The organism is Rhodococcus sp. 14-2483-1-2 (assembly GCF_002259405.1).
GTDB lineage: Bacteria > Actinomycetota > Actinomycetes > Mycobacteriales > Mycobacteriaceae > Rhodococcoides.
Window position 1 is genome coordinate 114,146 of the sequence record NZ_NPFW01000007.1, and the last position, 461,373, is coordinate 575,518.

Consider the following 461,373-nt stretch of genomic DNA (forward strand, 5'->3'; position numbering starts at 1 on the left):
TCGCCGAACGATCGGCGCTGATCGAGCCGGTGTCAGGTGACATAGCGGCATTTGGGACGATTCGGGCATGACGACGAACCGGCAGACGCCCTCCGACTATGGGGACAACGAGCAGAGTCGACCCAGCCTGGATCAGCGCCCCGGACTCGATGAAGTTCCCAGGGGACGGCCGCCGGCGACGGAATTGGCGGCGAACGTCGTTCGCGGCGGTCTGATCGGTCTGGCGGAAACGGTTCCCGGGGTCTCCGGCGGCACGGTCGCCCTGGTCACCGGCATCTACACCAGGGCCATCGCGTCGGCGAAGCATCTGACGGACATCCCCAAGGCCGTGGCGACGAGGTCCGACGTGCGCGCCGAGGTCCGTCAGGTCGATTGGTGGCTGCTCGTCACGGTCGGTGTCGGCATGCTGTTGATGGTGTTCTCGGTGGCGGGAATCATGGCGTCGTTCGTCACGGATCAGCCCGCCCACTCCAAGGCATTGTTCATGGGCATGATCGCGATGTCGGTGGCGATCCCGTTCATGGAGATCACGCGTGGCGCTTTCTGCACCACCCGGTCTCGACTGTCTGCCGTACTTCTGTTCGTCGTTCTCGCTGCCGGAGTCGTTGTTCTCACGTCGTTACCCGGGGTCGAGCCGTCGAGCCCGTCGTTGATTCTGGTGTTCTTCGCCGCGACGATCGCCATATGTGCGCTCGTGCTGCCAGGCGTGTCGGGGTCGTTCTTTCTCCTGGTCATCGGCCTGTATGCGCCGACGCTCACGGCCGTCGACGAGCGGAACCTGACGTACCTGGCCGTCTTCGCGTTGGGCGCTCTGGTGGGGTTGGTCAGCTTCGTTCGAGTGCTCGAGTGGTTGCTGGCGAACTACCACGATCTCGCGATGGTCGCCGCTGCCGGCCTGCTGTTGGGGTCGTTGCGCGCGCTGTGGCCGTGGCAGGGCGAGAACAGAGAGCTGCTGGCCGTCGGCAACGAATGGCCCGCTGCCTTGGGATTGTTCGCCGTCGGAGTTGCGATCGTGGCTGTGGTTGCCATCGCTCAGCGGCGACTGGCAATTACGCGTACGTCCTGACCGAAACGGCAGGCGTAGCCGGCCATCCACGCCCCTCGTCGGAATCCGCACCGCCTGCAGGCGCCGTGAATTCCCGCTAGGGGCGTATGTGCGCGCGAACCCTCCACACCGGCCCCCACAGACACAAAAACCCCGACCCCAGCAGCGGGATCGGAGCAGTGGAGCCTCCTAACGGGATTGAACCGTTGACCGCTCGCTTACAAGGCGAGTGCTCTACCGCTGAGCTAAGGAGGCAGTGAAGCGAGGCAATCATATCCGTTCATCGGACGCTCAGTGTCAACAGGTACCTTGTCGGTGGATCACCCCAGCAACGTGTAAAGACGGTCATGACTTTCCTGCAAGACCTGACGGCTTCGCTGAGCCGTCTCACCGGTGAGCGTCGGGCCACCATCGATACGCCGACCGCTGCACCGTCACCTCTTCGTCCGATCGATCTGACCGACGATGCGTCGGTTGCGGAGGTCTTGGACCTCGCGGTTCGCGTCGGCGAAGTACTACTGGCCTCGGGCACGGCGGCCATGGATACGGCGACCCAGGTGCAGTTCATCGCCGCGACGTACGGCCTCGCACGCTGCGATGTGGACGTCACGTACAACTCGATCACCCTCAGTGCGCACCGCGGCCCGACGCGTCCTCCGGCGTCGACGATGCGCATCGTGCATTACCGCTCGATGGACTTCACACGTCTGGCCGAGGTCGACCGTCTCATTCGTGCCGTGCGCGTCAAGATGGTTCCGCCGAGTGCAGCGCTCGAGCGGCTCGACGAGATCACCAAGGCTCCGCACCCGTACAACCGGTGGATCGCCACCCTCGCGTGGTCCGGCATGGCCGCGGCCATCAGTGTGCTGCTCGGCGGTGGCGCGCTGGTGGCTGTGGTCAGCTTCCTGACAACGATGGTGATCGACCGCATCGGACGCGTCCTCAACCGCGCGGGTCTGCCGTTCTTCTTCCAGCAGGTTGTCGGCGGCTTCGTGGCGGCGACACCGGCGATCACGCTCTACAACTTCCAGGACCAGCTGAACATCAGCATCTCGCCGTCTCAGATCATCGCGGCCGGGGTGATCGTGCTGCTCTCGGGCCTGTCCCTCGTCGGCTCGGTGCAGGACGCGATCACCGGGGCCCCGATCACCGCGGTATCGAGATTCTTCGAGGTACTGATGATGACCGGCGGCATCATCGCCGGCGTCGCGACATCTCTGCGGTTGGCCGCGCTGATCGGCAGCGATCTGCCGCAGATCAGCAACCTGGCGCCACCGGACATCCTGCAGGTCCCCACCAAGGTGATCGCCGGCGCAGCAGCGTCACTGTTCTATGCACTGGCCTGCTACGCCGAGCGTCGTGCCCTGACGGCTGCCTTCATGGGCGGCTTCGCGGGCTCGCTGGTGTACCTGCTCTCGCAGACGCTCAACGTGGGACCGATCATCGCCTCGGCCATCGCTGCCACCGTCGTCGGATTCGCGGGTGGTCTGCTGGCTCGTCGTGCGCTGATTCCGCCCTTGATCGTCGCCGTCGCGGGCATCACTCCTCTGCTCCCCGGCCTGGCGCTGTACCGCGGTCTGTACGCGATCCTCAACGACCAGCTGCTACTCGGCATCAGCTCGTTGTTCGCGGCGTTCGGCGTCGGCTGCGGCCTGGCTGCCGGAGTGACACTGGGCGAGTGGGGTGCCCGCACCTTGCGTCGACCACGCATCATCGCGCGCACCGAGGAACTACTGCGCCCGACGCTTCGCCGCACAGAAGAACCGCGCCGACCGACTGTTCGTCGGCGGCGCGGTACGAGCCCTTCGTAGAAGGCGGAACTCAGGCCTCTGTGCTGGGGGTTCCCTCAGCGGATGCGCGTGCAGCAGCGTCGGCCTCCATGGCCTCACGCAGGCTGCGCGGACGCATGTCGGTCCAGTTCTTCTCGACGTACTCCAAGCACGCGGCGCGGGTGTCTTCACCGAAGACGACACGCCATCCCTGGGGGACCTCGGAGAACGTCGGCCACAGCGAATGCTGGTCTTCGTCGTTGACCAGCACGAAGAAGCGTCCGTCTTCGTCATCGAACGGGTTGGTACTCATCTCGCCTCACTCGTCGCGAACGTTTGATTGGTAAGTCTGCACCGTGAGGTGCCACACGACCCTAGCAACGCAGGTCGGGCCTTGGTGGCGTCAGGCCTCGAGAAAGCCGAGCAGTTCCGCATTGACCGCCTCGGGACGCTCGAGATATCCGTAGTGCCCGGCGTCCGCTATCTCCACGTACCGGGCACCGGGAATGGCGTCGGCCAACTCCTTGCCCAAGTACGGCGGGATCATTCGATCGTCGGCGAACCCGACCGACAGGCACGGCACCGCCACGCCGCGGTAGGCCGCAGTTCGATCGAAATCGTCCTCCATGCCGAGCTGAGCGCGCACTCCGGCGGACGGCGAGGAGGCAGAGAACTCGAACAGGTCCAGCCAGTCGCGTGCCCCGCGCGCGTCACGCAACGTTGCAGGCGACAGGTTCATCACCGCAGTCACCGCAGCCGAGTAGGTGCCGGGAAGCTCGACGCGCTTGTCGTACAGCGCTCGTTCGCCGTGGGCGAGAGTCTTCTGGAACTCGTCGACGCGGGCGTGGCCGGCGAGGAACACTGCTTTACGCACGAGGTCGGGTCTGCTCAGCGCAAGCTCCTGCGCGACGCGTGAGCCCATCGACGTTCCGACGACGTAGGCCTTCTCGTCGCCGTTGCGGACGAGCTCGATCAGGCCGGCGGTGTCGGCGACCATGTCTTCCATGGTGATGCCGTGCGTGCTCTCCGACGACGGAGCGATGCCGCGATTGTCGAACGTGCACACCCGGTAACCCGCTGCTGTGAGAGCGGGCACCTGATGCAGCTCCCACACGCGACCGGGGCTGCCGGTGCCCATGATCAGAACTACCAGGTCTCCACTGCCCTTGACCTGGTAGTTCACGTCGATGCCGTTGATCTTGGCGATAGGCATACGTCTCCTCACTCCTGATGCGTTCGTCGGGGATCGTATCGTTCGGGCCGGGCGCGGGGTTACTCGAACAGCCAGTGGGTACCTGGGTTACATGACTGACGAGAACGTAGCGGGCGAAGCACGCAAGGGATTGCTCGACGGAATCAAGGGCAAGGCCAAAGAGGTCGTCGGCGCGGTGACCGGCAACGACTCGTTGACAGCCGAGGGCCAATTGCAGGCCGCTCAGGCCCGTGAACACAAGGAAGCACAGGCCACGGAGCGGGTCGCCGAGGCGCAGGCCACCGAAGCCGCCGAGGAACTGGCCGACGTGCGCACTGCGGCCGAGAGTCGCAGGGAGGCCGCGGAGGAAAATGCCGCGGTGACCGAGGCGCAGGCAGATCGAGTTCGCGAGACACAGGTGGTCGCGGCCGAACAGAACAAGCGAGAGGCCGTCGCACAGGAGCGCGCTGCCGCGGAGGTCGACGCGACCGCCGAGCAGATCGAGGCCGACGAGGACCGGCGCATCGAGCAGGCCGCCGCGGACTCCGACGAGATGGTGGCCGCACAGAAGCATCAGGAAGCACTTCGGCAGGCCGAGGCCGATCGCAAGAAGGCCGAAGAGCTCCGCAATCAGGCCTGACCCACTACCGCATACCAGGAGTTTCGCTACATGAGCGTTTTAGCCATACCACTGACCATCCTTCGCATTCAGTACAAGATCGCTCGAATTCCGTTGCAGCTCATCGAGACCAATGTGGTCGAGAAGATGAATGCCGAAGCACCCGCCCGGCTGGTGTACGAGCACACGCTCGGATCACTCGACCGTGCCGTCGGAAACCTGTTGGGAGACAAGAACCTCGCCGACCGCGGGGAGACTCTCGTCGACAGCACCGAGAACCGTGCCGAGGCAGCCCGCTTGGACGCCGAGGCTCGGGCCAAGAAGACCGCGGCCGACGACGAACTGAAGGTGGCTCGCGAGACCGCCGAGAAGGATCGCCGCGCAGCCGACGCCGCTGCCCAGGAAGCCGCACGTGACGCCCGCCAGGAGGCCGAGCGACGCAAACGCGAAGCCGCGGAGGAAGCCGAGCGCAAGGCTGCTGCGGACAAGAAGAAGGCCGACGAGCAGGCCGCGGCCACCGCGAAGGCCGCCGAGGATCGCAAGAAGGCCCAGCAGGCTCAGGTCGACAAGCAGGAGAAGCTGGCCGCCGCGCCGTCCGAGGCCGAATTGGCCGAGGCCGCTGAGCGTTCCGACGAGGCCGCCGCCAAGAAGGACGAGGCGGAGCGCATCGAGAAGCTGTTCATCGCGGAGAAGAACAAGGACTGACGCTCAGCTTCCGAATCGACACCACGGTCGCCCCATCGATGATTCGGTGGGGCGATCTTCGTTGTCCGACGACGTCCGCAGTTAGCACCTCTAATTTGCTTCTCTCACAACACTTCTCGAGATCGACCGAAAACAAGCGCTGGTCCGCGGACAGGTGTATCAATAGAGCACCATCGCACTCCTGTGCAATGTGACCGTAGTAGAAGCCAGGGACGGGGGTCCCATGGAGTGCAGCGCTGCCCTGACCGAGACGAGCGCCGAACACGACGAGCCGACCGACGATCGACTGCTGTGGGCCACTGCAGGCGATCTGTTCGGGGACTGGCGTGACCGAGGCGATGCCGCCCGGTTCGAGCAGTTGGTTCGACTCCTCACGCCGGTCCTCTGGCAGGTCGTCCGAGCAGCAGGAACCGACGAAGAACAAGCACGGGACGTCCTGCAGACGGTCTGGCTGACCCTCGTCCGTTGTCCCGATTCGGTGCGTGACAACAGAGCCGTCGGCCACTGGCTCGTGGTCTCCGCGCGTCGCGAATCGTGGCGTGTGGTGGGCCGCGACAGACGTTCGGTGGCGCTCGACCCGGCCCGAGTGCCCGAGCCCGAACCAGGTTCCTCTGCCGAAATCGAGGCTCTGCAGGTGTCCGATACCCAGGTGCTGTGGCTGGCGGTGAGCAGATTGTCGGCCAGATGCCAACGGCTGGCGCGCGTTGCGGCCAGCCTCGAGCTGACCGACTACAAGTCGCTCGCCGCGGACCTGGGACTCGCGGTCGGCAGTGTCGGTGTGATCCGCCGCCGGTGCCTCGACGCCTTGCGTGCCGACCTCGAACAGCAGGGAGTGACCGGTGTCTGAAGAGAGCAGCCCTCGGTCGGCCGACTCGGCAATTCTCGAACGGCTGGGCCGAATGTGGCAGGAGGCCGATCCCCCACCGCCGGGGCTCGCCGACGATCTGGTGGCGTTCGTCGCGGCGGCCGGTGTGGAGTCCGAATGGGCGGAGATGCACCTGGTGATGTCCGACGACCTTGCCGGGGTCCGAGCAGCCTCGGACGCCAAGACCCTCGAGTTCGAACTGGGGGCCATCGCACTGCTGGTGCGGGTCGCCCCGGAGTCGTCCACGACCGGACGAATCGACGGCTGGCTGACGATCGAGGACGCCGATATCCCCACGGGTACGTTCGTCACCCTCGTCGCCGACGACGGTGACCGCACGACGCACGTCGACGACGCCGGCCGATTCGAGTTCTCCGGCATCCGCGAAAGCCCCTGGCGGCTTCGGTTTTCGTTCTCCGACAGCACACAGCTGATCCAGACCCCTCATCGACAGTGGTAGGAAGGCCGACGACAATGACGAATGACGAGCCGGTGGAGAGCTGGAAGCGGATTCCTCGGGTGGCGGTCGGCATGCCGGGCAACCCGGACGACATCGGTTCCCAGAGCCCGACGCTGTACGTGCGCGACACCGTTCTGGTGTCGTACAGTTCCACCGAAAACCGCGATTCCACAGACGTTCTCGCCGAGGTGGCCGGACATTTCGGCTGGCTGCTCGACAGAGGCTCGCGTGACGATCGGCTGCCGATCTCGGTTCGCTACCCGGATGTCAACGACGAGGACGCCGAGTCCGAGCGGATCGTCGAACGCGTCTTTCTCGTGGCCACCGGGGATTCGGTGGCACCGACCGTCGACGCTGCGGCATTCGTCCGCACGTTCCGAGCCACCCGATCCGACGACGCCCCGGTCGACGTGCAGCTCGAACATGTTCTCGCGATCGGAACTTCGCTGGCCCCGTTCATGTCTCCGTTCATGAGCCCGTTCATGAGCCCCTTCATGTCACCGTTCATGTCTCCCTTCATGTCCGGCGGCTCCCCCGCCGGAATCTATGCGGTCCCCGGAGCCGGCGGCCGGATGCCCGTCGCCTACGTCGGCCCGGCACCGGTGCGACATCCGGATGATCGAATCGACGGTCGACGAGTCCGCGTCGCGATACTCGACACCGGCTGCGGTGCCCACGATTGGCTCGGTTTCGTCGCCAAGGGTGTCGATCAGAACCCCACCATCGGAATCGACGATCCCGCCACCGACCCGGAGGTCCACCCGGATCTGTTGGGTCCGCTGGACGGGCAGATGGATCCGGTCGTCGGTCACGGCACGTTCATCACCGGACTCGTCCATCAGGAGGCACCGGACGCGGACATCCTCACCGCCAGGGTGCTCCACGCGGACGGAATCGTCTACGAGGCAGATGTTCTCGCTGCTCTGAGCGCATTGCTCGAGTACGTTCGAGCAGACGAGGCGAACCACGTCGACGTGCTCAATCTGTCGCTCGGCTTCTATCACGAGGAGGAGCCCGGCTTCACGTCCTCGATCCGCGACGTCCTTGCCGCGCTTCGTCGAACAGGTGTCGTCGTGGTGGCCTCGGCCGGAAACGACGCAACGAACAGGCCCTGCTACCCCGCGGCGTTCTCCCTCGATCCGGACGAACGATCGTGGGCCCCGGTGATCTCGGTGGGCGCGCAGAACCCCAACGGCACCCAGGCGCTGTTCAGCAACACCGGTCGGTGGGTCGACACGTGGGTCTGCGGTGCCGCAGTGGTCAGCACGATGCCGGAGTTCGACGCCGGAGCAACACCGTTGGCGCGACGGCAGGCAGCCGGATCCACGCAGGCACGCGAAACGTTGGACCCCGACGACTTCCTCGGCGGATTCGGCGTGTGGAGTGGCACGTCGTTCGCGGCCCCGATCGTCGCCGGTCGAATCGCTGCGGCGCTCATCGAATCCGTCTCCCTTCGCACCGGCGACGACCGCATCGCCGCCGCCCGCGACGCGGTCGACCGCGTCCGAGCAGCGATCACCGCCGAGAACGATGCGCTCCACTCCAAATCGATCCGATCGAGACGAAACACCCCACGGTGAACTCTCCACGAGAGTTGGTGGAGCGAGCCCAGTCGCTCATCAGCGCCGGACGCCACGACGAGGCCCGGCAGCTACTGGCGCGGGCTCGCGAGCACCTGCCCGACGGTCGCATGCGAGCCGAGGTCGTGTCGGCCACCGCGTGGGTGATGAGCGAAACGGGTGATCTGACAGGCGGGTTCGACATCTGCCGATCCGCACTGCGCGACGACGAATCTGGCGTCGTCCGACTCGGCCCGATCGGCAGGGCGATCCTGCTCGGTCGCCTCGGGGCACTCGAGGTTCGGGCAGGCAACGACGACGCAGCCCTGCCGCTCTTCGGTACTGCCGCCGAAGCATTGGTCGATCACCCCGCAGCCTGCGGCCGAGTGCTGATCAACCGCGGCTACCTGCACCTTCGACGGCGGCAGTTGCCCGAAGCTGCCGTCGACCTCGATGCAGCGATGGAGTTGTTCGCTCGTGTCGGAGATGTCGTCGAGCAAGCGAAGGTGGCACACAATCGCGGCTACGTCGATCTATTGGCCGGTGACCTCGCGGGCGCGCTCGATCGAATGAACACGGCCCGAGAGACGTTGCGCCATCTCTCGTCCGCACACAGGGCAATCTGCGACCTGGACCGCGCCGAGGTTCTCGAGGCCGCAGGAATGATCGGCGACGCGGTCGACACTCTGGAACAAGTACTGAAACTGGTCGAGGATTCCACACAGTGGCACACCCGCGCCGAGGCGGAACTGCTGCTCGCTCGCATTCTCGCCGACGAGGACTTCGACCGCGCCGCGTCTCTCGCAGCCGCAGCAGCACAGCACTTTCGCGAACACGGAAGTGACGGCTCGGCCGTACGAGCAGATGCCGTTGCCGCTCGAATTCGGCTGCACGGTGATCTCCCGAACGGTGTTCCCGCCAGTACCCTCGAGCTGCTGGATCGCCTCGACGAGCGCCACTTGACAGCGCACTCGACCGAGCTGAAACTGCATGTAGCACTGAGCTTTCTGGACTCCGACATCGACCGGGCCGAACGGTACACCGCAGACATCGAAGTTCGCACCGATGCGCCGGTGTCGACCCGCCTACTCGCTGCCCGTGTTCGGTCGGCACTCGAACGCACCCGCGGACGACCCTCCGACGCCCTGACCCATGCGGCACAGGCGATGGACGAATTCGTCGAATGGCAAACGCACTTCGGCAATCTCGGAATGCAGGTGGCAACCCAGCGTGTGGCCACCGATGTGGTCCTTCAGGGGCTCAACGCGGCGTGGGAGACGCAGGATCCGGAGCGAATATTCGACTGGTCCGAACGAGCTCGCGGTGCAGCAGCCGCCTGGAATCCTGTGCGCGCGCCCCGCGACGACGAGATGGTCGGCGCACTTGCCGAAATCCGTTCGCTCCGTGACTCCGACGACGCCGAGGCCCACCGGCGTCGCGTCGAACTCCGCGAACAGGTGCGAGATCTCGGCTGGCGTGGATCGTCGTCCTCGGCGACCTCCCTGTCGCGGCCCGGTGTCGTCGATGCCCAGCGGGCACTGACGGAATCGGACGCGGCGCTGATCACGTATTCGTGGCTCGGCGACAGGGTGGTCGCCATGGTGGTGTCCGCGGGCACCCCGGCCACGTTCGACCTCGGACCGTGGACCGACATCGCCCGGGAACTGTCCGGTCTCCCAGCAGATCTCGACGTGGCCGCCGCGCGTCGGGGCTCTCGCCTGCGCACGTCCGTCGAGAGGTCACTGACCAGGCGGCTGGCTGCTCTCGATCGACTGTTGGTCGTGCCGGTCCTGGCCGATTCGATGCCTCGCCGAATCCTGTTGACGGTGCCCGGTGTGCTCGGCGGTATTCCGTGGGGCCTACTCCCCGGCCTCGCGGCTCGTTCTCTGTCGGTTGCGGTGTCGGTGCAATGGTGGATCGGTAGTTCGTCCGAGGCCGGCACTCGGGCACCGGTAGGCGTGGTGTGCGGGCCGGGCACAGAACACGGCGAACGGGAGGCCAGAGACGTTGCGCAGGCCTGGGAGGGTCGGTCACGGATCGTCACCGGTGCCGATGCCACCACCGTTGCTGCGTCCGATCTCGCCGAAGGGTCGAACATCCTCCACGTCAGCGCACACGGGGGCTATTCGCGCGAACATCCACTGTTCTCGTCGATCGCCCTGACCGACGGCCCGTGGTTCGGCCACGACGTCACCCAGCTCGCGTCGGTGCCGTCGCTCGTGGTCGTGTCCGCCTGCGAAATGGGTCGTGCGGCCGGTGAATTCGATGCGCTCGGCATGGCGCGTGCCTGGCTGCACGCCGGTGCACGATGCGTTATCGCTGCTCCCGCGAACATCGACGACGAACGTGCCGCTGAATTCTTCCCATCCCTGCACCGAAGAATAGCGGGCGGCGAGACCCCAGGCGATGCGCTGGCCACGCTGCGCGGTTGTGCTCCGGAATCGCCAGACCTGGGTGTCGCCGCACTGTGTTACGGAAATGCCTGGTGAACAACATCATCGAGTGATGTATCAGCGACGTGGTCCGGCGCTCCTGATGGTCGTACACACCCGAACGCCCATCACCGAGGAGTGGATATGTCCACCAGACTGACAGACCCGTTCACGGAGGAGCGGCTGATAATCCTCCGCGCTCCAGCGCGACCGGCCATGCGAGATCTCGACGCCGGTCCGGTTGCGATGTCGGCAGAAGCAACCGCGGGCATCACGATCGACATCGACAGCAAGGTCAGCAAGTCGACGATGCGCACGATCGCGAACGACCCCACCGTCGTCGGCTTCTGCCCGTCGTTGCCGATGACACTGATAGAGCCCGTGCCGACGCCACGACTCCACCGATCAGGTGTCGCCGCCACGACGTGGGGTGTCGACGCGGTCGGAGCAACGACCTCGCCGTACACAGGGTCCGGGATCACCGTCGCCGTACTCGACACCGGCATCGACTCGACTCATGCGGCCTTCTCCGGCGTAGAGCTGATCACCCGGGACTTCACCGGGGACGGCAGCGTCATCGACAAGCATGGACACGGAACACACTGCGCTGGAACGATCTTCGGACGCGATCTGAACTCGAAGCGAATCGGTGTTGCCAGCGGTGTGAACCGCGCTCTGATCGGCAAAGTACTCGGGGCCGACGGCGGTGGCACCGACATCCTCACCCAAGCCATGATCTGGGCCCGCGACAACGGAGCACACGTCATCTCCATGTCCCTCGGCATCGACTTCCCCGGCTACGTGAACTACCTGATTCACCAGCGCGGCTACCGCACCGACGTCGCCACATCGGTAGGCCTGCAGGCCTATACCGCCAACGTCAGACTCTTCGAGAAGCTCTCCGAGTTCCTCAACGCCGGTCTCGGACAACCACTCGTCGTTGCCGCCACCGGAAACGAAAGCGGTCGGCATGCCAACCCGCCGTACGAAATCAACGTCTCACCACCGGCCGCCGCGGCCGGCATCATCGCCGTCGGCGCACTCGACAGCAGCGCGGACGGATTCGTCGTCGCACCGTTCTCGAACACTCGGGCAACGGTTTCCGCTCCGGGCGTCGGAATCGAGAGTGCTGGGCTCGGCGGCGGTACCACCACCATGAGCGGAACCAGTATGGCCACACCGCACGTCGCGGGCGTGGCGGCTCTCTGGGCCGAAAAGCTCCGAACGCAAGGGCAACTGAGTCCCCTCGTACTCCAGGCCAAGATCATCGGCGACGCGACCTGCGACCCACTCGCGCCGGGCTTCGATCCCCTCGACGTCGGTGCGGGTCTGGTTCAGGCACCGCAGTCCTGACTCGCTCCACCTTCTTTCGATACGCACCCTCACACCCATGCTCGTGTCACACCTTTCGGAGGATCATCATGACCAGTACCATCCGTTCGACTGGATACATGCTCGATCGCAGCGGCGTTCCCGACGATGTCCTGGAGCTACTACAGGTACTTCCCGGACAACACCAGGTCGAACTCGACCCTGCCGACGCACCGGCAGCAGCCCACTCGTCGTCCACCGAGCCCTACTGCCCCACATGGGCAACGCACGCCGATCCCACTGTCGTGCAGTCGTTCTCCGTGGAAGGAGAGACGTTTCTCGAACCACTGGTGCACGAGGAACCCAACCCTCTTCTCTACCCGATGTGCACGGTCGGGATCGTGTTCACCAGCGCAGGCAGGCGGGGTAGCGGTGTACTCGTGGGGCCGAACTTGCTCCTGACTGCCGGCCACGTCGCACCGTGGGGCGCGAGCTCGTGGAGCATGGAGTTCGTCCCCGCCTTCCGGAACGGCAACCGCCCGTATGGAAGTTCGTACGTCCAGACATACCGCGGCTACAACACGAACGACAATGTGACCGGGCACGATTACGCGATCTGCAAGTTGTTCAAGCCCCTGGGCTCCGCGCTCGGGTGGATGGGTACTGCGTCGTTCGGCAGCGAAGATCAGTACTACAACAAGCGTTACGTCTCGTCGGGGTATCCGGGCAGCTACGGTCAGCGACCGGCCGTCGAGTTGGACATGGGGATCCGCGACATCGACGACGACAGTCCGGGCCGCGAACTCGAGTTCGCGTTGCGCGCAGACCTCGGACCGGGTTGGTCCGGCGGTCCGCTCTGGCAGCACACCGCCAACCCCTATGCCGTCGGTGTGCTGAGCGGAACGGAGAAGGACGGTCTCGACCCGACGCGACTCGTGTACGCCGCCGGAAGCCCCATGGTCGATCTCGTCAACTACGGTCTGGCGAACTGGCGTCCGTAGTCCACACGTTGGCTCGGGTTGCTGGGAGATCCGGTCCGGATGATGCGCCGGCTCGTGATCCAGCACTCGATCAGCTCTGATCGGCCTCGTGGACAACCTCTTCCAGCCCCGCACCGTGTTTTCGGTGCGGGGCTGGAGTCTTCCTGGATTTCAGGCGATGTGGGGGCCTGCGCGGGCGTGGGATGGTCTCGGTTGTCGGTACGGGTCGACAGTGGCCGGTGGTACGAACCAGGGGTGGTTGTCGGTGCCGATGAACACTTCCCAATCGGAGTGGTGGATGAGGCGGTGGTGGAAGCCGCACAGTAGGACGAGGTTGTTCATGTCGGTGGGGCCGCCGTCGCCCCAGTGCCAGATGTGGTGGCCTTCGGTCCAGGCGGCGGGTTTTCCGCAGCCGGGGAACGCGCACCCGTGATCGCGGGCGGTGAGGGCTGTGCGTTGTTTGGCGGTGATGGTACGGGCGGTGCGGGCGAGGTTCAACGGGTTGCCGTTCTCGTCCATCACGATGGCAGTGAGGACACAATCACACGCCAACTGACGGGAAGTATTGCGGGACAGCGGTCCCATCCACGGCAGCCACCCGACCGAAGTGCCGTCGCCGAACAAGTCTCGATATGCGCCACGATCCGCGGTAGGCCCGCTTCCATCGCAGTTGCTGCTGGGTTCGGTCGCTGCTCGGGTGTTCTCGTCGTCGGTGATGTCGTGAACCCCACCCTGAAGATCGGCGAGGTCCTGCAACCGGATGTGCAGGTTGACGTGCGGGCGTTCTCCGCCTTCGATGGGGCGATCACTCGAGGCGAGGTACTGGTCGAGGATGTGTCCGAAGGCGTCGGCTCGGCGTTTGGCGGGGCTGCGGTCGTCTTGGCTGCCGTCGGCTGCGGGGTGGGGTTCGGTCAACGGCGAGAGCGCGGTGAGCAGCTTTTCTCCGGTGACAGCATCGAAATCGCCCTTCAACACCAGCCGCCCATTCAAGGTCTTCGAGGCGAAGAGTTCGTTGCGGTCGGTGTTCTCGGCGGGTGGTTTCTTGGTGCCGAAGCTGTCTTCGAGTCTGGTGATCGCTGCACGAATCCGGCCGGTACGAGCGTCGGGCCCGGTCGCAGCCTTGATCAAGGCGGCGCGGGCCATATCGCGACCCTCTTCCGGCAGGTTCTCCGGTGGGGTTTCGGCGAAGGTGAGGATCAACGCGGCGTGATCGACGGACATCACGCCGGTGTTCACGGCGTCGGCGATGTCGGGAAACGCAGCCATGCCGCGGGCGAGCGCAACGATCTTGGTCGCTTTGCTGGGGGACAGCAGGGTGGTGGAGGTCAGCCATCCGGCGGGTCCGGGGAAACCGAGCTTCTCGCGGGAGACGCGGGTGTCGATTTCGGCGACGAGAGCGATCCGCCGGGCTTCGAGCAGCTGGATCTGGTGGGAGACCGCGGCGGATTCGGCGAGGAGTTCACTCTCGCTCAGTTGCCAGATCTCCGTGGTCATGGGAGCAAGTGTATCGAACGCGCGTTCGACTGGCAACCATCGTTGAACCGAAAACTATTGCCCTGCAGAACTATTCGAGATCCAAGATCTGTCGGTGGCGTGTGATAGGAGCGTCACCGCCCACCCTGAATGTCGCCCGGTATGCGCTGGGCGAGACCCCCAACTCCGCGGCAAGCTGGTTTCGCAATGAGGTTGCCGTGCCGAAGCCGGTGTCGTGGGCGATCCGTTCGATGGTCAGGTCCGTGTTCTCGAGCAACTCCCTCGACCGCTGGACACGCTGCGCCACGATCCAACGAGCCGGAGAGACACCGACTTCGGCGACGAACCTGCGTGAGAACGTCCGCACACTCATCGCTTGATGCCGAGCCAGATCCTCCACCGACAGGGCCGACCCCAGATTGCGCAGTGCCCACTCCTGCGCATCGGCCGTCGACGTACTGTGCGTCCGCGGCACCGGAGTGTCGATGTACTGCGCCTGCCCGCCGCTGCGCTGGGGAGGTACGACGGTTCCGCGCGCCACCCGATTGGCCACAGCCGCACCGAAGTCCTGTCGAATCATGTGCAGACACAGATCGATTCCCGATGCCTCCCCTGCCGCGGTCAACACGTTGCCGTCCTCGGTGTAGAGCACGTTGGGGTCGAGCAGCACCTGCGGATACAGTTCGGCAAAACATGCGGCGGACTTCCAGTGCGTGGTGGCCCGTTTGCCGTCGAGCCGGCCCGCCGCAGCAAGGACGAAAGCGCCCGTGCAGATGGACGCCAATCGCTGACTCGACACCGCGTCGAACAGGGCCGAGGCCGCGGCGAGGTCGGTCTCGTAGTCGACGTCGGAGGCGGGCACGATGACGGTGTCCGCCTCGGCCACAGCCTCGAGCCCTCGTTCGACGAGTATGCGAATGTCGGAGTCGGTGCGAACAGGGCCGGGTACGTCGGTGCAGGTGATCACCTCGTACAGCGCATCGCCGGAGTCGGAGCGAGCCTGCCCGAACAGGCGATGCACGATGCCCAACTCCATCGCGAGGAGACCGTCGCGCACATATACGGCGATGCGATGTGTCATGGCCGAATTCTTTCACATGTTGTCTTTCAGGCCACTGGTTTCGAAATGCGACGTAGCCAAGGATCGAGAGCATGAACATCCTGTGGGTCCATGCCCATCCAGACGCCCGCTCCCTCAACGGTTCCCTGCGTGACGCAGCCCTGGAACAACTTCGCGCCGACGGCCATAGCGTCGAGCAGTCGGATCTGTATGCAATGAAGTGGAATCCGGTGGTCAAGCCACAGGACTACGACCACGATCCGACCGAGCGATTCCAGGTGGCCAACGCGTCGAGATCGGCCTTTGCTGCAGGAACTCAGGCCCCGGAGATCGCCGCGGAACAACAGAAGCTGCTGCGGGCCGATGCCGTCGTGCTGCAGTTTCCGCTGTGGTGGTTCTCGATGCCCGCGATCATGAAAGGCTGGGTGGATCGAGTCTTCGTCGAGGGATTCGGATACGGCATCAGGCGTGCAGACGGCCGCACCAGGCGTTACGGCGACGGCGTGCTCGCCGGCAAGCGTGCGATGGTCGTCGTCAGCATGGGCGGCAGCGAACACACGGTGTCAGCACGCGGCATCAACGGCGACCTGCACGAGATGCTGTACCCGATTCAGCACGGCATCCTCTTCTACACCGGCATGTCCGTACTGCCGCCCGTCCTGATCGCCAGCGCCGACCGGATGACCGAAACCGATTACGCTGCAGCAGAATCAGAGCTCCTACAACGCGTCAAGGGCCTGCCCACGGACGCGCCCATCCCCTACCGCACGCAAAACGGCGGCGACTACGACCGGCGATTCGTACTACGCGATGACATCGAACCCGAGGACACCGGCATCCGAGTACACACCATCAGGTGGTCAATCGAGGACGCGAGCGAGGAACGCTCCGATGTTGTCTTCGACTGTCGCGGTGCGGGTCTCGACATCGAAGTCCTCCTTGAACTGTCGGCCCAATGCCGGGGTCTTCTTCTTTCGCGCATACAGCGAGCACGCGAGGTCCGAGCAGATGTAGGTGCCCACAGTATTGCCACGCCTGCCGGATTCCCCGGCCTTCGCGGCGGCCATCAGAGACACCCCGCCGTTGGCGTGCGTGGTGAGGCAGATGCTGCACATCTGCGCCTTCCTGGGCCCGCCAGGCTTGTAGCGCAACGCGATTCCACACAGGCGATCCCCCGAAGGAGCGACGATATAACTCCTGCCGGCGAGCTTGGGGTCGACCCAACCGAAGAAGTCGAGATCGTCCCACGGCACGTCGTCGATGTTCTCGGGAAGCGAGAGCCGCTTGGCGTCGCCCTTGGACGAATTGACGAACGACGACCTGATGTCGCGTTCGGAGATCGGTTCCATGTCACTGCCTCCAGTGCTGTAAGAGCGTGTCGATTCCGTCGAGGATGCGAGCCCAGGACTGCTGCGAGTCGGGCGCACTGTGACCGAACGAGCCAGACGCATCGAGGCTGGCGTAGCCGTGAAACACACTGCCGAGCAATCGAACTGCATGTACCTGATCCTCTTCACCGAGGTCGTACCCCCGGAGGATCGCTTTCATCATCGCCGAGTGACGCACTCCCGCACTTGCAAGAGCAGTCTCGTGATCGAGCGGAAACTGCGTCGCTGCATAGCGACCGGGGTGTTCGCGCGAATAGTCGAGATACGCGTTGGCGACGGCAACCAGAGCGTCTTTTCCTGCTCGACCCGCCAGTGCCTCGGACACCCGATCGGCCAGTTCCTCCAACGCTAGCAGCGCTATCCCGACGTTCAACTCGTGCGCGTTCTTGAGGTGCGAATACAGGCTTGCCACCTTGACGTCGAAGCGTCTGGCTACCTCACTGGCGGTGACGCGATCGAAGCCGACCTCATCGGCCAGATCCGCTCCCGCCGCCACGATGCGTCGAGCGGTCAATCCTGCACGTGCCATGCCGGCCTCCTCGTTCTTTCGAGGACACCGTAACCAAACCTAAGGGCATTAGGCAAATTGCTATAGCAATCAGCGACCCTGCCACGCCTCCCACAACTGTGCGTATCGTCCACCTGCCGCGAACAGCTGCTCGTGCGGACCCTGTTCCAGAATTCTGCCGTGTTCGAGAACCACCACACGGTCGGCGGCGGCAGCCTGGGTGAGGCGATGCGCGACGATCAACGTGCTGCGCCCTCTGGTCGCTGCCTCGGCCGCGGCTTCGAGGTCTCGTGCCCCGGAACTGCCGGCTTCTGCAGTGGCCTCGTCCAGGACGGCGACGGCGGGGTCGGCGAGAACCAGTCGCGCCAAGGCCAACTGCTGCGACTGAGCCGCGGTCAACTGATGTCCACCCTCGCCGACGGCAGTGTCGAGGCCGTTGTCCAGCGCCTCGACCCACGCCCATGCTCCGACGGTGCGCAGTGCGGCTTCCACGTCGTCGCGACCGGCATCCGGGGCGGCGAGCAGCACGTCGTCGACCAACCGGCCGGCGAACACGTGGACTTCCTGGCTGACGATCGCGACGTGCCGCCGCAACCCTTCGCTGCCCAGCGCATCCAGTGATGCACCCCCGACACGAACCGTCCCCGACGTCGACGCCATCGAACCGGCCGCGATGGATGCGATCGTGGATTTGCCTGCGCCGGTGGAACCGACGAGTGCGACGGTTTCGCCGGCGTCGACCCGGAGGTTCACTCCGTGCAGCACCTCGTGGCCGGACTCGTACTCGTGTCGCAGATCGGTGACGTCCAAGGTGGCGTCGGCGGGCGCGGAACCGTCGCCCACGGGTCGCTCGTCGGGAATGTCGATGACACCGACCAGTCGAGCCAACGATGCACCGGCTGACTGGATGTCGTCGAACGTGAACAGCAGGGTCCCGATCGGATTGAACAGTCGGTGGAACAGCAGTGCAGCGGCCGTCGTCTCGCCGACGGTGACGTAATCGCCGCGCACGAGCAGGAATCCGGCCAACAGGATCACCGACAGTCCGACGCATTCGGCACGATTGTTCCGAGATGCGAACCGGGTGAGCAGGCGGAACACGTCGACACCGATGTCGCGGGCCTTCGCCGACGCCCGATCGATCTCTTTCAGATGCGCCGACTCGAGTCCGTACGCGCGAACGGTTTTCGCGCCCTGCATGCTGCTGACGAAGGACTGCGCACGCTCGCCCATCGCCACGCGTTCGGCCGCGTACTTCGGGGCCGAGCGCGGCAGATACCAGCGCAGAGCGAGGACGTACATCGGCAGCGCGACGAGCCCGGCCAGGCCGAGCCGCCAGTCGATGCCGAGCATCGTGATCATGCTCAGGCATACGAGCAGGAACGCGCCGACGAGCTGCGGGATGACCTCACCGATCGACTTGGCCATCACCGCGACGTCGTCGCCCACCCGGGAGAGCAAGTCTCCCTTGCCTACTCGCTCGAGCGTGGCCACCGGCAGATGCAGCGCGCGGCGCACGACCGCCTCACGCAGCGACGCCAGAATGCCCTCACCGAGACTGCTGATGAGATAGCCGCTGAACCCGGTGACGATGCCGCCGACAACCGCGGCCACCGAGATGACGACGACCACCCCGATGATCGCCGACGAGTCGGCTCCGTCGCGGACTCGGTCGACCAGAACACCGAGCACGTAGACGGGCACCAACGACATCGCCGCCGCAATTGCGCCGAGGAGCAGCGTGACCGCCGTACGCGCCCGTCGTAGCTTCAGCTGTTCGAGCAGCCACTTCCCGGAGCGGGCTCCGGTGGCGATCGGAAGGAGTTCGGGGGTGGTCATCGCAGCACCGCGTCCTTGTACTGCGCGTCCGAGGACGCGAGATCGTGGTGCGTTCCCTCGGCGACGACGCGACCGTCGTCGACGACGAGAACGCGATGGGTCACCGACAGCAGCGCGGGGCTGGTGGTGATGAGGATCGTTGTCTGCGATGTCCTTTCGGTGTGCCGGAGTTCGGCGATGCCGCGAGCGATGGCGTGCTCGGTGACCGCGTCGACAGCGGTGGTGGGGTCGTGCAGTACCAGGACCGGGGCGTCGACCGACAGTGCTCGCGCCAACGCCACTCGCTGGCGTTGGCCGCCGGACAGGCTGGCTCCGCGGTCGGTGACGGCGTGATCGAGACCGGCATCGTGCAATTCGACGACGTCGGTGGCCGCGGATGCCTGGAGAACTCGGTCGAGTTCGGCGTCGGGCCGCTCCCGCCCGGCGGTGACGTTGCTGCGGACGGTGCCCGCGAACAGGTCGGTGATGTGGGGCTCGACGAGCACCGTCTCGCGGGCGCGTCGAAGATCGATCTCTCCCGCCGCAATGCCGCCGATACGAACAGATCCGGTGTAGTCGGCGTCGGAGATCTGACCGGACAGCAGCGTGGCCAGCGCTTCCCCGTCCTGGGGCCGGTAGGCGACCACGCCGAGCATCTCGCCCGGTTCTGCGCGGAAGGTGAATCCGTCGAGGGAACGGAACCGGACGTTGTCGACACCGAGATCGGCCCCGACGGGCACCGCGGAGTCCGACTGCGGCAGAACGTGTTCCGCACCGAGCACGAGGGCGAGCCGGTCGGCCGACCCGCGCACCATCGCAACGACGCCGGGGATCCTCGCCAATCCGGTCAGGGGTTCGATGACGAACTGGGCGAGACCGATGACCGTGATCAACTCACCGACCGAAATGCGGCCCTGCAGCGCGAACCAACCTGCGGTACCGGCGATCCCGACGGCCAGCAACGCGTTGACCGTCGCCGACAAGCCCTGATAGACGTTGTTCGCGCGAGCCAACTTGAGAGTCGCAGCCAACGCTGTTCGACTCGACGTCACGAATCGCTGCGTCGCGGCATTCTCGGCACCGATCCCGCGCAGCGGCCGCACTCCGCTGACCAGATCGGTGGCCATACCCGACACACCGGCCACCTCGGCCTGCTGCGCAGTGGCAGCACGGGTGAGCAACGGAGCGAGGCGTTGCAGCGCGATCAGGATGACCGGCGTCCCGATGACGACCGCGAGGCCCAGAGGAATATCGATGATCAGCAACGCCACTGCCGAGGCGACGACCGCCACGGCCGACGCGAAGACCCGGGCGATCAGATCGAGGATCCAGGACTCCTTCTCGGCGTCGGACGTCGAGACCGTCAGCAACTCTCCTGCCGACAGCTCGGTACGCACACCCCGCGGATCGAGGACGCGGCCGGCGACTTCGACGCGCACCAGATGCGCCTCCCGCTCGATGGCGACCACGATGATGCGGGCACCGACCCGCCACGCGTACGACAGGGTGACGAACAAGGCCGCCAGACCGACCAACGACAGAATCATCGCGGTCACATCACCGGTGTCGATGGCCCGCGAGACGATCAGTCCGATGGCCACCGGGACCATCGTTTCGCACAGTTGATGCACCCCGAACAGCAGCGACGAGACGATCAGGCGGGTGCGATGCCGTCGTACGGTGCGGCGGAGAATCGCGGAGCCGGTGGCCGGAGAAGGCACCTCCACCACTGTCCGAGCATGGCGGAGCGGCACAGAATCGGTCATTTGCTGCAGCCTATGGCATCGGGAACTGGCGATGGGGCGCCACATTTACATAGAGTCGGGTCCAACGAACACCGTGTAAGCCCAGCAGAGAGTACGGAGAACACCATGCCTGCCAAGACTTCGACCGACAACGACATCGCCGACGAAGACATCGTCCCACTCGAGTACGAGACGGCCAGCCAGGCTCAGCGCGTCGTCGCTGCCTACGCGACCGATGCCGACGAATGCCGCATGTTGCTGTCGATGTTGGGTATAGATCCCGTAGCGAAGACCGACTGACAGGTTTTCGCAGGACTGTTTACCCAGGGATCTACAAGCGGATTGGACAGTTGTGGCTGACGCCTCGCAGGGTTCGGATTTTGTCGTCGTGGCCAACCGGTTGCCGGTCGATCTGGAAAAGCTTCCGGACGGAAGCACACGATGGAAGCGAAGCCCAGGCGGGTTGGTCACCGCTCTCGAACCGATTCTGCGTGCCAACAAGGGTGCGTGGGTGGGGTGGGTCGGCGTCTCGGACGTCGACGTCGAGCCGTTCGTCGAGGACGGCCTCCAGCTGCGTCCGGTCACGATCAGCGAGAAGGAATACACCCAGTACTACGAGGGCTTCTCCAACGCGACGCTGTGGCCGCTCTATCACGACGTCATCGTCAAGCCGGAGTACGACCGCGACTGGTGGAACGCCTACGTAGAGGTCAACCGCCGCTTCGCCGAGAAGACCTCCGAGGCCGCAGCACAGGGCGCGACGGTCTGGATCCAGGACTACCAGCTCCAGCTCGTCCCGAAGATGCTGCGGATGCTGCGCCCCGACCTGACCATCGGGTTCTTCCTGCACATCCCGTTCCCGCCGATCGAACTGTTCATGCAGATGCCGTGGCGCACCGAGATCGTCGAAGGACTGCTCGGAGCCGACCTCATCGGTTTCCACCTGTCCGGCGGCGCGCAGAACTTCCTCTACCTTGCCCGACGCCTCGCCGGGGGAACCACCTCGCGCGGAACTGTCGGAGTGCGGTCCAAGCTCGGCGTCGTGCAGGTCGGCTTCCGGACCGTGCGAGTCGGCGCGTTCCCGATCTCCATCGATTCCGGTGACCTCGACACCAAGTCGCGCTCCAAGGCCGTCCGTGATCGCGCGAAGCAACTGCGCAAGGATCTGGGGAATCCCAAGCGCATCATGCTCGGCGTCGATCGCCTCGACTACACCAAGGGAATCGACGTTCGACTGAACGCGTTTCGCGAACTGCTCGAAGAGGGCCGCGTCGATCCGGCCGAGAACGTCATCGTGCAGTTGGCGACGCCCAGCCGGGAACGCGTCGAGAGCTACGTCGCCATGCGCGGCGAAATCGAGCAGCAGGTGGGCCGCATCAACGGCGAGTACGGCCAGGTGGGCCACCCCGTGGTGCACTACCTGCACCGGCCGATCCCCCGCGACGATCTGCTGGCCTACTTCGTTGCCGCCGACGTCATGCTGGTCACCCCCTTGCGCGACGGTATGAACCTCGTCGCCAAGGAATACGTGGCCTGCCGCAGCGATCTCGGTGGCGCGTTGGTGCTCAGCGAATTCACCGGTGCAGCAGCCGAACTGCGCCAGGCGTACCTGTGCAACCCACACGACCTGGACAGCGTCAAGGACGCGATCATCGGAGCCCTCGAACAGGAACCGGAATCGGGCAAGCGACACATGCGCGCCATGCGTCGGCAGGTTCTCGCGCACGACGTCGACCGCTGGGCCCGCTCCTTCCTGACCGCGCTCGCAGCGCCGGCGGAGGGCACCAACCTCACCCGATAAATTCGCTTTCCAGACACCGTCGACGGCTGCTACTTTGCCGTCGACGGTTTTTTATGTATCGAGTTCATGCGTTTTCACGTGAGGAGGTGGGCATCGTGGCCACCTGGACGATTGCACCCCTGAGCCCTCGTTCCTCCTCCCCCAAGGATCTCGCATGTCTCCACTCGCGCATTACGGCCTCGATCAGCACTGGCTGACGGAATTCGAAAAGCATTCTCAGGAAACAACTCTCGCCCGCGTCGTTCGCGTCGACCGCGGTGAATTCGACGCCGTCACCGACAGCGGCATCGTCCGATGCACCGGCACCGGTATCTGCACCGGTGATTGGGTGACACTGGACTCGTTCAGGCTCGTTGCCACACTTCCTCGCCGCACATCCATCGAACGCGCCTCCGCCGGATCCACCTCCGACATACAGGTTCTCGGAGCCAACGTCGACACCGTCGTCGTCACGGTCGCGTCGGACACGGCCCTCGACCTCGGTCGCGTCGAGCGCTACATCACCCTCGCCTGGGGCAGCGGCGCTGTTCCCGTTCTCGCGATCACCAAGACCGATAGCGGAAGCGTCGTCGAAGAGCTACTGCTGGCCGCCGCGCCGGGCGTCACCGTGTGCAGCACCAGTGCGATGTCGGACGGCGGAATCGACTCGTTGTCAGCGCATCTGCGCGGCACAGTCGCCCTGATCGGGCCGTCGGGATCCGGAAAGTCGACACTCGGCAACGCCCTGTTGGGCGGTTCGGTTCTCGCCACCGGTGCCACCCGGTCGGCCGACGGCAAGGGCAGGCACACGACGGTGCATCGGGAATTGGTGCCGATTCCTTCCTCGAGCCTGGTGCTGCTGGACACCCCGGGTTTGCGTTCCGTGGGCGTACAGGGATCGGAAGACGCTGTGGCGAGCGCCTTTTCCGACATCGAAGAGCTGGCCGAGTCGTGTCGGTTCGGTGACTGCGCGCACGAACACGAACCCGGCTGTGCGGTGCTCGCCGCCGTCGATGCGGGTCAGCTCACCGACAGAAGGTTGGGCAACTACCGAAAACTGTTGCGGGAGAATGCCTGGTCGACCTCGCGGCACGACGCTCGAGCGCGCAGCGAGAAGCTGCGCGAGCACAAGCAGATCTCGAAATCGTTGCGGCAGAAGTACGCCGTCGAACGATCGAAGCGCTAGGTCAGCTCTCGTCGAACAGCGAGGGGCTCTCACTCTCGGCCTCGGCCTGCGGGGCCGAACCCTCGCTGCTCGACGCCTTGCGCACCACCTCGACCGTGGTGGTGCGTACCGACAACCGGTGCCCGTCGTGATGCTCGAGCAACGCCAGACCCTGACGAATCTCGAGCACCTTCCACGGGCCGGCATGCCCGGACGCCTGAACCAGGTCGCCTGGTGCGATCTCGGAAGCCACTGTTGTTCTCCATTCAGCGAGCAATCGGGTTCGAGCAAGTCTGTGACACACACCCTATCGGGCGTGCTCTGCGTGCATCTCACTTGCTCGTCGAACAATTTAGGAGTACTCATGTAATAGTTGTAGATATACAAGCATTATCGCGGAGGTGAACGTGGCCGAGTTGACTCGACGACACCGGTATCTCGTGCTCGGCATCTGCTGCCTGAGTCTGTTTCTCGTCAGCACCGACAACACGATCGTCAACGTCGCACTGCCGTCGATGCGCGCAGATCTGAACGCTTCGGTATCGGGTCTGCAGTGGATCATCGATGCATACACGCTGGTCGTGGCGTCACTGCTGATGCTCGGCGGCTCGATGGCCGACAAGTACGGCCGCAAGCGCTTCTTCCTGATCGGCACCGGAACGTTCGTCCTCGGCTCCTTGCTGTGCAGCGTCGCACCGTCGCTCGGATGGCTCGTCGCCTTCCGCATGCTGCAGGCCGTCGGCGGCTCGATGATGAATCCTGTCGCGATGTCGATCATCACCAACACCTTCACCGACCCGAAAGAACGTGCAGGAGCCATCGGCATGTGGGGTGCCGTCGTCGGAATCTCCATGTCTGCGGGTCCGGCCCTCGGCGGCATCCTCGTCACCGGTGCCGGTTGGCAGTCCATCTTCTGGATCAACGTCCCCGTCGGGATCTTCGCCTTGGCGATGACACTGAAATTCGTCCCGGAATCCAAAGCCGAACACTCACGCAAGTTCGATCCGGCCGGCCAGTTCCTCATCTTCGCGTTCCTCGCGTCCCTGGTCTTCACCATCATCGAAGGTCCCGCGAAGGGTTGGGGATCGCCGCTGATCGTGTTCACCGGTGCCGTCGCCATCGGCTCTCTCGTCGGACTACTGGTGGTGGAGTCGCGAATCGAGGAACCGCTCATCCAACTGAAGTTCTTCCGCAGCGCGCCGTTCAGCGGAGCGACGGTGATCGCGGTGTGTGCTTTCGCGTCCCTCGGCGGATTCCTGTTCCTCAACACCCTCTATCTGCAGGACGTGCGCGGATACTCACCACTGCACGCCGGTCTCTACACCCTGCCGATGGCGTTGATGACGCTGATCTTCGCGCCGATCTCGGGCCGCATCGTCGGCACACTGGGAGCGCGCATTCCGCTGCTCGTCGCCGGTATCGGCTTCGTGGCCTCGGCGCTGATGCTCACCCGCCTGACTCCGACCACGTCGTTCGCGTGGCTGGCCGTCGCGTACGTGATTTTCGGAATATCCTTCGGCATGGTCAACGCCCCGATCACCAACACCGCGGTGTCCGGAATGCCGCGCAGTCAGGCCGGAGTGGCATCCGCCATCGCGTCGACGAGCAGGCAGGTGGGTCAATCGCTCGGCGTGGCCGTCGTCGGATCCATCGTCACGGCGAGCATCGTCGGCGAGATCTCCGACGGCTTCACCGCAGCCGCGGTTCCCGCGTGGTACGTCATCGCAGGCGCAGGCGTGGTGGTCACCGCGCTCGCAGTGGTCACCACCGGCCGGTGGGCCCGCGCGACCGCCGATCGAATCGACCAACCGGTGCTCGTATGACCGGGACGGAGGCAGCACTCATCTGGCGCGAGATGCGTGCGCTGATGCTCGAGAAGCACGACACCCGCCGAGCCGTCGCCGACGCCACGGGGATGAGTTTCCTGCGGGCCAAGCTGCTCACCAAGTTGCTCGCGGGCGATCGGACGGTCACCGAACTGGCCGAGATCCTCGCCTCCGATGCGCCGTACGTCTCGCTCAACGTTCGCGAGCTGGAAAAACGGGAACTGGTGATCCGCACCGAAGATCCCACCGATCGCCGACGCCGCATCATCGGACTCACCGAATCCGGACGCCTCCTCGCCGAGAAGGCCCGAGCGATCGCCGACGCCCCACCGCCGGAATTCACGACGGTATCCGCCGAAGACCTGGCACATCTACGACGCATTCTGCAGCTGCCCTGATTACTCGCTTCAGCGGCGGATGGCGTCGAGCGGTGTGCCGATCTCGACGAGCGCGCGCACGGTCGCCGCTTCCATTCCCGGCGAGCCGCAGACCAGGATCTGGCGATCCGGGAACGGCCCCTGCGTGGCGACGACGTCTGCCACACTGCCCTCCCAGCAATGCTCGGGCTCGAAGAACGCTGTGCTGGAACCGATCTCGGCATGAATGCGATCGTTCCATCGATCCGACGCCCACGGCTCGTGCAGTTGGTCGACGACGGGAACGACGGTCAACCACGGCAGCTCCGACGCCATCAACCACAGCATGTCCCCGGCGTACAGATCGCGAGGCGACTTGCCGCCGACGAACAGCGTCACATTCGGTGGATGTTGGCGGCGAGTGAGGTCCAGCAGAATCGCGCGCAACGGAGCGAGGCCGGTGCCACCCGCGATCATGACGACGTCGCGCCCCGAATCGTCGACATGCAGACCGCCCTGCGGATCGCTGATCTGCCACACGTGACCGGGCCGCGTCTCGTTGACGATCGAGCCGCTCACCCACCCGGCCGGCACGGCTCGAACGTGGAATTCCAACTTTCCGTCTCGCGACGGCGGCAGCGCGGGTGAGTATCGCCGTGTCAGCGCGGCGTTCTGGGGCACTGTCACCGACACCGACTGGCCTGCCGCGAACGGCACAGCGTCGCCTTCGAGTCTGATGACCGCGAGGTCGTTCCGAAGGCGATGATATTGAACGACCGTCGAACTCCACGCCTGCATGCCGACCAGGATAGGGGTCGAAGCGGGGTGTCTCGCAAACGCGCGTGAGGTTCGGCACCGCTGCCCGGCTCGACGTCGCAAATGCGCGCGCGTCTGCTGGATGCGCGCGGAATAGCCAGCGAATCAGGGGCGAATCTGCGCGCACCTGACGAATGCGCGCGCGTTTGCGGGGATGTGCGCGGGAGAGACCCGCGACGCAGCTCCAGTGGATCGGCTCAACCCCGGTGGGCCAACCGTGCCCGAGGTTCGCCACTTCGGCCCGAGGTTCGCCACCGCTGCCCCGTCGACGTCGCAAACGCGCGCGCGTTTGCTGGATGCGCGCGGAATAGTGACTCGATCGGTGACGAATCTGCGCGCACCTGACGAATGCGCGCGCGTTTGCGGGGATGTGCGCCGGGACCCCGCCGCTCTTCTCTCGCGGCTCGACTTAACCCCGGTGGCCAGCCCTGCCCGAGGTTCGCCGCCATCGTCGCCCGGCTCGACGTCGCAAACGCGCGCGCGTTTGCTGGATGCGCGCGGAATAGTGACTCGATCGTTGACGAATCTGCGCGCACCTGACGAATGCGCGCGCGTTTGCGAGGATCTGAGCCCGCACAGAAGCGGCGAACCTAGCGCTGGTGCTTCGGCTTCCAGACCACCAGAGCGTTGCGTTGAATCGGCACCAGGTCGCGGCGATAGCTGGCGTGCACGGCCGCCAGCTCCTGAGCCAGTTCGCTGATACGCGACTGCAGAGCCTCGACCTGATTGGTCAGCTCGATGATGCGCTTGATGCCGGCGAGGTTGACGCCTTCGTCCTGCGAGAGTCGCTGCACTTCGCGGAGCAGTGCGACGTCACGCGGCGAGTAGCGTCGACCGCCGCCGGTGGTGCGATGCGGGGTGACGAGTCCGAGTCGATCGTAGGTACGCAGCGTCTGCGCATGCATGCCCGCCAATTGAGCCGCGACGGAGATCACGAAGATCTGCGCGTCGGGATCAGCCTGCCCGCCACCGGCTTTCGCGGATCCGCCCTCGGGAGGGACCGACATCACACACCTGCCCACCCGGCCCGCGGGTCGAATCCGCTGGCCTTCTCGGCTTCCAGATAGTTCTTCAGAGCGTCGGTAGCAGCATCGTCGAGTTTCTGCGGGACGGCAACTTTGACGGTCACCATCAGGTCTCCGGTACCGGACTTCTTCGGGATACCGCGTCCACGCACCCGCAGCACTCGGCCGTCGACGGTGCCCGGTGGCACCTTCACTCCGACGCGACCGTCGAGGGTGGGCACCGACAGTGTCGTACCGAGCACCAGTTCTCCGTAGCTCACCGGAACGGTCACCGTCAGGTCGTCGCCGGTTCGGCCGAACACCTTGTCGGGCTTGACCCGAACCGTGACGAACAGATCGCCCGACGGCGCTCCGCGCAGGCCGGCTTCGCCCTGACCGGCGAGCCGGACCTTCTGACCGTCACTGATACCGGCCGGGACGCGCACGGTGATGGTGCGGGTCCGGTTCTGCACTCCGGTACCGCGGCAGTCGGCGCACGGGTCGTCGATGATGGATCCGGTACCGCGGCAGTCGTCGCACGGCTCACTGAAGCCGAACGCGCCTTGGTTTCTGTTGACGACACCCTGGCCGTTGCATTTGGGGCACACCCGCGGGCTGGTTCCGGGCTTCGCGCCGCTGCCGTGGCAGGTGGTGCACGAGGACGGACTGGTCAACCGCAAGGGGACCGTAACGCCCTGTGCCGCTTCACGGAACTGCAACGAGGTCTCGGTTTCGACATCGCTGCCACGTCGGGGCCGATTGTTCTGCGGGCGCTGCTGCGCGCCACCGCGATTGAACAGGCCACCGAACAGGTCGCCGATTCCGCCGTCGCCGCCGCCTTGACCGAAGATGTCGCCGACATCGAAGGTCTGGCCGCCGCCGCCGAATCCGCCAGCGCCGGGTGAGAATCCACCGCCGCCGCGGTTACCGAAGCCGCCGGAGGCGAAGAGCCGTCGTGCTTCGTCGTATTCCTTGCGCTTGGCCGGGTCGGCGAGGACGGCATGCGCCTCGCTGACCGCCTTGAACTTGTTCTCGGCCGAGGCGTTGCCGGGATTGGCGTCGGGATGGTTGTCCCTGGCCAACTTTCGGTACGCCTTCTTGATCTCTTCTGCAGTCGCGCTGGAGGAAACGCCCAGCTCCTTGTAGAAGTCCTTCTCGATCCACTCCCGCTGGCTCACCGGGCGTTTCCTCCTCTCGCGCTATTTCTGTTTACTGCTCGTCGGACGCGGGTGCATCCGATTCTTGTGCTGCATCGTCCACCACGCCGACCATCGCGGTACGCAGGACGCGCTCGCCGAGCTTGTAGCCCTTGCGCATCAGCGTTCCGACGACCGGGCTGCTGCCGTCGCCCTCGTGGGAGACGGCCTCGTGGATGGCCGGGTCGAAGGCATCGCCCTCGGCCCCGAAAGTGGTCAGGCCGATGTTCGAGAACACCCCTGCCAACTTGTCTGCCACTGCCTTGAGCGGTCCGGTTTCGAGATCGCCGTGCTGGCGAGCTCGCTCGAGGTCGTCGAGAACCGGAAGAAGCTGCGAGACGACGGACGCCTTGGCGTTCTCCGCTCCGGTCTGCTTCTCGCGGTCGGTACGACGCCGGTAGTTGGCGTACTCCGCCGAGACGCGCTGCAGATCTGCGGTGAGTTCTGCGACCTGAGTGTCACGCGGGTCTTCCACGACGTCACCGTCGACGGTCCCTTCGTCCACCGAGTCGGGCTGGGGCGCAGCCCCGGTGCCCACCAGGGGCTCCGGAACTGCGTCACCTTCCCGTACTTCACCGGTCTCGGGATCGATCTTTCGCTTGTCCACGAAAGTGACCGGTTCTTGCTCGGTGTTCTCCGACGTCACTTCTTGTCCGTGTCGTCGGCGGGCTCGTCGACAACCTCTGCGTCGACGACACCGTCGTCAGCGGCCTGCGCGCCACCCTCTGCGCCGCCCTGCTCCTTGGCCTGAGCCTCGTAGATGGCGGTGCCGAGAGCCTGCGACTCGGTCGAGAGCTTCTCCACGGCGGTCTTGACTGCCGAGATGTCGCTGCCCGCGAGAGCCGTCTTGGCGTCGGCGATGGCGGTTTCGACGCGTCCCTTGAGCTCGGCGTCGACCTTGTCCTCGTTGTCCTTGACGAACTTCTCCGTCTGGTGGACGAGCGACTCGGCCTGGTTGCGGACCTCGGCCTCTTCGCGACGAGCCTTGTCCTCGTCTGCGTGAGCTTCCGCGTCGGCGACCATGCGGTCGATCTCTTCCTTGGACAAGCCGGAGCCGTCCTGGATCTTGATCGTGTTCTCCTTGCCGGTGCCCTTGTCCTTGGCCGTGACGTGCACGATGCCGTTGGCGTCGATGTCGAAGGTGACCTCGATCTGCGGGACGCCGCGAGGAGCCGGGGGCAGCTCGGTCAGCTCGAAGGAGCCGAGGAGCTTGTTGTGCGAGGCGATCTCGCGCTCACCCTGGAAGACCTGGATCTGCACCGAGGGCTGATTGTCGTCAGCGGTGGTGAAGGTCTCGGAACGCTTCGTCGGGATGGTGGTGTTGCGCTCGATGAGCTTGGTCATGACGCCACCCTTGGTTTCGATACCGAGGGACAGCGGCGTGACGTCGAGGAGCAGAACGTCCTTGACCTCACCCTTGAGGACACCGGCCTGCAGTGCAGCACCGACGGCCACGACCTCGTCCGGGTTGACGCCCTTGTTGGGCTCGCGTCCACCGGAGAGTTCCTTGACCAGCTCGGAGACGGCGGGCATACGCGTCGAACCACCGACGAGCACGACGTGGTCGATGTCCTTGACTGCGATGCCGGAGTCCTTGACCACTGCCTGGAACGGCGCGCGGGTGCGGTCGAGCAGGTCGGAGGTGATCTTCTGGAACTCGGAGCGGCTGAGCTGCTCGTCGAGGAACAGCGGGTTCTTGTCGCCGTCGACCGTGATGTACGGGAGGTTGATCGAGGTGCTCTGCCCGGAGGACAGTTCGATCTTCGCCTTCTCGGCGGCCTCACGCAGACGCTGCAGCGCCATCTTGTCCTTGGTCAGATCGATGCCGTTCTGAGCCTTGAACTTGTCGACGAGCCAGGTCACGATGCGCTCGTCCCAGTCGTCGCCACCGAGGTGGTTGTCGCCGGACGTCGCACGGACCTCGACGACGCCGTCGCCGATTTCCAGCAGCGAGACGTCGAACGTGCCGCCACCGAGGTCGAACACGAGAATTGTCTGCTCGCTGTCGCCCTTGTCCAGGCCGTATGCGAGAGCTGCCGCGGTGGGCTCGTTGACGATGCGCAGGACGTTGAGGCCGGCGATCTGGCCGGCTTCCTTCGTGGCCTGACGCTGTGCATCCTCGAAGTACGCGGGAACGGTGATGACCGCGTCGGTGATTTCCTCACCCAGGTAGGCCTCGGCGTCGCGCTTGAGCTTCTGCAGCGTGCGCGCGGAGATTTCCTGAGGGGTGTACTTCTTGCCGTCGATCTCCACGGTCCAGTCCGTGCCGACGTGGCGCTTCACGGAACGAATCGTGCGGTCGACGTTGGTGACCGCCTGGTTCTTCGCGGGCTGGCCGACCAGCACTTCACCGTTCTTGGCGAAAGCGACGATCGACGGGGTGGTGCGTGATCCCTCGGAGTTGGCGACGACAACCGGTTCGCCGCCCTCGAGGACGGACACGACCGAGTTGGTGGTCCCGAGGTCGATACCGACCGCACGAGCCATAATGTTTCCTCCTGTTATTGCGTGGATTCAGTCCCTGGGTGAGCGAACTCCACTCAAGTTTGCATAACGCGATCTGTCGCGTCAACTTCCAACTTGAGCCTCATCCACTCAAGGCTGCTGACCTGCACAACGGAGGGTGTGGCGAATTTGTTCCCCACTGCCGTAGGCACACACAGCAGTACGCCGCGACGATCACGAGGATCGTCGCGGCGCAGCGGGGAGAAAGTATTCGTGAAGGAGTTACGCGGAAGGCTCCTCGACCGGGGCGGGGATGCAGCTGTGGGTGAGCAGTCCACCGGTGATGTTGTCGAGGAAGTTCGCGTCCAGCGCACTGGCGAAGGCCGCCGCACCTGCGGGGCGAGCCATCCATTCGCGATCGACAGAAGGCACGGTGTACGTCGCTGCTTCGCCGGCCTTGATGGTCGTCTCGGTGTTCTGACCCTGCACGCCCGGCAGTGCGCCGTAGTTGACGTTGACGTTCGACGCGTCGTCCGCGCCCACGTTGTCGACCTTGACCTGCAGTGCCACGACGCCACCTTCGGGCGCGTCCTCGACCGTGATGTCGCAGACAGCGGCCATGGTCACCACCAGGTCGGGGCTTTCGAGAACCACCGAGCCGAGCGGGCCGACGGGCTCGGGGGCAGGTTCGGCCGATGCGGCGGGTGCGAGGGCAACCGCACCGATGGCGGCGGCCAGAGCGGCCGTCGAGGCCAGGATCGATGTGCGGGCAAGACGTCGCATGAACAACTCCTGTAGCTGAAGGGGATGTGACTCATGAGTCTGATGTGACTGATGGGACAGTTGGTACCTGTTTCACTATGTCCTAAAGGAATCAGACATTCCACACCAGGCGGTATCGATTCGATGACGTTCGCATATCGAAGGAAAGGCCCCCAAAAAATCACATCGATGTAGTTCGACGTCGTTCTCACCGGTCGGCGAGCCAGGTTTCACCGGTCGTCGATCAGGGGAACCACAACCCTGCGGATCGGCCGCGCCCTACGTAGGGTTGAAGAAAAGCGAGGCTACGGAGGCACATGGATCCCGAAGTGCAGCACGAACCGAGCGAGATCACCTACGACGAGAAGTTCTATCCGGCTCGGCCGAAACCACTTCGACCTTCGGTGCGTCGCGCCAATCGGAGCAACAGTCCCACCCCGAACAGCGAGCCGGTGGCATCGAACCCCGAGTACGTGGACTGGCTCACCGAGCAGTCGATGTTGCGCGACGCCAAACTGATCGCCGAGCAACTCTCGGGCAAGGGCAGCATGTGGCAGAACCCGTATGCCGACCCCGATCCTCGTGCGGCCGTCGAGCGCGCTCCGGTGTGGTTCACCGCGTACCCCATCTCGGTGATCAACGCCCCGCAGACGAGCTTCCTGAGCACTCTCGGCGACGAGAAGCTGTGGCAGGCCTTCTCCGAGATCGGTGTCACCGCAGTGCATACCGGCCCGGTGAAGGTGGCAGGCGGTATCCACGGTTGGCGTCCGACCCCCTCGGTCGACGGCCACTTCGACCGCATCGGCATGCAGATCGACCCCGCGTTCGGATCGGAAGAGGAGTTCCGACGCCTCTGCGTGGTGGCCTCGGCGTACGACGGCATCGTGATCGACGACATCGTCCCCGGCCACACCGGCAAGGGTGCGGACTTCCGGCTCGCCGAGATGGCCGTGGCCGACTACCCCGGCATCTACCACATGGTCGAGATCGAGCCGCAGGACTGGCATCTGCTGCCCCGGGTGCGCGCCGGTGCCGATTCACAGAACATCGACGCCGAGGCCGAGGCCAATCTCGCCCGCGCCGGCTACATCATCGGTCAGCTGCAGCGCGTGATCTTCTACGAGCTCGGTGTGAAGGAAACCAACTGGAGCGCAACGCCTCCCGTCGTCGGCATCGACGGCGTCGAACGCCGCTGGGTGTACCTGCACTACTTCAAGGCCGGTCAGCCGTCGATCAACTGGCTCGATCCCTCCTTCGCCGGCATGCGACTGGTGATCGGCGACGCGTGTCACTCCATCGCCGACCTGGGCGCAGGAGCACTACGCCTGGACGCCAACGGTTTTCTCGGCGTCGAGCGTCGAGCCGAAGGACCCGGCTGGTCCGAGGGCCATCCCCTGTCGGAGGCGGCGAACCATCTGATCGCCAGCGTGGTGCGCAAGATGGGCGGGTTCACCTTCCAGGAGTTGAACCTGACGATCGACGACATCAAGGCCATGGGCACCAACGGTGCCGACCTGTCGTACGACTTCATCAACCGGCCCGCGTATCAGCATGCGCTCGTCATGGGGAACACCGAATTCCTCAGGCTCACCATGACTTTGGCCCGCGACCACGGCGTCGACACCGCATCCCTGGTGCATGCGTTGCAGAACCACGACGAGATGACCTTCGAGCTCATCCACTTCGCCACCCTGCACGCCGAGGACGAGTTCACCTACGGCGGCGAGGCGGTCAAGGGCAGCGATCTGGGCGACCGTATCCGCGGTGAACTGACCGATCGACTCACCGGACGCTGGGCGCCGTACAACCGGACGTTCACCACCAACGGAATCGCCTGCACCACAGCGAGTGTGATCACCGCATCGCTCGGAATCCGCGACCTGGACCGGATGGACGAGCAAGACATCGAGACGGTCAAGCGGGCCCACCTGCTGCTCGCGATGTACAACGCGCTGCAGCCGGGCGTGTTCGCACTGTCCGGTTGGGATCTACTGGGCATCCTGCCGATCGCGGCCGACGAGGTGGACGACCTCATCCGCGAAGGCGACACCCGCTGGATCAACCGCGGTGCACACGATCTGATGGGGTACTTCCCCGAGGCCGTGCGCTCGGAGTCGGGCATCCCTCGCGGGCGCAGCCTGTACGGCTCGCTCCCGGAGCAGCTGGCGGATCCGCAGTCGTTCGCCCGCCAGTTGGCGCGAATCATCGAGTTGCGCAAGCGGTTCGGGATCGCCACCGCTCAGCAGATCGACATTCCGACGGTCTCGCACAAGGGCCTGCTGGTCATGGTGCACGAGCTCAGCCAGGGAACCATCCAGGCCACGGTGCTCAACTTCTCGTCCGAGGAGATCAGCGCGACCATTCAGTCCAAGCACCTGGTGCCCGGCACGTGCGCCATCGACGTCTTCGACGACAACGAGATCGCGACCGTGGACGAGCTGAACAGCTTCCCGATGAGTCTGCGTCCGTACGAGGGCGTACCGGTGGTGCTGCGCTGAGACCGCGGCCCGTCACCGCCGACGGATAGACTCCTGCACGTGGCCGAAGAACAGAACGACCCGACATCACGGAGGCCCCGGCCTGCCCGTCCGCAACCACCGCGGCCGGATGTTGCCGTCGAACCGCTGCGGCCACGGCAGGAGCCCACTCACTCGGTCCTGCCGAAGGTCGCGACTGCTCTGTGGGCTCTGACGGCAGCGCTGATCCTCGCGTTGGCCGCCGCCATCGCCCTGAACTGGGAGTCGGTACTCTCGGGCGTCGAAACTGCGGTGTCACAGCAGGAGTCGACGGCCAGTGCGGCCGATGTCCGCAACACCGCCTCGGCCACGCTGCTGTCCAGCGGGGCCGCAGCGGCGGTGCTCGTGCTACTGGGATTCGTCGCACTGAATCTACTGCGCAACGCAGCGATGTCGTCCAAGGTCCTGATGGGAGCGGTCGGAATCCTGACCATCGGCGCGGCGGTCACGTTCTCGACCTTCGTGTCCGACGCCTCCGCGCTGCTCGGCGGCGTTCTGCAGTGGGGTCCGTTCGTCGTGGCGGGCACTGCGGCAGCCGCGACCATCGTGGCCCTCCTGCCCCGAGGATCCTCACGCCAGTGAGGCGAGTATCCCTTCGGCGCTGCGGGCCGCCGTGGCGCACGAGGTCGAGGTGAACCGGTCCAGCAGTGGGTGCTCGGACAGTGCTCGCCACTTGTGCACGGCCGCCAGCGCGGTGTCGCGCTGCTGAGTGCGTCCGGCATCGGGAGGCAGATCGAGGCGTTCGGTGGCGGCGATGCCGAAACCGCCGATGATGCGCTGCAGTTCGAGTAGAGCACCGTCGGGCAGTTTCGGTGTGGTGGAGCGCAATCGGCCGAGCAGACGCAGTTCGGCGAAACCGTGCACGTCGGCGAGCATTCGGCCTGCCTCGGTGCGGAGCGCGTGTGATTCCGGCCTGAACTCCAGGATTCGTTGCAGGGCAACCAGAGCCGAGTGCAACTTGAGCTGGTCGGCGCGTTGACCGAATTGCACGTCGATCACCGAGCGAAGTTCGGTCAGCCCGCTCCGTTCGACCAGATCGGCAGCCAGCGTGGGCGAATCGCGCACCCCGAGCCGAATCAACGTCACTGCCATCCGAATACCGAACAGTCCGAAGCGGTCGACGATGCTGGCGCGCAGCGATGCGTCGACCGGTAGCGTGCTCTGTGCACGGACGAATCGATCGGCCGAGAGCATCGCCAACTGCAGATCCTCGGTCGGCACCGTGGCCAACATCTCGAAGGCAGCGAACTCGTTCTGCCGCAACGTTTCCGCGCCGAGCGCCAGCAAACCCGCGACCGGAACAACTGCCTGGCACAGGCCGGTGGCCTCGAGTTCGGACGCGAAGCGCGCAGCGACTTCCTTGGCCGACATCATCGCGTCCATCCGCCCCGAACCCACCTCGTCGGCCCGCGAGACGACACCGATCACACCGAGCGGTCCCGAATCGCCGCCGACGTGCGCACCGATCTGCCCGAGAAACGACACGTCGGTCGCATTGAGGGTACGCAGCAGATACACCACGGCGTCTGCGCCCGATGACGAGTTCTCCGGCGTGAGCATCGCCAACGTGCGCGCCGACACGTCTCGCGAGAGAGACGAGGTACCGGGAGTGTCGATGATCGTCGTCTGCGCCAGAGCGCTTGCAGGCCATTCGACGTCCAGTCGGTCGACCTGCGCGGCCGTCAACGACCCGAGGTCGAAGGTCAGTCGCCCGTCGCGCCGTTGCACCGGCACGTTCGCAGCCCGGTCGCCGTCGTACCAGGCCGTGACGGCGGGGGTGACGCCGTTGCGGTACCACGTGACGACCTTCGTGCACTCCGTTGCGTCGGTCGGGGCAATGTCCTGCCCGACAAGGGAATTGAGCAGCGTGGACTTGCCCGCCTTGAGTGATCCCGCGAGCGCCACCCGCAGCGGCTCGTCGAGACGGTACAGGCATTCGTCGAGCATCCAGGACGCTTCGGCATCACCGGAGTACGTCGATCGTGCCGCCGAGATGAGGTCGCGTGCTCGGGCCAGAGCCGCCACACTCATACTGCGACGTCCTCGACCAGAGACACTGCCCGAGAATTCAGTTCGGCCACCACGCGCATGTCCTTCTCCAGCGCAGCGATGCGGGCGGAACGGTCGGTGTTGTCGGCAGCGGCGGCTTCCTGCGCCGAGCGCAGCGACTCGTTCAGCGAACGCAGCGTCTGCTCGGCGATCGAGGTGAAGTGATCACGCAGCACTCGCTGAATCTGGCGCAGCCGGTCCTTCGACTCCTTGCCCACCTGGAAGCTGACGTCGTCGGTGAAACGGCGGATCGCCATCTTGGCCTCGGAACGCCGCGCTTTGACGCGGTTCTCCTTGTCCTCCTTGTAGGCCTTGGTGCCCAGGAGTACGCCCGCACCGATCGAAATCGGATTGAGCAGACTCAACCCGACGAACGTGGTGATCAGGCCGAACATCAGCACACCGCCGTAGGATCCACGCATTCCCACCAGAACCTTCTGCGTGATTCCGACACGGCCGGATTCCAGATCGGCCAGGGACGAGACGGGATCGAGGACGTTGTCCAGATCGCCCAGATCGAGATCGGGCAGCGCTGCCGCCCCGGACGAGGCGAAGTGTTCGGCCACCAACTCCGAAAGCCACAGTGCCCGTTCGTGAGCCCAGACGAAGTTGTCGCCCACCGACGCGGCGATCTGCTCCTCGAGCCACTCGCCGAGCTGCGGCCAGTCCTTGCCCGGATCCCCCTCGTCGACGGTCTCTTCCGCTTCCCGGGTGACGCGCCGCAACCGGTCGCGCAGATCGTGATCGATGTCGGAGGCGAGGTCGGCGATTCCGTCACCGAGCGTCTGCTGCCACTGCGACGAACGTTTGTGCAGCTCCTCGGCGGCCGATTTGGCGCGCTGCAACCCCGCGACGGCCGCGGCTGCCCGCTCCGGATCCTTCAGTGCCGCAAGCTCACTGCCGAACGAGAGTGTCAGATGTTCGGTGACCGATCGGACATCGAGCGAGACCGAGGAGCGTGCCAGCACATCCGCCCGGGCCACCACGTCGTCGCGCAGAAACGCGTAGAGCTGCTGGAAACCGGACTCGGCGTTGAGTTCCTCGTCGTTCAAACGCAGTGCGTGCGAACGCAACAGAGACGACACCGGCAACATCTGCACATCGATTCCCGCGCGGTCCAGGTGTCCGCGATTGGCCTCGACGATCTGCCGCCAGTGCGGATAGAGATCGATCTTGGTGATCAGCACCGCCACGGCCGGGCACAAGCCCTGCACCTGTCGGAGAAACGACAGTTCCGGTTCGGTGAACTCGCGCGACGCATCGGACACGACGAGCACCGCGTCGGCCGAGGGAATGAGACCCAATGTGCCTGCAGCGTGCGGATTCGTGTGCCCGCCGACGCCGGGAGTATCGACCAACACCAAGCCGTCGGCGAGCAACGGACTCGCCACCCCGATGTCCAGACGCAGCACCTCACGGCCCTGGGCCAGCGGACTGGCGGGGGTGACCGTTGTGATCTCCTCGGGCGGAACGTCGACTCGGATCGGTTCGTTGCCCGGATCGGCGAGTACGAGCTGCGCCGAGAGGCTCTCGGCATTGGACACCACGGTCGGGATGGCGGTGGTCTCGTCGTCGCCGACCGAGCACACCGTCAGATTGAGCAGCGAATTCACGAACTGACTCTTGCCCTGCTTGAGCGGTCCGACCACGATGATGCGTCGACGTGGATCCAACACTCGCGAGCGCGCCGCCTCGACTCGATCCACCAGGTCGGATCTTCCCGCCGATGTCGCCACCGCCGCGGTCCGGCTCAGCAGCTCGGCCAGCTCCGTAGATTGCCCGTCCATACGCTCGTGTTCACAACCGTTCTCGTCGACTTCCGCGGTACCCGGGCTCCACTCACGCCCAGGAACGAACTCTAGCGACGACTCGGCCCCGAGTGCTGGCGAACACTCGGGGCCGAGTCATGTCATTGCCTACCCGCAGCCGAAAGGATCAGGGCTGCGTCGGGTCGAAGTCGTGATCGACGGTCACATGTCCCAGAGAGTCGGCTGCCGAATCCACCGAACCGTGCAGGCCGGAATCGCTGAACAGGCTCGAATCGGTCTCACCCTGACCGAAAACGTCAGAGTCGACGCTCGACCAGCCGGTGCCGGTCGCAGTGGCCGAGGAATCGAACGAGCTCGAGTGATCGAACGATCCCGACGCAGCGGAGGAAAGGCTGCCGCCGGCGTCTGCCAGTCCCTCGGCACCCGACTGCAGGCCACCGGTCAGGCTGCCCGCGGCCTGGCCACCGATGTCGGCAGCGGAATCAAACCCGCCGCCCGCGGAAGCCGCAGCGTCCGCACCAGCATCCAAACCCGCACCCACAGTGGACGCGAAGTCGCCCCCGATCGAGGCACCCGTGTCGAGTCCCGCGCCGACGTTCGATGCGATCTCGCCGCCCACCGAGGTTCCGGCGTCGACCGCTCCGCCTGCCGCACCTTCGAGGCCACCGACAACCGAGCCTGCAGCGCCCGCGGCACCTTCGAGTCCTGCGCCTGCGGATGCTGCCGCATCGATTCCGGTGCTGATGCCACCGGACACGGCTCCTTCGAGTCCGGCCCCGGCCGACGCCGCAGCATCGACGCCGCCTGCGACACCGCCCGCGATACCGCCGCCGAGACTGCCCAGACCTGCGAGTCCGCCGGTGAGGCCTGCACCTGCGTCACCGAGACCTGCGAGACCACCGGTCAGGCCTGCGCCTGCGTTGCCCACGGCCCCGAGACCGCCGGCCACATCGGCACCCACGTTTCCGACAGCCGCCAGGCCACCGGTCACGTCGGCACCCACGTTTCCGACAGCTCCGAGTCCGCCGGCCAGATCGGCACCGACGTTTCCGACGGCCGCCAGGCCACCGGTCAGATCGGCACCCACGTTTCCGACAGCACCCAGGCCACCGGTCAGATCAGCACCGACGTTTCCGAGGCCCGCGAGTCCTCCGGTGAGGCCCGCGCCCACTCCGCCGAGTCCGGCCAGGCCGCCCGACAGACCTGCGCCCACTCCGCCGACTCCGGCGAGTGCTGCTTCGACGGTTCCCGAGAGGTCTGCTCCGGCGGCAACCGCTGTGTCGATCGCTCCGACGAGTCCTGCGCTGACGTCGGCTCCGGCTCCGAGAGCGGCTCCGAGGTCGAGTGCAGCGCTGGTGTCGAGAACCGATTCGAGGGCGGTACCGAGCTGAGCTCCGGCTGCCCCACCGACGCCGAATGCCGTGCCGAGGACGCCTTCGAGGCCGCCTGCAACTCCGCCTTCGAGTCCGCCGACCAGCCCGCCGCCGATACCGGCACCTGCGCCGATCGTGCCGTCGAGTGCGGCGTCGAGAGCAGCGGTGAGGCTGCCGACTGCGCTGGTGTCGAGATCGAGTGCGGTTCCCAGTGCGCCACCGACCACTGCGCCGATGTTGCCGCCCGCGGCCAACAGGGCGTCGACATCGAGGTCGGCGAGCGCACCTGCGTCGAGGACGGCTCCGAGTGCGGATCCGATGGATCCTGCGATGGCACCGTCTGCAGCGAAGAGACCGCCGAGGCTCGCGCCGACTCCACCGGCGAGGTCGCCGACCAGTGCGCCTCCGGCACCGAGCGCTCCGTCCAGTGCGGCGCCGATGTCGGTGGTCAGATCTGCTCCGACGGTTCCGAGTCCGCCGAGTGCACCGCCGATTCCCGCGGTCAGTGCGGCACCGAGGTCACCCGCGATGTCCAGTCCGGCTCCGGCACCGAGTACGGCGTCGAAGACTCCTCCGAGGGCCGTACCGAGCTCGGCTCCGACGGTTCCGCCGACTCCGAAGACTGCACCGAGAGCGCCGGCCAGGCCGCCCTGGATGTCGGCCAGTGCGCCGAGGTCGACGGCACCGGTTGCGCCGAGAGCGGCGTCGAGTGCTGCCTGCAGCTGTGCCGCGATGTCTCCACTGATCTCGCCGCCGATGCCTGCGCCTGCGCCGATCAATCCGGTCAAGGCAGCGCCGAGTCCGACCGTTCCGCCGAGAAGACCGTCGAGGTCGAGATCCAGACCGCCGCCGATACCTGCGCCTGCACCGATCAGCGCGTCGAGTGCGCCGCCGAAGGCAGTGCCGAGCTCGAGACCGATCTGGCCTCCGACGGCCAACGCTGCAGCGAGTGCAGCCTGCAGGGATGCAGCGATCTCACCCGTGACGTCGATTCCGCCGGTCAGGCTGCCACCTGCAGCGAGTCCGCCGCCTGCGACAGCACCGGCTGCCAGTCCGAGCCCGGCCGACAGTCCGCCGCCGAGGCTCGCACCTCCGGCGAGTGCGCCGTCGAGGCCTGCGGAACCGCCTGCGCCCAGGATGGCCGAGAGCTGGCTGCCCGCACCGGCGAACAGTCCCGACTCGGCGACCAGGGGTGCCACCGCGACGATGTCGGCGTGGGTGACGTCGCCGAGTCCAGCGGCGGCCAGCGTCATCTCGGGGTTGGCGCAGTATGCAGCTGCAGCCTGGTCGTCGCGCAGCAGGCTGAGGATGAAATCGAGTACGGCGTTGGTAGCCATCGTGGGTCTCCTTGACGAGTGGTGCTTCGTGGTTGATCACAAAGCTATGCATCGGAGAGCCCCTGCCCAACGGGGCCGATCCCCCTACTCCCCCGGGGGTTGCCAGGGGACTTCGATTAGGGGATCTGGGCGCTTTGGGGGATTTCACTCGTTATGCGCTCTAACCTGCTGTGAGACGTAACGAATATTTGGCCACTGCCGACAGTGCGAGTGACGGCAGTAGTGCTGACGGCAGGGCGAGACGAAGGCGGCGACACGACAATGAACGCAGGGCTCGGCATACGTATCGGTTCGGTGACGGCAGTGGCTGCACTGGACACCGATCCTGTCACCTCGGTGGTCAAGCGTTCGGCACTCGACCTCCGTCCCGGCGAAGCCCCGCGTCTGGCAGAGCTGTGGGACCGTTCGACGCGGAACCTGATCAGCGGTTTCGCCGACCGCGTCGGCGATCCGGTGGAACTGATCGACGACGACGGCCGTAGTCACCGGGCCGAGGACCTGTACGCCACCGCTGCTCGCGCACTCGTCGCCGAGGTCTCAGCCGGAACCGATGCCGCTCCCACCGTCGTCGTCACCCATCCCACTCGTTGGACCGCGTACACCGCCGAGGTCCTCGGTGAAGCACTGGACCGCGCGGGGCTCGCCGACGTCACGCTGGTACCGGAGTCCGTCGCCACGATGCGGTGGCTCGAAGTCACGCGCGGGCCGCAGTCCGACGGCCTGGCCGTGGTCTACGACCTCGGTGCGACCGCACTCGACGTCACGCTGATGCGCACCGGCTCCGAGGCAGGCACCGTCGGCACCGGAGTTCACTCGCAGGAGTTCGGCGGAGCGCAGTTCGATCACGCGATCATGCAGTACGTTCTCGACACCGTCTCGGGAAGCCAGTCCTTCGAGTTCGATCCCTTCGATCCCGACACCGTCGGCGCCCTGGTGGAACTGCGGGCCCGCTGCGGCGAGGCGAAGGAACAGCTCTCCTACGACACGTCGACGTCACTGACGGTCGACCTGCCGGGCCTGCACACCGAGGTGCGCCTCGTCCGTTCCGAGCTCGAGGAACTGGTCCGCGCATCACTGCTGGGGTCGATCGGGGTTGTACGCGACGCCGTCACGGCCGCGGGCCTCGACGTCACCGACATCGACCAGGTGGTCCTCGTCGGCGGCAGCTCGGCCATCCCGCTGGTCGCCGAGCTCATGTCGTCCGAACTGCGCGCACCAGTGGTGGCCGGACCGCGGCCCGAACTGACCGTCGCGATCGGTGCCGCGATTCTCGGCAGCGACATCGCCGACGCGACCGCCTCCGACAACGCCGCAGCTCTGGCTGCGGCACCCACCACGGCCGTCGCGTCCGCTGCCGCAGCTGCGCCGATGCCTCGCCCCACTCCCCGGCCCGCGCCGACGCCCACCGCCGTCGAATCGGACTCGGGCATGTCCGGTCGCAAGAAGGCGGGCGTCGTGGCCGGATCCGTCCTCGTCCTCGCGCTTCTCGCCGGCGGAGGCCTGTCGGTGGGAACGGCGTTGACCTCCGACAACACCACTCCGGCCGAATCGAACGCGGAAACCTCGATCTCGAGCACCGAGACACCGGGAACCACCGCAGCGGTGGCGGATGCCGCAACGACGACGCCTGCCACCGGCGAGAACGGTGCCGTCGCAACCGGATCCGAGGGCGCACCGACCTCGGTGGTCAACGCCGACGGCACGGTGACGCAGATCGACCCCGCCACCGGTGCTCCGGTCGCGGGATCCCCGGCTCCGGCCGACAACGGCGCGGCCACGGTGCCGACCGTCCCGTCGGTCGCTGCTCCGACCGTTCCCAGCTACCAACCGCCTGCCGTACAGGTTCCGCAGGCACCGAGCGTGCAGGTTCCCAGCTATCAGGGTCCCACCCTCGGCGATGTCGGCCAGGGCGTCGGTAACGGACTCGGAGGAGTGGTCGGCGGCGTCGGTGACGGGCTCGGCGGTGTCGTCGGCGGCGTCGGTGACGGACTCGGCGGAGCCCTCGGCGGCCTGACCGGCCGATAGGTCGACCGTGACCAGTACCCGTTCCGGACTCCTCGGCGTCGAGCGCGCCGATCGCTTCGTCCGTGATGCCCTCCTCGCCACCGGATTTCATATCGTCGTCGGAGTGAACGGTTCCGGTCGATCCGTGGTTCTCGACTCCGTTGCCGCGTCGGTGGACGTCTACACGGGCACCATCGCCGACGCGCCGTCCGGCTCGACCGTTCTCGTCGATGACGCGCACCTGCTGTCGGAGCAGCGTCTCGACGAGATCGCAGCGGCTGCAACACGATCGGACATCACCCTGATCGTCGCCACCGCGCCGCGCAGTTTCGATTCACGCATCGAGAAGCTCATCGCCTCCGCCGGTTCCAACCGGTTGACGCTGGTTCCGCTGGACAAGGTCGCCATCGCGGCGCGGGCAGCAGCGACCGTTCGGCCGATCTCGGCGTCGCTCGCCGGTGCCGTCGCCAAGACGACCGGCGGAGTTCTCGCCGCTGTCGACGCGGCCCTCGGCGCGCTCGGCGGCGACCGTTCCGATCCGACTCCACTGCGTGTGGTCGCCGAATCCGTTGCCGAACAGCACCGTCGGATGCTGATCGAGACCACCGACGACACGCGGGCACTGCTGCTCGCCGCTCGATTCGGCGTCACACCCGACCCTGCATCGGCCGCGCAGATCGTGCCGCGCGCGACCGATGTCGAGTCGATCGTCGACCTGGCCTGCAGCTCCGGGATGCTCGACACCACGGGCACGTTGATTCCGGCCGCCGAGGCCCCACTGATCGAGATGATCGGAGACGGGCGCTGCCGCGTCCTGCTCTCGTCCGTCGCCGATGTCGCCACCCGATCCCGCCTGCTCGACGCCACCGCGGCACGCGCGTTGGCAGAGCGGGGCGTCGTTCACGCCGGACTCGCCGATTTCCTTGTTCAGCAGGCAGATTCGGCTCCCGTCGATGCCGCAGGTGCCCTGTACGACGCGGCGGTCGACGCGGGATTCGACTCGGCGAAGTTGGCTGCGAGACGGTCCGAGGTCGCGGCTGCCACCGGAAACCTGGACGAGGCGGCGAGATACGCCGATGTGGTTCTCGACAGCGCTACCGGGTGCGACGCGATGGATCTGCGGACAGCGGTGCGCGTGTCGGCGTCGATTGCCACGCAACGCGGAATGATCTCGCGCAGTGCACAATTGTTCGCCTGGCTCGGCGAGGATCGGCTCGGACCCGACGCCGTGTGGGCTGCCCTCTCGGCGGCGGCGGCCGGTGATCGCAGCGCCGCCGACCGTTCGATGGCGGCCGTGTCCGCACTCGCGCCGACGTCGAGTACGGCGTCGGGCAGTCTGCTCGTCACCGGAGTGATCGGGTCCATCGATTCGCGGAGCGCAGCAGCGTCGAGTGCCGCTGCGAATGCGCTGATGCGGGCAATGACGTTGACGGGCAATGCTTCCGATCGCTCGTGCACCCCGGACACTCCCGCTGCCGTCTCGGCCTTGCACGCGGTACACTGCGGCGACCTGCCCCGTGTCGATTCCATCGTGGCGCGAGCACTTCCCGACCACCGTCCGGGTTCCGAGGCCCACACCAGGCTGAGCCTCGTCGGGGCGTGGGCGTCGATGCTGCGGGGGGATACCGCCGATGCGGGTGCCGCGATCGAGGCACTGCGAGTTCCGGTGTCGCACGTGCGCAATCAGTTATTCCTGCACGCGATTCGGGTGGGCCTGGCTCGTAGGTCCGGTGATGCAGGGTCGCTGATCACGGCATGGACACAGGCGCAGAACGTCGTCGCCGAGTACTCCACCGACCTGTTCGTGCTGCTGCCCCTGGGCGAATTACTCTTGGCCGCAACTCGACTCGGCCAGGTGGACCGCGTCGAGCATCTGGTGGCGGAGGCCACCGATCTACTCGCGGCGCTCGGCGATCCACCGGTCTGGGCGTCGGCGCTGCACTGGTACCAGGTTCAGGCGGCCATCGTGGCCCAGACTCCCGACGCGTTGGTGCCGCACGCCAAAGCTCTGGCCGCCGCCGCACCTACCCACCCGTACAGCGCCGCACTCGCCGCTGCCGGCCGCGCCTGGCTCGGGGTGTTGCAGGGCAGACCCGACGCGACCGATGTCGAGAATTCGGCACGCACCCTCACCGCCTTCGGACTGCCCTGGGACGGAGCCCGACTGGCGAGCGAGGCCGCCCTGACCGTCACCGACACTGCGACGGCGACCTCGCTGCTGCACATCGCCAGGTCGTTGCGCCAACCCAGCTCGACTCAGCGCGACAGTCCGAGATCGACGCCGCAGCCGACGGGCTCGTTGAGCGAACGCGAGGCAGAGGTCGCCGGACTGCTCGTACTCGGAGTCACCTATCGCGAGGTCGGCAGTCGGCTCTACATCTCCCCGAAAACCGTCGAGCATCATGTGGCCCGTATCCGGCGCAGGCTCGGGGCGGAGTCGCGGTCGGAGCTGATCTCGATGCTCCGGGCCATGGGGTACGGGGCCTCGACCAGCGCAAGCGTCGACCCTGTAACTGTGCGAGGACCGGGAGCGACATAACGACCGACCATCAGTCCCCGATCGAGAACAGGTAGCAGCCCCATGACCGAGCAGCCCGGCAGTGCGAGAGTCGGCGCGCCGGATGTCGGCCTGTACCTGGACGACGAGCGCGCCGTCGCCGCCGTGTCCCATCCGATTGCGCCGGGACCGTCGTTGCACCTGGCGTCGCTGCATTCGACCGTGCTCAACACTCATCCCGACGGCACCGTCTCGCTCGGTGATGTGACCGACGACGATTCCGAGGCCTACACACATTTTCTCGACTCGCTCGCCGACGGTGTGGGTGTCACCGGCAGCAAGGGCACCGTCTTCCCTGCCGAGCAACTGACGTCGATGGCCCTGCTGTGCCTGCTCACCGAGGTGGCGTCGTCCATCGGTCTGCGGCCAGGTGATCTCGCCGCGGCGGCGACCTATCCCGCCGGGTGGACGGCCGAGCAGGTGTTCGCGCTGCGTTCGGCGATGAACACGCACGGGCTGGCACACGTGTCGCTGGTCGCCGAAGCCGACGCGCTCGCCGCGTGGAACGCCTCGGCCCTGCAGACCTTGCAGAAGAAGGACACCGCCGTCGCCGCCGCGCGCGGTGCTGCGATTCTGGCTGCACAGTTCCCCGTCGACGCCGTCACCGAGCGGTTCGCGGTGGTCGGACCGACGAGATCCGACCGTCGCCCACTCTTCGCTGCGGCAGCGTTCGCGGCGGCGTTGACCGTCGGTGCCGCGCTCGTCGCGCTCCAACTCGGTGGGTCCACCGATACCGAAGTGCCCACCATCGACAACGCCCAGGTGGTGGTGCCCACGTCGTCGATCGGCTCCGGTTCGGGTGGCCCGATCGAATTCCCGACCGTCGTCGTCGAGCCGGCCGCCGAGATCGCTCCCGTCGCTCCGCTGCCTGCGACCACCACCACCGCGGAAGAGTCGACCCCACCCGAAACCTCCGACCGCCCGCGGATCGAACCGACCGAGACCGACATCGAGACGCGCCCGGCGAACGAGGCACCCGAGGACGACGACCGCGAGAAGCCTCCGATCGTCGTCGAACCGGTCGAGTCGGAACCGGCCGAGCCAACCGACGAGCCCACCGAGACTCCCGATACCGGCCCGGACGACGGCCAGACCGCGTCCGAGCAGACCGCGCTGAACAACCGATCGGCAGGGACAACTCCATGAGCGGTGTCGGGCATCTCGGAATCACCGTGGGCAACACCAGGTCCGTCGCGGCCTACCGCGCATCGGTCGAGGACGAACCGACGATCGTCGTCCTGCCGACGACCCTGCGATTCGACGAGGAAGGCCGAGCCCACCTCGGTGAACCCGTCGACACGGCCCCGTTCACCCGGTTCGTCGATCTCGTCGGTCAGCAGGAGGATCTCGAGCCCGACGCCGACGCCTACCGCGCCGAGGACTTGATGGCCAACGCCGCCAACTGCCTCGTCACCATGGTGTCTGCGAAGGCCGGGGTATCCGGCGACATGCCCGTCACGACCATGACGTACCCGACGCGGTGGACCCGCGCCGCCGTCGCCCTGCTGCGTGACGCCCTCGATCACACCGGCCTCACCGAGGTTGCCCTGGTTCCCGACGCCAAAGCCTCGAGCGCGTTCGCGCAGCCGAGCCCGGGAGCTGCGGTCACGGTGGTCGACATCGGAGCCACCGGCACCGACATCTCCACCTATCCCGGAGGCGGGACGGTACGCAGCACCGACGTCGGCGGAGACGCCTTCACCGACGCACTCTTCGATCACGTGGTCACCGATCGCGAGCACATCGACCTGTCCGACGCGGCAGTCCTGGCTGCCCTCTCAGGCGTCGTCGCCTCGTGCGAGTCGGCCAAGCAGACCCTGAGCACGGCCGACGTCGCCACGATCTCGGTCGAACTTCCCGGGGACTCGCAGAGCATTGCGGTCACACGAGCCGAGTTCGCGAACCTCGTCGCGCCGTTGCTCCGCCGACTCGACGTGCCGGGGTCCGGCACCGTGATACTCACCGGCGGCAGCGCCGCACTCCCGTCGGTGGCGACGGACATCGGTGAACGCTCGTCGGGCCGAACGATCGTCGAGCCACTCGCTGCGACCCGCGGCGCTCTGCTGCTCGCCGAGGTCGAGGATGTCGACGGTAACTCCCTGGTGACCGGTGCCGCGCCGGTCGTCACCCGCAACGACGGCACGGAGTCCCTCGACACCGACGCCATCCCGGTCGTCGCACCCGAGCCGTCCCTCGCGTTCTCCGAGGCAATTCCCGCGGTCGCTCCTGTGTTCGACCATTCGGAATTTCGCTCCGAACCGATCGTCCCGGTCGACGAGAACGCGTCGACCACCGCGTACGCACCCGTCGCTCCGGCCGCCGCCGCCCAGGTCGGGGCGAAGAATGAACGCAGCGAGCGTTCGCGGACGATCGCCACGATCGTTGCCGGTGCAGCGGCAGGCGTGGTCATCGTCCTCGCGATCGCGGCAGTGAGCGGAGTGTTCGGTGACGCTCCGGCCGCGACACCCCCGACCGTCACCGATGCCGGCTCGCCGATCGTCACCTCGACGCGCGCACCCGCGACCACCACCGCCACCCCCGTCTTCGTACCCGAGGTCGTCGAACAGACGCCGGACGAGCCGTACATCGCACCCGAACCTGCCCCCCTGCCTGCTCCCGCGCCCGCGCCGGTGCCCGCCCCTGCGCCCGTGGTACCCACCACGACGCCCGTGGTCACCACGACTCCGGTGACGACCACCCCGGTCGAGACCACGACTCCGGCTACGACCACCACCAGCACCACGACGGCGGCCACGACCACGACTCCCCCTGCTTAGCTCTGAGCTGGGCAAACACTGATTCTGCGCCCGATGCCCTAGGGTGGGTCGCTGACGACAAGCACCCGATGAAGGGATTTCATGCGTAACACCGGGGCGCTGCGTGCCGCAGTGCTGTGTTCGACGGCTTTTGTTCTTCTTGCTTCGTTCTCCGGAACAGCAGCAGCCGAACCCGTCGTCCAGTCACCCGCCGATCAGCTTCCCCGCGAGCTCGTCGAAGCCGTGCAGCGAGATCTGAAGATCTCCCCGCAGGAGTACCTCGATCGTGCTGCCCGCGCGCAGGAACTGTCTGCTTACGCATCCGACTTCCGGGCCAGCCGTCCCGCAGATTTCGCCGGTGCCTGGATCGGACCCGACGGCAATGCCGTCGTCGCCGTCACCTCGCCTGCTGCGGCACAGGCCGTCGCCAAGGACGGATACGCCACCGCGCAGTCGCCCGTGTCGGCAGACGGACTCGAGAAGTCGCTGGCAGACCTCAACAGTTGGATCGCAGGCCTCCCCCGCGAGATCTCCGAGCAGATCAACGGCACGGCCATCGACTTCATCGACAATCAGATCGTCATCGACCTGGTGAACAGTCCGATCGGTAGCGCGCTGAATCTGCCGACGCTGCTGGCGAACATCAAGGTCATCCTATCCCCCGGCGGAAACAAGCCGGTCGACCCGACTCCGATGGGCGGCGACACCTACGTCACCACCTCGGGACCCATCGCCGACGCTCCGGCCACCGACATCAGCATCTGCTCGTTCGGCTTCAACGCCGTCGACCCCTCCGGTGCCGCGGTCAATCTCAGCGCGGGCCACTGCAACCCCGACAAGGCCACCGGATCCGGCGGCGCACCGGTCTACCTTCCCGATCCGGCCGACATCTCGCGCAGCACGCAGATCGGGTCGTTCGATCGGTCCAGCCTGGGTGCGGCGGACGGCCTCGACTGGTCGGTCATCGCCTTGAACGACACCGGCGTCGCGTCCGGACTCGACCGCCCCACCGTCCGTGGAGCGAACGGCAGCACCGTCACCGTCACCGGAACCGCGGCTCCTGTGATCGGAGCGCCGGTCTGCAAGTCCGGGCAGTCGTCGTCGTTCACCTGTGGAGTGGTTGCGGCCGATCGCGTCGAGACACAGCTCTACATGGAGGACGGCACGTCCCGCACCGTTCGCGGATTCGCCAGCACCGCATGCACTCTCGCCGGCGACAGCGGCGGTGCCATCGTGACCGGAACACTCGCGCTCGGAATCACCAGCGGATCCAACAGCGGCGGCGCACCCGATTGCAACGAGGCCAACCTGGCGCTGGCGCAGTACGGCGGCACCGCAAGCCTGGGCATTCCCATCGATCAGGTCACGCGCGCGACCGGAGCCACACTGCGCACCGAGTAGTGGCTACTTCGGGAGGCGTTCACCCCCTATAGTCGTACAACAGGGTGAACGGCATCACATCTTCTGATGCCCGGGGGAGAGGTTTCTATGCGTCGCCGTGCGTTTCGGCTGTCGATCGTTGCAGTTCCGCTTCTGGTGACGCTGGCCGTGTCCACGCCCACTGCAGCGGCAGATCCGGCGGCCGAAGCGGTATTGCCCGCGGCCTTGGCCGACGCCGTGGCCCGCGACCTCGGGCTCGATCCGCAGCAGTTTCTCGACCGAGCGGACGCGGCGCGGCGGTTGGCCGAGTTCACCGCCACCATCGGTTCCGGCGGGGTCACGAGCGCGTGGCTCGACGAGAACGGGCGTCCCGTCGTCGCGGTGGCAGACGGACCGACCCACGCCGACGTGGCCGATGCCGCGTCGGCCAGCGGTTTCGAGGTCGATGCATCACCCATCGAGATCCCGCCGGCAGTTCTCGATGTCGTCCAACCTCTGGTGGACCTGCTCCCGTTCGATCCGTCACCGACGGCAGGCCCGATTCGCCCGAGTTCGTATCTCGGCGGCGACAGCTACCTGGCGGGCAAGCCTGCCGGCCTCGGTCAGCGATGCTCACTCGGGTTCAATGCCGTCGACCCGACGCACGGGTCCGTCAATATCACTGCGGGACACTGCAATCCAAATATCGCCGATACCGGTTCCGCGGCACTGACGGGCGCGTATCCGATGTACGGCAGTCTTGTGGGCTCGAAATTCGGGACGTTCTACCGAACCAGCCGGTCGCACAACGATTACGCCTTGATCGACATCGACGACGCCAACGTCGGCGAATTCGAGAGCAACGCGGTGCGAGTCCCCTGGGCTGCTCCCCTGCACGTCACCGGAACAGTGGATCCGATCGTGGGAGCACCGGTCTGCAAATCCGGATCCCGAACCGGATTCAGTTGCGGCACAATTCTTGCCACGGGTCAGCATGTCGCATTGGGAGAGCACGTCTTCGATCGCAGCTTCTCCACGTCCATCTGCGCGTTGCGCGGCGACAGTGGTGGCCCCATCGTCAGCGGCACCCTCGCCGTGGGCATCTCCAGTGCATCGAACGTGGGCGATCAGCCCTCCTGCGAGGTCGCGACCGTCGTCAGCATGCTGCAAGGTCAGCGACCGGAATTGTTCGCCACCCCCATCAACGACATACTCGCCGAGAACCCCGGCCTGACCATCCGTACGTCCTAGTCGTTCGACGGGCGCAGACGTGACAGCACCGCGTAGCCGACCTTCCGCGCGTGCGCGAACCCAGGCGACAGCTCCCATCGACGCAGCAAGCCGACCAGAATCCGCGACCCGATCGTGCGAGTGGGTACGCCCACCACAGCTATCACGTCGTAGCCGGAGGTGGACCACGCCTTCTTGTTGTCGTTGACACCTACACCCTGGTCCAACACGGTCACGTCGAGTTCGTCGTGCGTCTGGATCAGCCATTCCACCATCTGATGGCCGGGTTGGTACTTCGCAACTGCGGGATCGTGGTGCGTGAGCCACGACTCGAGTCGCGATCCTGTGCGGATGCAGATCTCGTGCGCGCACCATCGCCCGTCGACGCTCACTCCTACAAGAGCCAATCTGCCGGCCGCTGCTTCACCGAGCAGAAAGGCCTTGGCCGACGCCGAGGGATCGGCAGGCGACTTTTCTGCGAGGTAGTCGGTGCGATCGGTGTGACGCGTCGACGCGGCGGCCAACCTGGAAATGTCTGCCCAACGCAGCTCGAGGTGCTCGGCATCGCGGATGGTTTCCACCACCATGGGACTCCCGGACCGCTCGGCCTGACGTCTGTACTTCTCGAGCCGCTTCAGTGATTTGCGCCCACGCACATCGCGTGCGGTACTGCCCGGCGGTACGTCGATAACCGGAACTCGCTCCCGCACGAGTGAGTCCGAACGCCACCGCGGGTGCGCACCGAGCGCCTCGATGGCAGTTCGGTTGTCGATCATCGAGTCCGCATAGTAGGTCAGACCGTGATCGTCGATCGAATCCCAGAGAACGCGAGACGACGCGTCGTCCTCACTGAGCAATTCGGTCGGGACGCCCTGCCCGTTCCCGAGTATCTTCGCTACCTTCACCGGACCCATTCGCGTGACAAACAGTGGGGCCAGTGCCACCAGACGCCCACCTCGACGTACATGCACGAAGGCGAGCTCACTTCCCGCCGGCCGTGGGGCATTCAGTGCGTAACCGGGACGGGAGGAGAAGACCGTGCCGACCCGTTCCGCCAACGCATCCCACTCATCGTGAAGCTCGTCGGTGAGCCTTGTGTCCATGCCCCCACAAAGGGGTTCACAGTCGGTTTTCATGGGTTTTACTTTACTGTTGGTTTACTCAATACGCATAAACCCGCATGCGACTTGTTTTCGTCGATTCGCTCGGCTGATGACATTTGACTGTCGACGCCGCCTCGGCCCATGCGAAGACCTGCTGCACTACACAATTCCTGTGCGATCACATCGATCCCACGCGGAACCGGCGCATCGAACGAAACAGGGCCCGCACTCTCGCCGAGAGTGCGGGCCCTGTCTGGCAGATGAGCTGAAGGCTACTTGGCCCAGACCGTGGTGCCCGGTGCCGCGTTCAGCGTGTTGATCAAGTCGATTCCGGCAACGACGAGCGTGGGTCCGCCGGCGATGATCGTGCCGACGACGCCACCGATGCCTGCACCGGTCACCACAGCAGGGATGACAGCGGGGCCGCCGATGATGCCGACGAGTCCCAGGCCAGCTCCGACGATGGTGCCGGTGAGTCCGCCGATCGCGGTCGCGATACCGAGCTGCGACGAGAAGTTCTGCTGCGCCCTGAGGTTCTCCTCGGGCGAGGCGACGGTCGTTGCGCCGATGCTGCGCGAGTTGGCCGATGCCTTCGTGAAGTCGAGGTTCGGAACCAGGCGCAGGGTCTTGCCGTTGTCGTCGACGTTCTGCTCGTACGGGAAGTTGAGTCCGCCGAGGTTGAACGACAGCGGGAGCGTCACGAGGGTGTTGTCGGCGGCGTCGAGGACGTCGACCGTCTTGCCGTCGTCGGCGACCTTGAAGGCACCTGCGTCGATGGTGGTGACGATGGTGCGATCTTCGAGATCGACGGTGTAGTTGGTGTCACCGGGGGCCGTCTCATCGACGGGCTGGGCATACGCGGTTCCGCTGGCCAGGCCCATCGCGACTGCAACGAGGGCCGATGTGACGACCAGTTTGCTGAGTTTCATGTGGAGTTCAGTTCCGTTTCTGTGCATTGAATGCTTGGCAGTACCGCTAGGCAACCGTCAAACGCAAAGTCACCCCGATGACGCTTTTGCGACTTTTGGTGCGCCCGAATTGTAGCGTACGAATCGGACCGGTCGTTGTCCTTTTGAGACCGGTCCGCCACCTGTCAGTTACCCACTGTCACAAACATTTTGGATATTCGCAGCACAGCGGCCCGAGTCACGTCATGCTGGGATCGGAGATGTCGATCATTCGACCGATCGAGGAAGACCGGGCCCGTGATCCCACCGGCCTCGGCCGTACCTCAGGTGACAATCCCGCCGCGTTCACAGAGCAGGTAAGGACTGCCTTCCCGACAGCACCTCGACGGCCTACGCATACGGTGATCTGCGAGACAACCTACTGACGAGTTCAGCCCACCCGTCGGACGGCCTCATTTCCGCACCCACCAGCATCGCTTCGACCGGCGATGCTAAGTTACCCATCAGTACGGTGAAACTGCTACTGGCGAGTAACATAGCCCGTCAGCCGACTCGACGGGCTGAACCCGCGGTAGCCCCCAGCTGCCACCTGAACGAAAGGCCGCGACATGAACGCCCTGACGATCACGTTGGGCACAGTCGGTGCTCTGCTCAGCCTCGTGTGTTGGTACGTCTTCATTCGCGGGGGCCTGCGGATGTTCAACATCGTGCGACTCGGCCAGCCGGCACCCGACCGCTGGCGACCGATAGTGCCTCGCTTCAAGCAGATGCTCGTCGAGTTCCTGGCCCACACCAAGATGGTCAAGTTCCGCACCGTCGGCTGGGCGCACTGGCTCGTCATGATCGGCTTCATGCTCGGTTTCATCGTCTGGTTCGAGGCCTACGGTCAGACGTTCAACCCCGAGTTCCACTGGCCCATCGTCGGCAACACCGCGGCCTACCACCTGATCGACGAGCTCCTCGGACTCGGCACCGTCATCGGCATCACCACGCTGATCATCATCCGTCAGCTCAACCACCCGCGTAAGCCCGAGCGCCAATCCCGCTTCGCCGGCTCCGGATTCAAGGCCGCCTACTTCGTCGAGGCCGTTGTGCTCATCGAGGGTCTGGGCATGGTGTTCGTCAAGGCGGGCAAGATCGCGACGTACGGACACGCGAACCCGTACACCGACTTCTTCACGATGCGCCTGGCCGAACTGCTGCCGGCCAACTCGAACATGGTCTCGATCTTCGCGCTGATCAAACTGATGTCCGGCATGATCTGGCTCTACATCGTCGGTTCGCGCATCAACTGGGGCGTCGCGTGGCACCGCTTCACCGCGTTCCCCAACATCTACTTCAAGCGCATGGACGACGGCACCGTCGCCCTCGGCCCGGCCAAGCCGATGATGTCCGGCGGCAAGGTCCTCGAGATGGAAGAGGCCGACCCCGACGTCGACGCGTTCGGCGCAGGAAAGATCGAGGACTTCAGCTGGAAGGGCTGGCTCGACTTCACCACCTGCACCGAGTGTGGCCGCTGCCAGTCGCAGTGCCCCGCGTGGAACACCGGCAAGCCCCTCTCCCCCAAGCTGCTGATCATGTCGCTGCGCGACCACAGCCACGCCAAGGCCCCGTATCTGCTGGCCGGCGGCAAGAAGGACATGGCAGGTGACGAGGTCGGACTCGTCGACTCCGAGGGCAACGTCGATCAGGCCAAGCTCGACGCCATCCCGCAGGCCGCCCGCGACGAAGCCGACCGCAAGCTCGTCGCCGACGCCATCGAGGGCGGCATCATCGATCCCGAGGTGCTGTGGAGCTGCACCACCTGTGGTGCCTGCGTCGAGCAGTGCCCGGTGGACATCGAGCACGTCGACCACATCATCGACATGCGCCGCTACCAGGTGCTCATCGAATCGGAGTTCCCGTCCGAGCTCGCAGGACTGTTCAAGAACCTCGAGAACAAGGGCAACCCCTGGGGCCAGAACTCGAAGGACCGCCTCAACTGGATCAACGAGATGGACTTCGACATCCCGGTCTTCGGCCAGGACGCCGATTCGTTCCAGGACTACGAGTACCTCTTCTGGGTCGGCTGTGCCGGTGCCTACGAGGACCGCGCGAAGAAGACCACCAAGGCCGTGGCCGAGTTGCTCGCCACTGCAGGCGTGAAGTTCATGGTGCTGGGTGCGGACGAGACCTGCACCGGCGACTCCGCTCGCCGCGCGGGCAACGAGTTCCTGTTCCAGCAGCTCGCGATGCAGAACATCGAGACGCTGAACAACGTGTTCGACGGCGTCGAGCAGAGCAAGCGCAAGATCGTCGTCACCTGCGCCCACTGCTTCAACGCGCTCGGCAACGAGTACCCGCAGGTCGGCGGTGACTACGAGGTGGTCCACCACACGCAGCTGCTCAACCGCCTCGTGCGACAGAAGAAGTTGATCCCGGTGGCCTCGGTCAGCCAGGACATCACGTACCACGACCCGTGCTACCTCGGCCGTCACAACAAGGTGTACGACGCCCCGCGTGAGCTCATGGCCGCATCGGGCTCCAACCTCAAGGAGATGCCGCGCCACGGTGAGCGGTCCATGTGCTGTGGTGCCGGTGGTGCACGCATGTGGATGGAAGAGAACATCGGCAAGCGCATCAACATCGACCGGGTCGACGAGGCACTGGCTACCAACCCGAAGAAGATCGCCACGGGTTGCCCGTTCTGCCGCGTGATGCTCACCGACGGTGTGACCGCACGTCAGGAAGGCGGCGCACACGAGGGCGTCGAGGTCGTCGACGTCGCGCAGCTGATGCTCGAGTCGATCACCCGCGTCGAGTCCTCGGTACTGGGCGAGAACATCAAGGTCATTCCTCGCGAGCGCACTCCCGAGGAGAAACTGGCGACCGAGAACGCTGCCGAGGTCGAAGAAGCCGAGCGCATCGCACCCGTCGAGGAGCCCGCCGAGGCGAAGTCCGCTCCGGCAGCTCCGGCTCCGAAGGCCGGCGGCGGTCTGAAGATGAAGGGTCTGGCAAAGGCTCCGGGAGCGAAGGCACCCGGTTCCGCTGCACCGGCCGACAGTGCCGACGCAGAGCCCGCCGCCAAGCCCAAGGGTCTCGGCATGGCCGGGGGCAAGGCACCCGGCGGCAAGGGTCTGCAGATGAAGGGCAAGGCACCCGGCGCGAAGGCGGCTGCACCTGCACCTGCCGATACTCCCGCGTCGACCGAAGCACCTGCCACCGCAGAGGCCTCGGAGTCGACTCCCTCGGTCAAGCCCAAGGGTCTGGCTGTGAAGTCCGGATTCAAGAAGCCGGGAGCCAAGGCACCGGGTAAGCCTGCTGCCGAGGCCACTACGGCGTCGGCACCTGCCCAGGAAACACCTGACGCACCTGCGGAATCTGCTTCTGCTGCAACCGAATCCAAGCCGACCGTCCAGCCCAAGGGCCTGGCCGTGAAGTCCGGATTCAAGAAGCCGGGAGCCAAGGCACCGGGTAAGCCTGCTGCCGAAGCGCCGGTCTCCGAAGCACCTGCGGCAGAGGCTCCCAAGGCCGAGGCGCCCACTGCTGAGGCACCGGTTGCCGAGGCCACGGCGTCGGAGGCACCCGCCACCGAGGCTGCAGCAGAATCCAAGCCGACCGTCCAGCCCAAGGGCCTGGCCGTGAAGTCCGGATTCAAGAAGCCAGGTGCGCGTACGCCGGGTGCAGCGTCCGCACCGGCAGCGACCCCAGCCGAGCCGGAGAAAGCAGAGCCCGAGAAGGCCGAGCCGACTCCGGAAGCCGAGACATCGGTCGCTGACGCACCGGCAGCCGAGGCACCGGAGACAGAGGCGCCGAAGGCAGAAGCGTCGGACACTGCGGGCGAATCGGACGGTCGCACGCCACCCAAGCCGAAGGCCGGTGGACTCGGATTCGCTCCGGGTGCCAAGGTTCCGGGTCGCCGGAAGTAACCTCACACCCTTTTTACCGACTGCGCGCCCCCGCTCACTTCAGAGCAGGGGCGCGCAGTCGTCAGTAGGGGTGTGAGGTCCACTCCCACGAGTTATCCACAGGCACCGAGTTATCCACAATCGGCCGCGTGGGGGTTGTCGAGATCGGCTGCGCCCGAGAGCATTTCTCCATGACCCGCATCGTCTCGCGATCCGACGCACTCGCCCGCGGAATTTCCGACGCGGAGTTGCAGCGCTACTGCCGAACGCGAGCGTGGCGGCGACTCCGTCCCGGACGGTTCGTCAGCAGAGAGGAGTTCGATGCCCTGTCGAGAGAAGACAAGCATCGAGTCGTCGCCGAGGCCGTCTTCGACGCGACCACCGCCCCGGATGCCGTTGTCAGCCATGTGAGCGCCGCAGTATTCCATGGTCTCGACGTATGGAATGCGGACCTCGGCCGAGTTCACATCACGCGCAACCGCGCCCGTGGCGGCGGTCGTGGCAGCGCCGTTCGAGCAGTACACACCTCGCCGTACACCGACGAAGAAGTCGTGGACTTCGACGGAGTGCGCGTCACAGGTCTGGCGCGCACTGTTGCCGATTGCGCTCGCACACTCCCGTTCGAGACGGCTGTCTGTATCGCCGACCTCGCTGCGAGAACACGCGGACTCACCGCCGAAGATGTTGTCGCAGCACTGGATTCATGTCCGAATCATCCGGGCAATCGGATGGCGCGTCGAGTCGCAGAATTCATGGACGGTCGGTCCGAGAGCGTCGGCGAATCACGCGCCCGAGTATTGCTGCACCATCTGGGCTACACCCCGCAGCTGCAGGTGACGATCACAGATTCCCGCGGAGTCGTCGGACGGGTGGATTTCGACCTCCCCGACATCGCGACTGTTCTCGAATTCGACGGCAAGGTGAAGTACGGACGCTACGTGCCCGAGCGAAAGTCGGCGGCCGATGTGTTGTGGGAAGAGAAGCGTCGCGAGGATCGCATTCGCGCAACCGGCCGTCAGGTGGTGCGAATCGCCTGGTCGGATTTCGATCGCCCCGAGCTCGTTGATCGGATGATCCGCGATGCCACCCACAGAGCGGGACCACGCAACCGAGCGACCTTTCTATCGACCGCGCGCCCCTCGTCGCGCCCGAATACAGACGCGCACCCTGCAGAAGCGGTGTGAGGCTCCCCCGGACCACCCCCGCGACGTGGACGAATCGGGCACCGTGAGTATGGTCGGAAACGCACGGCGTACCCGAGAAGTAGGAGCAGGCATGACCGACGACGCGGACAAGCTCTGGCGACGCTACGACGAGTGGTGGTCGGCGTTGACCCCGGACGACCGAGCGCACGTCGAGACGTGTTGCGAGTCCGGCCGCACCGATGAGCGCCTCTGTTCACTCATCCTCGAGAACGACGGCCCGTCGAAGGCAGCGTTCGAGGCAGGCAGCAAGCTGTCCGAGGGCAACAGCAAGTACTGCGCCATCCCCAGCGCGCTGCTCGAGTTCCTGGAAGCGAAGCGCGCGCACCCACCTCTCAGCTAGGGGGACGCCACAGCTGCAGCTCGGGGATTCCCGGCGGCGTGAAGCCCATGACCTGGCCGTAGAAGGACAGTTCGGATTCCCGTGCGTTCACCTGTGTTTCCAGTTTGCGGAATCCGTGTGACTCGCCCGCGTATGCCAGGTAGGCGTGCGGTATTCCTTTCTCCACCATGGCGTCTCGAAACCGCTCGGCCTGGGACGGCGGCACGATCGGATCGTCGAGCCCCTGCAGCAACAGCACCGGGCAGGACAGTCCGTCGACGTTGTTGACCGGCGCGCGGGTGCGGTACAGGTCGATTGCCTCGGGCAACGGTCCGATCAGCCCGTCGATGTAGCGCGACTCGAAATCGTGGGTCTCGGCGACGAACAACTCCAGTTCTGCGACACCGAAGTACGATGCGCCGCAAGCGAACACGTCGGAGGATGTCAGCGCAGCCAACACCGTCCAGCCACCTGCGGAGCCACCCTCGATGGCCAACCGGCGTGGGTCGGCGAGTCCGCTGTCGGCCAGCCCCTGCACCGCGGCGATGGTGTCTTCGACGTCGACCACTCCCCACTGCCCACGCAGTCGGTTGCGGTATTCGCGGCCGTATCCGCTCGACCCGCCGTAGTTCACATCGACGACGCCGATGCCGCGGCTGGTGAAGTAGGCGAACAACGGGTTCAGAGCAGGTGCCACGTGCGCCGTCGGGCCGCCGTGGACGAAGGCCACGTACGGCGGGAGTTCGCCGTCCAACCCCTCGTAATCGGGGTTGCGCGGCGCGTAGGTGATGGCGTGCACCTCGCGGTTCGGCCCCTGGAACGTCACCTGACGTCCCTCGGGCAGATATGCGCTGTCCGGTACGGACTCGAAACCCGAACGTACCGAGGTCAGTTCGCCGGATTTCAGATCGAGGGCGAACAATCCACCTGCCACCTGGGCTCCGCCACCCTTGAGGAGCACGGTCGACCCGGAGCGCCCACCGAGTCCCACCGAGGTCACACCGTCGAGCGCGATGTCCTCCAGCGCGCCGGACGCAGGATCGAGTACCGCGAGGGTGTCGGTGCCGACGGTGCGCACGGTGAGCAGCTTTCCGTCGTCGAGCAGCGAGTACCAACTCGATCCCAGCCGCCACAGCGGAGCCCCGAAGTCGGCGTCGAGCGTCAGCAGCGGGGTGACCGAACCGTCGAGCGAGACCGAATACAGGTTCCACCAACCACTTCGGTCACCGATCGCATACAGCGATCCGTCGTCGATCCATTCCGGCTGCATCACCGATTCCTCGGTCGAACCCAGCAGCACCGTCCAGGACGAAGGATCGGCCAGCGAAGCCACGCGCAGTTCCGTTCCGTCCCAGGGCATCTGAGGGTGGTTCCATGCGATCCAAGCGATGTGGGTGCCGTCGGGTGACAGTCTCGGGAACGCCAGGAAATCCGAGCCCGCCACCAGCGACCGCACCCCGCCGCCGCCGAGATCGATGGCCACGATGTCTCGTGACACCGCGCCTGCGTCGTGCATCTCGCGGACTGCGATCACGTCGGCGCCGACCACCGAGAGATCGGCGTACCGCATGCTCGACGCCACAGCCGGTTTCGGAGTCAGCGGGACGGGTGCGCCGCCGGGGGTGAGTCGGTAGACGCGTTGATCGGAGAACTCGGCGAACACCAGGTCGCCGTCTGCCGTCGCAGTCCAGGCTCCCCCGCCGTATTCGTGGACGCGGGTGCGGGCGTTGAACGGTGCGGGCAGAACGGGCTGCACTTCTCCGCCGACGTGGCGGCAGACGGCCGTTCGGCCCTGTTCGGCCGGCCGCAGTTCCGACCACCAGATCTCGCTGCCGACGAAGCACCCACCCTCGACGGGGTGGCCCGCCGAGGACAGATCGGCTGCGGTGATGGGCGAGGGCCAGGATCCGAATGCGAGGGCAGTCACGCCGTCCACCCTAGTGAACTGACGTGCACGTAACGCGTTGTTCACCGGCCCTTCAACCGTGACCCGGATGATGGGAGACAAGTAGCACTAGGGGGACACCATGCGCCGGACCACTACCCAATCGGTGGACCACGAGATTCTGACATTCGGCCGAACCTGGCGTGGGTACGGCGGTGGCAGCGACGAGGACATCTACGTGGCATTCGGCGTCGACGCGCGTACATACTTCGAGCGACTGGGTCGCATCCTCGATTCGCCGATCGCCGAGGAGCTGACGCCGGACGAGCGGGCCGCGATTGCCGAGATCTGCCGAACGAGACTCGCCTGAGCCACCGCTACACCGGCGTCAACAGCTCCGGGCTGTTGTTCTTCACACTGTTCACCGCGGTGCTGACCTCGTAGGGCTCGAGCCGTGGTTCGGGGATCGCGGCCAGCAGGTCTCGAACGTCTCCGAGGTGCGTCACCGCGGGGTCGAGCCAGCTCGCGCGCAGATCCGGTGGGAGTACGACGGGCGAGCGATCGTGAATGTGCCCGAGCGCATCGGCTGCAGGCGAGGTGAGCACGGTGACCGACCAGACCCAACGCGCCTCGTCGTCCTCGGCCTTGGTTGGGTCTCGCCACAGTTCGTACAGGCCGGCCATCGCGAGCACGCCCTCTTCGTGCAGGAAGTAGGGCACCTTCGCGCCGTCGCGTTTCTCCCACTCGTAGTACCCGTCGGCGGGGACGATGCATCGTCGCCGACTTGCCGCCTTCTTGAACGACGGCTTCTCGGTGATGGTCTCGGACCTGGCGTTGATCAGCCGGGAACCGATCTTCGCGTCCTTCGCCCACGACGGGATCAGGCCCCAACGCACCGACCGCAGTTGTCGCACGGCGTCGGCCTCGGGTTCGTCCTTCGGTGCTCGTTCGAGCACCGTCCGCACCGTCTGGGTGGGGGCCACGTTGTAGGACGGCGGCACCTCCGCACCGACGGTCTCGGCGATGTCGAACACCGCCTGCAGGTCACTGTCACTCCGGGTACTGGCATACCGTCCGCACATGGAACGAGATTGTTCCACTCGCCACCGACAACGCGCTCGAACAAACCCCGCGCGAAACGACTCCGCGAAACAACCTCGTGGAAACCGATACCGCCCACCTGGCACGATGTGACGGGTGACCACTCCGCAGATCCACTCCCAGCCGCGTTACCGCACGTTGCAGCAGTCCACCAAGCTGCAGAACGTGCTGTACGAGATCCGCGGACCGGTACACGCCCATGCCGCGCGCCTCGAGGCAGAGGGGCACCGCATCCTCAAGCTCAACATCGGCAATCCGGCACCGTTCGGATTCGAGGCTCCCGACGTGATCGTTCGGGACATGATCGCGGCGCTGCCGGTGGCCCAGGGGTACTCGGAGTCCAAGGGCATCCTGTCGGCTCGGCGGGCCATCGTGACGCGCTACGAGCTCGAACCCGGCTTCCCGGAGCTCGACGTCGACGACATCTACCTCGGCAACGGAGTGTCCGAGCTCATCACGATGACGATGCAGGCGTTGCTCGACGACGGTGACGAGGTGTTGATCCCGGCCCCTGACTACCCGTTGTGGACGGCGATGACGACGCTGTCCGGTGGCAAGGCCGTGCACTACCTGTGCGACGAGGAGAACGGGTGGAATCCGGATCTGGCCGACATCGAGTCCAAGATCACCCCGAAGACCGTCGCACTGCTGGTGATCAACCCCAACAACCCGACGGGCGCGGTGTACTCGAAGGAGGTGCTGCAGGGCATCGTCGATCTGGCGCGCAAGCACCAGCTGCTGTTGCTCGCGGACGAGATCTACGACCGGATTCTCTACGACGACGCAGAGCACACCTCGCTGGCGAGCCTGGCTCCCGACCTGCTCTGCCTGACGTACAACGGACTGTCCAAGGCGTATCGAGTGGCCGGTTACCGCGCCGGATGGCTCGCGATCACCGGACCGAAGGCGCACGCCGCAGGCTTCATCGAGGGTATCGACCTTCTCGCGTCGACGCGGCTGTGCCCCAATGTGCCTGCGCAACATGCCATTCAGGTCGCACTCGGCGGATATCAGAGCATCGAGGATCTGATCCTGCCCGGCGGTCGTCTGCTCGAGCAGCGCGACGTCGCGTGGGAGAAGCTCAACGCGATTCACGGCGTCTCGTGCGTCAAGCCGCGCGGTGCGCTCTACGCGTTCCCACGACTCGATCCCGAAGTCCACGAGATCTACGACGACGAGAAGCTCGTCCAGGATCTGCTGTTGCAGGAGAAAATTCTGGTGGTTCAGGGAACCGGCTTCAACTGGCCCGGCCACGATCACCTGCGCATCGTCACGCTGCCGTGGGCCCGAGACCTGGCCGTGGCGATCGAGAGGTTCGGTAACTTCCTCGCGTCGTACAAGCAATGAGACGCGAAGTTACCGCAAAGTAGTTGAAAGTGATGCACAAAACATCGGGGTGCTCACGCCTGAACGGCGAATGATCTGTACATTGGCGGACGGCACTTCGGTGCCCGCGAGCCCTGGTCGTACCCCTCCCCCCCGGGTCGGTCAGGTGGTGGCGGGGGACGCCCCCCCTGCTCCCCGCCACCGAGCTCCTCGCATCGGGCAACGGCCCGGCCCCGTACTAGCCTGGCACCGTGGAATCAACCGGCAGTACTCCCGACGGCAGTAGGCCGAGCCTCGGATCTCATGTGGGTCACGGTCATGGACACGGCCACAGCGACGCACCGGTGCCGTTGGGACCGGTGGCAGCCAAGGTCGTCGTCGGACTGTTGGTCGCCATTGCCATTGCGGTGATCGGCGGTGCCATCGCTCTGTGGCCCAGCCAGCAGAACGTCGATATCCCGCTGCCGTTCCAGACCTCCGGCGGAGGCGCAGTGTCCACCGAGGCAGGCACCATCACCTCGCAGAGCATAGGAACCTGCGGCAGCCCCGACGCCGGTCGAGCGTTCACCGGCAACCCGACACCCGCCGTCAACGACTCGTACGAATGCCAACGCAGCATCGTCGACATCACCACCGGCGAGGACGCAGGCAAACGGACGGTACTCGAGATCGCGCCGGGCCCCGGACAACCGACTCTGAGCGCAGGCGACGACATCCGGCTGGTCCTCCAGACCGATCCGTCCGGTGGAGTCCGCTACTCCTTCAACGACTACTCCCGCGGCCTGCCGCTGGCGTTGATCGTCGGTGTGTTCGCCGTGGTCATCTGCATCGTCGCCCGCTGGCGGGGGTTCCGCGCGCTGGTCGGTCTGCTGATCGCGTTCGCCGTGCTGGTGGTGTTCATGCTGCCCGCACTGCTCGATGGTGCACCCGCCATTCCGGTCGCCCTCGTCGCCGGCGCGGTGATCCTCTACGCCGTGCTGTATCTGGCGCACGGGGTGAATCTGCGCACCAGCTCGGCACTACTGGGCACTCTGACCTCGATGGCGGTGGCGGCAGTGCTGTCCTATGTCGCCATCCGCATGACCCACCTGACCGGGTTGTCCGAGGAACAGAACACCGCCGTCCAGACGTACATCGGCAACGTCAGCGTCACCGGTCTGTTGTTGGCCGGCTTCATCATCGGCTCGCTCGGCGTACTCAACGACGTGACGATCACCCAGGCGTCGGCGGCCTTCGAGCTCGCCTCGGTCGACCCGACGGCATCGAGACGCGAGATCTTCACCGCCACGATGCGGGTGGGGCGCGATCACATCGCCAGCACCGTCTACACCCTCGTGCTCGCCTACGCCGGTGGTGCGCTCCCACTGCTGTTGCTCTTCAGCGTCGCCGACCGGTCCATCCAGGACGTGCTCACCGGCGATTCGGTGGCCATCGAGATCGTCCGCTCCGCGGTGGGCGGCGTGGCGCTGGCGTTGTCGGTTCCGCTGACCACGGCGATCGCGGTGCTACTGGCGCGCCCCATCACCGTGACCGGAACCTCGAACCGCGCCGAGCGCCGGGCCGCGGTACCCACCCGCAAGACCCGGGGCTCCGGCCGCCACAGTGCGTAGAGCGCCTACGCCGCTCGTCAGGCGAAGGCAGCGGCGACGGTCTCCGAGAGCAACGCACCGTTGTGCGTGCTCAGCCCGGCTTTGAGACCCGAGTCCGCCTCGCAGGCAGCTTCCCAACCCTTGTCGGCGAGTGCGACGACGTACGGCAGGGTGGCATTGGTGAGTGCGTAGGTGGAGGTGCGCGGTACGGCACCGGGCATGTTGGCCACACAGTAGAACACCGACTCGTGCACCTTGTAGGTGGGATCGGCATGGGTGGTGGCGTGCGAATCCTCGAAGCAGCCGCCTTGATCGATGGCGATGTCGACCAGAACCGAACCCGGCTTCATGCGCTGAACCAGGCTGTTGGACACGAGTTTCGGTGCCTTGGCTCCGGGCACCAGCACTGCGCCGATGACGAGATCTGCTGAGAGAACGGCCTGTTCGAGTTCGTACGCATTCGACACCAGAGTCTTGACGGCACCGCGGTACTGATCGTCGATGGCGCGCAGCGCCTTCACGTCGAGATCGAGCACGGTGACGTCGGCGTGCATGCCGAAAGCGATTGCGGTGGCGTTCTTTCCGGAGACACCGGCTCCGATCACCACGACGTTGGCGGGTCGCACTCCGGGAACTCCGCCCATCAGAACTCCGCGGCCGCCTTCACTGGACATCAAGTGGTAGGCGCCGGCCTGCGGGGCGAGGCGTCCGGCAACTTCACTCATCGGCGCGAGCAGCGGCAGCGAACCGTCCGGCGCAGTGACGGTTTCGTAGGCGATGGCGGTGGTACCCGACTCCAGGAGCGCATCGGTGCATGCCTTGGACGCCGCGAGATGCAGGTAGGTGAAGAGCACCTGCCCCTTGCGCAGGCGTGAATACTCTTCGGCGATAGGTTCTTTGACCTTCAACAGCAGCTCGGCCGATTCCCAGACCTCGGCGGCATCGGTGAGGATCTGCGCACCGGCGGCCTTGTAGTCGGTATCGGTGAACGACGAACCGGCTCCCGCTTCGGTTTCGATGATCACTTCGTGTCCTCGCGAGACCAGTTCGTGCACGCCCGCCGGGGTGATGGCCACCCGGTATTCGTGGTTCTTGATCTCGCGTGGAATTCCGATCTTCATGGCGGCCTCCTCGGTGGTGGGTGACGTGAAGCCGTGGCTCCATCCGTGTAGGCCAACTATGAATTATCTACGAAATACCTGCAACGGATGTGAACAAAATTCTGTACGATCGCCAAATGGCGAGCAATAGTTCATTCGAGACGGGCGGAGCGGGTACTCAGCCGAACGATGTTCGGTCGATTCCACTGGACCGGATCGACCACATCCTGCTCGACGAGCTCCGTCGCGACGCTCGCACACCCAACAACGCACTCGCCGCTGCGGCCGGTATTGCACCGTCGACCGCACTGGCGCGGGTTCGCGGGCTCGTCGAGCGCGGCGTCATCCGCGGCTTTCACGCCGAGATCGATCCCGAGGCACTCGGGCAGGGCATCCAGGCCATGATCTCGGTTCGGCTGCAAGCAGATGCTCGACGACGCATCAGCGAATTCGGATCGAAGATCGCCTCACGGAAGGAGACGCTGAACATCTACTTCATTGCCGGTGCCGACGACTTCCTGGTGCACGTGGCAACCGTCGACACCGCCACGCTCCGCGATTTCGTCGTCGAGAATCTCAGTGCCGACCCTGCCGTCGCCGCAACCGAGACGATCCTGATCTTCGAACACATCCGACCGCGAAACACACACGCGGACAAGTGAATTCGATCAGGGTGCAGCAGGAGCGACCGGTGGGAACACCGGCAACGTGAAGTCCGGGAAACCCGGGATCAGAGGAGGAGGCTGCTGCGTCGTCGGAGGAACGCTCTCGACGGGCGGCGGAGCAGGCTCGGCCGTCGTCGTGGTCGGCTCCGGCGTCCACGGCTCCTGGTAGACCTCGGTCTCCGGCGGCACCGTGGTCGGTTCGACGGAAGTGGTCGGTGCCGGCGCGGGCGGCGGCAGGACAGGAGCGGGTGTCACCGACGTGGGCGGTGCCGTGGTGGTGACAGCAGGAGCTTGGGTCTGACTGCGACTGACCGAGGTGTCGACCACCTGCGGTGTGTTCTGCTGGGTGAGCATGAACGCCGAGACGCCCACCACCAGCGCGAGACCGAGCGCGAGAACACCTCCGGTGCGGAGCTTGCGCCGAGCCCGGGTGCGATCGTCCTCACCGTCGTCGTCGTCGTAATCGGCGTCGAGCCAGTAGACGTTCTTCAGCTGGAACGGAACCGGCTTGCCGTCGTCTTCTGCCTCGGTCCGGGCAGCAGAGCCCTCGGCAGACGGATCCCCCGTGTTCGCGCTCACCGCAACGACCTCCCCGTCGACCCGCGCCCCCTGCACGTGGTCGTCGAGAACATCTTCCACTACCGGTGACGTGTCCGGGACCGAATCGACTGCAACGGATTCGGCGGAGTCGGTGAATCTGGAGGATGCGAACCCTGCCGCCGTACCGGCGGGCTCGACCGGCATCTCGGAAACCGTGTCCCGAGAATGCGAGCCCTCGGTGAGCGGTGCCTCGACCTGCGCCGCCGCGATCCAGGGCCGGGCGGGGACAGGACGCGCTGCCGTGGGAGCCGGAACCGGTCGGACCGGCGCGGGTAGCGGAGGCGGCACCGGAGCCGCCACCGGCTCCGAGTGCACCCGCGATGCGGGTTCGGCTGCGATCGACGCTGTGGACTCCACCGGCCGACCGGCGTCCGGTACGCGTCGCGTCACGGTGCGTGTGCGCGAATGCGGCCGAGCGGCCAGTGCCGCTCCACGTGCCGCGACGGTCTCGGGCTCGGTCGGCACGATCGACGGCAGTTCGAGCAGCGGTCCGACGCGTTTCTGCACGATCGGCATGCGGGCACCGCCGCCGATCAGGACGACGGCGTCGATGGGAACGTTGGCCCCGATCATCACCTCGCGCGCGAACTCGACGGCCTCGTCGAGCAGGTCGGTGATCAGCAGCTCGAAGTTCTCACGCGAGAGCAGGATCATGCCGCTCGCATCCGGCAGGCACACGGCGTCCTGAGTGGACAGGCGTTCCTTGGCGATTCGGCAGCGCTTCTCGAACAGCGCCATGTCGGGGTCGGTCGACTGCTTGCCGAGGCGTTGGAGCTGGTTGTTGCGCACGTAGGCGTCGAACAGATCCCCGCTGTACTCACCGGATCGCTGCGAGGCGATGACGGTGCGCTGCACCAGGTCCACGACGCTGACGGTCAGTCCGGAACTTCCGAGGTCGAACAGGGCGACGGAGCTGCAGTTGCGCGCTTCGCCCGTTGCTGCCAGGTATTCGACGACAGCTTCCACCTCGTGGACCAGGTGGTAGTTGTGCAGGTGCGCCCCGGCGAGAGCAGCATGCAGCGCGTCGGCCTGGCGGGGGTCGCGGTACGCGACGCCGGTGGAGAGTTCGGGCTCGGTTTCGGCTGCAGCACCGATCGATTCGGCGGCCAGATGCGGAAGGTCTCCGCCGACGCTGTCGATGAGTTCGTTGCGGAAGAACAGAGGCCGGTCGATGTCGGTGACCAGGCCGGAAGGGTCGGCGACGGGTGCCCCGAACTGCTCGGCTCGGGGCTGCGCCGTGCGCACGGCCCGGGTCCCCATGGACACCCCAAGCAGCACAGTCACGGTCTTCGGCCTCACTTCGATCGGCAGTTGTCTTCGGACGCGAAACAGCTCGTCCAGAGCGCCAGGCTACCGCTTCGGCCGAATCGGCGGGGCGCGCGCCCCGGAGGCGGGCGCACCCGGACGTGACGAAACCCGTCTCGCTCCCCATAGGGCCGGCACGAACCGAACCCGCGGTCTATTCCGGCAGCTCCGCATCGACAGCCGGTAGGTACAACTCGCCGTCGTAGGTGAACACCCGCTCGTACAGGTCCGCGTCGGACAGTCGAGCCGGCCCCAGGACGGGCAACTCGGCGGGACCGGGAGCGGCCCCGTCGGCCGGACCGGCGGCGGCGGAGAGCTGCGCGGCGAACGTGGAATCCACGGGAACCTGCTGCTCGATCAGAGGAGTGGGCGGCGGCGTGTTTCCCCTGGTGAACACCAGTCCCACCACCGCAACGATCAACAGGCTCACGGCGACGAGCACGGACGCATCACGCACCGACCAGGTGCGTGAGCCGCGGCGAACCGGCTCGGCGACGACACCGGGCTCGGGTACCGAGGGTTCGAGAACCGCGGGTTCGAGAACCGCGGGTTCGAGTACCTCGGGCTGCAGGAGTGCAGGTTCGTCGAGGTCGACGGCTGCCGGGTCCGTATCGAAGGTGGTCGACGGGATCGTCAGATCCTCGGTCGCGAGCTGGTCGACGGTCAGGCCGTCGACCATCCACTCCTCGACGGTGTCGAGGCCGGTCGTCTCCGGTGCATCGAGTGTGTCGGGTGCATCGAGCGTGTCGGGTGCGGTGAGCACCTCGGGCGCATCGAGCAGTTCCGACGCATCGTCCGGGACAGTGATGGTTCCCACATCGGCGTCGAGGGGGGCTTCGACGGGTCTTTCGTCGAGTGCCGCCCCCTTGGCGACGGCCATCGCAGGCGCGTCGGGCACATGGACGGGGACGTTCCACTTGTCTTCGATGATGGTGCGCACCGCGGGAATGCCTGCACCGCCGCCGATCAGCAGTACTGCGTCGGGGGCCTGCTTGGAGGCCCAGTCCAATGCATCTGAGACGAGCGGGGTGATCTCTCGCTCGAATTCTTTACGGCTGAGCAACATCGGACCGCGGTTGGGTGCCCGGACGCCAACCGACGAGCTGACCAGCTCTTTGAGCTCGCGGAAGAAGGCCTGGTACTCCTGATCGCCCTCGGGTCCGACCGGAGCAGGGAGGATGCCCTTGGCCATCACGATGCCTCGAACCACTTCGTCGAAGCGGTCGCCACTGATGTCGACGGTGCGTGCGGTCCACTCGACGTACTCGCCCGCGACATCGAGTGCGGTTGCCGAGAGCCCCTTCTTGCCCAGGTCGACGACCAGCACGTAGTCCTTGTCGGCCAGTTCCGGAACGGTCCGGGCGTAGGCGAGCAGGGCGCGGGACTCCTCGACCATTCGGGCTTTCGGAACGGTGCCGTCGCCGAGGGTCTCCAGCAGCGCCGTCACCGCTGCGGTGTCCCATCCGGCCAGCACGATGTCTTCGAACGGCCCGAGGTCGACGAGCTTGCCGGGCAGCAGGTCGTGGGCACCCTCGGCATCGATGGAGTCCTCGACGCGGCGGCCGTCGGCGATGTACGCGATGCGCACGGCACCGGTACCCACTGACACCCCGCAGACTCCACCCATCGACCAGACAGTCCTTCACAAATTGTGTTTCGACGCCCGATCCGGCGCCCGTACGAGCCCCCGCTCCACTCGAAGTGTACGGCGGTCAAGAAGCCCGATGCGGGCATCCCGGTAACGCTACTAAACAATCTACGATATTGTTTGGAGGGGTCTGGGGAGACTTTGGGTCGAAAAGGCGCACAGCCAGCCGACCCTGAGTCGACGACGAGGCCGTCCGGTCTCGTGGTTAACGCGATCGGTGGAGGTTTCGATGCAGACGCTCAATGCTCACGACGTGGTTCGAGTGCGAACCGTGCTGGAGAAATTCGGAAAGCTTCCGGTTCCCGTGGAGGGCATCGACGAGGCCGCCGATCTCTACGACAGCGGTCTCACCTCGCACGCCAGCGTCAACGTCATGATCGCGCTCGAGGACGAATTCGACGTCGAGTTCCCCGACACCATGCTGCAGAAGTCGACGTTCGGCAGCATCAGCGCGATCGCCGCGGCCATCGCCCAGCTGACGGACTGAGACCATGACCACCGTCTACGAGAGCTCGATCGACCAGTCGATCACCGACGTGCTGGCCGTACTGCGGACCTATGCCGACGAGGTCGACCGCGATGCCCGTTTTCCCACCGAATCGGTGGATGCGCTGCGCGACGCCGGCCTGCTCGGGGTCGGAATTCCGCGGGAGTTCGGCGGAGGCGGGGCAACACTGACCGACATCGCCCGGATCTCGCGCGCCCTCGGTGCCGAGTGTGCATCGACGGCGATGATCTTCGTGATGCATCAGTCGCAGGTGCTCAGCATCGTCCGCCACGGCAAGTCCGACGCCATGGCAGACCTGCAGCGTCGCATTGTGACCGATCGCATACTGGTGGCGTCGGCCACCACCGAGATCAACATCGGTGGCGACGTCCGTTCGAGCAGCTGTGCGGTGGAGTACGACGGAGAGCAGATCACGCTCAGCAAGAACGCACCGGTCATCTCGTACGGCGAGTACGCACAGATCGTGTTGGCGACGGCGCGGCGCAGCGTCGACAGCCCGCCGAGCGATCAGGTGCTCGTGGTGTGCGAGAAGCCCGACGTGACGCTCGTCAAGACCGGCACCTGGGACACCCTCGGCTTCCGTGGCACCTGCAGCCCCGGCTTCATGCTGGACGCACGCACCACGACGTCGAACATCCTGGGCGACAACTACGGCGATATCTCCGCTCAGACCATGCTTCCGGTTGCGCACGTGCTGTGGGGATCGGCGTGGCTCGGCATCGCCGACGCGGCTGTCACCAAGGCCCGCAAGTCGGTGCAGAAGGCCGCACGCAAGACTCCGGGAACGCCGCCGCCGAGCGCGCTTCGCCTCGCGGAGCTGATGGTGGTGCACGAGCAGTTGGTGGACACGGTGTTCGGTGCCGCAGCCAAGTTCGAGGCCGTCGCCGACAGTCCGGCCGAGCTCGGAGCCATCGGCTTCGCGCTCAAGATCAACAACGTCAAGGTCACCGCGTCGACGCTCGTCATCGACATCGTCGGCAAGGCACTCCAGATCTGCGGCATCTCCGGGTACCGACAGGACGGCGAGATGAGCATCGGCCGTCATCTTCGGGACGCGCACGGGTCCGCGATCATGGTCAGCAACGAACGCATCCTGGGGCACAACGCCCAGCTCTCCCTCGTCTACAAGGGAAAATAATGACCACCACACACTCCGCACCGGAGACAGACATCAGCGAACTCGACTCCGCCCGAGCGTCTTTTCGCGCCGAGCTGATCGACGCCGGCTTGCTGGTACCCAGCTCGATCCCCGGTTTGTACGGGCGCAGTGGCGAATTCGAGGACATCATCGAGTTCGTCGACGCCCGCGTCACCGAGGCCGGGGTCGCCGAGCACGGCCGTCAGGCCACGCGGTTCCGATTCGCTCCGGTCTTCCCCCGGGAAGCGTTCGAGCGCACCGACTACATTGCGTCTTTCCCCAACCTCACCGGTGCCATCAACACGTTCGAGGGCGACAACAAGGAACATGCAGCGTTGTTGGCGGAGAGGTCCGACGGAAAGGACTGGGATCACTTTCTGCATTCGGCGGGCACCATGCTGGTCTCGGCCGCCTGCCATCCGTCGTACTCGATGCTCACCGGCACGCTGCCCGAAGAGGGCACGCTGATGGACATCTACGGCTACTGCTTCCGGCACGAGCCCGCGGTGGATCCGGCTCGGATGCAGGCATTTCGGATGCACGAGTTCGTTCGGGTCGGCACCCCCGACGAGGCGGTCGCACACCGCGAACGCTGGGTACCGCGCGGCCTCCAGGTACTGGCAGATCTGGGACTGGAAGCCGAGGCGGTCATCGCCAACGACCCCTTCTTCGGTCGAGCCGGACGCATGCTCGCGGCGAACCAGCGCAACGAGAACCTCAAGACCGAGCTGGTCGTCAAGCTCTACGGAGATCTCGACGAGGGCACCGCGGTCGTCTCGTGCAACTGCCACCGTGATCACTTCGGGCACACCTTCGGCATCGAGACCGCCGACGGCGAACCCGCCCACAGCGCATGCGTCGGTTTCGGCATGGAACGCATCGCACTGGCGATGCTCCGCACCCACGGACTCGATCGGTCGGGCTGGCCTGCCGCACTGCGCAACTGACCGACACCGCTCCACCCGTGTACGTACACGAAGGACTCATCGAAGTGAACTTCTCCCGCACCGCGCCTCGGCGCATCGGCTCAGTTCCCGCCGAGTCCTCTTCGCGTACGGGGGGCGGCAAGTACCCGATGTGGTTCGGCCCGTCCGACTCACCGCTGTTCGGCACCGTCCACGTGCCGTCCGGCGGTCGGGCACGCGGCGGGGTCGTCCTGTGCCCGCCGCTCGGCAAGGAGCAGGTCGACTCGTATCGCGGCATGACCCTGCTGGCGCAGAAGCTCAGTGCGCAGGGACTTCTGGTGCTGCGGTTCGACTACCGCGGTACCGGCGATTCGTGGGGCGATCAGGATCAGCCCGGCGCGGTCGCACACTGGCAGCGGAGCATCGTCGAGGCCGTCGACTACGTTCGCGGTTGCGGGGTGACCGAGGTCGGCCTCGTCGGTCTGCGCGTCGGTGCCTTGTTGGCGTGTTCGGTCGCCGCCGAGTGCGGGCCGCTCACCGCGATGACGCTGTGGGATCCGGTCGTCAAGGGACGGTCGTATCTGCACGAGCAGCGCGCACTGTATTCGGTGAGCGTGACCACCGACTCCGACGCAGATCCCAGGGTGTCGATCATCGGCGCTGTGCTGCATCCGGATTCGGCCGCGGACTTCTCCGCGCTCGATGCCGCGAAGACGCAGACGGATGCGCCGGTGCTGGTCGCCACCCGCGCCGAGCGAGGCGATACCAAGCCGGTACGCAAGCTCGTCGAGGCTCTCTCGGCTCAGGAGCACACGCTGACCGCCCACGACGACTTTCTCGAGCCGAGCGATTTCGAGGTCATCATCCCGACGTCCGACATCGCGCACCTCGCGACGTGGACGGCGTCCAAGTTCCCGGCGGTACCCGCCGCCGAGCTCGAGGTGAAGCGTCGGTCGCGGTTCGTGGTCGACGGAATTCACGAGAACATCGAATACCTGGGCGACCAACAGCTTTTCGCGATTCGGTCCACCTCGGATCGATGCCGGGCCGGTGGACCGACCGTGGTGCTGTACCCCACCGCCAACGAGCACCGCGTCGGTCCGGTGCGCATGTGGGTGGAACTGGCCCGGCTCCTGCCTCGATTCGGGGTCTCCACGGTGCGTTTCGATCGACGCGGCACCGGTGAGAGCGGCAGCGTCTGCGACGGGGAGTTGACCCGGCTCTACAGCGACGAGGGCAACGAGGACGCTCTCACCGCCGTCCGACAGTCCGGCACCACCCCGGACAACGTCCTGGTGGCCGGAATGTGCTCCGGCTCCTGGTATTCCAGCTTCGCCGCCCGGGAACTGGGGGTTCGTTCCGCGGTATTGCTCAACACCCTCGACTGGACCACTCGTCGTCTCGAATTCGTCAAGCGCTCGTCGATGCACACCGAGGAAGCGGGACTGCGGGCTCGCGCACTCGATCGTCTGCATCACTGGGGTGTGGCGACCAAGAATGCACTGCAGCCGCGGATTCCGTATGCCCTGTGGATCTGGCTCGGGCGACGCGGACTGATCCAGGTTCCCGAGATCTCGCTGCGCATTCTCAGCGACCGTCAGGTGCAGACGCGAGTTCTGCTCTCCCCCAGCGACACCGCCTGGTTCGAGACCAACCGCGGCCCGGAGGGAATGCGCCGGCTCCAGCGCCGATCGTCCGTACCCACTGTCACCTCCTTCGAGTCCGGTGATCACTCGCTCTACGGTCGCGATCTGCGAGAGAACGTGCGCGCCGAACTTCTCGCGGCCACTGCTGCTGCCTTCGACATCGAGATCGCCGCACCGTCACCTCCCGTGCCGGTGGGGAAGGTTCGATTGTGAAGCACCGCGCTCCCAGGATCCTGCCACCCAAGCACGAACAGCTCGAACAGCTTCGGTGGTATCCGGTCGAACCGGCTCGGTTCGACCTGGGTCTGATGAACAGCCCGACGATGCCGGTGCAGACCGTGCCTCGGCACGATGCCGTGCACTCGGTCGACGTATCTCCGGTCGCCGAGGAGTCCACCTGGCACCCGGCACCCGAGACGGGGCCGGGATCGAAGGCGTCCGATCGCAACCTTGCGCTCAATTCGATGGCCCTGATGCTCTCGACGGCCATCACCGGCGCACTCGGCCTGCTGTTCTGGGCTGCGGCCGGCCGGCTCTATCCCGTGGCGGAGGTGGGCAGCGCGTCGGCGGTCATCACCTCCGCGGTGATGCTCTCGACGCTGTCCAATCTGAGCCTCGGTTCGATGTACGAGCGGTTCCTGCCGATCTCGGGCCGGTTGGCCAAGACGTTCATCGTGCGCGGCTACCTCACCGTCACCGCGTTCGCGTTCGTGCTCGGCGGCGGCTTCCTGCTGGTTGCGCCGGTGGACGAGATGTTCACCAACACCGCGGAGATCGTCTCGTTCCCGTTCTTCGTCGCCGTGCTCGCGGTGTTCGCGCTGCAGGATCAGACGTCGTCCGGCCTGGGCGTCGCGCGCTGGGCGGCTGCCAAGAACGTCTTCCACGCCGTCTTCAAGTTCGTCATGCTGTTGGCGCTCTTCGCAACCGAGCGCAGTACCTCGATCATTTCTGCCTGGGCGGTCCCCGCGATCGTGGCGTCGATCTTCGTCCTGCGCGCGATCATGAAGAACGTCCGCACCGAACAGCGGTACGCCGGCAAGCCGGATCTGCCGCCCCGGCGTGAGATGTGGGCCTACTTCGGCTCGGCGTACGGCATCACCGCGCTGGGATCGCTCGCTCCGCTGCTGGTGCCGATGATCGTCGTCGCCACCCTCGGCGCCGAGCAGAACGCCTACTTCTCGCTCACCTGGTCGATCGTCAGCGCTCTGTACATTCTGATCAGCGTGTTGATCGGACCGTACGTGGCCGAGGTCGCCGCCCACCCCGAACAGTTCCACCGCCTGACCAAGCGGTTCATGACCCTGGTGTGCATCGTTGCGGTGGGTGGGTCGATCTTCCTGGCCTTCTTCGCACCGTTCGGTCTGGGGTTGATCGGCCAGGGCTACCGCGACCAGGGCACCATCATCGTGCAACTGGCCGCGCTGACCATCCCGCTCTCGGTCGTCGGTTCCCTCTACGACGGTTTGGCGCGGGTCCGTCGACGCATGCGATTGGCCGTGATCGTGCAGGTCGTGGCCACCTCGATCATCATCAGCGGATCGATCGGCCTGTCGTCGTCGATGGGCATCGCGGCCGTCGGCTGGGCGTACCTCGCCGCAGAGGCGTTCGGTGCCGTCGTGCTGATCGTGCCGCTCGTGCGCTGGATCCGCGAGCTGTCCGCAGGCAGCTCCGGCGAGTCCGGTGACGACCAGGGCCCGTCGGGCTCCCCCGGACCCCGCGGGCCGATCGACGACAGCGACGCCCGTGCACCTCGATCGCGTCATCGAGAGCCTCGCCACGGCGAGCCCCGACACGCCGAACCTCGACACCGTGAACCGCCTCGCCGCGAGCCGCAGGACGGTCCGCCGCCCCTCGACGAATCGTCACCGCGTCGTATCCCTGTCCACGCCCAGCACAGGACGGCACCATGACTCAGACATATCGCGCCAGTTCGTTGGACATGCTGCGGTCCGATTCGCGCATCGTGACCGTGCTGGGACCCGCCGACTTCGGCGATCTTGCACGAGTGCAGAGCCGGGTACTGGCCCTGGCCTCGATCGGTCCTGCGACGCGGCTGGGTCTGCGCGCCGACCAATCTTCGGCGGGCTGGGTCTACGAGCCGGAGCGGGTACTCGAGCACATCGCCGAGGGACCCGCCGTCGGTCACGAGCAGTTGGCCAAGGAACTCACCGTGTTCTCGCACGCGTCCGTGCCCGAAATTCCTCTTCGACTTCGTTTGGCGGGTCGCTACCTGTTCCTCGATCTCAATCACGGTCTCGGCGACGCTCTGTTGCCGGTCGATCTGTTCGCGTACCTGGCCGACGCGCGCCCCGACGCACCGCTTCCGACGTGGGCAGACAGTGCCGTCGACGGCCATCCACTTCGAAAAGCACTGCTGCGGTGGGTCGTTCGAAATCCCAGGAACGTCGTCGACACGCTCTACGACCGCGTACGTCCCGGCTCGAAGCGCGAATCCACGGTCATGGCCGCCGCACCCGACACCGCATCGCCGACGGCTTTTCGGCCGTGGGCACCGTCCGCTGCGGTGGCCACCGTGGTGACGCCGTCGGGTACCACCGATGCGATCCGGCAGTGGCGAGAATCCCACCTGCCCGGCGCGAGTGTCAGCGCGGTGATGTGCGCGGCCGTGGCCGCGGCGTTCGCGCGCACATCGTTCTCGCTCGATCGTTCCGCAGCTTTTCTCTTCGACTGCCGCCGCTACCTTCCGCAGTCGGCGGTCGTGCTCGGTAACTTCGCTGCCGGGATCCGGTTCTCGGACATCGATCCCACCTCGGCCGGGGAGGTGCACGGGGCACTGTCCGGTGCGATCGCCAAGGGCCGTCCGATCGCTTCCGCGACGATCAGCACCATCAAGTACAAGCGCGAACACAAGGCCGTCTCCGGGGTGTTCGGCGACCGCGTCCCGGTGGATCCGAAGGTCCAGCTCATGTACTCCGATCTCGGTAGAGTCAGGCAGTTGGAGCAGATCTCCTGGGTTGCCGAGCCCGCCGACCGCGCCTTCTTCGTGATCGCCGATCCGGGCCAACCGGAGTCGGTGATGATCACGATGGAGACCATCGATTCGGTCGTGTTCGTCTCGGCGTCGTTCCACGACAATGTTTTCGACAGCCACACCGTGCAATCCGCACTCGATCTCGTAGCAGCGAACCCCCTCGCATTGCTGGCCCCTCAGGAGAAGACTGCATGACCACCGAAGCGAAGCGCCCCACGAAACCCGAAGCGAACCGGCCATCGTCGAGCACGCAGGCACCGGTGCGATCGGGCTTCGTCGCCCACGTCGCTCGTTGGGCAGGGTTGTCGGTGGTGCAGTTCGTCCTCGTCGAGTACATCGTCTCGGCCACGTGGCGCGGGCTCTACAGCTACCGGAACAACTACATCAGCGAACTCGGAATCCCGTTCTGCGGTCCCACCGGCAACTGGCCGTGCAGCCAGCTCTACGTCCTGCTCAACGCCTCGATGGTGCTGTTCGGTGTGGCGATCGCGGCAGTGGGCGCATCCTGGTACATCGTCCGCCGGATCGACGGTAGAGCCGCGTCGTTCTTCCTCGTCGCAGGCGTGGGTGCCATCACCGCAGGCGTCGTCAACCAGGGCGTGAACTACCCGATCCATTCGTTCGGTGCCACCGCGTTCTTCGTCTTCGGAAACTTCGGCCTCGTCATCGCCGGCGGGCATCGGAGTCTGCGACGCAGCATTCGCACCGTCGTGACCGCACTCGGTGCCGTCGGTCTGGCCGGATACTTCGCCTACATGAGCGGTCACGAATTCGGCCTCGGCATCGGCACCATGGAACGCATCGCCACCTATGCCCTTCTCGTGGGCATAGTCGTGCTGTCGGTCTCGCAGTTCAACGCGACGCGAGTACCGAAGAACGTCGACGAGACCGCGTGAGTCGTCACGCCGCATCGAGCCGAGAGTCCGGAGCGGGGACCGTCGAGGTTTCGCGGCTACCCGGAACCGGGCTCATCGTCGAGCCTCCACGACGGCGCTGGCCGTCCGTTCTGGCGTTCCTCATCGTCCTGGGATTGGTTGTGACCGGCACCGTGTACGGGATGACGCACCGCTCCGATCCCGGCGGCACTGCGCAGGGCACGGTCGACGCCACCTCCACGTCGTCGGCGTCCAATACGTCGGCCACCAAGCCCGGATTCACCGTCTACGACGACTTCTCGGGGACCGCGGGCGATGCGGTGGCGGACGGCCGGTGGAGTCACGATGTCGGACAGACCGGTTGGGGCAACAACGAGAAGCAGGACTACACCGATTCGACCGAGAATTCGTCTCTCGACGGCGACGGCAACATGGTCATCAAGGCCATGCGCAACGGTGATGGGTACACCTCGGCCCGAGTGACCACCAAGGACAAGTTCGAGTTCACCTACGGCCGCATCGAAGCTCGGATCAAGATGCCCGCCGGAGCAGGCCTGCATCCGGCGTTCTGGATGCTCGGCACCGACCTGGACTCCGTCGGCTGGCCGCTCTCGGGCGAGATCGACGTCATGGAGACGCTGAACCAGGCCGATCAGTACCACACCGGAATCCATGCCCCCCAACCCGATTCGTTGACGAGTCAGAAGGTCGACGCGGGCGGAATCCCGCCGGAGCCGCTGTCCGAGAACTTCCACACCTACTGGGTCGAGCGTTCACCGGGTCGCGTGACCACCGGTATCGACGGCACCACCTTGGCCACCGTCACTCCGGACGACCTGATCGGCGGCGACGACTACTGGGTCTTCGACAAGCCGTTCTTCCTGCTGTTCAACGTCGCCGTCGCCGGCGACTGGCCCGGTCCAACCGACAACTCCACGCCGTTCCCGGCGACCATGACGGTCGACTGGGTGCGGTATCGCGCCGACTGAGACTCCGCTCCACCTGCCCGTACGTGTCACCCCGAAAGGACCCACCCCGTGTTACCTCCCGCGCTCCCCAGACTCCAGTCTCCCGAATGGGACGGTGCCGTGTGGATCGGTGACATCGACCTGGAGCAGGATCTGCCGGAGTCTCTCGCCCTCGACGATTCCGACGGTTACCGCCGCGCCCGGTTGTTGATCCGACGCGGACTGGACCCGCTGGGCTTCGTCGAACTCGATGTCGTCGACGGCGCGATCGCGGCAGAAGACGCGCGACGGGCGGCCATGTCGCTCGCCCAGGTTCCGATGCCCGATGTTCTGCCCGACCCCGATCGGGCGCTGCCGCCGATCACCGTGGTGATCTGCACTCGCGACCGAGTCGACCATCTGAAGGGCGCGCTCGCGTCGGTGTCCGCTCTGGACTACCCCGACTTCGAGGTGGTCGTCGTCGACAATGCATCCCCGACCGATGCCACACAGCAGTACGTTCGCGGGCTGGACGACCCCCGTGTTCGCGTCGTGTCCGAGCCGACGGCAGGTCTGTCCAGGGCGAGGAACACGGGGTTGCGGGCGGCCCGACACGACATCGTCGCCTTCACCGACGACGACGTCGCCGTCGACGCGAGGTGGTTGCGCAGCATCGCGCGCGGCTTCGGGCGGGCCGATCGGGTCACGTGTGTGTCCGGCATCGTGCCGAGTGGGGAGATCAGAACTCAGGCGCAGGCGTATTTCGATCGTCGTGTCGGGTGGGCGAGTTCGGTGACGCCTCGGGTCTACGACCTGAAGAATCCTCCGGCCGACGTGCCGCTGTTTCCGTTCCAGGTCGGGATGTACGGGACCGGAGCCAATTTTGCGGTCGACCGCGGCCGGATGTTCGATCTGGGAGGATTCGACGAGGCACTGGGAGTGGGATCCCCGACCAACGGCGGTGAGGACCTCGACATGTTCTTCCGGGTCTTGATGGCCGGCGACAAGCTCGTGTACGAACCTGCGGCCATCGTGTGGCACCGTCACCGCGCCGATTCCGAGGCGTTGGCGGTGCAGGCGCGCGGGTACGGGCTCGGGCTCGGTGCGTGGCTGTACACGGTCGCCACCGACCGCAGATCGGCGACGCTGGCCGCCACGGTGGCCGTCCGCCGACTCGGCAGCGCAATTCGGTTGTCGGCCAAGATGAGCAAGGTCGCCTCCCCTCCCGACGATCTCGCTGCCGACCTGCCCGACGGCATCGGCCGGATGGAACTGCTGTCCATCGCCAAGGGCCCCGCGGCCATCCGGCGCAGCAGACGCGAAGGGCGCGAACGCACTCCTCTGGCGGGGGTGAGCCGTGAACCTGTCCTCGACTGATTCCGGATACCGATCCATCGCGGATCTGCGGCACAAGCTGTTCGTCCCGTCCGACTGGACCGTCGACTGGCCCGTCGGCACCACCGACTCCGCTGCAGGCACTCGGCGGCGTGCGGGTAGCCGATTGCGCTACTCCGACATCAGCGTTCTCGCCGCCCTGTCCGGTCTGGCCTCGATGATCGCGCTGCCGACGCTGGTTCGCGTCGTGCTTCTGACGGTCCTGCTGTTCTTCGGACCCGGTGCCGCGATCCTGTCGTGGGTGCGTATCCCGCGCACCGCGGTTCCTGCGGCCCTGCCGATCCTGAGCATCTCGGTGGTGACACTGATGGTGTCGGTGGCGATGTGGGGATACCGCTGGTCGCCCCGGATGTGGACGTTGTGGCTGTGTGTGGCCCTGATCGGCTCGTCGGTGTTGTGGTACCGCAAGCACGGCCGTCCCGACCTGCCGGTGTGGCTCTCGCGGGCCCGTGAGGTCGTCTCACCGTCGTCGCGAACGTCCGCCCTCGCCTCCGTGAAATTCGTCCTGACCGACCGCGAGACGTTGCGACGCAACGTTGCCGGCCTGATTCTGGCGCTGGCGTTCTTTCTGTGGCTACCGCTGTTGCCGGGTCTCGAGCGCGCGACGTACTCGCAGTTCGGACTGTTGACCGCCGGAACCGGCCCGGGACTGGTGCTGTGCATGGTTCTGATCATGGCGGCGTTCCTGATCGCGCTGCGACGTCATCAGCTGCGCACCATGCTGGTCGCCATCGGGCTGGCCATCGCGGTACAGCGATTCACCGTCACCCTCGTCACCTCCGCTCCGATCTACGACTGGACGTACAAGCACGTCGCCGTCACCGAGTTCGTGCTCGATCTGAACCGGCTGGCTCCGAGCGGCGTCGACATCTACAGCGAGTGGCCCAGTTTCTTCCTCGTCTCGGCCTGGTTCCAACACGTCAGCGGATACGACACGCTGTCTCTGGCGCACGTGTTCGCGCCGATGATCCACGTCGTGCTCGCGGCAGCCGTGTACGGACTGGCGCGGGTCATGAAGTTCGACAAACGCGCAGCGATCACGGCGGCGATGCTCGCCGAGGTTATCAACTGGGTCGGCCAGGACTACTACTCACCGCAGGCCTGGGCCCTACTGCTCGCCGTGGGCTTCCTGGCGCTGTTGATGTCCTCGTCGCTCACCCGAGCCGCGGCGTTCCTGTCGATCGTTCCGTTCGCGGCCCTGGTCCCCACGCACCAGCTGACGCCGTACTGGCTGATGGCCGTCGCCGGCGTACTGCTGGTGACGCGACGAGCCAAGCCGTGGTGGTTGATGATTCCGCTCGGCATCATCTTGCTGGGATACCTGTATCCGCGACTGCCGATCGTGGCGCCGTACGGACTTTTCCAGGGGTTCGACCCCGTGCAGAACGCCGCGAGCAACGTCGAGGCGGAGGGCGTGCTCGGCAAACAGATCACGTCACTGGTCTGCCGCGCACTGTCCGGCGGGGTGTTCGTGTTGGCGTTCGCCTCGGCGATCTACGCCTGGCGCACCAAGAAGACGTTCTGGGCACCGATGGTGATGGCGTTCGGGTCGATCATGCTGCTCGCAGGGCAGAGCTACGGCGGCGAGGCGATCTTCCGGGTGTATCTCTACGCGATCCCCGGCTGCGTACTGCTGATCACGCCGATGTTCCTCGCACTGTTCGATCGCACACCGTCCCAGGATCGCCCGTCCCGAGCCCGCAGGCTCACCGCACGGACATCGGTTGCGGTCGCCACGGCCGGGGCCCTCGGCTCCGCCGTGCTGGGCCTGCAGAGCTACTTCGGCCTGTGGCCGATCGTGCTCGAACATCGCGAACAGATCGACGACGCCCGAGCGGTGGCCGCGGCGTCGCCGTCCGGCACCTCGATCACGATGCTGTACTCCTCGGGCTACCCGGCCCGGTCGACGTCGGACTACGGACGGCTGACCGAGGCGAACGAGTACTGGGACGTACCGCTCTACGCGCTGGGCCCCGAGTACATGGAAGGCTTCCCGACGCCCGAGAAGCTGGGCCAGATCGACTACAACGCGTCGATCAGCGACACACCCACCTACATGGTCCTCACCCGTCAGTCGCTCGAGGCGATGCAGTACTACGGGTTCGTCGCCGACGATGCGGTCGCTCGTTTCCGCCAGTGGCTCGCGACCAATTCGGCGTGGTCGGTGCGGTATCAGGACGTCAACACGATCGTCTACCAGTACCGATCTCGTTGATTCGCGTCACAAACTATGACGTGAATCTCCAAACAATCTCCCAGTTGGTTTGTTTACAGCTTGACAAACCAGTCGCATCTTTTAAGCTTACTTTCAGTCAAAGGAAACAGGTTCTTGCGCTTCAGAACGATCGCGAGGCACTGTCTGTGGATGCGGCGGGGGTCGTTTCACGGAGCTCGGAGACATCTGCCCATCGCACTCGACCCATGTGGAATGGATATGTTGAATCGTCAGAATCCCCGCGTCAGTGTCGTCATCCCGACGCTCAACGAGGCCGCGAACCTTCGTCACGTCCTCCCCCTGCTCTCACACGACTACGAGCTCGTGCTGGTCGACGGTGGATCAGTCGACGGCACCATCGACGCCGCTCGCGAGATCCGCGGTGACATTCGCATCATCAAGCAGACCCGCAAGGGCAAGGGCAACGCGCTCGCCTGCGGCTTCGAGGCCGCTACCGGCGACATCATCGTCATGTTCGACGCCGATGGCTCCGCCGATGCTGCCGAGATCCCGCGCTTCGTCGACGCCTTGATCGCCGGTGCCGACTTCGCCAAGGGCAGCCGGTTCTGCGAAGGCGGCGGAAGCCACGACATCACGCCGCTGCGCCGCGCAGGCAACGGTGGACTGCACCTCGTGGCCAACACGCTCTTCGGAACTCGCTTCTCGGATCTCTGCTACGGCTACAACGCCTTCTGGCGCGATCTGGTGCCGGTCCTCGACCTGCCCGTCGTCGATCAGCCGGGTGCCGAGGGCATGATGCTCTGGGGCGACGGTTTCGAGATCGAGACCATCATCAACTGCCGCTTCGCCGAGGCGTCCGTGCGCATCGAAGAGGTGCCGAGCGTCGAGTTGGCTCGCATCTACGGTCAGAGCAACCTGCGGACCTTCTCCGACGGCTTCCGGGTGCTGCGCACTCTGATGACCGAACGCATGCGTGCCCGCAGGATCAAGCGCAAGTCCATCGTTCGCCCGTTGCGGGAGTCGATCGACGCCCGTACCGACATGGACCTCGAGTTCGAGGCTCTGGAGTCGTACAACGAGGTTCTCGAACTTCGCGAGAAGACGGCGTGAGTCTGCCGACTTCCTCGGTAGTCATCTGCGCATACACGTTGGCTCGATGGTCCGAACTCCGGACCGCCGTGACGGCAGTCCTCGACCAGGATGTGCCTGCCGACGAACTGATCATCGTCATCGATCACAATGCGCAACTGGCGGAGCGGGCACACGACGAGTTCTCGCCGCTGCACCGGACCGTGAACGTGGTGGAGAACAACCACCCTCGCGGCCTCTCCGGAGCGCGCAACACCTCGCTCGATCTCGCGACCGGTGAGATCGTCGTCTTCCTGGACGACGACGCCTCACCGCGCACCACGGAATGGCTCGGAGCCATTCTGTCCCATTACTCGGATGATGCCGTGTACGCCGTTGGGGGCTCTGCATACCCGGTATGGCCGGACAAGCGTCCGGCCTTCTTACCGGCCGAGGTAGTGGGTGAACCCGGCGAACTCGATTGGGTCGTCGGGTGCACCTACCGCGGGCAGCCGACGGAAACCGCTCAGGTCCGCAATCTCATGGGCGCGAACATGTCGTTCCGCCGTGAGCCCGTCGTCGCACTCGGCGGATTCGTCTCCGGCATCGGCCGGATCGGACGCGTCCCGCTCGGCTGCGAGGAGACGGAGCTGTGCATCCGTCTGCGCCAGACGCATCCCGATGCGCAGATCGTGTTCGATCCCTCGATCGTCGTCGATCACACGGTCAGTGCAGACCGCACTCGTCCGCGCTATCTCATCACGCGCAGCTACGCCGAGGGCGTGTCCAAGGCCGCCATCGCCCGGTTGATCGGGTCCGAGGACGCCCTGTCCTCGGAGCGGGCCTACACCGCCAAGATTCTGCCTCGCGCGGTCGGCAGAGAGACCAGCGCCGCTGCGCGCGGCAACCCGGTGCGTGCCTGGGGCGCGATGGCCGTGGTGGCAAGTGTTGGCGCGGCCGGAATCGGCTATGCCCGAGGAAAACTCAGCCCGAGCCGCTAGCGGCACGTGCACAGCTTGGGCCATGGACTGAATTCGTAGTCCACTACGAGCTTCCGCTCACGACCTTCGGCGCCACCGAGGCCCGCTCCATGGAGTTCAGCGCGCGCACATGTCCCCGCGGTGCACTCGCGCCACGACTGATGAGAGTCAGCGTGCGAGGTTCGTTCGGTGCCAGGTGGAACCACGAGTCGGACACCTCGAAGCCGTCGATGTCGACGCAGACGTACTGCGCCGGCCAGTCGGACCGGACTGTCAGTTCCCATGTCCCAGAATCCGTTTCGACGACATCCGCGGTCAATCCCACCGTGTTCTGACGGCTCTGCGCACCGACGAGAGCGGTGGTTCGCGTCACCTCGACGCCGTTGTCGTCCAGGAACAGGACGGTGACGGCGGAGTAGGTTCGGCTACCGAAGCGGTAGGCATGGTTGCCGTCGGTGAAGGTGCCGACGATGGAATCCACCGTCAGTGCGATGGATCCATTCGCCGGGGCGCTCACCGTGCGCTCGAACTCGTGGCTGCCGCGCAAGGCGTGCAACACCACTCGAATACTGCCCGAGCGCGCCGGTCCGTCGTTGACCAGTTCCACCGAGTAGCCGTCGAGTCCGTTGTCGGACAACAGCAGTGCCACCGGGGCGCTGGACCGCGCCAACGCGTAGAAGGGTGCCTTGGGCACACCGGCGGTGTCGACGATGCCCCAGCCTGCGCCGGGCACCGTGTCGCGCAACGTCAGAACCAGGGCTCCGGCGCACCCCGAGGATGCTCGACGCCAGTGGCCGAACGCTTCGGTGAACGCTTCGACGACCGCCGCCCTACCGTAATCGAGGTACAGCTCGGCGTCGTCCCGCCGGATCAGGTGTGGATCGACGCCGAAGATCGTACGTACGTAGTGATCTCGCACGTCTTCGAAGTCCCAGGACGAGCCACGGTCACGTGGGACGGCGGCCTTCCAGTCCGGGTGGTGCCCGGCGACGGCCGCGGACCCGAAGAACTTCTCCACCTGCGCCCGTTCCGGGGGAACGGCAAAGGCCAGGCACTCTGCCGCGAAACGCACTCCGGCAGTTCGGATATCGGACAGTGGGCGCAGGTATCCGCCCACCCCGAAGTAGTGCGCGATGCCGTCACCCACATGGGTGTGCAATTCCCCCTGAGCGCTGGACGGGCTCGATGTCACATACGCCACAGCGGGCAGGCGATCTGCCAGAAAATCAGGAACAATGCTGTCCAGCATCTCCATTCGTTGATCCTCGGCTGCGAGACCCAACATCGTGGGTTGCTGCTGAGTCTCACTTCCGCCGCTGACGACCATCAGGGCGGGGTTGGCGGAGACGATGTCGGCGAACGCGTCGAGCTCGCGGGTGACTGCCGCGGTGTACGTGTCGTCGGTGGGCGGGTCGATGGTGCCGAACATGACGTCCTGCCACACCATGATGCCCAGTTCTGCACACAGGGACCAGAATTCGGGCTGCTCGTACACCAGGGTGCCGACGATGCGCACCATGTTCAGGCCCGCCGATCGGAGCTGCTCGAGAGCAGCCCGCAGATCGGCCTCCGGCGACCACAGCCGCACCGGGTCCAGCGGGGTCCACGTTCCTCCGCGGCAGAAGATGTTCTCGCCGTTGACCGTCAGTACTGCGCCGCCTGCAGTACGGTCCAGCTCGATCGTGCGAAACCCGACGAATCCCATGGGATGGACGATGCCGTCCACCTCGAGTGCGACGCGATACGTTCGCGGTCGGCCGTGCGTGTGCGGCCACCAGAGTTCGACGTCGGGCAACGTCACCGCCCGGTCGATGCGCTCGACGGTTCCGAGCTCGAAGGCCCTGTCGTCGATCAGAATTCGAGCCACCCCGGGAGCATCCAGGTCGGCGCGCAGTGTGACGTCGCCGTCCGTACCCGATACCGCCGTCCTCAGGTCGACGCGACGAACGTCCGGGATCACCGTCATGGACACCGGACGCCACGGCCCGACGGGTACCGGTAAGGGCCCGTACACGGGTGCGCGACCGAGCATCGTCGTCCGCTCGTGTCGCAGCCCCTGCGCGGCGATCAGTGACGATCGCCACCGACCGCGGGGGCGTCGAGACTTCAGATGTGCTGCCAGCGATTCGACGTGGACGGCGATAGCGACGGTGTCACCACAGTCCGTCAGATCGAGAGTCTCGGGAACGAACATCGACGCCACGGTTCTGCGCTGGACACCATCGATCCAGATCTGCGCACGGGTCGCGATGCCATCGAATCTCACTCGAACCCGGCGATGACCACCGGTGGGGACGTCGGCGACGAACCACCAGTCGTGATCGTCCGGATTCACCGCGAGTGAGTCTCCGAGCGCGCCGGCAACCGTGCCCGGCACCACTGCGTCGACCCAGTCGAGATCCTCGCGTAGGTTGGCGGGGTGAAGAACGGAACCGGCGTCGGTTCGGGCCAGCCGCCACCGAGCGCCGTCGAGCAGATCGATCACGCGCCCAATGCACCTGCAACGATGTCCATGGCGGCCGTCCAGTTCTTGCTCATCTCGATCAGCGGCTCGTCGAGCACCACATCCCGGCCACGTGCGGCGCGCGCCATCCGGAATTGAACGGCCTTGGCACCGGAGGCGGCGTCGAGGAAGTGCGGCGCTGCGGCGGCGGCTCCCGTCACGCCACGACCTTCGAGGTAGTGCACGTAGTTCGCCGCCAGTTCTGCCGTGGCACCGAACTGCCGGAGCAGGCCGAACGACCACAGGTGGAATGCGTCGGGCCCTGCGGTCTGCACGAGCGGGATGTCGGCGATGATGCGGCGAGCCAGCGCGTCGACGGGGTTGCCCGGAGCGCGGCGTGCCAGGTGTGCGCGAGCGACATCGAGGTCACGGTCACCGAAACCGGCGTCGAGAACCGTGGAGTCCACCTTGATCTGCTCGACGTACGGCAGCAACACCTCGGCGTGCGGTTCCGGAGCGAGATTGAAGATCCCGTCGAAATCGGCCCCGGTGAGCTCGAAGTAGCCGCGATTGTGGAAGTAGCCCATCACCTTGCCGTCGCGATCGACGAGATTCGGCACGATGGTGGTCTTGGTGTGCTGGTTGCGGTAGCTGGTCCCCGCGGTGTCGGGCAGCCAGAAGCCGTCGACCTCCACGGTGACGTGGATGCCGTCTTCCAGGCCTTCGACGACATGCTCGAGCACAGGACGCCACACGTTCATCTCGGCGACGCCGATGCCGTACAGGGTGCGCAGGTCCTCGGGCGCGATCTTCACGAAGTCCCACTGTCTCCCGTCGCAGCCGGCGCTCAGCACGAAGGCGAGAGCGGGTGTGGGATCTGCACCGAACGAGTGCAGAACTTCGATCCACAGGTCGACGTAACAGTTGGTTTCGGTCCAGATGCGGTCGTGATTGTGTATCGGGTGTGGTCGGTAACCGATGGGGTCGAGTTCCAGGACTCGTAGGCTGGTCCCGAGCCTGTCCAGCACTGCATCGTTCGACATGAAGCCTCTCCTACCGGATCGAATGTCGGACGGTCCCCGAGCCGCATTTGTCCGTATTGCCTGTATCCAGGCCCCTAATGCTAACGAATCGGTTTGTTCTTCGCACTCGATCGGACGGTAGGATTGTTTTTGCCCGCACGAACTACTTCCAGGGCCACCATCTCGACAGCAGTGACATCTGCCCCCGGTAACGGGGGCAGTCACAGAGCGAGCAGTCGGTTCCGCGCCGGTAATGCTGGTGCGCAGCCTGTTCGTGATGACACTTGCATACTGGCTCTGAGCTGGGCACATGCCGAGTGTAGACAACACCTGACACATCCACGCCCATCTCGGGCACGCAATAGGAGGCACGAGCACGATGCGCCGATTCGCATCCAGCGCAGCGCTGGTCATCGGCTGGGCTCTGCTCGCAGTCGTCTTCGGAATGCTCCTCGTTCGCCAGATTGGTGTGACCGAGATCACTTTTGTTGCGTTCGTCGTCGGGGCTCCGTACCTCGGTGTCGCCTCGATCGCCGCCGTGATCCTGTTCGCCGCAGCGCGCTCCCGCATCGGGTCGGCCGTCGCAGTACTGATCACCGTTGCCGTCGTCGGCGTTCAGGTGCCGATGTACCTGTCCGACGGCCCGGACAACACCGGACCCGAATTGTCGGTCCTGACGATCAACGTCGCACACGGCGACGCCGACGCAGCGTCCATCGTCGACGCGGTGCGCACCCACGACGTCGACATTCTCGCGGTCCAGGAACTGACCCCGGAAGAAGTGACCGATCTGCAGGCCGCCGGCATCGACGACCTCCTGCCGTTCTCCTTCACTGCTGCCCTACCGGTGGCCGATGGCACCGGGCTGTGGAGCCGCACCCCGCTGACCGACGGCACCCGCCTCGACAACTTCGGATTCGTACCGGTCCAGGCGAAGACCACCGTCGACGGGCAGGATCTGACCGTCGTCTCCTTCCACGCGATGTCGCCTGCCACACCGCGCCACACCACCGAGTGGGACGCCGACCTGGCCAGGATGCGGTCCATCATGGAGACCTATCAGGGCACGGTGCTCGTCGCGGGCGACTTCAACGCCACCAACGACCACCGGCAGTTCCGCACCTTGGCATCGTCCCCGTTCTCCGACGCGGCAGACGGGGCAGGTGCGGGCCTGTTCCGCACGTTCCCGTCGGAGCGTCCGCTCGCGCGGCTGGACCATGTGGTGACGAGCGAGAACGTCCGCGCACGGTCGGTCGAGCCGTTGGCGATCCCGGACAGCGATCACCTGGCGGTTCTCGCGGAGTTGCAGCTGCCCTGATCCGGGCGGGCACCGACGCGAGCTAGAAGCGCGGCAACTCGATCACCGGCGCCGGAGGCAGCTGGATCTGCGGCAGCTGAATCTGCGGCAGGCCGGGGATCAGCGGCGCCGGGGCGGGAGCAGGCGCGGGTTCAGCGGGCGGCACGTATTCCGGCTCGGAGTAGGTGCGAGCCGGGGCCTGAGCGGCCTCGGTGGTCGGCGGCACGGTGGTGGTCGGCGGCGCTGTGGTGGGTGGCGCGGTCGTCCTCGGCGTCGTGGGCACTGCAGTGGCAGGTGCGCTCGTCTCGGCCGGTGCACTAGTCGGTTCCGTCGAACTGCCGCCGTAACCGAGGGACAACCCGAGTGCAGCGATGGCGACGAGGCCACCTGCGACGAGTACCGCGCCGCGGACCTTGCGCTTGGAGTCGGCAGGCTTGTCGGCAGCGGGCTCGGGGCTCAACCAATCGGGAGCCCCGGTCAGCGATGCGGGGTCGGACGGAGACTGTCGAACGCCCGGTTGTTGGCTCGGTCGACGCGGTGCGTCGGCCACCGGAGTCGCGAGCAGCGCCGCACCGCGTGCGGCCACCGATTCCGGGTTCGCCGGGGTGACGACGGGAAGGCCGATCCACGCACTGAGAATCGACTCCACCAGTGGAATGCGTGCCCCGCCGCCGATGAGGAAGAGGGCGTCGACGTGCTTGGGTGAACGACCGATCACGTCACGTACCAACCGCGCCGAGTACTCGATGGGAACGGTCACCAGAGACTCGAACGACTCACGCGAGATCAGGATCACGCCGCCGTCACCGGGCAGGCACACCGCGCCGCTGGTCGAGAGCTGTTCCTTGGCCACGCGGCACCGCGCGGTGAACTCGCTCAGTTCCTGGTTGTCGGCGATGTCGACGCCCTGCTTGGCGAGCTGATTGTCCGAGATGAGGCGATCGAAGTCGTCGCCGCTGATGTCGATGGTGCGCTCGGCGAGCAGAACCTGCCCGGTACCGCGGTCGATGACGCTGATCGTCAATCCGGAGCTGCCGAGATCGTAGAGAGCGATGGTGCCGAAGTGCCCCAGCTCGCCCGACGCCTCGAGGTACTGCAAGGCCGCGCGCGCCTCGGGAACCAGTCGGTAGTTGTAGAGGCGCTGACTCGCCATCGCCTGCTGGATCTCGCCGAACTGCTGCTGGTCCCGATACGCGACGCCTGTCGCTTGCACCGGTCCGCCGTCGCCCGGCTGCGAGAGCACGACGCCGATCGATTCGGCGGCCAATTCCTCCGCGCGGTCCCAGTAGGCGTCGACGGTGTCGTGGTGGAAATCGAGGCGACCCGAATCCTGAGGGCGCGCGTCGGGACGAGCCATGCGCACGGCACTGGCCCCCACCGACACACCGAGAACTTCGGTCATTACCCGCCTTCGGTCGACTTCCCCGTGAACACACGCCGAGACTCGATGTCACGAACGAGTCTCGATCCCCCCTACCAATGGCTCACTGTAGCGCGTCCCGCGGTGCACAGTGCGGGACCCGACCACAGCACTAGGGTTGCGGGCATGCGCGTTCTGTTCGTCTGCACCGGGAACATCTGTCGATCGCCCACAGCCGAGCGACTTGCGGCCGCATTCGCGCGCGAGGGTGGCTTCGAGCTGACCGCGAGCAGCGCCGGAACGCAGGGCTTGACCGGACACGCCATGGACCCGACGGCCGCGACGGTGCTGACGCAGCTCGGTGGCGATCCGGACGGTTTTGTTGCCCGACGCCTCACGCCTGCGATCGCTGCCGACGCCGACCTGGTTCTGACGATGACGGCGGCCCATCGCGATGCCGTCCTGGCACTTGCACCGCGGCAGATGCGTCGCACCTTCACGCTGCTCGAGGCGTCCGGTCTCGCGGCCGCGTCGGGTGCGCAGTCCATCGCGACCCTGGCCGACGCACGGGCGGTGCACCGGGTCGACACCCTCGACATCGGCGATCCGTATCGGCGCGATCACTCGGTGTACGAGCAGGCCGGGGAGTTGATCGCGCAGACACTGCCCCATGTTCTGCGGTTGTCGACGCAGTGAACGTCCACCTCTCGCCGCGTCGCTCCCTGAGGTAACGTTCTCGCATCATTGCCGACCATCCGGGTCCGGCCACGGCGTTAGGGTCTGTGCATGCGCGACAAGGTCATCGCGTCGGCAGCAGTGGCGAGCGCCGGAGTGGCAGTCGCAGTCGGCTTGACCATCGGCGCTCTCGGCGGCGCGTTCGACGACACGAGCCAGACCGTTCGCCCTCCCGCCCTGAAGTCGGACAGCCTGAGTTCGGTCGAGGCGACGCCGAGCTCGACGATCGTCATCGTCCCGCCGTCGCCCACCTGGCAGGTCGCAGTACCCACCACCGCTCGCCCCACGACGACCACTCCGGATCGCCCCGAGACCACGACGCGAAGCCCGCGCCGAACCCCGTCCTCGGACCGGACGACCACCACCACCGCCGCCGCGAACGATTCGGACGACGAGAGCACCACCACCGAGTCCGAATCCGACTCCGGGCGTTAGACACCGACCGGGTGTTCTCAGCCGGACTTCGTCAATGTCGTGTTGTCCCCGATTCGCAACGCGGCCACCAGCTCTCGGTAGAGCGAGTCGGTGTTCATGAGTTCGGAGTGCGTGCCCCTGGCGCGGACCACTCCGTCCTCCATCACGAGGATCGTGTCGGCGTCGAGCACGGTGGACAACCTGTGCGCGATGGTCACGACGGCGGAGTCGGTCGCGATCGATCGGATCACCTCGTGGATTGCCGCCTCGGTTCGGCCGTCGACCTGAGCCGTGGCCTCGTCGAGCAGAAGGATCTCCGGACGACGAACGATCGCCCTGGCCAACGCAATTCGTTGACGCTGCCCACCGGAAACGGTCGATCCGATCAGGTCGGTGTCCAACCCTTCGTCCAGGGCGCGGATCGCCGAGTCCAGATGTACCGACTCGAGCGCCGACCAGATGTCGTCTTCGCTGGCATCGGGATGGCTGAACAGTAGGTTCTCGCGGATCGATCCGGGGAGCACCGGCGTCTCCTGCTCCACGTACGACAACCGGGCTCGCACCTCGTCGATGGTCAGCTCGTCGTATGGAGTGCCGCCGAGCCGGATCTCGCCGGCCTCGGGCGTCAGGAAACGCAGGATCAACGAGAAGACGCTGGTCTTGCCTGCTCCGGACGGGCCGACGATCGCGGTGTGCCCACGCGCGGGCACCTCGAGGTCCATACCGCGCACGGCCGGCTCCCTGCCCGGCGCGTATCGGGCTGTGACGCTGCGGAATTCGAGAGCCGGAGCGGGCGCTTCGGTCTTCACCGAACGCGTGGGACCCGTCTCGCCTTTTTCGGTGACCAGATCGTCGATCTGGCGAATACGGGCAGCCGCCGCCATTCCGGCCTGCAGTGCGGTGATGTTCGTGGCCAGCGTGGACACCGGCCCCATCACCTGGAATGCGTACAGCAGAAACGCGATCAGGCTGGACACGGCCAATGCCCCGGTACTGACGCGGTAGCCGCCGAGACCGAGGATGCCGATGATCGCCAACTGCACTCCGCCCCCGGCGAACGTCCATGCCAGCGCGGAGATCTTGACCGCCCTGACGCTGTGCTGGGCGGAGATTCGCGCCTCGGCGATGACTCGCTCCGATTCGCGGGCCTCGGCTCTGCTGGACTTGACGGTACGAATCGCCCGCAGCGTGCCGTCGAGAATTCCACCGAGGCGGCCCACCGCTTCCTGGGATTGCCGCTGTGCGACGGCGATAGGAGGCATCAGGCGCGCGAACAACACCGCGATCGCAATGATGGCCGAGGCGATCGCGCCGAGCAGCACCAGATCGAGCACGGCCATGAGAATCAGTGCACCGACGAGGCCGACGACACTGTTGACTATGGCCACCAAGGCATTCGACGTGGCCTCGCGCAGCAGCACGGTGTCGGAGGTGACCCGGGTGACGAGTTCTCCGGTGGGCCGAGTGCCGAGACTTCCCACCGTGGCACCGAAATACTTGCGCACTATCGATTTGCGGGCGTCCAGGACCACGCGTTCGGCCAGCACCCCCAGCACGATCCACTGCAGATACAGAACCAGCGAACCCACCACGAGCAGACTCACCAGGATCAGCACCGGCCGTATCAGGGACGCGTCGGTGCCGAGGCCGTCGAGCACTCCTTTGGCCACCATCGGGGTAGCCAAAGCGGCTCCGGTTCCGATCAGGCCGAGTGTCAGCCCCAGCGACAGTGTCCGACGGTGCGGCCGGACGAACTGCCACAGCACGCGCAGATTCGGGACAGTTATCTTCTTCTTCTCCGCTGTAGCGATCTGCACGTCGACCATGGCACCAGTGTGCCGGACAGGGAGGTCAGGGCGGTCGTTCTAGGTCGCGTCCCAGATCATGTGCACGGTCGTACCGTTCTGGTCCGAGGTCACTGCGGCGCTGTCGGCAAGCGCCCGCATCAGAGGCACACCCCGCCCGCGGTTGGGGTCGGAGTTGTGCGACGCCCAATCCCCGCGATCGGTCACCTTCACCTCTATTCGACCCTCCACGGCACGCGAGATCCGGATGTCGAGTGTTCCGCGATCGGTGTGGTCTCGATACGCGTGCTCGACGCTGTTCGCTATTGCCTCGTACGTGGCCAACACCACGTCGTACGCACGATCGGGGTCGACGCCCACTTTGCCCAACCAGTCACCGAGCTCACGACGAAGCTCCGACGCTCGATCGGCGTCGGCAGGTTCGCCGGTGAACAGCAGTTCTTCCATTCGCGCACCTGCCGTCGAGATCGAACTGTCGGTACGTGAGTCGTCACCTCCGAAGAGAGTCGCCATCATGAATCCCGTCTACCCAAAAGTTCAGGATCTACCCTTACGAAGTGCAACGAATGCTTCGTCGACCGTTGCATAGATTCCGAACACCTCGTCCAGACCGACGAGAGTGAGGGGACGACCGGTGGCCGGACCATCCGCGACCACCGCAAACCCGGCGTCGCCGCCGAGTTGCTGATGTGTCGACGCCAACAGAGACATGCCGGCGGAGGCGAGAAATCCCACATCACTGAGGTCGATCACCACAGCCGAGGGCGATTTCTCGAGGACGAGAGCAACCGACTCGGACAGATCGGGAGCAGTCACCAGATCCAGTTCACCGGACACCGCCAGAACCACGTCCTGATCACGCCATTCCACAATCACATCGAAGTGCTGGGGCCCGAGGCCCGTGTCGTCCGCAGTCACATGCCGACTTTACCCCGGCCCACCCCGGCCGACTTTCTTCCACTCGGCCGAGTTGCTCGACTCCCACTAGGCTCGCTCCGGTGATCGAGGGACTGCAGCAAGCGGACCGTCGTCGTTCGGTCGGCGAATACGTCGCGGTCACGGTCGGCGGCGCTGTCGGTGCGGCGTTGCGGTACGAGGTCTGGACGTGGCGGGCAACGCCGAGGTGGCTGTTGATGAGCACCTTCGGCGTCAACGTGTTCGGTTGTCTTGTCGTCGGCGCTGCCCTGGGCTACCTGTGGGGACGGCACGCCCCGGTTGCCCGAGCCGGACTCTTCGGGCTGGCGTGCGGTTTCACCACGTTCGGCCTGTACGCGTTCCAGGCCGTGACGCATCGCGGTGCCTGGAATTCGGTGATGTATCTGGTGGGAACGCCGGTGATCGCGTTGATCGCCATGGCACTCGGCGCGGCGATCACCACGCCGAGATCGAGCAGCGCTCGATGACGACCATGCTCCTGGTGGCCGCCGGAGGCGGGCTCGCCGCGCTCGGGCAGTTCGTGTTCTCGCACGCGATCAGGTCTCGGCGACGGTTGTCCGCGCTCAACCTGGTGGCGTGCGCGGCGTTGGGGTTGGTGTTCGCCCTCGATCCACCGGACCGGCTTCGTTCGCTCGTGGGCATCGGATTTCTGGCGTCGGTGGCTCCGATGGCCACGGTGGTGCTGGCTACGCTTCGGCTCACTCGCGACCAGCAGTACCGCAGCGCCGCAGCGTTCTTTGCTGCGAACGTGGTGGGCGGTATCGCCGCGGTGATGTTCGGATTCCTGGCGTGGAAGTCCGGTATCACGCTCTATCACAAGATCTTCTGACTCGGCTCCGTCAGTCGCTCGCCGAGTCCTCGCACGGCCCCTGCACTCCGGCCTTGACGAATCCCGCGAGCTGATAGAGGTAGGTGAACTCCCATTCGACGAGGGAGAAGTCGTAGGTGCGTGGCGTCGGACGCATGGTGACGGTTCCGTCGAAGCACTGATCGAAGATGTAGCGGGCGCGCGGTAGGTGATATCGCCACGTGACGACGATGACGTGGTTCCACCCGCGTTCGCGGGCGAGTTCCTCGGTGAAGATCGCCTCTCCGCGCGTGGTCGACGGCACCGGCGGAATGCACAGCACCTCGAACTTCTGTGACGATGTGGCGCACGCCTTCTTCATCGTCGAGTCACCGGACCCGTAGGGATCGGAGAGCACCACCGTCTTCGCCAGACCCTGCTCGGCGAGCGAGATTCCGTAGGCCTCGCGGCCGTCGTGTTCGCCGCCCAGTACGACGATGGCGTCGGCCGTGGTCAGCGGATCGACGCGGGCCTTGGTGAATGCGACATAGCCACCGACACCGATCGCGGACACCAGGACAACGGGGATCGCGAAGGCCAGAAACAGCAGTAAGCGTCCGCGGAACACCTCACCAGGTTAGGGAAGGTGTACCGCGGGCGCGCGGTCAGAGACTCGAATCACTCACTCGGCTGCGGCACGTTGACGTTGCAGTCCGTGACCTCCGGGTTGACTCCGAAGTAGTTGAGCGGTCCTGCGACGACGGTGAGGGCGATGGTGCCCGCTCCGGCGCAGTTCTCGGGTGCGCTCTCGAAGTCTCCGCGCTGGTACGACGCGAATGCGCCGATGATCAGCCAGACGAGAACGATCAACGTTACGAACCTCATGGTGCCCCCTCGATCGGTCAGCCGCCGTTCGGCTGTCGGGAGCCAGGTATGTCCGATTGTTGCAGTCTTCAAACCATCATTGGTCGTTCTGCCTCGACAGAGTCTGCGACAGATAGTCACTGAGCGCCTGTTCCTGGACGCGATCGAGGGCGCGGGCCAGCTCCGCCTGCGCAGATTTCATCGCCAGGCTGCGCATCTTCTCGAACATCTCGGTGGTCTCGGCCACCTCCCCCGACTTGGGGAGCCAACCCGGGCCGTGTTGCGCGATCAAGTGGTCGGTCACGCTCCCCACCATCGACTCGGCGATGGCGTTCATCTTCGACGCGGTCCTCTCGTGTTGATCGAGCAGTTGCTCCAGCGTGAAGCCGTACTGACTCAGATCGACGAAGACTTCGAGGAGAGTGGGGTCGAGAATCTCGCACTGGTCGCCGTCGATCCTGATCAGTTTCGCCTCGATCAGTCGGGCAACGATGGCGTCGTTGTCCTCGCCGAGAAATTGGGCGATCAGTTCGAGGGGAATGACCGTGGTCTCTTCCGACGACCATTTACGGGTCACGATCTCCTGAAGGCCCAGGATCTCACCGAGGTCCTTGCCCTGCTCCCAGCCCGAGAGGAAATCGGCGATGTGCACCGAGGTGAAACCTCGCTGCAGCAGCGAATCGATCACCTTCAGCCGCGTCAGGTGATCGTCGCCGTAGATACCGACTCGGCCGCGGAGTGTGGGCGGCGGAAGCAGTCCACGCTCCTGGTACGCCCGCACGTTACGAGTGGTCGTCTTGGCCTCTCGAGCCAAGTCGTCGATTCGATACTCCACCGATCTCCCTACCTCCGCCGCGCGTCGACCCACAGGATATACGTCGACGACGCGGCGGAAGGTGGACCCGAACCCGAACGTCATCGCGACGGAAGCATGCTCTCGGCGGCCCGTAGCGGTTCCCGCGGCCGTTCGAAGCGGCCCGGGACCATCGTGAAATCGCCCTGCTCGACGCCTCTGAGCTGGTTGACGTACTGGGTGGCGAAACCGGGGAACATGGTTGCGTTGAAGCCGTCCTCGGTGAGATACCAACTGCTGCAACCCGAATTCCAGGTCGTCTTGGCCAGCTTGCGCTGCATCTCCTCGTTGTACGCATCCTGAACGTCCTGGCGCACGTCGGCGCTGTGCAGATTGCCGTCGAGAACCAGGGAGATCGCCTCGACGAGGTAGTCGATCTGGGCCTCCATGTACACCAGGGCGGAGCTGTGCCCTGGTCCGGAGTTCGGGCCGAAGGTGAAGTACATGTTCGGGTAGCCCGACACAGCGATGCTCTTGTACGCCTTGGCCCCTGCGCTCCACTCGTCGGCCAGCACCCGACCGTCGCGCCCGGTGATCGGGATGGGCGTCCCGGTGTTGGACACGTCGAATCCGGTGGCGAACACGATGGCGTCGAACTGATGCTCGATGCCTTCCACGGTGCGAATGCCCTTGGGCGAGAGCGTTGCGATCGGCCACGTGACCAGCGTGCAGTTCGGCTTCTGCAATGCCGGGTAGTAATCGCTGGTCATCAACAGTCGCTTGCAGCCGGCCCTGAACCGCGGAGTCAGCTGACGCCGCAGCCATGGATCGCGAACCTGACGCCGCAGATGGGCGCGACCGACCAGTTCGACGATGCGGGTCAGCGGGGTCTTCCAGACGACACCGAGGGCGACGGACTCGTGGCCCCAGAACCACAGCGAACGCGCGATGGTCTGAGCCTGCGGGTACCGAGCGTATCGACGCTTGGTGCCGCCCTGTGTCTTTCGGTTCACTCTCGGCAGCGTCCAACCGGGCGTGCGCTGAAACACCTTCACCGTGTCGGCGATCTTCACCAGTTCCGGAACGATCTGCACCGCGCTCGCCCCGGTTCCGACCACGGCGACCTTCTTACCCTCGAAGTCGTAGTCGTGATCCCACCGAGCACTGTGGATCTTGTGCCCCTCGTAGGTGTCGATGCCCCGGATGTTCGGCAGGCTGGCATTGGCGAGCGGCCCCGACGCCATCACCACCGTGCGCGCTCGAACATCGGGGTGCCCGTCGATGCTCAGGTGCCAATGCCCGGCCGCCTCGTTCCAGATGATGTCGACCACATTGTGCCCGAATCGAATACGCGACTCGATGTCGAACTCGTCCACCATCGTGTGGATGTAGTCGAGAATCTCACCGCTACCGGAGTAGGTGTGCGACCAGTTCGGATTCGGCGCGAAGCTGTACGAGTACAACCTGGACGGGATGTCGCAGGCTGCACCCGGATAGGTGTTGTCGCGCCACGTTCCCCCGACCGCACTACCGCGTTCGAGGATGACGAAGTTGTCGATACCTTTGTTGCGCAGTCGGATAGCGGAACCTATTCCGGCGAAACCTGCACCGACGATCACCGCGTCGAGGACACCTTCGCGCGCATCGAGCTCGCTCATGCGACGGGCTCGTAGGTCAGTTCCTTGGCCCAGGTCGGCTCGGAATTGAGAGTCTTGCTCGGGTACCGGCGAGTGAGCTTCACCAGGCCGTCCGCCAGGAGGTGATACGGGTGCTTGCGATTGATGACGATGCTGCCGTGCCACTGCACTATTCGGTACATCGGCACACGCAGTGCCTCGGGGCTACGCTGCCCGACACTGCGGAATCGCTTCATCGCGGTGTACAGGCGCTCCTCGTCGACGCCCATCTCGACGATGTTGTCGCGCATCTTGTTCAGCAGCGGGATGTACCGCAGCGTGCCGACGATGAGGGCCGGGTTCATCCATGCACCGACGGTGTCGACCAGAATCTTGCGCATCCGCGAATGCCCGAGAAGCTCGATCACGGCGAAATCGACTGCCAAATGCCGTGATTCGTCGGAGTTGATCTTCTTGAAGACTGCCTGACACACCGGATCGTCGATCTCGTCCATGATGAACTTGACCAACGCACCGTCCAGCGCGACCTCGAGCATGGGAATCACGGTTCCCAGCACGGCCAGAGACAACCCGTCCGAGTGCTTGTCGAGCCAGTCGATGACGAGCTTGACGTTGATGTTGGGCTCGGGCATCTCGTCACCGTCGAGCATGCCCCAGCGTCGCATGAGAGCGAGCTCGGCATTGGCGTGCTTCTGTTCTTCGGCGTGGAAGTAGCGGTAGATCTCTGCCAGCGTCTCGTTCGGGGCCTTGAGCGCCATGGCCGCGAAGCCCCGAGCGCCGACGTTCTCGATCCACATCAGATCGGACATGAAGGGCTTGAGCTTGGCGTGCAGTTCCGGACTGATGGTCTCCGCACCCGGGCCGTCCCAGTCGATGTCGGCCAGCGCCCATTGACGGTCCTTGATCTTGGTCAACATGTCTTCGAAATCCATTGCCATATCAGGCTCCTGTGGTTGTCGAGGTGAGGGATTCGTTCTTCGCCGGCTCCTGCTCGGCGGGCATCACACGATTGAGCAACCCGAGAAAACGCACGTACACCGCGGGCAGCAGTCTCTTGAATCGCCAGACGGCCTTGGCGTCGAACTGGGGAACGACGTAGAGCCGACCCTTGTCGAAGGCATCGAGTGTTCGGGCAGCGATCTTGTCCGGTGAGCGTCCGGTCCAGCGCATCGCGAACTCGGCCAGCCGTGACGAACTCGCGGTGATCCGGCCGTCGACGGCAACGTTGGTCTTGACGAACGTGGGGCACAGAACCGATATCCGCACACCGGTACCCGACAGTTCCGCCGCCATCGTCTCCGACAGCGACATCACCGCGGATTTGCCGACGTTGTAGGGACCCATCAGCGGCGCGGCGGCAAAGCCTGCGGCGGAGGCGACGTTGATGATTCCGCCCTCACCGGCTGCCCGCAGCGCAGGCGTGAACACCTCGCAGCCGTGGATCACGCCCCACAGGTTGATCCCCAGAGCCCAGTTCCAATCTTCGAAACCGATGTCGCCGACGGGCTTTCCGCCGATTCCGACGCCTGCGTTGTTGATGAGCACCGTGGTGGGTCCGTCGAATTCGACGCCGGCACGAAGCGCCAGTTCCTCGACGTTCTCGCGTACCGACACATCGCACTCGACGGCGTATCCGGTGGCACCGAGGGCGTTCACCATCGCTACCGTCTCCTGTGCGCGCGGCAACGAGATGTCGGCGCACATGACGGCTCCTCCGCGTCGAGCCAGCTCGAGGGCGAAGGCCCGGCCGATGCCGCTGCCTGCGCCGGTCACTACCGCTCTCGACCCGTACGAGGGTTTTCCGGTCTTGCTTCTCATCGACCTACCTGTTCCTTCGAATCATGTTGCACTGCTTGGTTGTCGAGTGTGTGGGCGATGAACTCGGCTGCATGCTCGAGCGCGTGAGCGGCCTCGGGGATCAGCCGCGGGAGAGCTTGGAACACGTGCATCTGGTCGGGCCAGATCTCGAGTTCGCTTCGTCCGCCTGCCGCCTCGATCATCGTGTGCAGGTGCCGCGCATCGCCTCGCAGCATCTCGGTTCCGCCCACCTGGATGAGCGTGGGCGGCAGATCGCGCATGCGGGCGAGATCGAGCCGTAACCGCGGGAGGCTCGAGTCGTGACCGTCCGTGTAGAGCGCCACGAGTCCTCGCGCTGCCTTCGCCGAGATCATCGGATCCTTGCGCGTGCGCTCCATCCGCGCCGAGAGCTCGAAGTCGAGATCCACCAGCGGCGAGAACAACACCATCGCGCCGGGCTGCGGCGTTCCGGTCCGGTCGTTCTCGATGAGCAGGTCGGCGGCGAGGTGACCGCCGGCGGAGTCCCCGGCGATGACGATGTTCGCCGCGTCGTACCCCTGGCCGAGTAGCCAGCGGTAGGCGGCTTCGAGGTCGTCGGCGGCGGCGGGAAACGGGTGTTCCGGGGCCAACCGGTAGTCGACCGTGAACACGGGCAGGCCGGTCGAGCTGGACAATCGCGCGGTCAGGCCACGATGGGTCCGTGCCGAACAGATGACGTATGCACTGCCGTGGATGTAGAGAATCACCCGGGGTCCCGGGGCCAGTCCGGGCGCGCGTACCCATTCCCCGCGCACCGGGCCGTCGGCGACGAGGTCCACTCTCGTTCCCTTCGGAACGGGACCGAAGAGGTTCATCGAGGTGGCGACGAGGCGTCGGGAGAACTCTATGCCGCCTCGGGACGTCGGAAGCAGGTTGGTGATCGGACGCAGAGTCAGCCGAGTCGTCAAGGCAGCCAGCCGAGTTCGTCGGGAACCCGCCGCGAAGGCACCGCGAGGCAGGTAGTCGTGGTTTGTGGTGGAAGTCACCTCGTCACCTTCACTGGCTATTCGCCATTTGTCAATGGCCTATTAATTAGTGGTCCAGTGTGCAAGAGTGACGACCGACACAACGAAGCAAGCCGGAAGGAGGGAGTACGTGACGATGTTCGGGAACGCAGCACCGGCAGACCTCGATGCGTCTGCCGTCGGTCACGAGGACAGAATCTTCGAGTTGGAGATCGCCGAGGTGACCCACGAAACCGAGGATGCGATCTCCCTCGGCTTTGCGGTTCCCGCGCACCGGGAACCGCACTTTCGGTACGAGCCCGGGCAATTTCTCACCCTCGAGATTCCGTGCACCGACGGCGGCTCGGTTGCCCGCTGCTATTCCTTCTCCAGCTCCCCGGTACGCGACCCGTACCCCACCGTGACCGTGAAGCGAATCCAGGACGGGGTAGCGTCACACTGGTTGCACGACAATGCTGTTCGCGGGATGCGGCTCAAGGCATTGAAGCCGTCGGGCATGTTCGGACCCGAGAACTGGGACGTCGACTTCGTCCTTCTGGCCGCAGGCAGCGGAATCACCCCGATGATGTCGATCATCAAGACCGCCCTGTTGCGGCACGACAACCGGATCACCCTCGTCTATGCCAATCAGAACCGCGACTCGGTGATCTTCGCTGAGCAACTGACCGAACTGCAGTCTCGCTTTCCCGAACGACTCGAGGTGCACCACTGGTACGCCTCGGAATCGGGGTTGCCCACCGCTGCAGGACTGGCCTCGACGGGCGCGACCGTTCCGGCCGACTGCGAGGCCTTCCTGTGCGGTCCCCCGCAGTACATGAACGTCGCCGAGGAGTGGCTCGCCCGCACCGGCACGGTCGCACGTAGAACACATCGAGAGGTCTTTTCCTCCTTCGACTCCAACCCGTTTCGGGACGACAGGACCGCAACTGCTCACGAATCGGGTGCGAACTCCGTCACCGCTCGGGTCGAGATCGACGGGACCGAGACCGAGTTCGCCTGGAGTGCGGGCACCAAGCTTCTCGACCGCCTCCTCGAACTCGGTCTCGACGCGCCGTACGTCTGCCGCGAAGGAACCTGCGGCGGCTGCGCGTACACGCTCACCGAAGGCACCGTGACGATGCTCGCGAACGAGACGCTCGACGAGCACGAGATGGAACACGGGGTGCGATTGGCATGTCAGTCCGTGCCAGAGTCCCAGACGGTCCGCGCGGTGTTCGACCGCTGATGCCCAACGCGATGGGCCGGATGGCCTCGAATTACCTTCGGCAGCACCCCGTTGTCGCGATCTCCACTTTCGGCCGCCAGATGGGGATGGGTGTCAGGGCCGGGAGATCACTGACCTCGGACATCGTCCACCGGACGTTTCCCTTCTCCGAATTCATCCGCCAATGTGCGTTCATGGCAAGCACATCGGTCATCCCGACCTTGCTGGTCGCGATCCCCTTCGGAGTCATCGTGTCGGTTCAGGTCGGTGCCATCGCAGGCCAGGTCGGTGCCACCTCGTTCGCCGGTGCCGCGAACGGTCTCGGCATCATCCGTCAGGGCGCGCCGTTGGTGACCGCGCTGCTGATGGCCGGGGCGGTCGGGTCGGCGGTGTGCGCGGACCTGGGTTCTCGCACGATCAGGGACGAGATCGACGCGATGGAAGTCATGGCCATCTCGCCGCTGCAACGACTCGTCGTGCCACGATTGGCCGCCGCGATGCTGGTCAGTGTGTTGCTCTGCGGCAGCGTCTGCTTCGTCGGATTCATCACCGGCTACATGTTCAACGTGTTCGTTCAGTCCGGTACACCGGGTAGCTATCTGGGTACTTTCGCGGCCTTCGCCACCATCGGTGATCTGGTGCTGGCTCTGATCAAGTCCGTCGTCTTCGGCGCGATCGTGGCAATAGTGGCCTGCGACAAGGGGTTGACCACTCGCGGTGGACCCGGTGGTGTGGCCAACTCGGTCAACGCGGCCGTGGTCAGTTCGGTGATCCTGCTCTTCGCTGTCAACGTCCTGTTCACCCAGCTCTACACCATCGTGTTCCCGGCTCGGTTGATCTGACATGGCCACTCGCTACACACCGCCGCTGCTACGCCCCCTCGTCGGCGCGGCGAACGCCGCGGTCGCCGCACCGACGCGCGCCCTGGCCACGTTGGGCCACCAGGCGACCTTCCTGAGCCGATCCGTTGGATCGATGCCCTACACGGTGCGGCGGTACCGGCCCGAGCTGTGGCGTCTGCTCTCGGACGTGAGCTGGGGAAACGGTGCCATCGTCGTCGGTGGCGGCACCATCGGAGTGATCGTTCTCCTCGGAGCCTTCGCCGGAGCCACCGTCGGCATCGAGGGCTACACCGCGCTGAATCTTCTGGGCATGGGCCCGTTGACCGGGGCAGTGTCCGCGTTCGGCACCACCCGAGAACTTGCTCCTCTGATCGCTGCCATCGGGTTCGCAGCCCAGGCCGGTTGTCGCTTCACCGCGCAACTGGGTTCGATGCGAATCGGTGAGGAGATCGACGCGCTCGAGTCACTCGCGATCGACCCCTTGGCGTATCTGGTCAGCACCCGAATGATGGCCGCCGTCATCGCAATTCTGCCGCTGTACGTTCTCGGACTGAGCGCGAGCTACCTCACGGCTCAGATCGTGGTCGGGGTGCAGAGCGGCCAATCCGCGGGCACGTACCTGCACTACTTCCATTCGTTCCTGTCCGTCCAGGACGTCCTGTACTCGGTGACCAAAGCTGTTGTCTTCGTTCTTCTCACGACGATAATCCAGTGCTACTACGGGTACTACGCGTCCGGCGGCCCCGAAGGAGTCGGGGTGGCGGCAGGCAAGGCGATTCGTACCAGCATCATCGTCGTCATCTTCGTCAACACGTTGATGACCCTTGCGATGTGGGGATCCGATCCCGGCATCAGGATCTCGGGATAGGGGCCGGGATGTTCGATGTGGGAGGGCGCGCACCGTCGATGTCCGCGCTCGTGATCCGGGGCCTGTGCGTGTTCCTGCTGTTCAGCACCATCGCAGGGCTTCTGCTGGCGCGTTACACGGGTGTCTGGCGCAACACCGTCGACGTCGTCGCGTCGATGTCCACACTCGGAGACGGTCTGCCGCAGAATGCGGACGTCAAATTCCGCGGAGTTCTGGTCGGCGCGGTTGCCGGGGTGGACAGCGATCCCACCGGCAACAGCACCGTGGAAATTCGGTTGAATCCCGCACGCGCCGAGACGATCCCGGACACCGTCACCGCACGGGTCGTGCCCAGCAACATCTTCGCCGTTTCCTCGATCGAACTGGTGGATACCGGCGGCGGACGGAGCATCGAGGCGGGCGCAACCATTCCTGGCGACGCCTCACAGGAAACGCTGGAACTGCAGACCGCGATGACGAGTCTGCGCAACGTGCTGACCGCAGTCGACCCCGAGAAGTCGAGTTCGGTGCTGTCCACGCTCGCCGACGCTCTGGACGGCCGCGGTGAATCGATCGGCTCCACCATCTCGACAGCCAGTGAGTACCTGACCACACTCCGAGCCGAAATGCCGGATCTCACTTCCGATATCGACCTGCTCGACACCTCGATCGGCAGCCTGAGCAGAACGGCACCGCTGTTGTTGGACACCTTGGAAAGTTCGCTGATTCCCGCGGCGACCATTGCGGAGAAGCGCGATCAGCTGACGCAATTCCTGACCAGCGCGGCCGGTTCCACGTCGAGTCTCGACGCGGCGCTGGCACCCAACCTGTCCGGGGCGATTTCGTTGGTTCGAGACCTGGACCCGGTCATGGGAGCTCTGGCCGTCAACGGAGACGACCTTCCTGCCGGTGTGCGGGAGTTCGGCCGAACGTTGGAAGGCTTCAACCGCGCCTTCACCGGCCCCAACGGGCGACTGATCTGGTCGATCGACATCACCGCCACCCCATTCACTCCGTACACCCGGGAAGATTGCCCCCGCTACGGCGACATGGCCGGAGCCAGCTGCTCCACTGCACCGCCGTCGCGAGCCTCGGGCGGCGACGCGCTGGGCGGCACGAGTGTTCCGGCGGAGGGAATCTCGTACTCGCCGGGCAACATCGGATCCGTCGGCAGCGACGAGGAGAAGGCCGCAATCGGCGATGTGCTCGGCAGGCCGGCCGATCCCACCTCGATCATTCTCCTCGGGCCGCTGCTGCGCGGGCAGACCATCGCGATCGACAACGCCGATCCGGTCGGTGCACCATGACGTCGATTCGCAGGCCCCTGATCGGATTCGGCATCTTTATGGTCTTGGCCATCGCGGTGACCACGCTGATCTGGACCACCCTCGGCCGTTCGGTGGCAGGTGAAACCGAGACGTACGCTGCGCTTTTCGAGGATGCATCAGGCCTACAGAGCGGCGACGACGTCCGGATCGCCGGTGTGCGCGTGGGCAAAGTGGAGGATGTGTCGCTCGACGGAAACACCGCACGAGCGCAATTCGTCCTCGAGCGCGGCCAGACCGTGTACGAGAACACTACGATCTCGATCAAGTACCAGAATCTGATCGGTCAGCGCTACCTCGCCCTCGACACCATCGGGCAATCCACCGGTACGGTCGAGCCGGGTGCAACCATCGGGATCGAGCGCACCGAGCCGTCGTTCGATGTCTCCGCTCTCCTCAACGGCTTCCAACCACTGTTCAGCGTGCTCGACCCCCAGCAGGTCAATTCGTTGTCCGAGTCCATCGTTGCCACCCTGCAGGGAGACGGCGTCTCGATCAGCACTCTGGTGGTGCAAAGTGCCTCGTTGGCAGCAGAATTCGCGGAGAAGGACGAAATACTCGGTCTGATCGTAGCCAACCTAGGCCAGGTACTGGCCGAGGTGGCCGATCGCGGTGACGATACGACGGCTCTCATCGAATCCACGCAGAGATTGATGACCGATCTCAATGCGCAAGCAGAACCTCTGGCCACCGCGGTGCGCACGATCGGAGATTCCGCCGGTCCCGTCGCCGAGATGGTGGACGACGTACGGCCGACGCTCTCGGGCACCATCGATCGACTCGGTGCTACCACCGATCTGGTGAACCGCGACGGCGCGCAATTGAGCACGTCCATCGGGATGCTGCCCTCGGTGCTCTCGTCGTTCTCGCGCATCACCGAGAACGGAAGCTTCATCAACATGTACGTCTGCAATCTGGACGTCAGTTTCGCCGGACTTCTTTTTCCACCCGGTGTTTTCAGCCAGGTCGGCGGCACCGCACAGTCGGAGGTCTGCCTCGAATGACGTCGCTATCGGCCCGCGTTCGGGCCTCGACCCGGGCGATGCCCCGTGACTTCTGGCGCGGTATCGCCGGATGCGTGGCAATCGTCCTGATCTTCGGTGCGGTGCTCGGCTATCAGCATGCAGGCATCGGCGATCGGACCGTCGACGTTCTCTTCGCTCAGTCCGCCGGGCTGCGGAGCGGTGACGACGTCCGCATCGCCGGAGTCTCGGCCGGGAAGGTCGATTCTCTGGCGCTGGCAGGCGATCACGTTCACGTCGTGCTCGATGTGGACGACTCCGTCGAGTTGGGTTCCGAGACGAAAGCCGAGATCAAATTGTCCACCATTCTGGGGTCGCGCTACGTCTCACTCACACCGGACGGCGACGCCCCGCTGGGTGATCGTCCGATCGAGCTGTCGCACAGCACAGTTCCCTTCGATCTGCAGAAGGCGATCCAGACCGGTACACCGGTGATCGAGCAGATCGATGCCAGAACGATGCGCGAGTCACTGACCACGGTCGCCGATCAACTCGAAGGCACTCCCGAACTGACCGGTCAGGCACTGGACAGCATCTCGGCCCTGTCGAGGGTGATCGCCGATCGAGAGGATCAGATAGCGGCGCTGCTCGACGATGCAGATCGGGTGACGGCGCGATTGTCGGACAACAGTGCCGCCCTGATGTCGATGCTGGGCCAAGGTGCGGCTCTCGCAAACACCATCGCCGCGCAGCGGGGCGCGGTGGCGAACTTGCTTGCCTCGACCGATGCGCTCACCGCCCAGCTCGACACCGTGTTCGCCGAGAACCGTGCTGCGATAGACCCGTTGATCGGGCAATTGACTGCGCTGAGTCAGGGTCTGGCCAACAACGACGACACGCTGCGGCGGGTGTACGAAAGTCTGCCGGTCACCGTGCGGCAGATGACGAACGCCTTCGGCAACGGTCCCTACGTCGACATCGCCACTCCGTGGTCGCTGCTGCCGGACAACTGGTTGTGCTCGGCCCACGTGGTTCAGGGTTGCCGATGAGAGCCGGGATTCGGGTCGCCACGGCCGTAAGCGCGTCGGCTGTGCTGCTGACGAGCACCGGCTGCGGCATGCCTCGACCGCTCTCCTCGGCGACCGGTTCGACCATCACCATCACCGCCGATCTGGAGAACGCGGCCGGACTCTACGAGGGAAACGAGGTTGCGGTGTTGGGCATGTCGGTCGGAACAGTCGACAGCATCGAGGCGCAGGGTTCGCACGTACGCATCAGCATGACGGTCGACGAATCGGTGCAGCTACCAGCCGATCTGGACGTGGCGACCATCTCGACGTCGGTGGTGACCGATCGGCATGTCGAGTTGACGCCACCGTATTCGGGAGACGGGCCGGTTCTCGAGGACGGGGCGCATGTGCCCCTCTCCCGAACGCACGTACCCGTCGAGATCGACAGGGTGCTCGACGCCGTCACCGAGCTGTCGGCCACTCTCGCGGACAGCAGCGACGGCAATCGGCCGATCGCAGATCTACTGGCGGTGACGAACGAGGGATTGACGGGAAACGGGGCCAAGATCCGGTCCACTCTCGACGATCTGTCCGCAGCGTTGGCGGTCGGGGTGGACAACAAGGACTCCTTGACCCGCCTGATCACCTCGGTCAGTGAGCTGACCCGCGTTGCGGCAGAGAATGATACGCAGATTCGTGGTTTCTCGACGGACATGGCGCAGGTGATCGGTGAAGCAGGTGATCAGTCGGCCGCGCTCGGAGATACCGTCGCACAGATCAATCGGCTGACGAGTCGACTGACGGGCCTGATCGACGCGAACCGAGAGTCCTTCCCTGCACTGTTCGCCAACTTGGAGACCACGGTCGCGGGGCTGACCGACCACAGCCGTGAACTGTCGGAGACGATCGACACGGCACCGACGCTGTTCCGCAATCTCGAGAACGCCACCGATCCGGTCTCCAGAGCTCTGCGCGTCCACTTCCTCACCGACAGAACGCTGTTCGATACCGAACTGGTCAACGAGTTCTGCCAGCGAATCCAGTCGAAGTCGGAGGGTTGCCGTACCGGCCGCGTGTACGACTTCGGACCGGACTTCGGCATCTCGGCGGCGCTGCTGGGGCTGAGTCAGCCGTGAAGTACTGGACGATGCCGATCGCAGCGATCTCGGCGACGGCGGTTCTCACCGGCTGCAGTACCACCCTCGAGGACCTGCCGCTGCCGAGCCCAGGGGTCGGCGCCGACTCGTACCGCATCGACGCCGTTTTCACCGATGCACTCAACCTGCCTCAGCAGGCGAAGGTCAAACTCGGCGGGGTCGACATCGGTCAGGTCCAGGAGATCGACGCCGAGAACTACACGGCGCGGGTACAGATGGCCATTCGGTCGGGTGTGAACCTTCCGAGCGACGTACGGGCCGAACTGCGACAGGCGACTCCGCTGGGAGATGTCTTCGTCTCTCTGTCTTCGCCCGGCGCAGGCCCCGATACCCCTCGGCTGCAACCCGATTCGACCATCGATATCGCCTACACCTCCGCGGGTGCCAGTGTCGAGGAACTGCTCGCCTCGGCGTCGCTCGTCGTCAACGGCGGTGGGGTCAGCAGACTGCAGACCATCATCGCAGAACTGGACACGGCGATCGACGGTCGGAGCGCCGACGCGTCGAACATTCTCACCGAGCTCACCGCCACGGTGACGGACCTGAACGAGCGCACCGATCGAATCGATTCGATGCTGGACCGAACGCAGGAGCTCAGTTCGATTCTCGGTGCCAGAACCGACGCGATAGACGCGATCGCACAGCAGCTACCCGAACTCACCCAGACGCTGGCCGACAACAGCAAAGGCATCACCGACGTCATCGCCGCCGCGGGAGGTGCGGCAGGCAAGCTCGCAACCTTCACCGACGAAACAGGTCCGGCGCTGCGTGATCTGTTGGTCGGCACCGAGCAGACGCTCTCGTCGGTCGCTGCGATCGGCGACGACCTCGACGTGGCCATGAAGCAACTCGAGCAGCTCGCACCGAAACTGGCCTCGAACACCAAGGGTAATTCCGTCGCGATCTATGTTCGGCTCTCCTGGCTGAGCCTGGCTGCGCTGGACGATCCGGAGAGCCATTGGCCGGGGGCCCAGGACGGCGAGGACTTCGTCGGCAGCCTCACCGACACGTTGAACCGTGTGTACGGTCGGGTGACCGGACAGGGACTCACTCCCGCGCCGACCGTCGAACTGCCGACCCCCACCGGCACCCCGTCTCCCGACGACACGGGGGCCGGCCGATGACACTGCGCCACTGGGTGACTCGACATCCTGTACTCGTCTCGAACACAGCACTCGCGCTCGTCCTTCTCGTGGGGGCGGCATACCTGACCGTCGGAGCGCTGCGCATCGATCCGCTCTCGGACGACTACCGCGTCACCGTGCGGCTCGACGGATCCGGTGGGGTGCAGGCGAACGGAGATGTCTCCGTGCGCGGGCAACGAATCGGGCGAGTAGCTGCTGTCGACATCACCGTCGACGGTGTCGAAGCGCAACTGGACATCTCGGCCGGGCACCGCGTTCCGGCCGACGGCACCGTCGTGGTGGCAGCGCTGTCCGCTGCGGGCGAGCAATACATCGACTTCCGCCCCGATTCCGACGATGCTCCGTATCTGGCCGACGGCGACGTGGTCGAACAGGATCGAACGGACACCCCGGTCCCCTTCGCCACGATGCTCGTGAGTGTCACCGATCTGGTGAGCCAGATCGACCCGGCGCAGCTGTCCTCGATCATCGACGAGCTCGATGCTGCGACGGCGGGTGGGCCCGCGGAACTGCAAGCGATCATCGACGGCGGCGGCGCACTGCTCACCGGTCTGGATTCCGTTCTTCCCGAAACGATCACCCTGATTCGCACCGGTCGGACGCTGCTGCAGACCGTCGGCGACATCGAACCCGATCTGACCCGACTCTCGATCGGCGGCACGGCGTTGGCAGAGCAGTTGTCTGCGTCGGACGCCGAGATACGCGCTCTGCTCGACGACACCCCTGCTCGACTCGATTCCGCCAAGGCGGTCATCGGGGAGAATCGCGATGCCGGCGGGGATCTTCTGAAGAACCTCGCCCGCATCGCCAGGGCCGCTCGCCTGCACACACCCGCGATCGAGGCCCTGTTCCCGGCGATGTCGGCCGGCGCAGGCGCGTTCGGACTCGCCGGCCACGACAACCAGCTCAATGTCGTCGCCGACCCGTATCCGAGACCCACCTGCGACTACCTCAACCCCACTGTCTCGCCGTCCATCGCCGCGATGACTCCGCCGCTGAAGTACATGTACTGCAACAGCACCGACCCGGGGCTGCAGGTTCGGGGCGCGCAGAACGTTCCTCGTCCACCAGGCGACGACACCGGCGGTCCCCCCGCCGGCGCTACCGGGCAGGAGCGGACTGGCGGCTGACCGACCCCTCGACCGTCTTCCCAACGAAGGAGTACACATGACCGACCTGAGAACCGACGACCCGATACCCGACGAAAAACTGGACGAGACCCCCGAGGAGCCCGCGGTGCAGGCTCGCGCACGTCGGCGGCCGTCGGCAGTGATGTCTGCTCTGGCGCTGACGTTGATCGCCGCGATCGCCTGTGCGGGCGTCTTCGCGTACCAGCTCGAACACCGACGCTCGCTCGACACCTCCCGCGCCGAGGCCGTCGATACCGCTCGGACCTTCGCGATCACCTTGTTCACCTACAGTGCAGATACGTTCGACACCTACGTCGACGACGTATTATCTGGTGCCACTGGGTCATTGGCTGATACGTTTACCGAGACCAGCAGCGATTTGCAGGCGACTCTGGTGGAGGCCGGTGCCACATCGACGGCGCAGGTCCTCGACATCGCTGCGAAGTCCACGGCCGTCGACCGGGTGGAAGTGTTGGTGATCATCGATCAGACGGCCTCGAACGCCACGGTCACCGAACCGCGTCAGGCGGTGAATGCAGTGGTCATGACGCTCGAAAAGCAGGATGACGGTAGGTGGTTGACCAGTGACGTCGCCAATCCCAGCTCCGCGCAGTAGTTCGGGCGACGCGTTCTCACCGGGGCCGTACTCGGACGGCCCGCCTCCCGAAGCCCTCGACATCGAATACCCGGACCTCACGCATTTCGGACTCGAGGAGTTGGGCCGCGCCGCCTGGATCACCGTGGTCCTCGTTGCTGCCGCTGCGATAGCCGTCATCCGATGGCCGGTGTCCTGGCTCTCCAAACGCCGTCGCTTCACGGTTGCTCTCGCCGAAGGTGTGGTGAAGGGGTTCGAGGCGCTGGGGCCGACGTTCGTCAAACTGGGCCAGTTCATGGCCTCGTCACCCGGCGTGTTTCCCCCGGTTCTGGCCGATGCATGTCTACGACTGCTCGACGGTGTCCCACCCGTCCCGGCGCACAAGGCTCGCCGCGCGGTCGAGCGCGACCTGGGCGGCAGCATTGCTGAGCTGTTTCGGTCGTTCGACGACGTGCCCCTCTCGGCTGCATCTGTGGCGCAGGTACACGCGTGCGTGCTACCCGACGGCCGCGAGGCGGTGGTGAAGGTGCAACGGCCGGAGATTCGACGTCGCATGCGGGTCGATCTCCGGGTCGCATACACCGGAGCCGCGTTGCTGGAGAGATTCTTCGAGTTCTTCCGTATAACGAATGCGACGGCCGTCGTCCGCGATCTCAACGACCTGACGGCCCAGGAACTCAACAGCGCAGCAGAAGCGCTGCGCCAGGAACGTTTTCGCGACAATCTGTACGTGTTCGGGGACAATTCCCACGTGATGGTTCCGGAGATCTTCTGGAGCCATTGCGGACCTCGGGTGATCTGTATGGAGCGAGTTCGCGGCACTCCGGTCGGCCGCATCATGTCGGACGGTCTGGCCACGGTCGACTCGGAGCTACAGCTTCGTCGTGGCGTGAAGGTCTGGCTGGAAGCCGTTGTGCTGCACGGGCCGTTCCACGGAGATGTGCACGCGGGCAATCTGTGGGAGCTGGACGACGGACGGGTCGGGTTCCTCGACTTCGGGATCGTCGGCGAGCTGCCCGAAGAGTGGCGCGACGTGTTGCGCAAAATGTTTCGTGCATCTCTGTTCGACGGCAATTACACCGAGGCTGCGCGACGCATCCGCATGCTGGGCATCACCGAGGGAACGACGTTGGGCGACAAACTGATCGGCCTCCAGTTGCGAAAGCTGTTCGAGCCGGTTCTCGGCCGAGGTGCCGGCCGACTGGATCTGAGCAGGCTGGTGGGGTCGCTCGTCGAGACCGGTAGGCGCTGGGGCGTCGCGACGCCGGAAGAGTTGGTCTTGTTCGGCAAACAACTGGGCTACTTCGAAAGATACTCGGCCACACTGGCTCCCGACTGGATACTGGGCCGAGATCTCTTCCTCTTCCGAAACATACTGCCCAACGAGGTCGCGGCCGCCGCCCTCGCGCGAAACATCACGCTTCCCGATTGAAGACTCTAGGATTCGACAACCAACGAGTGAGGTGCCGACGTGAACGTTGCGGCGGACCCCGCGGCGCGCGCTATGCCCGCGATTCCACCCCACACCATCATGGTGAGGTAGTCGACGAGCTCGTCGACCGTCATGGTCCGATCGAAGATCCACCAGTGTGACGCCAGCCGAACGGCACCGATCATCGCGAAGGCGATGGGCATCGAGCCGGCCGTGGAGAACTGTCGCTCTCGAAATCTGTCGGCGATGACACCGGCCAGCAATTCTGCGATCAGTCCCTCCGCGGCGGTGATGACGTCTCGATTGCCGGAGACGGCGTTGTTGGCGTGAACGTAGATGTAGATCTCGGGGTCGGTGGCGACCGTCGTGACGTAGGCGGAAATCACTGCGCGGGTGAGGTGGTACTCGTCGAGGTCGTCGGACATCGCGTCTTGGATACGAGGCACCAGCGCCGTCTCGACGTATCGAGCCATCGCAGCGTCCGCCAGGCCCTTCTTGTCGGCGAAGTGCTTGTACAGAACGGTTTTCGAGACACCGTTCGCCGATGCGATGTCGTCCATGCCGATGTTGTGCCCCTGCTGACGAATCGCGGCCAGAGTGCAGTCGAGCAGTTCACGCCGCCGGGCGATCCGGTGATCGCGCCACCGGTGGCTTCGCCCGTCGACCTTCTCCGGAACGCTCACGCCGACTGCGAGACGGTTCGGGATCCCCTCAACAGAATCGACGCCACCAGCTCCGGATCATCCGACATCGGTACGTGCCCGAGGCCGGGGTACGTCGTCACGTCCGCCTGCGGAAAGGTTCGACGCACCAGAGGTGCCTGGTACACCGGCAGAACCCAGTCGCGACGGCCCCACGCAACCGTGACGGGAACGGACTCCTCGACTGGAATGCTGAAGCGCGGCACGGCGTTACCGGCAGCGTCGATCGCGCGGTTGGTGGTGATACTGAGCGCGTCGATGGTGGCCGTCGCCGCGGGAACTCGCCACGGCTTGGCATAGAAGACGCCATTGGCGATCGTGCGACCGACGACCGAACGCATCACGGCCGGTGCGATCGGACTGATCGCTCGGGACAACGCGCGCAGCAATCGGAACACGAGCAGCGCACGCGTCTGATCCCAGTGTCCGCGGAAGAAGCCGGCCGGAGACAGTGCGGTGGCAGAGGCGACCGACCCACGGGCGGCGAGTTCGAGTGCGAAGTATCCGCCCAACGAATTCCCGGCCACATGTGGCTTCTCACCATCCACCGCCACGTGCTCGAGGAACCGCTCGAGTTCGGCGACGATCCACGGGCCGAGGTCGAACTCTTCGGTGGGGAGCTCCGGCGAATCACCGTGGCCGGGCAGGTCGACCGTCACCACTCGCCGGTGCCGTGCCAGTGTCTCGACTACGCTGTCCCACGCATGTTGCCGGTGCACGATGCCGTGGATGAGTACCAACGTCGGGCCCTCACCCCGGATCGTGTGCGCCAGAGTCAGCCCATCGATGTCCGAAGTCACTGCATACCAATCTTTCTCGGCTCGATGCGGTACACGTTCTCCATACCCGACGGGTCCGATCCGGCCACCTTCGGTTGCGCCGCACGGCCGAACGTCATCGATTCCGTCAGATCGTCGAAGCGCGCGTCTATTCTGTCGAGAATGTAGTTCTGGCGTACCGACCACGGACGCTCGGTCCCTGACTTGGGGAGTTCGTTCAGAGACCGCGTGACGTAGCCGGAGGCGAGATCGACGACCGGACGAGATTCCACGGCCTTGCCCTGACGGTCCGGGGTCGCGTGGGTGTATCCGTGAGACCGCATATACACCAACAGTTTCGCTACCGCCTGGGCCGTCATGTCGGCTTTGAGCGTCCACGACGCATTCGTGTACCCGATGCACCAGGCAACGTTGGGCACATCCTCGAGCATGTGGCCCTTGTAGACGAACTTGTCGTGCGCCTCGAACGGCGTTCCGTCCAGCGACAGCTCGATTCCGCCGAAGGCCTGGAGCTTCAACCCCGTTGCGGTGACGATGATGTCGGCGGGGATCTCCTCTCCCGATTCCACGCGAATACCGTCGGCGGTAACACCGGTGATCCGGTCGGTCACCACGGTCGCGCGACCGGAACGAATGGCCTTGAAGAGATCGCCGTCCGGCACGACGCACAGACGCTGGTCCCACGGGGCGTAGGTCGGTCCGAAATGCTTGTCGACGTCGTATCCACGCGGCAGCTGCGCCTTCGTCATCGCCCGGAACACCCTGCGGGCCGTCTTCGGTGCCCGTCGACACAACTGGTACGAGCCGACCATCAACAGTGCATTGCGCCACCGCAATGCACTGTGTGCCAGCGAGTCCGGCAGGAGGCGCTTGGTGATCGTGGTGAACGGATCGGTCATCGGTAGTGACGCGATGTAGGTGGGTGAACGCTGCAGCATCGTCACCGACGCGGCGTCGGCCGCCAGAGAGGGCACCAATGTGATCGCGGTTGCGCCACTTCCGATCACGACGACCCTCTTGCCGGTGTGGTCGAGCCCTTCCGGCCACTGCTGGGGGTGCACCACCTGCCCGCTGAACTCCTCGAGCCCGGGAAGATCGGGGGTGTACCCACCCGAGTAGTCGAAGTAGCCGGTACACAGGAACACGAATCGACTGCGGTAGGTAGTGGGAACACCGTTCGTCAGCGCGTCGACCGTCCACAGGTCCGTCGACGAATCCCAGTTCGCCGCAGTGACCATGGTCGAGAAATGCGTGTGCTCGTCGATACCGTTGGCGTAGGCGGTATCGACGATGTAGTTGCGGATGTCTTCGCCATGCGCGAGCAGAGTGTCTCCCTGCCACGGCGTGTGCGGGAACGAGAACGTGAAGATGTCGCTGTCCGACCGAATTCCGGGGTATCGGAACAGATCCCAGGTACCGCCTGCCCGCTCGCGGCCCTCGAGGATCGAGTAGCTCAGCTCCGGAGCCATCTCCTGCAAGCGATACGCGGCGCCGACTCCCGATATGCCGGCACCGATGATGAGAACATCCTTGAAGTTGTCGACAGCATCGTCGACCTCGGGCCACCGACCTGGGCTTTTCGTCACGCCACGCCTCACTGTCTTGCCGAACACCATCGCAATGTCGACCGACCGAGCAGCGAATCGCGACTTACATCACATAATGTGCCATTGACGAGTGGTGGTGTCAATGGCAGTCTTCAACGCATACCGAAGACAGGAACCCCTCATGAACTTCACTCCCTCCGTTGGCTGCACCCCCATCGCGCCCGGAACCAGTACCCGATGACTCCTGTGGTGGTCGGGGCCGCAGGAGTCATCGCCCTCGTCCTACTCGCGTCGAGGGGGTCGGGTCTGGACTTCAACCGACGTTCCCTCACGGCGGCGTACGCCTCGAGCTCGGCGCGCGCTCCCCGAGAAAAGTGCAGGCTGCGCTCGACGAGCTGACCGAGCGTCACTCAGCTTGAACCATCCCACGATGGCTCAGACACTCGTGGAGGCAGCGAGAGAAGGTGCACGATGTGGCTCATCGTTTACATCGCTTTTCTTCTATGGCTGGTCGTGTCGACCATGCTCGCCGTCTCCGTGGGCACGGCGATCTCCCGCAGCAGCCCGGAAGGCGAAGCTGCCGAGATGCCTCGACGCAGCGGGAAGCCCCCGAAGAGAACCGACACGGCGGCCACATGACCCTGCCTCCATTCCGGAAACCCGCGGGGCGTGACGGGTAGAAATTCGGCGGATACCACAAAGATCCTGTGCTATCTTACCCACCGGTAACAACACGTGATACGCCTCACAATGGGAGGCGTGCGAGTCGGGGGAGATCGAATGGTTGGTTCAACACTCCGGAAACTGTTGGCGATTGCCTGCGTGGGGGCTGTCGGAATCGTCGCCGCACCGACGGCAACGGCAGCGCCGGTTCAGGATCCGTTCTTCCGGTACTCCGGTGCAGCTGCGCTCGCGGATCTGGAGCCCGGTGCCGTGTTGGCGACTCGGACCGTCCCCTATCACGTGGTGAACGTGCCGACGCCCCTGCAAGCGATCCAGATTCTGTACCGCTCGACTGACTCACAGGGCCGTCCCGCCGCGAACGTCACCTCCGTTCTGCGGCCGCCGAACGCGCAACCCGACAAGGTGGTTGCGTATCAATCCGCCTACGACTCACTCAATCCCGACGACAGCCCCTCACGCGCCGTAGCCGGAAACACACCGCTGCTCGGTCTGACGCCGAGCGGTCGGAACGTCGAAGTCGGCGGCGTGGTCGCCTCGGCCGAAGCGGCCGTCCTGGCACCTCTCCTCCTACTCGGATACACCGTCGTCGTTGCCGATACGCAGGGCCCCACAGCGAATTTCGCAGCGGGACCCGAGTACGGGCAGATGACTCTCGACTCGTTGAGGGCGTCCCAACACGTAGCGGAAACGGGCATCGGCGACAAAGCAGAGATCGGGCTGATCGGGTACTCGGGTGGCGCGATCGCGACCAACTGGGCGGCGATCCTCGCCCCCAGCTACGCACCCGACATCAACGACAACTTGATCGGTGCCGCCCAGGGCGGATTGCTGGTCGATCCGGCCAAGAATCTGCGCTACATCGAAGGAAGTATCGGATGGGCCGGCGTGGCAGGAATGGCCATCATCGGCCTCGGCCGTGCCTACGACATCGACTTCACCCCGTACTACAACGACCGCGGACGCGATCTCTTCGCGCACGTGGACGACGCGTCGATCCTGAACGTACTGTTCCAATATCCGGGCCTGAAGTGGGCGGACGTGGTCATGCCCGAGTACTCCGACCCCAACTCGGTTCCCGAGTTCGTCGATGTGGTCAACAAGATCAACATGGCCCAGGCTCCGACTCCCACGATCCCGATGTTCGTGGCGCAGGCCTCGAACGGCATTCTCGAGGGCACTCTGCCCGGGCCGATGGGGACCGGACCCGGTGACGGTGTCATGGTGGCCGGTGACGTCCGCAGTCTGATGAACAAGTACTGCGACGCAGGTCTGTCCATTCAGTACGATGAGTACAACACCATCAGCCACACCGTCGGCGCGGCTCTGTGGCTTCCAGGCGCGTTGGCATGGTTGACGGATCGATTCGCAGATCGGCCCGCTCCGAGCAACTGCGGCCGAATCGCTCCGGGTAACTCACTTGCACCGCAGGAGCATTCGCCTCGCTGACGCATCGACGCGATAGCGCGCAATGCCCATCCCGTCGTAGCGGGATGGGCATTGCTTTCACAGAAGTCGGAATCCGTGAGTCAGGTCTACCACTGCGCACCGGGAACCATGGAGGCGAGACGACGAAACGGCTTGTGCACGTGTTTATCACGCCGAACAGACGCGGATGCGATCTCGACCTGTTCGATCTCTGCTGATGCCGCGCCTCTGGCCGCGGGCGAGTCACCCATGGCCTGATGCATGGCGCTCGCGATCCACAGCTTCAAGCGCGGTGTGAACGTATGTCCCCATTCGCCGATCGTGCCGAGAGGAACGTCGATTCTCCGAGGTCGCTTGACCAGAGCCCGCACCACCATGGCGGCCGCCGTCTCGGGACTCGTGATCGGTCCCGCGTGATAGCCGTCGGACGGGGAGATCATCGGCGTATCGACCAGCGGAAGGTGGATGGTCGTGAACGTGATCCCTTCGTGCAACAGCTCGGTCGCTGCCACCTCGCTGAATCCGTCGAGTGCCGACTTGCTCGCCACGTAGGCGGCAAACCTGGGCGCGTGATTCTGCACCGCAGCACTGGAGATGTTGACCACGTGGCCGAATCTGCGTGCCTGCATCTGCGGAAGCAGACCCATGGTCATTCTGACGGCACCGAAGTAGTTCACGGCCATGGTTCGCTCGAAGTCGTGGAACCGATCCGTCGACCGAGCAAGAGAGCGACGAATGGATCGGCCGGCATTGTTGACCAGCATGTCGACGTGACCGTGGTCGGCGAGAATACGAATGATGGTGGCGTCCACGGCCTCTGCGTCCGTCACGTCGCACACGTAACCGAACGCCCGCCCACCGTTGCTGCGGATCTCGTTCACCGTTGCCATCAACTGTTCTTCGTTTCTGGCCAGCAGTACGACGAGGGCGCCGTCTTCGGCCACCCTGATCGCAGTCGCGCGGCCGATGCCCGACGACGCCCCGGTGATGACGATGTGTCGGCCCACCAACGGCCCCCGGGTGGACGGGCGCCGGGCGCGAGTGGGATCCAGGTGGTTGTACCAATACGTCCACAGACCGGTGGCGTAGTCGGCAAGCGGCGGATACGTGATGTCACTCCCCCTCAGGGCCAACGACGTTATCGCGGAGGAGAATTCGGTGGGGATCGCGAAGTGCTCGAGCACGACGCTCGGTAGGTCCAGACGTCTCAGTACCGCCGACCGGAGCAGCCGCAGTTGCCGGTGACGAGGATTTCGCAACGCGAATCGCCCCACGGACCCGGGCAGCGAGGCGACCGGATGCGGAGCTCCGGCCGCAGAAGCCAATGCCTTGTACACCTCGCACACGGGCTGAGGTGTGGGGTTGACGAGATGGAACACCCGCTCCGTCCCGGTGTCGGCGAGCATCAGATGCACCAGCGCGCGAGTGACCACATCGACCGGAACCAGATTGGTCGCACCGATAGCGGGCACAGCCACCGGAAGACCGGCAGGGAGCGCGGAGAGCAACTTCAACGCGCCGAACAAGTAGTACGGACCATCGATCTTGTCCATCTCGCCGGTTCTCGAATCTCCGATCACCGCTGCCGGGCGATAGACCTTCCACTCGAGGCCGTCCATGCCTCGCACGAGCTTCTCCGCCTCGAACTTGGTGCGGTGGTAGGCAGTCGGAAAGCCCTGCCCCAGATCGAAGTCGTGCTCGGTGAATCGTCCCCGAAAATCGCCCGCGACTGCGATGGACGACACGTGGTGCATGACGGCACCGGTGCGCAGGGCCAGGAGCGCTACCTCGCGTGTTCCCTCCACGTTCGTCACGGCCTGATCGTCACCCGCGGTCAGGTCGTAGACCGCACCGAGATGCACGACGTGATCGAGACGGTCCGGCAACACCCCGTCGTCGATACCGAGACCCGGTTCGGTGAGATCCCCGATGATCGGCAGCACCCGGTGATGGGACGCAACGCGATCCAGCGATCCCGCTCGCACCAGCACGTGGACCGACGCCGATGGATCCCGATCGAGTATCTCCTGGACCACTCGCCTGCCGAGGAATCCGGTTCCGCCGGTGACGAAGAAATTGACGCTCACAGTGCACTCCTGATCAATTGTTCGGTCGAGTCGATGTCTCTGGAATACGCACCGGCTCTGAGGAAGCGGCCGGTCTTACCGCCGTTCTTGCCCGCAGTGAATCGCCCGCCGCGGAACACGACTTCTCCGGCAACGACGGTTGCGTCGACCGCTTCGTCGTTGCGGTTGACCATGCGAGAGATTCCGCCGAATTGCGCGATCGGCGCCTCGTACACGCCGTCGACACTCGCGTTCAGTCCCGATGGGTCGACTATCACCAGATCGGCACGGTCACCGAGCCGTAGATGACCGGCATCGATTCCGAACCACTGGGCCAGTTCACCGGTCAGTCGGTGCACGGCGTGCTCGACCTTCATGAAGCCGGTGTCGTGCACTCGCTTCAGCAATCGAATCGGGTAGTTGTAGAACGCCATGTTGCGCAGATGTGCTCCGGCATCGCCGAAACCCATGTGCACTCCGGAACTTCGGGCCAGTCTGTCCGCATACTTGGGCCGGTCGTTCGCTATCGTCGTCCGCCAACGCAGCGACTTTCCGTACAGCACAACCAGATCGAGGTAGGCATCGACGGGGTGGATTCCCCGCTCATCGGCTAGTCGGCCGAATGTCTTGCCGACCATGGATGCATCGGGACTCGCCACGATCACCGCGTCGTAGAAATTTCGGTGCCAGATACGAGGGCTGAGTTTGTCGTCGTAGTTCTTGCGGAACCATCGGCGGTAATTCTCGTTGCGCAGCAGCTCGTTTCGTTCCACTTCGTCCTGCAGATGCAATGCGGCGGCGCCGGCACCGAACTCCTCGAACACGACGAGGTCGATACCGTCGGCGTATACCGTGAACGGAACCGGTAGGTGCTGCCAGCGGAAGTCGGTCTTGGCGAACTTGTTCAGCAGCGGAGCCACGGCAAGCATGAGGTAGACGATCGGTGGATACGCCTTGGAATCCGCTGCCGAGAGCAACGACGTCTTCAGCTTGGGGCGGCCGCTCAAACCGGAGCTCTCGGCGAAGAACGCGGCGATGTTGGGATGAAAGTTGATGGTCGGTGCGCTCTGCAGGATTCGTCCGCGATCACGCAGAATCCGGTTGAGGAAACGCAGTTCGCGCCACCGCGAGTACGTCGAGGGCAGTGACCTGGACCGGAATTCCTTGCCGTCGATCTTGTCGAGCTTGTTGGTCATCGACGACAGGCCCAGGAACCCGGCATCGAGGCTCTCGGTGAGCATGTCACCCATTGCATCGAGCTCGGATGCGCTGGGGCGGTAGCCGGTCGAGGTGGCCTTGGACATTCCCAGGACCGTGGTACGGATGTCGGAATGACCGATGAACGCCGCGACATTGGGACCGAGCGGCAGCGATTCGAGTACCGACACGTAGGTGGAGGGACTCGTCCAGCTTCGGTGATCGTCGAGAATGTCGAGCATCGACTGACGAGGTATCGCCTCGACTCGACTGAACAGATCCGCACATTCTTCCGGGGTGGAAAACACGGTCGAGAGCGAGCAATTGCCGATGACAACGGTCGTCACCCCGTGCCGAACCGACTCGGGCAGCAGTGGATCGACGAGTACCTCTGCGTCGTAATGCGTGTGTATGTCGACGAATCCGGGCATCACCCACTTTCCCCGGGCATCGAGAACGTCGGTGTCACGACCCACGGGAAGCGGGTCGGCGGAGATTTCGGCAACGAGTCCGTCGCGAATGCCCAGGTTGCGCATCCGCCCTTCGGCACCGGTGCCGTCGAACCACAGCCCGTTCTCTACGACGAGATCGAAGTCGTGCATCGTTGGTGCTCCTTCTGGTTCGGAATGTGGTCCTGAAAAGGGTCAGAGGTCGAGCACGAGCCGTTCGCCCTGCGAGCGTGATACGCAGATCAGCATGTGGTCCGCTCGCTCGGCATCGGTCAGAGCGCCGTCGCGATGATCCGGTGTACCGCTCAGCACTCCGACGATGCACGTGCGACAGAAACCTTGTCTGCAGGAGTACGTGGTGTCGGGTTGCGCCGCAACGATCGCGTCGAGTGCAGAGACGTCGGCGGGCACGTCGACGACTCGACCGGATCGGGCGAGCTCGACCGTGAACGCTCGACCGTCGACGATCGTCGGTGCCGAGAATCTCTCGAAATGGAACTCGCAGTCGGCCAGGGCGTCGGCACCGGTCCGCAACGTACCGATCATCGGCGCGGGTCCGCAGGCATAGATCGCTGCGAACGGGCGGATGCCGGTGAGAAGTTCGGCGGAGGTCGGTAGGCCGTCGACATCATCGGTGCGGACAGTCACCTTGTCACCGAATGCGAGCACCTCCGGCACGAACGGCAACGAGTCGGTGCTGCGACCGGTGTAGACCATCGACCAGCTGATGCCGAGGCTGTCTGCGAGGCGCAGCATGGGCAGGATGGGGGTTATCCTGATACCGCCGGCAACGAAATGCAGATGCCGGGCCGGCGATCCGTAGCCCGGCACGGCAAAAGCGAACGCGTTGCGCGGTTCCGAAATCACGATCTCGGTCCCCACGTCCAGAACGTCGTGCGCTTCCACCGACCCGCCCCCGCCATCGGGGATTCGCCGTACAGCGATCCTGTATCGGTCCGCGTCGGCCGGATCTCCACACAGCGAATACTGACGGCGGAGCCCCGAGGGCAGCGTGAGATCGATGTGTGCGCCGGGTCGCCACGGCGGGAGAGCGCCTCCTGACGGTCGGGTGAAGGTCAAGGCGACGACGTTGTCGTCGCGGGCCTCGACGCTACGGGCGCTGACAACGACCGCGAGGGACCTGTCCACCGGTTGCCCGGCCGGCATAGTCCTGCGGAGCCGACCCACTGCTGCCATGTGCGCGTTCATCAGGGTGGAGATGACACCGAGAAACAGATCCCGACGGCGGCGTCCGTACAGATCCGGCGGCACGGCCGTGGGCACCGGAAGCGCGCTTGTCATCGCGCAGCTGCTCGCGCGGCTGGAGACCATGCCAGGTAGGCCACCGCCTGCGCGGTGCTGCCCTCGTGTTCCGGCGAGTAGGAAGGTTTGAGATATCGCGCGACTCCCCAGGTCAGATGCGCGAGCGACGGCAATGCGTCACGCCTCATCGCACCCATCCAGGCAACGAAGATGCGAAGGTATCCCCTGTTCTTCAACGACGGGTCCTGTCGAACGATGTACTTCGTGCCGCGGAGCATGAGCACCAAGAACCCGACGAACGCGATGATCATGGCAATGTTGCGTCGGAAATAACCGACACCGAAGTATTGGGCGACATCGTGTGCGACATTCCGGTGCTCGACCTCCTCGGCGCCGCGCCATCGATAGAGATCGATCATGGTGGGGTCGCCGCCCAGATCGTCCCACTGCGAATTGAGTGCGTAGTCACCCAGAAATGCCGTCATGTGCTCGATGGCACCGATCAACGCGATACGTTCGACCAATTGCTGGCGTTGACCTTTCGCTGAGCGGCCGGGGCGCGGACCGAGAACACGTCGCATCAAGAACTCTGCCTGCGCAGCGAACGGCCGAGGATCTACGCCATGGGTGTCCAGAAAGTCGTAGAGCACCACATTGTGGGTCTCGGCGTGCATCGTTTCCTGTCCGATGAAGCCACGGACGTCTTCGCGCAGCCTGTCGTCCTCGATCAACGGGAGGGCTTCGGCGTACGTGGCGCAGAACCACCGCTCGCCCTCCGGGAGCAACAAGTTCAGGGCGCTGATGGTGTGCGAGGCCACGGGCTCGTCGGGAAGCCAGTGCAGAGGTGTGTCCGTCCAATCGAACTCGACGTTGCGCGCGGTGAGCGAGACGACACCTGGATCGAGGGGGTCCACGGCTAATCCTTTGCTGTGTGCTTGTCGATGAAAGCTGTTGTGGCCGAGGCCACCAGCTCGGGGTTCTTGAAGGGAAGCCAGTGCCCGGACTTCACTCGACGGATGTCGACCTCGGCGGCCCACTGGTCGATGTCCGAGAAGGAGGCCGGGCGAACGGCCGGGTCGCGAGTGGGTATCAGCAACTGGGTCGGCACCGAGGTGAAACGGTTGCTCGGAAACAGAACGGTGCGGAAGATGTTGGCCCGGTATATCCGTAGACCCGAGACCATGTCGTCGGTGAAACTCTCTGCCAGGTGGATGTCTCGACGGTCGACCCGTTCGACGATGCGCAGGAACAACGACCACAGATACCGCGTCCCGAAGACCCTGAAGAAGGTCCTCGACAGAATCCCCGACATGAAGAAGAGCGTGTACATGCCCGAGATGACTTGAGTGAACCACTGCCACAGCGCTATCGGGGTTCGCGCGGCGAGCCGTGACTGCATCCACCGACCCATGTGATGGAGACTCGGTCCCGAGATCGACGTGAACGATGCGACGGCCCGATGGGCTCCTGGCCTGCATACGGCGTCCCACACCTGCACCGATCCCCAATCGTGCGCGAGAACATGAACGGGTCGATCGGCCCGAACGCTGTCGACGACAGCGAGGAAGTCGTCCGCCAACTGCTCGATCCGCATCTCGGCGACAGTTCCTTGCGAGGTGGACCGTCCATGACCGCGGGTATCGTAGGTGACCACCCTGAACGAATCCACCAGACCCGGCACGACGCCGTCCCACAGGTGGTGGGTGTCCGGCCACCCGTGCACGAGAATCACCGTCGGACCGTGCAGGTTTCCCTGCTCGAATACCGACAGCTGCGCACCGGTTACCTCCACCGTTCTGTGTTGTGGCTGAAACGACCGGTCGTAGGAGACTGGCATCGGCAGGACGCTCCTCAGTGAAATGGACCGTCGGTACGCTTTTCGTTACCGGCGGTTACGGCTACACCATGGCGCAGTCCGACGCGGTATGTCAACCCCTGTCGGACAACACCGAGCTCGCGAGAGCGTCCTAGACTGACCGCCGTGCCCGACTCTCGAAGATCTCCGAACTCCCGGCAGACCCGCGCCCGCGAGGAATTCGTCGATGCTGCGATCCGAGTCATCGATGCCGATGGTCCGAATCCGAGCATGAACGCCATTGCTCGTGAGGCCGGATCGACGAAACCGCGCTTGTACCGACAGTTTTCGGATAAGTCCGACCTGCTCTCCGCACTCGGCGAACGCATGGCCGACGAGGTGTATCAACTCGCCGTTGCGGACTTCAACTTTCTTCTGGACGCTCCATCGTCGGCATTGCGCCACGCGCTGCGTGGCTACTCGAACGTCGTGGATCGACACCCCAACGTATTCCGCGCATTGGCCCAATCACGCTCGTGGACCGAGGACAGTTCTTCAGGAACCTTCGATATCGGCAGGGACGTTGCACGCCGATTCGCCGGTGTTGCCACCTCCGTGTTGACGTCGATCGGGCTCGACAACCAGGGTGTCGAATTCACCAGTCGCGCCGCAGTGGGCGCGATCGTCGCGACGACGGATCTGTGGCTCGAAGAGGAATCCGAGACCATGGATATCGATCGGTTCGTGGACCAGCTGACCGATCTGATCGGCGGACTCCTGAGAGCCTTCCTGGAGCGAACCGGCGTCGAGATCGACCCGGAAGAACCTGTGTTCGTGATCCTGGCGAAGCTCAAGCAATGAGATGCCGCTGAGACACTCGTGGTCTTCATCGAGGCCACCTGTCCACCAGCGCTGCGGTGCGACGATGCAGATCGTTGAAACGGCAGACCAGATACGCCAGCCACGCCAACTCTGTCGGAGGATCGGGAATCAGAGTCGAAGGCAGGCGAGCGAATGCGTCGCCGGACAGCGAGCGAGCGTTCGCAGGGTAAGCCGTCACGTCACTGGACACGACCGGAGGTGCCGACCGAACGTCGTAGACTATCGCGAATTCGAGTTCGTGTTGATTCCGATGCGCGAACACCGCAACGAATTCCGGATGCCCCCACCTCGCGATATCCCACGTTATCGCCCCGACATCGATTGCAGCTCGAAAGAGCCAGTGCTGCATGTGAGTTCGCGCTTCGTCGTCGAGGGTGAAGCGATCCACATCGTAGAAGCCGTCGAGGCGACGAACGCGATCCCTGTTCAACGTCAGCAAGTCCGGCACCGCGTGGCGCCCAGGCTTCACATCACCGAACGGTAGGCGGTCACCACCGCAGCACCGCCCAGCCCGATGTTGTGCTGCAGAGCAATTCGCGCACCGGGCACCTGACGGTCCCCGGCTGTCCCACGCAGCTGCCACGTCAATTCGCTGGCCTGGGCCAGACCGGTGGCACCGAGGGGATGACCTTTGGAGATCAGTCCACCGGAGGGATTGACCACCCAGGTGCCGCCGTAGGTCGTCAGATCCTGATCGATCAACGTCCCGCCCATGCCCTCGTCGCACAGCTCCAGAGCCTCGTAGGTCAACAGCTCGTTGACCGAGAAGCAGTCGTGCAATTCGACGACATCGATGTCGGTGGGGCCGATGTTCGCTTGCTCGTACACTTTTCGAGCTGCGTGACGGGTCATGTCCGCGCCGACGATGCTGATGGCACTGTGGTCGTCGAACGTGGACGGCAGATCGGTGACCATTGCTTGCCCCACGATTTCGACCGCCCGATCCCACAGTCCACGCCGCTCCACGAATGCCTCACTTGCGAGTATCACCGCACCGGATCCATCGGAGGTGGGCGAACACTGCAAGCGTGTCAATCCCGCAGGCTCGTAGATCATCTTCGATGCCGTGACGTCGTCCAGCGAGTACTCGTCGTCGAATTGCGCGTACGGATTGTTCACCGAATGGCGATGGTTCTTCACCGCGATCCGCGCGAACTGGTCGGTGGTCGTGCCGTACTTGTCCATGTGTTCGCGCCCCGCCGCGCCGAACATCCAGGGCGCGGCCGGAAACTGGAAGTCGAACAGCTCTGCCTCGGCCTGGATGTGCAGCCCGAGCGGCATGGCTCGATCCTCGTAGGCCACCGACAGCGAACCGGGCTGCATCTTCTCGAACCCGAGCGCCAGGACGCAGTCGGCGAGGCCGCCCCGGATCGTCTGAGTCGCCAGATACAGGGCCGTCGATCCGGTGGAGCAGTTGTTGTTGACGTTGGTGATCGGAATGCCGGTCATGCCGAGCTCGTAGACGGCGCGTTGACCGGACGTCGAATCTCCGTACACGTACCCCACATGCGCCTGTTCGACGTCTGCGTAGGAGACACCTGCGTCGGCGAGGGCCGCGGTACCGGATTCCCGGGCCATGTCCGGATAGTCCCACCCCGGTTTGCTGCCGGGCTTCTCGAACTTGGTCATCCCGACGCCGATGACGAACACTCTGTTGCCGCTCACGGTTCTGGGCGCTCCCCTCGACATGGAATCGACCACGGTGGCGGTCGGCGCATCCGTGCGGACACCCGTCGACTGTGGCGTAGAACCGATCTTTTCGACAGGTGCACTTCACCGACATTTCGACCGCCTGGATGGACACAATGCACAACGCCGAGTGCGCCCGGTCGATAGTGACCCATCACACTCCCGTCGGACGTATGTTTCGGAGCAGCCGGTTCGACTCATACTTATCGGCGTCCTCCGCGACGCCCCCCAGCTCCGGATGTCCGGAGACGACCTACACGAAAGAGGTACGCACCGATATGGCCGACTTCATCGACAAGGCTCAGCACAAGGCAGAAGAACTGGCCGGGACTGCGAAGGAGAAGGCAGGCGAGGCAACCGGTGACGACAGCCTCCGCGCCGAAGGTGCCACCGACCAGGCCAAGGCCAACACCCACCAGGCCGCCGACAAGGCTTCCGACGTGGCCGAGAATGTTGCCGATTCCGCTGCCGGCGCAGCCAAGGAGGCCAAGCATGCCGCCTCCGACGTCGCCGACAAGGCGGCCGACGTTGCCGAGGACGTCAAGGACACCGTCAAGGACAAGGTCGCCAACGTCGATGCCGACGACGTGAAGGAGAAGGCCTCCCAGGTCGCCGACAAGGCAGCCGACAAGGCCTCCGCCGTCGCCGACGACGTGAGGAACACGGTTCGCAACATCGACAGCGACGACGTCGCCCAGGCCGCGAAGGTCGGCACCCCCGTCATCGCCGCCATCGCAGCCGCTGCCGGCGCTGTCGCGTTCGTGCTGATCCGTCGACGCAACCGTCGCAACAGCGCTGCGCACCTGTTCGTGCCGTCGAAGCGCACCACCCGCAAGCTCGCCAAGAAGGCCCGCAAGCACAGCTCCTGAAGGTAATTGCGCAGAAAAGCCCCGCCTCCATCGAGGCGGGGCTTTCTCGTCTCTACAGCGGCTTCAGTGCCCGGCTGGGGACCCAGTGCGTGACGGTTTCGCTTCGGTCACGCGACATCAACTCGTACGTGACGCGGCCGAGCCAATCCCCGTCCACGGTGATGGACCATTCGACCAGATCTCCCGGCACCACGCGTCGCACATCGAACCCCTCGGGGTTGAACTTCGAGGCGTGGTGCGGCGGTAGCGGGTAGAGGATGTTGAGGTCGATCCAGACCTTCAGCGGCGGCCGGAGCAGCTTGAAGGGGCGCACGGCAGACGCCGGTCGAGGTTGTGCGCGCCGTGCCATCGTTCGATCATACGTTCGATTCGCGCACCGAACCACCGCCCCTGACAACGAAGAACGGCCACCTGCACACGAGGTGCAAGTGGCCGTTGTTCGGTGTCGTGTGGATCAGATGCCGAGCGATCCTGCCAGGAACGGCCAGGAGTTGTGCAGGTCGTCCTGCCAGTAGCCCCACGAGTGGTTTCCGATCGGGCGGAAGTCCACGGTGGCCGGGATTCCGAGCTGGTCGAGGCGCTTGGCCAGGTTCGAGGTGCAGAAGTTGGTGGCAACTTCGATGCCGCCGCCGACGATGACCTGGTTGGCGAGCGTTGCCGGGTCGTTCTTCAGACGCGGGTTGGCGTAGGTGTCGTTCGGGGCACCGGGCAGTCCGCTGCCGGTGCTCATGTAGATCTGCGTGCCGCGGAGCTTCTCGGCGTTGAGCAGCGGATCGTTCTCGCGCCACACGGGGCCGTCGAGCGGTCCCCACATGTTCTCGACGTTGCCGCCGCCGTAGGTCTCGACGACGAGCTTGACGAACTGCTGACCGATGGGGTCGGAGGTCTGAGCGCAGCCGCTGTACGCAGCGACGCCGGTGAACTTGCCCGGGTACTTGATCGCGATGTTGAGAACCGAGGTGCCCGTCATGGACAGCGCTGCGAGCGACTGGCGGCCGTTGGTGTCGAACTGGGCGTCGATCAGCGGGGGCAGTTCTTCACCGAGGAAGGTGCTCCACTTGTTGCTACCGAGCTTCGGATCGTCCTGCAGCCAGTCGGTGTAGTAGGACCACTTGCCCTTCTGCGGAGTCACGATGAAAGCGTTCTTGTCCGAGAGGAAGGCCTCGGCGTCGGTCTGCGACTGCCACGACGCGGCATCCTCGCCGCCGCCTGCACCGTTGAGCAGGTACAGCACGGGACGCGACACGCTCTCGTCGGCGGGGCGCTGCACCGTGACGGGGATGGTGCGGTTCATCGACGCCGAGTACACCTGGAGCTGAACCTGGCGGTTGTCGAGGGTGTTCACCGACTCGATCCGCGATCCGTTGCTCGACTGCGTCGTGGCCGCAGGCAGTTCGTCTGCGGACGCGACGGGCGTCATCAGCGCGGTCGGAAGAATCGCCACTGCGAGGGCGACGGCCGTAGCCGAACCGATTCGCCGGAAGCCGTGTCGTCGAGATCGTGGCACGCTGTTTCACCTTTTCGTCGAGTTACACCGGTCGAGTTTCTACATCGGCCGAAGATGAGGTGACGTTACCTCGAGCAAACGTCCCGAGCGTTATGGACCGGACGAATCCGAGACGCGATCGTGATGCTCTCGGTCGTGGTGGCGAATGACGAGGAGACAACCCACTACGACGATCACCGCGACCACCACACCCACGGGCAGCGGCGAATACAGCGAGACAATGGGGCGCACATAGTCGTCGGGCGTGCCGTCCGTCCATCCGAACTCCCGCGGCGGCACCGGAGCCGAGACCCAGAACAGCGTCAGCGCGAACGGGATCAGGGGCCCGATACTCGACGCCACCGCGCGCATCGGTTGCATGGATCCGACCGTCAGGCCGAGGGCGACGGGATAAAGAGTGCAATATGCAACGGCACCAAAGACATTGACCGCAGTGTCGTCGATCATCGCGAACAGACCGGAGGCCGTGACCGCGGCCAGCAACACGAGCGCGAGGGTCGACAGGTCTCGGTGCAGGCCCACCCGTATCGCGCCGACGAACAGCACAGCGGCGACAGCGAATATCCACCACGACGCATCCGACCATCCCAGCGAGTTGACCCCGGACGCCGCGATCGCCAACCCCAGCATCAGGTATCGGCCGTCCCGACCGTCGAGGCTCAGCACGACGGCGTAGGTCAGTGCGACGGCAATGGTGACGGCGAAGATCCACATTCTGGTGGTCGACGTCGTGTCACCGAGGTAGGTGTAGACGATCAGGTACACGAAGGCGAGTACGCCGACGACTGCAGCATCGGACGCCTCGAATCCTGTGACGTGTGCTCGCCTGGCCATCGTGAACAGCAGCGCTGCGGTCACGAGGAGAACGAGCAGGGGGACGGTCGATTCGACGTACTGCGGTGCCAAACTGTCCATCCACCGACCCTCACGCGGTCCGCGTAGCGCAGAGATCGCGTTGTAGAACAGCATGGAGCCCAGCAGCCCTGTTGCGATGCCGGCAGACGGAAGTCTGCGTCCGCCGGCGATGACACCGCATACGCCGACCAAAGCGCCCGCGCCGAGGGCGTTGGTGGTCACCGCTTGATTGGCAGCGATCGGCACGAACGACGGCAGTGCAATCACCACCGCCCCGAGCGCCGCGGCCACCGCGGCCGACACCCGGGGGCGGCGGCGATGAATTTCCGCGAGCACGACCACAGCGGCCATCACGGCGAGTGAGCCTGCCCACTGCGCGGTGACGAATGCCCCGTACCACTTACCCGAGGACTCGATGTGGAACGAATCCTGGCCGAGCGATTCCCGGATCGAGTATCCGGCAACAAATCCACCGCATACCGTTGCCGCAACGGGCCCGTACCGATCCGCGATCATGCCTTCAACCTAGAGGTGTTCCCACGAGACGAGTGTCTGTGGTCTATTGGGTGCCCGCCCCGCGAAGGAGTCGATCGAGATGTTTCGTCGCACCGCCGTCATTGCTTGCGTCATTGCAGGTGCCGCCGCCCTCGGCATGGGAACGGCCGCCGCCGACGAGTGGCCTACTCCGCCGCCGTATCCGAGTCCGTCTGCTCCACAGGACGTCACCGGACTGTTCCTCACGCCTCAGGACCCGGACTACTGGAACCCCTTCGTCAGCGAGAACAGATTGACGTCCCCCTACGGCAACAGCACCCGCATCGTGTGCACCGGATTTCACGGCGTGCTCGGCTCCTGCTGGCAGGCCGATTCGAATGGCAACCCGCACAAGCTGATTCTGCTGAACATGAACTATCCGGGTTCGACGGGCCAGCTGCTGCCCGGCGGCGGTCCCGGGCACTTCGTCTACCCCGGCTTCATCCCCGGCATCGGCTGATTCGCAGCCGACTGAACCAATCAACCGGTTTGGGCCCGAACATGATTGCGGTCGGGCCAACACCGGAATTACTACAACACACTTACACCAGTTCTCGATCGAGTTTGCGCAGTCGAGCCTGTACCACGAACAGCAGTCCCACCGCCATGGCCATGAAAGCGCCCACTACCCACAGGCCCGCTTTCGAGGTTCCGGTGGTGTCGAGCAGCCAGCCCGTCATGTAGGGCGCCGCCAGTCCGGCCGATGCACCTATGGTGTTCACCAGCGCGATGCCCGCTGCGGCTCCAGCCCCGGTGAGGAAGGTCGTCGGCAAGTACCAGAAGATCGGCAGCGCGGAGAAGATTCCCACTGCGGTAAGCGTGATGAACACCATGGTGAGGAACGGCGAGCTCATGTACATCGCGATCGGAACACTCACTGCAGCAAGGGCAGTCGGGGCAATGAGGTGCCACATCCGCTCTTTGCGGCGGTCGGATCGTCTGGACCACAGGATCATCGCAACCGAGGCGATGAAGAACGGCACCGCTACGATCATTCCGTTCTCGGCGATCGAGAAGGTGGTGTTGAACTGCTCGGCAAATCCGGCGACGATTGTCGGCAGGAAGAAGCTGATCGCGAACAACCCGTAGCCGATGCCGAAGTACGTCACGCCGAGTAGCCACACCGTCGGGTTACGCAGTGAATCACGAACGGACCCGTGGCCGGACTCGGCCTTTTCGGAGTGCTCGGAGTTCATACGCTTGTCGAGCCAGCTACGTTCATCCGCGTTCAGCCACTTGGCTTCACGCGGCCGGTCGGTGAGATAGAACCATGCCGCGATGCCGAGCAGGATCGTGGGGATGCCTTCGACGAGGAACATCACTCGCCATCCCTCCAGGCCGAACAGCCCGTGCCAGTACTGGATGATCGCCGCGGAAATCGGTGCACCGAACGCGCTGGACAGTGGTAGCGCAACCATGAACACGCCTACGAGTCGGACTCGCACTGCCCTGGGGAACCAGAACGTCAGGTAAAGCATGATGCCGGGGAAGAAGCCGGCCTCGGCGATACCGAGCGCAACGCGGGCGATGTTCAGCCAGGTCGCGTTGGGTACAAATGCCATCAGCGCCGCAATAAGTCCCCAAGACACCAGGATTCGAGCAATCCAACGACGCGCACCGAACTTGTGCAGAGCCAGGTTGCTCGGCACTTCCAACAGGATGTATCCGACGAAGAACAAGCCGCTGGCGAGTCCGTACATTGTCTCGGTCAGGCCGAGATCCTCACTCATCGTCAACTTGGCGAACGAGATGTTCGTCCGGTCGATGTAGTTCAGGAAATAGGCGAGCCCGAGAAACGGAATCAGGCGCAGTGCGACTTTGCGCATCACGCGGTTGGCCATCTCGTTGTCCGGCGTCGCAGCGCCGGGCAGGTGGGTGCGTGACGTCATCTATCGCTCCAGTCTTCGATCCGAGACCCACCACATGAGGCGGGCTCACACACTGTGCTCCCGCAGTGACCTGAGTCACGACCGTTTACTGACGAACCTCGAGCTCCTAGTTTCCTCTCTTTGTCGAACGCACCGTATAGGGCCCCTTCGAGCCGAATTCACCACGCGTACGCTCGGCCCATGTCGAGAGACAGCGTCCAAGCTGTGGTCGACCGCTTCGCCGATGAGCTCGGCAGATCGGTCGTCGTCAACGACCCCGAAGTACGAATGCTGTTCGCCAGCCGCCACTTCGGCGATGAGGACCCCGTTCGGATCAGAGCTATTCTGAACCGCGATGCAGGCAGCGAGGCCATCGGTTTTCTGCTGTCCAGCGGCATCGGTCAATGGACCAAGCCCGGCAGGATCGACGGGTCCGAAGCGCTCGGTCTTCACGCCCGTGCAGGCGTGCCCATTCGCTGGCGCGGCGAGACACTGGGCATGATCCTTGTGATCGATGCCGAGAAAACTGTCACCGATGCCGATCTGGCTCGAATCGGTGAGGTGGCGAACGAGGTCGCCCCGTTGATGGTGGCAGACCGAATGCCACTCGATTCGGGTCGTTCCGAGGCCCTGGTGACTGCGGCACTCGGGCCTGAGGAGTCCGCGCGCGAGGGTGCCCTCGCGGAACTGGCTGTCATACCCGGAGGTGTACGCGTAGTCACCCTGGCCTTGCGGCAGGGTAAGGACAACGACCTGACTGCGATCGCGCTGCGGCATGCACTGGTCGCCGCTCGTTCCCGCAGTCGCGGCGATGCGCTGCACAGTGTGGACGGTGCCGCCGGGCATCTCGTGTACCTGGCGACTGCCGCACGCGACCTGGACACCGTCGTCGCCGAGGCCCGAACGATGGTGCGCGACGCAGCAGACGTGGCGGGCCGCGGCACGAGTGTCGAAGCCGGAATCGGGGCGCTCGTACCTGCGATGAACGAGGCGTGGTTGTCCGCACGGCAGGCCGGCCTCGCAGCCACAATCGCGCGCCGATTCGGTGAGGACTCGGTCGTCAGCTGGGAACGTGCCGGGGTCCTCGGCGTGCTGGCCAGGATCCCGACACAGGAATTCGACATCACCGCGGTTCCACAGGAACTACGCCGCCTCGCCGAGGTGGACCCGTCCGGCCGATTGCTCGATACGTTGCGGGCTTTCCTCGACCACGCTGGATCCGGCCCGGGAGCCGCGGAGGCCCTCTTCATTCACCGAACCACGTTGTACTACCGACTCGACCGCATCCGCGACGCGGTCGACATCGACCTCGACGACGGCACCGTTCGTCTGCACCTGCACCTCGGATTACGCGTCGCCGACGCCATGAGAGCCGAGGGATTCGATCCGTTCCCGCCCTTCAAAGGGCGTTGAGCGACACGGCCGAATCTCGAAGCTCCGCCGGCACTCCCTGCGGATAGAGGACCACTTTGCATGCGTCACCGGACAGCATCCCGATCGCCGTTTCCACATCTTCGAGTTCCATGCGGTGCGAGACCAGACGAGAAAGATCAACGCTTCCCGATGCCACGAGGCCGGCAAGTTCCGTCCACGAATCCCAGATCCGACGACCGAAACTGCCGCGCAGGGTCAGTCCCCGGCTGATCAACTGCCGTGTCGCGTTCAGTTCGAGAGGTCGGTTGGTCAACCCGACGCTCACGATGGTGCCCTCACGGCGGACGACGTCGAATCCAGCCGCAAGCGCAGGGAGGGCTCCGGAACATTCGAGAACCAAGTCGACGCCTTGCGCCGCGCCGGTCCTTTCCCACACCCGCTCCACAAGGTGTTCACCCGACGCCACCAGCGATCCACCAAGTTCGACTGCCATTGCGGCGCGGTGCGAGTTCGGTTCGACCACAAGCACTTCGGCTCCCTTCGCGCGAGCAATCTGCAGCGCGGCCAGACCGACGGGCCCGGCACCACTGACCAGGACGTGCGCGCCGTCCAGGTTCAGCCCGCTCCGTTGCACAGCGTGCATCGCGCTCCCCGCAGGTTCGAGGAGGGCAGCCGTTTCGAGTGTCAGCTCGTCCGGTAGTCGGAAGCACGTCGACGCCGGGAGTACCACTCGCTCGGCGAATGCGCCGTCCATCGTCAGACCGAGCAGGTCCATCCGCAGGCAATTGTGGGCATTACCGAGTGCGCACTGGTAGCAGTCCGAGCACGCGACGTGAGTCTCGACAGCAACGCGATCTCCGACGCGCAATGTGGATACGTCGGGGGCAACCTCGATCACGGTGCCTGCGCATTCGTGCCCCGTCACCACCGGCAACCGCAAGCCGAGGTCGCGGACTGCCGGGCCGTACTCGTACGTCTCGCGGTCGGTTCCGCACACCGATACTGCACCGACTTCGATGCGAACGTGTCCACGCTCCAGGTCCTGCTCGCGGTAGTCGTTCACCAGGTCGAAGCCCGGAGCAGGTTCGGTCTTGAGCACTGCGCGCACGTCAGCTCCTCATTCTGTGTCGATGTGCACTCAGTCTGTTGCGACAGCCGTTCCCGATCATCGAGCCGAGAGAGGGGAAACGAGTCCAGCTTTCCTCCCGCTGTCGCAACAGCGGCATTCGACAACGAGAGGAATTCGCTGCAAGTCCTCTCGTCCTGCGACGGTGCAACGCAACGTGGCATACGACGACCATGACAGGGCGTGGGGACGTGATCCGCCTCACGCGACATGACGAGAGGACAGACGTGAGCGCACCGCACATCATCGGCTGGGCACATACCCGATTCGGGAAAAGTGAGAGCCCGGACGTCGAGTCGCTGATCGCCGAGGTGTCAGTCAGCGCTCTCGCCGACGCGGGACTCGACGCCGCGGACGTCGACATCATCACTGTCGGCGTGTTCAACAACGGCTTCTCCAGGCAGGGTTTCGAGGGCGCACTCGTCGGTGCCGGTCAGCCCGATCTGGCTCTCGTTCCTGCTGTGCACGTGGAGAATGCGTGCTCCACCGGCAGCGCCGCCCTCTACACGGGACTCGACTATCTGCAGGCAGGGCGAGGCCGAGTCGCGTTGATCGTGGGTGCCGAGAAGATGACGGCCACCTCGAACGACGCCATCAACGACATTCTCCTTTCTGGTTCTCATCGGGCAACCGAGGAGCACATGGGCAGCTTTGCTGGTGTATTCGCCTCTCTCGCCGATGAATACGCCGACCGCTACGGTGATCCGCGGGAGGCGATGTCCCGCATCGCAGCCAAGAACCACCGCAACGGTGTAGACAACCCCTACGCGCATCTACGACGCGATCTCGGGTTCGATTTCTGCGCGGCACCGTCGGACAAGAACCCTGCTGTCGTGGGCAGGCTACTGCGTACCGACTGTTCCCTGGTGTCCGACGGTGCCGCCGCCATGGTCGTCGCGTTGCCGGAAGTTGCTAGCACTTCGCGCCGTTCGGTCCGCATTCTCAGTCGTCATCAAGCCAACGATCACCTCGCGTTGGCCCGACGCAATGACGTGCTTGCGTTCGACGGTGGTGCCCGCGCATTCCGCGGAGCCCTCGCCGCCGCTGGGGTCACCCTCGCGGAGCTGGACCTGATCGAGACGCACGACTGCTTCACTATCGCGGAGCTTCTGCAATATGAGGCATTCGGACTTGCCGAGCCCGGTAAGGGTGGCGAGGTGTTGACCGAGGGCCGCACCGAGGCCGACGGGCTGCTGCCGGTCAATCGATCCGGCGGCCTGAAGGCGAAGGGGCATCCACTCGGGGCTACGGGCGTGTCCCAACACGTCATGGCGGCAATGCAATTGACCGGCGAGGCCGGAGACATGCAGTTGCCAAACGCGCATCGGGCCGCGGTCTTCAATATGGGCGGAGCAGCAGTCGCGAACTACGCCACCGTTCTGGAGGGAGTCCGATGAGCATGCCGAGACGTGCTGCGAATCTGGCAGAGATATTGAAGCAAACCGCTCGGCGCCTCCCCGGCAGTACCGCCGTCGTGCACGGCACCACGAGGTGGACCTGGCAGGATCTGGATCGACGTGTCGACGCATTGGCCGCAGATCTGCAGCGCCGTGACGTCCAGAAGGGCGATGTCGTCATGCTCGACAGCCCCAACCATCCCGAGTTCATCCAAGCTATGTTCGCAACGTGGCGCGTGGGTGCTGTTCTCGCACCGGTCAATTCGCGGCTGCATGATGACGACGTCGTGGTCATTGCGGAGGTGTGCAGGCCCAGTGTGATGATCGGACATGCGTCGACCGCCTCGCACGTCGATGCAGTCCAGGCCGCGCACGGTCTGCCCGCGGGAGTCCTGTGGATCGAGAGCGAGAATGCCGACTCCGTCGCCGACATCACGTCGTCGACGACGGTGCCCGAAACCCTGGCCACCTGGGAGGGAGATCCGGCCTGGTACTTCTTCACATCCGGCACCAGTGGCACCCCGAAGGCCGCAATTCTGACGCACGATCAGCTCGGTTTCGTCATCAACAATCACCTCGCAGATCTGATGCCGACCACCGACCGCCACGACGTATCACTCGTCGTCGCGCCGCTGTCCCACGGAGCAGGTGTGCACATGTTGCCGCAGGTTGCACGCGGTGCCGCGACGGTTCTGCCTTCGTCGGCCAGCCTGGTTCCCGAAGACGTGTGGAGCCTGGTCGAATCGGAGCGGGTGACCAACATGTTCACCGTGCCGACGATTCTGAAGGTTCTCGTCGACGACGCTGCAGTGGACCGGCACGACCATTCTTCGCTCAAGCATGTGATCTACGCCGGCGCTCCGATGTACGCCCCGGATCAGCAGCGAGCGCGCGCGGTACTCGGCGAGGTCCTGGTTCAGTATTACGGCCTCGCCGAGGTGACCGGCAACATCACCGTCCTCCCCAGTGCCGAGCACGGACGGCCAATACCCGCCGGGCTCGCCGCGTCCACATGCGGTTATCCGCGTACCGGCATGCTGGTCAGTGTCCAGGACGAAACCGGTCACGAGGTTCCGCCCGGCGACATCGGTGAACTGTGTGTCGCCGGACCCGCCGTCTTCGCCGGTTACCTCGACAACGACGAGGCGAACGCAAAGGCATTCAGGGACGGTTGGTTTCGTACCGGCGACCTCGGCGTCATGGATACGGGCGGGTTCGTGTACGTCACCGGCCGGTCGTCGGACATGTTCATCTCGGGTGGTTCCAACATTCACCCGCGCGACATCGAGGAGAAGATCCTCACCCATGACGCGATCGACGAGGTCGCGGTGCTCGGTGTACCGGACCCGAAGTGGGGTGAAGTCGGTGTTGCAGTGTGTGTTCGGAGCACCGACAGAACAGTGACGGCCGAGGAACTCACAGCCTGGCTCGGTGAGCGAATGGCTCGCTACAAGGTTCCGCGCTACATCCTGTTCCGCGACTCGCTGCCCAAGTCCGGTTACGGCAAAATCGTCAAGCGAACGATTCGTGACGAACTTGCCGAGCAGAAGTGGGGCCCGTACGCGAAGAACCTGGAGACGGCATCATGACCGCCTCCACGGTACTGAAACCGCTTGTGCACCCGGGTGAACAAGCGGCGCAACGACTCGAGTCCGTTACCACGGGGACCGCGGTCGAACGGTTGTCGCTGACTCCCGGCCGCCGCATTGTCGACGCGATCGACGAGGCACTGACGCGCCTGGGTGCCGATTCGGCGCAGGTGGAACTACTCGGTGGACCATTGTCCCGCGTCTCCTACTGCATCCCCGCACTGTGCGCCGACGGTTCCCGCGCAGCCTGGTACAGCGAGACGTTCGAGACCGCAGCGCCTGCCACCATCGTCGCGGGGAGTGCAACGGTAGGTCGCCGGGACGGCGAACGCTTCATGCATTGCCATGCAGCTTGGTTCGACGCGGACGGTGTCCTCCGCGGCGGTCATCTCTGGCCGGACACTATCGTCGGTGCCACTCCGGTGGAGGCAATTGTGCATGCTTTCGATTCGGTTGCTCTCACCAGCGGCGCGGACGACGAGACCGCAATGCCGGTGTTCACTCCGTCGCCGACAGCTGTGTCGCTCAGCAGTTCTCACCGTGCTGTCATGACGCGCGTCCGGCCAGGCGTCGAAATACACGACGCCATCCGACGCGTCATGATCGACGCGGGAATGCAGACCGCATCGGTCCGCGGCAGCCTGGGCAGCCTTGTCGGGGCCACGCTGATTCGCGGCGACGGCACCGCTGTCGCCGACGGGCCGGCAACGGAAGTGACTATCGCCGGCCACGCGAGCGTCGACGGTGACCGGCTCTCCGAGGCGCACGTGTCGGTCTGCGCCATCGATCGCCACGGGACTGTGCACACCGGCGAACTCGCCGAGCGCGGCAATCTCGTCGCGGTGACATTCGAGCTTCTGGTTGAGGAGATCTCGGGATGACCGGCCGACTCGAAGGCAAGGTTGCGCTGGTGTTCGGTGCCGGTTCGAGCGGCGCGGCGTTGAGCAACGGCCGCGCTGCTGCGCTTGCGTTCGCCCGCGAAGGTGCAACCGTTGCCGCTATCGACCGCAACCACGCCGAAGCCCAGTTGACCGCCGCGGAGATCACCGCCGCAGGAGGCAGCGCGGTGGCTTTGGTTGCCGATGTGACCGACGAGCAGCAAGTTCGATCGGTGGTGGCAGAGGCCATCGAGGCGCTGGGCCCACCGACCGTGTTGCACAACAACGTCGGCGCAGCGGGCGTCGGAGACATCACCGAACTCGATCTTGCACAGTGGAACAGATCGGTAGCCGTCAACATGACCGGAGTCTTTTTGACCTGCAAGCACGTCCTGCCTGCGATGCTCGCGCACGGCGGCGGCTCGATCGTCAATGTCTCCTCCACCGCCAGCATTCGCTACACCGGCTTCAACTACCCGAGTTACAGCGCAACGAAGGGGGCCGTCAATCAGCTGACCGTCGCCCTGGCCCTGCAATATGCGGCCCAGGGCGTCCGGGTCAACGCGGTTCTCCCCGGTCTGATCGATACTCCCTTGGTGACAGGCCAATTGGTGGACCCGAACGCTGCAGCCGAGGCAATGGCGGCTCGACATGCCAGCAGTCCGACCGGCCGGATGGGCTCACCGTGGGACGTCGCGAACGCCGCAGTGTTTCTCGCTTCGGACGAATCGGCCTACATCAATGGTGTCTGCTTGCCTGTCGACGGCGGATTGGCGGTGCGGGCACTGTGACCACCCCGAAGACAGGTGTTGTTGTGCCCCTCGGATCGAAGCGACCTGTTGTCCCCCAGTCGTCCTGGATTGCCCCGAACGCATCCGTCGTCGGCGCGGTGACACTCGAGGAGAACACGAGTGTTTGGTATGGAGCCTCGCTGCGCGCCGACGCCGAACCCATCACCATCGGCGCAGGAACCAATATTCAGGACAACTGTGTCATCCACACGGACCCTGGAATGCCGGTTCTTGTCGGCAACAGCGTGTCCGTCGGTCACGGTGCGATCCTGCACGGTTGCACCGTCGAGGACGGCGTCCTCGTCGGAATGGGTGCAGTGATCATGAACGGAGCCGTCATCGGTGCCGGGTCGTTGATCGCCGCAGGGGCTGTGGTCACCGAGCACACAGTGATTCCAGCGGGGTCGTTGGTTGCGGGTGTTCCCGGCAAGATCCGGCGCACGCTCGATGCAGAGACTGTTGAGGCGAACGGCACCAATGCCCACCACTACGTCGAACTTGCTCGAGAACATCGGGCAGCTGTCGAGGATCTCCGATGAATGCTCCTGCAACCACCGACATCGCAGCCCTCGTCGATGCTCTGCCCGCCGACATCGTCGTCGTGGACCCGGATATCTTGGCCGGGTATGGCCGCGATCAGTCCCAGTTCACCCACAGCGAGGTTCCGGCAGCGGTGCTCATGCCTCGCACCACCGCTGATGTCGTGGCCTGCATGGCGGCAGCAAGCAAGCATTCGATCGCAGTGATACCACGCGGTGCAGGGAGTGGACTGAGCGGCGGAGCCAACGCCTCTGCCCACTCGGTTGTGCTGAGTCTGCATAGGATGACCCGAATACGTGAACTGGATAGGGTCAACCGCCTCGCCGTCGTCGAACCGGGGGTCATCACTTCCGATCTGCGCACCACGGCATCGGAGGCCGGTCTGTTCTATCCGCCGGATCCAGGCAGCGTCACCTTCAGCACCATCGGCGGTAACGTCGCGACCAATGCGGGCGGAATGTGCTGCGTGAAGTACGGCGTCACCGGCGATTTTGTCCTCGGTCTCGAAGTGGTGCTGGCCGATGGGCGGGTCCTACGAACTGGCCGGCGCACCGTGAAAGGTGTTGCGGGATATGACCTGACGCATCTACTCATCGGCTCGGAAGGCACCCTCGGCATTATCACCGAGATCACCGTTCGGTTATTGCCTGCACCGCGTGACCCGCACACCCTTGTCGCCGCCTTTCCCACTCTCGAAGGGGCAGGTTCGGCAGTATCGAAGATTGCCTCCGCAGGAATCACCCCATCGATGCTCGAAATCCTCGATCGCACCACGGTGAAGGCAGTCGACGAGATGACGAAGATGGGAATCGGCGACACCACCGCAGCGCTACTGCTGATTCAGAGCGACGACGCCGATGCCGAATCCGTTATGACCGTGCTGGAGTCCATCTGTACCGAGTTCGGGGCCGAGGATGTGGTCGTCGGCTCCGATCCCGTGGAGGCGGCGATGCTGCTCGAAGCCCGTCGACTCGCACTCCCTGCGCTCGAACGTCTCGGCGACTGGTTACTGGACGATGTCGCTGTTCCCTGCTCTGCCATCACCGATCTGATCACCTCAGTGGAAGAGATTGCTGCCGAACACGATCTGACCATCGGCGTCTTCGGGCACGCGGGCGACGGCAACCTGCATCCGACCATCATCTACGACGCCGCCGATCCGGCCAGTAGCGCCGCAGCGGTGTCCGCGTTCGATGCGATCACCCGTCGCGCCCTCGCACTCGGGGGAACCATCACCGGTGAGCACGGTGTGGGCAGGCTGAAGAGCAGGTGGCTGACTGTCGAGCACGATGACGTGTCGATTTCGGTGCAGCGGGCGTTGAAAGAGTCTCTCGACCCGGCCGGAATCCTGAACCCAGGTGCCGTACTCCTGTCGAGGCCACCCGTCGACACCTACAGCGACTGACGTCGGTCTCAGTTGTACGGCCTACGCGCCGTTTCGGGATCGCCGTAGGTGATGGCGCGTTCGCGTCGGGTGCCGGTGGCCAGGGTTGCGGCCCAGTTGATCAGTGTCCCGACGCGATTGCGGTTGCCGGCGAGGAACGCGATGTGGATGACGCCCCACGAGACCCAGCCGAGGAACCCGGACATGCGCAGCGGCCCGGCCTGCACCAGTGCGTGTCCGCGGGCGATATAGGCAGCGGTGCCGAGGTCTCGGTACTTGAAATCCTTTCGCGCAGAATCGGATAGGTCCGCTGTGATTGCCGCGCCCGCCGCTCGGCCGCCCTGCATGGCCACCTCGGCGACTCCCGCAAGCTTGTTCAGCGACATGATGTCTCCGACGACGAAGACGTTGGAGTGTCCGGGGATCGAGAGATCCGGTTGCACGGCGATGCGTCCCGATCGGTCCTGCTCCACTCCCATGGCGTCGGCGAGTTGCTTCACGAACGGGACAGCTTCCACGCCTGCGGTCCACAGCACGGTGTGGGTGTCGTAGCGTGTGACGGTCTTGGGTTCGGCCTTGGCCGTGACCTCGACGTCGGTGGCCGTGACGTCGGTGACGTGCACACCGAGATGCGTTTCCACGCCGACGGCATCGAGGGTGCGTTGCGCTTTCTTCGTCAGCGAGTCGGGGAACGATTCGAGTACGCGGTCGCCGCCGTGGAACAGCAGAACTCGCGCTTCCGACGGGTGAATCGAATCGAACTCCTTTGCCAACGCTCTGGTGGCGAGTTCTCTTATCTGGCCGGCCAATTCGACTCCGGTCGGGCCTCCACCGGCCACCGCGAAGGTGAGCCACGGCCTGCGCTCCTCGGGGGTGGGGAGAGACTCGGCCATCTCGAAGGCGGAGATCAACTTTCGCCTGATCGCAAGGGCGTCGTCGAGGGTCTTCATGCCCGGTGCCCACTGCACGTATTCGTCGTGGCCGTGGTACGCCTGCTGCATTCCGACGGCGACGACGAGGTAGTCGTAGGGCAGCTCGAAGGTCGAGCCGTCGAATCGGCTCGCGGTCACCACTCCGCCGTCGCCGGCCGAGCCGTCGCCCACTGCGGTCACCGAGGTCGCTTCACCCAATGCCACGTGCACGTTCTTCTGCTTGCGCAGCAGGTGTCGCAGTGGACTGGCGATCGAGCCCTCGGACACCAGACCGGTGGCGCACTGGTAGAGCAGTGGCTGGAAGACGTGAGAGGTTCCTCGTTCGAGCACGGTCACATCGACGTCCTCGTTGCGCAGACGTCGGGCCGCATGAAGTCCGCCGAATCCGCCGCCGAGGACCAAAACCCGTGGACGTGCCATGTGAACGCTCTCCCTCGGACCGAACTGCGGAGATGGATTCTCCGATATTCGAGCCTACTCGAGTGCCGCACCCCCGGTCGGGGGGTACGGCACTCGACGTCGATGCAGATCAGCCGAGCAACGCCCGCATGGTGTCGATTTCCTGTTGCTGCGTGGCCACGATGGTGCGAGCCATCTCCTGCGCGTCGGGGTTCGAGCCGTCGGCGATCTCGGTCTTCGCCATCTCGATCGCGCCTTCGTGGTGCTCGATCATCATCGTCAACCATCGGCGGTCGAACTCGGGACCGGTGGCCGCAGTCAACGCGTCCATGTCCTGTTGGGTCATCATGCCTGTGCCCGAGCCGTGGTCCATCTCGCCCATGTCGGACGAGGGTGCCGGCTGACCCCATTCGGCGAGCCAGGCGGTCATCCGCTCCATTTCCGGTTGCTGCGCGGCTTCGATCGCCGACGCCAATGCCACGACGTCCGGATTGTCGGTGCGACCCTCGACCATTGCCGCCATCTCGATTGCCTGTGCATGATGCGGGTACATCATCCGAGCGAACATAACGTCCGCATCATCGAACTGAGCGGATGCGTCGGCCTGGGTAGATGGCACCGACGACGAGTTCGACGCGCTCATCGAATGGCCGTCCATCGGCATGTCGGAAGTGTCGCTGCTGCAGCCGGCGACGAGGAACACGCTCACGGTGGCGGCAGCCAGCGACGCGACGAGTGTTGTACGCATGTGAATCTCCTTGAACAAGTGCGAAATACAGGGATCTTGGTATGCCGATCCGCCGGTGGTCGTGCATCCACCGGGCTCCCTGTCACACTCGCAAGGTCACCGATCTGTCCAGCTCCCAGAGGGTCCACGGCGGCGCACGCTCCGAGACGGAGTCGGTGCGCCCTCGGATACCGTCCTCCGACATCGGCGAGTGGACGCAACCGACGCTCGCCGATGGGACCGACAGTGCAGCCCACGACACCGTTGCTCCCGCGCACGGATGCATCATCTGATGTGCCGACGGGCCGTCGTGGTCACCGGCCGCCACCTGTACCGGATCATCGTGGCGGGCCGTCGACGCCATGGCCGAGTGTTCGCTGCTCATCGACGTGCTCGGTGTCGCCGAGTGCATCAGCAGCACCCCGAAGACGGTCAGTGCGATCAGCAATCCGGTCGCCGAGGCAATGCCCGGGCGACTGCGTCGGATCACTGAATGCATGTCGTCGACGATAGCAAGACATACCCCCTAGGGGTAGTCAGCGGGGACTTCCGCCCCGCACCGAAGGACTTCCGCCTCTGTCGGCGACGGTCCCATCCGGGCCATGCTCGTCATGTATCTGCACACGTGGGGCAATGGACGGGAATTCGTCATGAATGCATCGAGCCGGGTAGTCGTCGGAGTGGACGGATCTGCAACATCTCTCGACGCGGTCCGCTGGGCAACACGCGAGGCTGTTCGACGCCACGCTCCGCTTGAGTTGGTCACGTCGTCTCTGTTCGCGCCGGGAACCTACGGGGATGCCATCAGCCTTCGGATCGGTGCGTTCTCCGACCCGGATGTCGAGGCCAAGCGTGTGCTGACCACCGCGGTCGATGTTGCGCACAAGGCCGCAGCAGGCAATTCACTGATTCTCGACACCCGCCTCGAACACGGCTCTGCTGCACGGAACCTGACGCACTTCGACGTCGCGCCCGCCATGATCGTCGTCGGGTCGAGGGGTCTCGGCGAGTTCACCGGCGGGTTGATCGGGTCGGTCAGTACCGCAGTTGTCACGCATGCGAAATGCCCTGTTGCAGTGATCAAATCGAATACCGTCAGCGACGGTCCGGTCGTCGTCGGGGTGGATTGCACCGCCAACAGCCAACCTGCCATCGGATTCGCACTGAAGGAAGCGTCACTTCGAGGCGTCGACCTCGTCGCCGTGCACGCCTGGAGCGACCTCGAGCTCGGCAGTGTGTTGACGCGCGACGACGAAGGTCCGTGGGTCGATTCCGAACTCGCCGAGAAAACGTCGTTGGCGGAGAGCCTTGCCGGCTGGTCGGAGGACTACCCGGACGTCACCGTCCACCGTGTGGTGGTTCAGGACAGGCCGGTTCGTGAGCTGGTCCGTGCATCCGAGTCGGCGCAGTTGATCGTGGTGGGAAGCCGCGGCCGCGGTGGATTCACATCGATGCTTCTCGGTTCCACCTCGCGTGCGGTGTTGCATTCGGTGGATGTTCCCGTCGTCGTCGTCCCCACGAACCGATGACCGCGCCCACCACCGAAACCGGTTACAGCTCCGATGACCTCGACGCAGACCTGCGCTACTGGGCTGCGGCGAACTACCTCACTGTGGCGCAGATCTATCTGCAGGACAACGTGTTGCTGCGCCGACCCCTGGAATCCGAGCACATCAAGCCGAGGCTGCTCGGGCACTGGGGCACGAGTCCCGGACTGTCGATGATCTACACCCTCCTCAATCGCGTGATTCGTCGAACCCATTCGGACTGGCTGTACGTCACCGGTCCGGGCCACGGCGGTCCGGCATTGGTGGCCAACACCTACATCGAGGGAACCTACAGCGAGATCTACCCGAAGATTTCGCTCGACGACGAGGGCGTCCACCGTCTGTGTCGGCAATTCTCCACTCCCGGAGGCATTCCGAGCCACGTCAGTGTCCAGACGCCGGGCAGCATTCACGAGGGCGGTGAGCTGGGCTACGCCCTCGTCCACGCCGCCGGTGCAGCATTCGACAATCCCGATCTGATCGTCGCCTGTGTCGTCGGGGACGGCGAGGCCGAAACCGGGCCGCTGTCCGGTTCGTGGAAGATACCGGCCTTTCTCAACCCGATTCGCGACGGTGCCGTGTTGCCCATCCTGCATCTGAACGACGGAAAAATCTCCGGACCAACGGTTCTCGGACGCACCACCGATCGATCGATCGCGGACTACCTGAGTGGCCAGGGGTGGGCACCACTGTTCGTCGAGGGCGACGACCCACGAGAGGTGTTCCCGGCGCTTCATTCTGCCCTCACCCGAGCCCACGACGCGATCGAGAGAATCCAGCACGCCGCCCGCAACGGAGAACCGCAACACGACATCGCATGGCCCGCTGTCGTTCTACGCACCCCCAAGGGCTGGACCGGACCGCACGAGGTGGACGGCAAGCTCATCGAAGGCACACATTGGGCGCACCAGGTGCCGCTGTCGGGAGTCCGCGAGAACCCAGCGCATCTGGCTGTGCTCGAGAAGTGGCTCCTCTCCTACGATCCCCGATCGTTGTTCGACGACAACGGTGCTCCGGTCGACTCCATCCGCGAGCTCGCTCCGTCCGGCACCGAACGCCTAGGTGCCACTCCGTATGCGAACGGCGGTCTTCTGTTGCAGCCCCTCGTGATTCGCGATCTCGAGAACTACGCGCTCACGGTCGAGTCCCCGGGGCGCACGTCGCACGAGACGACCACCGTGCTCGGGGAGATGATGCGCGATATCTACCTCGACAACGCACAGCCCCACGGTGGCGGCAACTTTCGTCTGTTCTGTCCCGACGAGACCGCGAGCAACCGCCTGCAGGCCGTGTTCGAGGCCACCGACAGATGCTGGCAGCTGCCGACCACCGAGTTCGACGACGGTCTAGGTCCCGACGGCCGCGTGATGGAGGTGCTCAGTGAGCACCTCTGCGAGGGCTGGCTCGAGGCGTACCTGCTGTCGGGTCGACACGGCCTGTTCGCGAGCTACGAGGCCTTCGCCATGGTGAGTGTGTCGATGCTGATCCAGCACACCAAGTGGCTTCAGCACGCCGCCACACTCGCATGGCGAGCACCGGTGGCGTCCCTCAACGTGCTGCTCACCAGCACGTGTTGGCGCAACGACCACAACGGATTCAGCCATCAGGGTCCCGGACTGATCGACGCGGTGATCCCTCTGGCACCGGACGTGGTGCGCGTGTGGCTACCACCGGATTCCAATACCCTCCTCGCCGTTGCCGATCATTGCTTCCGCAGTCGAGGTCACGTCAACGTCCTGGTGGTGGACAAGCAGAGTCACCCGCAGTATCTGACGCTTCCCGAGGCACGGGCGCATGCAGCGGCGGGTGCGTCCCGCTGGGACTGGGCCGGCACCGAGGAGACCGATACCGAGGAAGATCCCGAGATCGTTCTGGCGTGTGCCGGCGACGTGCCGACCGAGGAAACCCTGGCTGCCGCACAGTTGTTGCGCACGTGGACTCCCGAGCTCAGGGTCCGCGTGGTCAACGTCATCGATCTGATGGCGCTGCTTCCCGTCGTCGATCATCCGCACGGATTCTCCGACGAGCAGTTCGTCGATCTGTTCACCGCCTCGGTCGATGTGGTCTTCGCGTTCCACGGCTATCCCCGCGCGGTGCACCAACTGGTGCACGGCCGACCCGACGCCCAGCGGTTCCATGTTCGTGGATTCATCGAACAGGGCACCACGACAACACCGTTCGACATGGTGGTGCTCAACAAGATCAGTCGCTATCACCTCGCGCTCGCAGCACTCGACCGAGCGGGCACTGCGCCGGCCGGTGCCGAACGACTGCGGCAGCACTGCCAGGACCAACTCGTTCGGCACGATGCCTACATCCGGGAACATTTCGAGGATCTTCCCGAGATTCGACAATGGCGGTGGTCGTGACCGCGAGGTGACTACCCGCGGGCGATGATCAGCGGACAGTCGACGCGGTGGGCCAGCGACCGGACGGTGGATCCGAGAAGTCGGTCGCTGAAACCGTTGCGGCCGCTCGAACCGACGACGACGGCCTGCGCCCGCGGTGATACCTCGAGGATCTTCTCGACCACGTTGCCGCGCAATATCTTCTGCTGTACCACGACTTCCGGGTACTGTTCGCTCCAGCCGGACAGGCTCTCTGCCAACACGGTTCGACCGTTCGAAAGGATCGCATCGGACCTGTCGGTGGCGGACGCGTCGGGCGCCGAGATCAGTTCGTCCGTCGACACGTGGACTGCAACCAGTTCCGCTCCCCGGAGTGAGGTTTCGTCGAAGGCCAACCGAACAGCGTTCTGGTTGTGCGGCGACCCGTCGATTCCGAGGACAACAGGGCCTCCCGACGAGTGCAGCTCGACGCTTCCCGGCACGATGACCACAGGGCAGTGCGCTTGAACGGCCACCGCGGTGCTCACCGAGCCGAGCAGTTCGGCGAAGTATTCGCCGTTGCCACGAGAACCCACCACCATCATCGAGGCACTCGAGGACTGCTCCAGCATGGCCTGAATCGTCGGTCCCACAATCGATTCGCTCGTGATGACGAGCGCGTCCGGGTTGTTCACCGAACGTCGAGCGACCAGAGACGCCCAGGCGAGGATCGACTCTGCAGCCGTGTGCTCCTCGGAGCCGATGTGCGACGGCAACGCGACGAAGCTGGTGTACAGAGCCTTGACTTGGTATGCGGACACCAGCTTCACCGGTACCCCACGCAACTCGGCCGCATGCGCGGCCCATCCGACTGCGTCGAGCGACGAGCCTGAGCCGTCGACTCCGACGACGATCGGAGACTGCCTCGAGGTACTCATGCGTGCGGGACGACGAGGACGGGGCAATGGGCATGCCGCAGTACGGCGGTCAGTGTTCGTCCGGGCACTCGGTCTCGCTCGTGACCGACCACCATCAGCTGGGCTGTCTCGGAGACCGCCACCAGTTCCGATCCCGAGTCGGCCTCGGCATAGACCGACGCCACACGAATGTCGGGATAGTCCGCGCCGAAGGGTTCGAGCCGAACGTCCATTGCCGATTCGGGGTGTAGCCCGTCGCCCGGGCCGCTGAGAGCGGACGCGAGAATGGAGGAGACAGCCTGAGTGTGCACCGCCAACACACTGGCCGCCCTGATCGATGCCTCGTGAAATGCCTGAGCCACCACGACATCGGCTTGCGAGACGTCGGCGTCACCCAGGGCTGCAACGACCGGGCCGCGGCGTTCGGCGTCGAAGTGACGGACGATCGCCACGGGGTGGGGCGATGCTTCGACCACGGCGCCGACCATCGATCCGAGTACCCAGGCGGCCACCGCACTGCCGGTGGTGGTCCCCAGTACCAGCAGAGACGCAGATCCGGCCTCGGTCGACATCACCGATTCGGGCCGCCCCTGCAGAACGACCGATTCCACGAGAACCGACGGATCGATCGCCGCGGCCGCATCCGTTGCGCGACTCAATGCCGTGCGGGCATAGTCACCGTCGACATCCGGAGCGCCGTAGACGGTTTCGGGCACCGCGTGTCTGTCGATCACGTGGATCAACCGAAGTGACGTGCCCCGCCCGCGTGCCTCCTGCACGGCGAACCGAACCGCATCGAGTGCGGTCTCCGATCCGTCGATTCCGACCACGACCGGTCCGGTGGAATGTGAAGTGTTCATCAGATGCCTCTCGATGGTGCGCGTCTACGACGAGAACGCTACGAGCGCAGGCACACCTGGCACAGCAGTCCGAGGTCATCGGAACAAGTGACCTAGGTCGTCCGCCGTCAGGGCAGCGGTACCGACCAGATCAGCTCGGTGCCACCTGCGTCGGCCGCGGACGACCCGAAGGTCATCGTGCCGCCGCAGTCGACTGCCCGCGCCTCGAGGTTCGCCAGTCCACTGCGAGTGATGTTCTCGTCCAGTCCGATTCCGTCGTCGGAGACCTCGATGCGGAGATCGTCCCCGACCGCCAGGGTGACGTTGACGGTCTGGGCCCGAGCATGGTGGACGACGTTGCTCACCGCTTCACGAATGACGGCGACGGCGTGGTCGGCGAGGGTACTGTCGATGACCGACAGGGGCCCGAACATGCGAACCACGGCGCGAATGGGAACGCTTTCGGTGAGTTCGAGGACGGCTCCGTTGACGCGCTGCCGCAGACGAGTGGTCGAGTGTGTCGAGCTCTGCAGGTCGAAGATCGTCGTACGAATGTCCTGCACGGTGTCCTGCAGGTCGTCGATGGTGCGAGTCAGACGTTGACGAATGTCGTCGAGCTCGGTCTTCTGCAACGTGCTCTGCAGCGACAATCCGGCCGCGAAGATCCGTTGGATGACGTGATCGTGAAGGTCCCGGGCGATCCGATCACGGTCCGCGAGAACGTCGAGCTCGTGCATGCGCCGCGTGGTGTCGGCCATCTCCATCACGAGTGCGGCCTGGTCGGCGAAGCTGGAAATGAGATCGAGTTGAGAGTCGCTGAAGACCGGTCCGCCCTTTCGGCGCAGCGTCACCAGGACGCCTCGCACGCCGTCGGCTACCCGAAGCGGCGAGATCAGGGCCGGGCCGAAGGTGTTGGCGACATGCGCGTTGGGTCGGTAGTCCAGCTCCTCCTTGCGGGTAGCGGTCCGAAGGCGATATGCCGCACCGGAACTCGATCCCTCGATCGGGATGAGTGAACCCACCAGAGCGTCTGCGTCGTGCCCCTCGGCGACCGAGATGACCAACCGGGAGACCGTGTCCGAGTTCGGAGCCGCGTCGGCGGGAACAGCGATGAACGCACTGTCGGCCCCGGTCAGATGCAATGCCCGCCTCGACACCATGTGTAGCACTTCGTCGATGTCGCTCCCGGCCAACAGTTCGGTACCGATGTCCCGCATCGCTTCCATCCACGATTGCCGGATCCGCGACTCCTCGTACAGGTGGGCGTTCTCGATTGCGATTCCGGCCGCCGAGGCGAGAGCCCGGGTGACCACCTCGTCGTCCTCGGTGAACTGGGCTCCGTCCTTCTTCTCGGTGAGGTACAGGTTTCCGAACACCTCGTCACGCACCCGAATGGGCACGCCGAGAAACGATTTCATCGGCGGATGGTTGGGAGGGAAGCCCACTGCCTCCGGATGCGACGACAGGTCGTCGAGTCTGAGCACATGAGGTTGGTCGATGAGCAGACCCAGCACACCTCGTCCGGTGGGAAGTGGGCCGATCGCCTCGCGCACCTGCTCTTCCATGCCGTGATGGATGAACGCCTTCAGCTCGTGACCCTCGCCGCGCACGCCGAGTGCACCGTACCGGGCACCGACGAGGTTGACGGCCGACTCCACGATCGACCGCAACGTCACCTCCAGGTCGAGGCCCGAGGTGATGACGAACATCGCATCGAGCAGACCGTCCGCCTGCACTCGTGCATCCGCGATGCGCCCGATTCGGTCCTGCACCTCGGCCAGCAGTTCACCGAGGCGGAGCTGCGGAAGGCCCGGTCCGCGGTGATCATCCATCCGACGGCCCGGATTGCGTTCGCGGATGCGTTTCGGCCAGCCTCGACGCGTACACCGCTGCCTGGGTGCGGCGCTCCATCCCGAGCTTGGCGAGCAGCCGGGAGACGTAGTTCTTGACGGTCTTCTCCGCCAGGAACATTCGAGCGGCGATCTGCCGATTCGTCAGCCCCTCCCCCAGGAGGTCGAGCAATGTCCGTTCCTGCCCGGTGAGGTGATCGATCGGTCCGGGAGCGGCCGTGCCCGCCCGCAGCTTGTCCATCAGCGCGGCCGCTGCGCGATTGTCCAACAGCGACCGACCGGAGCCGACATCCTTGATCGCGCGAGTCAGCTCCATACCGGTGATGTCCTTGACGACGTAGCCGCTGGCGCCGGCGAGGATCGCGTCGAGCATGGCCTGGTCCTCGGTGAACGAGGTCAGCATCATGGTCTTGAGATCGGGCAGTCGGTCGAGCAATTCGCGGCAGAGCTCGATGCCGTTGCCGTCGGGCAGTCGAACGTCGAGAACGGCGACGTCCGGCCTCAACGCGGGAATCCGAGCGAGTGCCTGTGCGCAACTTCCGGCTTCACCGATCACGGAAAGATCGGGATCGGAATCGATGAGATCGATCAGACCTCGACGCACGATCTCGTGGTCGTCGACCAAGAACACTGTGACCACGTCCAACCCCTCACCCGCGTCCTCGGTGGGCGCATCTTTCCCAACACTACGGACCCGCACACGGGAGAGCTCGACCTTTGGTCATCGAAAGTGGGGCCGAAAGTCCCTGATCTCGGTGTAGTTGTCCTGGCGCGCGGATGCCGAGCCGAAGCGTCTGATGGAGCTCTGGCACCACCTCGAAGGGACTCATCAGATGGGCAGATCCCACACCGTCGTCGGAGTCGACGGTTCAGCCGCGTCTCTGGACGCTGTCCGGTGGGCCGTGCTCGATGCCGAACTGCACGGCTCCGACCTGACGATCGTCTCGGCCGTCCCGACGGTTCTCACGGGCCTCGATGCCCTACCCGAACGGACATCCGCGCATCTGAGGTTCGAGACGAACCGCATTCTGGACGAGGCTATGTCGATAGCCCGGCCGACGGGGTCGGCCGGGTCCACCATCGCCGTCGACGTGGTTCTGTCGGACCGCCCCGCCGCTGCCGCTCTACTCGAGATGTCCGAGACGTCTCGGATGGTTGTCATCGGGACACGCGGACTCGGTGCGGCACAACGCACGTCGTTGGGTTCGGTCAGCGTCGCGCTGAGTACGCATGCACACTGCCCGGTCACGGTCGTACATGCATGGCCGATGAGCGGCTACACGGGGTTCGAGGCGGTCGTGGTCGGCGTCGATGGAACCTCGGCCGCGATGGCCGCGGTGGAGCGGGCGTTCGAGGAGGCAGAAGTCCGAAGCGCTCCACTCACCGCACTGCACGCGTGGGCCGATTCGGATCTGTCGATAGGGATGTCGGTTCCCGGCCTCGATTGGGCGGACCATCGACCCGAAGCCGACGGCGTGTTGGCAAGGGCCGTCGATGATTGCGCGCGTCGGCATCCGACGGTGGCACTACGACAGGTGGCGGTCAGAGACCGACCGGTCCACGCACTGCTGGACCACGCGCAGAGCGCCCAACTGGTGGTGCTGGGCAGTCACGGTCGCGGAGGATTCGCCGGAATGATGCTCGGCTCGACCAGCCGCTCGGTGATGGCACGCGCATCGTGTCCGGTCACCGTTGTGCCCAGTGCCGCGCGCAACAGAACGCCTGCGACGAAGGAGTACCTGTGAAAACTGCGGAAGAACTGTTCGACCCGCGACATGCGTGCGCCGATCCGGATCGACTGCAGCACCTGACGGACATGAATCATTTTGCACTGCAATTCAACCGAAGCCGAACCGACAGGACATCCACATGCGCATACTGATCGCAACAGCAAGCCGCCACGGCGCCACCCGAGAAATCGGACAGTGGCTGGGCTCGTCGATTCTGCGGGAACTGTCCAGCATCGACAGCACGACGACAGTCGATGTTCGTGATGCCCGCGACGTGGACAGCATTGCCGAGTACGACGCCGCGATAATCGGCAGTGGCGTGTACATGGGCCGATGGCTCCGAGACGCACGCGCGCTGGTCACCAGGGAACAGGCCGAACTGGAGGTAATTCCTGTGTGGCTCTTCTCGAGTGGCCCGGTGGACGACAGCACTCCGCCGAGAGCTCGGCCGAAAGAGACCGAGGCCGACTGGGTGATCGAGCATCGCGTGTTCGGTGGCAAGCTGACGAACTCGCGGTTGTCACTGTTCGAGCGTGCCGTCGTGCGACTGATCGGTGCCTCCGATGGTGACAGCAGATCACGAGCAGAGGTCATGTCGTGGGCGGTGGTCATTTCCTCCCAACTGACACCGGTCGCGAATCACGGACCGAACACCTTCGAGCGATGAACCTGTGGCGAAGACACCCGGGCGTCCGGACCGGTGATGCCCTGACCGCCGGTGAGCGAGCGGCGGACTACGTCCGAAACGGGATGGGCTCCTGGCCGTTCGTGTTCCTGTTTCTGGGCACCATGGCGCTGTGGGCCGCCTACAACCAGAGCGACGGATTCGACCCGTACCCGTTCATCCTGCTCAACCTGTTCCTGTCGATGATCGCGGGACTCCAGGGAGCGATTCTGCTGATCTCGGCGAAACGCGCGGACTCGGTGAGCAGTGAGGTTGCCGTACACACACTTTCGAACACCGCCCTACTCCAGGACATGATCGAGGCCAATACCGTCTTGACGGAATCGGTGGCGCAGCTGGCGGCCGAGATTCACACGCACGTCTGTCCGTCGGCGCACCGCACGAGTGCAGAGACATCACCGGCGAAACAGGTCACGAACCACGCTTCTCTGCATTGAGCCACGCGAGTATCTCTCGGGCCCAATTGCACACGAGTACCCAGTCACGGAAGTCTCCTGCGACTGCTCCGGAGTTCTCGAAAATCTGACGCTCTCCCGCCGAAAGTCGCTCTGGCACCAGCTTCCCGGGAAACGTTCGGTGTGCGGTCGCATGCATTACCGATACTGCGTGTGCGGCGTCGGAAGTGACGTTGACCGGCCTGTCGCTCGAGTGCAGCGGCCCACAGGAGAACAGCCACACAGGTGGGTGTTCGGACCTCGACACCCTGTCGACCAGAGCCTTCGCGGCTGGAACCCAGCGATCCGAGTAGACAGCGCTCCCGATGACCAGAGCGTCGTAGCCGTCCACGCGGACCACGGATTCCGGTGCCCGCACATCGACGTCGACACCACAGTGCTCGAAGACTCGACCCATTTCCTGGCCCAGACTGTGGGTCGCTCCATGCCGACCTGCGGTGGAGACGAGTATTTTCATGTCTCGTCCGACAGGAGGTATGCGGATTTGCCCGCAGCCACCGTCATCCGCCATCCGTGGACCGCAATGACGAACCCCAGTACCCCGAACGATCCCAGCAGCCAACTCGTCTCACCGGTCACCGCCGAGTGCACGATGATCCAGGCAACCAGGAGCACGCCGGCGATATGAACCATCGGACCCGACCGTCCGCCGCCTGCGAAGGCAGACGCCGCAGCGAGCCCCATGGGAACGCCGACGACCAACACCAGCGAAAGTGCTGTCAGTGTCACAGACACTTTCGCCTCGACGTAGGAACTCGGATCGATTGCACCCGAGGCCAATCCGATCGCAGCACCGAACGCGTTGATCGATACCCCTCCGCAGACTGCGCCGAGCCACGGCGATCGCCGGTTGCGCTCGGTTGCCGCTCGCGTTGTCGATGTCATCGTTCCAGTCTGTGCGGCAAGAGATCAATTGCGCTAGAGCACAAAGTACTTGCCGCTCGACTACCTGAATCAGGTCTCAGCGGCCGAACCACGACCGCATGCTCCGACGCTCCTTCACGGGCGGGCTCGAATCCTCGTTGCAGGTGCAGCGGTCGGCTGCGGCAACCGTACGCATGACGGAGTCGACATGTCTGCCGCAACCGCCCCAGCCGGTCTTGTGGCATTTCTTGCAGGTGACGGGGTAACACATGAGAATCCTCCTGGTACGAGTCGGTCGAAAGTCAGGCCGGGACGTGGGCGTCGGCCCAGGCGTTGTAACCGCCCAGCAGATCCGAGACGTCCTCGAATCCCTGAGCGCGCAGCAGCGACGCCGCCACGCTCGAGCGCCATCCTCCGGCGCAGTGCATCACGATAGGTTTACCGGTCGGCACCTGCTTGAGGCGAGTTCGCAACTGCGCCAGCGGGATCGGGATCGCTCCCGGTATCGTGCCGAAGTCGCGCTCACCCGGGTTGCGAATGTCGATGAGCGTCACCTCGTCCGCGGCGAGCATCACATCGAGCTGCTCGACCGTGGTGCGCGGTGCCGTCTCGACCAATGTCGCCAGCTCGGCTGGAAACGCACCGTCACTGCCGATTCCGAGGTATCCGGTCACGTTGTCGGATCCGATTCGGGCCAACCGCAGTGCTGCCTCCTGCTCTTCGCCCGGATAGGCGATCAGCACGATGCGACCACCGACCTCCGCGACCATGCCGCCGGTCTCGGCGAAGCGACCGTCGAACCCCACGTTGATCGATCCGCGCAGATGGCCGGCAGCGAAATCGTCCACACTTCGTGCGTCGAGCACTCGTGTGCCGGAAACCAGCTCGGCCCTCACGGCCTCGGGTGTCAGCGCAGGGATGATGCGGCCAGGAGACAGCAGTGGGTGCACCTGCTTGTTCATGGCTGCGTCGGCGGAGAAGTACGACGGCGCCGCCGGTTGGCCGTCGGTGACGAGCGCAACGAAGGCGTCCTCGGTCATCGGCTGCACCGACGGGTTGCTCGCGCGCTGCTCACCGATGGTGGAGGTGAGCTCGGTGGAGAGGTTCTTTCCACACGACGAGCCGGCACCGTGAGCGGGCATGACGATGACGTCGTCGGGCAGCGTCAGCAGCTTGTCGTGGATCGTCGAATACATCGCACGGGCCAGGTCTGCGGTCGAGCCGTCCCCGAGATTCACCAGGTCCGGTCGTCCGACATCGCCGATGAAGAGGGAGTCACCGGTGAGCACGGCCGTAGGGGTGGCCCCGGGATGCTCGCGAACCAGCACCGAGATCGACTCCCACGTGTGACCGGGAGTGGACAGGATCTCGAGTTCGACGTCGCCGAGGAACAACCGCTCCCCGTCGCGCAGTCGCCGGATCGGATAGTCGGTCTCGGCAGCCTCGCCGAAGCCGATCCAGGCACCGGTCGCGTCGACCAGTTCGAGGTGGCCCGAGACGAAGTCCGCGTGGAAGTGAGTGTTGACGACCCCTTCGATGACGAGTCCGTACTTCTCGGCGTCGTCGAGGTACTCCGTGATGTCGCGACGCGGATCGACGACGATCGCGCGTCCCGTCCTCTGATCTCCGATCAGATACGAAGCGTGGGAAAGACATTCGAGGTAGTACTGCTCGAGGATCATGGGTTCCTCCGTCTGAGACGTCTCCGGGCGAGTTTCGCGAGGTGGTAGACACAGTGTGCAATACCCCCTAGGGTATGTCAAGTACCCCCTGGGGTATACCGTGCACCATAGATTGGAGTGAACACACGATGACATTGGGGCTGGCGCTCGGATTCGGCGCTGTGATCGGAATTCTCCTCGGCCTACTCGGTGGAGGCGGATCCATTCTTGCGGTCCCGGTGTTGGTGTTCGCCCTTGGCCTCGGCGTGGAGGAAGCGATCCCCGTCTCGCTGATCGTCGTCGGCACCGCCTCGGCGGTGGGAGTGATACCGAAGCTGCGAGCCCGCCGCGTCGAATGGCGACTGGCGGCGGTGTTCGCTGCGACCGGCATTCCAGCGACCTTCGCCGGCAGCGCACTCGGCCGGCTGCTTCCCGAGAGGATCCTGCTGCTCGGCTTCGCCGCCGTGATGGTTGCCGCAGGAGCCCGGATGCTCGCCGAGCGAGGAGATACAGGAACAGCCTGCAAGACATCGGCATCGGGCATCAACTGGAGACACTGCGCTCCACGTTCGATTCCGGCAGGCCTTGCTGTCGGATTCATGACCGGGCTGTTCGGCGTCGGAGGCGGCTTCCTCATCATTCCGGTGCTGGTGCTGATGCTCGGCATAGAGATGTCGGTCGCGGTCGGCACCTCGTTGGTCATCATCGTCGCCAACTCCGTCGCCGGTCTGTTCTCACATCTGAGCGGCACGACCATCGACTGGTCGATCACCCTTGCGTTCGCAGGCACCGCAATTGTCGGCTCCCTCCTGGCCGCGCACTTCGGAACCCGGGTCGATACCGCACGGCTGCAACGCCTGTTCGCCTACCTGGTGTTCGCAGTGGCAGGGTACGTCGTCATCGACGCAGCTTTTCCGATCTGATCTCGGGTTCCTTCGACAACACGGTTACCGACGAAAGGCCCTGTATCGCGCGAAACACGCCGGGCACCATCGAGAGAGGAGCACCCCTTCTCCACGACCGCGAGGTAGCCGATCTTCATGACCATCACCGACGCAGGACCGACCACCCGGCTGGTGAACGACGAACTGAGATCGATCGCGTCCACGCTCGCCGCGAGGTTCCCCAATCTGAGCCACGCGGTCGTCGCGGCCGCGATTCGCCGCACCCTGCCGCCCATGGCAGAGCGATCATGGTGAGCGCGGAGCCGCGACCCCAGCCCACACGAACCCCGGTCGCTCCCTGCTTCTGGGCGTGGTGCGTTGAGCCCTCGATCAGCCGACGACCCCCGCCTCATCGGGACCTTGTGCCCTTACGGATCCACTGCTCGACGCCGGACACTCGTAGGAGACGAATGCACTTCGGGTGGGAGTAGGTGGCGGCCATGTTCTCGAAACTCGCGTACCGATCGTGGCGACACAGTCCATGGATTTCCAATGCACTGATGCGGCTGCCGGGCAGGATCGAACGAGCGGCAGTCGCCGTCGGGATCGCGGTGCTTCTGTTGCTCATCCCTGTGGCAGCGACGATCGGTTCGGTGACCTACAGCGACCTGTCGCTGCGCTCGCAACAGCAACGCGCATACTATGTTCGAGTCGACGCCCGTGTCATCGACGCCACGAAATCCGCTCGGTCCGATACCGACGGCGTCACGACCGTGGCCGGTACCGCGACCGTGCAGTGGAGCGCGCCGGACGGCTCGCTGCGCTCCGGGGCAACCGACGTACCGTCGGCATTGCGGGTCGATGACACGACTCCGATCTGGCGTGATGCGGACGGGAATCTGGTGCGCGCTCCCGACACTGCTGCCGGTGCCGTCGTCAACGGAGCTGCCACGGCCGTGTTCGTATGGTTCCTCGGTGCCCTCGTCATCGGCGGTCTGGTCTACCTCACCACCAAAGCCGGCGAACGTTCACGAATGCGGCAGTGGGACAGAGATTGGCAACACTTTCTACAGGCCCGCGACCATCGCTCGCGGTAGCGCCGTCGAAGCCCGGCGACGCGGCCGGTCACCACGAGGAGGGCCGAGCGTCCTCGAAAAAAGGGCCTTTGTGCCGATGGCACATCGCGTGTGTAGTCGTACGCTCAGGACTGTCATCCTTGCACTCGTCGACACGAAGCTCCCACGTTCGAGGAGGCGATGACATGATCGGTATCGGCACCGAATTCTGTTCCGGCAGTGCGGACTACGAGCGTGCGCTCATGTGCAGCCCGTTGGCTGCACAATTACGCGTGGTCGATCTTCGAATACAGGTGATGATGGACGAGCAGGGCGCGCTGCACCCTCGCGACCTCGTGGCGTCGGCACTGCCGGCGAGTCGACGACCCATTCTGAACTCTGCTTGACGTCGGAGCGGGCGTATGACCTTCGAGACGCTCGCCCTGTGTGCCGCAGTGGGATTGCTCGGCCCACTGCTGGCGCTTCCGCGCGGGCTTCGGATACCCGTCGTCGTCGGCGAACTCGTCGCCGGAATTGCTCTCGGCCACACAGGCTTCGGCATCGTCGACCCCAGCGAGCAGACGCTGAGCTTCCTGGCGCAGGTGGGGTTTGCGCTCGTCATGTTCGTGGCCGGCAGTCAGATACCGATTCGCGACCCGCGACTGCGCATCGGTCTCGGGGTCGGTACTGCGCGGGCGGTGACCGTCGGGCTGCTGGCAACCGTGCTCGGCTGGGCCGTCTCCGCCGCGTTCGATCCACCTCACCTCGGCCTGTACGCGGTGTTGATGGCATCGTCCTCGGCCGCTGTCATCATGCCGATCGACGAGTCCACCACGATGACCGCACCCGGTCTGATGACCCTCCTGCCGCAGATCGCGCTGGCGGACGCGGTCTGTATCGTCGCGCTGCCTCTCGTGATCGATCCACGGCAGGCCGGTCCCGCCGCACTCGGATCGGCGACGGTCCTGATCGCCGCCGCCGTGATCTTTGTCGTCCTGCGCCACTTCGACGCCTCGGGACTGCGCCGTCGCGTGCATCATGTGTCTGCCCAACGCAAACTCGCGCTCGAACTGCGCCTCAACCTGATTCTGTTGTTCGCCCTCGCGGCCCTCGCGGTCCACACCCATGCATCGGTGATGCTGGCCGGCTTCGGCTTCGGGCTGGCCGTCGCTGCCATCGGAGAACCGCGACGCCTTGCGAAACAACTGTTCGCCATCACCGAAGGTTTCCTGGGGCCACTGTATTTCGTCTGGCTCGGCGCATCCCTCGATCTGCGCGCCCTCGGCAGTCACCCGAACATGATCGCGCTGGGACTCGTGTTGGGGTTCGGAGCCATCGCCGCGCACGGTGCGATGCGTCTGACGGGCCAGCCCGCCGGGCTCGGGATACTCGCGGCAGCCCAGATGGGTGTTCCGGTCTCGGCCGTGACACTCGGCACGCAGAGCGGCGTGCTGGCTCCCGGTGAGGGCCCCGCCATCGTGCTCGGCGCACTGGTGACCATTGCGGCGGCGGCCGCAGCATCGCGGGTCGCCGCTCGTCGTCCGGCCTGACCCCGGCGGGCCCGGGGCGGCGCAAGGCATTTGGGTGTTTCGAGTTGATCCGGACGGGGAACAAAGGTCGTGGAACGATCGGCACGACGCGAAACGGATCACGACGATGACGGATGACCAGGTCTGGCGCCTCAAGGGTGCGTGCATCGAAGACATGGATGCCTACGACTCGCAGCAACTTCCTCGACACGGTCGCAAGCGCGCAGAAAAGGCATGGCGTCTGTGCGCCGACTGCCCGGTGTTGCGTAACTGCGCCGAGCAGACGGCTCGCGATATCGAGTCGGGTCGCATTCCGGTCGGCGTGGTCGTCGCCGGTGCCGCCTACCACGACAATGCGAGTAACGGCCGCCGCACGGACGCATACCGCACACTCGAATTTCTCATCGGGCGGCCACTGTCCAATCCTGCCGCCTGATCACGGAACAATAACGGATCGCTACGAAAAAGGTCACGCCAACAGCTCTGTTCGACGCGTCTTCGGCGCGTCTTCCCGGGTCTGACCTGCGTCGGAACAAGACGCGCAACAATGTCTGCATGACCGCAGCGAACGGAACCCACTCGGGGCTGCCGGACGACGTTCAAAGGGCACTCTCGCAGCGAGCACCGATAGAACAGGCCAAGGGAATGTTGATGGCAATACATCGCATCAGCGCCGACGCGGCATTCGGACTGCTCGTCGACCGATCGCAAGGCACCAATCGTAAGCTTCGCGACATCGCACAGGAACTGGTGGACCGGGCCTCGACCGAGCGGTGATATGTCAGGCGACCCCGTGCGCTGTGTGTTCAACGCACGGGGCCTGAGCAATGCGGCAGTCCGGACTACTTCATTACCTGCTGTGCCGTATGCCCTACCATGGCTGCCCGAAACATCCGTTCCGGGAACGCGGTCATCGGTGGGTCAAAAACGCGCGAGAATTGCACGCGCACAACGCACTACGGTCGCGCGGTCGTACGACATCACGTAATCGAACTCGCGATCGGCGTCGACCTCCCCGCGGTGCAGATCGATCGCTGCGAGCACTCCGCAGAAGTGCGGTCCGAGCACCACGACGTTCCACTCCTCCACGAGCGGATCCGTCGGATCGAGGGGCGCATGCATGATGCCACCCTCTTGCACGTAACCCATGCCCACGCCGTACACGCCGGCGTACGAGATCTGCTCGGCCATCGAGACCCAACGCCCACGGGTGGTCGAGGTGAAGTGCTCCGCCCGCTGAAAAGTGCCGAGTACCAACGTTTCCGGCCCCGCTGCGGCAGCCTGCATCTCGAGGGACGTACTCATCGCCACCAGCAGACGCTTGGTGCTGCGGGTGGCCGTCTTACCGTCGGACGCGATGGCGTACGGCGATGCCGCGGCGACAGCAGGTGTGCTCCAGGTCGGGAACGGGGGCATCACCTCGGCAGCGTCGGCAGGAAGCTCCTCGGTCGTCTCCGCCGCCGGATACAACTCGCCCACCCCGTAGGTCGCTCCGAGTCCGAGTGCGCGGGTGCGATGCAATGCGGTGTCGACTCCGCTTGCCACCACCACCGCGCCGGTGCGTTCCACCTGAGCCGAGACGGCGTGGGCGGTGCGTGCGGTGGCCAGATCGGGGCGTCGGGACACCATCGACCCGGCGAGGATGATCACGTCGGGTTCGATCAGCGGCAGCAGAGTCATCGACTGCGGCCGACGGCCGACATCGTCGACGGCCACCACCTTGCCGTCGCGCCTGGCCTTGTCGATCGCGGCGAGGGTGCGGGCCGGACTGTCCACGAGTGCCGCTTCGGTGACGACCACGATGTCGCGGCGCAATTGTTCTTCGGTGGCGGAATCGAGCGCGGCAAGAGAGTCGACGTCCATGGAGACGAGCATCGGCAACCGCACAGACTGGTTGATTCGAGCCACTCCCCACGCGAGCGCGTCGAGTTCACGCTTGGCGTCCATTGCTCTGGCCGCGCGCTTGAGCGCGTCGGCCGACGCGAGCGGACCGTTCTCGGGGCCCCGCAACTGAACTTCGATCGCTGCGAGCGCGCCGTTGTCCAGCCGACAGACCGGGGCGAAATACGGATGCACCGTCAGCTCTCCCGTGTCCGTGTCGACTGCAGATCCTGCTTCGGCCAGCGCGAACGTCACACCCACAGTTTGACACGAAAAAACGACCCCCGTCACGCGGGGGCTCATCCGTTTTCAAACCTGTGGAGCATGCTTTTCTTCGCTTGCCTCATGGTCGGTGTCGGAGATGTCATCGACGCAGTCGGAACTATCTCGTTTCGGTAACGTTGTATAACGCGTTGGTAACGGCGTCGCGCGAGAGCGGGCACGCGGAATCGGGAGCCCTTCGCGGCCCCGAGATCGGGCCGAAAGCCGAAGTTGCAGTGCGCTTTCGAGACTTCCGCCGAATTTCATTACCACTGCATACAACAAACATACCGACCGGATTGTGACTTCTCACAGACTTGCCGTAAAGCAATTTCTGCAGAAGTTTCGTCGACCTAACGTCCCTCCCGGCTGCCGGAACACCGGCACCGTCGGACCCTCGCGGGGGTCCGGAGCCGTTCTGGACTTGGAGGTTCGATCGATGACGCTCAACCCGCCGACCCGCTCTCGCACGCTCGCCGCCGCCGTGGCCGCTGTTGCCATCGCCGGAGCGACAGTCGGTGCCGCCAACGCCGGCGCCGCAACAATCTCCCCGGCAAGCACCGCTTTCACGGCACCCGGCACGATCGTCGTGAGCACGCCGGCTTCGTTCGGGGTGCCCGTGAGTTGTTCCATCTCACTGTCCGGCACCACCAGTGCCGACGGTTCCTCGGCATCGATCACCGACGCCAAGATCAGCGGTTCGAACCGTCTGTGCGGCCTGCCCCAGCTGAAGAACCTGCCCTGGACTCTGACCCCCACCAGCGCCACCACCGGTGAGGTGTCCAACGTGGGCTTCTCGTTGGTCGGTTACAACTGCGGGCCCGCCACGCTGGCCGGGTCCTTCGACAACATGACCAACACGCTCACCGCGACCGACCAGCCGATGTCCGGCAACTGCACCGTCAACAGCCTTTCGGTCCAGCCCGACCCCGCCTTCACCCTGTCCTGACTCCTCCCGTCCCACCTCGTTCCGCATCAACCATTCTCGAGAAGGAGACCACGTGAAGATTCGCAACAAGACTGTCGTCACGATGACGGCATTGGCGTCGAGCATCGCCTTGGGCACGCTCGTCGCCGCCCCGGCGAACGCTGCCGACACGCTCCCCATCACGTTCCAGGCCGACACGACGACGATCATCGCCAAGACCGGTCAGCCGGTCGTGTTTCCCACCACCGACCTCGCCACGGACGTCGATCTGGTCAACGGCACGGTGACCGGAACACTTGCACTCCCACAGGCGTCGGCCGACCTGAAACTCGGACCCGCGACGCTGGCGAACTTCACGATCTCGATCGTCGACGCGACGCCGGTGTCCGGCACCATCGTCCGCGGCGGCCCGGACGAGGCACCGACGTTGGACCTCGACGTCGCACAGAGCTTCAAGATTCGCATCGATTCGGTGAAGCCGTTGGGCATCGACACCGGATCGGCCGGATCGGCCGCGGTCGACCTGATCCCTGCGGGTAGCAACTGCGTCACCGCCGAGACCACCGCCAACCTCTCCGGTTCGCTCGATGCGATCGACCTGATTCAGAACAACCAGGCCGATGCACACGTGAAGGGCACGTACACGATTCCGCAGTTCCAGAACTGTGGCGCGTTCACGTCGGTGCTGAACGCGATCATCGCCGGTCCGGGCAACACTCTCGACGTGCACCTGACCGATCCGGTCTTCGACGTCGGCACCCGGTCCGCGATTGCGGCAGAGGTGGCGTAGCGGTTCGCACCTCGATCGGCGGCGTCGACCGGTTCCCTTGCGGAACCCGGTCGACGCCGTCGTTCATTGCCGTTCGTCGACCGGATGGACGGACGGCTCCTCGTGTTGGTACACCGTGACGCGGTTGCCGCCGATCCGCTTGGCCCGGTACATCGCTCGATCGGCTCGGCCGAGCAGCACATCGACGTCCCCGACGATGTCCCGTGCCTCGACAACCGTGTGAGCGACGCCTATCGATGCCGTCAGTGGGGACCGGTCGGTCGCGTCGCACAGGCGGATTCGCAATTCCTCGGATCGGTCGATCACCGACTCGACGCCGTCGAGGCAGACGATCGCGAATTCTTCGCCTCCGAGTCGAACCGTCACGGCCGGTGCCGGGAAGACATCGAGAATGCGGCTCGCGGTGAGACGAATGACCGTGTCTCCGTACTCGTGGCCGAATCGATCGTTGACGGCCTTGAAGTTGTCGATGTCGATCACCACGGCGGCCACTGATGTGTCGATCCCGGATCGAAGGTCGAGGTTGCCGATCGCCGCGTCGAATCCCCGGCGGTTCTGCAGTCCGGTGAGTGGGTCGTAGAACGCGCCGGTGGCATCGCGACGCAGCAGCATCAGGAAGGAGTGACAGATCAGCGGCGCCGAGAACATCACCAGGATCAGCATCACCAGGTAGAGATTGGTCTGCAGCCGCTGCGCCGAGTCGCCGACCATGGCCGAGACATAGAGGGCCGCAACGGTGACGAAGGCGAAGAGGTGATGCGCGGTGAACAACTTGGGGCCGTGGAAGCCCACGACGTAGCTGCCCATCACCGTGAACAGCGCCGCCATCGGCAGCATCTCGGACGGCTCGTCGATGGTGAGGAGCACTGCGGCGAGCACGATGTCGGCGTACAGCACGAATGCGATCGACATGCGCCAACTCGGCCAACCGCCGATCAGCCAGGCCAACCCCAGCGGAGGAGTCGTCACGATGGTCGACCACAGCGCCCATTGCCCCGGGCCGCTGTCTCCGAGACCCGGGATCGTCAGGGCGATCACCGCGGCAGCCGCGTAGAAGAAGCAGAAGATCCCGATGAGGATCCTGGTGACGTGCAGCGCTTTCTGGGACCGTGCATACGCAACGTTCCACCCGTAGTCGACCGGGAGCGACCACCATTGGCGAAGACTGTTCACAGGTCTCGAGCAGCTTTCCTAGTGTCACGACGTGGATGGACAAGTCAACCACAGACGAAACCACCTGGTCCGCAAAGTGGAAAACTCGCGCCTATCCCCGCATACCGTCGGCCAACTCGAACACTCGGCCCGCATAGGTCACCATGAACGCATCGAGGGCTTGCTGCGACAGTTCGGGACATCCGGCTCTGCGAAAGAAATGCTCGAGATCCACCAGCCGATCCCCCAGTCCGACGCGTTGTCGATCCAGCGCCTCGAGCTCTACGACCAACGCCTTCAGTTCCTCGACCTTGCGCAGCACGTCGTCCATCGGATCACCGTCCACCTCACTGGGCCTTCCACGATTGGGCGGCGGAGCCGGGCTTCCCTCCCAACTCCGCCGAGCCCGACTCTACGCTTTATCGAACACATGTGCGAGTCCACGAGCCAGTTCGGCCTCGGTTTGTACCACCTATCCTGTGCACAATCCGAGAAAGTGACCTACAGTCTGTGACATGCTCCAGAAAAGGGGTCCGAACGGGGTTCGGCCGCCAGGCTCGACCGATCCAATTCACTTGGCGCTCTTAGCAATCCTCACGATTGCTGTGATCGCCCTCGTCATCGTCGCGGTCCAACAGGGCCGCCTCTGAGCGCGCACCTCAGCGTTCACTATCGACTCCGATCGGCGGTATTCCGCGTCCTGGACACGGTTCCGAACGCTCAGGCCCGCACATCCGGCACGACGACGGTTACGTCTTCGGAACTCCGACCGCTCCGGCAACCTCGGCCGCCATCTCGGCAGCCGTGCTCGCGGTGGGGTGCACGCCGTCGAAGGTGGCTCCGGGTCGATCGAGCAGTGGCGCGAATTCTGCGACGGGTATGCCGCGCTCGGCGGCCAGTGCTCGAATCTCGCCGTTCAGGTCGTCGGCACTGACCTTGCGCGACGACGGCACCGTGGCGATCACGACCGTGTCGACGTCGCGTGCCCGGTCCAGGATCGTGCGCAGGTTGTCGATGATCCGAGGTAGCGGAACCGACCGGGCGAGGTCGTTGGTGCCGCCGTTGACAACGAGGATGTCCGGGTTCGCTGCCAGTGCGTCGTCGGTTCGGGCGAGGATCTGCGTCGTCGTCGCGCCGTTGATTCCCAGGTTGCCACCGTCGGCCGCGGGAGCGTCGTCCCCGCACACGAGGTACGAATACCACGCCGTGTTGCCGTGAATTCCCCAGTCGACGCGTGAATTACCTTGCGCCATCGAGTCTCCCAGCGTCACCAACCGTGGGCCGGTGTCGTTGACACTCCACCCGAAGCAGTGCGCGTTGCGGACCGTGAGCGCCGGCTTCTTCAGTGGTCCTGCCACGAGCGCGGCGGCGAGCGCCAACCCGAGTGCACCGGCGATCCACAGTCGAGTTCTTCGCACGCCGGGGATTCTGCCTCATGGGCGACGGTGCATCAGTTGCAGGCGGGGAAATCCACCTCGGTCGGTGCCGGAACCGACTGCGGCTGCACCGGTGCCTGCGCCTCGCCTGCAACGGTCGGTTCGACGAGGTTGTACTCGATGGTCTTGGTCTGTCCCGGCTCGATGACGACGGGCACGTAGAACACCGGATGGCCCCGTTCGGCAGCAGTCAAAAGAAACAGTGGGGTTCCGTTGATGGTGGCATCGGTCAACGTTGCGCCCTGAGTTGCGTACAGCGCCACCACCGATCGGTTGGTTCCCGGAGGTCCGTCGTATCGGGTCGATTCGTTCTGCCTGCCGGCGATGTAGGTGGTGTAGTCCTGCTGCGGAGCGTTGTTGGTGATCTCGGCGACGACGCGGGTGGTCCGCGTCGGGCCGTCGCAGGACTGTGCGGAGTAGGTGACCTTGCGCTGCAGGTAGTAGTCGAGTTTGCCGCCTGCACCGTTGTTCACCACCACCGCGGCGTACGGGTCGGGGCTCTCGGGAACTTCGTGGCCGATCTTGGTCGGTCCCAGGATCGATTGCAGAGCCGGGTCGGCGCTCCACACGGCGATGTGGCCTTCACTGGTCGCTTTGCCGAGTGCTTCGAGCAGCGCGCTGGGAGATCCGATGTTGCCCTGCATCTTTGCGACCACGCGGGCTGCGATGTCCTGCAGGTACGCCTTGCGCGCGGTGTTGTCGTCCTCGAAGCGGAAGTACGCATCGGACTGCGTGATCTGGACGACGTTCGATCCGTCGATCACCTCACCGTCGCCCATCGTGATGGGGCCGACGACGTCGAGGATGTAGCCGAGGGCAACGGGATCGGTGGCGAGAGCGCCGTCGACACGTTCGCCAGTTTCCTGCTCCCACATCGACTGCCAGATCTGCCCCGCGTACGGGAAGTGCGGACTGACGTTGCTGTTCTGCCAATTCTGAGTGGGCTGAAAGCGACTCTCGTAGACGTTGAAGAAGTCCGGACCGAGATCGATCGGGTCGTAGGGAATTCGGAGCTCGGCATTGCTTGCCAGCGAGTCGACCGCGACCTTGCCGTCGACGGCACGCACGATGCCGAGTCCGCCTATCAGGCCACCGGTTCCGCGAGATTCCGACAGTGTCTGGAAGGCCATGAAGTAGCTGCGTGGGCCGTCGGCACCGAGCATCGCGGGGAGCACTTTCGCGGCGATGTCGGTGTTGGTCAACAGTGTCGTCAGCTCGTGCGTCTGATCCTGCAACTGAATTCGAGCGTCACCGATCTGCGCGACGAACGTCGGCTCTTCGATCGCCTGGGATTGTGCGTTGAGCACGTCGGCCGCGGCGGACGCCTGAGACAGCGCGGGCGAGGCGTCGCGCAGGGCGGCGATGTCGATGGCACCGTCGGGTCCGCGGAGCTGACTCGGATCGAGTGTGGCCCCCACCTCGACCGACGGCGTCAGCACGTCCACGGTCAGCCCGTTGACGACGTCGGTGATCTGCGAGACGACATCCAGCGGTTGACCCACGTACGGAATCGCTGCGGCGGCCTTCCAGATCAGCGAATCGGTGGCGTCCTTCGCGTGGGTCGAGGTACGGACCGCGTCGTCCACGGAGGTCTCGGCCTTCTGCGTATCCCCCGCCAGCAGTGCGGTTTTTGCCGACTGGGCGTAGTCGCGAGCCTGCTCGAGGTAGGTGTACGCGGTGTTGGCGGTGTAGGCGAGCCAGGCACCGAGTCCGAGCGCTACGACGACGAACACACCGAAACCGAGCAGAATGCGTCGACCGGTTCTCTTCTTGGAACGACGACGCCTGCTGCGACTACGAGAGCTGCGATGGTCGCCGTACGGGTAGTCGTTGTCGTAGCTCATGGCTGGATGGGTGCCCTTTCGTTGCGGCTAAGACTACAAACGACGTCCTCTCACCGCGACACGACTCTCGGGCAGGCTGCGCCGGTGTTGCACCGGCGCAGCCGTTCGACGTCAGGATCCGATGAGTGCACTCACTGCAGTGCTGCCGCTCTCGGCGCTTCCGCTGCCGATGAGCCCGAGGATGACGTCGACGATGATCTTGGCGATGAATGCGTCCATAACTACTCCTGTTGTGAAGTACCCCCGACGGGATACAGACGGACCTACGAGCGCTGCGGCCGTTTGTGACCGGCCACAACGAGTCGGAAGGTAGCAGCTGGATCTGTCCGAACGGTGGTGCTGTGGGCGCAGCCACAGTCCCAGACATTGTTTGTACAAATTTCTGATTTTGTACAACAGCCTGACAAATCTTGTGTATTGTCCAATCCACAGTGATCGGCCTTACACGAGGAGTGACGATGACCGCATCGAATGTCGACGACCAGGCGCAGGTGCCGGTCGACGCGTGGCACGACCGCAAGCGATACCTCTGGCTGATGGGCCTGATTCCGCCGACGGCGGTGTTCCTGGCGACCGGCCTGGTGTGGGCTTTCAATCAGCTCGGCTGGAACGCAGTGGCTCCGGTCTGGTGGTGGATCGGCGCGCTGCTGGTCTACGGATTGCTCCCGATTCTCGATCGGTTCTTCGGGCCCGACGGGGACAACCCTCCCGACGAGGCGATGAAGGCACTCGAGGAAGACAAGTACTACCGCTACTGCACCTACGCCTACATTCCGTTCCAGCTCGCCAGTCTGGTGTTCGCCTGCTACCTCTGGTCGGCGAACAACCTGTCGTGGCTCGGCATCGACGGCGGGCTCGGCCTGATCTCGAAGATCGGTCTCGCCATCAGCATCGGCGTGATGGGCGGCGTCGGCATCAACACTGCACACGAGCTCGGCCACAAGAAGGACAGCCTGGAGCGCTGGCTGTCGAAAATCACTCTGGCGCAGACGTTCTACGGCCACTTCTACATCGAGCACAATCGCGGCCACCATGTCCGCGTCGCCACCCCCGAGGATCCGGCCAGCTCGAAGTTCGGCGAGAGCTTCTGGGCCTTCCTCCCCCGCAGCGTCTGGGGCAGCCTGAAGTCGTCGTGGGAGCTGGAGAAGACTCGCATGGAGCGATTGGGCAAGAGCACGTGGAGCATTCAGAACGACGTACTCAACGCCTGGCTGATGTCCGTCGTCCTCTACGCGGTGCTGGTCGCAGTGTTCGGTCCGATCGTGCTGCCGTTCCTGGTGATTCAGGCCATCTACGGATTCTCACTGCTCGAGACGGTCAACTACCTCGAGCACTACGGCCTGCAGCGTCAGAAGAAGGAGAACGGCCGCTACGAGCGCTGCACTCCCGAGCACAGCTGGAACTCCGATCACATCGTCACCAACATCTTCCTGTATCACCTTCAGCGACACAGTGATCACCATGCCAACCCCACCCGCCGCTACCAGACTCTGCGCAGCATGGACGGAGCGCCCAACCTGCCGAGTGGATACGCGAGCATGATTTCGCTGGCGTACTTCCCACCGGTGTGGCGCAAGGTGATGGACCACCGCGTTCTCGACCACTACGACGGTGACATCACGAAGGTCAACATCCAGCCGTCCAAGCGAGAGAAGATCCTCGCCGCACACGGAGCCAAGTGATGGCCGCATTCGAGTGCCCGGTGTGCGAGTTCGTCTACGACGAGACCAACGGCGCTCCACGCGAGGGCTTTCCGGCCGGCACCGCATGGTCCGAGGTACCCGACGACTGGCCGTGCCCCGACTGCGGTGTCCGCGAGAAAATCGACTTCAGGAGTAAGGCATGAAGCTCTACCGCTGCGTTCAATGTGGATTCGAGTACGACGAGGAACTGGGCTGGCCCGAGGACGGGATCGAGCCGGGCACGCGCTGGGACGACATCCCCGACGACTGGTCGTGCCCCGATTGTGGCGCTGCCAAGGCCGATTTCGAGATGGTCGAGGTCGAGCGCGGGTGACTGCTCGGCAACCCTCTGACGTCGTGATCGTCGGCACCGGCGCCACCGGGTACACCGCCGCCAAAGTGCTACGCGCCGAGGGCTTCACGGGATCCATCACGCAGATCGGAAGCGAGCAGGAGGCCACCTACCGTCGCCCGGCGGTCTCCAAGGAGCTGCTGCTGGGCACCAAATCGGTCGATCAGGTCCGGTTGGGTGCAGCCATCGAGGGCGTCGACATCCGGACGGGCGTCACAGCTGTCGCCATCACCGACTCGGCCGTTCTGCTCGACGACGGCGACTCGGTCCCGTACGACGCCTTGCTGTTGGCAACGGGTTCTCGGGCTCGGCAACTCGATCTGCCGGGTTCTGCGCACGTGTTCACCCTGCGCACCTCCGCCGATGTCGCACCACTGCATGCCGACATCCTCCGCACCGGATCACTGTTGGTGATCGGCGGCGGATTGATCGGATGTGAGGCGGCTGCGGCTGCGCGGTCGCTCGGTGCCGAGGTGACGGTGCTGGAGGCAGCATCGGCTCCGCTGAGTCGTATCGCTCCGGCGGAGATCTCGCAGATGTACCGAGACCTACACGCAGACAACGGTATAGCGATGCACACCGACGTCACCGTGACGAGTCTCGACAAGCAGGACGACGGCACCCTTCGTGCCGTCGCACAGGACGGACGTAGTTGGTCGGCCGGCACCGTCCTGGTGTCGGCAGGTTCGGTGCCCAATGTCGAGTTGGCAGCCGAACACGGCCTCGACATTCGTTCCGGAGTCCTGGTCGACGCTGAGATGCGCACCTCGACACCGAACATCTACGCCGCGGGCGACGTCGCGGAGGTCCCCAACACGATTCTCGGCGGCACCTATCGGAGTGAGCACTGGAACGGTGCCGTCGATCAGGCAACTCGGGCGGCACGGTCCATTCTCGGTCTCGATGTCGGCAATCTCGATGTGCCGTGGGGGTGGTCGACTCAGCACGGCGTCAACTTGCAATTCGCGGGGTGGACCTGCGTCGACGACGAGTACGTCGTGGTTCGCGGCACCATCGCCGACCGCCGCTTCACGGCATGTGCGCTGCGTGACGAGAAGCTCGTCGGGGCCATCGGCGTGGGATTCCCGAAGGACATCAGGCAGATCAGATCCCTCATCGCGAGCGGAGACCCCATCGATCGGGATCTCCTCGGAGAGGATTGGCTGGATCAACCCCATGCGGTCGTTCGATAGAGTCGTGTTCATGCCCGCAGCCGAACAGACGTCGACCCCCGGTCGATACCGTGAAGCCGCGTCCACCCTTGCGCGCGATACCGCGCTCGATGCGTTGCGCGAGTTGTTGCACGAGCGCAACTGGCGCAACGTCACGATGAGTCACATCGCGAAGGCGGCAGGCCTGAGCAGACAGAGCCTGTACAACGAGTTCGGTTCACGACGCGGCGTCGCACAGGGGTACGCCATCAGATTGACGGACATATTCGTCGACCTGTGCGAAACCGCGCTGTACGAGCATCCCGACGATGCCGGCGCTGCCCTGCGCCAGGGTTTCTCGTCGTTCTTCCAGCTGAGCGCACTGGATCCTCTCGTGCGATCACTGCACGGTGGCGACGCCCCCGAGGATCTGCTCCGCCTGATCACCACCGACAGTGCCGTACTGATCGAGCGCGCGGGAGACCGACTCGCGAACACCTTCCAACGCGGATGGGTCGGTGCGAGCCCACGGCAGGCAGACGTCATCAGCAGGGCGATCGTGCGTCTGGCATTGAGCTACATCCCCGAGCCCCCGCACGATATTGCGGCTGCTGCAGATGATTTTGCGCTGCTGCTGACGCCGTTCGTCGATTCGATCACCTCAAGCCGGACCTGAGCCAATCGGCACCCTCAGACGTCGGCCGGTGCGAGCACGATGTCGAAGTCGGCTCTGGCCCAGGTCGTGTCGCCGACGTCGCGACCGTCCGGAGTCGGTGTTCCCGACGGCTGCTCGACGAAGTCCTTGATCAGGGATTCCTTCACTCCGAACACGGTGTCGCTGCCCAGCAGTTCGTCGCCGCTGACGAAGATGTGTGTCACCAACGTGCGCATCCCCGGTGCCGTCACCATGAAGTGCAGGTGCGATGCCCGCATCGGTGAGCGACCGGTCGCGGTGAGCATTCGTCCGACCGGCCCGTCGTGCGGAATCGGATACGGAGTCGGAGTCAGCGCCCAGAATCGATAGTTCCCGTCGTCGTCGCTGTAGAGATGCGCTCGACCGCCGACGCGTGCGTCGTCGTACTGAACGTCGTAGAACCCGTCCTCGTCGGCTTCCCAGATTTCGAGGCGCGCTCCGGGGATCGGTGTGCCTGCGGTGTCGCGCACGGTTCCCTCGACCCAGCACGGTTGTCCTGCAGCACCTCCCGATCCATCACCACCGTTCTCGATACGCGGCGCGTCGTCGACGAAGAACGGGCCGAACACGGTCGCCTCGGTCGCGTCCTCGTAGGCGGGGTTGTTCACGTTGATCGTCTGCATCGACGCCCCGAGGACGTCGGAGAGCAGAATGAACTCCTGACGGCGGTCGTCGGTGATGTGACCGACCTCGGTCAGGAAGCCGATGGCGGTGTTCCATTCCTGTTCGGTCAGTCGCACATCGCGGATGAACCCGTGCAGGTGGTGCACCAGCGAGGTCATCACCTGCTTCAACCGGGGGTCGGTGCAGTCGTCGAACGATCGAAGTACGTTCTCCACCAACCGCTCTTCGACGGCATCCTGTGCTTGTCCGGTCATGGTCTGCTCGGTCATGGTCTCTCTCACTGTCCGATGTCGGTCGGCGGGTCGCCGGCCCGCGCTGCGTGCAGAATGGCGGTGGCGGCCTCACGGGTGACGGGCCGCGGGTTTCCGTACGATCTGCTCGTCACGTCGTCGGCGATTCGGTCGATGTCCTTCTCCTTCATACCCAATTCGGCCAGGGAGCGTGGCGCTCCGAGTCCGCGACAGAGCTCCCACAACCGGGTTGCCGGGTCACCGGAACCGGGAAGCGCACGCGAGAGCGCCGTCACTGCGCCCGGTGCAGCCGACTGATTGAAGGCCAACACGTGCGGCAACACCACGGTGTGGGTCGGAGCGTGCGGCAGGTTCAAGGTACCGCCGAGAGAGTGACACAGCTTGTGGTGCAAAGACATCGTGGTGGCACCGAGAGTGGCACCGCACAACCAGGCACCGTAGAGGGCGTCGCTGCGCGCCTGTGGATCGAGGTGATCGGCCACGATCGCGGGGAGCGCCGATGCGAGCGCGCGCACCCCGTCCTCGGCCATCAGCGCGACGATGGGGCTGATGTCGGGTGCATACAACGCTTCGACGGCGTGCGCCACGGCGTTGATTCCACTCGTGACGGAGATGTCGACCGGAAGGCCGGTCGTCAGCTCGGGGTCGTAGACGACGCTGCGCGGCAGCACCCTGATGTCGCGACCTGTTTCCTTGCGTCCGTCGGTCGTCAGACCCCACACCGGGGTCATCTCCGATCCGGCATACGTGGTGGGAACCGCGACGATCGGCAGCCCGTGCACGAGGGCGATGGCCTTGCCGAGGCCGATCGAGGAGCCGCCGCCGACGGTGATGCAGCCGTCGGCCCCGAGGGAAAGGGCTTCGGCGCTGGATCTTTTCGCCACCTCCGACGGCACGTGCATCACGGCGTCGGCCCGCACGCCCACACATCGGTCTCCGAGCATCGAGGCAATACGTTCGGCTGTGCCCTTCTGGCTCGGCGAGCAGAGAACGAGGACGCGCCGCAGACCGAGGTGATCGAGCTCGTCGGCCAGAGCCGACAGCGAGCCCGCGCCGAATCGCACCCGCATCGGGTTCGCCTCGTAGGCGAAGTCGTAGGTCATCGCGACAGGACCGCCGTCAATGCCTGCCGCAGGGCGTCCTCAGGGTCTGCCGCGAGTTCGTGTGCACGCCAGCAGATGTGCTTGTCGGGGCGCACCAACAATGCACCGCTCTCGGTCACCTCACGGAGCCGAGACCAGTCGAAGTACAGGTCGGTGACATCGCGTCCTGGCCCGATGACGACGACCTCGACGGCCACACCCAACTCGTGACCGATCTTGTCCGCCGCCGACTCCCAATCCGATCCGGCCACTCCCGTGATGAGCGTGAAGCGGTCGTAGGGCGCGAGATCCATCATCGCGAACTTGTGCATGTTGTCGCCCACCCAGGCGTGTGGCAGGTGCGATCCCGGCACGGTGGAGACCTGGTAGTACAGGTCCGGGTCTCGTACCGCCTCGGGCAGAACCCCGTCGGGCACAACGGCCGAGGACGTGTAGAACTGCCCCAATTCGACTCCGTGGGCGTTGAACTCGTAGTTCTTGATCTCCATCGCCTTCACCAGCGCGGCCCGCTTCGCCGCGCCCGCAGGCGTGTTGGCCTTACGCTCTTCGATGCGTTCGACCATCTCCTCCTCGGTCTTGGCGTCGGTGACCCCGAGGGCGTGGAACAGGTCTGCGAACTCACGACCGGAGCGGTTGGCACGCTTGACGATTCGCTCGGCCACCGGGGCACGCTCGGCGGTGTAGGTATCGAGCAACGCTTCGCCTGCCTGACCCTTCAGCACCGCGGCGATCTTCCACGCGAGATTGTAGGAGTCCTGGATCGAGGTGTTCGAGCCGAGACCGTTGCTCGGCGGATGTCGGTGGATGGCGTCGCCCGCACAGAACACCCGGCCCTTCTGCAGATGCGTGGCGTACATCTCGTTGTTGCCCCACAACGATGTTCCGGTGATCTCGACGTCGAGCTCCGGCATGCCCAGCAGGCTGCGAACGATCTCGATGGCGGCCGCCTCGTTCACCACCGGCGGTGGCTGTGCGATGTCGAATCCCCAGACCACGAGCCACTCGTTCCACGGCCGGACCATGCGAACCAACCCGGCACCGATACCGCCGACGTTGGATCCGGGCTGAATCACCCAGTACAGCACCGACGGTCGGTGTCCGACGTACTCGGCGATGTCGGCCTTGAAGGTGATGTTCATCGACCCGGCGATGTCCATCGCGCCCTCCAGCGGAAGGTCGATGTCCGCGGCCACCTTGGAACGCGCCCCGTCCGCGCCGATCAGGTACTTGGCACGGATCGTGTAGCGGTGTCCGGTGAGTCGATCGACCACCGAGACGCTGACCCCGTCGGCATCCTGGACGTGCGAGAGGTATTCGGTGGAGAACTGGGCCTGGGTTCCCCGCATCGTCGCGTTCTTCACCAGGATGGGCTCGAGGTACGTCTGGGGAATGTCGACGGTCAGGCACGGCGAGGCGAGCTGGTAGTCCGCTTCGCGGTCGGCCCCGGTACCCCACGTGCGGATGCGACCGATCTCCTCGCCCGCGATCGAGGTGCAGAACACGGTGTCTCCGACGAGCCCGTGCTCGGTGGCGTCGGCCAGCACCTGGTCTGCGATACCGACGTCGCGGAAGACCTCCATGGTGCGCTGGTTGGTGATGTGAGCGCGTGGAGTGTTGGCCGTCCAGCGGTACTTGGTGATCATGATGTTGGGGATTCCGAGAGTGGACAGCAGCAGTGCTGCGGATCCACCGGCCGGCCCCGAGCCGACGATGAGAACGTCGGTCTCGACCACCGAGGAATCGGGCAGCTCTGTGGCCTTCTGGCCGTCGTCGAACACCGGCATGGAACACACCCTTCGTTGCGCCCGACGTTGATCTCGGGTCTTGCAACCCAGTGTCCTGCATCACACCGGGGGTGGCCATCGATCGCGGTCATCTCGGCGCAAATCGACAACGGTGGCGCAATTGCGAAACTAGTGCCCCGACCGCAGCACCACGGCGTCGCGTCGAACGTCCGATGCTCTGGCTCCGAACCGCGCCGAGAAGGCACTGGAAAAGTAAGCGGCAGAGGAGAATCCGCAGGAGGCGGCGATCTCGGCAATCGACGTCGAGCGTCCCGACGGCGAGGTGAGCACCGTGTGTGCACGGGCGAGGCGTCGCTCGAGGATGTACTTGGGCACGCTGGTGCCGTCGGCGGCGAAGACTCGGGACAGGTGCCGGGCGCTGATGCCGATGGCGTCGGACACGTCGGTGGCAGACAACGACGCGTCGGTCAGACGGCGCTCGATGTAGGAGCGGGCAGACGCGCGATGCGCCGCACCGACGTCGCTGCGCGTTCCACCGGTCAGGACGGAGACCAGTTCGAGGATGGTTCGCTCGTCCAGTGGTGTGGGCCCGTCTGCGCGAATTGCCCGGCTGACCCGAGCTGCGAGGGCGGCGGCGTGCACGTTGCCGTTCGCCGAGAAGTCGAAGACCCTCGGGGCCGCGAGCGAGTCCTCGCCGGTGACGTCGGAGTAGATGCCGCGCGGGATCTTGACGACGAGTTCCTCGAGGCCGTGCGAGAACCCGCGCATGAAGGCTCTGTCGGCGTCGCACAGCAGTACCTGGCCGGGGCCGACGGTGCGCACTCCGTCCTCCGAGTAGAAGAACGCATCGCCGACCAGGCTGAAGTACAGGACCACCGAGTCCGACGGCCGCCGCCGAATCAGCTCGGCATCTCGCTCGACGACATGGGAGGTTCCGACGACGCGGGCCAGGCCGACCGATCCGACCTGGACGTTGGTTTCGGTGGCCTCGAGGGACCCGCCTTCGAGGCTGCGGCATCTCAGTCCGATGAGCACCTCGGAGTTGTGTCCCTCCCACCGTTGTATTCGCTCGACGGAGGGAAGCCCGACGGTGGAGAACTCCACGGGTGACGCAGCGATCGGCACGTCGGGCCTCCTCCTCGGCGAGGGACTTACTTCTCCGGTACGAAACGCAGGTGTTCCGGATCGACTGTAACGAACAGCATCCACCGATCACCGAGACCGCGCGTGACGTGGCCTGCTCCGGTCACGTCGTCGATGTAGGCGATGTCGCCTGCCACCGGCGAGGTCACCGTTCCGTCCCCGGTCTCGTTCTCGGCCCTGCCGTTGAGCGTGACGCCCAACTGCGGTCGCGGGCCGTTGTGCCAGACGCCGGGAACGTATCCGTCCTCGCCGTAATCGCGGCGGGTGACGAATGCTCCGAGCGAGCGGGGCCACTGCTCGACCGGCGGTACCGGAGCCAGGTCGCTCGGCCAACGCAGCGGCTCGGTCCGTGAGGTTCCGCCGTCGTCGTAGATCCACGTCAGCGACGGCCGGCCCTGTCGGATCGCCGGGTCGGGTCGGGCTTCGTTGTCGCCTGCTTCCGGCAGCCAGTCGTCCAGCGCAAGGTACAGCAACCACGCGAAGCCGTCCCAGGTCATCGTCAGGGTCTCGGGACTGGCGACGTTCGCGAACACCAGGTCTCCGGCGGTCAGCACGGCCGGACTGCGGTCGCGTACGTCCACCCGCACCTCGCCCGAGAGCACCACGACGGCGTGCGACCCGAGCGAGGTGGGGGCGGGGACGTCGGCCATCCGGGCTCGGGTGAGCCAGAAGGCCGTTGCCGGAACGACATTCGCCGGACCCTTGACGCGTGAGTCGCGGTGCGGCAGGAAGGCATCGCCCGCGTCGATTCCTCCGTACGTGTCGGAATCGCCGAGAGTCTCGTGCACGCGAAGCACTTTCATCGGGCGGTCATTCGGCGGTGGGGGCGTAGCGTCCGCTCAACTGAGGCGGAGTCCGACCCTTGTTTCCCGCTTCGGTCCATTCGTGGCGCGTCTGACGTCCCCAGGTGCGGTGCAGCTCGTCGCTGATGGTGACACTGAGCCGGCCGAGATCGCCCACTTGCAAGTCGATGCGGTCGCCGTCCTGAAAGGCATGCAGGCCACGATGATTGGTTCCGGTGGCGATGATGTCGCCGGGTTCGAGGGCGTGCATGTGCGAGACGAATTCGACGGACTCGGCGATGCTGTACGCCATGTCGTCGGTGTCGAACTCCTGCTTGATCTCTTCGTTGTTCCACAGCGTGACCGGCATGTTCTGCGGGTTCGGCACCTCGTCCGCGGTCACCAGGTAGGGGCCGATCGGGCAGAAGGTCTCCCGCGACTTCATCTGGTAGAAAGCGTTCTCCCGCGGCGGAATTCCGCGTGCCGATCCGTCGATCAGATTGGTGTAGCCGAAGATGTGGTCGTATGCATCGGCTGCCGAGACGTTGTGCGCGCGCTTGCCGATGATGATGGCCAGCTCCGCCTCGCCCTCGAAGATCGTTGCTGCGATGTCGGGCAACACCATGGTGTCGCCGTGTCCGATGATCGAATTGGGGGACTTCGCGAATCCGTTGATCGGCGGCCGCTCGGGCAGGGTGCCGTTCTCCATGTAGTTGCGCGCCATGCAGTCGATGTTCGACGGCCGAGGGATCGGCGGACGAATGCGTACTGCGCTCAACGGAATTCCGTCACCTGCGGCCACTGCGGCTTCGAGGCGTTCGCGGTAGGTGGCCCAGCCCTCGATGACGCCGCGGATGACGTCCTGCGGATGCGCCGCCGGGATGTCCTTGACTTCGCCACTGAGGTCGATCACGTTGCCGCCGTGGAGGGCTCCGAGTTTGAAATCGTCGAAGAAGAGAAGCTTCATGGTGTTGCACCTTTCGTTGGGGGTTGGGGGTTGGGGACAAAACGTCCGTACCGGCCGCGGAAGAAGACCAGAGCGCTGCCGTCCTCGGCCGCGCTGAGACTGTGTACGCGGGCCACGACGATCGTGTGATCGCCTGCCGCGTATTCGGCGTACATCTCGCAGTTGAGCCAGGCCACCGCGTCGTCCAGGGCCGGGCCCGCCGACTGGTCGTGCCAGCTCGTGCCTGCGAAACGATCGGTGTTGCGTGCCGAGAACTGGCGTGACGCCTGTTCGTGATGGTCGGCGAGAATGCTGATGCAGAACCGGCCTGCCGCTCTGATGGCCGGCCAGGTGGTCGAGGTGCGCGCTACGCAGATCGAGACGAGCGCCGGGTCGAGGGAGACCGCCGTGAACGAGTTCACCGCGATCCCGGTCCGACCGGATGGGCCATCCGACGCAATGACGACAACGCCGGTAGGCAAGTGGCCCAATACTTTTCGGAAGAGCATTCCCGCATCCACTGCGGCGGGTGTTTCGGTGGTCGACGACGCCATGAGACAGTCCATTCGGGTTTCGATTCCGTCTAATGGAATCTTATTTCAACCGACTTTACGTGACGTCGAACACTGCCGTCAACCCTCGGGAAGGACGGAGTGCAGCGGACGCCTTTGCGTCAGAAAGGTTTCGGGGAAATCAGTGACCCGAGTCGGTCTCGGGCATTGCGATATCGAGAGCGGACGCCGGCAGATCTCCCGCGGCGCGCAGCCGTTCCGACATCTCCCGTGCCAACGAGAGCAGCTGCTGAATGATCTCCGCATCACGATCGGGCTCGATCTTGCCCAGGCACAGCATCGCTGCGATGGGCCGTCGATCGGCGTCGAGGACCGGGGCCGCGATTCCGCGCCCGGTATCGAACCGTTCGAAGTTGTCGACGGCGTAACCCTGTTCCTGGATGCGCGAGAACTCCGCTTCCATGGCATCCGGGTCGGTGATCGTGTTGGGCGTGAACCGCCGCAGTCCGTCGTTCTCGTAGAGATTGCGACGTTGCTCGTACGGCATGTACGACAACAGAAGCTTGCCGTCGGCCATGGCGTACGCGGGCTGCGGGTGCCCGGGCTCGAATTCGATGAACTCGGTGTGCGCTCCCGCTACGCGCGAGAGCTGAACGGCCTTGACCCCGACGAGGGTGCTCAGAACGGCATCGTGGCCGGACCATTCCGCCAGACGCGACAGGTACATCCGCGCGTCGTGCAGTACCGGATTGGTGACCATTCCGACGCTGCCGATGCCGATGGCGTGCATTCCGAGCCGGTACTTCGCGGTACGCGAATTCTGTTCCACCCAACCGACACTGACGAGAGTGCCGAGGATGCGGTGCACGCTGGCCGGCGACAGGTGAACGAACTGGGCGAGTTCGACGATACCCAGCGGGTACGGGTGCTCGGCCAACGCCGTGACGATGCGGGTGGCCCGGGACACCGCACGCACATGGCCGGCGTCTCGGTTCTCGCGCTCGTTCACAAAGCCTCCATGGGACGTGAGCTTACTAGTCATCCCGGTCGCCACATCGTTCAACGCCCCTGTGGCCGGGCTCATCACGTCATCACGGACGCCCCAGTCAGTCGGCGCACATCGTGGATCGTCACCCCTGGAGCCACTTCACGCAGCGCGAAACCCCGTGGCGTGACGTCCAGAACGCCGAGGTTGGTGACGATGCGGTCCACCACCGCGCGTCCGGTCAGCGGGAACGCGCACTGCTGCACCAGTTTGGGAGTGCCGTCCTTGCCCGCGTGTTCCATGACGACGATGACGCGGCCTGCACCCGCAACGAGGTCCATGGCCCCGCCCATCCCCCGCACCATGTGACCGGGCATCATCCAGTTGGCCAGGTCGCCGGTCGCCGAGACCTCCATCGCACCGAGCACCGTCACGTCGATGTGTCCGCCGCGGATCATGGCGAACGACGTCGACGAGGACACGAACGATGCGCCGGGGAGCACCGTGATCGGTTCGGTTCCGGCATTGATCAGGTCGGTGTCCAGACATTCCGGCAGCGGCGTCGGCCCCACGGCCAGGACTCCGTTCTCGCTGTGCACGGTCACTCCCAGCGAGGACGGCAGGTGGTTGGCTACGCGGGTGGGTAGACCGATGCCCAGGTTGACGCTCTGACCGGGACGTAGTTCCTGCGCGGCTCGCCGCGCCATCTCGTCCCGGTTCCAACCGAGGCCGGTCATGCGACCACCTCGTCCGGTACTTCGACCACACGCTGGACGAACACGCCCGAGAGCTGAACGGAGTCGGGATCGAGTTCGCCGGGTTCGACGATGCGCTCGGCCTCGACGACGGTGATGCGGCCGGCCATCGCCACGTCCGGGTTGAAGTTCTGCGCCGAGGCCCTGAATATCGCGTTGCCCGCCGTGTCTGCCACCGCAGCGCGAACGAGCGCGTAGTCGGTCACGATGCCCTCCTCGAGCACGTACTCACGCTCGCGGCCACCGAGTCCAAAGCGGCGAATCTCCTTGGGAGCAGACGCTTTCACCACGTCCCCGACCGAGTTGTACCGATGCGCCATACCGCCGTCGGAGACGAGGGTGCCCACGCCGGTCGGGGTGAAGAAGGCAGCGATGCCAGCCCCGCCGGCCCGCAGCCGCTCGGCCAGAGTCCCCTGCGGTGTCAGCTCCACCTCGATCTCGCCGCTCATGTACTGCCGCGCGAACTCTTCGTTCGATCCGATGTACGACGCGATCACACGGTCGATGCGACGGTCGTGCAACAGCAGAGCCAGACCGGCTCCGTTGACCCCGCAGTTGTTCGCCACGACGGTCAGGCCCGAAGCACCCTGGGCGCGCAGTGCTCGCACCAGCGCCCACGGCACTCCGGCGGTGCCGAATCCCCCGACGCCGATGCTCGCGCCGTGAGGAATGTCGGCGACGGCCTCGTCGGCCGACATCCGTTTACCGGCCCGCACGGCCGAATTCGAGGTCACAGCAGCACCAGCCCACCGTCGGGACACAGCGTCTGACCGGTGATGGCCTGACTCTCCGGCTGCACCAGGAACGCGACGACGTTGGCCACGTCGTCGGGGACCAGTGGACGCGAGAGTGCCTGCCGGCGTAGTACGTCGTCCTTGACGTGCTGTTCCATACCGCCGACCGGCGGTGGCGTCAGGCCCGGTGCCACGCAGTTCACCGTGATGCCCGACGCGCCGAGGGAGCGTGCCAACGAGCGTGACGCACCGATGAGCGCGCCCTTGCTGGTGATGTACGGCAGCATGTCCGACACCGGCGGTGGGTTGAAGAAGGTGTCGGACACGAGGAACACCACGCGTCCGAATCCTCGCTCGCTCATGCCCGGTTCGAGTTCCTGGACCAGCCACAGCGGCGCTTCGACATTGACGGCCATGACGTTGCGCAGTACCGCGGCATCGAGATCGGCGAGAGTCGCGCGCTGGAACGAGACCCCGGCGTGGACGAGGACGTCGACGCGGCCGTGTTCGGCGAGCACCGCCCGTGCGGCTGCGCGTACGGCGTGTTCGTCGGACAGGTCGACCGCCGGATCACCGTGCAGGTCGAGCGTCACCACGTGGTGGCCGGAGGTGCGGAGTCGGTCGACAACAGCCGATCCGATGAATCCCGCTCCTCCGGTCACCAGTGCGACGGGGGCGTCGTCAGCCACCGAATTTGCTGTTCAGGCCGCTGAGTGCACCGTCGATGTCCGCTCCGATACCGACGCGGGCACCGTCCTGCATCTCCTCGGGCACGTCGGCCTCGATGGCGTATTCCACCTCGGAGCCATCGCCCGCTTCGCGCACGGTGAAGGTGGCAGCGAGGTGCTGCATCGGTCCGGGCTGGCCCGGCACCAACTCGTAGGTGAGCGATCGGGCGGCGTCGTCCTGGGCCGCGATGCGGTCGAAGACCGAGTCGCCGCGGGAGAAGTCGACCTTGCGGCTACCGTCGGCCTGCATCTCCACGGCGTCGATGTGCGGCTGCCAAGAGGCGTAGCCGCCGAAGTCGCTGACGAAGGACCAGACCTCGTCGGCCTTGGCGGTGAGGGTGGTCGTCTTGCTCAACTGAACGATGGTCATGGTGTTCTCCTCGAATTGTGTTGGTAGGTCTAGCTCTTGGCTGCAGCGAGTTTGGCCTCGGCGGCCGGGACGCTGAGCATCTCCATGTCGCCGGGCAGCGCACCGCCCATCCCTTGGAGCGCTCCGCCGGTGTGCAGATCGCCCGTGTCGATGGCGACACCGCCGATCGTCGCGAGAAGATCCGTCACCAGCTTCTTCGCGTCGTCGTCGTCGCCTGCCATGTAGACCGCGTGCTGAGGATCGGCTCCGGCCGACAGTGTGGTCGCCATGATGTGGATGGGAGTGACGTTGAGCGCCTTGACCACTCGCGCGCCCGGTATGTACTCGGCGACCACCTCGCTCGAGATCCGGCCGCCGATGTCGATGACGCCCTGCGGTCCGGGGGCGGTCCGGTTGTTCGTCGTATCGACGACGATCTTGCCGTCCCAGTTCTCGACGACCGAAACGGCCGCGGCGGTCTTGCCCCACGGGGTGGCGAGGAAGACGAGGTCGGTGCTGTCGACTGCCTCCTGCACCGTTCCCGCGGAGCAGTGTCCGTTGAACTCGTCGACGATGTCCGCCAACGATTCCGGGCCGCGCGAGTTGCTGAGGATGACGTCGTGTCCGGCCCGAGTGAACAGTCCGGCCAATGCCTGACCCATCCGTCCGGCTCCGATGATTCCTATTTTCATTTCTCTCCTTCTGTGGTGGTTGTTGTCGCCAGGTCCGCTTCGCTTGCGTCCCATTGGTCCCCGCCCAGGTAGCTGGCTCGGACCAGCCCCTTGTCCTGCAGCAGTACTTGGGCGTCGTGTCCGGCCGAGATGTCGCCGTGGGCCATCAGGTAGGCCCGGTCCGAGATTCCGAGGGCGAGCTCCACGTGCTGCTCGACGAGCAGGACGCCGCAACCGGTGTCGTCGGCGAACCGGCGGATGACCGGCAGCAGTGCCTGCACGATGACCGGCGCGAGCCCGAGGCTGAGTTCGTCGAGCAGCAGCAGCGCCGGTTTGCGGGCAAGCGCCCGGCCCACGGCCAACATCTGCTGCTCGCCTCCCGAGAGAACTCCTGCGAGCCGGTTGCTCAGCGACGTGAGCGCCGGGAAGTAGTCGAAGGCGAGGTCTGCATCGAGAGTCTCACCGCGCCTGCGCAATTTGAAGTGCTCGGCGACGGTCAGACCGAAGAACAGTCCTCGGTCTTCGGGCACATGCGCGATGCCGCGGCGCGCCCGGTTGGTCGGCGACAGTGCCGCCAGGTTCTCACCCAGCAGGCTCACTCCGCCCTCGAACGAACGAACCAGCCCCGAGACTGCTTTGAGAGTGGTGGTCTTGCCTGCGCCGTTGGGCCCGAGCAGAGCCACGACCTCGCCCGAAGCGACCTCGATGCCGATGTCTCGGACGACCACCGACCGCTGGTAGCCGGCCGAGAGATGATCGACGCTCAGAACCGCGCTCATGTCCGATCCTTTCCGGCTGGGGCGACGTCGTGACCGAGATAGGCCGAGATGACGCGGGGGTCGGATCGCACGACATGCGGGAGTCCCTGCGCGATCACCTGACCGAACTCGAGGACGACGACGTAGTCGCAGGTGCCGAACACGAACGAGATGTCGTGGTCGATCAGCAACATCGGCGTTCCGTGATCACCCAGGCTGCGCAATTGCTTTCCGAGAAAGGAGCTTTCGGTCGTGTCCAGGCCGGCGGCCGGCTCGTCGAGGCACAGAATGGCCGGCTTGGACGCCAGCGCCCTGGCGATTCCGACGAGTTTGCGTTGTCCCTCGGAGAGCTCGGTGGGCAGCGCCTGGGCCAGGTGGCCGATTCCGACGTCGTCGAGAGTCTTTGTCGCACCGGCGATATCGTCGACGCCGAGGCCGAACATGCCGGCGATCGTCGATCTCACGGTGGGCTGGCGTGACGCCACGGCGAGGTTCTCCGCCACCGTCAGGTCGTCGAACAGTTCGACGGCCTGCCAGGTGCGGCACAGACCTTCTCGCACTCGTGCGTGGGGACGCAGGCCGCTGACGTCGCGGCCACCGATCTCGATGGACCCACCGGCCGGGACGAAACCGGTGATGGCGTCGACGAAGGTGGTCTTGCCCGCTCCGTTGGGTCCGATCAGGCCGACGATCTGGCCCGGGCGTACCTGCAGGTCGACGCCGCGCAACGCATGGACTCCGCCGAACCGTACTTCGATGTTGTGTGCTTCGAGAACGTTGGTCGTCATGTTCGTACGCTCTTCATCCGTGGCAGTTCCGGCACGAGGGTGTCGATGCCGGTCGTCTTGCGTTCCTTCTTGATCGACCTCGACACGAGCAGGCCGTCCGGGAAGAACCGCAGCTGGAGCAGCAGACCTCCGCCGATGAGCAGCTGCACGTACAGGGAGATGTGGTCTGCGGGGAGCACGTATTTCTGCAGGATCAGCGGTATCACCGAGCCGATCGCTCCGAAGCCCGCCAGCACGGCTCCCTGCGGCAGCGTCACGCCGAGTACGTAGACACTCGCCACCAGGGTCAGGGCGACGGAGATCCCGTAGCTGTTCGCCGAGACGGTGCCGAACTGGTAGGCGTACATCACTCCCGCCACTCCGGCCAGTGCCGAGGTGATGCCGAAGGCGACGATCTTGACCGTGCGCACGTTGACTCCGGCTGCGGCTGCGGCACGTTCGTTGGAGCGGATGGCCAACATCTGACGACCGAGGTCGCTGTTGCGCAGGTAGACCACGCCCATGTACGCGAGGGTGGCGACCACCAGCGCGACGAGTCCGAACACCGGGCTCGGTAATGCGCCGTCCAGTCCGCGCAGACCCGAGTCGGGTCCGAAGTTGAATCCGAACAGCGTGGGTGAGGCCACGGGTGCCCCGGTCTGTCCTCCACCCCACTCGGAGTTGGCGAACACGAATTGTTCGATGGCCACGGCGGCGGCGAGGGTCACCACCACCAGGGTCACTCCGCGCACTCTCAGGGCCGCGGCTCCGATCCCCACGCCCAGTGCCGTTGCCGCGAGAACGGCGATGATCGGGGCGGCCGGGAAGCCGAGACCGAATTCGGTTCCGAGCCGCGACACCGCGAACGCGGCGAACCCGGCGAGCGCGAGTTGCACCACCGACAGCTGCCCGACGTATCCCATGATGACGATGAACGACAGGCACAGGACGGTCGCGACCAAGCCGGTGGTGATGGCCTGGCGTAGGTCCGCGGGCAGGACGAGCAGTGCGATCGCTCCGACGACGAAGACCGGGCCGACGCGGCGCAGCAGGTGCTCCTGACGGGGTACTGCCGGGAGCGAGCGTCCGACGAATTCGCCGCGCTGCGGCAGTGTCGAACCCTTCCACCACAGTGCGATGACGATCAGCAGGAACTCTGCGAGCTGCTGCAACCCGGGTGGGGTGATTCCGTCCTGCGTCGGGAACCAGGCCATGGTCGAGGCGTAGGACAGCAGCGACTCGGCCATGCCGATGAGAAGTCCTGCTGCGCAGGCAATTCCGATCGAGCTGAACCCCGCGAACAACGCAGCGGCCAAGGCCGGGATCACCAGCAGCGGCAGCGTCGAGGCGCTGACTCCGACGATGGAGGCGGCCAGGATTCCGACGAAGCCGGCCGTGACATAGGCGAGTACGGAGTTGGCCAGCGAGATCGACGACGGCGACAACCCGGCCAGTACGGCCGAACGCTCGCTCTCCGACGCCGCGCGGGTCGCAATTCCGAAGCGGGTGAAGCGGTAGAGCGCCGCCAGTGCCGTCGAGATCAGTACGACCACTGCGGCCAGAATCAGTTGTGCCACCGGCACTGTCACGCCGCCGACCTCGACGACCGAGTCGGTCAATACCGCTGGGCTGTTGAGCGGAGCGGTGCCGAACACGAGCTGGACCACCGCTTGCAGCAGCAGCAGTACGCCGATGGACGCGACGAGTTTGGCGAGCGGCGAGGCGGATCTGAGCGGTTTGACGGCGGCGAACTCGACCATGACGGCGAGCAGAGCCATTGCCAGCAGCGTGACCACTATTGCTGCGGGAGTGGTCAATGCGGGGGCGAAGAACCCGGTGCGCAGGGACCAGAAGAGGTAGCCGGCGACCATGACCACGGCACCGGCCGCGATGTTGATCGTTCCGCTACCGCGCCAGCTGAGTACGACGCCGACCGCGATCATCGCGATCAGTGCACCGGTACCCAACCCGAGCAGAGCGAACAGGAAGACGGTATCCATGCGCTACGCCCGCCCGAGTCGAATCGTGGGCCCGGCCATCACGCGAGCGGTGCCGGCGAGAGATCGAAGTGCTCCTGGGCGAACATCTGCGCGAAGGTCTCCCACTGCAGGCCCACATTGGTTCGCGCCGTGGACATATCGCGGTAGTAACGCTGCATGCGTGAGCCGTTGCGGCCGCCTTCGCTGGTTCCCGAGGTACGGAACAGCAACTCGACGGCTTCCCAGGCGAGGTTGACGGCGTGGTGGGTGCTGGCGTTGATGTTCATCAGGTCCTCGGGCTCGAACTCGCCGCCGTCCTGTACCGACGACGCGCACAGCTCGGAGTAGTGCTGGCTCATCTTCACCAGGATGTCCTCGGCCGCACGGATCTTGCCGGCCGCGACGCCCCAGTAGCGCTGGAAATCCGGGGACGTGAAGCGTGGAAGTGGGTTGGGACCCATGGTCTTCTTGGTCCGCAGGATGCGCTCGTACTCGTCGAGCGCGGCCCAGGCGCAGCCCACCAGTACCGAGGTGATCTCGAGCTGTAGGTAGCCCATGGGGTGGCCTGCGTACATCGGATTGCCGTGTAGCTCGTAACCGGGAGTCTTCAGTCCGCCGCGGAACTGCAGCAGGCTGCCGCGCACCACGTTCTCCTCCGGCACCGCGGTGCCGGTGACGGTGATGCTGTTCGAGCCGCTGCCGCGCATACCGAACGCGCGCTCTTTCCAATCGTCCTGCAGGATCCAGCCGTTGCGCGGAACGAGAGCCAATCCCTGGCCGGTCTTCTCGCCGCCCTCGACGAGCCGCACCGCAAGAATGGCGTGGGTCGAGTAGGGCGATCCCGAGCAGTAGTCCCAGGTTCCGTCGACGCTCCAGCGACCGTCGTCCTGCAGTGTCGCGGTGCCCATCGGCACGCCGCGCATCGGGGCTGCGAAGTCCCCGCCGGGTCCGATCGCCTCGGCTTGCGCCTTCTCGTCGAACAGTCCGCCGATCTGCAGTCCGTGACCGGAGGCAAGGCACAGGCACCAGCCCGAACCCGGGCAGCCGCGGGCGATTTCGATGATCATCCTGACGAACGAGGTGACGTCGTACTCGAGCCCACCGAAACGCTGCGGGAGCAAGGTGCGGTAGAAGCCGGCCTCCTTGAACAGTTCGTGCGTCTCGGGCGAGTAGGTGCCGCGAGCGTCCGTCGAATCCTGTTCTGCGAGCAGGTGATCACGGAACGATCGTGCTCGTTCGATGAGGACTTCCGGACTCGACGCGGGGCTGGAATGTTCGACGGTGTCGTTGGCTACAGCGGTCATGATGGTCTTCTTTCTCGAGAGTGTGGGGGCTGTCGGAGATCGATGTGTCAGGAGCCCGATGGTTCGAGCCAGTCGGTGAGCGCGGTGTACGAGCCGTTGCCGGTGTATTCGAAGACTCGAGTCTGGGCACCGCACAGGCCCGGCTCGGCGGTGTTCGCGCCGCAGGCGACGGTGGCGCTACCCAACAGCAGCGGGCCGGTGAAGGACTTCGCCTGTTCGGCGATCGCCGGCGCGGTTGCTTCGGAACCGCCTGCGGCATTGAGGAATCGGGTCGCTGTGGCGACCAACCCCCATGCGAGGGCGGCGTCGGGAGTGGCCTGGGACGTCTCGGACAGTCCGGCGGTCGTCGAGGCCTCGATGTACGACTGGACGTCGGGCTGGCTCATGTCGGCAACGTTGGTCTGGGTCGAGATCTGCTGCCACTTCGGTGCGTCACCGCCGAGTCCCTGCGCCACCTGGTCGGTGAAGCAGAAGGAGCCGGCTCCGATGATGGGGGCCGTCACGGCCAGGGTGTCGAGGGCCTTGGCCGCGGCCACGCAGGTCGGCGGAGTCGAGACGAGCGGGACGATGGCATCGGCGTCCGATGCCCCCGAGGCCACAGCCGCGGCGGTGAGGTTGGTGGTCGACGGGTCGAAACCGACGGCCTTGACCTCGATGCCGACCGAATCGAGTGCAGTCTGCAGAACCTTTGCACCGTCCGCACTTTGAGCGTTCTGCGGGTAGATCAGCGCTACCGACTTCGCGCCGACCACGGTGTCCAGGTAGGTCGTCAGTCCACGGAAGATCGACGACGGGTTGCCGTTGTAGATGAAGACGTTGTCGCTCTGAGCGTCGGTGGAACTGATGGAGTTGGCCATCAGGATCGGCTTCTGCCCCTTGTTGACCGCCAGGAACGACTGATTGCCGGTGATGGTCGAGCCGAACAGCACGGTCCGAACGTCCGGATCGTTGACCAGCTGCAGGCCGCAACTGTTGCCGTCCTGCTCGTTCTCGACGACGAAGCACGTCTCGAGCTTCAGCGGATGCCCGTCGATACCGCCGAGGTTCTCGTTCACGTACTTCACGGCAGCCTCGGCACCGTCGGTGGCGGCCGGGAATCCGAGGGCACCGCCCTGCTGATTGACCCATCCGATGGTGACGGGTTCGAGGCTCTGATCGGCCGCGCCTGCAGTTCCTCCGGTGTAGTCGACCAGGTCGGTGACAGCCGAGGTGTTGGTCTGGTCCGTTGCTACGGCCGTCGAGCCGCCGGTGGCGGTGCCGGTCGGTGATGCCGCTTCGGCGGCGCAGCCGGCGAGCACGGCCGACATGGTTGCCGCGATGACCATCAACTTCGCGGACTTCGACCCGGCCCTGGTGGGACGGGAGGGAGTGAGAGACATTGGGGTTCTTCCTTCGAGAGCGCGTGCGGGGTGCTCACGCGGTCTCGTGGACTACTCGCGTGGCCTTCGTGGAATGCGATTCCGAGGTACGGAATCGAGACTAGCCATGTGAGGGCCATCACACAACCCTCAATTCCTTCGGGTTTTCTGTGCGTTTCGACCCTCGCCTGACAGTCGATCAGGATGCGTCGGACTGCAGATACACATCGAAGAAGGCGAACACCTTCTTCCAGCCGTCCACCGCCTGTGCCTGCTGGTAATGCGGGTGGTCGGTAGCGAAGAACCCATGTCCCGCACCGTCGTAACGATGAAACTCGAAATCTTTGCCGAGCCTGGTCAGCTCACGTTCGATGTCGTCGACCTGCGTCGGATCCGGATTTGTGTCGTCGTTCCCGAAGATTCCCAACAGCGGAGCCGACATGTCCGGAGCCCGATGAATGACTCCCCGCGAGGGGGCGTTCGGTTTCGTCGGATCGGGAGCCTGCGGCACGATGCTTCCGCCCCAGCAGTCCACGGCGGCGTCCAACGCCGGTACGTCGCACGCCGCGAGGAAGGCCTGCCGTCCGCCGGAGCAGAATCCGATCACCCCGGCCTTGCCGTTGGATCCGGGCTGCGACTTCACGTAGTCGGTGGCCCCGGCGATGTCGCCCATCACCTGGTCGTTGGGCATGGCCTTTCCCAATCCCTCGGCCCGGGCCGCCGCGGCGACCTCGGCCCAGTGACCGGGACCACGGCGGTGATAGAGATTCGGCGCGAGGGCCGCGTATCCGCACTCGGCGAACCGTCGGACCACCTCTTTGCACCAGAAGTCGAGCCCGGGTGCGTGGTGCAGCACGACGACGCTGCCCACCGGCTCGGCAGCGGTCGGGCGAGCCGAATAGCCCTCGATGCGGTCGCCGTTGTGGCCGCTGAACGCAACCACCTCGGCGATCATTCCTTCTTTCAACGCTCTTCTCCTCCGCGGTCCCGGCCGGGTTTCCTACGCCGCGACCATCTCGTCGAGGCGGCTACGCAACTCCTCCTCCGACAGCGAGAGATCGATGGGCTCACTGAACGGCTGCGGCCATTCGATTCCGGTGTGCCAGTAGACCTCCACTCGGTTTCCCTCGGGGTCGCGGAAGTAGCAACCGAGCGCATTGCCGTGATTGCTGATGTGGTCGATGTCGTACTTGCGCTCCACGATCTGGGCATAGAACGCACGCAGGTCGGCCAACGAATCGACGACGAACGAGAGCTGCTGCGGATCGGTGTGGCGTTCGAGGTTCTTCGCGAGCAGAATCTCGTGGTGCTCCTCCGACGGCCGCGAACTCAGAAAGACGCGGCGTTCGTCGCGGTCGGTGACGGTCATTCCGAGGAATGTCGAGTAGAACTCCATCATGATCTCGGGGTCGGAGACGAACAGTCCGACGTGGCCTAGACGGGTGACTTTGGGCATGAAAGTGAGCCTTTCGGTGATGTGGTGGATGGGAATTGAAGGGCCTGGCAGTTCAGATGAACGAGACCGATCCGGTGACGACATCGAGCAGATGGTCGAGATCGTCGGGAAGCGCGTCGCCGCGCCACGCGACATGGTGATCCGAGCGGATCAATGTCGCTCCGGCGGAATACAATTCACACAGATCGGTGAGGTCGGGATCCTCGACGGTGAGGATCTGCAGTGGCACGTTGCGTTCTGCCGCAGCATCGGTGAGAGCGCCGTGTTCGACGTCGCCGAGGACAAGGAGCGTGAAGCCGTTCCCCAGGTGGTCGTACAGCGACGAGCCGTCCGCGAGCCAATGATGCGGCGCGCGATTTCCGGGATAGGACGACGGAACGTAGTCCTCGAAAGACGGTGCAGGTTGGTCGGTTCCGTCGCGGTAGATGATGGGAGACGACGAGTAGCGGTAGCCGAGTTGGCCGCCCATTCGCTTGAACTGACGGGCCTTCTGGATCGCGATGTCCTCGGCCACCTGGGCGCGGATCGCTTCACCGACGGGGCCGTCGTCCTCGATACCGTCGCGCACCAGCTCGCGGGAGCCCACGGCCTGATTGCTCTCGCAACCGGCGAGGATGAAGCGCGCCGCTTCACCGCGTTCGATGCTGTAGCTCGGGAGCATGAGGGGACCGCCCCAACCGTCGATCAACGCGGCGAGTTTCCAACCCAGGTCGGCGGCGTCACCGATGCCGATGTTCATGCCGAATCCGCCCATCGGCGAGACCATGTGCGCCGAGTCGCCGGCCAGCAGTACGCGGCCGAAGTCGAATCGAGGTGCTTGGATCGAGTGCGTGATGAAGGTACCGCCCGCGAGTGGCTCGACCTCGAATTCCTCGCCGATTGCTCGAAAGAGCATGGCGCGGCACGCTTCCCAGTCGTCACCGTCGACGTCCTCGGGTACGGGCGAGCAGAAGTAGGCCCAGTGATCGGTGCCCGACTGCGGCACCAGACTGTCGCCGGCACGGTCCTCGTTGTAGAACAGCAGCATCGAGGCCATCGGAGTGGCCTTCCACAGTTCGGCCAGTGCCGGAGCCTTGATGTGCCACAGGAAGCTGCGTGCGAGGTTGGGATGACCTTCCATTCGGACGTTGAGGCCGTCACGACGTAGTCGGCTGCGACTGCCCTCGGAGACCACCATGTACTGCGCCAGCAGCGTCTGTTCGCCGTCCGGGGTGGCAACGGTGACGGTCACCCCGTGGTCGTTCTGCTCGAATCTCTTCACTTCGTTCTCGAAGCGCAGATCGATGAGAGGAAGGGACTTCACGCGGTCCCGCAGCGTCTTCTCGATCGCCTCGTTCGGGGCCCATTCCGCGACCTCGGACGCGATGGGTAGCCGCTCCGACCACTCGTACGCGCGGGGAAACCTCAAGACCTCGTGACCGGTCAGGCGGGTCACGAAGGCCACGTCACGGTAGACCAATGGGCTCACAGGATCGTTGTCGCGCAACGCATCTGCGATGCCCCAGCGCCGGAAGTGCTCCATGGAGCGAACGTTGGTCATGTTGGCGCGTGCGACGATCCGTTCCTCCTCCGAACGCTTCTCGAACAGCACGCTCGGGATACCGCGAAGGGCGAGATCGATGGCCAACGCCATCCCCACCGGCCCCGCACCCGAGATCGCGACGGGTACTTCGTTGGAACGAGATGCCACTGTCCACTCCTCTGAATTCCATGAACGATTCCATCTGATGGAATGTGTTTCCAAGATAACAGCGGGTTCGAGAAGTGGCAAGCATCACGTTTCGCTACTGACGGGTACTGCGGCCGCGAGCTGGGCGTTGCCGGCGGGGCCTGGGTGTCGCCGGCGGGGTCCCGATCTCGCAAACGCGCGCGCATTCGCCATACGCGCGCGAATTCGTGACGCAAAACCGCTCGCGTTCGGCAAACGCGCACGCGTTCGCGAGACGGGGGTGGCGGTGCGCAATCGGGCAGTGCCGAGCGAGGATCACGCGTGCGATATCGACAGACCCCGGTCAATTCCGCGACAGCACAATGGTTTCCCCGACGATGTGTACGATCACCGCCATGAGTGCCCCACCTTTCCCTCGCATGCAGTGGGTGCCCGGCGGCCAGTTTCGGATGGGGTCGGACTGGGCCGACTATCCCGAGGAGGCGCCCGTTCACGAGGTGACCGTCGAGGGTTTCTGGGCGGACGAGACTCCGGTGACCGTCACCCAGTTCAGACGGTTCGTCAAAGCCACCGGGTACGTGACGGTGGCGGAGCGGCCGATGGATCCGGCGGACTATCCGGATGCGGATCCAACGCGTCTGGTGCCGAGTTCGCTGGTGTTCACCCCGACGCAGGGCCCGGTGGATCTGACGAATTGGCAGGGCTGGTGGCGGCTGATCCCGGGCGCGAACTGGGCGCATCCGGAGGGCCCCGGGTCCGGTATAGACGGGCGCGAACTGCATCCGGTCACGCATGTGAGCTGGGAGGACGTGCACGCCTACGCACAGTGGGCGGGCAAGGAACTACCCACCGAGGCCGAGTGGGAACGCGCGGCTCGTGGCGGGTTGAACGGCGCGCCCTATGCATGGGGAGACCAACTGGCACCGATGGGTACACAGTTGGCCAACTACTGGATCGGGGAGTTTCCCTGGCAGAACCTCAAACCGGTCGCCGATCGTAGGACCACGGCCGTGCGTTCGTATCCGCCGAACGGCTACGGCCTGTACGACGTCACCGGAAACGTATGGGAGTGGACGGCGGACTTCTACCGCACCGATCACAGCGAGACCGCCACCCATGCCTGCTGCGGACCGGCAGTCGATCCGCGGGTCGCGTCGGCCGAGGGCAGCCACGATCCGAGCAATCCCGCCGGGACCATCTCGCGTCGGGTCATCAAGGGCGGATCCCACCTCTGCGCCGAGAACTATTGCCGCCGTTATCGTCCCGCAGCTCGGCAGGCGCAACCCGTCGACTCCGGGATGTCCCACATCGGGTTTCGCTGCATCGTCAGAGGCTCTGCACCGACTCGCTGAGCCAGAACGCGCGGTCAGTCGGACCGAACACGACTCCGCGGCGGCCCGGCAGGCCCGCATCGCCCGCCCTCGCGTAGCGCGACCACGGTCCACCCTGCTCCGATGACGGATAGGGCCACAACAGCTCCAATTGCAATCATGGGACCACAATGGACTGGTTTTCCGTCGAATATTGCAGTCCAGTGTGCGAGAGTGGCCTGTATGGATCCTTTCGACGCAACGGCGATCTCGGCCCCGGAGTTGGCAGCACGGATCGACCCGTCGACGTTGCGGAACAGATCCGGCGGCCCGCTCTACCTCGAGATCGCCGACGAGTTGCGGCGGTTGATCGAGAACGGGGAGGTGTCGGCTCAGACGCGGCTTCCCGCCGAGCGGGCATTGTCGATCAGTCTCGACGTCAGTCGGGTCACGGTCGCGTCGGCCTACAAGCATCTTCGCGAGGGTGGGTGGATCAGCGCGCAGCGAGGATCGGGTACCTACGTCTCACCGACGGGGTCCTTGCCGTCCTGGGGTTCTCTCGCCGGCGACCGTGACACCGCAACCCTCGAATTCGTCAACGCGTCACCCTCGGCTTCTCCCCTGCTGGCCGATGCGTACGGCGTTGCGTCCGAGAAGATTCGAGGTCGGTTCCCCTTGGGCGGGTACGCCCCACTCGGTCTGTACGAGCTCCGCGAATCGATTGCCGCGTACTACCGAGGACGGGGAATGCCGACCACCGCGGAGAACATTCTCGTCACCTCCGGTGCCACCGACGCCATCCACGCTGTGTTGGCGACGTTCACCGAGCCGGGTGCCCGGGTATTGGTCGAACATCCGACATATCCCGGTGTCGTCGAACTCGTCCACTCCCTCGGTGGCCGATGCATCCCGGTGCCCATCGACCCCGACAACACGGACGAGTTCGTGGCATCAGCGGACCGAGCTGCGCGGCAGAGTGCGCCGACTCTCGCATATTTCATGCCCGACTTCTCCAATCCGTCGGGTGCGCGACTCCCCCTCCGCACTCGTCGCCAGCTGTCCGCGACCATGCACCGACATGCCGTACTGACCATCGTCGACGAGGTAGCGGCCGATCTGTCTGTCGACGGTTCACCGGATATCGAACCCTTCGGCGCCGCAACCCCGGACGTGGCGACGGTGACCGTCGGGTCGACGAGCAAGACGGTGTGGGGCGGCCTGCGAGTCGGGTGGGTTCGCGCCGAAGCCGGCCTGCTGGCGAGGGTCGCCGCAACCTATGCGCGACGCCAACTTTCGGTCTCGATCATCGATCAACTGGCGGCAATCGAGTTGTTGGGTCGATACGACGAGGTGCGACGAGTCCGCACGGAGGCGTCGAGAATTGCCCGCGACCACACCGTCGCACTGATGCGTGACCAGTTGCCGGATTGGCACTTTCGAGTTCCCGACGGCGGATTGGCCCTGTGGTGTTCCCTACCCGACGGCATCCGATCCAGTGCGCTGGTCGCGGAAGCTCACTCTCACGGCCTGTTGCTGGCACCCGGACTGCGCTTCGGAACGGGCTACGCCTTCGACGATCGTCAACGCATTCCCTTCACGCGGTCACTGCCCGAAATCACCTCGGCTGTAGAGATTCTCGCTCGCCTGTCGTCACAGGACACCCCGGCGCCGGCCGTGGCGTCGAGCACGCCTGCTGCGGTGGTGTGAGCCCCGACGGCCATCGCAAACGCGCGCGCGTTTGCGAAACGCGCGCGATTTGGTCACCTGTTCGCTAGCGGAATCGCGCGCATCTGACAAATGCGCGCGCGTGTGCGACGTCGCAGGGCCGGCAGCACTCAGGGCCGGAGGGACTGGACGATTGCCGTGACACGCCGCTCGCGAGTGTCGTCGCGTTTCGCATCCGCGACGGATCGGGCGTGCTCTTTGCGCGTCGACGGTGCCAGCGCATCGAACGCTGCTCGCACAGCGGGGTCCGCGTCCAAGGCTGCCGCCAGTGCCGGCGGCACCTCGACCACCTGCGGCTGGTCGTCCAACTCGATGGTCACGTCGACGGTGTCGCCGGCCTCCACGCCGAGTGTGGCGCGAACACTCTTGTTGAGCCCGAGCAGATTCTCGCCGCCCATTCGGCCGATGCGACCACGCACCGTTTGCCCACCGATCGTGAACCGAACCGGCGGAGTTTTGGTTGAACCGAGGGACGCGACCTGCTGGTCCGTGAGCACAATGGCCGCTGCTGGGCCTCGTGATTCGAGAACCGTGGACACCCGCAGAACCGTTGCTGCCATGCGGACAGGCTATCCGTCGGTGGCCAGTCAGGCTTCGGCTTCCACGATTCGCTTGATTGCCGCCAGGGTCCGCGGGATACCGTCGAGTGCCGCCTGGCTACGAGTGTCGATTTCCTGCTGCGCGTCGTCGCCGAACTTGCGGTGGAAGTGGGCGATGCCGCCGGGCAGGAAGTTCCAGTTCTCGGTCAGGCGTGTGCCACCGTCCACCGATTCGAGGGTGTAGCCCCAGCGGACGAAGTTGTCACCCACCACCCACGCGAACTCACGACCGGGTTCGGCTGCAGCCACAGTCGACACGGTCTCCCACGTGCGTCCCGGCACCACGTTGCGGCCGGTGAAAGTCGAGCCGACGCCACCGCCGTCGGCCTCGTTCCACCAGCATTCCTGGCAGATCGGGCTCCATTCGCCTGTTCGGGTGATGTCGGAGACGACGGCGTACACAGCGTCGACCGACGCAGCGACGACGACGGATTCGGAGAACTCGAGTGCAGTCATCTCACCATTGTCCCTCCGAAGGCCACGAAGCTGTGAGCAGACTCGCTGCCCACAGCAGAACTATTGGCGTGCAACCGAATTCGGATTCAGACTCGGATCATGAGCGAATCACCCCGAATTTTCCCGCCCGAACTTCGCAACCAACTACTGCGGCACCGAGTCCTGGTGCTCGACGGCCCCCTCGACGACGACAACGGTACCGTCCTCACCAATCACCTACTGACGTTGGCCGCCGACAACTCCTCGGCCGACATCGCCCTGTGGATTCACTCACCGGGCGGATCGGTTCCCGCGATGCTCGCCATCCGCGATGTGATGAGACTCGTCCCGTGCGACGTCTCGACCCTCGCCCTCGGATTGGCCTGCAGCGCTGGTCAATTCCTACTGTCGTCAGGCACACGCGGAAAGCGTTATGCCCTGCCCCATTCGCGGATACTGATGCATCAGGGGTCCGCCGGCATCGGTGGGTCGGCCGTCGAAGTGGAGGTACAGGCCAACGATCTGCGCCATACCCGAGATACGGTGCTCGGTCTGATCGCCGACGACACTGGGCAGACACGCGAGCAGATCTTCGACGACTCCCTGCACGATCGCTGGTTCACCGCGGAGGCTGCCCGCGAGTACGGGTTCGTCGATGCGATCGTCGACTCGTTCGATCAAGTCATGCCTGCGCGGCGGGTGTCCTTCGGAATGGAGTTGGCCCGATGAGCACGTACACGATTCCCAATGTCATCACCCGAGATTCGCGCGGCGAACGCGTCGTCGATGTCTATTCGCACTTGCTCAGTGAGCGCATCGTCTACCTCGGTACCGGTATCGACGCCGGGGTCGCCAACGCGATGATCGCGCAACTGCTGCACCTGGAGGCCGACTCCCCCGACCAGGAGATCTCGATGTACATCAACTGTGAGGGCGGCGATACCGCTGCCATGCTCGCCGTCTACGACACGATGCAATTCATCGGATCACCCATCGCCACAACATGTGTGGGGCAGGCCGTTGCGGCGGGAGCCGTGCTGCTCGCAGCGGGAGCGCCGGGGCGCCGTTCGGCGCTGACTCACAGTCGGGTGGTGTTGCATCAGCCCGCGGCGCAGGGCCGCGGCACCATTCCCGATCTGATTCTGGCTGCCGACGAGGTTGTCCGGGTCCGAGCAGAGATGGAATCGATCCTTGCAAAACACACAGGACGTGACGCGGCGAAGCTTCGACACGACACCGACCGAGATCTGGTGTTGACGGCCTCCGCTGCTCGCGAGTACGGCGTCGTCGATCAGGTCCTCGAGGGACGTCAGGCAGCCATCAACGTCGCATCTCCGCGAGACAGGTCCTGATGCGCGAGGCGTGAGATGTCGGCCATCGATGTGCCCAGTGCGCCGACGACGGCCGCGAGGATTTCGCTCGAGGGATCCTTGCGGCCGCGTTCGAGCTCCGACAAGTATTGCGGCGCAATGCCTGCGCGCGCGGCGGTGTCGGCGAGAGTGTCTCCGCGCGCGTGTCTGCGCTCGCGTAATCGTCGGCCGACCACCTCACGCCACAAGGGTTCCACTGCGCGCGCTGCTCGACGCTCATCGATTCGTATGACCTGGCCCATGATCGGAGCCTAAGCCGAGATCCTCCAGCGGGCTTTCGATTCTGCTCAGAGCAGAGAGTATGGCTCGCGAATCCGAACTGCAGCACGCTCGAACTGTGCAATTCCCACGCTCGTGATCGAACTGTCGATAGTGCGGTATCGTCAGGTCCACCAACCCGAAGCACTCACCGGCCCGCCTCCGATATGGCGCACATGATGATTATTCTTCACGAGAGGGCAATGCCCCCGTTTGTCCGATGAACACCCACAGGGCGCGTGCCGCGCGAACTGATGGTTGGGCACTCCAATACTTGACGCAGTGGCGTCAGCGAGTCGAGTCCGTCGAGAAACAGGTCAGCGGGAAGAGTCGGTCTGCACGCGACAATCGGGTCCCGCTGTCGACCGGATTGACTGGCTGTCCGGCATGCGACGGCCACTTCTACGGCGACGGTCCGCGGGATCGACTCGAACGCCTGATGCGTCGCGATGGACGGCATGCCCACCGATTACGCGTCGCAGTAGCCGAATTGGATGAGCGATACCGAGACGCGACTGTCGAAATATCGAGGACACCCACGATGCCGTGGTGGGAACGCCGCGTGCCGTGGCTATGAACTGGACCTCGGCTTCGTCCACTCGATTGTGTGTCGAAAACCTATGCGGTGTCGCATAACCGCGCCCGGGAGCCGCTTTTCCACCATGTGACCGACCTCGTCGAAGCTCAGCACCGGATCCTTGACCGGGAACGGTGGCGGTGGTGCTGTCACCGGACTCGGCCATGGGCGGTGGATGAATCCGATCAATGGATTGGTCACGATGGACACGGAATCCCACACCAGATCCCGTGCACTACGCGGTGGCGCAAGCCCGACGATGAGCACTCGCCCGCCCGGCGCAAGAATTCGCCCGACATGACGCAAGGCATCGTCGATATCGAGATGATGCAGGACGGCGACCATGGTCACTAGATCGATCGAATCGCCTGCCCAGGAGTCGAGTTGGCGATCGGTGATGGACACGTTGTCCACCGCGGCAGAAGTCGCCTCTGCGATTCGTCGCATCTCCGCATCGGCATCGGCCCCGACGACGTGCTCGAAATGAGAAGCCAAGACTCGCACCAGTCCAGCCCGCCCGCAGCCCATATCGAGCGCGCGGCCACGTCGGTCCGGCAAGTTCGCCAGAATCCAGCTGTGGAAGTAGTCGTTGTGACTCCATGCATGTCGCTCGTTCAACTCGCGAAGCCACTGGGCCCCTCTGCCTCCGATAGAGGACGTTCCCATTCGTCTCAGCACCATGAAGCCAGTATCCATCGGGGGGTACCGACGACGGCTCGACGCTGATCGACACGCGTGGTCGGCGAGTGTCGCGGGCATACCCGCTGAATCAAGCGGACTGAGCTTCCAGCACCTCCTTGAGTCTTTGCAGGTCGTCGGCGACCATGTCGAGATCGCGTTCGAATTCTTCGTCGCTGAGTTCGATTTGCCGGACCGTGAACAGAATCTCCGCGCCGTTCGGATGAGTCAGCACCCTCACGGGATTGTTCACGGTGGTCCCCGACGGAAGTGTCACGTCATGATCGAGCACGCCGAGGTCGTTGTGTGGCACGAAGCGGACTTCGACCTGACCCATCGGCGATTCGGCGAGAAGTCGATCGCCGTCGATGGTCACCGGACTGTTCGCCAGTCCCGCCGCCCATTTCGGTAAGTTCGCGGGATTCGCCGCGAACTCGTAGACCTGATCCCGTGTACGCCCGATGACCTGGCTGACATGGCGACTTGCCACGACGTCTTCTCGATTCATAGCAGCGACCCTACGTCCGACGGGCATCCTCGGTTCCACAAATGGGACGGGAGTCGAAACGGTCGGCGACGACCGATCGTCGTCGGTACCAATGCCCAGACCACCGGCGGTCTCGGGATGCCGCAGACTTGAACGTGTTCAAAAACAGGTCTATGTTCGAATTTGAACACGTTCAGAACCGAGGTGAATCTATGGCTCGCACGTCCGAGACTCGCGACAAGGTGGTCGAGGTAGCTCTACGCCTCTTTCGTGAGGAAGGGTTCCAGGCGACCACAATGCGTCGCATCGCCGACGAAGCGGGCGTCTCGCTCGGGAATGCCTATTACTACTTCGCCGGCAAGGACGAACTGGTCAACGAGTTGTACACGGTGATCCAGCGCGATCACCGCGAACGTGCACTCCGCGTCCTCGTGGACGGCGGATCACTGTCCGAAAACCTTGCTGCTGTGCTGCATTCCGGCCTCGACGTGATGGTGCCGTATCACGCCTTCGGTGGATCGTTCCTACAGTTGGCATTGCCCACCCGGTCCAGTTCCAGTCCGTTCTCGGAGGAGTCGTCCGACGCCAGATCCATGGCCATCGACCTCATGCGAACCACCTTGGAGACGTCGAAACAGAAAGTACCGTCATCTCTGAAGGATGTTCTGCCACAGCTGCTCTGGATGATCTACATGGGTGTCACCCTCCACTGGGTCACCGATTCTTCGGACAACCAGGCACGCACCCGCACTCTGGTCGACGGGCTCGTTCCGGTGGTGGCCAAAGCCGTACGCCTCGCTCGCCTCCCAGTGGCGCGGGGGTTGGTCACCGACGTGGCCGGCCTGTTGAAACGAATGACGTCCCCAGAAGGGCTCGAACAATGAGTGATTCACCATCGACCGTCGTCCTGTGCGGTGCCTCCGGCTACATCGGCCGGTACCTGCGTCGCTCCTACGAAGATCGCGGCGTTGGCGTCAGGACCGTCGGCCGCGGAACCGCCAGCGATGCAACGTGGTCCGATCATCGCAGCCTCGTCGATGTACTCGACGGCTCCGATCTGGTCATCAATCTCGCAGGCCGCTCGGTGAGCTGTCGCTACAACAAGACGAACGCGGACGAGATCATGTCCTCGCGCATCCAGACGACGGCCCAGCTCGGCCGCGCCCTGGCGGGCGTTCGACACGCTCCAGATCTGTGGGTCAACGCCAGCACCGGCACCATCTATCGCGATTCGCGCGACAGGCCGATGGACGAACGATCCGGCGACATGGGCTCGGGATTCTCCGTCGAGGTCGCCCGCGCCTGGGAGCGTGAGCTGTTCGACGCCGATGTGGCCATTCGCAGAGTGGCGCTTCGTATGTCGATCGTGCTGGGCGCAGGCGGCGGGGCGATCAATCCGATCATCGATCTGGCCAGAGTGGGGCTCGGCGGCAAGATGGGCGACGGCGGCCAGATGTTCAGTTGGGTCCACGTCGCCGATGTCGGACGCGTCCTCGATCACCTCTACGACAACACTGGTATCTCCGGCCCGGTCAACGTTGCTACCCCGTTCCCGGTGACCAACGAGGAGCTGATGCGGCAGGTCCGGAATGCACTGGGCCGCAGTCACGGTCTACCGACACCGGCATGGCTGCTTCAATTCGGGGCACGAGTGATTCGCACGGAAGCCGAACTGGTCCTGAAGAGTCGCTGGGTCGACCCCAAAGTACTGACGGACAGTGGCTTCGAGTTCGAGCACGCAACACTGAACCATGCTCTCGCCGACATCGCGTCCAACACTCCACGAGGGTTGCTCCCCGTCGCCCTGGGGTGACGGGGAGCCCTCGGGCCTACACGAGCGACGCCGACAGCCCTCCGTCCAGGATGTAGTGACTTCCGGTAATCCACGACGCCCGGTCGGAGGCGAGGAACAACGTCACTTCCGCGATGTCCTCCGGTGTGCCCAGCCGTCCCTGCTTGGCTTTGACGAGGTCGCCGAACGGGATCTGGGTCGCGGCTTCGAAGTCCGGGACCAACCGGTCGACCATTGCGGTATCGGCAAATCCGGGGCACACCGCATTCACTCGCACTCCCGATGCGCGCATCTCGATGGCAGCGACGCGGGTGAGCTGGATGACGGCAGCCTTTGTCGCACAGTAGGACCCGAGCAGTGCGGTGCCGCCCACTCCGGCGAGCGAGGCGATGTTGACGATGTTTCCCTTCGACTCGACCAGTGCACCGATCGCGGCCTTCATCACCAGGAACGTGCCCTTGACGTTGACGGAGTAGATCTTGTCGAAGCTCTCCGTCGACTGCTGGAGCAGCGGCGACGACACTTCGATTCCCGCGTTGTTGATGACGATGTCGAGTCCGCCGAGAATCTCCACGGCCTGCGCCACCGCACTCTGCACCTGACTCTCGTCGGACACATCGCAGTTCGCGATACCGGCGGCACCGATCTCCTCGGCCGCCTTGGCTGCTGCGCCTTCGTCGATGTCGCTGACGACGACACGAGCACCACGCTCGATGAACATCTGGGAGATGGCTTTTCCGATGCCGGCTCCGGATCCGGTCACGAAAACTCGCTTGCCCTCGAACTCGGTCATGGTGTGCTTCCCTTCGATGATGAGTGAGACATGGTGCTGCGTACTTCGGTCTTGAGGATCTTTCCCACCTTCGAGCGGGGAAGGTCGGTCCAGATCTGAATCTGTTTGGGTGCCTTGATGCTTCCGATTCGCGCCTTCACGTGCGAGATCAGATCCTCGTCCGACGCGTCCCGGCCGGGTCGCAACATGACTGCTGCGGTGACGCGTTCGCCCCACTTGTCGTCGGGCAACCCGACGACAGCGCATTCCTTCACCGACGGATGCGACAGCAGGGCCTGTTCCACCTCGGCCGAGTAGACGTTGAACCCGCCCGTGATGATCATGTCCTTGGCGCGGTCCACGACATACAGGTAACCGTCGTCGTCGAGGTACCCGATGTCGCCGGTGTGGTGCCACCCGTGGGCACCCACTTCGGCGGTGGCGTCGGGATTCTCGTGATAGCCCTGCATCACGAGTGGACCGCGAACGACGATCTCACCGCGCTCACCGCGCTCGACCAGCCCACCATCGTCGTTCATGATCGCCACCGTGGTCAGGGGAGTCGGCTTGCCTGCCGAACTCAGTCGCTCGGTGGCGACCGTGCCGTCGCTGCGGAAATGATCGGCCGGAGCGAGCGTTGCGATCATGTTCGGCGCTTCGGTCTGGCCGAAGAGCTGTCCGAGAACCGGCCCGATGCGGGTCAGTGCCTCTTCCAGTCGAGTCGGCGACATCGGTGCGGCCCCGTACCAGAGGCACCGAAGCGACGTCAGATCCGTGACGTCGAGATCCGGATGATCGAGCACGCCGTAGATCACCGTCGGCGGCAGAAACGCGTGGGTGATCCCGTGTTTCTCGATGAGGGACAGGAACTTTCCGACGTCGGGAGCGCCCATGACCACAACGTGTCCGCCGAGACTGAGAATGGGAAACGTCAGCACGCCCGCAGAGTGGGTCAGCGGTGCAAGAGCCAGGTACCGAGGCCGATCCCCGAAGGGATAACTCATGAGTGCTGTTGCCGTGGAGGTCATCATGTTCTCCTCGGTCAGCCTCACCCCCTTGGGTTTTCCGGTCGTACCGCCCGTGCCGGCGATCATGCACAATCCGTCCGCCGGTCGTCTGTCGGCAACAGAATCGGAACCGTGTTCGACGAGCCAGCTGTCGTACGAGAGCGCTCCCGGCACGTCGCCGTCCAGACAGACGAGCCATTCCAACCGAGGAAGCTGGTCGCGAATGCGACCGACGAGATCGGCGAAGGCTTTCTGGAAGAACAGGAATCGGCAGCCGAACAGCTCGAACAGCTGCCGATTCTCGTCGGCTTCGTTGCGTGGATTGATCGGGCACCACACCGCCCCTGCCCGCGAGATCGCGAATACACAGGTCAGCGCGAGCGGGTCGTTGGCGGAGAGCACAGCGACCCGGTCACCTGCCTCGATCCCGTTGTGCTGCAGCGCTGCGGCGATGGCCACCGTGTCGTCGTACACCTGGCCGTAGTTTCGGGTGGTGTGACCGATGGTGAGACAGGGTGCGTCTCGGCCCAGTGACACACCCTTGTCGAGGTAATCGGACAGCCGCATCGACCCTGTCCTCAGCTGTGTGCAGTGACGATGGGTTCGAGCACCAGCCCGAACGCGCGAAGCACGCCGAGCAGTTCTCGATGTCCGAATGCCTGGCAGCTCGAGGCGAATCCGACCTTCTTCGGCGGCCCCTGCAGCAGATGCGCCGCTGCGTAGGCGTTGAGCAGTGCAGTCTGCTTGTAGTTGCAGTTGCCGTGAATCACGGTGTGCACGCGACCGAGCGGTCCCGACGCGTAGACCGAATCGAGCGAGGTGTTGATGCGCGGGTTTTCTCGGGGAGGTGTCTCGCTTCGTACCGAGCCTGCCACCGTGTCGATGATCTGATACTTCTCCGCATCGGACTTGCCCTCCATCTGAGCCATTGCGGCGGAGATGATTTGGGGCACCGCCAGCATGAGAGGCTTGTTCATGACGCCGCCGAGCGCCCGGGCGTTCGCTACGCGCGGGTCGTTCTTGAACCACACCGGATGGGATGTCCCGCCCCAGGGAAGAGCCAGGCCCAGGTCGTGCTGGCCGGGCACGACGACCTGCATGACGCCGTCGTCCGGCCATTCGACGTATTCGTTCTGCTCCAGGTAGTAGGCCTTGGAGAACGCGGCGTTGGTGAGGATCGTGTTCGTCGACGCGACCGTCGGGTGCCCCTTCCAGAAGACCTCGATGTCGAGTGTGTCCAGCCCCGGCGTCTCGAGGCAGATGTTCGCGGCGATCTCGCCGATGCTGTACATCTGTGCCAAACCTGGTGTGAGTACCAGGTTTCGGGCAGCGAATTCCGAGCCGTACTTGGCCTCGGCGTCGATCATCCAGTCCTGCTCACCCGTGGTGTCGGTGTAGTGCGCGCCGATCTCGATGCACGCCTGCGCAACTTCGTGGCCGTATCGCGAGAACGGTCCGACCGTGTTGAGGACGATCTCCGCGCCCCGGAATGCCTCGGCGAGGGCCTCTGAGGTGTGTTCCACCTCGACGACGTCGTGTTCGACGGTCTCGATGCCGGGAACCACGTCGATGATGCCTTTGACGCGGCCTTCGTCGCGTCCGGCGGCCAGGAAGGGAATGTTGTACTCGCGCAGGTATTCACAGATCAGTCGGCCGGTGTAGCCCGACGCACCGTAGACGACGACACGCTTGTCGGTTGGCATGGAAGGTCCTCTCGTGATCGGCCCGTCCGCACGGCGGACCGAGATGGGTTGAGACTGCGAGCACCGGAGGGGACGTGGGGAACATCCGCCCTTCTGACGTGTGCTGCGCATCACACTAGGATAGAATTTGTACAGACGTCAAGCTTTTTCTTGACAACTGCCCAGGATTTGCGCGACGCCGACATCCCCCGATCGGCCGTCGGGCATACACTGGGTTGACGACCACGCGCGGAGAGGACCCGGACCATGACCCAGACCGCTGATCCGCGCGCGCGTATCGAAGAGCGAGCCCGCAACAAGTTCGAGTCCAAGCGGACCGAACTGGCCGAGGCGACACTGCACACGCTGGCCGAATTGGGCTATGCCCGCACGTCACTGCGGGAGATCGCCCAGAATTCCGAGTATTCGCACGGCGTTCTGCACTACTACTTCACCGACAAACTCGACCTCATCACGCACGCCGTTCGCAAGTACGAGGCCATCTGCGTCACTCGTTACGACGAGGTGGTGGCCAACGCGGTCGACGCCACCGGCTTGTACGCGGACTTCGAGGCGAAGTATTTCGCCACTCTGGCTGCGGACGCCGGCATTCATCGACTCTGGTACGACCTGCGCAATCAAGCCCTGTTCGACGGTTCGTTCCGCAACGACGTGCTCGAGATCGAGGAACGTCGCGAGGACATGATCTGGCGTGTGGTGGCTCGATACTGCGAACTTCGCGGCACTACGCCTGCACTCGACAAGGCCTCCGCCTACATCCTTCTCGACGGCATCTTTCAGCGCGCCCTCCTGCATCACCTGGCCGACAACACAGCCGAGATCACCGCAGCGCGTCGCCAACTGCATGCTGCGTTCGCGTTACTGGATTTCCCGACGCCTCAGTAGGTTCCCGGCCGAGTCCCCGTGTAGATGCCGGGAACTCGAAAGCGCAGGGGCTCTTCGCCGTATTCTTCGAGGGCGTGTGCCGTCCACCCCACGATCCGGGCCAGTGCGAACAGCATCTCCGGCGTGTCTGCCCTGAGTCCGTAGGCGAGCGTGAACGTGGCGAGAGCGAAATCCGAGTTCGGAAAGGTATCGAATCTGCTACTCACCTCCTCGATTATCGTGTCCGCAGCAGCGACCACCACGGGGTCCGCACCGTGAGCGGGGTCCCGAAGCAATCGCAGTACTTCCTCGGCGCGAGGGTCTCGGTCGGTGTAGATGACGTGCCCGAAGCCGGGCACCCGCTCCCCGGACCTCAATTGTGTTGCGAGAGCGCCTATCGGATCATCGATTGCCGTCGCCAGGAAACGGTGCACGGGATCGGCGGCCGAGCCGTGCAGGGGGCCGTCGATACAGCCGAGTCCCGCCGAGACTATCGAGTACAGATTGGCCCGGGTGCTCGCCGCAACCCGCACTCCGAGCGTCGACGCAGCCAGACCGTGGTCGGCCATCAGAACGAGCGCGGCCTGCAGCACCACCCGACCATTCGGATCGGATGCGTCGGACTCGATTGCCTCCCAGACCGATTCGGCGATCAGAAGCTCAGAGGAACCACCACCGAGGGCTGCTGCGACCGTCAGCAGCAGCTGCCCTGCCTCGCGGACAACGGATGTGTACCCGGTGTCGAATCTCATCGGGCGGTAGGTGGACGCGATGTCGACGGCAATGCGGATCCGATCGATGGACCGGCAATCAGGCGACAGCAACTCAAGTGCCTCTCGGCATCGTTGTACGACAACAGGATCGGTGACGAACTGCGCTCCGTCCACCAGCTCACCCGTCCACACGAACTGTGCGACCGACTCGAAAGTACGTGAGCTGAGCTCGACCGCGTCACGCCCCCGGTAGTAGAGATGACCATCGTCGATGAGCGTGATCCGAGTCCGAATTCGCTCCACCGCACCGATATCGGTGCGCCGAGCAGTATCGCGTCCGGCGAGAGATTCCACCTCGTCGACGTCGAACACGCTCCCGCGCACTCCGGGTAGTCGAGTGCTGGTCAACAGACCGCGGCTGACGTAGGCATACACCGTTTCCGGCTTGACGCCCAGTCGTGCGGCGGCCTGCGTGGTGGTGAGCATGTTCCAACCGTCGGCGTGCGTCATGTCCGCCTTCCGCATTGACTTGATCAACATTGACAAGAATCAACATTAGCGCGGATCGTAGGGGTTGACCAGCGCAAAGGAGTGCAGCCATGACCGTTCTCGACGCCCCACGGGGGCTCCACAACGTCGTCGTCACCACCACATCGATCGGAGATGTACGCGGCGACGAAGGCTTTTATCACTACCGGCAATACTCGGCGATCGACATCGCGCTACACCTGACCTTCGAGGACGCGTGGTTCCTCATGGTCGAGGGCCGGTTGCCGAGCGACTCCGAGCGCGCCGGGTTCCTGCGCACGGTGGCACCACTGCGCGTGCTGCCCAAGGACGTCGCAGCGGCCGTGAAGACAGTGGCACTGTCGGGTCCGGAGCAACCACTCTTCGCGTTACGGACGGTGTTGTCGGGAGTGGCCGGCGCTGTGCCGCTGTACGAGTCGTCGGAATCGGACAAGCGTGCGACCGCGCTGAGTCTGTGTGCGATGACACCGACCATCCTGGCTGCCGTACACAGGATTCGGGCCGGCCAGGTGCCGATCGATCCACGCGAGGACCTGACCACGGCTCAGAACTGGCTGTTCATGATCACCGGACAGGTGCCCGACGCCGATCGTGCCCGAGCGATCGATCGATATCTCACCGCCACGATCGATCACGGGTTCAACGCGTCGACCTTCACTGCGCGAGTCGTGGCGTCAACGGGATCCGACATCGCATCCGCAGTGTGTGCCGCGATCGGTGCCTTCGCTGGTCCGTTGCACGGGGGTGCGCCCGATCGGGCTCTCGACGGGCTGGACGAGATTGCCGACATCGACTCCGCCGATGCCTGGGCACGCACGAAGATCACTGCGGGCGACCGCATCATGGGATTCGGGCATCCGGTCTACAGAACAGATGACCCCCGATCGGTGATGCTGCGCGAGACTGCGCAGGAGATGGGCGGTGAGCTCATCGACAAGGCGGTTCAGGTCGAGAAGGTCATCGCCGCTGCGCTCGCCGATCTGAAGCCGGACCGCAAGCTGTACGCCAATGTCGAGTACTACGCCGGCGTCGTGATGGAGCTGTGCGGAATTCCGCGGTCGATGTTCACGCCCACCTTCGCATGCAGCCGGATGGTCGGGTGGTGCGCCAACATCGTCGAGCAGTCGCACGACAGCAAGATCATTCGCCCGATCGCCCGCTACGGCGGCCCAGTGCCTTCGGCAGTGGTGCGGTCAAGTGCCGCCCAGGGCACCTAATCACGCCACTGCGCACTGGCGGCGGTCGGGCTCGCCGGAACCGAACCTCGGTTCCCCGGACCGAGGACAGTCGCTGTCTCGGCACTCGCATGTCTGCAGATATGGAGCAGATTGATGATAAATTTCGAGAGACGCACGGCGCTACCGCCGCCGACCGATTCATGCCGATAGATCCGGACAGCCCGGGTTCGTTGCTTCCGCTGCACCACCAACCGATGGCGATCGCGCGGTAGCTTTCGGCGGTCTGGTGGGTACCGGTATTCGCTACGGCGCGGAGTCCGCTTATCCGGCCGGTTCGGGTTCGTTCCCGTTCACCACGGTCGTCATCAACCTCACCGGAGCTTTCGTGTTCGGAATGTTGCTCGAACGGCTCGCTTTGTCCGGACCAGACAATGGCTGGCGACGCCAGGTTCGGCTGCGCATCGGCACCGGCGTACTCGACTCGTACACTACCTACAGCTCGTTCGCTCTCGAAACCGTGGAGCTGCTGCGAGATCATCGCGTGGTAGCTGCCGCGTTGTACACGACCATCAGTCTGCCAATCGGTACGTTGGCGGCCGGAGCAGGCATCGTTCTCTCGCAGCGGTTCGGTGTCCACGTAGAGGACGAGCGATGATCGCGCTGTGGGTCGTTCTCGCCGGAAGTGCCGGTGCAGTAAGCAGATTCGCGCTGGACGGCGCCATCCGGGCACGGTTGAAGACCAAATTCCCCTACGCCACAGTGCTGATCAACGTCACCTGATCGGCCGTCCTCGGTATCGTCACGGGGTTGGTGGCGTTTCGATCTGCGCCCGGAACAGGTGCAGACAATAGTCGGTGTCGGATTATGCGGCGGCTTCACCACTTTCAGCACCGCAAGTGTCGAGACCGCGCGCCTGCTCGGACGTCGGCGCTACAAGCTCGCGGCGTCCAACTCCATCGGCACAGCGCTCTGCACCACCGTGGCAGTCGCGGTATCCATCGTCGCAACGGCGTACATCTGGTGACATGTCGAGCGCCCCGCATGTTCGTTCTGGCAGTGCCCGATTCGTGGAGGGCGTAATGGCAGATCCACACCACCGCGGACGCAGCGCAGTAGAACACATCGACGGACCGGACGGTGGTCCCCATACTCACAAGTGCCCGCTGGTGGTCGGTTACGACGGCGGCGACATCTCGCATCGCGCACTGACGTGGTCGCTACAGTTCGCCTCGGGGATCGGAGGATCTGTGCTCGTCGTGCACGTCATCGACACCGCTGACCACCCGTCGACCCTGACTCAAACACCTACGAAGAGGACACCGAGGCTTAGGCGGGTCGCGAACGTGACCGCGATGTCTCAGCACTCGACCGAGCGGACAAGCCACGAACCTGCGGTGCGATCTACGGAACTCCCGGCAGCGCACTGGAGTCTTTCGGACGGAAGTACAAAGATCAGATGACCGTCCTGGGTGCGTCCAGCTGCGGGTTTGTCTCGGTGCTACGCAGATTGGGCGGCGAGTCCGCAGCCGACAATCTCGCTCGATACGGTCATCGGCCTGTCCTCACAGTTCCCGCCTGACTCGACCGAACCTCGTCACAACTGCGCCCGCAGGGTAGGAGAAGCGCTAGCGTGACACCGCTCCGGCCGAAGATGTCCCGCCCGGAGGGCGTCGCCATCAGCTCCACTCGCGTGATCCCGGTTTCACAAGCCCACGCCATCACCGCTGCGGACGTCCGCCGACTTCCCTCACCGGTGGCGTCAGTCATGAAATGCATGTTGCCGAATCAGACAAACGTAGCGTAACGGGCAATGGTCACGAGTCATCTACCCGAATGAAATTCCAGTTCACCCGCACCAAGGCCGGCCTTGTCGGGCCATAATGTTAACACTTTACAACTGGAGAACATTGATGGTCTGATGTCGGATCAGAGTGGCGGGGGCCTGATTTGCACTATTCATCGACGCAGTTGACGCTGGCCGGTGGCAACCTGAACTCGACTCATCGAAAGGCCGTCACAGCGACGGCGAAAGGGCGGCGTTGATGCGATGGGCCCGCCTGGCGGTGGGTACGTTCGGCTACGGAGCCTTCGGAATAGCGGTCAACTTGATTGCTTTTTCAAGTGCAAGTGGGTCAACAATGATTCTGGCTCCACTCATTCTGCTCGCAATAGCTACGGCAACCTTGGTAGTTTACTACTCTCTGAGTTGGAGATTTCATACGAAATCACGACGCATTACGGGCCGTATTATCACTCCGCCATTGCAGAGCATAGTATTGCTGGCCGCCACAAGCTGGGACACTGGCATGACGGATGAAGCGGCCGTAAATTTCTCCAATAGCATTGCGTACCCAAGCACAGTAATCGAGCGCATTACCGAGTCCGTTGAACCAATGACCAGATCAGTTCGGGTCGAGTCCACATACTCGTATCGCTTTTCTTCCAGCGGGACTACAGCAGTTGTACCTACAGATCTCGTAAAAAGGGGCGTACTGCGTGACGGCTTGAAGTTCTTCGACCACGAGGATCGCAGGCTTTCTTCGCTACCGAATACACGCGCGGCCGGGTACATCTTATCGGTCATCAGACGACTACTCAAGCAAGCCGGCGGTACCGCCTTGGTCCAATTTCAGACATTGGATGCATCCGGACACTCGACCGAGTTAAGCCTTGCCGCACTGCTTGTGTCAACCAAACCGGTCGAGGACTCCAAGGTAATCGACCTGACCGATGCAGTAGCCTTACTGCCAACCACCGTCAACGGCGGCCGACTTCTACTATCCATCAACAAAATGATCAGAGTAATTGCGGGAGAGTATCCGCTGCTAGTTGTAGCAGGAAAACCCCCGGAGCAGTTGGATGGCACTGGAACATTCAGGATTAGATTGATCTACCGGCTGATCCCTGACCGGTATTTCGTCAAGGTCACCGGATCCGGAACAAATAAGCGACTGTGGGCTGAATGGCTACAGGGAATTCCGCGCCGATATTTGGGAATACCCCCGACGTCAATAGCTCACGAGCTCAAAAACGCCAGCCGCACGGCCAGTTTCCACGCAAATATCAAGGGTCCCGAGAGAACATACCTTGGACGCCAGCGAGTGGTTAATTGGCCGAGCAACGTGGATGTCGACCTCAGCTCAAATCAGTATGCGATGCGACGCAGACTTGGCCAACGACATGCTCATCTCTATTTCAGCGGAACCAATGACCTTCGCGACTCCTACTACGAATGCACGTTCTTCGAGCGTGTACCTGGGTCAGTTGGTCAGGCGGCACTGGCTTCACTGGCCTCGACGATCTTGCTTGTCATTGCGACAATTGACCACTTGGGTTACACGCAGCTCAACAAGACCGACATTCTCGCTGTTTTGCTTGCCCTGCCGGCAATAGCGGGAACTTGGCTCGGCCTTAGCCAGAACGACACGATCAGCGGCCCAACTGTTGCGGCCCGAGTCTCCAGCATCGTGACACTCGCAACTTCGCTCCTGGGTGCATGGTTCTACAGCGTGCTGCCCAGTTTTGTAAGTTCAGCCGAAAATGGTGGGGTGCACGGCCCGGCTAGCGTGGCCTCCGACCCAACCCATCTGACTGATCGACCATGGCAATGGGCATGGATTCTGGTGTGTGGACTGGCTGCAGGCAACCTCATAGGTATCCTTACCTGCTGGTTCTTCCGTAGCATGGTCCAAGCACAATTCACAGGCAGAACGGAACTGACATGACCACCACGGCCGGGTCCGGATCGAAGTTGGCTAGAGGGAGATCCGACGACCGCAAACCTGAGCAAAAGAGGGACGAGTTCTACAGCGGCATGTCGAGTGGATGGTACCTGCCCGGTGGTGTCACTCGTTCGCAGATCCCGAAGCCGTCGAGTCTTGAATTGGACGCACTCGCCGGCGTGATCGATGAACCGCTCACGGTGGACTTCGTCGCCGGACTGGACCGTGGAGCACCTCCCTCTCCCGACGAAGCCGGTTCTACTCTCGGAGACACATTGCCTTGATACACAGGGTGCACCCCTGTGGTTGGAGACGACGACAAGCACGCAACAAACCCATGTCTCCGTTGGCATGAGCACTTGGAGTCGGAGCAAGAACCTGGGTTGTCGCCGTGGACGCTAGATCTCCGAGTCCCATCTTATTTCCAAAGTCCACTCTCGAACGCAACCCATCTGAGGTCGATCCGGGACGGCAGGGGCGCGTCGTCAATGAGCGTTCGCCACACTTGCTGCCTTCATTCGGTCCGGCATGACCGTAATTGTTTAGGTCGAGACCCCCAAACCCGGCTGACGAGCCGTCGCCGACCGCGACGATGCCCACGACCAGGCCGACTGGCACACCCCGGAACGTCTACCAAAGCCGAGACGTATCAAAATGCACGAGCATCAGGTCAAAAGCAAGTCCTCCGTCGTCACCACCGTCGCAAATTCCCCGTGCAGGTTGGTCGCAGTCATGGCCGACAACGTCGCGGCAGGAACGGTGGTTCCGTCGAGGGCGAGGCGATCGAAGGTGTGAGTGGCGTCGATGACGAAGTACGTGTCGTATCCGAGGTTTCCGGCCATGCGAGCCGTCGTCTCGCAGCAGTGGTTTGTCGTGATTCCGCAGATGACGACCTGGTCGATGCCTTCGGCGCGTAGCCAGGCATCGAGATCCGGCGTGCCGTAGAAGCTCGAATTGACCTGTTTGCTGATAAGCAGGTCGGGACTTCCTTCGATGACGTCTTTGAACGCGTGCCCGGAACCGCTCGGCGACAGGGGAGATCGGGGGTTGTCGGAGTCGTGTCGGACGAACACCACCGGCCAAGACTTGAACCGCCACAAGCGAAGTAGAGCGGCGATGTTGCCTTCACACGACGGGTTGTCCCGCGGACCCCAGAACTCGGCATCGTCGAATCCCGCCTGTACATCGACGACGATGAGAGCGGGCCTTCGGAAGTCGATCTGCGATTCGCCCATGTGGCCAAGGATACGACGAGGTTGCTACTGCTGAATGTCGAGCAGTAGTCGCTTCAGCAGGGCAGCAAGTTGGCTTCGCTCGCCGGGAGTAAGTGATGTCAGCAGCGCTTCCTCGTTCGCCACGTGTGCCGGTAGCGCTGCATCCACAGCCGAAATCCCTGCAGCCGTCAATTGCACGATGACCACTCGACGGTTTGTCGGGTCGATTTCGCGTTCGATCAGCCCTTTGTCCGTGAGCCGATTCAAGCGGTTCGTGATGGCTCCCGACGTCACCATCGCACTGTCGAGCAACTGCCCCACGGTGAGGCGATGCGGGGCTCCGGTGCGCCGAAGCGTAGCGATCAGATCGAATTCGCCTGGCTGCAAACCATACTCGGCCAAAGTCACCTGAATACGCTTGTCCAGAACGGATGCAGCTCGACTGATGCGCCCGATGACTGCCATCGGGCTGACATCGACATCGGGCCGCTCGACCGTCCACTGTTGCAGGATCCGATCCACTGCATCCTGCACCTCGTCCGACACCTACTGACCCCTCACCGCTGAACCGTTGACGTCCGGCAAGCATACGCATACTGTTCAACGCAGGGATAGTTCAACGTTAAGATGATTTCCGAACCAGGAGGCGAGATGCGGGCATCACATACCGATGCTGATTCGACCCACGCTCGGGATCCACGCAGCGCATCCTCGACTCTCGGAATCACCGCCGCGGCCGCACTGGCCCCCATTGTCTGGGGGACAACATATTTGGTGACCTCCGAGCTTCTCCCGCCGGATCGACCCATGACCGCCGGTGTTCTTCGCGCCGTTCCGGCGGGGCTGCTGCTTCTACTCATCTCACCGGGGATTCCAGGACGCGGTTGGCGACTGAAGACCACTGTCCTCGGCGTGTTGAACATCGGATTGTTCTTTCCGATGCTGTTCGTAGCGGCCTACCGGCTTCCTGGAGGCACCGCAGCCGTCGTCGGTTCTGCGCAACCTCTCGTCATCATCGCGATGTCCACGGCGCTCGGGTGGGGACGCACGCGTCCTGTGCAGATCGGATGGGCCCTCGTCGCTGCAGTCGGGGTCGCGCTGACGACGATCTCGAGCACCGTTCGACTCGACGCGATCGGCCTCGCCGCCGCGGCCATCGGTACCGCCAGCATGGCGACCGGCATCGTCCTCACCAAGCGTTGGGGTGTGCCGCCGAACACCAATCCGCTCAATTCCACTGCGTGGCAACTACTCGTCGGCGGCATGGTGATCTTCCCGTTGATTCCGATCGTCGACGACGGTCCGTGGGCCATCGACGCCGAGGCTGTACTCGGCTACGCGTGGCTTTCGGTGATCGGCGGCGCGATGGCGTACGCGTTGTGGTTCCGCGGTGCCCGCGCGCTGCCCTCGGCAAGCATTTCCCTGCTCGGCGTCCTCAGTCCGCTCACCGCAGCCGCCCTCGGTTGGATCATGTTGGGACAGAACATGACAGCACTGCAATGCGCTGGATTCGGCGTTGCACTCATCGGTTCGACAGCCGGACAGTTCATGCCGAGAAACGCACGGTGACGGTTGGCCGCATGCAGAGAATCCCGGGCGGGCGCTCGTAAGAGCTCCCACCCGGGATTCGCTTCGACTCGACGGGCTACCGAGTCAGCAGTTCGTAGATCAGCAGACCCGACAGAGACAGGATGGACAGGAAGCCGAGGACGCCGAGTGCGTTCTTCCACCACGTGTTTCGGAGATCCCCCATCAACTGACGGTTGTTACTCATCACGTAGAGCAGGAAGCCGAGGAACGGGGCCACCAGCACGGTCAGAGCCTGAGCGACGATGATCAGTTGGATCGGCGACGAGGTGAACACGATCGTGATCGCCAGGCCGAATGCCAGGATTGCAGCGCACGTCGCCTTTGCCGTCGGGGTACTCGGTGAGGCCCCTCGCCCCAGTGCGTCGGAGAGCATCGTGCCGCCGGCGGTTGCGTTGGCGACCATGGACGAGAACGCAGCTCCCGACAATCCGAGCGCGAAGATCGTGGATCCGATGGGCCCCGCGATGGGTTCGAAGATCTTGGCGAGTCCGACCAGGGTTGCCGCTTCGGCGTTCTGGCTCCCGAGAACGGCGGCGGCCACGACGATGACGAGTGCGGTCATGATGCCGGGGGCGACGATGCCGGGAATGGTGTCGGCGATGGAGGTTCGACGATATTCATCTCTGGTACGGCCCCGCTCATGAATGCCGTAGGAGGTGAAGAACGCTGCGTTGAGCGAGAAGTTGGTGCCCACGAGAGCGACGATGAGCAGCATGCTTCCGGGAGGGGCACTGGGCATGACTCCGCTGAGTGCCATGTACCAGTCGGGCTTGGCAATGACTGCGCTGATGATGAACGCGGCACCGAGAAGTCCGACGATGACGAGCAGGACTCGCTCGACTATGCGATAGACGTTGCGGAACAACAGGATCAGGGCGACGAATACCGTGCACGCTATCGTCCAGATCAGCGGGGAGCCGCCGAAGACCATCGACAGCCCGAGCCCGGATCCGACGGCGTTGCCGACCGAGAAGCAGAGTGTGATGACGAAGACGCCGATTCCGGCTGCGACACCGACGCGCTGACCGAGGACGTCTTTGACCGAGCTGATCAACGACTTCGGCGTGCGTATACCCAGACGCACGCTCATGTCGGCGTAGACGAGCATGAACACCGTCGACAACACGACGACCCAGATCAACGCGTAGCCGTACTTGCTGCCTGCTTCGACCGCACTGGCCAGGTTTCCCGGGCCGAACTGCCAGGCACCGGCGATGAAGGCGGGACCCGCCATGGCCAGCGTGCTCAGGACGGTCTTCCATCGATTCGACATGGCAGGCGGTCCGTCTGCGGTGATGGTGGACGCAGCTGGTGCCACCGGGGTCGTGCGGGGATGACTCATGACGAGCCTTTCTGGTGACGCTCCGTACTCGCTACTAGAGGCAGTGTGCCCTCGGCTCGACGCGGTGGGGAGCGGATACGAAAAGTACGAGCGAAGGTCGGTGTGCGGCATCGATGGCCACAGGAAGATGGCCATCGATGCCTACCGAGTGATCTGACGCGGTCTGATCCTGTGAAGGAACTCAGACCAGCGCGGGTACTACCGAGCCGAGGTTCGCGGAGTCGAGTGCTGCTGCGATCTCTTCGTGAGCGCCTGCGGCGAGTGGCAGCAGCGGCGAGCGGACGGTGGCGTGCTCGAGGATGCCGCGGTGGACCAGGCCTTCCTTGAGCGCGACGGTGCCCTCCATGTGAGATCCGCGGTGGTAGACGTTCGCGGTGACGGGCAGGAGTCGGTCGTGGATGGCGCGTGCGGCCGGGTAGTCCTTGGCCTTGCCTGCGGCGATGAGCTCGACGAGGGGTTCGGGAGCCAATCCGCCGTAGCCGACGAGGAGCCCGTCGACGTCGAACATGGTGTGCAGCAGGTACTCGTCGTGGCAGCTGAGGATCTGCAGGTCCGGGTTCTCCTTACGCAGAACCGGAATCTCACGGTCCCAGCGGCGCATGTTCCGAACGCCGTTCTTCGTGGCGAAAACGCCCTCCTGAGCAGCGATTTCGAGCTGGGTGTCGAGGTTGTACGTCGCCTTGGTGACGTCCGGGTACTGGAACAGGATCAGAGGCAGGCCCGACCCTTCGTACAGTGCCTTGTAGCGGTCCTGCGGTGCGCCGTCCTGGTAGCCGAAGCGCAGCCAACCGTGCGACGGGTAGACCAGGCCGCCCGACGCACCCGCGTCGACTGCGCGCTTGGCTTCTTCGACCGACACGGCGGTACCTTCCCCGGTGATGCCGGCGATGATCGGAAGCTTTCCGTCGACCGAATCGCGAAAGGCACCGATCACTTTGGCCTGCTCGGTCTGGGTGAGGAACGTGCCTTCACCCGCGTGGCCGAGGACGACCAGACTCTTGACGCCATCGACGCTGCCGAGCCAGGACCCGAGGCGCTGGATTGCGTCGTAGTCCACCTCGCCGTCGCGAGTGAACGGCGTGATCGGTGCCGGGCTGAGTCCGCGGAGATCGAGTGAATTCATGTTGTCGTCCTTCTCGAGAATCTGATGGGAACGTTGTCGGGAACGTTTGCATCACGCTAAGCCCACTGCCATGAATGTGTCAACCATCACTTTCGAGATGCGGAGTGACGGGCGTTTCCCTACGCCGGTGCAAACGTTCCTGGGACGTTTGCATGCGCCGCAGGCTGGCGATCTGTAAGTTCGGCCGTACCAGGAGTTCAACGAACAGTCAGGAACTGCACATGCGTTCCACCCGAAGCGGGCTCTCGACGGAGCGCACGGACGCCGTCACGCTGCGTGACGTCGCCAAGGCTGCCGGGGTGAGCATCTCGACCGTCAGCCGCGTGCTCGACGACCGTGTCGCACCGTCCCGATCCGCGACAGCCGTCCGGGTGCGCGAGATTGCCGAGCACCTCGGGTATCGGCGCAACACGTTCGCGTCGAATCTGCGGCGGGGTGCCACCGCCACCATCGGCGTCCTGGTGCCCCGCCTCTCGGACACCGTGATGGCGTTGATGTTCGAGGCCATCGACAGGGCTGCGGGCAAAGAGGGCTACCACGCCGTCGTCGCGACGAGCGGCGATGATCCCACCGACGAATGGAACGCCGCGCAATCGCTTCTCGAACGCAATGTCGATGGGGTCGTTCTCGCCACGAGCCGCACCGACGACCCCCTCCCCAGCCATCTCCGCGAGAACGGAATTCCGCACGTCCTGGTTTTGAGAACCGACGGCAAGAGCCCGTCCTCGATCGGCGACGACGAGACAGGCGGATATCTGGCGGTTCGTCACCTCATCGATCTCGGCCACACCGACATCGCAGTACTGACAGGCCCTCTGTTCACCTCCAGCGCCGTCGGCCGTCTGGCGGGCGCGCACAAGGCATTTGCCGAAGCCGGCCTGCAACCGCGCCCGGAGTGGACCATCGAGACCGGCTACGGAATCGAAGCCGGTGCACGCGCAGGACACGATCTGTTCGACGGCACAGGCCGCCCGACCGCCGTGTTCGCCGCCAACGACAACCTCGCCCTCGGAGTGTTGTCGGCAGCGCATCGACACAATTTGGCTGTAGGAGAGGATCTTTCGCTCGTCGGTTACAACGACATCCCGCTCGCTCAACTGTTGCCGGTCCCCCTGACATCGGTTCGCACCGCATTCGACCAGATAGCCCGAACCGCAATGGAGATACTGCTCAACGGTGACGACGGCTCGACTCCCCTGAAAATGGCTCTCCCGACGCTGATTCCGCGCCAATCATCGAGCCGCGCGGCACGATGAGTGCGTGAGCGTCATTGTCTCGGTTGAGCCCTCCCGCATGGTCGGGGTGATCGACGTGATGCCGGTTGCCCTGTGGGCTGAAGCGATTGCAGGCCGAATCGGGTGCAGCTGACCGCGGTGAGCGCGGTCAGCTGCACCCGATTCCGGCTGTCAGCGGGCTCCGGAGTGTCTACCTTCGGATGTCGATCGAATAACCGGTTTGCCTCGTCGTTCTCGAACCCGGGACACTGGGGTGCCCACCATGTTGGCGTACAACGTTCCACTCGGCCGTCAATGCGTCGAACATATTTCGGGCACGAAGCTCCCGGCAAACAGAAGGGCGGCGGGTCGCCCCTCTCCGTCGACGAACAGACGTCGGGCCACGTCTGTTGAATTCGCGACAATCCCGCTACGATCCTCGATACAACAGACCGAACGGTCTCGAACATGGAGGATCACATGCCGTATCTCGGTTTGCTGGTGATGTTGCTGTGGGTGTTCTGTCTGATCGACGTGATCACGGCCGACGACGGTGGAGTGCGATTCCTCCCGAAGATCGTGTGGCTGCTGTTGGTGGTGTTTCTCCCGCTCGCCGGCTCGTTGGCGTGGCTGTTCGCGGGACGTCCGATAGGTGGCGGAATCTGGGGAGGTCCCGGCGGCGGCAACCGGCGGGCGATCAATTCTGCGTTCCCGGAGTACGAAACGCGTCCCGGTCGTCAGGCCGCGCAGAATCCCGACGCCGATGCGGAATTTCTTCGGCAGTGTCGAGAGCGCGCAGAAGAGCAACGTCGACTCGAACGCGAGCGCCGCAAGCGAGATCTCGGATTCTGATCAGCGATCCTGGATCGACGGCGACTCGATGGTGCCCCATCGCGAGGGCGGCAGAACGATCAGGCGCGCTTTGCCGATGACATTTCGAACGGGCACCGAGCCGCCCAGTTCGTCTTTGCGGTGAGCTCTGGAATCGGCTGAGCCGCTGCGGTTGTCACCCATCATCCAGAGATTGCCGGTGGGCACCGTGACCGGCCCGAAGCAGCGTCCGGATCGGGGCGCCGTCTCGCAGGTGAGCGTGTTCTCGACGAACGGGAAGTCCATGACGACGTACGGCTCGTCGAGTGGCTGACCATCCACCTCGACGCGACCCTGCGCATCGCAGCACTGCACGGTTTGCCCACCGGTGGCGATGACGCGTTTGACGAGGTCGTTCTCGTCGGGTGCAACCAGTCCAGCCCACGAACCGGCGTCCTGCAACGCTTTCGCTATCGGGTTGGTCGACCGCGAGGAGCTGTACCCGACGTTCCACGACGAGGTCGGCGCACGGAACACCACCACATCACCTGGTTGCGGGTCACCGAAGCGAAAGGTCATCTTGTCCACGACGATCCGATCGCCCGTGCATCCCGCACAGCCGTGCAGCGTCGGTTCCATGGACTCGGACGGTATGAAGTACACGCGGCCGACGAACGTCTGCAGAGAAACGCTCAACACCAGCGCAACGACGACGAGGACGGTGATCTCGCGAAGCCAGGACGGGATTCTGCGTCGCTGAGGATCGCGTGCCTTTGTCATCCTGGCAGCCTAGAGCCAGGCAGTTGCGTAACGTACTGAGCATGTTGTTTCTGGGTCTTGTCATCGCTGTCCTCGGCGCGGTGATGATGACCGTCGCGACGAGACAGCTGTCGCGCGTCAACGAAGGCCACCATCTCCCGATGATCATGGGAAGATTCGCGGTCCGTTCCCCGTTCGCAACGACAGCGCTTCGCGTGGGAGCTCAAACTGCAGCCCTCATCGCTGCGCTGATCGTCATGAATGCGACGTGGGATTACACCGCGCCCTGGCCCTCGCTCATTGCCGTCGTCACAACTCTTGTTGCACCAGTTGCAATTCCAGTGATTGCCATAACCTTGGCGCACAATCGGCGCCTCCCGGCCCCGGCACAGTGACCATCCGGGACATCACGGACTCACGAGGTCGAGACGGACCGGGTAGACCCCGGAATCGACGGCACGGTCGAGGATGGCCGTCACTCGACGATCAACTGCATGCCGGCACGGTAGCAAGCCGATTCAGTGTTCCGCCATCGGTTTTCGCCAGCTCGAAGGACACGTTCCGAACCGCTGGCGGCCTCGGCGAGCATCGGTCCATACTGTTCCGGTGCGAAGAGCCGGATTCGGAGCCATCACCCTGGTTGCCTTCGGTTGCGCCTGTGCACCCGTCGCGGTCGACGAACCCCGGCTTCCGATTGCATCGATTCGATCGACTCAGTTCGCCGCTCCCCCGTCACCTGTCACCGAAGCCGTTCCCAGCGCCGAGCAGTTGACTGCCTTACTTGCAGCCAGCCTGAACTACTCGGTACAGGAGGAGGACCGGGCGCGACTGTTCGACGGACCCAGCGAAGGCAACGTGTCGCTTGCGCGCGCGTGGGGTGCGCAACCGGATCCGCAACACATCGATTTCACGACAGTCGCATTCACCGGCCCGGACACAGTCGATGCGAGCGGGACGGGATCTTTTCGTGGCCTCGAACCCTATTCGGTCGGTCCCATCCCCTTCGTGCGGTTCGACAACGAGTGGAAGGTCTCCCGTGCCTTCGCCTGCGGAATGGTCAGAGCCTTCGATGGACCCGATGCATGCGAGTGAACGCGATCAGTCGCACCACACTCGAAACCGAACTCAGCGCGTCTGGACGTTCTCACTGACCGGATTACCGAAACGGGAGGGCGCGAGAACATACGCGAATACGTAGCTCACCGGTGTCAGTGTTCCGAGCATTATCAACGACTCCGGGTGCAGAGAAGGATTTCCCGAGGCCGCCTCGGTCCATGCGAGCAGTCCGCCAACCACCAGCATCACGGCCGCTGCCGAACACAGTGCGAAACGGTGCCTCCATCGGTTGCGAGTCCGCGGCGGCCAGAACGCCGTAGTCCGCACTGCGTAGTGCCCACCTGCGACCGCGACGAGGCCGACCATCAGTCCGAACACTCCTCCGATCACAGCCGGGAGGGTCAGGTCCCACCACCGACCGTTGGCACTGGACCAAATGAGGACTGCAGCCGTGCACGCACCACTGGCCGACGCCACGCATAACTCCTTGGCGACCCATTCCATGCGAATGACTCAAACACACAGCTTCACGTCGATTGAATTCGGTGCAGCCAGCCGCGCTGAGCGCGGTTCATTGCACCCGATTCGCACTGTGGAACCGCTCCGGCGCAGTGAACGTCCAAGTGGACATGCTCGACGAATGGTTGGCACAGCACGACGGCGTGATCACCCGCGCGCAGGCGGCGATGTGCGGCCTGAGCGGCGATGCTGTGGACCGCTCGGTGCGAGCGGGTGCGTGGCGAACGATTCATCGCGGGGTGTATTTCGTCGTCGATCGCCCGTTCACTGCGGACGCGCGCATTAGGTGCGTTGTGTGGGGTGCAGGACCGAACGCTGTGCTCAGCGGGGAAGCCGCGGCCTTCTGGCACGGGGTGATCACCGAGGTGCCGAGCATCATCGAGGTCACCACCCCGCGCAAGGGGCGAAGCCGCGCCGAGGGATGCCGCCTCCGCCGCCGCGATATTCACAGCAAGGACATCGTCGAGCGCCGCGGACTCCAGGTCACGTCTCTCGAACTCACCGCGCTCGAAGCCTCGATAGGCAAGGCGCACATCATGGATCGGGCACTTCAGCGATACACCGACCTCGAGCGATTGCAGCGAGCCCATGCGCGAAACCCAGGTCGCACCGGCGCTCCCGAGGCGAAGCGGCTGCTGAAGGTAGCAGCCAACGGTGCCCGCTCGGAGGGCGAGCGTCTCTTGATCCGAGAGTTCCGGGCCCGCAAGATCAGCGGCTGGGTGGTCAACTATCGATGGGGCGAATACGAACTCGACATAGCTTTCCTCGCCGAGATGCTGGCCATCGAAATCGACGGCTGGGCATTCCACTCCGATCACGATGCATTCCAACGGGATCGGAGCAGGCAGAACGGCATCAGCCCGAGCTGGACGATCCTTCGCTACACCTGGGCCGACCTGACCGAACGCATGGATCACGTGATCGCCGAAATTACCGAAACCCTCGATCGAATCCGGTGCAGCCAGCCGCGCTGAGCGCGGTCGGTTGCACCCGATTTCACCGCCGTGGGGACGGGGGCGGACTGTACGAGCCATCGAGTCGACCCCTGATGCGTCGGATCGCCTTCCATCCCGCAGGCGTCACCGCGGTGCTGACTATCGCGCCGAACATGACGCCCTGCAGGAGTGCCGACCACTGGCCGGGGTTGTCTCCGAGCAGAGGCCACTTGTACAGAATTGCGAGGACCGCGAGGAACACCAGAGCACGCATACCTGCACCCTCCCATGACATCCTCAGCGTCGCGAACCATCCGGTATGGTGAGGGAAACGGGCAAAGTGGACCACGCGAGGTCGGAGGCCGAGATGCAGAAGCCCTTTCGCGAGTGGGTCATGACCGGCGCTCTGAGCAAAAGGTGCGGCGCAACCCGAGCCGATTACATCCATGCTCTGGCGCTTGTCCCCGCAGTCGGTCTCGGCTTCCTTCTGATCCACTCGATGATCGACTCGGGCTCCACAGCCCTCGATATTGCCGCAGGATGCCTGGGCGGCACCATCACCGGATTCCTCTATCTCTACATCGCGTATCGAGTCGATTCACGCAAGAAACGCGGGCCCACCCCCGCCCCGCCGCTAGGTGCTCGGCCGACACGGCTTTGAGCTGAGTCGGATCCGACGCCATGTGGATTTCGGACGTGATTCCCGCTCCGACGGCTTTCTTCTCCACGGGTACGAGGACAAGCCCCGACGAGGGCACCCCTCGTAGACGGCGTGCTTGCGACTACGCGATCTAGACTCCACCTCGTGTATCCAGATGGCGAATCTCCCGGCGGCACGATTGCCCAGACGTTGCGTGACGAGATTCTTTCCGGCCGTCGCGTCGGCGGTGAGCGGCTGGTCGAGGAGTCGATTGCCAAGTCGTTCGGCGTGTCTCGGGTACCTGTGCGGGAAGCACTCGCGCAGCTCCAGGCCGAAGGTTTCGTCACCATCGTTCGCTATCGAGGCGCAACTGTCTCGACGACGCTGCACAAGGAGAACAAGGAGCTCCTCGAAGTTCGGCACGGGCTCGAGGTGTTGGCTGCGCAGCTCGCCGCCAAGAACCGGGGCGGCTCGGTCGCCGACGAGCTTGCTGCAGTCATCGAAAGGGCCAGGACACAGGCACCCACCCCGAATGCAACCCCGCCGTTCCACGACTTGGTCGCGATGGCGGCAGGCAACGATCAACTGCGGGAGATGCTGGCCGGGGTCAATCGTCGGGTGGCCTGGGGACTCGGTCACGATCCTGGTGCGTCCGTCCACGATCACTCGGCCCTGGCGGCGGCGATTCTCAACGGCTCTCCGGTACAAGCAGGCTTTCTCATGGACGAGCACCTCAAGCGCGACGAGACCGGCACCCACAGCGAAGCCTGACCGCCAAGTCGTATACGATTTGAGCGACATATCAAGGCTTTAACACATTCGTAGCGGGGGATAACCAAGATGACACACTTTTTGTATACAAATTAGGCAGTCGTTTCGGAGAGTTACGAGAGGCGACTCACCGGAAAACATCCGTTGCCGGTGCCTGCCAGCCCGCTGGAGCACACCATGTCTGCCTCTACCTCGGAATCCATTCCACCTACTCCCCTCCCGCCGACCCCCGCGTCGGGCCTGACCAACGCCCTCGATCGCATCGGCTTCACCCGCGTCCAAGGTGCTGTCGTCCTCCTGCTGATGGCCGGACTGTTCTTCGACAGCCTGGAGCAGAACTCCACCGGCGCGATGGGCCCGCTCATCAAGGAATCACTCGGAATCGGCAATGCTCAATTGACTCTCATCAACACCGCCACCGTGATCGGCGGCCTCGTCGGACGCCTCATCGGCGGCTACATCGCCGACCGTTGGGGACGTCGAACTGCGTTGAGCCTCAACCTCCTCGTCTACACGCTCGGTGGTCTGATCAGCGCCGCAGCGGTGAGCTACGAGATGCTGCTCGCCAGCCGCTTCATCGTCGGCATCGGTCTCGGTGGCGAATTCACCGTCGGCTTGGCCATTTTGGCGGAACTCGTTGCGACCCGACACCGCGGTTCACTGCTGGCGACACTCAACATCTCGTCCGGCGGCATCGGAAACATCGCCTCGTTCGGCTTCTTCATGCTGGTACTCGGCCCGCTCGGTGGAGCGCTCGGCGGCGACGACACCTCGTGGCGCTGGACCTACGTCATCCTTGCGGTGCCGGCCGTACTGGTGGTCTTCTTCCGTCGGTATCTGCCCGAGTCCCCGCGATTCCTGATGTCCAAGGGCCGGATCGACGACGCCAACCGCAGCCTCACCAGGTTGGCCAGCGGCTCCATCTCCGGACTCCGAAACCCAGGTCCCACAAAGCAGTTCGTCACCGCGGACGATGTGTTGCCTTCCACGGAGAAGACGTCCTACGCTGAGGTGTTCAAGGGTCAGAATCTGCGCCGCACAGCAGCGGTGGGAGCCGCATCGTGGATGTCCTTCGGTGCGCAGGTCACACTGCTGTTCCTGATGCCCATCCTGCTGGTCTCCCGCGGCTACTCACTCACCGATTCGCTGCTGTTCACGATGATCATGAACGTCGGTAGCCTGTTCGGAGCCTGTGCCGCATGCTATTTGGCCGGACGCGTCCGTCGTCGTCCTACCGTCATGACCGCTGCGGTTCTCGGTTGCATCTCTGCCGTCGCATTCGCAACCCTGGCGAACAGCGTCGCCACCATCTTGATCCTCGGTGCGATCTTCCAGTTCTTCACGATGATGCTCAACACGATGCTCTCGGTATGGACTCCCGAGCTGTTCCCCACGTCCATCCGCGGCATGGGCACCTCGGTGGTCAACGGAATCGGCAATGTGGCAGGAGCCGTCATGCCGTTCGCCGCATTGTTCTTCTTCGACATCGCCGGTGTGGCCGGGGTCTTCATGATGATCGCCGGCATGTATGCCCTCCTCGTCGTCGCCGCGAAGTTCGGCCCGGAGACCTTCGGCCGATCGTTGGAGGCGGTGAACGAAAAGGAGCTCGTCGCAGCGTAATTCCACTCGATTGCACAACGTAGAAAGTAGAGAACACCATGACCGATCACTTGTCCATCTCCGCTACTGCACACGGACTGAACTACCTTCCCGAGTACTACGCAGACAACGCCGGGCTCTTTGCCGACAACGGCCTGTCCGTTCACGCGAAGGCCTGCGATCCATGGACCGGCGTGCTCGACGACCTCGCCAGCGGCGCAGCCGATATCGCGCTCGGTGGCCTGTGGGTCCCCGGAATGTACTGGGGCACATCACGACAGCTCACCGTCTTTGCGCAGCTCAATCACCAGTTCCCCAAAGCCCTCGTCATGCGGGAACCGACACCGGATGGATTCGACTGGTCCATGCTGACCGGAAAGACCGTGCTGGCTCCGGGCATCGGTGGTAGTGCACCGTATGCGATCACCGCAGGCATGATGCGCGAGAGCGGAGTCGACTCGTCCCGCACCACCTTCCTCCGTGACCTGTCGACGCCGATGTTCGTCGAACTGTTCGAGGACGGCCTGGGTGACGCGATCATTCTCGACATCACCACCGCGCAGATCATGTCCGATCGCGGCGCCGGCCACATCGTCGTCGAATACGCCGAGGTCGGCGGACTCGGACCGAACAGCGTGTACTACTGCCGCACAGATCGTTTCGAGGAACTCGAAGAGGGTCTCGTGAAGTTCGCGACGGGTCTCGACGCCGCGATGGCGACCGTCAAGGCCACCCCGGTCAGCGAGTTGCAACCGCTGCTGGCCGAGCACTGGCCCACCATCGCGATGCCGACGCTCTCTGCCGCATGCACCAGAATTCAGCAGTCGCAGACCTGGGACACCGTTCGTATCGACGGTGATGCCAGTGACCGCTGGATGCGAATCCTGCAGGAGGAAGGCATGGTTCGCTCGGCACCGGCGTTCGCGGACCTGGTCACCTCTCGCGTCGTCGACGCCGCCGAACTGACGACGGTCGGCTGACCATGGCACTGGTACTGCGTCATTCGGAGATCTCATCGCTGCTCGACCGCACGGAAGTGTTCGATGCGGTCGAGCGCGCCCTGAGCGACCTGTCCACGGGCACCGCTCAGAATCCGGCTCCGCCGTCGATGGACGGCACCGAAGACGGTCGAATCATCCCGATGGTGGCGCAGTCCGGTACCGCCGAGCTCGCAGTAGTGAAGGTGTTGTCGGACCTGCCGGGGAACCGCAGACGCGGCCTACCCCGGCAGCGCTCGACCATGCTGGTGACGTCCACTCGCACCGGCGAGTGCGTCGCCGTACTCGACGGCCGGGCGATCACGGCGATTCGCACGGCCGCCGCCAGTGCCGTGGCCACTGCGCACCTCGCACGTGCAGACAGCTCCGTCGTGGGCGTAATCGGAGCAGGTAATTTGGCCGTCGAACACGTCCGTGCGCTGTACAGCATCCGCGAGCTCGAGAGCGTCGTCGTCTGGTCGCGATCCGCGGACACGGTGGAACGGTTTCGCGACAACATCGCGGACTTGGACCTGAAGATCGAACACGCCGTATCGGTCGAAGACGTGGTGCGACAGTCCGACATCGTCTGCTCGCTCACTCCCTCCGTCGAACCGATTCTGTTCGGGGAGTGGTTGCATGCGGGCACTCACCTCAATGTGGTCGGAGCCGCACCGCGCCCGGGGGAACGCGAGGTCGACGGTGTTGCCATGGCGCGGTCGAGGGTGGTGGTCGACAGCACTGCGACAGCGCTGTCCAAGTCCGGTGATGCGCTGCTGGCGATCGCCGAGGGGGCCGTCGACCACAGTCACTTCGATACCGAACTCGGCGACGTCATCACCGGCCGGAAGACCGGACGATCGACCGGCACGGAGATCACGCTCTTCGACTCCACCGGCATCGGGCTCGAGGATCTTGCGGTCGCAGAATTGGTCGTCCAGCGCGCCCGTGCCGCCGGAGTGGGGACCGAGATCGATCTGACGTCGTGACCACGTCCGCAAACGCGCGCGCGTTTGCTGAACGCGCGCAAGATCGCGTCCGATTCGGGCCTGATCCCCGCGCGTCTGACAAGTGCGCGCGCGTTTGCGAAAGAACCGGCCCAGCCCGCACCCCACCAGCCCCGCATCCCACATCGATCCGGACCTCAGGCGCGCTTGGACAAGTACATTCGCTCGTCTGCCATGCGTAGCAGTTGGTCCGGGTCGGCGGCCGGTTCCCAGCTCCATCCGACGCTCACCGAGACCGGGATGTCGGTGCCGTCGATGTCGTAGGGGCCGGCGAGGAGTCCGCGAACTCGGTCGGCGAGGCATTCGACACCGTTGCGTGAGCGGGCACTGCGCAGGAGGACGACAAATTCGTCTCCGCCGATACGGCAGGCGACGTCATCGGATCGGGTGTTGTCCAGGATGCGACGGCCGATTGCCTGGAGCACCCGATCCCCCACCGCGTGTCCGAATCGATCGTTGATGGACTTGAATGCGTCGACGTCGACGAAGAGCACTCCCACCGGACGACCGTCGGCGGAGTCCCTCATCGCTTGCAACTCCAACATCAGGCGTCGGCGATTGGCCAGTGAGGTGAGGTCGTCGATCAGCACCTGGCGTTCGAGTGACGCCTCGGCGGCTTTGCGTGCGGTGATGTCCTGGATCTGCGCGATGATCACGTCGCCGGATTCGTCGTCGCGCACCACGGTCACGTTGCGCTGCACCCAGATCGTCGCACCGTCCTTGCGGATGTATCGCTTCTCCGACGCCACGTTCGTCAGCGTCCCTTCGGCCAATCCCTTGAGGTGTTCGTCGGCGAGGGGAATGTCGTCGGGATGGGTGATGTCGCGAAAGGTTTTCTGTCGCAATTCTTCTGCGGTGTAGCCGAGCAATTCGCACAGGGCCTTGTTCACCTGGAGCCATCGTCCGTCGCGGGTCATCACCGCTTTGCCGATCGGGGCGTTCTCCATCACGTTCTGGAACAGCCGGATCGCGCGATCGCGCTCACGCTCGACCTCGGCGCGCGCGCTGACGTCGACGACCAACGCGGTGAACCCGACGACGACACCGTCGACGATATCGGGCACGTAGGTTGCCTGAGTAACGCGCACAGCACCGTTGACGTCGATGAGTGTCCGGTCGAACTGCTGCTGCTCACCGGCGAGGACGCCGGTGATGTACGGCAGGTTCAATTCGTACAGCGTCTCACCGAGGAGTTCTCGGATGTGCTTGCCGACCAAGTCCTGAGGTTCGATTCCGAAGAAATCCGCATACACACGGTTGGCGAACACATTCCGGAGCGCGCTGTCCCAGTACCCGATCATCGACGGCAAACGATCGACGGCACGGCGCATCACCTCGTTCGATGCGTTTCGCGTAACGGTCATGAACCACCTCACTTGTGACGCCGACCGTTGAACGGTACCGAAATATATCGCGTTCGGCCTGCAACACGAACATCGATCCCATCAGTGCGCAAGTGCGCACATGTGTGTACGTTGAAACCATGCTTCGCTCCAACATCGCTTTTCGACGCCTCTTCACCGCGCAGGTCGTCGCGTTGCTGGGCACTGGACTGCTCACGGTCGCGTTGGGGCTGCTCGCCTACGACATCGCAGGCAGTGCCGCAGGCGCTGTGCTCGGCACCGCTCTGGCGATCAAGATGATCGCGTATGTGTTTGTCGCTCCGATTGTTTCGTCACTGACCAGCATGCTTCCCCGCAGGTTCGTGCTCGTCACCGCCGACGTCGTCAGAGCACTCACCGCGCTGGCGTTGCCCTTCGTCGATCAGGTGTGGCAGGTCTACGTGCTGATCTTCGTGCTGCAGGCCGCGTCGGCCACCTTCACTCCCACCTTTCAGGCGGTCATTCCGTCCGTGGTGCACGACGCGCAGCAGTACACCCGCGCGTTGACACTCTCGCGAGTCGCCTACGACCTCGAATCTCTGGTCAGCCCACTCATCGCCGCAGCCCTGTTGACCGTCATCGGCTTCCACACGCTGTTCGTCGGCACAGCTCTGGGGTTCGTCGCCTCCGCGGCACTGGTGCTCGGCACCGCATTACCGAGACACCTCGCAACCAAGACCCGAAGACCGACCTCGGGCATCGCGACGTTCGTCAGAAATCCCGAACTACAGGGACTGCTCGCGTTGAACACGGTGGTCGCTGCAGCGACGGCTCTCGTGGTGGTCAACTCCGTGGTCTATGTCCGCGATCTGTTCGGCGGATCGAGCAGCCAGCTGGCCATCGCTCTCGGCGTCTACGGTGCCGGTTCGATGGTGGCGGCACTGTTCATCCCGCGAGCCCTCGGATCCATCAGCGACCACACGCTCATGCTCACCGGAGCCGCAGTAGCCGTGACCGGAACTGCCGCAGCAACACTGGTGGCCACCCTGCACGGAGGGTCGGCCGCCTGGGTTGCACTGGCCACGACATGGGCGCTGCTGGGCGTCGGGACGTCGATGATCAACACGCCGTCGGCGAGGATTCTGCGTCGTGAATCCGACGAGAGCACTCGGACGTCCATCTTCACAGCGCAGTTCTCGCTGTCGCACGCGGCGTTTCTGCTCACCTATCCGATTGCGGGGTGGGTCGGTGCCCGGTTCGGGCTGTTCACCGCGGCGATGGCGCTCACGGGCTTGGCTACACTTGCGGCACTGTCCGCAGCACGCCTGTGGAGTCGCTCCCGAATGTCGGTGGTCGTCTCCGCGTAGGGAGACGACGTTCGATGCCACCGAAGAAGGAACCGCGCATCAGTCTCGACCATGCCGTCGAACCGGACTCCGCCCGCCTGGCCACCGCAAGCGACACCTTTCGGATGCTTTCGGACCCCACCCGACTGCACATCCTCTGGCTACTCGACCGAGGCCCCGCCGACGTCAGCGCATTGACCACGGCCACCGGAACCTCCCGCACCGCCGTCAGCCAGCATCTGGCCAAGCTCCGATTCACCGGACTCGTCGAGACCCGACGCGACGGTCGCAACGTCATCTACCGCCTGGCCGACGGTCACCTCGCCCGTCTCGTGCGTGAGGGCCTCAACTTCGCCGACCACAAGGTCACCGGCGAGCCCCCGCACGAATAGCCCTGCACCACAACAAGAAAGCACCCGATGAAACGCCTGGCCGTTATCGCAGCCGCCATTCTCACCGCGACGGCGCTGTCGGTCGCCCCGGCAGCTGCTCATGCGTCTCTGCAGTCCAGCAATCCTGCCGAGAACTCCGTGCTCGACGCCGCGCCGGACGAGGTGACCCTGACGTTCAATCAGTCCGTGCAGTCGAACTTCGCCACCGTCACCGTCATCGCACCCGATGGGATCGATTGGGCAGCATCGGATCCCGTCGTCGACGGCAGCACGGTGACCGTAGATCTGGACGGGCTCGGTGCTGCGGGTGAGTACAACATCGGCTACCGAGTGGTCTCCGCCGACGGGCATCCGATCACCGGCAGCGTCCCGTTCCAACTCACCCAAGCCTCTCCGACGTCGGCGGCAACCGCAGCAGCAGCGGCCCCAGCCCCTACCGAAACAACACCGACCGCCGCCGCCCAAGACACCGAAGACAGCAGCGGCTTTCCGATCTGGATCATCGCGGTGGTCGTCGTCGCGGTGGGTGCGGCCGGTGTTCTGTTCGCGCTTCGTAAACGCAGCAACTGACAGCCTCGACCAGTGCGGACGTGAGAACATGCAGCATGAGTGACGGTGGCCCACGCCCGAAGTCCGATGGCCGTAAGCGGCGTTGGGAACAGCACAACACCGATCGTCGACGCCATATCATCGACGCCGCCATGACGGTGCTGGCGCGCGACATCGCACCCGGTGAGCGGCTCACCACCGCTCAGATTTCCGCCGAGGCCGGGGTGCATCGCACCGGTCTGTACCGGCATTTCCGTGATCGCACCGACTTGGATACGGCCATTCAGCGGGCCATCTGCTCGGAGTTGACGGCCACGTTGGTCACGTCGTTCGCGTTGACCGGAACACCTCGCGATGTGGTCCATCGCGTGGTGAGCACCTACGTGCGGTGGGTTGCCGAGCATCCCGCGTGGACGCGTTTCGTCGAGCAGGACGTCAGTGCAGAGGCACCGACGCCCCTCGAGGAGACCAACGCAATGCTGGCCGAGCAGTTGGAAGTGAGCGTCGCCGCGTTCCTGGCACTCGTGCACGCAGACCTGACCGCCGACGACTGGTCGCTGGTGCGGCCGTGGGTGGCAGGCCTGGTCTCCGGCTGCATGGGTGCGGTGCGCAGTTGGAGCGGGCAGACCGAATCACGGACCGGCCTCGATCATTTCGCCACGTTCCTGGCCGACACCATCTGGCTGCAGGTCAAGGGACTCGGAGCGTCCCGCGGGATCGCAATCCCGCAAGTGCCCCTCGAAAGCGTCGTCGAGGAACCTCAGCCGAACGACGGCTCACTGCGGTAGCGCGACGGACGTCCGTCGATACCGAGGGCGCGCCACACGCGTCGGGACACGCGGTTCATCATTCCGAGTTCGTCGGCCAGCATGCGCACGTCACCGAATGTGTCGCGCAATGCCTTTCGTGACGGTTCACTGTTCCACCACACGGCATCGACGACGTCGTCGGGGATGGCGAGGTCGCGACGCATCTGCTTGCTGGGCTTCATGATCATGTCGCACAGGATTCGCATGATGACGGGCATGAGCACCGAGATAGACGCCTTCTGAACGCGTCCGAGCCGCGGTGCCTTGTGCTTGAGGTACTGGTGTGCGAAGCCGATGTGCCGCGCCTCTTCGGCGATGTGGATCTGCATCACGCGCATCACCAGGGGGTGCCCCACCGCACCGCTGCGCAGGATTCCCTTCTGCATGTGGTCGATCGGCTCCTCTCCTGCGAGGACGCCGACGAAGAATCCGAACGGTGCCGATCGGCTCGCGAACAGGGCGAGCACCGGCACGATCTTGCGGAACCACGCGGGCCCGCCCGGTACGTCGATGCCGATGCGGTTCACCAGTTCCTGGAACATCTGGGTGTGGTGGCACTCTTCGGTCGCCTCGTGCGTCGAGTACCGGAATTCGGGTGAATCGTTCGGCAGCGTGAGGGCGTAGTGCATGAGTCCGCTGATGAGGATCTGCTCGAACTGCAGGCCGACCTTGACCATGCTGGCCTGGCGGTACATGCCGATGTGGATCTGCTCGTCCAGGGGACGCGACTTGTACCAGTCGGTGTGGCCGAGCGGATCCTCGTCGGGAAGAACCCAGCGTGGATCGTTGGGGACGATCGCGTACTCGGGCTCATCCCACGGGATGTCGAGGAAGGCGTCGAAGTGCTGATGCACCGATGCCGTCGACAGTGCATGCAGGTTGTCTCGGTAGAGCGTTCGTGCGTCGTCGACTGCAGTCATGGTGGTCCTTCCGCCTGCGTCCGAACAATGTGTACGCAACACAGCGTCACACATAAAATGCGTTAGTGCAACGGACCGTCGCAGATAAAAGCGAAATTCTCTTCGAAACGACAAAACCGGCCGACCGCTGTGCGATCGACCGGCCTCGGGGAGTCACGTCACCAGTACGGCAACACCATCACAACAAATCCGACGCCGACGACGATGCCGAGAATTCCGGTGCCGACGGCCAAGGCGGTGTCGGAGCGTTCGGCTCGCTCCCCGGCGAGATCGGGGCTGCGATCGGCCCAGAGCGCGGAAGCGACGGCGATCAATCCTGCCGCGATGCCGAGCCCGGCAGCCCAGAACGAGACGATCGACAGCGCGCCGAACATGACGGCGATCTCGGTCACCTGAGCGCGGGTACGGATGCGTCGGTTCCACCACTTCGGTGGCATGTCGTCGTCCGAATCACGTGTATCGAAGTGGGGAGAGGTGACGGTCACTGCGGACTCCTTTCGAGTGAGAATGTGCCTCCATTTTGGCACTCGACGGTTGAGAGTGCCAATCCCCTGGACGGCACCGATCGGGCGCGAGAACGCCCGGTTTTGCACACGCGCACACACCGTTGGGCTGGACCCCACCTCGACTAGACTTCCTGTGCAGGAGAGGGAAGAAAGCGGGTCGTTGCGTCGTGGAGGATCACTGGTACCGGCTCATGTTCGCCTCCAGCCCCGTGGCGCAAGCTCTCTCCGATGCCGATGGGCTCTTCGTCGACGTCAATGCCGCCTACTGCGAACTCGTCGGCTTGACCTCCTCTGAACTGATCGGTCGATCCGCGACGGTGCACACTCACCCGGACGACCTTCCGCTCCACGGCAGCGTCGAGGATCTGATGGCCGCCGGGACGGCCGCGGAAGAATCCGTGAAGGTCGAGGTGCGGTTCGTTCGACCGAACGACGAGATTCGCTGGGTTCTTCTGACTCTGGTTCCTTTCACCGGTCCGTCCGATGCCGAGTGGACGCTCGCTGCCGCTCTCGATATCACCGAACGAAAGGAAATAGAGGACGGCATCCTGCGTGCGTCCCGAACGGATCAACTGACCGGGGCACTCAACCGTCGCGGCTGGTCGGACTACGCGGTGTCCGTCGTCGACGACAGTTCGGTCGACACAGTCGTCGCGGTTCTCGATCTGGACCACTTCAAACAGTTCAACGACCACTTCGGCCATGCAGCCGGCGACGCGTTGCTCCGCGACTTCGTGTCGAATGCCCGCAGCTGCATCGGCGTCGATGGGCTCCTGGCACGTTGGGGCGGTGAGGAATTCGTTATCACCCTGCGCAACTGCGATCGGCGCGGTGCTCTTCGATCACTCGAGGCTCTTGCAGCCGCCATGGCTTCTTCGGGGGTGACGTTCTCGGCCGGATACACACTCCAGCGTCCGAACGAAGGCCTTCGCAACACACTCGACAGAGCCGACGTTCTGATGTTTCAGGCCAAGCGCGCCGGCCGCAATCGAATGATCACCGACGCCCCTCACTGAGACAGCGCCCCATTTGCTGATACGGCAACAATACTTGCCATGAAGCTGCGCTGGCTGTCACCCTGATACCGGGACACCACCGGGAGAGGACGATCGATGACTCACGCATTCGACAAGGACTACTGGGAGCACCATTGGGATGACAGAACATCCCATACCGTCGCCGCGAATCCGTACCTCGTGGAGGAAACAGCCGGATCGACGCCCGGTACCGCGCTGGACGCAGGATGTGGCACCGGAGGGGAAGCGATCTGGCTCGCCGAGCAGGGCTGGCAAGTCACCGGTGCCGACATCTCCGCAGCCGCCCTCCAGTCCGCCGCGCAGCAAGCGCAGACAGCAGGGGTCGGCGTCACCTGGATCGAAGCCGACCTGACGACCTGGAACCCCACCGAGCGATGGGATCTGGTGATGACCCACTACGCGCATCCGTCGATTCCACAGTTGGAGTTCTATCGACACATCGCGCAGTGGGTCGCGCCGGGTGGTTCACTGCTCATCGTCGGACATCTGCACGATGGCGCACACCATCATTCACACGAGGGCGAACCGCCGCACGAGGCCACCGTCACCGCGAAAGACATCACCGCCCTGTTCGACGCCTCCTCATGGCACATCGACACCGCGATCGAGCGTTCCAGGACCGTCGGCGGTGTGGGTGTGCACTCGAAGACGTTGCGCGATGCGGTGGTTCGGGTCAGTTCGCGGACACAGCGATAGCCTCGGCGAGTCCGTCGACGAGTGTCGGCAGGAAGTACGGTATCGACAGTGCCGTCGGGCCCACTGCAGCTCCGGCTTCCTGCCCGACGAATCCGGCGACGGCGCCTGCTGCAACGGCCGGAATCTGCCGTGAGACAGGCGAATCGAGGAACTGCTGCAGGGCGTCCTCGGTATCGACCTGCGTGAACACCACATCGGCGTCGATCTTGGAGATGTTCTCCGCCGAGACGGTCGTCGAGTAGGTGGCATCGTCGGTCGCGAGGTCGGTCACCGATGCCGGTGAGACGAAGCCGAGATTCTCGAGCAGCTCCACTCGCGGGTCCGACGGCAACAGTAGGTAGTACACGTCGGCAGCCTCGGACACGTATGCAATTGTGCGGCCGTTGAATTCGGGATTCCGAGCGCCTGCGTCCTGCACCTGGCGATCCAGGTCGGCCACGAGATCGCGTGCGCGCTCGGGGACCCCGAGAACATTACCGGTCGTGGTGATGACGTCGCGCCACGGCGTCGACCACAGTTCTTCGGGCGGGGCGATGACGGGAACTCCGGCAGCGGTCACCGCGTCGTATTCGGCCCGGGTCAGCCCGGAGTGCGGAGCCAACACGACGTCGGGGTCGGTGGCGAGAAGCTTCTCGACGGACAGTGCGTCCGTGACGTTGTCGAGCAGAACCGGGGCCGGACCGCCGAGCGACTCGATCGCGTCGGACACCCACGGATAGATCAGATCATCACCTCCGCCGTACTCGGCCGACGGCATCGCCACCGGGACGACCCCGAGGGCGAGCACCGCGTCGGTGGTGCCGAATCCCCATGTCGCGACCCGTTCGGGTACCGCGTCCAGCGTGGTGTTGCCGTACATGTGGTGCACGGTCAGCGGAAACGAGCCGGTGGACGGTGACTCGGTCGGGCTGTCGGTCGAATCGGACGAGCTGCAGCCGACCAGTGCGATGGATGCGGCTGCCACGGCGGTGAGCACTGCAGCGAAGCGGAACGTGAGGCGATGAGTCATGAAATTCCTGTAGCTCGGCGAATCGGAACCTATAGGTTAGCCTTAGCTTCCTTTTGCCTGAACACCCCCTGCGTTCGGCTCACAGGAACCTTGCAGCGAGAGTTCAGCGTCCTCACCGGAACGTCCCAGAGTATTGGCACTACCGAAAGAACCGCTGCCATCTCAGAGGAGACCGACGATGCCCCGAATTCCAGAGCCCACCAACACTTCTGCCGGGCCCACCTACGAGGGACGACTCCTCGACCGCCCCGATGAGGAAGTGGTCGATCAGGGTGCCGGGTTCGACATCACCACCCTCGTCACTCGCCGACGTGTGCTCAGCCTCGTCGGTGCCGGGGCCGGTGCGTTCGCACTCGCCGCCTGCTCCAGTACCTCCAGCGCCGGAAGCAGCACCACCACTGCAGCTTCCACGTCGGCGACCACCGCGAGCGCCACCAGTGAGATCCCCCAGGAGACCAACGGCCCCTACCCGGCCGACGGCACGAACGGCGTCAACGTGCTGGGAGAGTCCGGAATCGTGCGCCGAGACATCACGTCCAGCCTGGACGGCGGCACCACGGTCAGCGGGGTTGCCCTCTCGCTCACCTTCACCCTCACCGACCTCGCGAACAGCAACGGCCCCTACACCGGCGCGGCCGTATATCTGTGGCAGTGCAACGCCTCCGGCGAGTATTCGATGTACTCCGAGGGCATCGAGGACGAAACGTACCTTCGCGGAATTCAGGTCGCCGATGCCAACGGCACGGTCACCTTCGACACGATCGTTCCCGGTTGCTACTCCGGACGCTGGACCCACATTCACTACGAGGTCTATCCCGACGCCGCATCGGCTACCAACGTCGAGAACGCGATCGCCACATCGCAGGTCGCATTCCCGCAGGACATGCTCGAGACCATCTACCAGGAGAAGACGGACCTGTACCCGGATTCGGCGAAGAACCTGACCCAGATGGGCAGCCTCGACAACGACAACGTCTTCGGCGACGGCTACGACCTGGAGATGGGAACCTTCACCGGCGATCCCACCTCCGGCTACGTCGGATCGCTCGCCGTGGCCATCGACGCCACCACCGAACCGACCATGAGCGCGCCGCCCTCGGGCGGAGCAGGCGGAGGCGGCGGCGGCCAGGCTCCGATGGGCGGCGGCACTCCCCCGGCCGGCGGATCCGCACCCACCAACTGATCACCCTCACCCCACACCCCCGAAGGAAACACCATGTTGCACAACCTCACCGGCTGGCACGCACTCATCGTTCTCGCCATCCTGCTGCTCGTCTTCGGCTCCACCAAGCTCCCCTCACTCGCCAAGGGCGTCGGCCAGTCATTGCGCATCCTGAAAGACGAAGTGCGCGAGGAGAAGAAGACCGCCACGCGTGACGACACGCCGGCACCGGTGTTCGCCGACGCTGCATCCACGCCGGTTCCGTACCGACACACGTCGTGAGCACAGCCACCGCCGCGCAGGGCTCAGCCACACTGCCTGCCACCCCACGGGGCACCATGCCTCTTGCGGGGCATATGCGCGAGGCACGTCGCCGCGCGATACGCGCGGCGGTGTCGCTGCTCGTCGGCATAGCAATCGGATTCGCGCTGTCCGATCAGATTCTCGACATCCTGCGCGCACCCGTCGAAGAACTCGCCCTCACCCGCCAGGCCAGCCTCAACTTCGAAACCGTCACCGGCGCTTTCGATCTCGAACTGAAGATTGCGCTGTTCACCGGCGTCATCGTGTCGTCTCCCGTGTGGTTGCGTGAGCTGTTCGCCTACCTCACCCCCGGCATGACGCGTCGGGAAAAGAAGTACGTCTACGGATTCTCCGCGGCCGCCGCTCCACTGTTCGTCGCCGGCTGCGTGTTCGGGTTCGCCATCTTCCCCCGCATGGTCAGCGTCCTCGCCGGTTTCTCCTCAGACCAGGACAGCACCATCCTCAACGCCTCCTACTACGTCGACTTCGTCATGAAGATCGTGTTGGCCACCGGCATCGCCTTTGTCCTCCCGGCCCTGCTGGTGATGCTCAACTGCCTCGGCATCCTCTCCGCGCGCAGGCTGCGCAGCAGCTGGCGTATCAGCGTCGTCGGCATCGCGCTGTTCAGTGCACTGGTCACGCCCGCCGCAGACGTCCTGTCGATGTTCCTGGTCGCGGTTCCCATGGCCACACTGTTCGGGGCAGCGATCGCGATCACCGAAGTGCACGACAGACGAGCCGCTCGACGCGCCCTGACACCACCGAAACCGGAGCTCACATCATGTTCGGATTGACCTTCGAGAAACTCTTCCTGGTCGCGATCATCGCCGGGTTCGTCCTCGGCCCCTCGCGCCTCCCCGGATACGCCCACCAACTCACCCGCGCCGTGCGCACTGTGCGCCACTTCGTCGACACCACCCGCACGGCCGCCGAAGTCGAAATGGGCGTTCCGCTTCGACGCTCCGAATGGGAATCGATGAACCTGCGGCAATACGACCCCCGCCGCATAGTCACCGACGCATTGCGTGACACCGAACCCCTGCGTGCCACCGACGAACTACACGACACCGACTGCGCAACCGAGCAGGTCCTCGCAGAAGCAACCCGCGTCCGACCCGGCCAGAAATACCTCATCACCGGCCCCGCATCGCATCCCCGACGCATCCTCATCGACTCACTACCCCAGGACGATCCGCGGCGCATCGCCGCACGACGGCGGCCCGAAGCCGCCACTTCGAATACCGGTCCTGATCCGACAACGTCAGGTGACAGCCGTTCCGCACGGAGATGACGCCGGCCTCAAAGGTCCCGAAACCGAACTGCACTTTGTCTACGCCGAGCATCAGCACATCGCGGCTTCCCGGAGAATCAGCTTGCAATTGCAGAGCAGTTGCCCCGACGCGTGCGGCAATATCCTGCACTCGCGAGAGTGCGCATCGGACGCTTTTGGTCGTCTGCCTCAACATCTGATGGTTGCCGGTTTAAATTGGCCACTCGGCGAGACCGTGCCTCGGACGGACTCGCGGCTACAATCGGCGCACTTCGTGCCAAGAGGGTTTCGATTCGCCCTTCGGCGAGACCGCGTCTTGGACCCTGACCGCGGCTGCAGTCACCGTGTCTCGGGGTCCGATCGTGGTTTCAATTCGCCCTTCGGCGAGACCGCGTCTTGGACGGCGAACCACTACGCAGGTTCGATACTCGAGTAGCGGTTTCAATTCGCCCTTCGGCGAGACCGCGTCTTGGACTGAGTGCAACGCGAGATCACATACTAGGGGTGTCTACAAGTTTCAATTCGCCCTTCGGCGAGACCGCTTCTTGGACAGTGCAATTGTCGCGCTCGTAAAGTACACCGTCGAGTTCTGGTTTCAATTCGCCCTTCGGCGAGACCGCGTCTTGGACCAGAACCGTCACGTTCTGATCCGGAGCTCGTCGGTTCGTTTCAATTCGCCCTTCGGCGAGACCGCGTCTTGGACGGTGGAGATCTGACCATCGATTGATGCGTGGCTCACCGTTTCAATTCGCCCTTCGGCGAGACCGCGTCTTGGACGCAACTGCAATGTCGTCCATGATGGTCATCTAGCCGTTTCAATTCGCCCTTCGGCGAGACCGCGTCTTGGACCCTACCTCAAGAATCGGCCACCGGACCAGCACTGATGTGTAACCTCTGCACACCAGAGTCGCTGGCAGACCGTTCGATAAACGAAAATCACCGGACAGGACCCTGTTTCCGCAGGTGAAACCGAGTGCACACCAAACGCCCTCACCCCTTCCTCGCTCGCCACTTTGCTCAGCCCCATCGTCTTTGTCAGAATGCCGCCCAAAACAACGGTGCCGGTGTCGGCTGGGACTGGCCCACCATGATGCGGCCGTTCCAACAAGTGCCGCACTGTCGCGCGACGAAGAACGAATCGATGTCCGGATCGATGATGGCGGTCACAGCCTCCACCAGCGCTGCCAGCTCTTCAGCGGCGATCGTACAGAGAAATACGCTGTACTGAATGCGGTCACCCCACCGCTGCAAACGAGCAGCCACCTTCGCTCGCCGGTCATCATTGGAAATGTCGTAGCAGGCGATCACCGTCAGCGCCACGACAAACCCGTCCATTCATTCGCCTCGCCGCCGATCAACGCAGCAAACCGCTCCGCCTGCCGATACACGTGGCGACGCAGGCTGCCCGAAATCCGGGTAATGCTCCGCTCGTGATCTGCAACATCCGCCTCTCGTAGGCATCGGTGAGAATGTTCTTGCCAGCTTTGGTCAGCCACACACCCGGATCAGATTCCCGACGCTGCCCATGATCCACAGTGAGCGCACCGCGACGGGTGAGCGCCACCACTACTTCGTCGACGATCAGCGGCCGAAACTCCTCCATCAGATCCAGGGCAAGGCTGGGTCGTTGTCCGGATTCGGTATGCAGCAATCCGAAAGCCGGGTCAAGACCGGCGGCGACGATGGCAGAGACGCACTCGCCGAGCAGTACGGCGTACCCGTATCCCAACGCAGCATTCACCACATCGGTCGGCGGACGTCGACTGCGACCATCGAAGCCCATATCGGCCGGGAGCAGCATGCCCAACGCCTCGAAGTAGCTGCGCGCCGCCGCTCCCTCCAACCCCATGACCTCCTCCGCCGTCTCCGAATCCGGCAGCAGGCTGGTCATCGCCCTCATGCGACCGACCAACTCGGCAATGTCATCGGCGCGATCCCGGCGGCCGAACCACTGAACTACCGTGATCTGGTGTCGAATTTTCGTGTCGACTACTTCCCGCGCAAAACCGAGTACCCGATCTCGATCACCGGAGACTTCGATCTGTGCGCGCAACCGCGCGACGCGGGTACTCGAACTTCCAGCAAGCAACTGCCCTTGGTATGACCCACGGCGGGACAGGAACACAACATCGATTCCTCGGGACAACGCCCAAGCACGCACACCAGCGGACACCCCAATCGACCCGAAGCATACGACCCGAGCTACCAGCGAGATTGGGGCGTCTAGGATCTTCTCGTCATCCCGCGACTCGACAAGCAATCGGCCTTTAGAAACAAAGACCCTACTGCCCTGCAGCGCGATGTAGACCACACGCCGGTCTGGTTCGGCAATTCGGTGCTCTGCAAGTACAGGTGGGTAGCGGGGCCCGAAATCCTCTCCGAGGAAACAGAACCCGTCCTCGAACGACATCACTTCGGTCTTCTCGGACTAGAGCTTCATCTTCAACTCCTGTAGTACACCGGTGGCGGTCCGAGCTGCCTCCCACGCATCGTTGGCGGATTCGCACAGTACGGTGAAATCATCGGCGAACCGGACCAGAGCGAAACCTCTGTCGAGTAACGCATTATCCATCCGGACCAGCACCAGGTTCGACATCAGTGGAGACAGCGAGGTGCCCTGCGGCACACCGGACACCTCCCGCAACCCATGCGGGGTGAACACACGACGCTCGAGCAGCATCATCAACACCGACCGGAGTGAATCATCCGGCAGCGTAGCGAGCAGAAGTCGCAAGGCGTGCTCACGGGGCACAGTCGCGAAACAGTCCTCGATATCGGCCCGCAGTACCCAGCCCATACCGGCTTCGCGGTGGCGCGCCACCGCCTGAACTGCATCGGCCACACCGATACCTGGCCGGTACGCGTACGACGCTGCGCCGAGCCACGGATCGACGTGCGGTGTGATCGTGGTCAACAACGCTCGTTCGACGATACGGTCCACAACTGTCGGAACCGCCAAAGCGCGAAAGCTGCCGTCACTCTTCGGAATCAGGATCTGATGGAGATTTCCAGGCCGGTAGGTGCCAGCAATGAGATCGGATTGCAGCCGTTCGATTCGCAGCTCCGCATCCTGCTCGAAACGAGATACCCCGACCGAGGGCGACGATTCTTCCTGACGGGACAGGATCGTTTCCCAAGCACGTCGAGTTTATCGACGACCGATGCGAACAACGCGCTTTCCGCCGTCATGGCTACGCTACAGACTGCCCGACCGACGGCGAAAGCGGTACCATCGCAACCGTACCGAGGCCTCGGGCTGTGTATCGCCCCACGCCCGCATACTCGGCCAACCTCAACAGCCTGTCGAACACTCCCGCGACGCCTGGGTCCGTACACACATAGCGAATGCGCCCCAGGTATCCGGAGACGGTGAGGCCCGCGAGGTGAAGGACTTCGCTACATCCATCGACATCGCTAACCCAGACCTTGCTCCATCCTGCGGGGTCGATCTCGATCGCCCCTTCGGGATGTACGGCATTCCACCGCTGTATCAGCGACCGTCCCATCGCAAATGGATCCGGCCACGGGCTGAATCTGCTGCCGTTGCCGAAGGCTGTGGGAGTGAGGAAATGCACGTCCCACGACGCCGCTGCAGTCTGCGTCGTGAACTCCGTCCAGTCGGCGCTCGCCACCGGATGGGGGTCGGTGAGCACAGTGCCGCGGCTGCCACCGAAGCGCACCTCCGATCCCGCCGACACTCTGCCGAGGAGGCGATCGCGCGCCGCGTGTGTCAGCGTCGCCACCTCCACGACACCCATACCGTCAACGGACCGCATCGGCCGCACGGACCAGTCCTTCGGTGAACGCCAGTGCTCGTCATCGACCCATCGACACGCCACAGCGTGCAAGTGATCGAGCTTGACCCCCGCAGGGTCGATGCCTGCGATCGGAATTGCCCAGCGGCTGAGCATACTTACTCCCCGACTCGATGACGGAACCGCCCGAGTGCACGGCATCCGATGATCTGAGCATCATCGTTGCGTACCTCGTCCAGCGGAAACAACAGATCACTTCGCCGACGGAGCGTCTGCGCGGTAATTCGAGACACGACATAGAAGTTTCCGTCCACTGGGTCGGGGAGCCCGGTGGCCTCGTCCAGGTGAGAAACATCCACAACCGTTGTTGCACAGCCATTCAGAGACACCGTGCCCGGCTCGCCGCGCATCTCGGCGATTCGCGCGGGCACACTCGATCGAGGCGCAGACAGCGCAATCTGATCGCCTTCGTATACGGCGAGATCGTGCGGAGTGAGGTTGACGACGACCCCGGCTGCCGGAATCGGTTGCCACCAAGGAGGTTCGATAGGCTGACTCGAATGCACGCGCATGATCTGTGCCTGCCCTTCCGTGCCAGCTGAAAAGTTTGTCTTGTTGCGGGCGACAAGATGCAGCCGCCGCCATGGACTGATCCAATGCCGAGACTGTTCACCGGAATTCGGCTTCTGAAGGTATGCAGCGACATAGCGCCCGGCGAGCACGCCCACCGATTTCGGCGTGTTCAGCGTGACCGCAACCGAGGCCCGTGGGTGCTTGTCCAACGCTTCGAGCATCGTTCGGGCAATGAGCTCGGCCGCTTCTCGCGGACACACTCCATTTTTGCCGACCGTCACAGCCTGCCGTGCGGCACAGTCGGTCGGTCCGTTCGTACCCCAACCAACAAGGACCGTGGAGTCTGCGGTCCGGCCGAAGAGTTGCCGATCTATCTCCTCTACTTGGTGATCCGAGAGGGGCGGGCCAACCGAGAGATGAATGTCCAGGTGCACCAGTGTCGTATCGAAGTCTCTGTCGTTTGGCGACCGAATTTCTTCGAGTGGCTCGGACACTTGCGAAGGTTCGGTAAAGCTGGGATTTTTTTGGTCGCGGTCGAATTCGATGAGCATTGTCGTGTCGGGCAGCGGCCATTGATACCCGATGGCAAATTCGATCGGCCAGTGAGCATTCGGAGCAAGTTCGAAGGCAGATGATTGGTCGTCGGTGGCGGCCGCACGTTCGAGATCGGCGCGCGCTTTCTCGACTACCTCAGCAAGATCTACTATCCTGCCGGTGCCCAGATCGAGCGAGCTTGTCACGCTTCGATAGTCGAGCGACCGCTTCTGGCTATGCGCGTTCGCCTTCTTGTGAAGATCCGTAGCACGTTCATCGAGGATCCGCAGATAGTAGAGCGTTCCATTGGTCCGGCGCTGGAATGTCACCAGCCAGGCAAGACACCACAGGATGGCGAGGGACGCGACTGTAAAGCTCAGCCGCGGGACGGTGAAATGGTCGGGGTCGATCGTTGATTGACCTTCTTCGTGCCGGAGGAAGTCCTCCACAACCAGACCTACTAGAGCGGTAGTCACGACCAGAGTCGATGACAGTAAGACAGCGACCAGCCCACGGGGCGTTCTGGCGAGCCGACGCATCATTTATGGCTCCTCAATTGCGTGTCCGTCATTCATCGAGGTATGGGAGTGTGGGTGCAACGGCCGTCCCGACTTCGGGCAACCAGTGGCGTTCACCCTGCTGCTCGTTCGCCACCCACCACTTGAACAGCTCCGACTGGGGTGCCGACCGTCCATGGCGCTGTCCAGGTGGGCGATGTCGCGGATAGTGCACCGGCACACCGACGTAGCCGAATGCGATGTCGAGGAACTCGTTTCGGATACGAGCCAGATCGGCACGGCCTCGGAGCGTGGCATCGTATTTGTTGACCAGACGCTGCAGCGCCGCCTCATCGCAGGGGTCCGGCGTCGTCGACAATGACCGATACCGCTCGGTGAGGTTCGACGCCTCGAACAGTTCGACCTTCTCCCATTCGGCGGTCACCCGCACGGCGCCGAACCCGAGCGGTTTGCCGAGGCCCATAGTCATCACGGCCTCGTCCGGTAGGGCGAGAAGCCAGAGGAGCGCACCCAACTCCACGGCAGAGAGGTTCTCCACGAACAAGGTCGTGCGGAACGTCGCATTGGGGCGCACCGAACTTCTCACCGCCAGCGCAACGCTGTTGAACTGATTCTCACCGGGGCCCGGGGCAATGCCCAGATATTCTCGGTAGCGCGTGACTTCGCCAACCTGAACCGTACTAACTGCGCTCTGCCCTCGCGGGTCCCAGTATTCCGAGGCACCAGGTTTTCCGAAGAAGGTCTCGGGCTGCGGCAGGTAGAACTTGCGTCCGCGTAGTCGACTGTTCTTCTTGGAGTAACCCTCTGCGACATTGCGCTCGGTGCCGTTCGCCCTCGGATGTTGATTCTCGTCGCCACCGTAGAAGCGATATTGAGTTGGTTTTGGCGAGTTGAGTATCCCCAGTCGGATTCCAGGAACGAAGTGTTCGATGATCGGAATACCCTCCGGTCCCGGGTCAACCGTCGGTGCACTGACTCGGAGTTGCCCACGATAAGCGCGACCGCGTCTTTCATCGTCGCCACCTTCGTCCTGCTTGACCCATCCAAAGACTCGGTCTGCCGGAGACAGGGCGGCCTGGTCACTGGTTGGCCTATTTCGATTCGGTATTTGCGAGGCCGCCGCGACACTAAATGCCCGCCGACCTATCATCGCTGGCGTAAACCAAGCCGAGCCATCTTCGCGTCCGACATATAACGTGCGGCCAGGGCACCACGCCCACCCCTGGGCGGTGACATCGGAGCTTGCATAGGTTCCATAGTTCGCGTTTCGCACCGCCGGGACCTCACTGCGATGAGCATCCAGGTAGGACTTGATGATGCCATCCCATCGGGCGCGGTCAGCGTCGTCGACGGTGATGGTGTCCCAATTACTTTCGGCTGGCCCATCCACATGCGTCACCACCAGCCGTTCGTCATGCTTTCCGGCGAAGGGCGCACCCGTCCAATGCAATCGGCCGTGCACTCGTAGCGGGGCGATTTCTTTGACGATAGTGTCGCGGCCGCCCACCGTCGGCACACTCGGCTTCGCAGGTAGGTTGCCTGCGGCGGATGCGAGGTCACTGACCCGCCAGAAGTGGTACACCTGCGGTGCGCCATTCCTATGGACTTCGTGCCGGAGAAGATGTATCCACGCCTGCACTGCACACATGTCGAGATCGGCTGGAGCGATACCGTTCGACGCCGCGAAACGGTTCCCGCGATTGATGGGGACGTGCGGTGCAGGAAGCGGATTCGTCCCACGCCAGTTTGCAGGTCTCAGATATTCGAGATATCGGACGCGGTGTCCACCTGAGTTCACGGGGTCATCTTCGATCAGTCCAGGGCATAGGTCGAGCGCTTCGCGGGGTTTCATCCGAATAGACCCTGGCCGGCTATGTGAATCGCTCACCACACCGACGGTCGAGTTGGTGATCGCCTCGTACGCAGCGCGGAGCATTCCCTTCACGCTGGATCCCATCAGCAACGGCGCGGCTGTCGGGGCGTCGCCGAGAAGGCCGCGTGTACGAGTTCCCACGCTGCGCGGATTGTTTTCGTCGGCAGGTGTTGCATAGGCCTGATCGGGCAGCAGCAAAGTAGTTCTAGTGGTGATCGTGACCGGGATGGTGCCGGTATAGGTGCCCGGCGCGAACGTCGCATGGCCGACCGGCATTGCGTTGCCGAGTCCGTCGGAGTTCCCTTTCGGGCGACCTGGAGTGGAGACAAAATTGTAGGGGTTGATGAACTGATCGTTGCCACTGGCCCTACGGGGGCCGTGTGGCCGGACATCGTCACGGGGTATCTGAACGGTCATTGTTCCTCCACCTGTATCCGAAGCAACCGCTGGTCGACCACTGCGACGTTGCCGTGTTCGTCCCTCGTTGCGTAGTCGACCACTGCTAGTCGCGCCCGGCTGTGTGTCGGCGGTTGCGTCTCGAGCGGAAGCCAGAGATCCCCGACGCGTCGATCCGTGAATTGCGCCCAACCGTCTTCGTAAGCGAATGTCGCAGTGCCCCAAAGGAGAAGCGAGCGGGCGTCTCCCTGCCGCAGAGGGTGAGGCCCGGCAGCTCCCGTCGCCGATGTTTCATCGACTACGGGTGCTTCACTCAAAATGACGGCTTTGCCTTGATCGAATCCCGATGTGCGCCACCACCGAAGCTCTTGTTCGGGAGTGAAAGCCCGCAGCTCGAATGCGTCGTCGGGGATTGCCGATTCATCGCGGAGCCGCGCTCCATCGGGCGTCATACGGAACCAGGGCGCGTCGTTGGGGGTATAGACAAATCCGACGACCCCTGCTGCTTCATCGTTCGCGAACCGTTCGAGGGCCGCTGTCGCCGTGATCGCTTCAATGCTTGTGGTGCAGGCGAGTTCGATGGAGTAGTCGACGATATTTGTGGTCATTGCGTAACCAACTCCGGAACGGTCGTGTTCCACGCCTGCTCCATCCGGTCGTTGAGGTGATTCTCGACGAGCACCTCCTGCAATGATTTCTCGTGTAGTTCCGCAGCGCAGTCTGTGTCCGCTACCTCACCGTTGAAGCTGAACCGAATGGCTTCGGGGTCCGCGGTAGCCGATCCGAGCCCGCGAGTGGTGCCGAAGCCGATCGGCAGCCACCCGTCGGCGAAATCGCGTAGAAGAAACATCATCAGCGCCAACAGCGCATCTACCGGGGTGTCGGTGCGGCGGCGTGCGCGGGTGATATCGACGTCGAGAATTAACTCGGACCACACGTCGTCGCGCAGGGCGTACGGTTCGACGCCGGTGTACAGCGCGCCGTCTGCGGCAGCGCCGGTCCACCGGTCGATCGCGTTGCGCGAGGCGACATCGAACCACAGACCGTCGTTCTCGGTGATCTCGTTGAGGGCCTTGACCGCCGCGTAGAACGCGATGCGCCGGGCCTCGATAGTGCCCTCCATATTTCCTCCGTTGGCGCGGACCGCGTGCCATTCCGCTTGCGGAATGGGCACCCTGCTGGCGACATCGTGCACAGTGACCAGACCTCGCCGGCCGGTCCCGTTCTTGTGGTCAGCTGCCTCACCGAAGGCATCCCCGATCGTCGGCATAGCTGCTGCGACGGCCATCTGGGCGACGAAGGTGGAATCACCGTCCACCGAAGACCCTGTCAGTGTGCGCACGATGCGCTCGGCGTGACTCCGCAGAACACCTTTCAGGGAAGAACCAGGAATGAGCAATCGAAGCGTGCCATCCTCGCCGGCAGCGGTTGCCGGGAAAGAGTCGGCCACACCACCGTCGTCGGCAACCTTGCTCAGAACCGGCCCCAATGCGCGCCATGGCACAGTGATCCGCAGAGTTCCCGGTGGACAATCTGATTGCAAGGTGTGGGTGTCTTTGCCAGGCAGCTCGATTCGCTCGGACTCGTCGCTGAGCAGCGCGAGCAGACCCGAGGCACTCGCCAAGTCGTCGCGGCAGAGCGCAGCGTCGATGAGTTGCATCTCGCCGAGTCCTCGTGTGCCGGCTGCGCCGACGGTAATGCCCGGACCGGACATGATGCCGGCGATCTGCAGGGCCAGTCCGCGTGCCTGCGGGTCCTCTTCTGCCCCGGGCACATCGATGCCCAGCTCGAAGTCGAACCTGGTACCGGCGGGCACCACGTATCGAGTGAAGAGATGTGTCCCCGCTGCTGCACCAGTCACCCGATCGATCGACACGCCGTCGCGGATCTCGAGAATCACATCGTCCTGCGCCAGAGCATCCGATACCACGACGAGGGAGGCGTTGGCATCCCGATCTCGGGTGCGATCACCGGTCAAATCCATACCCCACCAGGCCGTATCGCCACCGTCCAACGCAGCCCGAATGACTCCGCCCAACGATGATCCGGGCAGAATCACCCTGCCCTGCCCGTCCAGCACCTGAGCAAGGTCAACGGTCCCGTCCGGTCCGAGTCCGCCGATATGCACGGCGGACTTAGCTTTGAGGGTGCCGGTGAGAAGGTACCGAGCGTGGAGTCGCCGCATCAGATATCACTCCCTTCATTCGAGGCGTCTCGACTTGCCAACCGGATGAGTTCGGTGAGGTAGCTCTGAACGGCCCAGCGAGTGAGTTCGGCATACGGGCTTGGAGGAAGATCATCGGGCGTCGCGCCGAACAGCTTGTGCCAGATGGGATGATCCGGTGCTCCGCTGTCCGTCTCGAGCAACAGCTTCATGCCATTCAATTGTGCTGCGCCCCATCTACTTTCTCTCTTCGGAGCGGTGCGCCAAGCCCTGGCGGCCTCGACATCGCCGGCCCGGTTAACGATGCCCCGCAGCGATCCCCATTGCGAGCGGGTGATAGCCGACTTGACGCCGGTGGCCTGGTTTTCGAGAGCGGCCACCCGCAGCGCGGTCCGCTCGATCACAGTCCGCCATGCGGCCCGAATGTGAGCATCGGCGACAGGCGTTGCAACCGGCACATCGGCCGTGGACGGGGCCCCAGACTTTAGGGACCATTCCCGCAGGTCAAGACGGTTGGCACGCAATGCTGGCGGGTCGACGAGGACGCGGCCGAACCCCTCCGCCGTTCGATCGCCGACCCCGTTCGCCTCGACACCGGCGATTGCCGTTGGATCGAGACGAACTTGGGAGACGATGAGCACCACGCTGCCTGCGGCGAGCCCGGAGAGTGAGGGCCGCGGCAAGCCCCAGCTGCGTTGCCAACTGTGCCGCCGGGCAAGTCCAGTCGCGGCACTGTCGGCGACATCGGCAAAGGGGGCACCGTCCGCGGACTCGGCGGAGGTCGGGGCCAGCCGTAGCTTGCCGGGCACCCCCAGAGCTCGGGCCAGTGCGTCGACGAAACTACTCGCTCGTGTATCCGCCGCACCGCGCTCGTCGCGCAGAAGCAGGTCGGAGGTGAGCCAGACCGGGAATGCACTCTCCGCCAGTATTTCTGACGAAGCTTCGACTGGTTCGGAGGAGGTGATCACCAGGGTGGCGAGGCCGTAGTCGTCTTTCGACGACCTGCCGATTCGAACCTGCTGAGTGGAGTCCGCCAGCGTCACCCCGGCCGCCAGGAACACCTCGGCGCGCAGCACGGTCCCGGGAGCTATTCCGCTGTAGACGAACAGCCCACCGGTGGCCTCGGTGGGCCGTTGCTGCTGGTCGTCGATGGAGGCGTGAATGCTCTGAACCACGTCGACGGTGCGCCAACTGGTGCAAGCCGAGTCGACGTATCGGTCCGGCTTCGGCTTCAGCCGAGGGTTCTCTTGGTGGGGCCGCAACACATTCACGTACTCGTGTGGCTCGCCCTTCGTCGCAGAAGCCGGAGCGTCCTTCGACAAGTTCAAGGCCCGCGGCCAGGGCAGTCCGCGGGCACCGTCGATCTCGACCGTGGCGTCGGTGACGACGAACTCTCCTGCACGAATCAAGTCCGAGAGGTTCGGCAGGTGTCGGCCCAGCGGCCCGAGCAGCATGGTTCCCGGAATGCTGGTTGCGGTCTCGACGACGTTGCCTCGCTGTCCGCTGTCGATGATCAGCGGCTGCTGAGTTGTGACAGTGATGGTGTGCGAGAGCCGCAGCGGCCGCCGCGCAGTCGAGCCACTGCTGCGGGTGGGTGTGTATCGCGGGCGAAGTGGTGGTGTCCACGGTTCTGGAATCGTTCCAGCCCTGACCTTCTCGGTCAGGACGCTGAGGGTTTCGAGTCCGGAGAGCTTGATGTCAGCGCGCCCCGCGCCACGGCGACGCTTGCCGCCGATCTGCCGGGTGATCTTTGCCGCGGCAAGCAGTAGAAACTCTGCTGGCCAGATCTCGTCGGCTTGCGCCGTGGCACCGGTGCTGTCTTTGCTCTGCGGGTATTCGACCTGCCACCTCGCTCGAACGGTGAGGCCGGCGCGCGCGCGTTCCTCGATCCGAAACATGTCTTCCTGCGCGACGCCGGTGGTCGCATCGATGCGAATTCCAGCTCGAAGCGTTTTCGTCGCAGCGATCAGGTCGGCTCGTGTCAGCACTGACGCTCCTGCTGGCGAGAGCGACGCGTGGGCGATCGATTCCCGGTCGGCGAGCAGCAGGGGCGCTGACATCAGTGATGCGGGACGAGGCGCCCCTCTCTGGACGGTGGTGGACGGCTGGTCACCGAAGATCGCTCGAATCCATCGCGTCCAGACCCCCGCTCCGCCGTCGTCGAGAGCGTTGGCCGCTATTTCAGCACTGTCGCGGAGCATCCCGACCGCTGTCTTGGCGGGTACGTACGGTAACCCGATCGCGTCGGTGACGATGGACCGGTCGATGGAACCGTGCCGTCCGGTACCGGTTCCGATGTGCCAGTCCGAACGAAATGCGATTTCGATGTCGAAAGCCTTGTCGGCCATCACTTTTCCTCAGCGTTCACATCGAGTAGTTCCATTGCGGTGAGCAGGCGAGAAAACGCGGGCCCGCCGGTCGGCTCGAGATGCTCACCGAGAAGCATGGTGAGGTTCGACTCGTAGCCCCGCCCGACAGCAACTTCTGTTGCACGTGCCTTTACGGCGTTCAGGTCGGCGCTCGAACCGGTCGTGAGCGCCTCCCGGAGATCATGCAGGACGCCCGACGGTATCGGCGCTTGGCCATCGTCCGATGCATTAGGACGCATCAACCGCATCGCTTCACGTAGATGTTTCTTGTGTCGCGGGTGATCCTCGCGACCGAGCACGATAGGGCCCGCCCACAGTGCGCGGCCTTCGAAGACCATCGGCTCCCGCACGTCATCTAGGTTTCGGAGAGCGCTCTCGTGCAGTACATGCACATCGAGCGCACTTCGTCCCTCGAGCTTAACCGACTTGGCCGACCCCGTGAGTTGCTCGGCGAAGTCGACCGAGTGGCTGAACGGATGATGCGGTTTGGTGTAGACAAGTCCGCAGGCCAACGAAATCCGCTCCGGAGCGGTCGCCCTTGGAATCAGTTCGGATTCGACCCATTCCTTTTGGTACAGCGCAATCAATTCGAGGGTCTCCGTGATCACAGGTTCCCCGTTGACCAACCTCTCGAACTCGTCGGCCAACTGGGAGCTGAAGTCGAAGGCATATCGTCCGTCGAGTAGCACGGTGATGTCATCACCGCCGACCAGTATCGGTAGCACCCAATTCGTCGGCGGCGGGCCATCGTCGTGCGTCGCGCCCCCTGCGATGGTCTCGATTGCGTTTGTGACCGACTGCCAAGCGCATCGCTCCAAGGTCTCACTGATCGTCCGAATCAACTCGCGGAGTTCACTTCCCGATTCGACTCGGCGGAGGTTGGTGAAGATGTCGCCGATGCCGTTGCCGTCAGCATGCAACACACCGACCCACCCGTCGTTGGCGACGCCATCGCCAGACTGCAGGTCTTTGTAGGTGACCACGGCCGCTTCGACCAGAGACGAGTCTCCAGCGCCTTCGCTGAGGCGCTTGACGAGGGCCTTACGCGCATCCTCCGCTTGCGTCCACAACTTCGCGACGCCTTCGGACGCGGCATACGCCGATCCTCGGTCGCCCTCATCGACATAGCGGGTGGCCGGCCGCCCGGTGAAGGCGCACAGCTGCGTATACGGAAGAGTGGCATCGCGAGTGATCGAGCTGGGCTTGTCGATCCGCCACTGGCTGAGTCGGCGCTGTGCGTCACCGAGGGCGAGACCGAGGTTGGACAAATCCTCGTTGACGTCGACATCACCGACGACTCCCCAAATTTCCAGGTCGGGAGCTTCGGCAACGGCTCTGGTGGTGACGGCCTCGATGATCCTTCGACCGGCTTCCTGGGTGGCGAGCAGGTATCCGAGTCCCGACGCTTTCACAACGTGGTCTTCGGCGCTGACCCCGGCAGCTTGGGCGGCCTCAGGTATCCATTCGAACCCGACGCACCAGATCAGACGCGACGCCGCGATATTCAGCCGTTGCTTGTTGGTCTGAAAGACCAACTTCTGATTGGACCCCGTCTCGATGACAATCCACCGACGACTCAAATCGCGTTCCCCCTCCGACCGGACACTGCGGACTTACCGTAGTGGACCAAGCAGCACTCGGATGTCGTTCAATCGATGGACCCTGCGGCAGGCCAGCGGAGCAAGCAAAACAGGCGGAAACACCTTACGAGACGCCCGGCTACTACATCGTCAATCCCGATCATTCCCCCGACCCGTCAATGCGAAGCACCAGCCGGTTTCCGAACTCCTCACAGCCATTCCACACATGTCGTTGTAAGACAACACGTACGAGATGTCGAGATGGTCTCTTGCTGAACTCGATCGTCGGCGCTACGAAGCTCTCAGGATGCGGTTCACCATCGGACTGAACTCCGTTCCGGAACCACTTCTTCAAACTGATTCAGGCGCTCGGCCATTTGTTACGAGGTGATTAATTCAGCCCGACGGGTTGAGGAAGCGCTCTGCGGACGGCACGCGAACCAGTCAGTTCTAACCAAACCCGCCACCTTACAGCCTCCACAGGTGCAGCTCCGTTTCATCCCTTCGGCAACAGACCACATCTAACATCGCGCCGTAGTACACGTGGCGGCAGATCCGGAACGTTTCAATTCGCCCTTCGGCGAGACCCCACACCTGACGCAGCGACCACCACCGACTACCTGTCGGGCGTGCCGTTTCAATTCGCCCTTCGGCGAGACCCAACACCTGACGCTGGAAAAGTTGACCGGACGTGTCAAGGCCCTGGAGTTTCAATTCGCCCTCCGGCGAGACCCAACACCTGACGCCTCCGGTAGTGGAGATCCCTCCCCATTCGCCGGCTCGTTTCAATTCGCCCTCCGGCGAGACCCAACACCTGACCTCTTCGACCTGTTCAAGGCTGAGGGCTTCGGCTTTTGTTTCAATTCGCCCTCCGGCGAGACCCAACACCTGACCCACGACACTGCTGGGTGCAGGAATCGCTTCGGCGGAGTTTCAATTCGCCCTCCGGCGAGACCCCACACCTGACCTTTCCGCGGACGAAATGACCATCGCCGATGCGAGCGTTTCAATTCGCCCTTCGGCGAGACCCCACACCTGACGGCATCTACATCCTCATCACCGCTACCGCACCTGGAAGCGTTTCAATTCGCCCTTCGGCGAGACCTCACATCGGACGACACCAAGCAACCAGAAATGATCGTGCGGTTCAAGCAGGTTTCAATTCGCCCTTCGGCGAGACCTCACATCGGACTCGGAACGTTGTTCAGAACAGCCGCAGCAATGTGATGTTTCAATTCGCCCTTCGGCGAGACCTCACATCGGACGGCTGGGGGCGAGTCCTAACGAAGATCGCTTGATGTGAAGTTTCAATTCGCCCTTCGGCGAGACCTCACATCGGACCCTACCCAAAAAGGACGGCTCTTGACCAGCGTCGGTATACGGCATCTGCACACCAGCACCTCTGGAAAGCTCTGCACGCGTGCCGGCACTAGCGCGAGACGCTGTTTCCGGAGCTCAGAGCGGTACACACCAGACGCCGCAACCGGCACTCCGCTCGCCCCCCTCGTCTTCCCCTCGTCGTATTACGCACGACAGTCACAGAGCCGAACACCCGGATCCCAGCAGCGCAACGTCACTTGAGCACAATATCCGCAGGTGGCAGTGCGTCAGGTGTGGGTCCGAATGGGCTGGCGTACCGCTTGTACACGAGCGCCCTCGTCTCCGGCCTGCTGCGCGAGCTGTCCGCCCACCTCACCCGGGGCATGACGCGTCGCGAAAAGAAGTACGTGTACGGAATTTTCGGCCGACGCGGCTGTCCTGGTCGTCGATAGCTGCACGTTCGGTTCACTGTCGTCCCGAGCATCAGCCCCAACTGGAGGCGGCACAGAACCTGGGGTGATTCATCTAGCGCCATAAAGAACCGCGGGGCCATCTCGTCGACGCCACCCGCACCGACGCCGAAGCAACCCGCACAACCCGTCACGAAGCACCTCACCACCGGGCCACCTCGCATCGCCGCACAACCGCAGCCCGACGCCACTGCTTAGTGCATCGGCCTCGATCCGACAGGATCAGATGACAGCCGGGTCGGGCACAGATGACACCGGCTTCGAGGGTGCGAGACAGAACTGCACCTTGCCTTCGCCGAGCCACGACGAGAGCGCGCGGTCTGCACGAGCATGAACAAACAGTCCCTCCGACCGTTCATGCCCCGAAACCGGTATCGCAGCCCGACTGACAGCAACTAGCAGCCAAACATGTTGCTATGGAGCATAATTGGCACTTCCGTTCCGACCTGCAGCAACGGCCGGAGTACTACCGTCACAGCATGAGTAACACCAGGTCGCTGGCGCGGACGATCGGCGTCGTAGCTGCCGCCCTTGTCATCCCGCTCGTCCTCGGTTCGACTGTCGTGGCATCGTCGTCTCCGATGACATCGCGAACTCAACAGATCTCCTCGGCACCTCTGCGTCTGGGCATCATCAATCCCAACGGTCCCTCCGCCACATGGGAGTTGGAGCAGATCGAATCCGTTCTCGGCGAGCGTGCCTCGCTCGCCGTGATCTACAAGGACTTCGCACAGCCCGCTCCCATCGCCGAGCTCGACGCCGCCGATGCACGCGGGTCGACGACTCTGCTGACGTGGGAGCCGTGGGCTGCGGGCGCGGGCGTCGTGCAGCCCGATTTCCAGTCCTCGGATATCACCGCGGGCCGGTACGACGCCTACATCATTGAATGGGCTCGGTCACTGGCCAATTGGGGCAAGCCGGTGATGCTTCGGTACGCGCACGAGATGAACGGCAATTGGTATCCGTGGGCAGATCGGGTCAACGGCAACACCGACGGCGACTACGTGAGCGCGTATCGCCACGTTCACGATCTCTTCACTGCAGCCGGCGCGTCCAACGTCGAATGGGTGTGGAATCCCAACGTGCCCAATGCCGTTCCCATGTCGGTGGTCTACCCCGGCAGCCAGTACGTCGATGTGGTGGGGCTCGACGGGTACAACTGGGGAACCAGTCAGTCATGGAGCGTGTGGCAGACCCCGGATCAGCTCTTCGGCAACGGACTGGCGCAGGTGCGGGCCCTCGCTCCGGGCAAGCCCATCGTCGTCGGCGAGGTCGCGTCCGCCGAGGCCGGTGGGTCCAAGCCTGCCTGGATCACCCGGTTGATCGAGTACCTGGCCGCGCAGCCGGACGTCACCGGGTTCCTGTGGTTCGACATGAACAAGGAAGTGGATTGGCGCATAGACAGCAGTCCCGCCTCCGCTGCCGCCTTGGCATCGGCTCTCGCCGCACGGCCCAGGAGCTGACTACCAGGCAGACAGCGCGGCCGATGCTGCGTCGAGTGCGGCCGGCGAGCTGTCGAGACGCCAGTTCGCCTCACCCTCTTTGTCGAAATCGAACCACAGCAGTCCGCTGACCGAGGTTGCTTCCAGGTACTCGAACAGGTCGGTGATCCAGGCGGGCTTGTCACCCAGCCGGTCTCCGGTTCCGGTTTCGTAGATCCAGACCGGCTTGCCCGGCGCAACGGCGTTCGCTGTCTGGAGTGCCCCGCCGAAGACCTCGTCCGGCGTCTGCCACGACGTCGCCTCGCCGCCTCCGTTGTATCCGTCGATGCCGATCACATCGACGTACATGTCGCCGGGGTACGACGCCTCGGCGGTGGGCAGTCCCTCCGCGCGGCCACTGCTGCCGTCGAAGGACCACACCCATTGCACCTTGTTGGCACCGGTGCGCATGAAGATGTCGTGAACGCGCCGATAGGCCATGAGGTAGTCGTCAGCGGTACTTCGCGAATCGTCGACCGACCACGGATACCAGGTTCCGTTCATTTCGTGTGCGAAGCGAAGTTGCATGGGCTGATCGAATTGCGCTGCTGCTTCGGCCCATTGGGTGATGTATGCATCGAACTCGCCGGACGCAATGCGGGACGGTGAATAGTTGCCCTGATACTCGCCGGCGTTCGGATCCCACGGCTCCCAGGTAACGGCGGGAATCGCGCCTCGGTTGTGAATCTCGTACAGGGTGCCCACCGGTAGCGGACGCTGCCACGCCCATGCCTCGAAGAAGTTGACCACCTGGGGCTCTCTCCCCAGCTCCGCACCGGTGGCGAAAGCCGATCTCACTCCGGCATTTTCGCCGTCCGAGGATAAACCGAACGTGCGCGCAGGGCGGTCGGGCGCTGACGAGCAGCCACCGACCGCGACCGACAGCACAGTGATGAGCGTGAGCAACGACGTCCGAAAGCGGGTCATAAGGATTCCCAGGTTAGATCAAACGACGGACAGTCCGAAAACAGCGACACAAGCAATCTCGAGGTATGTTTTGGTGGTCGGGGGACACCAGGTCAATGACGACCCCATTCCATCTTCACTGCCGCGCTCGTGAGCCGATTGGTCGTCATGACGTCTATCTTCCAGAGCCATACTGTGCGCTTCGCTCCACCGGATTCGAGTGAACTTCCATCTCCACCAACGGATATCGAGCGCGACTCGTACCTGCAGAGTGAGCACCGTTGGATTCCGCTGGCGTCGAGTTTCGGCGGTTTTCTCACCACGGTCAGCCTGCTGTACCTGGTTCAGGGGCAGGCGTGGGCAATTCCGTTGCTCGTGCCACTCGCCATCACGACGGCCGCGATGATCCTCTCGTTGCTGACCTCCGTGCAGCCGCGCCGCGACACCTTGGCCGGCCACCGAGAGCGAGTACGTGCGTATCTGCCCGTGCACTACCCGAGCGTCGATGTGTTCCTGCCGAGCGCGGGCGAAGACATCACTGTGTTGCACAACACTTTCTGGCATGTGAGTCGGCTCCATTGGAGTGGCGAGCTGACCGTCTACGTGCTCGACGATTCCGATCGGGACAGCGTTCGAGACTTGGCCGATGCCTTCGGCTACGAGTATCGCGTCCGGCCCAATCGTGGATATCTGAAGAAGGCAGGCAATCTGCGATTCGGGTTCGACGAGTCCCACGGGGACTTCATCACGATTCTCGACGCAGATTTCGTACCGCGGCCGGACTATCTGTACCAACTCATGCCGTACACCACCGAAGAGGACGTGGCCATCGTGCAGAGTCCGCAGTACTTCGACACCACGCTGCGGATGAAGTGGATGGAGTACTCGGCAGGGGCGACGCAGGTGCTGTTCTACCGCTGGATTCAAGCGGCGCGAGATCGAAGCGACGCGTCGATCTGCGTCGGTACCTGCGCGATCTATCGGCGCAGCGCACTCGAGGTCGGCGGCGGCTTCTCGGCCATCGAACACAGCGAGGACGTCTACACCGGTGTCGATCTCATGCGGGTCGGATACCGAACTCGGTACGTGCCGGTGGTCGTATCGAAAGGACTGTGCCCGGAGACGCTCGATCAGTTCTCCAATCAGCAGTACCGCTGGGCGAACGGCTCGATGAGTCTGCTCAAGTCCCGCGATTTCCATGCGGTGAAATTCTCACTGCGCCAACGCCTGTGCTTCTGGTCCGGCTTCATGTACTACATCGACACGGCGATCAACATCTATGCCATCGCGCTGCCGCCGATTCTGATGGCCTTCCTCGCCCCCGAGGACGTGTCCATCAACAACTACCTGTTCGTGTTCCTGGCCATGGTGGTGCGCATCGCCATCGTCCCCGTCGTCACCATGGGTCGCGAGAGCGCCATCGGGCTCGACCGCGTGCAGACGTTCTATTCCTACATCCATTCCGTGGCGGTGTTCGATGTCCTCCGGGGTCGCACGGACGCGTGGCAGGCGACAGGAATCAAGACCCGCTCCACCACCGCTCTGCGCGTCAAACGTCTGATGACCACATGGCTGGTGCTCGTCCAGGTGGCGATGTGGGTCGGCGTCTTCTGGCGAGCTCCCGAATACGGCTGGTCGAACTACGCACCGATGATCGGGTTCGCCGTCTTCAACCTCGTCGTGGTCTATCCCCTGATGTTCTGGCGTACTGAATTCCCCACCCTCCTCGATCCGATGACGTTGCGGCGAAAACTGTTTCGCTCGGAGATCTCGACCTTCGTGCACCAGATGCCACCCGCTCGCTCCACCCGGCGCACACCCTCGACGCCCCGCAGCTGGCTGACGGCGTCGTGGCCGTGGCTGGTTCTGATGTGCGCGGTGTCCTCGGCTCTGTCGCTTCGGCCCGGTTCCAACACCACCGCCTTCCAGGACGAGGGCCTCTACGTGTTCGTCGGGCACCGGATGATCGAGCACATCACCGACGGCGTCAACGTCACGGAATATCCGGGTGCCTACTTCTCCGGCGCCCCGGGCCTGTTCCCGATCCTCGCTGCAGCAGCCGATTCCGTCGGCGGCCTCGAGGCAGCACGCATGGTCAGCATGGTGTTCGTCTGGGTTGCGATCGTCGCGACGTACGGCGTGGGCAGCCAGCTGTTCGGCCGGCTCGCGGGCCTGCTCGGTGCCGCGGTCTTCCTGCTGTGCGGCTCGGTGATCTTCCTGTCTCACATGGCGACCTTCGATGCGATGGCCATGAGTCTGGTCGCCGTCGCCCTGTGGCTCACAGTGCGCAGTGCGCAACAGGATTCATTGCTCTGGGCTCCGATCATCGGTGCGGTACTGGCCCTGGCATTTCTCACCAAGTACGCCACTGCGGTCTACCTCCCCGGTATCGCGGTGATCGGAATGCTGCTGACGTGGAACAAGATTCGGTGGGGAGCCGTCCGGCAGGCTCTGTTGATCGTATTGTCGGCCGTCGCGATCTCCTTCTTCGTTCTGGTGTTCTGGGCTCAGGATCTGGTGCCCGGAATCGTCTCAACCACCACCAACCGCACACCGATCTCTCCGGCCTCGGCGTCGCTGCTGCTCACCAACGCTGCAATGTGGATCGGGGTGATCCTGATCCTGGCGGTGTTCGGCGCTGCCCTCCAGTGGCGTCGCTGGCCGCTGGTCCTGACGTTGTTGGCGTTCAGCGTCATCGGGCCCGCGCAGCAGATTCGCATCGGCGAGGAAACGTCGCTGTCCAAGCACGTCGCATTCGGCATGGTGTTCGCGGCCCCACTCGCGGGGTACCTGCTCGGCTGGTTCATCGCTCGCTCGAGGTGGTTCGGGGTTCCGTTCGCGGTCGCTGCGCTGTCGATGCAGCTGGTCCTGGGCTGGACTCAATCACAGGAGTTCCTCACCTCGTGGGTCGACGACACCGCGGTGGTGGAGGCCCTACGTGAGGAGATCGCCGTCTCGCCGAACAAAGCCATCCTCGGTGAGGAACCGTCGGCGCAGCGCTACGCCCTGCGCGGTGAGGTGGAACCGATCCTGTGGACGGACACGTTCAGCCTGAACTACGGAAACAAGAACGGCATGAACGCATACCGCGAAGCTATCGACCAATCACATTTCGGCACGATCTATTTGAGTCTGAACACCGACAACGGACGAGCGATCAATCAGTATCTGACCACCGGAGACACGCCGTATCGCCTCTCGAACAAGGTGCCCTTCACGCGTCAGGGCGAGTTCGCGGGGTACTACCTGATCTGGACCCCGAAGGTGTTGGCGCGATGACAATCACCTACTCGGACGTCCTGGTGTGCATCCCGACCTACAACGAATCCGCCAATCTGGTCCCGCTCGTGCGTCGGGCATTGGATTCCGTTGCCGGTGCCACGATTCTCGTCATCGACGATTCCAGTCCCGACGGCACCGGGGACATCGCGGATGCTCTGGCGGCCGAGCATCCGGACGTGCGAGTCCTGCATCGGCCCGCCAAATCGGGTCTGGCCACCGCGTACCTCGATGCGTTCCGATACGGCCTCGAGGACGGATTCACTCGACTGGTGGAGATGGACGCAGACGGCAGTCACCCTCCTGAGCGATTGCCCGCGATGATCGCGGCCTCCTACGCTCCGGAGGTCGGCCTCGTCATCGGATCCCGTTACGTGCCCGGCGGGCGTACCGAGGGGTGGCCCCTGAGCCGAAAGATCCTCTCGAAAGCCGGAAACACGTACGTGCGCATGCTCACGCCGTTGACTGTGCGAGACGCCACCGCGGGCTATCGAGTTTTCACGGCTGACGTGCTTCGAGTCATGGACCTCGATTCCGTGACCTCGCGCGGATACAGCTTCCAGATCGAAATGGCATTGTTGGTGGCCGGTACCGGGAAGAAGATCAGCGAAGTTCCCATCACTTTCCGCGAACGAGAATCCGGTACCAGCAAGATGAGCCGCGCCGTCGTCCTCGAAGCACTGTGGAAAACAACGATCTGGGGATGGCGGAAAAGATCGGTTCAGCAAACAGCACACACGACGGAAGCCGAAATCCGATAACCGCACGTATTCATATCTGGCGGTTAGAGCGGCGAAAGAAGAACGATATGTAACACATTCGTGCATGATGTAGCGATGACTACCAGCGTCTTGGCCGCTTCGGAGTCGGGTGTGTCCGCAATTGCGGTGTGGACCTTGATCGTCGTCGTCATCGCTGCGCTCGGTGCTGCGTGGGCGGCGACGAGTGTTCGACGGGTAGGCGCGAACGAGGATGTGATGTCGCGGGAGTTGGCGGCATTGCACACCGCCGTCGATCGTCAGGTGCGTCAGGCCAGCGACAACGACTCGTGGAATCGCGACCAGGTGACCGCGCGTTACCAGGAGCTACTCTTCGCGCTGTCGAACGTCGATCGGGTTGTGGCCGAGAAGATTTCGGCAGCAGTGGTCTCGACGCCGGTCGGTGACCTCGAAGCTGCGAAGCGGGCATTGGACAAGGCCTACGACCAGCTGAATCTGGCGCTCACTGCCGCATTGGTGGTGGCGCGCAGACGCGTCCATCCGTTGGCGTTGGAGTTGTCGACGGGCATCGATCGTCGGGTGTTCGCTCCACTGGCTCCCGAAACCGGAATCCCCGCTCCGGCCCACGAACGTCTGCAGAGCGAGCACGCGTACATCACCAGAATGCATTCGTTGCTGCTAAAGGCGATGCGCGCCGATCTGGGTCTGCTCGATCCTAGCGCCGAGGCGACACTGATCTTCACGACGAAGGAAGTGGAATCCGGTGTGCTGGCGGATCGATCGACAGCCGCCGGCCGTAGCGCTGTGCAGCTGATCGATCTGCTCGAGGATTTCGGTGTGATGCCGTTGCTCGGCGCCGAGGAAAACTTCGTGATGTCCGATGCATTGCTGGTCCAGTGCGAGGAGCTCTACAGCGCGGTGAGCCCGAACTTCGAGGCGGTTCTGCGCCACATCGGCGACGAGATCCATCTCGCGATTCGTCCCGACCTCACCGACGAGCGCCTCGAGGAAATCTACGAAATAGCGGTACGACTGGTCGAAGCAGGATTGCGCGGAACCATCCACCGCAGAGACGGATTGGACGGCAGCAGCCTGTTCCTCATCGATCCGACCCACAAGGCGGGAATGGATCGGGTGTAGCGATGCGCGTGCGCCCGAGTACGCCGGTCAGTCCTCCGATCGCTTCAGGACTGCAATGCAGGTCAGAAACAGAATCTTGACATCGAGCCAGATGGACCAGTTCTCGATGTAGTAGTTGTCCCATTCCGCGCGATCCGCGATGGGGGTCTGGCCCCGCAGCCCGTGCACCTGAGCCCATCCGGTGAGACCTGCTTGCACGCGATGCCGCTCTCCGTAGCGTCTGATCTGCGCAGCGAACAGGTCTACGTATTCCGGGCGTTCAGGACGGGGTCCGACCAGGCTCATGTCGCCGCGAAGGACATTGATGAGCTGAGGAAGCTCGTCGAGTGAGGTCTGCCGCATGATCTTGCCGATCTTGGTGCGTCGGTCCACGCCTTCCACTCCGCCGGGTGCTGCCCCCTCGGCCGGAACGAAATCGACATCGGAGTCTCGCGGTGGGCGCATCGATCGGAATTTCAAGCAGTCGAAGGGGACCCCATCGCGGCCGATTCGCTCTTGTGCGAAAAAGATGGGGCCTGGGGAGCTCAACCGTACGAGCACCGTGAGCAGAAGGAAGACCGGCGACAGAAGAAGTAGACCCGTTCCCGCGCCGAGCCTGTCCAGTACGCCCTTGAGAACGAACTGCCACCCTCTCGGATCGACATGATGCAAGACCATCAAGGGCAACCCTCCGAGATGCTCGATATGAGCGTGCACGCCGACGGTGTCGAACATGCGAGGCACGAGCCAGACGCGAGTTCCGGCGTTTTGTGCTGCACGGATCGCTGCCACCACCTCTTCATGAGGAGCGGAAGCGAACGCAAACACAACTTCTTCCACCCGATGCACTCGGACGATCCGAGCCAGGTCGCTGAGTGTCCCGAGATTCGAGAGTTCCTGGTGCACTGCAGGATTTACGTCGGAGACGGAGTCGATCGTCCCGATGGGATTCATCCCGTATTCGGAAAACTGATTCATTCTGTGCGCCAGTTGCTCTGATACGGGACCGCTACCGACGATGAGGGTGGGCGCACTCGCGTGGTGTCTCACTCGAAACCAGCGCTCTATCCACGCACGGGCCAGACACGCGATCGCGAGTGCGCCTGCTGCGCACAGCCAGACTCGAATCATGACCGGGCCTGGGGCATAGGACGGCTCCGTTGCCAGAATCAGGGCGAGCGTGATCAGAGTCGCAAAGGCCACGGCGGATTGAACCGGTCCGATTTCATCGATGAAATTGCGTCGAAGCCCTCGTCGGTAGAGCTTTCGCGAGGCAAGGAGCACAAGGAGCGTGGGCACGAAGAGCCATGGGTGCCAACCCAACGCTGCGGCGCTGCCGGGCCGCAAGTGAAGACCTTCGGCTACGGCGATGACTGCGGCGATCACATCGAGAACAACGGCGGCGATGGGGCTGACCGGGTCGATACGAATTCGATCGGATACGTTCCTCCCGAAACGCACCTTCACCGAGTGCGGCGTTGTCGATCTCGTCATCGCTGTTCCGTGAGAATTCGGCACGATGCACGGTCCTTCCGATCTTCATGCCAGCCGAGCGCTCGAGCCGTTCGGCATTCGACATTTCGAAACACCAAACATTTATCACTCTCCACGGGTTTTCGGCGACCAACGGCAGTATTGCCATCACCGAAAAACAAACTGCTAGAAGGGAATTCTCTGACGAATGAGCCACGCGATGTCTTCGAGGGTCTTCACGTGACCGGCAGTCCATTTGCGCGGCCGGTAGTCCCACACATCCAGTATCCCGACGGTGAAACCTGCTTCGGACTTGATCGGCGCTGCCATGTATGCGACCAGATCGGACGTCGCGTGATCCCTCAGTAGCGCATGCTCTCTGATATCGGGGGCCACCAGCGTTTCTCCGGTTTCCACAACGACACGACACGCAGACCGTTCCACCGCTACGGTCTGCGGCTGCGCTGCTGTTCCCGTGGTTCCAACGCTGGCTTTGATGAATTGCGTTCGATCGTCGACGAACGAGATCGACGCTCCTTGCGCTCCCATCGCTCGCAATGTCATCCGCGCCAGTTTGTCGAACTGCTCGTCACGAGCACTGCCGATCATCCCCGTGGCTCGCACGGCGGCGACCCTGTCCACATCGTCGATGAGCAAGTGCGTCCGCTGGGGAGACGTCGAATCGAGATCGGACAACTCGATGCTCTCGGATTCGAAGCTACGGGCGTCCGCCAGCACGGCGGCCACCTCCGGCGAGGACTCTCGTTCGAGTTCCGTGACGAGCCGAGTGATGATCGCCCGACGTGCATAGGTATTGAGGGACTCGCCGGCCTTGTCGGCATGCTGCGTCAACAGTGCGTTGATTCGATCTCCGAAACCGGTTTTTCCTAATTCCACACGCCGGACGTTAGTTGACTGTGCACTGCTCCGACTAGTGCTCGACCGATAATGCCCACTGTCTTTGCAGGAGAATCGTCGCTCGATCGCCGGTGAAGATCACGTAGCGCGAGCGCTCCGAGTCGGACGTGCGTCGACCGTACGTACAGGGCACCCGCCAGGAAACGTGCCGAGTTGGGCAACATCGAACCCGTCCGAATAGGACCGCATACGTTGCGAGTCGGCGTTGCGTCGCTGCGTGAGGCGAGCAGGAAACAGTCGCAGAGCATGTCCTCGCGCACGCATCGCAGCGGTGACGAGCCGTTCCAACGCGGCGGGAGGATGGTTGTAGCCCAGGGCATTTCGCAGCGGTGCGTCCATGAGACCGAGGCTCACCGCTCGAACGATCCCCTTCGGGACAGGTGAGATGAACGAGGCGAGTAGGTCCAAGGTGGCGTCGGCGACGCGTCGAGCCCCGGGATCGAAGGCGAAATACTCCGCTTCGTAGTTGTCCATCAACTGCGCGAAGCCCTCGAACGAGTCGGGCATGTCCGAGATCCCCATGTGCTTGCCCAGAGTTCGGAAATATCTGACCGATGCTCGTACTTCGACGTCGGACATAGACCGCTTACCCCATCTGGATATCCAGCGCTGCGGTACCACGACGAAAGTCGCGAGCACGTAGAGCATCTCGTGATTGGGTATGTCGTAACTTCGATGCATCTGATTGATCCGGCGAATCGCAGCACGACCCTGCTCGTCGTCGAAGCCGCGCAGGAACGGCACCTCGAGAAGCAGCACCGTGTCGTCGTAACGCTTCTGAGTGGCACCGGTGAATGCACCGGTCTCGTCGAGCAGTTTGCCGATGCCGGGTACTGCGAAGGTCCTGAACAGCGCAAAAGACAACGCCTGAGTGATGTCCCACGGGAACTCGTGCACAGCCAGGTTCCGATAGATCTGCACGAAGTCGGTGTCCGGGTCGAGTGATTCGTTGACACGCCTCCAGTGGTCTCTGGGAACCCCGCCGAACCGCTGTTCTCGCACTGTGATCGCTGTCATACTCTCAAACTAGAATGCCCGCTCTAATTTGGCAAGCCCTATAAGCCGACTAGCATGGGATCGTGCGCACGCCCGTGCAGTCCCGAAGCGAAGGATCCACTGCGCGAATGGTGGCAGCCACCATCGAGTTGCTGCACGAAGGTGGATTACAGGCGGTAACGATTGCTGCCGTCGCCCAGCGATACGGCGGATCCAACGGGTCCATCTACCACCGTTTCGGAGATCGAACCGGCCTGCTGATGGCAGCCCAGGAAGATGTTCTGACTCGCATCGAGCGCGCTGCTGCAGCGGCATTTTCAGCCGCCGAACAAGAACCCGACGATGACCGAGCTGTCCGGCTGCTCGCCGACGCCGCGCTCGCGGTGTTCTCGGAACACCGGGGTGCGATGCGCGCCTTCTTCATCCAGTCCCGCAACACGACCGACGGAGAGTTGTTCTCCGCGCGAATAGTTCGCACGAACCACCAACTGGCCGACACCGTGACCGGCTGGTTGTCGGCAAGGTTCGGAACGAGCAACGCCGATGCCGAGGCCACCTGGAGAATCCTGTTCGCCATCGGCGCATCCCAGGCCGTGTTCGACGATCGAGACCTGTCCGCTCGCTCCACCAGCGAGAGCGAACTGTCCGACGCACTTGCCCGGGCAGTGTCGGCGGTCGCGCGACGCGCCTAGTGTGCGGTCCCGTTCGAGCGACGACGAACGAGCACCAACGCAGTTCCGATGAGCAAACCCACTGCAGCACCCCACGCCAGGTACACGACGGTGTTCGGGCTGATCGGCGCATCCGACACCTCGGCCTGACTGACCATCTTCAACATAACCGAGGGCGGCTCGCCATTCCCTGGAGCGTTGAGGTCGGCAACTAATGCACTCAGTTCTCTGGCAATGGTGTCCGCGATGTCGCGCGCGAGCTCCGGCGAGGTATCGGTCGCGACGATGTCGAACACAACAGTGTCTGGCGAGTAAGTCATCGTCACCTTGTCGGCCAACTCCGCCGGAGTGAGATCGAGCGCCAGATCGGCGATCACTGTCGAGGCCAGAGCCTCGTTGGCGACCAATCCCGCATACGCCGGAATCGCCTGTTGCGAGAACAGGTTGCCCTCGTACACATCAGGACTGTAAGTCGACCCCGAGGTGGAGACGAACATCTGAGTGCGCGATTCGTACACCGGTGTGATCAGCGAGGTAATCCCGAACGCCGTCGCCATCGACAGCGCGATGGATACGGCGACGATGCGCCAGCCCGCCCTCATCGTCCTTCCGAATCCTCGCACCGCCACCTCCAGCCTTCTTGTTCGTCTCGGTGTGGCGTATCGGTACTGTACCGCCACACATGACGAATAGATCTCCGACGCAATGCCTTTCACCTATCGTCGACCTTGCCAACGGATGACATTATGGCGGCCTAAGCGTTGGCTGAGGCGAGGGATTGGAGATAGTCCCAGAGTGCGCGTTCGCGGGCAGGGTCGTAGGACTCGTCCGAGGACGGAACTTCACGAGTTCGGTCGATGTAGGCACCGGACGGTGCGGCGACGGTGCCGACGATGGCGTCGGCCAATTTTCGCCCGGCGGTGGAGATTCGGTCGGCGAACGGCGTGAGCGCCAACATCGGCAGGATCCACCGGTTCACGAACTGGTCACGCCTGCTGGCTTCCCTGGCCAATCCTGTGCCGGGAACGAGACTCGGGTTGTACGAGACGATGTCGACGCCGTCCGGCAATCTGCGTGCCCATTCGTGCACGAGGTAAATGGCACCGAGTTTGCTGGTGGAGTAGGCCATCCGCCCGGCCGTCACCGTTTTGGGCTCGGGAAACGCGGAGCGGCGTGCGATGGCCTCCGGGGACGTCCACTGCGGTGCGGGCACCAATCCGCCGGTATGTCGGAAATCGCCGAAGTGGGTGTCGCTGACCGTGATCACGACACGTGCCGGCGCGACGAACCGATGTCGAAGCAGGTCGATCAACAGATGGTTGGCGTAGATGTTCACTGCGAATGTGGTCTCGAGTCCGTCGCCGGTGACGTGGACGTTGTCGACGAACTGCACTCCTGCGTTGCCCGCGAACCCCTGCAGCGGCGGGATAGTCCCGTCGTCGACGAGCTGCAGGATGCGCGCGGCACCGGCCCGGATGCTCGCCACATCGGCGAGATCGGTGTCGATGACAGTGACGTGATCGGAGATGGCGCGTAACCGATCGGCGAATCCCGCCGGGCCTGCGCCCCGGGCCAGGATCACCAGGTGCAGGTCGCGATCTCGACGAAGTAGTTCCTGGGCAGCGATGAGCCCGATGCCGCGTGTAGCTCCTGTCATGACCATGCTGCGCATCGGACGACCTTTCATTTGAGTTGACGTTGTCTACTCAGTAGACCGAATTCAGTGAACGCTGTCAACTGATAGATTCGGTGGCGTGACGAAGCGAGCGGAAAGTGCGGCGCAGACACGGCAGGCACTTCTTCGTGCGGCCGCTGAGTTGCTGGATCTGGGCGGGCCGGATGTGGTGACGCTCCGAGCGGTCGGAGATGGCGCAGGAGTGTCACGATCGGCGGCCTACCGGCATTTCGTGGACAAGAATGCACTGCTGATGGCGCTCGCCACCGACGCGTGGATGCTTCTGGCCGACTCGCTCGAGGCGATCGTCGCCGACGGCGAAAAGAGTGCCGATGACGCGATTTTCACAGCGCTGGCAGCGTTGTCCGACTTGGGTGGCGCGCGACCCCACCTCTACCGATTGATGTTCACCGGGCCGGCGGCGTCACCGGCGTCGGTGTCTGCGATCTCGGCGGCCGAGCGGGCACAGGACGCCTTCATCGACTTGGTGAGTCGAGTCTCTGGCGAATCGAGAGCACGACCGATTGCCGGGGTGTTGTTGGCCGCTGCACACGGACTCACCGATCTCGATGTCGGTGGTCACCTGCCGGCAGACAAGTGGGGTGCCGACCGCGCCCATCTCACGCGCCTACTGGTCACGATGATCCCACACGACGGCGAGCTTCGCGAGAACGGCAACCACGCTTAGCCTTTCGCCGCCCGCCCTACCGCCCTACCGCCCTACCGACGGACGTCCTGTCACACAGATCTGTCGGATGCTCGCGGGATCCGTTGAGGGATTGCCATCGGCGCTAGCGGGCGTTCCACGAAAAGCTCTGGGCGATCGTGATGAACATGATCGCCCAGGATTCATTTCCTCAGACCGGGGTTTTCGATGCCATTCCTGGGTAAGTCGCCGGGTGCCTCGGGGCGACGTGCCCGAGAGTACGGCGCAGCAGCAGGGGCTGCGGTACGTACGGTTGCGCTCGGTGCAGCTGCTCCAGCCTGGGTGGATCCGGAGTGCACCGACGCCGGTTGTGGCGCAACAGGTGCCGCGGCAGGAGTAGGTGGAACAACCGGAGGAGCCGGCGTTGCGACCGGTGCCTGCGGCGCGGGAACCGGCGGTGCCGTCTGCCGCGGCAGGCTGGCATCGGCCGAGTAGTTGTACGAGTAGCTGTACATGTCGCCCTTCTTCGAAGGCGTCAATGCCAGCACCACACCCAGGACGTGAGCCCCGATCGTTTCGAGGTTGCCGATGGCCCTATACAACTCGTTGCTCTTGGTGTGTCCGTAGCGAGTTACCAGAAGCGCGCCGTCGCTGTGAGTGGTGAGTACGGCCGAGTCGGTGACCGGCAACAGCGGAGCGCCGTCGACGATGACGTAATCGAACTTGGAGCGTAGCTCGACCATCAGTGCGCGAGACGCTTCCGACCCCAACAGCTCGGATGGGTTCGGCGGCAGCGGGCCGGACGCCAAGGCCTGCAGACCCTCGTATCTGGTCGGCTGCAGCACTTCGTCCACCTTGGCCTGTCCTGCGAGGACGGTGCTCAGACCGACCGAACCGATGAGACCCATGTACTTCGAGATGCGGGGACGACGCAGATCGCCCTCGACCAGAACGACGTGGTGACCGGCCTCGGCAAGCGAGATGGCGAGATTGACCGCAGTAGTCGTCTTCCCCTCGCTGGGAATGGCGCTGGTGACGACGATGACGCGCGGCGGGTGATCGACCTCGAGGAATTGCAGGTTGGTGCGGAGCTCACGGAACGCTTCGGCGCTGGAGGACTGGGCAAGATCCTGGAAGTCGACGGCCGGATGAGTCTTGCGCTCCTTGTCGAACGGAATGGTGCCCACCAACGCCTTGCCGGAGATCGACTCGATCTCACGACGATTTTTGATCGTATTGTCCAACCGGTCGCGAATGAAAGCCAAAGCGACGCCCAGCAGTAGACCGACCGCTGCACCAAGAGCAAGGTTCTGCGTCGTATTGGGGCTTACCGGGGTCGACGCTGCATTTGCTTCTTGGAAAGTCTTCACTCCGGCAGACGGCACACCACCGTCTTCAGGGGTCTCGAGCTCGCGAACCTGGCTCATTAGTTCAGAGGCCGTGGCATTGGCAATGTCCCTAGCGAGCGCTGGGGACGGGTCGGTAGCCGTGATATTAAAAAGGACCGTGTCCGGCGTAGACGATGCCTTCACCTTGCTAGCCAGTTGAGCGGGGCTCATGTTGAGGCCGAGCACATCCAACACTCGCGCGGCCAGGGCCTCGCTACTCACCAGTTCCGAGTACGAGGTGACGAGCTGCTGGGACGCCAGATTCCCCTGGTATGTCTCACTTACCGAGGTCCCCCCCGATGTTGACACGAACATTCTCGCACTGGACTCATATTGCGGAGTAGTCAGCAGTGAAGCGCCCAAAGCCCCAAGGATCGCAACCACCACGGTGCCGGCGACGACGATCCACCGCGCCTTCAGGATTTTCAGATAATCCTGTATCTCCATGCTTCGAGCTCCTCGTCCGTTTCGCACACTACGCAAAGTGACACCGCGTGGCTCAATCGTTACATAGGTAGTCAGATTCTGTGCACTCAGCGAGTAGCCGCCGACGACCCCGCGACTCATTCGTTTGATATAAGCCCACAATCAAGCGAATCACCCATTGTGACGTATCACCGGCCCACGAAGACTGAATCACACGCAATATTTGAACCAGCAGCCGACTAAGACGCGGTCAGGTGGAACGACTACCAGGCCAAACCGGTTAAGCCATGACTAACTTCGGTAACGACGAACCAACAACCGTCCCCGCAAGCCACAGGACGTCATGCACGTACCAACAGGGCGTAGAAATCGATAACTGGCACACCGCATCTCTTAGCCCGGCTCATTACCACAGACCAATACCCGACCGTCTGCCAAATATGGAGGGCTGGGCACATCCGAATACACCCAGTCTCATGCGCTGCAGGACACCGCGCCGCAGTGCTTCAACCTCCACGACATCTGTTCACGGGTAGGCACCATCGCCAACGGGTCAGATCTGCAGAACCAACAAAAGTCGTGAATAATCCCCCTGTGATCCCAACTCTTGGCAAGCGCCCGGCACTCAACGGCATACGTGGAATCGCTGTCTTGCTAGTCATCGCACGCCACGCTATGCCGTCCGTCTTCGGTGGGGCCGGAATGATCGGAGTCGGTCTATTCTTCGTATTGAGCGGATTCCTAATCACCACGCTGCTTGTCGAGGAAAACCACGGTCACGGTCGTATATCACTGTCGAACTTCTACCTCCGCCGCGCGCTCCGCCTCTTACCGGCTTTGGTTGCGATGCTGGTCGTAGTTACGATTTATGGATCCGTCTTTACTAGCGGTACAGAGCGAGCGCATATTCTCGCAAGCGTGGGCTTTAGTGTCACATACCTCGCTGGATACGCAGCCTTCCTCGACTATCCGATTATGGATGGCCTTGGACCAATGTGGAGCCTGGCGGTCGAAGAGCAGTTCTATCTAATTTGGCCCTTAATACTCGTCATGATTTTGAGAGGCAACCGCACCATCCCAACCGCACTGCTGGCGGTATCAGGCACTCTGGTGGTTTCGGTCGCCCTGCGGATTTCAAGCTTCACCATCTGGGGACCCGAAATCTATGAACTACCAACTACCTGGTCGGACGGACTGCTGGTCGGATGTGCACTGGCGCTTCTCTGGAAAGCCGGGAAACTAAACCCCGACCGCTTCAGCACCGGAACAGCATGGGCCTGCTGGACGTTGTTGGCGGCTCTCTCACTCTGGCCGGCGATGAAGGACAGCGCCGTAACCTACACGTTTGGACTGACCGTGGGATTTGCGATCGCAGGCTGGGTCGTATTGCTCTCACTCCAAACCGGGCCGACCATTCTTCAAAAGATGCTAACCATTCGACCACTAATCTGGGTTGGAAACCGCTCATACGCGATCTACCTCTGGAACTTCATCCTCATTACGGCCATACCGAATGATGCCCCATTCCGCCAAGGATTTATTGTATTGGCGGTCTTGGCCACTTTTGTAGTCGCCGAAATGTCGTGGCAGCTCGTTGAACACCCAGCCATCGGACTCAAGGGACGTTTTGCAGCACGGAAAGATCGCCGCAACGCGGCGTAAACCATGAAAATCTCGCACATGAACGCACCGGATCACTTCCCAACGAAACAAGCAACAATCTAGACAATTCATCCAGTACCCCGTCGGCATCGTATAGCCCGCCACACTGCACGCAGCCGCCATAACTGGCTCGACCGGACTCCGGTTCCTGGTTTCAGAACTAGCAAAAACATCAACAGACATTCAGCAGAAGTACCGTACAGTAAAGACATGCGAGCCTAGATAAATACCACTTCACCACCAAGAAAGTTGACATGAGTACAGACAAAAAGGCAGCGAACCTAGCCCAGAAACTATTACTATTCTCTCTCGCACTAGTTCTCACTTCGTGTTCATCCCCCAACCCTTCCGAAACTCCCGATATAGACGCGGCTGCCCCCCAATCAGAGTTACAACCGAGCCCATTCACACTCCCGGATCTATCGGACGATAGCACTCCATTCAAAATCGTCCTGCTTGGAGACAACACCTCCAAATTAGACGGCGGCTGGACGAATATTTTCGCAAACTGGCTAAGCACACGTTACGATAGGACTGTTGTTGTCAACGGTATCGAGGACGGAAACGCGACCAGCTACTCCGTTCTAAAGACAATCGGCCAGGGAAGTCGCACACCCATCGAAGTGTGGAATTCTGCTGTGCCGAACTTAACTGTGCAGCAATTCGCAGAGAGGCTAAACGTTATGCTGCCGTTTGATACTGGAGCTTCCCCGGATCTAATAATCTTCAGCCAAGGGCACAACTCGGGGACAAGGTCGCTCGCACGAACCGCTATTCCTGTCCTTAAATCGATGCGTGCAACCTACCCGCAATCAGCAATCATCGCCGTTCTGCAAAACCCGTGGCTTGCGCAATCGGACTCGCAAAACACGAATAGTCTGAATATACAAGACCTAAGAACGTCCGCCAAGAACTCTGGGTTTGCGACTATTGACGTCTACAGCGCATTCCGAAACGACGCTAGGCCGCTGGAAACACTTTTAGATACCGGAGGAACTTTTCCCAGCGCCGACGGATACATCCTGTGGGCTCAGGTAATGGAGTCCGAACTTCAGTGAGTCTCCACCGCGAAAGGTAGGCCAGACTCCTTATTTCGAAGCAAAACAAATGAGAGAATGAGACAGACTAGAACCTTCATCGCCGCCAAAATGCATATCGCAACCACTAGACCGTAAACATCGAAGAAAACCACTCCGACAACTTGCACCGCTATATCGATACCAACGACCCCTACGCGTAACCGATGAAGAAGCTTCGGACTAAGCATAAAGCGAGACGCCGAGGTCACCCCTTCCAAAAGCTGACTGGACAAGACCGCCAATCCGACGGGTAAAACAAAATCACGCGCTACCACCAAAGCTGTGTAGTCAGGAAACACGTGTGAAACCCCCAAGGCACCGAAGGCACTTACACCAAGAGTAGACGCAACAAAGATGCTCCAGAGCATAGACCTGCGCGCCAGTTCAGGCCCAGTGCGTAACCTCGCCAACGACTTGATAAAGAGCGGCGAAAGCCCTTGGATAATCATGAATGCAGGCGCGAAGACAAGTGCGTAGCTATATCGAAATCCAGCCGACGCATCACTGTTGGAGAGGAGATATAGCAGCAAGATAGCCAATTGGCCTGACACACCAACGTATAACGCCTCTGCAGCTAACCGCCATGAAAATGCGCTTACATCGAGTGGCGGTCGATACCCTCCAATAGCAGATCTAACTAACAGCGTTCCTCCAATCAGGAGAGTCAGGCACGAGCCCGACCAGATCAAGATCAGAAGGACAGGGGAAACTAAGTTGTGAATTATAAAAAGAACTACGCCCAGCGCGGCGTATGCCAGGGCGAGGACAGCAGCCCAAATATATCGAGAATAAAATATCAGCATCTGGTGAGGTGTATCAGAAAGTATTAGAACTACCCCCAGGGTGATCAATGAGACCAACAACATGCTGTGTACATCAGAGTACAGAATCGTAAGCACTACAAAAGCCGCCAACAAGGATCCTGCGCCTGCCCACTTGGTGGCCGCACGCGTACTGAGTGTCAGTTCGGGGGATATTCCAACACGCGCACCAGCAACGACGCGAGCGTTTATCGCACCAGCCCTCACCACGGCAATTACTATAAAGCACACAGACGTCACTACAGCCAAGGCTGCAAATTCAGAGGTTGACAGAATTATTGAACATAGAATATTAAATAGGAAGAAACCGGCAGACCAACTTGCCTGATCGGCCAAGCGAGTTATGACCTTCTTGGCTGCTTCACCTGTCACTAGCGTCGCCCCGAAGTTCATAACTTCCCGTCACGCGCGGTTCCGAAGGCCAACGGCTTCTGTGAGCAACTCTTCTACCAGAAGCTTAAACCTTCGCTCTGTCCAAACAGCTGCTCGAATTCTGGGAAGTTCTGCCGCCGTCAGGATTGCATCTACAAACGCTGAAGTGTTAGACGATTCTGCGGGAACCGAGCGGCCACTCGCACCAGAAGCATCCAACACAGACGAGGCACCAGTCCTGTCGAAACAAACGACGGGTATCCCTACCGCGGTAGCCTCACCGACTACACCACTAGCACCTTCCCGTGCAGACGGATGAATTAGAACGTCAGCCTCGTTCATATGCTTTAGCACTTCTGGCCTCGGCAGCTTTCCAGCAAATGTTATACGATCAGTCAGGCCGAGCCTATCGACTAGCTCAGGAAGGTAGCTCGGTGTACCCGGAAGCGGCGCCCCGAGGATGGTGAGCATACTCCCATTCAACCGCTCATCTTGCATCGCAGCTATTGCAATCTCAAACCGCTTTCTCGGAATCAGGTGACCAACAGCAAGCAGTCGCAGACCTCGACCGTCGGTCCCCCGACTGACCGACAATGGTAAACCATTGATTTGGTCCTGCAAATCGTCCTTGATTACTACGTTGGGAAACGTTCGCACAGTCTTACCGAAATTACTAAAAAGATCTCTAACCGAGTCGTTTTGAGCTAGAACCAAGTCAATGTTCTTTGAAAAGGATCGTCCGGCGCGACGAGCAAGAAAATCACGAATTCGCTGAAGGCGTTTCTCGCGTCTCGACAACTCAGACGTTGGTTCAACATCGTAGACTGCACTGTTCCCGGACGCTCCCACTGGTCCCCATACCCTGAACGCACTTGGTGGAAGCGCCGATATTGGAGTAGGCAACATCTCGGTTGCGAATGTCACGTGGTGACCGAAGATCACATCCTGCGTCCTCGATAGCTCCTTTATCTGACGCTTTGCTCGCGCGAACCACACCAAGTACTCAAGGCGAGTCAGCTGGGGGTTTCTTTCCAAGAAGGCAAGCGGCCGCGGCATATCAATCCCTACTGCGACGACGGTCGAAATTGCCAATCGCTCAAGTTCGGCCTGTACTCTTATCGCCGACCTCATATTCATAAACGCATGCACCGAACACCCGGAAGCGTCTGCTATCTCGCTGGCGACCTTAATAAAAAGCCATCCAATCCCCGTCTCGCTGCTCATATCTGGATTGGCCGCAAACGCCGACATCACAATCGCGGGCCGGCCACCATCGACCTTAGAGTATGTCATTCTCAGAAGACTTTCTGTTTACTTTGAATCTTAAGGATTTGATTCGGACCTGCTGATTGCTGATCGTGATCGCTGATATTTTCTTCTTGGGCCCCTACCCTCACTGCCACCATTGCGATGTACACCCAGGTGAAGGCGAACCACACTGTATTCGTTGTGGAAGAGCAGATTAACAGAGTCGCAGGTACTACCAGCCCAGACCATCGATTCGCGAATCGATAGACGCATCCATAGATAAGACCAATAAATGCCAGAAACCCTATTATGCCTGAGTCATAAGGGACCGCAGCCCAGACCGAACTTAGATAGGGGGCCCCTGTTCCTGTCGTATCGATCGGATGGTATTGCGAAAATGAATTCGCGCCTGATCCGAAGAGCCATCGCGATATGCCGTCTACGTCGGCTAACGCCATGGAGTAGATGTCGAGTCTGTATGCTCCAGTGCCCTGGCTAACATTAAATATGTTCGATACCCTCCACGCGAAGTCGTCGTCGTTCGGCAGACTTGAATTACCGGAGAACACATACAAACTTCCGAGGAGCGCAGCGATACACATGCCCATAGATTGGCTGATCTTTCCCCGCCTGAAAAAGTCGACTATTGTTAAACAGGATATCAAGGCAAGCGCAATCCACGCCGCGCGCGTACCGCTAAGTAGAACAGCAATAGCGAGAATCAGCACCATGGGGTATTGAAGTCGCATCTTAATGTTTCTATTGGCGAACATAACAGCCAACCAGCCTACGCACTGTGCCGCGAAGACATTTACTTCAAACGATAGACCGATCAGGCGACCATCTTCTGCGACCCCGTACTCGAGTGGGAGGTAGATACCGCCAATCTTACTGGCCAAATACAGCGCGATACTCAGTGCTGCGATCGATGAGATAATTATTGTTCCAGACCGGAAGAATAAGTCCTTCTCACTACTGTTCGACAACGCGAAGTAGGTTCCGACAGCAGCAACTATCTGTAAGCAGATCCAGATGCTTCGCAGATGTTCAGGAGCCACGAAGGAGCTGGACAGTACCGTCACCAGCAGCCAAATGGCGGCTGATACAAGTAGCGGCCGTGGGATCTTACTATTGGACAAGCTGCAACTGTTAGATCGTTGTTGTAGCAATATTATTACAAGCACTGGAAGCGCCAATAGTTCGGGACGAAGAGTCCCAAATCCTGCGCTGACCACAAGCCCATTTGCGGTGACTGCAAAGAAGTACACCGCCCATGCAAAGCCTCTATTCATGCTGCAAAGGGTCAGAACCGCAAGCCCACCAGCTGCCGCTAGCGGCAGCATCCAGTACTTGCTGGCACCAACCGCGCCAAAGATTAAGACGCCCAGGTAGAGTGAAGCGAAGGCAAGTCCATGGGTAGCTCTGGACGTCATTAGCAAGTGCCTCTCATCATTCTAGGCGAAGCTCTTGAGTGCGGCTGCGTAGCGTTCACCAACGGAACGCGCGGCGAACTGATCGACGGCATCCGGCCAATGAGCGCGGTCTCGGAACAGTTCGTCCAACTTCACCATTCCTCCGGGTCCACACAGGCTGATGAGAAAACCTTCTAGATCTTCTACCGACTCGATGACCTTCCCGACGCCCGTTGCATTAACAATTTCGGCCGGCCCTGAGCCATCCAACACGACGGGATATGCGCCACAACTGATCGCCTCCACCACCGTCCGTCCGAAGGCCTCATGCTCCGATAGATTGACAACTAAGTCACATTTTCTCATATATGGGCCTACCGCGCCCACTCTATCCAAGAACTGGGATCTCGGCATCCGGGAGACCCGCTCTCGCAAGTCCAACTCGAACGGGGTACGACGGTCCGCTTCTTTGGTACCACCAACAACCATCAAATTTAAAGCGCCCTGTGGCATAGCCTCGACGGCGGAGACTAACTGGTGAACTCCCTTGTGCGGTACTATCTGTCCAAAAATCCCCACCGTCAGTGGAAGTCGTGCATTCCTATGTTGATTGGTCGTCTTGTCGACTTCCACTGGTCTTCCAATTACCCTTACTTTGGGACTGAGCGTCAAACCACTGCTTCGAACTATCGACAGCGAAGGCGCAATTACTCCCGAGCAGAAGTTACCGATAAATTTCGTAAGCCTTACACTTTGGCCACCAGAAAAAGTCTCATGCAGGTCAAGCACACATGGTATTCGACGAATTCGGCTAGCAATAATCGTCTCCGGCGACTGCCAAAGACTAAAAGATAGAGCTAGATCGAAATCCTTCAGCACTTTCGCCAATCGCACGCCAGATGCAAGTACGTTAAATGGCTCTTTCGCGATGTCGTTTCGTGACGCAGTAGAGAAGCTGCCGCCAGCAAGAGCCGGGTGCTTCGCAAATCGGTATTCAATGGCACGATGGTTTCGGGTATCCAGAATTCTCTTGAATGGAGATCCCTGAGCCAACACGGTTGTAGCTTCGATTCCTTGTTGTTTGAACTGCTCAAGAAGGATTAGAAGGCTATGCTCAGCCCCCCACACGGACGCAGATTCAGTCACTATTGCAACTTTCACATCATTTATGAGCTTCCCCTTTCTCCAATTTGCCGCGCCGGAACGCCACCGACAATTGAGTACGCGCGGACTTCGTCGCGGACCACAGCGCCAGCCGCGACAACAGCACCATCGCCTATGGTTACCCCAGCAAGAATGGTGGCGCCGGCCCCTATCCACACGTCATTCCCAATCGAGACCGGGGATCTCGACTCGCCTTGCTGTCGAATGTTAACGGTTCTTTCCTTGAAAATATGATTTTCAGATACTATAGTTACATTTGGTCCGAGCAGACAGTCCTTACCAATCCGGACGCCACCCTGGCCGAGTATAATATTCCCGGCTCCTACAGCTGACCTGTCGCCAATAACGATGCCGATCCCTAGGTTGCGAATTACACCGCTACCCCTGAGCGTAGCCCCGTCATCGAGTGTGCAACTATTCCCTATTGATACACCGTTGATGGAAAGCGCGTTTATAGCTACGCGTGATCCGAATACGACGTTGCTGCCCATTTCGAGTCTCGACCTTGAACGAATCGTCACCCCACTACCAAAGTAAGCAGACGGGTATCCCCGCAGAGCAGCCCTAAGCCTCTGCCTAATGCGGTAGACGATTTCGGAGGCTAGGGATGCGGCGGGTACATTCGAGTCAATCGTCGCATCTATGCCTCGCGATCTTGCGTAGGCATTGTTAACCATGGATATGATCAGCCCAGAACGCTTATTCATTCCGTTACGCCCTGTCCGTCCATGATCACTGTGCGCATTTTACGAACCACTTCTTTCCATGTCGTTGGCACGGACGTAGGTCCCGGGCTACTCGTGGCGAGCGATTGACGGATCGCCGTTCCAATTTGATCGACTGACAGTGGGTCGACAAATGCAACCCCGTCGGGCAGTACCTCTCGAAAGACCGGGATATCGCTGACCAATGCCTTCGCACCTAAACTGACAGCTTCGACTGGCGGTAGACCGTAACCCTCATCCAAAGAGAGGTAGCAAAACAGCGAACAATTTTCGTACAGCCACCGCAGGTTTTGGTCGTCCACGTGCCCAAGTAGAATCACACTACCGTCGTCAATTGCGGACGTGATCTGACGTCCCAGATCGGGAACCTTTCCTGACCTTCCGCCGACTATCACAAGCGGATTCGTCGGCGTTACCGCTCCTGATCGAAGCGCGCCAAGAATCGTATTTATCAAGTTCTTTCGAACGTTCAGTCGGCCAACGGATAGAATGAATGCGTGTGGTGTTAATTGGTACCCGGCAGGCGGGATCGAGTCCAACTTCAGGGAGCTCGGTAGTCCCAGCCCTGTTACCTGCACCTCATTCGAGTTGGATATGAACCTTTCAATTCGCCTCTTCTCATTAATGGTTGAAGTGAACAGATTATTTGCGTAACGCGCCATTGGTAACATGGCGCTCAGGTAGATACGCTCTTTTCGCGTAAACCATTCAGGGTTAGTCTTAAAGATTGCATCATGCACGAATACGTTCGAGTTTGAAGCGATTGAGCTAAAGTTTTGTGAGATAATCGCATCCATTGCATACTTTTTAGAGATATGTGGTAATTCGATTGCATTAATCAGCGGGTGCGCGCGAAGTCGCGTGGATATTACCTGGAGCTGAGGATTCGCCTTTGTGACTGTCTTTCCGGAGGCTTTAGGAACAGCGAGCGCGATGTGGTCGTCCGGAAACTCTGTTTGCCATGCTCGGACCATTTCTTTCAGAACCATGGCACCGGATGGCGGCCCGTTGTTCCACCAGTACGCATCGAAGACGATTCTCAACTTTGGCACGAGGTCAACACCCTATTCGTCCGCTAATCCTGCGTTTTCGGCAACCTCGGTTCGCGCTGCGGGCAGGTTGGAGTCCACCAGTCGCAGCAACAAGTCCTCATAGCCCCTGCAGACCCTCTCCCAGGTATACAGGTCTTGGGCTCGCTGGAAGGACGCAGCGGCCGACTCGGCTTGCCAATTGCGATCGGTCATCACGCGACCGATTCCCGCGATGATGCTTCCACAATCTGGCTGCACAAAAGTTCCAGCGCTAGAGAGCACTTCGCGGTTGTACACGGTATCCCGGGCAACGGTGGGAGCCCCACACGCCATCGCCTGGACCAACGCCGGATTCGTCCCCCCGACGCTGTGACCATGAAAGTAGGCACCCGCATGCTGCCATAGCGAGAAGAGCTTCTTGTCGTCGCTAACATGACCCAGCCACTGCACGCGGGGCGATTCCTCAGCCAACTTCTTTGCCGCGAGGTCTAGCTCTCCGCCGTAGCCGGAGGAGCCGACGATCACGACGTTCCATTTCTTGCTGAGTTCCCTGGCTGCTTCGAGGAACTCGGGAACAGTGTTTTCGGGAACGAACCGAGCCACGATCAAGACGTACTCTCTGGACTTCAGGCCCTCGACGACCGGAAGCCGGTCAGGAGCGTCGCCGCCGTAGGGAATGAACACTCCGTCGCGCCCGAAACCGTGCTGCCATCGTCGCCGAATCTCATGCGAGTCGCAAACCAACTCCGATGCATACTTCGCCGTCAGTCGAGCTCCGCCACGAAACACCCGCTTGGCGTTGGTGCCCCACTTCGCTCGCTCCCATTCGATACCGTCGACATTGACCACCGTCGGAATGCCGCGAGAACGGAGGAGTGGAAGCCAATATCCGTTGGCCACGTTCATGATCAACGCAACGTCGGGCTTGCGACGGGCCGCGCTGAGCGACGACGTCAAGCCGTAGCTGAGCGTACTGAGTGACTTGGTTTCGAGACCCTTCGTCATCACAGATGACACCCGCGAGTCCAGCATGGGGTCCTCCGTCTTGACTGCGCCTGGACGTCCATAGACGGTCACGTCCCAGCCTTCTTCGGCCAGGTATGGCCCCAGACGCCTGACCAGCGTCTCGAATCCGCCATAGTAGCTCGGGTATCCCCGCGTACCGATGATTGCAACCGACTTGCTCATTGAATTCCTGACCCTCCCGACACGAGAACAGCGCGACGAACACCCGACTTGGGCAAACTCAATACGCCCCGTCGCTCCCAGCTACTGCCTTCATGGTCTTGGCAATGATCAGCAGATCTCCCACCATCGACCAGTTCTCGACGTACGAAAGGTCCAACCGCACAGTCTCTTCCCACGACAGGTCCGATCGGCCGCTGACCTGCCACAGACCCGTGACTCCAGGCTTGACCAACAGTCGCCGACGAACCTCACCGTTGTAGGTCTCGACCTCGCGGCGCAGCGGAGGCCTCGGCCCCACCACGCTCATCTCACGCTTGAGAACGTTTACGAACTGCGGCAGCTCGTCGAGACTGAAGCGCCGCAGAACCTTGCCGACGGATGTCACCCGCGGATCGTCACGCATCTTGAACAGAACCCCGCCGGCGCCCTCGTTCTGATCGAGGAGGTGGGCAACCTGCTTATCAGCGTCCACGGTCATGCTGCGGAACTTGATCATCGAGAACGGCCTGCCGTCGATGCCCATCCGTTCGGACTTGTAGAACACCGGACCACGACTGGTGGTCTTCACGGCGATAGCAACAGCCAGCAGGATCGGCGAGATCAGTGCCAGCACCAGAGCGGCGAAAGTGAGGTCGAACGCGGTCTTGCTGAAGCGCGTCGCTCCGTTGTACTGAGGCTTCTCCACGTGGATCAACGGGAACCCTGCGACGGGCCGCATCACCAATCGCGGACCGGCAACGTCGACGACTCCCGGCGCAACCACCAGGTCGACGTTCGTCTTCTCCAGATCCCAGATCATCTTGCGGATCCCCTTGTGGCCGAGGTGCTCGGTGGCCGTCACCGCAACAGTGTCTGCACCACACTCCTCGATCGCCTCGAGCACGTCGTGCTCATCGCCCAGTACCGGGATGTCGGTGCCCTCGACGTGAACCAGGCCGTCCCGCGGAGCCTCGTACCCGGGCATGCAGATTCCGACCACCGCGTAACCCGAGGAGGGGGACCTCTCGAAGGACTGTGCCATCGACACCGCGGCTGAACGGCTGCCCACGATCAGGACGGACGTCTTGTACTCGCCCGTGCTTCGAAGCCGATTGACGACCTTGCGCCAGATCCACCGGCTCATCAGCAGTGCGATCAGCCCGACCGGCAGAGCGATAGCCAGATACAGGCGAGCGATGTCGATGCGGAACAAAAGAGACACGATCGCGATCACACCGAACAGGCGGAACGTGGCCGATACGATGCGTCGGTACTCCTCCGCACCGTTGCCGATGACTCGCGGGGATCGCGTACGGAAGATCGCAAGAAAAGCGATCCACACTCCGGCGATGACGACCGACAGGCCCGTGTACGACACCGTCGAGAGGAGGCCTGTGGATTCGACACCACCGAAGCGCACGATCTGAGCCAGACCCACCGACAGAGCGACAACAACGACGTCGGTCACCCGAAGCCGCCGGACGTATTGGCTCTCCCATACGTGGCGCGACGTGAGCCTTCGAGCCACCACCGCGTCCTGTCGACGCGGAGATCCCCACAGAGAGCGCTGTGCAGCCCCGACAGATGCCACGTGCTCCCCTCCTCTGTACTCGAGTGCTCACCATCGGTCAGCACATATCCGATCCAGACCAATCCGAATTTCAACTGGTATCGAATTGAAATAGTCCCACGTGGATAGCGCTACCACCACGCGAGCGATGCAGATCACAAATCAATAACAGCGTTCAAGGTGTTTACCACACCGAAGCTAACGGTGCTACGCCGTAGGCCGTGCAGCCGAAAAAAGCCGCCATAGAGCCGAGAACTGTTACGTAGCAACTGAATTGCGCTTGACATGTGATGCCTAACAAGATCCACAGCTGTTATTCGGCAAATATCCACACAGAGCAAGTCGCACGCTTCAAATGACAAACCAGCGCACGTGATTAGTACCGTAAATCGTGCTAAGCACCGAATACAAATCGGAAACCGGTACTAAAGACCATTCTCGCCGGTTAGGAGCTCGCAATCAGCGAGAATTCATTCGACTGAACGACGCCTGCGATTCACAACGATGCAGCAGCGATCAAGGACGACCCAGCCCGCGATAGTTCCATCCCGCCGCCCGCCACTGCTCCGGGTTCAGGCAGTTGCGCCCGTCGATCAGCGTCTTCTTGCGCACCGCGCCCTCCAGATCCTTCGGAGCGAGGGCCTTGAATTCCTTCCACTCCGTCAGCACCAACACCACGTCAGCACCCTCGCAGGCTTCGAGCGCTGAACTGCTGTAGGTCAGGGTGGGGAACAGGGCGCGGGAGTTCTCCATCGCCTTTGGGTCGTACACGTTGACCGCGGCCCCCTGGAGCTGGATCTGCCCGGCAACGTTCAGGGCCGGTGAATCGCGGACGTCGTCCGAATCGGGCTTGAAAGCTGCGCCCAGCACGGCGACCCGGGCACCGAGCAGAGACCCGCAGGCCTCGCGTGCCAGCTCGACCATCCGAGTACGGCGTCGCATGTTGATGTTGTCGACCTCGCGCAGGAACGTCAATGCCTGGTCAGCGCCCAGTTCACCGGCCCGCGCCATGAATGCCCGGATGTCCTTGGGCAGGCAACCACCGCCGAAGCCGATACCGGCATTGAGGAACTTGCGGCCGATGCGCTCGTCGTGGCCGATGGCGTCGGCGAGCACGGTGACATCTGCCCCCGCGGCTTCGCACACCTCGGCAATGGCGTTGATGAACGAGATCTTGGTCGCCAGGAACGCGTTGGCCGACGCCTTGACCAGCTCGGCAGTCGCCAGATCGGTGACCAGAAACGGGATCTTCTCCTCGAGCAGCTGCGCGTAGACCTCGCGAGCCAGCTCCTCGGCGCGACCCGGCCGGGCACGATCGACGCCCAGCACCAGACGGTCGGGGTGCAGAGTGTCCTTGACGGCGAAGCCCTCGCGCAGGAACTCGGGGTTCCATGCGACCTCGACGTCGTCGCCGGCCGGCGCGAGTTCGCGAGCGATCTTGCCGAGCCGCTCCGCCGTTCCAACGGGGACGGTGGACTTACCGAAGATGACGGCCGGCTTGGTGAGCAGCGGCGCGAGAGTTTCGATGACCGAGTCGACGAACTTCATGTCGGCCGCGAACTCACCCTTCTTCTGGGGAGTACCGACACCGAGGAAGTGCACCTCTGCGAAGTCCGCAGCTTCCTGATACGACGCAGTGAAGCGCAGCCGTCCGGCGGCGATGTTGCGCTGCAGCACCTCTTCGAGACCGGGCTCCCAGAACGGGACCTCGCCGGCTTCGAGCTTCGCGAGCTTCGCCGGGTCCACGTCCACGCCCAGAACCTCGTGGCCGAGCTCGGCCATACATGCCGCGTGAGTGGCACCGAGGTAGCCGGTACCGAACACAGTGATTCGCATTTGTTCCATTCCCCGTCGGTCGTTCTGAACAATGGCGTACTCGACAAGAGCCCGTGACGACCCGTCACAGTAAGTTCCTGTAGGACAGAGCCTTCAGGTCACGCACACACAAGGGAATAGTAAACACAGGCGATCACGCCCGTCACCCAGGAGACTGCGGTCACAGGACTAGCTGAACAACCAGCAAAGCGAAGGTTTCTCAGCGACGAACGGGAAACTGCGGGTTTTCCGGCTCCTCGACGGCCTCGGCGCAGCGGTGAATGAAGTCGCTCAATTCGGAGCGAACATCAGGAGCGAGAAGATCCAAGGGTGCCTCGGTGCCGTGATACTCCGCAAACGCCGAGGTGTAGGCGTCGACACTGTCGGAGATGACTGCGTGCAACGACGTGGACCTGTTCAGATGAACCTTCGCGATCACGTCGATGCGATCTGCCAGAAAATCGTGAAACGTGTTCTGCCCCATGGAAACATCACGTCCGTTCTGCGACACAGTTGTCATTGCGCAATGATACGAACAAAACCGACCGACCGCAGGATGAGCGTCGGAGCTATTAGTACGCGCCGTCGCTCTTGAGGACGGCGACAGCGGTCTTGGCGATGATCAGCAGATCCCCTGTCATGGACCAGTTCTCGACGTACGAGAGATCGAGGCGCACGCTCTCCTCCCACGACAGATCCGATCGGCCACTGACCTGCCACAGCCCGGTGATGCCCGGCTTGACGAGCAACCTACGGCGGACTTCACCGTCGTACGTCTCCACTTCGCTGCGCAGCGGCGGCCGCGGACCCACCACGCTCATCTCGCGCCTGAGCACGTTGACGAACTGCGGCAGCTCGTCGAGGCTGAACTTGCGCATCACCTTGCCCACCGGGGTGACCCGTGGGTCTTCGCGCATCTTGAACAACACCCCGCCGGCCCCTTCGTTGAGGGCAGCCAGTTCTTGCACTCGCTTGTCGGCATCCTGGACCATACTGCGGAACTTGATCATCTGGAAAGGTTTGCCGTCGATGCCCATTCGCTCGGACTTGTAGAAGATCGAGCCCTTGCTGGTGAGCTTGATGATCACGGCGAGGGTGATCAGAACCGGTGAAATCAGCAGCAGCACCGAAGCAGCGAACAGGAAGTCGAACGCCGTCTTGCTGAATCGCTTCGCGCCGTTGTACTGCGGCTTCTCGACATGGATGAGCGGGAAGTTCGCCACCGGGCGCATCACCAGACGCGGACCTGCCACGTCCACCACTCCCGGCGACACCACGAGGTCCACCTTCTTCTTCTCGAGGTCCCACACCATCTTTCGCAGTCCGTGATGGCCGATGTGTTCGGTGGCCGTCACCGCGACGGTGTCTGCACCAGAGGTCTCGATGGCCTCGACGACACTGTGTTCATCACCGAGTACCGGAATCTCGACGCCGTCGATGGTGAACGACGAGTCGTTGCCGGGCTCGTAATTGGGCAGGCAGATACCGACCACGCTGTAACCGGCTTCGGGGGAACGCTCGAACGACTTGGCCATGGCCAGAGCCGAACTACGACTACCCACGATGAGCACCGAGGTTTGGTATCCGCCACGAGCACGTTTGCGCGACACTACTTTCCGCCATACCCATCTACTCAGGAGAAGCCCGACCAGTCCGACGGGTAGTGCGATCGCGAGATACAGGCGGGCGATGTCCAGACGGAACAGCAGCGAGAGGATCGCGATGGTTCCGAAGAGCCGGAACGTGGCCGACACGATACGGCGGTACTCCTCCGACCCGTTGCCGATCACCCGTGGTGAACGGGTGCGGAAGATGGCGAGAAACGTCAGCCACAGAATGGCCAGTACTCCGGATATCCCGAAGTAGCCGACGATGGACCACGGCTCGCGAAAATCGATGTCACCGAAGCGAATGATCTGCGCCACCGTCACCGCACCGAGAACGACCACCGTGTCGGTGACACGGAGACCCTCGGTGTAATGCGTTTCCCATTCACGACGCGACGTCACCCTGCGCAACCGTCGTGCGTCGCGCCGTGAGACGACCGAACTCTGCGCTTCCAGATCGCTGACTGACACTGATTTCCCCTCGGTACGTACGCGTTGCCGAACCCCTGCGTGATCGACACAGCTCCGTGCCACCCCGTCGTGCAGATTATCTTGTCGTACTTATCGTGTCACTTGGTAACGGTATGTTGATCGACACGAACCCGCAGGTCGTTACATGTTTCTACTGCATTAACCAGACGCGTCCGCTGCGTTGCCGACTTCTCCGGAAGCCCCATTCCGGTCACTCTCGACCACCTATTAGCGCCGCATTCACGGCCTGTGTCAAGCATTGTCGGTCGAACGTCGGATGCTCGGGGACATGCCGACGAACGCCTCCCACATCCGCCGTCCCAGTTCCCGTTGCCCCTCGCCGTTGTAGTGAATCTTCTCGGTCTCGCTGTTGTAGAGCCCCCTAGGACCCGGCACGTACGCCACTCCTGCCCTACGTCTGGGCGTATCGGCGTGTACCGCATCGATGACGGCGTAGTTCGCTTCCCCTGATTCGATCTCGTCCGGCACCATCTGACCCACGACGAACGGAACGTCGCCGAACTCGCCGCGCAGCGTGTCGATCAGGCTGTCGAGCTTCTCCGCGTACACCGGCCCGCTCAGCAACGGCACATCGCTCTCCCCTTGATGCCACAGCACCGCCGCGAGCTCGTTGCCTGGCTTGGTTGCCAGTCCCGTTCGGATGCGCTGCAATGCATCCCAGAACAGATTGACTCGCGCCCCGGTGTCCGCCGGATCCCAGGAGATACCGTGAATCCGTGCGAAGCCCGAATCACCGCGCGCATACGGAACCAGCAATACCGGCCTACCCGTCGCGTCGGCGAGCCGCGCGGCAAACGTCGGAGCGAATCCGACTGCCTTGGAGGGCACTTCGTGGAACAGCGGATTGCTGCCCGCCACGATGGTGTTCTTCGACCGGCCCGACGCAGCCCACTGATGCACCCGCGGATGCGGCGCATCGAGACCCGATCGATCCAACCCGCGACCCCCACCGTGTGCATTGGACTGCCCCAGCACCGCCACCACCAGATACGGTTCGTCGATCGTCTCCACCGGAATGCCGCGTCCGAGACGCTTCTTCACGACGTCCTTGGCCCGCACCTTCGCGTTCTGTCGAAACCCCATGACCCTTCCCCTACTCACGTGCAGTCGTTCTGCGCCGGTGTCCCGGCGAAGCGATCCCCTATCCATTGATTGACGTTGTCGCCGTTCACGTCCCCGTGACCACGACCGGCCTGCCGGTCGATGGTGATGACATCGCCCAGCCTGCATGCCGACTGCAGTGCCGCATCGGTCCACGCCACGTCGATGTAGGTGTCGGCATCTCCGTACGCCACCAGCATCGGTGCCGACGCCGGTCCCTTCGGCAGGGCCATCTGCGTCAGCTCGTCACGCAGCGCCGCCGCGGCCGCAGGGGAATCGGGTGCAAAGTCGTTGCTGCCGAGCCTCTTCGCCGCATCGGTGCGCGCACCCGCCTTGTCCGTTGTGCACTGGGTGAGCGTGTCCCAGTCCCGCTCGGCGTTGCCGCTGCGGTAATCGTCGAGATCGACGTTCTCGTCACGCCGAGCGAGTGATTCGAGTATCCACTGCAGCACCGGCCCCTGGTCCTCCGTCAACGTACCCGCCACCGCCTTGTCCACCAGGCCCACCATGTTCGCGGTGGGTGCCAGAGCCACGGCACCGACCAGATCGAGCTCCGGCGCGTAGGAGCCTGCAAGTTCGTTCGCAGCCCAGGCAGCACCACCGCCCTGTGAACCACCGAACGCAGCCCACTGCGTACCCACATCGGGAAAGACCGTACGCAATGCCCGTACGGCATCGATCACGTCGTAGCCGGCGGTGATGTTGTCCAGGTACGCATGGTTGCCCGCATGCCCCAGGCCCTCGTAGTCGGTGATGGCGACCGCGAATCCGGCTGTGGTGTAACCCTGTACGAGCGCCGACGCGCCCAGCAGCGACGCGGACCTCGACGGCGCGCAGGCCTCCTCGATACCCGTGGTGCCGTGGGCGTAGGAGATGACGGGCCACCCTCCCTCGGGCGCATCACCGGAGGGGGTGAACACCGTGCCCGATACCTCACGCTCGCCCACACCCGGCTGCACCGAGCGGTACACCACCCTCGCGGCATCGATACCCGACATCCGCACCGGCAGCGGTAGATTCGGCATCGTCTCGGCACTCACGATGGAGCCGCTTCCGGTACCGGGATCAGCAATGTCCATCGGCTCCGGATCGGACCCACGCACCACCGATGCCAGTGCCCCCTGCGCCTGACTTCCCAGCGGCACCACAACGGCGCATCCCGCGAGCAGAGGCAGGAGCATCAGCGGCGCGGCGAGCCTACGGACGGTGTGCATGAACCTATTTGCTCGCCTTGAATCTACGGGCGTACGTCAACGACGGCTTCTCGATGAAGCGGTACGTCACCGCTCCGAATGCGATGCTCACCGCGCTCACCAGCACGAAATTCCGTAGCAGCCCCAACGGGCTGTCGCCTGCCATCCATCCGAAGCGCCCCAACATGATCAGGATGGGAAAGTGCCACAGGTAGACGCTGAGCGAGATCATGCCCACGTAGCTCAGCGGTGCCCAATCGGCCCGTTCGGCGAACTTCGACCGCTCACCGCGTGCCAGCGGCACGATGATGAACAGAATGAGCAATGCCGATCCGAAAGACACGGTGGAGGTCTGCCAGCGCGAATTGATATCGATCAGCATCAGTGAGATCACCGCGGTGGGAATCATCGCGATGCCCGTCCACCACCGCAGCCGGGTCACGATCGCGCCCTTCAGCAGTCCGTTGTCGATCGCGACGAACACCACCGCTGCCAGCATCCCGTACGTGAAATTGTCTGCGAGCGACCAGAAGCTACGACTGAGCACCGCGATCTCGTTGGGTCCCCATTCCAGCAGTTTCGGATCGGTGATGCCCGACGGCCCCACGCGCGAGGCGGTGTAGAGCTTTCCGGTGATTCCGATGACGAACATGATCACCACCGGAATCAACGCCAACACCGGTGCCGAGATGGTCGTACGCTTGCGCAGGAAGAACGCGATGCTCGTCAGCAGCGGTAGCGCGATGTAGAACGCGAACTCCAGCGACAACGACCACGACGGATTGATCCCGGTCTGGATCATGCTCGGAATGTAGGTGTGCACCAGCGTCAAATTGGCCACCAGCGTCAACGGATCGGTGAGGATGCCCAGACCGTTGTCGGTGAAATGCTGTTCGGCCACAGCGGCGTTCTCCACGAACACCGCACGCATCACGTAGTTGGCGAACAAGAAGATGAACAGGTACGCCGGAAACACCCGCAGCAGTCGATGCATCACGTAGCTGACGTTGTTCGGCATCGGTTTGCCGGCGAACAGTTTTCGTACCATCGGGAGGAAGATCAGGAAGCCCGACAGCGCGAAGAAGAAGATCAACCCCTGTCCCAGCACCCCGAGCTTGTAGGTCAGGACGGTCTGCGGCGAATAGTGTCCGCCGACGTGCACGGCGAGCACGCACAGGCAGGCGAACCCGCGGGGGCCGTCGAGCCCGACGATGCGGGCAGGTCGCTTGGTACCGGCATCGGCGACCGCGGTGGCGGCGGTCGCAGTGCTGTCGGGTGTGGCGGTCATGGGTACCTTCTGAAGGGTCATAACGCAGGAGGCGGGCAGAAGCTGATGGCCTCGGTACCGGCGAACCGGTCTTCGAGCCATCCGAACGCAGCAGCACCGTCGATGTCTGCGTGACCGGAATTCGGTTGGAGCACAGATTGAATCGTGTCGCCGCTTGCGCAGCCGGCCGCGATGGCGGCCTCGGTCCACGACTGCGAGATCAACGTGTCCTTGCCGCCGTAGAGAACCAGCATCGGTGCGGCGGCCGGAGACATCGGCAAGCTCATCTGCCGCAGGTACTCCGCGAGCTTCGCCGTCGCCTCGGGGGTTGCCGGACGCAGATCGTCGTCGCTGATCTGCGCCGCCAGGGACGTGCGGTCGGCAGCGAGGGCGCCGCCACACGCCGAGAGCTCGTCCCACTTCTCGGCGACGATGCCTCTGCTGTAGTCGTCCAGGTCCAGCTCGGGGTGAGACTGGGCCAAGCCCACCAGAACCCACTGCAGCAGTGGCTTCTGATCGTCGGTGAGCGTGCCGTTCGCGGCGGCCTCCGCCAGACCGACCATATCGGCCGCCGGTACCAAACTCACCGAGCCGACCAAGTCGAGGCCCTCGCCGTAGCTGCTCGCGAGTTCGTTTGCGGCCCACGAAGCCTGACCGCCCTGGGACCCACCGAACGCCGCCCACTTGGTGGACGCCTCGGGTATGAGCTTGCGGGCGGCCCGCACAGAGTCGATGAGGTTGTTGCCGACGGTACGGGCGTCGAGATAGGGATGGTAGGAACCCTCCAGCCCCAGTCCTTGATAGTCCGACACCGTGACGACGTTCCCGGAGCGCACCAGCGCGGCGACGATCTGCGAGCTGCCGAGCAGTTCGGGATCGGTCGACGGTGCGCAGTCCTCGAGCACGCCGGTGGTGCCGTGGCCGTACGCGATGATCGGCCAACCACCCTCGGGCGGTGTGCCTTCCGGTGCGAAGATCGTGCCCGAGACGCGCTGCGGTGACCCGTCCACGCCCGAGGTGGACGAGTAGACCACCCGAGCGGCGACCGAGGAGACAGCGCTGACCCGGCGATCGATGGTCAGCAATTGCTGTGCACTCTCGAGCGAACCGGGGCCCGCTTCACCGTAATCGGCGTCGAGCGTCGCACCGAACGCTGCGGATTGCGACACCGAGTACGGGTCGGCAGGCGGATCGTCGGAGGAACACCCCGACGTCGCCAGGATCACGGCCAGTGCGCAGGCACCGCTCGCTCGGCTTGCGCGGCTCGTTCGCGACAGTGTCATCGGACCCCCTCCACAGCAGACGTCCGCTTGGCAGCGGTCGCCTGCTTCACGATGTTCTCTACTTGATCGCGATGGTCGATCGAGTCGCGTGCAATTCCGAATGCCAGAACCAGCACACTGCTCAGGATCGTGCCCATCACTCCCCCCAGAATCATGTTGCTCGTCGGCTTGGGTGTCGTGACTTGATCGGGAGTGGTGGCCGCATCGACAAGCGTCACTGCCGACACCGCTCCGTTGGCACCCAGATCGATTTCACCGACGAGCTTGATGAGCTGCACTGCAACAGAATTGGCAATGTCTCGAGCCTGCTCGGCCTCGGAGTTCACCACCGAGATCTCGATCAAGGCCGAGCCCGGAGTGGGCACCACCGTGATGTCGTTCTTCAGCGCCTCCGGTTCGACCGCCAACCCCTGCGAGGCGATGACGCGTCGCAACACCTGCTCCCCGGTGGCCAACTGAACATACGTCTCGACGCGAACCAGTGACCCGCGATTGCCGTCGAGCGAATTCTTGGGCGACGTGGGACCGGGCGCGGTGACGAACACCCGAGACGCTGCGGTGTACGTCGGCTCGACCAACTGCGTCGCCAACCACCCGGCTGCAGCCGACAGTATCGCCGCGGCGAGAATCAATGCCCAGCCGGACAACAGAATACGGCCGTAGTCCTTGAGGGTCGGCACACCCGTGGGGGCGATCATCGATTCAGCTCGCACGTGTTCACCGGTCGTTGACCGGCGAACATGCCCTTGACCCACGGCAGCGATCGACTGCTGTCCAGATTGCCGTGTCCCTCACCCTGATGCAACTCGTACTCGACGAGATCTCCGGAATCACAGGCGCGCTGCAACGCCTTCTCGGTCCACGGTTCGAGAATCAGATCGTCCTCGCTGCCGTACATCACCAACAGTGGTGTCGTCGAACGCTGCTGCGGCAGAGCCATATCCGCCAGGTAACCGCGCAGACGATCCGTCGCTTCGATGCTGACGGGCGTCAGGTCCGCAGCTTGCAGACCCGCCAAGAGCCCCGGCACGTCGTCGGACTTCGGCGGTACGCACTCCATGAAGTCGTCCCACCGCTCCCGAGCCAACCCGGATCGGTAGTCGTCGAGGTTCATCTCGGGATGACTGATCGCCAACGTGTGCAGCGCGTACATCAGCAGCGGGTACTGGGCCCGCGTCAGTGTCTGATTCGCGGCAGCATCGGCCAGGCCGGACATGTCCGACACCGGCACCATCGCCGCGGTGCCCACCAGCTCGAGCCCGCCGCCGTACTCGGCGTTGCGGTCGCTTGCCGCCCAGGCCGCCATGCCGCCGAGCGAGACACCGTAGGCGGCCCAACGCGAACTGAGGGTGGGCATGAAGTTCCTGGCCGCACGGACTGCGTCGATCATGTTGTAGCCGAACGTCTTCGAGTCCAGGTACGGGTGATACGAGCCACCGAGCCCGAGCCCCTGGTAGTCGGTCATGGCAACGGCGAAGCCGTTGAGCACCAGCGCCGCCACGATGGGGGCACTGCCGAGAAGGTTGGCGTACCTCGACGGCCCACACGCCTCGAGCACACCCGTCGTACCGTGACCGTAGGACACCACCGGCCAGCCACCCTCGGGCGCGGTGCCACCCGGGATCACCACGGTGCCCGATACCTCCGTCGCCTCCCCGGTGACTCCCGACGTAGATCGGTACACCACACGAGTCGCGGTAGCCCCCAACTCGGTGACGTCTGCTGCGATGTCCTCGATCGGCTCGGCCGAGATCAACGAACCCGGCTCGGTACCACCGACATTGGACGGCGGCGGCGGCTCCGACGTCGCCGGAGAGGCCGTGACGGGAGCCGTCTGCGCGCCGGGCGGCAGCACGATCGGAGCCTGCTGCGAGCAGGAGATCGACACCACGGCTGCGGTCACCAGGACGCCGACTCGGACCGTCCACCCACCTGACATAGGAGCTATCCTCTGCTCGCCGAGGACGTCGCAGAGTCGTTCTTCGCCGGCTTCGGCCTGACGGCCGCGGCGTGGGCGGGTCCGGATGGAGCTGCTTGCACGGACGGGACAGTGGAACTCTCTGCAGCAGCCGACGTTTCACTGGAGTCGTCCGCCGCGGAGCTGCCACCGAGGAGGCGTCGGGCCGCGGGTTCGAAGGTGGTCACCACTCCCAGCACGGTGCCGCCGACGCCGTCGATTGCCTTGATCGCACGTCGCAGCTTGTCACGCGTGGTGCGACCGGTACGGGCGAGAACTACTGTGCCGTCGGACAATGCAGTGAGAATCGCACCGTCGGTGACATCGAGCAGAGGCGGGGTGTCGACGATGACGTAGCGGTAGTGGCCGCGCAGCGCTGTCAGGACCTCCTGAGCGCGGTCCGATCCGAGCAACTCACTCGGGTTCGGCGGCACCGGCCCCGCAGGAAGCACCGACACACCGTCGAACACATCGTTCTGGATGGCATCGTCCACGCTGTGCTCGCCGGAGAGGACGGTGGACAAGCCGCTGTTCTGCTCGATGCCCAAGCGGGTGCCCAGGGTGGCGCTTCGCAAGTCGCCGCCGACGAGCAGCACCGTGTGCCCGGCCTCGGCGAGAACGGCGGAGAGGTCGATGGCGGTACCGGTACGTCCTTCGCCCGAGGCCGCGCTGGTGATGGTGATGACACGCGGCGGCGAGCCGCCACCGAGGAAGCGAATGTTGGTGCGCAGGATGCGCAGTGGTTCACCCATCGTCGCCATCGACGCGACCGGCACGGTGGGACGCGTCGCATCCACCGGGAGACCACCGAGTACAACACGGCCCGAGACGTCCTCGGCGCGTGGACGATCGCGGATGGAGCGATCCATCAGACCGCGAAGCAACGCGAGGGCGAGGCCGACGACAAAGCCGACAGCGCCGCCGAGACCGAGGGCGACGAACAGACCCATCCCGATCGGTGCCGTCGGAACGTCACCCTGATCGACGATGGTGGCACCGGCCGCGGGGTTGCCGCCGCGCTGGGACGTTTCGAGTTCCTGCACCACCTGCGTCAGCTGCCCGGCGACTGCGTTGGTCAACGCCTGGGCGACTGCGGGATCGGCATCGGTGGCACACAGGTCGAGCAACACCGTCTTCTCGATCGGCGTCGCAGTGATCCTGGACCGCAGTTCCGCCGCGGACTCCTGCAGCTGCAACTGATCGACGGCTCGCTGTGCAACCTGTGTGCTGGTGGCCAACCCGGCGTAGGAGGACACGCGTTCCTGCGAGAAGAGATTGTTCTGGTACGCCTCACCGACGGAACTGCCGCCTTCGGTGGTGACGAACAAACGAGCACACGCTTGGTACTGAGGCGTCGTGAAGAACGTGTAGGCATACCCCCCGGCGACACCGATGGCCGTCGCGAGAGCGACGATCCACCAACCCGCGCGAAGGATCCGCCAATACTCTCGAATCTCCACGAATGCTCCTATCGAATAACCGACGGTCAAGGGCAAAGAATAAAGCGCAGCGAAGGATTCGGCACGGCGTACATGTTGCGAGTAGGTGAAAGCGTGACAACATCAGAACCCATGAGCATCACGCAGCGGGTCGGATGGGTCGCCATCGTGGCAATCCCCGTTCTCGTTACATTCGCCATGATCGTCGGCGGAACTCCAGCGAAATTGGGGGCATTCGCCCTCGTCGCGCTGACCGTGGGGGCGTACATCGGCCTACGTCATCCGCTGTATTTGACTCGCGCTCTTGCCTTTTGCTTGGGGGCGCTCCCGTTCGGCTACGTACCGGGCACTCCCGCGCCGTTGGTCTTCACCTTCGCCGTCGCGACCATCTTCGCCACTGTGATTCACCGCACAGCAGTGAGCCGCATCACATGGCCTGAAACGACCGTCATTGCGCTCATCGTTCTGTCTGCACTGTCGGTCGTCGTCATGGCAACCGGACTCGGTGATTTCTTCGAATTCGGTAAATGGCTCATATCCACTCTTGTGGTGGTGTGCCTGTTGCGAATGCCGCGGGACGAAATGGCAATGTTCGGCAGGATCTACGTCTACGCGGCGTCGGCCGCCGCTGCGTTCGCGTTGCTGATCTTCGTCGGCGATCCCGCGGGCAAACTCATTCGCTACCTATCGATTCTGGGATACGGCACCGAGGAGGAGAGCACGCGGTTCGTCTACAGCCCCACCGGAGCCACCTCGGTTCGCCTGGCAGGGACGTACATCGACCCCAACGCCGCCGGAATCGGCTTCGTCCTCGCGCTGATGCTGTGCATCCTGCTGTTGCGGGGATACCTGCGTACCGCTCTCGGAGCTCTGCTGTTCCTGTCGATCGTGCTGACGCTGTCGCGAGCGGCCCTGTTCTCGGTGGTGTTCGGCGTAGTACTGATGTTCGCGTTCCAACAGCTGCGGACCAGGGAACGCCTGGCGATCGTCGGCGCATTCGTAGTGGCCTTCATCGGAGCGCTCGCAGTACCCAGCGTGCGCAGCCGCGTCTTCTCGTCCTTCGGCAACGAGGACGCAGGCTCGAGCGCACGCGGCGATGCACTGGCCGAATTCCCCGGCCACATGCAAGGCCACTGGCTGTTCGGCCTCGGTTGGGGCCGGCCCGAATTCGTCGATCCCGCCACCGCGTTCGAGGTGAACTTCGTCGCCAACTCGCCACTGTTGACCGTCTACCGCGGCGGCATTTTCACCGGCCTCGCCTTCATCGCAATTCTCGTTGCCGGTGCCGTCGTGGGCTACCGGATGCTGCGATCGGGACGCTGGGAACTCGGCTTCTACGGCGGCACTTTCATCGGCTTCTCGGTGGTCGCGCTGCAACTCGACTTTCCCGTCGTCAGCAATCCCTCCACCACGACAGCATTTTCCGTGATGCTCGCATTCGTCGTCTACGCGTGGGAAAAGACGTCGGAAACCAAGCCCGACGGCGACAACGTCGAGGGTACGAAAACGAAAAGCTTGCTTTCGGCCGGAGGTTCTCGACCAGCAGTTTCATAATTATCGGTCCGCTTTTTGTGATTTGTACAAAAGCGCGCTCGAGGTGCAATGATTCCCGCACCGGCCCGTCGAATGTTGGTACGGACCCCCTGGTGGAGAGAATTGAAGATGGTTCACTTTCGCGGTGGCTTTCGCGCAGTAATGTCAGCGACAACCGTTTTGATCGTCGCTGCCGGGCTCTCGTTCGGAGTCACGTCCGTCATCACTTCACCCGATCACCTCATCGGCCCGTCACGCGCCGACGCGGCCCCCAATCCACCCGGCGTCGGCATTTCCGACGGCGGCGGATTGCTGTGGGCCTCCGACGCGGAGTTGGACACCACCGTGCAATTCATGACGGCAATGGGCACCACATCGATGCGCATCGCCATTCCGTGGTCCACCGTCGAGTACACCCAGAATCAGCTGGACTGGACGGCCGTCGATCGGGTCGTGAACAAGCTTCGAGCAGCGAACATCTCGATGCTGGGCATCATCGCGTACACCCCGCCGTGGGCGACCTCCCCGGTGAACCAACCCATCAACACCCGCCCGGCATCACCTGCGGCGTTCGGTGACTTCGCAGGCAAGGTCGCCGCCCGCTACAAGGGCAAGGTTGCCGACTACGAGATCTGGAACGAGCCCAACGGGTCGATGTTCTACGGGCCGCAGCCCGACGCGGCCGGCTACACCGCCCTGCTCAAGGCCGCTTACCCCAAGATCAAGGCAGCCGACTCGGCCGCAACGGTCGTCGGCGGTGTCCTCGGCGCAGCCGAACAGGGATGGGGCATCGTCAATCCCGTCGACTTCACCAACCAGATGTATGCGGCAGGTGCTGCAGGCAGTTTCGACGCCCTCTCCTACCACCCGTATCAATACTCACTGAAGTTCTCCGAGGGCCCCTACGTCGAGCATTCACCGGCCCGGCAGGTCATGGACATGCGCGCGGCCATGGTCGCCAACGGCGACGGCAGCAAGAAGATCTGGGCCACCGAGTACGGCGTTCCCACCTCCGCGGTGTCGGGAGATCAGCAGAACGCGATGATCACCGACTTCATCCAGAAGTGGCGCGAGCTGCCGTACACCGGGCCGATCTTCCTCTACACGATGCGCGACAAGGCAACCGGCAGCAATGATCCGGAAGACACGTTCGGCCTGCTCGAGAGCAACTGGGGTGCCAAACCGGCTCTGTGGGGCCTGATGAGCCTGCTGCAGAACAACATCCCGCGCACTGCCGAGTACAACCGATTCGCTGCTGCTCCGAACAACTCCGGAGCGGTACTGGGACCGGTGTTCCCCGTTCGCGATACGTGGGCGCAGTACCGCCAGGACGCGGTTCTCTACGAGATGCCCACCGGTTTCGTTGCCGTTCCCCGCGCCGTGGCCGAATCGATCCGCGCCACCGGATTTCTCCCGACCACGCCGTTCAACGGCACCTACCAGGACTTCGACAGTCCCTTCGGCCTACGTGTGTTCTCCACCGCCGTCGGTGGTACCCACAACATCGGTGGCGGCATCTACAGCGCCTGGGATCCCACCCTGGGGCCCGCAACGAGCGACGAGATGCCGCAGTACGGCGGCGGCGTACGGGTGACGTTCCAGTACGGCGCGATCACCTGGACACCGTATGTCGGAGCGACCGTCACCCGCTGAATTCAATCGATCAGCTGATCGATAATTCACAAACCGCACGCCCCTTTTCATTGGGTTCAGTGCGCCCATTTCCCGGTGCCATCATTGCGGCCACGTTAACTCTGCGCAAAGGCGCGGTTTCGTTTTATCGATCAATTATTTTGCGTTGTGAACCACCTCACTTTGCGCTATCTATTTCCTCCGCAAACGGATATTCATATAGCGCGAACGAATGACTCTTCGTGGCAGGATTATGTCCAGTGTTCGCACGTCTCGTCGGGGGACGCCTTGAAATCGACGCTCTTGTCGTGCACCGTCGCACGCCGGAGCGTCATCTGGCGTTTCGGGATGCCCTAGCTCCACTCGAGTACGGACCGACACGATGGGTAGCTCATGAAGACGGATAGTGTTGTGTCACAGCTGGTTACATCCACAGTAGTTCGGGCGGCAATATGACCGACGGCCTCCGCGTCGCGATTGCGCACGACTATCTCACCCAACGAGGCGGTGCCGAGAAGGTCGTCCTCGCCATGGCCCGCGCCTTCCCCGACGCCCCCATCCACACCACGCTCTTCGAGCCGTCGACGACGTTCCCCGAATTCTCCGAACTCGACGTTCGCCCGTCGGCACTGAACCGGGTCGGTTTCCTGCGCAAGAACCATCGCGCCGCACTTCCACTGCTGCCCTTCGCGTCCTCGTCCATCGAGATCGACGCCGATGTGGTGCTCACCAGCACCAGCGGCTGGGCCCACGGTTTCCACACCTCCGGCCGCAAGCTCGTCTACTGCTATTCACCTGCGCGTTGGTTGTACGAGTCGCAGATGTATCTGGGCGAGAGCCGTAGCCCAGCCAAACGTATTGCGCTCAAGTCGCTCTCGTGGCCGCTGCGCCGCTGGGACCGGCGAGCGGCACTGTCGGCGGATCGCTACCTCGCCATCTCCACCGTGATACAGCAGCGCATCACCGACGCATACGGCATCCGGTCGACGGTGGTGCCTGCCCCGTTCACCGTCGAGGCCGCGCCGCCGGAGTCGATCCCCGAGGCCGCCACCTGGCTCGACGACGCCGGCTACTACCTCTGTATCTCCAGACTGCTGCCGTACAAGAACGTCGACAAGGTCATGGCCGCATTCGCCGGCACCGACCGCAAGTTGATCGTCGTCGGCCGCGGACCCGAGGCCGACCGGTTGCGAAAGCTGAAGTCCGACAACGTTCTCATGCTCAGCGATCTGACGTCGGGACAGATGACCTGGCTCTACCGGGGGTGTAACGGTTTGATCGCCGCGAGCTATGAAGATTACGGATTGACCCCCATCGAAGCGGGTTACCACGGCAAGCCCAGCGCCGTGCTCCGCTGGGGCGGTTTTCTCGACACAGTCGAGGAAGGCGTGTCAGGGGTGTACTTCGATCAGCCACAACCGGATTCGATTCGTGACGCGGTCACCGCTCTCGAACGGATGGCCTGGGAGCCACTGAAGATTCAGGCGCACGTGGAGCAGTTCAGCGAGGAACGCTTCGCTGCCGAACTCATTTCCGCAGTATCCGAGATCAATGCAGAACGAATCGAGAGGACGGCGTCGCGATGACCAAGCGCGCTTTGATCACCGGCATCACCGGACAGGACGGCCTCTATCTCGCCGAGCTGCTGCTCAGCAAGGGGTACAAAGTGTTCGGTCTGCTTCGCGGACAGAACAATCCGAAAGCTCCGATGCTGGAGCGAGTACTACCCCAGGTCGAAATTCTGCACGGGGATCTTCTCGATCTGTCCGCGCTGATGCGTGCGTTCGCCGTGGCCGACCCCGACGAGGTCTACAACCTCGGAGCCGTCTCCTTCGTGGCGTACTCCTGGGAGAACGCCCGCCTCACCACCGACGTCACCGGCGGCGGAGTGCTGAACATGCTCGAATCGACGCGGCTGTACGAGCAGGTGGCGGGCAAGCAGGTTCGCTTCTACCAGGCATCCAGCTCGGAGATGTTCGGCAAGGTGCAGCAGGTACCCCAGCGCGAGGACACACTGCTCTGGCCCCGATCGCCGTACGGTGTCGCCAAGGTCTACGGCCACTACATGACCATCAACTACCGCGAGTCCTACGGCATGCACGCCAGCTCCGGGATTCTGTTCAATCATGAATCACCCCGGCGTGGACCGGAATTCGTCACCCGAAAGGTCTCCCAGGCCGTCGCGCGGATCGCACTCGGTCTGCAGAGCGAGATCTCGCTGGGCAATCTCGACGCCAAGCGCGACTGGGGTTTCGCCGGCGACTACGTCGAAGCCATGTACCTGATGCTGCAACAGGACGAGGCCGACGACTACGTCATCTCCACCGGTGAGACCCACTCGATTCGCGAACTCCTCGACCACGCGTTCGCTGCCGTCGACATCGACGACTGGGAGCCCTACGTCAAGATCGATCCACGCTTCCTGCGGCCCGCCGAAGTGGACCTACTCGTCGGCGACTCGTCGAAAGCCCAAGCAGCTCTTGGTTGGAAGCCCAAGGTCGCCTTCCCCGAACTGGTGGCCATGATGGTGCGCAACGACCTCGCCGAACAGTCCCCCGACACAGTCAAGATCGCGTGAACGCCGGGCCACACCCAACCGCCTTGATCACCGGAGTGGCAGGCCAGGACGGCAGCTACCTCGCCGAACTGCTACTCGGCCGCGGCTGGGCAGTGCACGGCGTCTCCAAGCCCGGTGACGATGGCGACTCGATCGACGCGCTCGTCGCACGACACGAGGTGGATCTGAGCGAGACCGGTACGGTACAGGGTCTGGTCCGAGAGATCGAGCCCGACTACGTCTTTCACCTCGCCGGCATCTCCTCGGTGTGGCGATCGTGGAACGACCCGGTACTGACCACCAGGGTCAACGGCGTCTCTGCAGCGGCGTTGCTCGACGCCTGCTTCACCCACCAGGAGGCGTCGGGAAAGCGGATCGTGATGATCAATGCATCGAGTGCCGAGATCTTCGCCGGATCCGGTGTCTCGCTGCAGAGCGAGGCGACCCGGATCGCACCCACATCGCCGTACGGTGCATCGAAGGCGCTCAGTCACCACATGGTCGATGTGTATCGATCACGAGGGCTCGAAGCAACCAATGCCATTCTCTACAACCACGAGTCACCGCGGCGACCGGATTCCTTCGTCACTCGCAAGATCAGCAAGGCCGCGGTCGCCATCTCGCGTGGACGCCAGTCCACGCTCGAACTCGGCAACCTCACGGCGGTGCGCGATTGGGGCTGGGCTCCGGACTATGTGCAGGCGATGGCAGCGATGGCCGAGTACGGCAAGGGCGACAATTTTGTCGTCGCAACCGGGCAGGCCCACAGCGTCGCCGACTTCGTGGCCGCCGCCTTCGAGGCGGTGGGCATCGACGACTGGCGTGAGTACGTGCGCAGCGACTCCGAGATGCTCAGACCCACCGATTCGGCGAGAATGGTCGGCGACGCCTCCAAGGCCCGCAACGTGTTGGGCTGGGAACCGACGAAGACGTTCGATCAGGTGGTCCGCGCAATGATCGAGTTCGACATGACGGAGGAGATTGCAGCATGACAGCGGTGGAAAAGCCCGAGAACGAGCTCTACGACGTGTCGAACTACAAGATGCAGGACATCACGTTCAAGCGGAAGCTGCGCAATCGCATCGGCACCCTCGGCTTCAACATGATCGTGACCTACATTCCGTCGCACTGGATTCGGCAGAACTTCCTGCGCGCCTTCGGTGCGACGATCGGCAAGGACACCTCGATCTTCCGCGGCACCACCATCCTCGATCCCGAGGGCCTCACCATCGGTGACGCCTGCGCCATCGGGTTCCGGTGCATGCTCGACGCCCGCGGCGGAATCACCATCGGCAGCAACGTCGTCATCGCCAGCGACACCCACATCATCGGCGGGTACCACGATCACAACTCCCCCGAATTCACACCGATCCTCGAGCCCTGCGTCATCGGCGATTACGTGTGGATCGCCAGTCGCAGCACCCTTCTCAGCGGTGTGACCCTCGGCCGCGGTGCCGTCGTCGGTGGTTGCTCGATGGTGCGCGCAGATGTCGGCGAACTCGAGGTGGTGGCCGGTGTACCTGCGAAGGTGCGAGCGATGCGTGACCCCAAGGCACTCGCCTACCGCCCCAAGTATCGGCCGCTGTTCTACTGATGATCCTGCGTGACTGCCGACTCGTCTACGTCGCCCCCCGATCCGGGGTGGGCGGCGTGGGCGACTATGCCGACGACTTCGCCGACGCCGTTCGGCCACACTTCGCCGAGGTGATCGAGTATCGCCACGAGGGACCAGGATCGCACTCGGTGCGCGATATTCTGCGTCACCGCAGAGCAATTCAAGAACTCGTCGACTCGGATCCGGGCCGCGTCATCGTGCACTGCGAACTCAGCGGCGGCTCGGTGATGCCGTTCTGGGCAACCGCCCGACTCACCGGCGACCTGGTTGTCACCGCGACGGTGCACGACCCGCCAGGACTCGTCTGGTGGCCCGCACGAACCAAATTCCTCGCGGGCAAGAAAGTGCTCAATCACGGCCTGCACTACCCGCTTCGGTCGGGATGGCGGGCCCTCGAACGCCGGATTGCCGGTAGCCGAACGCTGTTCGCGCTGACCCGCTCCGGTGCCGACTCACTCGCGCGCGAGTATCCAGACGCCACCGCCAAGGCCAGTGCCCTCTTCGTTCCCGCGCGCCCCGACATCACTCCCGCCGAGGAGCGACCCCTTGCGGTCGGACTCTTCGGATTGGTCTATCGCGGCAAAGGTTTCGATCAGATCCAGCAGCTCCGCGACAGCCTGCCCCGCGACATCGCGATCCGCATCGCCGGCCGGGGAACCGAACTGCTCGACCCCGTCGACGGTGTGGACATTCTCGGCGAGGTGAACGGACCGGACGAGGACGCCTTCTTCGCCTCCATCCGCGCACTCGTCCTGCCCTACGGCAAACGGAGTGTGTACGGAGATGCATTCCCCGCGTCCTCGGTCGTGACGCGGGCAATCGCGTATCAGACTCCGGTGACCTGCCTGAAGGTCGGCGCACTCGCCGAGTCCGACAGCGGAGCCCTGGTGGTCGACGGAGGTGTCGCCGAACTTGCCGACGCCACCGCCGACCTCATCACCGATCCGATTGCGCTGGGCAAACTTCGACGTGAGGTCGAGGCGCTGCGCATCTCTCACACCGCAGACCTCGTCGTCGAGGACTTCGTCTCCGTGTGGGCGGCTCAATGAACGCCAATCTGCTGAAGGCCGGAATTGCTGCTCTGTGGACCTACGGCGGCCGCGGCATCGGCCTGCTGTGGACCATCGCGCTGATCGCCAAGTTGGGGATCTCCGACTACGGCCAGTATGCGATGGCCTTCGCCCTCGCCGCGATCATCGCAGCACCGCTGGATCACCCCTTCACCGTGCGTTCGATTCGTGTGAGCGAACGAGAGTTTCTGAGTGAGCGCACTACTCGCATGCTCGCCGGTGCAGTTCTCATCGTCGGCGGCCTGTGCCTGGTACAGGTCAACTACATCGCCTGGTTCGCCCTGGTTATCGGCGGCGGCGAGCTGGCGTTCAATGCCTACAAGAGCAGGGCACTGCGCGACGGCCGCCCCGACCTCACCCAGCGATTGGACACAACACGCCAGGCCACGTCCATCGCGCTCGCGACGGCGTACCTGTTCGCCGTTCCCGATGCCACGCTGACCGTTGCCAGCCTGCTCTATGCCGCACCGTATTTCGTCATCGCGGTGATGGCCGCGGTGCGGACGCGCGGCGCAGCGCCGAGTGTCCCCGGATCCTGGCGCGAGATGTCGATGCTGTTCTCGGAGAACCTCGCCAACGCGGTCTACATCCAAGGCGACGTGTTGCTGCTCGGTTTCCTCACCGACTCCACGATTGCCGGTTACTACTCCGTCGCTGCAGTGACGGCCTGGGCGGTGGCCTTCATCGGTCAGGCATTCGGCAACACCTTCCACGAGAAGCTGCGCGCCGCAGACGGACTCGTCAGCGCCGGACCGGCCTTGAAGCACACCGCGGTGCTCGGCTGCGCCGCCGGCTCATTGCTGTTGGTAGCCGGTCTCCTGCTCTTCCTGACGCCTGCGTCCCCACAGATCGCGGGTGCACTCGTGGTGATGTCGTTGTTCGTGGTGATGCGAGTGATGAACCACGTGTTCACCACGGTGCTCTACCTGCAGCACCGCGACCGCACCCGCGTGCTGGCAGCAGCGACGCTGGCACCGCTGAAAATGGTTCTCGTCCTGTGCCTGTTCCCCTTCGGTGCCGTCGGCGCGGCCGTGGCCTCGGTGGTCACCGACGCCGTACTGCTCGTCTGGTTCATGCGCGCCCTGTACCGCGATGCGGTGAAAGAAGAAGTGACGCAATGAGACGCGCGACCTTCCTGCTGTCCAAAGACCCCGTTACCGAGCACGGCGGCGATATCGCACTGTCTCGCTTGATGATGCAGCTCGCCCGCGAGGCGTTCGAGGTTCGTTCGATCTGCCTGTCCAAGGAGACCGACGTGGCCCCCGACGTGGTGCGCGTCCCCAAGCCCAAGGTGGACGCAGGGTTGCTGATGAAGTCGATGCGGCCGACGCGCTCGGTGGTGCACGGACGCTACGACGTCGACGCCTTCCGCGATGCCATCGACGCGTCCGAATCGGATGTGTATGTGGCCGAACACAGTTACATGGCCGAATCGTTCCTCCGCTCGTCGAAGTTGGGGTCGCCGTTCGCGATCAACACCGTCAACACCGAGTCGCAGGTGTGGAAGGTGACGCGCGGCGTGATCGGCCGTATCGAGGCACCTCGCATCCTGCGCGACGAGATTCGCGTCGCCCGTGCGGCAGACGCCGTCGGGACCTACGATGCCGACGAGGCGCAGATGTACCGGAGCAAGGGTGTGCGCGACGCTCGGTGGATCGACCTCACTCTCGAACCTGCGCCGCAGCTGGACCTGTCCGAGACCGCGAAGCGCTTGGTGTTCATGGGGACTCGTGATTGGCCGCCGAATCAGGAGGCCTTCAAGATCGCGCTCGAATACTGGCCGGCGATCTCTGCGGGCATCGACGGTGCCGAACTGTGCATCATCGGCGCGAAGGCCCCGGGTGCCAAGGATCCCGTCTACCCGGCCGGAGTTCGCGATCTCGGCTTCGTCGACGATCTGCAGGAATTCCTCGGTACGTGCCGAGCGCTGATCGCCCCGGTCGCCACCGGCGGCGGCGTGCGCGTCAAGATCCTCGACGCGGCCAGCAAGGGCCTACCCGTCGTCGGGACCTCGGCGGCCGTCGGATCGCTCGACTCCATCTTCGAGTTGCCCACCTTCGACGACACAGAGCAGTTCGTCGCCGAATGCCGCCGCTACCTGCTCGACCGCACCGCCGCCGTCAAGGCAGGTGAGCGGATCTACGAGCTGAACACCGCCCGCTGGAACGACCGTGTACCCCATTCCACCGTCGAAGCACTGATCAGCGCACCGCTGACGAGCACCTTAGGATGATCGCCATGACCCTCCGCTCCCGTCTGCTCACCGTTGCCGCAGCCGCCGCGATCGCCGTCGGCCTCTCGACGCCCGTTGCGCACGCGGCACCGCCTGCCGGCCTGGGCTTCACTGGCGGCGCACCGTTTCTGACGCTCGACGACGCCACACTGAACAACGAACTCGGTGCCGGACGCGACATCGGTGCATCGTGGGTCCGGGTCGTGGTGAACTGGGCGGCAATCGAGACAGCACCGGGTGTATTCGACTGGGGCAACACCGATCGTGTGATCAACGCGGCGACGGCGCAGGGCTATTCGGTACTGGCCGTGCTGGGTGGAACCCCCGGATGGGCGCAGGGCGGCATCGCCTCACCACTGCCCGGTGCAGTTCCGTTGGATCCCAATGCCTTCGGTGCATTCGCCGGCGCGGCCGCGGCGCACCTCGGTGGGCGCGTCGACCACTACGAGGTGTGGAACGAGCCCAACATCCCCACCTTCTTCGCACCCGTCGACGCCGTCCGGTACACGAACATGCTGCGCGCGGCGTACCCCGCGATCCACAACGCCGACGCCGGAGCCACCGTGCTGAGTGCCGGACTGGCGACCACCATCAACGCCGGTGCCTGGACCGTCGCGCCGGTGACCTTCCTGCAGCAGATGTACGCCGCCGGAGCAGCCGGATTCATGGACGCCGTCGCCATGCACCCCTACACCTTCCCCTTCACCGTCGAGAACGACCCCAACGGTCAATGGGCACAGGTCGATCAGGCCTACGGCACGATGGCGGCCAACGGCGACGGCGGCAAGAAGATCTGGATCACCGAACTCGGCGCACCCACCGGCAACGGTCCCATGGCCGTCACCGAGGATGCACAGGCCGCGATCATCGGCTCCAGCCTGGCCAAGGCGTCGTCGCTGCCCTACGTGGGCCCGGTCTTCGTGCACTCCCTGCGTGACTCGGGCACCGACCCCGCCGACTCCGAACAGAACTACGGACTACTGCGCTCGGACTTCAGCGCCAAGCCGGCATACGACGTGGTTCGGGGTTCGTAGAGCTGAGCAGTTTTTGCTCCACTCCGGCGTTCTCAGTGGAGGAATCCCCACGCCCGAGGCCTCGGGTGGAGCGTTCTGTGCGACTACTCTTCCGACATGAGTCGCGTCGGATCGTGCCTACTCCTGATGGGGCTCGTCGTCGCGACCACATGGGCGTGTAGCAATCTGAACCCGTTTACCGACAGCGTCTCCTATCGGCCCCCGACAGCGAAGGTTGTCTCCTCCCCCGATTGTCTGGCCCTGAACATCTACACGGCTTTGACCGGATTGGGGCCGTGGGATCCAGCGCTGACGTCCGATGCCCCGGAGCCGGGGTACCCGCCGGCGACATTCCAGCCGGTCGCGGTTGTGCGATGCGAGCGAGGTACCGACGAATCCGGCTCGATGACAGTGGATTCGGTACGGCTCGAGGGCAACATCGATGCCGTGGACTCTGCATTCTCAGCGGATTCCGAGCGCTTTCCCGACGGCGTCATGGCGTCGTGCATGTACGCGATGGATCCGCCAGTCGGCCTGTGGTTCGTGAACGACTCCGGCGAGGCGTTCCGTCCCGCATGGCCCGCGAGCCCGTGTGGTTTGCAGAACACGCCGATCGAAGCACTCGCCGATCTCACCGAGGTCTCCCGGTCGTCTCACACGACGGGTTATGACGATCGATACACCACAATGTGCGAATCCAGTCCGTACGTAGGCGGATTCGAGAACACGACACCCGAGGACGTGGCTGCCGCTGTGGAACGCGAACAGTCGTCCGATGGTCCGGTTCCTCCATCATTGGTGACTCCGATAGACGATGTCGACAAACTGCAGTTGTGCACGGTCCCGGCTTCGACGGTCGAATCGCCACCGGACGCCGGCATCTCCGTGGCCGGGTCGCTGACGACGCTGAGCAGAGCGCAGAGCGCATCGGTCATCCGATCCCTTGTGGACGCGCCTTTCGCGCCGGCGTGCAATCAGAGCAGTACCCGCGTCGCGTCGACCGAATTGCGCAGGCCGGACGGCTCGGGCCGCTCCCTCGTATCCTTCGAGCTCGACGGCTGCCGACGGGCAGCGGGATTCGGGTACTACCGGACAATCCCTGCGGACGTCATGTCCACGCTGACATACATCAGATGAGCCCTGCGGCTGTGTCGCGGAATCCCATCGACATGGCGTGCGCTGCCCTACGGGACGAGCACGACTCGGCCCACCTGGAATCGCCCGCATCAGGCATGGAACAACGTTCCAGTTGTGGCAGGATCTGCGCATGACGAACAGGAAGCCGGCATCCGCTCGACGTTCCGATGCTCTGTCGAAACAACGCATCGTGCAGGCAGCGATCGAGACGCTCGATGAGGGTGGCACCGACGCTTTGACGTTTCGCACCCTCGCCGCACGTCTGTCGACAGGCCCCGGAGCGCTGTATCACCACGTCGGCAACAGGGATGATCTGCTCGCGGCATCGGCCGAAACCGTCATGGCATCGGTCTTCGATTCATCGCCCGAGAACGGTGCGGCAGAACCCGGTGTTCGCGGACTGATGATGAGAGTGTTCGACTTGATCACCACGCGACCATGGGTGGCCACGCAACTCTCCGCCGCTCAGTGGCAGCCTGCCGTTTTGCATCTCTTCGACCGCATCGGCACCGAACTCGACGCACACGGAGTTCCGCACAGTGCGCAGTTCGACGCCGCTTCCGTGCTTCTGTTCCACGCGATCGGGGTGGCAAGTCAGCGCGATGCCGGCATGCAACTGGCCGCCACGGTGACGGACCGCTCGGCATTTCTCGACTCCACACGCGTAGCGGTGACGGAAACGGGCGACTATCCGTTCCTCACCCGGATCGCGTCGCAATTCGCCGGCCACGACGACCGAGAGCAGTTTCAGGCCGGTCTCGACATCATCCTGGCGGGCATCGACCGCGGCTGAACCGGCCGAAGTCCACCACGCCCATTTCTGCCCCAGTTGACATCCTTGGAACGCTGTTCCATTCTTGCTTGGAACAGCGTTCCAACAACGGGCGGAGAAATCAATGAGCACATCCATCACGATCATCGGCGCAGGACTCGGCGGCCTGGTTCTGGCACGGGTACTGCACGTTCACGGAATCGCCGCCACGGTGTACGAGGCCGACGCCACGGCCGACGCTCGCACACAGGGCGGACAGCTCGATATCCACGAGCACGACGGGCAGATCGCGCTTGCCGCGGCCGGGCTCACTGCACAGTTCCGCGCCATCATTCACGAGGGAGGCGAAGCGACACGCGTACTGAACCCGAACGGCGAGGCTCTGTTCGACGAACCCGATGACGGCACCGGAGGTCGACCGGAGGTGCTGCGCGGGGACCTGCGACGCATTCTGCTCGACTCACTGCCGGCCGACACCGTTCAGTGGGGGCACAAGCTCACCTCCGTGCGCCCACTGGGCAACGGGCAACACGAAATCGAGTTCGAGAACGGAAGCACCACAGTCAGTGATCTGCTCGTCGGTGCAGACGGCGCGTGGTCACGAGTCCGATCCCTGCTCTCCGCCGCCACGCCCGAGTACGTGGGAACCGTCTTCATCGAGACCTACCTCCACGACGTCGACGCACGTCACCCCGCCACCGCCCGCGCAGTCGGCGGTGGCGCACTGTTCGCCCTCAGCCCGGGTAAGGGGCTCACCGTGCACCGTGAAGTCGGCGGCATCCTGCACACGTACGTTCAGCTCAACCGCAGCGCCGATTGGATCGACGCGATCGACTTCACCGATGCGGCTTCCGCCAAAGCAACGGTCGCAGCCGAGTTCGATGGGTGGGCACCGGAATTGACGGCGTTGATCACCGACGGGGAGACCGCGCTGGTTCCCCGGAGGATCTTCACGCTGCCCAATGACCACCGCTGGGAACACACCCCGGGAGTAACACTTCTGGGCGACGCCGCGCACCTGATGCCTCCATCCGGAGACGGCGCGAATCTGGCAATGTTCGACGGTGCCGAACTCGGTCGCGCGATCGCCGCTAACCGCAACAACTTCGACGCAGCTCTGCCCGACTTCGAGGAGGCCATGTTCGCCCGAAGTGCAGCGGTGGCAATCGAGGCACATGAAACGCTCGACCTGTGCCTCGGGGAACAATCGCCCTATGGACTGATCGACCTGATCTCCGGCGTCACCAACAGGGTGTAATCACTTGTCGCCGAGCGCATTTCTGCGCTGGCGATGATTGGCGACGTTGATTCGGTTGCCGCACAGGTCCGGCATGCAATAGCGACGTCGGCCGCCACGACTGACATCGACGAACACGCCATTGCACGTCGGTGACGCGCACGCGCGGAATCGCTCGAACCCGAGCATGCGCAGAGCGCTCAGCAGGGCGTAGCCCGTGAACACGGCCAATTCCTGCGCCACCGTGACGATGCCCTCGGTTGTTACTTGCCAGCGCCAGACATTGCCGACGAGTTCGACGAGTTCGACGTGATGCGGAACCGTCGACAGCAGCTCATGCGTGAGGTCGACCAACTCACCCGGTGACGGGGCGTCGACGATCGGTCGCAGGCGCTCACGAAGAGCCCGTACCTCTTCCAGATCGCGTTCGTCGAGCACTGCCGTGTCGACGCCGTTCGCGACGAGAAACGATTGCAGGGCACGGGGGTCGCTCAATTGGTCGCCGGCGACCACCCACACCGTCGGCGACGTGTTCACCAGTTCCGTCGCGAACGCGGCACCCTGGATGTAATCGTCCAAAAGGGCTTGCACCCCTTACCTCCTGTCGCTACCGTAACCGGATAAGACCACTTTACTCCCTTACGGACGGATTTCGGCATGACGACGCGACAGCACTGCAGCTCCACCGCCGACGGCTGCGGGCATCCCCTCACCGACGAACTCTCCGACGCACGCGATCACCTACGCCGAGCGACGACATCCGCATCTCGAGCACCTCTGGTCGGTGCCGACCTGTACTGGGCCCTCGGGGTGCTCGCCCAATGCATATCAGCCGTCAACGACGTCATCGAAAGGATCGGCATCGACGCAGGTGAGCAGCTGTCCGGCGGTTCCGATGCGGACGCTTCCGGCCCGATCACGACGGCACGCGATACCGCGCTGGTCTCTGCGGTCCTCGCCCTCGCCACCGCGTCGGCCCGTTGCCAGCCGGTGACAACTGCCGTCACCGACGCCCAGGTTGCCGTCACCGACCTCGGATCGATTCCTCGCTGTCAGGACGGTCTCGGCCGCTGAGTGCCGGTAGAACGAGAAGAGCAGATCGGTAGGTCGAGCAGGGACCGAGGCTCGGGGTGCTACATGCCGTTGCTCACGATCGACCACGGATCCGACGATTCCGTCCTCGTCTAACCCGGCGAAAAACCGCCCACATCAATGGAAATCCACAAGGAGGCCAGAAGTCCGTAGACCGCAGTGAAAGATCCAACGGCGCACACACTCACCCAAGTCGACGGGCGCGCAGCCCACACGATCAGTCCGTAGCAGCCGTACACGGCAATCGGCGGAATCAACCAGGTGAGCCAATAAGTTACAGGTACATCAGGCGCACTCGCGCCTCGATCTCGAACCGGCACAGCGAAGATCGACGGAAGATCCGGTGCCACTCTCAGCGCCCACACGGCCCCCACAACACCCAGGGCACCGCCGACAACAAGGGCGACACTCGTCAGGAGCAATTCGAGAAGTTCGCGGTTGGTTTCGCCCCGATTCTCGTTGTGCACGCAACCAGACTAGGACCTGACCGTCCGCATTCGGTCATGATGTACCGGTGCCGACTACCGATCCGTTCCACTCACTCGTTCTGATGAACGCAGTGTTCGCCTCAGCCGCATGGTGTCTGGCCAAGCCCTCGTGGTCCGCAGCGATATCGCTGAGCGTTGCCTCCGTCCTGTGGCTGTTCTTCAACGCCCCTATCGAAGGCGCAGTGTTGTACGTGGTCGACGCCGACAGAGGGTTGACCGAATCCGACTTCCTCACGCTCGCTGGGGTGATCCTGGCCGGGGTGACTGTTGCCAGAGTCCGGCGCGGCCGGCAATCGGACGTCGACTCCTGAGCAATTGGCGCTCTACTCGATGCAACAACTGCGGCTCGTCGGTCTCGATGTAGTACTGCAGATGGATGCGCTCGGGGGTACCCGGTGATTGACTCTCACCCGTGATTCGTCCGACGAATGTGTCCGTCACCCGAAGCCGCAGCACGATCGTTGTGTTGACATGCGCCGGAGCGGCGTTGGTGGCCGCATTCGTTCTGGGCCCGGCCGCGTTGCTGCGCGGCAGGTATCCCCAGTTCCAGGATCAATCCGTGATGGGTGAGCTGCTCGGCCGCGGCTTGGTCGAATACTGGGGTAGCGGTGTTCGCACCTATCCTCCCGGCTTGGCGGAGATGGTGAACTACTGGTTCGAGTGGCATGCAATCAAGATCGTCATCTCGGTTCTGCTGACCGTCGTTCTCGGTCTGCTCGCGGCGACTCTGTGGAGGCGATCTCTCGCAGCCGGTATGGGATACACGATCGCTGCCGCCAGTGCGACTGTGCTCTCGATGTTTTCGGTATTCCTGGCTGTGCTCAACATTCAGTCCACGGTTGCACCCGTGGTCGCGCTGCTTCCGATGCTCTCGGATGACAACGCGGACGGGCGCGCGGCACAGTCGCTGATCGAGAACGGTGTGCAGAGCGAAGACACCAGGCCTCCCCTGCTCGAGCTGCTGGCGCAGGTCGAGCACTACAACTGGGCGGTGATAATAGCTACCGCCGTGGTGATCGTTGTAGTCGCTACCGGGACAGTGATCGCGTTCCGACGCTACAGATCAATGGACGGTGCTCACCGCCGAATGTTCGTCGTCCTCGGATCGCTCGGCACGGTGATGACCATCGTGATGGCGTTGCTGTTGATCGCAGCCATCGTGGCGGTCGTCGATCCTGGGGCAGCCCTGCTCGGCGCTGTCGGTCTGTGACTCTATTGCCGGCTGCGATCGCGGGCACGTGTGCGGAATTGGCCGATCGCGAGGACAGCCAGCGCGACCCCCAACACGGTGAGCGGGACTTGAGCGCGGGGCGCGTGGATGTCGAGTACGACGATCTGCCACACCACCCACCCGATGGTCACCAACCCCACAAACGCCACGTACACCGCAGCTTCGGACGCGTCGACGAGCACGGCAGCCACGCAGATCAACGGTCCGAGCCCGAGAAAGAACAGCACGAACAACCCGGAGATGCGGTAGTCCCAGGTGTGCCAACTAGGCAGCATTCCGACGTTCAACCCCAACGACCGCCCACTGGGGTCGGAGGTCAACGACATCCCGTTGAACGTCCCGGCTGCGCCCAGCAGGATCAGCAATGCCACCGTCGAGAGCTTGTTCACGGTGACGTCATGCGTTCGTCGTCCTTCGGTTGTAGCCGGCAGCGGTTCACGTAAAGGTTGATACTGCCAGAACAAGGCCGCTCGGTCTTGTTCTATTCGAGAGTCCTGCGACGTGGAGACCTGCCTGTCGAGGCTGCGGTTACGCTCGGTGGGTTGCGCGCCCGCCCTGGGGAGTGCCCCGACCGCACAGGAGACTCCGCGTGCCCAAGCTGAAATCCGTCAGCGAGTTCACCGGCAAGTGGTTTGCCCTGATCGTCGTGGCGGCAGGTGCGCTGGCCCTGATCACTCCCGATACGTTCAGCGGCGGCACTCCGGCCGTTCCGTGGCTGTTGTCGATCATCATGCTCGGCATGGGAATGACGTTGCGGCTCTCCGACTTCGCGGTCGTTGCCCGACGACCGTGGGCACTGTTGCTCGGCGTGGCCGCACAATTCGTCGCGATGCCGCTGCTCGGTCTGGGAATCGCCAACGTGCTCGGCCTCTCTGCTGCGCTGACCGCGGGCATGGTGTTGGTCGGTTCGGCTCCGGGCGGCACTGCGTCCAACGTGATGGTCTACCTCGCCAAGGGTGATACCGCGTTGTCGGTGGCCATGACGTCGGTGTCCACGTTGCTCGCTCCGATTCTCACGCCGCTGCTCGTGCTGTGGCTCGCCGGCGAATTCCTGCCGGTCGATGCGGGCGGGCTGTTCGTCTCGATCCTGCAGATCGTGCTGATTCCCGTCGTACTGGGAGTTGTTCTGCGCCTGCTGTTTCCCGCTGCGATCGACCGCATGCTCGACGCGCTGCCGTTGATCTCGGTGGCGGGGATAACCGCGGTGGTGCTGTTCGTCGTTGCCGCCAGCGCACCGACATTGCTGTCCATCGGAGCCCTCATCGTCCTGGCCGTCGTGCTGCACAACTCGCTGGGACTCGCCGTGGGATACGGCATCGGCAAGGCGTGCGGCCTCGACGTCGCCAGCCGACGCGCGATCAGCATCGAGGTCGGGATGCAGAATTCCGGCTTGGCCGCGGCGCTCGCATCGGTGCATTTCAGCCCCGCGGCAGCCCTGCCCGCGGCCATCTTCTCGGTGTGGCACAACGTCTCGGGCTCACTACTCGCCAGCTACTGGTCTCGGCGATCGATCGAACCGCAGCCGGCCGAACGCGCACCGGAGTCGACACACACGACGACCGAGTAGGGCCTGCACGCTGGATTACACACAGAATCCGGTGCAGCTGACCGCGCTGAGCGCGGTCAGCTGCACCGGATTTTTCAGTTCTGCTTCGCAAATTCAGTGCTCTCGACGTAGAGCCTCTTGCGTTATATGCACTTGATATGCAATATTTGCATAACGCTCAGCGTCCGCCGAGCTCAACGTCGAGGAGGCCTCATGATCACAGTGACCAGTGCCGCGGGTGGTGTCGGCCGCTTGCTCGTTCGACAGCTCGCCGCACAGAAAGTGCCGGTTCGGGCGGTAGTCAAGAACACAGCGCAAGCGGAGACCACCCGCAAGGACGGAGCCACCGAGGTCGTCGTAGGTGACCTTCGGTCTCAGGACACGCTCCATACCGCACTGGCGGGGACCGACGTCCTTTACCACGCTGCACCGACGCAGATCATCGACGAAAAGCCGATCATCGATCACCTGATTGCAGTGGGACCGGCAAGCGGGTTGAAGCACATTGTTTTCCATTCCGTAATCCATCCGAACCTGCATCAACTGACGCACCATCACCAGAAGGACATCGCCGAAGGGATGCTGCGAGACAGTGGAATTCCCACTACGGTGCTCAGGCCGTCGCACTACATGCAGAACTACTTGGAAGTGTGGGAATTTCTCCAGGCCGGAGTGATGCCGTACCCGGTGTCACCGGACAGTGTCATGGGCGTTGTCGATGTAGCCGACGTCGCCGAAGCGGCAGCGAACATCCTGATCGACCCATCGCCGCACACCGGTCGCGTCTACGACCTGTCCACCGTCGAGCTCACGCGTCACGAGATGGCAGAGATCTGGTCCGATGTGCTCGGCCACAAGGTAACTGCCATTCGGATCCCGCCGTCGTCGCTGACGAACTCACTGACGGTGCTGCCCGCGCTCGCCTCGGTCGTCGGACACGCGTTGCTCTCGACGAAACTGAAGTCTGTCGGCCACCTCGTTCGTGGTGCCCAGGCTGCGTCCAATCCGCGTGACATGAAGAACTGGCCCGCCGACGCACGCACGGCATACCGCACGATGATGACCCACTACGACGGCTACGGCCTACCGGCAGGAGACCTGAAAGTTCTCCCGACGCTGCTCGGGCACGCTCCCACGTCGTACGAACAGTTCGCACGGCGCTCGGCCGCTGAGCTCGGGCGCACGACCGTCGGGTCGAACCGATGATCCGCCGAGGTCGTAACTTCCGCCCCGGCCGGTCGTTGGTCACCGGCGCGAGTTCCGGAATCGGTGCCGAGTTCGCTCGGGCGCTGGCCGCACGAGGGTCCGATCTCGTACTCGTCGCACGGCGAGAAGATCGACTGACCGCTCTGGCGAAGGAGCTGGAGCAGGCATACGGAATCCGTTGCCGCACAGTGGCCTGGGACCTGTCGGAAAAATCGAGTGGCCGCCTCTTGCGTGAATTGGTGCCCGAGCAGATCGATCTCGTCGTCAACAATGCGGGGTTCGCCGTACAGGGACCCTTCGCAGACGGCAATGCCGACGACTTCGAACGTCTCGTCGCCGTCGACATCCGCGCTGTCGTGGACATCTGCTCGGCGTTCCTCCCGGACATGATCCACCGCAGGGACGGGACAATCGTCAACGTGGCCAGCACGACTGCTTTCCAGCCCGTACCGTCGCTCGCTGTGTACGCGGCCGCCAAAGCCTTCGTCCTGAGCTTCAGTCAGTCCCTGTGGTACGAATCGGCACCAAACGGAGTCAGAGTGTTCGCACTCAACCCTGGCCCGACCCGCACCGAATTCTTCGATGTCATCGGAGAATCCGCCGCAGCGACCGGTACCTACCAAACACCGATCGAAGTCGTGGCCACCGCAATGCGCGCACTCGATGCGAAACGATCTCGACCGCAGGTGATCTCGGGTCGGCGAAACACCGTTCAAGCCATCGCGGCGGGTCTCGTCCCCGCGCGGATTCTCTTACCCGCCCTCGATCGCATGCTTCGCTAGTTCGACTCCGAACGCGACATTTTCCCGACTCTCCCACCGAAATGTAGTGTCACGAACATGGCCAGGGTCTCCAGATTCACACTCGCCGATCGGCAGGCAGCGGTAGCGCGCGCCTTCGGTGGTGCCGAAACCCCAGCGGCCGTAGCGACGTCACTGGGCATCCACACCACTACGCTCTATCGCTGGGCCGGGTCGTCGCCCACCGACGATCCAGGGCCCGCACCGGCCAGACTGGTCGAGGCCACCCAGGAACTGCTGCGTCACGACGACTACGCAGACATCACGATCGAAACCGTCGCTGCTCGCTGCGGTCTCGCACTGAGAACCGCATATCACCACTTCCCCACCAAACGTGAGCTCTTCCAAGCCGCAGTCGACGACGCCGCTAGCGTGCTGATAGACCGTATTCACGACAGGTCGGTTGCGACCACGTGGCCGGACACCCCACTCGAGCAATTGCAGACATTTCTTCGCATCGCGGCCGCGAGCATCTACGACACCCCGCGTACCCATGTGCTGTTCCGCAATCTCGGAGTACCGAGATCCGAGGGCTCGGCAGAACGCTGGCACGACAGTTTCGTCGACGCGATCGCCCAGCTACTGAGTGCCGCCGCAGAGGCCGGTCAAATCGACCGCGACACAGACATCGTCGCTGCCGCCCACCTGATCACCGGTGCGATGCGAGGGATCCACAAAGCAGTATTCGAGGGCGCGGACGCCGGCACTGCACTGAGCCTTGTCGAGAGAGTTCACTTGTTGGTCCCACCGCGCTGACATTCGGTGTGGGCCGATGCCGCGTGGAGCCCACAATACCGCTCGACGTGCGAGAATTGTCCGGTCCACGAGCAGCCCGTTCGACAAGGTTGGGAGCATCATGACCGGTCCGGTTACCCAAGGAAGCGCGATGAAGCGGCGCAATCCCGTTGTCGTCTGGATCCTGTTGCCGCTCATCACTCTCGGCATCTACCACTTCGTCTGGTACTACCTCATTCACCGCGAGATGGCCGACTTCGACCGTCGCAAAGTCAATGCCCCCGTCGCCGGGCCGCTGCTGGTTCTACTGCTGCTCGGCTGGACGATCATCGCTCCGCTGATCAGCTACTACAACACCGGAAACCGCATCGCCGACGCCCAACGCGCGGCCGGCCTCCAGCCGACGTGCAGCTCGATCGTCGGCCTGCTACTCACCTTCGTGTTCGGCTTGCAGAGCCTCTACTACCAGCTGGAACTGAACAAGATCACGGCGCGATACAACGACGCTGCACCGGGAACCGTTGTGCCGCTTGCGGTGTGACGATCGAGATCGACTCTGGCGAAACGGACCAATGCCTTCCCTTCACCATGCTCCACTTGCCGGCGTAGAGCCGAGCACGCTGTACCGCATCATGGCGCTTCGCGTTGCAGTGTTCGTGCACGAGCAGAAGATCGTCGATGAGGTCGAACTCGATGGCGCGGACCTACTGGCGACAACGGAGTTGTTCTGGATACAGGACGACCACGGAGAGGTATTGGCTACTCTCCGCGTCCTCGTCGAGGACACGGTCCACATCGGCCGCGTCGCAACCGCGGTTCAGGGGCGTGGACGCGGCTATGCCGGCGAACTCGTCGAGGCGGCACTGAAGGCATACCCCGGGGTGGTCGAGATCTCCGCGCAAGCGCACCTCGAAAAGTGGTACGGGCGCTTCGGATTCGTTCGGGTGGGAGAGGACTACCTGGAAGCCGGGATCCCGCACGTGAAGATGCTCACCCGCGTCGGTTGAGTCAGCCTCGACTCCGCGGATGCGAGGCCGCGACGATCGATCCCCCGAGTACCAGTGCATTACCGAGCAAAATGCCCGTCACCCCGAACGGCCCGGCAATGGCACCGACCGTCAGTGGGATGAGAATCTGGGCAGATCTGTTGGCCGACATCCGCAATCCCAACGCCTCCCCTTGCGTGGATTTCGGCACGATCGACACCACCCACGACATGGTCAGTGGCTGCGGAATACCCAACGCGATGCCGAGTGCAATCATGACTCCGATGGCTCCGACTGCCTGCACGAACGGCAGCACTGCGAGAGCGATCGCGCCCGCCGCCAGCGAAACATTGAGCAGCACAGTGCGACCGAACTTCGCATCGAGTCTGCCGAGCCCCACTCGGCTGACCACCGACACCCCGGCGCGCAACGCCAGCAGCCACCCCACCGTCGTCACCGATACCCCACGCTCGACGGCCCACGCCGGTACGAAGGCATAGAGCAGATCGACCGTCACCAATACCGCGCCGCTGACCGTCAATGACTGCCACATGCCCGGCAGCTTCAGCAATTTCAGCCCCGACGCTTCGCCCTCGGCAGGTTTCTGCGCGCGAATGTGGTTGCGGCCGAGCATCAAGAACAGTGCGGTGGGGAGCGCTACCGCGGTGAACGCACCGGCGGTGAGGATGCCTGCCGTCGTGTTCGGACTCTCGACGCTCGCACCGCCGAATCTCGACGCGACGGCCGTCACCGCGAGCGGCCCGACCAACTGCCCCATCGAGGCGGCGGCAGTCAATGCGCCGAAGGCACTTTCGTTCTTGCCGTCGACGTGGACGTGTGCGACGAACGCCTGCTGCCCGATCATGATGAGCAGATTGCCCAGACCGAACGCGGCCGTGCACGCGAGCAGGGCCCACATTGCCGAAAACGCAACGAGTACACCGGTTGCGATCGAGCACAGAACGATTCCCGATACGATCACCACCGGACCGCCGAACCTGTCTGCGATGCGCCCGATCGGCAGAGCCGCCAATACTGCGGGCGCAGCGAACAGTGCCGCGATCACCGCAAGCGTTCGAGTGTCGGCACCCTCGGCGATCGCCCGATAACCGATCATCAACCGCACCCCGACCCACCCGGCCTGCGCAGTCGTCGCCTGAACGGTCAGAGCAATGGAATCACGAGAAGCCATCAGCGCAAGGGAATTTCATCGGTTCCTCCGACCAACCTCGATACGTCGTTGATGTCGTCACGCACCGCCCCGTACCGATCGGGATCGAGGTGGAAGATTGCCAATTGCAGTGCGTACGCAATGGCGATGGGAATGATGAGGGTGTTGTACTCGGAATCGTCTCCGCGTTGCGCGACGAGGAGATGCGTCGGCGCGGGCCGGAAGTGATATCCCGGCGCATCGCTGATCAGAATCGACGTGCCGCCGCGTCGTTCCGCCTCACGGACCAGAGCAGGCAGCTGAGACGGTGCCTCGCGCAGCGCGAACGCAATAAGGATGGAGTCCTCGGTGAAGCTGACGAACCGCTCGGCGAGGTCCTTTCCCCCGAGACCGAGCTCGACGACGACAAGACCGAGTCGGCGGAGACGACGGGCCAGCATATCCAGGGCCGGGCGTTCGTCGGCCTTGGAGAACAGGTAGACCACCCGCGCCCGATGAATGGAGGTCGCCACGTCCACCAGCTGCTCCTGCGGGATGAAGCTCGACAACCGCTCCAGTGCACGGGCCTCGTCGCGCGCGAAGACAGCCAGTTCGTGACCGGTATCGCTGCGCATCAGAGCCGATGCGGTCACGGGTTCGGGGTTGTCGCGTTCGAGATCTGCGCGCAAGTCCGGGAAGCCGCTGTATCCGAGCTTCTGCGCCAACCGCACGACGGTCGACTCGTGAGTTTGCGCGCGGGCCGCAACGGGAGCCGCACGCAGACTCGACGGCTCGGGCTCGCCGAGAAGCACCGCAATGACCCGTTTTTCGGACGCGCTCAGCGACTTTCCGCTGCTCGCCACCACTGTTCGGAAGCTCATACCCTCCACTTTCCACTGTGTCTGTTGACACACTCAACCACAATCCTGTAAACCTGTGCAAGATTGCAAGTGATCCACAGCACAGCAATCCGGCCGACCTTCTCAGGCCGCATCCGAACATATGTCAGAAAGGCGGCAGGCCGTGAAGGTACTGCTCGGCACACAACACACGATCGAATGGATCGTGCTCGGCGCGACCCTCGTCGTCGGCCTGGCGACGGTCACCATAGCAACCGGGTACGGAGTGACAGCCGACCCTGGCGTCGGGGCGGGCTTCCTGCCTTTGGTGGGCGGCCTCGGCATGATCCTCGGCGGTGCGATGTGGGCAATTCAGCTCGTTCGAGCACCGCGGACGAGCGCGCCCGAACCGGATCCCGAACTCGAGCCCGCTACCTCCGCGGCCGTCGCGTTCCTCTCCAGTGACAACGAGGAGGACGCCGACGAGGCCGAACTGCCCGATCGCGCAGGTTGGATCAGAATCGGAGTGGTCGTCGCCGCGATCGCCGGAGCCGCACTGGTGCTCCCCACACTCGGCTACACGCTGTCCATGGCGCTGATGCTCGCAGTCGTGTTGACGTTCGTCGGCAAGCGCACCCCGGTGGTCGCCGTCGGCGTCGCAGTGGCCACCACCTTGGCCACCCGGCTGGTGTTCGACGTCTGGCTCGGCACGGCCCTGCCGGCTTCCTCCATTCCGTTCCTCGCTGATTGGGGGTTGTGAGTCATGGGATTTCCCGATCTGATGGCAGGCTTCGTCAACGTCCTGACACCGACGCATCTGCTGTTCGCACTCCTCGGCTGCGTGCTCGGCATGCTCGTCGGTGTCCTCCCCGGGTTCGGTCCCGCCGCCGCGGTATCACTGCTGATCCCGATCACCTTCGGACTCGACGCCACCACAGCGCTGATCATGCTCGCCGCCATCCTGTACGGCGCAGCGTTCGGCGGCACCGTCACCGCTGTGCTGCTGCGCATTCCGGGTGAGGCGTCGTCCATCGCCACCACGCTCGACGGCTACGAGATGGCCAAGAGCGGACGCGGCGGGCCCGCTCTCGTCGTCGCCGCACTCGCGTCGTTCGTCGGCGGACTGGTCGGCGTCATCGGATTCGTGGTCGTCGCTCCGTTCAGCCGATTCGCACTCGAATTCGGTGCTCCGGAACTGTTTCTCGTCGCACTGCTCGGCATGGCCCTGATCACCAGCTTCTCGGGCAACAACCCCGCGAAGGCACTGATCAGCGTGGGTCTCGGCCTGGCGATCGCGTCGGTGGGCATCGATTCCGGCCAAGGCGTCCAGCGATTCACGTTCGGCATGCCGGAACTGTTCGACGGCGTCGCACTCGTGGCCGTCGTGATGGGCTGCTTCGGCCTCACCGAAATCCTCATCCAGGCCCGCTCGGCGGGAGGTGCCGGCCGACGACCACTCGCCGTCGGCAAGCTGCTGCCCACCAAGACCGACATCACCAGGTCTGCAGGCCCGACGATGCGCGGATCGGTCATCGGCTTCTTCATGGGCCTGCTCCCCGGATCTCCGGGTGCCGCAACCTCATTGGCGTCCTACGCGATGGAGAAGAAGCTCACCAAGCGTCCTGGGCAATTCGGCACGGGTGCCGTCGAGGGTGTCGCCGGACCGGAATCGGCCAACAACGCGCTCGCACTGTCGTCGATGATTCCACTGTTCACCCTCGGTATCCCTACCTCCGCCACCGTCGCCATCATGGCCAGCGCCTTTACCATCAACGGTCTGATCCCCGGCCCACTGTTGTTCCGCGACAACCCCGAGGTCGCCTGGACCATCATCGCCAGCTTCCTCGTCGGCAACATCATCCTGCTGATTCTCAACGTGCCACTGGTTCGTCTGTGGATTGCTGTACTGAAGATCCCGTTCCACTACCTGATGGCGATGATCCTGGCCTTCATGTTCCTGGGCGTCTACAGCATCAACGGCAGCGTCTTCGACATCTTCATCATGCTCGGCGCAGGCGTCATCGGATACCTGTTCCACCTCAACAAGATTCCGCTCACTCCTCTCGTCCTCGCGCTGATCCTCGGACCACTGCTGGAGGAGAACTTCCAACGTTCGTTGTCGCTGTCCCGCGGTGACTACGGCGTTTTCGTCGAAGGCCCCATCAACAAGGTTCTACTGCTCGTCTTCATCGCAGCCGTTCTGTTCGGAATGCTGCGCCCCGTCCTGGCTCGCATCCTTTCCCGCCGCGCCACCGCGAACCACCCCATCAAGGAGCCCGTCTCATGAGAACACTGCCCATCCTCGTCGCGGCCATCTCCACCGCTGCGCTGATTGCCGGTTGTAGCGGGGGCACAACCGATTCGGGAGCACCGTTCCCACGCGACGGTGCCACCGTCGAATGGGTCGTCCCGTCCGCCGCAGGCGCAGGTAACGACATCCTCGCCCGCATCATGGCACCGGCCATGGAAGCCGAACTGGGAGTCCCGGTCAAAGTGGTCAACAAGGAAGGCGGCAGCCAGGTCGTCGGACTGAACTACCTGGCCAACGCCAAGCCGGACGGCGAGACCATCGGCTTCACCAATATCCCGTCGATCCTCGGGAGGTACCTGGACCCGAGCAAGAAAGCCGGGTTCGATCGCGAAAGCTTCTCGCCCATCGGGTCGTTCGCATCCAACGACATCGTGATCGGAGTCAACAAGTCCAGCCCCTACGCCAACATCGGCGAACTGTTCGATGCGGTGAAGGCCAACCCCGGCACCATCACGGTGGGCACCGACTCCCGCGCGGGCGACGACCACGTCAACCTGCGCACCCTCGAAGACACTCTGGGTCTGGACTTCAACATCGTTCACTACAACAGCGGTGCCGACAAGATCTCGGCACTGGTCTCCGGCGAAACCGACTTCGCCCTCGGCGGAGTGTCCAGCTTCTACGGCCAGTTCGCATCGGGTGAGGTGAACATCCTCTCGGTACTCACCGAGGAGCGAAACAAGCTCATCCCCGACGTACCGACGCTGGCGAGCGAGGGATACGACGCCCCGTTCATGACCAACAACTTCGCCATCAGCGCCCCCGCAGGCACCCCGGACGCGACGATGACCACGCTGCAGAACGCCCTCGAGACTGCGCTGGCCGACCCGACCGTGGCCGAGAAGCTGACCGGCGCAGCGACACAACCCGATTGGGTCTCCGGTGCCGACGTCGAAGCCCTGTGGGAACAGCGTGAAACCGAGATCGAGCCGATCATCGCCGAACTGCTCGCCGACCAGCAATAAGTCACCCGAAAGGCATTGATCTCATGAGTACCGAAACCTATTCCAACACTGCCGTATCCGACGACATGATCGAACGCTTCTCTCGGGTGCCCGCAGCAAACGTAGGCGATGCCCAGGATCGTTTCGGCATCATCGCCGGACTGCGGCCCATTTGGGCCGGAGCAGCGGTCACCGGCCGGGCCTACACCGTGTGGACCCGATCAGGCGACAACCTCTACATCCACAAGGCTCTCGACGACGCCCGCCCCGACGACGTCATCGTCGTCAACGGCTCGGGCGACGACACCCGCGCCCTCATCGGCGATCTCATCGGGATCCGCGCCAAATCGCTGGGCATTGCGGGGTTTGTCATCGACGGTGCCGTGCGCGACGCCGACGCATTGGCCGAGCTGGGCCTGCCCGTCTTCGCCCGAAGTGTCACACCTGCCGGGCCGTACAAGAACGGGCCGGGCCGGCTCAACGAGCCGGTGGCGCTCGGAGGCGTCGTCGTATCTCCCGGTGATGTCATCGTCGCCGACGCCGACGGCGTGGTCGTCGTGAAGAGCTCCGATGTGGAGGTCGTCATCGTCGCTGCCGAGGAAGTAGTGGCACGTGAGGCGTCGAAACGCGAGAGCTTCTCGGCCCGCAGCCACTGAACACCGCCTCAGACGAGCAGATCCACCGCTGCAGGGCGACCGATTCGGTAGCCCTGCAGCAGATCGGCCCCGACCGAAATCGCGGTCTCGAGATCGTCGTCGGTCTCGACACCCTCGAACACGCATCGGGCGTCGGTCTTGCGCGCGAACTCGAGCACGAGTTCGGCCAATGCCAGCTTCGCCCGGTTCGCCCTCATCTCGTGGACGACGAAGGCATCGAGTTTGACGATCTCCGGTTCCAGCAGAACGAGATGTCGCATACCCGCGTACGCCGATCCCACATCGTCGACCGCCACGGCCACCCCACCACGTCGAAGTTCGCCCAGCACAGCGACCACCGCATCCTCGTCGTCGAGCGCGGCATGCTCCGTTATCTCGACGACCAGAGGTCGTCGCCGACCGGCGTCGAGCAGCAGTTCGATCAGCGGCGCATCGACCAGTAGCGTTGCAGCGCTAAGATTCACGGCAACGAAGGACTCGCAGGGTAGACGAGCGGACTCGTCCAAGGCCCGGACAGCCGCCGATCGGTCGAGCTCGGGTCCCAGACCGCAGTGCGCGGCATCGGTGAACCATGCTGCGGGATCACCACCGGTGGCCGGGAAGCGGGACAGGGCCTCGTATCCCTCGACGGATCCGTCACTCGCGCGGACGATCGGTTGGAACACGACGTCCGGGCCACCGCTTGCGATCACGGCCTCGACCCGACGCCGCGCACGCAACAGCGTCGAGTGCAGCGGTGTCGAGGCACCTCTAGTCGACGACACGGGTCCACACGGGAATCACCGTACGCCGCTGAGCCACAACCGCGATCAGTCCAGAGTGCATGCGGATACGGGAATGTCGGCGAACCGGTCCATCAAGAACGTCGCAGCCTCTCCGCCGTAACCGTCGATCAACTGCGGTCCGAAGTGGTTCGGCAACACAGCACCCTGCAGAATCGGCGGCAAAGTATTCGTGCGGAACTCGACCGAGGCACCTCGCCCACACCAATCCTGGGCCAACTGTCGGGCCTGACCGTACGGAACCGTGTCGTCGTTGAGTCCGCTGGTGATCATCACCGGTGCGTTCGGAGTACTGCGGCCGATACGTTGCTCGTCCAGGATTCGACCGGCCTCAGGAATGGTGCCCAGGTTCTCTAGCATCGATCTACCGTCGACGGTGAGCGATTCTGTCTTCAGGAAAGGGTATTTCAGAATCGTGTCGCCGATGCACTGCGTGGACAGGTCGTCGAGCACCGCCTTGCCGTGATCGGTGAGTCGCTCGTCGATGAGTGGCAGCAGACTCGAATCTCGCTCGACGAAGCCGTTGAGGGCATAACCGATCACACCTCCGATCAGCGTCCCGTCGACAGTTTTCAACACCTCGAGCAAGTCGGCAGTGGGGGCACCCGCCCAGGTGCCCTTCAGATTGAGGTCCGGTGCGTAGTCCGAGGCGAGTTCTGCAGCGGCGGCGGCAGCTCCCCCGCCCTGCGAGTAACCCCAGATGCCGATCGGCGCATTCGCGTCGCCGGTCAATTCTGTTGCCGCGCGAGCACCGTCGAGAACTGCGTGCGCCTCCTCCGATCTGTTCACGTAGGTGTGCAGCCCGGGCGTTCCCAGCCCGATGTAATCGGTGACGAACACGTTCGCCCCCATCGATCCCCACAGCGTCGACGACAGCAACTCCTGGTTGAACGAGATCGACAGTGGTTGCGTCACAGCATTGATCGAGGTAGGGAACGCTCTCGACGGGGCGCACTGATCGCCCTGCCCCACGGTTCCCGGTGCGACGACGATGGTCGGTCGTGGGCCCGCACCTCGCCACGGCACCTCGGTCTCGATGAATGTGCCCGACACCGCCACCGGCGCATCGTCCTGTGATCGAGAGGTGTACAGCACCCGTTGCGCCTGGGCCGGATACGAGCCGTCCGTACCCGGCAGTGCAGCGAACAACGACATCGGTTGCGTCCGAACGACGGATCCGGGGCTGTCGGCGAGCTGGGCAGGAGGGACGTAGAAATCGTCGACGACATCGGCCTGCGCTGCAGAGGCCCCGAGTACGGTTACCGAGGACGCAAGCACAGCAGTTGCGACTGCGCCGATCATGGTGCGATACAGATGCATTGGACTCTTTCTACCGAGGGGTCAGATAATTGTGCCGAGGTCGCGGGCGACGATGTTGTCCAGTGCCCGCTCTGCCAGCGCCGCGATCGTCATGGACGGGTTGCAAGCCGCGGTGTTGCCGGGCATCAACGCACCGTCCAGAACGTACAGTCCGCGCTGGCCCTGTACGCGGCCGTCGAGATCGCACACCGGACCCATGTTCGCCCCGCCCAACGCATGCCAGGTGGACGGGAACAACGCATTGGTATCGGTGAGGATGCTGCCCGAACCGGCGATGCGACGCACCGTCGGATCGATGGAGCCGTCCTGAATGAAGGAGTCGCCGTTGGCCGGCCAGTACAGCTGGGCTCGGTCGCGTGCGGAATCGTAGGCGAAGTGGCCGCGACCGTCACTGACTCCGTAGCCGACGAGCATCGTGCTGTGGGCATCGACACCCAACGGCGGAATGGATGCCTGAATGACCGTGTGAGCGGTGCGCGGGTCGTCCCAGTTCAAGCTGCCGAACACCACCGGACCACCCTGCGGCGTACCGAACTGCTGCTCGATGCTCGACCACACGTAGATGCGATCTGCGTTGGTTCCCCAGCCCTGCCCGAGCTGGTCCGGTAGATCGGGAATGGATCCGGTGGCCCCGGCACGGACCAGTAGCTTGGTGGTGTTCAGGCTGCCGGCGGCCATGATCAACGCGCCGGTGGTGAGGATCTTGTTCTCCAACACCGTTCCGTCGGAATCGATTCGGTCGACATGGACGGCCCAGCGACCATCGGCAGCACGCTCGACGTGCGTGACGTTGTGTTGCGTCGCCACGGTGGCCAGACCCGTCGCCTCTGCAGCTGCAATGTAGGTGACGTCGACCGAGTGCTTGCCTCCGTTGTTCACTCCGAACGCGCCTGCACCGTTGGTGTACGACGGCTTCATCACCCCACGTGTTTCGTCGAGGGCGTAGTTCCAGTCGATCGGCATCGGAATCTTCGACACCGGCAGACCTGCCCGCCGCGCACTGTCTGCGAACACCCGTGCCGCTTGATAATTGGGTGTGGCGATCAACTCGTCCGGAGCCTGCTCGAGCTGCAGCATCCGCGCGACGCGGGGGTAGTGGACCGCGTTCAACGTGGCCCAGTCGAGGTCGACCGGAAAGTGAGTCTCGAAGACGGCCTGCGAGGGCTGCAACGTCATGCCCTGGTAGATCAGGGACCCGCCGCCCACTCCGGCAGCGCACAGCGCGGTCATGTTGTCGCCGGGGACTGCCTCGAGCAAGCCGACGTACGGATCGAACGGAACCGGCCTCCCGAACAGATTGGGGCTCGAGCCGTACCACAGCATCCGCTTGTCCGGCGAAGTCGCATTGGGGAAGGTATCGGCATTCGGGCCTGTGGACCAACGTCTTCCGCGCTCGAGTACCAGAACGGGAACACCGGCCTCGGCCAGGCGCAACGCTGCGACGCCGCCCCCGAACCCGGATCCGATGACGATTGCGCGGTGGTCCTCGCGGGTGAGTGGAATCCGAGTCCTGGCACAGGGGCTCGCATGGGCTACACCGGTCCCCGCCACTGCAGCCAGGCCCGCAACTGCGGTAGCGCCCAGAAATGACCGACGATTCAGATTCGACACGTTCCCCCCACGCTTGCTGACGTGCACGCATCGAGACTCGGGTCACATGTACGTGCGGTGCAAAACTAGACAGAAGGAGGCTCGGGTGTCAAGTTTTTGATGCTAAGCAAAGGGCAGGACCGGAATCAACCACCGTTCCAGGTAGCGGCGCAAACCGTCGTCGTCGTGAATGGACGGGTCGTCGAACAGGATCACCGAGAGCCCCACCCGCACGATGACGCCGTCGATGCCGTGGAACTGCGTGGAATCGAAGCTCGGATTGCGTGCGATGTACCCGTCGAGAAACTGGCGAACCACCGGCTGCGCGCGATCCATCATGTCCGCGTCGAACAGTGGGTTCGCGTTGCCCGAGCGCAACAACGAGTTCAGAACAGGTTCGCGCCGAATGAGATTGCGCGCAGCGACCACGGTCTCGACGATGAATTCCGTCGGAGTCTCGGCCTGATCGGCCTTATCCCTGATACCGCCCAGCACGTCGACGATCAGTCCCACCATCGCCTCGGAGACCATGTCCTCACGGGTGGTGAAGATCGAATACACCGTCTGCCGCGTGACACCCGCAGCACGCGCCGCCGCCGCGATCGTGACACCCTCGAAGCCGGTCTCGGCGATCAACCCGAGGGTGGCATCGAGAATCTTCTGCTTGGACCGCACGGTCCGATTATGACGCCTACCCTGTCATTGCCTCACTCGAGTGTTCGACGGCGCGGAGACGATAAGCTCGCACCTGTTCATCGAATGGGGGTTCACACGTGAGCGAGAAGACGACACCCGGGGCGACTCTGCGCACCATCACCGGCACCACCAGCGGAGACCTCGAAGCAGTCGAAGCCGACGGGCTGATCCACGCACGGGGAATCCCCTATGCCACCGCCACGCGATTTCGTAGACCCGAACCGCTCGACACCCCGGGGACGACGCGCGACGCCACCCGACGCGGCCCGGTGTGCATCCAAATGCCCTCCCGGCTCGACAATGTCACGGGCCCGATGGTCGACGGGCTCGAACAGAGCGAGGACTGCCTCGTGTTGTCGGTGACCGCTCCCTCTGAGGCGGAGGGACTTCCGGTGATGGTGTGGCTGCACGGCGGCGGCTACGTCTCCGGCGGCGGGGAAGCCGAGAGATACGACGCCGACCACCTCGTTCGGGAGGGTGTCGTGGTGGTCAGTGTCACTTTCCGGCTCGGTGGATTCGGTTACCTGACCCCGAAAGGCTCAGGGGACAGCAACATCGGTGTGCAGGATCAGATCGCAGCACTGCGCTGGGTGTCGACCAACATCGCTCGATTCGGCGGTGACCCGCACAACGTGACGTTGTTCGGGCAGTCTGCGGGCGGCGATGCCGTCCTCGCGCTGATGGCGTGCGAGTCGGCCGCAGGGTTGTTCTCGCGGGCAATCGTGCAGAGCGCGCCTCTCGGGTTGCGATCGGGCCGTTCGGCTCTGTACGACACAGCCCGAAAGGCTTTCGCAGCGCACTTTCGTACCGACCCGGCCACCGCTCCCGCGTCGGATGTGCTCGATGCAGAGCGTGCCGTGACGCGTGCGGTGCGCAGGTTCGGTGCCGCAGGCGGAATGCCGTTCGGGCCGGTTGCTCACCTCGAGCCCCTGGCCGGTGACCCCGACGCCGCCCTACGCAGAACTGCCCCTGGCGTCGAACTTCTGATCGGTCACACCAGAGACGATGCTTCACCGTTCGTGGACGTCGTATCGAACATGTTGTGGCTGAACAGGTTCGGTATTGTCAGTTCGGTACTGACCGCTCCGGTCGTCCGTCTCGTCACCAACCTGTTGTTCGGCGTCGACGGCATGGTGAAGATGTGGCACCGCGCCGGTGGTCAGGTCGCGTCGTATCGAATCGACTGGGCACCGAAGGGCGCACCGTTGGGAGCGTGCCACAGCATCGATTTGCCGTTGCTGTTCGGTGACGCATGGTGGGATGCGCCGATGTTGGCCGGCCATGCTCCGCCGGATGCATTGGCCGCCAAGGTACGGCGGACATGGGCCGCGTTCGCCAGAGAAGGAGTGGCCGGGCTGCCTTCCCGCTCGCTGGTGTTCTGACAGACACCTACTTCAGCTCGATCTGGTTGCCTCTCATCGCCGGTGCCCCCAATGTCGTTGTCCAGGAGGGAATTTTCGAGGGCGAGATACCAAGCCTGTTGGCGTAGACGACGTCGAGTGTGCTTCGTTCGAGATCAGATCCGGCGTATGCGGCCGGTGTCGCGGGAAACACCCGGTCGTTCGCGGTGGTGCCTGCATCCTGCGGCCCGGGGTTACGCGATGGCACCTGATACGAACCGTCGTTGTACGAGCCTCCGGGATACTGCGGGGCATTCTCGCCGGTGCCCGGAACTGCGCTCGGAAAGCACTGCGGTCCAAGGTCGTCCAAGAACCTCGGCTCGTCCTGATTCGGCAGGTATCGACCCTTGGGATTTACGAACTCGGCTGTGCCCTGGATTCCGGGGAACTCGCTGTCCGTCTCGAGCACTTCGGGAATCTGGGGCGTCACAGCGACGATCTGATCGAGGAAGCAGTCGACAGTCGGAATGTACTCCTCGAGCGTTTCGACCAGCTCCCGTGAATCGGCCGACACACTGATGATGTCGTCGGAGTTGGCCGCGAGGAAGTCCGCAGTGGTTGAGGAACTCGATGTCAGTGACGCGATCAGGGTGTCGGTCGCAGGACGACGCTCGACGACCGTGTTCCCCGTGACCCGGAGGTTGTCGAGAGCGTCGAACAAAGACGGTAGGGCCTCGGAGTAGGTGTCGGCGAGGTCCGCAACACCTCGAATATCGTCCTGGAGTGACGGCATCTCGGCGTTCACCTGTGCGAAGACGTTCTCGAGCCGGTCGATCGTGGAGCCGAGCTGCTCACCTCGCCCTGAAAGTCCTTGCGCCAGCGCACCGAGGGTACTTGCCAGATCCTGAGGGGGCACGGCCTCCAGTAGCGGCTGCAGGCCGTCGAGCAACACTCCCACCTCGATGGCGTTACCGCTGACGTCCTGCCCCAGCACAGAGCCGTCGACGATGGGGGCGGCGGAACCCGCGGGGTCGAGCAGGGCGACGTACCTTTCTCCGAAGAGAGTCTTGGGCAGCAAACGCGCAGTGGCAGCCGACGATATTTCAGAGGCATAGGACGGTGTGATGGCCAGATGCGCGACAACGGCACCATCATTCGCAGTGGTCGAATCGACATGTCCGACAACAACTCCACGGAACTTGACGTCCGCGCGTTGCGGTAGGGCGTTGCCTGCGGAGTCCAGGATCAGGTCGACGCGGACAGCAGCGTCGAACGTTCCGTCGTACCGGGTGACACTCCATCCGACGAAGAGAGCCAACACCATGAAGAACGCAGCACCGAGCGGGATGGTGGTCGACCGTCGCCGCGCCTCGATCATCGCTTCGGGTCGGGCACGAGGTGCAACGGAAGAACCGAGAATCGATGAATGACGTTGTTGACGGCGATCTCCGGTGTACCCGCCTGTTCGATCCGACCGACGTGGCGTAGCAGAGCGCGCAGAATCGCTTCGGTCTCCATTCGAGACAGCCCCTGGCCGGCGCAGCCGTGAACGCCGTACCCGAAGCCGACGTGTGCGGAAGCATCGCGCGTGATGTCGAACCGATCGGGTTCTTCCCACGCGAGTTCGTCCCGATTCGCCGATGCGTACATCACGAGTAGTTGCGCACCCGCGGGCACCGGGACACCCCCGATGATCGAATCGGTCTCGGCGCGCCGAGCGAACGCCCGCAACGGGGACTCGATCCGGATCACTTCGTTGATCGCATTGGGCAGCAGTGCATACGGATCTTGCCGGAGCAGGTCCCATTGATCCGGATGCTTGGCGAACAGCCACAATGCAGCGGCAATCCCGCTTGCGGTGGTGTCTATCGACGGCCCCAGATAATCCATCAGGAATGCAGGCAGATCGGCCGCGCGGAGGCGACCTGCATCGATGTGCTCGATCATCTCCTCGGCAATGCTTCCCGGAACGACGTCGCGTCTACGGGCGAGGCTGTGCACGAAATACAGCATCCGCAGGCTGGCGGCCGTCGATCTCATCGAGACGCCGTTGAGCGGCCCCAACATGTCGAAGATCGCGCCCGCCCACTTCACAAGCTCTTTTCTGCCACGCTGCGGCCAGCCGATCAGGTCCGGCACCACCGTCATGGGCAATTTCAGCGCGATGTCCTCGACACCGTCGACGTATCGCTTGGCCACCGCGTCTCGAACAACCCGCTCGGCCAACGCATTCACGTCCGCGCGTAACGGACGCAACGCCCGTGGGGTGAGACGGTGAGCAGCCACTTTTCTCTGCGCGATGTGCGCGTCGTCGTCGGACATCAAGAAACTACGGTTGCCGATTCTGCGAGCAACAGGATTCATCGCGACGCTGCCCGACGAGCGGTATGTTGCATCGTCCGCGAGCACCTGCTTGACCTCGGCGTACCGGGGCAAGGCGTACACATTCTGCTTCTCCAGCCACACCACCGGACCGAGTTCGCGCATCGCTCGGTAGTGGGGATAGGGATCCTCGATCGCCGAGACCGAGTACAAGTCCTCGGTATAGACCGGGAGGCCCCCGGGTATCCGCCGACGACCGAAGCGGGTCCTCGGGGCATCCGTCGAGCGGAGGTGGCCTGACCCGGATGCGACCGGGCACTTCTGCGCATTGGAAACGTGATCGGACGACATCGACAGGCCCTTCGGCGTTCGGTGGGATCGCGGTGTTCAACCCCGTGGGCTGGAAACTCACAACAGTGTGTAGGAGCTCATGAGCACTCACCAGGGGCAAGATGCATCTACTTTCGGCATATCCGATGCATTCCGCACCATCGCCGATACGGTGTCGATATGCCGTGGGAAAGACCACCCGAGCGAATACGCGATCTCATCCGTCAGGGCGCAGAACTCATCGTCCACCACGAATCCGCATGGCTCGACGCCTTCACCGCCGGCCTCATGCAGTCCCCCGGCATGGAAGCCACCCTCATCGACCCCGTGCTGGCCACCGAAACCGAACGAGCGGCCCGCACCACCGTCGTGCGATGGGCAATGTCCAACATCACAGACCCCGGCGCGCCAGTCGTTCCGGCTCTCGACGCGGACATCGTCGAGATATCCAGAGACCTCGTCCGACGCGGACTCGACGAACTTGCGCTCGCCAGCTATCGAATCGGGCAGACGGCCTCGTGGACGTTGCTCGTACGCGTCGCATTCTCGCTCACGTCGGAGCCCGAGGAGCTGGAGGTTCTCCTCGATGTCTTGGCCCAGTCGATCGCCGAGTACATCGAAGGCACATTGGTTCTGGTCGCCGAACGTGTGCGCATCGACCGCGAGGAGCTTCACCGAGGAACCCATCCGCAACGAAGAGAAACGCTGGCTCTGCTTCTCGAGGGTGCACCCTTCCCCATCGATCGGGCAGAGATGCGCCTCGGATACAGCCTCCGCCGTACCCACACGGCCGTTGTTGCGTGGAGTACGGAGCCGGGTACGGAGCTCGGTCACCTCGAGCGCGCGGTCGCACTTCTGGTCGAGCGGGCGCACAGCGCAGCAGCCTTCACGATCGTGCCCGCTGCCGCCACCCTGTGGGCGTGGGTTCCGGGCGACACGAAGATCGACGCACGTGACCTACTCGACCCGATCGACGCTGCCTCCGATGTCCGAATTGCAATCGGGTCACCTGCCCACGGTCCCGAAGGATTCAGACGATCGCACACCGAAGCGCTTCTCACACAACAGATGCTGAGCAGGTCACCCTACGGGCAACGAGCAGCCACATACGACGAGGTGAAACTAGCCACCGCCATGATCCCCGACCGAAGCGACCTGTTCGTTCGCGAGACGCTGGGCGGCCTGGTGGACGCGGAGGCCGCTCTTCGCCACACGGTGCTGACGTTCGTACGAGAGCTCGGAAGCGTCTCCCGAGCGGCGGAATCCCTTCACGCACATCGCAATACGATCGTCCGACGACTTGCCCACGCAGACACACTGCTACCGAGGCCACTGTCCGAGAACCCGGTTCACGTCGCTGTGGCACTCGAACTCGCGCACTGGCACGGGGCCGGGGATACCGCTCAGCACCGACTCCGTGGCCCATCGGCGGCTCAGAAGTAACCTTGGCGAGACGTCACCTCAGCAACTATCGGTTCAACTGCAACTCGGCCAGCACCCCCGCGACCACGAAGCCTCCGGCAATGGCGCAGCCGGCCACTCGTGTGCGTTGGGGAAGGTACGCGGTCAAGGCGAATGCACCGGTGTCCCATACGTCGACGGCCACCCCGGCACGCAGCAGGGGGCGCACCAACTTCGGTGCGTACTTCGTGGCTGCGTACAGCCCGCCACCGATGTAGATCTCTCGAATCCCGAAGGTGCGTGCGGCAGCTCGCGTGGTCGCCACTGCGGCGTCGGGACCGGCGAGGAGTTCGTTGGCCCGCGTGGGGGCGATCATGTGAGCGACGCCGATTGCGGCGCGGCCCAACCCGACGATCTCGGGAAGGCGTCGTACGAGTGTGGTGCTGACAGACATGAGTGCATTCCTTAGTTGGTCGAGACAGCGCTGTCGCGGGCCAGCCGCCGGAGCAGGCCGACGGGTTTCTTGATGCCGAAGGCCACGATGGTGACCCGACCGTCGTCGTGATTCCACTGCAAGAGGGCCGACCCCTCGTCCACGGCCCCCTCGAGTACGGTCGGGTCACCCTGCAGCGGCAGGGGGCCCACAACTTTGATGGACAGCCCGAGGATCTCGGTCCAGAAGTAGTCGTCGCTGGGCGCACACGCCGGGTCGAGGCCGAGCACGGACGCTGCCGCCACTTTGCCCTGCGCGACGGCGTTGGACCAGAACGGGGACCGACCGGACCCAGTTCGGGAGTATGCGACGTCGCCTGCCGCGAACACGTCGGGAAGTGCTGTGGCGCAGCATTCGTCGACAGCGACACCCCGAGCATCAGCGATACCGGCACCAGTCAGCCAACCGGTCTCGGGCACATCGCCTGCGCAGGTGACCACCACATCCGCCTCGAGGGTGCGACCCGCGCGCTCGATCCCGCGGACGGGGCTGCCCATCAACGAGACCGGGCTGTCGGCACGGACAAACCGAACCGACGCCGCCTCGGCGCGGGCAGTGATCGCGTCGGACAGGTTGGGCCCCAGCAGCCGATGCAACGGGGGATCGACATCGACGACGGTCACCTCGATATCGCGAGCAATGCATGCACTCGCAACTTCCAAGCCGAGGAAGCCTGCCCCGACGACGACTGCTGTTCGAGCCGTGTCCAGTTTCGTGCGCAGCGCCCGGACGTCGGCGAAGGTCCGCAACACGTTCTCGCCCGCTTGCTGCGGATCGGCTATCCGTCGGGCCGACGCCCCTGTCGCCACGATGAGGGCGTCATAGGGAACGTCGGTGCCATCGGCCGTTGTCACGATGCGGCGATCGGTGTCGACCGATACAGCGCGATCGCCGATCGAGGTGATACCGAGATCGGACAGATCCCACGTCTCGGCCTCGGCCACATCACCTTTGAGGACGTGCTTCGACAACGGCGGCCTGGCGTAGTAGCCGTCGGGGTCCGCACCGATCATGGTGAGCGCGCCATCGTGACCCCGCGCGCGGAGCTCACGGGCCGCGGTGCAGCCTGCGATGGAGTCACCGACGATGACGATCCGACGTTCAGCGGTGCTCACTTGCTCTCTCGGAGGGCCGCTACCGGACAGACGCCGATCGCCGAACGGGCCGCCGCAGCAAGGTCGTCGGGTATGTCGTCGTTGTCGAAGGCGTAGTGCAGTTCGCCCTCGTCGTCCAGGCTGAACACCTTCGGAGCTTGATCGGCGCAGATGCCGTGGCCTTCGCACCGATCCCAGTCGACGTCGATTCTCATTTCTGTGTCCCTTCTGTGGCCACCAGTTTCAGCGGCAAGTGTTCGTAACGGTGAATGACGTTGTTGACGGCCCGTTTCGGTGTTCCCGAGGGGACGAATCTTTCGACCCTGCGCGCCAGTACCCGAAGCATGGTCTGCGCTTCGAGCCGAGCCAGACCCTGACCTGCACACCCGTGCACTCCGGATCCGAATCCGAGTTGCCGAGCGGCGTCACGGGTGACGTCGAATGCATCGGGGTTGTCCCACTCGCGTTCGTCCCGGTTTGCCGACGCGTAGATGACCAGTACGCGTGCACCTTTCGGGATTCGCGATCCATCGATCTCGACGTCGCGCACGGCCCGACGTGAGAACGCTCGGATGGGTGACTCGTATCGGACGACCTCGTTGACGGCGTTGGGGATCAGGTCCGGGTCCTGTCGGATGGCCTGCCACTGCTCGGGGTGACGAGCGAACAGATCGAGCGCGCCGGAGATCGCTCCGATGGTGGTGTCGAGCGATGGCCCGAGGTAGTCGATCATCAATGCCGGGCATGCGGACTTGCCGATCCTGTTCTCGTCGGCGGCTTTCAGCACGTCGTCGCCCATGCTCCCGGGGAGCACCGATCTTTGCCGCACTACCTTCTTGGAAAACGCGAGCATCTCGGTGGCGGCCTTCACGGCCGTGACGGAGTGACGATTGACGGGCCCGAGCGAGTCGAATGTTGCTCCAGCCCAGCGGAGAAGCTCCTCGCGACCGTCTTCGGGCCACCCCACGAGGTCGGGCACGACGGACATCGGCAACGCCGTGGCGAGATCGTCGACACCGTCGACGAACGTCTTGCTCAGGGCCGCATCGACGACGCTCTCCGCCTTCTCCTCCACTGCGGCCGTCATCTTTCGCACGGCCTTCGGCGTCAAGCGGTGCGCGAGAACCGCACGCTTGGTCGCGTGCTCCTCACCGTCGCTGTTGAGCGTCGTGCCGCGTCCGAGCCTGTTGGCAACAGGATTGAGTGCGACTCCGTCGCCCGAAATGAAGGTCTCGTCGTCGAGCAGCACTGCCTTGCACTCTGCATAGCGTGAGATGGCGAACGCCTGCTGCCGTGGTAACCACACCACCGGGCCGAGTGCCCGGAGCCTCGCGTAGTGCGGATACGGGTCGAGGATCGCATCGGTGGAGTAGATGTCGGTGCGATACTCCGGGATCGTTGCGTTCGTTGTCATGGGGTCCTTCGCCAGGAAGAGTAAGTTCGCGCTGCCCAAACGGGTTATTGACGATATCGTCACCCACGGCACAGCCGCCCGTCAAGCTTTTTGACGAATTCGTCATGATTCGAACGCGATAGGCTACCCTCACGCACACCGCAGAGCAGGAGCAGACCGTGACCGAAGGCAACCGCGTCGAGCGCCGCAAGGCACGCACCAGAGCCGCGCTGGTCCGCGCAGCTCAAGGGCTTCTCGCCAGCGGAAACACCAACGCACCGGTCCTCGAGATCACACAGGCAGCCGACGTCAGCAACGGATCGTTCTACAACTACTTCGAGAGCAAGGAAGAGCTGTGGCAAGCGGCCATCGACTCCGCCCTCGAATCGGCAGGTGACTATCTCGACTCGCTCACCGTCGACCTGGACGACCCGGTCGAAGAGTTCACCCAGTCCTTTCGATTGTCCGGACGGCTCTTCCGCCTCGAACCGGAACTGAGTCGTGTCCTGCTCAACTCCGAGGCCGCGGCATTCGCCGCAGCCGGGGGCCTGGCCCCGCGTTCGCGTCGTGATATCGAATCAGCCGCCGCACAAGGACGATTCGATGTGGACGACGCGGATGTCGCACTCGCCATCGTGGCCGGTTCTCTGCTGTCGATGGGTCGACTGCTGCTCGCCCAACCCGAACGCGACGAAGCGGCAACCGTGGACGGCACGACACAGCGCGTTCTACGGGCACTCGGAATCTCTGCAGACGAGGCCGAAAAACTGTGTGGCCGCGAGCTTCCGACGTCCTACAGCGGCGGAGTTCAGGCAGCGATCGACCCCACGTCCCAGCCGCTCCCGTAGCCGACCGAAGTCAGTCGTCCGCGGCCCTGAGCGCGACGCTCAGGGCCTCTTGCGCCGATATGTCCGCCTCGATCGCACCGCGCATCTCGGCATCGTCGAGGTCGACGAGCAACGGAGAATCGGTGTCGGACTGTCCGCGCACATCGGCGAGTTCCTGCTCGCGATCTTTCGCTCGCCGATAGACGGCAAGGGCCTCGTCCTGCTTCTCTCGTGCGGTGGCCATGCCGTCAGGCTCTCTGGTGTCGCGCGGGGGCGTGCGCAGACGCCTCGACGGGAACCGACACGGCAACGGGTTCGACCTTCCGATCACTACCGCGCGTGCTCATCTTCATGAAGTTCTGCAGTTCGTCGTGAATAGGTGTGTCGGTCATGAGACTCGACCTTCTCGACCTACGATGCGCAGGTCGGTTCGGTTTCGCTGAACCATTGTGTGCGCTGAACGAGCGGCGTGACACCGACCCTACGGCCTTTCCTCCCACGCGGTCCACGCTGCGCCGAACATCCTCGACCAGAACTCCGTTGCTCTCGACGAGCTGGGGGCTCGGGGTCTACTGTCGCTCACGTCGACACGTTCGATCGCGCGCAAGCGGCAGTCGATGGCCGGGGCCCATGCACACAGCGCAGGCTGACGGCGACTCGAACCTCGGCACACCTTCCTGCCGAGGACACCTGCTGCTCGACCGGGACACGCACGGCAGCGGCATTCGACGTACAGGATCGAGTCCGAGTGCTCACCTACAGCTTCAACCTCGACTACCGAGGCGTATGCCCCATCTGCGAACAGATCACGTTGGGAGAGAACGTCATCGATTCGCCGGCCGTCGGACCGACCAGCAGCCGCATCTATGCCTCCTGTGAAGCGTGCGGATGGGAAGGACCTGGCTGACGGCTCAGCCGATCACCGGCTTGCGGTCCTTCGTCAATTCGTCGAGCTCTGCTTGCATCGCCGAGTGAACTCGGTGCGCGAAGTCCTCTGCGGTCTCGTCGGGTTCGGGACGCATCGGCGCGAGCACCGACGTCTCCAGCTTCGTGGGCAACGGTAGATACGGAAGCAACCCGACTACCCCGAAATTCACGCCCCAGGGAATGGATACCGACAGCGGCAGCGTCTTGACGCGAAATGCCGTCTTGTTCAATCGGAGCGCCTTGGCGATACGACGACCACTGCTGAGGACGAGGAGCGACTCACCCGCGCCCGCGGTCACGACCGGAACTATCGGCACCCCGGCTTCCATTGCGAGACGCGCGTAACCACTGCGTCCGGCGAAGACGATGTCGTTTCGGTGCCGCCACGACTTCAGCGCATCGAGGTCACCGCCGGGAAAGACCAGGACATTGTGCCCCTCTTCGAATGCATCGAGAGCATTCTCTCGAGCGGCCGGACGCGCGCCGAAGGGCTCGAGTAACTTTCCTGCACGCAGCGTCCACGCGATCTGGTGCGTCAACGCGATCACTTCCCTGGACAGCTTCAGATCGTCGTACGCCGCCGAGAACGCGAACACGTTCAGATCGATCACTCCGCCGAACCCGTGATTGCACACGAACAACACGGGCTCGTCGGGAACCGGTTGTGCGACCGACACTTCGAGGCGGTTGTAGAGACGGACAGCATTGATTCCCATGGCCCGAATCGCCCGAGGTACTTTGTGCATGGGCGCACTCTAGCGGGGCCGGACGCCCCGGCGTGCTGCTTCGCGGACCGCGAACTCACGGTAGGTGGTGGCAGGTCGTCCGAGAAGCTTCGGCAACTCCGTCATGTCCCCTGCAGGCAGTCCGTTCTTGTCGTAGTAGTTCATCATGCGCTCGTAGCAGTCCCTCGAGTCCTGCGACCAGTTGCGAATTCCGCGGGCGTTCGAGGACTGCTGGAGTCCACGGATCACATGCTGCGGCGCATGGATCTTGGTCGACAACAACGACTTGGCGACAACAGTGACCAGTGCACCGGCTCCCCGCAACGGGTTCTGCAGAGACGCCGGTGGGAGCCTCACCGCGGATACGTGATGGCCGAGAACGTCGGACCAGATCCGCGCCATCTCGTGTCGGTCGAGCTCTTCCGACGACAAGTCGTACGTACGGTTCTCGTGTCCCTCGGGTGCGACGAGGATGTTGGCCGCGACCTCGCTGACATCCTCGGCATCGACGACGCCCATCACCGAATTCGGCGAAGACGGGTACGGCAGAACTCCACCTTGCATGAACTCCCAGAAATCCAGGTAGTTCTGCATGAAGTGGGACGCCCGCAGATTTGTGCAGGCGATACCCGAACGCCGAAACACCTCCTCGACGCGGCCCTTCTCCTGATGGTGGAACATCTCGGTGATCTCGGGATGAATCACCGAGTGATACACGATGTGCTCGACGCCGTTCGCGAGACATGCTGCGACGATGTCCTCGGCGATCGAGACCTCGTGCACGAGCGACGTCGGATGGACGTGGAACAGGCGTCGAACACCGACGGTCGCTGCGAGTACGTCCGCTGCCGATCGAATGTCACCGATCACCACATCGGTCGCCCCGTCCGCACGTGCACCCTTGGCCTGCTTCTCGTCCTTGACGAACGCTCGGACCTTTTCTCCGCGTCCGTTCAGATCGCGGATTACTGCGTGTCCGACACTGCCGCCGGCACCGGTGACCAGAATCATCGTGCCCCTTCTCTCGAAACCGAAGTAGAACAAGTCACATATTGACTTGAAGTCAAAAAGTACGCTACAAAAAAACTGACTGACAGTCAATGGCCTGTCCGGTCACGACGACGAACGAGTGCTCGGCTCGACTGGATCGAGCACTGCATCCGACGACACCCTCGACGAGAAAGTAGCGAAGTGACCGATTCCGAAATCCAACGATGGCAAGACATGCAGTGGAACAACCACACTCGTGACATAGATGTGGACGGATCGCGTATCCACCTCGTCGACCTGAATCCGACCGCAGACGAGGTGGTGATCTTTCTGCACGGCATTTCGGCCAGCTGGCGCTGGTTCATCGAGATCTTGCCCGAGGTCGCGCGGTCGCGTCGCGCCATCGGCATCGACCTACCCGGTTTCGGTGGCTCGCAATTCTCACGGGGCCACAGCAGCTTCGCCGCCCTCGCCGATTCCGTCGTCGCAACGTGCGGCGTCCTCGGTGTCGATCGGGCCACCGTCGTCGGGCACTCCATGGGTTCGATCGTGGCCACGCGACTTGCGGCGGATCACCCCGGGCTGGTCGAGCGACTCGTCGTCACCGGCGGACCGATCCTCTCGCTCACCGGCCTCACACGACGTCCGATCAGCACCATCCGGGATCAACCACGCGCGGTGGCGACCCTGTTGGCAGAGTTGGTCACGATCGGCCTCCCTATGCCGAACTGGTTGGCGCACAGGGCCGCACGATCACCCCTGCTCCTCAAAGCCGCCCTCGGACCGTTCGTGAACCGGACCGACCGACTCGACCCCGAGCTCATGGACCAGGTGACGTCTGCATTGGGCGCACCCGGATCGTTCCCGGCGCTGCTGTCCACCGCATCCGCCGACCCGAGTGCCGGTCTGGACCTCATCACCTGCCCGACGCGGATCATTCGCGGACCGGGCGATCCCCTGTCACCACCCGCCGATGTCCAACGATTCCTCGACGCAGTTCCCGCCGCGACCGCCGTCGAGATCGAGGGCACCGGACATTGGCCGCACATCGAGAAGCCGGCCGAGTTCTTGGCCGAACTGACTGCGTTCCTGGACATTCCGGTCAAGCGGCCCTGATCTCGTCGAGCACGGCAGATGGTGCCCCACCAACGGTGGGGCACCATGTGCCATGTCGTCGGAGGCTTACACGCCCGCGGACACCGTGAAGTAACGCCCCCATTGCCGGTTCACGAACTCGCTCAGCTCGCGGGTGGCGTCCTCACCCGATGCCGATGTGCGCCAGGCAGTGTGGCCGTCGGGACGAACGAGCACCGCGCCTGTCTCACCCACCTCGTACAGGCGAATCAGCTCGTCACGATCGACACCTGCCGGTACTTCCGCAGAGATCAGGGTGACGCCGGGCCCGGCGTTCTCCAGCTCCGACACCACGCCTGACCAACTGTTGCCGGCAAAAGTGAACAGCGACAACTTGTTCGGGTCGAGCGTCTCGTGCACCGGCACCTGCGCACCGCCTACCGAGACCACCGCGTGCGGGAGTCTGGCCCCCGGGTATGTCGTGGGCAGATAATCGACCACGTCCTCGGCGGGCTTGACCGAGGGATCCCGTGCGATCAACGGACTGGCGTAGAGGTAGCCGAACTGCAAGCCGATCGACACGAAGTGCTCCACCTGAAGCGGGATCGCGTCGGCGATCTCGCGACGAAGCTGGGCGGCCCCGGGTGCGCCGGGATCGACTTTCTGCGCGCGCGCCATCTGCCGCCGTGTCGCAGCGGCAGCCAGTGGCGCGATCAACTTCCCCGGAACCTTGTTCAGCGGCGGACGACCCATCACCTGAGTGGCTTTCGCCAACATCTTGTTGGTGATGCCCACCCTCTTCCCGATGTCGTCCATCCGGAAATGGTTCGCGACACTCTGCTCGGCGAACTTCTCCACCACCGGACGGCGCTCGGTCTCGTAGGTGTCCAGCAGGGACGCAGACGCGTCGCCCGACAGAACGGCGTCGAGCTTCCAGGCCAGATTGTGAGCATCCTGAACGCCCGAGTTCAACCCGAAACCACCGGTGTGCGGAAACCGGTGCGCCGCATCGCCGAGCAGAAGCAGACGGCCACGACGGAACACATCGGCGGTCTGTGAGGTCATCACCCACGTCCCGGTCGACTCCAGATCGAACTCGTGGTCTCCCAACACCTTCGGCAGCGTGCGTGACCAGTAGGCTCGACTGTCCTTGGCGATCTCCTGTTCGGGGTGCAGGTACGCCGTCATGAGAATGTATCGATGGTCGGCGTGCGCGATCATCACACCGCACAGCTCCGGCGTGAAGATCCAACTGAGCAGCGGACGAGCATCATCGGGGAAGAGGGTCTTCGAGGTGAAGAAGGCACTACCCATGTTCGCAAGGACCGGTCCGGTCAAGCCCACGCCGGTACCGTCTCGTGTCGCGCTGTTCGCACCGTCGCACGCCAACACGTACTCGGCCTCGATCTCGGCTACTCCGTTCGCGCATCGCCCGCGCACCCGTGCACCGGACGCGTCGGTGTCGACGGACTCGACAGCGCATCCGCGTCGAAACTCGATCAGCGGTTCGGCATCGAGCGCGTCCCACAGTACCGGCATCAACAGATGCTGACCGATGTGCGAGACCAGGAAGGGACTCTGACTCTCGACGATCGCCTTGCGCTCGGGGTCCGAGAGCAGGTCGATGGAACCGATGGCCTCGTCCGACAGGCCTCCGTACCAGCTGATGAGGTTGACCGTCTCGTGCGGCGGCGACATCGCGGCGATCGAGCGCGCCAGCTCTGGGCTGTATTCGTTCCAGATCTCGAGGGTGCGGGCGTTGATCACGTGCGCGGCGGGATGAAAGAGCGGCGCGTCTCGTCGCTCGAGGACGACACTGCGAATCCCTCTGCGCGCCAACAGCAACGCTGCGGTACAACCAGCCGGGCCGGCCCCGGCCACGACGATCGGCGCGGTCATCGGACCACCGTCTCCTGCGTCCCCAGATCGATGGCTCCGTCGGCGGTCTTGATACCGGCGGTGATCACATCGTCGACCGAGAGGTAATCGGGGTTCTTCGCCTGCCGGGCGAAGAAGAACTTCCACTTCAGCGCCGGCGGAATCAACTCGCCGATCTTCTGCACGATCTTGGGCGGCGCGGAAATGGCGGTGCCGATCGGTGTTCCGGTGAGGAGTACGTCGCCGGCGGTCATGTTCTGGAAGCGGGCCAACCGGGTGAGCGCCTCGGCCGGCGGAGTGATCAGGTCGTTGCCGATCGTCTGGTCCTGGCGCGTCTCACCGTTGACCGCCAACGTCATGTGCAGCTCGGGGATGCGACGGAGCTCGTCGTTGTCCAACAGCACCAGTCGAGGCCCCAACGGGGTGAACGTGGGATACGACTTGCTCTCGTACACCTGGACTTTCGTCAACTGGATCTCGCGCGCGGACACGTCGTTCGCCACGATCACCCCGGCCACGTAGTCCGAGAGGTTCTCGTCGGTCACCGTCGTGCCGATGGGAATCTCGGCACCGACGACGATTCCCAGTTCGATCTCGTAGTCCAGCAGCGCCACCTCGGGCGGCTGGCGGATGGGATCGAACGGGCCACTGACCGACGCCGAGGACTTACGAAAGAAAGTCGGCTGCAACGTGTTCGGATCGGAACCGGCATCGATCGCGTGGGATCGGTAATTGAGCAGTTGCGCCACCACCCGGCACGGTGTGGTGACCGGAGATACGAGCTCGAGCTCGTCGACACTCGACCCCGCACCCGACGCGCCGGTGATGGCGTCGCGATCGGCAAGAAGTTCGCGGGTGGTCTCGGCCGTCGTCTCGATACGGATTGCACGGTCGCCATCGAGGCGCCACCATCCGTCGATGGTCCGGACTACGTTGACAGACATGTGAGTCTTTCTCCCCCTTTTTCGATCGAAATCTGCTCGGTCACAAAGTTTTCGGCGTGATGGTCTTCTTGTTGGCGACGACCGGATGCCCGGGCCGAGTTCCGGCCTCACGTCGGCGAAGTTCCTCGTGCGGCACGCCGTTGCGCAGCTGGCTGAGCAGGTAGTCGGGGTCGATGTTGACGCCGATCGGGTTCTTCGCGAACTCCTCGGTGAAGAAGAACGCCGCGGTGTTCTCGGCATCGAAATTCTCGACCTGGAATTCGAGGCGCACCCCATCGGGATCCTCGTAGTACAGCGAGATCGTCGGTCCGTGATTGATCGACCACACCGGCACGATGCCGAGCCGCTTGAGTCGCACGTAGTTCTCCAGCAGTCGCTCGAGCGAGACGAACGTCAATGCGATGTGGTCGATTCCGTACGCCTTGCGCCTGAACTTGGCGAACGGGAAAAGGAACCTGACGGGCTTCGGGACGGCGATGATCGCCAGTCGATGCGACTCGTCATCCCAGGTCAGGAACGTGATTCCCTCGTCCTGGTACACGATCTCGGCGCCGAACACCGCTCCGTACCACCGCACCATCTCCTCGGTGCGAGCTGACTTGACCACCCAGTGGGCGATGAGGTCGGGCGCAACCCTCGGCGCTTTCCGACTCCCTGCATCCTGCGTCGTACTCATCGAACGAGCCTTTCTTCGGGTCACCTGTTGTGACCTACGCTACGGCCACTTTGACTGGTAGTCAAGAAATTGATCGCAGGTCAGGAGAGTTTCCTTCCGGTGAGCTAATGTCGGATCGGTGTCGACCAACCCGTCCCCCGGAGCCGAGCGTTCCCGCCGTTCCCGACCCAGGCGGGACCGTCGACAAGCGCTGATCGACGCGGCGATCGAGCTTCTGGCCGAGGGCAACGGCGCCGACATCAGCGCCGCCGCGATCTGCCGTCGAGCAGGCGTGGCCCACGGACTGCTGTTCTACTACTTCACCGACAAACAAGGCCTGGTCGCGGCCGCACTGGCCGACGTGTTGTCGAAATTGTCGGACTTCCAGGAGCCTGCGGCCGACGAGGAGTCCGTACGGGCACGCATGGAGGGTTTCGTGCGACGCCACATCGAATTTCTCGAGCGCCATCGCGCCCTGTACGTGCGCGTGGTTCGGGAGGGAGAATTGGGCGATTCCGTCGTCGAACATGCCGTCCGAGAAGCACGGGCCGAGGGTGCGCTGCAGGTCGCATCACTCGCGGAACTTCCGGAACCCTTGTCTCCGTTGCAGAGTGCCGCCATTTCGGGCTGGACCGGCTTTCTCGATCGGACCGCCGACGCGTACTTCGACACCCCTGAACTGCCACTCGACGCAGTGGTCGCGCTCGTGGTGGACACTTTCGAGGCAGTGGTGATCGCAGCGCAGGCCCGACCCGACTCGACGCCCTAGAGGTCAGGACGACCAAGTTTCGTACCCTCGAGCGGTCCGAAACCGTGCAACCTGCACAGTCTGCGAAGCACTACTTGCGCAACACGGGATGCGGCTGGTCCACTGTCCGTCATCGCAGCTCAGTTGCATCCCCTCGGCGATTCGAAACCCGAACGCCCGTCCGGACCGCAGGACCACACTCGGCCCTCTTCGTCCGCTCCGCTTTTTCTTGCCCCCGGCACATTCGACGTCGATTCAGGAGCACCTGTCATGACCAGCATCAGTCCCGCCGACCGCCGCTCGCCCACCGGTGATCACCACGACCTGCACGAGCTCGCCCAGCGGGTGCTGTGGTTGTCGACGTCGATGATCCACCATGCCAACCGAATTCGGCCCAACCCGACCGGACTCAAGGTCGGCGGCCACCAGGCGTCCTGCGCGTCGATGGTCTCGATCATGACCTCGCTGTGGTTCGAGCAGCTGCAGCCCGGCGACCGCGTGTCGGTCAAGCCCCATGCCTCGCCGGTGCTGCACGCGATCAACTACCTGCTGGGTGAGTTGGACCAGAAGTACCTGACGACCCTCCGTGCCTACGGCGGTCTGCAGTCCTACCCCTCGCGGGCCAAGGACCCGGACACCGTCGACTACTCCACCGGATCCGTCGGCATCGGTGCCACGGCCCCGATCTGGGGAGCGATGTCCCGACGCTTCGTCGAGGACCGGTTCGGCCCGGAAGAATCCACACCGAAGACGCCCGGCTTCAGCGGACGGCAGTACTCGTTGGTCGGCGATGCGGAACTGGACGAAGGCGCGGTCTGGGAAGCGATCATCGATCCGGGCATCGCCGAGCTCGGCGAGATCGTCTGGATCGTCGACCTCAACCGCCAGTCCCTCGACCGCGTCGTGCCGAACATCGCCGCCCGCCGTCTCGAGAAGATGTTCGACGCCGCAGGCTGGCAGGTCATCACCGTCAAGTTCGGCCGACTGCTCGAAGACCTGTTCGCTCGACCCGGTGGCGATGCTCTACGCACCCGAATCCTGGACATGCCGAATCCCGAGTACCAACGCCTGCTGCGCTGCACTGCCGACGAAGTGCGCACCAGACTTCCGGGATCGGGTCCCGACGCCACCGCCATCGCCGACCTGATCTCCGATCTCGACGACACACTGTTGACCGAGTCGATTCGCAACCTGGGCGGACACGATCTGGATGCGTTGCGCGAGGCCTATTCTCGTATCGACGACACCCGCCCCACCGTGATCGTCGCGTACACGGTCAAGGGATTCGGCCTGCCCACCCAGGGCCATCCGCAGAACCACTCGTCACTGTTGACCGTCGATGAGTACGCAGAACTCGCACGCACCCTCGGCACCGATCCCGAACAGCCCTGGGGTCGCTTCGACACCGACAGCGGCCCCGGCCGGCTGTGCGCTGCGACCGCGGAACGGCTACGCCGCGAACCGATTCCGGCGTCGACGCCACCCGCCGTCCCCACCGACATCGGACGCACCCCCAAGGGCACGGCCACCACGCAGGCCGCGCTGGGCCGCACCCTGATCGACCTCACTCGAGAAGCTCCCGACGCGGCTCGACGCGTGGTCACGGTCAGCCCCGACGTCAGTTCGACCACCAATCTCGGCGGTTGGGTCAACAAGGTCGGCGTCTGGTCGTCGTCGGATCGGCACGACTGGTTCGGCGACGACGCCGAGACGATCATGCACTGGCGTGAAGGACCGTCCGGTCAGCACATGGAACTCGGAATCGCGGAGACCAACCTGGTCGGACTGATGGGCGAGCTCGGTGCCACATGGAGCCGTTGGGGCGAGCCTCTGTTCCCGATCGGCGTCATGTACGACCCATTCGTCGAGCGCGCACTCGAGCCGTGGTCGTACGGCATCTACGCGGGTGGTCAGTCGATTCTCGTCGGCACACCGTCGGGAGTCACCCTGGCCGCGGAAGGTGGTGCGCACCAGTCGATCAAGACCCCGTCGATCGGGCTGGAACAGCCCGGCTGTATCACCTACGAGCCGGCATTCGCCATCGACGTCGAATGGACGCTGCTCGCGAGCATCGGCCGACTCGGACGCCCCGACGGCACCTCGGCATACCTGCGCCTGTCGACGCGTCCCGTCGACCAGTCGAAGGCGGACGTCCCCAGCGATCCGGCTGCCCGGGAACGCAGGCGTCGTCAGGTCGTCGCAGGCGGTTACCCGCTGGTGCGCCGAGACGGAGCGACGGTGACCATCGCAGCCATGGGAGCGCTGATGACCGAAGCTCTGGATGCCGCCGAGCGTTTGGAGCAGATCGGCGTCATCGCAGACGTTCTGTGTATCACCAGCCCGGGCGAGCTCTACCGCGCGCTGCAGGCCAGGCAAGGACACCACGTGGGCGAATCCTGGATTCTCGATCAACTGCTACCCGCCGAGCGAGCGACTCCGATGGTGACGGTGCTCGATGGGCATCCGCACACTCTCGCGTTCCTCGCGACCGTCAACCGAGTGGCCTCGACGTCGTTGGGAGTGAGCAACTTCGGGCAGGTGGGCTCACTCGACGAGGTGTACAAGCACCACCGGATCGACACCGATTCCATCGTGGGCGCAGCTCTCGATGTGACCGGTCAGTGACGAGGCCCCTCCGACAGCGAAAGCAGCCATGACCGCAACCGTCACGAGCACCACCGTTCCGATGCCGTCCCTCGGTGAGAACATCACCGAGGGGACCGTCACTCGGTGGCTCAAGCAGCCCGGGGATACCGTCGCAGTCGACGAGGCTCTGCTCGAAGTAGCCACCGACAAAGTGGACACGGAGATTCCGTCACCGGCGGCGGGGATCCTCACCGAGGTCCTCGCCGCCGAGGACGACGTGGTCGCCATCGGTGCACCACTGGCAACGATCGCCCCGGATCATGTTGCGAGCGAACCCCCGTCGCCCGAGACACCTCCTCCGACACCCCGGGCGGAGGACGTCACTCCCGCCGCAGTGGAGCCGGAGGTCGGCGAGACTGCGGCCGACCGCGTCGAAAAGCTGCCGCGTATCCGGCGGACCATCGCAACCCGGATGGTCCAATCCCTGCACACCGCAGCTCAATTGACGACGGTTGTGGAAGCCGAGGTGTCCGCGGTGGCGCGGATCCGGCGCGAGAACAAGGACTCGTTCCAGCGCCGCACCGGAAACAAATTGTCGTATCTGCCGTTCTTCGTCAAAGCTGCGGTGGAGGCACTGGCGGACAATCCCGTCGTCAACTCTTCGCTCGACGCCGACGTCACCACCGTGACCTATCACGGTGCCTGCCATCTGGGTATGGCCGTCGACAGCCCGAAGGGGCTCATGGTCCCGGTCATCCGAAACGCAGAGCAACTCTCCATCTCTGCGCTGGCGTCCGAAATCGCGGGCGCTGCCGAGAAGGTGCGCGGCGGCACCGTCACCGCCGACGATCTTTCCGGAGGCACGTTCACCATCACCAATACCGGAAGCCGCGGCGCACTGTTCGACACGCCCATCATCAATCAGCCGCAATCGGCGATCCTGGGCTTCGGCTCGGTCGTCGAGCGTGTGGTGCCCGTCCGAGACGCCGCGGGAAACTTGACCATCACCGCGGTTCCGACCGTGTACCTCTCATTGTCGTACGACCACCGAATCGTCGACGGTGCCGATGCGGCCCGCTACCTCGGTGACGTCAAGAATCGACTCGAAAGAGGCTACGCTGCAGAGCTTCTCGACTGAAGGGCACGGTTCCCGATCGCCCCACACGCGGGTGCGGGGCGATCGGCGTTTCACGCGAGATAATCCGCGAGTCCGTTCAAGGTGGCCGTGAGCTTCTTCTTGAACGTGCCCTGCAGCGCCTTGCCCACCACCCCGAACAACAACGGACTGGTCACCTCCAGCTCGAGCGTGACCGCGGAGCCGCCCTCGCGCGCGGCGCAGTTCATCGTCAGTCGAATCTTCGATCCAGTGGATCCGGCACCCACCAAAACCAATTCCTCCGGCGCACGCAGACTTTCGACCTGGAACTCGATGGTGTCGGTGATACTGGCGATCTTGATCTTCTCGACCATCGTCGACCCGACCTCGAGGTCCCGCGGGGGCGTTTCCACCCACTCCACATGCATGGCATGCCACTTCTCGAAAGTGCTGACGTCGGACAGAGTTGCCCACACCTCGTCCTGTGAGGCGGGCAGCTCCTGCGTCATGGTGATGTTGAGCATCCGGGTTCCTTCGTTCGGCAACGGTGTTCCCACAACTACGCCACACCACTGATCGGAAGTCAATATTGACATGAGGTCAACCCAGGCCTAGTTTCGTGAGACACGCCTCACAGGCCCGGCCGAACCGAAGGAAGAACCATGACGACGACCGAAACACTGTCCGTTGACACCGCCGCCGATGTAGTTGCCAACCTTCGGGCTCTCGTACCCGACCTGAAGGCCGGAGCCGCCGAGAACGAGCAGGCACGACGCCTGTCCGAGGACACCGTCGACGCTCTCCGCCGCGCGGGCGCATTTCGAGTCGCAGCACCGGCGAAGTTCGGCGGACTCGAAACCGATCTACGCACCATGCTCGACGTCTCGGCAATCATCGCCGAAGGTGACGCGGGCGCATCCTGGGTCACCACCCTGTCCAACGTGAACAACTGGGCCGCAGGGCTTTACAGCGACGAGGCTCAGGCCGAGATCTACGCGAACGGGCCGGATGCAGTCATTGCCGGTGTCGTCACTCCCGGCGGCACCGCCCGCAAGGTCGAGGGCGGTTACCGCCTCACGGGCACGTGGCCCTACGCCTCGGCCAGCCTGCACTCGGAGTGGTTCACAGGCGGAATCATCATCAACGACGAAGACGGCGACATGCTGGACCAGGGCATGGCATTGCTGCCTCGCTCGGACTACCGCATCGACGACACCTGGTACGTGGCCGGCATGCGCGCCTCCGGCAGCAACACCGTCATCGCGGACGACGTGTTCGTCCCCGAACACCGCATGCTCTCGATGATTCCGGCGTTCAGCGGTGCCAACGTGGCAGAACGTACCGATTCCGCGTTCGCTCGCTCGGCCTTCGGTCCCATGCTCGTCATGGTGCTCGTCGGACCGCAGCTCGGAATGGGCCGTGCTGCAGTCGAACTCGTTCGAACGAAGGCGTCACAGAAGGCCCTGGCCTACACCACGTACGACCGGCAGGCCGACTCGGTGGCCTTCCAGATGATGCTCGCCGAAGCCGCACTGAAGGTCGACACTGCACACCTGCATGCGTACCGCGCGGCAGAGGACGTCAAGCGGTGGGCCGAAGCCGGCGAGTACCCGGACCTGCTCTCGCGCGCTCGTGTTCGCGGCGACGCAGCCGTTGCACTGCGCAGCCTCAATGAGGCGCTCAACATCCTCATGGACGCCACCGGGGCCGGGGCCTTCGCCGATGTCAATGCACTGCAGCGTATTTGGCGCGATTCCAACGTCGGTGCCCGCCACGCCGTCATGCTCCCGCGAGTGTCGATCGAAACCTATGGCAAGGCACTCCTCGGCTTCGACCTTCATGACCACATCACGCCGATCATCTGACGAGGACCTAGTCTTGTGTCGAACCGTAGGCAGCAGCCGAGCGGGGACGCCGAGACAGAGGGGACTCGAGGTGCCGAATCGATCCACCGAGCCGGTTGCCCGGGCCACCCGGGCAACGGCTCGAGCCGCAGAAACCCGTCAGCGAATGATCGATGCGGCAGTCGCCCTGTTCGCAGAATCCGACTACGACAAGGTGGGCGTAGCCGACATCGTGGAATCGGCGGATGTGGCGCACGGCTTGCTGTTCCACTACTTCGGCAACAAGCGAGGCATCTACCTCGAGTCGATGCGGGCCACGGCCTCCGCGATGTCCCAGGCGTTCGCGGACATCCCCGATTCGACACCCGACGTTCAGATACGGGCCGCTCTGACCAGCCATCTCGAGTACCTGCGCGTGCACCGCGGCCTGGCGCTCCGAATGGTGCTGGGCGGCAGAGGTGCCGATCCAGAAGCCTGGGAAGTATTCGAAGGTGCCCGCACCGCAGTGCTGGAAGCGGCGGCCAATCGGCTCGGACTGGACCCGGAGAACACCGGTGTCAGGCTGGTCGGTCGAAGCATCGTCGCCGCAATCGACGGTGCAACGGCCCGATGGCTCGAAGAGGACGTCCGCATCGACGTCGAGCAGATGGTCGAGTGGCTGGTACACCTCATCGTTGCGTGCCTGAGCACCGCGCCGGTTCTCGATCCCACGCTGCAGGTCGACAAAGCCGTCGCATTGCTTCGAGGATCGGACTAGGTCGAGGGGATCACCCCACCGAGACCGACCTTCGCTCACGGACCCGTGTTCCTACCGTCGCAATTGCGACCACCACTGCGGCGAGAACGGCTGTCCAGCCGACAGCCGTATCGACCACCTCACCGGAGAGGCGGCCCTGAGCCAACCATCCCAGTCCCCAGACGATCGCCAGCATCGGTGCGACCGCACCACCGGAGTACTGAGCCAGAAACACCCCGACACCGGCTGCTACCACGAGCACGATGATCGCCCATACCGTTGCGCCACTGGTGAATCCGAGACTCACCAGCCATGCGGAGACATTCGCGATGGTCGCCACACACACCCACCCGAGGTACACACCCATCGTGCCGTCGGCGATCACCGCATCGACGACGCCCTCCGGTCGATGCCGCTGCATCAGTACGAAGACGCGGACGAGCACCGCCAGCAACGCAACGATGACGATCACGCTCAGCCACAACTGCCCGATCTGAATCACGAGAATCCACGCCGGATTGAGCAACATCGACGCGACGATCGGTACGCGCAACGCGGCGTGGCGGGCGGTGCGGCCGGGTAGGAACTGCCAGACGGCGTAGGCGATGAGCCCGGTGTAGATCACCGACCAGATCGAGAACGCAGGGCCGGCGGGTGCCACCAGCGTGGACGTGGCACTGAGCGCCCCACCTGCCGCCTCGGCAATCGGCGTCCCGATCCACGCACCCGACCCGAGGAACGACACCACGACTGCCACGACCGCACTGACGACGACCACGATTTTCATAGCAGCACTGATCCCCCGAATTCGGCGGTCGCAAACACCCCTGCCGGGTTGCTAGCCCGAATCGGCACCCTCGAATGCGGCAAGCAGCATTCGAGCCGTCGTGGCCACCAACATCGTTCGGTCCGAACCCGCGGGTCTGAACAACGCGACCCTCATGCACAGGCTCGCGGTGGCACCCATCGTCAGGAACACGAGATCGTCGAGGACGTCGTCGTCGAGATCGGGTCGGATTCGGGTGGGCATGATGCGCGCGAGGGGCAGCAGTGGACGTTCGATGTCCTTCCACTGGCCACCCAGTTCCGAGCCTCCTGCCGCGAAGGCCGTCCGGACGACCGCCTCGTGTTCCTCGAACGCAGAAGTGAGCGTCTCGACGATGGTGACGATCGCGTCGGCCGGTGCTTGGTCCATCGCCCGTCCGATTCCGGTGGCCAGCCGCGTGGTGATGTCGTGGATCGTTGCGGTTCGCAGCTCGTCCATCACGGACTCGATGTCGGTGAAGTAGCGATAGACGGTGCCGATACTGACGTGCACGTGCCGTGCGAGCTGGTACGTCGTCGGGAGATAGCCGGGCTTCTTCTGCAAGAGCTCGATGGTCCCGGCCAACAGTCGAGCACGCATCTCGACGGCGCGTTGCTGCCGCGGAGTCGATCTCGGTCGCGGTGACGACGGGCGTCGAGCTGGCATGAAAGTGAATAGTAAGTGAGGAATTCTCGTGTTCCACTGAAAGTATGAATACTCGCGCTCCCACCGGGCTTGTTCGCGCAGACGACGCCGTCTCGATGCACGGCCAGGCGGGCCGCGAGTGGCTCGACGCGATGTGGCGAGCCGATCCACTCGCCGATCGAGTGCTGGACGAGGACTTCGGTTCTTCGTCGTCGACCGCCGCCGTCTCTGCCGCACTCACGAACGGCATCGATCCCGACGCCCCGGCTGCGCTTCGAAAGCTGTTCGCATTTCTCGATTCCGAACCGGACTGGGTCGATCACGACCGCCTCGACCGCGCCGCCGACGCCCTCGTCCGCTACAGCGCGGTGATGGGGATCGTACTGGGAGCGGCGTCGCTGCTTCGCGGCGCAGAGAACTCCATTGCCGGCAAACCGCTGGCCATCACCGGACGGTACGTCTCGCAACCGGCAATCCGCTCCATCGAAGTAGGAAACTGGCTGCAGAAAGTCATCTCCCCGGGCGGAATGGCCAGGCACGGAGACGGATTCGCCTACACGGTGCGGGTGCGTATGATCCACGCCCACGTGCGACGAGGAATCCGACACCTCGGTACGTGGGACGACGACGCCTGGGGCGTGCCGATCCCGCAGCCGTACATGGCGTTCACGATCGCCGAGTTCGGCCACATCGCGCTCGACGCCATGCATCGGGTCGGCGTGCGCTTCACCGACCGAGAACTCGGGGACATCTACCACCTGTGGCGCTACGTCGGACATGTCGTCGGCGTCGACCACGAGCTCAACCCGATCGACGAATCGGACCACATCCGCATCGAGCAGCTGTACCGACTCACCTCCCCCGGCCCCAGCCAGGACGATCGGGACTTCGTCGCGGCCCTCACCGACGACTATCTGGTGCCCGAACTGGCCAACCTGCTACCCGGGCCTCGAAAGGTGACCCGCGCGGTGGCGTCGGCGACGATGTCTGCCCTGCAGCGCGAGCTGATCGGCGACGAGGCGTCGGACGATCTGCACATCCCGGCCACGTCGCTCACGCACGTCGTGTCGCTCATCGGGCCGCTGCTTCCTCTGGTGAACCGAGCGCGCACGCTCCGGGCCGGCGGACCGGCCGAGCTGACGCGGCGGTCCTACCTCGTGCGCGACGAGGAGATGCAGCGCATGCGCGCGAGCTACCGGGTCACGCACGACTTGGTCGACGACGTCCACCGGACGCACTCGGTCGGTTGAGCCTGCCGATTCCCGCCCCGGTCTGGTAGACACGCGGGAGTGAATGCCATCAGTCGACCGAACCGAGCTCGACGCGTCGGAGCCGCACTCGCGGTGTCCAGCTGCGCGCTCGTCGGGTGCAGCTCCACGCCCGCGCCCGCGCCCGCGACCACGCCCGCCGAGACGACGACAGCACCGGCCCCGCAGTACGACTTCACGGGAGTGCCGGGCACCGTTCTCGATTCCGAGGATTTCGGCGATCGGTCGACAGCGCTCTCCGCCACCGGAGCCACGCTGTACCGATTCGTCTACGAGTCCACGTCGGGTGTCGACAATTCCCCCACGGCGGTCTCGGGAGTGGCAGCCGTTCCGGCAGGCACCCCGCCCGAGGGTGGTTGGCCGATCGTCGTCTACGGACACGGCACCACCGGAGTGCAGGCCGACTGCGGCCCCACCCTGTATCCAGATCTGCTCGGCTATCAATTCGCTATTCAGGACTTCACCGAACTCGGATACGTCACCGTGCTGCCCGATTACCAGGGCCTGGGCACCGGCGGCGGCACCCACCCGTATCTGGAGCCGCGCACCTCGGGACACAACATGATCGACGCGGCCCGCGCAGCCACGAGCGCACTGCCCGATACGTCCACCCGCTGGGCCGCTGTCGGGTTGTCACAGGGCGGCCAAGCAGCCTGGGCGGCAAACGAACTCGCCGCCAGCTACGGCCAAGGCCTCGACCTGGTGGCATCGGTGTCGCTGTCGCCGCCGACGGATCTGAAGCCCCTGGTGCAGGCCGGAATGGACGGAACCCTCACCACACCGCAGAAAGAACTGATGCCCTCGGTGCTCTACGGTGCACAACAGGTCGACCCTGCCATCGATCCGAGGAACTACATGGGCAGCGTCGCCGAAGAGAACAACGAGCTCCTGCTCACCTGCTCGGGCGGAGACGTCGAAGGCAAGGAGCGAGCAGTCGCGGCGATGGCACCGGACGAGTTCGCTTCCGACTCAGCGCAATCCGAGCAACAGCTGCTCGACGTGATCGATCGCTACACACTCCCCCAGGTGCGAACCGAGGTGCCGATGTTCGTGGCCTACGGCGCGAAGGACGACATCGTGCTCCCGCAGTGGACCGCCGAGGGAGTCCGAAAGGCCTGCGCCCTGGGTGATCCGATCGTTGCGCAGGAACAGCCCGAGCAGGGCCACGACGTCAGCGACGAAGCAGCCATGCAGTTCCTGGCTGCCGAGTTCGCAGGCCAATCGGTGCCGAGCACATGTTGACGACCGGCTCTGCGATGGAGAGAATCACCGAGTACACGCACGACGGTCTTGTGTTCGACGTCCTCGACCAGGGTCCGCTCGACGGCCCGATCGTGTTGCTGCTGCACGGATTTCCTGAGCGGGCGTCGTCATGGTCCGCGGTGATGGCCATCCTGAACGAGCACGGATACCGCACTGTTGCACCGGATCAGCGTGGGTACTCACCGCGGGCCCGGCCGACGCGGCGTCGCGACTATCGCGTCGGAGCGTTGGTCAGCGATGTCGCCGCCTTGATGGAGGTGATCGGAAGACCGGTTCATCTGGTGGGACACGACTGGGGAGCGAACATCGCCTGGGTCACCGCAGGCCGACACCCCCGGCTCGTTGCATCGCTGACGGCGTTCTCGGTTCCGCACCCCGGCGCTTTCATGACCGGCTTGCTCACCTCGAAACAGATTCTGCACTCCTGGTACTTCGCGTTCTTCCAACTCCCGATACTGCCCGAGAAGTGGATGATGCGGCCCGGCGCACGGGCCGAGAAGTGGTACGAGCAAAGCGGAATGACCGAAGACGACCTCGAACGGACGAAGACGGAGATCGTCGACTACGGCGCACTGCCCTTCGCCGTCACCTGGTACCGCGGACTGCCGTTCTCGAATCCGGGCATCGGCCGCCTGCGCATCACCGTGCCGACGTCGATGGTCTGGAGTGACGGAGACACCTTCATCGGACGATCCGCCGTCGAGGGTGCGCAACGCTACGTCGATGCTGCGTTCTCCCTGACGGTGCTGCCCGGCGTCTCGCACTGGATTCCGACGCAGGCCCCCGACGCTGCTGCCGCAGCGGTGATGCGATTGAGTACTTCCTATGGCGCTTGACCACACTACTGCCGTAGGCATGCTTACCGAGCTGGTCACCCAGCGCACTGTGTCCGGCGACCCGGCACCCCAGCGTTCCTCGATGGATGCAGTGGTATCCGAACTCTCGGCACGCACGAACGGCATCGCGGTCGAAGGAGATCGCGATGGTCCGCACCCATGGCTGTTGATCACCAATGATGCACCTCCGACGGCGGCGCGGCTGATGTTCGCCTGCCATGTCGATACCGTTCCGGCGGGCGATCTTTCGAACTGGCAGTTCGACCCATTCGCCGCCGACATCGAGAACGGCGTGTTGCGCGGCCGAGGTACGTCGGACATGAAAGCAGGACTCGTGGCCGCAACGGCCGCCGTGCTCGACGCCTTCGAGAACGGCGTTCCCGCAGCACTGTTGCTCACCAGCGACGAGGAGATCGGCTCGCTCGGTGCGCTCGCAGCCCGCCACGCCGTCGCCGAGTGCCCGGTCGGTGCCGTGGTGGTGCCAGAGGCAACGGGGAACCAGGTGCATCTGGGACACCGAGGCGCTCTGTGGGTCGACGTCACCACCAAAGGCATTGCTGCACATGGCAGCACGCCGCAACGGGGCGAGAGCGCCATCATGAAGCTCGTCGACGTCCTGGCCAGGGCCCGCGACGAACTCCCTTTGTCGACCGATGCGTTCCTTGGTGCCGAGACGTTCAACGTCGGATTGATCGACGGCGGATCGGCTCCCAACATCGTTCCCGATACCGCACGCGTCGTCGTCGATCATCGAACCGTCGACGACGGCTCCAGGCTGCTGTCGTGGTGGCGGGATCAACCCGAGGTCGACCATGTCGACGCGCGCATCGACCTGCCGGGCGTCAGGACAGCGGGTGGCAACAGTTGGGTCGATGCGCTCCCGCATTCCGTTGCAGCAGAACCGGTCACGTACTTCACCGACGCCTCGATCATCGCCGCTGCGGCTCCCGGCGCACCGATCGTCGTCTGGGGACCCGGCACGCCTGCACTGATGCATGCCGCCGACGAGACCGTCGCGCTCGACGAACTCGACGCGGCGATCGCCGCCTACACCGCCGTAACGCGAGCCTGGCCGACCGTCGACTGACGGACCACCAGCTCCGGCTGCAGCGCAATGTGCGCGGTTCTGGTCTCGTCGCTGTTCATCGCCTGGTCCAACAACCGAGTGGCCTCCGCAGCGATGCGTTCCTGCGGCTGGCGGACGGTCGTCAGCGGCGGATTACTCAACGCGGAGAACGGAATATCGTCGAACCCGGTCACCATGACATCGGCCGGAACCGACAACCCCAGAGCCTGGCAGCTCTGCAGCACGCCGAGCGCGATCAGATCATCGGCACAGACCACAGCATCAGGACGAGACGATGCGCCGAGCATCGACCACGATGACTCGCGTCCCCAGTCGATCGAGTAGTCACCCAACAGCGTCCACTCCTCTCGCGTCTCTATCCCTACCCTCTGGGCGTGACGGAAGAACCCGGCTCGACGCAGCTCGGTCGACGAGTTCGTCAGCTCGGAACTGATGAAGGCTGCACTCCGAACACCCAGCGCAGCAAGGTGATCCATGACCAGCGCCTGTGCGGCGTCGTCGTCGACGCCTACCCAGTCGGTGTGGGTGTCGAGCGCGAAGCGGTCGAGTTGAACGACAGGAATAGCGCGGGCCGTGGTGCGCACTGCCTCTGCGGACCGCTCCCCGTGGCACGGGCTGATGATGATGCCGTCGACCTGACGCGAGACCAAGCTCCGCAACCTCTGTGCTTCGACGTCCGGATCGGATCGGGAGTCACACAGAAACAGTTGCAACCCACGCTGTGACAGCACGTGCTCGACGTTGACGACCAGCGAGGTGAAGAAGGGATTGGCGATGCTCGGCACCACCATGCCGACGGTGTCCGTTCTGTTGCGGCGCAGCGAGCTGGCGATGATGTTGCCGGAGTAGCCCAGCTCGTCGGCTGCACGCCGGATCGCCGCAGCCACGTCCTCCGAGACCGGACGTGAGCCGGACAGCGCGCGCGACACCGTTGCCGTCGAGACGCCCGCGCGCTCCGCTACGTCGCGAATGGTTGCTTTACGCATCCAACTCCTACTCTCACGTGGGGACCCGAGGTTATCGAACCGTGTGGTCGCTTGCCGTGCTGTTTACACAGTAGAGGTAATCGTTTACATAAACGACTCGAGTAATCCTTGACACGAACGGGTGTCGATCCCTTACGGTGCATACATACAAGGCAATCGATTACATTCACTCTTGCCGACGACCACACCCGAGGAGTCCCCTACGTGAGTACGTCCCCGTCGGACCAGAACCCCGCAGCATCGCTGGGAGTCTTTCCGACCAAGCCGTCGGCGCTGGCCGAGATGTTCGCCTCGGCACCGGCACTGATCGGTGCCATCCATCTTCCTGCACTCCCCGGCAGCCCACATTACAAAGGTCAGCCCGTCTCGGAGATCTCCGAGTTCGCTCTGGCCGAGGCGCATGCGTACATCGACAACGGGTTCGACGGCGTCATCGTGGAGAACCATTGGGACATACCGTTCCTCAAGCCCGGTGAACACGGTTACGAGACCGCGGCCAGCATGGGTGTTGTCACGGCCGCCGTCGTCGGCGACTTCGGCAACCGAGTCGGCGTCAGCATCCTGTCCAACGCAGGCGAATGCGGCGTGGCCGCAGCCTGGGCGGCAGGTGCAAGCTTCGTGCGAGTCAACCAGTGGGCCAACGCCTACATCGCCAACGAGGGATTCATCGAGGGCCAGGCCGCCAAGACCACACGCTTCCGCCACCGCATCGGAGCCGACCCGGTCAAGATCTTCGCGGACGTCCACGTCAAACACGGCGCGCACGCGATCGTCGCCGACCGCACCATCGCCGAGCAGACCGAGGACGCCGAATTCTTCGACGCCGACGTCCTCATCGCCACCGGTTCACGCACCGGAGATGCCGCGTCGGTGGACGAGGTCTCGGTGATCAAGAACAACACGATGCTTCCCGTCATCATCGGCTCCGGCATCACCGCCGCCAACGTGGGCGACCTGATGAAGGAATGCGACGGGGCCATCATCGCTTCCTCGGTGAAGGAGAACGCCCGCTGGTGGGGACGCGTCGCGGGCGAGAAGGTGCGTGCTGTGGCCCGCGCGGCAGGGAAGTAGCAGATGATCGTATTCTTCGGCTACGCCAACAACGATGTGACGGTTCATGTTCCGCACGTCCCGGTACTGGGAGAAAGGGTGCAGGCGACGGCCATCGACTCGATCGACGGCGGTATGAACGCCAACGCCGCAGTGTCCGCAGCTCGTATGGGTGCCCGGGTCGCCTTCGCCGGCGCAGTGGGCCCCGATGCCAGATCGACCGAATTCCTCGCCGGACTCGAGCAGGACGGAGTCGACACCAGCTGGTCACCGCGCGACGCATTCCTCTCCACCGCAGTCGTTCTCATCGCCGACGGTGGCGACCGCTCGATCATCAGCCAGGACGACGCCAACGACGCCGACCGACTTGCGACCGTACTGAACACTCTCTCCGTCGATGGCGGACGACTGTTCGTCGACGGCTACCGAGCAGCGATGCTCCCACCCGAACTGCCCGACAACGTCAGCCTGGCCATCGATCTCGACGGCTGCGACGATCTCGATGCCGCACTGCGCGCCTTCGCCCTCGCCGATCACGTCATCGTCGGACGCAGCCTGTGGCAGAACAGCTTCGGCATCGAAGCCGATCGGTGGTCGACGCTGACCGCCCAGCACGACACCCACCTCGTCGTCACCGACGGAGAACACGGATGGACCCTCGTCACACCCTCGGGTGAGACGATCACAGAACCCGCAGTACCGGTCGACGTCGTCGACGCCGTCGGAGCCGGAGACTGCTTCTGCGGCACCTACATCGCCTTCATCGACGCAGGCGAACCTCCCGCTCGCGCAGCCCGACTTGCCGGAGCTTCGGCGGCTCTCGCCTGCGCGACGGCCGGACCACGCGGATGCCCCGGCATCACCGAACTCACCGAATTCACCGCCACCCTCGCCACTGTTCTTCAGGAGACCCGATGATCAAACGCGCACTCCCCCTCGTACTCGGTGCGGCACTTGCCCTCACCCTCGTATCCTGTGACTCCGCCTCCACCAGCGACACCGCGGGCGGCACCGACACGGCCGCGTCGTCCATTCCGGATCCGTCACGAGTCGCCGACACATGCGACGGCAAGAACGGCAGCCTGAAGGTCGGTCTGGTCACGATCAACCTGCAGGCACTGTTCTTCAACCAGATCAACAACGCCGCCCAGAAGGTGGCCGACGAAGCCGGGGTCGATCTCCAGATCATCAGCGGAAACGATGATTCCGTCACACAGGCCAACGCATTCGACAACCTCATCGCCTCCGGCGTCGACGCCATCATCGTCGACGCCATCGACACCGACGGCATCAAGCCCTCTGTCGCCAAGGCCGCCGCGGCAGGTATCCCGGTGGTCGCCGTCGACGCCACCGTCGACGCCCCGGGCGTCTCCACCCAGGTCGGTACCGCGAACGCCGAGGGTGGCGCTCAGATCGGTGACACCCTGACCGAACTCGCGAACAACACCGGGACCGTCGGCATCGTCGGTGCGCTCAACAGCACCATCCAGCTCGAGCGTCAGAAGGGATTCACCGACACCGTCTCCGCCGCAGGCATGACCGTCGGAACCGTCGTGGACGGCCGCAACATCCAGGAGAACGCACAGACTGCCGCGGAGAACCTGCTCACCGGCAACCCGGACATGGAATACGTCTACGCCACCGGCGAACCCGCGCTCATCGGCCTGGTCGCCGCAGTCAACAGCCAGAGCGCACAAGATCGGATCAAGGCCGTCGGCTGGGACCTGTCCGATCAGGCAGTCTCCGCATTGCAGGCCGGCTGGCTCGAAGGCGTCGTGCAGCAGAACACCTTCGAGTTCGGTTACGAAGCAATGAATGCCGCCATCGACCTCGGCTGCGGACGCACCGCACCCGCGGACATCCCGGTCCCGACGCAGATCGTCACCCCCGCCAACGTGGGCGACTACATGTACTACCTGGAGAAGTAGGACCATGGCACAACAAGATTCGACTGCACCACTGATCGAACTGTCGGGAATCACCAAATCGTACGGCCCGGTGAAATCGCTTCGCGGAGTCGATCTTCGGCTCGCGCGAGGCGAGGTACTCGGAGTCGTCGGAGACAACGGCGCCGGCAAGTCGACGCTCATGAAAATCCTTGCCGGCGCCGTTCAACACGACGGTGGTGAGATGCGAGTCAACGGAGAACCGGTTCGCTTCTCGACGCCACTGGATGCACAGCAGCAGAAAATCGGCATCGTCTATCAGGACCTGGCGCTGTGCGACACCCTCGACGTCGCCAGCAACCTGTTCCTTGGACGCGAACCTCGCAAGGGACCGTTTCTGGATCGCCACGGCATGCACGAGCGTGCCGCGGGGATCCTGGCGGACCTGCACGTGAAGGTGAAATCGACGTACCAGGAGATCGGGCAACTCTCGGGCGGGCAGCGGCAGACCGTCGCCATTGCCCGCGCCGTATCGTTCCGCCCCGACGTGTTGATTCTCGACGAGCCAACGGCGGCACTGGCCGTCGCCGAGGTGGAATCGGTATTGAAGCTCATCACCGACGTTGCGGCCCAGGGCGTCGGAGTCATCCTGGTGACGCACCGCCTGCAGGATCTGTTCCGGGTGTGCGATCGCATCACCGTCATGTACGAGGGGCAAAGTGTGGACGACGTACCGATCGGCGACCTCAACATCGAATCGCTCGTCGGACTGATCACGCGCACTCCGGTTCCGCAGCGTTCACCGTCCTCGCCGGAAGGCCGATCATGATCACACTCGACAAGAACGCGCAGCCCAGCGTGGCGAAACTCGCTGCGCGCCCATCACTGTGGCAGCAGACCAACAAGCCGACACTGGCGATGCTGGCGGTCACCGTGGCGGTGGCCATCGTCTTCTCGGTCACCACGTCCTCGTTCCTGACATTCACCAACATCTCCAACCTCGCAACGCAGATCGCACCGGTCCTGATCATCGCCGTCGCCATGACATTCGTGATCACCACCGGCCAGATCGACCTGTCGGTCGGAGCAACAGTCGCCTTCGTCGCGGCGATGAGTGCAGAGCTCATCCAGGCCGGCGTCGACTCCTCGGTGGTGTTCGTCGCGGCTCCGCTGATGGGAGCGGCATGGGGCCTGGTCAACGGCTGGCTCGCTGCCTACCAGGGCATTCCGCCATTCATCGTCACCCTCGCCACGCTGTCCATCATCCGCGGAATTGCGCTGTACCGCACCGAAGGGTTCTCGGTCCCCATCACCCCGGGAACAGCGTTCGCGAAGCTCGGCACTGCGTCGTGGCTTGGATTCTCGGCAAGTGCGTGGATCGCGTTGTCCGTGGTGATCGTCGGTGCAATTGCCCTCAACCGCACCCGCTTCGGCCGCTACGTCACCGGAATCGGTTCCAACGTAGAGTCCGTTCGACGCTCCGGCGTCAACACTCGCCGCGTGCTGATGATGACGCTGGTGTTCACCGGACTGGCCGCCGGCATCGCCGGCCTACTCATCGCTGCGCGGCTCGGCTCGGGATCGGCCAACTCCGCCAACGGTTTCGAGCTGACCGTCATCACCGCGGTGGTGCTCGGTGGTACCAACCTGTTCGGCGGACGAGGAACCGTGATCGGTACCGTCATCGGCGCAGTACTGACCGGCATCATCGCCAACGGCCTGACCCTATTGGGCGTCAGCCCGTTCCTCACCCCGATCATCACCGGAATCGTTCTGCTGGTGGCCATCTGGATCAACATGCGCGGGCACTCACTGGCATCGCTGTTCAAGCACCTGCAGAGCGCCCCGGGCAAGCAATGATCGTCCAGACGGTGACGGGGCCGGTCGACTCCAGTGAGCTGGGACTGGTGCTACCACACGAGCACCTGCACAACGACGCCTCCATGGCGCACTCGGAGTCACCCGACCCCGCTGTGGCACAGGCTCTCTCCGGACCCATTTCGCCTCGGGACGCCTGGCTGCTGCACGACAATCCTTATCACAGCGCCGACAATTGTCGGATCGACGACGCCACAGCCGTATTGGCCGACCTGAAAACCTTTGCCGATCACGGCGGGACGACGGTCGTCGACCTGACACCGCCGGGAATCGGTCGTCGGCCCGAGACTCTGGAACGGTACTCCCGCGAATCGGGCGTCCGCGTCGTCATGGGCTCGGGCTGGTACCTCGAGGCCACGCACCCTGCCGAGGTCGCGACGCTCGGTGTCGACCAACTCGCATCGGGACTGATCGCCGAATTCACCACGGACCACGGCCCTCGGCCCGGAGTGATCGGGGAGATCGGAGTCTCGCCGTCGTTCACCGCAGCCGAACAGAAAGCGCTGCGCGCCGCATGCGTTGCCCAACGAGAAGTCGATGTACCACTGTTCGTTCATCTTCCGGGCTGGCAGCGGCGCGGGCACGAGGTGCTCGACATCGTCATCGAGGAGATGGGTGTCGACCCGAGTGCCGTGGTGCTCTGCCACATGGACCCGTCGGGCAACGATCCCGATTACCAATGCGCTCTGGGTGATCGCGGGGTGTATCTGGAATTCGACATGATCGGCATGCCCTTCGAGTTCCCGGGCGAGGGCCAGTCTCCGTCACCCGCCGAGACGGCCTTCGCGGTCGCCGGTCTCATCGGCGGTGGGTACCGACGGCAACTACTGCTCAGTCACGACCTGTTCCTCAAGTCGATGCTCCGCGCATTCGGCGGCAATGGTTTGGCCTACGTACCAGTCTCTTTCGCTGCTCGACTCGTGCGCAGCGGAATCGATCCACAGCACGTGTCCTCGCTCATGCGAGACAACCCCAGGACGCTCTTCGAGAGCGCCGGAAAAGGATAGAGAAACACCATGGGTAAGAAAGTTCTGATCGCCGGTGAAAGCTGGATGACCACCTCGACCCACGTCAAAGGCGTCGACGAATTCACCGTGCACTCCTACGTCGAGGGCGTCGGACCGCTCAAGGATGCCCTGCTCTCCCGCGGACACGACGTGGTGCACATGCCGGCGCACCTGGTACCGACGCAATTCCCCGGCAGCGCAGAGGCCCTGTCCGCCTACGACGTCATCGTGCTCTCCGACATCGGTGCCAACTCGATTCAGCTCGCGCCCAGCGTCTTCGACCGGTTTCAGGCTGGGGAGGATCGATTGGTCGAGCTCCGGGACTGGGTGCACGACGGCGGTGCACTGTTGATGATCGGTGGGTACCTCTCGTTCTCCGGATTCCAGGCCCGGGCAGCGTTTCGACAGACTGCGCTCGCCGACGCCCTCCCGGTGACAATGCTTCCGGAAGACGATCGAGTGGAGACGCCCGGCGGAATGATTCCCGTCGTCGTCGACAGCGCGCACCCGGCCGTGGGGGGCAGCGGAAGCGACTGGCCCGCACTCCTCGGCTACAACCGCGTGATCGCCAAGGACGGAGTCGCCGTGCCCGCCACCATCAACGGCGATCCGCTCGTCGCTGCGGGAACGTACGGCAAGGGTCGCTCGGCGGTCTTCACCTCGGACTGCTCGCCGCACTGGGCACCGCCGGAGTTCTGCGAACAGTGGCTCGGGTACACCGATCTGTTCGACGGCCTGATCACCTGGTTGTCCGAAGAATGAGTCGATCCATCGAGCTGACTGCGCGGCAGCACCCCAATCTTGCTGCCGCGCAGGCTGTCCGACTCATCACCGACTCGATCGACGGCTCACTGCGTGACGAGGACTTTCGGCGCTATCTGGTGATCGAGGAAGCATTCGTGCTCACCGCGGTGCGCATCCTGGGGCTCGTGGTCGCCGAGTCCGAGTCCTTGAACGACGCAACCGATCACGTGGTGTCGCTGTCGAACCTCGTCGGTGAACAGCGCGAGTACTTCGCCGGTCTGCGGGAGCAGTTCCCATACGACGGCGACGTGCACGAGCTGATCGAGAGCTCGTCCGCACTGTCGAACTACGCACTGGGACTCGCCCGCCGAGACGGCAGGGCCGCGGCTCTGGTCGCGATGTTCGCCGCCGAGACCCTGTACCTGTCCTGGTGTCGCGCAGCACTTGATACATCGGTCGATCGCGAACCGGCGCTGCAGGAGTGGATCGAGATGCACACCCGACCTGCCTTCGTGGCACAGGTCGATGCTCTGGCCCGAGAGGTCGACGCCATGGACCGCGTGGACGACGCCACGCTCGACGAGTGGTTCGCCGGCATGCTGGCCGCCGAGACCGAATTCCACGACTCAGCGATCCGCTAGTGCCTGTGGTGGCGAGGATGCCGCCGATTTCCTTGGCCAGTGCGCGCGTGCGGCGTCCTCCGTCATCGATCTACTCAACGGGCCGGATCGTGATCGCCTGGCGTTGTGCGAAGCCCCGCGATGCGGTCAACTGTTTCTGCAGGATCGACCCAATCAGCAATGGTGTTGCAGCGCATGCGGGAATCGGGCGCGCGCGGCACGACACCACGCCGTGAAGAAGGACAGGTCATGAACATTTCGGTACATCAAGTGGTCCTCGACTGCACCGACGCCCGTGAGTCAGCCGAGTTCTACCGGCAGCTACTCGGATTCGAATACGTCCCCGGCGACGCCGAACCGATCAATCCGGATTGGCTCGCGATCACCGCACCCGACGGTTCGTGGCGAATCGCGTTTCAGCAGGTCGACGCACTTCCGGCCGCAACGTGGCCGGACGGCGAACACCCCCAGATGCTGCACCTGGACTTCCGCGTCGACACTGTCGCGCAACTCAACGAAGAGCATTCGCGTGCAATGAGTTTGGGAGCTACATCGCTTCGGGATCTGCACGACGACCCGGTGGAGCCGATCCGAATCTATGCCGACCCGGCCGGCCATCCATTCTGCATCTTCGTGGGGGGATGAACCCAGCGCACATCTACGCCCCTCGCATGAATTCACACCCGCTACAGGGGGCGTGGATTACAACGAAGGGCGTCAATGCCGCTACACCCTGCCGATCAGCTCCCAACATTCAGTTACCCGACGCCGATCGGAGTCCGATATCCAAAACTGGGGAGTCGATCAGCGGTCGACGCCGAGGCTGAACACATCTAAGCCCCTTGCATGAATTCACGACCGCTACACGGGGTATGGATTACGACGAAGGGCGTCAATGCCGCTGCATCCTGCACATCAGCTCCCCGGTTTTGGATTCCCGACGCCGATCGGAGTCAGGAATCCAAAACTGAGGAGCCGATCCCCGGACAGGACACCACTGCCGCAGGCACTCAGCCCAATTGCACGGTTGCCGTAGCGCGGTGACCGAAGATTCGCTTGCCCTCGAATGTCGCACCCAGTGAGATCACTGCAGTGCGTGTCGCTTCGTCCTTGGACTTGATCTTGCCGGTGAAGACGATTTCGGCGGCCTTGTGGGTGTCGACCGGGATAGGGGTGGTGAAGCGGACGGTGTAGTCCTTCACAGCGCCCGGATCGCCGAGCCACTCGCTGATCCATCCACCGCCGACACCCATCGTGAGCATGCCGTGGGCCAGCACGTTCTCGAGATCGATCATCTTGGCGAACTTCTCGTCCCAGTGAATCGGGTTCGCGTCTCCGGCAACGCCTGCGTAATTGACCAGGTCACCGCGGGTCAGGCGCACCGTGCGTGACGGCAGTTCGTCTCCGACGTTCACATCGTCGAACTTCTGCGTCGGCCGTCCCCGGTACTCCTCGATGATCAGCGGTTCGTGTTGCTGCGGAGTGGACAGTGCGTCGTGCTCATTCGCCCCAGTATCGCCGGTGTCGGTCGCACCCAACATCACTATGTTGCGAGCCGCCTCGGCGATGGCCGGATCGATCTCGCCGGACCGACCGACGAGGAGCGTGGTGTACGTGGTCTGCACCAGTTCGTTCTTCTGATTGGACACGATGTTCTTGGTGACCATCATGTCGCGACCCATGACCGTCTTGAACGAATCTAGCGAGACGTCGCACGTCAGCTGATCGCCGGCGAGGATCGGCTTCTGGAACACCAGCACCTGATCGGTCTGCAGAATCTGGCTCAGGTCGTAGCCCTCGGCGATGGACTGGAGAAGCTTCTTCTGCGCGAGGGTGCCGACCAGCGACATGAACGTCAGAGGTGCGACGAGGGCACTGTGACCAAGCGCGGCCGCGGCGTCGCCGTCCCAGTGGGCGGGGTGGAAGTCCTGAACGGCGCGGGCGTACTCACGGACCTTCTCGCGGCCCACCTCGTAGTAGTCCTCGGTGCGGTAGTGATAACCGACCATGCTCCGAGCATGTTCTGCCGGATCGAATGCTTCCCCGTCGGTTGCTGCCGCACCGGACTCCGCTACCTGCTCTGCCACTGTTGTCCCACCGTCTCGTACCCCACTGTTCACCATTACTGGAGCAACCTACCCAACAACGGCGTTCGTTGGCCAGGCCGGCGGGTTCAAGCCGAGCGGTGTCGCGGGGAGTCGTGGTAGCCCACCATCGAGGCGTGTTGCGACGGCACAACGTTGGCGATCGTGGCACCACGCGGGTGATGCCGACGCGATGCGACCGCGTCGACGGCCATCAGAGCCGCACCGTGCGCGGTGAGGGACTCAGGATTGGCAGGCGCGACGACCGGCAGCATCAGATCACGACGAAACAGGCGCCGAAGCGTCGGGATATTGGCGCAGCCACCGACCATCACCAGGGCATTCACAGCGCAGGGCGCGTCGACGATGACACTGGCCACCCAGTCCTCCAACGAACGAATGCTGCGCTCGAGCACATCGTCGAAGGTGTTGCGCCACAATCTGACCGGACCACCGATGAAGGGTCCGGCAACTTCCGCCACCCGCAGCCGGGAAAGCTGCTCGCGTGCCGTGCGGATCGACACCGCCAATTCTGCTCGGGCGCGATCGGACGCCAACTCGTCTGCCCCGTACGTCGAGAGCAGGTAGCGCGCGACCTGCTCGTCGCAGCTGTTGCCTCCGAACAGCGTGGTGCGCACCGAACTGAAGACCGTACCGGTGGCCGGGTCTGCGACGGACACCGTGGTGCCGGATGCCCCGACGTCACAGATCGCAACGGTTCGAGCGCCCTCGAGTTGGCCCGTGCCCTGCAGATACCGCAGCTGAGCACCGAGTTCGGACGCAACCAGCAGGCGATCGGCCTCGTACGTGGAGTAGGCGGACGTACGCGCGCGAGCACCGGGATCGTCGGGCACGGCCAAGACGATGTCGGTTCTGTCGACCATCTGGTCTCGCGACATGGAGTCCAGCAAGTCGAGGGCGACCTGAAGGTGGTCGTCAGGATCGAACGAGTGGACGATGTGGGCCGACCGCACCGACTCGTCGATCGCATCGACGGCGACCCCTCGGGCAGTGGCAGAACCCACCGAAACACCAAGGACTGTTCTCATGATTCCTCGACTCGACTGGCTACTCCGACCTGCCGATAGTAACCGCCGAACCGCCGTCTGGACAGCAATATCGGTATTTGAATGAACTTTCGGTTTGTTTTGGGAGATATAACAAGCAGCAGGATGCGAGTCGTCCGATCTCAGGCGACGTGATCGAAAGGATCTCGACGGTCCGCCAGCAGCGGGCCCCATTCCTCCTGCGCCGACATCATCGCCGCACAGTCGACACCGTTGTCCGAGTCCATCCCACGCGCGGCCGCGACGATGGAACGAGCGGACTGCACGAGCGAGACGTCGAAACGGAAGCTGTGCGCCGCCAATTCGGAGAACGCATCCTCCGGACTGCAGCCACGCAGCGCGATGAGAACACCCACTGCCCTGTCGATGGTTGTGCGGGTCACCGGTCCTGCTGCGAAATGATCGGTCATCGGATACTCACCGTCTACTGGTCGATCACCCGATGGTAGCGAGGCGTGAGCAGAAGTTCAGGTGTCGGAGTCGAATTCACATACCCGTCACGCGAAGGACTTGTCCAAGTATCAAAACCGCTCGCTCACAATGCAATCAACGACTCGAACGTCATTCGACCGGATCCGCCGACGGTGCTGCATCGGTGGTGGGCTCGGTGGTCTCCGGAACCTCGCTGGTCGGCTCGGACGGCTCGGTGGGCGGCACCTCGGTTTCGGGTTCCGGCTCGGGATCGACGGTCGGCGTCTCCCCTCCACCCGATCCGCCACCGCCAGAATTCCCGCCACCCGGGTGGCCACCGCCCGAAGCGCCGCCGCCCGAAGCGCCGTCGGAGTCGCCACTGCCGGCGTTGCCGCCTCCGCCGGTGACCACGCCGGGTCTGCCGCCACCCGAATCGACGGCACGGGAGTTGCCGCCACCCGACGACACCTCGCCGTTCGGAGTGGGGACCGAACCCCCGAGGACTGCGTCACTCCAGTCGGCGATCGAAATCGGCCCGTACACCGGGGCCTCGAACAGCCCCGCCTCGACGGGCGGAACAGCAGACGGGGCAGTAGGCGGGACCGCCGAATCGGCAATGACCGCCACCGACGTCGACACGGCTCCGCCGTCTTCGCTCGACGGCATCTCGGCGGTGTCGACCACGGGATTCTGTGTCGGATCGGCCGCCGCCAGTGCCCACACCGTGGCTCCGCTCAGTGCCGCGAGAACCGCAACACCCAATCCGATCATCGTCAGCCGCGCGCTGCGTGGCGTGCCCGTCCCGTCGCCGGCAGAGCCACTCCGGCCCTCCTCACCCGTCGCAGCAGAGACGGACACAGGCTCGGCGTGGGCGGCCTTGGCTCCGATCAGTGCCGCTGCAATTCCCAACGGAACCGCGGAGTTCAACCGTGGATCTCCGGCATCGACTACCCCGACGTCGCGAACATCGTGGGCGGCCAGAGCGGCGCGAACGGTCCCACAGAGTGCGATGCTGTCGCAGACCACCCCGGAACCGCTGATCAGCAGGTCGTTCTGGGCCGCCTGCACCCTCATGATTCCGAGCATCGTCGTGACCGCGTCACCGACACCCCCGGGAACCGAGGACACCGAGACGGTGCGAGTGGAAATGGGCCCGAGTTCGGGCAGATCGGCCTCGACCAGCGAAGCAGACACTTCTTCGACACCGACGTGCACTCCGAGTGCAATGGCCATGATCGTCGACTCCCCCGAACTCGATTCCGACTCAGAGTACTCTTCGAGTCTCGAATCGGGGAAATATACCGCTTTCCGCGATCAGAACTCCAATCTGCCGGCCTCGTCCCGGGCCATCTCGGCGGCGCGGCGCTCGCGCTCGAAGAGCAGGCCGAAGGTGAAACCGTTCTCCCCCGCCGTCGTCCCTGCCCGCGCGCCGAGAGTCCGCAGAATGTCCGCCGCGATCACCGCGTCCTGATGCTCCCCCAGCACCTCCTGAATTGTCTTGAAGTGCTTGATGTTCGCTTTCGACACCTTCTTGTCCGTCACCGGCGCCACCAGCTCGGCCGCATACCGTGCACGTTTCGATGCCTTCCGTGCGCGATGCAGCGCCTCGTCGTCGGTGCCGCGCACGGCACTCTTCGTGCGATCGATCGCTTTCTTCCCTGCCTTACGTGCAAGCTTGATCAACACGCGGTCGGTGACCTCGCCGTCGATCGGTAGCCCGCGCGACCACTCGGACAGCGTCGTGAGCAGAGCGCGGTAACGCTCTCCGTCGAGTTCGGTCATCGCCGCCTCGCGGTATCGAATCTGCTCGGCCAACAGATCGTTCTCGATGCGAGACGCGACCGGCCCGAGCACCAGTTCGGGCGGCAGTTCGCGCAACGCAGCGGCGAACCGAGCACGCTGCACCTGACGATCTCGTACCTCACCGAGAATGCTTGCATACCAGGATAGTTCGGCCTCCAAGTGCGCGGCGGGCTCGTCCTCGAACAGACTCCCGAACACGCGGAGGGTACTGCGGTATCGCCGAATAGCCACCCGCGTGGAATGAATCGGATCCAGCCCTCGGCGCAGGTAGACATCGCCTGCAACGATCGCCTGTGCCTGTGCATCGAGATAGTCCGCGAGCAGGGCTGCCCCGGGTTCGGCGGGAACCTGGCGCACCACCGACAGCGCCCGATCCAACTTCGACGGATGCGCCGACGGCCGAGCACCGGCAGCGCGCAATACCTTGCCCGCCTTCTTCAGAAACGACTCCGAGCCTGCGGGTCCGAGTTCCACCTCGACCTCCCGCCACCGCGGACCGGTCGCGCCGCCGATCAGAACGACAGAGACCTCGTCGTCCGCGATCTCCGCAACCACCGCCCCGTCGGCGTCGGACACGGTGTGGATCGTTCGACGCGTCGTCAGAGTCGCGACCGCGGACAACTCACCGCCCATCACCGCACCGCGCAGCACGTCGTTCAGCTCGTCCGGCACCGCATTGTGCGCACCGTTGCCCAGAGGGAGCCGAATCTCGGTCCGCGCCTTCTCCGCCGGGACCTTCGCATGCCAGCCGTTGTCGGAATCACCGGTACGACGCCGCACCGTGATTCCGCGTCGCAACAGATCGTGGCCGACGGTATCGAAGTACTCACTGCTCAGGTCCGTCTCGCTCGACTCCAGTGCGCCGCCGGTGGGCACCAGCGAAGCGAGAGTGGGCAACTGGAACTCTGCGTCGACGTCGAACTTGTCTTCGCGCTCGGTCTGAATCGACTCCATACCGCTCATCCTGCCTCGAGTACCGGGGCCGGCGGAGCCGGAAAGCGCAGACCGGTCAGCGACGCGGAAAGTCGAAGTCCGGGAACGGAAAATCGAACGTTCGAGTCGCCCGCGTGGTGGTCGTCGGATGCGTCGTCGTGGCGGTGGGCCGCGTTGTGGTCGGACGAGTCGTAGCGGCAGGTGGGACCGCCGTCGGCACCACGGTCGGTCGATCGACGGTCGGCCTGTCGGGCACCGTCGTCTCCGCGATGTCGGACGGGGAACTCGTCGTGGCCACGGTGCGCCGAGTGGCCGTGGCGCTCTGAGCGTCCGTCGTGTTCGGGGCCTCGGGCGAGGACGACGGTGCCGGCGCGACGACCGGAGTGGACGTCTGCGCCGTCGTCGCGAGCGGCACCGACGACCCAGCAGGCGCGGCGGGTGATCCGTCTGCCGCAGGCACCACGGACTGCGACCGAGCGGTCTGCGAGGAATCCTGCGATATGTTCACCGCCGGTGCCGGATCGTCGCCGCCGGTTCGCGCAGCCGCCGTGACCACGGTGCCGGCTGCACACACAGCGACGAGCGCCGCGAGCGCGCCACCGAGATGCCGAGCCTTGTTTGCCCTGGTCATTCGCTTGGAGGAGGTGTCGCTGTGTCGCGGGCGCTTGGAAACCACCGGGGCAACCGCAGCCACCTGAAGGTCTGCGGACTCCCGATCCACGGCAGCGAACCGATCGGTGAGCACCTCGGGTGGTGCAGGCGCGGGACGCAGACCCACAGTCCGAGCGATCCCGGCAGCGCCGTGCGCCGCCAGCAGTTCGGGCTGTTCGGGCACATAGACCGGCATCGACACCGCGTCGAACAGGACCTGCCGAATTATCTGCATGTTGGCACCACCGCCGACGGCGACGATGGCGTCGACGTGAACGCCCTGCGCGCCGACCGCGTCGAGCACGTCGACGGCCATCGAGACGGCTCGGTGCACGGCATCGCCGATGAGCTCGTCCAGATTGCCGCGCCACAGCGATGCGCGTCCGCCGACGAACGGTCCGGCGATGGACACGCTGCGCAGCAGAGCCAGTTCGTGTTTCCCGTCGCGGACATCGTGAACGAGTCGCCTGCGAGCCTCGACCGTCAGTGCCTCGGCCGCGCCGAACGTCGCGATGAGGTGTTCGCTCAGCACCCGATCACAGTCGTCACCACCGAGAGCGTCCGTTCGACGCGACGCGAGAACATCGCCGCTGTCCAGGTCCACGACGGAGACCGAGGTACCGGATGCGCCGACGTCGAACAGAGCGACGCAGCGCTCGCCTGCCAGCACACGCGTCTCACGCAACGCACCCAACTGGGCACCGAGTTCGGACACGAGCACAACGCCGTCGGAGAAGTCCTGGTCGTAGGCCGTTCTGGGATCACTTTCGCGCAGTGCGAGCACCGGATAGAAGTCCGCGGACGCGTACTCGGTCGCCAGATTGTGTACCGATGCGATGATGGCATCCCACGGATCGGGGGCGAGGCCGTTGGGTGCGGGCCGGGTGGCGACGGGCTCGTGCACTTCCAGGACGGCACCGGGGTGAGCGTTGTCGCTGATCACGCTGCGGAGACCACTCGACCCCAACGAAGCGCCGAGTACGGACACATCGGGAACCGCGGACACTAGAAACCTCGCTCTGGTAGGCCCCAACCCACGTCAGCTCACCAGAGTACCGCTACAACCGGACATTCGCCATGTTTTACCGCGAGGAAACAAACCGTTCGATCGTTTACTCGACGCTCGACCGAACGAAATTCAGGTAGGCCTTCGATGGCGTCGGCCCGCGCTGGCCCTGATACTTCGACCCGACCGCGGCGCTGCCGTACGGATTCTCGGACGGCGACGACAGCCGGAACAGACACAGCTGCCCGATCTTCATGCCAGGCCACAACGTGATCGGGAGGTTGGCGACGTTGGACAGCTCCAGCGTGATGTGGCCACTGAAGCCCGGATCGATGAAGCCTGCAGTCGAGTGCGTGAGCAGCCCCAGCCGTCCGAGCGAGCTCTTCCCCTCGAGCCGACCGGCCAGGTAGTCCGGCAGCGTCGTCAATTCCAGCGTGGAGCCGAGAACGAACTCACCCGGATGGAGTACGAACGGCTCACCTGCCGCAGGTTCGACCAGAGTCGTCAACTCGTCCTGCTGTAGCGACGGATCGATGTGGGTATAGCGGGTGTTGTTGAACACCCGGAAAAGCTTGTCGAGTCGCACATCGACACTCGACGGCTGAACCATCGACGGGTCGAACGGTTCGATCGCCAGGTTTCCCAGAGTCACTTCGGCACGGATGTCACGGTCGGAGAGCAGCACCTCTGCAGGCTACTGGTCCTTGGCGGCCCACCGCGACACACCCGAGCCCCGATCACAACGCATAGCTCCGCAAAGGAAAAGCCGGACAATCGAACGGCACCACCATTCGCATTCGGGAAACTCCTATCAGGAAGACTGAAATGACAATTCTGTTCGACGTCCCCTCGTATTGGGATCACCGATCCCAATGCCACGTTCTGGCCACCACTCCCACCGAAAATCCGGAGTTGTGGGAACAATTCCTGGACGGCGCAGAGGAAAGCTATCTGCGACACGGTGTGACAACCGCACTCGAAATGTCGACCATTCGTGACGGCGGCACCACAGCACTGTTCTTCGCCGCACTCGACCGAACCGGACAAATAGTCGGCGGGGTACGGGTGCAGGGGCCGTATTCCTCGGTCGATCAATCGCACGCACTGATCGAATTCGCCGCATATCCCGACGGCCTACGCCACGTACACACCATGCTCGACGAACGCATCGGCCACGGCGTCGTCGAACTCAAGTCAGCGTGGGTGGCTCAGCACGCACCCCACGGCCGCGCCGTCACCGCGATGATCGCGGAATCACCCGCGTACAGCACTGCGCTTCTCGGCGCGCGCTATGCCCTGGCGACCGCGGCCTCCCACGTCCGCACGGCCTGGCTCGACACCGGAGCGGTCATCGCCACCCAGATCGCGCCGATTCCCTACCCCGACGAACGCTATCGAACCGAGGTGTTCTGGTGGGACAGAACAACACTGGCATTCAATGCCGATCTGGCCACCTGGCACCGGATGCGGCACAACACGGTCACCCTGCTCGCACACCGCCGCGCAGCCGTCGCACTCGAGGAAGCAGTCGCATCATGAACGACCGAACCACAGCCGGCGACCACTGGAAGCCTGTGATATTCGACGAGACGGACGCCACACAGCGCGCCGCCCTCGACGAACTCAGACGAGATTCCAGCCTCACATTCATGGACGAGCGGCAGACGCAGAGAAAGGGCCTGCACTCATTGCTCCCCAGCCCTGAGCAGAGCATTCTCGACGAAAGAGACAGATGGGTTTTCTTTCCTTGGCGAAAGACGGTCGTCGCCCTACTCGGACCGAACTCGTTTCGACACCTGAGGCTGGCCAGAAACAGGAACAAGATAACCCTGGCGGAACAGAATTCCTTGGGAGATCTCACGATAGGAATCATCGGCCTGAGCGTCGGGCACGCCATTGCCCACACCCTTGCACTCGAAGGAATCTGCGGGACGCTTCGCCTCGCCGACTTCGACGAGATCGAACTTTCCAATCTCAATAGAATTCCGGCGTCCATCCTCGATCTCGGCGTCAACAAGGCGGTCGTCGCAGCCCGCCGCATTGCCGAGATCGACCCGTATCTGCGCGTCGAAATCGCCGAGGACGGAATCACCGAGAACACCATCGACGAGTTCTTCGAGGGACTGGACCTGCTCGTCGAGGAATGCGACTCCCTCGATGTCAAGGTCCGCGCCCGCGAGGCAGCCCGGTCGCGACGCATCCCCGTACTGATGGAGACCTCCGACCGTGGACTTCTCGACGTCGAACGCTTCGACCTCGAACCCGACCGCCCGGTGTTCCACGGAGTTCTCGGCGAGATCGACTCCACGAGCCTGCGAGGGCTGGGCACCCGCGACAAGATCCCGATCGTGCTGGATCAGCTCGACGCCTCGCTGCTCTCGGCCCGCATGGCAGCCTCGATGGTGGAAGTGAGCGAAACGATAGAGACCTGGCCGCAACTGGGCGGCGACGTCCAACTCGGCGGTGCCACCATCGCCGCAGCCGTTCGACGCTTCGGCACCGGAGCGAACCTGCCCTCCGGACGAATCCGCATCGACCTCGACACCCATCTCGACGCGCTCGCGGCCCCGAACCCGACGCGTAGGGCGCAGCAGCCCTCGGTCGACACCGCCGTCGACGCTCACCGCACGTCCGTCGATCCCGACGCGCTCGTTCTCGACGCTGCCCGCCGAGCGCCGTCCGGTGGAAACAGCCAGCCGTGGACGTTCACCCGCGACGCACGCACCGTGCGCATCGGGGTCGATCGTGCCCGAACCTCGACCCTCGACATCGCCTTCCGCGGCAGCTACGTGGCAGTCGGTGCGGCCGCCTTCAACGCGCGAGTGGTGGCTTCCGCGCAGGGCAGACTCGACCGCACCGAAGTCACCGAGCGCGGAGTCGAGATCACGCTGAGTGCGGGTGGCCCGCAACCCGTCGAGGATCGACGCCTGCTCGACGGGGTTCTCGAGCGGTGCACCAACCGGGAAATGGGCACCGGCGCACCCCTGGACGCGAACATCGCCGCCGACATCGCTGCTGCGGCAGCAGCAGAAGGTGGACGGGCAGTGCTGCTGACGGCACCCGAATCCATTGCGGCGGCCGCAAATGTCCTCGCCGCGGCGGATCGAATCCGCTATCTCACACCGCACCTGCACCGCGACATGTTCTCGGAGTTGCGCTGGCCGGGAGATCTCGATCCCGATCGAGGAATCGAGGTCTCGACGCTGGGGATCGACGACGCAGACCTGTCCAAGCTCGAGATCGTCAAGCGGCCGGACGTCATGGAGCTGGTTCACGACTGGGACGCCGGCGCTGCACTGGGGACCGACATGCGCGATCGAGTGCTGTCCAGTTCGGCACTTGCAGTGATCGTCGTACCCGGAGCGACCGCAGAACATTACATCAGAGGAGGATCTGCAATGGAGAACGTATGGGTAACTGCGCATTTGCACGGATTGGCAGTACAACCGGTTTCCCCTGCGTTCCTCTACGCGCGTACCGAGGAGGAATACCGGCAACTGTCGACGCACCATGCAGAAACGCTGCAGCAGTTGAGTTTCGAGTTCCGCACGCTGCTTGAAATGGAAACCACCGAGTCCGTTGCGCTGGTGTTGCGGCTCAGTTGCGCCCCGAAAACCACGATACATAGTCGCAGACTTCCTGTTTCAGCGTCTGTATCGGGGTAGAGTTTCGGCGGAGACCAGGGGGAACAGTCCTGCACTGTGTCCACGAGAGGCGGGAGTGGAGCCCTGGAGCACAATCGGACGCTCGAGGTCCTCGTCACCGGCGTCGCAACCGAACTCATGGGTGTCGATTCGGCGACGGTGCGCGAGGCGTACGACTCCGTACTGCGGCAGCTCGTGGACTACCTCGGCATCGACTTCAGCTTCCTCCGACACAACGATTTCGAGGCCAGGGCCACCAGACTCAGCGCGGAATGGCCACCGCGACTGAGCGTGCCCGATCCGGATCCACTGGCAGTGGTCTACTTCGACGACGCAGACTCGGTATTCCGTCTGGCCGAAACACTGACCGAACCGGCAGTGTTTCGGCCGGATCCGGAGCAGGAGGACTACCGCCGACGCGTCGAGGAGGGGTCGGGATTCTCCGCGACCTCGATGGCCGTCGTGCCGCTGCTGCACTCCGGACGCACCACCGGCATCCTCGGCTTCATCAAGATCGGCGACCGAAGTTGGTCCGAGGCAGAACTCAATGCGCTCAAAGCAATTGCGGCACTGCTCTCTCAACTACAGGCGCGAGTGATCGCCGAGGAACGGCTTCGCTTCGCGGCGCTCCACGACCAACTGACCAAACTGCCGAACCGCACCGCCCTCGCACAACACCTCCGCGAACGGCTCGACCCGTCCATGCCCGGTCCCGTCGCCGTGATGCACATCGACCTCGATCGACTCAAGGCACTGAACGACTTTCTGGGCCACCTCGCCGGTGACCACTACCTCGAGACCATCGCCGATCGACTGCAGAGCTTCGTCGGCAAGTCGGTCGGTCTCGCCGCACGCCTGGGCGGCGACGAGTTCCTGGTGGTACTGGCCGGCCCGTGCTCGGCCCGCGTCGCTACACACCACGCCGAGTTGATCGCCGACGCCATGAACGCCCCCGTCACCCTCGGAGTCGAACGCATCAGCAGAAGCGCAAGCATCGGAATCGCCTTCGGCCAACCGGGCAAGCACACCGCCGAGTCGCTTCTGCGGCAAGCAGATCAGGCCGCTCTGGTGGCCAAACGCGCGGGCGGCCACAACATCGCCCTGTTCACCGAAGAGATGCACGCCGAAGCCGAACTCCGCAACGACGTCGAGATCCATCTGCGCGACGCCATCGCAGGCGACTCGCTCACCCTGCACTTCCAGCCCGAAGTGGACCTCGTCACCGGACGCATCACCGCAGTCGAAGCACTGGTCCGATGGCAACACCCCACCCGCGGACTGCTTCCACCGTCCGCATTCATCCCCGTGGCCGAGGAGACGAACCTCGCCGGTGAACTCGGCCGCTGGGTCCTCGACCGCGCCTGCCGCACCCTCGCCGACTGGCAACGCCAGATCCCCCACCTCGACATCGCAATGCGCGTCAACATATCCCCCGTCCAGCTGGTCACCAACGGATTCGTCGGAGCCGTCGCCAGAGCACTCGCGGAGTTCTCGATAGCCGGGCCCGACCTCTGCCTCGAGATCACCGAAGTGGCAGTGGTGCAGGACCTTTCCCGTACCCGCGTGACGCTCCGCGAGCTCCGCGAACTCGGCGTGCAAGTGGCCATAGACGACTTCGGCACCGGATACAGCTCCCTGTCGCACCTCAAGGAACTCCCCGTCGATGCGCTCAAGATCGACCGAGCCTTCGTCACCGACCTCGGCGCCAGAGACACCGGCGACGTGGCCATCGTCCAGTCCATCATCGGACTCGCCGACGCATTCGGACTGAACATCATCGCCGAAGGCGTCGAAACACAGAGCGCCAGAAACACCCTGATCGAATTGGGCTGCACCCGCGCACAGGGCTACCTGTTCTCCAAGCCGGTAGCAGCACCCGACGCCCTCACCCTGCTGCACGGCGTGCGAATCGACATCTGAACGCCCTGGTAACCTTCGAGCCGACACCACACGCCGGTGTAGTTCATTGGTAGAACGCGACCTTCCCAAGGTTGAGAGGCGGGTTCGATTCCCGTCACCGGCTCCACTCCTGCTCATCGAGTCGTTCCTGCAGGCTCCACTCCTGCCCCTCTCGAGTCGTTCCTGCAGGCTCCACTCCTGCCCCTCTCGAGTCGTTCCTGCAGGCTCCACTCCTGCCCCTCTCAGTCGCTCCCGCCTCGTACGCATCGCTGAACTCACAGACACTGCCGAGTCACTGCGGTCACTCCTGAAACAAACCGACCACCGACCAATATCGGTCGGTACCCTTGCTTCCGACCGGTAGCACTGGTGAATTCATTCATTGTATTCGCAAGAATTCCTGCATTCCAGAAGAAACTTCTACCGCCAACTTTGTCGTGCTAGAAATCAAATGTCGACATTTGTTCACCGACATATGACCTGACAGGAATCCCCCTCATGCGATCACTGATAACAATTGTCGCGGTCACCTTGACGACGATGGCCGTGGCCGTCTCGTCGGCGACCGCAGCCCCGTCACTGGCCGCACCCCCGAGAACCCAAGGCGGAGCAGGAACCCTTCTGTGGGAAGATCAATTCAACGGGTACGGCGGACCCGACCCCGCCAAGTGGGGCTTTCAGACCGGCCGCTGGGGCGCGAGTTCCGGTGAACAGCAGTACTATACGGATTCCTGGAACAACGCCAACCAGTTCAACGGCTCCTTGAACATCACCGCGCGGCGGGAGAATCCACCGGACCGCAAGCGGGCACCGTACAACTTCACCAGCGCCCGCGTGGTCAGCATGGGCAAGCAGTCGGTGACGCCGCCGGTACGCATCGAAGCATCGATCAAGATGCCGAGCGCCCGAGGCCTGCTGCCCGCATTCTGGACCCTCGGCCTACAACCCGGTGGCGAATATTCATGGCCCAGCCAAGGGGAAGTCGACATCGTCGAAATTCCCGGACTGTACGGACCGTCATTCAATTTGCACGGACCTTCGAAGTGGAACTCCAATCAAGATGTGAAGACCGGCGGAAGCATGAATCCGGTCGACAACGGGTTCCACACCTACCGAATCGACTGGCTACCGAACAGCATCACCTGGTTCGTCGACGGAGTCGCTCGGTTCTCCCTGACTCAGGCCCAGTACGAGGCAAAAGGCGGCAATTGGAAGGCCTTCTCGGGCACCTGGCCGCATTACATCCTCTTCAACGTCGCCGTGGGCAACAACTGGGTCGGCAAGACATTGAACAGCACACCGTATCCGCAGACGATGAGTGTCGACTGGCTGCGCGTGAGTCGCCTCTGACCTGCAGAGCAGCAACTGCTGTCCATACGGGGCCCAGCCACTACGGCTGGGCCCCGAGCGGTGTGCGCATCCGGCACGGATTCGACGACAGAACAATTCTTGTGACTTTTATCAGCTCCGACCTCTTTTCATAGGGACATTCCACAGTTCGAGGAATATCGTCGATCCATGCGCGGACCACGGCGGAGTCTGATCACCCTCGTAATCGCCGCTGCCGCTGCACTGCTCGCGCCCTCCGCACACGCGGGGCCGGTGATGCCCATCGCCGCGGCCCCCGAGCAACCCGATCACGCAGATGCCATTCGCTACGCGGCATCCAATCGCGACGCCGCCCCGCCCGGAGCCAACGACATGAGCTGCAAGCCCACCGCAGCCCACCCGAATCCCGTCGTCCTGGTGCACGGCACCGACGCCACCGCGTACTCGGACTGGGCCGGCTTCGCACCGATTCTGAAAGCAGCCGGATTCTGCGTCTTCGCCATCAACTACGGCACGTCACCGGACGGCAAATCCAACGGCTACGGCGTCATCGAAGACAGTGCAGCACAACTGAAGGCGATGACGTTGTCGATACTCCGGGCGACCGGCGCCGCCGCAGTCGACGTGGTCGGGTACTCGCAAGGTGCCGCGGTCGCTCGGTACTTCGTCAACAGGCTCGGCGGTGCCTACGTGGTCGATCGCTGGGTGGGGATCGCATCGCCGACCTACGGCGGCACCATGTACGGAGTGTCACCCGTCGTGCAGGCGGTGCCGGGTGCAACCGGTGTCCTGGCAAGCGAATTCGGCCCGGGTCTGGCCCAGCTGATGGCCGGATCCGACTTCCTCGACCGACTCAATGCAGGCGGCGACACCGTGCCAGGGGTCGAGTACACGTCCATCGCAACCAGGGTCGACGAGGTCATTCAGCCGTACACCAATGCGCTGCTTCGGGATCCGCGAGCGCACAACATCGTGGTGCAGGACGTGTGCCCCGATACCGAGGTAGCGCACTTCACGTTCACCTACGATCCCACCGCGCTGCGGCTGGCGCTCAACGCTCTGGACCCGGCGAACGCGCGTCCCCCGACCTGCGTACCGGTGCCGCTGGGAGCCGGAATCCTCGACGTCGTCCTCGCCAGCCACTGACCCTTCAGGTCAGGAGCTGATACGCCCTGAGCCCGACGTAGAGTTCCGCGGCCTGAACCGGATCACGAAAGTCGCGACCGGTGAGCTCGGCAATTCGACGCAGCCGATACAACACCGTATTGCGGTGGTAGTGCAGCGATTCGGCGGCATCACGGGTGGAACCGCCACACGAGAACCAAGCGTCCAGCGTGTCCAGCAGGCTCTGCCGTTCGGCTCGCGGCAACGCCAGCAGATCACCGAGTATCTGACGTGAGGCGATCCGGCCCGATTTCGGATCGCGGACCAGCAGGAGCGGTACCGGCACGGAGTCGTAGCGCACCGGTGTGGACGGTGCGGCCTGGCTCGAGGTGCACGACCTCGCCAGCCGGGCCTGGCCCACGGCGTCGCCGATACCCGACGGGGACCGGAAGACCGAACTCACCCCCACCCGTCCCGGACACAGCTCGCTGAGGGTGACCAACGCCGAATCGATCTCCGATTCCGTTGCGGCACAGATCAGCCCGACGCTACCGTCCACCTCGGCGTCCCACACCGATTCGGCACCCGCGGTACGGAGGCGAGAGATCAACTTGTCGATCCCCACCGCTGCGGTCAACGGCTCCTGCGAGACCACCGCGAAGTAGCCGTGGTCGGGAATGCGAAACGTTCGCAACGCGTCGGCGGCCGCAGTCGGATTGGCACCGTGATCGGCGAAGAGCACCCGGATGAGGCGGCCACGGGCCTCGGCGCTCTCGCGGGCACGCATGTCCGCGCTCTCTCGATAGGCTTCGGCTGCCTCGTCGGAGTACACGTCGACCAGCGCCCAGACCTGGGCGGCCATGTCCAGCAGCGCATGACTGGCCCGGCCGTCCGAACGTTCCATCAACTCGTCCCAGACCAACCTGCCGCCCAGCCTGAAAGCATGCAGCAGGGCAGCCAGCGGTACCCCCTGCTCGGCTTTGAGTCGGCCCGCGTCCCGCGCCGACTCGAGTCGCATGGGAGCACGACCGGACAGCTTGCCCAACATCGACGCCAGATTGCTCCGCGACGCCTCGTAGAGCTGCTCGGTGGTGAGCAGCGTCGATTCGAGGTAGGCGTGCTCGGCCCCCAGGATCCGTCGCACCAGTTCCGTCGCCAGGTCGTCGACGCCGTCGAGCATCGTCGCGGCCAGATCGGTCGGCGACGGATGCACATCGAACTTGGTCGCGGTCATGGCAGAACTCTAGCCTCACCCGTGTAAGCCACACCACAGCCACATTGTGCGACGGCACAAACCGTCGCATCCGATTGAGGCCCGTGGCCCATAGCGTGAGGCGACCGAGTGCGACCACAATCACAGTGGAAGCCGTGTACCCGAACGACGAGTGGAGCCGAGAAGTTGACCAGCGACGTGACCCCACACCTGCAATCCGTACCGAAGACGGGACCCACCGAGGCAGTCGACTCGGCACTCGCCGATCTGGTCGAGGGAGAGAAGAACTGGGGACGTCTCACCCTGGCCGAGCGGCGGGCCATCCTCGAACGCGTGCATGCGCTGACCACAGCTCACGCGCAGGAGTGGGTGACGGCGGCAGCGTCGATCAAGGGCCTCGACGCCTCGTCCAGCCTCGTCGGAGAGGAATGGCTGTCGGGTCCGTACTCATTCCTGAACGGACTCGGCACCGTGGCACACACGCTTGCGGCGCTCGAGGCCGACAGCAGCCCACTGGCCGGTGTCACGTTCGGTACGGCACCCGGTGGACGCACGACGGTGTCGGTGCTGCCCCTCAACATCTTCGAGCGACTCCTGCTCAACGGGTTCACCGCCGAGGTATGGCTGAAGCCCGGAATCGACCGTGCAACCGCACAGCGGACCGCGGGCCTCGCCCAGCTCGACCCCACCAGCACCGCAGGCATCGGAGTGGTGCTCGGCGCAGGCAACATCACCTCGATCGCGCCGCTGGACGCGCTGTACGAACTGATCGCGTTCAACCGAGTCGTCGCGCTCAAGCTCAACCCCATCATGGATCCACTGCTGCCGGTGTTCGAGAAAGTCCTCGCACCGCTCGTGGACATCGGCGCACTGCGCCTGCTCACCGGTGGAGCCGACGTGGGCACCTACCTGGTCCAGCACGACAGCGTCGACCACGTTCACATGACCGGCAGTGCCATCACGCACGACGCGATCGTCTTCGGTCCCGGCCCGGACGGAGCTGCGCGCAAGGCGGCCAACGACCCGATCCTCACCAAGGAGATCTCCAGCGAACTCGGCGGCGTCTCGCCCACCATCGTTCTGCCCGGTGAATGGAGCCGTGCCGACATCGAGTTCCAGGCCGAACACATCGCCACCCAACGCCTGCACAACAGTGGATACAACTGTGTCGCTTCACAGGTCGTCGTCCTGTCCTCGGAATGGAAGCAGCGCGACGAATTCGTCGCCGCCCTGCGCGCCGCCCTCGACCGCGCGCCTGCCCGAGCGCCCTACTACCCCGGCAGCGACAAGCGAGTGTCCGACGCCACCGCCACCTACCCGTCCGCCGAACGCCTCGGTGAGCGCGGTGGCCGCGTGCTCATCACCGATCTGAACCCCGGTGAATACGCACCGCTGCTGCAGACCGAGTACTTCGCGCCGGTCATGGGCATCATCGAATTGCCCTACAGCGGAGCAGCATTCGCCGCCAAGGCAGTGCAGGCCGCGAACGAGGAATTCACCGGAACACTCGGCATCAACATCATCGGCACCCCCGCCACCATCAAGGGACTCGGGGAGAAGTTCGACACCATGCTCGCCGACCTGCGCTACGGCACCATCGCCGTCAACGCCTGGACGGCCATCGGATTCCTCACCGCAGCGGCCACCTGGGGCGCATTCCCCGGCCACACCGTAGACGACGTCCAGAGCGGAATCGGCATCGTGCACAACGCTTTGCTGATCGACGGGGCCGAGCGAACAGTGGTGCGCGGTCCGTTCCGACCGATGCCGCGCTCGCTGATCAACGGCGAACTCTCCATCTCCCCGAAGCCACCGTGGTTCGTCACGAACAAAACCGCAGCATCGACCGGCAAGTTGCTCACCGCATTCGCAGGTGCGCCGTCCTGGTCCAAACTGCCTGCGATATTCGCTTCCGCCCTGCGCGGCTGACACCTCTGCGCCCGCACCGACGTCAAGGACAAAGATGAGCTCACAGCACAAGACTGCCGACTACATCGTGGTGGGCGCAGGTTCCGCAGGCGCAGTGGTGGCCAACCGCCTCAGCGCAGACCCGCGCAACGAGGTGATCCTCCTCGAGGCAGGCCCCGAGGACAAGAACAAGTTCGCTCACATCCCCGCTGCATTCTCCAAACTCTTTCGTAGCGAGGTGGATTGGGACTACCTGACCGAACCGCAGCCGGAGCTCCGAGATCGCAGCATCTACTGGCCGCGCGGCAAGATGCTCGGTGGCTCGTCGTCGATGAACGCCATGATGTGGGTACGCGGATTCGCCGCCGACTACGACGACTGGGCAGCGGTGTCCGACGACTCGTGGGCTTTCCGCAACCTCGTCGGATACTTCCGCAAGATCGAGAACATCGAGGGCACAACAGCACTCGACGCGGGAACCGACGGCCCACTCATCGTCTCTCACCAGCGCAGCCCCCGCGACCTGACGTCCTCGTTCCTCGACGGCGTCGAAGAAGCAGGCTATCCACTGGAAACCGCCAACCTGCCCGAACCCAAGGGCTTCACCCGCACGATGGTCAACCAGAAGCGCGGAGCACGATGGAGCACCGCGGATGCCTACCTGCGACCGGCGAAGAAGCGCAAGAACCTCACCGTCCTCACCGAGGCACACGCCACTCGCGTCCTCTTCGAGGGCACTGCGGCAGTAGGCGTCGAGTACACCTCCGGTGGACAGACACACACCGTCCGCGCACACAAGGAAGTGATCCTCTCCGGCGGAGCCATCAACACTCCGCAGCTGCTGATGCTCTCGGGCATCGGCGACCAGGAACAGCTCAAATCCCACGGCATCACCGTTCAGCACCACTCACCGGGCGTCGGGCAGAATCTCCTCGACCACCTGGCCGCCCTCATCGGCTGGAAAACCGAAAGAGACTCCCTCTTCCACGCCGAGAAGATCCCCGAGTTGGTCAACTACCTCACGCGCCGACGCGGCATGCTCACTTCCAACGTCGCCGAGGCGTACGGATTCATCAAGAGCCGAGAAGACCTCGCCCTGCCCGACGTGGAACTCATCTTCGGACCGGCACCGTTCTTCGACGAGGGACTCGTCGGCCAGGATTCGCACGCTGCCGTCATCGGAGCGGTACTCGTCAAACCCGAGAGCCGAGGCGAGATCACCCTCCGCTCGGCCGACCCCATGGCCAAGCCCATAGTGGAGCCGCGCTACCTCAGCGACCCCGGCGGACTCGACCGCCGCGCCATGATCGAAGGGCTACGGGCCTGCGTTGCAATCTCCGAAACCCCCTCGATGAAGGGCGAACTCGGCGACATCGTCCGCCCCAGGGTGGCGTCGAACATCTCCCCGGCGGACCTGCTCACCGAGGCCCTGGAGCAGAATGCGCACACTCTGTATCACCCCGTGGGCACGGCCCGTATGGGCAACGACGCCGACAGTGTCGTCGACGCCGAACTACGGGTGCGGGGCGTCGATCGCCTTCGCGTCGCCGACGCGTCGATCATGCCCAGCATCATCCGCGGACACACTCATGCACCGTCGGTGGTGATCGGCGAACGGGCGGCGGACTTGATCCTTCGTTGAATCCGAGTGAACCTTCGGAAACTTTCCGGTTTGGCAGTCCGGTTTGTCGGGTAACAGGTGGGCACGCTCCCTTGCAGGGGATCGAGATGGAACCCATCCGCTCGGCAAGCAGCGCCGAATGACCCACAACGCTCGAGAGACGAGCACGGAAGGTTGACCGACATGTTCACTGTTCGTAAAGCTTTGGCCGCCACCGCAATCGGTGCACTCACCATCGTCCCGCTTGCCGCATGCTCCAGCGACGAAGCGTCCGACACCACCGACGCAGCCACCTCCTCGGCATCGTCGGCCATGGAAACCACCGAGAGCATGCCCGAGCCCGCAGCCGAGGTCCCCGACCTCAGCAACGGTGTCGACACCGCAGTTGCACTCGATCCCGGCTTCACCGGCGCACTGACCACCCTGGGCCTCACGCCCGGTGTCGTCGGAACCGCCACTCTCGCAGACGGATCCATCCGATTCCCGATCACCGGCGGAGACGTCAAGTACTGGGAGCCCGGCACCGTCGACCCCTACGTTCAGGGTGAGATCATGCACGACGGCAGCGGCCTGTCGCTGACCGCCGGCGAGACCGTCGTCGAGCTCATCAACTTCGACATCGACCCGGGCACCTCGCTCCTCACCGGTGACGTCATGGTCAACGGCGAAGAAGCAGCCGCAGACGCAGTGCTGTTCGATCTGGACGGCCGCACCCTGCAGCCGCTCGCAACCGGACCTGACAACACCGCAATCCTGCAGGGCACCCAGGTGAAGATCTCGGAGACCGCAGCCGGACTGCTCAACAGCACCTTCAACACCGATGCTGTGACCCCGGGTCTGCTCGTCGGCGTTGCGACCATCACGGTCAGCACTGCCTAATCACCTCCTGAACGCCCGTGCGCGAGACGCCGCCGTGAAATACGGTGGCTCTCGCGCACGGGTGTTTGCATCGCACGGTCAGGAGCCCGAAGATGAGAGCGTTCACGAAGATCTACGGCGGACACCCGCTGCATGCGGTCGGTCTGCTGCTCTCGTTCGCCCTCGTCGGCTACGTCGTCGCACTAGCAGGGCCGCAGACACTGTGGAACAGCGACGTGTGGTGGAAATCCGTTCTCGTGTGGTTCTTCGGATCGGTACTGCTGCACGACGCCGTACTGTTCCCGCTCTACTCGCTGGCCGATCGGCTGATCACCGGCATTCCACGCGGCCGCCTGGCCGTGTCGCCGGTGAATTTCGTTCGAGTTCCCGCTCTCGGGACAGCACTGACGTTTCTGATGTTCTTCCCCGGGATACTCTCCCAGGGCGCGGAGTCGTATCGGGCCGCAACCGGTTTGACCCAGGAACCCTTTCTCGGACGTTGGCTAGCGCTGACCGCGGTGTTGTTCACCGTGAGCGCCGCCGCCTACTTCATTCGATGGACCCTCGTACGGAGCCGAGCATGAGCGTCACCGCCGATACACTCTTCAACCGCGCAGCAGCCGGACTACCTTGCTGGATAGGTGATTCCGACGGCAGCAGGCAGCAGCTTCCCACCGCACGGTGGATGGGTGGCAGCGCCTCGTCAGCCGAGGATCGCCGCGCGGACCACGCCATGCTCAGCCGCTGTACCGGGTCCACGATCGACCTCGGCTGCGGTCCGGGTCGACTCACCGAAGCGCTTGCTCGACGCGGTGTTTCGGCACTCGGTGTCGACACCTCCCGAGCAGCAGTCGATCTGACCATCGGACGCGGCGGCAACGCCGTTCTCCGCGACCTCTTCGAGCCACTGCCCGACACCGGCAACTGGTCGTGTGTCCTCCTCGCGGACGGAAACATCGGCATCGGCGGAGACCCGGTGCGACTGCTCCGCCGGGCAGCCGACCTGCTCGCACCCCACGGAGCCGTCATCGCCGAAGTGGATGCGCCCAGCAACACGGGAATTCGGCACCGCACCGTGCGATGGGAAACCGACACCATGGTCGGCGACTGGTTCGCCTGGTCGAGTGTCAGCGCCGACGCCACCGCGGATCTCGCCAACGCCGCAGGCTTGCGAGTTGTAGACGTGGCACCGATCGACGGGCGCTGGTTCGCTCAGATGACGCTGGCTCCGCTCACCAGTTCGTGAACAGCAGATGATTGATCGCCAACGCACCGATCACCTGCAGCGCCAACCAGAAACGATGCGTCCGCATCGGCAACACTGCGGGCGCGATCAGCATCCACATCGCGAAGGGCAGCCAGATTCTCTCGGTCTCTGCCTTGCTCAACTGGCTCAGATCCGCCATCACCACCGCCGCGATCGCCGCGATCACCAACAGATTGATCGGCTGGAGCCGAGTGAGTATCCGCGGGAACGCAGCGGGCACAGCAACACCCAACGCGCAGAACAGTGCCGCGAAGTTCGCCCAGCCCCAGTACTCGAACGGGCGGTCCTTCGCGATGCCCTGGTAGTAGCGCTCCTGCACCAGTTCGTACCCGTCGTACCACCAGAATCCGTACGCGGTGAAGATCCCCGCAACGATCAGCGCACCGATCAGCGCGCCGACGAACGGCAGAATCTTTCGCCCGGCGATCAGCACCGCGACGGCGGGCAGACCCATCAGCACCAACCCGTAGTTGAGATACACGCCGAAGCCGAGCAGTACCCCCGCGCCGATCGACGCGGGCCACAGGTAGCGCTTCGTCGAAATCGCCAGCAGCGCAATTCCCCACGCGGCGACACCGGCATAGACCGCATCGGCAGAGACGGCGATCCAGATCGCTGCCGGGGCAATGGCCACGAACGGTGCTGCACGCCGCGCCATGTTCTCGTCGCCGAGTACCCGGAGTGTCAGTACCAGCGCCACAGCGGCACTCGTGCCGACCAGTACACAGAGCGTCGCCGCCCAGGCTCCACCGCCGAGGCCGAGACGGTCGAGCCAGACGAAGGTGAGCAACGCGCCGGGTGGATGACCCGACACGTGCGTCGTCCACGAATCGGCCTGGTAGTCCAGAATGCGGTCGGAGAACCCGCGAAGCGTGGCGGGAATGTCGGTGATGCCGGGCACCTCGTGCAGGTACTCGTCCGTCGATGCCAGCCGGTTCACAAAGCCGCGCTTCCAACCGTCCACCATCGCCAACGACATCGCCCAGGCCGCCGACGCACCCCACACGACGAACAACAGTCGCGTCCACGACAGTCGGCGTGCCACCGTCGGCCCCCACAACACGGTGGCCACGGCGATCAGGACGGCTACGGGAGTTCCCCATCCCACATGAATCTCGCGGAAGCCGAACAGCGGTGCTGCATCGGCGAAATCACGCACCTGCTGCGGAGTTCTGTTGATGATGGGGGTGACGAGTTCGTTTCCCAAGTACGGAACGACGAACGCGACCACCACGAGCACGACGGCCAACGTGCCGGCGACGGCTTCTCTCCGGTAACGGATAGTCTTTTCTCCCTGCGGACTTGAAGGCGACCACGACTTCGGACCAGCATATCGACCCACGGTGATGGAGGATGAGTAGATGGACAACGACGCGACGGGGCGGGCCGAGATAGCCGTCATCGGCGGCAGCGGCTTCTATTCGTTCTTCGGCGGTGACGCCGAGGAGGTAGTGCTGGACACGCCCTACGGCACTCCGAGCGCCCCGATCACGTTGGGCGAGGTGGAAGGTCGGCGAGTCGCGTTCCTGCCCAGACACGGACGAAACCACGAGTACTCGCCGCACACGTTGCCGTATCGCGCCAACATGTGGGCGCTGCGGATGCTCGGAGTGCGGCGAGTGTTCGCCCCGTGTGCGGTCGGGTCCCTGGTGTCCGAGTACGGCCCGGGCACCGTCGTGATTCCCGATCAACTCGTCGACCGAACCTCCGGGCGCGCGCAGACCTACTTCGACCAGGGCGGGATTCACGTCGAATTCGCAGACCCGTACTGCCCCACGTTGAGGAAGTCCGCGGTCCAGGACGCGGCGATCGACGGCGGCGTCATGGTCGTCGTCGAAGGTCCTCGGTTCTCCACTCGTGCCGAGAGTCAGTGGTTCGCCCGCCAGGGTTGGACGCTGGTGAACATGACCGGCCACCCCGAGGCGGTCCTGGCTCGTGAACTCGAGCTCTGCTACGCACCGATCGCGTTGGTGACCGACCTCGACGCCGGCATCGAGTCCGGTCAGGGCGTCAAGGCGGTGGACGTGTTCGCCGAATTCCAGAAGAACATCGAGCCGCTCAAGGCACTGGTGCGCTCGGCCATCTCCGACGCTCCCACCGGCGACTGCCCCACGTGTCGGGTGCACACCGGCCTGACGCTGCCGATCGAACTGCCATGACGCGGGTACTGCTCACCGGCGCAGCCGGATTCATCGGTGGACACATTCTCGATGCGGCAGCCGGCTCCGGCCACGAGGTCGTTGCCGTCGACGCCATGTTGGAATCGGCTCACGGCCCAGGAGCGCGAGCCGACGGGATCATCGATCTCGATGTGCGCGACAAGGACTCGCTCGTCGACGCACTGCGCGGGGTGGACGTCGTGTGTCACCAGGCCGCTGTCGTCGGAGCAGGCGTCGACGCCGCAGATGCCCCGGCTTACGCCAGCCACAACGACTACGGGACGGCGGTTCTGCTCGCCGCGATGTACGAGGCGGGCTGTTCTCGCCTGGTTCTCGCCTCGTCGATGGTCGTCTACGGCGAAGGGCGATACATCAATTCGTCCGGCGAGACCGTCGTTCCCCGTCCCCGCACTCGCGCCGACCTCGACGCGGGATTGTTCGACAATCGAGACCCGGCATCCGGCGAGCCTCTCGATTGGCTTCTGGTCGAAGAAGATTCGACGCTGGAGCCCAGAAGTATCTACGCCGCGAGCAAACTGGCCCAGGAGAACTACGCCTCCGCATGGGCGGTGTCCACGGGTGGCTCGGTGGTCGCACTGCGCTACCACAACGTCTACGGACCGAACATGCCACGCAACACCCCGTATTCCGGTGTGGCAGCGATGTTCCGGTCGTCTCTGGAACTCGGTCGGGCCCCGACTGTCTACGAGGACGGCAAGCAGGCCCGCGATTTCGTGCACGTCCACGACGTAGCAGCCGCCAACATCGCGTCGATCGACGCGGAGGTCGACGGGTTCACCGCCCTCAACGTCTGCTCGGGGCAGCCGATCACCATCGGCGAGGTCGCCGGCATCCTCGCCGACGCACGCGGCGGGCCGACACCCGAGATCACCGGACGCTACCGAGCGGGCGACGTACGGCACATCGTCGCCAGTTCCCGACTGGCCGAAGAGACACTGGGATTCCGCGCGAAGATCATGCCGAGGGACGGTCTCACCGCCTTCGCCGACGCACCGTTGCGCGACGCCGAAGGAACGGGACCACCCCGTGTCTGAACAGGAATCGGTCACCGTCGTCATCCCCTGCATGAACGAGGCCGAATCGCTTCCGGCAGTGCTCGATTCGGTACCGGCGGGCTACCTGACGATCGTGGTGGACAACAACTCGACCGACGCCACCGCCGCTGTGGCCACTGCCCACGGAGCAACAGTGGTCTCCGAAACGGTGCCCGGCTACGGCGCAGCAGTGCACGCAGGCGTCGTCGCGGCCGACACCGACATCGTCTGCGTCCTCGACGGAGACGGCTCGATGGATCCACGCGATCTGCCGACCCTAGTGGCGGCCCTGGATCACGCGGACCTCGCCGTCGGTCGCCGCCGACCGGCGAAGGGAAGCTCTCCTCTGCACGCCAGAATCGGCAATGCCGTTCTCTCGCTTCGGCTTCGAACCAAGTACAAGCTGCCGGTACACGACCTGGGAGCCATCCGCGCGGTACGCCGCCAGGCCTTGCTCGACCTCGACGTCACCGACCGCCGCTCGGGCTACCCCCTGCAGTTGCTCGTACTGGCGTCCGAAGCCGGCTGGACCGTCGTCGAACACGACGTGGACTACCGGCCACGGACAGCCGGCACGTCCAAGGTCTCGGGCTCGGTGAAGGGGACGATCGTCGCCGTGCGAGATTTCTGGAAGGTGCTCTCGTGACCGTCACCGCTCTCGTCGTCGCCAAAGCCCCCGTTCCCGGGCTGGCCAAGACACGCCTCGCCGCCACGATCGGCAACGCCGCCGCAGCCGATCTGGCCGCGGCCTCGCTGCTGGACACCCTCGACGCCGTCTCGGCCGCCGACGTCGACCGCCGTGTCGTGGCCCTCACCGGCACCCTCGCCGACGCGGCTCGTGCCGAGGAACTCACCCGGGCCCTGGCGTCGTTCACGGTGATCCCGCAGCGCGGCGACGGGTTGGGCGAACGACTGGCGAACGCACACGCCGACGCGGCCACCACCGGAGCAACTCTGCAGATCGGCATGGACACCCCGCAGGTGACGGCGCAATTACTGTCCGACGCGGCCGCGTTGCTCGGTAGCAGCGACGTACTGGGATCGGCCGAGGACGGTGGCTGGTGGGCGTTGGGCCTGCGCAACCCCGACCTCGCACGGTCCTTGCTCGACGTGCCCATGTCTGCGCCGTCGACGGGCACCGACACACTCGAGGCTCTGACCGCCGCAGGAGCGTCGATCACCATGCTCCCCGAATTACGCGATGTCGATTTCGAGTCCGATCTCGACGCCGTCGCGCAATTGTGCATACCGACCAGCCGTTTCCGTATTGCCGTCACGCAATTGGAAAATTGATCGGTCGCTCGGCGCGTTCCGGTAGGTCCGTTCACACCGAAAATCCATTCGCGGCACGGAATCTCCACATCCGTTGTGGAACAGTGCGTTCGATCTGTCCGAATTGCCGGACCGTACACGACCAATTTCGAATTGCAACAAAGCCGAACCACCGTTTCACGGTGATTTCACAGACACAGGTGCTAGAAAGTGTGACATGACCGGGTTGTTGATAGGCGTAGCCGTGTGGATGGTGGTGGCGATACTCGTCGCCGTCGTCCTCGGCCGCGTCGCGCGCCGGGGTGACTCCGAAGAATTGGGGTCCACCATCGAATGGGACGTCGACACTCTGGATCACGAAGTTCACCACGAAAACTGAGGGTGTTCAGTCGACCCGTTCGACGATCTGGGTCAGAATTCGAGCCGCTGCGGCCAGAGTCTCCCGCTGCTGCGGCGTCAACGCGTCCAATTGCTCCGCGAGCGCCATTTCCCGAGCGGCTACTTCCCGACGCGCGGTCGCCGTCCCCGCATCGGTAAGCCGCAGAACCACCTGCCTTCCGTCCGTCGGATGCGGCTCCCGGCACATGAGCCCCGACTCGACCAAGGCATGCGACGACCTGGACACCGACGGCGGCTTGATCCGCTCTCGGGCCGCCAACTCCCCCGTCGTCATCGGCCCCTCACGGAGCAACGTCGTCAGAATCGACAGGTGAGCGACGGGCAATCTGTCACTGGAATGGCGCAGACGGAGCCTCCGATTCAGCCGCATCGCACTGACGGACAAATCCCTCGCCAGCCGGGAATCGGGCAGATCACTCACGCTCTCCAGATTACGACACCGAGGTGCATTCGCCCGATTTCTCGAAACAGCGAATCTCCCGATTTATCCCCCCTCGAACAAACCGCTGATATGGTTCTCCTCGATTACCGGGGAGTGAATCGAAATCGGGAGAACGTCGTGAGTCGCGTGGGTTCCAGAGTATTGACCGTTGCCGTCATGGCCGTTGCCACATCGCTGCTGGTCACCGGGCCCAACGCACTCGCCAATCCCAACGCGGTCAATCCCATTGCCGGACTCAACGGCACGTTCGGGCTCCCGCAACTGCAGGGTCGCGCACAAGCCGTCGCTCAGGTCACCGGGATGTCGAGCCCCAACAACACCCAGAACGTCAACATGATCGGCACCGATCTCGGCATCATGTGGGACAACGGCCGCGGCGAGGTACTGACGGCCTTCGGCGACACCGCCGGTCTCGGCGTACCCAACCTCCTGCAGGGCAGCCTGTGGTCGTGGCGCAGCAACGCCATCGTGCGTAGCAACGACCGCAACCTCGCCGACGGCATGAACTTCGACAGCGTCGTACTCGACCCCATCGGCCAGACCAAAGAGGTCGTCCCCAGCCCCAAGATCCCGTTCGTCGAGATCAGCCGAATCCCGACGGCAGGCGTGGCCGTCGGCGACAGTCAGTACCTGAACCTGATGTCCGTGAAGAACTGGGGACCCGCAGGAACCTGGGAGACCAACTTCTCCGGCCTGGCAGTGTCGAACGACAACGGAGAGAACTGGGCAGCACTGCCCGAGACCCAGCGGCCCAGCGTCGGCGGCGACCGTAACTTCCAGCAGAGCGCCTACCTGAAGGACGGCGGTTACGTCTACCAGTACGGCACCCCGCCCGGCCGCTTCAACCTCGGTCACGTCGCCCGCGTCAAGGAACAGGACATCGCCAGGCTCGGCGAATACGAGTACTGGACCGGGCAGGACTGGAAGAAGGGTGACCCGGCCGCAGCCGCACCCATCGTCGGCGGCGTCGGCGAACTGTCCGTCGCATACAACGCGACCCTCGGTCAGTACCTGATGATGACGACCGACAACGCCAACTCGATCGTGCTTCGACGCTCGCCGTCGCCCGTCGGGCCGTGGAGCGCGCCGGAGGTTCTGGTCGACACCCGCGAGGTCAGCTCCATCTACGCGCCGTACATCCACCCCTACTCGACCGGCCGCGACCTGTACTTCCTCGCCACCGTCTACCAGAACTACAACGTACTGCTGCTGCGCGCGACGCTGTAGGAACCCCCACTAGGCTTCCCCGGGTGGACGCCGCAGAGTGGGATCGCAAGTACGAAGGCCGAGAACTCGTCTACGGCGAGGCACCGAACGCAACGGTGGTGGAAGTCGCGACGACGCTGAAACGTGGTCGGGCACTCGATCTCGCGGCCGGACAGGGTCGAAATGCCATCTGGTTGGCAACCCGCGGCTGGACCGTCGACGCCGTCGATTTCTCCTCGGTCGCACTGACGAAGGCAAGTCGTGTTGCCGCTTCGGCACCGCGATCGGTGCGCGAACGCCTGACCTGGGTCCACGCCGATGTGACGCAGTTGTCAACAGAACCGAACTATGACCTGGTTCTCATGTTGTACCTCCACCTGCCCCCGGAGGAGCGGCAGGCGGCCGTTTCGAGGGCGGTGTCGGCACTGAAACCTGACGGAATCCTCATGATTCTCGGACACCACGCCGCAAACATCGAGTCCGGCGTCGGCGGCCCACAGGAAGCCGAAATCCTTTACACGCCAGAGGATTTGGCGTCGGACATCGGTACTCGACTGACCGTCCTCACCGCCGAGAACCGCTATCGCGACGTGACCGGCGGCACAGCGATCGATGCACTGCTACTGGCGAGTAGGTCTCCCCTTGGCAGCGAACCGGATCGCGGGTAATATCCCTTAAGTTACCGACGAGTAGCTAACTTGGGCGGTACTCACGAGACCGCACCACCGACTGGAGAGCGAACGAGCAATGGGCCATTACAAGAGCAACCTTCGGGACCTCGAGTTCAACCTCTTCGAGCTCTTCGGACTCGACGAGACACTCGAAGGCGACAACTTCGGTGACATGGACGGCGAAGTTGCCCGCGACATGCTGCGTGAGGTCGTGCGCCTGGCCGAGGGACCGCTGGCCGAGTCCTTCGCGGACGCCGACCGCAACCCGCCCGTCTTCGATCCCGAAACCCACAGCCTGAAGCTGCCCGACTCCTTCAAGAAGTCGTTCAAGGCGCTCTACGACGGCGAGTGGTGGCGTGTCGGTCTCGACGAGGAAATCGGCGGCATGCCCGCCCCCCGCAACCTCCTGTGGGGCATCAACGAGATGCTCCTCGGCTCACAGCCCGCGGCATTCATGTACTCCGCAGGCCCCGGCTTCGCGAACATCCTGTTCCACAACGGAACCGACGAGCAGAAGGAATGGGCCAAGGTCATCGTCGAGCGCGGCTGGGGTGCCACGATGGTCCTCACCGAGCCCGATGCCGGATCCGACGTCGGCGCAGGCCGCACCAAGGCGATCAAGCAGGACGACGGCTCGTGGCACATCGAGGGCGTCAAGCGCTTCATCACCTCGGCCGTCTCCGACGACCTGTTCGAGAACATCTTCCACCTCGTACTCGCTCGTCCCGAAGGTGCCGGACCGGGCACCAAGGGCTTGAGCCTGTTCTTCGTACCGTCCGTCCTCTTCGACTTCGAGAAGGGCGAGCTGGGCGAGCGCAACGGCGCATTCGTCACCGGCGTCGAGCACAAGATGGGCCTCAAGGCCTCCGCCACCTGTGAGCTCACCTTCGGTGGCCACGGCGTCCCCGCCAAGGGCTGGCTCGTCGGCGAGGTCCACAAGGGCATCGCGCAGATGTTCGACGTCATCGAGCACGCTCGAATGATGGTGGGCACCAAGGCAATCGGCACCCTCTCCACCGGCTACCTCAACGCACTCGAGTACGCCAAGGAGCGCGTCCAGGGCGCAGACCTGACGCAGATGACCGACAAGACCGCTCCGCGCGTCACCATCACCCACCACCCCGACGTGCGTCGCAGCCTGATGATGCAGAAGGCCTACTCGGAGGGCCTGCGCGCGGTGTACCTCTACACCGCAGCGCACCAGGATCCCGTCACCGCCAAGCAGGTCTCGGACGCCGACGCAGACATCGCATACCGCGTCAACGACCTCCTGCTGCCCATCGTCAAGGGCGTCGGCTCCGAAATCGCCTACCAGGTACTCGCAGAATCCCTGCAGACCCTCGGCGGCTCCGGATTCCTGCAGGACTACCCCCTCGAGCAGTACATCCGCGACGCCAAGATCGACTCGCTGTACGAAGGAACCACCGCCATCCAGGCGCAGGACTTCTTCTTCCGCAAGATCGCCCGCGACCGCGGCGTAGCACTGGCTCACGTTGCCGGACAGATCAAGTCGTTCATCGACAGCGAAGCAGGAAACGGCCGCCTCAAGGCCGAGCGTGCACTGCTCGCCACCGCACTCGAAGACGTGCAGGCCATCGTCACCTCGATGACCCAGCACCTCATGGGCGCACAGGACCAGCCCACCGAGCTGTACAAGGTCGGCCTGGCATCGGTGCGATTCCTCATGGGCTTCGGCGACCTGCTCATCGGTTGGCTGCTGCTGCGTCAGTCCGAAATCGCCATCGCCGCACTCGACAACGGCGCAGAGGGCAAGGACAAGGCGTTCTACGAAGGCAAGGTCGCAGTGGCCTCGTTCTTCGCCAAGAACATCCTGCCGCAGCTCACCTCCACCCGCGCAATCCTCACCAACATCGACAACGACATCATGGAACTGGACGAAGCAGCATTCTGATTCCCTGAACTCACAACGGCCGCACCTGTTCTCGGGTGCGGCCGTTGTCGTGTGCGGGGGTCGGGGTTGCGGGGCTCGGCTGCGGCAAACGCGCACGCGTTTGCCTGAGTTGCGGAGTGCGACCCCCCAGGCTGCCGCAAATGCGCGCGCGTTTGTCCGTATTGCGGAGTGCGAACCCCGGGGCTACCGCAAATGCGCGCGCGTTTGTCAGATGCGCGCGAATTCTGCAGGATTTTCAGGCAATTTCACGCGCGTTCGGCAGATGCGCGCGCGTTTGTCGGCCGCACGGCGTTCCCCGCACGCTCCCCCGCGGTGGCGGCAGGGCTGCAGCCCTCTCCACAGCTCGGGCTACGCGTGCCACCAGCTCCGCCGGATTCCCAAGGTCTGCCCAGGTCCAGCGCACCACGGGATAGCCGAGATCGCGCATCGCGTCCTCCCGCACCTTCTCCCTGAAGACCACGTCGCCGGGGTTCTCATCCTGCCGTAGGTACTTGGTGTACTTGGCTTTACCATCGAACTCGCAGACGACGACGCCATTGACAAGCCAGTCGACCCGCGCCAACGATCGTCCGTCCGCATCCAGGATCTCCACCTGTGACTCGACGTCGAATCCATTCTCGCGCAGAATGATTCGACTCTGAGATTCGCCGGGGTTTTCGCTCCGCCCGTCCATGAGGGACACGGCTCGTCGCGCCTGCGCCACACCTTTCCATCCCCGAGCACGCTGCAACTCCGCGTCGAGGTCCTGCGGATCGCAGCGCTTCAGAGCCGAGTCACCTGCGATCACCGCCGACAGAAGGGGCTCAGTACGGGCAAGGTCGACAACCGTCCGCGCCAACGAGGTCGCGGGAATTCCGTCGACGGTCGCGTACGGCACCCACGGCGCACAGTGCACGATCACCGCCGCGTTCGCGCGACCTCCGCCGCGGCGATGTCGGGTGACGTGGACCTTGTCGAATCCGCCAGTGGGTAACGGCAATCCGTGCAGTAGCGCCGCCGAACGGTGACTCACTGCGCTGCCCTCGGCCATCGTCGGAAATATGGCGTCGATCAACAGCCTATGGCGCTCCCGCTCCGAAAGGCCGGCAAGCCTCGACGACGGCACGTAGACGCCGTTCACCAAACGCTCCCATCCCTCGCGTTCGTACAGCGCCCGCAATTCGTGATCGGCGTGGCCATCGGCAAGCGCCTCCGAGCGTCGAACCATTCGATCATCCTTCATCCTGCGAGTCTCGACTACGCGCGCAACGACTCCGGGACGAAAGTAGCCACCTGTGCACAACTTCGGACCTGTGGACGAATACAGGTACGGGGGTACCAGTTCGCCACGCCGTCCGTCGCACAAACGCGCGCGCATTCGTCAGGTGCGCGCGGATTCGCCCACGATCAGGCCACCATTTCGCGCGCGTTCAGCAAACGCGCGCGCGTTTGCGGAATCCTGGGGAGCCGAAGCAGACGAGCGGGGACCGGGGAACAGGGGAACCGGGGAACCGGGGAACCGGGGAACCGAGGAACCGAGGAACCGAGGAACCGAGGAACCGAGGAACCGAGGAACCGAGGAACCGAGGAACCGAGAATACAAGGGAACAGGTCGACGGCGCATCGTATTGCGGGCCGACCCGACGAAGCGTCGAAGGCCGAAACGAACGCCGGTCCCACAAACGCGCGCGCATTCGTCAGGTGCGCGCAGAATCGCTCACGATCTCGCCGCTATTTTGCGCGCGTTCAGCAAATGCGCGCGCGTTTGCGTAGCTCGGGGAGCCGAATACGGAATCCTGGGGCCGGGCAGAACCGGGCAGAACAGGACCGGACCGAACAGGCCCAACGAAGTCGACCAGCCGCTACTGCTGCAGTTTGCGGAACTTGCTGCCGTGGAACACGATTGGGTTCACTTCGCTCTGCACGTCCAGGGAATGTGTGCGCAGCAACACTATTGCGTGGTCACCCGCGGGGATTTGCTGCTCGATGGTGGTGTCCAGCCATGCGGTGGCACCGACGATGAAGGCCGCACCCCCGTCGGTGACGGTGAGATCGAGGCCGGCGAACCGGTCACCGGTCTTGGCGGCCAGGGTACGGACGGCGTCGTTGTGCGCCTCACCGAGAACGCTGACGCCGATGTTGGGTGCCAACTCGAGTTTCGGCCATGTCGTCGACGTGTTCTGGATGCACACCGCCACCAGTGGTGGGTCGATGGACACCGATACGAAGCTGCTGGCCGCCAAGCCCACCAGGACGCCGTCGATCTTCGCGGCGATCGCGACGACGCCGCTCGGGAACTGCGCGTACGCCTCACGAAGCGTCTGCTGATCGAGGACGGTGCGTGTGAGCGCCATGGACGAAGCTCCCTTTCGATCTCGTGGTGCACCCCCGCGTGGGCACAGTTATATCGGGTGAACACCTACTGCAAGCAAACACCCGAACGGGCGGTGACGCCACAGTCCGAATCGACGTGATTCGAATGGCCATCCGGCGGTTGCGTCGTCACTCGTCTTCGTCCGGTTCCGGGGCAGGGTCCGCTGCGGGTGCCGGAGCGGGATCCGGGCGATCGGGCTGAACGCATCGGACAATGGGGATCGGGTCGTACTTCACCGTTCTGGTGTTCCGCGAAATTTCCCTGCCCGACGCGGCATCGCTGATCACCCTGGTGTCACTGGCGGTGAATCCTTGACCTCCGCCGGACGCAACGCAACCTTCGCCTGCGGGCAGTGTCACCGTGTTCGGTGAGGTGAAGTTGGTTCGCGAACCGGTGATCGATTCGACGTCGACCGTTTTCGTTCCCCACAGTCGGACGGTGACGCTGGACGAGTCGGCGAACGATTGGATGACCACGCCGGTGTCGTTCGGGTTGGTGAACTTCAGGTCGATGGCACCTTCGAAGACCGTCGCCTCGCGCGCCTCGGGGTATCGGCTGATGTAGTAACTGTGTTCGGTGTGGTCGGTGTCTTCCATGCCGCCGAAGTACGACGCGTTGTACAGCGTCGTCGCGAACTGACTGATGCCACCGCCGACGGCGCGATCGGGACGACCGTTGTCGATGATCCCCGACTCCACGAAGCCCTGCGCGCTGCCTCGGGGACCGGTGTACCCGTTGAGCGAGAACGTTTCTTTCGGCTTCACGAGCGCACCGTTCACGATCTGCGCCGTCAGCCCGATGTTGACGCCCGACGCGTACTCGAACCCGCCGGTGGTGTACTCGGCGATCACTTCTCGGACACCGAGATTCTGCGCGGCTTCGGTGGTGAGAGCGGGCGGGGCCGGTTCGTAGATCGCCTCGGTGGTGCGGGGTCCGTCCGCGGACAGCAGCGCGGGCAGCTGCTCGAGAGTCTTGCGCCACTCCACCAACTCGCCCATCTCACCGGGGACGACGGTCGGGGCACCGCCAGAGAAGGTGAACGACGCGTCCGTCGGCGGTACCTCGGTGCGCACGAGTTGCGGCGCGAGAATGCCTGTGGCGACGTCGGTGTCGTAGATCGGAGTCAGTCCGCCCTGGCCGTCCGGGTCGAAGCGCAGAACCTCGCCCACACGATCCGTCGGAAGGATCGCGTCGACGTTCTGCCTGCCCGCTACGGTCACCGGTGCCTCCACCGCAGGAACGGCGATGTCGGCGAACGCTCGATCCACAGCCTCCTGAGTCACCGTGACGGGTGTTGTTTCGTAGACCGCTTCCGTTGCGCCCGAGGCCCATTCGGCCTGCAGGTTTCGACGCGTCCCGTCGGCGTCGAGTACCCGTCCGGACAGCGGCGCAACGGCAATCGGTGCGCTGCCGTCGAACACGACGTCACCTTCGACGGGATCACGGTCGGTCTCGACGCGCAATCCGTCGACGGCAGCAGTGAGGGCTTGCTCGTCCGTGGTCGACACGACGCCGATCTCGCGGCTGCCGAACAACGACGTCAGACGAGTGATCGGATTGATCGGCTGCGATCCGGCGCGGTCGAGCGTCGCGTTCCAGTCCACACCGAGACCGGCAGCGGCAGGCAGTACCTCGACCTGTCGATCGCCGACGTCGACCGACACGGGCTGCTCGGCACGAGCACCCAACTCCGAGCGCAGGAGAGCTTCGGCGTCGGGGTGGCTCTTACCGCCGACCTCGATCCCGGCGACGGTGACGCCGCGGGGCACTCGATCGCTGGAGGTGATCCAATCCGCCGCGTACAGCAGCGTGAGAACTGCAACCACAGCGCCGGTTCCGATCGCGATCTTCCGCCACGGCGGTACGAACCCGGACCCGTCGCCGGGCGACGTTGCGCCGTCCTCCGGCGGAATCACGGGTGGTTGGACCGGCGACTCGGATTCGGGAGAAACAACCGTCTCGGTAGGAGCATCGGTATCAGCAGGAACATCGGCGTCGGCAGGAGCAACGGTGTCAGCGGGAACCACTGGCTGCGCGGGAACAACTGGCTGCGCGGGGACAACTGGCTGCGCGACGGTCGGCGACTCGTCGGCTACGGGCGGCTGCTGCGGGGCCGTGATCGGATCGGGCTCGGAGTCCTCCGGGACGACGGCTGCGGCGTGGGCTCCGGTGGCCTCGGCATCGTCGACGGCCGGATCTGTGGTAACCGGATCGGTGTCCTCGGACTCGGGCTCAGCGGTGTCGGCTTCCGCCTCCAGTGCCTGGTCAGGCTCTGTTTCCGGAACCTGCTCCGTTTCCGGAACCTGCTCGGCCTCGGATGTATGCTTCGAATCGGTCGCCTCGTCGCGGATCGCACCGAAAACCTCGGTGGGAGCGTCGTACGGCGGTACGTCGGGTTTCGGTTCGGCACCGTTGGGTGCGTCACCCGACCTACTGTTGCCCTCGCTCACGTTCGACCCTTCCAGGACCACCGTTGGTTGTTGTTCCGCCCTTCTGCACGGCGTACCCCTCGCACGAGCTTACGCAAACCGAACGGTGACGCTCACTCGGAGACCATCGGCACAGAAACGAGAAAGGCCCCGCGCTGCTGCCGGGTCGGGGGTCAGGCAGCAGCACGGAGCCACTCGGAATATAGGCACACCGCACCACGCCGTTACACCGACTTCGAAATTGTCTCGTCAATTCATTCGGTTGAATGATCCACGGGGTGTCGAACTGTCCCCTTGCCCGACGGCTCGGGTCCAATGTCCCGTCCTGACCAGTGCCAGCGTGAGCAAGAGCCGATCTCGCGGATCGGTCAGATCTTGCCCGGTCAACTCCTCGATTCGGTGGACCCGGTAGATCACGGTGTTCCGGTGGCAGTAGAGCGCCTTGGCCGCATTGGTGGGCGAACCGTCCGACGCGAGCATGTGCGCCAGGGTGTCGAGCAGCGTTCCTCGATGTGGCTCCGGGTGCGTCCACAGTTTTCCCAGAGCGTGACGCACCAGCAACTCCGACGATCGATCGTCGGCCGCCATGATCACGCGGGGCAGTCGGTCCGTCGCCAAGGCCACGCCGCTGTCTTCGGTGATGGTCTCGGCCGTCAACGCCGCGAGGCGATACGCCGCAGCGAACGACGACAGACCCTCCGGCGAATGCGCAACACCCACCGGCCCGACGGCCCGAGCAGCGAGAGCGTCGACGACAGAGTTCCACGATCCCGTTCCGAGTGCGACGAGCGCGAACTGGTGGCCGTCCCTGGTGTTCCAATGCGAGACCGCACCGATCTGATCCAACGCGTCCTCGGGTGCCGGGAGCGGCGGCGACCCCTGATCGTCGAGCGGACCGACGACACACGCGATCTGCTGCGAGGCCGAAAGGCCAAGGGTGGCACGTGCTTCCATGACGAACGCCGGATCACCGCCTCGCCCCGATCGAAGGCCGTCGAGTATCACCAGAACGTTGGCGAGATCGCGCTGCTGCATCCGGGCGCTTTCCTGCCGGTATGCCTCGACGAGGGTTTCGTACTGACTGTCGAGTGCGCGCCACAGCTGTTGACCCGCCACGAGCAGTAGATGCTCGTCGATGCTGGTTCGACACTGCTCGCGCTCGAGCATCAGCTCCTCCCACAGCGTCCGACTCCCCAGCGTGTACGCCTTGAGCACCAGTTCCATCGGAATCCCCTGGCGTGCACGCTCTCTGCCGGTACGACGCCACACCTCGCGCGCGTTGTCGCCCGCGGCGGGCAGCCCCGACAGGGTGCGGAGACCTTGATTGATGTGCTCGCGAGTGCTGCGACGAATTTCGCCTGCGATGTCCGGAGTGGAGCTGGCCAGGTAGGCGGGCTCCTGCTCGATCAACGCCAGCGTGATGGAGTCCGCGATCGAATCCGCTCGTGAGGTCAGTGCTGCCCACGCGCGTCGGATCTGTTCCTGGTCGGAGTCCGTCACCGCTCCGCGAGCAGCGGAACGCGCCGATGCGCGTCGACCATCGGGGGCACCCACCTGCACAGTTTTGCGCACTGAGCCCACATGGCAGGTCGATTTGACCGTTATTGGTGCCCAGGGACCCAAACATTCTGTGCGCAGTGCCCATATCCCCCGTTGTGCGAAACGCACCATAGTGAACGCAACAGATTGTGAGGTGGATCACTTGAACTCTCTCGATACGAAGGACCCGGTCCTCACCATGACGGACGTCGAGGTGTCCTTCGGCGGAATCGTCGCGCTGTCCGGAGTCAGTCTCGAGGTGCGACCCGGCGAAGTCCTCGGCGTCATCGGGCCCAACGGTGCAGGCAAGACGACTCTGTTCAACGTTGCGTGCGGACTCGTTCGTCCCCAATCGGGGACACTCGGACGACTCGGCCAACCGTTGACCCGGCTACGACCGCACGACCTTCCCCGGCTCGGCATGAGCCGAACTCTCCAGGGACTCGGACTGTTCGATCGGATGACAGTTCTGGACAACGTCATGGTCGGTGCCGACCGAACAGCGCACACCGGGATCCTCGCCGGCCTCCTCGGCCTACCGTCGAGTGCCTCCGACGACGCTGCGGTCCGCTCCACCGCGATGGCAACCCTCGAACGCCTGCGGATCGACGGCTATGCGCACCGATTACCACCGAGCCTGCCGTACGCGGTGCGCAAACGCGTCGCACTCGCACGCGCCCTGGTGAGCGAACCGACATTGCTCCTGCTCGACGAACCCGCCTCGGGTCTGTCCAGTGACGAAATGAGCGAACTCGGCGACGAGATCCGTTCTCTCGCAGTTTCACCCACCGGTTCCGAGCCGGCAGGACCCGCAACATCGGTCATGCTCGTCGAACATCACATGGATCTCGTCATGAGTGTGTGCGACCGGATCTACGTGCTGGATTTCGGCAAGGTCATCGCACAGGGAACACCCGACGAGATTCGCGAGGATCCTGCCGTGCTCGCTGCATATCTCGGAAACGAAGTGGCACATGAAGACTGACGCGGCGCACCTGACGATCACCGATCTGACCGTTCGATACGGCCCGGTCACCGCTCTCGACTCGGTGTCGATGACCGTCACGGCCGGAGCTGTCACGGCCGTACTCGGCGCAAACGGAGCAGGGAAGACGACTCTGCTGCGCACCATCTCGGGATTGCTGAAACCGGTGTCGGGGAGGATCGAACTCGCCGGGGCCGACATCGTCGGTGTGGCACCGGATCGCATGTCCCGCAAAGGTCTTGCGCACGTTCCCGAGGGCCGGGGCGTGATAGCCGAGTTGACCGTCGACGAGAATCTTCGACTCGGTGCGATGGGACGCAACCGAAGTCACGACGCCGTCACCCTCGACCGCATCTACGACATGTTTCCGCCCCTGACCGGTCGTCGAGCATCCTCGGCACACACTCTGTCCGGTGGCGAGCGGCAGATGCTCGTGATCGGGCGAGCGCTGATGGCGACACCGTCGGTGCTTCTGCTCGACGAGCCGTCGCTCGGACTCGCACCGAAAGTTGCCGCGCAGATATTCGAGACGCTGCGTGCGCTCGTCGACTCCGAGTCGATGACCGTCGTGCTCGTCGAACAGAACGCCCGCAGTGCGCTGTCGATCGCCGAACATGCCGTCGTCCTGGATCTGGGCAAGGTCGCGGTGGAAGGTCCCGCCGACACCTTGGCCGGGGACGATGCCCTCCGACACGCCTATCTCGGGTTCTAGAGCAAGCCGAAAGGACGCCAGCCACAGTGCAACAACTGCTCACCATCCTCATCAACGGCGTGACAACAGGCATGATCTACGCCGCGTTCGCGCTCGCCCTCGTACTCATCTGGCGATCGACCCGCATCGTCAACTTCGCCCAGGCTCCGATGGCCATGATCACCACGTACGTGGCACTGGTCGTCATCGACGCCGGCTACTCGTACTGGATCGGATTCGGAGTCGCGCTTCTGTGCGGCCTGCTGCTGGGAGCCTTGACGGAGCGACTCGTCATCCGATTCGTCGACAGCTCGTCGCACATCAACCCGGTCATTCTCACGCTCGGGTTGTTCATCATCATCCATGCGGTGGCCGCCATCATCTTCGGCAACCAATTCCGTTCCTTCCCTGCACCGTTCGGCCTCACCGGCCAGCGGATCGGCGACGTCAACGTGGCGTTGACCGGATACGACATCTTCAAGATCGTCGCCGTCCTCGTGGTTCTGGGGTTGCTGATCCTATTGTTCCGGTTCACCGATCTGGGACTGAAGATGCGCGCGAGCGCCTTCGAGCAGGAGGTCGCCAAACTCCTCGGAGTACGCGTGAGTCGAATGCTCACTCTCGGTTGGGCTCTGGCCGCAGTGGTCGGGTCGCTGGCCGGACTGCTCATCGCGGGTGGCTCGCTGGTGCATCCGGGCTACATGGACTCGATCGTCGTATTCGGTTTCGTCGCAGCAGTTCTCGGCGGACTGGACAGTCCGGCGGGCGCGGTGGTCGGCGGCCTGTTGATGGGCGTCGGGCTCAGTTTCGTCAGTGGCTATCTCGGTCAGGATCTGGTCTCCAGCGCGGCATTGGTGATCCTGATCGTCGTACTTCTACTGCGACCGAGCGGGTTGTTCGCCGGCTCCGCGGCCAGGAGGGTGTGACATGAACGCAACTCTCACTCGCCTCACCGCAACGCCGGTTCGACGCCACGTCCTCGGGGCCGTCATCGGACTCGTCGTCATCGTGCTCGCCCTCGAATCTCTGAGCACCTTCCGTCAGAGCCAACTCACCTCGGTGGCCTACCTGGCCATCGCGGCCGGCGGACTGACGGTACTGACCGGGTTGAGCGGCCAGCTGTCCCTGGGGCACGGCGCGTTCATGGCGGTCGGTGCGTACACCGCGGCATTGATGTTGCGGGCCAACGATTCGGGATGGTCGGTACCGCTGGTTCTGCTCGCCGCCACCGTGATCTCGGCCGTGGTGGGTGTTGTGGTCGGTGTGGCCGCCGCCCGACTGCACGGGCCGTACCTGGCCGGCGCGACGCTTGCGCTCGCCGTCGCGGTACCGGGCCTTGCCCTGTACTTCTCGGACTACCTCGGCGGTGAACAGGGACTCGTCGTCCCGGCGCCGAAAGTGCCCGAGCTGATCGACGACGTGATGTTCTTCGTCACCGGAAACGAGCTCAGCGGAACGAAATTCGTCGCCTACGTCAGCTGGCTACTGCTGGTGATCGTGTTCTTCCTGTTGGCGAACGTCTCGTCGAGCCGGATCGGACGTCGCTGGCGGGCCGTCCGGGACGACGAGGTCGCCGCCGAGTTGTCCGGTATCGATCTCGGGCGCGCACGCATTCTCGCGTTCGTGGTCAGTGCGGCCTGTGCGGGCGCGGGCGGTGCAGTCCTGGCGATGTCGGCACGAATCGCGGCACCGAGCGGTTTCACCCTGACCCTCTCGTTGACCCTGCTCTCCGCCGTCGTCATCGGCGGGCTGGGAACCCTCTCCGGCGCGCTGATCGGGGCCGTTCTGCTGACCTACATCCCACCGGTGGTCACCAACCTCGGGCTCGATGTGGGGCTGAGCAGTCTGCAATCTGCCGAACTCGCACCACTGGTGACCGGAATTTTCACCGTCCTCGTGATCCTCTTCGCCCCACTGGGTTTGGTGGGCACGTATCGCAAGTTACGTACAACCAGAAAAGGAATGAAATGAAAAAGTTCGGATCGGTGGCGTTCAGAACTACCGCGCTCGTCGCCGTCGTCTCGTTGGCCGCGGCGTGCGGTGCAGGTGGCCGAGAAGAGGCGACGGAATCCTCGGAAGGGTCGACGGTCGGCATCACCGACACTTCGGTGAAGATCGGTGCCCACTTTCCGTTGACCGGGGTCGCAGCACCCGGATACAGCGAAATCCCCACGGGCGCACAGGCCTACTTCGACTACGTCAACGCCGCGGGCGGCATCAACGGCCGACAGATCGAGTACGTGGTTCGAGACGACTCCTACGATCCGACGACCACCACCCAGGTCGTCAACGAACTGGTCCTCCAGGACGAGGTGTTCGCCGTCGTCGGCGGTCTCGGCACGGCGACCCACAGCGCGGTCATCGACTTCCTCAACGAAGAGGGAGTGCCGGACCTGTTCGTCTCCTCCGGCGCGATCATGTGGGGCAACGATCCGGAGAAGTACCCCAACACCTTCGGCTGGCAGCCCGACTACCAGGTCGAGGGCAAGATCATCGGCGACTGGGTGACGAAGAACCGCCCCGACGCCAAGGTCGGACTGTTCCTCCAGGACGACGACCTCGGCCGAGACAGCGAAGAGGCGGTGCGCCAGTATCTCGACGATCAGATCGTCGAGGTCGTGCGGTACACCTCGGGCAACACCGACGTCGCACCTCAGATCGCGGCCCTGCAAGGTGCGGGAGCAGATCTGATCCTCGGCTTCAACGTTCCCTCGTACACCGCGCTGAGCCAGCTGACAGCCATGCGGCTCAACTACGACCCCGAGTGGTTCTACAGCTCGATCGGTTCCGACGTCGACCTCGTCGGCTCCCTGCTCGGACGCTTCTCCCAGGGTGCGGTCACCGACGGCGCGCAGTCGCTCGAAGGCATGATCTCGCTGGAGTACATCCCGGGCGTCGACTCGCCGGAGAATCCGTGGACCCAGCTGTGGCAGAAGGTCTGGGCGGAGAACGGGACGGGTGACCCCCTGACCAACTACCGCATCTACGGTCTGAGCCAGGCATACGCGTTCGTGCAAGCCCTCGAGGCGGCGGGCGAGAACCCCACGCGTGAGGGCATCGTCGCAGCCATCCAGGACGGCGGAATGGACTTCGAGGGACCGCAGTTGGCCCCGTTCCGGTACTCGGAATCGAGCCACCTCGGAATCTCCGGTGCCAGTGTCTTCCAGATCAGAGGCGGCGTACCCGAGTACCTGACTCCGGTGCTGCAGACCGACATCGGGGATTCGGCGGTCGAGGAATACACCGGCGAGGAGTCCACGCCGCCGGAAAGCGGCATACCCGGCTGATCACACGAAAAAGGGGCACGCATCATGCGTGCCCCTTTTTCACGTCGTGGTCGGTAGATCCGTCGAACCCCTCGATCGGACGGATCCACCGACCCTCACGTCCCCCGGACTGTGAGCAGCCGAAGCTGCAGTGATCAGCGCTCGATGATCGCCGTGACGCCCTGGCCACCGGCCGCGCAGATCGAGATCAGGCCACGGCCCGAGCCCTTCTCGGCCAGCATCTTCGCCAGCGAGGCCACGATGCGTCCGCCGGTCGCGGCGAACGGGTGACCTGCAGCGAGCGAGGAGCCGTTGACGTTGAGCTTGCTGCGGTCGATGGAACCGAGCGCACCGTCGAGGCCGAGCCGCTCCTTGCAGTACTCGTCGCTCTCGAAGGCCTGCAGAGTTGCGAGCACCACCGAGGCGAATGCCTCGTGGATCTCGTAGTAGTCGAAGTCCTGCAGCGTCAGGCCGTTGCGAGCGAGCAGACGCGGGATCGCGTAGGTCGGAGCCATCAGCAGACCGTCCTTGAACGATCCGTTGCCGTGGACGTAATCGACCGCTGCGGTCTCGGAATCGACCAGATGCGCGAGCACCGGCAGGTTGCGCTCGGCAGCCCACTCGTCACTCGACAGCAGGGCAGCCGACGCACCGTCGGTGAGCGGCGTCGAGTTACCCGCCGTCATGGTGGCGTCGCCCAGCTTGGTTCCGAAGACCGGCTTGAGGGTCGCGAGCTTCTCCACGGTCGATCCCGGACGCAGGTTGTCGTCGCGAGTCAGGCCGAGGAACGGCGTCACCAGATCGTCGAAGAAGCCGCGATCGTACGCAGCCGCCATGTTGTGGTGGCTCGCTGCGGCCAGTTCGTCCTGGTCCTCGCGGCGGACACCGAATTCCTTGGCGGTGATGGCGGCGTGGTCACCCATCGACAGGCCGGTACGCGGCTCGCCGTTGCGCGGGATCTCGATGCCGAGCATGCCGGGACGGACGTTACCGAGGAGCTTGATGCGATCGCCGGTGCTCTTCGCCCGGTTCAGGGAGAGCAGGAACTCGCGCAGCTCGTCGTTGACACCGATCGGAGCGTCGGAGGTGGTGTCGACACCGCCACCGATGCCGGCATCGATCCTGCCCGACGCGATGGCGTCGCCGACGGCGATGATCGACTGCAGGCCGGTGCCGCAGGCCTGCTGGATGTCGAAGGCCGGGGTGTACGGGCTCAATGCGCTGCCCAGCACGACCTCGCGAGTGAGGTTGAAATCGCGTGAGTGCTTGAGCACGGCACCGGCGGCGACGAGGCCCAGCCGCTCGCCCTGCAGACCGAATCGCGAGACGAGCCCGTCGATGGTCGCGGTGAGCATGTCCTGGTTGGACGCCAGCGCGTACTTCTTGTCCGAACGCGCGAAAGGAATGCGGTTGCCACCGACAATTGCGACCGGTCGTAGCTGCTTGCTTGTCACTGACGTCTCCAAACATCGTGGAAAAAGGCCCTGGTGGAGTTTCATCTTACTGGCGAGTAAGTTGGTTGTCGACACCCGGTCGTGCGCCTCGCTCCCAGAGCGAGCAGCGCTGAATGAAAGGTACGACAGTGGCAGCCTCCAAGGGAGCCCCAGATCTCTACTCAACGTTCCTCGCGTCCGCGCCGGGAGCCTTCATCGCCAAGCAGGCCGGCCTGCCGCAGCCCGAGAAGCTGCGCCGCTACAAGGCAGGCGAGCCGCCGCTGGCCGGACCGGTCCTGATCGGCGGCAGCGGTCGCCTCGTGGAGCCGCTGCGTGAGCTGCTCTCGGACTACCCGCAGTCGCAGCCGCACGACGACAAGCACGGCGGACTGGTGTTCGACGCCACCGGCATCGGCAACGTCGCCGAGCTCGAGCAGCTCTTCAAGTTCTTCCAGCCGGTCATCCGCAACCTGGCACCGTCCGCACGCGTCGTCGTCATCGGCACCACGCCGGAGGAGACCTCGAGCGTCGACGAGCACATCGCTCAGCGCGCCCTCGAAGGCTTCACCCGCAGCGTCGGCAAAGAGGTCAAGCGCGGTGCCACGGCGCAGCTCGTCTACATCTCCCCCAAGGCATCGACCGGCCTGTCCGGCCTCGAATCCACCCTCCGCTTCCTGCTGTCGGCCAAGTCCGCATTCGTCGACGGCCAGGTCATCGCCGTCGGTGACGCAGATTCGCAGGCACCGGCCTCGTGGGACAAGCCGCTCGCAGGCAAGGTAGCCGTCGTCACCGGAGCCGCCCGCGGTATCGGTGCCACCATCGCCGAGGTCCTCGCCCGCGACGGAGCCACCGTCATCGCCGCGGACATTCCCGCTGCCGGAGAAGCACTCTCGCAGACGGCCAACAAGGTCGGTGGCACCTCGCTCGCACTCGACGTCACCTCGCCCGACGCCGGAGAGGTACTGAGCAAGCATCTCCTCGAACGCCACGGCGGCGCAGACATCATCGTGCACAACGCAGGCATCACCCGCGACAAGACGCTCGCCAACATGGACGACGCCCGCTGGAACTCGGTCATCGGCGTCAATCTCGCTGCCCCGCAGCGCATCACGGACCAGCTCGTCGAGTCGGGTGCGCTGAAGGAAGGCGGCCGCGTCGTCGACGTCTCCTCCATCGCAGGCATCGCGGGCAACCGCGGCCAGACCAACTACGGCACGTCCAAGGCAGGCGTCATCGGCCTGGTGCACGCGTCGGCACCGGTGCTGGCGAAGAAGAACATCACCATCAACGCCGTCGCCCCCGGCTTCATCGAGACCGCGATGACGGCTGCCATCCCGTTCGCCACCCGCGAGGCCGGACGACGCATGAGCTCGCTGCTGCAGGGCGGTGAGACCGTCGACGTCGCAGAGTTGGTCTCGTACTTCGCTTCTCCCGCATCCAACGCCGTCACCGGTCAGGTCGTGCGTGTGTGCGGCCAGAGCCTCCTCGGCGCATGAGCACCGTCACGCTGACCGCGCAGCCGAAGACGTCCGACATCTACACCTCGGCTGCGCTCGGCGCGCTGCCGTTCTTCGGATCCAGGTCGTCTTCGGTTCCCAGCACGGTGTACGAGCTCAAGGGTCTGCGAGTGGACCCCGACAACCTCGCCGGGTACTGCCGCGCGACGGGACTGCGATTCGGCGATCAGCTCCCGGTCACCTACCCCTTCACCCTCGTCTTCCCGACGGTGATGAAACTGATGGTGTCCAAGGGCTTTCCGTTCGCCGCGATCGGTTCGGTACACGCCGAGAACGTCATCGAGCAGTTCCGTGGCATCTCGTCCTCCGAGCCACTGGACGTGCGAGTGCACGCGGAGAACCTGCGCGAGCACCGCAAGGGATTGCTCGTCGACCTGATCAGTGAGGTCAAGGTAGGACGCGAACTGGTCTGGAAGCAGACCTCGAGCTTCCTGAGCCTGCAGAAGACGTCACTGTCCGGTGGACCCCGCGAGGCACCGCCCGCCGACGAGGTTCCGCCGCCCCCGACCCGCACCCTGCGCGTCGACCAGCGGATCATCAGCCGGTACGCGGCAATTTCCGGAGACCGCAACCCGATTCACGTGTCCTCACTCGGCGCAAAGGCATTCGGATTCCCGAAGACCATCGCGCATGGAATGTGGAGTGCTGCCGCGGTACTGCAGACCGTCGAGGGTCGAATCCCGGAAGCTGTGAACTACAGCATCCGCTTCGGCAAGCCGATCGTCCTGCCCGCGACGGTGAACGCCTACGCCGAGGCTGTCGGCACCGGCTGGGACCTGTCGCTGAAGAACCCGAAGAAGGGCTACCCGCATCTGACGGGAACCCTGCGGTAACTGTCTCGAACTCGAAGTTGTGGACGGATTTCCTCGGATTTCCGTCCATAACTTCGAGTTCGGCGGTAGTTCTTCTCAGGTGGTGGCGGTTTTCTTTCCGGCCAGGCCGCGCCATGCCAGATTTTCCAGTAGGTCCGCTGCGGCGTCGACCTCGATTTCGCCGCCTGCCACTCTGTCGGCCACGGCCTCGCCCGCACCGACCAACGCGACGGCCATCAGCCCGAAGTTCTGCGACTGCTCGGGATCCCTCGTGCTCATCGCGAGCAGGCCGGCCGTCAGCTCGATCAACCGATCTCGGCTGCTCTGCACCTGCGAGGCGAACGCCTGCTGACCGATGGCCTGTCGGTAGAGCACCATCCACGATTTCCGGTTCTCGCCGACGAATCCGAGGAAACCGATCAGTGCCTTGCGCAACTGCTCGCGCGGCGTCAGCGTCGGATCTGCAGCGGGAGTCAGAGCCTCGACGAACTTCACGCCCTCGCGATGGATGCACGCGGCGAACAACTCGTCCTTCGACCCGTAGTACAGGTAGAGCATCGGCTTGGAGATGGCCGCCTTCTTGGCGATCGAATCCATCGACGTCTCATGGAACCCGTTGTCGGAGAACACATCCACCGCCGCGTCGAGCATCTGCTGCTCGCGGACGGCGCGGGGCAATCTCTTGGTGCCGCCAGCCATGGACCCTCCAATACGTACGAAGTACTAGACGTTACTCCACAGTAAGGTCCAGTACCGCGCAATCAGGCCCCGCACGCCCCCTTGAACCGAGCAACCGTCGCTGCGGCCTCGTCCACCTGAGCCGCCGCGAGACGTCCCGTCGCCACCGCGTCTTCGAGATTGTCCAACACCGCGGGCACCTGATCGGTGGTGAGCCACAGCGCGACGTCGGCTCCCGCCACCAACGCCGCCTCGACCGCGTCGACGATCCCGAGTCGCGCAGTGATCGCCGCCATGCCGCTGAGGTCGTCGGTGAAGATCGGGCCGTCGAACGGAGCGGCACCGTATCCGACGCCATCGCGCAACAACGCCATCGCCGCCGGACTGATGCTCGCCGGCACACCCGGCTCCGTCAGTCCGGGCACATCGAGATGCCCGACCATGACACCGACGCCGGTGTTGTTCAGCGCCGCGAACGGCAACAGATCCTTGGCCTTCAACTCGTCGAGAGACGGCGTCGTCACCGCGCCGGTGTGCGAGTCGCCCGATCCCGAGCCGTGCCCGGGAAAATGCTTGATGACGGGCTTGACGCCCGCGTCCTCCAGACCACGCGCGTACGCCCCCGCGTACTCGATGACCACCTGCGGATCGTCGGAGAACGACCGATCACCGATCACCGAATCATCGGGCTGTGCACTCACGTCGACCACCGGAGCGAAGTCGACGGTGACCCCGAGGTCCTTCAACCCCTGACCGCGCGTCAACGCCTCCTGGTATGCCTGGTCCACCGACATCGTCTGAGCCAGCACTCGCGCCGACGGCGCCTCCCCCAGCAGATCCGCGACCCGCGAAACCCGACCGCCCTCCTCGTCGATCGTGACCATCGGAGCCACCGCGGACGCATCGAGCACCTGCGGTACTTCCCGATTGCCGAGCATCGACTCGTCGGTCCAACTGCCGACGAAGATGCCGCCGACCTGCTCGGTGGACATGATCTGCACCGCGTCCGCAGTTCCGGTGACTCCGACGGTGAGGAGCTGCGCCAAACGCTGCCGCTCCGACAGTCCGTCGACGAACGCAACACACTCGTCGACGGGCGGGACCGGTTGCGGCACCGTCGTTTCGACGGCCGTGGTGGTCGGGGCAGGGGACGCCGACTGCGTCGACGCGACCTGCGCGGACTCGGTGGAGCACGAGACCAACAGGCCGACACCGACCGTCATCACCGCAGCGGACCGAACCGAAAACCGAAGTCGCATGGAAGACGACGGTAGCCGAGATGCGGGGTGCCGGTTTCGCCCCGGGGTGCGGGAGGGGTGGGGGTAATCTGGACGAAAGCGACATGAGGAGGAGCTCGACCATGACCGCAGACCTCATACTCATTGCCTACGACGGCTCCGACAATGCCAAACGCGCCATCGATTATGCAGGCCGATTTCTCACCACTTCTCGCGCGATCGTCGTCACCGCGTGGGAGCCGATGGTGCGTCAGGCCGCTCGAATGTCCGGCCTCTCCGGCGTCATGCAGCCCGAATGGGTTCCCGACGACGAGGCCGAGGACGTGGCGCTCACCGATGCGAAAGTGACCAACAGTGAGGGCGTCGCGCTGGCCGAGGCCGCAGGCCTGAAGGTGGAGGGCCAGTGCACCGAATGCACCACCGCCATCTGGAGCGCGATCGTGGAGAAAGCCGACGAGATGAACGTCGACATCATCGTCACCGGCACGAGGGGCACCACCGGTCTACGTGCGCTGCTCCAGAGTTCGGTGGCCGAGCACGTTCTGCGACACAGTCATCGACCCGTCCTGATCGTTCCCCCCGGCAAGTAACGCGTCCACCGGCCTCTTCTGGAGGTGCGAGTGATACCGTGATGCCCGCGTGGAGGTCCACCTCGCCCGCTTCTTTCCTGAGCCGACTGACTGGAGAACCGAGATGAAGTTTGCTGTCCCGGGTGTCATTGCCGCCGTCGTCGGAGCCGTACTGGGTGCGGGCGTCGTCTTCGGAGTCACCGCAGCTGCAGCCGACAACTCTCGTCCGGATATCGATCGCTCCGGAAACGCCGACTCGTCCTTGCTGAACCAGGTTGAGTACGGCAGCCGCTGACGCTGGTCGCATTCGTGAATCGATGATCTCGGCCGAGCCGCTCGGCCGTAAATGGCTTTTCGGCGTCTCGATTCTGGCGTTCCTCCTCACTTTTCTGCAGGTCCCCGGCTTCACCGTCGCCGACACCAAGTACGACCTGGCTCAGAACCCCCTCGGATTTCTCGAACGCGCCTCCCATCAGTGGAACAGTGCAGCTCCGCTCGGCCAGGTGCAGAACCAGGCATACGGCTACTTCTTTCCGCACGGTGCGTTCTTCGCCGGCGGCGACCTGCTGTCGATCCCGCCGTGGATCACTCAACGCATCTGGTGGGCGCTGCTGCTCATCGCCGGCTTCTGGGGAATCGTCCGGCTCGCCGAAGCTCTCGGTATCGGCAGCCGCAGTTCCCGTCTGATAGCAGCAACGGCCTTCGTTCTCTCTCCGCGCGTGATCACCACCCTCGCGTCGATCTCCTCGGAGACGATGCCGATGATGCTGGCACCGTGGGTGCTCATCCCGATGGTGCGGTATCTCGTCGGGGACACTGCGAAACAGACGGCTCGACGCACTGCGGCGCAATCGGCCCTCGCAGTGGCGTTGATGGGCGCGGTCAATGCCGTCGCCACCGCCGCCGCCGTCCTGGTGGCCGTGATCTGGATGCTGACGCATCGGCCGAACAAGCGGTGGTTCGTCTTCGGTGCGTGGTGGTCGGGCTTCCTGGTGCTCGCGACGCTGTGGTGGATCGTTCCACTGCTGTTGCTGGGCAAGGTCTCTCCACCGTTTCTCGACTACATCGAATCGTCCGGCACCACCACGCAGTGGACGTCGCTGACGGAGGTGCTGCGCGGCACCGGCAGTTGGACGCCGTTCGTCTCCCCCGAGCGAGTGGCCGGTGCCGTTCTGGTGACTCAGCCCGCGGCCGTCGTCGCGACGGGCCTGATCGCGGCTGCCGGAATCGCGGGCCTGGCGATGCGCTCGATGCCGGCCCGCGGCCGGTTGACGATCATGCTATTCGTCGGTCTCGTCGGCCTCGGTGCCGGGTTCGTCGGCGATCTGGACGGTCCGTTCGCCGCTGCCGTCCGGGTGTTCCTCGATTCCGCAGGCGCACCGCTGCGCAACATCCACAAACTCGAGCCGGTCATTCGAATTCCGTTGGTGCTGGGCCTGGCGCACCTGTTGGCCCGAGTTCCGCTCCCGGGTTCCGCGCCGCGCGCGCAGTGGCGATCGGCCGTCGCGCATCCCGAGAAGCACCCCATGATGGCGGTAACCGCACTGGTTCTCGTGGCCTTGACGCTGTCCACCTCACTGGCGTGGACGGGCAAGCTCGCGCCCCGAGGAGCGTACGAGGCCGTTCCGCAGTACTGGCACGACGCCGCGGACTGGCTCACCGAGAATGCCTCGGGATCGAGCCCCGACGGTTCCGACGCGCAGCGGGCCCTGATCGTGCCCGGCGCACCGTTCGCCCTGCAGACCTGGGGTCTGACCCGAGACGAACCACTGCAGGCTCTGGCCACCACGCCCTGGGCCGTCCGCGACGCCGTGCCGCTCACCCCGCCCGGTGCCATCCGCGCACTGGACTCCGTGCAACGGCTCTTCGCCGACGGTCGGCCGTCGGCCGGGTTGGCCGATACCCTTCTGGGCCAGGGCATCAGCTACGTCGTCGTGCGCAACGACCTCGATCCCGAGAATTCCCGATCCACCCGTCCGGCCTCGGTGCACCAGGTGCTCGACGGTTCGCCGGGACTCGAGAAGGTGGCCGAATTCGGTGAGGACGTGGCTCCCGGTCAGGTCGACGGCGTTGTGCTCGACGGTGATCTGCGACCGCCGTATCCGGCTGTCGAGATCTATTCGGTCGGCGATTCGGCAGACATTCCCGCGTCCGGTCCGTACACCGTCGATCTCGACCGTGTCCCGGTGGTCCAGGGTGGTCCGGAGTCGATTCTGCGCTCGAACGAGCTGCGGAACAACGGGATTCGCAATCCGGTGCCGTCGGGCCCCACTCTGCTGGCCTCGGATGCCGCTGCGGCGGGCATCGCCGTGGACTCGGTGACGGTGACCGACACTCCGATGAATCGCGAGACGGACTTCGGTCAGGTCGACAATCACAGTTCTGCCCTGCGGGCCGCCGACGAGCCGCGACGTTCGCTCAACGAGGTGTCCGACTACCCGGTGTACGGGGCGGAGACCGTCGATGCCGAGTGGGAGGGCGCAACCGTGACGGCGTCGAGTTCGGCGTCGGACGCCACTCAGATCGGTGGCAGCGCCCCCGGCAGCGGTGTCGCCGCCGCGGTGGACGGCGATCTTGCCACCAGCTGGATCAGCAACGGTATCGAACGTGCTGTGGGGCAATGGCTTCAACTGGACTTCGATACGCCGGTGCGCGGCGGGCTGCTGCGCATGCGCACCAGCCCGGGGACGATCGGCGACCCGGTCAAGTGGGTGGAGATCACCACCCCGAACGGCTCGACGGCGGCACGCGTCGACGAGCCGGGTGAGCCGATGACGGTGTCGCTACCGGGCGGTGAGACTCCGTGGCTGCGCATCACCGCGAAGTCGACGGTGGACGGGACCCGGGGCAGCCAGTTCGGCATCAGCGAGGTGTCGGTGGACGACTACTCCGACCGGGACAACCCGAAACAGGTACCGATCGTGCACCGCGCGGTGCTGCCTGCGACTCCCTCCGGGGCGAGCGTCGACGCCTGGGAACTGGGCCAGGAATTCCCCGGCCGCTCCGGGTGCCTCGACACCGAGGATCGAATCCGTTGCAGCAGTGGACTGTCCAAGTCGCCCGAGGAACTGGGCCGCTTCTCGCGCACGATCGACGTGCCGATGGGTACCGCGGTCATTCCGGATCTGACGGTGCGCACGCGGCAGTCCCCCGAACTCGAAGCGCTACTGGCGCAACCGGGGCGGCCGTTGGCCAGCGGGGCGTCGGACGTCGCGGACCTGCACGGCTCGGCGTTCGCCGCGACCGACGGCGATCCGCGCACGTCCTGGACAGCGCCGGAGAAGTCGATCACCGATCGCGCGGGAACCGCCCCCACTCTGACCATCCAATTGCCCTCTCCCACACTGGTGGATGGGCTCGAGCTCAGCCCCAGCCTCGGCGCACTTCCGGCGCACCCCACCCGGGTCGCGGTCAACCTCGGCAACGGGCCGATGGTGCGCGACGTCGACACCGACGGTTCGACGACCCTCGACCTCGCGCCGTACGTGACGGACAGGATCGTTCTGTCGATCGTGGACTGGGACGGCGTACTGGACCGAAACTCGTTGGGCTTCATCCAGTCTCAACCACCCGGCTTCGCCGAAGTGACGCCGCTGTCCGGTGGTGAACCGATCGGCGCACCGTACGACGGCGACCGCGAGATCACCGTGGACTGCTTCGCAGGCCCCATCGTCTCCATCGCCGGGCAGACGGTGCGCACATCAGTGACGGCCACCGCGGACCAGTTCCGTTCCGGCGAGCCACTGAAGGCGTCGGTGTGCGATGCCGACACCCCGGTGAACGAGAACTTCGTCAACCCGGTATCACTGCCCGAGGGACGCCAGGACGTGGTGGTCGAGCCGGGTGCGTCGTTCTTCGTCGACGGTATTCGGTTGCGCGCCATGCCTATTCCGGCCGAGTGGCCGACAGGATCGGCACCGCAGGCCGCCAGGACGACCGCCTGGAGCCCCGATCACCGCGAGGTGACGCTGACCTCCGCGACGGAGGACCGCTTGCTGGTCATCCCGGAAAGCAACAACAGTGGTTGGCGCGCAACCACACCCGGTGGCGTCGAACTCTCCCCGGTCGTGGTCGACGGGTGGCAACAGGCCTGGATCGTTCCGGCCGGGGCGTCGGGCACGATCTCGTTGGATTTCGCCACCGATCGCTGGTACCGACTCGGAATCTTCGGCGGGCTGCTCCTGCTGATCCCGCTGCTGTTCGCAGCGCTGCGCCGGCCGCGCAGTGCGCCGAACCCGGGCCCATCACCGCGGCCGTGGCAGAGCGTTCCGGCCGCAGTCGTTGCGCTGCTCGGAGCAACGATCGTGTTGGCTGGGATCGCCGGTGCGGTCACCGTGGCCGTGATCGGCATCGGCGCGGTGCTCGTGGATCGCCGCTACGGACGCACGGTGTCCTCACGTGTATCGGTCTGCGTTGCAGGCGGATTCACACTGCTGGCTCCAGCACTGCTCTCGCTCGGACCGTGGCGATCTCCCGATGGGTACGTCGGCGGGTCCTACTGGGTGCAGCTGGCGTCCCTGATCGGAATCGTCGCGTTGGCGATCACGGCGATACGGAAGCCGTGACCGCTTTCTTGCGGGATGCCAGGCGTCGTCGAGCAGGGTCTTCCACCAGCGCGTAGCTCGCCGCTGCCACCGGAATCGACAGTGCGAGAGTCACCGGCAACACGAACCACATCCCACCCGAGAACGGGATGATGCCGAACACCGGGAACACGACGGCGAGCACGGCCAGGTGCCAGATGAACAATCCGTACGACCAGCGGCCCAGCGTCAGCATCACCGGGTGCTCGAGGAAGCGATGCCGTCGACCGTCCTCGGCGAGAATCAGTGGCGCGAGCATCGCGAAGGCCAGTATCGCGCCGAGCAGGATCTTGATCTCGAACTGCCAGGCCGCCGGACGCACCAAGCCCTGCGGACCCGCCAGAGGAGTCGCCGACAAGGCGAACGCGGCAACCGCGATGGACGACATGACAAATCGGCGACGAGCCAGCCGATGCACCCAGGTCGGTGGCCCCACCGAGACCTCGGCGAGCAGCATCCCAGCCGCGAACCACGGGAAGTAGCCGGGGAGCCAGTTGTCATGGTGAATGCCGTCGGGGGTCGACACCGGAACGAATGCCCACGACAAGGTCAGCACCGCAGCACCCAGAATGACCGGTATACGGCGGGCGGCGGCCGCACCGCGCAGGCGCACCATGAGCCAAGCGAACACCGGCAGCAGGAGATAGAAGGCGATCTCGACCGACAGCGACCACATCTGCGTCAACCCCTGGGTCAGGGTCAGCGGCACGAACACCTGAGTGAACGACAGGTTCGCCAGCCACACGCGGTAGTCACCGCCTGCATCGGGAAGAAACAGCAGGATCAGCAGCACGCCGACCCAGTAACCGGGCAGAATCCTCGCGAACCGCGAACGGAAATAGCGGCCGAGCGGCTGGGCACTCCGATGACCGCGGGCTGCCGCCGCGTGCGGACGCCACAGCAGAAATCCCGACAGCGAGAAGAAGATCGCCACGGTCAGGTCGAATCTTCCCCAGACATGACCCAGGATCGGCGACGTCGCGCCACCGGTCTGAAAGGCCACGTGGGTGACGACGATTCCGATACACGCGACGGCACGCATCCCCTCGAGTGACGGTACGAACCCACGAAGCGGGACAACGCTTGCCGAAAGGGTCTGTGTGCTCATGGTGGCTTCAAGTGTGCCGTGTCGAACCGGCGCAGACGAGACCGGTGCCACTGTCGACTGTTACTGTCACCTGCGACGTGTCGTAATAAATCGGGCATCGGGTCGGGGGCGAACGTGTTTCCCGCCCGCGGTGTCTTCCATGAAGCGGTCAACTAAGGAGATACAGCATGGCGGAGCGCTCAGGGCCGAGCCGGATACTTGCCCTCGTACTCATCGGCTTGGGCGCGTTTCTGGTGGTCGCCGCCATCCTCATCCCCACCTACACCATTTCGGCGCTCGAGAAGACGCCGTTGGACCTCGAAGTCACCACCGTCTCCACCGGTGAGGGCAGCGTGCTGAACGCGAGTTCCCTTGCAGCAGGTCGCGCAGTGGTCGACCAGAACGTTCCCCTCGTCTCCCAGCGATTCGTCACCGTCGAGGATCCCTCCGACGCCGACATCATGACGCTGCAGGCAGGCCAGACTCTGCGTCGCAGCGACAAGCAGGCCGACACCGGACTGCTCACCGCAAGCGTCGACCGCGTCACCATCGACCGCAAGACGTCGATGCCCGTCGAGAGCCCGATCGGCACCATCCAGGTGGCAGGCAACGCGCCCGCCGAAGAGGTGGCCCACACCGGACTGCAGTACAAGTTCCCGTTCAACTCGGAACAGAAGAGCTACCCGTACTTCGACGTCAATGCGCGTGCGACCAAGGACATCGACTTTGTCGAGGCAACCGAGATCAACGGCACGCCGGTCTACCAGTACCAGCAGACCGTCGGCCCCGTCGATCTGTCGACCGTGGTGAACCTGCCGACCAACAAGGTCACCCTGCCCGCCGACACCTGGGGTGTCGAGGGTGGAGCCGCGCCGGTGACGATGACCCGCTGGTACGAGAACACCCGCACCCTGTGGGTCGAGCCCGAGACCGGCGTCGTCGTCAAGGGCGAAGAGCAGATTCACCAGTACTACGGACGTGAGGCGGGCCGGCCCGAGGTCGACGTTCTCAACGCTCCGATCACGTTCGACGAGAACACGGTCGAATACCAGATCCAGCAGGCCAAGGACGGCCAGGATCAGATCTCGCTCTTCGGCCGTACCGTCCCGATCATCGCCGGAATTCTCGGTGTCATCTCGCTGATCGCCGGAGTGTTCCTGCTCCTGCGCGGTGGCAACGGTGGACACCGTCAGCCGGCCCGAGCGGACAACACTCCGCGACCGACCCCCGGTGGCGGAACCGCTCCCGCTCCGTCGAGCAACCGTGATTGGACGACGGATCGCACGGAAGAGATTCCGAGGACGAACCTCAACAAGGAGTAGGTGCGCTACGCAGGAGTGGAGCCTGCGGAACGACCCGGTTGGTCAGTGGCGTGGTTAGGTGCCCGTGGGGGCACCTAACCACGCCACTGGTGTTTTCTCAGGCGGTCGAGAGAATCCCGTAGTGGTGGGGTTGCCGCATCAGGACGAGGTCTTTGCGTCGTACGACGTTGGTCGGGTACGGCCCGTCGAGGTTGGTGGTGTCGATAACGCTCGTCGCGTGGCCTGGTTCGGATGCATCGACGATGGCTTCCGTTCGAGGAAATGCGAATGTGTCCGGCCCGAACACTCCGCTGTGTCCGGTGATTCCGCGGTCGAGGTCGACGGCATTCGCGAAGGCGAAGTAGACGTTGTTCTCGCCGGCGCGCACGCGCATATGGTGCCAGTGGGTGGCGTCGGGCCCGGTGAGAACCTCGGCGGCGAGCGGAATCTCGGTTCCGGGGTGCGATCCGACGAAGGTACCCGCCAGTGCGGATGGGCAGACGATCAGATCGCACCCGCGCAGCGCGAGCACTCGGCCCGATTCCGGTAGCAGCGCATCGTTGCCGACGAGGAGACCGACTCGTCCCAGGGGCAGATCGACGACTGCCCAGGTGTCGCCGCCGTCGAACAGCGGCGCATGCTCCGCGGACAGGTGGATCTGTCTGTAGGTTGTGCGGGCTCCGTCGGTTCCGAGCAGGACGGCCGAGTTGTACACCCGCTCGGTATCGGTGTCGCGCTCGGCGATGCCGACGACGATCGACATGCCGTGCCGAACCGCGAGGTCCGCGATCCGTGCGAGCGAGGGCCCGTCGGCAGTCTCGGCGACGTCGCGAGGCGGTCGAGCTGCCGAGACCGGTCCGGTGATCGACAGCTCGGGAAAGACGACGAGATCCGTTGTGCCGGAGACCTGTTGGATCCAGGCCTCGATGTCCGCGAGGTTGCTCTGGACCGATGTACCCGGCGTGCTTTGCACCACGGTCACCGCAGACGTCTCGCCTGCGGGCAGCGGCGAGTGGCCGTACAGGGTGAAGAAGTCCAGAGGGTTCCAGGTGTACGTGTTCGTCTGGAGTTCCCGATACAGCTCAGGTCGACGCGCGGGCCCGCACTCGCGGGTACGCCGAATGTCGATCTCGGCGGCGACGATGCCGTTGCCGACGTCGATCCGGCCGGTGACGGTTCCGTCGGGCTCGATGATGCATGTGCCGCCACTGAATTGGACCGTCCGTTCGAGTCCCCATCGATTGCTCTCGATGACATAGCAGTTGTTCTCGAAGGCTCGACTGATCCAGTAGGGAGCCGGAGTTCGCTCGGCCAGCCAGTTGCTGATGTGGCAGATCACGTCGGCGCCCTGCAGTGCGACCACGCGAGCGGTCTCCACGAAGTGCAGATCCATGCAGATCAGCATCGCGATTCGGCCGAGCCTGGTCTCGAACACCTGATGGCCCAGGTTCCCCGGAGCTGCCCATTTGGGCTCGGCGATGTACGGGTGTGTCTTGCGATGGGTACCGATGATTCCCTGGGGTCCGATGAGAACTGCGCTGTTGTAGAACAACCCGCTTGTCGGATCGACTTCCGGCATCCCCAGCACGATGTAGCAATCGCGACGGGCCGCGATCTCGACGAACGTATCGGTGGTGGGTCCGGGGATCTGCTCGACGACGGTCGATGCCTCCCCGGGATCATGGAAACAGTAACCGGTGGTGGCCATCTCGGGCGTGGTGATCAATTCGGCCCCGTCGGAGGCGGCCTTGTCGACCAGCTCTGCCAGCGCGGCGACATTCGCGTCCTTGGCGAACAGTGTGGGTTCGAACTGGATGGCCGCTGCGGTGAATGTCATGACGTCACAGTCCTTTCGATTGTCGGAGCTTCGGTGGAGACAGGTGGTTCGTAGTACTTCCCCCGCGTTGCCATCGTCAGTGGGATGTAGATGATCGGCCCGAGCAGCATCGCGATGAACGAGGCGTAGTACGACGGGTAGAGACCGAACACGCCGAGTCCGCCCACGGCCACGCCTGCCGCCATGGCGAAAATGCCACAGGGGTTCCAATTACGCACTCGCCCTTCGCGGAACTCGATGTTGTTCCGCGGTGCGAGGCCGAGCATTCGTCGGCAGACGAAGTAATCGGCGAGCAGAATGAAGATCCAGGTGTTGGTCATGATCCCGGTGACGGCCAGGAACTTGTCGGTGTACTGCAGGATGTTTACCGGGTAGCAGAGCACGCCGACGACGAGTAGCGCGACCATCCACCACTGGCGTCCGACCTTGCGGGGCGAGAGCACGTCCCAGGCGTTGGACAGTGCCAGCGACCCGGAGTACAGGTTCATCACGTTGATGCGCACCTGGGTGACAACGGCGAAGATCACGCCGAGCAGTCCCATCACGACGGCAAAATACAGCCCAGGATCGGTGGCCGAAAGTTCTGGTGTGGCAGTGCTTCCGGTGAAGTGGCGCAACATGGTGAAGCCGAGGAAGACACCGAGGATCATCACCACGACGATCATGAGCAGCTCCGCGAGCATGAGCCCCGCGGTGCCCACGTAGCCGACGCTCTTCTTGACGAAACGTCCGTAGTCGGTGGCGATGAGAGCCTGGAACACCACCTGTCCGTTCGCAAGACTGAACGCCTGCCACATCGCGGTTGCGGTGAACCCGCCGGTGGCTTCCCATTGGCCCGGCCCCACCAGGACGTATCCACTGGCCAGCATGTACATGCCGATGGCGAACAGAATCAGGAAGATCGGCATACCGAACCGCTGCAGAATGTTCATCGAGTGCATTCCACGCCAGGAGAAGAACAGCGCAACGAGGGCGACCAGTGCGAACACCACTGTCGCCCAGGCAGAGTTGATGTCGATGCCGGCGAGTTCGCTGAGGCCGTGCGAGACGATGCTGCCCTCGAAGATGAAGTAGAAGACGTAGTTCACGGCGTAGACGAGCGAGGCCACGGCCGATCCTTTGGTGCCGAAGCCGAGTCCGCGGGTGAGCAGTGGCAGCGACAGGCCTTCCTGGCTGGCAATACGCATGATCAGGCTGCCGACCAGCGTTGCGCCGATCACCATGTAGGCGACGGGGATCAGGAACATCGGCCACCCCACCAGGAAGCCGATCTGGCCGCCGAGCGCGAACCAGAACATCGCGGTGACGTTGCCGGTGAGCACCAGCAGGATCGCCGGCCGTCGCCATCGTTGATCGTCGGGCACGCGAGAGGTTGCGTAACTTTCGATCTGGTCGTCGAGGCTGGTCGCTGGCCCCTCGAAGTACTTCTTCATGTTCATGAACTGGTGTCCACTTCGGTTCGCGGTGAGAGCGCTGGCTGCGCTGCATCGGAACAATACTTTCCGTGGACACTATTGCAACGTGAAACATGTTAAAAGGAGATCACGAAAGTTCACGACCAGGCGAGGGACTGCCGAATTCGAGCAAATGCCGGAACCCGGCAACGATCACAGGGTGACCGAGGACGCCTTCGCGTTGGTCTCGAGAGAACGCAGCAAGGATTGCAACTGCTCACGTTCGGATTCGGACGGAAACACAGTGGCCGCGACTGCTTCCATGACCGGAGCCGCCTCGTCGTACTTGGCGCGCCCACGCGCGGTCAGGCGAATGAGCACCTGACGACGATCCACGGTGCCGGTACGACGGTGCACGAGATTGTTGGAGACCAGCCGGTTGACGGCCTTGGTCAGCGTCGGCGGCGCGAGCAGCGCGAACTCCGCGGTTTCGGCCATCGTGTGGCCTTCGCCGTCCGACAGCAACGACAGCACCCGCCACTCCTCGAGATCGAGCTCCCACGGGACGAGCGCACCGCGCAACCGATCCGAGACGGCGCGCTCGACGACGGTGAGCAAACGAGCGGCCGAACCAGCCTCGTCGTGATTCACGCGATCATGCCCCTCTGCTCTTACCTCGCCTGCGGCGCTACAGTCTCCTCAGCGATTCTAGGGCGAAGCGAGCAGCGAATCGACACGGATCGGACGGACAGCACGATGAACAGCGATCGGTTCGACACGTTTCGCGTCGGTCTGATCTTTCCGATGTCCGGACCGTTCGGCCTGGTCGGCCCGTCGAGTGAACTGTCGGCCCAGCTGGCACGGGACGAACTCAATGCCGCCGCCGGTGTACTGGGCCGGCGCGTCGAGCTGATCTCGATCGACGGTGGTCGCGACCCGGCCGCCGTCGCCCACGAGGTCTCGACCCTCCTCGACGCAGGCACCCTCGACGCAGTCGCGGGGATGCACACCTCGGCAGTCCGTCGAGCCGTGATTCCGGTGGCCACGAACCGAATCCCCTACGTCTACACGTCCCTGTACGAGGGCGGTGACCGCTATCCGGGCCTGTTCATCACCGGCGAGACACCCACCAACCAACTCGTCCCGGCACTGGACTTCCTGGTCCGCGAGTTCGGACGCAGACGGTGGGCAATCGTCGGAAACGACTACGTCTGGCCGCGCAAGAGCGCCACCATCGCGGCCGCCCGGCTCCGGGAACTCGGGGCCAGCGTGGTGCACGCCGAGTTCAGGCCGGTCGGCAGCACCGACTTCGCCACCTCCGTCGGCGCGCTCGAACGATCAGGGGCCGACGGTGCCGTAGTTCTGCTCCTCGGCGACGACGCGGTGTACTTCCATCAGCAATTCGCTGCAGCGGGACTCGACGTCCGATGCGTTCGACTCAGTCCGCTGATGGACGAGAACATGTTGATCGCGGCAGGCGGAGAGAACACACACGGGCTCTATGTCGCCTCGGGATACTTCGAAACACTGGCCACCGAAGACAGTTTGGGATTCTCCGGCCGATTCGCCCGTGCGTTCGGCGTCGACGCGCCGATCGTCGGTGCTCTGGGGCAATCGTGTTACGAGGGCATCAAGCTGCTGGGTGCACTGGTGAACAGGGCCGGCACCACCGATGTGGGCGTCATCGAATCCATCTCCGATTCGGTGTCGTTCACCGGTGCCCGCGGTCGACTGTCCCTGTCCAACGGCCATGTCTCGCAGCCGATCTACTTGGCGCTGGCCGGCGAGGTCGACTTCGAGATCCTCAGCGAGATCAGACCCGCGAAGGACTGACGCGGTTCCCCCACAACACCAGGCTGCATACCACCACCATCGTCACCGCGGCGGTGACTGCGGCGACGACGACGAACTGCGCGAGCGTCGACGCCACGAACAGCAGCAGCAATACCTCGACGCCGAGGGCGAACCAGGCGACGAGAGCGAGGTGGGTGCGTTCGCCCGCGATTGCCCACAGCAATGCGCTCTGCAGCACGGCCAGGCACGCACCCTGCAGCACGAACAGCCAGACGTACTCCTGCACACCGGAATACGTGTCGCCCACCACCAACGGCAACAGCGGAGACGCCAGTGCACCGCCGATCACCAGAACCGTACCGAGCCCCGCGACGACGGCCAGAGCCGACCGCACAGCGGAGGCAGAATGCAGCGGGTTCGCCATCCGCGGATACAGCACGACACCGACGGCCTGCGGCAACCAGAACGCCGCCTTGGACGCGACGGCTCCGACGGCGTACAGCCCGGCCTCGTTGGAGCTGAGCAGCGTGCGCGCCAGCACCAGATCCAGCGCGGACATCGCGATCAACACCAGCTGCACCTGCGAGGCCTGCAGCACGGCCAGAACGGTCACCTTGGTCTCCGACACCGAGTTCACCGGCACCCCGGCCGTCCACCGCGCACCGAGCGCCACCACGCCGATGCCCGCGGCCGTGGCCAACAGAACCGAACCGGGCCCACCGCCGAGCACCAACACCAGCACGGCCGGAGCCACCTTGCCGAAGCCGGCGGCGGCCAACACGACGCTCAGGGCTGCGAAGCGCCCACGTCCCTGCAGCAAGCCCTGTTCGGCGGCCAACAACACCAGCACCGGCGCAGCGATGACCGCCGACACGGTCGCCGCCATCGAGACGTCCATGGCCGCGGACAGTGCGGGGGCCAGTGCCAGGGCGAGGACCCCGACCACCGCCGCACACCGATACCCCACTGTTCGCAGTTCACGAGAACTGCGCCCGCGCACCACTTCACGCGCAACGACGGACTGCAACGCCAACGCCGGAACCGCGAGAACCAATTGCGCAGCAAGCAGACTCGCGAATTCTCCGTAGCCCTCGACGCCGAGCAACCGGCTCGCGAGAACCTGCAGCAGGTATGCCGCAACGTTCGCGAACATCGAACCGGCGGTCACCATCCCCATCCCGGCGACCGAGGCACCCGCCGTGTGGTCTGCCTCGGACGAGGCGCGGAAAGACATGAGCCCACGGTATAGGGTGCCGATCATGGCGTGGTCGAGGTCGAGGTGGACACCGCCGCTCTACAGCCTGCTGCTCGCCGTGGTGATTCTCGGCCCGCTTCTCGGCCCCGGCTATCTCCTGCTGCGCGACGCCGTCAGCACTCCCCGTTCCTACTTCACCGACTCCGCCTGGGGAATCGCCGACGCGGCCGCGAGGGCAGTGCCGCAGGACGCCGCTATTGCCGCGCTGACGACGGTGTTCGACGGTGGCCTGGTGGTCAAGACGATTCTGCTGCTGGCCCTGTGGCTGACCGGATGGGGCGCGGCCGTCATGGCGCAGAAGGTACTGCCGACAGCCCCACTACCCGCGCTGCTCGTCGCATCGACGGTGGCCGTGTGGAACCCGTACGTCGCCGAGCGACTGCTGCAGGGACACTGGAGCCTGCTCGTCGGCTATGCCGCTCTGCCGTGGACCGTGGTCGCTGCACTCGCGGTCCGGCAGAGTCGTTCCTGGTGGGCACTCGCAGTCTGTCTCGCTGCTGCCGGGCTCACCCCCACCGGCGCGTTGCTCGCCGCGACCATCGCCCTGGTGGTCCTCGCCCTCCCCGGGGGTGCCCGACGCGGCCTGCGCGTGGTCGGCACCCTCGGACTGGCGGCGGTGGCGTCGGCACCGTGGCTGGTGGCGACGGCGGTGTCCGGCGGTGGCGTCGAGCAGACGGATCCGGCGGGGTGGGCGGCGTTCGCGGCTCGTGCCGAGCCCGGCCTCGGTACCCTCGGCTCCCTGGCCGGCCTCGGCGGAATCTGGAATTCCGATGCTGTACCCGCCTCTCGTACAAGCATTTTCGCGTTCGTGGGCACGGCGCTGCTGTTGACCGTCGTCGCGTTCGGGGTGCGGCCGCTGATCAGGCGCCGAAGAAATCCGGTGATCCTGGGACTCGCTGTCGTTGCGTTGCTTGCCATTGCAGCTCCTGCGCTGGCAGCGACGGGACCGGGGCTGGCAGTCGCCCGGGCTCTGGGCGAGACGGTGCCCGGTGCCGGTCTGCTCCGGGACTCGCAGAAATGGGTCGCGCTGGCGATGCCGATCTATGCGTTGGCCGCCGCGGCTGCGTTTACTCCCCGGCGTCGACCGAATCCGGTGCAACCAACCGCGCTGAGCGCGGTCCAGCGCACCCGATTCGGCAGCGCCGTTGCGATACTGGCCCTGCTGATCGCACTACCCGACCTGGCCTGGGGCGTCGGGAACTCGATGCGGCCGGTGGCGTACCCGGCGTCCTGGCAGGCGGTCGCAGACGAAGTGCAGAGCACCGCAGGCGATGTCGCGGTACTACCGGCCGGGATGTTCCGCCGCTTTTCGTACAGCGGCAGTGCTCCCGTTCTCGATCCTGCGCCGCGGATGCTGCCGTCGGACGTGTTGCAGACCGGCGAGCTCATCGTCGCGGGCGGCACGGTGCGGGGTGAGGGGGCGCGCGCGACGGAGGTCCAGAATGCGCTGCTCGCAGGCGAATCCATGAACGTGATCGCACAGCTGGGTGTCGGCTGGGTACTGGTGGAGAACACCACCCCCGGCGAGCTCGGCGAATCTTCGCAGACACTGAATTCACTGGACATCGCGTACTCCGACGAGGAGCTCACTCTCTACCGAGTACCCGATCCCGTGCTCACCGAAAGCCGCCCAGCTGCAGCCGTGATCGTTGCCCACCTCGCGTGGGCACTACTACTTCTCGGCGGACTAGCGGTAGGACTGCTGGGCCGAATCCGAGTGCTGCGCACCCACCAGCCCTGACGACCACGAGCCACGCGTCGTCGCGTCGAGCACCGAGTAGACACCTTCTGCGCATTGCTCCCAGGAGAACTCCCCTGCGCGCACTCGCGCCTTCTCGCCCAGGCGAGTTCGGGCTGCGGCGTCCTGCAGCAGTTCCGAGACGGCAGCGGTCAGACCGGAGACGTCCCGGTCCTCTTCACTGTCCGAAAGCCCGCCCACCAGAACTCCGGTGACGCCGTCGATGATGGAATCGGTGAGGCCCTTGGAACTTCGGTAGCCGACGGTCGGCACGCCGTGCTGAGCTGCTTCGACGACCGCCAGACCCCAACCCTCCTTGCGGGACGGCATCACGTGCACCCACGAGCGACCGAGCAGCGCGTGCTTGCGGTCCTCGTCCACATGACCGTGGAAAGTGACGAATCGATCGATCCCCAGTTCACTCGCGTAGTCGCGGAGGTTCTGCTCCCACCAACCGCCGCCGATGATGTCGAGGTGAATGTTCGGAATTCGGCCCCGCAGCGCGGCGACGACGTCGAGGGCGTCCTCGATCTGCTTGTGCGGAACCAACCGGGACAGCACGGTCAGCGACGGGTGCGCGGTGCGGGTGCTCTCGTCACCCTCGGGCACCGCCAGGGGAATCTCGTCGGCTCCGTTGCGCACCACGGCGATGCGCTCGCGGTCGACGCCCAGTGCGACCAACTCGTCCGCGGACGGCAACGACACCGTCAGGTACTGATTGCGGCGGTGAACCCTCGGGGACACGGTCGATTCGAGCCACCACCCGAGCTTGGCCATGAGCGGACCCGCGACCGGCCACTGCTCGCGGTGGCAATGGTGCACCAGCAATGTCACCGGTACGCCGAGCGCGGCACGTGAGAAGAAGGGAATGCCGTTCTGGGTGTCGATCACCGCGTCGGGTGCAATGCCTTTGAGCGGGCCGAAACCGAGCCGTCCGGCTGCGATGGCGGCCAGGGCGCGGGGATACACCGACAGGCGTCCACCACCGCGACTGATGCGAATCCCGTCGACGATCTCTTCGGCGGGAGCTCCGGGGTACGACGCCGTCCTCAGCGTGACGCGGACGCCGCGTCGAGCCAGACCTGTGCCCACCTGCTCGAGGTATCGCTCGCTGCCGCCGCCCTGCGGGTGCCCGGTATCGCGCCAGCACAGCAACAGAACCTCGCGCACAGCCCGCTTCACCCAATTTCCGCATGTTCGTTTCTCGACCGCCGTCGATTACCGTTGCCACAGTAACCGCTAGGGTTCGTCTTCGTGACTTCCGCCGTGACACGTCTGTTCGCCTCTCGCGCGACACTGCGCCGCTCGGTGAGTCTGCTGAAGGACTTCGGACACGAGCAGAGTGCTCCCGACATCTTCTACGGCGCACTGGCCCGCGATTCCGTGGAGCTGATCGGCGATCTGTATCGGGGTCTGACCGGCACCGACATGTCCGCGGCGACCGTGTTGGACGTGGGCGGCGGACCCGGATACTTCGCCGAGGTCTTCGGTGCGAGCTGCGCGCGCTACCTGCCCGTCGAGCCCGACGCGTCCGAGATGCACGCGGCAGGTCTGCAGATTCCCGGTTCGGTGCGCGGCTCCGGCATGGCACTACCGTTCCGTGACAACAGTGTCGACATCTGCTTCTCTTCGAACGTCGCCGAGCACGTCCGCGAGCCGTGGACCATGGCCGAGGAGATGCTGCGGGTCACCAAGCCCGGCGGGTTGACGGTCCTCTCGTACACCATCTGGTTCGGTCCGTTCGGCGGCCACGAGACCCGGCCCTGGCATTACCTCGGCGGCGAGTACGCGGCCCGCCGCTACGCCCGGACCACCGGTCACGAACCGAAGAATCGATTCGGCGAATCACTGTTCGACATCAGCGCCGCAGACGGATTACGTTGGGCACGAAGCACTCCCAATGCGACGCTACTGGCCGCATTCCCGCGCTACCATCCCCGCTGGGCATGGTGGATGATGCGCGTTCCGATACTCCGCGAGTTCCTCGGCAGCAACCTCGTCCTCGTCCTGAAACCGAACACATAGCCTGGAACGATGACGGCACTCGCACTCGACATCGGCGGCACCAAGATGACGGCGGCACTCGTCGGCGACGACGGGCGGCCGGAGAATCCGGTCACGGTGCCGACGCCCGAGTCCGATGTCTGGGACGCCTGCGCCGAGCTGCTTCGACACACGACCGAACCCGCCACTGTCACTCGTATCGGCGTCGCCTGCTCCGGTCCGGTGGATCTCGAGACCGGGTCGGTCGCACCGATCAACATCGACGAGTGGAAGGCCGGCTTCGGTCTGCGCGATCACATCGCCGAGGTCTTCCCCGAAGCCGACATCCGCCTCGCGATGGACGGCAGCGCAGCGGCACTCGGTGAGCACCGCTTCGGTGCCGCCGTAGGAGTTCCGGACGTGCTGAGCCTGGTGGTGTCGACCGGCATCGGCGGTGGGTTGGTGCTGGGCGGGAAGATCGTCGCCGGTGCAAGCGGTAACGCCGGGCACATCGGCCACATCGTCGTTCCCGGTTCGACGACGCCCTGCGCGTGCGGCGGAATCGGATGCGTGGAAACCGTCTCGAGTGGGCCGTCGGCGGTGCGATGGGCGCGCGAGCTGGGTTGGACCGGCAGCACCGGAACCGAATTGGCCGCCGATGCGGCCGCCGGGGAGCCGGTCGCCATCACCTCACTGCAGCGCGCCGGAGTGGCACTGGGTCAGGCGATCGCGTCGGCCGTCGCACTGGTGGACGTACGCATGGTGGTGATCGGTGGTGGCTTCGCTCAAGCCGGCCCGCCGCTGTGGAATCCGATTCAGGAGTCGATCGCGCTGCACGCGCGTCTGAAATTCCTCGACGGTCTGCAGGTGGTACCCGCTGCTCTGGGTGGACTCGGCACCTTGGCCGGGGCAGCCGCGCTCACTGCCTAACCGAGCTTACCCACACAGCCAGAACGGGGCCCACCCCTCGGTGAGCCCCGTTCTGTGTCGTGAATACTACGCGCCCAGGCGCTGCTTGAGGGCGTCGAATTCGTCCTGAATTCCGGTGGGCAGCTTCTCGCCGACGAAGTCGAACCACTCCTGGATCAGCGGGATTTCGGCCTTCCACTCGTCGGAGTTCACCGCGAGTGCCTCGGCCACGTCCTCGACGGTGGTGTCGAGTCCGTCGATGTCGAGTGCCTCGGCGGTGGGGACCACACCGATCGGCGTCTCGATGCCTGCGGCCTTGTGCTCGATGCGCTCGACGATCCACTTGAGCACGCGCGAGTTCTCACCGAATCCGGGCCACAGGAAGCGCTTGTCGTCGCCGCGACGGAACCAGTTGACGTAGAACACCTTCGGCAGCTTCGACTCGTCGGCGTTCTTGCCGAGGTCGATCCAGTGCTGGAAGTAGTCGCCGACGTTGTAGCCGAGGAACGGCAGCATGGCCATCGGGTCGCGTCGGACGGTTCCGACGGTGCCCTCGGCGGCAGCGGTCTGCTCGGAGCCGACGGTGGCTCCCATGAACACTCCGTGCTGCCAGTCACGAGCTTCGGTCACCAGCGGAACGGTGGTCTTACGACGTCCACCGAACAGGATCGCCGAGATCGGCACGCCCTTCGGGTCGTCCCACTCGGGAGCCATGGACGGGCACTGGGCCATCGGCACGCAGTAGCGCGAGTTGGGGTGCGCGGCATCGGTTCCGGACTCGGGGGTCCAGTCGTTGCCCTTCCAGTCGATCAGGTGCTCGGGCTTGCCTTCGAGGCCCTCCCACCACACGTCGCCGTCGTCGGTCATGCCGACGTTGGTGAACACCGAGTTGCCCTGGTCGATGGTCTTCATCGCGTTGGGGTTCGAGTCCCAGTTGGTACCCGGTGCGACGCCGAAGAAGCCGTATTCGGGGTTGACGGCGTAGAGACGACCGTCCTCACCGAAACGCATCCATGCGATGTCGTCACCGATGGTCTCGGCACGCCAGCCCGGGATGGTCGGCTGAATCATCGCGAGGTTGGTCTTGCCACACGCGGACGGGAACGCCGCGGCGATGTAGTACGCCTTGTCCTCCGGCGAGATCAGCTTGAGGATCAGCATGTGCTCGGCGAGCCAGCCCTCGTCGTGAGCCATCGCCGACGCGATACGCAGCGAGTAGCACTTCTTGCCGAGCAGGGCGTTGCCGCCGTAGCCGGATCCGTAGCTCCAGATCTCACGATCCTCGGGGAAGTGCGTGATGTATTTGGTGTCGTTGCACGGCCACGGCACGTCGGCCTGGCCCTCGGCGAGCGGAGCGCCGAGGGAGTGCAGCGCCTTGACGTAGAAACCGTCGTCACCGATCTTGTCGAGTGCGGCCTGGCCCATGCGGGTCATCACGCGCATCGAGACGACGACGTACTCGGAGTCGGTGAGCTCGACGCCCAACTTGGGGTCGGCCGCGTCGAGCGGGCCCATGCAGAACGGCACGACGTACATGGTGCGTCCGCGCATGCAACCGCGGTAGAGATCGGTCATGAGCGTCCGCATCTCGGACGGTTCCATCCAGTTGTTGGTGGGACCGGCGTCGATCTCTTCCTTGGAACAGATGTACGTGCGCGACTCGACGCGAGCAACGTCCGACGGGTCGGAGTTGCCGAGGAACGAGTTGGGCTTCTTCTCGTCGTTGAGACGAGTGAAGGTGCCTGCCTCGACCAGCTTGCCGGTCAGGCGCTCCCATTCGGCGTCGGATCCGTCAGCGAACACCACGGAATCCGGTTCGGTCAGTTCGGCTACCTGGGCAACCCAGGCAAGCAGTTCTTTGTGTCGAGTCGGCACATTGTCGGTGCCGCTCAAACCGGGAATGGTGGCTGAGGTCATCTAACTCTCCTGGGGTGAGCCGGAACCGGGAAGTACTCGCACGATCACTGTGGGCAACATGCGCGAGCAGATCTCGGTTTTCCCCTCTCGGCGGGGCGCTGCTCGACCGTTCGAGCCGCAGTACACCATCGTAACGGGTACAGCAAGCCGAGGGTCGAGCGCCGGGTGTCCTGTTGTTCAGGTTAACGCCGAGCGACGTAAATCCGGAAACAGGGTGTTGTCCGATTAGTCACAGGACCGATTCAGATAGGGAAAGATCCGCGCAAGAAGGCGTCTACCAGCGGCGACACCCCCTGCGGACATCCGGACTACAGCTCACCCGATTCGGTCATTTCACCCCGGCCGATACCGTTCGCTTCTCGAAAAATTTCCCAGGATCGGTACTGCCCGTCACGTCCGAACGCTGTGAACTTGTCCGTCACACCGTCGCCGTCGACGTCGGTCGCCACGGTCATCCCGGCGTCGGTACGTCGTACGGTGGTCTCGTAGTGGCCGTCTCCGTCGAGATCGAACAGGTCCGTCGAGACCGCGGGCGCACCCGGGTCGTCGACATCGTGGTGGTCGACCTCCTCCGTGAGGAATCCCCCTGCTGCGAAGCCATCCACCGCGATCATCGACGCTCCTCCCCTCGAACCCGACACTGCACCTACTGACTCCGACGCACCGGCTCGTCGAACGGTTCCGCGTGCGCGGCGGAGAAATGGACGGGTTCGCGGGGCACGAACGCACCGCGATCGGGTCCGCGGAATCGCTCGAGCCCCCGTTCGAGTGCCGAGAGATCGCGATCGCAGGCAGACAGCAGCGCCGATCGGTGGTCGGCGAGCCGACGCAGCTCGGCATCGACCTCGGCGAGTGCGACGTCGATGCGGGCCACTGCGTCCCTGTCCGCGGTCGCGACGGCGGACGCGAGCATCGACTCGGCATCGAGAATCCGCGAGAGCAATCGCTGCTCCACCGACGATTTCACCCGAGCGAGGCTTTCCTGCATCCAGCCGCGCAGGTGGGCACGGTCGGCCACGAGCGCCCGCGAGCGCGTGATCCACCAGGCGAGCGCACCACCGAGGACGAGGGCGATCACGGTGTTGGCGACGGCCCAGGCCGGCACGAGCGCCATCGGCGACACCACCAGCCGCCCGAGTCCTACCCCCGCCGACGCGCCGACAACGATCATGACGAGATCCTCGATTCCCCGACGCCGGGACGGCTCCCCGATGTCGAGCGGGTCGTCCGCGACACTCGATTCCGCCGGTATCGGCGTGAGCCCGAGATCGGTCTGCACCGTCCGCAAGCGGGCCGTGAGCGCCGCGTCGGCTCGATTCCGGGCTCCGCGCGCGGACTCGGCGACATGCACCGGAAGGTGCGTGAGTTCTGCACGTCCGGCTCCGTCGATCGTGGCTTTGGCCTCGGCAACCAGGGCGCGGAAATCTTCGGCGGCGACATGGAGAGACTCCACGCGCACCCGTTGAATTCGGTTGTGCAGCAGCGCCCGTCGATCGCCACCTAGATTCTCTCGTTCGCCGACGAGCTCGGCTCGCCGCGCTCGGAGTTCGGCCGTATCACCGCCCCCGGTCACCGCGCGCGCTCTCGCCACGATCGACGCTCTGGCTCCGGATGCGCAGTCCTGCACTGCCGCAGCATATTTGCGCTGGGATCCGAGAGCCGTGGCCTCCAGCAGCAGCGCGCCCAGTCGGTCTGCCACTGCTCCGAGACCCGACTCGGCAGACATCGCTGTGTCACCGCTCTCCCGGCCCGTGCGCGCCAACCGAACCGAGATCGGATGGAACGTGCACTCCACCGCCCGTGGGACGCACTCGGCAACGACGTCACTGTCGGCCGAGACAATTTCACGCCAGTGCCGATGCACGTCGATCTTGTTCACCACGAACACGACCGGCGTGGATTCGAGGGCTGCTCGCCACTGCTCGACCTCGACGCGGCCCACCGGAGCCGACGCGTCGACGACGATCATCACGACGGCTGCGTCGGCTACCGAGTCCGAGAACTCGATGCCGCCGAGCCGGGACAGCTCACGGCGCAGTTCGGACTTGCCCGACCCAGCGGTACCGGTGAGGTGAACCCCTGCAGGTCTGCTGCCCCTCGCCCTGTCTATCTCGTCGAGTGCACTCGAATTCCAGCGTCGTAGAACGCTTTTCATGTCTTCCGAGAGCGGGGTCATCGGCGCAGCATTCGCACGTGCCCTCGACACAGCGCGAGTGCCGCGCGGCGCACGTCGGGGTCACCGGCAGCGGCCGCCCGCCTCTTCCACAGCACCGCCTGCTCCAACGCGACCTGCTCCGAACCGGTCTCGATCGGCACCCCCAGACGTAGAGCCGCGTAGCGCATCTCGGCAGCCACCGCTTCGTCGGAGGCCAGGTACGACTCGACGGCGTCACGAACCCGCCGGTGGCCGGCGGAGATCTGTTGCACTGTGCGATGCATTTCGGCGTCCCGAGCCGCCGCGGCCGCCGACACGGCCGTGGAGACGGCGGCGATCAGGGCGTCGGCACCGGTGGCGTCGGCCAGCATGCGCACCGCATCGGCGTCGGACACAGCGGGTCGCTGCCGCAGTACGTCGACGAGCAGAGCGAGACCTCGCAGTTCGATGCATTCGATCAGCGCGTCTCTGCGACGCGTCGACACCGCGATGTCGGCGGCGCGAAACCGCTCGACGGTCATCAGGTCGGTCGGGCGCAGATCGGCCGACGCGACGGCTCGCACGTCGGCCATGTCCAGGGGCGCACCGGCCCGGCCCACTCCTCGCAATCCCGCCGCGGTCGTTCCCATCACCGGCAGCACCGTCCGCCCCAGCTGCTCCGAGGCCGCTGCGGCCGCGGCTGCGGGATCGTCGAGTGTGTCCGCCTTCGTCAGCACGACGACGGTCCCGTCCAGAACATCCTTCGGCCTGGAACCGAGCAGTGCGGTGTCGACCGGCGACACCGCACCCGCGATCACGTGGACGAGCACCTCGCCCTCGCTGCTGTCCGTTCTGCCCTCGTGCCATCGGACATCGAGGCCGTCGGCGTCGAGCGACACCGACCCGACAACGGCGAGAACCGCGGACTTCCCGACGCCGGTGCGGCCGGTCACCCGTGCGGTCATCGGCCGCAGGCGCTCGTGGACGGCGGATTCGACGGCTGCATGTGCGTCGCTCGACGCAGCGCGGTCACGCAATCGGCCCAGACCTGCCTCGGCGACGTCCATGATCGATTCCCCCCAGAACGACCCCGCCGCCACGTTACAGAGTCGACGCACAGCCCCCTGCTGCGGCACCGATTCTGGCACACGCGGGCGCTCGTGAGCCGGTCGAGAGAAATTGCACGGTTGTAATTAGGCGGGTTCGTCCTGGCGCTGATCAGCGGCAGGACCGCAAGTCTCAACTTCAACTCGAGACCCACCTGTCACACGCCCCGCCGATGCGCGACAATGGACCGGTGAACGAGCCCCAGGACACCTCTGTCGACACCGAGGAGAACGCCGCGCAGACCCAGGAACGGGGCTCACGGCTGTACCCCCGCGTGACGAGTTTCCGCTCTCGGCGCGGAGCGCTGACCGAAGCGCAGCAGACCACCTGGGACAACCTGTGGCCGCGCATCGGTCGCGACGTCGCCGACGAGCAGATCGACGTCGACGCCTGGTTCGGGCGCAGCGGCCCGGCGATTCTCGAGATCGGCTCGGGTACGGGCACGGCCACCACGGCAATGGCCTCGGCCGAGCCGCACGTCAACCTGATGGCCGTCGAGGTCTACCGACCCGGCCTGGCCCAGACACTGCAGCAGATCGAACGAGAAGGCATCGAGAACGTTCGGTTGCTCCGCGGTGACGCGATGGACGTGCTCGAGAACATGCTGTCCTCGGAGTCGTTGACCGGCGTCCGCGTCTTCTTCCCCGACCCGTGGCCCAAGGTTCGGCACCACAAGCGTCGACTGCTGCAGGGTCCGACCTTCGCGATGATCGCGGATCGGTTGAAGCCCGGTGGCGTTCTGCACGTGGCCACCGATCATGCCGAATACGCTGAGTGGATTGCCGAGGCCGGGAACGCCGAGCCCGGTTTGACCGTTCTCGATTGGGAATCGCCCATGACACACGAGCGACCGGTGACGAAGTTCGAGGGCAAGGCACAGCTGGTCGGTAGCTCGGTGACGGAATTGATCTGGGGAAAGAAGACAGCATGAGCGTCAGTACGGACATGCCCGACACCGTGGTCGACCCCTCAGAACTCGGCGCGATCGGTGAATCGCGCCACAGCAAACGCGTCCTGCTGGTCTGGGACGCGCCGAACCTGGACATGGGACTCGGCGCAATTCTGGGTGGCCGACCCACCGCCGCCTACCGTCCGCGCTTCGATGCCCTGGGCCGATGGCTGCTCAGCCGCACCGCCGAACTGTCCACCTCCGGCACCGCGACACTCGAACCCGAGGCCACGGTGTTCACCAACATCGCCCCCGGCAGCGCAGATGTGGTCCGACCCTGGGTCGAAGCATTGCGTAACGTGGGCTTCGCGGTGTTCGCCAAGCCCAAGGTCGACGAAGACAGTGACGTCGACGCAGACATGCTCGACCACATCGACTTCCGCAACCGTGACGGCGGCCTCGCCGGGGTCATGGTCGCGTCCGCCGACGGTCAGGCGTTCAAGGGGCCGCTGGAGGCCATCGCAGCAACCGGAGTGCCCGTACAGGTATTGGGCTTCCGGGAGCACGCAAGCTGGGCTGTCACGTCGGACATCCTGGAATTCCTCGACCTCGAGGACATCCCGGGTGTCTTCCGCGAGCCACTGCCACGGGTGAGTCTGGATTCGCTTCCCGACGAAGGCGCGTGGCTGCAGCCCTTCCGACCGCTGTCCGCCCTGCTCGTCGGGCGCCAAGGAGTTTCTTAAGTGTTCGCCAGATGGGGAGACATCGTCTACCGGCTGCGGTACACCGTTATCGGTGTCATGGTGGCCGGACTGCTGGGCTTCGCCGCCTACGGTCTCGATCTCAACAGCCATCTCAGTCAGAGCGGTTGGGACGATCCGACGTCGGAATCGGCTCAGGCCGCCCGTCTGGCAGACACCACCTTCGGTCGCGACAAGCAGGGTGACGTCATCGTCCTCTACACCGCGCCGCAGGGCTCGACCATCGACGATCCGGCGTTCCAGTCGGCGATCACCGACAATTTGAACTCTCTGGTCGCCGACCATCCGGACCAGATCGAGAAGATCAACGGCACTTACTTCCCCGGGACGGGCGCGCCCAATCTCGCCGCGCTCGGCACCACCGACAAACAACACGCCATCGCCAGCATCGCCATCGCCGGTGCCAACGACACCGAACTGACCAACAACTTCCAAGCCGTCAAGGACGTCTTCTACATCGACGGCGTGAACGTGCAGGTGACCGGCCTGCAAGCCGTCGCAGGCGCGTTGCAGTCGACTATGGCCGGCGACATCCAACGCATGGAAATCCTGGCCATCCCTGCCGTTGCGGTGCTGCTGTTCTTCATCTTCGGCGGCGTCGTGGCCGCCGCGCTCCCGTTGATCATCGGTGGTCTGACGGTCGTCGGAGCCAACGGCATCGTGAAGGTGTTCACCAACTTCACCGAGGTCAACTCGTTCGTCGCACCCGTGGTCTCGCTCGTCGGCCTCGGCTTGGCCATCGACTACGGATTGTTCATCGTCTCGAGATTCCGAGAGGAACTCGGCGACGGCTACTCGACGCCACAGGCCGTGCGCCGGACGGTCATGACGGCCGGTCGAACCGTGGTGTTCTCCGCGACGATGATCGTCGCGTCCCTCGGTGGTCTGTTGCTGTTTCCGCAGGGCTTCCTCAAGTCCGTGGCCTACGGCTCCATCGCCACCGTCGCACTCGCGGCCCTGACGGCCATCACGATCCTGCCCGCGATGCTCGCCATCCTCGGCCCTCGCGTCGACGCGCTCGGTCTGAAGTTCATGCGCAAGACCAAGTCGAGCGAGGAGATCGAGAACGGCATGTGGGGCCGCCTCACCCGCTGGGTGATGCGCAACCCCGTCAAGGTCACCGTGCCCATCGTGCTCGGCCTGGTGCTCCTGACGCTGCCGGTCGGCAACATCAAGTTCGGCGGCATCAACGAGACCTATCTGCCTCCCGACAACGTCACCCGCGAAGCGCAGGGCGAGTTCGATTCGCTCTTCCCCGGCCAGCGCACCGAGCCGATCAAGTTGGTGATCAGCAATGCGCAGGGGGCCAACCTCGCAGCGATCACCAACCAGGCCAACAATGCGCCAGGTTTGATCGAGCAGTTCACTCCCAACGGGGCCAGCAAGGACGGCATCATCGTCTTCAAGGCCGGGCTGGTCGATCGCAACGACTCCAAGCCCGCTATCGACTTCCTCCGCAGCATCGACGTGCCCGAAGGAGCGTCGGTTCTCGTCGGCGGCACACCTGCCATCGAGCAGGACTCGATCAGTGCACTCATCGACAAACTTCCGTTGATGGCCGTCCTGGTGGTGTTCATCGTGACGCTGCTGATGTTCCTGACGTTCGGATCGTTGGTGTTGCCGATCAAGGCGGTGCTCATGACCGTCCTCGGCCTCGGTGCCACCATGGGCATATTGACGTGGATATTCATCGACGGCAACGGGGCGGGGCTGATGAATTTCACCCCTGGTCCGATCATGGCTCCGGTATTGGTGCTGATCATCTCGATTGTGTTCGGCTTGTCCACCGACTACGAGGTCTTCCTGCTCTCCCGCATGGTCGAGGCTCGCGAAAAGGGTGCCAGCACAAGCGAAGCCATCCGTATCGGAACCTCGCATACCGGACGTATCATCACCGCCGCGGCCCTGATCCTCATCGTCGTCACCGGAGCGTTCACGTTCTCGGATCTGGTGATGATGAAGTACATCGCCTACGGCATGATCGCCGCCCTCATCATCGACGCCACCCTCATCCGCATGTTCCTCGTGCCGGCGACGATGAAACTGCTCGGCGACGACTGCTGGTGGGCACCGCAGTGGATGAAGCGAATCCAGAAGAAACTCGGACTCGGCGAGACCATCCTCGAGGACGAGCTGCTCCCCATCGACAACGTGCCCGAGCTCGCGCTCGCAGGCGGTGCACCGTCGAGTACGGTCGCGCCGCCGATGCGTCCGGCACCGCGCCGTAACGAGCCGCTCACCGAACCCATTCCAGTGGTCGCACCACACGGCGGGGGACCCATCCGGGCGACCCACGCCGCGAAGGAAGAATCCCGGCGCAGCGTGACGGGGCGTCCGGCAACCCCACCCGAGCCGACCCGTGCTCCCGCCACACCTCCGGCACCGGCCGCTCGACCTACCGCGACCCCTCCCCCGACCCAGGCAGCTCCGCAGGAACAACCCGCTCCTCGGCCTGCCCCGAGCCGACCGGTGGCCCCGCGCCCGACCGTCGAACCGGAACCGACCCAGGCAGCAGACGTCGTCCGGCCCGCACCGCCGATCAACCCGGTGGCTGCTCCCCCGTCGGCTCAGCCGCCCCGCGGACCGAGCGCACCGCGTCCGCCGGTCGCACCGCCGAGTCGAACCCGGGCTGCTCGCGCACCTCGGGCCGAGGAACCGGATTCGCGTTCCATCGAGAGCTGGCTCGCCGACCTGCGAGCGCCCAGCGCATCACCACCCCCGAGCACACCGCGCAACGGTTCGACCTCGAACGGTTCGAATCACAGCAATTCGAACCACACCGACTCGAACCACACCGGTCCCGACGAGAACAGCTCGCCGCAGAACGGTGCCGAACGCAACGGCCACAGCAACAACGGTTCCGAACGCACCGGCACCGAACGCAACGGCAGCAACGGGTCCGAGCGGAACGGCACGGAGCCGACCGGTACCGATCGCAACGGCAGCAACGGATCCGCGTCGAACGAATCCCCGTCCGAGAAGCCGTCGGGTCGCCGGGCCGCACCGACCACCGAGGGCGGCGACAGCGGTCGTCATCGCGGCGGCGAGAACGGACACGTGCTCAGCGTCAGCGAACTGCTCGCGCGCGAGCGCAACCGCTCACGCTGACGCAGATGTGATTGGCTTGCCTCGTCGGCCGAACTGTTCGCCGACGAGGCGGCGGTAGTCGCGTGGATCCGGGGGAGTTGCACACACGTGTTCGTTCGATGGGGAAATTTCGTCCACCGACTCCGGTACACCGTTCTCGGTGTCATGGTGGCCGGGCTGTCGATCCTGGCGGCGTACGGCTGGGATCTCACCGACCACCTGAGCCAGAGCGGTTTCGACGATCCCACGTCGCAATCTGCTGCTGCGAACAACCTCGCCGAGGAGACGTTCGGCCGCAATGCCGAAGGTGATGTGATCGTCCTCTACACCGCGCCCGAGGGGTCGACCATCGATGACCCGGCATTCGACGCTGCGGTCGTCGCCAATCTCGATTCACTGGTGGCCGATCACCCGGACCGCATCGCGAAGATCAACGGCAGCTACTTCCGGACTGCCGAAGCCCCGGTGCTGGCGGCGCTGGGCACCACGGACAAACAGCACGCCATCGCCAGCATCGCGATCGTCGGCACCAACGACACCGAGCTGACCGAGAACTTCCAGGCCGTCCAGAGCGCCTTCTACATCGACGGCGTCGACGTACAGGTCGCCGGCCAACAAGCCGTCGCGGCCGCACTCCAGTCGACGATGACCGACGACATCCACCGCATGGAGATCCTCGCCATCCCGGCAGTGGCGGTGCTGCTGTTCTTCGTGTTCGGCGGCGTCGTGGCCGCTGCGCTGCCGCTCATCGTCGGAGCGCTGACCGTCGTCGGTGCCAACGGCATCGTGAAGCTGTTCACCCACTTCACCGAAGTGAACACCTTCGTCGCACCGGTGGTGTCTCTGGTGGGACTCGGCCTGGCGATCGATTACGGACTGTTCATCGTGTCGCGTTTCCGAGAGGAACTGGGTGACGGCCGGTCGACGCCCGATGCCGTCCGTCGATCGGTCATGACGGCCGGTCGTACGGTGGCGTTCTCGGCGACGATCATCGTCGCGTGCCTCGGCGGTCTGTTGCTGTTTCCGCACGGGTTCCTGCGGTCGGTGGCCCTGGGTTCGATTGCGACGGTTGCACTCGCAGCGCTGACTGCGATCACCGTCCTGCCGGCCATTCTGTCCATGCTGGGGCCACGCGTCGACGCGCTCGGTCTGGCATTCATGCGCAAGACCAAGTCCTCGGAGGAGATCGAGAACGGGATGTGGGGCAAGCTCACCACCTGGGTGATGCGCAACCCCATCAAGGTGGTCGTCACCATCGTGCTCGGACTGCTGGCGCTGACGCTTCCGATCGGGAACCTCGCGTTCGGCGGCATCAACGAAACGTATCTGCCACCGGACAATCCGACGCGGGTGGCGCAGGAACAGTTCGACGAACTGTTCCCCGGCCAGCGCACCGAGCCGATCGAATTGGTCATCCAGAACGCCCAGGGGTCGAACCTCGCCGCCATCACCACCCAGGCGAACAACGCACCCGGCCTGGTCGAGCAGTTCACCCCGGTCGGCGCCAGCAAGGACGGCATCATCGTCTTCAAGGCCGGACTGATCGATCGCAACGACGCAGCGCCCGCCATCGAGTTCCTGCGCAGCATCGACACTCCCGAGGGCACCTCGATGGAAGTGACGGGAACGCCTGCAATCGAACGGGATTCGATCGATGCACTGGTGGATCGTCTACCCCTGATGGCGGTATTGGTCGTTCTCATCGTCACGGTTCTGATGTTCCTGACGTTCGGCTCCTTGGTGTTGCCGATCAAGGCGGTGCTGATGACGACCCTCGGACTCGGTGCCACGATGGGCATTCTGACGTGGATCTTCATCGACGGCCACGGCGCGGCGTGGCTGAACTTCACGCCCGGGCCGATCATGGCGATGATTCTGCTGCTGATCGCCGCCATCGTCTTCGGACTGTCCACCGACTACGAGGTGTTCCTACTCTCCCGCATGGTCGAAGCTCGCGAAAATGGTGCCAGCACAAGCGAAGCCATTCACATCGGCACCTCGCATACCGGACGCATCATCACCGCGGCAGCGTTGATTCTCATCGTCGTCACCGGAGCATTCGCGTTCTCGGATCTGGTGATGATGAAATACATCGCCTACGGCATGATCGCCGCCCTCATCATCGATGCGACCGTCATTCGGATGTTCCTGGTTCCAGCGACGATGAAATTGCTCGGCGACGCGAGCTGGTGGGCACCGGCCGGTATGAAGCGCATGCAACGCAAACTCGGACTCGGCGAAACGGTTCCGAAAGACGACTGACGCGCCGCCGCCCCACCCCACACGCGTCAATGGACCACTGCACCGCCGAGACGTATGCAACGGTCCATTGACGCAGCAGGGGGTCAGGAGGAAACTGCCGCACTTTCTCGGTCCGCGAACACCTTGGCGTATCGGGTGCCGGCGATCAGCAGCAGTAGTCCCACTGCAATGAAGGCGATGACCCGGAAGAGTCCGTCCAGGGCGACGAGGTCGAACAGGAACAGTTTTGCGATGGCCGCGGCGGTCAGGGACAGTCCGGCCAGCAGGGCCAGATGAGCGTGGGTGACGCTGCGTAGCCCGAAGGCCAGGAGTGCGAAGGCTGCGATCATCCACTCGATGGTTGCCGCGGTGTGACCTGCGGTGAATCCTGTTGTTTCGCCGCCGATTCCGATGCCGAGAGTCACCGTTGCCGACGTCAGGCCGTACAGCGCGAGTACGCCGGAGACGATGCCGAGGGTCTGCAGTTCGTCGTCGACCAGTTTCAGTTCTGCCAGCACGTAGGCAAAGGCGAATGCCGTTGCAGCGAGCAGGATTCCGCCCAGGGTGATACCGACGCTGCCCACTGCGTGATCGGAGTCCAGCAGCGCCTGTGGCGGACTGACCGAGACGAACATCAGTGCGCCGATCACGCCGAATCCGCTGCCGATCGAGTATGCGAGTGTCGAGCGGGTGCTGTGGGCCACCGCGATCAGGGCCAACGCGACGGCGAACAGCACGACCGGGCGAATCTCGAGGGTCGTCGACTCGACTGCGGCCTGCAGCGTCGCCAGCGCTCCGATCACCGCGACGGTGATGCGAGCGTGCCCCGGCAACCAGCTCACCAGAATCACGATCGCCACAGCTGCAGCAGCAAGAACCAGTTGGACAGAGACGGTCGCGGCGCGATCGAAAACGTCTGCGGACACCAGCACCGGCACAGATGCGAGAGCGATCATGACGGTGTCGACCACATCGGAGATGTTGCGGCGCAACAACTCCAGTGAGGTACCGATGCCGAAGACGGCCACCGACACGACGGCAAGGAGTAGCCAGAGGTCGCCGGTGGATCCGGACAGATCGACACTCGCGATGGCAGCCAGCACCGCACCGACGAGGGGTACGGTCCGAACGACCTGCAGGAGTTGCCAATTGCGGCCGACCTGAGCCGGGAAGCTGGCGACGTACGTGGCGATGAGGAACGCGATCAGGGTCAGGGTGAGGCCGTCGGTCAGCACCGGTCCACACACCGCGACGCCGGCGAGAATCAGCACCGCCATCGGCTGCGACTTCCACTGCACTGCGAGTGCCGTTCCGGCTGCGGCAATTCCGAATGCGGTGATCAGCCCGAGTACGGGATCGAGCCAGCCGTACAGGACGGACGTCGCGAGTACATCGAGGTACAGGCCTGCGATGCCGGTAGCGGCGAGGGCGATTCCGCCGACGCGGCCGCCCGATCGGCCGAACACTCGGACGCCTGCACCGATCAACGCGAGTGAGAACACTGCACCCGCGGCGACCCGCAGAGGAGGACCGAACCACCCGGCCTGTGCGGCGAGAACGAGCAGCATCACCACACCGACGAGGGTGACGCCCGCACCTGCGACAGCCAACAGACGACTGATGACACCGTCACGCTGCCACCACGGTTCGCGCGGCGGAGCCGGCGGTCGAGGCGCGACGACCGGCCCCCGGGGTGGTGCGGGGTAGGTCATGGCGGGCTGGGGCCGAAACATCTGCCGGCCCGTCGGCTGACGGACCGGGTGGCCGAACGGCTGACCGTAGGGCTGCGGAGGCAACGGCGGCGACGCGACCGGCGGCGGAACGGCAGGAGCCGGCGGTGCGGGTGCCTGCCGCGTCGGAGCGGGAGCCGTTGCTGCACCGAGCTGCGACTGCAACGTCTGCAGATCGACGGCCACCTGGCGCATGTGGTCGCCCAGGGAATCGAAGCGGCTGGACAGTCGCGCGACGAGTTGCGGATCCAGCCCGGAGTTCTGGGAAGAAGTCATGGGTTAGATCCTGCGACCGTCGCGGTCGAAAAGCGTGAGTAGTGCTACTCGGATCACTCGAGTAGAAGCGCCTCGCTAGCCGAACATACGACGGATCGAGCTACCGAACGGATGCTTGGCGGTCACCGAACCCAAGCGAACCTTGCCCGAGACCACAAGATGCAGCGGCCCGTACGGCGGGCCGGTGCGAACCTTGTTGGTAGCGCTACCCGCCACCGTCTCGACGCGGTTGAGATCGACCGTCGCCTCGGTCGGCACGATCAGTGTCACGGTGCTGCAGTAATCGTCGACGTGAATCTCGACCACCTGCGTCGACATGACCGCCTGGGTGAAGTCGAGTGTCACCGTCGACATGCGGGTGGAGACGCGCAGATTCGCAGGTACGTTCCACGGCCCCTTACGGGTGACCGTGGACATCGTGCCGCGCAGTGTGTCCGACGCGCCGCTGCTGTGCCCCCAGTGCTCCTGAACGACGCGGCCCGGGGCCGGTTGCGGGGTGGGCGCGGCGAAGGGTTTCGGTGCCGGGCGATGCTCCTCGGCGATCTGCATCCCGGGCAGGTCGGCGAGAACCGAGTTCAGTTCACCGCGGGTCTTCGACGCCAATGCGGTGTCCATTCGCTCGGTGAACTCGCCGAGCGACAACATGCCCTGGCCCACGGCGCGCTGCAGCAGCTCTCCGACGTGTTCGCGTTCGGCATCGGACACTCTCAGATCCCTTGCCTCCATGCGTTCAGGGTAGCGAAGATCTCAGGCCACGCGACCGCCCAGTACGGAAAGCATTCCGGACACCGACGCGGGCCATCCGAACTGTTCGGCGCGCAACCTGGCGGCGATGCGGCGGCCGTCGACCGGTAGTTCGAGAACTCGCTGTATCTCGGCGGCGAATCCGTCTGCGGTGTTCTCCGAGGATCCGCCGCAGTGCGGGGTGACGATCTGCGCCAGCGCCGAGGTCTCCGAGACGACGACGGGGGTGCCTGCGGCGAGCGATTCCAATGCGGCGAGCCCGAACGTCTCATGTGGTCCCGGCGCGAGAGCGATGTCCGCCGAGGCCAGCAGGGCTGCGACGGCCGATCTGCCGTCGACGAAACCGAGGAAGTCGACGGGCAGACCGCGGGCGCGTCGTTCGAGACCGGCTCGGCGGGGGCCGTCGCCGGCGATGATCAGCCGCGCCCGCATTCCCGAATCACACAGTGCAGCAAGTGAATCGATGCTTCTCTCGACGTGCTTCTCCACCGAGAGCCGGCCGCAGTGCACGAGCAGTCGGTCGGCACTGCCCAGCCATGCGGATCGTTCGCCTGCCTGCCGGCGACGCGGATGGAAGAGGTCGAGATCCACGCCGAGCGGCACTCGGTGCACGTTGCGAACACCGATGCGGTCGAACTCCTGTCTCGCGAACTCCGTGGTGCACACGACGGCGTCGAACGAGTCGGCGGTGCGACGGTTGGCCAGGTCTGCGATGGGGCGGGCGCAGCGCATCGGCATCGTCTGCGCAAGCAGTCGGTCCAGGCGTTCGTGGGAGATCATCACGCTGCGCACGTCTCGGCGCGCGGCCCAGGCACCCATTCCGCGCAGCGTCAGTCGGTCCGACACCTCGATCACGTCGGGCCGCAGTCCGGCCGCCACCGAGGACACCCGACGCGGGTCGGCCACCCGATACCCGCCGGTGAGCGGGATCTGCGGTGCCGGCACCTCGATGCGCACCACTCCCGACGGCAGGAGCGTCTCGCTTCGTCGATCTCCCGGCACGATCAGAGTCACCTCGTGGCCGTCGGCGACGTACCCCGATCCGAGCTGGTCGACGGCCGTCCGCAATCCCCCGGACCGTGGTCCGTAGAAGTTGGCGAGCTGGACGATGCGCACTCGACCAGTCTTCCCAGCGACAAGTCCGCCCGACGGCGCGGCGATGGATGGTGACCGAACCTTCGCGGAATTCTGTGTGGGGAGCGCTACCAACGGGTAGGTGAGACAGATGCGAGTGACACTGCAATCCACCGGCAACGCCCCCGCCACCGAGGTCTGGGAGCGCTACATGGAACCGACGGCCTGGAAGACCTGGGCACCGCAGATCATCGGCGTCGAGTACCGCGGCGAGCGTCTGGACGCCGACACCACCGGCCGAGTGCTGGGGCCACTGGGCCTGCCGATCGATTTTCGAGTGCATTCGGTCGACGAGCAGTCCTGGACGTGGGCGTGGTCGGCGTGGTTCCAGAACCAGGCCATCGGGGTGGACCTGACGCACGGCGTCGTCTCCCGACCCAGCGGCACCAGGGCGTGGTTGACGATCGACGGCCCGCTGCCGCTGGTTCTGCCGTACGTGCCCGTCGCCAAGTTCGCGCTCGGCAGGTTGTGCAGTCGGTAGAGCTACTCGGACCGTGTGACGGTCTTCTCCTCGGACTTGTCGGCCACGTCGGTCGGCTCGGGCGTCGGTAACGAGGAATCCTCACCGGATCCGTCCAGATGGCCGTCGAACTCGTCGATCGCCTCGTCGCGTTCGGCACCGGTCTGATCGAGATCGGCGTCGACGCCCTTCGAGTGCTTCGCCGGGTCGACGGTGGTGTCCACTGCATTCTTGTTGTCGGTCATGGGATGCAGAGTGCCCCTGAGCTACCGACGCAAACCCTCACAGCCCTTTTTCGATGGCGTATCGGGTCAGTTCGACGCGGTTGGCCAGCTGCAGTTTTCGCAGGGTCGCCTGGACGTGATTCTCGACGGTCCGATGACTGAGCGTCAATCGCGTCGCAATCTGTTTGGCGCTCAAACCCTTTGCTACCAGTCGCAACACCTCGGTCTCGCGGTCGGTCAGCGTGGGGCGAGCGTCGGATTCCGGTTCGGGCGACGACGACATCCGCCGGAACTCTCCGAGCACCAGGCCTGCGAGACCGGGAGTGAACACCGCCTGCCCGGCCGAGGTGGCGCGGACGGCGTCGAACAGTTCCTCGGCCGATGCACTCTTGACCAGGTAACCCGTCGCACCGGCCTTGATGGCGTCGAGCACGTCGTTGCGTTCCGCGGACGCCGAGAGCACGAGAATCTTCGTCTGCGGCGACGCGTCGAGCACGGCGACGGTGGCGTCGGCTCCGTTGCCGTCGGGTAAGTGCATGTCCATCAACACGACGTCGGGAGTGGTTGCTCGGGCGCGGCGCCGCGCAGCGGCGACGCCGTCCGCGGTGGCGACGACCCTGAATCCGGCGGCCTCGAGATCCCGGGCGACGCCATCCCGCCACATCGGATGGTCGTCGACGACCATCACCGCGATCTCGGCATTCGCTTCCTCTGTCATCCCGGTCCCTTCGCTCGCGGAATGCGGATCTCCCATTCGGTTCCCTCGCCCTCGTCGGTGTCGAGTATCGCAGTACCACCGAGAGATTCGACGCGGCCGAGTATCGACTTCGAGACACCCATTCGACCCTCGGCCTCGGCGGCGGCGAGCCGTCCGGCAGGGATTCCGCGGCCGTCGTCGCGGATACTGACGATCAATTCCCCGTCGACGTCCTCGAGCAACACATAGGCCTTCGCATCGGCTCCCGCGTGGAGCTCGACGTTGGACAGTGCGGTTGCCACGACAGCGGCGAGTTCATCGGCGACCTCGGATTCGACGAGAACCGGATCGGCAGGCGTCGAGACGGAGATCGAGGTGCCCGCCTGAGTCCGCAGCAGTGCTCTGACGTCGACGATCGAGCCGGTGTGATCGCCGCGCGGAGCCGCCTGTTCCGAGATGAGCACGCGAAGAGCGACTTCCTGCTCGCCGGCCAGCTCGGCGAGTTCGGCTGCACGCCCGCCTATTTCGAGACCACGCCGTCGCACCAGCGCCAGTACCTGCAGCACCCCGTCGTGCACCTGCCGGGCAAGTCGTTCACGTTCCTCGGTGATCGCGGCCGATCGGGCTGCGCGTTGCAGCTCCTCGTGCGCGCGACGGGCAGTGTTCGACGCCATCCCCAGCGCCAGCCCCGCCGAGAGCAATACCGGAGCGGTGGCGTCGGACCAGAGGTCGGAGTCGAAACGGTCGCGGACGAGTGCGCTGACCACCGACATCGCTACCCCGGATGCGATTCCTCCTTTGGGGCCCAACAGGATTGCGGCCGAGATGACTGCGTTGGTCGCCCACAGTGTGGTCGGCAGGGTTTGGCGGGTGCTGTACCAGTCGTAGTCGGCAACCAATCTCGTCGATGCCATCAGCGCGATCACGATGACCTGATCGGCGAGGACCACCTGCCAGCGCGGAAGCGAGGCGCGCGCGAGCATCAGAGCCGACGTCCCCGACCACACCGCCATCAGTGCCACCAACATCCAGCTCAACCGCGGGTTGGTGTAATTGTCGACGGTGGCCACCTGGTAGCCGATGGCGTAGACGAGGGTGACCAGCCGAAAGGCCTGGGAGGCCCGCCAGAGCGGGGAGTCGGGATCGGACGAGGTGAGCGTGGTCCGTGCCCGGTCAGCCGTCCGCATCGGTCTTCGGACCCGCAGTCTTCGTATCCGGGATCTTCAGCTGTCCCTTGGCAAGCCGATCCGGCTCGTCGCTCCCGGGCGGAGTGTGTGGGTCGCTCGGCTCGGCGGAATACAGCGGGTCGGGTACCTCGAGTTCCTCGTAGACCTCGTCCGGGTCGTCGGCGAGCAGCGACCGAACGGCGGTGTTGAGAACTGCGACGATCGGTACTGCGAGCAGGCCTCCGACGATGCCGGCGAGCAGAATGCCGACGGTGATGGACAGAACCACCGCCAACGGGTGCAGCCGCACGGCGCGGCCCAGCAGGAGTGGTTGCAGCACATGGCCTTCGAGCTGCATCACGGCCACCACGATGCCGAGGGTGATGACCGCGGTGATCAGCCCCTTGGTCACGAGTGCGATGAACACCGCAACGAATCCGGTCAGCACCGCACCGATGATCGGGATGAACGCTCCGATGAACACCAACGAGGCCAGCGGGAGTGCCAGTGGCACACCGAGAATGGCCAGCCCGGCTCCGATGCCGATGGCGTCGGCGGCCGCGACGGCAACCGTCGCTCGGACGTATCCCACCAGGGACCCGAAGCCTTGGATGCCCGCGGTACGGATCTTCCTGCGGGCTGCGGTCGGGGCAAGACGGGTGACGAACTGCCAGATCTGATCGCCGCCGTACAGGAAGAAGATCAGAGTGAACAGGGTGAGCAATGCGCCGGTGAGTATCTCGCCGATCACCGCCGCCGTGGTCAGCGCTCCGCTGGTGACGGCTTCCTGGTTGTCCTGAACGACCTTCACCAAGTTGTCGGTGGCCTGCCGAATCTGATCCTCGCTGATATGCAGCGGGCCGTTGCTGAGCCATTCTTCGATGCCGTTGATGGACTGGGTGAACTGATCGCCCACCTGCGGCAGGCCCTCGATGAACTGCTCGACGATGAAGGTCATGATTCCGGCGACGACCCCGATGCTGGCGATGATCACGACGATCACCGCAACAGCACGTGGCACTCCACGTCGGTGCATCCAATCGACGACGGGAACGAGCATCGCCGACGCGAGCAGCGCCAGACCCAACGGAATGACGACGGTGCTGAGCTTGGCCACCACCAGGCAAAAAGTGATGAATCCGGCAAACAGGACAAGCAGTCGCCATGTCCATTCCGCGCCGACCCGCACCAGCGGATGCACCGAATCCGCCGCCGAAGTGGGGCCCGGGGACGCCCCCGTACCTTGCGCCCGCAACTCGTCGGTGCTCACCCGCTAAATTTAACCTGTGCTGGCATCTTTCCGAGCGGTCTCGCTCACCCTGAAGAGTCGCTGGCCGCTCTATATGCTCTCCATGCTCATCGCCAACGTCTTCGGCGCGGTGCTCGTGTTCGCCTTCGTGCGGTACGGCCTACCCATCCCCGAATCGGACTCGATTGTCGCCGACCGTGTCCGCAACGTGTACATCTTCGGGGCGTATCTGCTGGTGGCCCTCGTCGTCAGCATGATCTACGCGTACTTCCTCCTGCGCTCGGTGATCAGGTGGCAGCTCCGCGGTGGCCCGCCCACCCGCAAGGAGCAGATGACGACGCTGCACGCGCCGTTGCGTCAGGCGATCGTGCATCTGATTCTGTGGATCATCGGCGGGATCATCTTCGTACTGTTGACCATCGCCGAGATGCCGTCACTGTCGATCGCCGTCATCGTCACCGTCGGAATGGCCGCGACGGTCACCTTCGGATTCACGTACATGCTCGGCGAGCGCATCCTGCGGCCGGTCGCGGCACTGGCGTTGAGCGAGGGCCGATTCGATCGCACGATGACGCCCGGCGTCGGTACTCGCATGGCCATGACGTGGGGCCTGGGCACCTTGATGCCCGTCATCGGCATCATCCTGCTGTGCGCCACGCAGCTGACCACCGATCTGGTGTTCTCCCCCAACGCACTCGCCGTGGCCATCATCCTGCTCAGCGTGCTGGCCATCGTGCAGGCATTCGTGCTCTCGATGCTCACCGCGAGCCAGATCTCCGACCCGATCAGTCAGCTGCACAGCGCCATCGAGCGAGTTCAGCGCGGCGAGACCGACGTCGAGGTCGATGTGTTCGACGGATCCGAGATCGGACGCCTCCAGGTGGGCTTCAACCGCATGATGGAGGAATCGGCGGAACGACGCGTCCTGCGAGAGCTGTTCGGCCAACACGTCGGTGAGGACGTGGCGCGTCGAGCATTGCAGTTCGGAACCGAGCTCGGCGGCGAGACACGATTCGTCGCAGTGCTGTTCGTCGACATGGTCGGCTCCACCGCCACCGCCTCCGAGCGCCCACCGAGCGAGGTCGTGGTGTTGCTCAACGAGTTCTTCCGGGTGGTCGTCGACGTCGTCGGGCGTCACCACGGGTTCGTCAACAAGTTCATGGGCGACGCTGCCCTCGCGATCTTCGGTGCCCCACTGGATCGTCCCGACGCACCGACCGCCGCACTCGCCGCCGCACGTGAGCTGCGATTCGCGTTGGACGAGATCACCGGCCTCGACATCGGCATCGGTGTGTCCGCGGGGCTGGCCGTCGCCGGCAACATCGGTGCGTCGGAGCGCTTCGAGTACACGGTCATCGGAGACCCGGTCAACGAGGCGTCGAGGCTCACCGAGCTGGCGAAACTGCGTCCCGGACGCGTCCTGGCGTCGACCTCGGCCCTGTACTTCGCCGACGACGAGGAACAGGAACAGTGGGAATTGGGAGACCAGGTGCAACTGCGTGGTCGACGACGTGCAACCCATCTGGCCTGGCCGGTGGAGTATCCCGATTCCTCCTCGAGCGACGGTTAGTCTGACAGGGTGCCCGACCCCAGCTCCACCCGCGGACCAGCAGTACGGCGTCCGCGAAACCGACTCCGGTGGGTCAAATGGATCGCCGGAATCGCACTGGTGGCGCTGCTGGTGGGCGAGGGGATCTACCTCTGGCCGCGACTGCACGAATCCTGGACCGCCGTCCGCGAAATCCACTGGGGTTGGCTGGCGGCCTGCGTGTTCGCGCAGGCGGTGTCGCTGAGCGCGTTCGGCAGAGTACAGAAGCAGTTGCTCGACGCAGGCGGAGTGAAGGTACGCCAGCGCAAGTCCGTGGCCGTCATCTACGGCAGCACCGCGATGGCGCTCACCCTCCCCGCCGGGCAGGTGTTCTCCACCGCATTCACCTATCGCGAGACACGCCGCTGGGGAGCGAGCCCGGTCGTCGCGTCCTGGCAGCTGGCCATCTCGGGCGTGATCGCCGCGGCCGGACTGGCCGTCCTCGGGGTCGCCGGAGGATTGGTCGTCGGTAGCTCCTTCAACACGTTCACCGTGGTGCTCCCGATCGCAGGCGTCATCGCCATCGTCGCCGCCGTTCGCTACATCTCCAATCACCCCGAGTCGATCAAGAGCATCGCGCGCTGGGGATTGCACAGATACAACGCGTTCCGTAATCAAGAGCTCGACGCCGGGGCCGAGGCAATCGACAAGATCATCGGCCAGATTCAATCCGTCCAGCTCGGCAAACGCGACGGCGCGCTCACTCTGTCGTGGTCGGCCGTGCATCGACTCGCGGACGTCGCCTGCCTGGCGTTCGCGTGCTTCGCCGTCGGCGCGGATCCCCGGCTGTCGGGATTGCTGATCGCGTTCGCGGCGGGCAAGGCCGTGGGATCAGTTCCGCTCGCGCCCGGCGGCCTGGTGGTGGTCGACGCGACCCTCATCGCATTTCTCACCAGCGCCGCTTCGATCAGCGCATCGCAGGCCGTCGCCTCCGCGCTGGTGTACCGCGGCGTGAGCTTCATCCTCGTCGCCATCGTCGGGTGGATCGTGTTCCTCGTACTGTTCCGGGGGCATCAGCACGCCGATCTCGAATTCGACATCGCGCTCGAACAGCAGGAGACCGCCGAGCTGCGGCGTACCGAGGACATCCGCGATGCCAAGGGCGATCCGGAACCCGCATAGGCACCCCCGAGCGGTATGGCGTCCGTCACTTCGTGTTCACCCGGAATATATACGGACCCCGGTCCGCTTGTGTACTATGAGCATTGAAACTTCAACCCACTAGGAGCCACCATGACCACCGCCATCGCACTTCCCGAGCTCACCGCAGGCACCTGGGCCATCGACGCAACCCACTCCACCGTCGGATTCACCGTCCGCCACCTGGTGGTCAGCAAGGTCCGTGGCCGCTTCCAGACCTTCACCGGCACCATCACCGTCGACGCCGACGGCACCCCGTCCGTCGACGCCGAGATCGACGTCGCGTCCATCACCACCGACAACGCCCAGCGCGACGGCCACCTCAAGACCGCAGACTTCTTCGAGGTCGAGAAGTTCCCCACCGCGACGTTCAAGTCCACCTCGGTCAAGGCCGACGGCGGAGACTTCATCGTCACCGGTGACTTCACCCTCCACGGCGTCACCAACTCCATCGATCTGAAGCTCGAGTTCAACGGCGTCAACGCCGGAATGGGCAACGGACCGGTCGCCGGCTTCGAGGCCAGCACCGTCATCAACCGCAAGGACTTCGGCATCAGCATCGACATGCCCCTCGAAGGCGGCGGCGCAGTCGTCGGCGACAAGATCACGCTGAACCTCGAAATCGAAGCCGGCCTGCAGGCGTAATCCTCCTCCGCTTCACCCCTCCCCCGTCGGGAAGGTCCGCCGAAAGGCCCGCACCGCATTTGCCGGTGCGGGCCTTTCGCTGTCGGTGTCTACAGTGGTGCGCGTGAAGTTTCGTTCCCCTGCAGTTGCTGCCGTCCTCGACCTGCTCATGGTCGTACTGTTCGCCGCGATCGGTCGACGCAGTCACGCCGAGGCCACCGCACTGTCCGGCCTGTTCCACACCGCGTGGCCGTTCGTCGTCGGTGCCGCCATCGGCTGGATCATCGCGTTCGCCCTGTACCGCAACAAGTTCGACGCGTTCCTCATCGTCCCGACGGGCATCGTCGTGTGGGTGATGACGGTGGTCGTGGGCATGGTGCTGCGTGCACTGACCGGGCAGGGAACAGCCGGATCGTTCATCGTCGTGGCAACCCTGGCCACCGCAGTTCTGCTGCTGGGTTGGCGTGCGCTGGCGAAATTCGTGCCCAGCGTTCGGTGACTTGCGAGTTCGTCGGGAACGGCCTCGACGCGATAGGATGATCTACGGTGCGCCGGGAAGTCTGGTCGGCAACGACTTTGCGCTGCGTACTTGCCATCTGAAGTTCGGTCGGTTCGCAACGCGACGAAGCTACCGAAAGGCGTTGTCACCGTGACAGATTCATCCAGTTCCAAGACGCGATTGCCGTTGTTCTCCCGCGGCTCGTGGTCCGAGGCAGACCGGGTCGCGCAGATCCTGCGCAAGGAAACCGTCGGCGGTGCATTGCTCCTCGTCGCCACTCTTGTCGCCTTGATCTGGGCCAACTCACCCTGGTCCGCTGCCTACGACTCGCTGATGAGCACCCGAGTCGGACCCTCGGCGCTGCACCTCGATCTGACCCTGTCGACGTGGGCAGCCGACGGACTGCTGGCCATCTTCTTCTTCGTCGTCGGACTCGAACTGAAGCGAGAATTCGTCGCAGGCGATCTACGCGATCCCGCACGTGCGGCCCTTCCTGTCGCCGCGGCAATCGGCGGAATGGCAGTTCCAGCAGTCATTTTCGTGCTGATCAACCTCGGCACCGGAGACGGCGCACTGCTCGGTTGGGCAATCCCCACCGCGACCGACATCGCGTTCGCCGTTGCTGTCCTCGCCGTGATCAGTACCCACCTGCCGACCGCGCTACGGACCTTCCTGCTTACGTTGGCTGTGGTCGACGACCTTCTCGCCGTCAGCGTCATCGCCATCTTCTACACCGACGACATCAACTTCATCGCGCTCGGCCTGACACTGATTCCGCTCGCGCTGTTCGCCGTCGCCGTACAGATGCGCGTCCGCTCGTGGTGGATTCTCATCCCGCTGGCGGTCGTGACCTGGGTACTCATGCACGAGTCCGGCGTTCACGCCACCGTCGCGGGTGTGCTGCTCGGCTTCGCTGTCCCGGTCATGCGCAGCAAGGCCAACGGTGGCCCCGAAGCAGGCCCCGGCCTCGCCGAGCACTTCGAGCACAAGATCCGGCCGATCTCGGCGGGCATCGCGGTTCCCCTGTTCGCATTCTGTGCGGCCGGTGTGACCGTCGGCGGATTCTCCGGACTGGCCAGCGCACTGACCGATCCGATCGCCATCGGCATCATCGCCGGCCTCGTCATCGGTAAGGCCGTCGGCATCTTCGGCACCACCTACCTCGTCTCGCGGTTCACCCGGGCCACACTGGATGCCGGACTGAAATGGCTCGACGTCCTGGGCGTCTCGATGCTCGCGGGTATCGGATTCACCGTCTCGCTGCTGATCGGCGACCTCGCCTTCGGTGAGGGAACCGAGCGCGACGACCACGTCAAGGTCGGTGTGCTGACCGGTTCGATCATCGCCGCCTCGCTGGCCGCCGTCATCCTGCGCAGCCGCAACAAGGCGTACCGGGACATCTACGTCGAAGAAACCCGCGACGACGATCACGACGGCATCCCGGACGTGTATCAAAAGTAGCGGGCGCTGGAATCCGGACCGCTCCGGTGACACGATGAGACCGTGAGCGAGACCCTGCGCGAACTGTTGACCCGGCACATCGACGCAGGACTGATGCCGGGGGCAACAGCGCTCCTGGGTGGCCCCGATGCGGAACCCGTCGCGGTCGGGTCATCGGCGGTCGGCGGTCCACCGATGGCGGTCGACGCACTGGTCCGGATTCAGTCGATGACCAAGATCGTCACCAGTGTGGCCGCCCTGCGGCTCGTGGAGGCGGGCCGGCTGACGCTCGACGACGACGTCGCGCCCTGGCTTCCCGAACTCGCCGACCGCCCTGTGCTCACCCGTCCCGACGCTGCACTCGACGACACCGTTCCGCAGGACCGGCCGATCACGTTGCGGCACTTGCTCACCAACACCAGTGGGTACGGAATTCAGATGGGAGACACCCCGCTTGCTCGTGCGATGCGGGCCAACGACACGGAGGCCGGCCCCGCGCCGTCTCCGCTCGGCGCGGACGAGTGGTTGGCACGCATGGTGGATCTTCCGCTGGCTTTTCAGCCCGGTACCGGGTGGCGCTACCACCACGGCTTCGCCATCCTCGGCATCCTCGTCTCTCGTATCGTCGGCCGATCTCTGCAGGATCATCTCCGCGACGACCTGTTCGGGCCACTCGACATGCCCGACACCGGACTGTGGGTACCCACCGACCGATGCCATCGCCTGACGGCGGCCTACCGGTACGAGGACGGGTCGTTGATCGAGACCGAACCCGCCGCGGGCGGACCCTATGCGGGACCGCCCCCAGTCGACGTGAGTCACGGTGAGCTGGTGTCGACCGTGACCGATTTTCACCGCTTTCTCCGTGCGGTCCCGACGTCCGTGTCGACCGAGCACCTGAAGCTGATGACACACGACCAGGTGCCCGCGTCGATCAAGACCGACGAGAGTTTCTACCCGGGCTTCTGGCCGGGTACGGGGTGGGGATTCGGCGTCTCGGTCGTCACCGAAGGAGAGCACCTCGGCCGCTACGGATGGTCCGGCGGGCAGGGCACCGACTTCTTCGTCGACCCGGACGGGACGGTCGGCATCCTGCTGACGCAGACCGAATTGTGCGAGGCCACCTTCGCGCTGCTGTCGGAGTTCCAGGAACTGCGCTGACAGGATCGACGCCGAGTCGAGTGCAGCACCTACAGTTGTCGCCGTGATCGACGATCGGTTCCCGGCATGACGAATCCGCCATCGCTCACCCGTCGACTCGGGCTGTTCGACGCCATCGCCATCGGTGTCGGTTCGATGGTCGGAGCCGGGGTGTTCGCGGCGTTCGCCCCCGCATCGGCCGTCGCGGGCACGGGTCTGCTGATCGGTCTCGCCATCGCCGCGGTCGTCGCCTTCTGCAACGCCACCTCGTCGGCTCAGCTCGCCGCGCAGTATCCGACGTCGGGCGGCACGTACGTCTACGGCCGTAAGCGGCTCGGCGAGTGGCCCGGCTTTCTGGCCGGGTGGAGCTTCGTCATCGGCAAAACCGCCAGTTCCGCAGCCATGGCGCTGGTGTTCGCGGCCTACGTCGCACCTGCCGGGTACACGAAAGTCGTTGCTGTTCTTGCCATCGTTGCGTTGACTGCAGTGAACTACTTCGGCATCACCCGTACGGCCGTGCTGACGAAGATTCTGGTCGCCGCCGTGCTCACCGTGCTCGTCGTGGGTGTCGTCCTGGGACTGACGGGCTCGATCGAGCCGAACGTCGCCGGGCTCGGCTCGTTCACCGACAGTGGGTGGTACGGAATTCTGCAGTCGGCCGGCCTGTTGTTCTTCGCCTTCGCCGGCTACGCGCGCATTGCCACCCTGGGTGAGGAGGTCGTACGGCCCGAGCGCACCATTCCGCGCGCCATCGTCTCCGCCCTGGGTATCGCACTACTGGTCTATGCGGTGATTGCACTGACCCTGTTGTCGGTACTGGGCTCCGACTCACTGGCGTCGTCGTCGGCTCCTCTGGTCGATCTGGTTGTGGCATCCGGACATTCGTGGGCGTCGCCGCTGATGCGCATCGGCGCGGCGCTGGCTGCGCTGGGAGCTCTCCTCGCGCTGATCGCGGGCATCGGCCGCACGTCGCTGGCAATGGCCCGCCACGACGACCTGCCGTCGTATCTGACCGCGGTCCATCCCCGCTACTCGGTTCCGCATCGCGCCGAGATCACTCTGGCAGTGATCGTCTGCGTCCTCGTTCTCGTCGTCGATCTGAGGAACGCCATCGGTTTCTCGTCGTTCGGGGTGTTGCTGTACTACCTGGTTGCGAACCTGAGCGCCCATACCCAGGACACCGAGAACCGGCGGTACCCCAAGGTTCTGCAGATCGTCGGCAGTATCGGATGCGTCGTCCTGATTGCCACGCTGCCCGCCACCTCCATTGCCGTCGGAACCGTCGTGGTCGTGCTCGGTGTCGCCTATCGGCTTGTTCGGGTTCGACAACTGTTCACTTGACGACTGATTCGACAAACGTCAATATAGACGAATGTCGAATCAAGACCGGTCGTCCCTCGACGGTGACTGCTGCTCGCCGCTGATCCGCGAACCCCTGAACGCGGATTGGGCCGGAGATCTCGCCCGCATGTTCAAAGCACTGGGAGATCCCGTCCGGCT

At 64.2% G+C, this 461,373-nt stretch carries 431 protein-coding genes, 2 tRNA genes, 3 pseudogenes and 1 CRISPR repeat array (1 of these 437 running past the window's edge); of the genes and pseudogenes, 228 read left to right on the top strand and 208 right to left on the bottom strand.

What is annotated here, in order from left to right:
* Positions 1 to 67 precede the first annotated feature (67 nt).
* Positions 68 to 1,066 carry a DUF368 domain-containing protein gene (locus tag CH295_RS05245; RefSeq protein ID WP_094739972.1) on the top strand — a complete coding sequence of 333 codons (999 nt, stop codon included), beginning with the start codon at positions 68 to 70 and terminating at the stop codon, positions 1,064 to 1,066.
* 159 nt (positions 1,067 to 1,225) lie between these two features.
* Here the strand turns inward: CH295_RS05245 and CH295_RS05250 are convergent.
* A tRNA-Thr gene (locus CH295_RS05250) sits at positions 1,226 to 1,300 on the bottom strand.
* 92 nt (positions 1,301 to 1,392) lie between these two features.
* Between CH295_RS05250 and CH295_RS05255 the strand changes: the two genes are divergently transcribed.
* The gene (locus CH295_RS05255) at positions 1,393 to 2,856 is read left to right on the top strand and encodes a threonine/serine exporter family protein (protein ID WP_037194100.1); all 1,464 of its coding nucleotides are present in this window, start codon (positions 1,393 to 1,395) and stop codon (positions 2,854 to 2,856) included.
* 10 nt (positions 2,857 to 2,866) lie between these two features.
* On the opposite strand, the gene CH295_RS05260 is transcribed toward CH295_RS05255, so the two are convergent.
* Both CH295_RS05260 and CH295_RS05265 read right to left on the bottom strand, forming a co-directional pair.
* Positions 2,867 to 3,127 carry an MbtH family protein gene (locus CH295_RS05260; protein WP_008710007.1) on the bottom strand — a complete coding sequence of 87 codons (261 nt, stop codon included), beginning with the start codon at positions 3,125 to 3,127 and terminating at the stop codon, positions 2,867 to 2,869.
* A gap of 90 nt (positions 3,128 to 3,217) precedes the next feature.
* Positions 3,218 to 4,027 carry an alpha/beta fold hydrolase gene (locus CH295_RS05265; protein WP_037194098.1) on the bottom strand — a complete coding sequence of 270 codons (810 nt, stop codon included), beginning with the start codon at positions 4,025 to 4,027 and terminating at the stop codon, positions 3,218 to 3,220.
* Between the two features lie 91 nt (positions 4,028 to 4,118).
* Between CH295_RS05265 and CH295_RS05270 the strand changes: the two genes are divergently transcribed.
* From CH295_RS05270 to CH295_RS05305, 8 genes are all read left to right on the top strand, one after another.
* Positions 4,119 to 4,646: a hypothetical protein gene (locus CH295_RS05270; protein WP_037194096.1), complete on the top strand. Its 528-nt coding sequence runs from the start codon at positions 4,119 to 4,121 to the stop codon at positions 4,644 to 4,646.
* A 30-nt stretch (positions 4,647 to 4,676) separates the two neighbouring features.
* On the top strand, positions 4,677 to 5,330 hold the full coding sequence (locus CH295_RS05275) for a hypothetical protein (protein WP_094632857.1): 654 nt from the start codon (positions 4,677 to 4,679) through the stop codon (positions 5,328 to 5,330).
* A gap of 190 nt (positions 5,331 to 5,520) precedes the next feature.
* Positions 5,521 to 6,177, top strand: a complete 657-nt coding sequence (locus CH295_RS05280) for an RNA polymerase sigma factor (protein ID WP_141216584.1) — start codon at positions 5,521 to 5,523, stop codon at positions 6,175 to 6,177.
* Positions 6,170 to 6,655, top strand: coding sequence for a hypothetical protein (locus CH295_RS05285; protein WP_094632855.1), 486 nt, complete (start codon positions 6,170 to 6,172; stop codon positions 6,653 to 6,655). Before CH295_RS05280 ends, CH295_RS05285 begins: the two co-directional genes overlap by 8 nt.
* A gap of 14 nt (positions 6,656 to 6,669) precedes the next feature.
* The gene (locus CH295_RS05290) at positions 6,670 to 8,235 is read left to right on the top strand and encodes a S8 family peptidase (protein WP_094739973.1); all 1,566 of its coding nucleotides are present in this window, start codon (positions 6,670 to 6,672) and stop codon (positions 8,233 to 8,235) included.
* Positions 8,232 to 10,703, top strand: a complete 2,472-nt coding sequence (locus CH295_RS05295) for a CHAT domain-containing protein (protein ID WP_094739974.1) — start codon at positions 8,232 to 8,234, stop codon at positions 10,701 to 10,703. Before CH295_RS05290 ends, CH295_RS05295 begins: the two co-directional genes overlap by 4 nt.
* Before the next feature lie 87 nt (positions 10,704 to 10,790).
* Positions 10,791 to 11,999, top strand: coding sequence for a S8 family peptidase (locus CH295_RS05300; RefSeq protein WP_094739975.1), 1,209 nt, complete (start codon positions 10,791 to 10,793; stop codon positions 11,997 to 11,999).
* 68 nt (positions 12,000 to 12,067) lie between these two features.
* Positions 12,068 to 12,958 carry a trypsin-like serine peptidase gene (locus CH295_RS05305; protein ID WP_141216958.1) on the top strand — a complete coding sequence of 297 codons (891 nt, stop codon included), beginning with the start codon at positions 12,068 to 12,070 and terminating at the stop codon, positions 12,956 to 12,958.
* 150 nt (positions 12,959 to 13,108) lie between these two features.
* On the opposite strand, the gene CH295_RS05310 is transcribed toward CH295_RS05305, so the two are convergent.
* The gene (locus tag CH295_RS05310; protein WP_094739977.1) at positions 13,109 to 14,431 is read right to left on the bottom strand and encodes an HNH endonuclease signature motif containing protein; all 1,323 of its coding nucleotides are present in this window, start codon (positions 14,429 to 14,431) and stop codon (positions 13,109 to 13,111) included.
* A 70-nt stretch (positions 14,432 to 14,501) separates the two neighbouring features.
* Positions 14,502 to 15,491 (bottom strand): GlxA family transcriptional regulator, encoded by a 990-nt coding sequence (locus CH295_RS05315; RefSeq protein WP_170945759.1) that lies wholly within the window; start codon positions 15,489 to 15,491, stop codon positions 14,502 to 14,504.
* A gap of 71 nt (positions 15,492 to 15,562) precedes the next feature.
* Here CH295_RS05315 and CH295_RS05320 point away from each other — a divergent pair.
* Positions 15,563 to 16,318 (top strand): annotated as a pseudogene (locus tag CH295_RS05320) (NAD(P)H-dependent oxidoreductase); the annotation flags it as partial.
* Between the two features lie 12 nt (positions 16,319 to 16,330).
* Here the strand turns inward: CH295_RS05320 and CH295_RS05325 are convergent.
* From CH295_RS05325 to CH295_RS05340, 4 genes are all read right to left on the bottom strand, one after another.
* Positions 16,331 to 16,819, bottom strand: a complete 489-nt coding sequence (locus CH295_RS05325) for an FBP domain-containing protein (RefSeq protein ID WP_094739978.1) — start codon at positions 16,817 to 16,819, stop codon at positions 16,331 to 16,333.
* A gap of 1 nt (position 16,820) precedes the next feature.
* Positions 16,821 to 17,387, bottom strand: a complete 567-nt coding sequence (locus tag CH295_RS05330) for a TetR/AcrR family transcriptional regulator (protein ID WP_094632848.1) — start codon at positions 17,385 to 17,387, stop codon at positions 16,821 to 16,823.
* A 69-nt stretch (positions 17,388 to 17,456) separates the two neighbouring features.
* A complete protein-coding gene (locus CH295_RS05335) occupies positions 17,457 to 19,205 on the bottom strand; it encodes an ABC transporter ATP-binding protein (protein WP_094739979.1) in 1,749 nt (582 codons plus the stop codon).
* On the bottom strand, positions 19,202 to 20,950 hold the full coding sequence (locus CH295_RS05340) for an ABC transporter ATP-binding protein (protein WP_170945760.1): 1,749 nt from the start codon (positions 20,948 to 20,950) through the stop codon (positions 19,202 to 19,204). The genes CH295_RS05335 and CH295_RS05340 overlap by 4 nt, the downstream gene beginning before the upstream one ends.
* Positions 20,951 to 21,055: 105 nt before the next feature.
* Between CH295_RS05340 and CH295_RS27695 the strand changes: the two genes are divergently transcribed.
* The 3 genes from CH295_RS27695 to rsgA all read left to right on the top strand — a co-directional run bounded on the left by CH295_RS27695 (position 21,056) and on the right by rsgA (position 23,895).
* On the top strand, positions 21,056 to 21,229 hold the full coding sequence (locus tag CH295_RS27695; protein WP_008710019.1) for a hypothetical protein: 174 nt from the start codon (positions 21,056 to 21,058) through the stop codon (positions 21,227 to 21,229).
* A 52-nt stretch (positions 21,230 to 21,281) separates the two neighbouring features.
* Positions 21,282 to 22,730, top strand: a complete 1,449-nt coding sequence (locus CH295_RS05345) for an alpha,alpha-trehalose-phosphate synthase (UDP-forming) (RefSeq protein WP_037194081.1) — start codon at positions 21,282 to 21,284, stop codon at positions 22,728 to 22,730.
* A gap of 154 nt (positions 22,731 to 22,884) precedes the next feature.
* Positions 22,885 to 23,895, top strand: coding sequence for a ribosome small subunit-dependent GTPase A (rsgA, locus tag CH295_RS05350; RefSeq protein ID WP_094739980.1), 1,011 nt, complete (start codon positions 22,885 to 22,887; stop codon positions 23,893 to 23,895).
* Position 23,896: 1 nt separating this feature from the next.
* Here the strand turns inward: rsgA and CH295_RS05355 are convergent, their stop codons facing one another.
* Complete coding sequence (locus CH295_RS05355; RefSeq protein ID WP_094619162.1) at positions 23,897 to 24,127, bottom strand: hypothetical protein; 231 nt, start codon at positions 24,125 to 24,127, stop codon at positions 23,897 to 23,899.
* A 154-nt stretch (positions 24,128 to 24,281) separates the two neighbouring features.
* Between CH295_RS05355 and CH295_RS05360 the strand changes: the two genes are divergently transcribed.
* Together CH295_RS05360 and CH295_RS05365 are read left to right on the top strand one after the other, a co-directional pair.
* Entirely contained in the window at positions 24,282 to 25,697 is a 1,416-nt protein-coding gene (locus CH295_RS05360) for an MFS transporter (RefSeq protein ID WP_094740280.1), read from the top strand.
* Positions 25,694 to 26,098 (top strand): MarR family winged helix-turn-helix transcriptional regulator, encoded by a 405-nt coding sequence (locus CH295_RS05365; RefSeq protein ID WP_094739981.1) that lies wholly within the window; start codon positions 25,694 to 25,696, stop codon positions 26,096 to 26,098. The genes CH295_RS05360 and CH295_RS05365 overlap by 4 nt, the downstream gene beginning before the upstream one ends.
* Before the next feature lie 9 nt (positions 26,099 to 26,107).
* On the opposite strand, the gene CH295_RS05370 is transcribed toward CH295_RS05365, so the two are convergent.
* The 6 genes from CH295_RS05370 to CH295_RS05395 all read right to left on the bottom strand — a co-directional run bounded on the left by CH295_RS05370 (position 26,108) and on the right by CH295_RS05395 (position 32,300).
* Positions 26,108 to 26,854, bottom strand: coding sequence for an FAD-binding oxidoreductase (locus CH295_RS05370; protein WP_094739982.1), 747 nt, complete (start codon positions 26,852 to 26,854; stop codon positions 26,108 to 26,110).
* A 608-nt stretch (positions 26,855 to 27,462) separates the two neighbouring features.
* A complete protein-coding gene (locus CH295_RS05375) occupies positions 27,463 to 27,879 on the bottom strand; it encodes a heat shock protein transcriptional repressor HspR (RefSeq protein ID WP_052047962.1) in 417 nt (138 codons plus the stop codon).
* A complete protein-coding gene (gene dnaJ / locus CH295_RS05380) occupies positions 27,879 to 29,054 on the bottom strand; it encodes a molecular chaperone DnaJ (RefSeq protein WP_094739983.1) in 1,176 nt (391 codons plus the stop codon). The genes CH295_RS05375 and dnaJ overlap by 1 nt, the downstream gene beginning before the upstream one ends.
* Positions 29,055 to 29,085: 31 nt before the next feature.
* Positions 29,086 to 29,718, bottom strand: a complete 633-nt coding sequence (gene grpE / locus CH295_RS05385; RefSeq protein ID WP_037194070.1) for a nucleotide exchange factor GrpE — start codon at positions 29,716 to 29,718, stop codon at positions 29,086 to 29,088.
* Entirely contained in the window at positions 29,715 to 31,559 is a 1,845-nt protein-coding gene (dnaK, locus tag CH295_RS05390) for a molecular chaperone DnaK (protein ID WP_032376212.1), read from the bottom strand. Before dnaK ends, grpE begins: the two co-directional genes overlap by 4 nt.
* A 240-nt stretch (positions 31,560 to 31,799) precedes the next feature.
* Positions 31,800 to 32,300, bottom strand: coding sequence for a Pro-kumamolisin, activation domain family protein (locus CH295_RS05395; RefSeq protein WP_094739984.1), 501 nt, complete (start codon positions 32,298 to 32,300; stop codon positions 31,800 to 31,802).
* Between the two features lie 296 nt (positions 32,301 to 32,596).
* On the opposite strand from CH295_RS05395, the gene treS reads away from it, so the two are divergent.
* Both treS and CH295_RS05405 read left to right on the top strand, forming a co-directional pair.
* On the top strand, positions 32,597 to 34,777 hold the full coding sequence (treS, locus tag CH295_RS05400) for a maltose alpha-D-glucosyltransferase (RefSeq protein WP_094739985.1): 2,181 nt from the start codon (positions 32,597 to 32,599) through the stop codon (positions 34,775 to 34,777).
* A gap of 39 nt (positions 34,778 to 34,816) precedes the next feature.
* Positions 34,817 to 35,377: a hypothetical protein gene (locus CH295_RS05405; protein ID WP_094739986.1), complete on the top strand. Its 561-nt coding sequence runs from the start codon at positions 34,817 to 34,819 to the stop codon at positions 35,375 to 35,377.
* Here CH295_RS05405 and CH295_RS05410 read toward each other — a convergent pair.
* The 3 genes from CH295_RS05410 to CH295_RS05420 all read right to left on the bottom strand — a co-directional run bounded on the left by CH295_RS05410 (position 35,366) and on the right by CH295_RS05420 (position 41,323).
* Positions 35,366 to 36,826, bottom strand: coding sequence for a dynamin family protein (locus CH295_RS05410; RefSeq protein ID WP_037194062.1), 1,461 nt, complete (start codon positions 36,824 to 36,826; stop codon positions 35,366 to 35,368). The genes CH295_RS05405 and CH295_RS05410 overlap by 12 nt on opposite strands.
* Positions 36,823 to 38,631 carry a dynamin family protein gene (locus tag CH295_RS05415; RefSeq protein WP_094739987.1) on the bottom strand — a complete coding sequence of 603 codons (1,809 nt, stop codon included), beginning with the start codon at positions 38,629 to 38,631 and terminating at the stop codon, positions 36,823 to 36,825. The genes CH295_RS05410 and CH295_RS05415 overlap by 4 nt, the downstream gene beginning before the upstream one ends.
* Positions 38,632 to 38,779: 148 nt before the next feature.
* The gene (locus tag CH295_RS05420; RefSeq protein WP_094739988.1) at positions 38,780 to 41,323 is read right to left on the bottom strand and encodes an IniB N-terminal domain-containing protein; all 2,544 of its coding nucleotides are present in this window, start codon (positions 41,321 to 41,323) and stop codon (positions 38,780 to 38,782) included.
* A gap of 261 nt (positions 41,324 to 41,584) precedes the next feature.
* Here CH295_RS05420 and CH295_RS05425 point away from each other — a divergent pair, with 261 nt between their 5' ends.
* From CH295_RS05425 to CH295_RS05450, 6 genes are all read left to right on the top strand, one after another.
* Positions 41,585 to 43,348 carry an Hsp70 family protein gene (locus tag CH295_RS05425; RefSeq protein ID WP_037194055.1) on the top strand — a complete coding sequence of 588 codons (1,764 nt, stop codon included), beginning with the start codon at positions 41,585 to 41,587 and terminating at the stop codon, positions 43,346 to 43,348.
* A gap of 7 nt (positions 43,349 to 43,355) precedes the next feature.
* Entirely contained in the window at positions 43,356 to 45,866 is a 2,511-nt protein-coding gene (locus CH295_RS05430) for a helix-turn-helix transcriptional regulator (protein ID WP_094739989.1), read from the top strand.
* Between the two features lie 42 nt (positions 45,867 to 45,908).
* Positions 45,909 to 47,030 carry a hypothetical protein gene (locus CH295_RS05435; RefSeq protein ID WP_212556142.1) on the top strand — a complete coding sequence of 374 codons (1,122 nt, stop codon included), beginning with the start codon at positions 45,909 to 45,911 and terminating at the stop codon, positions 47,028 to 47,030.
* Positions 47,027 to 48,661 (top strand): Hsp70 family protein, encoded by a 1,635-nt coding sequence (locus CH295_RS05440; RefSeq protein ID WP_094739990.1) that lies wholly within the window; start codon positions 47,027 to 47,029, stop codon positions 48,659 to 48,661. Before CH295_RS05435 ends, CH295_RS05440 begins: the two co-directional genes overlap by 4 nt.
* A gap of 81 nt (positions 48,662 to 48,742) precedes the next feature.
* On the top strand, positions 48,743 to 50,041 hold the full coding sequence (locus CH295_RS05445; protein WP_037194051.1) for a S1 family peptidase: 1,299 nt from the start codon (positions 48,743 to 48,745) through the stop codon (positions 50,039 to 50,041).
* An 87-nt stretch (positions 50,042 to 50,128) separates the two neighbouring features.
* Positions 50,129 to 51,250, top strand: coding sequence for a S1 family peptidase (locus CH295_RS05450; protein ID WP_252341915.1), 1,122 nt, complete (start codon positions 50,129 to 50,131; stop codon positions 51,248 to 51,250).
* On the opposite strand, the gene CH295_RS05455 is transcribed toward CH295_RS05450, so the two are convergent.
* Both CH295_RS05455 and CH295_RS05460 read right to left on the bottom strand, forming a co-directional pair.
* Positions 51,247 to 52,332 carry a GNAT family N-acetyltransferase gene (locus CH295_RS05455; RefSeq protein ID WP_170945761.1) on the bottom strand — a complete coding sequence of 362 codons (1,086 nt, stop codon included), beginning with the start codon at positions 52,330 to 52,332 and terminating at the stop codon, positions 51,247 to 51,249. The genes CH295_RS05450 and CH295_RS05455 overlap by 4 nt on opposite strands.
* A 272-nt stretch (positions 52,333 to 52,604) precedes the next feature.
* The gene (locus tag CH295_RS05460; RefSeq protein ID WP_094739992.1) at positions 52,605 to 53,261 is read right to left on the bottom strand and encodes a DUF8020 domain-containing protein; all 657 of its coding nucleotides are present in this window, start codon (positions 53,259 to 53,261) and stop codon (positions 52,605 to 52,607) included.
* A 587-nt stretch (positions 53,262 to 53,848) separates the two neighbouring features.
* Here CH295_RS05460 and CH295_RS05465 point away from each other — a divergent pair.
* The 3 genes from CH295_RS05465 to CH295_RS05475 all read left to right on the top strand — a co-directional run bounded on the left by CH295_RS05465 (position 53,849) and on the right by CH295_RS05475 (position 58,672).
* On the top strand, positions 53,849 to 57,148 hold the full coding sequence (locus CH295_RS05465; RefSeq protein ID WP_094739993.1) for a heterodisulfide reductase-related iron-sulfur binding cluster: 3,300 nt from the start codon (positions 53,849 to 53,851) through the stop codon (positions 57,146 to 57,148).
* A gap of 128 nt (positions 57,149 to 57,276) precedes the next feature.
* Entirely contained in the window at positions 57,277 to 58,311 is a 1,035-nt protein-coding gene (locus tag CH295_RS05470; protein WP_252341916.1) for a type IV toxin-antitoxin system AbiEi family antitoxin domain-containing protein, read from the top strand.
* Between the two features lie 91 nt (positions 58,312 to 58,402).
* Positions 58,403 to 58,672 (top strand): hypothetical protein, encoded by a 270-nt coding sequence (locus CH295_RS05475; protein WP_037194043.1) that lies wholly within the window; start codon positions 58,403 to 58,405, stop codon positions 58,670 to 58,672.
* Here the strand turns inward: CH295_RS05475 and CH295_RS05480 are convergent.
* Positions 58,665 to 60,578: a prolyl oligopeptidase family serine peptidase gene (locus tag CH295_RS05480; protein WP_094740282.1), complete on the bottom strand. Its 1,914-nt coding sequence runs from the start codon at positions 60,576 to 60,578 to the stop codon at positions 58,665 to 58,667. The two genes, CH295_RS05475 and CH295_RS05480, sit on opposite strands and share 8 nt — an antisense overlap.
* Before the next feature lie 100 nt (positions 60,579 to 60,678).
* On the opposite strand from CH295_RS05480, the gene CH295_RS05485 reads away from it, so the two are divergent.
* Positions 60,679 to 60,906, top strand: a complete 228-nt coding sequence (locus CH295_RS05485) for a DUF3263 domain-containing protein (protein ID WP_094739994.1) — start codon at positions 60,679 to 60,681, stop codon at positions 60,904 to 60,906.
* 7 nt (positions 60,907 to 60,913) lie between these two features.
* Here the strand turns inward: CH295_RS05485 and CH295_RS05490 are convergent, their stop codons facing one another.
* Complete coding sequence (locus CH295_RS05490) at positions 60,914 to 61,618, bottom strand: SOS response-associated peptidase (protein ID WP_094740283.1); 705 nt, start codon at positions 61,616 to 61,618, stop codon at positions 60,914 to 60,916.
* 115 nt (positions 61,619 to 61,733) lie between these two features.
* Here CH295_RS05490 and CH295_RS05495 point away from each other — a divergent pair, with 115 nt between their 5' ends.
* Together CH295_RS05495 and CH295_RS05500 are read left to right on the top strand one after the other, a co-directional pair.
* Complete coding sequence (locus CH295_RS05495; protein ID WP_094632827.1) at positions 61,734 to 62,984, top strand: pyridoxal phosphate-dependent aminotransferase; 1,251 nt, start codon at positions 61,734 to 61,736, stop codon at positions 62,982 to 62,984.
* A gap of 230 nt (positions 62,985 to 63,214) precedes the next feature.
* Complete coding sequence (locus CH295_RS05500) at positions 63,215 to 64,573, top strand: YibE/F family protein (RefSeq protein ID WP_052047959.1); 1,359 nt, start codon at positions 63,215 to 63,217, stop codon at positions 64,571 to 64,573.
* Between the two features lie 17 nt (positions 64,574 to 64,590).
* On the opposite strand, the gene ald is transcribed toward CH295_RS05500, so the two are convergent.
* On the bottom strand, positions 64,591 to 65,673 hold the full coding sequence (ald, locus tag CH295_RS05505) for an alanine dehydrogenase (protein ID WP_094739995.1): 1,083 nt from the start codon (positions 65,671 to 65,673) through the stop codon (positions 64,591 to 64,593).
* Between the two features lie 116 nt (positions 65,674 to 65,789).
* Here ald and CH295_RS05510 point away from each other — a divergent pair, with 116 nt between their 5' ends.
* The gene (locus CH295_RS05510; protein ID WP_170945762.1) at positions 65,790 to 66,314 is read left to right on the top strand and encodes an Lrp/AsnC family transcriptional regulator; all 525 of its coding nucleotides are present in this window, start codon (positions 65,790 to 65,792) and stop codon (positions 66,312 to 66,314) included.
* A gap of 6 nt (positions 66,315 to 66,320) precedes the next feature.
* Here CH295_RS05510 and CH295_RS05515 read toward each other — a convergent pair whose 3' ends face one another.
* Together CH295_RS05515 and CH295_RS05520 are read right to left on the bottom strand one after the other, a co-directional pair.
* Positions 66,321 to 68,201 (bottom strand): Hsp70 family protein, encoded by a 1,881-nt coding sequence (locus CH295_RS05515; RefSeq protein ID WP_094739997.1) that lies wholly within the window; start codon positions 68,199 to 68,201, stop codon positions 66,321 to 66,323.
* Between the two features lie 175 nt (positions 68,202 to 68,376).
* Positions 68,377 to 69,831 carry a DUF7159 family protein gene (locus CH295_RS05520; protein ID WP_141216959.1) on the bottom strand — a complete coding sequence of 485 codons (1,455 nt, stop codon included), beginning with the start codon at positions 69,829 to 69,831 and terminating at the stop codon, positions 68,377 to 68,379.
* 268 nt (positions 69,832 to 70,099) lie between these two features.
* Between CH295_RS05520 and CH295_RS05525 the strand changes: the two genes are divergently transcribed.
* The 12 genes from CH295_RS05525 to CH295_RS05580 all read left to right on the top strand — a co-directional run bounded on the left by CH295_RS05525 (position 70,100) and on the right by CH295_RS05580 (position 84,521).
* Entirely contained in the window at positions 70,100 to 70,357 is a 258-nt protein-coding gene (locus tag CH295_RS05525) for an acyl carrier protein (protein ID WP_037194242.1), read from the top strand.
* Between the two features lie 4 nt (positions 70,358 to 70,361).
* Complete coding sequence (locus CH295_RS05530; protein ID WP_037194029.1) at positions 70,362 to 71,516, top strand: acyl-CoA dehydrogenase family protein; 1,155 nt, start codon at positions 70,362 to 70,364, stop codon at positions 71,514 to 71,516.
* Positions 71,516 to 72,463, top strand: coding sequence for an amino acid--[acyl-carrier-protein] ligase (locus CH295_RS05535; RefSeq protein WP_037194027.1), 948 nt, complete (start codon positions 71,516 to 71,518; stop codon positions 72,461 to 72,463). Before CH295_RS05530 ends, CH295_RS05535 begins: the two co-directional genes overlap by 1 nt.
* Before the next feature lie 17 nt (positions 72,464 to 72,480).
* Positions 72,481 to 74,280, top strand: a complete 1,800-nt coding sequence (locus tag CH295_RS05540; RefSeq protein WP_252341917.1) for an alpha/beta fold hydrolase — start codon at positions 72,481 to 72,483, stop codon at positions 74,278 to 74,280.
* Entirely contained in the window at positions 74,277 to 75,977 is a 1,701-nt protein-coding gene (locus CH295_RS05545) for a lipopolysaccharide biosynthesis protein (RefSeq protein WP_212556143.1), read from the top strand. The genes CH295_RS05540 and CH295_RS05545 overlap by 4 nt, the downstream gene beginning before the upstream one ends.
* The gene (locus CH295_RS05550; RefSeq protein WP_094739999.1) at positions 75,974 to 77,254 is read left to right on the top strand and encodes a hypothetical protein; all 1,281 of its coding nucleotides are present in this window, start codon (positions 75,974 to 75,976) and stop codon (positions 77,252 to 77,254) included. The genes CH295_RS05545 and CH295_RS05550 overlap by 4 nt, the downstream gene beginning before the upstream one ends.
* A complete protein-coding gene (locus CH295_RS05555; RefSeq protein WP_052047957.1) occupies positions 77,251 to 77,955 on the top strand; it encodes a DUF998 domain-containing protein in 705 nt (234 codons plus the stop codon). The genes CH295_RS05550 and CH295_RS05555 overlap by 4 nt, the downstream gene beginning before the upstream one ends.
* Entirely contained in the window at positions 77,952 to 78,923 is a 972-nt protein-coding gene (locus CH295_RS05560) for a glycoside hydrolase family 16 protein (RefSeq protein WP_252341918.1), read from the top strand. Before CH295_RS05555 ends, CH295_RS05560 begins: the two co-directional genes overlap by 4 nt.
* A 48-nt stretch (positions 78,924 to 78,971) precedes the next feature.
* Positions 78,972 to 80,258 carry a glycosyltransferase family 2 protein gene (locus CH295_RS05565; RefSeq protein WP_094740000.1) on the top strand — a complete coding sequence of 429 codons (1,287 nt, stop codon included), beginning with the start codon at positions 78,972 to 78,974 and terminating at the stop codon, positions 80,256 to 80,258.
* Positions 80,239 to 82,491: a hypothetical protein gene (locus CH295_RS05570; protein ID WP_094740001.1), complete on the top strand. Its 2,253-nt coding sequence runs from the start codon at positions 80,239 to 80,241 to the stop codon at positions 82,489 to 82,491. The genes CH295_RS05565 and CH295_RS05570 overlap by 20 nt, the downstream gene beginning before the upstream one ends.
* Positions 82,492 to 82,704: 213 nt before the next feature.
* Positions 82,705 to 83,562, top strand: coding sequence for a glycosyltransferase family 2 protein (locus CH295_RS05575; protein WP_094613278.1), 858 nt, complete (start codon positions 82,705 to 82,707; stop codon positions 83,560 to 83,562).
* A complete protein-coding gene (locus tag CH295_RS05580) occupies positions 83,559 to 84,521 on the top strand; it encodes a glycosyltransferase family 2 protein (protein WP_094740002.1) in 963 nt (320 codons plus the stop codon). Before CH295_RS05575 ends, CH295_RS05580 begins: the two co-directional genes overlap by 4 nt.
* Positions 84,522 to 84,564: 43 nt before the next feature.
* Here CH295_RS05580 and CH295_RS05585 read toward each other — a convergent pair whose 3' ends face one another.
* Together CH295_RS05585 and CH295_RS05590 are read right to left on the bottom strand one after the other, a co-directional pair.
* Positions 84,565 to 86,985 (bottom strand): glycoside hydrolase family 2 protein, encoded by a 2,421-nt coding sequence (locus CH295_RS05585; protein ID WP_094740003.1) that lies wholly within the window; start codon positions 86,983 to 86,985, stop codon positions 84,565 to 84,567.
* Entirely contained in the window at positions 86,982 to 87,986 is a 1,005-nt protein-coding gene (locus CH295_RS05590; protein ID WP_094740004.1) for a DUF1839 family protein, read from the bottom strand. The genes CH295_RS05585 and CH295_RS05590 overlap by 4 nt, the downstream gene beginning before the upstream one ends.
* A gap of 358 nt (positions 87,987 to 88,344) precedes the next feature.
* On the opposite strand from CH295_RS05590, the gene CH295_RS05595 reads away from it, so the two are divergent.
* A complete protein-coding gene (locus CH295_RS05595) occupies positions 88,345 to 89,283 on the top strand; it encodes an endonuclease/exonuclease/phosphatase family protein (RefSeq protein WP_094740005.1) in 939 nt (312 codons plus the stop codon).
* Positions 89,284 to 89,305: 22 nt separating this feature from the next.
* On the opposite strand, the gene CH295_RS05600 is transcribed toward CH295_RS05595, so the two are convergent.
* Complete coding sequence (locus CH295_RS05600; protein WP_052047954.1) at positions 89,306 to 90,664, bottom strand: DUF7159 family protein; 1,359 nt, start codon at positions 90,662 to 90,664, stop codon at positions 89,306 to 89,308.
* Positions 90,665 to 90,808: 144 nt separating this feature from the next.
* Here CH295_RS05600 and CH295_RS05605 point away from each other — a divergent pair, with 144 nt between their 5' ends.
* Together CH295_RS05605 and CH295_RS05610 are read left to right on the top strand one after the other, a co-directional pair.
* The gene (locus CH295_RS05605; protein ID WP_082323784.1) at positions 90,809 to 91,318 is read left to right on the top strand and encodes an arsenate reductase/protein-tyrosine-phosphatase family protein; all 510 of its coding nucleotides are present in this window, start codon (positions 90,809 to 90,811) and stop codon (positions 91,316 to 91,318) included.
* A 90-nt stretch (positions 91,319 to 91,408) separates the two neighbouring features.
* Positions 91,409 to 91,792, top strand: a complete 384-nt coding sequence (locus tag CH295_RS05610; RefSeq protein WP_094740006.1) for a hypothetical protein — start codon at positions 91,409 to 91,411, stop codon at positions 91,790 to 91,792.
* A 17-nt stretch (positions 91,793 to 91,809) separates the two neighbouring features.
* Here the strand turns inward: CH295_RS05610 and CH295_RS05615 are convergent, their stop codons facing one another.
* From CH295_RS05615 to CH295_RS05625, 3 genes are read right to left on the bottom strand one after another with little or no spacing between them, the layout of a single operon-like run.
* Positions 91,810 to 93,597, bottom strand: coding sequence for an ABC transporter ATP-binding protein (locus CH295_RS05615; RefSeq protein WP_094740007.1), 1,788 nt, complete (start codon positions 93,595 to 93,597; stop codon positions 91,810 to 91,812).
* A gap of 39 nt (positions 93,598 to 93,636) precedes the next feature.
* The gene (locus tag CH295_RS05620; RefSeq protein ID WP_094740008.1) at positions 93,637 to 94,092 is read right to left on the bottom strand and encodes an ATP-binding protein; all 456 of its coding nucleotides are present in this window, start codon (positions 94,090 to 94,092) and stop codon (positions 93,637 to 93,639) included.
* 21 nt (positions 94,093 to 94,113) lie between these two features.
* On the bottom strand, positions 94,114 to 94,449 hold the full coding sequence (locus CH295_RS05625) for an STAS domain-containing protein (protein WP_371828454.1): 336 nt from the start codon (positions 94,447 to 94,449) through the stop codon (positions 94,114 to 94,116).
* A 125-nt stretch (positions 94,450 to 94,574) separates the two neighbouring features.
* On the opposite strand from CH295_RS05625, the gene CH295_RS05630 reads away from it, so the two are divergent.
* Both CH295_RS05630 and CH295_RS05635 read left to right on the top strand, forming a co-directional pair.
* The gene (locus CH295_RS05630; RefSeq protein ID WP_037194014.1) at positions 94,575 to 94,979 is read left to right on the top strand and encodes a fluoride efflux transporter FluC; all 405 of its coding nucleotides are present in this window, start codon (positions 94,575 to 94,577) and stop codon (positions 94,977 to 94,979) included.
* Positions 94,976 to 95,341, top strand: coding sequence for a CrcB family protein (locus CH295_RS05635; protein WP_037194013.1), 366 nt, complete (start codon positions 94,976 to 94,978; stop codon positions 95,339 to 95,341). The genes CH295_RS05630 and CH295_RS05635 overlap by 4 nt, the downstream gene beginning before the upstream one ends.
* Before the next feature lie 10 nt (positions 95,342 to 95,351).
* Here CH295_RS05635 and CH295_RS05640 read toward each other — a convergent pair whose 3' ends face one another.
* From CH295_RS05640 to CH295_RS05670, 7 genes are all read right to left on the bottom strand, one after another.
* Positions 95,352 to 95,927 (bottom strand): YdcF family protein, encoded by a 576-nt coding sequence (locus tag CH295_RS05640; protein WP_094740009.1) that lies wholly within the window; start codon positions 95,925 to 95,927, stop codon positions 95,352 to 95,354.
* Between the two features lie 50 nt (positions 95,928 to 95,977).
* The gene (locus CH295_RS05645; RefSeq protein WP_037194008.1) at positions 95,978 to 96,184 is read right to left on the bottom strand and encodes a hypothetical protein; all 207 of its coding nucleotides are present in this window, start codon (positions 96,182 to 96,184) and stop codon (positions 95,978 to 95,980) included.
* A gap of 76 nt (positions 96,185 to 96,260) precedes the next feature.
* A complete protein-coding gene (locus CH295_RS05650) occupies positions 96,261 to 96,998 on the bottom strand; it encodes a MerR family transcriptional regulator (RefSeq protein ID WP_037194220.1) in 738 nt (245 codons plus the stop codon).
* Positions 96,999 to 97,078: 80 nt separating this feature from the next.
* Entirely contained in the window at positions 97,079 to 98,614 is a 1,536-nt protein-coding gene (locus CH295_RS05655; protein WP_094740010.1) for a flavin-containing monooxygenase, read from the bottom strand.
* Positions 98,611 to 99,531: a hypothetical protein gene (locus CH295_RS05660; RefSeq protein ID WP_037194003.1), complete on the bottom strand. Its 921-nt coding sequence runs from the start codon at positions 99,529 to 99,531 to the stop codon at positions 98,611 to 98,613. Before CH295_RS05660 ends, CH295_RS05655 begins: the two co-directional genes overlap by 4 nt.
* 1 nt (position 99,532) lies before the next feature.
* Entirely contained in the window at positions 99,533 to 100,411 is an 879-nt protein-coding gene (locus CH295_RS05665; protein WP_037194001.1) for an SDR family NAD(P)-dependent oxidoreductase, read from the bottom strand.
* Entirely contained in the window at positions 100,408 to 101,415 is a 1,008-nt protein-coding gene (locus CH295_RS05670) for an alpha/beta hydrolase (protein WP_288143175.1), read from the bottom strand. Before CH295_RS05670 ends, CH295_RS05665 begins: the two co-directional genes overlap by 4 nt.
* A 115-nt stretch (positions 101,416 to 101,530) precedes the next feature.
* Here CH295_RS05670 and CH295_RS05675 point away from each other — a divergent pair, with 115 nt between their 5' ends.
* The 11 genes from CH295_RS05675 (at position 101,531) to CH295_RS05725 (ending at position 113,043) form a co-directional block, all read left to right on the top strand.
* Positions 101,531 to 102,619 carry a ferredoxin--NADP reductase gene (locus tag CH295_RS05675; RefSeq protein ID WP_094740011.1) on the top strand — a complete coding sequence of 363 codons (1,089 nt, stop codon included), beginning with the start codon at positions 101,531 to 101,533 and terminating at the stop codon, positions 102,617 to 102,619.
* Positions 102,619 to 103,440: an MlaE family ABC transporter permease gene (locus CH295_RS05680; RefSeq protein WP_094632810.1), complete on the top strand. Its 822-nt coding sequence runs from the start codon at positions 102,619 to 102,621 to the stop codon at positions 103,438 to 103,440. Before CH295_RS05675 ends, CH295_RS05680 begins: the two co-directional genes overlap by 1 nt.
* Before the next feature lies 1 nt (position 103,441).
* Positions 103,442 to 104,308, top strand: a complete 867-nt coding sequence (locus tag CH295_RS05685) for an MlaE family ABC transporter permease (RefSeq protein ID WP_037193998.1) — start codon at positions 103,442 to 103,444, stop codon at positions 104,306 to 104,308.
* A gap of 8 nt (positions 104,309 to 104,316) precedes the next feature.
* The gene (locus tag CH295_RS05690; RefSeq protein WP_094684254.1) at positions 104,317 to 105,594 is read left to right on the top strand and encodes an MCE family protein; all 1,278 of its coding nucleotides are present in this window, start codon (positions 104,317 to 104,319) and stop codon (positions 105,592 to 105,594) included.
* A complete protein-coding gene (locus CH295_RS05695) occupies positions 105,591 to 106,616 on the top strand; it encodes an MCE family protein (protein ID WP_094740012.1) in 1,026 nt (341 codons plus the stop codon). Before CH295_RS05690 ends, CH295_RS05695 begins: the two co-directional genes overlap by 4 nt.
* The gene (locus CH295_RS05700; protein WP_082898755.1) at positions 106,613 to 107,623 is read left to right on the top strand and encodes an MCE family protein; all 1,011 of its coding nucleotides are present in this window, start codon (positions 106,613 to 106,615) and stop codon (positions 107,621 to 107,623) included. The genes CH295_RS05695 and CH295_RS05700 overlap by 4 nt, the downstream gene beginning before the upstream one ends.
* A complete protein-coding gene (locus CH295_RS05705; RefSeq protein WP_094740013.1) occupies positions 107,620 to 108,720 on the top strand; it encodes an MCE family protein in 1,101 nt (366 codons plus the stop codon). Before CH295_RS05700 ends, CH295_RS05705 begins: the two co-directional genes overlap by 4 nt.
* 11 nt (positions 108,721 to 108,731) lie before the next feature.
* The gene (locus tag CH295_RS05710; protein WP_141216960.1) at positions 108,732 to 109,865 is read left to right on the top strand and encodes an MCE family protein; all 1,134 of its coding nucleotides are present in this window, start codon (positions 108,732 to 108,734) and stop codon (positions 109,863 to 109,865) included.
* Positions 109,866 to 109,879: 14 nt separating this feature from the next.
* On the top strand, positions 109,880 to 111,016 hold the full coding sequence (locus tag CH295_RS05715; RefSeq protein ID WP_170945764.1) for an MlaD family protein: 1,137 nt from the start codon (positions 109,880 to 109,882) through the stop codon (positions 111,014 to 111,016).
* Between the two features lie 37 nt (positions 111,017 to 111,053).
* Positions 111,054 to 111,632, top strand: a complete 579-nt coding sequence (locus tag CH295_RS05720; RefSeq protein WP_094740015.1) for a hypothetical protein — start codon at positions 111,054 to 111,056, stop codon at positions 111,630 to 111,632.
* Between the two features lie 61 nt (positions 111,633 to 111,693).
* Positions 111,694 to 113,043 carry an ABC1 kinase family protein gene (locus CH295_RS05725; protein ID WP_502694471.1) on the top strand — a complete coding sequence of 450 codons (1,350 nt, stop codon included), beginning with the start codon at positions 111,694 to 111,696 and terminating at the stop codon, positions 113,041 to 113,043.
* A gap of 5 nt (positions 113,044 to 113,048) precedes the next feature.
* On the opposite strand, the gene CH295_RS05730 is transcribed toward CH295_RS05725, so the two are convergent.
* The 3 genes from CH295_RS05730 to CH295_RS05740 are packed head-to-tail and all read right to left on the bottom strand — an operon-like array spanning position 113,049 to position 116,139.
* Positions 113,049 to 113,726, bottom strand: a complete 678-nt coding sequence (locus tag CH295_RS05730; RefSeq protein ID WP_094740016.1) for a TetR/AcrR family transcriptional regulator — start codon at positions 113,724 to 113,726, stop codon at positions 113,049 to 113,051.
* Positions 113,723 to 114,544, bottom strand: a complete 822-nt coding sequence (locus tag CH295_RS05735; protein ID WP_252341920.1) for an alpha/beta fold hydrolase — start codon at positions 114,542 to 114,544, stop codon at positions 113,723 to 113,725. Before CH295_RS05735 ends, CH295_RS05730 begins: the two co-directional genes overlap by 4 nt.
* Positions 114,541 to 116,139, bottom strand: a complete 1,599-nt coding sequence (locus tag CH295_RS05740) for a flavin-containing monooxygenase (RefSeq protein ID WP_252341921.1) — start codon at positions 116,137 to 116,139, stop codon at positions 114,541 to 114,543. The genes CH295_RS05735 and CH295_RS05740 overlap by 4 nt, the downstream gene beginning before the upstream one ends.
* A gap of 402 nt (positions 116,140 to 116,541) precedes the next feature.
* Here CH295_RS05740 and CH295_RS27700 point away from each other — a divergent pair, with 402 nt between their 5' ends.
* Both CH295_RS27700 and CH295_RS05750 read left to right on the top strand, forming a co-directional pair.
* Positions 116,542 to 116,709 carry a hypothetical protein gene (locus tag CH295_RS27700; protein ID WP_170945765.1) on the top strand — a complete coding sequence of 56 codons (168 nt, stop codon included), beginning with the start codon at positions 116,542 to 116,544 and terminating at the stop codon, positions 116,707 to 116,709.
* 141 nt (positions 116,710 to 116,850) lie between these two features.
* Positions 116,851 to 118,200 (top strand): lipase family protein, encoded by a 1,350-nt coding sequence (locus CH295_RS05750; RefSeq protein WP_094740289.1) that lies wholly within the window; start codon positions 116,851 to 116,853, stop codon positions 118,198 to 118,200.
* An 86-nt stretch (positions 118,201 to 118,286) separates the two neighbouring features.
* On the opposite strand, the gene CH295_RS05755 is transcribed toward CH295_RS05750, so the two are convergent.
* Genes CH295_RS05755 through CH295_RS05775 form a run of 5 tightly spaced genes read right to left on the bottom strand, consistent with a single transcriptional unit; the run spans position 118,287 to position 124,991 of the window.
* Positions 118,287 to 120,266 carry an SDR family oxidoreductase gene (locus tag CH295_RS05755; RefSeq protein WP_094740017.1) on the bottom strand — a complete coding sequence of 660 codons (1,980 nt, stop codon included), beginning with the start codon at positions 120,264 to 120,266 and terminating at the stop codon, positions 118,287 to 118,289.
* Positions 120,263 to 122,044, bottom strand: a complete 1,782-nt coding sequence (locus tag CH295_RS05760; RefSeq protein ID WP_094740018.1) for an N-acyl-D-amino-acid deacylase family protein — start codon at positions 122,042 to 122,044, stop codon at positions 120,263 to 120,265. The genes CH295_RS05755 and CH295_RS05760 overlap by 4 nt, the downstream gene beginning before the upstream one ends.
* A 42-nt stretch (positions 122,045 to 122,086) precedes the next feature.
* Positions 122,087 to 123,193 (bottom strand): PDR/VanB family oxidoreductase, encoded by a 1,107-nt coding sequence (locus CH295_RS05765; protein WP_094740290.1) that lies wholly within the window; start codon positions 123,191 to 123,193, stop codon positions 122,087 to 122,089.
* Positions 123,190 to 124,068, bottom strand: coding sequence for a metal-dependent hydrolase (locus CH295_RS05770; RefSeq protein ID WP_094740019.1), 879 nt, complete (start codon positions 124,066 to 124,068; stop codon positions 123,190 to 123,192). The genes CH295_RS05765 and CH295_RS05770 overlap by 4 nt, the downstream gene beginning before the upstream one ends.
* 2 nt (positions 124,069 to 124,070) lie before the next feature.
* A complete protein-coding gene (locus tag CH295_RS05775; RefSeq protein WP_094740020.1) occupies positions 124,071 to 124,991 on the bottom strand; it encodes an alpha/beta fold hydrolase in 921 nt (306 codons plus the stop codon).
* A 144-nt stretch (positions 124,992 to 125,135) separates the two neighbouring features.
* Here CH295_RS05775 and CH295_RS05780 point away from each other — a divergent pair, with 144 nt between their 5' ends.
* Positions 125,136 to 125,810 carry a TetR/AcrR family transcriptional regulator gene (locus tag CH295_RS05780; protein ID WP_094740021.1) on the top strand — a complete coding sequence of 225 codons (675 nt, stop codon included), beginning with the start codon at positions 125,136 to 125,138 and terminating at the stop codon, positions 125,808 to 125,810.
* 25 nt (positions 125,811 to 125,835) lie between these two features.
* Here the strand turns inward: CH295_RS05780 and CH295_RS05785 are convergent, their stop codons facing one another.
* Positions 125,836 to 126,300, bottom strand: a complete 465-nt coding sequence (locus tag CH295_RS05785; RefSeq protein ID WP_141216961.1) for a hypothetical protein — start codon at positions 126,298 to 126,300, stop codon at positions 125,836 to 125,838.
* On the bottom strand, positions 126,297 to 127,496 hold the full coding sequence (locus CH295_RS05790) for a lipid-transfer protein (protein WP_288143176.1): 1,200 nt from the start codon (positions 127,494 to 127,496) through the stop codon (positions 126,297 to 126,299). Before CH295_RS05790 ends, CH295_RS05785 begins: the two co-directional genes overlap by 4 nt.
* A 302-nt stretch (positions 127,497 to 127,798) precedes the next feature.
* Here CH295_RS05790 and CH295_RS28585 point away from each other — a divergent pair, with 302 nt between their 5' ends.
* Positions 127,799 to 128,389, top strand: coding sequence for a CsbD family protein (locus CH295_RS28585; protein WP_094740292.1), 591 nt, complete (start codon positions 127,799 to 127,801; stop codon positions 128,387 to 128,389).
* 52 nt (positions 128,390 to 128,441) lie between these two features.
* On the opposite strand, the gene CH295_RS05800 is transcribed toward CH295_RS28585, so the two are convergent.
* From CH295_RS05800 to CH295_RS05810, 3 genes are all read right to left on the bottom strand, one after another.
* Entirely contained in the window at positions 128,442 to 128,738 is a 297-nt protein-coding gene (locus CH295_RS05800; RefSeq protein WP_032376174.1) for a hypothetical protein, read from the bottom strand.
* A 105-nt stretch (positions 128,739 to 128,843) separates the two neighbouring features.
* The gene (locus CH295_RS05805; RefSeq protein ID WP_371828453.1) at positions 128,844 to 129,809 is read right to left on the bottom strand and encodes an alpha/beta hydrolase; all 966 of its coding nucleotides are present in this window, start codon (positions 129,807 to 129,809) and stop codon (positions 128,844 to 128,846) included.
* Positions 129,810 to 129,986: 177 nt separating this feature from the next.
* Complete coding sequence (locus CH295_RS05810; RefSeq protein ID WP_094740023.1) at positions 129,987 to 131,267, bottom strand: hypothetical protein; 1,281 nt, start codon at positions 131,265 to 131,267, stop codon at positions 129,987 to 129,989.
* A 79-nt stretch (positions 131,268 to 131,346) separates the two neighbouring features.
* On the opposite strand from CH295_RS05810, the gene CH295_RS05815 reads away from it, so the two are divergent.
* The gene (locus CH295_RS05815) at positions 131,347 to 131,745 is read left to right on the top strand and encodes a hypothetical protein (protein ID WP_037194198.1); all 399 of its coding nucleotides are present in this window, start codon (positions 131,347 to 131,349) and stop codon (positions 131,743 to 131,745) included.
* 82 nt (positions 131,746 to 131,827) lie between these two features.
* On the opposite strand, the gene CH295_RS05820 is transcribed toward CH295_RS05815, so the two are convergent.
* Positions 131,828 to 133,174 (bottom strand): MFS transporter, encoded by a 1,347-nt coding sequence (locus CH295_RS05820; RefSeq protein WP_094740024.1) that lies wholly within the window; start codon positions 133,172 to 133,174, stop codon positions 131,828 to 131,830.
* Positions 133,175 to 133,354: 180 nt separating this feature from the next.
* Here CH295_RS05820 and CH295_RS05825 point away from each other — a divergent pair, with 180 nt between their 5' ends.
* On the top strand, positions 133,355 to 134,566 hold the full coding sequence (locus CH295_RS05825; protein WP_094740025.1) for a PucR family transcriptional regulator: 1,212 nt from the start codon (positions 133,355 to 133,357) through the stop codon (positions 134,564 to 134,566).
* Here the strand turns inward: CH295_RS05825 and CH295_RS05830 are convergent.
* Complete coding sequence (locus tag CH295_RS05830) at positions 134,553 to 135,635, bottom strand: zinc-dependent alcohol dehydrogenase (RefSeq protein ID WP_032396116.1); 1,083 nt, start codon at positions 135,633 to 135,635, stop codon at positions 134,553 to 134,555. The two genes, CH295_RS05825 and CH295_RS05830, sit on opposite strands and share 14 nt — an antisense overlap.
* Before the next feature lie 245 nt (positions 135,636 to 135,880).
* Here CH295_RS05830 and CH295_RS05835 point away from each other — a divergent pair, with 245 nt between their 5' ends.
* From CH295_RS05835 to CH295_RS05860, 6 genes are read left to right on the top strand one after another with little or no spacing between them, the layout of a single operon-like run.
* Complete coding sequence (locus CH295_RS05835) at positions 135,881 to 137,050, top strand: thiolase domain-containing protein (RefSeq protein WP_094740293.1); 1,170 nt, start codon at positions 135,881 to 135,883, stop codon at positions 137,048 to 137,050.
* Between the two features lie 2 nt (positions 137,051 to 137,052).
* Entirely contained in the window at positions 137,053 to 138,639 is a 1,587-nt protein-coding gene (locus tag CH295_RS05840; protein ID WP_094740026.1) for an AMP-binding protein, read from the top strand.
* Positions 138,636 to 139,520, top strand: a complete 885-nt coding sequence (locus CH295_RS05845) for a PCC domain-containing protein (protein ID WP_094740294.1) — start codon at positions 138,636 to 138,638, stop codon at positions 139,518 to 139,520. The genes CH295_RS05840 and CH295_RS05845 overlap by 4 nt, the downstream gene beginning before the upstream one ends.
* Positions 139,517 to 140,308, top strand: a complete 792-nt coding sequence (locus tag CH295_RS05850) for an SDR family NAD(P)-dependent oxidoreductase (RefSeq protein ID WP_032396117.1) — start codon at positions 139,517 to 139,519, stop codon at positions 140,306 to 140,308. The genes CH295_RS05845 and CH295_RS05850 overlap by 4 nt, the downstream gene beginning before the upstream one ends.
* A 23-nt stretch (positions 140,309 to 140,331) precedes the next feature.
* Complete coding sequence (locus CH295_RS05855) at positions 140,332 to 140,847, top strand: gamma carbonic anhydrase family protein (RefSeq protein ID WP_252341922.1); 516 nt, start codon at positions 140,332 to 140,334, stop codon at positions 140,845 to 140,847.
* Complete coding sequence (locus CH295_RS05860; RefSeq protein WP_094740028.1) at positions 140,844 to 142,253, top strand: FAD-binding oxidoreductase; 1,410 nt, start codon at positions 140,844 to 140,846, stop codon at positions 142,251 to 142,253. Before CH295_RS05855 ends, CH295_RS05860 begins: the two co-directional genes overlap by 4 nt.
* 8 nt (positions 142,254 to 142,261) lie before the next feature.
* On the opposite strand, the gene CH295_RS05865 is transcribed toward CH295_RS05860, so the two are convergent.
* The 3 genes from CH295_RS05865 to CH295_RS05875 form a co-directional block, all read right to left on the bottom strand.
* A complete protein-coding gene (locus CH295_RS05865; RefSeq protein WP_094740029.1) occupies positions 142,262 to 143,584 on the bottom strand; it encodes an NAD(P)/FAD-dependent oxidoreductase in 1,323 nt (440 codons plus the stop codon).
* A 109-nt stretch (positions 143,585 to 143,693) separates the two neighbouring features.
* Positions 143,694 to 144,311, bottom strand: coding sequence for a DUF305 domain-containing protein (locus CH295_RS05870; RefSeq protein WP_094740295.1), 618 nt, complete (start codon positions 144,309 to 144,311; stop codon positions 143,694 to 143,696).
* Between the two features lie 82 nt (positions 144,312 to 144,393).
* A complete protein-coding gene (locus CH295_RS05875; protein WP_094740030.1) occupies positions 144,394 to 144,789 on the bottom strand; it encodes a DUF6153 family protein in 396 nt (131 codons plus the stop codon).
* Positions 144,790 to 144,940: 151 nt separating this feature from the next.
* Here CH295_RS05875 and CH295_RS05880 point away from each other — a divergent pair, with 151 nt between their 5' ends.
* The gene (locus CH295_RS05880; protein WP_037194193.1) at positions 144,941 to 145,819 is read left to right on the top strand and encodes a universal stress protein; all 879 of its coding nucleotides are present in this window, start codon (positions 144,941 to 144,943) and stop codon (positions 145,817 to 145,819) included.
* The gene (locus CH295_RS05885; RefSeq protein WP_094740031.1) at positions 145,816 to 148,206 is read left to right on the top strand and encodes a phosphoketolase family protein; all 2,391 of its coding nucleotides are present in this window, start codon (positions 145,816 to 145,818) and stop codon (positions 148,204 to 148,206) included. The genes CH295_RS05880 and CH295_RS05885 overlap by 4 nt, the downstream gene beginning before the upstream one ends.
* Before the next feature lie 11 nt (positions 148,207 to 148,217).
* Here the strand turns inward: CH295_RS05885 and CH295_RS05890 are convergent, their stop codons facing one another.
* The 4 genes from CH295_RS05890 to CH295_RS05905 all read right to left on the bottom strand — a co-directional run bounded on the left by CH295_RS05890 (position 148,218) and on the right by CH295_RS05905 (position 152,410).
* Positions 148,218 to 149,102 (bottom strand): universal stress protein, encoded by an 885-nt coding sequence (locus CH295_RS05890; protein ID WP_094740032.1) that lies wholly within the window; start codon positions 149,100 to 149,102, stop codon positions 148,218 to 148,220.
* Positions 149,099 to 149,941: a universal stress protein gene (locus tag CH295_RS05895; RefSeq protein WP_094633412.1), complete on the bottom strand. Its 843-nt coding sequence runs from the start codon at positions 149,939 to 149,941 to the stop codon at positions 149,099 to 149,101. The genes CH295_RS05890 and CH295_RS05895 overlap by 4 nt, the downstream gene beginning before the upstream one ends.
* 107 nt (positions 149,942 to 150,048) lie before the next feature.
* The gene (locus CH295_RS05900) at positions 150,049 to 151,752 is read right to left on the bottom strand and encodes a sensor histidine kinase (protein ID WP_037193952.1); all 1,704 of its coding nucleotides are present in this window, start codon (positions 151,750 to 151,752) and stop codon (positions 150,049 to 150,051) included.
* Positions 151,745 to 152,410: a response regulator gene (locus tag CH295_RS05905; RefSeq protein WP_037193950.1), complete on the bottom strand. Its 666-nt coding sequence runs from the start codon at positions 152,408 to 152,410 to the stop codon at positions 151,745 to 151,747. The genes CH295_RS05900 and CH295_RS05905 overlap by 8 nt, the downstream gene beginning before the upstream one ends.
* Before the next feature lie 193 nt (positions 152,411 to 152,603).
* Between CH295_RS05905 and CH295_RS05910 the strand changes: the two genes are divergently transcribed.
* The 3 genes from CH295_RS05910 to CH295_RS05920 all read left to right on the top strand — a co-directional run bounded on the left by CH295_RS05910 (position 152,604) and on the right by CH295_RS05920 (position 154,622).
* Positions 152,604 to 153,515, top strand: coding sequence for a universal stress protein (locus CH295_RS05910; RefSeq protein ID WP_170945767.1), 912 nt, complete (start codon positions 152,604 to 152,606; stop codon positions 153,513 to 153,515).
* Positions 153,516 to 153,639: 124 nt separating this feature from the next.
* Positions 153,640 to 154,167, top strand: a complete 528-nt coding sequence (locus CH295_RS05915) for a flavodoxin domain-containing protein (RefSeq protein WP_094740034.1) — start codon at positions 153,640 to 153,642, stop codon at positions 154,165 to 154,167.
* A complete protein-coding gene (locus tag CH295_RS05920; protein ID WP_094630249.1) occupies positions 154,164 to 154,622 on the top strand; it encodes a DUF1003 domain-containing protein in 459 nt (152 codons plus the stop codon). Before CH295_RS05915 ends, CH295_RS05920 begins: the two co-directional genes overlap by 4 nt.
* On the opposite strand, the gene CH295_RS05925 is transcribed toward CH295_RS05920, so the two are convergent.
* From CH295_RS05925 to CH295_RS05935, 4 genes are all read right to left on the bottom strand, one after another.
* Positions 154,597 to 155,097, bottom strand: coding sequence for a flavodoxin domain-containing protein (locus CH295_RS05925; RefSeq protein ID WP_170945768.1), 501 nt, complete (start codon positions 155,095 to 155,097; stop codon positions 154,597 to 154,599). The two genes, CH295_RS05920 and CH295_RS05925, sit on opposite strands and share 26 nt — an antisense overlap.
* Positions 155,094 to 155,525, bottom strand: coding sequence for a hypothetical protein (locus CH295_RS05930; protein WP_094740036.1), 432 nt, complete (start codon positions 155,523 to 155,525; stop codon positions 155,094 to 155,096). Before CH295_RS05930 ends, CH295_RS05925 begins: the two co-directional genes overlap by 4 nt.
* A 76-nt stretch (positions 155,526 to 155,601) precedes the next feature.
* Positions 155,602 to 155,775, bottom strand: a complete 174-nt coding sequence (locus CH295_RS28590) for a DUF8730 family Cys-rich protein (RefSeq protein WP_502694466.1) — start codon at positions 155,773 to 155,775, stop codon at positions 155,602 to 155,604.
* 31 nt (positions 155,776 to 155,806) lie between these two features.
* Positions 155,807 to 157,186, bottom strand: coding sequence for a rhodanese-like domain-containing protein (locus CH295_RS05935; protein WP_094740037.1), 1,380 nt, complete (start codon positions 157,184 to 157,186; stop codon positions 155,807 to 155,809).
* Between the two features lie 128 nt (positions 157,187 to 157,314).
* Here CH295_RS05935 and CH295_RS05940 point away from each other — a divergent pair, with 128 nt between their 5' ends.
* From CH295_RS05940 to CH295_RS05965, 7 genes are all read left to right on the top strand, one after another.
* Positions 157,315 to 158,088 carry a sulfite exporter TauE/SafE family protein gene (locus CH295_RS05940; RefSeq protein WP_094740038.1) on the top strand — a complete coding sequence of 258 codons (774 nt, stop codon included), beginning with the start codon at positions 157,315 to 157,317 and terminating at the stop codon, positions 158,086 to 158,088.
* A gap of 117 nt (positions 158,089 to 158,205) precedes the next feature.
* Positions 158,206 to 158,364 carry a hypothetical protein gene (locus CH295_RS27705; RefSeq protein ID WP_170945769.1) on the top strand — a complete coding sequence of 53 codons (159 nt, stop codon included), beginning with the start codon at positions 158,206 to 158,208 and terminating at the stop codon, positions 158,362 to 158,364.
* Positions 158,365 to 158,549: 185 nt separating this feature from the next.
* On the top strand, positions 158,550 to 159,146 hold the full coding sequence (locus CH295_RS05945; RefSeq protein WP_094740039.1) for an Rv1733c family protein: 597 nt from the start codon (positions 158,550 to 158,552) through the stop codon (positions 159,144 to 159,146).
* Positions 159,147 to 159,310: 164 nt separating this feature from the next.
* A complete protein-coding gene (locus CH295_RS05950; RefSeq protein ID WP_094740040.1) occupies positions 159,311 to 159,511 on the top strand; it encodes a hypothetical protein in 201 nt (66 codons plus the stop codon).
* A gap of 15 nt (positions 159,512 to 159,526) precedes the next feature.
* Positions 159,527 to 160,654, top strand: coding sequence for a cation:proton antiporter (locus CH295_RS05955; RefSeq protein WP_094740041.1), 1,128 nt, complete (start codon positions 159,527 to 159,529; stop codon positions 160,652 to 160,654).
* Between the two features lie 106 nt (positions 160,655 to 160,760).
* The gene (locus CH295_RS05960; protein ID WP_037193923.1) at positions 160,761 to 161,069 is read left to right on the top strand and encodes a WhiB family transcriptional regulator; all 309 of its coding nucleotides are present in this window, start codon (positions 160,761 to 160,763) and stop codon (positions 161,067 to 161,069) included.
* A 119-nt stretch (positions 161,070 to 161,188) separates the two neighbouring features.
* Positions 161,189 to 161,410, top strand: a complete 222-nt coding sequence (locus CH295_RS05965; protein WP_094633399.1) for an ANTAR domain-containing protein — start codon at positions 161,189 to 161,191, stop codon at positions 161,408 to 161,410.
* A 144-nt stretch (positions 161,411 to 161,554) separates the two neighbouring features.
* Here the strand turns inward: CH295_RS05965 and CH295_RS05970 are convergent, their stop codons facing one another.
* Positions 161,555 to 162,769, bottom strand: coding sequence for an EAL domain-containing protein (locus CH295_RS05970; RefSeq protein WP_037194187.1), 1,215 nt, complete (start codon positions 162,767 to 162,769; stop codon positions 161,555 to 161,557).
* A 445-nt stretch (positions 162,770 to 163,214) separates the two neighbouring features.
* On the opposite strand from CH295_RS05970, the gene praA reads away from it, so the two are divergent.
* The gene (gene praA, locus CH295_RS05975) at positions 163,215 to 163,724 is read left to right on the top strand and encodes an alkane oxidation protein activator PraA (RefSeq protein ID WP_094633398.1); all 510 of its coding nucleotides are present in this window, start codon (positions 163,215 to 163,217) and stop codon (positions 163,722 to 163,724) included.
* 52 nt (positions 163,725 to 163,776) lie between these two features.
* Complete coding sequence (locus tag CH295_RS05980; protein ID WP_037193916.1) at positions 163,777 to 164,493, top strand: hypothetical protein; 717 nt, start codon at positions 163,777 to 163,779, stop codon at positions 164,491 to 164,493.
* Between the two features lie 63 nt (positions 164,494 to 164,556).
* On the opposite strand, the gene CH295_RS05985 is transcribed toward CH295_RS05980, so the two are convergent.
* From CH295_RS05985 to CH295_RS06000, 4 genes are all read right to left on the bottom strand, one after another.
* The gene (locus CH295_RS05985) at positions 164,557 to 165,666 is read right to left on the bottom strand and encodes a GGDEF domain-containing protein (RefSeq protein ID WP_094740042.1); all 1,110 of its coding nucleotides are present in this window, start codon (positions 165,664 to 165,666) and stop codon (positions 164,557 to 164,559) included.
* A gap of 91 nt (positions 165,667 to 165,757) precedes the next feature.
* A complete protein-coding gene (locus CH295_RS05990; RefSeq protein ID WP_037194183.1) occupies positions 165,758 to 165,976 on the bottom strand; it encodes a hypothetical protein in 219 nt (72 codons plus the stop codon).
* Positions 165,977 to 166,394: 418 nt separating this feature from the next.
* Positions 166,395 to 167,063, bottom strand: a complete 669-nt coding sequence (locus CH295_RS05995) for an SGNH/GDSL hydrolase family protein (protein WP_170945770.1) — start codon at positions 167,061 to 167,063, stop codon at positions 166,395 to 166,397.
* Between the two features lie 32 nt (positions 167,064 to 167,095).
* Positions 167,096 to 168,925, bottom strand: a complete 1,830-nt coding sequence (locus CH295_RS06000) for a DUF4012 domain-containing protein (RefSeq protein ID WP_094740044.1) — start codon at positions 168,923 to 168,925, stop codon at positions 167,096 to 167,098.
* Between the two features lie 458 nt (positions 168,926 to 169,383).
* Here CH295_RS06000 and CH295_RS06005 point away from each other — a divergent pair, with 458 nt between their 5' ends.
* The 5 genes from CH295_RS06005 to CH295_RS06025 are packed head-to-tail and all read left to right on the top strand — an operon-like array spanning position 169,384 to position 172,786.
* Positions 169,384 to 170,607: an alkane 1-monooxygenase gene (locus tag CH295_RS06005; protein WP_094740296.1), complete on the top strand. Its 1,224-nt coding sequence runs from the start codon at positions 169,384 to 169,386 to the stop codon at positions 170,605 to 170,607.
* On the top strand, positions 170,607 to 170,771 hold the full coding sequence (locus CH295_RS06010) for a rubredoxin (RefSeq protein WP_037193905.1): 165 nt from the start codon (positions 170,607 to 170,609) through the stop codon (positions 170,769 to 170,771). Before CH295_RS06005 ends, CH295_RS06010 begins: the two co-directional genes overlap by 1 nt.
* The gene (locus tag CH295_RS06015) at positions 170,768 to 170,941 is read left to right on the top strand and encodes a rubredoxin (protein ID WP_027495558.1); all 174 of its coding nucleotides are present in this window, start codon (positions 170,768 to 170,770) and stop codon (positions 170,939 to 170,941) included. The genes CH295_RS06010 and CH295_RS06015 overlap by 4 nt, the downstream gene beginning before the upstream one ends.
* 23 nt (positions 170,942 to 170,964) lie before the next feature.
* Entirely contained in the window at positions 170,965 to 172,152 is a 1,188-nt protein-coding gene (locus tag CH295_RS06020; protein WP_252341923.1) for an NAD(P)/FAD-dependent oxidoreductase, read from the top strand.
* Positions 172,153 to 172,162: 10 nt separating this feature from the next.
* On the top strand, positions 172,163 to 172,786 hold the full coding sequence (locus tag CH295_RS06025; protein WP_094740297.1) for a TetR/AcrR family transcriptional regulator: 624 nt from the start codon (positions 172,163 to 172,165) through the stop codon (positions 172,784 to 172,786).
* A 14-nt stretch (positions 172,787 to 172,800) separates the two neighbouring features.
* On the opposite strand, the gene CH295_RS06030 is transcribed toward CH295_RS06025, so the two are convergent.
* The 21 genes from CH295_RS06030 to CH295_RS06130 form a co-directional block, all read right to left on the bottom strand.
* Complete coding sequence (locus tag CH295_RS06030) at positions 172,801 to 173,697, bottom strand: hydroxyquinol 1,2-dioxygenase (protein WP_094740046.1); 897 nt, start codon at positions 173,695 to 173,697, stop codon at positions 172,801 to 172,803.
* Between the two features lie 8 nt (positions 173,698 to 173,705).
* The gene (locus CH295_RS06035) at positions 173,706 to 174,782 is read right to left on the bottom strand and encodes a maleylacetate reductase (protein ID WP_094740047.1); all 1,077 of its coding nucleotides are present in this window, start codon (positions 174,780 to 174,782) and stop codon (positions 173,706 to 173,708) included.
* On the bottom strand, positions 174,779 to 176,566 hold the full coding sequence (locus CH295_RS06040) for an FAD-dependent oxidoreductase (RefSeq protein WP_037193895.1): 1,788 nt from the start codon (positions 176,564 to 176,566) through the stop codon (positions 174,779 to 174,781). The genes CH295_RS06035 and CH295_RS06040 overlap by 4 nt, the downstream gene beginning before the upstream one ends.
* A 129-nt stretch (positions 176,567 to 176,695) precedes the next feature.
* On the bottom strand, positions 176,696 to 177,652 hold the full coding sequence (locus CH295_RS06045; protein ID WP_170945771.1) for a helix-turn-helix domain-containing protein: 957 nt from the start codon (positions 177,650 to 177,652) through the stop codon (positions 176,696 to 176,698).
* Positions 177,653 to 177,678: 26 nt separating this feature from the next.
* On the bottom strand, positions 177,679 to 178,473 hold the full coding sequence (locus tag CH295_RS06050) for a cupin domain-containing protein (protein WP_094740049.1): 795 nt from the start codon (positions 178,471 to 178,473) through the stop codon (positions 177,679 to 177,681).
* Positions 178,474 to 178,480: 7 nt separating this feature from the next.
* A complete protein-coding gene (locus CH295_RS06055) occupies positions 178,481 to 179,419 on the bottom strand; it encodes a fumarylacetoacetate hydrolase family protein (protein ID WP_094740050.1) in 939 nt (312 codons plus the stop codon).
* Positions 179,416 to 179,952 (bottom strand): flavin reductase family protein, encoded by a 537-nt coding sequence (locus CH295_RS06060; protein WP_052047938.1) that lies wholly within the window; start codon positions 179,950 to 179,952, stop codon positions 179,416 to 179,418. The genes CH295_RS06055 and CH295_RS06060 overlap by 4 nt, the downstream gene beginning before the upstream one ends.
* A gap of 139 nt (positions 179,953 to 180,091) precedes the next feature.
* The gene (locus tag CH295_RS06065; RefSeq protein WP_037193887.1) at positions 180,092 to 180,919 is read right to left on the bottom strand and encodes an IclR family transcriptional regulator; all 828 of its coding nucleotides are present in this window, start codon (positions 180,917 to 180,919) and stop codon (positions 180,092 to 180,094) included.
* Positions 180,920 to 180,993: 74 nt separating this feature from the next.
* Entirely contained in the window at positions 180,994 to 181,632 is a 639-nt protein-coding gene (locus CH295_RS06070) for a 3-oxoacid CoA-transferase subunit B (RefSeq protein WP_037193885.1), read from the bottom strand.
* On the bottom strand, positions 181,629 to 182,348 hold the full coding sequence (locus CH295_RS06075) for a CoA transferase subunit A (RefSeq protein ID WP_094740051.1): 720 nt from the start codon (positions 182,346 to 182,348) through the stop codon (positions 181,629 to 181,631). Before CH295_RS06075 ends, CH295_RS06070 begins: the two co-directional genes overlap by 4 nt.
* 32 nt (positions 182,349 to 182,380) lie before the next feature.
* Positions 182,381 to 183,073 carry an SDR family NAD(P)-dependent oxidoreductase gene (locus CH295_RS06080; protein WP_094740052.1) on the bottom strand — a complete coding sequence of 231 codons (693 nt, stop codon included), beginning with the start codon at positions 183,071 to 183,073 and terminating at the stop codon, positions 182,381 to 182,383.
* Entirely contained in the window at positions 183,066 to 183,482 is a 417-nt protein-coding gene (locus CH295_RS06085) for an SRPBCC family protein (protein ID WP_037193878.1), read from the bottom strand. Before CH295_RS06085 ends, CH295_RS06080 begins: the two co-directional genes overlap by 8 nt.
* 29 nt (positions 183,483 to 183,511) lie before the next feature.
* Positions 183,512 to 184,153: an NADPH-dependent F420 reductase gene (locus CH295_RS06090; RefSeq protein ID WP_037193876.1), complete on the bottom strand. Its 642-nt coding sequence runs from the start codon at positions 184,151 to 184,153 to the stop codon at positions 183,512 to 183,514.
* Positions 184,150 to 184,911, bottom strand: coding sequence for an ABC transporter ATP-binding protein (locus CH295_RS06095; RefSeq protein WP_094740053.1), 762 nt, complete (start codon positions 184,909 to 184,911; stop codon positions 184,150 to 184,152). The genes CH295_RS06090 and CH295_RS06095 overlap by 4 nt, the downstream gene beginning before the upstream one ends.
* Positions 184,908 to 185,678 carry an ABC transporter ATP-binding protein gene (locus CH295_RS06100; protein WP_094740054.1) on the bottom strand — a complete coding sequence of 257 codons (771 nt, stop codon included), beginning with the start codon at positions 185,676 to 185,678 and terminating at the stop codon, positions 184,908 to 184,910. The genes CH295_RS06095 and CH295_RS06100 overlap by 4 nt, the downstream gene beginning before the upstream one ends.
* Positions 185,675 to 187,657, bottom strand: a complete 1,983-nt coding sequence (locus CH295_RS06105; RefSeq protein WP_052047935.1) for a branched-chain amino acid ABC transporter permease — start codon at positions 187,655 to 187,657, stop codon at positions 185,675 to 185,677. Before CH295_RS06105 ends, CH295_RS06100 begins: the two co-directional genes overlap by 4 nt.
* A 38-nt stretch (positions 187,658 to 187,695) precedes the next feature.
* The gene (locus CH295_RS06110; protein ID WP_094670309.1) at positions 187,696 to 188,940 is read right to left on the bottom strand and encodes an acyl-CoA dehydrogenase family protein; all 1,245 of its coding nucleotides are present in this window, start codon (positions 188,938 to 188,940) and stop codon (positions 187,696 to 187,698) included.
* Between the two features lie 47 nt (positions 188,941 to 188,987).
* Positions 188,988 to 190,319: an ABC transporter substrate-binding protein gene (locus tag CH295_RS06115; protein WP_052047933.1), complete on the bottom strand. Its 1,332-nt coding sequence runs from the start codon at positions 190,317 to 190,319 to the stop codon at positions 188,988 to 188,990.
* A gap of 178 nt (positions 190,320 to 190,497) precedes the next feature.
* Positions 190,498 to 191,265: a dienelactone hydrolase family protein gene (locus CH295_RS06120; protein WP_212556144.1), complete on the bottom strand. Its 768-nt coding sequence runs from the start codon at positions 191,263 to 191,265 to the stop codon at positions 190,498 to 190,500.
* 33 nt (positions 191,266 to 191,298) lie between these two features.
* Positions 191,299 to 191,754 carry a VOC family protein gene (locus tag CH295_RS06125; protein WP_037193869.1) on the bottom strand — a complete coding sequence of 152 codons (456 nt, stop codon included), beginning with the start codon at positions 191,752 to 191,754 and terminating at the stop codon, positions 191,299 to 191,301.
* A 52-nt stretch (positions 191,755 to 191,806) separates the two neighbouring features.
* Positions 191,807 to 193,444 (bottom strand): FAD-dependent monooxygenase, encoded by a 1,638-nt coding sequence (locus CH295_RS06130; protein ID WP_082323776.1) that lies wholly within the window; start codon positions 193,442 to 193,444, stop codon positions 191,807 to 191,809.
* Between the two features lie 374 nt (positions 193,445 to 193,818).
* Here CH295_RS06130 and CH295_RS06135 point away from each other — a divergent pair, with 374 nt between their 5' ends.
* Both CH295_RS06135 and CH295_RS06140 read left to right on the top strand, forming a co-directional pair.
* The gene (locus CH295_RS06135; RefSeq protein ID WP_252341924.1) at positions 193,819 to 194,775 is read left to right on the top strand and encodes a formylglycine-generating enzyme family protein; all 957 of its coding nucleotides are present in this window, start codon (positions 193,819 to 193,821) and stop codon (positions 194,773 to 194,775) included.
* Positions 194,776 to 194,976: 201 nt separating this feature from the next.
* The gene (locus CH295_RS06140) at positions 194,977 to 196,440 is read left to right on the top strand and encodes an aminotransferase-like domain-containing protein (protein ID WP_094740058.1); all 1,464 of its coding nucleotides are present in this window, start codon (positions 194,977 to 194,979) and stop codon (positions 196,438 to 196,440) included.
* Positions 196,441 to 196,568: 128 nt separating this feature from the next.
* Here the strand turns inward: CH295_RS06140 and CH295_RS06145 are convergent, their stop codons facing one another.
* Both CH295_RS06145 and CH295_RS06150 read right to left on the bottom strand, forming a co-directional pair.
* Entirely contained in the window at positions 196,569 to 197,018 is a 450-nt protein-coding gene (locus CH295_RS06145) for a YdeI/OmpD-associated family protein (RefSeq protein ID WP_094740059.1), read from the bottom strand.
* A 27-nt stretch (positions 197,019 to 197,045) separates the two neighbouring features.
* Positions 197,046 to 197,513, bottom strand: a complete 468-nt coding sequence (locus tag CH295_RS06150) for an SRPBCC family protein (protein ID WP_094740060.1) — start codon at positions 197,511 to 197,513, stop codon at positions 197,046 to 197,048.
* Positions 197,514 to 197,612: 99 nt separating this feature from the next.
* Between CH295_RS06150 and CH295_RS06155 the strand changes: the two genes are divergently transcribed.
* Positions 197,613 to 198,221 carry a ClpP family protease gene (locus tag CH295_RS06155; RefSeq protein WP_094740061.1) on the top strand — a complete coding sequence of 203 codons (609 nt, stop codon included), beginning with the start codon at positions 197,613 to 197,615 and terminating at the stop codon, positions 198,219 to 198,221.
* The gene (locus CH295_RS06160; protein WP_037193858.1) at positions 198,218 to 198,844 is read left to right on the top strand and encodes a ClpP family protease; all 627 of its coding nucleotides are present in this window, start codon (positions 198,218 to 198,220) and stop codon (positions 198,842 to 198,844) included. Before CH295_RS06155 ends, CH295_RS06160 begins: the two co-directional genes overlap by 4 nt.
* Here the strand turns inward: CH295_RS06160 and CH295_RS06165 are convergent.
* The 3 genes from CH295_RS06165 to CH295_RS06175 all read right to left on the bottom strand — a co-directional run bounded on the left by CH295_RS06165 (position 198,802) and on the right by CH295_RS06175 (position 200,883).
* On the bottom strand, positions 198,802 to 199,104 hold the full coding sequence (locus tag CH295_RS06165; RefSeq protein WP_052047931.1) for a helix-turn-helix domain-containing protein: 303 nt from the start codon (positions 199,102 to 199,104) through the stop codon (positions 198,802 to 198,804). The genes CH295_RS06160 and CH295_RS06165 overlap by 43 nt on opposite strands.
* A 587-nt stretch (positions 199,105 to 199,691) precedes the next feature.
* Positions 199,692 to 200,456, bottom strand: coding sequence for a class I SAM-dependent methyltransferase (locus tag CH295_RS06170; RefSeq protein WP_353955454.1), 765 nt, complete (start codon positions 200,454 to 200,456; stop codon positions 199,692 to 199,694).
* A gap of 10 nt (positions 200,457 to 200,466) precedes the next feature.
* A complete protein-coding gene (locus CH295_RS06175) occupies positions 200,467 to 200,883 on the bottom strand; it encodes a polyketide cyclase (RefSeq protein ID WP_094740062.1) in 417 nt (138 codons plus the stop codon).
* A gap of 191 nt (positions 200,884 to 201,074) precedes the next feature.
* On the opposite strand from CH295_RS06175, the gene CH295_RS06180 reads away from it, so the two are divergent.
* Together CH295_RS06180 and CH295_RS06185 are read left to right on the top strand one after the other, a co-directional pair.
* Entirely contained in the window at positions 201,075 to 201,746 is a 672-nt protein-coding gene (locus tag CH295_RS06180) for a TetR/AcrR family transcriptional regulator (RefSeq protein ID WP_094740063.1), read from the top strand.
* Positions 201,743 to 202,675, top strand: a complete 933-nt coding sequence (locus CH295_RS06185; RefSeq protein ID WP_094740064.1) for a TIGR01777 family oxidoreductase — start codon at positions 201,743 to 201,745, stop codon at positions 202,673 to 202,675. Before CH295_RS06180 ends, CH295_RS06185 begins: the two co-directional genes overlap by 4 nt.
* A gap of 16 nt (positions 202,676 to 202,691) precedes the next feature.
* Here CH295_RS06185 and CH295_RS06190 read toward each other — a convergent pair whose 3' ends face one another.
* The 3 genes from CH295_RS06190 to CH295_RS06200 are packed head-to-tail and all read right to left on the bottom strand — an operon-like array spanning position 202,692 to position 206,136.
* The gene (locus tag CH295_RS06190) at positions 202,692 to 203,447 is read right to left on the bottom strand and encodes an SDR family NAD(P)-dependent oxidoreductase (protein ID WP_094630199.1); all 756 of its coding nucleotides are present in this window, start codon (positions 203,445 to 203,447) and stop codon (positions 202,692 to 202,694) included.
* Positions 203,444 to 205,000, bottom strand: a complete 1,557-nt coding sequence (locus CH295_RS06195; protein WP_094740065.1) for an acyl-CoA synthetase — start codon at positions 204,998 to 205,000, stop codon at positions 203,444 to 203,446. The genes CH295_RS06190 and CH295_RS06195 overlap by 4 nt, the downstream gene beginning before the upstream one ends.
* A gap of 11 nt (positions 205,001 to 205,011) precedes the next feature.
* Positions 205,012 to 206,136 (bottom strand): DUF5938 domain-containing protein, encoded by a 1,125-nt coding sequence (locus CH295_RS06200; protein WP_094740066.1) that lies wholly within the window; start codon positions 206,134 to 206,136, stop codon positions 205,012 to 205,014.
* A gap of 246 nt (positions 206,137 to 206,382) precedes the next feature.
* On the opposite strand from CH295_RS06200, the gene CH295_RS06205 reads away from it, so the two are divergent.
* The gene (locus CH295_RS06205; RefSeq protein ID WP_094740067.1) at positions 206,383 to 207,021 is read left to right on the top strand and encodes a TetR/AcrR family transcriptional regulator; all 639 of its coding nucleotides are present in this window, start codon (positions 206,383 to 206,385) and stop codon (positions 207,019 to 207,021) included.
* On the opposite strand, the gene CH295_RS06210 is transcribed toward CH295_RS06205, so the two are convergent.
* On the bottom strand, positions 207,015 to 208,223 hold the full coding sequence (locus tag CH295_RS06210; RefSeq protein ID WP_252341925.1) for a citrate synthase: 1,209 nt from the start codon (positions 208,221 to 208,223) through the stop codon (positions 207,015 to 207,017). The genes CH295_RS06205 and CH295_RS06210 overlap by 7 nt on opposite strands.
* An 89-nt stretch (positions 208,224 to 208,312) precedes the next feature.
* Between CH295_RS06210 and CH295_RS06215 the strand changes: the two genes are divergently transcribed.
* From CH295_RS06215 to CH295_RS27470, 6 genes are all read left to right on the top strand, one after another.
* Entirely contained in the window at positions 208,313 to 209,458 is a 1,146-nt protein-coding gene (locus CH295_RS06215) for a citrate/2-methylcitrate synthase (protein WP_094740069.1), read from the top strand.
* Between the two features lie 247 nt (positions 209,459 to 209,705).
* A complete protein-coding gene (locus CH295_RS06220) occupies positions 209,706 to 210,074 on the top strand; it encodes a fluoride efflux transporter FluC (RefSeq protein WP_252341926.1) in 369 nt (122 codons plus the stop codon).
* Complete coding sequence (locus tag CH295_RS28485; RefSeq protein ID WP_353955455.1) at positions 210,071 to 210,199, top strand: hypothetical protein; 129 nt, start codon at positions 210,071 to 210,073, stop codon at positions 210,197 to 210,199. Before CH295_RS06220 ends, CH295_RS28485 begins: the two co-directional genes overlap by 4 nt.
* Before the next feature lie 58 nt (positions 210,200 to 210,257).
* Positions 210,258 to 210,443, top strand: coding sequence for a fluoride efflux transporter FluC (locus CH295_RS28490; protein WP_353955456.1), 186 nt, complete (start codon positions 210,258 to 210,260; stop codon positions 210,441 to 210,443).
* A 55-nt stretch (positions 210,444 to 210,498) separates the two neighbouring features.
* Positions 210,499 to 210,879, top strand: coding sequence for a universal stress protein (locus CH295_RS28495; RefSeq protein ID WP_170945772.1), 381 nt, complete (start codon positions 210,499 to 210,501; stop codon positions 210,877 to 210,879).
* 846 nt (positions 210,880 to 211,725) lie between these two features.
* Complete coding sequence (locus CH295_RS27470) at positions 211,726 to 213,144, top strand: hypothetical protein (protein ID WP_141216962.1); 1,419 nt, start codon at positions 211,726 to 211,728, stop codon at positions 213,142 to 213,144.
* A gap of 662 nt (positions 213,145 to 213,806) precedes the next feature.
* Here the strand turns inward: CH295_RS27470 and CH295_RS06240 are convergent.
* Both CH295_RS06240 and CH295_RS06245 read right to left on the bottom strand, forming a co-directional pair.
* Positions 213,807 to 214,376: a cysteine hydrolase family protein gene (locus tag CH295_RS06240; protein ID WP_094740072.1), complete on the bottom strand. Its 570-nt coding sequence runs from the start codon at positions 214,374 to 214,376 to the stop codon at positions 213,807 to 213,809.
* A gap of 24 nt (positions 214,377 to 214,400) precedes the next feature.
* Positions 214,401 to 214,901, bottom strand: coding sequence for a MarR family winged helix-turn-helix transcriptional regulator (locus CH295_RS06245; protein WP_094740073.1), 501 nt, complete (start codon positions 214,899 to 214,901; stop codon positions 214,401 to 214,403).
* Between the two features lie 105 nt (positions 214,902 to 215,006).
* On the opposite strand from CH295_RS06245, the gene CH295_RS06250 reads away from it, so the two are divergent.
* A complete protein-coding gene (locus CH295_RS06250) occupies positions 215,007 to 215,924 on the top strand; it encodes an EamA family transporter (RefSeq protein WP_094740074.1) in 918 nt (305 codons plus the stop codon).
* Positions 215,925 to 216,000: 76 nt separating this feature from the next.
* Here the strand turns inward: CH295_RS06250 and CH295_RS06255 are convergent, their stop codons facing one another.
* A complete protein-coding gene (locus tag CH295_RS06255) occupies positions 216,001 to 217,179 on the bottom strand; it encodes an Nramp family divalent metal transporter (RefSeq protein ID WP_094634673.1) in 1,179 nt (392 codons plus the stop codon).
* 289 nt (positions 217,180 to 217,468) lie between these two features.
* The gene (locus CH295_RS06260) at positions 217,469 to 218,410 is read right to left on the bottom strand and encodes a dihydrodipicolinate synthase family protein (protein ID WP_037193826.1); all 942 of its coding nucleotides are present in this window, start codon (positions 218,408 to 218,410) and stop codon (positions 217,469 to 217,471) included.
* A 221-nt stretch (positions 218,411 to 218,631) separates the two neighbouring features.
* On the opposite strand from CH295_RS06260, the gene CH295_RS06265 reads away from it, so the two are divergent.
* Together CH295_RS06265 and CH295_RS06270 are read left to right on the top strand one after the other, a co-directional pair.
* Complete coding sequence (locus CH295_RS06265) at positions 218,632 to 219,666, top strand: LacI family DNA-binding transcriptional regulator (RefSeq protein WP_141216963.1); 1,035 nt, start codon at positions 218,632 to 218,634, stop codon at positions 219,664 to 219,666.
* A gap of 438 nt (positions 219,667 to 220,104) precedes the next feature.
* Positions 220,105 to 220,476, top strand: coding sequence for a PLD nuclease N-terminal domain-containing protein (locus tag CH295_RS06270; RefSeq protein WP_037194160.1), 372 nt, complete (start codon positions 220,105 to 220,107; stop codon positions 220,474 to 220,476).
* On the opposite strand, the gene lepB is transcribed toward CH295_RS06270, so the two are convergent.
* Positions 220,477 to 221,214, bottom strand: coding sequence for a signal peptidase I (lepB, locus tag CH295_RS06275; protein ID WP_094740075.1), 738 nt, complete (start codon positions 221,212 to 221,214; stop codon positions 220,477 to 220,479).
* A 41-nt stretch (positions 221,215 to 221,255) separates the two neighbouring features.
* Between lepB and CH295_RS06280 the strand changes: the two genes are divergently transcribed.
* Both CH295_RS06280 and CH295_RS06285 read left to right on the top strand, forming a co-directional pair.
* Positions 221,256 to 221,588 carry a hypothetical protein gene (locus CH295_RS06280; protein ID WP_094740076.1) on the top strand — a complete coding sequence of 111 codons (333 nt, stop codon included), beginning with the start codon at positions 221,256 to 221,258 and terminating at the stop codon, positions 221,586 to 221,588.
* A gap of 211 nt (positions 221,589 to 221,799) precedes the next feature.
* On the top strand, positions 221,800 to 222,285 hold the full coding sequence (locus CH295_RS06285) for an MTB12 C-terminal domain-containing protein (RefSeq protein ID WP_094740077.1): 486 nt from the start codon (positions 221,800 to 221,802) through the stop codon (positions 222,283 to 222,285).
* 33 nt (positions 222,286 to 222,318) lie between these two features.
* Here CH295_RS06285 and CH295_RS06290 read toward each other — a convergent pair whose 3' ends face one another.
* Positions 222,319 to 222,726 (bottom strand): hypothetical protein, encoded by a 408-nt coding sequence (locus tag CH295_RS06290; protein WP_141216964.1) that lies wholly within the window; start codon positions 222,724 to 222,726, stop codon positions 222,319 to 222,321.
* A gap of 134 nt (positions 222,727 to 222,860) precedes the next feature.
* Here CH295_RS06290 and CH295_RS06295 point away from each other — a divergent pair, with 134 nt between their 5' ends.
* Positions 222,861 to 223,742, top strand: coding sequence for a type IV toxin-antitoxin system AbiEi family antitoxin domain-containing protein (locus CH295_RS06295; protein ID WP_353955457.1), 882 nt, complete (start codon positions 222,861 to 222,863; stop codon positions 223,740 to 223,742).
* A gap of 22 nt (positions 223,743 to 223,764) precedes the next feature.
* Here CH295_RS06295 and CH295_RS06300 read toward each other — a convergent pair whose 3' ends face one another.
* On the bottom strand, positions 223,765 to 223,977 hold the full coding sequence (locus tag CH295_RS06300) for a hypothetical protein (RefSeq protein ID WP_141216965.1): 213 nt from the start codon (positions 223,975 to 223,977) through the stop codon (positions 223,765 to 223,767).
* Between the two features lie 93 nt (positions 223,978 to 224,070).
* On the opposite strand from CH295_RS06300, the gene CH295_RS06305 reads away from it, so the two are divergent.
* From CH295_RS06305 to CH295_RS06325, 5 genes are all read left to right on the top strand, one after another.
* Positions 224,071 to 224,364 (top strand): hypothetical protein, encoded by a 294-nt coding sequence (locus CH295_RS06305; protein ID WP_141216966.1) that lies wholly within the window; start codon positions 224,071 to 224,073, stop codon positions 224,362 to 224,364.
* A gap of 144 nt (positions 224,365 to 224,508) precedes the next feature.
* Positions 224,509 to 225,114: a GntR family transcriptional regulator gene (locus tag CH295_RS06310; RefSeq protein ID WP_170945773.1), complete on the top strand. Its 606-nt coding sequence runs from the start codon at positions 224,509 to 224,511 to the stop codon at positions 225,112 to 225,114.
* A gap of 177 nt (positions 225,115 to 225,291) precedes the next feature.
* The gene (locus CH295_RS06315) at positions 225,292 to 226,734 is read left to right on the top strand and encodes an MFS transporter (RefSeq protein WP_252341928.1); all 1,443 of its coding nucleotides are present in this window, start codon (positions 225,292 to 225,294) and stop codon (positions 226,732 to 226,734) included.
* A gap of 38 nt (positions 226,735 to 226,772) precedes the next feature.
* Positions 226,773 to 227,693, top strand: a complete 921-nt coding sequence (locus CH295_RS06320) for an ABC transporter substrate-binding protein (protein ID WP_094740082.1) — start codon at positions 226,773 to 226,775, stop codon at positions 227,691 to 227,693.
* A 2-nt stretch (positions 227,694 to 227,695) separates the two neighbouring features.
* Positions 227,696 to 228,679, top strand: a complete 984-nt coding sequence (locus CH295_RS06325; RefSeq protein ID WP_094740083.1) for an ornithine cyclodeaminase family protein — start codon at positions 227,696 to 227,698, stop codon at positions 228,677 to 228,679.
* A 155-nt stretch (positions 228,680 to 228,834) separates the two neighbouring features.
* Here the strand turns inward: CH295_RS06325 and CH295_RS06330 are convergent, their stop codons facing one another.
* Positions 228,835 to 230,061, bottom strand: a complete 1,227-nt coding sequence (locus CH295_RS06330) for a GGDEF domain-containing protein (protein ID WP_141216967.1) — start codon at positions 230,059 to 230,061, stop codon at positions 228,835 to 228,837.
* A gap of 119 nt (positions 230,062 to 230,180) precedes the next feature.
* Here CH295_RS06330 and CH295_RS06335 point away from each other — a divergent pair, with 119 nt between their 5' ends.
* Genes CH295_RS06335 through CH295_RS06350 form a run of 4 tightly spaced genes read left to right on the top strand, consistent with a single transcriptional unit; the run spans position 230,181 to position 233,094 of the window.
* Positions 230,181 to 231,386, top strand: a complete 1,206-nt coding sequence (locus CH295_RS06335; protein WP_094740302.1) for an MFS transporter — start codon at positions 230,181 to 230,183, stop codon at positions 231,384 to 231,386.
* 14 nt (positions 231,387 to 231,400) lie between these two features.
* Positions 231,401 to 231,757, top strand: a complete 357-nt coding sequence (locus CH295_RS06340) for an ArsR/SmtB family transcription factor (RefSeq protein WP_032396178.1) — start codon at positions 231,401 to 231,403, stop codon at positions 231,755 to 231,757.
* A 27-nt stretch (positions 231,758 to 231,784) separates the two neighbouring features.
* Positions 231,785 to 232,327: a copper resistance CopC family protein gene (locus tag CH295_RS06345; RefSeq protein WP_094740085.1), complete on the top strand. Its 543-nt coding sequence runs from the start codon at positions 231,785 to 231,787 to the stop codon at positions 232,325 to 232,327.
* Between the two features lie 35 nt (positions 232,328 to 232,362).
* Positions 232,363 to 233,094: a TetR/AcrR family transcriptional regulator gene (locus CH295_RS06350; protein ID WP_094740086.1), complete on the top strand. Its 732-nt coding sequence runs from the start codon at positions 232,363 to 232,365 to the stop codon at positions 233,092 to 233,094.
* Here the strand turns inward: CH295_RS06350 and CH295_RS06355 are convergent.
* Both CH295_RS06355 and CH295_RS06360 read right to left on the bottom strand, forming a co-directional pair.
* Positions 233,067 to 234,035, bottom strand: a complete 969-nt coding sequence (locus CH295_RS06355; RefSeq protein ID WP_094740087.1) for an AurF N-oxygenase family protein — start codon at positions 234,033 to 234,035, stop codon at positions 233,067 to 233,069. The two genes, CH295_RS06350 and CH295_RS06355, sit on opposite strands and share 28 nt — an antisense overlap.
* Before the next feature lie 158 nt (positions 234,036 to 234,193).
* A complete protein-coding gene (locus CH295_RS06360; RefSeq protein WP_094740088.1) occupies positions 234,194 to 234,520 on the bottom strand; it encodes a hypothetical protein in 327 nt (108 codons plus the stop codon).
* Between the two features lie 188 nt (positions 234,521 to 234,708).
* Here CH295_RS06360 and CH295_RS06365 point away from each other — a divergent pair, with 188 nt between their 5' ends.
* Positions 234,709 to 235,557 (top strand): GGDEF domain-containing protein, encoded by an 849-nt coding sequence (locus tag CH295_RS06365; protein ID WP_094740089.1) that lies wholly within the window; start codon positions 234,709 to 234,711, stop codon positions 235,555 to 235,557.
* A 96-nt stretch (positions 235,558 to 235,653) separates the two neighbouring features.
* Positions 235,654 to 236,274: a class I SAM-dependent methyltransferase gene (locus CH295_RS06370; protein ID WP_094740090.1), complete on the top strand. Its 621-nt coding sequence runs from the start codon at positions 235,654 to 235,656 to the stop codon at positions 236,272 to 236,274.
* Here CH295_RS06370 and CH295_RS06375 read toward each other — a convergent pair.
* A complete protein-coding gene (locus CH295_RS06375) occupies positions 236,252 to 237,283 on the bottom strand; it encodes an ABC transporter substrate-binding protein (RefSeq protein WP_094740091.1) in 1,032 nt (343 codons plus the stop codon). The two genes, CH295_RS06370 and CH295_RS06375, sit on opposite strands and share 23 nt — an antisense overlap.
* 178 nt (positions 237,284 to 237,461) lie before the next feature.
* Here CH295_RS06375 and CH295_RS06380 point away from each other — a divergent pair, with 178 nt between their 5' ends.
* From CH295_RS06380 to CH295_RS06395, 4 genes are read left to right on the top strand one after another with little or no spacing between them, the layout of a single operon-like run.
* Positions 237,462 to 238,466 carry a dioxygenase family protein gene (locus tag CH295_RS06380; RefSeq protein ID WP_094740092.1) on the top strand — a complete coding sequence of 335 codons (1,005 nt, stop codon included), beginning with the start codon at positions 237,462 to 237,464 and terminating at the stop codon, positions 238,464 to 238,466.
* A 33-nt stretch (positions 238,467 to 238,499) separates the two neighbouring features.
* A complete protein-coding gene (locus CH295_RS06385; protein WP_037193794.1) occupies positions 238,500 to 238,727 on the top strand; it encodes a twin-arginine translocase TatA/TatE family subunit in 228 nt (75 codons plus the stop codon).
* Entirely contained in the window at positions 238,724 to 239,542 is an 819-nt protein-coding gene (tatC, locus tag CH295_RS06390) for a twin-arginine translocase subunit TatC (protein WP_252341929.1), read from the top strand. The genes CH295_RS06385 and tatC overlap by 4 nt, the downstream gene beginning before the upstream one ends.
* Positions 239,530 to 240,039, top strand: coding sequence for a Sec-independent protein translocase subunit TatA/TatB (locus CH295_RS06395; RefSeq protein WP_252341930.1), 510 nt, complete (start codon positions 239,530 to 239,532; stop codon positions 240,037 to 240,039). The genes tatC and CH295_RS06395 overlap by 13 nt, the downstream gene beginning before the upstream one ends.
* 31 nt (positions 240,040 to 240,070) lie before the next feature.
* On the opposite strand, the pseudogene CH295_RS28500 reads toward CH295_RS06395, so the two are convergent.
* The 11 genes and pseudogenes from CH295_RS28500 to CH295_RS06450 all read right to left on the bottom strand — a co-directional run.
* Positions 240,071 to 240,214, bottom strand: a pseudogene (locus CH295_RS28500) (hypothetical protein); the annotation flags it as partial.
* A gap of 839 nt (positions 240,215 to 241,053) precedes the next feature.
* Positions 241,054 to 241,353 carry a CRISPR-associated endonuclease Cas2 gene (gene cas2, locus CH295_RS06405; protein ID WP_212556146.1) on the bottom strand — a complete coding sequence of 100 codons (300 nt, stop codon included), beginning with the start codon at positions 241,351 to 241,353 and terminating at the stop codon, positions 241,054 to 241,056.
* Between the two features lie 19 nt (positions 241,354 to 241,372).
* Complete coding sequence (gene cas1, locus CH295_RS06410; protein ID WP_094740094.1) at positions 241,373 to 242,428, bottom strand: CRISPR-associated endonuclease Cas1; 1,056 nt, start codon at positions 242,426 to 242,428, stop codon at positions 241,373 to 241,375.
* An 18-nt stretch (positions 242,429 to 242,446) separates the two neighbouring features.
* A complete protein-coding gene (locus CH295_RS06415) occupies positions 242,447 to 243,145 on the bottom strand; it encodes a reverse transcriptase domain-containing protein (RefSeq protein ID WP_094740095.1) in 699 nt (232 codons plus the stop codon).
* Between the two features lie 64 nt (positions 243,146 to 243,209).
* Positions 243,210 to 243,929: a CRISPR system precrRNA processing endoribonuclease RAMP protein Cas6 gene (gene cas6 / locus CH295_RS06420; protein WP_170945777.1), complete on the bottom strand. Its 720-nt coding sequence runs from the start codon at positions 243,927 to 243,929 to the stop codon at positions 243,210 to 243,212.
* A 2-nt stretch (positions 243,930 to 243,931) separates the two neighbouring features.
* Positions 243,932 to 245,356, bottom strand: a complete 1,425-nt coding sequence (locus CH295_RS06425; protein ID WP_141216969.1) for a hypothetical protein — start codon at positions 245,354 to 245,356, stop codon at positions 243,932 to 243,934.
* 91 nt (positions 245,357 to 245,447) lie between these two features.
* Positions 245,448 to 247,688 (bottom strand): TIGR03986 family type III CRISPR-associated RAMP protein, encoded by a 2,241-nt coding sequence (locus CH295_RS06430; RefSeq protein ID WP_094740098.1) that lies wholly within the window; start codon positions 247,686 to 247,688, stop codon positions 245,448 to 245,450.
* Positions 247,685 to 248,275, bottom strand: a complete 591-nt coding sequence (csx19, locus tag CH295_RS06435) for a type III-D CRISPR-associated protein Csx19 (protein WP_094740099.1) — start codon at positions 248,273 to 248,275, stop codon at positions 247,685 to 247,687. Before csx19 ends, CH295_RS06430 begins: the two co-directional genes overlap by 4 nt.
* On the bottom strand, positions 248,272 to 249,852 hold the full coding sequence (locus CH295_RS06440) for an RAMP superfamily CRISPR-associated protein (RefSeq protein ID WP_094740100.1): 1,581 nt from the start codon (positions 249,850 to 249,852) through the stop codon (positions 248,272 to 248,274). The genes csx19 and CH295_RS06440 overlap by 4 nt, the downstream gene beginning before the upstream one ends.
* On the bottom strand, positions 249,852 to 252,179 hold the full coding sequence (locus CH295_RS06445) for an RAMP superfamily CRISPR-associated protein (protein WP_094740101.1): 2,328 nt from the start codon (positions 252,177 to 252,179) through the stop codon (positions 249,852 to 249,854). The genes CH295_RS06440 and CH295_RS06445 overlap by 1 nt, the downstream gene beginning before the upstream one ends.
* Positions 252,179 to 253,735, bottom strand: a complete 1,557-nt coding sequence (locus CH295_RS06450; protein WP_094740102.1) for a Cas10/Cmr2 second palm domain-containing protein — start codon at positions 253,733 to 253,735, stop codon at positions 252,179 to 252,181. Before CH295_RS06450 ends, CH295_RS06445 begins: the two co-directional genes overlap by 1 nt.
* A 607-nt stretch (positions 253,736 to 254,342) precedes the next feature.
* A CRISPR array of direct repeats spans positions 254,343 to 255,121; the repeat unit is 37 nt; unit sequence GTTTCAATTCGCCCTTCGGCGAGACCTCACATCGGAC.
* A 928-nt stretch (positions 255,122 to 256,049) separates the two neighbouring features.
* Between CH295_RS06450 and CH295_RS06455 the strand changes: the two genes are divergently transcribed.
* A complete protein-coding gene (locus CH295_RS06455) occupies positions 256,050 to 257,033 on the top strand; it encodes a glycoside hydrolase family 26 protein (protein WP_252341932.1) in 984 nt (327 codons plus the stop codon).
* On the opposite strand, the gene CH295_RS06460 is transcribed toward CH295_RS06455, so the two are convergent.
* Positions 257,034 to 257,978 carry a glycoside hydrolase family 26 protein gene (locus CH295_RS06460; RefSeq protein WP_094740104.1) on the bottom strand — a complete coding sequence of 315 codons (945 nt, stop codon included), beginning with the start codon at positions 257,976 to 257,978 and terminating at the stop codon, positions 257,034 to 257,036.
* 147 nt (positions 257,979 to 258,125) lie between these two features.
* Here CH295_RS06460 and CH295_RS06465 point away from each other — a divergent pair, with 147 nt between their 5' ends.
* The 3 genes from CH295_RS06465 to CH295_RS06475 all read left to right on the top strand — a co-directional run bounded on the left by CH295_RS06465 (position 258,126) and on the right by CH295_RS06475 (position 263,095).
* Positions 258,126 to 261,236, top strand: a complete 3,111-nt coding sequence (locus tag CH295_RS06465) for a glycosyltransferase family 2 protein (RefSeq protein ID WP_141216970.1) — start codon at positions 258,126 to 258,128, stop codon at positions 261,234 to 261,236.
* A complete protein-coding gene (locus tag CH295_RS06470) occupies positions 261,233 to 261,997 on the top strand; it encodes a polyprenol monophosphomannose synthase (protein ID WP_094740106.1) in 765 nt (254 codons plus the stop codon). Before CH295_RS06465 ends, CH295_RS06470 begins: the two co-directional genes overlap by 4 nt.
* A gap of 75 nt (positions 261,998 to 262,072) precedes the next feature.
* The gene (locus CH295_RS06475) at positions 262,073 to 263,095 is read left to right on the top strand and encodes a hypothetical protein (RefSeq protein ID WP_094740107.1); all 1,023 of its coding nucleotides are present in this window, start codon (positions 262,073 to 262,075) and stop codon (positions 263,093 to 263,095) included.
* A gap of 27 nt (positions 263,096 to 263,122) precedes the next feature.
* Here the strand turns inward: CH295_RS06475 and CH295_RS06480 are convergent, their stop codons facing one another.
* The 3 genes from CH295_RS06480 to CH295_RS06490 all read right to left on the bottom strand — a co-directional run bounded on the left by CH295_RS06480 (position 263,123) and on the right by CH295_RS06490 (position 266,482).
* On the bottom strand, positions 263,123 to 264,568 hold the full coding sequence (locus CH295_RS06480; protein WP_094740108.1) for a sugar transferase: 1,446 nt from the start codon (positions 264,566 to 264,568) through the stop codon (positions 263,123 to 263,125).
* Positions 264,569 to 264,733: 165 nt separating this feature from the next.
* Positions 264,734 to 265,444 (bottom strand): GAF domain-containing protein, encoded by a 711-nt coding sequence (locus tag CH295_RS06485; RefSeq protein ID WP_094740109.1) that lies wholly within the window; start codon positions 265,442 to 265,444, stop codon positions 264,734 to 264,736.
* 99 nt (positions 265,445 to 265,543) lie between these two features.
* On the bottom strand, positions 265,544 to 266,482 hold the full coding sequence (locus CH295_RS06490; protein ID WP_094740110.1) for an oxygenase MpaB family protein: 939 nt from the start codon (positions 266,480 to 266,482) through the stop codon (positions 265,544 to 265,546).
* A 62-nt stretch (positions 266,483 to 266,544) separates the two neighbouring features.
* Here CH295_RS06490 and CH295_RS06495 point away from each other — a divergent pair, with 62 nt between their 5' ends.
* Positions 266,545 to 267,153: a TetR/AcrR family transcriptional regulator gene (locus CH295_RS06495; protein WP_212556147.1), complete on the top strand. Its 609-nt coding sequence runs from the start codon at positions 266,545 to 266,547 to the stop codon at positions 267,151 to 267,153.
* Here the strand turns inward: CH295_RS06495 and CH295_RS06500 are convergent.
* Together CH295_RS06500 and CH295_RS06505 are read right to left on the bottom strand one after the other, a co-directional pair.
* Positions 267,150 to 267,734: a YveK family protein gene (locus tag CH295_RS06500; protein WP_141216971.1), complete on the bottom strand. Its 585-nt coding sequence runs from the start codon at positions 267,732 to 267,734 to the stop codon at positions 267,150 to 267,152. The genes CH295_RS06495 and CH295_RS06500 overlap by 4 nt on opposite strands.
* 152 nt (positions 267,735 to 267,886) lie before the next feature.
* Positions 267,887 to 268,804 (bottom strand): SDR family NAD(P)-dependent oxidoreductase, encoded by a 918-nt coding sequence (locus tag CH295_RS06505; RefSeq protein ID WP_094740305.1) that lies wholly within the window; start codon positions 268,802 to 268,804, stop codon positions 267,887 to 267,889.
* An 82-nt stretch (positions 268,805 to 268,886) separates the two neighbouring features.
* Between CH295_RS06505 and CH295_RS06510 the strand changes: the two genes are divergently transcribed.
* On the top strand, positions 268,887 to 269,495 hold the full coding sequence (locus CH295_RS06510; RefSeq protein ID WP_094740113.1) for a TetR/AcrR family transcriptional regulator: 609 nt from the start codon (positions 268,887 to 268,889) through the stop codon (positions 269,493 to 269,495).
* Positions 269,496 to 269,656: 161 nt separating this feature from the next.
* Here the strand turns inward: CH295_RS06510 and CH295_RS06515 are convergent, their stop codons facing one another.
* Both CH295_RS06515 and CH295_RS28595 read right to left on the bottom strand, forming a co-directional pair.
* Positions 269,657 to 270,880 carry a tyrosine-protein kinase domain-containing protein gene (locus CH295_RS06515; RefSeq protein ID WP_502694472.1) on the bottom strand — a complete coding sequence of 408 codons (1,224 nt, stop codon included), beginning with the start codon at positions 270,878 to 270,880 and terminating at the stop codon, positions 269,657 to 269,659.
* Between the two features lie 159 nt (positions 270,881 to 271,039).
* Positions 271,040 to 271,408, bottom strand: a pseudogene (locus tag CH295_RS28595) (YveK family protein); the annotation flags it as partial.
* A gap of 453 nt (positions 271,409 to 271,861) precedes the next feature.
* On the opposite strand from CH295_RS28595, the gene CH295_RS06520 reads away from it, so the two are divergent.
* Both CH295_RS06520 and CH295_RS27475 read left to right on the top strand, forming a co-directional pair.
* Complete coding sequence (locus CH295_RS06520) at positions 271,862 to 272,929, top strand: acyltransferase family protein (protein ID WP_170945778.1); 1,068 nt, start codon at positions 271,862 to 271,864, stop codon at positions 272,927 to 272,929.
* Between the two features lie 254 nt (positions 272,930 to 273,183).
* Entirely contained in the window at positions 273,184 to 273,987 is an 804-nt protein-coding gene (locus CH295_RS27475) for an SGNH/GDSL hydrolase family protein (RefSeq protein WP_141216972.1), read from the top strand.
* Here the strand turns inward: CH295_RS27475 and CH295_RS27480 are convergent.
* The 18 genes from CH295_RS27480 to CH295_RS06610 form a co-directional block, all read right to left on the bottom strand.
* Complete coding sequence (locus CH295_RS27480; RefSeq protein ID WP_141216973.1) at positions 273,981 to 275,201, bottom strand: hypothetical protein; 1,221 nt, start codon at positions 275,199 to 275,201, stop codon at positions 273,981 to 273,983. The genes CH295_RS27475 and CH295_RS27480 overlap by 7 nt on opposite strands.
* 30 nt (positions 275,202 to 275,231) lie before the next feature.
* Complete coding sequence (locus CH295_RS06530; protein ID WP_094740117.1) at positions 275,232 to 276,494, bottom strand: glycosyltransferase family 4 protein; 1,263 nt, start codon at positions 276,492 to 276,494, stop codon at positions 275,232 to 275,234.
* A gap of 2 nt (positions 276,495 to 276,496) precedes the next feature.
* Positions 276,497 to 277,882, bottom strand: a complete 1,386-nt coding sequence (locus CH295_RS06535) for an O-antigen ligase family protein (RefSeq protein WP_094740118.1) — start codon at positions 277,880 to 277,882, stop codon at positions 276,497 to 276,499.
* A 21-nt stretch (positions 277,883 to 277,903) separates the two neighbouring features.
* Complete coding sequence (locus CH295_RS06540; RefSeq protein ID WP_170945779.1) at positions 277,904 to 279,007, bottom strand: glycosyltransferase family 4 protein; 1,104 nt, start codon at positions 279,005 to 279,007, stop codon at positions 277,904 to 277,906.
* Between the two features lie 20 nt (positions 279,008 to 279,027).
* Positions 279,028 to 279,732 carry an acyltransferase gene (locus CH295_RS28505; RefSeq protein WP_094740120.1) on the bottom strand — a complete coding sequence of 235 codons (705 nt, stop codon included), beginning with the start codon at positions 279,730 to 279,732 and terminating at the stop codon, positions 279,028 to 279,030.
* Positions 279,729 to 280,802 (bottom strand): glycosyltransferase family 4 protein, encoded by a 1,074-nt coding sequence (locus CH295_RS06550; protein WP_094740121.1) that lies wholly within the window; start codon positions 280,800 to 280,802, stop codon positions 279,729 to 279,731. Before CH295_RS06550 ends, CH295_RS28505 begins: the two co-directional genes overlap by 4 nt.
* 12 nt (positions 280,803 to 280,814) lie before the next feature.
* Positions 280,815 to 281,969 (bottom strand): glycosyltransferase, encoded by a 1,155-nt coding sequence (locus CH295_RS06555; RefSeq protein ID WP_094740122.1) that lies wholly within the window; start codon positions 281,967 to 281,969, stop codon positions 280,815 to 280,817.
* A gap of 58 nt (positions 281,970 to 282,027) precedes the next feature.
* On the bottom strand, positions 282,028 to 283,509 hold the full coding sequence (locus CH295_RS06560; protein ID WP_094740306.1) for a sugar transferase: 1,482 nt from the start codon (positions 283,507 to 283,509) through the stop codon (positions 282,028 to 282,030).
* A 525-nt stretch (positions 283,510 to 284,034) separates the two neighbouring features.
* Positions 284,035 to 285,354 carry a UDP-glucose dehydrogenase family protein gene (locus CH295_RS06565; protein WP_094740123.1) on the bottom strand — a complete coding sequence of 440 codons (1,320 nt, stop codon included), beginning with the start codon at positions 285,352 to 285,354 and terminating at the stop codon, positions 284,035 to 284,037.
* Positions 285,355 to 285,553: 199 nt separating this feature from the next.
* On the bottom strand, positions 285,554 to 285,853 hold the full coding sequence (locus CH295_RS06570) for a hypothetical protein (protein ID WP_141216974.1): 300 nt from the start codon (positions 285,851 to 285,853) through the stop codon (positions 285,554 to 285,556).
* Positions 285,854 to 285,905: 52 nt separating this feature from the next.
* The gene (locus tag CH295_RS06575) at positions 285,906 to 287,396 is read right to left on the bottom strand and encodes a sugar transferase (protein ID WP_094740307.1); all 1,491 of its coding nucleotides are present in this window, start codon (positions 287,394 to 287,396) and stop codon (positions 285,906 to 285,908) included.
* A 267-nt stretch (positions 287,397 to 287,663) separates the two neighbouring features.
* Positions 287,664 to 288,515: a sialate O-acetylesterase gene (locus CH295_RS06580; protein WP_094740125.1), complete on the bottom strand. Its 852-nt coding sequence runs from the start codon at positions 288,513 to 288,515 to the stop codon at positions 287,664 to 287,666.
* A gap of 14 nt (positions 288,516 to 288,529) precedes the next feature.
* Positions 288,530 to 289,747, bottom strand: coding sequence for a lipase family protein (locus tag CH295_RS06585; RefSeq protein ID WP_094740126.1), 1,218 nt, complete (start codon positions 289,745 to 289,747; stop codon positions 288,530 to 288,532).
* Positions 289,748 to 289,751: 4 nt separating this feature from the next.
* Entirely contained in the window at positions 289,752 to 291,014 is a 1,263-nt protein-coding gene (locus CH295_RS06590) for an acyltransferase family protein (RefSeq protein WP_094740308.1), read from the bottom strand.
* A 17-nt stretch (positions 291,015 to 291,031) separates the two neighbouring features.
* Entirely contained in the window at positions 291,032 to 292,276 is a 1,245-nt protein-coding gene (locus tag CH295_RS06595; protein WP_094740127.1) for a lipase family protein, read from the bottom strand.
* Positions 292,273 to 292,974, bottom strand: coding sequence for a YveK family protein (locus CH295_RS06600; RefSeq protein ID WP_094740128.1), 702 nt, complete (start codon positions 292,972 to 292,974; stop codon positions 292,273 to 292,275). The genes CH295_RS06595 and CH295_RS06600 overlap by 4 nt, the downstream gene beginning before the upstream one ends.
* Positions 292,971 to 294,215: an alpha/beta hydrolase family protein gene (locus tag CH295_RS06605; protein ID WP_094740129.1), complete on the bottom strand. Its 1,245-nt coding sequence runs from the start codon at positions 294,213 to 294,215 to the stop codon at positions 292,971 to 292,973. Before CH295_RS06605 ends, CH295_RS06600 begins: the two co-directional genes overlap by 4 nt.
* A gap of 5 nt (positions 294,216 to 294,220) precedes the next feature.
* Positions 294,221 to 295,693, bottom strand: a complete 1,473-nt coding sequence (locus tag CH295_RS06610; RefSeq protein WP_094740130.1) for a tyrosine-protein kinase domain-containing protein — start codon at positions 295,691 to 295,693, stop codon at positions 294,221 to 294,223.
* A gap of 93 nt (positions 295,694 to 295,786) precedes the next feature.
* Here CH295_RS06610 and CH295_RS06615 point away from each other — a divergent pair, with 93 nt between their 5' ends.
* The 13 genes from CH295_RS06615 to CH295_RS06675 all read left to right on the top strand — a co-directional run bounded on the left by CH295_RS06615 (position 295,787) and on the right by CH295_RS06675 (position 310,492).
* Entirely contained in the window at positions 295,787 to 297,226 is a 1,440-nt protein-coding gene (locus CH295_RS06615) for an O-antigen ligase family protein (RefSeq protein WP_252341933.1), read from the top strand.
* A 141-nt stretch (positions 297,227 to 297,367) separates the two neighbouring features.
* Positions 297,368 to 298,858 (top strand): cellulase family glycosylhydrolase, encoded by a 1,491-nt coding sequence (locus CH295_RS06620; RefSeq protein ID WP_252341934.1) that lies wholly within the window; start codon positions 297,368 to 297,370, stop codon positions 298,856 to 298,858.
* Between the two features lie 431 nt (positions 298,859 to 299,289).
* Complete coding sequence (locus CH295_RS06625; protein ID WP_094740131.1) at positions 299,290 to 300,423, top strand: glycosyltransferase; 1,134 nt, start codon at positions 299,290 to 299,292, stop codon at positions 300,421 to 300,423.
* Positions 300,420 to 301,415, top strand: coding sequence for a GDP-mannose 4,6-dehydratase (locus CH295_RS06630; RefSeq protein WP_094740132.1), 996 nt, complete (start codon positions 300,420 to 300,422; stop codon positions 301,413 to 301,415). Before CH295_RS06625 ends, CH295_RS06630 begins: the two co-directional genes overlap by 4 nt.
* Positions 301,412 to 302,386 (top strand): GDP-mannose 4,6-dehydratase, encoded by a 975-nt coding sequence (locus CH295_RS06635; RefSeq protein ID WP_094740133.1) that lies wholly within the window; start codon positions 301,412 to 301,414, stop codon positions 302,384 to 302,386. Before CH295_RS06630 ends, CH295_RS06635 begins: the two co-directional genes overlap by 4 nt.
* Positions 302,383 to 302,988, top strand: a complete 606-nt coding sequence (locus tag CH295_RS06640) for an acyltransferase (protein ID WP_094635325.1) — start codon at positions 302,383 to 302,385, stop codon at positions 302,986 to 302,988. Before CH295_RS06635 ends, CH295_RS06640 begins: the two co-directional genes overlap by 4 nt.
* Entirely contained in the window at positions 302,988 to 304,058 is a 1,071-nt protein-coding gene (locus CH295_RS06645; RefSeq protein ID WP_252341935.1) for a glycosyltransferase, read from the top strand. Before CH295_RS06640 ends, CH295_RS06645 begins: the two co-directional genes overlap by 1 nt.
* Positions 304,055 to 305,200 carry a polysaccharide biosynthesis C-terminal domain-containing protein gene (locus tag CH295_RS06650; RefSeq protein ID WP_094740134.1) on the top strand — a complete coding sequence of 382 codons (1,146 nt, stop codon included), beginning with the start codon at positions 304,055 to 304,057 and terminating at the stop codon, positions 305,198 to 305,200. Before CH295_RS06645 ends, CH295_RS06650 begins: the two co-directional genes overlap by 4 nt.
* Positions 305,197 to 306,312 carry a glycosyltransferase gene (locus CH295_RS06655; protein ID WP_094740135.1) on the top strand — a complete coding sequence of 372 codons (1,116 nt, stop codon included), beginning with the start codon at positions 305,197 to 305,199 and terminating at the stop codon, positions 306,310 to 306,312. Before CH295_RS06650 ends, CH295_RS06655 begins: the two co-directional genes overlap by 4 nt.
* Positions 306,313 to 306,317: 5 nt before the next feature.
* Positions 306,318 to 307,346 carry a glycoside hydrolase family protein gene (locus tag CH295_RS06660; protein ID WP_094740311.1) on the top strand — a complete coding sequence of 343 codons (1,029 nt, stop codon included), beginning with the start codon at positions 306,318 to 306,320 and terminating at the stop codon, positions 307,344 to 307,346.
* A 96-nt stretch (positions 307,347 to 307,442) separates the two neighbouring features.
* Positions 307,443 to 308,462 carry a hypothetical protein gene (locus CH295_RS06665; protein WP_094740136.1) on the top strand — a complete coding sequence of 340 codons (1,020 nt, stop codon included), beginning with the start codon at positions 307,443 to 307,445 and terminating at the stop codon, positions 308,460 to 308,462.
* Between the two features lie 130 nt (positions 308,463 to 308,592).
* Positions 308,593 to 309,255, top strand: a complete 663-nt coding sequence (locus CH295_RS06670; protein ID WP_094740137.1) for a TetR/AcrR family transcriptional regulator — start codon at positions 308,593 to 308,595, stop codon at positions 309,253 to 309,255.
* Positions 309,256 to 309,358: 103 nt separating this feature from the next.
* Positions 309,359 to 310,492: an FAD-dependent oxidoreductase gene (locus CH295_RS06675; protein WP_094740138.1), complete on the top strand. Its 1,134-nt coding sequence runs from the start codon at positions 309,359 to 309,361 to the stop codon at positions 310,490 to 310,492.
* Here CH295_RS06675 and CH295_RS06680 read toward each other — a convergent pair whose 3' ends face one another.
* Positions 310,493 to 311,062, bottom strand: a complete 570-nt coding sequence (locus CH295_RS06680; RefSeq protein WP_094740139.1) for a CGNR zinc finger domain-containing protein — start codon at positions 311,060 to 311,062, stop codon at positions 310,493 to 310,495. It lies immediately after the preceding gene.
* Between the two features lie 66 nt (positions 311,063 to 311,128).
* Between CH295_RS06680 and CH295_RS06685 the strand changes: the two genes are divergently transcribed.
* Positions 311,129 to 311,545 carry a hypothetical protein gene (locus tag CH295_RS06685; protein WP_212556148.1) on the top strand — a complete coding sequence of 139 codons (417 nt, stop codon included), beginning with the start codon at positions 311,129 to 311,131 and terminating at the stop codon, positions 311,543 to 311,545.
* A 110-nt stretch (positions 311,546 to 311,655) separates the two neighbouring features.
* Here the strand turns inward: CH295_RS06685 and CH295_RS06690 are convergent, their stop codons facing one another.
* The gene (locus tag CH295_RS06690) at positions 311,656 to 312,030 is read right to left on the bottom strand and encodes a hypothetical protein (protein WP_094740140.1); all 375 of its coding nucleotides are present in this window, start codon (positions 312,028 to 312,030) and stop codon (positions 311,656 to 311,658) included.
* A gap of 47 nt (positions 312,031 to 312,077) precedes the next feature.
* Between CH295_RS06690 and CH295_RS06695 the strand changes: the two genes are divergently transcribed.
* Positions 312,078 to 312,362: a hypothetical protein gene (locus CH295_RS06695; protein WP_094740141.1), complete on the top strand. Its 285-nt coding sequence runs from the start codon at positions 312,078 to 312,080 to the stop codon at positions 312,360 to 312,362.
* A 101-nt stretch (positions 312,363 to 312,463) separates the two neighbouring features.
* Complete coding sequence (locus CH295_RS06700; protein WP_094740142.1) at positions 312,464 to 313,261, top strand: hypothetical protein; 798 nt, start codon at positions 312,464 to 312,466, stop codon at positions 313,259 to 313,261.
* Between the two features lie 2 nt (positions 313,262 to 313,263).
* On the opposite strand, the gene CH295_RS06705 is transcribed toward CH295_RS06700, so the two are convergent.
* Entirely contained in the window at positions 313,264 to 313,671 is a 408-nt protein-coding gene (locus CH295_RS06705; protein ID WP_094740143.1) for a hypothetical protein, read from the bottom strand.
* Positions 313,672 to 313,871: 200 nt separating this feature from the next.
* Here CH295_RS06705 and CH295_RS06710 point away from each other — a divergent pair, with 200 nt between their 5' ends.
* The 6 genes from CH295_RS06710 (at position 313,872) to CH295_RS06735 (ending at position 318,576) form a co-directional block, all read left to right on the top strand.
* A complete protein-coding gene (locus tag CH295_RS06710) occupies positions 313,872 to 314,849 on the top strand; it encodes a bile acid:sodium symporter family protein (protein WP_094740144.1) in 978 nt (325 codons plus the stop codon).
* Positions 314,850 to 315,041: 192 nt separating this feature from the next.
* Positions 315,042 to 316,034, top strand: a complete 993-nt coding sequence (locus CH295_RS06715; protein ID WP_094740145.1) for an NmrA family NAD(P)-binding protein — start codon at positions 315,042 to 315,044, stop codon at positions 316,032 to 316,034.
* Positions 316,031 to 316,816, top strand: coding sequence for an SDR family NAD(P)-dependent oxidoreductase (locus tag CH295_RS06720; protein WP_094740146.1), 786 nt, complete (start codon positions 316,031 to 316,033; stop codon positions 316,814 to 316,816). The genes CH295_RS06715 and CH295_RS06720 overlap by 4 nt, the downstream gene beginning before the upstream one ends.
* 57 nt (positions 316,817 to 316,873) lie before the next feature.
* The gene (locus CH295_RS06725; protein ID WP_094740147.1) at positions 316,874 to 317,590 is read left to right on the top strand and encodes a TetR family transcriptional regulator; all 717 of its coding nucleotides are present in this window, start codon (positions 316,874 to 316,876) and stop codon (positions 317,588 to 317,590) included.
* 100 nt (positions 317,591 to 317,690) lie between these two features.
* Positions 317,691 to 318,110, top strand: coding sequence for a DUF4234 domain-containing protein (locus CH295_RS06730; protein WP_094703074.1), 420 nt, complete (start codon positions 317,691 to 317,693; stop codon positions 318,108 to 318,110).
* A gap of 31 nt (positions 318,111 to 318,141) precedes the next feature.
* Positions 318,142 to 318,576 carry a GNAT family N-acetyltransferase gene (locus tag CH295_RS06735; protein ID WP_094740148.1) on the top strand — a complete coding sequence of 145 codons (435 nt, stop codon included), beginning with the start codon at positions 318,142 to 318,144 and terminating at the stop codon, positions 318,574 to 318,576.
* A gap of 1 nt (position 318,577) precedes the next feature.
* Here CH295_RS06735 and CH295_RS06740 read toward each other — a convergent pair whose 3' ends face one another.
* A complete protein-coding gene (locus CH295_RS06740; RefSeq protein ID WP_094740149.1) occupies positions 318,578 to 319,747 on the bottom strand; it encodes an MFS transporter in 1,170 nt (389 codons plus the stop codon).
* Positions 319,747 to 320,586 (bottom strand): MurR/RpiR family transcriptional regulator, encoded by an 840-nt coding sequence (locus tag CH295_RS06745; protein WP_080739000.1) that lies wholly within the window; start codon positions 320,584 to 320,586, stop codon positions 319,747 to 319,749. The genes CH295_RS06740 and CH295_RS06745 overlap by 1 nt, the downstream gene beginning before the upstream one ends.
* 142 nt (positions 320,587 to 320,728) lie before the next feature.
* Here CH295_RS06745 and CH295_RS06750 point away from each other — a divergent pair, with 142 nt between their 5' ends.
* Genes CH295_RS06750 through CH295_RS06765 form a run of 4 tightly spaced genes read left to right on the top strand, consistent with a single transcriptional unit; the run spans position 320,729 to position 324,455 of the window.
* Positions 320,729 to 321,304 carry a tripartite tricarboxylate transporter TctB family protein gene (locus CH295_RS06750; RefSeq protein ID WP_170945781.1) on the top strand — a complete coding sequence of 192 codons (576 nt, stop codon included), beginning with the start codon at positions 320,729 to 320,731 and terminating at the stop codon, positions 321,302 to 321,304.
* A 3-nt stretch (positions 321,305 to 321,307) separates the two neighbouring features.
* The gene (locus CH295_RS06755) at positions 321,308 to 322,831 is read left to right on the top strand and encodes a tripartite tricarboxylate transporter permease (protein WP_094740151.1); all 1,524 of its coding nucleotides are present in this window, start codon (positions 321,308 to 321,310) and stop codon (positions 322,829 to 322,831) included.
* Entirely contained in the window at positions 322,828 to 323,820 is a 993-nt protein-coding gene (locus tag CH295_RS06760; RefSeq protein WP_094740152.1) for a Bug family tripartite tricarboxylate transporter substrate binding protein, read from the top strand. The genes CH295_RS06755 and CH295_RS06760 overlap by 4 nt, the downstream gene beginning before the upstream one ends.
* 23 nt (positions 323,821 to 323,843) lie before the next feature.
* Complete coding sequence (locus CH295_RS06765; protein WP_094740153.1) at positions 323,844 to 324,455, top strand: RraA family protein; 612 nt, start codon at positions 323,844 to 323,846, stop codon at positions 324,453 to 324,455.
* Between the two features lie 8 nt (positions 324,456 to 324,463).
* Here CH295_RS06765 and CH295_RS06770 read toward each other — a convergent pair whose 3' ends face one another.
* From CH295_RS06770 to CH295_RS06785, 4 genes are all read right to left on the bottom strand, one after another.
* Positions 324,464 to 325,219, bottom strand: a complete 756-nt coding sequence (locus CH295_RS06770; protein ID WP_094740154.1) for an EAL domain-containing protein — start codon at positions 325,217 to 325,219, stop codon at positions 324,464 to 324,466.
* 45 nt (positions 325,220 to 325,264) lie between these two features.
* Positions 325,265 to 326,557, bottom strand: a complete 1,293-nt coding sequence (locus CH295_RS06775; protein WP_252341936.1) for a lipase family protein — start codon at positions 326,555 to 326,557, stop codon at positions 325,265 to 325,267.
* A gap of 21 nt (positions 326,558 to 326,578) precedes the next feature.
* Positions 326,579 to 328,168, bottom strand: coding sequence for a GMC oxidoreductase (locus tag CH295_RS06780; RefSeq protein ID WP_094740155.1), 1,590 nt, complete (start codon positions 328,166 to 328,168; stop codon positions 326,579 to 326,581).
* Positions 328,169 to 328,270: 102 nt separating this feature from the next.
* A complete protein-coding gene (locus CH295_RS06785; RefSeq protein WP_094740156.1) occupies positions 328,271 to 328,822 on the bottom strand; it encodes a TetR/AcrR family transcriptional regulator in 552 nt (183 codons plus the stop codon).
* A gap of 98 nt (positions 328,823 to 328,920) precedes the next feature.
* On the opposite strand from CH295_RS06785, the gene CH295_RS06790 reads away from it, so the two are divergent.
* The gene (locus CH295_RS06790; RefSeq protein WP_252341937.1) at positions 328,921 to 330,225 is read left to right on the top strand and encodes a carboxylesterase family protein; all 1,305 of its coding nucleotides are present in this window, start codon (positions 328,921 to 328,923) and stop codon (positions 330,223 to 330,225) included.
* 7 nt (positions 330,226 to 330,232) lie between these two features.
* Here CH295_RS06790 and CH295_RS06795 read toward each other — a convergent pair whose 3' ends face one another.
* Positions 330,233 to 331,561 (bottom strand): MCE family protein, encoded by a 1,329-nt coding sequence (locus tag CH295_RS06795; RefSeq protein WP_094740157.1) that lies wholly within the window; start codon positions 331,559 to 331,561, stop codon positions 330,233 to 330,235.
* Positions 331,558 to 332,718: a cytochrome P450 gene (locus tag CH295_RS06800; protein ID WP_252341938.1), complete on the bottom strand. Its 1,161-nt coding sequence runs from the start codon at positions 332,716 to 332,718 to the stop codon at positions 331,558 to 331,560. The genes CH295_RS06795 and CH295_RS06800 overlap by 4 nt, the downstream gene beginning before the upstream one ends.
* A 297-nt stretch (positions 332,719 to 333,015) precedes the next feature.
* Between CH295_RS06800 and CH295_RS06805 the strand changes: the two genes are divergently transcribed.
* On the top strand, positions 333,016 to 334,278 hold the full coding sequence (locus tag CH295_RS06805; protein WP_094740158.1) for a PucR family transcriptional regulator: 1,263 nt from the start codon (positions 333,016 to 333,018) through the stop codon (positions 334,276 to 334,278).
* 25 nt (positions 334,279 to 334,303) lie between these two features.
* Here CH295_RS06805 and CH295_RS06810 read toward each other — a convergent pair whose 3' ends face one another.
* The 4 genes from CH295_RS06810 to CH295_RS06825 are packed head-to-tail and all read right to left on the bottom strand — an operon-like array spanning position 334,304 to position 337,237.
* Positions 334,304 to 334,690, bottom strand: coding sequence for a hypothetical protein (locus CH295_RS06810; protein ID WP_094740159.1), 387 nt, complete (start codon positions 334,688 to 334,690; stop codon positions 334,304 to 334,306).
* Positions 334,691 to 334,701: 11 nt separating this feature from the next.
* A complete protein-coding gene (locus tag CH295_RS06815; RefSeq protein ID WP_094740160.1) occupies positions 334,702 to 335,844 on the bottom strand; it encodes an NAD(P)/FAD-dependent oxidoreductase in 1,143 nt (380 codons plus the stop codon).
* Positions 335,841 to 336,038, bottom strand: coding sequence for a ferredoxin (locus tag CH295_RS06820; RefSeq protein WP_094740161.1), 198 nt, complete (start codon positions 336,036 to 336,038; stop codon positions 335,841 to 335,843). The genes CH295_RS06815 and CH295_RS06820 overlap by 4 nt, the downstream gene beginning before the upstream one ends.
* Entirely contained in the window at positions 336,035 to 337,237 is a 1,203-nt protein-coding gene (locus tag CH295_RS06825) for a cytochrome P450 (protein WP_094740315.1), read from the bottom strand. The genes CH295_RS06820 and CH295_RS06825 overlap by 4 nt, the downstream gene beginning before the upstream one ends.
* A 158-nt stretch (positions 337,238 to 337,395) precedes the next feature.
* Between CH295_RS06825 and CH295_RS06830 the strand changes: the two genes are divergently transcribed.
* Positions 337,396 to 338,064 carry a TetR/AcrR family transcriptional regulator gene (locus CH295_RS06830; RefSeq protein WP_094740162.1) on the top strand — a complete coding sequence of 223 codons (669 nt, stop codon included), beginning with the start codon at positions 337,396 to 337,398 and terminating at the stop codon, positions 338,062 to 338,064.
* Positions 338,065 to 338,074: 10 nt separating this feature from the next.
* Here CH295_RS06830 and CH295_RS06835 read toward each other — a convergent pair whose 3' ends face one another.
* The 4 genes from CH295_RS06835 to CH295_RS06845 form a co-directional block, all read right to left on the bottom strand.
* Positions 338,075 to 338,287: a hypothetical protein gene (locus CH295_RS06835; protein ID WP_094613040.1), complete on the bottom strand. Its 213-nt coding sequence runs from the start codon at positions 338,285 to 338,287 to the stop codon at positions 338,075 to 338,077.
* A 4-nt stretch (positions 338,288 to 338,291) separates the two neighbouring features.
* Complete coding sequence (locus tag CH295_RS27715; protein ID WP_170945782.1) at positions 338,292 to 338,435, bottom strand: hypothetical protein; 144 nt, start codon at positions 338,433 to 338,435, stop codon at positions 338,292 to 338,294.
* A 519-nt stretch (positions 338,436 to 338,954) separates the two neighbouring features.
* Positions 338,955 to 339,716, bottom strand: a complete 762-nt coding sequence (locus tag CH295_RS06840) for a lysophospholipid acyltransferase family protein (RefSeq protein ID WP_094635293.1) — start codon at positions 339,714 to 339,716, stop codon at positions 338,955 to 338,957.
* Positions 339,717 to 339,725: 9 nt separating this feature from the next.
* A complete protein-coding gene (locus CH295_RS06845) occupies positions 339,726 to 340,706 on the bottom strand; it encodes an SDR family oxidoreductase (RefSeq protein WP_094740163.1) in 981 nt (326 codons plus the stop codon).
* Between the two features lie 180 nt (positions 340,707 to 340,886).
* Here CH295_RS06845 and CH295_RS06850 point away from each other — a divergent pair, with 180 nt between their 5' ends.
* The gene (locus CH295_RS06850; protein WP_094740164.1) at positions 340,887 to 341,801 is read left to right on the top strand and encodes an alpha/beta fold hydrolase; all 915 of its coding nucleotides are present in this window, start codon (positions 340,887 to 340,889) and stop codon (positions 341,799 to 341,801) included.
* A gap of 66 nt (positions 341,802 to 341,867) precedes the next feature.
* Here the strand turns inward: CH295_RS06850 and CH295_RS28090 are convergent, their stop codons facing one another.
* The 3 genes from CH295_RS28090 to CH295_RS06865 are packed head-to-tail and all read right to left on the bottom strand — an operon-like array spanning position 341,868 to position 345,257.
* On the bottom strand, positions 341,868 to 343,658 hold the full coding sequence (locus CH295_RS28090) for an FAD-dependent monooxygenase (protein WP_094740165.1): 1,791 nt from the start codon (positions 343,656 to 343,658) through the stop codon (positions 341,868 to 341,870).
* Positions 343,655 to 344,581: a fumarylacetoacetate hydrolase family protein gene (locus CH295_RS06860; protein ID WP_094635289.1), complete on the bottom strand. Its 927-nt coding sequence runs from the start codon at positions 344,579 to 344,581 to the stop codon at positions 343,655 to 343,657. The genes CH295_RS28090 and CH295_RS06860 overlap by 4 nt, the downstream gene beginning before the upstream one ends.
* 40 nt (positions 344,582 to 344,621) lie before the next feature.
* The gene (locus tag CH295_RS06865) at positions 344,622 to 345,257 is read right to left on the bottom strand and encodes a VOC family protein (RefSeq protein WP_094740166.1); all 636 of its coding nucleotides are present in this window, start codon (positions 345,255 to 345,257) and stop codon (positions 344,622 to 344,624) included.
* A 118-nt stretch (positions 345,258 to 345,375) separates the two neighbouring features.
* Here CH295_RS06865 and CH295_RS06870 point away from each other — a divergent pair, with 118 nt between their 5' ends.
* From CH295_RS06870 to CH295_RS06880, 3 genes are all read left to right on the top strand, one after another.
* The gene (locus tag CH295_RS06870) at positions 345,376 to 346,005 is read left to right on the top strand and encodes a TetR/AcrR family transcriptional regulator (protein WP_094740167.1); all 630 of its coding nucleotides are present in this window, start codon (positions 345,376 to 345,378) and stop codon (positions 346,003 to 346,005) included.
* Positions 346,006 to 346,254: 249 nt separating this feature from the next.
* Positions 346,255 to 348,609: a thiamine pyrophosphate-binding protein gene (locus CH295_RS06875; protein WP_094740168.1), complete on the top strand. Its 2,355-nt coding sequence runs from the start codon at positions 346,255 to 346,257 to the stop codon at positions 348,607 to 348,609.
* A 28-nt stretch (positions 348,610 to 348,637) separates the two neighbouring features.
* Complete coding sequence (locus CH295_RS06880; RefSeq protein ID WP_094740169.1) at positions 348,638 to 349,708, top strand: dihydrolipoamide acetyltransferase family protein; 1,071 nt, start codon at positions 348,638 to 348,640, stop codon at positions 349,706 to 349,708.
* Between the two features lie 50 nt (positions 349,709 to 349,758).
* Here CH295_RS06880 and CH295_RS06885 read toward each other — a convergent pair whose 3' ends face one another.
* Positions 349,759 to 350,190 carry a type II toxin-antitoxin system Rv0910 family toxin gene (locus CH295_RS06885; protein WP_170945783.1) on the bottom strand — a complete coding sequence of 144 codons (432 nt, stop codon included), beginning with the start codon at positions 350,188 to 350,190 and terminating at the stop codon, positions 349,759 to 349,761.
* Between the two features lie 138 nt (positions 350,191 to 350,328).
* Here CH295_RS06885 and CH295_RS06890 point away from each other — a divergent pair, with 138 nt between their 5' ends.
* Both CH295_RS06890 and CH295_RS06895 read left to right on the top strand, forming a co-directional pair.
* Positions 350,329 to 351,531, top strand: coding sequence for an acyl-CoA dehydrogenase family protein (locus CH295_RS06890; RefSeq protein ID WP_094740171.1), 1,203 nt, complete (start codon positions 350,329 to 350,331; stop codon positions 351,529 to 351,531).
* A 70-nt stretch (positions 351,532 to 351,601) separates the two neighbouring features.
* Positions 351,602 to 352,267, top strand: a complete 666-nt coding sequence (locus tag CH295_RS06895; RefSeq protein ID WP_170945784.1) for a TetR/AcrR family transcriptional regulator — start codon at positions 351,602 to 351,604, stop codon at positions 352,265 to 352,267.
* A gap of 10 nt (positions 352,268 to 352,277) precedes the next feature.
* Here CH295_RS06895 and CH295_RS06900 read toward each other — a convergent pair whose 3' ends face one another.
* Entirely contained in the window at positions 352,278 to 353,033 is a 756-nt protein-coding gene (locus CH295_RS06900; protein WP_094740173.1) for a TspO/MBR family protein, read from the bottom strand.
* Positions 353,034 to 353,084: 51 nt separating this feature from the next.
* On the bottom strand, positions 353,085 to 353,717 hold the full coding sequence (locus tag CH295_RS06905; RefSeq protein ID WP_353955458.1) for a TetR/AcrR family transcriptional regulator: 633 nt from the start codon (positions 353,715 to 353,717) through the stop codon (positions 353,085 to 353,087).
* 44 nt (positions 353,718 to 353,761) lie between these two features.
* Between CH295_RS06905 and CH295_RS06910 the strand changes: the two genes are divergently transcribed.
* The 4 genes from CH295_RS06910 to CH295_RS06925 are packed head-to-tail and all read left to right on the top strand — an operon-like array spanning position 353,762 to position 358,150.
* Positions 353,762 to 354,946 (top strand): oxygenase MpaB family protein, encoded by a 1,185-nt coding sequence (locus CH295_RS06910; RefSeq protein ID WP_094740175.1) that lies wholly within the window; start codon positions 353,762 to 353,764, stop codon positions 354,944 to 354,946.
* Positions 354,947 to 354,985: 39 nt separating this feature from the next.
* Positions 354,986 to 356,206 carry a lipase family protein gene (locus CH295_RS06915; RefSeq protein WP_094740176.1) on the top strand — a complete coding sequence of 407 codons (1,221 nt, stop codon included), beginning with the start codon at positions 354,986 to 354,988 and terminating at the stop codon, positions 356,204 to 356,206.
* Entirely contained in the window at positions 356,200 to 357,063 is an 864-nt protein-coding gene (locus CH295_RS06920) for an alpha/beta fold hydrolase (RefSeq protein ID WP_094740177.1), read from the top strand. Before CH295_RS06915 ends, CH295_RS06920 begins: the two co-directional genes overlap by 7 nt.
* A gap of 19 nt (positions 357,064 to 357,082) precedes the next feature.
* Positions 357,083 to 358,150, top strand: coding sequence for a M20 family metallopeptidase (locus tag CH295_RS06925; RefSeq protein ID WP_252341939.1), 1,068 nt, complete (start codon positions 357,083 to 357,085; stop codon positions 358,148 to 358,150).
* Here the strand turns inward: CH295_RS06925 and CH295_RS06930 are convergent.
* Positions 358,111 to 359,136, bottom strand: coding sequence for a LacI family DNA-binding transcriptional regulator (locus tag CH295_RS06930; protein WP_094740178.1), 1,026 nt, complete (start codon positions 359,134 to 359,136; stop codon positions 358,111 to 358,113). The genes CH295_RS06925 and CH295_RS06930 overlap by 40 nt on opposite strands.
* Positions 359,137 to 359,340: 204 nt before the next feature.
* Here CH295_RS06930 and CH295_RS06935 point away from each other — a divergent pair, with 204 nt between their 5' ends.
* Genes CH295_RS06935 through CH295_RS06980 form a run of 10 tightly spaced genes read left to right on the top strand, consistent with a single transcriptional unit; the run spans position 359,341 to position 366,966 of the window.
* Positions 359,341 to 360,207, top strand: coding sequence for a BtpA/SgcQ family protein (locus CH295_RS06935; protein ID WP_252341940.1), 867 nt, complete (start codon positions 359,341 to 359,343; stop codon positions 360,205 to 360,207).
* A gap of 3 nt (positions 360,208 to 360,210) precedes the next feature.
* Entirely contained in the window at positions 360,211 to 361,104 is an 894-nt protein-coding gene (locus CH295_RS06940) for a carbohydrate kinase family protein (RefSeq protein WP_094740179.1), read from the top strand.
* Positions 361,101 to 362,114: a substrate-binding domain-containing protein gene (locus CH295_RS06945; RefSeq protein ID WP_094635273.1), complete on the top strand. Its 1,014-nt coding sequence runs from the start codon at positions 361,101 to 361,103 to the stop codon at positions 362,112 to 362,114. The genes CH295_RS06940 and CH295_RS06945 overlap by 4 nt, the downstream gene beginning before the upstream one ends.
* A gap of 4 nt (positions 362,115 to 362,118) precedes the next feature.
* Positions 362,119 to 362,901, top strand: coding sequence for an ATP-binding cassette domain-containing protein (locus CH295_RS06950; RefSeq protein WP_094635272.1), 783 nt, complete (start codon positions 362,119 to 362,121; stop codon positions 362,899 to 362,901).
* On the top strand, positions 362,898 to 363,932 hold the full coding sequence (locus CH295_RS06955; RefSeq protein WP_094740180.1) for an ABC transporter permease: 1,035 nt from the start codon (positions 362,898 to 362,900) through the stop codon (positions 363,930 to 363,932). Before CH295_RS06950 ends, CH295_RS06955 begins: the two co-directional genes overlap by 4 nt.
* Positions 363,933 to 363,943: 11 nt before the next feature.
* Complete coding sequence (locus tag CH295_RS06960; protein ID WP_252341941.1) at positions 363,944 to 364,957, top strand: phosphotriesterase family protein; 1,014 nt, start codon at positions 363,944 to 363,946, stop codon at positions 364,955 to 364,957.
* Positions 364,958 to 364,966: 9 nt separating this feature from the next.
* Complete coding sequence (locus CH295_RS06965; protein WP_094635269.1) at positions 364,967 to 365,719, top strand: glutamine amidotransferase; 753 nt, start codon at positions 364,967 to 364,969, stop codon at positions 365,717 to 365,719.
* The gene (locus CH295_RS06970) at positions 365,716 to 366,342 is read left to right on the top strand and encodes a TenA family protein (protein ID WP_094740182.1); all 627 of its coding nucleotides are present in this window, start codon (positions 365,716 to 365,718) and stop codon (positions 366,340 to 366,342) included. The genes CH295_RS06965 and CH295_RS06970 overlap by 4 nt, the downstream gene beginning before the upstream one ends.
* On the top strand, positions 366,227 to 366,574 hold the full coding sequence (locus CH295_RS28510) for a CGNR zinc finger domain-containing protein (protein WP_094740183.1): 348 nt from the start codon (positions 366,227 to 366,229) through the stop codon (positions 366,572 to 366,574). Before CH295_RS06970 ends, CH295_RS28510 begins: the two co-directional genes overlap by 116 nt.
* A complete protein-coding gene (locus CH295_RS06980) occupies positions 366,571 to 366,966 on the top strand; it encodes a VOC family protein (protein WP_094740184.1) in 396 nt (131 codons plus the stop codon). The genes CH295_RS28510 and CH295_RS06980 overlap by 4 nt, the downstream gene beginning before the upstream one ends.
* Positions 366,967 to 367,331: 365 nt before the next feature.
* On the opposite strand, the gene CH295_RS06985 is transcribed toward CH295_RS06980, so the two are convergent.
* The 7 genes from CH295_RS06985 to dcd form a co-directional block, all read right to left on the bottom strand.
* Positions 367,332 to 368,444 carry a fused (3R)-hydroxyacyl-ACP dehydratase subunits HadA/HadB gene (locus CH295_RS06985; protein WP_094740185.1) on the bottom strand — a complete coding sequence of 371 codons (1,113 nt, stop codon included), beginning with the start codon at positions 368,442 to 368,444 and terminating at the stop codon, positions 367,332 to 367,334.
* 50 nt (positions 368,445 to 368,494) lie between these two features.
* Entirely contained in the window at positions 368,495 to 369,454 is a 960-nt protein-coding gene (locus tag CH295_RS06990) for an Hsp70 family protein (RefSeq protein WP_252341942.1), read from the bottom strand.
* A gap of 140 nt (positions 369,455 to 369,594) precedes the next feature.
* Positions 369,595 to 369,882, bottom strand: coding sequence for an ANTAR domain-containing protein (locus CH295_RS06995; protein WP_094740187.1), 288 nt, complete (start codon positions 369,880 to 369,882; stop codon positions 369,595 to 369,597).
* 151 nt (positions 369,883 to 370,033) lie between these two features.
* On the bottom strand, positions 370,034 to 371,116 hold the full coding sequence (locus tag CH295_RS07000) for a hypothetical protein (RefSeq protein WP_094740188.1): 1,083 nt from the start codon (positions 371,114 to 371,116) through the stop codon (positions 370,034 to 370,036).
* Positions 371,117 to 371,197: 81 nt separating this feature from the next.
* Positions 371,198 to 372,640: a CYTH and CHAD domain-containing protein gene (locus tag CH295_RS07005; protein WP_094740189.1), complete on the bottom strand. Its 1,443-nt coding sequence runs from the start codon at positions 372,638 to 372,640 to the stop codon at positions 371,198 to 371,200.
* Between the two features lie 55 nt (positions 372,641 to 372,695).
* On the bottom strand, positions 372,696 to 374,213 hold the full coding sequence (locus CH295_RS07010) for an Hsp70 family protein (RefSeq protein ID WP_170945785.1): 1,518 nt from the start codon (positions 374,211 to 374,213) through the stop codon (positions 372,696 to 372,698).
* 169 nt (positions 374,214 to 374,382) lie between these two features.
* Positions 374,383 to 374,961 carry a dCTP deaminase gene (dcd, locus tag CH295_RS07015; protein ID WP_032396620.1) on the bottom strand — a complete coding sequence of 193 codons (579 nt, stop codon included), beginning with the start codon at positions 374,959 to 374,961 and terminating at the stop codon, positions 374,383 to 374,385.
* Between the two features lie 140 nt (positions 374,962 to 375,101).
* On the opposite strand from dcd, the gene CH295_RS07020 reads away from it, so the two are divergent.
* From CH295_RS07020 to CH295_RS07045, 6 genes are all read left to right on the top strand, one after another.
* Positions 375,102 to 375,815: a hypothetical protein gene (locus CH295_RS07020; RefSeq protein ID WP_094635252.1), complete on the top strand. Its 714-nt coding sequence runs from the start codon at positions 375,102 to 375,104 to the stop codon at positions 375,813 to 375,815.
* Positions 375,812 to 377,941 (top strand): Rv1355c family protein, encoded by a 2,130-nt coding sequence (locus CH295_RS07025; RefSeq protein WP_094740191.1) that lies wholly within the window; start codon positions 375,812 to 375,814, stop codon positions 377,939 to 377,941. Before CH295_RS07020 ends, CH295_RS07025 begins: the two co-directional genes overlap by 4 nt.
* Positions 377,942 to 377,977: 36 nt before the next feature.
* Complete coding sequence (locus tag CH295_RS07030) at positions 377,978 to 379,840, top strand: putative bifunctional diguanylate cyclase/phosphodiesterase (RefSeq protein ID WP_252341943.1); 1,863 nt, start codon at positions 377,978 to 377,980, stop codon at positions 379,838 to 379,840.
* 32 nt (positions 379,841 to 379,872) lie between these two features.
* Positions 379,873 to 379,946: transfer RNA gene (locus CH295_RS07035), tRNA-Gly, on the top strand.
* 371 nt (positions 379,947 to 380,317) lie between these two features.
* Positions 380,318 to 381,169, top strand: coding sequence for a glycoside hydrolase family 16 protein (locus CH295_RS07040; protein WP_052048113.1), 852 nt, complete (start codon positions 380,318 to 380,320; stop codon positions 381,167 to 381,169).
* Between the two features lie 168 nt (positions 381,170 to 381,337).
* Positions 381,338 to 382,294: an esterase/lipase family protein gene (locus tag CH295_RS07045; RefSeq protein WP_094740192.1), complete on the top strand. Its 957-nt coding sequence runs from the start codon at positions 381,338 to 381,340 to the stop codon at positions 382,292 to 382,294.
* 4 nt (positions 382,295 to 382,298) lie between these two features.
* Here CH295_RS07045 and CH295_RS07050 read toward each other — a convergent pair whose 3' ends face one another.
* The gene (locus tag CH295_RS07050) at positions 382,299 to 383,486 is read right to left on the bottom strand and encodes a PucR family transcriptional regulator (RefSeq protein WP_094740193.1); all 1,188 of its coding nucleotides are present in this window, start codon (positions 383,484 to 383,486) and stop codon (positions 382,299 to 382,301) included.
* A 165-nt stretch (positions 383,487 to 383,651) separates the two neighbouring features.
* On the opposite strand from CH295_RS07050, the gene CH295_RS07055 reads away from it, so the two are divergent.
* The 5 genes from CH295_RS07055 to CH295_RS07075 all read left to right on the top strand — a co-directional run bounded on the left by CH295_RS07055 (position 383,652) and on the right by CH295_RS07075 (position 389,098).
* Positions 383,652 to 385,394, top strand: a complete 1,743-nt coding sequence (locus CH295_RS07055) for an aldehyde dehydrogenase family protein (RefSeq protein WP_094635247.1) — start codon at positions 383,652 to 383,654, stop codon at positions 385,392 to 385,394.
* A gap of 34 nt (positions 385,395 to 385,428) precedes the next feature.
* Positions 385,429 to 387,015: a GMC family oxidoreductase gene (locus CH295_RS07060; RefSeq protein ID WP_094740194.1), complete on the top strand. Its 1,587-nt coding sequence runs from the start codon at positions 385,429 to 385,431 to the stop codon at positions 387,013 to 387,015.
* A 162-nt stretch (positions 387,016 to 387,177) separates the two neighbouring features.
* A complete protein-coding gene (locus CH295_RS07065; protein ID WP_037195884.1) occupies positions 387,178 to 387,873 on the top strand; it encodes a hypothetical protein in 696 nt (231 codons plus the stop codon).
* A 92-nt stretch (positions 387,874 to 387,965) separates the two neighbouring features.
* Entirely contained in the window at positions 387,966 to 388,436 is a 471-nt protein-coding gene (locus tag CH295_RS07070) for a hypothetical protein (RefSeq protein ID WP_094740195.1), read from the top strand.
* Positions 388,433 to 389,098 carry a methyltransferase domain-containing protein gene (locus CH295_RS07075; RefSeq protein WP_082323875.1) on the top strand — a complete coding sequence of 222 codons (666 nt, stop codon included), beginning with the start codon at positions 388,433 to 388,435 and terminating at the stop codon, positions 389,096 to 389,098. Before CH295_RS07070 ends, CH295_RS07075 begins: the two co-directional genes overlap by 4 nt.
* Here the strand turns inward: CH295_RS07075 and CH295_RS07080 are convergent.
* Positions 389,085 to 390,368 carry a hypothetical protein gene (locus tag CH295_RS07080; RefSeq protein WP_252341944.1) on the bottom strand — a complete coding sequence of 428 codons (1,284 nt, stop codon included), beginning with the start codon at positions 390,366 to 390,368 and terminating at the stop codon, positions 389,085 to 389,087. The genes CH295_RS07075 and CH295_RS07080 overlap by 14 nt on opposite strands.
* 112 nt (positions 390,369 to 390,480) lie before the next feature.
* On the opposite strand from CH295_RS07080, the gene CH295_RS07085 reads away from it, so the two are divergent.
* The 5 genes from CH295_RS07085 (at position 390,481) to CH295_RS27725 (ending at position 393,984) form a co-directional block, all read left to right on the top strand.
* Positions 390,481 to 391,278: an S-methyl-5'-thioadenosine phosphorylase gene (locus tag CH295_RS07085; protein ID WP_094740196.1), complete on the top strand. Its 798-nt coding sequence runs from the start codon at positions 390,481 to 390,483 to the stop codon at positions 391,276 to 391,278.
* Complete coding sequence (locus tag CH295_RS07090; protein ID WP_037195891.1) at positions 391,275 to 392,333, top strand: NAD-dependent epimerase/dehydratase family protein; 1,059 nt, start codon at positions 391,275 to 391,277, stop codon at positions 392,331 to 392,333. Before CH295_RS07085 ends, CH295_RS07090 begins: the two co-directional genes overlap by 4 nt.
* Positions 392,326 to 392,979 carry a glycosyltransferase gene (locus CH295_RS07095; RefSeq protein WP_037195893.1) on the top strand — a complete coding sequence of 218 codons (654 nt, stop codon included), beginning with the start codon at positions 392,326 to 392,328 and terminating at the stop codon, positions 392,977 to 392,979. The genes CH295_RS07090 and CH295_RS07095 overlap by 8 nt, the downstream gene beginning before the upstream one ends.
* On the top strand, positions 392,976 to 393,626 hold the full coding sequence (locus tag CH295_RS07100) for a TIGR04282 family arsenosugar biosynthesis glycosyltransferase (protein WP_037195895.1): 651 nt from the start codon (positions 392,976 to 392,978) through the stop codon (positions 393,624 to 393,626). The genes CH295_RS07095 and CH295_RS07100 overlap by 4 nt, the downstream gene beginning before the upstream one ends.
* A gap of 196 nt (positions 393,627 to 393,822) precedes the next feature.
* The gene (locus CH295_RS27725) at positions 393,823 to 393,984 is read left to right on the top strand and encodes a hypothetical protein (protein WP_170945786.1); all 162 of its coding nucleotides are present in this window, start codon (positions 393,823 to 393,825) and stop codon (positions 393,982 to 393,984) included.
* Positions 393,985 to 393,990: 6 nt separating this feature from the next.
* On the opposite strand, the gene CH295_RS07110 is transcribed toward CH295_RS27725, so the two are convergent.
* Positions 393,991 to 394,425, bottom strand: a complete 435-nt coding sequence (locus CH295_RS07110; RefSeq protein WP_094740197.1) for a MarR family winged helix-turn-helix transcriptional regulator — start codon at positions 394,423 to 394,425, stop codon at positions 393,991 to 393,993.
* A gap of 177 nt (positions 394,426 to 394,602) precedes the next feature.
* On the opposite strand from CH295_RS07110, the gene CH295_RS07115 reads away from it, so the two are divergent.
* From CH295_RS07115 to CH295_RS07125, 3 genes are all read left to right on the top strand, one after another.
* Positions 394,603 to 395,673: a glycoside hydrolase family 183 protein gene (locus CH295_RS07115; protein ID WP_094635365.1), complete on the top strand. Its 1,071-nt coding sequence runs from the start codon at positions 394,603 to 394,605 to the stop codon at positions 395,671 to 395,673.
* Positions 395,674 to 395,696: 23 nt separating this feature from the next.
* Entirely contained in the window at positions 395,697 to 396,320 is a 624-nt protein-coding gene (locus tag CH295_RS07120) for a class I SAM-dependent methyltransferase (protein ID WP_094740198.1), read from the top strand.
* Between the two features lie 79 nt (positions 396,321 to 396,399).
* Complete coding sequence (locus CH295_RS07125; RefSeq protein ID WP_037195902.1) at positions 396,400 to 398,235, top strand: acyl-CoA dehydrogenase; 1,836 nt, start codon at positions 396,400 to 396,402, stop codon at positions 398,233 to 398,235.
* A gap of 235 nt (positions 398,236 to 398,470) precedes the next feature.
* Here the strand turns inward: CH295_RS07125 and CH295_RS07130 are convergent, their stop codons facing one another.
* From CH295_RS07130 to CH295_RS07150, 4 genes are all read right to left on the bottom strand, one after another.
* Positions 398,471 to 399,442 carry a hypothetical protein gene (locus tag CH295_RS07130; RefSeq protein ID WP_141216976.1) on the bottom strand — a complete coding sequence of 324 codons (972 nt, stop codon included), beginning with the start codon at positions 399,440 to 399,442 and terminating at the stop codon, positions 398,471 to 398,473.
* 634 nt (positions 399,443 to 400,076) lie between these two features.
* The gene (locus tag CH295_RS07140; protein WP_094740200.1) at positions 400,077 to 400,568 is read right to left on the bottom strand and encodes a flavin reductase family protein; all 492 of its coding nucleotides are present in this window, start codon (positions 400,566 to 400,568) and stop codon (positions 400,077 to 400,079) included.
* A 148-nt stretch (positions 400,569 to 400,716) separates the two neighbouring features.
* A complete protein-coding gene (locus CH295_RS07145) occupies positions 400,717 to 403,038 on the bottom strand; it encodes a VanW family protein (protein ID WP_252341945.1) in 2,322 nt (773 codons plus the stop codon).
* A 228-nt stretch (positions 403,039 to 403,266) separates the two neighbouring features.
* Positions 403,267 to 404,571, bottom strand: coding sequence for a PucR family transcriptional regulator (locus tag CH295_RS07150; RefSeq protein ID WP_288143177.1), 1,305 nt, complete (start codon positions 404,569 to 404,571; stop codon positions 403,267 to 403,269).
* Between the two features lie 148 nt (positions 404,572 to 404,719).
* On the opposite strand from CH295_RS07150, the gene CH295_RS07155 reads away from it, so the two are divergent.
* The 5 genes from CH295_RS07155 to CH295_RS07175 are packed head-to-tail and all read left to right on the top strand — an operon-like array spanning position 404,720 to position 409,519.
* Positions 404,720 to 405,541, top strand: a complete 822-nt coding sequence (locus tag CH295_RS07155) for an ABC transporter ATP-binding protein (protein ID WP_230596523.1) — start codon at positions 404,720 to 404,722, stop codon at positions 405,539 to 405,541.
* Positions 405,531 to 406,253 (top strand): ABC transporter ATP-binding protein, encoded by a 723-nt coding sequence (locus tag CH295_RS07160; RefSeq protein ID WP_037195914.1) that lies wholly within the window; start codon positions 405,531 to 405,533, stop codon positions 406,251 to 406,253. The genes CH295_RS07155 and CH295_RS07160 overlap by 11 nt, the downstream gene beginning before the upstream one ends.
* 26 nt (positions 406,254 to 406,279) lie before the next feature.
* Entirely contained in the window at positions 406,280 to 407,158 is an 879-nt protein-coding gene (locus CH295_RS07165; protein ID WP_037195915.1) for a branched-chain amino acid ABC transporter permease, read from the top strand.
* Between the two features lies 1 nt (position 407,159).
* Complete coding sequence (locus tag CH295_RS07170; RefSeq protein WP_037195917.1) at positions 407,160 to 408,203, top strand: branched-chain amino acid ABC transporter permease; 1,044 nt, start codon at positions 407,160 to 407,162, stop codon at positions 408,201 to 408,203.
* Positions 408,200 to 409,519, top strand: coding sequence for an ABC transporter substrate-binding protein (locus CH295_RS07175; RefSeq protein ID WP_037195919.1), 1,320 nt, complete (start codon positions 408,200 to 408,202; stop codon positions 409,517 to 409,519). Before CH295_RS07170 ends, CH295_RS07175 begins: the two co-directional genes overlap by 4 nt.
* Positions 409,520 to 409,653: 134 nt before the next feature.
* Here CH295_RS07175 and CH295_RS07180 read toward each other — a convergent pair whose 3' ends face one another.
* A complete protein-coding gene (locus tag CH295_RS07180; RefSeq protein ID WP_052048116.1) occupies positions 409,654 to 410,997 on the bottom strand; it encodes an acetyl-CoA C-acetyltransferase in 1,344 nt (447 codons plus the stop codon).
* A gap of 83 nt (positions 410,998 to 411,080) precedes the next feature.
* On the opposite strand from CH295_RS07180, the gene CH295_RS07185 reads away from it, so the two are divergent.
* A complete protein-coding gene (locus CH295_RS07185) occupies positions 411,081 to 412,427 on the top strand; it encodes a 3-oxoacyl-ACP reductase (RefSeq protein ID WP_037195922.1) in 1,347 nt (448 codons plus the stop codon).
* The gene (locus tag CH295_RS07190; RefSeq protein WP_037195924.1) at positions 412,424 to 413,281 is read left to right on the top strand and encodes a MaoC/PaaZ C-terminal domain-containing protein; all 858 of its coding nucleotides are present in this window, start codon (positions 412,424 to 412,426) and stop codon (positions 413,279 to 413,281) included. The genes CH295_RS07185 and CH295_RS07190 overlap by 4 nt, the downstream gene beginning before the upstream one ends.
* Positions 413,282 to 413,356: 75 nt before the next feature.
* On the opposite strand, the gene CH295_RS07195 is transcribed toward CH295_RS07190, so the two are convergent.
* Both CH295_RS07195 and CH295_RS07200 read right to left on the bottom strand, forming a co-directional pair.
* Positions 413,357 to 413,959, bottom strand: coding sequence for a TetR/AcrR family transcriptional regulator (locus CH295_RS07195; RefSeq protein ID WP_032396646.1), 603 nt, complete (start codon positions 413,957 to 413,959; stop codon positions 413,357 to 413,359).
* Positions 413,960 to 414,021: 62 nt separating this feature from the next.
* Positions 414,022 to 415,197 carry a glycoside hydrolase family 3 N-terminal domain-containing protein gene (locus CH295_RS07200; protein WP_094740202.1) on the bottom strand — a complete coding sequence of 392 codons (1,176 nt, stop codon included), beginning with the start codon at positions 415,195 to 415,197 and terminating at the stop codon, positions 414,022 to 414,024.
* A gap of 101 nt (positions 415,198 to 415,298) precedes the next feature.
* Between CH295_RS07200 and CH295_RS07205 the strand changes: the two genes are divergently transcribed.
* The 3 genes from CH295_RS07205 (at position 415,299) to CH295_RS07215 (ending at position 420,310) form a co-directional block, all read left to right on the top strand.
* On the top strand, positions 415,299 to 415,766 hold the full coding sequence (locus CH295_RS07205; protein ID WP_027495380.1) for a universal stress protein: 468 nt from the start codon (positions 415,299 to 415,301) through the stop codon (positions 415,764 to 415,766).
* A gap of 103 nt (positions 415,767 to 415,869) precedes the next feature.
* Entirely contained in the window at positions 415,870 to 416,040 is a 171-nt protein-coding gene (locus tag CH295_RS07210; protein WP_082073827.1) for a DUF2613 domain-containing protein, read from the top strand.
* Between the two features lie 22 nt (positions 416,041 to 416,062).
* Entirely contained in the window at positions 416,063 to 420,310 is a 4,248-nt protein-coding gene (locus tag CH295_RS07215; protein WP_094740203.1) for an alpha-(1->3)-arabinofuranosyltransferase, read from the top strand.
* Here CH295_RS07215 and CH295_RS07220 read toward each other — a convergent pair.
* The gene (locus CH295_RS07220; RefSeq protein ID WP_252341946.1) at positions 420,288 to 421,436 is read right to left on the bottom strand and encodes an acyltransferase family protein; all 1,149 of its coding nucleotides are present in this window, start codon (positions 421,434 to 421,436) and stop codon (positions 420,288 to 420,290) included. The two genes, CH295_RS07215 and CH295_RS07220, sit on opposite strands and share 23 nt — an antisense overlap.
* A 167-nt stretch (positions 421,437 to 421,603) precedes the next feature.
* Here CH295_RS07220 and pgfA point away from each other — a divergent pair, with 167 nt between their 5' ends.
* Positions 421,604 to 422,737: a cell envelope lipid trafficking protein PgfA gene (gene pgfA, locus CH295_RS07225; protein ID WP_094635233.1), complete on the top strand. Its 1,134-nt coding sequence runs from the start codon at positions 421,604 to 421,606 to the stop codon at positions 422,735 to 422,737.
* Between the two features lie 97 nt (positions 422,738 to 422,834).
* Here pgfA and CH295_RS07230 read toward each other — a convergent pair whose 3' ends face one another.
* From CH295_RS07230 to CH295_RS07240, 3 genes are all read right to left on the bottom strand, one after another.
* On the bottom strand, positions 422,835 to 424,553 hold the full coding sequence (locus CH295_RS07230; protein ID WP_094740204.1) for a nitrilase-related carbon-nitrogen hydrolase: 1,719 nt from the start codon (positions 424,551 to 424,553) through the stop codon (positions 422,835 to 422,837).
* On the bottom strand, positions 424,550 to 425,992 hold the full coding sequence (locus tag CH295_RS07235; RefSeq protein ID WP_094635231.1) for a purine-cytosine permease family protein: 1,443 nt from the start codon (positions 425,990 to 425,992) through the stop codon (positions 424,550 to 424,552). Before CH295_RS07235 ends, CH295_RS07230 begins: the two co-directional genes overlap by 4 nt.
* A gap of 168 nt (positions 425,993 to 426,160) precedes the next feature.
* Positions 426,161 to 426,598, bottom strand: coding sequence for a MarR family winged helix-turn-helix transcriptional regulator (locus CH295_RS07240; protein ID WP_094635230.1), 438 nt, complete (start codon positions 426,596 to 426,598; stop codon positions 426,161 to 426,163).
* A 105-nt stretch (positions 426,599 to 426,703) separates the two neighbouring features.
* Between CH295_RS07240 and CH295_RS07245 the strand changes: the two genes are divergently transcribed.
* The gene (locus CH295_RS07245) at positions 426,704 to 427,780 is read left to right on the top strand and encodes a substrate-binding domain-containing protein (RefSeq protein ID WP_094635229.1); all 1,077 of its coding nucleotides are present in this window, start codon (positions 426,704 to 426,706) and stop codon (positions 427,778 to 427,780) included.
* On the opposite strand, the gene CH295_RS07250 is transcribed toward CH295_RS07245, so the two are convergent.
* On the bottom strand, positions 427,761 to 428,975 hold the full coding sequence (locus tag CH295_RS07250; protein WP_170945787.1) for an MATE family efflux transporter: 1,215 nt from the start codon (positions 428,973 to 428,975) through the stop codon (positions 427,761 to 427,763). The genes CH295_RS07245 and CH295_RS07250 overlap by 20 nt on opposite strands.
* A gap of 25 nt (positions 428,976 to 429,000) precedes the next feature.
* Here CH295_RS07250 and CH295_RS07255 point away from each other — a divergent pair, with 25 nt between their 5' ends.
* The gene (locus tag CH295_RS07255; RefSeq protein WP_502694468.1) at positions 429,001 to 430,737 is read left to right on the top strand and encodes an MmpA family trehalose lipid delivery protein; all 1,737 of its coding nucleotides are present in this window, start codon (positions 429,001 to 429,003) and stop codon (positions 430,735 to 430,737) included.
* On the opposite strand, the gene CH295_RS07260 is transcribed toward CH295_RS07255, so the two are convergent.
* A complete protein-coding gene (locus CH295_RS07260) occupies positions 430,684 to 431,904 on the bottom strand; it encodes a glycosyltransferase family 4 protein (protein WP_094740320.1) in 1,221 nt (406 codons plus the stop codon). The two genes, CH295_RS07255 and CH295_RS07260, sit on opposite strands and share 54 nt — an antisense overlap.
* An 84-nt stretch (positions 431,905 to 431,988) precedes the next feature.
* On the opposite strand from CH295_RS07260, the gene CH295_RS07265 reads away from it, so the two are divergent.
* Both CH295_RS07265 and CH295_RS07270 read left to right on the top strand, forming a co-directional pair.
* A complete protein-coding gene (locus tag CH295_RS07265; protein WP_252341947.1) occupies positions 431,989 to 432,759 on the top strand; it encodes a class I SAM-dependent methyltransferase in 771 nt (256 codons plus the stop codon).
* A 9-nt stretch (positions 432,760 to 432,768) separates the two neighbouring features.
* Positions 432,769 to 433,647: an ROK family protein gene (locus tag CH295_RS07270; RefSeq protein WP_094740207.1), complete on the top strand. Its 879-nt coding sequence runs from the start codon at positions 432,769 to 432,771 to the stop codon at positions 433,645 to 433,647.
* A 66-nt stretch (positions 433,648 to 433,713) separates the two neighbouring features.
* On the opposite strand, the gene CH295_RS07275 is transcribed toward CH295_RS07270, so the two are convergent.
* The 4 genes from CH295_RS07275 to CH295_RS07290 all read right to left on the bottom strand — a co-directional run bounded on the left by CH295_RS07275 (position 433,714) and on the right by CH295_RS07290 (position 438,744).
* Positions 433,714 to 435,543 (bottom strand): phosphoenolpyruvate carboxykinase (GTP), encoded by a 1,830-nt coding sequence (locus tag CH295_RS07275; RefSeq protein ID WP_037195939.1) that lies wholly within the window; start codon positions 435,541 to 435,543, stop codon positions 433,714 to 433,716.
* Between the two features lie 308 nt (positions 435,544 to 435,851).
* Positions 435,852 to 436,157, bottom strand: coding sequence for a DUF6802 family protein (locus tag CH295_RS07280; protein ID WP_052048118.1), 306 nt, complete (start codon positions 436,155 to 436,157; stop codon positions 435,852 to 435,854).
* 32 nt (positions 436,158 to 436,189) lie between these two features.
* Complete coding sequence (locus tag CH295_RS07285) at positions 436,190 to 437,719, bottom strand: P-loop NTPase family protein (RefSeq protein WP_094740208.1); 1,530 nt, start codon at positions 437,717 to 437,719, stop codon at positions 436,190 to 436,192.
* On the bottom strand, positions 437,716 to 438,744 hold the full coding sequence (locus tag CH295_RS07290; RefSeq protein ID WP_094740209.1) for a hypothetical protein: 1,029 nt from the start codon (positions 438,742 to 438,744) through the stop codon (positions 437,716 to 437,718). Before CH295_RS07290 ends, CH295_RS07285 begins: the two co-directional genes overlap by 4 nt.
* 212 nt (positions 438,745 to 438,956) lie before the next feature.
* Between CH295_RS07290 and trmB the strand changes: the two genes are divergently transcribed.
* The 4 genes from trmB to CH295_RS07310 all read left to right on the top strand — a co-directional run bounded on the left by trmB (position 438,957) and on the right by CH295_RS07310 (position 445,783).
* Positions 438,957 to 439,715 (top strand): tRNA (guanosine(46)-N7)-methyltransferase TrmB, encoded by a 759-nt coding sequence (trmB, locus tag CH295_RS07295; RefSeq protein WP_037195945.1) that lies wholly within the window; start codon positions 438,957 to 438,959, stop codon positions 439,713 to 439,715.
* 14 nt (positions 439,716 to 439,729) lie between these two features.
* On the top strand, positions 439,730 to 440,416 hold the full coding sequence (locus CH295_RS07300; protein ID WP_230596533.1) for an NYN domain-containing protein: 687 nt from the start codon (positions 439,730 to 439,732) through the stop codon (positions 440,414 to 440,416).
* On the top strand, positions 440,417 to 443,542 hold the full coding sequence (locus tag CH295_RS07305; protein WP_094740210.1) for an MMPL family transporter: 3,126 nt from the start codon (positions 440,417 to 440,419) through the stop codon (positions 443,540 to 443,542).
* Positions 443,543 to 443,629: 87 nt separating this feature from the next.
* The gene (locus CH295_RS07310; protein WP_094740211.1) at positions 443,630 to 445,783 is read left to right on the top strand and encodes an MMPL family transporter; all 2,154 of its coding nucleotides are present in this window, start codon (positions 443,630 to 443,632) and stop codon (positions 445,781 to 445,783) included.
* Positions 445,784 to 445,866: 83 nt separating this feature from the next.
* Here CH295_RS07310 and CH295_RS07315 read toward each other — a convergent pair whose 3' ends face one another.
* From CH295_RS07315 to CH295_RS07325, 3 genes are all read right to left on the bottom strand, one after another.
* Positions 445,867 to 447,768, bottom strand: coding sequence for a DUF2339 domain-containing protein (locus tag CH295_RS07315; RefSeq protein WP_170945788.1), 1,902 nt, complete (start codon positions 447,766 to 447,768; stop codon positions 445,867 to 445,869).
* A gap of 75 nt (positions 447,769 to 447,843) precedes the next feature.
* Complete coding sequence (locus tag CH295_RS07320) at positions 447,844 to 448,494, bottom strand: DUF1707 SHOCT-like domain-containing protein (protein ID WP_037195953.1); 651 nt, start codon at positions 448,492 to 448,494, stop codon at positions 447,844 to 447,846.
* 21 nt (positions 448,495 to 448,515) lie between these two features.
* Positions 448,516 to 449,628, bottom strand: a complete 1,113-nt coding sequence (locus CH295_RS07325) for a glycosyltransferase (RefSeq protein ID WP_094635221.1) — start codon at positions 449,626 to 449,628, stop codon at positions 448,516 to 448,518.
* 109 nt (positions 449,629 to 449,737) lie between these two features.
* On the opposite strand from CH295_RS07325, the gene CH295_RS07330 reads away from it, so the two are divergent.
* Entirely contained in the window at positions 449,738 to 450,127 is a 390-nt protein-coding gene (locus tag CH295_RS07330; RefSeq protein WP_037195957.1) for a MarR family transcriptional regulator, read from the top strand.
* A gap of 2 nt (positions 450,128 to 450,129) precedes the next feature.
* Here CH295_RS07330 and CH295_RS07335 read toward each other — a convergent pair whose 3' ends face one another.
* The 4 genes from CH295_RS07335 to CH295_RS07350 are packed head-to-tail and all read right to left on the bottom strand — an operon-like array spanning position 450,130 to position 453,394.
* Positions 450,130 to 450,351, bottom strand: a complete 222-nt coding sequence (locus CH295_RS07335; RefSeq protein ID WP_094635220.1) for an autophagy-related protein 2 — start codon at positions 450,349 to 450,351, stop codon at positions 450,130 to 450,132.
* Between the two features lie 37 nt (positions 450,352 to 450,388).
* Positions 450,389 to 451,048, bottom strand: coding sequence for a response regulator (locus tag CH295_RS07340; RefSeq protein ID WP_037196234.1), 660 nt, complete (start codon positions 451,046 to 451,048; stop codon positions 450,389 to 450,391).
* Positions 451,045 to 452,214 carry a MacS family sensor histidine kinase gene (gene macS, locus CH295_RS07345; RefSeq protein WP_094740212.1) on the bottom strand — a complete coding sequence of 390 codons (1,170 nt, stop codon included), beginning with the start codon at positions 452,212 to 452,214 and terminating at the stop codon, positions 451,045 to 451,047. Before macS ends, CH295_RS07340 begins: the two co-directional genes overlap by 4 nt.
* Positions 452,201 to 453,394, bottom strand: coding sequence for an AI-2E family transporter (locus CH295_RS07350; protein WP_170945806.1), 1,194 nt, complete (start codon positions 453,392 to 453,394; stop codon positions 452,201 to 452,203). The genes macS and CH295_RS07350 overlap by 14 nt, the downstream gene beginning before the upstream one ends.
* Positions 453,395 to 453,536: 142 nt before the next feature.
* Here CH295_RS07350 and CH295_RS07355 point away from each other — a divergent pair, with 142 nt between their 5' ends.
* The 8 genes from CH295_RS07355 to CH295_RS07390 all read left to right on the top strand — a co-directional run.
* Entirely contained in the window at positions 453,537 to 455,012 is a 1,476-nt protein-coding gene (locus CH295_RS07355; protein WP_037196235.1) for an adenylate/guanylate cyclase domain-containing protein, read from the top strand.
* A gap of 9 nt (positions 455,013 to 455,021) precedes the next feature.
* A complete protein-coding gene (locus tag CH295_RS07360; RefSeq protein ID WP_037195966.1) occupies positions 455,022 to 456,152 on the top strand; it encodes a lysylphosphatidylglycerol synthase transmembrane domain-containing protein in 1,131 nt (376 codons plus the stop codon).
* A gap of 111 nt (positions 456,153 to 456,263) precedes the next feature.
* Entirely contained in the window at positions 456,264 to 456,815 is a 552-nt protein-coding gene (locus tag CH295_RS07365; protein WP_037195967.1) for a YceI family protein, read from the top strand.
* Positions 456,816 to 456,918: 103 nt separating this feature from the next.
* Positions 456,919 to 457,293, top strand: coding sequence for a DUF3054 domain-containing protein (locus tag CH295_RS07370; protein WP_373453604.1), 375 nt, complete (start codon positions 456,919 to 456,921; stop codon positions 457,291 to 457,293).
* A 150-nt stretch (positions 457,294 to 457,443) separates the two neighbouring features.
* Entirely contained in the window at positions 457,444 to 458,754 is a 1,311-nt protein-coding gene (gene nhaA, locus CH295_RS07375; RefSeq protein ID WP_094740213.1) for a Na+/H+ antiporter NhaA, read from the top strand.
* A gap of 42 nt (positions 458,755 to 458,796) precedes the next feature.
* A complete protein-coding gene (locus CH295_RS07380) occupies positions 458,797 to 459,894 on the top strand; it encodes a serine hydrolase domain-containing protein (RefSeq protein WP_212556150.1) in 1,098 nt (365 codons plus the stop codon).
* Between the two features lie 66 nt (positions 459,895 to 459,960).
* Positions 459,961 to 461,214: an APC family permease gene (locus tag CH295_RS07385; protein WP_094740214.1), complete on the top strand. Its 1,254-nt coding sequence runs from the start codon at positions 459,961 to 459,963 to the stop codon at positions 461,212 to 461,214.
* Between the two features lie 31 nt (positions 461,215 to 461,245).
* Positions 461,246 to 461,373, top strand: partial view of an ArsR/SmtB family transcription factor gene (locus CH295_RS07390; protein ID WP_037195982.1) — the 5' portion only. It continues 238 nt past the right edge of the window; the window shows 128 of its 366 coding nt (coding positions 1-128); it begins with the start codon at positions 461,246 to 461,248; its stop codon lies off the right edge, out of view.

Bases quoted from the DNA above. Each gene is read 5' to 3' on its own strand.
- CH295_RS05245 (WP_094739972.1), top strand. From the start codon at position 68: ATGACGACGAACCGGCAGACGCCCTCCGACTATGGGGACAACGAGCAG.
- CH295_RS05255 (WP_037194100.1), top strand. From the start codon at position 1,393: ATGACTTTCCTGCAAGACCTGACGGCTTCGCTGAGCCGTCTCACCGGT.
- CH295_RS05260 (WP_008710007.1), bottom strand. From the start codon at position 3,127: ATGAGTACCAACCCGTTCGATGACGAAGACGGACGCTTCTTCGTGCTG.
- CH295_RS05265 (WP_037194098.1), bottom strand. From the start codon at position 4,027: ATGCCTATCGCCAAGATCAACGGCATCGACGTGAACTACCAGGTCAAG.
- CH295_RS05270 (WP_037194096.1), top strand. From the start codon at position 4,119: ATGACTGACGAGAACGTAGCGGGCGAAGCACGCAAGGGATTGCTCGAC.
- CH295_RS05275 (WP_094632857.1), top strand. From the start codon at position 4,677: ATGAGCGTTTTAGCCATACCACTGACCATCCTTCGCATTCAGTACAAG.
- CH295_RS05290 (WP_094739973.1), top strand. From the start codon at position 6,670: ATGACGAATGACGAGCCGGTGGAGAGCTGGAAGCGGATTCCTCGGGTG.
- CH295_RS05300 (WP_094739975.1), top strand. From the start codon at position 10,791: ATGTCCACCAGACTGACAGACCCGTTCACGGAGGAGCGGCTGATAATC.
- CH295_RS05305 (WP_141216958.1), top strand. From the start codon at position 12,068: ATGACCAGTACCATCCGTTCGACTGGATACATGCTCGATCGCAGCGGC.
- CH295_RS05310 (WP_094739977.1), bottom strand. From the start codon at position 14,431: ATGACCACGGAGATCTGGCAACTGAGCGAGAGTGAACTCCTCGCCGAA.
- CH295_RS05315 (WP_170945759.1), bottom strand. From the start codon at position 15,491: ATGACACATCGCATCGCCGTATATGTGCGCGACGGTCTCCTCGCGATG.
- CH295_RS05325 (WP_094739978.1), bottom strand. From the start codon at position 16,819: ATGGAACCGATCTCCGAACGCGACATCAGGTCGTCGTTCGTCAATTCG.
- CH295_RS05330 (WP_094632848.1), bottom strand. From the start codon at position 17,387: ATGGCACGTGCAGGATTGACCGCTCGACGCATCGTGGCGGCGGGAGCG.
- CH295_RS05335 (WP_094739979.1), bottom strand. From the start codon at position 19,205: ATGACCACCCCCGAACTCCTTCCGATCGCCACCGGAGCCCGCTCCGGG.
- CH295_RS05340 (WP_170945760.1), bottom strand. From the start codon at position 20,950: ATGACCGATTCTGTGCCGCTCCGCCATGCTCGGACAGTGGTGGAGGTG.
- CH295_RS27695 (WP_008710019.1), top strand. From the start codon at position 21,056: ATGCCTGCCAAGACTTCGACCGACAACGACATCGCCGACGAAGACATC.
- rsgA (WP_094739980.1), top strand. From the start codon at position 22,885: ATGTCTCCACTCGCGCATTACGGCCTCGATCAGCACTGGCTGACGGAA.
- CH295_RS05365 (WP_094739981.1), top strand. From the start codon at position 25,694: ATGACCGGGACGGAGGCAGCACTCATCTGGCGCGAGATGCGTGCGCTG.
- CH295_RS05370 (WP_094739982.1), bottom strand. From the start codon at position 26,854: ATGCAGGCGTGGAGTTCGACGGTCGTTCAATATCATCGCCTTCGGAAC.
- CH295_RS05375 (WP_052047962.1), bottom strand. From the start codon at position 27,879: ATGTCGGTCCCTCCCGAGGGCGGATCCGCGAAAGCCGGTGGCGGGCAG.
- dnaK (WP_032376212.1), bottom strand. From the start codon at position 31,559: ATGGCTCGTGCGGTCGGTATCGACCTCGGGACCACCAACTCGGTCGTG.
- CH295_RS05395 (WP_094739984.1), bottom strand. From the start codon at position 32,300: ATGCGACGTCTTGCCCGCACATCGATCCTGGCCTCGACGGCCGCTCTG.
- treS (WP_094739985.1), top strand. From the start codon at position 32,597: ATGGATCCCGAAGTGCAGCACGAACCGAGCGAGATCACCTACGACGAG.
- CH295_RS05410 (WP_037194062.1), bottom strand. From the start codon at position 36,826: ATGAGTGTGGCGGCTCTGGCCCGAGCACGCGACCTCATCTCGGCGGCA.
- CH295_RS05415 (WP_094739987.1), bottom strand. From the start codon at position 38,631: ATGGACGGGCAATCTACGGAGCTGGCCGAGCTGCTGAGCCGGACCGCG.
- CH295_RS05420 (WP_094739988.1), bottom strand. From the start codon at position 41,323: ATGGCTACCAACGCCGTACTCGATTTCATCCTCAGCCTGCTGCGCGAC.
- CH295_RS05425 (WP_037194055.1), top strand. From the start codon at position 41,585: ATGAACGCAGGGCTCGGCATACGTATCGGTTCGGTGACGGCAGTGGCT.
- CH295_RS05435 (WP_212556142.1), top strand. From the start codon at position 45,909: ATGACCGAGCAGCCCGGCAGTGCGAGAGTCGGCGCGCCGGATGTCGGC.
- CH295_RS05440 (WP_094739990.1), top strand. From the start codon at position 47,027: ATGAGCGGTGTCGGGCATCTCGGAATCACCGTGGGCAACACCAGGTCC.
- CH295_RS05445 (WP_037194051.1), top strand. From the start codon at position 48,743: ATGCGTAACACCGGGGCGCTGCGTGCCGCAGTGCTGTGTTCGACGGCT.
- CH295_RS05450 (WP_252341915.1), top strand. From the start codon at position 50,129: ATGCGTCGCCGTGCGTTTCGGCTGTCGATCGTTGCAGTTCCGCTTCTG.
- CH295_RS05455 (WP_170945761.1), bottom strand. From the start codon at position 52,332: ATGGACACAAGGCTCACCGACGAGCTTCACGATGAGTGGGATGCGTTG.
- CH295_RS05460 (WP_094739992.1), bottom strand. From the start codon at position 53,261: ATGAAACTCAGCAAACTGGTCGTCACATCGGCCCTCGTTGCAGTCGCG.
- CH295_RS05465 (WP_094739993.1), top strand. From the start codon at position 53,849: ATGAACGCCCTGACGATCACGTTGGGCACAGTCGGTGCTCTGCTCAGC.
- CH295_RS05475 (WP_037194043.1), top strand. From the start codon at position 58,403: ATGACCGACGACGCGGACAAGCTCTGGCGACGCTACGACGAGTGGTGG.
- CH295_RS05485 (WP_094739994.1), top strand. From the start codon at position 60,679: ATGCGCCGGACCACTACCCAATCGGTGGACCACGAGATTCTGACATTC.
- CH295_RS05490 (WP_094740283.1), bottom strand. From the start codon at position 61,618: ATGTGCGGACGGTATGCCAGTACCCGGAGTGACAGTGACCTGCAGGCG.
- ald (WP_094739995.1), bottom strand. From the start codon at position 65,673: ATGAAGATCGGAATTCCACGCGAGATCAAGAACCACGAATACCGGGTG.
- CH295_RS05510 (WP_170945762.1), top strand. From the start codon at position 65,790: ATGGCGAGCAATAGTTCATTCGAGACGGGCGGAGCGGGTACTCAGCCG.
- CH295_RS05525 (WP_037194242.1), top strand. From the start codon at position 70,100: ATGCAGACGCTCAATGCTCACGACGTGGTTCGAGTGCGAACCGTGCTG.
- CH295_RS05530 (WP_037194029.1), top strand. From the start codon at position 70,362: ATGACCACCGTCTACGAGAGCTCGATCGACCAGTCGATCACCGACGTG.
- CH295_RS05535 (WP_037194027.1), top strand. From the start codon at position 71,516: ATGACCACCACACACTCCGCACCGGAGACAGACATCAGCGAACTCGAC.
- CH295_RS05550 (WP_094739999.1), top strand. From the start codon at position 75,974: ATGACTCAGACATATCGCGCCAGTTCGTTGGACATGCTGCGGTCCGAT.
- CH295_RS05555 (WP_052047957.1), top strand. From the start codon at position 77,251: ATGACCACCGAAGCGAAGCGCCCCACGAAACCCGAAGCGAACCGGCCA.
- CH295_RS05575 (WP_094613278.1), top strand. From the start codon at position 82,705: ATGGATATGTTGAATCGTCAGAATCCCCGCGTCAGTGTCGTCATCCCG.
- CH295_RS05590 (WP_094740004.1), bottom strand. From the start codon at position 87,986: ATGTCGAACGATGCAGTGCTGGACAGGCTCGGGACCAGCCTACGAGTC.
- CH295_RS05595 (WP_094740005.1), top strand. From the start codon at position 88,345: ATGCGCCGATTCGCATCCAGCGCAGCGCTGGTCATCGGCTGGGCTCTG.
- CH295_RS05600 (WP_052047954.1), bottom strand. From the start codon at position 90,664: ATGACCGAAGTTCTCGGTGTGTCGGTGGGGGCCAGTGCCGTGCGCATG.
- CH295_RS05605 (WP_082323784.1), top strand. From the start codon at position 90,809: ATGCGCGTTCTGTTCGTCTGCACCGGGAACATCTGTCGATCGCCCACA.
- CH295_RS05610 (WP_094740006.1), top strand. From the start codon at position 91,409: ATGCGCGACAAGGTCATCGCGTCGGCAGCAGTGGCGAGCGCCGGAGTG.
- CH295_RS05615 (WP_094740007.1), bottom strand. From the start codon at position 93,597: ATGGTCGACGTGCAGATCGCTACAGCGGAGAAGAAGAAGATAACTGTC.
- CH295_RS05620 (WP_094740008.1), bottom strand. From the start codon at position 94,092: ATGATGGCGACTCTCTTCGGAGGTGACGACTCACGTACCGACAGTTCG.
- CH295_RS05635 (WP_037194013.1), top strand. From the start codon at position 94,976: ATGACGACCATGCTCCTGGTGGCCGCCGGAGGCGGGCTCGCCGCGCTC.
- CH295_RS05645 (WP_037194008.1), bottom strand. From the start codon at position 96,184: ATGAGGTTCGTAACGTTGATCGTTCTCGTCTGGCTGATCATCGGCGCA.
- CH295_RS05655 (WP_094740010.1), bottom strand. From the start codon at position 98,614: ATGAGCGAGCTCGATGCGCGCGAAGGTGTCCTCGACGCGGTGATCGTC.
- CH295_RS05660 (WP_037194003.1), bottom strand. From the start codon at position 99,531: ATGGCAATGGATTTCGAAGACATGTTGACCAAGATCAAGGACCGTCAA.
- CH295_RS05665 (WP_037194001.1), bottom strand. From the start codon at position 100,411: ATGAGAAGCAAGACCGGAAAACCCTCGTACGGGTCGAGAGCGGTAGTG.
- CH295_RS05675 (WP_094740011.1), top strand. From the start codon at position 101,531: ATGTTCGGGAACGCAGCACCGGCAGACCTCGATGCGTCTGCCGTCGGT.
- CH295_RS05680 (WP_094632810.1), top strand. From the start codon at position 102,619: ATGCCCAACGCGATGGGCCGGATGGCCTCGAATTACCTTCGGCAGCAC.
- CH295_RS05685 (WP_037193998.1), top strand. From the start codon at position 103,442: ATGGCCACTCGCTACACACCGCCGCTGCTACGCCCCCTCGTCGGCGCG.
- CH295_RS05690 (WP_094684254.1), top strand. From the start codon at position 104,317: ATGTTCGATGTGGGAGGGCGCGCACCGTCGATGTCCGCGCTCGTGATC.
- CH295_RS05695 (WP_094740012.1), top strand. From the start codon at position 105,591: ATGACGTCGATTCGCAGGCCCCTGATCGGATTCGGCATCTTTATGGTC.
- CH295_RS05700 (WP_082898755.1), top strand. From the start codon at position 106,613: ATGACGTCGCTATCGGCCCGCGTTCGGGCCTCGACCCGGGCGATGCCC.
- CH295_RS05705 (WP_094740013.1), top strand. From the start codon at position 107,620: ATGAGAGCCGGGATTCGGGTCGCCACGGCCGTAAGCGCGTCGGCTGTG.
- CH295_RS05710 (WP_141216960.1), top strand. From the start codon at position 108,732: ATGCCGATCGCAGCGATCTCGGCGACGGCGGTTCTCACCGGCTGCAGT.
- CH295_RS05720 (WP_094740015.1), top strand. From the start codon at position 111,054: ATGACCGACCTGAGAACCGACGACCCGATACCCGACGAAAAACTGGAC.
- CH295_RS05740 (WP_252341921.1), bottom strand. From the start codon at position 116,139: ATGGTGTTCGGCAAGACAGTGAGGCGTGGCGTGACGAAAAGCCCAGGT.
- CH295_RS27700 (WP_170945765.1), top strand. From the start codon at position 116,542: ATGTGGCTCATCGTTTACATCGCTTTTCTTCTATGGCTGGTCGTGTCG.
- CH295_RS05750 (WP_094740289.1), top strand. From the start codon at position 116,851: ATGGTTGGTTCAACACTCCGGAAACTGTTGGCGATTGCCTGCGTGGGG.
- CH295_RS05760 (WP_094740018.1), bottom strand. From the start codon at position 122,044: ATGCACGACTTCGATCTCGTCGTAGAGAACGGGCTGTGGTTCGACGGC.
- CH295_RS05765 (WP_094740290.1), bottom strand. From the start codon at position 123,193: ATGACAAGCGCGCTTCCGGTGCCCACGGCCGTGCCGCCGGATCTGTAC.
- CH295_RS05775 (WP_094740020.1), bottom strand. From the start codon at position 124,991: ATGCCAGTCTCCTACGACCGGTCGTTTCAGCCACAACACAGAACGGTG.
- CH295_RS28585 (WP_094740292.1), top strand. From the start codon at position 127,799: ATGGCCGACTTCATCGACAAGGCTCAGCACAAGGCAGAAGAACTGGCC.
- CH295_RS05800 (WP_032376174.1), bottom strand. From the start codon at position 128,738: ATGGCACGGCGCGCACAACCTCGACCGGCGTCTGCCGTGCGCCCCTTC.
- CH295_RS05805 (WP_371828453.1), bottom strand. From the start codon at position 129,809: ATGACGCCCGTCGCGTCCGCAGACGAACTGCCTGCGGCCACGACGCAG.
- CH295_RS05810 (WP_094740023.1), bottom strand. From the start codon at position 131,267: ATGATCGCGGATCGGTACGGGCCCGTTGCGGCAACGGTATGCGGTGGA.
- CH295_RS05815 (WP_037194198.1), top strand. From the start codon at position 131,347: ATGTTTCGTCGCACCGCCGTCATTGCTTGCGTCATTGCAGGTGCCGCC.
- CH295_RS05820 (WP_094740024.1), bottom strand. From the start codon at position 133,174: ATGACGTCACGCACCCACCTGCCCGGCGCTGCGACGCCGGACAACGAG.
- CH295_RS05825 (WP_094740025.1), top strand. From the start codon at position 133,355: ATGTCGAGAGACAGCGTCCAAGCTGTGGTCGACCGCTTCGCCGATGAG.
- CH295_RS05840 (WP_094740026.1), top strand. From the start codon at position 137,053: ATGCCGAGACGTGCTGCGAATCTGGCAGAGATATTGAAGCAAACCGCT.
- CH295_RS05845 (WP_094740294.1), top strand. From the start codon at position 138,636: ATGACCGCCTCCACGGTACTGAAACCGCTTGTGCACCCGGGTGAACAA.
- CH295_RS05850 (WP_032396117.1), top strand. From the start codon at position 139,517: ATGACCGGCCGACTCGAAGGCAAGGTTGCGCTGGTGTTCGGTGCCGGT.
- CH295_RS05860 (WP_094740028.1), top strand. From the start codon at position 140,844: ATGAATGCTCCTGCAACCACCGACATCGCAGCCCTCGTCGATGCTCTG.
- CH295_RS05865 (WP_094740029.1), bottom strand. From the start codon at position 143,584: ATGGCACGTCCACGGGTTTTGGTCCTCGGCGGCGGATTCGGCGGACTT.
- CH295_RS05870 (WP_094740295.1), bottom strand. From the start codon at position 144,311: ATGCGTACAACACTCGTCGCGTCGCTGGCTGCCGCCACCGTGAGCGTG.
- CH295_RS05875 (WP_094740030.1), bottom strand. From the start codon at position 144,789: ATGCATTCAGTGATCCGACGCAGTCGCCCGGGCATTGCCTCGGCGACC.
- CH295_RS05880 (WP_037194193.1), top strand. From the start codon at position 144,941: ATGAATGCATCGAGCCGGGTAGTCGTCGGAGTGGACGGATCTGCAACA.
- CH295_RS05885 (WP_094740031.1), top strand. From the start codon at position 145,816: ATGACCGCGCCCACCACCGAAACCGGTTACAGCTCCGATGACCTCGAC.
- CH295_RS05890 (WP_094740032.1), bottom strand. From the start codon at position 149,102: ATGAGTACCTCGAGGCAGTCTCCGATCGTCGTCGGAGTCGACGGCTCA.
- CH295_RS05895 (WP_094633412.1), bottom strand. From the start codon at position 149,941: ATGAACACTTCACATTCCACCGGACCGGTCGTGGTCGGAATCGACGGA.
- CH295_RS05900 (WP_037193952.1), bottom strand. From the start codon at position 151,752: ATGGATGATCACCGCGGACCGGGCCTTCCGCAGCTCCGCCTCGGTGAA.
- CH295_RS05910 (WP_170945767.1), top strand. From the start codon at position 152,604: ATGGGCAGATCCCACACCGTCGTCGGAGTCGACGGTTCAGCCGCGTCT.
- CH295_RS05915 (WP_094740034.1), top strand. From the start codon at position 153,640: ATGCGCATACTGATCGCAACAGCAAGCCGCCACGGCGCCACCCGAGAA.
- CH295_RS05920 (WP_094630249.1), top strand. From the start codon at position 154,164: ATGAACCTGTGGCGAAGACACCCGGGCGTCCGGACCGGTGATGCCCTG.
- CH295_RS05925 (WP_170945768.1), bottom strand. From the start codon at position 155,097: ATGAAAATACTCGTCTCCACCGCAGGTCGGCATGGAGCGACCCACAGT.
- CH295_RS05930 (WP_094740036.1), bottom strand. From the start codon at position 155,525: ATGACATCGACAACGCGAGCGGCAACCGAGCGCAACCGGCGATCGCCG.
- CH295_RS28590 (WP_502694466.1), bottom strand. From the start codon at position 155,775: ATGTGTTACCCCGTCACCTGCAAGAAATGCCACAAGACCGGCTGGGGC.
- CH295_RS05935 (WP_094740037.1), bottom strand. From the start codon at position 157,186: ATGATCCTCGAGCAGTACTACCTCGAATGTCTTTCCCACGCTTCGTAT.
- CH295_RS05940 (WP_094740038.1), top strand. From the start codon at position 157,315: ATGACATTGGGGCTGGCGCTCGGATTCGGCGCTGTGATCGGAATTCTC.
- CH295_RS27705 (WP_170945769.1), top strand. From the start codon at position 158,206: ATGACCATCACCGACGCAGGACCGACCACCCGGCTGGTGAACGACGAA.
- CH295_RS05945 (WP_094740039.1), top strand. From the start codon at position 158,550: ATGTTCTCGAAACTCGCGTACCGATCGTGGCGACACAGTCCATGGATT.
- CH295_RS05950 (WP_094740040.1), top strand. From the start codon at position 159,311: ATGATCGGTATCGGCACCGAATTCTGTTCCGGCAGTGCGGACTACGAG.
- CH295_RS05955 (WP_094740041.1), top strand. From the start codon at position 159,527: ATGACCTTCGAGACGCTCGCCCTGTGTGCCGCAGTGGGATTGCTCGGC.
- CH295_RS05960 (WP_037193923.1), top strand. From the start codon at position 160,761: ATGACGGATGACCAGGTCTGGCGCCTCAAGGGTGCGTGCATCGAAGAC.
- CH295_RS05965 (WP_094633399.1), top strand. From the start codon at position 161,189: ATGACCGCAGCGAACGGAACCCACTCGGGGCTGCCGGACGACGTTCAA.
- praA (WP_094633398.1), top strand. From the start codon at position 163,215: ATGACGCTCAACCCGCCGACCCGCTCTCGCACGCTCGCCGCCGCCGTG.
- CH295_RS05990 (WP_037194183.1), bottom strand. From the start codon at position 165,976: ATGGACGACGTGCTGCGCAAGGTCGAGGAACTGAAGGCGTTGGTCGTA.
- CH295_RS06000 (WP_094740044.1), bottom strand. From the start codon at position 168,925: ATGAGCTACGACAACGACTACCCGTACGGCGACCATCGCAGCTCTCGT.
- CH295_RS06005 (WP_094740296.1), top strand. From the start codon at position 169,384: ATGACCGCATCGAATGTCGACGACCAGGCGCAGGTGCCGGTCGACGCG.
- CH295_RS06010 (WP_037193905.1), top strand. From the start codon at position 170,607: ATGGCCGCATTCGAGTGCCCGGTGTGCGAGTTCGTCTACGACGAGACC.
- CH295_RS06015 (WP_027495558.1), top strand. From the start codon at position 170,768: ATGAAGCTCTACCGCTGCGTTCAATGTGGATTCGAGTACGACGAGGAA.
- CH295_RS06025 (WP_094740297.1), top strand. From the start codon at position 172,163: ATGCCCGCAGCCGAACAGACGTCGACCCCCGGTCGATACCGTGAAGCC.
- CH295_RS06030 (WP_094740046.1), bottom strand. From the start codon at position 173,697: ATGACCGAGCAGACCATGACCGGACAAGCACAGGATGCCGTCGAAGAG.
- CH295_RS06035 (WP_094740047.1), bottom strand. From the start codon at position 174,782: ATGACCTACGACTTCGCCTACGAGGCGAACCCGATGCGGGTGCGATTC.
- CH295_RS06040 (WP_037193895.1), bottom strand. From the start codon at position 176,566: ATGCCGGTGTTCGACGACGGCCAGAAGGCCACAGAGCTGCCCGATTCC.
- CH295_RS06050 (WP_094740049.1), bottom strand. From the start codon at position 178,473: ATGAAAGTGCTTCGCGTGCACGAGACTCTCGGCGATTCCGACACGTAC.
- CH295_RS06055 (WP_094740050.1), bottom strand. From the start codon at position 179,419: ATGAAGCTTCTCTTCTTCGACGATTTCAAACTCGGAGCCCTCCACGGC.
- CH295_RS06060 (WP_052047938.1), bottom strand. From the start codon at position 179,952: ATGGCGTCGTCGACCACCGAAACACCCGCCGCAGTGGATGCGGGAATG.
- CH295_RS06070 (WP_037193885.1), bottom strand. From the start codon at position 181,632: ATGACCGGCCTCGGTTGGAACCGGGACGAGATGGCGCGGCGAGCCGCG.
- CH295_RS06075 (WP_094740051.1), bottom strand. From the start codon at position 182,348: ATGTCGGCCGACGAGGCCGTCGCCGACATTCCTCACGGCGCGAGCATC.
- CH295_RS06085 (WP_037193878.1), bottom strand. From the start codon at position 183,482: ATGACCATCGTTCAGTTGAGCAAGACGACCACCCTCACCGCCAAGGCC.
- CH295_RS06090 (WP_037193876.1), bottom strand. From the start codon at position 184,153: ATGAAAATAGGAATCATCGGAGCCGGACGGATGGGTCAGGCATTGGCC.
- CH295_RS06095 (WP_094740053.1), bottom strand. From the start codon at position 184,911: ATGAGCGCGGTTCTGAGCGTCGATCATCTCTCGGCCGGCTACCAGCGG.
- CH295_RS06100 (WP_094740054.1), bottom strand. From the start codon at position 185,678: ATGACGACCAACGTTCTCGAAGCACACAACATCGAAGTACGGTTCGGC.
- CH295_RS06105 (WP_052047935.1), bottom strand. From the start codon at position 187,657: ATGGATACCGTCTTCCTGTTCGCTCTGCTCGGGTTGGGTACCGGTGCA.
- CH295_RS06110 (WP_094670309.1), bottom strand. From the start codon at position 188,940: ATGACCGCTGTAGCCAACGACACCGTCGAACATTCCAGCCCCGCGTCG.
- CH295_RS06115 (WP_052047933.1), bottom strand. From the start codon at position 190,319: ATGTCTCTCACTCCCTCCCGTCCCACCAGGGCCGGGTCGAAGTCCGCG.
- CH295_RS06125 (WP_037193869.1), bottom strand. From the start codon at position 191,754: ATGCCCAAAGTCACCCGTCTAGGCCACGTCGGACTGTTCGTCTCCGAC.
- CH295_RS06135 (WP_252341924.1), top strand. From the start codon at position 193,819: ATGAGTGCCCCACCTTTCCCTCGCATGCAGTGGGTGCCCGGCGGCCAG.
- CH295_RS06140 (WP_094740058.1), top strand. From the start codon at position 194,977: ATGGATCCTTTCGACGCAACGGCGATCTCGGCCCCGGAGTTGGCAGCA.
- CH295_RS06145 (WP_094740059.1), bottom strand. From the start codon at position 197,018: ATGGCAGCAACGGTTCTGCGGGTGTCCACGGTTCTCGAATCACGAGGC.
- CH295_RS06150 (WP_094740060.1), bottom strand. From the start codon at position 197,513: ATGACTGCACTCGAGTTCTCCGAATCCGTCGTCGTCGCTGCGTCGGTC.
- CH295_RS06155 (WP_094740061.1), top strand. From the start codon at position 197,613: ATGAGCGAATCACCCCGAATTTTCCCGCCCGAACTTCGCAACCAACTA.
- CH295_RS06160 (WP_037193858.1), top strand. From the start codon at position 198,218: ATGAGCACGTACACGATTCCCAATGTCATCACCCGAGATTCGCGCGGC.
- CH295_RS06165 (WP_052047931.1), bottom strand. From the start codon at position 199,104: ATGGGCCAGGTCATACGAATCGATGAGCGTCGAGCAGCGCGCGCAGTG.
- CH295_RS06170 (WP_353955454.1), bottom strand. From the start codon at position 200,456: ATGCCCGCGACACTCGCCGACCACGCGTGTCGATCAGCGTCGAGCCGT.
- CH295_RS06175 (WP_094740062.1), bottom strand. From the start codon at position 200,883: ATGAATCGAGAAGACGTCGTGGCAAGTCGCCATGTCAGCCAGGTCATC.
- CH295_RS06180 (WP_094740063.1), top strand. From the start codon at position 201,075: ATGGCTCGCACGTCCGAGACTCGCGACAAGGTGGTCGAGGTAGCTCTA.
- CH295_RS06185 (WP_094740064.1), top strand. From the start codon at position 201,743: ATGAGTGATTCACCATCGACCGTCGTCCTGTGCGGTGCCTCCGGCTAC.
- CH295_RS06190 (WP_094630199.1), bottom strand. From the start codon at position 203,447: ATGACCGAGTTCGAGGGCAAGCGAGTTTTCGTGACCGGATCCGGAGCC.
- CH295_RS06195 (WP_094740065.1), bottom strand. From the start codon at position 205,000: ATGCGGCTGTCCGATTACCTCGACAAGGGTGTGTCACTGGGCCGAGAC.
- CH295_RS06200 (WP_094740066.1), bottom strand. From the start codon at position 206,136: ATGCCAACCGACAAGCGTGTCGTCGTCTACGGTGCGTCGGGCTACACC.
- CH295_RS06205 (WP_094740067.1), top strand. From the start codon at position 206,383: ATGACCCAGACCGCTGATCCGCGCGCGCGTATCGAAGAGCGAGCCCGC.
- CH295_RS06210 (WP_252341925.1), bottom strand. From the start codon at position 208,223: ATGACGCACGCCGACGGTTGGAACATGCTCACCACCACGCAGGCCGCC.
- CH295_RS06215 (WP_094740069.1), top strand. From the start codon at position 208,313: ATGACCGTTCTCGACGCCCCACGGGGGCTCCACAACGTCGTCGTCACC.
- CH295_RS28485 (WP_353955455.1), top strand. From the start codon at position 210,071: ATGATCGCGCTGTGGGTCGTTCTCGCCGGAAGTGCCGGTGCAGTAAGC.
- CH295_RS28495 (WP_170945772.1), top strand. From the start codon at position 210,499: ATGGCAGATCCACACCACCGCGGACGCAGCGCAGTAGAACACATCGAC.
- CH295_RS27470 (WP_141216962.1), top strand. From the start codon at position 211,726: ATGACGGATGAAGCGGCCGTAAATTTCTCCAATAGCATTGCGTACCCA.
- CH295_RS06240 (WP_094740072.1), bottom strand. From the start codon at position 214,376: ATGGGCGAATCGCAGATCGACTTCCGAAGGCCCGCTCTCATCGTCGTC.
- CH295_RS06250 (WP_094740074.1), top strand. From the start codon at position 215,007: ATGCGGGCATCACATACCGATGCTGATTCGACCCACGCTCGGGATCCA.
- CH295_RS06255 (WP_094634673.1), bottom strand. From the start codon at position 217,179: ATGGCGGGTCCCGCCTTCATCGCCGGTGCCTGGCAGTTCGGCCCGGGA.
- CH295_RS06260 (WP_037193826.1), bottom strand. From the start codon at position 218,410: ATGAATTCACTCGATCTCCGCGGACTCAGCCCGGCACCGATCACGCCG.
- CH295_RS06265 (WP_141216963.1), top strand. From the start codon at position 218,632: ATGCGTTCCACCCGAAGCGGGCTCTCGACGGAGCGCACGGACGCCGTC.
- CH295_RS06270 (WP_037194160.1), top strand. From the start codon at position 220,105: ATGCCGTATCTCGGTTTGCTGGTGATGTTGCTGTGGGTGTTCTGTCTG.
- lepB (WP_094740075.1), bottom strand. From the start codon at position 221,214: ATGACAAAGGCACGCGATCCTCAGCGACGCAGAATCCCGTCCTGGCTT.
- CH295_RS06280 (WP_094740076.1), top strand. From the start codon at position 221,256: ATGTTGTTTCTGGGTCTTGTCATCGCTGTCCTCGGCGCGGTGATGATG.
- CH295_RS06300 (WP_141216965.1), bottom strand. From the start codon at position 223,977: ATGCGTGCTCTGGTGTTCCTCGCGGTCCTCGCAATTCTGTACAAGTGG.
- CH295_RS06305 (WP_141216966.1), top strand. From the start codon at position 224,071: ATGCAGAAGCCCTTTCGCGAGTGGGTCATGACCGGCGCTCTGAGCAAA.
- CH295_RS06315 (WP_252341928.1), top strand. From the start codon at position 225,292: ATGTCTGCCTCTACCTCGGAATCCATTCCACCTACTCCCCTCCCGCCG.
- CH295_RS06320 (WP_094740082.1), top strand. From the start codon at position 226,773: ATGACCGATCACTTGTCCATCTCCGCTACTGCACACGGACTGAACTAC.
- CH295_RS06325 (WP_094740083.1), top strand. From the start codon at position 227,696: ATGGCACTGGTACTGCGTCATTCGGAGATCTCATCGCTGCTCGACCGC.
- CH295_RS06330 (WP_141216967.1), bottom strand. From the start codon at position 230,061: ATGACCGTTACGCGAAACGCATCGAACGAGGTGATGCGCCGTGCCGTC.
- CH295_RS06335 (WP_094740302.1), top strand. From the start codon at position 230,181: ATGCTTCGCTCCAACATCGCTTTTCGACGCCTCTTCACCGCGCAGGTC.
- CH295_RS06340 (WP_032396178.1), top strand. From the start codon at position 231,401: ATGCCACCGAAGAAGGAACCGCGCATCAGTCTCGACCATGCCGTCGAA.
- CH295_RS06345 (WP_094740085.1), top strand. From the start codon at position 231,785: ATGAAACGCCTGGCCGTTATCGCAGCCGCCATTCTCACCGCGACGGCG.
- CH295_RS06350 (WP_094740086.1), top strand. From the start codon at position 232,363: ATGAGTGACGGTGGCCCACGCCCGAAGTCCGATGGCCGTAAGCGGCGT.
- CH295_RS06355 (WP_094740087.1), bottom strand. From the start codon at position 234,035: ATGACTGCAGTCGACGACGCACGAACGCTCTACCGAGACAACCTGCAT.
- CH295_RS06370 (WP_094740090.1), top strand. From the start codon at position 235,654: ATGACTCACGCATTCGACAAGGACTACTGGGAGCACCATTGGGATGAC.
- CH295_RS06375 (WP_094740091.1), bottom strand. From the start codon at position 237,283: ATGACTCATCGCCTCACGTTCCGCTTCGCTGCAGTGCTCACCGCCGTG.
- CH295_RS06380 (WP_094740092.1), top strand. From the start codon at position 237,462: ATGCCCCGAATTCCAGAGCCCACCAACACTTCTGCCGGGCCCACCTAC.
- CH295_RS06385 (WP_037193794.1), top strand. From the start codon at position 238,500: ATGTTGCACAACCTCACCGGCTGGCACGCACTCATCGTTCTCGCCATC.
- CH295_RS06395 (WP_252341930.1), top strand. From the start codon at position 239,530: ATGTTCGGATTGACCTTCGAGAAACTCTTCCTGGTCGCGATCATCGCC.
- cas2 (WP_212556146.1), bottom strand. From the start codon at position 241,353: ATGGACGGGTTTGTCGTGGCGCTGACGGTGATCGCCTGCTACGACATT.
- cas1 (WP_094740094.1), bottom strand. From the start codon at position 242,428: ATGTCGTTCGAGGACGGGTTCTGTTTCCTCGGAGAGGATTTCGGGCCC.
- cas6 (WP_170945777.1), bottom strand. From the start codon at position 243,929: ATGCTCAGCCGCTGGGCAATTCCGATCGCAGGCATCGACCCTGCGGGG.
- CH295_RS06430 (WP_094740098.1), bottom strand. From the start codon at position 247,688: ATGACCGTTCAGATACCCCGTGACGATGTCCGGCCACACGGCCCCCGT.
- csx19 (WP_094740099.1), bottom strand. From the start codon at position 248,275: ATGACCACAAATATCGTCGACTACTCCATCGAACTCGCCTGCACCACA.
- CH295_RS06440 (WP_094740100.1), bottom strand. From the start codon at position 249,852: ATGCGGCGACTCCACGCTCGGTACCTTCTCACCGGCACCCTCAAAGCT.
- CH295_RS06445 (WP_094740101.1), bottom strand. From the start codon at position 252,179: ATGGCCGACAAGGCTTTCGACATCGAAATCGCATTTCGTTCGGACTGG.
- CH295_RS06455 (WP_252341932.1), top strand. From the start codon at position 256,050: ATGAGTAACACCAGGTCGCTGGCGCGGACGATCGGCGTCGTAGCTGCC.
- CH295_RS06460 (WP_094740104.1), bottom strand. From the start codon at position 257,978: ATGACCCGCTTTCGGACGTCGTTGCTCACGCTCATCACTGTGCTGTCG.
- CH295_RS06465 (WP_141216970.1), top strand. From the start codon at position 258,126: ATGACGTCTATCTTCCAGAGCCATACTGTGCGCTTCGCTCCACCGGAT.
- CH295_RS06470 (WP_094740106.1), top strand. From the start codon at position 261,233: ATGACAATCACCTACTCGGACGTCCTGGTGTGCATCCCGACCTACAAC.
- CH295_RS06475 (WP_094740107.1), top strand. From the start codon at position 262,073: ATGACTACCAGCGTCTTGGCCGCTTCGGAGTCGGGTGTGTCCGCAATT.
- CH295_RS06480 (WP_094740108.1), bottom strand. From the start codon at position 264,568: ATGACGAGATCGACAACGCCGCACTCGGTGAAGGTGCGTTTCGGGAGG.
- CH295_RS06490 (WP_094740110.1), bottom strand. From the start codon at position 266,482: ATGACAGCGATCACAGTGCGAGAACAGCGGTTCGGCGGGGTTCCCAGA.
- CH295_RS06500 (WP_141216971.1), bottom strand. From the start codon at position 267,734: ATGAGGGCGGGCTGGCGCATCGTCGCCGTATCCATCGCGCTGTCGATG.
- CH295_RS06505 (WP_094740305.1), bottom strand. From the start codon at position 268,804: ATGCGCAGCATGGTCATGACAGGAGCTACACGCGGCATCGGGCTCATC.
- CH295_RS06515 (WP_502694472.1), bottom strand. From the start codon at position 270,880: ATGAGCCAGGTTCGCGAGCTCGAGACCCCTGAAGACGGTGGTGTGCCG.
- CH295_RS27475 (WP_141216972.1), top strand. From the start codon at position 273,184: ATGAGTACAGACAAAAAGGCAGCGAACCTAGCCCAGAAACTATTACTA.
- CH295_RS06530 (WP_094740117.1), bottom strand. From the start codon at position 276,494: ATGACATACTCTAAGGTCGATGGTGGCCGGCCCGCGATTGTGATGTCG.
- CH295_RS06535 (WP_094740118.1), bottom strand. From the start codon at position 277,882: ATGACGTCCAGAGCTACCCATGGACTTGCCTTCGCTTCACTCTACCTG.
- CH295_RS28505 (WP_094740120.1), bottom strand. From the start codon at position 279,732: ATGAATAAGCGTTCTGGGCTGATCATATCCATGGTTAACAATGCCTAC.
- CH295_RS06555 (WP_094740122.1), bottom strand. From the start codon at position 281,969: ATGAGCAAGTCGGTTGCAATCATCGGTACGCGGGGATACCCGAGCTAC.
- CH295_RS06565 (WP_094740123.1), bottom strand. From the start codon at position 285,354: ATGCGAATCACTGTGTTCGGTACCGGCTACCTCGGTGCCACTCACGCG.
- CH295_RS06570 (WP_141216974.1), bottom strand. From the start codon at position 285,853: ATGACAACTGTGTCGCAGAACGGACGTGATGTTTCCATGGGGCAGAAC.
- CH295_RS06580 (WP_094740125.1), bottom strand. From the start codon at position 288,515: ATGGGGTTTCGACAGAACGCGAAGGTGCGGGCCAAGGACGTCGTGAAG.
- CH295_RS06585 (WP_094740126.1), bottom strand. From the start codon at position 289,747: ATGCACACCGTCCGTAGGCTCGCCGCGCCGCTGATGCTCCTGCCTCTG.
- CH295_RS06590 (WP_094740308.1), bottom strand. From the start codon at position 291,014: ATGACCGCCACACCCGACAGCACTGCGACCGCCGCCACCGCGGTCGCC.
- CH295_RS06595 (WP_094740127.1), bottom strand. From the start codon at position 292,276: ATGACACTGTCGCGAACGAGCCGCGCAAGCCGAGCGAGCGGTGCCTGC.
- CH295_RS06600 (WP_094740128.1), bottom strand. From the start codon at position 292,974: ATGATCGCCCCCACGGGTGTGCCGACCCTCAAGGACTACGGCCGTATT.
- CH295_RS06605 (WP_094740129.1), bottom strand. From the start codon at position 294,215: ATGTCAGGTGGGTGGACGGTCCGAGTCGGCGTCCTGGTGACCGCAGCC.
- CH295_RS06620 (WP_252341934.1), top strand. From the start codon at position 297,368: ATGTCAGCGACAACCGTTTTGATCGTCGCTGCCGGGCTCTCGTTCGGA.
- CH295_RS06625 (WP_094740131.1), top strand. From the start codon at position 299,290: ATGACCGACGGCCTCCGCGTCGCGATTGCGCACGACTATCTCACCCAA.
- CH295_RS06630 (WP_094740132.1), top strand. From the start codon at position 300,420: ATGACCAAGCGCGCTTTGATCACCGGCATCACCGGACAGGACGGCCTC.
- CH295_RS06640 (WP_094635325.1), top strand. From the start codon at position 302,383: ATGACAGCGGTGGAAAAGCCCGAGAACGAGCTCTACGACGTGTCGAAC.
- CH295_RS06645 (WP_252341935.1), top strand. From the start codon at position 302,988: ATGATCCTGCGTGACTGCCGACTCGTCTACGTCGCCCCCCGATCCGGG.
- CH295_RS06650 (WP_094740134.1), top strand. From the start codon at position 304,055: ATGAACGCCAATCTGCTGAAGGCCGGAATTGCTGCTCTGTGGACCTAC.
- CH295_RS06655 (WP_094740135.1), top strand. From the start codon at position 305,197: ATGAGACGCGCGACCTTCCTGCTGTCCAAAGACCCCGTTACCGAGCAC.
- CH295_RS06660 (WP_094740311.1), top strand. From the start codon at position 306,318: ATGACCCTCCGCTCCCGTCTGCTCACCGTTGCCGCAGCCGCCGCGATC.
- CH295_RS06665 (WP_094740136.1), top strand. From the start codon at position 307,443: ATGAGTCGCGTCGGATCGTGCCTACTCCTGATGGGGCTCGTCGTCGCG.
- CH295_RS06670 (WP_094740137.1), top strand. From the start codon at position 308,593: ATGACGAACAGGAAGCCGGCATCCGCTCGACGTTCCGATGCTCTGTCG.
- CH295_RS06675 (WP_094740138.1), top strand. From the start codon at position 309,359: ATGAGCACATCCATCACGATCATCGGCGCAGGACTCGGCGGCCTGGTT.
- CH295_RS06685 (WP_212556148.1), top strand. From the start codon at position 311,129: ATGACGACGCGACAGCACTGCAGCTCCACCGCCGACGGCTGCGGGCAT.
- CH295_RS06715 (WP_094740145.1), top strand. From the start codon at position 315,042: ATGATCACAGTGACCAGTGCCGCGGGTGGTGTCGGCCGCTTGCTCGTT.
- CH295_RS06720 (WP_094740146.1), top strand. From the start codon at position 316,031: ATGATCCGCCGAGGTCGTAACTTCCGCCCCGGCCGGTCGTTGGTCACC.
- CH295_RS06725 (WP_094740147.1), top strand. From the start codon at position 316,874: ATGGCCAGGGTCTCCAGATTCACACTCGCCGATCGGCAGGCAGCGGTA.
- CH295_RS06730 (WP_094703074.1), top strand. From the start codon at position 317,691: ATGACCGGTCCGGTTACCCAAGGAAGCGCGATGAAGCGGCGCAATCCC.
- CH295_RS06735 (WP_094740148.1), top strand. From the start codon at position 318,142: ATGCCTTCCCTTCACCATGCTCCACTTGCCGGCGTAGAGCCGAGCACG.
- CH295_RS06740 (WP_094740149.1), bottom strand. From the start codon at position 319,747: ATGGCTTCTCGTGATTCCATTGCTCTGACCGTTCAGGCGACGACTGCG.
- CH295_RS06745 (WP_080739000.1), bottom strand. From the start codon at position 320,586: ATGAGCTTCCGAACAGTGGTGGCGAGCAGCGGAAAGTCGCTGAGCGCG.
- CH295_RS06755 (WP_094740151.1), top strand. From the start codon at position 321,308: ATGGGATTTCCCGATCTGATGGCAGGCTTCGTCAACGTCCTGACACCG.
- CH295_RS06760 (WP_094740152.1), top strand. From the start codon at position 322,828: ATGAGAACACTGCCCATCCTCGTCGCGGCCATCTCCACCGCTGCGCTG.
- CH295_RS06765 (WP_094740153.1), top strand. From the start codon at position 323,844: ATGAGTACCGAAACCTATTCCAACACTGCCGTATCCGACGACATGATC.
- CH295_RS06775 (WP_252341936.1), bottom strand. From the start codon at position 326,557: ATGCATCTGTATCGCACCATGATCGGCGCAGTCGCAACTGCTGTGCTT.
- CH295_RS06795 (WP_094740157.1), bottom strand. From the start codon at position 331,561: ATGATCGAGGCGCGGCGACGGTCGACCACCATCCCGCTCGGTGCTGCG.
- CH295_RS06805 (WP_094740158.1), top strand. From the start codon at position 333,016: ATGCCGTGGGAAAGACCACCCGAGCGAATACGCGATCTCATCCGTCAG.
- CH295_RS06810 (WP_094740159.1), bottom strand. From the start codon at position 334,690: ATGTCTGTCAGCACCACACTCGTACGACGCCTTCCCGAGATCGTCGGG.
- CH295_RS06820 (WP_094740161.1), bottom strand. From the start codon at position 336,038: ATGAGAATCGACGTCGACTGGGATCGGTGCGAAGGCCACGGCATCTGC.
- CH295_RS06825 (WP_094740315.1), bottom strand. From the start codon at position 337,237: ATGACAACGAACGCAACGATCCCGGAGTATCGCACCGACATCTACTCC.
- CH295_RS06835 (WP_094613040.1), bottom strand. From the start codon at position 338,287: ATGGCCACCGCACGAGAGAAGCAGGACGAGGCCCTTGCCGTCTATCGG.
- CH295_RS27715 (WP_170945782.1), bottom strand. From the start codon at position 338,435: ATGACCGACACACCTATTCACGACGAACTGCAGAACTTCATGAAGATG.
- CH295_RS06840 (WP_094635293.1), bottom strand. From the start codon at position 339,716: ATGCACAAAGTACCTCGGGCGATTCGGGCCATGGGAATCAATGCTGTC.
- CH295_RS06845 (WP_094740163.1), bottom strand. From the start codon at position 340,706: ATGATTCTGGTCACCGGTGCCGGCGGCAGTGTCGGACACGCAGTAATC.
- CH295_RS28090 (WP_094740165.1), bottom strand. From the start codon at position 343,658: ATGACCGCGCCGATCGTCGTGGCCGGGGCCGGCCCGGCTGGTTGTACC.
- CH295_RS06860 (WP_094635289.1), bottom strand. From the start codon at position 344,581: ATGTCTGTCAACGTAGTCCGGACCATCGACGGATGGTGGCGCCTCGAT.
- CH295_RS06865 (WP_094740166.1), bottom strand. From the start codon at position 345,257: ATGAGTACGACGCAGGATGCAGGGAGTCGGAAAGCGCCGAGGGTTGCG.
- CH295_RS06875 (WP_094740168.1), top strand. From the start codon at position 346,255: ATGACCAGCATCAGTCCCGCCGACCGCCGCTCGCCCACCGGTGATCAC.
- CH295_RS06880 (WP_094740169.1), top strand. From the start codon at position 348,638: ATGACCGCAACCGTCACGAGCACCACCGTTCCGATGCCGTCCCTCGGT.
- CH295_RS06885 (WP_170945783.1), bottom strand. From the start codon at position 350,190: ATGCTCAACATCACCATGACGCAGGAGCTGCCCGCCTCACAGGACGAG.
- CH295_RS06890 (WP_094740171.1), top strand. From the start codon at position 350,329: ATGACGACGACCGAAACACTGTCCGTTGACACCGCCGCCGATGTAGTT.
- CH295_RS06900 (WP_094740173.1), bottom strand. From the start codon at position 353,033: ATGAAAATCGTGGTCGTCGTCAGTGCGGTCGTGGCAGTCGTGGTGTCG.
- CH295_RS06905 (WP_353955458.1), bottom strand. From the start codon at position 353,717: ATGCCAGCTCGACGCCCGTCGTCACCGCGACCGAGATCGACTCCGCGG.
- CH295_RS06910 (WP_094740175.1), top strand. From the start codon at position 353,762: ATGAATACTCGCGCTCCCACCGGGCTTGTTCGCGCAGACGACGCCGTC.
- CH295_RS06920 (WP_094740177.1), top strand. From the start codon at position 356,200: ATGTTGACGACCGGCTCTGCGATGGAGAGAATCACCGAGTACACGCAC.
- CH295_RS06925 (WP_252341939.1), top strand. From the start codon at position 357,083: ATGCTTACCGAGCTGGTCACCCAGCGCACTGTGTCCGGCGACCCGGCA.
- CH295_RS06930 (WP_094740178.1), bottom strand. From the start codon at position 359,136: ATGCGTAAAGCAACCATTCGCGACGTAGCGGAGCGCGCGGGCGTCTCG.
- CH295_RS06940 (WP_094740179.1), top strand. From the start codon at position 360,211: ATGATCGTATTCTTCGGCTACGCCAACAACGATGTGACGGTTCATGTT.
- CH295_RS06945 (WP_094635273.1), top strand. From the start codon at position 361,101: ATGATCAAACGCGCACTCCCCCTCGTACTCGGTGCGGCACTTGCCCTC.
- CH295_RS06950 (WP_094635272.1), top strand. From the start codon at position 362,119: ATGGCACAACAAGATTCGACTGCACCACTGATCGAACTGTCGGGAATC.
- CH295_RS06955 (WP_094740180.1), top strand. From the start codon at position 362,898: ATGATCACACTCGACAAGAACGCGCAGCCCAGCGTGGCGAAACTCGCT.
- CH295_RS06965 (WP_094635269.1), top strand. From the start codon at position 364,967: ATGGGTAAGAAAGTTCTGATCGCCGGTGAAAGCTGGATGACCACCTCG.
- CH295_RS06970 (WP_094740182.1), top strand. From the start codon at position 365,716: ATGAGTCGATCCATCGAGCTGACTGCGCGGCAGCACCCCAATCTTGCT.
- CH295_RS28510 (WP_094740183.1), top strand. From the start codon at position 366,227: ATGCTCTGGCCCGAGAGGTCGACGCCATGGACCGCGTGGACGACGCCA.
- CH295_RS06980 (WP_094740184.1), top strand. From the start codon at position 366,571: ATGAACATTTCGGTACATCAAGTGGTCCTCGACTGCACCGACGCCCGT.
- CH295_RS06985 (WP_094740185.1), bottom strand. From the start codon at position 368,444: ATGGTGAACAGTGGGGTACGAGACGGTGGGACAACAGTGGCAGAGCAG.
- CH295_RS06990 (WP_252341942.1), bottom strand. From the start codon at position 369,454: ATGAGAACAGTCCTTGGTGTTTCGGTGGGTTCTGCCACTGCCCGAGGG.
- CH295_RS06995 (WP_094740187.1), bottom strand. From the start codon at position 369,882: ATGACCGATCATTTCGCAGCAGGACCGGTGACCCGCACAACCATCGAC.
- CH295_RS07000 (WP_094740188.1), bottom strand. From the start codon at position 371,116: ATGGCCATTGCACTCGGAGTGCACGTCGGTGTCGAAGAAGTGTCTGCT.
- CH295_RS07005 (WP_094740189.1), bottom strand. From the start codon at position 372,640: ATGGAGTCGATTCAGACCGAGCGCGAAGACAAGTTCGACGTCGACGCA.
- CH295_RS07020 (WP_094635252.1), top strand. From the start codon at position 375,102: ATGACAATTCTGTTCGACGTCCCCTCGTATTGGGATCACCGATCCCAA.
- CH295_RS07025 (WP_094740191.1), top strand. From the start codon at position 375,812: ATGAACGACCGAACCACAGCCGGCGACCACTGGAAGCCTGTGATATTC.
- CH295_RS07040 (WP_052048113.1), top strand. From the start codon at position 380,318: ATGCGATCACTGATAACAATTGTCGCGGTCACCTTGACGACGATGGCC.
- CH295_RS07045 (WP_094740192.1), top strand. From the start codon at position 381,338: ATGCGCGGACCACGGCGGAGTCTGATCACCCTCGTAATCGCCGCTGCC.
- CH295_RS07050 (WP_094740193.1), bottom strand. From the start codon at position 383,486: ATGACCGCGACCAAGTTCGATGTGCATCCGTCGCCGACCGATCTGGCC.
- CH295_RS07060 (WP_094740194.1), top strand. From the start codon at position 385,429: ATGAGCTCACAGCACAAGACTGCCGACTACATCGTGGTGGGCGCAGGT.
- CH295_RS07065 (WP_037195884.1), top strand. From the start codon at position 387,178: ATGTTCACTGTTCGTAAAGCTTTGGCCGCCACCGCAATCGGTGCACTC.
- CH295_RS07070 (WP_094740195.1), top strand. From the start codon at position 387,966: ATGAGAGCGTTCACGAAGATCTACGGCGGACACCCGCTGCATGCGGTC.
- CH295_RS07075 (WP_082323875.1), top strand. From the start codon at position 388,433: ATGAGCGTCACCGCCGATACACTCTTCAACCGCGCAGCAGCCGGACTA.
- CH295_RS07085 (WP_094740196.1), top strand. From the start codon at position 390,481: ATGGACAACGACGCGACGGGGCGGGCCGAGATAGCCGTCATCGGCGGC.
- CH295_RS07090 (WP_037195891.1), top strand. From the start codon at position 391,275: ATGACGCGGGTACTGCTCACCGGCGCAGCCGGATTCATCGGTGGACAC.
- CH295_RS27725 (WP_170945786.1), top strand. From the start codon at position 393,823: ATGACCGGGTTGTTGATAGGCGTAGCCGTGTGGATGGTGGTGGCGATA.
- CH295_RS07115 (WP_094635365.1), top strand. From the start codon at position 394,603: ATGGCCGTTGCCACATCGCTGCTGGTCACCGGGCCCAACGCACTCGCC.
- CH295_RS07125 (WP_037195902.1), top strand. From the start codon at position 396,400: ATGGGCCATTACAAGAGCAACCTTCGGGACCTCGAGTTCAACCTCTTC.
- CH295_RS07130 (WP_141216976.1), bottom strand. From the start codon at position 399,442: ATGGTTCGACGCTCGGAGGCGCTTGCCGATGGCCACGCCGATCACGAA.
- CH295_RS07140 (WP_094740200.1), bottom strand. From the start codon at position 400,568: ATGGCGCTCACACGCACCGTCCTCGATCAGCAGACGCTTCGTGAGGCG.
- CH295_RS07160 (WP_037195914.1), top strand. From the start codon at position 405,531: ATGAAGACTGACGCGGCGCACCTGACGATCACCGATCTGACCGTTCGA.
- CH295_RS07170 (WP_037195917.1), top strand. From the start codon at position 407,160: ATGAACGCAACTCTCACTCGCCTCACCGCAACGCCGGTTCGACGCCAC.
- CH295_RS07175 (WP_037195919.1), top strand. From the start codon at position 408,200: ATGAAAAAGTTCGGATCGGTGGCGTTCAGAACTACCGCGCTCGTCGCC.
- CH295_RS07180 (WP_052048116.1), bottom strand. From the start codon at position 410,997: ATGAAACTCCACCAGGGCCTTTTTCCACGATGTTTGGAGACGTCAGTG.
- CH295_RS07190 (WP_037195924.1), top strand. From the start codon at position 412,424: ATGAGCACCGTCACGCTGACCGCGCAGCCGAAGACGTCCGACATCTAC.
- CH295_RS07195 (WP_032396646.1), bottom strand. From the start codon at position 413,959: ATGGCTGGCGGCACCAAGAGATTGCCCCGCGCCGTCCGCGAGCAGCAG.
- CH295_RS07200 (WP_094740202.1), bottom strand. From the start codon at position 415,197: ATGCGACTTCGGTTTTCGGTTCGGTCCGCTGCGGTGATGACGGTCGGT.
- CH295_RS07205 (WP_027495380.1), top strand. From the start codon at position 415,299: ATGACCGCAGACCTCATACTCATTGCCTACGACGGCTCCGACAATGCC.
- CH295_RS07210 (WP_082073827.1), top strand. From the start codon at position 415,870: ATGAAGTTTGCTGTCCCGGGTGTCATTGCCGCCGTCGTCGGAGCCGTA.
- CH295_RS07215 (WP_094740203.1), top strand. From the start codon at position 416,063: ATGATCTCGGCCGAGCCGCTCGGCCGTAAATGGCTTTTCGGCGTCTCG.
- CH295_RS07220 (WP_252341946.1), bottom strand. From the start codon at position 421,436: ATGAGCACACAGACCCTTTCGGCAAGCGTTGTCCCGCTTCGTGGGTTC.
- pgfA (WP_094635233.1), top strand. From the start codon at position 421,604: ATGGCGGAGCGCTCAGGGCCGAGCCGGATACTTGCCCTCGTACTCATC.
- CH295_RS07230 (WP_094740204.1), bottom strand. From the start codon at position 424,553: ATGACATTCACCGCAGCGGCCATCCAGTTCGAACCCACACTGTTCGCC.
- CH295_RS07235 (WP_094635231.1), bottom strand. From the start codon at position 425,992: ATGAACATGAAGAAGTACTTCGAGGGGCCAGCGACCAGCCTCGACGAC.
- CH295_RS07245 (WP_094635229.1), top strand. From the start codon at position 426,704: ATGAACAGCGATCGGTTCGACACGTTTCGCGTCGGTCTGATCTTTCCG.
- CH295_RS07250 (WP_170945787.1), bottom strand. From the start codon at position 428,975: ATGTCTTTCCGCGCCTCGTCCGAGGCAGACCACACGGCGGGTGCCTCG.
- CH295_RS07255 (WP_502694468.1), top strand. From the start codon at position 429,001: ATGGCGTGGTCGAGGTCGAGGTGGACACCGCCGCTCTACAGCCTGCTG.
- CH295_RS07270 (WP_094740207.1), top strand. From the start codon at position 432,769: ATGACGGCACTCGCACTCGACATCGGCGGCACCAAGATGACGGCGGCA.
- CH295_RS07275 (WP_037195939.1), bottom strand. From the start codon at position 435,543: ATGACCTCAGCCACCATTCCCGGTTTGAGCGGCACCGACAATGTGCCG.
- CH295_RS07280 (WP_052048118.1), bottom strand. From the start codon at position 436,157: ATGATCGCGGTGGATGGCTTCGCAGCAGGGGGATTCCTCACGGAGGAG.
- CH295_RS07285 (WP_094740208.1), bottom strand. From the start codon at position 437,719: ATGACCCCGCTCTCGGAAGACATGAAAAGCGTTCTACGACGCTGGAAT.
- CH295_RS07290 (WP_094740209.1), bottom strand. From the start codon at position 438,744: ATGGACGTCGCCGAGGCAGGTCTGGGCCGATTGCGTGACCGCGCTGCG.
- trmB (WP_037195945.1), top strand. From the start codon at position 438,957: ATGCGCGACAATGGACCGGTGAACGAGCCCCAGGACACCTCTGTCGAC.
- CH295_RS07300 (WP_230596533.1), top strand. From the start codon at position 439,730: ATGCCCGACACCGTGGTCGACCCCTCAGAACTCGGCGCGATCGGTGAA.
- CH295_RS07315 (WP_170945788.1), bottom strand. From the start codon at position 447,768: ATGACTTCTTCCCAGAACTCCGGGCTGGATCCGCAACTCGTCGCGCGA.
- CH295_RS07320 (WP_037195953.1), bottom strand. From the start codon at position 448,494: ATGGAGGCAAGGGATCTGAGAGTGTCCGATGCCGAACGCGAACACGTC.
- CH295_RS07330 (WP_037195957.1), top strand. From the start codon at position 449,738: ATGCGAGTGACACTGCAATCCACCGGCAACGCCCCCGCCACCGAGGTC.
- CH295_RS07335 (WP_094635220.1), bottom strand. From the start codon at position 450,351: ATGACCGACAACAAGAATGCAGTGGACACCACCGTCGACCCGGCGAAG.
- CH295_RS07340 (WP_037196234.1), bottom strand. From the start codon at position 451,048: ATGACAGAGGAAGCGAATGCCGAGATCGCGGTGATGGTCGTCGACGAC.
- macS (WP_094740212.1), bottom strand. From the start codon at position 452,214: ATGCGGACGGCTGACCGGGCACGGACCACGCTCACCTCGTCCGATCCC.
- CH295_RS07355 (WP_037196235.1), top strand. From the start codon at position 453,537: ATGCTCTCCATGCTCATCGCCAACGTCTTCGGCGCGGTGCTCGTGTTC.
- CH295_RS07365 (WP_037195967.1), top strand. From the start codon at position 456,264: ATGACCACCGCCATCGCACTTCCCGAGCTCACCGCAGGCACCTGGGCC.
- CH295_RS07385 (WP_094740214.1), top strand. From the start codon at position 459,961: ATGACGAATCCGCCATCGCTCACCCGTCGACTCGGGCTGTTCGACGCC.